Genomic DNA, 454,383 nt, shown 5'->3' on the forward strand with positions numbered 1-454,383 from the left:
TTGTAGAGCAGGGAGGCGAGGTTCCACTCCAGGTGCGTGCGAGTGATGGCGACCTTGGTGCCTTTGCCATCGTCGTAGCGCAACAGCGCGATATCGATCGGACCGATGAGCCGTCCTTCCGCTTGCTGCGCTTGCAGTGCTCCATGCGTAAGGCTTTGCGCTTGCGCCAAGGCAAAGCGCAGGCCTGCACCAGTGCAAAGCAGCCAGCCGAGGCCGCTGGCCAGGAGGATGATGAAAACAAGCACACCGATAGCGATGGCGCGAAGCCAACGACGGCGAGGACGGGCAGGGGGCGGTGTCGTGTTCATCGCTTCCTCACAGATCCGGCCCGATCACCAGGTGCAGTTCCACCCCGCGATGTTGCGCATCGTTGATGGGCGTGCCTAGGTCCACGCGAATCAGGCCGACTGGCGAGCGCCAGCGTACACCGACGCCCGTGCCGATCTTGGGATGAACGTTGGTACCGTCGAAGGCGTTGCCGGCATCGACGAAGGTGGCGATGCCCCAGCGCGGCGTGAAGTAGTGCTCTACCGTGGCGCTGGCGATCATCAGGCTGTTGCCGCCGATCACGCGGCCGTAGCTGTTCTGTGGGCCGACCGCTTGGAAGGTATAGCCGCGAATCGACTGGTCGCCGCCGGCGAAGAAGCGCAGTTGTGGGGGCAGGGCGCTGAAGTCACTGGTCCATACATGACCGAGGCTGCCGCGCAGGATCAGTCTGTCGCGCCGCGTGAACGCGCGGATCCATTTGGCATCTGCAGTGATTTCGCTGAAGCGGGCGGTAGAAAACAGATCGCCCGCGGTACTGCGCGCGTCGAAGCTCAGCGACCAGCCGCGGCGGACGAAGTCGAGGTTGTCCGCCACTTTACGGCTCAGCGAACCTTCCGCGTAGATCAGCGTGCTGCGACCATGCTCCACGCCGGGCGTGCTTTCCGGTTCGTCCGGGCGCTTGCCCACGCTGAAGGTGCCGGTCAACGCATGCATGCCTACCGTGCGCACCCATTCATGCCAGAGCTCGCTCTCGTTAACCACCAGTTCCAAGGTGCGCGACTGCGAGGTGACGGTATTCGCGTCGCGGTAGTTGGCGCCGAAGTTGAGGCTGCGCTGGTTCTCGCCTGGCAGCGGAATGCTGTATTGGCTGGACACCGTCTTCAGCCGTTGCGCCAGCACGATGTCGTTCTTCCACTTGTGCCCGTAGCGATTCACCCAGCGATATTCCACGCCGCCGCGTATGCCCACGCCGGTATCCGTGCCCACGAACAGGCCGCTGGTGTAGATCCTTCGCTTTGCCGGCGCCAGTTGTACCTTGATGTCGACCACGCCGTCTTTCGCCTGGTCGGTTTCGGGTATCACGTTCACGGCGGAAAAATAGTCGGCGCCGTTCAATGCCTGCTGCAAACTGAGCAACTGGTTCTGGTCGAAATAATCACCGGGCTTGAATGGAACGTAGCGATCGAGAAACGCCGGTTGGAACTGCGAACCTTCGAAATGCACGTGCCCGTAGCGGTAACGCCGTCCCACGTTCCAGGCCAAGTGGATGGCTGCGCTGCGTTCGCCGCGATTCACCTCGACACGATGCACGGTCAGGCGCGCATCGAGATAGCCGTTGGCCGTCAACGCATTGTTCAAGGCGTCGCGCGCGGCATCATAGGCGGCATCGTCCAGGCGCTGGCCTTTGAGTTTGTCGATGCCACGGCGTGCGGTACGGATCGGCTTCAGTGCGGCAGCATCAGGATCGAGCTGGATGTCCACCGACGTGACCTTGACCGGCTCGCCGGGAACCACGTGCAAGGTGATATGCCAATCCTTGCCGACCTGTTCGAGCTTGCCGGTGGCGTGTGCGTCGTAATAGCCGTATGGCCTCAACGCAGTGCCGACTTCGGTGTCGGCACGTTCGTAGAGACGGCGCACCTGCGCTTCACTTACGTCGCGCGCGGCGTATTGGGAAATACTCACACCCGCAACGACGGCGGCTTTGAGCGGATCGTCCACGCCATCCACGACGAGCTGTACCCCGGCGCGGCTAAGCGCGGGAACAAGCAGCAGCGGGAGCAGGTATAGGCAGCGGCGAATCCGGCGCATGCGTTAGGGTTCCATCCTCGGCGGGGCATCGCAAGTGAAGCTTAGCGATGCCGGTGTGCACCGTGCATTAAGGGTGTTCCTATTTTGCGGTGCGATGCGTGCCGTTGTTGTACATAGGCTGGGGCCCAAACCCCAGCACTGCCATGCACGCACACATCGCGATGCTGGGGCTTGCGCCCCAGCCTACAAGTCAACCCGCCTTATCGCCGGACCGGTGCGCAATCCATGCACCGATCAGCGCTGAAACGTACGGAATCGACTGTGCGGTCAGGATGAACATCCACAGCTGCCCTTCGGTGAAGTGCGCGGCCGAGCTCTTCGCCATGCCGATTACGCATAGCGCCAGCGCCAGGAACATCAGCATTTCCTCGCGCACCGGCGTGAAGGCGGCGAAATTGCTGCCGCCCAGTCGACGGCTCTTGGCGGTGACCACGAACGAGGTCTTCTCGCGCGTAAGGCCATGCAGGATGCCGCGCGCGATGGCGTGGCTCAGGCTCATGCTAGCGAGCGAGGCCATGATGGTGTCGTACCACCCGCAGGGCACACGTGCGCGATAAAGCACGACGCCGAAGATCGCCTTGGCGAAGAAGAAGCCAATGACAGGAATCAGGAACAACTGCATCGGCAGGCTGAATATCTGCGGCAGGCCCACCATGCCAGCGGTCCAGAAGATCGCCATCAGCGTGAAGATCAGGTGCAATGCGTCGGCGAACCAGCTGAACCAGCCGGTGAGGAAGTGGAAGCGTTGGCCGCCGCTGAGCGGGCCCTTTTTGGTCATCCAGTTCCAGCGGCCTTTCAGGATCTGCATCGCGCCGAAGGCCCAGCGGTAGCGCTGGCTCTTGTACGCCTTGAAATCGGCAGGAGTGAGGCCCTTGCCCATCAGCTCGTCGACATAGACCAGCTCATAGCCGGCATGCATCAGGCGCAGCCCTAGCTCGGCATCTTCACAGATGGTCCACTCCGACCAGCCGCCGGTGCCTTCCAGCGCCGAGCGGCGCACCATCGTCATAGTGCCGTGCTGGATGATGGCGTTGCGCTCGTTGCGATGGTGCATGCCGATGCGGAAGAAGCCGTCGTACTCCCACGCGGTCATGCGGCGGAAGCGGTTGTGCTCGAAGTCGCGATGCGCCTGCGGACATTGCACCACGGCCACCTTCGGATCGTGGAAGTAACCGGCGAGTGACTTCAGCCAGTCAGCACGGACCACGTAGTCCGCGTCGATGACAGCCACCACGTCGGCGCGTGGACTGGTTTCCTTCAAGCCGAAGTTCAGTGCGCCGGCCTTGAAGCCCGGCCATGGTTCCAGATGGAAGAAGCGGAAGTGCGGACCCAGCTTCTCGCAGTATTCCTGCACCGGTTTCCAGATCGCCGGATCCTTGGTGTTGTTGTCGATCACCAGCACTTCGAAGTTTTCATACTCAAGCGCGGCGAGCGAATCGAGCGTGATGATCACCATCTCCGGCGGTTCGTTGTAGCAGGCCAGGTGGATGGAGACGAACGGCTGCTTCTCAGGCGGATCGGGCGGCAGCAAATTGGCGTGGCGGATCCATGTACGCCGCCATAGCACTTCGGCGAATTCGAAGCCGTTGATCAGCATAATGGCGAGGATCGCCACCTGCGCGGGGAACAGCAGCACCAGCATGCTCCAGTCCACCCAGCTCAGGTAGAAATTGAACGGCAGCGTCACCGACCACACGATCAGCCCGCAGGCGAGCTGGATCAGCACGTCGAAGAACAGCCGGCCCATCAACTTGAAGCGGCTGAAGCGCACGCTGAACCAGATCATCGGCAGCAGCGCCAGCAGGCTTGCGGCCAGTGCTTTCCACGGCCAGCCAGTGTCTTCGGTAACCGGCCCAATGAAGGGGAACTTTGGCTGGCGATCAGCATTGAACACGCCCCAGTAGGAACCGGTGCGTCCTTCGCCCAGACCTTCCTTCCATGGCTGGTCGAAGGCTTCAAACAAGTAGTAGTCGACGTTGTTGTGCTTGGCCCAGATCAGCCACTGGCGATCGAAGATAGCTTCGTTGGAGATAGACGGATAGGCGCGTTCGCGGCGGTCACCGTTGGAGGGCCAGCCCACTTCGCCCACTACTATGTGCTTGTTGGGGAATCGCTCCTTGATTTGCAGATAGGCGGCTTCGGCCTGTCGGACGGCGCCCTGGTCCTCGCCCAGGATTTGCTCGGGAGTCACGGCCACGCCGTTCCAAAACGGGAACAGGTGGATGGTGATGTAATCCACGTGATCGGCCAGTTCCGGATACTTCAGCCAGATGTAGTCCGGCTCGGCGATCGACACCGGCTGGCGGATATGCGCCCGCGCCCGATCGAGATAGGTGATCATTTTGTCGACGGGCAGGTCGTTGCGGAACAGCACCTCGTTGCCTACCAGCACGCGCTCGATGGTGTCCGGATAGCGCCGCGACATGGCGATCAGCGCCTCCAGCTCCTTCTCGTTGTTGTCCAGGCGGGTGTCGATCTGCGCGCTGGCCATCACCTTCAGCCCCTCTTTCTGGGCCAGGCGGTATACCTGCGGATTCTCCTGCATGGAGTAAGTGCGGATACGGCCGGTGTACTGGCGCAGCAGCTTCAGGTCGCCGTCGATCTCGTCATCGCTGGGGAAACTCTGCGTGAACGGATTCTGGTAGCGCTGGAACAGCGACACCGCGAAGCCGTTGATCTGTCCGTGCCAGTCCTCCGGACCGTGCGGGCGGTTGCCCCACCACCACAGGCCGATGTTCAACGCAGCGACCACGAGTGCCAGCAGAATGGCAGTGATGATCGATAGCCCGGATTTGGGTTGGGTGGATCTGGCGCTCAAGAAAGTCCCCGTAAGTCACCTCTTACGAGGCGCGTGAATCTCGTGGAGCTTAACCAATTCGCGGCGGGGGGCTCAATAAATTGCGGATGGAGCGGTCAGCGCGAGGTCAGGGCTTGGCGCCATCTCCCCTCCAAGGTCGTAAAAAACTCACGCTCGTCATTCCAGCGAAAGCTGGGATCCAGCGACTTTCTTGCCCATCAAGACACTGGACCCCAGCTTTCGCTGGGGTGACCGGTGTAAGGCAAATTTTTCACAACCTCTCCGGGGGAGGGCTGGGGTGAGGGACAAGGCTTCGCCATCACTTCAACAGCGACCGCAGCATCCACGCCGTCTTCTCATGCGCCTTCAGGCGCCCGGTCGCCATGTCCACGGTGCCTTCATCGCCGGCTGCATCGGCCACCTTGATCACCTCGCGCGCCGTAGCGGCGGCGATCTCGTGGCCCGTCACGAGCTGGTTCACCATCTCTTTCCAATCCGGCACGCTGGGCTCTTCCTTGATGGTGGTGAGCTTGCCGAACTGGCTGTAGGAGCCTGGTGCGAACACATCCAGCGTGCGAATGCGCTCGGCCACTTCGTCAGCGGCCAGCCAAAGTTCGTTGTATTGCGTCTCGAACATGGTGTGCAGGCTGTTGAAGTGCGGGCCGGTCACGTTCCAGTGGAAGCTGTGGGTTTTCAAGTACAGCGAATAGGTATCGGCCAGCAGCTTGGAAAGCTGCTTGGCGACGGCTTCACGATCCTTCTTGGCGATGCCGATGCTGGTAGTAGCCATGATGCGTTCCTCATCAGGTAAGTCTGGGCCATGAGCTTAGCCAGGCCCGCGCGCTAGCGGAAATGGATAATGCGGATGCTGTCGATAGCTACCGGCTATCATGTATGTCTGCATGAGCGATACGAAGACCAATCTCCCCTCCGCTTCCCCGGAAACCCGTCTGCGCGCCTTGCGCAAATCGTTGGACACGGTTTCCAGCCGCGATTTTGGACGCCTGCTTGGCCGCTGGCGCGGGCTGTCGCGCCGCCCGGACGAGAAAAAGCTGGAAGCGCTGGCCGCCGACATTTCCGCTTCGGCCGCGCGAAGGCAGCGTCGCGCGCAAAGCAAGCCGCCGATTCGGCTGGACGAATCGCTGCCGATCACCGCCCGCGCCGACGAGATCGTCAAGCTGATCCGCGAGCACCAGGTCGTAGTAATCGCCGGCGAAACCGGTTCGGGTAAAACCACCCAACTGCCCAAGCTGTGCCTGACGGCAGGGCGCGGCGAAGCCGGCATGATCGGCTGCACGCAGCCGCGCCGGCTGGCCGCGCGCTCAGTGGCGCGCCGCGTGGCGGAAGAGCTGGACACGCAGCTCGGCGACAAGGTCGGCTTCCAGGTGCGTTTCACCGACCAGGTCTCCGAGCAGAGCCTGATCAAGTTCATGACCGATGGCATCTTGCTGGCCGAAACACAGAACGATCCCTGGCTATCGAACTACGACACGCTGATCATCGACGAGGCGCACGAACGCAGCCTCAACATCGACTTCCTGCTCGGCTATCTGAGGCGCCTGGCGGTAAAGCGGCCGGATCTGAAGATCATCGTCACTTCCGCCACCATCGACACCGCGCGCTTCGCCGAGCATTTCGGCAACGCACCGGTGGTGTCGGTGGAAGGGCGCACGTATCCGGTGGAAGTGCGCTGGCGTTCCGTCGACGAGGTTGCCGCGCGCCGCAATCAGCGCAATAGCGAGTTGCAGCAGGGCAGTGCCGAACATGTCGCCGCTGTGTTGGATGAAATCACCCACGACGATCCGCTCGGCGACGTGCTGGTGTTCATGCCCGGCGAACGCGAGATTCGAGACGCGCACCTGCTGCTGTCGCGCCGGCAATTTCGCGAAACGGAAATCCTGCCGCTGTATGCGCGTCTTTCTGCGACCGATCAGGACCGCGTGTTCAAGCCTGGTCCAAAGCGGCGTGTGGTGCTGGCCACCAACGTGGCGGAAACCTCGCTCACCGTGCCGCGCATCCGCTACGTGATCGACACCGGCACCGCGCGCGTGAAGCGCTACAGCCAACGCAGTCAGCTCGAACGCCTACACGTAGAGCCCATTTCGCAGGCCGCGGCGGATCAGCGCAAGGGACGCTGCGGCCGCGTTGGCCCCGGCATCTGCTATCGCCTGTACGACGAAGCCGATTACGCCGCGCGCGCCGCGTACACCGATCCGGAACTGCTGCGCTCTTCGCTCGCCAACGTAATCCTGCGCATGTTGTCGCTGCAGTTGGGCGAAGTAGATGAATTCCCGTTCCTCGAATCGCCTGATCCGCGAGTGGTGGCCGATGGCTATCGCCGCCTCGCCGAAATCGGTGCGATCGATGACAAACGCCAGCTCACCACGACCGGCCGCACGCTAGCCCGTTTGCCGATCGACGTGCAGCTTGCGCGCATGCTGGTGGAGGCGCACACGCTTGGCAGCCTGCGTGAATTGCTGGTGATCGTGGCCTTCCTCAGTACCCAGGATCCACGCGAACGTCCGGCCGAGGCGCGTCAGCAGGCAGACGCGGCACATGCGGCATTTGCCGAACCCAAGTCTGATTTCGTCGGCGTGCTGAACCTGTGGCGCGAGTACGACAGCGCGCACGAAGAACTGACCCAGTCGAAATTGCGGGATTGGTGTTCGCGACATTTCCTGAGTTTTCTGCGCATGCGTGAATGGCGCGAGCTGCATCGGCAGTTGTTGCTGGTGGTGCACGAGCTTGGGTGGAAGCTGGATACCACTACGCCCTCTCCCCTGCGGGGAGAGGGGACAACCTCGCGAGGAGCAGCAAAAGCGCGCGAAAAGATTTCTCAAAGGACTCGCACGGATACAGCTTCCCGCAAGTCCCAGCCCCTCACCCCAACCCTCTCCCCAGAGGGGAGAGGGAGCGAAAGCAGCGGGGAGGGCGAACAACTCTACGAAGCCATCCACCGCAGCTTGCTAGCAGGTTTGCCCACGCAAGTCGGCCATAAGGACGAGAAGAGTATCTATCGCAGCACCCGCGAACGCCGCTTCCAGGTGTTCCCCGGCTCCGCGCTCGCCAAAACGCCGCCGAACTGGCTCTTCGCCGCACAAATTCTCGATATCGGCGGGCGCGTGTGGGGCATGATGTGCGCCCGTGTCGAGCCGCTGTGGATCGAACAACAGGCCGCGCACCTGTTGCGCAGCACCTGTCGCGATGCGCACTGGTCGCGTAAGCGTGGCACCGTGGTGGCGTACGAACAGGTCAGCCTATTCGGACTGGTGTTGGTCGAGCGGCGAGCAGTGACCTTCCAGAAGCAGGATCCCGCGCTGGCGCACGACATCTTTCTGCGCGAAGCGCTCGCGCGCTGCGACATCGAAACACGCGCGGATTTCGTGCGCGCCAATCAGCGTGTGCTGGAAGACGCGCGCGGCATCGAGGCACGCCAGCGCCGCGAAGGATTGATTCGCCACGAAGACGAACTGGTCGATTTTTTCCGTGGAAAATTGCCGGAGGACGTCGCCAGCAGCCGCGCGCTGGAGGCGTGGTATCGCAACGCGCGTCCCGCCGAACAGGCGGCGTTGCGCTGGTCGATCGACGATGTGATGGTGGGCGGCGCCGGGCTGGACCCGAAGGCGTTTCCGGCTTCGCTCGATATTCCGCCGCAGCGCTATCGTCTCGAATACCGATTCGTGCCGGGCGATGAAGCCGACGGCGTCACGCTGCATCTGCCGCTGGCGATGCTCAATGCGCTGCCCGCTGCGCGCTGCGAGTGGCTGGTGCCTGGCCTGCTCAGCGACAAAGTGGCGGAACTGATTCGCGGACTACCCAAGGCTTTACGTCGCAACTTCGTACCCGCGCCGGATTTTGCGCGTGCCTTCGTCGAGGCGGAAGCGCCGCGCGATGAGCCCCTGATCAAGATGCTTGCCATCTTCCTACGGCGTACGACGGGCGTGGAGATCGAGGCGAGCGAATTCGCGCAGGTAGAACTCGCGCCGCATTTCACGACGCGCTTCCGCCTGCATGACGAACAGGGGCGCACGCTCGCTACGGGGCGTGATCTCACCGCGCTGCGTGACCAATGGGAAGGTCAGGCGCGTGAAGCCTTCTCGCGCAAGACCGACATCGAACTCACACGCGAAGACGTGACGAGCTGGGATTTCGAGGAAATCCCCGAGCAGGTGCGCTCCGAAGGCGGGTTGATGGCGTTCCCCGCGCTGGTGGATCTTGGCGAAGCGGTCGCCTTGCGCGTATTCGAGCGGCACGACGAAGCAAAGGCCGCGCACGTCAAAGGTGTGGAACGCCTACTGCGCAATGCGCTCGCCAGCGACATCAAGCAGGCTCGCCGGCGTTTGCCGGTTTCCAATCCTCTGTCCTTGAAGTATGCGCCGCTCGGCAGCGTGGACAGCATGCGCGAAGACTTGGTGGAAGGCGGCTTCAACGATCTGCTCGAAACGCAGCATCTCAACGTGCGCAGCGCCGCCGCCTTCGAAGTGTTACGCACGCACGCGGCGCGCGAGTTGTTCGCTGCAGCGGTGGAACGGCTGAAGCTGGCCGAACCGATCATCGAAGCGCAGGCCGATCTGAAGCCCTGGCTGCAGCCGCCGTTGATCGGCTTTGCTCGCGCCAGTTACGACGATCTGCGCGAACAGCTTGATGGGCTGCTCGCGCCGGGCTTCCTGCGCGAGCTCTTCACCGCGCGACTCGCGCACTTTCCGCGTTATCTCAAAGCGATGCGTCTGCGCGCCGAGCGTTTGCGCCAGGATCCGGCCAAGGATCAGCAGCGCATGCTGCAGGTGCTGCCGTATTGGCACGAATACCTCAATCATCGCGCGGCTGGTGACGAGGGCCTGGATGAACTGCGCTGGCTGATCGAAGAGTGGCGAGTGTCGCTGTTCGCGCAGGAGTTGAAGACGGCGGAACCGGTGTCGGCAAAGCGCCTGGCGAAGGCGCTGGAAGCGCTGCGCTGACGTAGGCTGGGATTGCCATCCCAGCCTACGCCACGCTTTCTGGCCCCCGTCGAGGTTGCGCTATGCTCCATCACGCATGGCATGATCCCTATGCCGTGCCGCAGAGGAACACCGCACGATGGTTCACGCCACTACCACTGCAAGCCACTTGGCGGCGTGGCAGTCACGGGCCGGCACGCTGCCCCCGGTACTTGCCGACGCGTTGGCGGTGTGCGCGCAGAACGGGGTGAACGAACGCGAGTGTGGCGACGTGCTGGATCTGCTCGCCATGCTCGGTTGCGATGCGCAAACCCAGGCGGCCGCGTTGTGGTTCGAAGTTGCGCGCACGCATCCGCTGGTGTGGGAGCAGCGCGCCGCCTCCGTGCCGGAGGAATTGCAACGCCTGGTCGCCGGGCAGATGGCGGCGGAACGCGTTTGGGCGTTGCATGCGCAGCGACCGCCGGAGGGCGGATCCGAAGGTTTGCGCCGCCTACTGTTGGCGATCATCCGCGACGTGCGCGTGGTATTCATTCTGCTGGCGCGCCAACTGGCCCGCATGCGCGCCGCCGGCAGCTTGCCGGAGGACGAACGGCAGGAACTGGCGCGACTGACCCGGGACATCCATTCACCGCTTGCCAACCGGCTTGGCATCTGGCAGTTGAAATGGGAACTGGAAGACCTCGCCTTCCGCTATCTGCAGTCGGATACGTATCGGCGCATCGCCAAGCTGCTGGACGAGCGTCGCAGCGATCGCGAGCACTTTATCCGCCAAGCGTTGACCGAGCTGGGTGAAGCGCTACGCGCAGCGGATATCCGTGCCGATCTGGCCGGACGTCCCAAGCACATCTACTCCATCTGGAAGAAGATGCAGCGCAAGGCGGTGGAGTTTTCCGATCTCTACGACATTCGCGCCGTGCGCGTGCTGGTGGATTCGGTGTCGGACTGCTACGCCGCGCTTGGCATCGTGCACGCGCTGTGGCCGCACCTGCCCGGCGAGTTCGACGATTACGTGGCGCGCCCCAAAAGCAACGGCTATCGCTCGCTGCACACGGCGGTAATAGGTCCGCACGGCAAAACGCTGGAAGTGCAGATCCGCACGCATGACATGCATCGCGCCAACGAACTGGGCGTGGCCGCGCACTGGCGCTACAAGGAAGGCGGCAGCGGCGATGCGGATTTCGAAGCCAAGATCGCCTGGATGCGAAAACTGCTCGAGCCGCGCAACGATGATGGCGAGCTGGCTGCCGAGTTGCAAACCGAGCTGCTGGAAGACCGCGTCTACGTGCTCACACCCAGGGGCGAAGTGGTCGACATGCCACACGGCGCCACCGTGCTGGATTTCGCTTATCACGTGCACACCGAAGTAGGACATCGCTGCCGTGGCGCCAAGGTCAACGGACGCATCGTGCCGTTGACACATCAGCCGCACAGCGGCGATCGCGTGGAAATACTCACCACCAAGGTGGGCGAGCCGCGTCGCGACTGGCTGTCGCCACATCACGGCTATCTGCACACTAGTCGTGCGCGGGACAAGGTGCGCGCCTGGTTCCGGCGCAGCGCGCACGAGGCCAATCTCGCGGCGGGCCGCGCTCTGTTGGAGCGCGAGCTGAAACGCATGGCGCTGCCGGACGTGGATCTGGCCAAGCTGCCGGCGATGGTCCATCTGCAGACACAGGACGAACTGCTAGTCGGGCTTGCGCTGGGTGAAATCAGCCCCGGGCAGGTGACGCGCCTGCTGCAGGAATCCCAACAACCGCACGAACCGCCGCTCAGCACGCCCTTGCCGGCGGCGCGCCCTACCGTGTTCGACCACAGTGCCATCACCATCGAAGGTGTCGGCAATCTGCTCACCGTACTGGGCAAATGCTGCCAGCCATTGCCGGGTGATCCGGTCCGTGGCTTCATCACGCGCACGCGCGGTGTGTCGGTGCATCGTGCCAATTGCACAAGCCTAGCGCGACTCGCCCGGCGCGATCCGGACCGCGTGATCGAGGTGAGCTGGGGACACGCCGATGCGCAGGCGTACGAAGTCACCATCCAGCTCAACGGCTACGATCGCAAAGGCCTGCAAAAAGATGTCGTGGGCGTGATCAGCAACGCCAACATCGGCATCATCGCCTCCAGCAGCCGCCTGTTTCCGCGTACCGGCGAAGTGGAAATGCGCTACACGCTGCGTGTGCGCGACTTCGAGCAGCTTTCCGCCTTGCTGGACCGGCTCGCTGCGCTGCCGAATGTGGTGGAGGCGCGCAGGGTGGGGGCGGGGTAAGTGGGGCGGGGAACAGGGAACGGGGAACAGGGAACGGGGAGCGTTGAGTTCGAGGCTAACGAAGAGACTTTTTCATCAAGCTGGTTCGCCACTGACTTTCGCCACGTAGTGAAGCCAATGTTCCCCGTTCCCTGTTCCCCATTTCCCGCTTCCTGAACGCAACTTCTCGCTCCCGGCTGCTGTCATCACCGCAATGCTAAGCTGAATACCTTCATCTGCCAGCTCTCGAGCCATGAGCGGAAACCGCGACCCGAACGACCCCGGCTATTCCGGCCGAACCGAACCGAAGCTGGGCAATCTGGATCAGCTGGATCGGCCCCAACCGGCCGTCGAGCCGGACGACGGCTTGCCGCAGATCAAGGTCGAACCCGCTTATCGGCGTGGCTCGTCCTCGGGACGCAGTCCGTATAAAAGGCGCAACTGGGCGTTGCCGCTGCTGATCGCCGTGTTGCTCGCAGCGATCGCCGGCCTGTGGTTCAACCAGAGCCGTTTGCGCAGCCTGGTGCCGCGTACCGATTTCGACGACGTGCTGCATCACGCGCAAGTCGCCTTGCAGCAAGGCCATCTCGACGGCACCGATGGCACCAGTGCGCGCGAGCTGTTCGAAGCGGCGCGCGCGCTTGAGCCGGACAACGATGCCGCGCGGCAAGGTCTCAACGATGTGGGCCGCGCGGAAATCTCCCGCGCAGATGCGGCCTTGCGCGCCGGCAACATCGACGAAGCCAACCAGGCATTGACCAACGCGCGCGAACTGCTCGGTGGCGGCAGCGACGTGGATCGCCTTACCCAGGACATCGCCAAGGCGCAGGTTTCATCGGGCCAGACGGACAGCTTGATCGCGCAAGCGCAACAAGCCCTCTCCAACAACAAGCTCGATGGCCCGGACGGCGCTGCTGCGCTTTATCAGCGCGTGCTGGCGGCCGAGCCGGATAACGCCGTTGCGCGGCACGGCATGGATCAAGTTGGCGATGCGATGGCGGCGCAAATACAGAGATCGCTGAATGCCAACGACATCGCCACCGCGTCAGCCGGCATCGATCGTCTCGCGGCCTTGATGCCCAACTATGCACAACTGCCGACCTTGCGTGCATCGCTGTCCGCCTTGCAAACGCAAGCCAGCAGCGCGCTGACTGATACCATCAACCAAGGCAACGAGGCCTTGCGCGCGGGACGCATCGTCGGCGACGGCAATGACACCGCGCTGGCGCACTTCAAGGCGGCACTCGCCATCGATCCGAACAACGCGCAGGCGAAGGCCGGGCTCGGCCAGGTGGCCGAAGCGCTAGTGGTGCAGGCTAACGCGGCGATCGATGCGGGCGATGCCGATCACGCACGGCAACTGCTGGATCAAGCCGACGCGCTTGCGCCGGGATCGGCTGACTTGGTCGCCGCACGTGCGCGCTTGGGCCAGGCACCCGCTCCTGCTCCCCGCGCCGCAGCGGGCAACGAAAAAGCGACCGCAAGTGCAAGTCAGGAAGACAACGCTCCGCTACCCCAGGCACAGCTGACCGGACAACAGCAGATCCAGGTCGCGGACATGGTGAGTCGCGCCAGACAAGCCGCGGCGCACGGCAATATCATGTCGCCGCCCGGCGACTGCGCGTATGACCTGTATCGCGGCGCGCTCGCCATCGACGGCAACAACCCCGAAGCGCTGGCTGGCCTGCAAGGTCTGCCGGGGTTGGTGCAACAGCAATTCAATCAGGCGTTGCGCGACAGCAATCTCAATAAGGCAGGCAGCCTGCTCGATGCGCTTAGCAATCTCGAGCCGGGCGATACCGCCTTGTCGATCTCGCGCCAGCGCCTGGCGTATGCGTGGGTCGATCAGGCCGAGCAGCAGTTCGATAGCGGTGATCGCAACAACGCCGCTGCATCGCTGTTACAGGGGCGCCGGTTGCTGCCCGACGATCCGCGCGTGCGGGAACTTGCCGCGCGCATGCAGGGTAGTCGATGACGGTATTGGTGTTTGGCGGTAGCAGCCAGATCGGGCATTACCTGCTGCCGTTGCTGGCGACTCGCGATGAACCGGTCGTGGCGTTGAGCCGCTCTGCGCGCGCGCCGGCGCAAGGAGTAACGTGGCTCACCGGGCATCTTCCCGATGCCGTACCTGCCGTCGAAGACATCTCGGCCATTTTTAGTTTCGGCCCATTGCAATCCTTTGCGAGCTGGCTTCAACAGGTCGAACTGCCGCATGCGCCGCGTGTGGTGGTGATCAGTTCGATGAGCGCGGAAACCAAACGCGTCTCGGAAGTGCCGACGGAGCGCGATCTTTCCCAATTGATCCGCGACAGCGAAGCGGCGTTGGCTGCCGTATGCGAGCAGCATGGCAGTGCGTGGACGGTGCTACGTCCCACGCTTATTTATGGCACCGGCCTGGACAAGAGCCTTACGCCGATCGCTCACCGCGCCATGCGCACGCGCGTGTTTCCGCTGCCGCAGGGCCGTGGTTTGCGTCAGCCGGTGCATGCGCAGGATCTGGCTTATGCCGCGCTCGCGGCGCTGGATAAAGCCGACGCCGCTGGCAAGATCCTCGCTATCGGCGGCGGCGAGCAGCTGCCGGTGAGCGAAATGTTTGCGCGCGTGCGGCGTAGCCTTCCGATCGACACCCTGCCTTTGCCGTTGCCGGCATGGCTGCTGCGGCTGGCTCGTGGCAGCGTGGGACCGTTGCGCGGACCGTTGAGCCGCCTGGAGGCGGATCTGGTCGCCGACAACGCCGAGATGACTCGACTGTTGGGTGTGCAGCCGCGGCCGTTCCGCCCGGATGCGGACTGCTGGCGCGTTTAACCCTATGTTCCATCCTGCGAAAAGCTCCTCGCGAGGTCGGTCGGGTGGATAGGGCAACGTGAAACGCCTGTGCAAACGCCGCGGGATGCCCGCGTTACGCCATTCCTGGCAGGCCTGCATTCATCCGACCGCCGGGTGCCGGGCCCTATGATCCGATACCGCCGATCCGACTTTCCCACACTGGATACCCCTTGGACTTTCTGAGCCGACTCCGTTCGATCGCAAGCGCATGTTGGCCCTGGCTGCGCATTCCGTTCTGGGTCTGCACGGGCCTGTTGTTCGGTTTCCTGCTGCCGTATTCGCTGATTCTCAACAAGCGCGTGCAGGATCGCTTCAACGACCTCGTGTTCGCGGTACCCACACGCATCTACTCGCAACCGTTGCGGCTGGCTCCCAGCGTGCCGATGACGCCGAGTACGCTGGAAGTGGAGCTGACCTTTTCCGGCTACGTGAACGAGAGTGGCGGCGAGGTGCCCGGCAGCTGGGCGAAGAAGGGCAGCACTTATTTCATTTCCTCGCGCGGCTACGCCGGACCGGATGGCGGCGAACTGCCCAAGCACATCCGCGTGGCACTGGGCGAAGGTGTGGTGCAGTCGGTAACCGATCTGGGCGCTGGGAAATCGCTGGCGGAAACGCATCTGGATCCTGCCCGCATCGCGACCGTATACGGTGCCAAGCAGGAAGATCGCAGCTACCTCCAATTAAGCGATGTGCCGCAACTGCTGGTGGGTGGTTTGCAGGCAGTGGAAGACCGAGACTTCAAGCATCACATCGGCGTCGACTTCACCGCCATCCTGCGCGCCATGTTTGCCGACTTGCGCGCCGGCCACACCGTGCAGGGTGCGTCCACGCTCACGCAGCAGTTGGTGCGCAATCTGTTCCTCAATCGCGAACAGACCATGGGGCGCAAGGCGAACGAAGCGCTGATGGCGATCCTGCTGGAGCGGCACTACAGCAAGGCGCGCATCCTGGAGGCGTACATCAACGAAGTGTTCCTCGGCCAGCAGGGCAGCCAGGCGGTGCACGGTTTTGCCGCGGCGTCGGAGTTTTATTTCGGGCGTCGCCTTGAATACCTGCGCCCGCAGGAAATCGCCTTGCTGGTCGGGCTGGTGAAAGGTCCCAGCCAGCTCGATCCGCGTCGTTATCCCGACCGCGCTCTGTCGCGGCGCAATCTAGTGCTGGATCAATTTGCGCAGACGGGCCTGCTCACGCCGGAGCAGGCGAATGCCGCGAAAGCCATGCCGCTGGGCGTCATCACCGATGGCCAGTTGCCGCATAACCGCTTCCCGGCCTTCATGGAACTGGTGCGTCAGCAGATCATCAACGATTTTGACGAAGACACGCTCAAGCAGGGCAATCTTTCCGTCTTCACCACGCTCGATCCGGCCACGCAGTTGTATACGGAGCAGTCGATCAGTACCGCGATCAAGAACCTCGGCAAACGCGGCGAGGATACACAGGGCGCAGGGGTGGTGACTGATTCGAAGACCGGCAGCGTGCTTGCGGTGGTCGGTAGCAAAGTCGCCGACGAGCAAGGCTTCAATCGCGCACTGGATGCGCAGCGGCCGATCGGCTCCACCATCAAGCCGTTCGTGTATCTGGTTGCGTTGACCAATCCGGAGCGCTGGAACCTCGCTACCCAGCTGGACGATTCGCCGATCAGCATGAAGCAACCCGACGGCAGCTGGTGGACGCCGCACAACGACGACAACCAGAGCCACGGCATGGTGCCGATGGTCGATGCGCTGGCCAATTCCTGGAACCTCGCCACCATCCATCTCGGCATGGACGTAGGCGTGCAGCGCATCAAGGCGTTCCTCGATTCGTTCGGGTTGACGCAGATCCAGCCCGGTCCATCGTTGTTGATCGGTGCAGTCGATCTGTCGCCGCTGCAAGTAACACAGCTCTACCAGTACATCGCCTCGGACGGCCACGCTTTGCCGCTGCTGTCGGTGAGCGGCGTGGTCGACGGCAACGGCCGCACCATCAAGCGCTATGAAGTGGAAGCCGGCAAGGGTGAATACCAGCCCGCCGTGCGTCTGATGACCTGGGCGATGCAGCAAGTGACCACGTATGGCACAGCCCGCTCGCTGGGGGATGGCAACCTGGCCTCGCTGCATACGGCTGGCAAGACCGGCACTAGCAACGATCTGCGCGACAGCTGGTTTGCAGGCTTCACCGGCGACCGCTTGGCCGTGTTCTGGATGGGCCGCGACGATAACAAGCCGAGCCATCTGTGGGGCTCCACCGGTGCCCTGCGCGCCTGGCAGGAACTGTTCCGTAAGCTGCCCACGGTGCCGCTGTCACCGGCGCCGGGCGATGGTTTGGAAATGGCCTGGATCAATCCCACCGACGGCCGGCGCAGCGACCCGGCGTGCTCGGGCGCCAAGCAGGTGCCGGTGATCGCCGGTACGCTGTCCACCGATTCGGAGGGGTGCTTCTGGCAAAAAGTCGGTAATCTCTTTGGCTCTGGTCAGAGCGCTTCGGCTCCGGCCTCCGACACGCCAGCCGCCGCCACCGTCAGCAATCAGTAGCCAAGCATGATCATGTCGTACTGTCCGATCCGCATCCGCACCCCCTTCGTGCCCGCCGCGCTCGCGGCCATCCTGCTCGCCGCCTGCGCCCAGCCCGCGCCTGAGGCACCCAAGCCGCAGGGAAAATCCACCGCGGCGATGGTGGACGAGATTCGCGCCGCTGGTGAGCGCGATAAATCGGTGATCAACGTGCATCCCTTGGTCGATCCGGGCATCGTCTCTCTGCAGGATGGCGCGCGTCAGGATGAACGTAACGGCCAGTACCAGGCCGCTGGCGAAAAGCTGGACATGGCGCTGAAGCGCAATCCCGATGCGCCGGATGTGCTGCAAGACCGCGCCGAAGTCGCCATCTATGTGGGCGATTTCCAGCTTGCCGAAAAGCTTGCGCATCAGTCGTGGACGTTGGGTTCCAAACAGGGGCCGCTGTGTGCGCGCAATTGGCAGACCATCGTGGAAATTCGTCAGCATGCCAACGATGAGCAGGGCGCCGCGGCGGCGAGCAAGTGGGTGGGTGAATGCCGCGAGCCGGGTATACAGCGGCTTTGATGGCGACGACCACTCCCCCTCCTCTCCGGGGAGGGGGTAGGGATGAGGGGCCAGCCAGCTATCCCTGATCGTCATTCCGGATGACGACAAGCAAGTAGGCGCATTACGAAAGGGGAACCCATCTTGCGCGCGATTCCATCAAAGCATCCTTCCGCATGACTCACGACAAGCCACGGATCGGCCTCGTCGGCAGCCAAGGCGCCTACGGTCGATGGCTGCGCCGCTTCTTCGAAGAGCGCATGGGTCTGCAGGTCCTAGGTCGCGATCCTCACGGCGATACGACATTGTCGGAACGCGCCCTGATCGAAGGGATCGACGTACTGATCTTCTGCGCGCCGATCCGCGAGACGCCCGCCGTGATCCGCCGCTACGTCGACCGAGCCGCCGGCATCGAACGCGAGCAGCTCTGGCTGGACATCACGTCGATCAAGGCCGCGCCGGTCGCGGCCATGCTCACCTCGCAAGCCGAAGTGGTGGGCCTGCATCCGATGAGCGCCGCACCCAAGGCAGCCACCTTACGCGGCCGTGCGATGGTGGTGTGCGAAGCGCGCCTGCATAGATGGCGTGCGTGGCTGGAGCAATTCCTCGTCGCCAGCGAAGCCGATTGCGTGCGCGCCGACGCCGAACGGCACGACCGCGTGATGGCGCTAGTGCAAGGCATGGTGCACGCCACGCACATGGCGCAGGGTGCGGTGTTGCGTGAGCTGGCACCTGCGGTGGGCGATTTCGATGGCATCCGTCCTTTCAGTTCAGTGGGCTACGAACTCGACATGGCGGTAACGCGTCGCATCCTTGCTGGCAATCCGGCCATCTATCAGGACATTCAATTCGAGAATCCCTACGTTGCGCCCATGCTGGAACGCCTCGCTGCGCATCTGGATACGCTACGCGATCTGGTGCGCAGCGGCGACGATGCGGCGCGCGACGAATTGCGCGAAAAACTGCTTACACAAAGCCGCACATACGTCGGTGAGCAGGCGGTGGCCGAAGGCAGTTACGCCTTCGAGCGCCTGGGCTATCTGCTCGCCGATCTGCACGAGCCGCGTTACATCAGTGTGTTTCTGCCGCTGGATCGGCCAGGATCGTTGCGAACCCTGCTATCGGTGTTCGAGCAACGCGGTATCAATCTCGACTCCATTCATTCTTCGCGCAGCGCGGAAGGCGAGCTGTTGTTCCGCATCGGCGTCGCCAGGGACACTCACGCCACGGTGCTGCGCGATGCCATGCGCGCCATCGAACACGAAGGCATTGGTCGTGTGGTGGACGCCGCGGGTGTGAGTGAGGCGTCATAGTTCTTGAATCCGGCTTTCCCATACCGCCCGCGCGGCTGCTGCGCGATACTGTGCCGATGACCGACACCGACGACATCGGCGCACTGCTCGGCGCCGACGGCCCGTTTGCCCGCGAATTGCCGAATTTCGCCCCGCGCCTTGCGCAGCAGGTGATGGCCCGCGCGGTGCAGCACGCCATCGCTGAATGCGAAACGCTTATTGCCGAAGCCGGTACCGGCACGGGTAAAACCTACGCCTATCTAGTGCCGGCGATGTTATCGGGTGAGCGGGTGATCGTTTCCACCGGCACCAAGGCGCTGCAGGATCAGCTCTTTTTCCGCGACATACCGAAAGTGCGCTCGGTACTCGGCGCGCGCTTGAAGACAGCGTTGCTCAAAGGGCGTGCCAATTACCTGTGTTTGTATCGTCTGGATCAGACGGTGCGCGAGGGGGCCAGTTTCGATCGCAATCAAGCGACGCAGCTGGCGGCGATTCGTGCGTGGTCCGCGCGCACACGCCGCGGTGACCGCATGGAACTGGCGGAGGTGCCGGAGGATTCGCCGCTGTGGCCGCGCGTCACCTCCACGCCGGAAAACTGCCTGGGCGTGGAATGTCCGTTCTACGACGATTGCCACGTGATCGCCGCGCGCCGCGAAGCGCAGGAGGCGGATCTGGTGGTAGTGAATCATCACCTGCTGTTCGCGGACCTGGCCTTGAAGCAGGAGGGTTTCGGCGAAATCCTGCCTGGCGCGCAGGCATTCATTCTGGATGAAGCGCATCAGGTGCCGGAACTCGCCGGGCAGTTCTTTTCGCAAAGTATCAGCGCGCGCCAGCTCACCGAATTGGCGCAGGATGCGCTGGCCGAATGCAACGGCATCACTGGGGCGATCGGTCTGGTGTTGGAACCGGTCGAGGCTTTGCAGGAAGCCGTGCGCAAGTTCCGGCTGGCGATCGACAGCTTGCCTGTGCGTGGCGCTTTCCATGAGTTGTTGCGGCGTGATGGTGTACCGGCGGCGTTGCATGATCTGGGCGAAGTGCTGGCTGCGCTGACCGATGCGCTTGCTTCGCAGGCGGAGCGTTCGCGCGGTCTAATGAACGTGCACGAGCGCGCGGTGCATTTGAGCGAGCGTTTGGATCGCGTCGCCGAAAAGTCTTCCGAGCATGATGTGCGCTGGTATGAACTGTTCCCGCGAGGCTTTTCGCTGCACGCCACGCCGTTGGACTTGGCAGCACCGCTGCGCGCCATGCGCGAACGCACGCATGCGGCGTGGATCCATACCTCGGCGACGTTGTCGGTTGCGGGGCAGTTCGATCATTTCGCGCGCCAGCTCGGCCTGGACGATCCGCAGACCTTGAGTCTCGAAAGTCCTTTCGATTACGCGCGCCAGGCGTTGTGCTACATGCCGGAAGGTTTGCCCGATCCGGCGATGCGCGATTACACCGACCGCGTGATCGACGCCACGCTGCCGGTGCTGGAAGCTTCCAACGGCCGCGCGTTCCTGTTGTTCACGTCGCATCGCGCATTGCGCCGTGCAGCCGATCTGCTGGCCGATCGCGTGCCGTGGCCCTTGTTCGTGCAGGGCAGTGCGCCGCGGCATCAATTGCTGGAAGAGTTTCGCAACAGCGGCCATGGCGTGCTGCTTGGCGCGGCCAGCTTCTGGGAAGGCGTGGACGTGGCCGGCGAAGCATTATCGGTCGTGATGATCGACAAGCTGCCGTTCGCCGCGCCGGACGATCCGGTGCTTCAGGCGCGTCTTGAGGCATTGGAGCAGGCGGGCATCAACCCGTTCATGGGCTGGCAGGTGCCTTCTGCCGCGATTGCGCTGAAGCAGGGGGCAGGGCGCCTGATTCGCGATGTGCATGATCGCGGTGTGCTGATGCTGTGCGATCCGCGCCTCACCACCAAAAGTTACGGCAAGCTGTTTCTCAATAGCTTGCCGCCGATGCCGCGCACGCGGGATGTCGGCGATGTGCGGCGTTTCTTCGAGCATGCTGACGCGCTTGTTTCCTCTCCCCTCCGTGGAGAGGATTAGGGTGAGGGTGTAGGTTGGCGGTGAGCGCATGCGAACCCCAACACAACACGCCTCGACATAACAGCAGGCATGGCGGTGTTGGGGTTCGTCTACGCGTCACCCCAACCTACGCGCTTTGACGGAGTTCTCCGGCAAGATTGGCTATCCCGCCAAAATGGAAGGGGAACGCCACCGGGCATATGATGCGACGCTGCTAGAGTTCCGGCTCTGCATACGTATTCAGTCAGACAGGACTGCGAAGCATGCGCAGAATCGTCCACCACTTGAAGCCATCATGCGGGGAGCATGAGCCCATGCACTTAAATACAAATACAGATGCGAGCGCGACGCAGGGGGAAGAAGGGCGCGCCACGGCTAGAGTTGTGCTGATCGCTGCCGCAGCGGCCATCGGCGGATTCCTCTTCGGATTCGATACGGCGGTGATCAACGGTGCGGTTGATGCAGTGCGTCATGGCTTCGGCCTGAGCGCCGGGCAGATCGGCATCGCCGTGTCGTGCGCCTTGCTCGGCTCCGCGCTGGGCGCGTGGTACGCGGGGCCGCTGGCCGATCGGCTGGGCCGCGTGCGCAGCATGCAGGTGGCGGCGCTGTTCCTGGTGCTGTGCGCGATCGGCTCGGGGTTGGTGCACGGTGTATGGGATCTGATGTTCTGGCGCGTGATTGGCGGTATCGGCGTGGGCATGGCTTCGGTCATTGCACCGGCCTACATTGCCGAGGTATCGCCAGCGAATGTGCGCGGACGTCTCGGTTCGATGCAGCAGCTCGCGATCGTGCTCGGCATTTTCGTGGCGCTGCTCAGCGATGCGTGGTTGGCGAGCACGGCCGGCGGCGCCGCAGGGAAGTTGTGGTTCGGGCTGGAAGCCTGGCGCTGGATGTTCCTGGTCGCCACGCTGCCGGCGTTGATTTACGGCGTGCTGGTGCTGGGTGTGCCGGAATCACCGCGTTACCTCGTCGCACGCGGACGCTCCGCCGAAGCGCGCGTGGTGTTGGCGAAAGTGCTGGATTTGCACACCGATCATGCACTGGACGCGAAGATCAACGACATCGCGCACAGCTTGAAAGTGGAATACCGACCAAGCTTGAAAGATCTGCGCGGTCCGCGCGCCGGTTTGTTGCCGATCGTGTGGGTGGGCATTCTGCTGTCGGTGTTCCAGCAGTTCGTCGGCATCAACGTGATTTTCTATTACTCGTCGACGCTGTGGCATTCGGTGGGCTTCAGCGAAGCCGATTCGTTCTCGATCACCGTATTCACGTCGATCGTCAATGTGTTGGTGACGCTGGTGGCCATCGCGCTGGTCGATAAGATCGGACGCAAACCGCTGCTCCTGATCGGTTCGGCGGGCATGGCCATTACGCTGGCCTTGATGGCGTGGTGTTTTTCGCAAGCGATCGGCAGCGGTGCAGCGCTGAGCCTGCCGGCGCCCTGGGGCATGGTCGCGCTGGTGGCCGCCAATGCCTACGTCGTGTGCTTCGGCTTGAGCTGGGGACCGATGGTATGGGTGCTGCTGGGCGAGATGTTTCCCAACAGCATCCGTGCGATCGCGCTGGCGGTGGCGGCGGCGGCGCAGTGGGTGGCCAATTTCGTCATCACCAGCACCTTTCCGTGGCTGGCGCAGATCGGTCTTGCTTTCGCATACGGCTTGTATGCGCTGTTCGCTTTTGTTTCCCTGCTATTCGTGATGCGCGCCGTGCGCGAAACGCGTGGCATGGAACTGGAAGACATGCGCGCATCGTGACACTTTCGCGCCGGCACGCAGTTCTCGTGGAATGCCGTGCCGGTGAGAAGGGGAATCAAGTTCAGGCGACGCGCAGCACGCGGCTGTACGCGTGCACTTCATCGACCAGCACCTTCACGTGCTCGGGATCGACTTCTGGTGTTACGCCGTGGCCAAGATTGAACACATGGCCTGGATGGTTGCCATAGCTGTCGAGCACGCGCCGCACTTCGCGGCGAATCACGTCGGGACTGGCGCGCAACACGGCCGGATCGAGATTACCTTGCAACGCAACCTTGCCGTCTACGGCGCGGCGCGCATCGGCGAGGTCGATGGTCCAATCCACGCCGAGCGCGGCGCAGCCGGTTTCCGCCATCTCAGCGAGATGGGTGTTTGCACCCTTGGAGAACAGGATCACCGGCACGTCGCGCGCGTGGAGGTCTGATTTCAGCGCCTCGACCACTTGTGCGAGGTAGCGCAGCGAGAATTCACGAAACGCCGCCGGACCCAGCAAGCCGCCCCAGGTGTCGAAGATCATCAATACTTGTGCGCCGGCAGCTGCCTGTGCGGTGAGGTAGGCGACCACGGAGCGCGCCAGGGTATCGAGCAGCTTGTGCGCGAGCGCCGAGTCGTTCCAGCACATCGACTTGAGGGTGGCGAAATCGCGTGAGCCTTCGCCTTCCACCATGTAGCAGGCGAGCGTCCACGGACTGCCGGAAAAACCGATCAGCGGAACGCGGCCGGCGAGTTCGCGGCGAATCACACGCACCGCGTCCATCACGTAGCGCAATTCGCTTTCCATGTCCGGCACGCCCAGCCGTTCCACGTCGGCACGCGTGCGCACCGGGTGCGCGAATTGCGGGCCTTCGCCTTGTGCGAAGGAGAGACCAAGGCCCATCGCATCAGGAATGGTGAGGATGTCGGAGAACAGGATGGCCGCATCTAGGTCGTAGCGCTCCAGCGGCTGCAGCGTCACTTCGCAGGCCAGTTCGGGGCTTTGCGCCAGGGCCATGAAGCTGCCGGCTTTCGCGCGCGTGGCGCGGTATTCGGGCAGGTAGCGGCCGGCTTGGCGCATCACCCACACGGGCGTGGTATCGACAGGCTCGTGACGCAGGGCGCGCAGCAAGCGATCATTCTTCAAAGAGGTAGACATTTATCGGCGTCCGTAGGGGCCATCTACCCCTTGGGCAAAGACCACGCGATAGCCGCGCTTGAGCTGGGTATCGCGCACTTTTTCGAAGGCGGCGATGGCTTCATCGCGCTCCAGGTATTGATCGCGTTTGAGCGTGGCGCGGCCACCCTGCGTGCCGGACTCGCGGTACAGCGTCCAGCCGCCGAGCAGATCCTGCTCCAGCACGATCTGAACGTAACGCGGCGGTTCGGCCGAGGCTGGCATGGTTTGCAGGTAAAGGCGCATGGCGTCCAGTATGACGGTACGGCGGCAAGGCCGCAGGCAGTTCATTTTAGAGGGCTGGCGCCTCGCTAGCGAGCGTCGGCTTTTGCTTATGCCTACGGGCAAGAGCAGGGCATGCAGTTTCAGGTGCGTATAAGGCTGCCGCGTTGCTGGCCGATCCCTGAAGCAAGGCGGGCAAGCGGGCGATCATCCGTGTCCTGTTTTGCAAACTCGAGCGAGTAGCAACGCGGATCGAGTTCCAACCAGTCGAAATAGCTACGCAACCAATCTTCGGCGCTGTCACGCTTACACGGCTTCTCGCAACACAGCGAGCACGTCAGCCTCGTCGACTCCCGAGACGATCTCTGCGCGCCCGATACCACGCCACAGGATCAAGCGCAGCGTGCCGGCAGTGTTCTTTTTATCCAATCGCATCAACGCCAGCAGTTGTTCGGGATCGTAGCCGGAGGGAACCGTCGTCGGCAGGCCGGTGGCGTTCAACAATCGCTGCAGACGTTGCGTGTCGGAGGGCGTGCTCATGCTGAGGCGTTCGGAAAGCCGTGCAGCCAGCAACATGCCGACGGCCACGCCTTCGCCGTGGAGCAGCGTTGTGTAATGCCCGGCGGTTTCCAACGCGTGGCCAAAGGTGTGGCCGAGATTGAGCAGGGCGCGTTCGCCTTGTTCGGTTTCATCGCGCGCCACCACACCGGCTTTGTAGCGCACCTTGGTGGCGATGGCTTGCACCAGCGCAGTTTCCTCGCGTGCAGCGAGCGCGGCGGCGTGTTGCTCTAGCCAGGCAAAAAAGGCTTCGTCACCGATAGCCGCGCCCTTGATCACTTCGGCCATGCCGGCGCGATATTCGCGCGCAGGCAGGCTGTCCAGCGTGCCAATATCGGCTACCACGGCGCGCGGCTGATGAAAGGCGCCGACCAGATTCTTGCCGGCAGGAAGGTTGACGCCAGTCTTGCCGCCCACCGAGGAATCGACCATCGACAGCAGTGTGGTCGGCATCTGAATGAAGTCGATGCCGCGCATCCAGCAGGCGGCGGTGAAGCCGGCCAGATCACCGACCACGCCACCGCCCAGCGCGATCACGCAGGCATCGCGCGTTGCGCCGAGCGTGGCCAAGGCTTCCAGCGCCAAGCCGACGTTGGCGAAGCTCTTGTGCGCTTCACCGTCGTCGAGCAGGAACGGCGACCAGCGCAAGCCATCCAGCCCCTGCGCGATGCGGTCCAGATACAGCGGCGCAACGGTGCGATTGCTGATCACCAGCGCATGCCGGCCGCGCAGCGCGGCACGCCAGCGTGCGTGATCGTCGAGCAGGCCGCGGCCGATCCATACCGGATAGCTGCGTTCGCCGAGCGTGACTTGAATGGTTTCGTTTGGGGTTGTGATGTTCATCATGCAGCTTGCCGGTTCCAGTGTTGGTCGATCAGGGCGATGCAGCGCTCGCTGGCTGCGGCAACACCTTCCTGTTCGGAGCCAGGAGGAATGATCAGATCGGCAATTTCTTCATACAGCGATGTGCGTGCGGCCGCCATCGCTTCCAGTTTCTGATGGCGATCGGCGTCGGCCAGCAGCGGGCGCGAGGTATCCAGCGCAAGCCGCTGCAACTGCAATGGCACCGTAGCCTGCAGCCATACCACGTAACCGCGTTCCATCAAGGCGCGTCGATTGGCTGGATCAAGCACGGCCCCTGCACCGCTGGCCAGCACCACGCCGTGGCGGCCGCTACACTCGTCCAGCAGCGCGCGTTCGCGCCGGCGAAAACCCGCTTCGCCTTCGATGTCGAAGACGGTGCTGACGGAAACGCCGGTGACGCGCTCGATTTCCTGGTCGAGATCAAGAAACGGCAACCCTAGGCGCGCGGCGAGCTGCCGGCCGATCGAGGTCTTGCCGGCGCCGGTAGGACCGATCAGGAACAGGTTGCACGAAGGGTTCATGCGTGAATATTAGCAAGCGAGTGAATAGATGTCCGAACGAGTGTTGATTGCCGGCTGCGGCGACCTAGGTGAACACGTGGCGCGCCTGCTGCTGGCGCAGGACAACGAGGTCTATGCGTTCCGCCGTCATCCGCCGGATCATGACGACGGCATCCAATGGCTGTCCGCGGATCTGACCTGTCCGGAAACACTCGCTGCGCTACCGGAGCGGATAACCCGGCTGGTATTCATGCCGGCGCCGCAGGCACGTGAGCCGGAGAGCTATCGCGCCGTGTTCCTCGACGGTTTGCGCAACGTAATCGATGCGCTGGATGCGGCCTCGCTGGAACGCATGCTGTTCGTATCGTCCAGCGCCGTGTATGGCGAGCACGGTGATGCGTGGGTGGACGAAGCGACGCCGCCTTCGCCGCCAGGCTTTAATGGCCAGGTGTTATGGGAGGCGGAACAGTGGTTGATGAATCAGCCTGTCGACGCCGTGGTGCTGCGTCTTGCCGGTCTATATGGGCCGGGACGCATGCAGCTTATCGAGCGTTTGCGCGCGGGGCAGGCGCGTGCACCACGAGAACAGCAGCAGTGGGCCAATCGCATCCACGTCGACGATGCCGCGGCGGCGATCGTGCATCTGCTCGCACTGCGTGATCCGCAACCGGTGTACGTGGGCGTGGACGATACGCCGCTGCCGCTGGACGTTCTCTATGACGATCTCGCCAGGTTGGCGGGTGCGCCGCCTGTTCCGAGCGGGCCGGCACCCGTAGGCATCGGCAGCAAGCGGCTCAGCAATGCGCGGCTCAAGACGAGTGGTTTTCGCTTTCGTTGGCCCGATACGCGCGAGGGTTACGCGGATTGCATCAGGAACGCGCCACCGGCGGAGTGAAGTCAGGATTGCGCGCTGTTGGAGCGCGGCGCGGGCTTGGATTCGGCATGCGGTTCGGCGCTCTGCGAGGTGAGGTGTTCCTCGATACCGTACTTGATCAGATCGACATCGCGACCGATGCCCAGCTTGCGCATCGCGCTCATCTTCTGCGTACTTACCGTCTGTTTGCTGCGATGCAGGCGCTCGGCGATTTCACTGATGGTGAGGCCCGATACGAATAGCCGCACCACTTCCAGTTCGCGCGTCGACAGGTGGCGCTGGCGCGATGCATCGCCCTGAATGCTATGGCGCTGTACGATGGCTTCGATGCCAGGTGAAAGATAGCGCTTGCCGGCAAGCGCTGCATATAGCGCGGTGGTGAGATATTCCAGGGAATCGGCCTTGCTCAGGATGCAGTTCACGTCCTGCGCCAGCAGCGAGCGGATCACGTCGGCATTGCTCATCATGGTCAAGGCGATGATGCGCACGTTCGGAAAACGATGCCTGAGTAGGCCGAACAGCGTGATGCCGTCGCCATGGCTGCCGCCGGGCATGGCGTAATCGGAAATGACCACGTCGACAGGCTGCGTTTCCAGCAGTTCCACCAGCATGGTGGAATTCTTGGCGGCGCCGACGATACGTATGTCCGGCTGATCACGCAGCTCGTGCGTGAGTCCGGCCAGCAGCAAGGGATGATCATCCGCAATCGCCACCCGGACGGCGCGTTCGCTGGAAGGTAGTGTGTCGTTGGCGACTTTCGTGGACATGGGGCTAGGCAGCTCGTGAATGTTTTTTGATTACGCTGCTGGCTAGGCCATGGGTCGTTCGGTGGCTACGCAGCGTCCGACATGCGCGTGGCGATATTTGCCATCTCGGGCTTCTGATTCCGCTACAAAAGGCGTGGACGAACTGCTGTCATGGCAATTCGGCTTCCACTGGCTTTGCTGAGTACCGATTATGGTTTGACGGTTTGGCCGAACACATAGAACTGGTCCGAAATGCATCGACCGAAGCGAACAGGCTGCGCATTTTGCATGGCGCGCATCTATCGATGCCTATGCGAAGGCATGCCGATGCAACGCGGCTCTTTCAGCTGTGACTGAGTCCGGTCACCTGATGATGGGTGTCGTATTCCACGCAGGTATCGGCCAATACAGGCAGGGTGGCCAACGCATGCCGGCTCAGTCGTTCGAAATGGGCGAGAAAGCGTTTCATTGCTTGGGCATCCATCGCCAGCGGCGCGCCGCGCGCCAGCAGTTCCTTCTCGGTTTCGCTGCGCCACTCGCGCACCACTTCCCAGTTCGGTGCTTGCAGCACGATCAGGGCATCCAGTTTGCGCCACAGCGGCTGGTAGGCGCGCAGCTGTTTGTTCACCCAGTGGCGCCAGCGGCCGTCTGGATCTTCGTCGCGTTCCAGGGCGTTGACAGGTTTTTCCAACGCACTCTCCAACTGCGGCCGAAGACCAAGCGCCCAGCCTTCCACCACTACCAGCCGCGGTGGGCGGATCACGCGCGGCCAGCGTGACGGTGGCGTGCGCGTGTCGCGGCCTTTGTCGAAGCGCGGCCAGGTCACCGGAAACTTTTCAGAAGCATTAGGCAAAGCAGCGAGCACGGATAGCAGCAATTCAATCTCGTGCGTGCCGGGTACGCCGCGCGTGCGCAGCAGCGGGTGTATCTGGTGGGCGAGTGTTTCGCGTTCGCTGCGTGAATAGTAGAAGTCGTCCAGCGACAGCACTTCGGTGGGCCAGCCGCGGTGTTCGGCCTTGGCCTTGATCACCCGTGCAAGGGTGCTTTTGCCACTGCCTTGCAGGCCCGATAGACCAAGCACGTACGGTCGCTGCATTCGCGCGATGCGGCCGGCGTAATGATCCAGCAGGTGGCCGGCGAGGGCCTCGTTCTGCGTGCTAGCATCATCCTTCATCGCGTAATCATGACGTGCGCTGGCTACGATTCAAGACCCTATAGATCATCTCATGCTGAAGCCCGAGATCCTTGACACATTCAACACCTTGCTGGACCAGGCCGTGGCCAGTGGCGATCCGGAGCCTACTGCCATGAATCTCTCCAGCGTCGATGCCGCGGGCCGCGTCAGCTCGCGCATCGTACTGCTGAAAGGGGCCGACCAGCGCGGGTTTCGCTTCTTTACCAATTACGAGAGCGACAAGGGCGTGCAGATCGATGCCCACCTGCAGGTCGCCCTATGCTTCCACTGGAAGCGGTTGCGTGAAGGTGTGCAGGTACGCGTGGAGGGTATGGCGCGCAAGGTGTCGGTGGAGGAATCCGATGCCTACTTCACTTCCCGCCCACGTGGCAGCCAGATCGGCGCGTGGGCTTCGCTGCAGTCGCAAACCCTGGCGGCGCGCGAGACCTTCGAACAGCGCGTGGCGCAATACGAGCAGCAGTTCGCCGACCGCGACATACCGCGCCCGCCGCACTGGGGCGGCTACGTGGTGGAACCGGACATGATCGAATTCTGGTATGGCGCCAACTTCCGGCTGCACGAACGCGTGCGCTGGGACCGCCATGGCCAGACCTGGACCAGCCGCCTGCTATACCCATGAGGAGGAGAGCGCCATGAGCCGAGCCACACCCGCGGAACATGTCGCGCAGAACGGCTTCACCGTGCACACGCGCGGTCGCGGCTTCAGCGAAATCACTGACAAAGTGAACGAGCTGGTGGCGGCAAGCGGCGTGCACACCGGCATCGTCAACATCTTCACTACGCACACCAGTTGCTCACTGCTGATCAGTGAAAACGCCGACCCGACCGTGCGTGCCGATCTGGAGCGCTGGTTCGCCCGCGCCGTACCGGACGGCGACGCCATCTTTCAGCACGATGCCGAGGGGCCGGACGACATGCCCTCGCACGTGCGCGCCATCCTCACCGGAGTGAGCCTGACCCTTCCCGTGCATGGCGGCAAGCCGCAGCTCGGGCCGTGGCAGGGCATTTATCTGTGGGAGCACCGGGTGGATCCGCATCAGCGCAAGGTGATGGTGACGGTGTTTGGCCACTGATGATTAGCGCATGACAGATAACGATCCCTTTCCCCACCGCATCGTCTGCCTCACCGAAGAACCCACCGAAGTGCTGTATGCGCTCGGCGAAGAGCACCGTATTGTGGGCATCTCCGGCTTCACCGTGCGTCCGCCGCGTGCGCGCAAGGAGAAGCCGAAAGTATCGGCGTTCACCAGCGCTAAGCTGGATGAAATCCTCGCGCTGCAACCGGATCTGGTGATCGGTTTTTCCGACATCCAGGCGGATATCGCACGTGAGCTGATCCGCGCGGGCGTCGAAGTGTGGATCAGCAATCATCGCAGTGTGGAAGGCATTCTTGCTTATATCCGCCGGCTCGGTGCGATGGTGGGCGCGCACGAAAAGGCCGAGCGTTATGCGCAGCAGGCCGAAGCGCATCTTGCCCAGGTGCGCGCTACCGCCGCGGCGTGGCCGAGGCGGCCCAAGGTCTATTTCGAGGAATGGGATGAGCCGATCATCACCGGCATACGCTGGGTGGCCGAGCTGATCGGCATTGCTGGCGGCGAAGACCTGTTCCCCGAACTCGCACGTGAGTCTCTAGCCAAGCACCGCATTCTCGCCGACGGCAGCGAAGTGGTGCGTCGCGCGCCGGACATCATTCTTGGATCCTGGTGCGGCAAGCGTTTCCGCCCAGAACGCGTGGCCGCGCGGCCAGGCTGGGATGCGATTCCCGCCGTGCGCAACGACGACATGCATGAAATCAAATCCCCCATCATCCTGCAGCCAGGGCCGGCAGCGTTATTCGATGGATTGGATGCAATTCACAGCGTGCTTGCCGATTGGGTTGCACGTCACACGTAGCGCGTAGGCTGGGATTGTCATCGCAGCCTACGTGGCGCTTTAACGACGATGCGGCAAGCACGGTGCAGCAATGCGCTGCAATGCGAGGCTTTGTGCTGCATCCGGAACGAACTGCGCCATCAACGGCGGAGTCTGCACGTTGCCGCTGTTCTGGATCCAGGTGAACGTCACGCCCGACTTGCTCAACGCCGCGACCGCGCGGGTTATCGCATTGCGCTGACCTGGCGTCGTCGCGATGCCGAACACAAACATGCCCGGACCATCGCCGCCATACCAGCCAGCCACCGGCACCGATGCAAGGGATTGATGTCCTACTCGCAGTTCCGCACTGGGCTGATGCGATGCGGGCGCATCGGGGCCTTCATACGCATCGAAAGGAAAAGCGGGCGCGGTATCGGCAACGAGCGCGAGTTGCATCGACAGCGCGCCGCCGGAACCTTGCGTACACATCAGCGTGAACCACGCCGGATGCTCACCGCTCTCGGTAGTAACCGTGCCATGCAGGACAACCTGCGGTGGTTCGCTCGCTCCAAGCACGCCGGACGCAAGACCCAGGCACATCAAAAGCGAGCGCTTCTTCACAAGGCTTATCCCAACCGCGTCAGACTTGCGCCGAAGTCGAACAGTGGCGCGGCGATCAGCCGTTGCGCCAGCAGCAGCGCGATCACCACTACCGTCGGTGAGAAGTCGATGCTGCCTATCACCAGCCTTCCACGCAGTGGACGCAGCAGCGGTTCCACGATGGCGCCGGCAAGGCGGATCAGGGGGTGATGCCGGTCGGGTGAAAACATGCTGAGCAGGGACCAGCCGAAGATCACCACGATGTAGAACAGCAACACGAAGTCGAGCATGTCGGCGAGCGAGAGCACCAACAATCCCGGCCATGCTGGCATTAGGCCCGCCAGGACGAAAAGCAGCAGTCGCTCCAGCACAAAGGTCAGCAGCAGGATCAGCACGGCGGCGAGGTTGATGCGTCGCCAGTTCGGCAGCACGCGGCGAAGCGGGACCAGCACCGGGTTGGTATAGCGATAGATGAACTGGCTGAGCGGGTTATGGAATTCCGCGCGATTGGCTTCCGCCAGCAGGCGCACCAGGAACAGCGTGGCGATGGCGCCGAACACTACCTGGACGATCAGGGTGAAGGCGCTAAGCAGGTATGACATCGATCAGTCCTTGTCCAAAGCCGCAGCCAATTCCGCGCCGCGACGGGTGGCGGCAGCCACCGCGCGGGCCACGATGCGCGGCAGTTGATCGGCGCTGAAACTTTCCAGCGCGGCCTGGGTAGTGCCGTTGGGCGACGTGACGCGCTGGCGCAGCGTGGCCGGCGCGTCGTTGCTTTCCACTAGCATGCGGCCGGCGCCGAGGCAGGTTTGCGTGGCCAGGATGCGGGCCGTTTCGCGCGGCATGCCTTGCAACACCGCTGCCTCTTCCAAGGCTTCGACCAGGGCGAAGAAGTAGGCCGGACCGGAGCCGGAGATGGCGGTGACCGTGTCCATCAGCGCCTCGTCGTCGATCCAGCGCGTGATACCGACCGCATCCAGGATGTGTTGCGCCTGTTCGCGCTGCTGCGGCGTCACGCGCAGGTTGGCGCACAGGCCGGTGGCGCCGGCGCCGATCAGAGCCGGGGTATTGGGCATGCAGCGCACGATTGGCAGCAGATTGCCGAACCAGCGTTCCAACTGGTCGATGCGCACGCCTGCGGCGATCGAGATCAGCAGCGGGCGATTGCGTTGCAGCAGGTCGCGCAGTTCTGCGTGGATCGCCGGCATGACCTGCGGCTTCACCGCCAGCACCAGCACGTCGGCATCCGCCGCGGCCAGTCGGTTGTCATCGAAAGTGGCCACGCCAAAGTCGCGTCCCAGGCTTTCGCGCGCCTGCGCCTGGGGTTCGGCTACGCGCAGGTTGGCGGCCGGCACGCCGGTCTTGAGCAGACCGCCGATCAGGCTCCGTGCCATGTTGCCGCCGCCGATGAATGCAATTCGAGTCATGTTGGATAAGGTTGATCGGGTTCCGGTGGCATACCTTAACAGTAGCGCGCTCCTGGCTGAGTAAGCCGTGCTTTCACGCCCTCTCCCTCGGGAGTGGGGCGGGGGTGATAATCGGGCAGAGCGCGATGCTGATTTGTCGCACGAGTCTTCTTCATCCCGCCCTGATCGTACCCTCACCCCAACCCCTCTCTCGAAGGGAGAGGGCTTGAACCGGCGTGAATGTGTGTGCGCTCGCATTTGTCGAGGTGTATCAAAGTAGATGCACCAGAAAGACTGGCTGCCCGCCCCACCCCGCGAGTAGTATCGGGGGCGCTGCAAGGGATCGGGGGAATGGCGGGGCAGGCTTGCCGCGTCGACACATCTGTCCGGGTGACCCTCCGTCGTCCTGTTTGCGGCTTGCTTTCGTACAAGACGACCGGTTTCTAGGGGAAACATCCGATGGATATCGCCGAACTGCTTGCCTTCTCGGTGAAGAACAAGGCGTCCGACTTGCATCTGTCGGCGGGCTTGCCGCCAATGATCCGCGTGGATGGCGACGTGCGCCGTATCAACATCCCGGCGCTGGACCACAAACAGGTGCATGCGCTGATCTACGACATCATGTCGGACAAACAGCGTCGCGACTATGAAGAGTTCTACGAGACCGACTTCTCGTTCGAGATTCCCGGTCTCGCGCGCTTCCGCGTCAACGCGTTCAACCAGAATCGCGGCGCAGGCTCGGTGTTCCGTACCATTCCTTCCGAAGTGCTGACGCTGGACGACCTTGGGTGCCCGAAGATTTTCCGCGAGCTGATCGAGCAGCCGCAGGGACTGATCCTGGTGACCGGGCCTACCGGCTCTGGCAAGTCGACCACGCTGGCAGCGATGGTCGATCACATCAACAAGAACGAATACGGCCACATCCTCACCGTCGAGGATCCGATCGAATTCGTGCACACCTCGCAAAAGTGCTTGGTGAACCAGCGCGAAGTGCACCGCGATACACACGGCTTCAACGAAGCGCTACGTTCGGCGCTGCGCGAAGACCCGGACTTCATCCTGGTGGGTGAGCTACGCGACCTGGAGACCATCCGCTTGGCGCTCACCGCCGCGGAAACCGGCCACTTGGTGTTCGGCACGCTGCATACCAGCTCGGCGGCCAAGACCATCGACCGCATCATCGACGTGTTCCCTGCTGGCGAAAAGCCGATGGTGCGCTCGATGCTGTCCGAATCGCTGCGCGCAGTCATTTCGCAGACACTGCTGAAGAAAGTGGGCGGCGGCCGTATCGCCGCGCACGAGATCATGGTGGGCATTCCCGCCATCCGCAACCTGATCCGCGAGGACAAGGTGGCACAGATGTATTCCTCGATCCAGACCGGTCAACAGTACGGCATGCAGACCCTGGATCAGATCCTGCTCGACCTGGTGAAGCGTGGCTTGGTCACGCGCCAGCAGGCGATCGGGTATGCGAAGAACAAAGAGGTCTTCAAGTGATGGGAACGGGGAACAGGGAACGGGGAACATGGGGGGCGCGGCATGCTTCCGTTTCCTCGGTTTTTGCCAACCCCGGTTCGAAAATGCGGGACATATCTTCCTGCAGTGATTTTGACGTTCCCTGTTCCCTGTTCCCCGTTCCTGTCTCCGAAGGAGACTTGCCATGAGCGAATTCGATTTTACCTCGTTCCTCAAATTGATGGTCCACAAGAAAGCGTCGGACCTGTTCATCACCGCCGGCGTGCCGCCGTCGATGAAGGTGCAGGGGCGCGTGGTGCCGATCACGCAAAGCCCCTTGTCGGCACAGCAGTCGCGCGACATGGTGCTCAACGTCATGACGCCTACGCAGCGCGAGGAATTCGAGAAAACGCACGAATGCCAGTTCGCGATTTCAGCGCAGGGCGTCGGTCGTTTCCGCGTGTCGTGTTTCTATCAGCGCAACTGCGTGGGCATGGTGCTGCGCCGGATCGAAGGGAAGATCCCGACGATCGAAGAACTGAGCTTGCCGCCGGTGATCAAGCAGCTGGCGATGACCAAGCGCGGCATCATCATCTTCGTGGGCGCGACCGGTACCGGTAAATCCACCTCGCTGGCGGCGATGGTCGGTTACCGCAACCAGAATTCGACCGGCCACATCATCACCATCGAAGACCCGATCGAATACGTGCACAAGCACGAGGGCTGCATCATCACCCAGCGTGAGCTGGGCATCGATACCGACAGCTGGGAAAACGCGCTGAAGAACACGCTGCGCCAGGCGCCCGACGTGATCCTGATCGGCGAAGTGCGTACACGCGAGACGATGGAGTATGCGATCAACTTCGCGGAAACCGGTCACCTGTGCCTGTGCACGCTCCACGCCAACAACGCCAACCAGGCCATCGACCGCATCCTGCACTTCTTTGCGGAAGACCGCCGCCAGCAGTTGTTCATGGACCTGTCCCTGAACCTCAAGGGCATCGTGGCGCAGCAGCTGATTCCCACGCCGGATGGCAAGGCGCGTCGCGTGGCGATGGAAGTGATGCTGGGTACGCCGTTGGTGCAGGATTACATCCGCCAGGGCGAGATCCACAAGCTCAAGGAAGTGATGAAGGAATCCACCAACCTCGGCATGATGACCTTCGACCAAAGCCTGGTGACGCTGTATCAGGCTGGCGAAATTAGCTACGAGGATGCATTGCGGCACGCCGATAGCGCTAACGAAGTGCGCTTGCGCATCAAGCTGTCGCAAGGCGGCGATGCGCATACGCTGTCGCAAGGCCTGGAAGGTGTGGAGCTGGAGGAGGATCGTTCCAACCAGAACGGGCTTGGCGGCGGCTTCTTGCGGCGTTGAGCTTCACTAAAAGCATTGCCGATCACGGCTAAATGCACCAACAAAAAAGGAGCCATGCGGCTCCTTTTTTGCTAACCGGCTTCAGCAACCAGCCGTCACTTCATTTCCGTGTGCGTGGTAATCACCATGCCCTGATCCTGCATCTGCACGCGCATGCCGATCGCCTTGATGCGAGCCGCTTCCGACTTCATCGTTTCGAATTGCGCCTTGGCGCTGGCGACAGCGGCTTTCTCGCTGTTCTGCGCATTGGCGTCGTCGGGGTTCATAGTGGCGGTCATGGCGGCGGCATTTTCCGCGCGCTGTTCCAGCAGATTGATCCAGTTGGCGTACATGTCACCGTCCAGGTGCACGCGCAGTAGTTCGCCAGCGTCGCCGCCGGACTGCTTCATCACGTCGGCCAACTTGCTGTCTTCGTCAGTACCTACGGCGATGCCGACGGACTTGGCGCCCATTGCCGCCCAGCCCGATTCGCTCAGCGCATTGGTGACCTGGGCGGGTAGGGCGACCGGTTTGCCGTCGCCGGTTAGCTTCAGGCCATTGAGCAGTGGGCTGGTGACCTGCGCCATCGCCAACAGACCGGCCGGGTTGTTGGTGCCGATCACCAAGCGACCGGAGAATTTCGGCATGCCACCGTTGGGGTTGGCGGTGTAGCTGTCGAGCGCAATGTGCAGGCCGAGCAGATCGCCGATCGGCGGCACCGCGGCCTTCTGCATGCTGTCGCCCAGGCTGCTGAAGGTCTCGTTGAGATTGTCGAGCATGGGGCAGGCGAATGGCTTGTTCGCCACCGCTTCGGCCTGCGCACTCCAGAAGGTGCGCAGCTGTTGCATCGGCAGGGCAAGGGCAAGCTCGAACGGCGCGGCGGGATCGGTGCCCAGGCCCGGCAGTTCTACTTTCAAACCGCTGAATGCGCTGACGATATCGTTGGCCAGCGCCACGTCGAAGCGCATGTCGCGATGCTTCTCATCCAACGTGGTGTAGCCCATGCTCAGTTTCGGCATGCGTGCGGCCATACGCTCGGCTTCGCTCTGGCAGCTCGGTGGCACTTGCATGATGTTCGCCACCGGTTCGCCGGTCTTGGCCGATTCGTTTTCCGCGCGCATCTTCTGCAGCGCCTGCGCCAACGGATCCTGGCCGCCGATGAACAGCGGCAGCAGGCGCGTGAGATCCACCTCGCCCACCGCCCACTTGGCATAGCCCTTGGACTTGGCCAGATCGGTGAGGCGGTCGGTGTCCTGCACGCTCTTGGCCGGGCGATCCAGGCCAAGCGCCTGGCGCAGCAGCGGCTGCGCGGCATCCTGTGGCAGCAGCGCGAGCACGGCCTGCTTGCCGACCACCGCGATGATGAACTGCATGTGCGAGGTCGGCGCCACGTAGCGTTGATAGCTCTGCGTGTCGAGCGTCAGCACATCGAACTTCTTGCCGTAATCGTTCTGCAACTTGGCGACGAAACTCTCGAACGCCTTGGTGTCAGCCAACTCCATACGCAGCACCGGCGACAGGCCCAGGCCATACAGGGCCATGTAACCCTTGGGGTTGAGGCCGGTGTCCTGGATCACTTGCTCAGCCGTCTTGCCGTCGAACTCGCCGGCTACGGTGCGCAGGTATTTGGCCATGTCCGGATCTTTGTCGGCGAGCTGGTCGGCCTGCGTTTTCATCTGCGCGACCTGCGCAGGCATTTCCGCATCGACCTGGGCCAGGATGGCCTGGCGCGTGCTGTCGTCCAGCACATCCAGATTGGCCATGACGTAAGGGGTATCCGCCGGCGCGAAGGCCAGGGGGGCATCCTTGTCTTTGTGCGAGCAGGCGGCCAGCAGTAAGCCGGAGAACGCCAGCGCGAGCACGCGCTTGGATCTACGCATATTCATCCCCAAGGGTATCGTGTTCAACCGCAGCATTATGCCTGCTTTGGCGTGTGGCCGCTGCGGTTAGTGCGTGCGAGAGGGGGCTAGGGCGGTTCTGTGGGTCCCAACCTACACAGGTCGAAACGACCCATCAGCGCGCCAGCATCTCGCCCAGCACGGCCATGCGCACAAACACGCCGTTACCGACCTGCTCGAGGATGCGCGATTGCGGACCATCGGCCACTTCCGGGGCAATCTCGATGCCGCGGTTGATCGGACCTGGATGCATCACCAGGCAGCCGCGCGCAGCCTTGGCCAGGCGGCGGGTGTCCAGGCCGTATTCGCGGAAATACGCCGCTTCGTCCGGCAGTTCGATGCTGGCCATGCGCTCTTTCTGCAGGCGAAGCGTAATCGCCACGTCAGCGCCTTCGATCGCTTCGTCGAAGTTGTCGTAGAACTTGCAGGCCGGGAATTCGTTTTGATCGGGCATCAAGGAAGCCGGGCCGCAAAGGCGCACTTCGCGCGCCCCCAGTTTGGTGAAGGCGTGTACGTCCGAGCGGGCTACGCGCGAGTGTTTCACGTCGCCGCAGATCACCACGATAAGCTGGCTGAAATCCGGCCGATGCTGGCGGATAGTGAGCGCATCGAGCAGACCCTGCGTGGGATGCGCGCGATCGCCATCACCGGCGTTGATGACCGACACGCCGCTCATCGCATGGCGCACCAGTTCATCGGGTGTGCCTGACACCTTGTGGCGCACGATGATGGCGTCCAGGTGCATCGCCTCCAGCGTGTGCAAGGTGTCGAACAACTCCTCGCCCTTGGAGGTGGAGGAGAACCCGATGTCGAAGTTGATCACGTCCGCGCCCAGGCGGCGCGCGGCCAATTCGAACGAGGTGCGTGTGCGTGTGGAGGGTTCGAAGAACAGGTTGAGTATGGTGCGCCCGTTGAGCAGATCCAGCTTGCGCGTGCCATGCGCGCAGGCGTCGCGCATGGAGATGGCGCGGTTCAGTAGTCGCTCGATGCAATCGCGCGACAGATTTTCCAGGGTGGTGAGGTGGCGCAGGCGAGAGATCATGGCGATGGTCTTTTTCGTGTTGTTGTTATGCGGCGTCGTGCAACCAGCGTTCGAGAATCACCGCGGCAGCTTCAGCGTCGAGTTGCGCGGCATCGCGGCGGCGTTTCAATCCGGCGGCGCGCGCTTGCGCAAAACGCTGCGCGGCCTCACGCGAGCTGTGGCGCTCGTCCACCAGATTCACCGGCACGCTGTAACGCTCGCGCAGGCGCTCGGCAAACCGGCGCGCGCGCTTGCTTGCGGCCTGTTCTTCGCCGTCCAGCGTAAGCGGCAGGCCCACCACGAAGCTTTCCGGCAACCATTCGCTGCGCAGCGCATCGATCGCTGCCCAGTCGGGGGCATCGTCGCGTACGGGAATGGTGGCGATGGCGCGAGCGCTGGCGGTGACACGATTGCCGACCGCGACGCCGATAAGCTTGCTGCCGACGTCGAAGCCGAACACGCAGCTCATGCGTGGCCCGCGTAGCCAGGGAGTTGCAGCGGATCGATGCCGACCAGGCCGGCGGCAGCGCTCCAGCGTTCTTCCAGCGGCGTGTGGAAAATCACCCGCTCGCTGGCTTCGGCGGTGAGCCATGTGTTGTCTTTCAGCTCCTGCTCGAGCTGTCCGGCGCCCCAGCCTGCATAGCCCAGCGCCATCAACGCCAGGTGTGGGCCTTCGCCGGCCGCCATCGCCACCAGGATGTCGCGCGAGGTGGTCACCGACCAGTCCGCGTTGATGCGATAGCTCGACTCCCAGTGACCCTGCTCGCGATGCAGTACGAAACCGCGTTCCTGCTGCACCGGACCACCGATCAACACGGGTGCATCGATCAGTTCCGGGTCGTTGCAGCTGAGCTTCATCTGCGCCAGCACGTCGCCGAAGCGGTATTCGGAAAGTTGGTTGACCAGCAAACCCACCGCGCCGTCTTCATCGTGCTGACAGATGAAGGCCACACCGCGCGAAAACGGCGGTTCGGTCAGGCTGGGCATGGCGATCAGAAACTGGCCGGCAAGGGTCGAGGACGTGTTGGTCTGCATGGTGGCATTGTAAGCGCTGGGCGGGGTCGCGTCTGCGGCAAACAAGTACGCCAGTATCGCGCCGAGTGCTGTTACGGCTACGTTATTGTCTTGATCCCTCTTTCCGGCAGGAAAGGACGATGTTGCATTATCGCGTCTTCAGCACATCCCCTGGCTGAAACTGCCAAGTCCGTGTGATGTACAGGATGTCCACCTTTTCCTTGCTGTCCGATGGCAGCGGCGGGAACGGTGCGCATAGCTTGACGATGGCGATCGCCGCCTTGTCGATCACGGCTTGGCCCGAGCTTTGCGTCACGTCGATGTTGTTGATGCTGCCGTCCCGGTTCAGGCCTACGGTGAGGATCACGTCGCCGTACAGGTGCTGTTCGCGCGCCTGCTGGGGGTAATTGAGATTGCCTACGCGCTCGATGCGATCCACCCAACCGCGCATATAGGCGGCGTAGGCGTATTCCTTGGTGCTGGCGGAGATGAATTTCTTGTGCGGACGCTTTGCGTAGGCCTGCGATTGCTTGCGCACTTCGGCGGCGAGCTGTGCGGCTTGCTGTTCGACGCGCGCCTCGTCGGCGGTGGCGGTGTCCGGGGTGTCTCGCGCGCTCTTGGCGTTATCGCTGTTGACACTGAAGCTGCCCTGCCCGGACGTGGTGAGCATGCGCTGGTCAGTGGCCTGCTGCGGTGAGGGCGTGGCGGCTTGCACGGGCTGCGGTGCGGTGCCTTGGCTGGGCATCGGCAGCAGGCCGGAGAACGGTTGCGACGGGCGCTGCGATTTGTCGCTTTCGCCACCGCCCTTGTTGTTGGCCTGGGCCAGGAAATCGGCCTTGTCCGGCGCTTCGCTGTTGGCGACGTTCACCAGCGTTACATCGAGCGTGGGCAGGGCCGGGCGCGTCGCCACGTAGCCGATACCGATGCCGAACAGCAGCAGGCCGTGGACCAGCAGCGAAAAAACGAAGGTGGCCCCGATCTTGTTGTCGCCGGGGCGGCGGGCTACAGCATTCACGCGGGGATATGTCTCGATTCGATGGCGTCGAACAGCATTCCCGCGATATTAAGCCCGAACTGCTTGTCCAGTTCGCGCGCGCACGTCGGCGATGTGACGTTGATCTCGGTCAGGTAGTCGCCGATCACGTCCAACCCCACGAAGCGCAGGCCGCGACGGCGCAGCTCGGGGCCGACTTCGGCGGCGATCCAGCGGTCGCGATCGGACAACGGCACACCTTCGCCGCGTCCGCCGGCGGCGAGGTTGCCGCGGAACTCGTCGCCCTGCGGAATGCGCGCCAGGGCGTAAGGCACCGGTTCGCCGTCGATCATCAGGATGCGTTTGTCGCCCGCGCTGATCTGCGGGATGAATTTCTGCGCCATGGCGAATTGGCGGCCTTGCCCGTGCGAGTCGCCGCCGAGCAGGGTTTCCAGCATCGAGTTGAGGTTCTTGTCGCCCGATTGCACGCGGAAGATGCCGCGCCCGCCCATGCCGTCCAGCGGCTTGAGCACCGCATCGCCGTGTTCGGCCACAAAGCGGCGCAGTTCGGCCGGGTCGCGCGCCACCAGGGTCGGCGCCATGCACTGCGGGAAGTGCATGGCGAACACCTTTTCGTTGCAGTCGCGCAGCGCGCGTGGATCGTTCACCACCTGCACGCCGTCGCGCTGGGCCACGTCCATCACCAAGGTGTCGTAGACGAACTGGGCGTCGACCGGCGGATCCTTGCGCAGCAGTACGGTGTCGATCTCGCGCAGGTCGATCCATTGGGCTTCGCCCAGGGTGTACCAGCCGGCGGGGTCGTCCTTCACGCTCAGCGCACGCAACCGCGCCCAGGGCGTGCCGTCGCGCAGTGCCAGGTCACCCTGTTCCATGTAGTACAGCCGGTGGCCACGGCGGGCGGCCTCCAGCAGCAGGGCGAAGGTGGTGTCCTTGGCGATCTTGATGCTGCCGATGGGGTCCATCAGCACGGCGACCGAACGGGGCATGGCAGTTCCGGTGGCGGGTGGGGCGTGCATGTTCGCCGAGGTGGTCGGGAAGCCACAAGGGCGCGCTGCTGGAAAGGGCAACGAAGCGGTGACACTAATCTGTCCGGAGGGTGACATCCCAGGTCATTCTTCACATATGTGTTCGCGGTTTTGATGATAAATGCTCCCCCCACAACGTTTTTTCCTTGACGGAAGACCGTCTCAGGCAGTAAACAGCAACGACGGAGCGCCCGACGCAGATCGAGCACCCAAGAAAAGTGTTTGAGCAGGATTTTTCAATAGCGTCCGGTGGGCGTCGTTTGTCGCATGCCGGATGGCGTACCTGAGCCTGGGGCAGGCAGCAGGGGGGTTAAGTGAACTTGAACGTAGGTACGAACGGCCTGGCCGGTCTTAAGGTCATGGTGATTGATGACTCAAAGACCATCCGCCGCACGGCGGAAACCTTGCTGAAGAAAGAAGGATGCGAGGTGCTCACCGCCGTCGACGGGTTCGAGGCGTTGGCCAAGATTTCCGACCAGAAACCGGCCATCATCTTCGTGGACATCATGATGCCGCGGCTGGACGGTTATCAGACGTGCGCGCTCATCAAGAACAATCCGCAATTTCGTTCGACGCCGGTGATCATGCTGAGCTCGAAGGATGGGTTGTTCGACAAGGCGCGCGGCCGCATCGTCGGCGCGGAGCAATATCTCACCAAACCGTTCACCCGCGATGAACTGCTTGGTGCCATCCATCGTCATGTCGCCAGCACGGTTTAAGGCTCGTGAAAAAAAGCTCTGAAGGGGGAGCCGTGGCTAACATCCTCATCATCGATGATTCGCCGACCGACGTGCGCGTGTTCTCCATGCTGCTCGAACGGGCGGGTCATCATGTCGATGCTGTCAACAACGCCGAGGACGGTATCGAGCGCGTGCGCGCCACGAAGCCCGACCTCGTCATCATGGACGTCATCATGCCCGGCATGAACGGCTTTCAGGCCACGCGCACGCTTACGCGCGACCCGGCCACCGCGCATGTCCCGATCGTGATCATCACCACCAAGTCGATGGAAACCGACCGCGTTTGGGGCATGCGCCAAGGCGCCAAGGCCTTCATCACCAAACCGGTGAACGAAAAGGAATTGCTCGCATGCATCGACGAGCTGCTGCCGAAGGCGGCGTGAGATGAGCATGACGGGATCGGTCGCACAATCGCCCTTCGAGATCCTGGCTCGCTACGAGCGGCTGTCGCTGGCGCACGCGTCCGGTACACAGGAGCGCTTCGAAGCGCCGGGTCTGTGGCGCGGCATCGGCTATCGCGCCGGCAACTCCCTGTTCGTGAGCGCCATCGACGAGATCAACGAATTGCTGGCCGTGCCGCCGCTCACGCCTGTACCCGGCACCAAGCCGTGGCTGCTGGGCGTGGCGAACGTGCGCGGCAACCTGATGCCGGTAGTGGACATGGCGCGCTTCCTGTTCAGCGAGCGCACGCTGCATTCCGAGCGCGCGCGCCTGCTGGTAGTGCGCCAAGGCGGCGGCAGCGTCGCGCTGCTGGTGGACGAAGTATTCGGACAGCGTACGGTGGACGCGGAACAGCGCCGCGGCGCCGAGCATGAGGACGATCCGCGCCTGACGCGCTTCGTTGAAGATCGCGTCGAAGTGGACGGACAGCGCCTGGCGCTGTTCAGCATGGGCAGGTTGGTTCGTGCGCCCGATTTTCGCCAGGCGGCCGCGTGATGGCGTGCGGCTGGCCGGCGCTTTACAGCCGGAACGGGGCGAAGGCTTCGAAAATTCTTGACCGGTACGCGCGGCGTGCCGGTGTAGTAGACGGATGAGGTGAAGACATGAGCACTACAGGGGGCGTCGGCAAGGAACGGGGATATACCATCCTGATCGTCTTGCTGGTGGTTTCGATCGGCTTTGCCGCGGTCGACTTCGTACTACTCAACCTCAAGAACGGCGAGGACCGCCAGGCGATTGCGCTCACCACGCAAATCCAGGTGTTGTCGCAGCAGACGGCCAAATACGCGCTGGAAGCTTCCGGCGGTAACGCCGATTCGTACGCTGAGCTCGAGAACGCGCGCGACACCATCGATTCGGCCGTGCAGCGCTTGGTCAACGGCGACACCAAGACCGGCATGAAGCCTTATGCCGACAAGAACGCCACACCCACTGGCCGTTCCGTCAGCAAGCTGTCCGATGCGTGGAAGCAGCTCGACGGTGACATCGGCAAGATCCTCTCTAACAAAGCGGCCGTGCTCGATTCGGCGCAGCGCGCGGACGATCTCTCCAAGCAGTTGCCGTTGCTCAACTCCAACATGGAGCAGGTGGTCAACATCCTGCAGCAGCGCAAAGGCAGCAGCGCAGATGAAATGCTCGGCGCCTCGCGCCAGATGCTACTGGCCGACCGTATCATCCGCCGCGTGCAGGAAGTGCTGCAGGGTGGCGAATCCGCACAGGCGTCCGCCGACGGCCTGTCTCGCGACGCGCAGAGCTACGGCGAAGTGCTCAAGGGCTTGCTGCAAGGCAACCAGAGCATGGGCGTGCAACAGCTGGGCGACGCCAACGGACGCAAGATTCTTTCGCAGATGCAGGGCGACTGGGACAAGCTGAGCGACCCGGTGTCCAAGCTCGTTGCGGCTGCCAGCAACCTTGCCGAGGTGAAGAGCGCCGGCAACCAGGCTTCGCTGGATTCGCAGAACGTGCTGCTGCGCGCGAACGATCTCGCCGAACAGATCGGCCAGCTGCCGATACGCCGCTTGTTCCCGAACGTGGGCTGGGGCGTGGTCGGTGCGCTTGGCGCCGTGGCCTTTGCCATCTTGCTGGTTATCCAGCTCGTGGGCGACCAGCGCCGCCGCTTCCGCGAGAGTACCGAACTCAATCAGCGTAACCAGGAGGCGATCATGCGCCTGCTGGACGAAATGGGTTCGCTCGCCGAAGGTGACCTGACGGTAAAGACCACCGTGTCCGAGGACATCACGGGGGCGATCGCCGACTCGGTGAACTACGCCATCGACGAGTTGCGCACCCTGGTGACGACGATTAACGAAACCTCCGAGCAGGTGTCGTCCTCGGCGCAGGAAACGCAGACCACTGCGCGCCATCTGGCCGACGCGGCGAAGGCGCAGGCGCATCGCATCAGCACGGCGACCACCGCGATCAACCAGATTGCGAGTTCGATGGACGACGTGTCGAAGAACTCCGCAGAATCGGCCCACGTGGCCGAACGCTCGGTGCAGATCGCCTCGCGCGGCGCGGAAGTGGTGCGCGAAACGATCTCGGGCATGGACTCGATCCGCGACCAGATCCAGGAAACGTCCAAGCGTATCAAGCGACTGGGTGAATCCTCGCAGGAAATTGGCTCGATCGTGGAACTGATCAACGACATTGCCGAGCAGACCAACATCCTTGCCTTGAACGCCGCCATCCAGGCGGCCTCGGCGGGCGAAGCGGGCCGAGGCTTCGCGGTGGTGGCGGACGAAGTGCAGCGCCTCGCGGAACGCTCCGCGAGCGCCACGAAGCGAATCGAAACGCTGGTGCAGACGATTCAGTCCGACACCAATGAAGCCGTCAATTCTATGGAGCAGACCACCGCGGAAGTGGTGGCCGGTGCCCGCAAGGCGGAAGATGCGGGCAGCGCGCTGGGCGACATCGAGCGCGTCTCGCACGATTTGTCCGCACTGATTCAAAACATTTCCGCCGCTGCGCGTCAGCAGTCGATCGCTGCGACGGATATTTCGCAATCCATGAATGCGATTCAGGAAATCACCTCGCAGACGTCGCAGGGCGCAAGCCAGACGGCCGAATCGATTGGTTACCTGGCGCAGTTGGCCAGCGATCTGCGCCGTTCGGTGGCGCACTTCAAGCTGCCGGGTTGAGACAGGTTGAATACTGGACCTGGTGTTATTAGGCATTCACAAGAGGGCAACCTCGACGGTTGTGTCGATGCGCAAGAGCGCAGCCGCTGAGGGGGGCGTATGAGACTTCAAGACCACATCGATTTCACCACGCTCCAGTGGGTCAAGCCCGAGCTTGACGAGACGCTTGCGCTCGCACGACAGGCGCTCGAGTCCTACGTGGACAATCCCGGCGAGCGCGAAGTCATGCGCCAGTGCGCCGACAACCTGCACCAGGTGCAGGGCACCTTGCGCATGGTCGAGCTGTACGGCGCCGCGATGGTCGCCGAGGAGATGGAAACGCTTGCCATCTCCCTGCTCGAAGACCATGTGCGCAATCGCGAAGACGCCTACGCCGCGCTGATGCGCGGCTTGATGCAACTGCCCGATTACCTCGAACGCCTTTCCAGCGGTCACCGCGACGTGCCGGTGGTGCTGCTGCCGTTGCTCAACGAGTTGCGCACCAGCCGCGAACAAGAAGCGCTGAGCGAAGCGGCACTGTTCACGCCCAACCTGGATGCGCCCTTGCCGCCGCAGGCGCCGGGTGCCCCCGGCCCGGTCGACGCACAGCGCCGCAAGAGCGAAGTCAACGAGCTGCGCCTGCGTTTCCAGCAGCAGTTGCTGGCATGGTTCCGCGGCCAAGGTGGCGCGCAGCAGCTGACCGGCATGCGCAACACGCTCAACGCGATCGCCGCGCGCTGCAGCAGCGTGCCCGGCCGTCGCTTGTGGTGGATCACGTCCGGCGTGCTGGAAGGTCTCGATCACGGCATGCTCAAGAGCTATGCCGCCGACGTGCGTCAGCTGATCGGCAAGGTCGACCGCTGCATCCGCCAGCTGATCGAGCAGGGCGAAGACGGCATGCAAGGCGGCGATGCCGACGATCTGGCGCGCAAGCTGCTGTACATCGTCGCGCAATCCAAACAGCGCAGCCCGCAGATGGCGCTGCTTGCGCAGACCTACGGCCTCGACGGCTTGATGCCCGACGCCACCGAACTTGAGCATGCGCGCGGCTCGATGGCCGGCCACAACCGCGCCTTGCTCGATTCCGTCTCACGCGCGTTGAAGGACGATCTGCTGCGCGTGAAAGAAGCGCTGGATCTGTTCCTGCGCCAGAGCGACGCCGATCCCGCGCAGCTCGGTGCGCAGGCCGAAGTGCTCGAACGCGTCGGCGACACACTGGGCATGCTCGCGCTCAACGTGCCGCGCCGCGTAGTCAACGAACAACGACGCGTGCTGGAAGAAGTCGCCAATCGCATGCGCAGCCCCGATGAGGAATCGCTGCTCGATGTGGCTGGCGCGCTGCTCTACGTGGAAGCGTCGCTGGACGACCACATCGAAAGCCTCGGTGCGGAACAGCAGCCCGAAGAACAGCAAAGCGTGAGCATGCTGCCGCGCAGCGAGGCACGGCACATCCTTGCCACGCTGATGAACGAGGCCGTCGGCAACACCGGCAAAGTGAAGAACGGCATCGTCGCGTTCGTGGAGTCGGGTTGGCAGCACGACCAGCTCGACGGCGTGCCAGCGATGATGGACGAAGTGGCCGGCGCCATGCGCATGCTTTCCTCGCCGCGTTCGGCGCAGATCGCCGAAGGTGTGGGTCGCTTCATCGGCAATGAACTGTGCATCGACAAGCGCATTCCCAGCAGCGCGCAGATGGATCAGCTGGCTGATGCGCTCGCCGCGCTGGAGTATTACCTCGAGGCCGCGCGTGAGCATCGCGGCGGCCTCGAACACGTGCTGGACGTGGCCGAACATAGCCTCGGCGGACTGGGCTACTGGCCGCCACCGTTGCCGAAGGCGGCACCGGAAAGCGTGAAGGAGACGCCCGCCCCCGCACCTGTGCCGGTGGATGCCTTCGCACCCGCCCCGGCACCCTCGCTCAGCGAGCCGGTTACCGTCGCACACGGCGACGACGCCACGGCGCTGTTCGTCGGCAGCAGCGAAACGCACACGCCGGTCGCGCACGACGTCACCGGTCTGCATCTGGTCGAAACCGAGCCGCACGCCTATACGCCGGCAGTCGCGGAAGGTGATGACTGGATCGAGATCGAGGAAGAAATCGAAGAGCAGGTCGCCGGCATCGATCCGATGGCCGCCACCGTCGGCTTCCAGGCCAGCACGGAAGGCATCGACGACGATATCCGCGACATCTTCCTGGAAGAAATGCAGGAAGAGATCAGCAATCTACGCCATGCGCAGCAGACGTGGATGACTGATCCGACGCAGACCGGCGAGCTCACGTCGATCCGCCGCTCGTTCCACACACTGAAGGGTTCCGGTCGCCTGGTCGGTGCCAGCGTGCTGGGCGAATTCGCCTGGCGCGTAGAGAACATGCTCAATCGTGTGCTGGACGGCACCATCCAGCCGCACAGCGGTGTGCAGGCACTGGTCGGCCAGGCCATCGAAGCGTTGCCGCAGCTGTATTCGTCACTGAAAGACGGCACCGTACCCACCGTGCCGCTCAGCGCGATCACGCAGGCCGCCGATCACCTTGCCGCGGGCGAGCAGGCCGGCTTAGAGCAGTTCATCAACAACGGTACCCAGACGGTGCGCCGCGTGGTGCGCCGCCGTGTGCCGCGCATATCGGCCGATGCGATTCCGACTGCCACGCACACCGATCACACCGTTGCTGCGATGCAACCGTTCGAAGCACCGGTCATTCCTGCAGCCGAAACGATCGCCGCGCCGGTGCTGCCGCCGGTCGACCCGGTGCTGCTGGAAATCCTGCGCAGCGAAGTGGCGCAATACCTGCAGACCATCCGCAACGCGGTGACCTTCGCCGAGGACGAACTGCCGGTCGACGATAGCCTGCTGCGCGCCGTGCACACGCTGCATGGCGCCATCGCGATGGTCGACATTCCGCTGCTAATCCAACTGCTGTCGCCGCTGGAAAGTCTGCTCAAGCGCCTGCGCGCTGCCGGCCAACCGCTGTCGATCGAAGGCGTGCGTCTGCTGCGGCAGAGCGCGGACGTGGTCGACGAGGTGATGGCGCAGTTCGACACGCCGCATCCGCAATTGCCGGACGCGAGCGGCATCATTGCGCGCCTCACCGAATTGCGCGATCACCAGCCCGAGCCGCAAATGGCGCATGTGGTGTTCGAGCCGCACGCCGTCGAGCCGATGTCGTTCGAGCCGGTGGAGCCTGCCGCGCCGCTGCCTGCCGTGACACCGGTTGAGCCCGAGGAACAGGCGCCGGTGGCCGTCGAACTGCCCACCGAAGCGCCCGTCGCCGCGGAAGAGGATTACACCGCCGAGCTGCTCGATGCGCTGGCCGCGGAAGAACCGCAGCAGCACGAAGGCGAGCCTGCGATCCCTCATCACGAGCCCAGCGCGGAGGACGAGGATTTCGCCGAACTGCTCGCCAGCCTCGAAGCGATCCAACCCGAACACCTGTTTGCCGAAACGCCAGCCGAAGAACCGGCTGTGGTCGAGCATCATCTGGATTTCGGTCTCGAAGCGGTGAACGAGCCGGTCGACGAGCCGCTGCACGAAGAACCCGTGCACACGTTCGTCAGCGAGCCCGCGTTCGAAGCAACGCCTGCCGTCGAGCCGGAAGCCGTCACGCACGAACCTGAAGTGCCGGTGGAAGAAGAAGTGCCGGTGGAAGAGCCGGTCGCGTCGGCACCGCGTTACGAAGAACCCGCGCTTGAGCACGTCGCGCCGGAAACGATCGAACCGCAGCCGACGGACCGTGTGCCGGCCGGCGAGCTGATGGGCTTCGGCCATATCGATCCGGATCTGCTGGAAATCTTCAGCGAAGAAGCGCGCGAAATTCTCGACGACGCCGACGGCACATTGGCGAAATGGCATGCCGAGCCGACAGAAGTCTCGCAGCACATGGCGGGCCTGCTGCGCGCGTTGCACACCCTCAAGGGTGGCGCGCGCATCGCGGGCGTAACGCCAATCGGCGATCTCAGCCACGCGCTGGAAAGCCTGTTGGAACGCTCGCATGGCATCGATCCGCAGCAGGCTGCTCCGCTGATCGGTACGCTCGAAGTCGCCTTCGACGAAATGCACGGTCTCGTGCAGCGCGTCTCGCAAGGCAAAGCCATCGCCTATCCGCACGCGATGATCGCGCGCCTGACCGGCGGTGCTATCCATGAAACGCCGGCGACTGTCGCCGAAGCGCCCGCGCCGGCACCTGTTGCTGTCGCCGAACCGGCCCCGCACGAAATCGGCACGTTGGAACTGCCTTCGCTGCTGCCGGCTGACGATTCTCACGGTGAAGACGCCGGCCGCACCGCGCAGGAACAGATCCGCGTCCGCGCGGAATTGCTCGACAGCCTGGTGAACCACGCCGGCGAAGTGGCGATCTACCGCTCGCGCCTGGAGCAGCAGGTTTCGGCCTACCGCTTCAACCTGGTGGAACTGGAGCAGACCGTCTCGCGTCTGCGCAGCCAGCTGCGCATGCTGGAAATCGAAACCGAAGCGCAGATCATCGCGCGCTTCCAACGTGAGCACCGCGAAGCGGGCATGGCTGTGTTCGATCCGCTGGAACTGGACCGCTTCTCGCAACTGCAGCAGTACTCGCGTGCACTGGCCGAGTCGGTCTCGGACTTGGTGTCGATTCAGGGCATGCTCGACGAGCTCACCCGTCAGGCCGAAACGCTGCTGATCCAGCAGTCGCGCGTGAGCTCGGAACTGCAGGAAGGCTTGCTGCGCACGCGCATGCTGCCGTTCGACACGATGGTGCCGAACCTGCGCCGCACGCTACGCCAGGCCGCACAGGAAGAAGGCAAGAGCGCGCAGTTGTACGTGGAGGGCGCGCACGGCGAAATGGACCGCAACCTGCTCGACCGCATCAAGGCGCCGTTCGAGCACATGCTGCGCAACGCCGTGGCGCACGGTATCGAAACGCCGGAAGAGCGCCGCAAGGCGGGCAAGCCGGAAGAGGGTGCAGTACGCATTCGCGTGGCGCGCGAAGCGACCGAGGTGGTGATCCGCGTCAGCGACGACGGCCGCGGCCTGGATCGCGAAGCGATCCGCAAGCGCGCGATCGAGCGCGGGCTGATTCGGCCGGATACGCGTCTTTTCGAAGACCAAGTGCTCTCGCTGATCACCCAGACCGGCTTCTCGACAGCCAGCACCGTCACCCAGCTCGCCGGTCGCGGCGTGGGCATGGACGTGGTGGCCAGCGAGATCAAGGGACTTGGCGGTTCGCTGGCAATCGAGTCGCGCCAGGGCGAAGGCACCACCTTCGTGCTGCGCCTGCCGTTCACCCTCGCGGTGACGCAGGCGATCCTGGTGCGTATCGGCGAAGCCAGCTTCGCCATCCCGATGACTTCGGTGCAGGGCGTCGCGCGCATCAGCCCGGATGAGCTGGCGCAGCGCCTGACGGAAGACAACCCGCAGTTCAACTACAACGGTGAGGATTACGCCGTCCACGATCTGGCCGGGTTGCTCGGCGTCGTCCCTGGCATCAGCGACGAAGAACAGTTGCCGCTGCTGCTGACCCGTTCGGGCGAACTGCGCGGCGCGATCCGCGTGGACGCCGTGATCGGTTCGCGCGAAATCGTGGTGAAGTCGGTCGGCCCGCAGGTGAGCTCGGTGCCCGGCATTTTGGGTGCCACCATCATGGGCGACGGCTCGGTGTTGGTGATTCTTGACCTGGCGCCGCTGGTGCGTCACGGCCTTGCCCGACGCGAACAGCGTCTGGCCGAAGGCCTGGAATACGCCACCACGGCACCGGTGATCGAAGAAGAGCGCACGCGTCCAGTGGTGATGGTGGTCGACGACTCGATCACCATGCGCAAGGTCACTGGCCGTGTGCTGGAACGTCACGAATACGAAGTGGAAACCGCGAAGGACGGCCTGGACGCGCTGGAAAAACTGCACGAGCGCGTGCCCGACCTGATGCTGCTCGACATCGAGATGCCGCGCATGGACGGCTACGAGCTGGCGACTCAAATGAAGGCCGATCCGCGCCTGCGCGGTGTGCCGATCATCATGATCACCTCGCGTACCGGCGAAAAGCATCGCCAGCGCGCGTTCGACATCGGCGTGGAGCGTTACCTCGGCAAGCCGTACCAGGAAGCCGAATTGCTGGCGCAGATCAGCGAAGTACTGGAGCAACACGCGCAGGAGCCGGTGAATGAATAAGAGCATGCCTTCACACCCCAAGCACCCCGCATTGCGCCTGAGCGGACGCCATGCGGCAGCGCGCGGCTTGACCAGACGGCCAGTCTGGCGCTGCGCCACGCGCTACCACCTGACGGCCGCTCAGGCGCAATGCGGGGCACTTGGGGCATGAAGGCAAGCTCAAAGGTTGTGGCGGTTGCGCTGTTGTTTGATGACGTGGAGCTGGGAAGTCATCTGCGCGCCGCCCTATCCGAGCACGGCGCTCGGATTGCGCATGAAGGTCCGATCAGCAGTTTCGACGTGGCCAAATTGCGTCAGGCCGGCGTGGACGTGCTGGTGGTGAACCTGGACGACTCGGTGGATGAAGCCGCGCTCGACCTGATCTACGAACTAGTCGCCTCCGGCGATATTCCCGTCGTATTCAACGATGCACAGGCCAGCCGTGCTTTGGACGGCTGGGACCGCGCGCGGTGGGCGCGCCATCTGGCCGCCAAAACGCTCAATAGCGACACCATCGACCCGCCGCGGCCCGAGCATGCGCGGGCGGTGGAAGTTCCCGTAGCGCCGGCTGTGGCCGAACCGCAAGCCGAAGTCGAGCCCGTCGTTGCCGCGCCGTCGGTGGAAACACCGATGGAAGCCGAACCCGGACCCGAATCGGAGCTGGAGCCGTTGCTTGCGCCGGTTGAATCGGAACCGGTGGCGGACGTGCTTGCGATGCACGAGGAACATGAGGAACACGAGGCAGCGCTCACTCCGGAATCCTCCGAAACACTGGCCTCCGAACTGGAGGCCCTGTTGGCCTTCGATGAGGCGCAAGCGAATCCGGAAGACGAGTTCGGCTCGCTGAAATTCACGGCGGAAGACGAACTGCCGGCGCTGCACGATGGCAATTTCGGTTGGGGGGAACAGGATGCGTCCGTGGCGCATGAGGACATTCCGACCGCGCCCGGATTCGCACCCGCGCCCGCGCCTGTTCCCGCACCGGCGCGACTCGAGGCGCCGGCGTTCAACATCAACTTGGGTCACCTGTCGCTTGCTTCGCTCGACGAGGAATTCACCCCGCCGGTGATCGAAAAGGCAACGCTTGCCCAGCAGACGCCTTCACCCGTCGCACCCGAATGGGGCTTCGTGGAAGAGGACGATGCCGCCAAAGTGCAGCCGTCTAGTGACAAGGCATCGTTCGGTGTCGAGAAAGTCAGTGCGACGGATTATCTGGCACCTGACGTCGAGTTTCTTGAAGACGAATCGCCGGTCGAGCCGGGTATGAGCCTTGAGCTGGTGTCGATGGAAGAAGCCATCGCGCCCAACGATGAATATCAAGCCTTCGAATCGCACCTGCAGGAATTGGATGCCGCGTTCGCGCGTCTGCTAGTGCTAGGCGCGGCGCGCGACAGCGGTGCTTCGCTGGCTTCGTTCCTCGGTGCGCTGCCGGGCGATCTGAAAATGCCGATCCTGCTTACTCAGCATCACGGCCAAGATGCGCTTGAACAACTGATCGAATCGTTGGCCACACGCTGCACGCTGCCCATCAAGGTGGCTGCGCCAGGCATGCGTGCACGCACCGGCGAAGTGGTGGTCGTACCGCGCGGGCAGCAAGTGCGCATCACGCGCGACGGCCGTGTAGAACTCAGTGCGGCAAACGACGACGTCGGCGGGCAGTCGCCCTCCATCGATAGCAGCTTCACGATGGCGGCAAGCGTGTTCGGCCGCGACGCGCTGGCGATCGTGTTCGCCGGCCACGCGACGGACGCCGTTGCCGGCGCGCAGGCGATCCACGATCGCGGCGGACAGGTATGGGTGGAAGCCTCTACCGGCGATCACTACACAGATATGGTCAACGGCGTGATGGCTGAACGCCTTGCCAGTTTTTCCGGCTCGCCGCAGGAACTCGCGGTACGTTTGGTGGAGGATTTCCGATGAGCGAACAACCACTACCCCGCGAAATCCGCTGCGTGCTGGTGCCAGTAGGCAATCTGCGCCTACTGCTGCCGAACGCTACCGTGGCCGAAGTCATCACTTTCGCCACACCCGAACCCGTGGCCGGCGCGCCCGAATGGTTGCTCGGCCGCATCGCCTGGCGCGGCTGGCGCGTACCGCTGGTCTCGTTCACCAAGTTGGCCGATGCCGAGGAGGGCGACTCGGAACTCAGCGTTCGTGTGGCCGTGCTCAAGGCGCTCGGCGACAATCCTGATGTACCGTTTGTCGCCGTGATCACGCAAGGCTTCCCTCGCCTAACCACGCTCAATGCCGAACTGATCATTCCCACCCATGATGGCAAGCCTTTGCCGCGCGGCGTGAAGGCGCAGGTGCTCGTGCGCGATGACATCGCTGTGATTCCGGATTTGGAAGGGATCGAGCACGAAGTGACCGAGTTGTTGCGGCAAGCGAGCTGACAAGCATCTAAGGCAATTTTGAGCTGGCGCGTAGGTTGGCGGTGAGGCGAAGCCGAACCCCAACTTACAAATCTCCGTGGAGCGCCTGCAACGCCGCGAGTGCCGCCAATCCTGCCGTTTCCGTCCGCAAAATCCGCGGCCCCAAGCGCAATCCCTGAAAACCCGCTTCGCGCAACGCCGCCACATCGCGTTCGCCCAGCCCGCCTTCCGGCCCTACCACCAGCAACCCGCCCGATGCGCCGAAACGCAGTTCGCGCGCACGCAGCGTGCCTTCCGGTAGCAACGCCAGACGTTGCGCGCCATCATCGGTCAGGCTTTCCAGCCATACCTGCAGCGGTAGCGCAGGCACCACTTCGGGAATGCGCACCCGGCCGCTCTGTTCGCACGCGCTAGCCGCAACGGCGCGCCAATGTTGCAGGCGTTTCTCCGCGCGCGATGCATCCAGCTTCACCTCGGAGCGTTCCGTAAACAAAGGCACGATGCGCGCCACGCCGAGCTCGGTGGCTTTCTGCACGATCAGGTCCATCTTCTCGCCGCGCGCAACACCTTGCGCCAACGTAAGTTGCAGCGGCGATTCGTTCGCAATTTCCTCGCGGTCCTCGATGCGTAGCACCACGTCGCGCTTGCCGACGCTCACCAGCGTGGCGGCGTAGTCGTAGCCGTCGCCGTTGAAAAGAGTCAGCACGTCGCCCGCATCCATGCGCAGCACGCGCGCGACATGCTCGGCGGCTTGTGCGGGCAGCGACAGTTCGATGGCGGGTGCCAGCGGCTGGTCGACGTGGATGCGAGTGGTACGCATGGGCTTTCGATCGATGAAGGCTGTCCAGCATACCGCCTGATGCGCCACTGTTCAGCCATCTGAACGCGTCGCCTGTGAATGGGCCTTGCGATGAACCGAACCTGGTATCAGCATGGACTCACCTACAAGGCTCGTTCCGTCCCCACAGCGAGCAAGGAGGTTTGCCATGTTCAGATTAATTATTTCCGCAGCCCTGGCAGCAGGTATGGCGACGGCAGCGTTCGCCCAGTACGCGCCCACAACCGACCAACCCACCAGCACCACACCCGCCACGAGCAAGCACGCATCACCGATCAAGCCCGGCGATCGCCAGTGCATTCGCGACACAGGCAGCTTGATCCCAGCGAAGAAGGGCGAATGCCTGCCGGTCGCGGGTCGCTCCTATTCCAAGGGCGATATCGACGCCACCGGCGAAACGAGGCTGGGGCCGGCGCTGGAGAAACTGGATCCAGCCGTTACGATCCAAGGCAATGGCGGTCATTAGTCGTTGCCATTTCTTCTCCCTCTGGGAGAAGGTGCCCGAAGGGCGGATGAGGGTTCGGGCCGAGCGTGATACAGGCTGCTTGCGTAAGTCCTCACTGTCGCGTGCTGATCGAACCCTCACCCTAAACCCCGCTCCCGAAGGGAGAGGGGCTTCACACATCAATCCTTGATGGCACGCGCAATCCCTTCGCTCGCCACCTTCACCAGATGATCGATCTCGCCTTCGCTCACCACGTAAGGCGGCATGAAATAGATCACATTGCCTAACGGCCGCAGCAGCGCGCCGTGTTCCAGTCCATGCAGATAAACGCGCAGACCGCGCCGTTCTTCGGCGGGAAACGCACGGCGCGTCGCCTTATCGGCAACCAGTTCTACCGCGGCGATCATGCCTTGCTGGCGCACGTCGGCTACATTCGGATGCTCACGCAGCGGCGCCAGCTGTTTGGCGAGATGTGTGGCAAGTGCGCGATTGCGTTCCAGCACCGGCTCGTCGCGGAAGATCGCCAGCGTTTCCAGCGCGGCGCGGCATGCCAGTGGATTGCCCGTGTAGCTGTGCGAATGCAGGAAAGCCTTACCTGCGCTGTATTCGGCGTAAAAGGCGTCGTAAACGTGTTGCGTGGTCAGCACCGCAGAGAGCGGCAGGGTGCCGCCGGTAAGCCCTTTGGACAGACACATGAAGTCCGGCGCGATATTCGCCTGTTCGCACGCGAACATGGTTCCGGTGCGACCGAAGCCCACTGCGATTTCGTCGGCGATGAGGTGCACGTGGTATTGATCGCACAGCGCGCGCAGTCCGCTGAGGTAACTCGGGTGATACATGCGCATACCGCCCGCGCATTGCACCAACGGCTCCACGATCACCGCACAGGTTTCGTGCGCGTGGCGTTCCAGCAGCACGCGCATCGCTTCCAGGCGGCGTGTGGCGATGTGTTCGGGCGATTCGCCGTATTCGCCTTCGTATGCGTCGGGTGAGGGCGCAAGGATCGGCGTGAGCAGCAGAGGCGCATAAGTCTTGCGATACAGCGCCACGTCGCTCACGGACAGCGCGCCCAGCGTTTCGCCGTGATAGCTGCCGGTGAGCGCAATGAAGCGCGTCTTCTCACCGTGACCCTGATTGAGCCAGTAATGAAAACTCATCTTCAGCGCCACTTCGACCGCGGCCGAGCCGTTGTCGGCGAAGAAGACTTTCTCCAGACCTTGCGGCGTGATGTTCACCAGTTGCTCCGCCAGCTCGATCGCGACCGGATGCGTGAAGCCGGCAAAGATCACGTGCTCCAGCGTGAGCGCCTGCTCTGCGAGCGCCGCCGCAATGCGCGGATTGGCGTGCCCGAACAGGTTGGTCCACCAGGAGCTGATGCCGTCCAGGTAGCGGCGCCCATCTGCATCGATCAGCCAGGGGCCTTCACCGCGCACGATCGGCACCATCGGCACGTGCTCGTGATCGTGCATCTGGGTGCAGGGGTGCCAGATATGGCGAAGATCGCGCCGGGCGAGGGCGGCGTTGGCGTCGTGCTCATGAGTCATGCGGCTATGATCGGGGCAGCGGCGGTATGGCTCAAGCACTGAGAGCCTGTTCAATGTCTCCCCGCAGCCCGCATAGGCCCTGAGTGGCCGCCATGCGGCAGCGCGCGGCTTGACCAGACACCCAGTCTGGCGCTGCGCCACGCACTGCCACCTGACGACCACTCAGAACCTATGCGAACCACGTGGAGACATTGAACAGGCTCTAAGGAAAGATGATGAAGCGTTTGTTGGTGGTTTTGGTGGTCGGCGTGCTCGCTGTGGGCGCGCTGGCGTGGTTCATTCCTGCAAGCTGGGCGTTGCCCTTGTTGCAGTCGCAATGGCGCGGCGTACGGCTGGAAGGCCTCAGCGGAACGCTGTGGCAGGGCCGGGCGGAGCAGGTGTCAATCGCGAGTGGTCCGCCGCTCGGCCGTCTCGACTGGACGCTCTCCCGTCGTGCTTTGCTCGGCGATATCCGCGTGGATCTGAATCTGTATCAGCCGCAGTTGCAGGTGCAGGCCCAGATGCATCGTGTTTCCTCCGCGCAGATGGATCTGCATGACCTCACCCTGCACATGGATATGGCGATGCTCGGCGCGCAGCCGTGGCTGCACGGGCAGCCGCAAGGTCAGCTCGATCTACAGGTGCCGCAGGCACAACTGCAGGGCATTTGGCCGATGCAGCTCGATGCCACCGGCAACTGGTCGCAGGCGTCGATTCACACGCCACAGGGAGAAGTCCCGCTGGGTACGGTGATGTTGGCGGTGACCGGCCAGTCGGGTGCTATCCAAGGCACGCTCAATGACGATGGCAGCGGCCCCGTTCAGACGTCCGGACGGCTATCTTTCAGTCCTCTCGGCTGGGATCTGCAAGTTCGCCTCATCCCGCGCAACGATAATCCGGCGTTGCTGAGCTGGTTGCGCAGCCTGGGCACGCCAGCAGCGGACGGCACGCTCGAACTCCGCTATCGTGGCGGTTTGGCCCAGTTGAATCCGGTTACCAGGAAACCATGAACGAGCAGCGATGGGAGGCGGCGTTGAACGCCGCGCGCGAAGCGGCGGATGCAGCCGGCGAAGTGATCCGGCATTACTGGCGTCGCGGCGTGGAAGTGGAAATCAAATCCGATGCCACGCCGGTGACGATCGCCGACCGCGAAGCCGAGCAGGCGATCCGCGCCATTCTCGCGCGAGCGCTGCCGGGCGCGGCGATCTACGGCGAAGAATTCGGCCTGGATAACGACAGCGCCGAGTTGCTATGGCTGGTCGATCCGCTGGACGGCACCAAGAGCTTCGTGCGTCGCACACCGTTCTTCTCCACGCAGATTGCGCTGATGTATCGGGGCGAACTGGTACTGGGCGTATCCAGCGCGCCGATCTATGGCGAAACGATGTGGGCCAGCGCCGGCAACGGCACGTGGTTCAACGGCGAGCGCGTGCACGTGGCGGCCACCGCGGACATGGCGCAAGCCTCGCTTTCCATCGGCAACGTCAAGACGCTCACCAGCGATGCGCGCTGGCAGGCGCTCGGCCAGATGATTCGCGACAGCAACCGTATCCGCGGCTACGGCGATTTCTGTCACTACCATCTGCTCGCGCGCGGCGGGTTGGATCTGGTGATCGAGTCGGATGTGAATATTCTCGACGTGGCGGCGCTGGCGGTGATCGTGCGCGAGGCCGGCGGCGTGTTCACGGATCTTGAAGGCGAGGCGTTGAATCTGGAAACCCGCAGCGTGTTGGCGGGTACGCCGGCGATCCATGCGCAAGCGTTGGGCTGCTTTGCAGCAGGGAACGGGGAACGGGGAACAGGGAACAGGGGGGCTTAGGCGGCCCGGACGGTCCGGCGTCCGAAGGTGGGATCGATGGACGTGCCGCGATATGCGGACTTGTTTGGCACTTCATGTTCCCTGTTCCCCGTTCCCCAATCCTTTACAATCCCCCAAATGCCACCTCGCTATCCCGTCATCCACGCCACGCGCGATCTGGACACCAGCAGCTTCCTTCGTGCGGAGCAGGTGGACCTGGAATTTTCCAACGGCCAGCACCGTACATACGAACGCCTCAAGGCTCACGGCCTGGGCGCGGTGATTATCGTGCCGATGCTCGACGACGAAACCGTGCTGCTGGTGCGCGAATACGGCGTAGGCGTGGATCGTTACGAACTGGGTCTGCCGAAAGGCCGGCTCGACCAGGACGAAACGGTGGAGCAAGGCGCGGACCGCGAGCTGAAGGAAGAAGTCGGCTACGGCGCGCGCAAGCTCAAGATTCTGCACAACCTCTCGCTGTCACCGTCGTACATGACGCACATGGCGCATGTAGTGCTGGCGCAGGATCTCTACCCCGAACGCCTGCCCGGCGATGAGCCCGAACAGTTGGAAGTGGTGCCCTGGAAACTCGCCGAGCTGCACACGCTGGTCTCGCGCGATGACGTCACCGAGGGACGTTCCATTGCCGCGCTGTTTCTGGCGCGCGAATACCTTGCCGGACGTCTGCACATCTCGTGAGCGACATGCCCGATCATCCCCTGCTGCTCGAAATCGGCGCGCTGGCGCGTAGTGCCGGCGAAGCCATCATGGCGGTCTACCGCGAAGATTTCGACGTGGAGATGAAAAGCGATTGTTCGCCGCTCACGGCGGCGGATTTGGCTGCGCAAAAAGTCATCGCTTCCGGCTTGGCGCAACTTGATCCCGTGCTGCCGATCGTCTCGGAAGAGGCGAGCCAGCTGCCGTGGGAACAGCGCCGCGAATGGTCGCGCTACTGGCTGGTCGATCCGCTCGACGGTACGCGCGAGTTCGTCAAGCGCAATGGCGAATTTACCGTCAACATCGCCCTGATCGAGAACGGCCAGCCGGTGCTGGGCGTGGTGCTGGCGCCGGTCACCGAAGAGCTGTTCGCCGCCGCGCGCGGGCACGGTACATGGTGGCAAGTGCAGCGCGATGCCGAGTGGGAACGCATCTCTACGCGCGCGCTGGCCAACCCGCCGGTCGCAGCCGGCAGTCGTTCGCACGGGGGACCTGCGGAAGCGACGCTGCGCCGCTTGCTGGGCGAGGAATATCAGCTACATCCGCTGGGTTCTTCGCTGAAGTTCTGCCTGATAGCGCGCGGCTCGGCCGATGTCTACCTTCGTCGCGGTCCTACCAGTGAGTGGGATACCGCCGCCGCGCAATGCGTGCTGGAAGAAGCCGGCGGCGCGGTGCTCGATCTCGCCGGCAAGCCGCTGCACTACAACCGTGGTGAGTCGCTGATCAACCCGGAATTTCTGGCCGTGGGCGATGCCGACATCGATTGGGCCACGCGACTGCGCGAAGCAGGCCTGCCGTGAGTACGGCCGCGCGCCACAACCTCACCGATCTGCTTGCCATCATGGCGCGCCTGCGCGATCCGAAGCGCGGTTGCCCGTGGGATATACAGCAGGATTTCAGCACCATCGCGCCCTACACCATCGAGGAAGCCTACGAAGTCGCCGACGCCATCGATCGCAACGACTGGTATGGGCTGCGCGACGAACTGGGCGATCTGCTGTTGCAGGTGGTGTTCCATTCGCAGATGGCGAAAGAGCAGGGTCTGTTCGATTTCGACGACGTGGCGCATGCGATCAGCGAAAAAATGCTGCGCCGTCATCCACACGTGTTTGGTGATGCCAGTTACGCCGACGTGGAAGAACAGAAGCGCGCCTGGGAAGACATCAAAGCAGCGGAGCGGGCCGCAAAAGGGGCCGCACAGGACGATAGTGCGCTGGCCGGCATCTCGCGTGGCCAGCCGGAATGGCAGCGCGCGCTGAAGCTTCAACAACGCGCGGCCACGGTCGGTTTTGACTGGCCCGATCATCACCCGGTGATCGACAAGCTGCACGAAGAACTGGCCGAAGTCGCCGCCGAGTTCGAGGCCGGCGCCGATCCCGCGCGGCTGGAAGATGAGATCGGCGACGTGCTGTTCGTGGCGGTGAACCTCGCGCGCCATGCCAAAGTGGATTTTGCGCGCGCGCTGAAACATGCCAATGCCAAGTTCGAGCGGCGGTTCCGGCGGATAGAGCAACTGGCCGCGGAGGAAGGCAAAGCGCTTTCCGCGGCAGCGCTGGCGGAGCAGGAGGCGCTCTGGCAGCGAGCGAAGGCGGAAGAGCGGTAGTCTTGGTTCCTGACCCTGGGGCCTGGCAGGTCTTGCCCGCGGCGGCAAAAACGCTTCAACCTTTTCCCCGCCACACGCATCTGAAACATTCGAACACTGTCGGAGATATCGCATGCGTTACCTGCTCGTTCTACTGGCTCTGCTGCCACTCGCCGCCACCGCGGCGGAATGCCGCTACAGCGCCCCCCGTACCCTGCACGACGACTTGGCCGGCATTCGCGGTGTGCAGATTGATCTGCATAGCCACGACCTACACTTAGTCGGCAGCACCAGTGGCGGCACGCTGGACGTCAGCGGCCGTGCCTGTGCTTCCTCGGAATCGGCCTTGAACAACCTGCAGGTGACTTCGCATCGCGAAGGCGATCAGCTGATCATCGACGTGGGTGGCCACAATTCGTTCAATGTTGGCGTGTTCGGCATCTCGTACGCCTATCTGGACCTGCAGGCGCAGTTGCCCGCCAGCATGCCGGTCACCCTCAACACCGGTTCGGGTGATGCGTACGTCACCGGATTGACGCAATTGAACGTGCAGACCGGTTCGGGCGATCTGCATGCCGACCACATTGCGGGTGAGGTTTCGGTCACCACCGGTTCGGGCGACGTAGAGCTTTCCGACATTGGCAGCTTGAACGCTGGCTCAGTCGGTTCGGGTGACGTCAAAGCCCGCAACGTCCACAAGAGCGTGATCATCGGCACCGTCGGTTCCGGCGATGTCACGTTGGAACACGTGGGCGGCAGTGTCAACGTGAGCACCATCGGTTCCGGCGATCTCAACGTCAAGGACGTAGGCGGTGATCTGAGCGTGGGCGCGAAAGGCAGCGGCGATGTCGTACACAGTGATGTCCGCGGCAAGGTGAACGTGCCGCACGAGGATGACTGATCGGGCCGGTTTCAAGCCGCCAAGCGCATCACCAGATAAACCGCGACTGCGCAGACCAGCAGAAACGGCACCGATACTTCATGAAACAGCCGCATTCCGTGCGGCTGTTTTGCTAGGCGCAGTGCAATCAGGTTTGCGAGCGAACCGATCACCACGCCGAAGCCGCCCACGTTCACCGCCACTGCCAGTGCTACCGAGTTCTGCGCACGATCGAGCAGCAATACGGTGGCCGGCACATTGCTGATCAGCTGCGAACCGATGATGCCGCTGAGGTAAAGCGCCAACGGCTGCGTGAAATCGATCTTGTCGAGCGCGTGTTCTACCACTGGCAACGCGGCGAAATGGCCCAGGCCCAGAAAGATCGTCGCGAAAGTCGCCATCAGCAGCCAGTCGATGTACGTGAGCGTGCGCCAGGAAAATAGCGCGAACGGAATCACCAGCAGCAGCGCACCAAGCGGTGCATGGCCGTGTTCCATCATCATCACCATCATGGCGAGTGAGACGAGGGACAGAAGCGCCAGCGATACCGAAACCGGATGCCCATCGAGCTTATCGGCCTGCAGTTCCACGCGATCCTTCGGCAGCCAGAACCAAGTGAGCACGGCGACCATCACGAACATCACGGCCGCTGCGGGCAATAGACTGCCGACGAATTGCAGAAACGGCATCTGCGCGTGTTGCCAGATCAAGAGATTCTGCGGATTGCCGATCGGGCTGAGCGTGGAGCCGGCGTTGACGGCCAGCGCTTCCAGCACCGCCATGCGCAGGATCGGTAGATTCGACATGCCACCGATCGCCACCGTCAGCGGCACCATCAGGAACAGGCTGACATCATTGGTGAGCACCATCGACAACACCGCCGTCATGCTCACCAGCAGCAGGCCCACGCCGCGCAGCGAATGCATGCGCGCTACCAGCATGCGGGCCATGCGCTGCACTAGCCCGCTGTCGCGGATGCCCTGAATGGAGATCATCAATCCCAGCAAACCGCACAGCGTGGGTAGCTGCAGCCAACCTTTGTAGCGCGCCCATGGCTGCGGATCGATACACGCGAGCACCACGGTGAGCGCGGTAAACAACAGCAGCAGCCATTCGTGCTTGAGGCGGTTGAGCCAGGGGTGTGCGGTGGAGTTGTTGGAGGCGGCCATCGTCAATTGTGCGAAATACTCGTCCCATCTCCCCTGCGGGGAGAGGGCTAGGGTGAGGGGGCAATCTTGCGATGCAGGTAAATCGAAGCATGCTTCTTATGAGTTTGAGGCAAGCCTTGGCCCCTCACCCCAACCCTCTCCCCGTGGGGGAGAGGGAGTAAAGCTCACCACTCCGTCAACCCTTCTAACTCATACAACTTCTTCCAACTCGGCCGCGCACGCACCAGATCAGCCAACCGCTTCAGCGCAGGCCACTCCGTGACCGGGCGCGGCATGTTGCGCGACCATCGCATTAGCATGGTGAGCATCAGATCAACGCCGGAGAACTCATTGCCGAGCATGTACGGACCATGCGCGGAAAGATGTGCCTCCAGGCGATCCCAGATGCTTTCGATCTTGCGTTGAACGGCTGCGCGAATTTCCGGTGGCGATTCCTGGTGCCCAAGCTCCTGCGGATAGAACCAGAACCGATAGGTGGACATCAGCGCATTGCTGAGAAACACCGTCCACTGCAGCCATGCATCGCGTTCGGGCGTTCCGATCGGCGGAATGAGCTTTGCTTCCGGATGACGCTCGGCCAGGATGATCAGCAGCGCTCCCGATTCGTACACCGGCCAGCCATCGATCAACAGCGTCGGCACTTTCGCGCCGGGATTGAGCTTCAGGTATTCAGAGGTGTGCTGTTCGCTCTTGTCGATGTCCACCAACTTGAGCTGATACTCGGCACCGATTTCCAGCAGCGCCAGATGCACGACCATGCTGGCAGTGCCGGGGGAGTAGTAGAGGGTGTACATGCGCGGGCGATCCTTGTCGGGAAGGAAGTGCGCATCGTACCGCACAGCCATTCCCTCTCCCCGCAGGGAAGAGGGAACAGGACACCATCACTCCGCCCGCAACAACCGCATCGGCGGCGTATGCGTCACCTTCCGTGTGCCGGCCAGGCCAAGCAGCATCACCACGATGGCAGCGACCAGCGCGGAAAGTGCAAGCGGCAGCGGCTGCGGCATGAAATCCTTGATGTGGAAGACGCTGCGCCCCAGCCACCAGCCGCCGACCATCGAACCAAGCGCGGCGGTGATGCCGGCGATCAGGCCGAGCAGGGCGAATTCGCAGGCGGCGGCAATGCGCAGCAGGCCACGCCGCGCACCTAGCGTGCGCAGCAAGGCAGCTTCGTGGCGGCGTTCCTGTCCGCTGGTCGCCAGCGCGGCGGCCAGTACCAAGGCGCCGGCCAGCAGGCTGAAACCTAGTACCCAGCGCACCGCACCGGTCACGCGCTGCACGATGTCGCGCACGCGATCGAGCAACGCATCCACGTCCACCAAACTCAGGTTCGAGTAATCGCGCGACAGCGCCGCAAGCGCTTCCGTATTGCCGCGCGCCAGATAGAAGCTGGCGAGCCAGGTATGCGGCAGCGCATTCGCGTGCGACGGATCCATCAGCAGAAAGAAGTTCACACGGAAGGATGTCCAATCCACGCGACGAAAGCTGGCGACCTTCGCATCGATCTGGCCTTCGCCCACGTCGAAGCGCATGGTGTCGCCGAGTTTCAGCGCATACATGTCGCGCCACATCGTATCCACCGATACCTCGGGCTGCGCCGGATGCGTCGCAAACCACTGGCCGGCGATCACCGTATTCGCGGGCGGCAGGTCGTCCGACCAGGAGAGACGAAGCTGGCGATCGCTCCATTCTTTTGCGCGCTCGTCCTTGAATGTCAGTGTATCGATCGGATGGCCGTTGATGGCGGTGAGCTTGCCCACTGCCAGTGGCATCATGTTGAGCTGATTCGCGCCGATGTGCGCGAGCGCCTTGCTGAAGCCGTCACGCTGATCGTCCTGCAGATTGAGCACGAACCAGTTCGGCGTGTCGCTGGGCAGTTCCTTGCGCCAGCCGTCCAGCAGTGCGGGCGCCACCACGGCTAGCAGCAATAGCGCGGTAAGGCCCATACTCAGCGCTGTGGCCTGCACGATGCTCAAGCCACGCCGCCGTGCCAGCGCCGCCATGCCCAGACGCAGCGCCGGATGGCCGCCGGGTGCAATGCGCCGCACGATCCACAGCAGCAACGCAGCCAGCAGTGCTGCGACCAAGGCAACACCCAATAAGCTCACGGCAAGAATGCCAGCGAGCTTGGCGGAGCCGCTGAGATTCCAGATCAACGCCAGCGCAACGAGCGCAGGAATCAGATAAAGCGCATCGAAGCGACGAATGCGTCGTGCCATGCTGGCGCGGAAAACTGCCACAGGCGGCACATCGGCCAGCCGCACCAGCGGCGGCAGCGCAAAGCCGATCAGTACCGCGATACCCATGCCGGCGGCGGCGAGCGCGGGCAGAATCGGCAGCACGGTTGGCACACCCGAGAACAACTGGCTGGCGAACATCCACGCGCCTTGCGACAGCAACAGCGCGAGCAGCACACCTAGCAAAGCGGCAGGCAAAGCCAGACCGCCCATCGTGCCGAGCAACAGCGTAAAGACGCGCGCACGTGATGTACCAAGTGCACGCAGCAACGACACTTCACCTGTCTTGCGACGTGCATAGCGCTGCGAAGCCAGCGCGATCGCTACGCCCGAAAGCAGTGCCGAGAGCAACGCGGTCAGTCGCAAGAACGAGCCGGCGCGGTCGAACGCACTGCGCATGCGCTCCTGCGTCTGCTCCGGTGTAATCAGCTCGCCACCTTGCGGCAACGCGGCCGATTGCGCCCATGAGCGCCAGCTCTGCACGGCAGCCGGTTCACCGGCCAGCAGCAGATTGTGCCGCGCGCGGCTGCCGACGCCGAGCAAGCCGGCATGCTGCGCATCGTCGAGATTCATCAGTGCGCGCGGCGCCATCGCCACGAGCTCGCCGCCGTCCGGCTGCTGCAGCAATTCGCCCGCAATGCGCAGGTCGCGGCCGCCGAGTTGCACGGTATCGCCCACGCGTCGCTGCAAGGCCACCAGCGCGCGATGATCAAGGTAGACGCTGCCAGCCGCAGGGCCATGGCCGACGACTTGCCGTCCATCCGCCTGATTGATCAGCAGCGTGCCGCGCAACGGGTAAGCGGTGTCGGTGGCGAGCACGTCCAGCAACTGACTCTGTTGCTGCGCGAAGGCCACGCTGGGAAAGCCCGCCGTACGGGTGATCGCCAAGCCGCGTTCACTGCCGGCCACCGCGAATGTGTTCGGAATGCTCTGTGGCGCCGATACGCCGAGATCGCCGCCGATCAACTCGGCGGCGCTGGCGAGCACGCCGCGTTCCATGCGTGTGCTGAGCGTGGCCACTACGCCGAGCGCTACTACGGCGAGCACCAACGACGCAGCGAGCGTGCGCAGCTCCGGCAGATGCCATTCGCGGCGCAGGCTGCGCAGAGCTAGAAGCAGGATTTTCATGTCAGCGACTCTAGGCGGCCTTCCTGCAATTCCACGCGTCGCATGCACCGTTCGGCCAATTGCATGTCGTGCGTGACCAGTATCAGCGTGGTGTGATGATCGCGATTCAACGCGAACAGCAGATCGCACACGTGCCGCCCGGTGCGTCGATCCAGATTGCCGGTGGGTTCGTCGGCGAACAGTACACGTGGGCCGTGCACGAAGGCGCGCGCGATCGCCACGCGCTGCTGCTCACCACCGGAAAGCTGCGCGGGATAGTGCTTGCGTCGCGAACCGAGTTCAACCGCGTCTAGCGCGGCGCGCGCACGCTCGCGCGCATCGGCATGGCCTTCCAGTTCCAGCGGCAGCATCACGTTCTGCTCAGCCGTCAACGCCGGCAGCAGATGGAACGACTGGAACACGAAGCCGACCAGGCGCCGGCGCAAATCGGCGCGCGCTTCCTCGTCGAGCTGTTCTAACGCGTGGCCGTCCAGATGGATGCTGCCGCTCGTGGGCGTATCCAGGCCGGCAAGCAGGCCGAGCAAAGTGGTCTTGCCAGAACCGGACGCGCCCACAATAGCGAAGCTCTCGCCTGCGCTTACCTGCATGGCCACGTTGCTAAGGATATCCAGCCTTCCCTCGGGGCCGTTCACGGACTTGCTAACATCGCGAACTTCGAGGACGTGCTTTTCAACCCCAGGCTTTTCAGCCCCCGGCTGTTCACCCACCGAACGAGAACCACCACTCATGCGTCGTTTCCTTTGTTTGTTCGTGCTGCTTTTCGGTATCGGGGTAGTGCAGGTGGCGTCCACGCAAAACGCACCCGCAAAAAATCTTCTCGTGCTGGGCGATTCGCTGTCCGCCGCGCACAACATTCCCGTAGAAGCAGGTTGGGTGCATCTGCTGGAAGTACGTCTCAAACAGATGGAGCCGGGCTGGGCGGTGATCAATGCCAGCATCAGTGGTGAAACCTCGGTGAGCGGGCGCAACCGGTTGCCGGCGCTGCTGGCGCAATACCATCCGCGCGTGGTGGTGATCGAGCTGGGCGCCAACGACGGGTTGCGCGGACTGCCGCTGACCGACCTGCGTAGCAATCTTGCCGCCATGATCGACGCGGCCCAGCACGCAGGTGCGAAAGTGCTGCTGTTGGGCATCGAAATGCCGGTGAACTACGGCCCGCAGTACCGCGACGGCCTGCGTGCCGTGTACGCGGATCTGGCCCGTGAAAAGCACACCGCCCTAGTGCCGTTTCTGTTGGAAGGGGTGGCACTGAAGCCCGAACTGATGCAGGAAGACGGTCTGCACCCCATCGCTGCCGGCGAACCGCTCGTGCTGGACAATGTCTGGCCAAGAGTTAAACCGTTGCTCTAGCGGACCATCACCACAATTTCTCTCGCCGGAATTCACGTTGCCCTTACTACCCAGGAGGTTAGCCTTCACAAATGTGAAGACCGTAACGGCGACGAGGCGAATATGAGTTCACGTGACGAGCATGCTGGGCTAATCCTGCTGGTGGAAGACAACCGTCAGATCGCGGAAATGGTGGGCGAATTTCTGGAGCGCCGTGGCTATTCCGTTGATTTTGCTCAAGATGGTGTGAGCGGCCTGCATTTGGCGGTATCCAACAGTTACGACGTGGTGGTGCTGGACCTGATGCTGCCGGGTATCGACGGCCTGGACGTCTGCCGCAAGCTGCGCGGCGACGCCAAGAAGTCCACCCCGGTGCTGATGTTGACGGCGCGCGACACCCTGGAGGACAAGCTGATTGGCCTGGAAGCCGGCGCCGACGACTACCTGGTGAAACCCTTTGAGGTGCGGGAGCTGGAAGCGCGCCTGCGCGCGCTGATCCGTCGCGACCGCCGCCAGGTATCCAGCGAGGTGCTGACCGTGGGCGACATGACCCTGGACACGGCCACCTTACGGCTCACCCGGTCCGGCCAAGAACTGACCGTTTCCCCAATCGGCCTGAAACTGCTGGCGATCCTGATGCGCGAATCGCCTCGAGTGGTCAGCCGGCGCGATATCGAGCGGGAAATCTGGGGCGATACGCTGCCTGATTCGGATACCTTGCGTTCGCACCTTTACAATCTGCGCCGGGTGATCGACAAACCGTTCGATCGGCCTTTGCTTCATACCATTCATTCGGCTGGCTATCGCTTGGCCGATCTGGAGGCAGAGACCACGCCCGCCAGCCATATTGCGTAACCGCCCGAAACCTACATGAACACAATGGGTGCTCCTGTGCCGCGCGACGTACGTGCGCGCGGCGGTTTTCAACGCCGCTTGCTGCTGATTTTCGGCATGCAACTCGTGGCGGTGGGCTTGGTGTGCCTGATGGGCTATTACAACGTGGCACCGGCCGCCGCCGTGATGCTGTTGATCGTGATCGTCAGCGCGCTCACCTGGCTGGCCACGGAGCGCACCTGGCGGCAGGTCAGCACGCTGGCCCAATGGGTAGGCAACTGGAAGGAAGGGCAGGCTGATCTGGACGCGCTGCAGCCGGATCGCCTGCGCCAGACCGACGGCGACATCGCCACGCTGGCGCGCGGCTTCCACAGCTTTGCCAGCCGCATCGCCGGCTACAACGAACGCGAACGCAACTTTACGCGCGACGCTAGCCATGAACTGCGCAGCCCGCTCACGGTGATCAAGATGTCCACCGACATGCTGTCGGACGAAGCGGGTCTGAGCGATTTCGGCAAGCGTTCCGTGCAGCGCATCCGTCGCGCCACACGCGAAATGGAGGCGCTGGTGGAAGCTTTGCTGATACTGGCGCGCGAAGCCGACAACGGCCAGGGCGAGCAGGAATTCGTGGTGAACGACGTGCTGCGCGACGAGTTGGCCAATGCGCGTGAAATGCTGCATGGCCATCCGATCGAACTGAAATTAGAGGAGCCAGCGGCCTTCGCGCTGCACGGCTCGCCGCGCGTGTTCGCCGTGTTGTGCTGGCAGCTGATTCGTCACGCCAGTCAATACACCGGGCAGGGTATCGTGCAGGTAACGGTGCTGCCCGGCATGGTGAGCGTGAGCGCCGCTGCGGCCGATGATCACGAGGCGTCCGCGCCTGGGCAGCGGGGTTTCGAATACGCCATCGCGCAGCGCATCAGCGAGCGTTTTGCGTGGCCGCTGAGCTTGCACGTGCATGGCGGCAATCGGTACGTAGCGGAGATCCGATTTCCGCAGCCGCTGCCGGTTTCCGCTTAAGGCGAGACGTGAGGTAGGTTGGAGTTCGCGTACTGCTCACTCCAACCTACGTGTGCTACAGGAACGCATTACTGCAGTGATGCATGCACCTCAAAAGGGCAACCCGTCTTCGCCTTCACGTCCTCCACCGTCACACCTTGCTGCAGTTCGATCAGCGTCAGGCCCTTGCCTTTCGCCACCTCGAACACGCACAGGTCGGTGATGATCAGATCGACCACCTGCTGGCCAGTGAGCGGCAGATCGCACTGTGTCTTGATCTTCGGCGAACCGTCCTTCGCGGTGTGCTCCATCAGCACTACTACGCGCTTCACGCCGCTTACCAGGTCCATCGCGCCGCCGGGGCCTTTCACCATCTTTCCTGGCACCATCCAGTTCGCCAGATCGCCGGTGCAGGACACCTCCAGGCCGCCGAGAATCGAGAGATCAATGTGCCCGCCGCGAATCATCGCAAACGATTCGGCGCTGGAGAAATAACTCGAACCTGCCAGGGCGGTGATGGTCTGCTTGCCGGCGTTGATCAGGTCCGCGTCGACGTGCGCGTCATCCGGGAACGGGCCGATGCCGAGTAGGCCGTTTTCCGACTGTAGCGTCACATCCATACCGGGCGGGATGAAGTTGGCCACCAAAGTGGGAATACCGATGCCGAGATTGACGTAAAAGCCATCGCGCAGTTCCTTCGCCGCGCGCTGCGCCATCGCCATGCGGATCGGGCTTTCCTTGCCGGTGTTGGCACCGGCAACGGTGCGGAATTCGATGCGCTTTTCGTATTTCTCGCCCTGGATGATGCGGTCAACGTAAATGCCCGGCACGTGGACCTGATCCGGATCCAGCTCGCCCACTTCCACTAGTTCTTCCACTTCGGCCACGCACACCTTGCCGCAGGTGGCGATCATCGGATTGAAGTTGCGCGCCGTCTTGCGAAACAGCAGGTTGCCGAGCTTGTCGCCCTTCCATGCCTTCACGATCGAAACGTCGGCGTGGATGGCTTCTTCCAGCACGTATTCCTTGTCACCGAAGTGCTTGGTTTCCTTGCCCTCGGCCAGCTTGGTGCCGAACGCCGTACGCGTATAGAACCCCGGAATGCCCGCGCCCCCCGCGCGCAGCTTTTCCGCCAACGTGCCTTGCGGCACCAGGTGCAATTCCAGTTCGCCGGCCAGCACTTGCCGCTCGAATTCCTTGTTCTCGCCCACGTAAGACGCATACACGCGTTTGACCTGGCGCGTCTTCAGCAGCGGGCCCATGCCGAAATCGTCCACACCGGCGTTATTGCCGACGATGGTCAAGCCCTTGGTGCCGGCGGCGAGCAGGGCGCCGATCAAGTTTTCGGGAATGCCGCAAAGACCAAAGCCGCCTGCAGCAATGGTCATGCCATCAAACAGCAGACCGTCAAGAGCCTTGGTTGCGCTTGCATAAACCTTTTCCATGAGGGATGCCTTTGTTGCGGGGGGAATTAGCTGCGTAGGATACGACGGATCGGCGACGGGACACGCTGTACAAAGGTCGAAGGAGAGCATTTGTCAGCCCGATGTCATCGACTTGCCATACGGCTGAGCACGTCGGGGCGGGTAGCTATACTCGTCCCGTCGTACGCAAGAGGTGCCTCGTGAAGCTGTCCTGCTTGTTTGTTGCGATCGCTGCCCTGGGGGCCGCCGCCATGACTCACGCCGTCGCACCGGCACTTGTCATCCACGGCGGCGCGGGCGTGATCAAGCGCGACATGAGCCCGGCCAAGGAAAAGGCGGTGCGTGCGGCGATGACCAAAGCGCTGCAAGACGGTTACGCCCAGCTCAAGGCCGGCAAGTCGGCGATCGATGCGGTGACGACGGCGATCACCGTGCTGGAGGACGATCCCAACTTCAATGCCGGCAAGGGTTCGGTCTTCACGCACGACGGCAAGAACGAGATGGATGCGGCGGTGATGGATGGCGAAAGCCTGCGCGCGGGCTCGGTGGCGGGCGTGCATCGGGTGAAGAATCCGATCTTGCTGGCGCGCGCGGTGATGGAGCATTCGCCGCATGTGATGCTGGTGGGCGAAGGTGCGGAAGCGTTCGCGAAGGACCAGGGCGTCGCGCTGGTCGATCCTTCCTACTTTCGCACCGAAGAACGCTGGCAGCAGTTGCAGAAGGCGCTGAAGGAAGACAACGACAAGAAGCCACACAGTGATCCTGAGCATGCCGCATTGGAGAGCGCCAAGCATTTCGGCACGGTCGGCGCGGTGGCGCTAGACGGCCAAGGGCATCTTGCCGCAGGCACTTCCACCGGCGGCATGACCGACAAGCGCTGGGGTCGCGTAGGGGATTCACCGATCATCGGCGCCGGCACTTACGCGAATGCGCAATGCGCTGTGTCGGGTACCGGCTGGGGCGAGTTCTACATCCGCGCCGTGGCTGCGCATGAGATCTGCATGAAAGTGTCGATGCTGGGAGAGCCCATTGAACGCGCTGCGGCCGAGGTGATCAATCAGGAGATCCCTTCGATGGGCGGCAACGGCGGCGCCATCGCGCTGGATGCGAACGGCAACATCGCCATGCCATTCAACACCGACGGCATGTACCGAGGCTGGATCGGTGCAGATGGCGTGCCGCACGTCGCGATCTATGACGATGAGCCGGATCCGTCTAATCATCCACCTGCGCCGGCCTCATCGACGAATTGATCGGACGCCAAGCGGCATCGCGTAACGACGGGCCTCGCCGAAAGTGTTGCCCATCCTCTTGATGTGCAATGCTCACGCCCTTTCGGAAACGGTGCGAGCAACGTGGTGCGCAGAGCAGGACAGATATCCCGCATTTTTGATTCGTGGCTGCTGCCTGTTTTGATCGGCGCACTGGCCTGCCTGCTGATCACGGGCGGTGCCATGCTCTGGCCTGGGAACGTCCATTGGCTGACGCAGGGTGATCTGGCGCAAAGCTATCTTGGCTGGGCGTTTTATCGCTACGCCGCATGGAGCTGGCCGCCGGGCGTCAATCCGCTTTACGGCGCCGGGCTGCATACCTCGATCTATTACTCCGACTCCATTCCGCTGCTAGCGATGCTGTTAAAGCCGTTGGCGGCGTGGCTGCCGGAGCCTTTCCAATATTTTGGCCTTTGGGTGCTGGCCTGCTTCGTTCTGCAAGCCTGGTTTGCGTGGCGCCTGCTGGGGCTGGTGACACCGAATGCGATCGTGAAAGCCCTGGGCGTGTTGTTCTTCGTGTTCGCGGCGCCGATGGTGTTGCGGCTGGGGGGACATATGGCCCTGGTCGGTCACTGGATCGTGCTCGCTGCGATCTATCTGTGCCTTCGTCAGGATCGCAAGCATCAAACCTTGTGGTGGGCATTGCTGCTGGCGATGGCGATGATGATTCACGCTTATCTGTTCGCCATCGCCGGAGCAATCTGGCTGGCGGACATGGCGCAGCGTTACCGAATGACTGCACAGCACTCGCCCGGTACGTCCACGTCACGGTGGAAAACACTGTTGCCTGGAATAGTGTTGATCGGCGCGGTCGTCGCGTTTGCAGCGTGGGTCGCTGGACTGTTTGTGGTGTCCGGACAGGGCACGCAGGCCGAAGGTTTCGGCTATTACAAGATGAATGTACTGGCGCCTATCAACGGCATTGGCTGGTCGCATCTTGGCTTGAATTTTCCGCAGGCGACAGGTGAATACGAAGGGTTCAACTACTTCGGCGTGGGTGGTATCGCCTTGATACTTTCGGCTGTCGTGGTGGCGGTGCTACGCCGACGCGCTTCTAACGACCGGCGCATTCCGGGGCCCTTGCTGATCATGGCGGCGTTGCTGGCGATTGCTGCTATCACGTGCAACATTGGCATCGGCACCACGCAATGGCCTATGCCTTTGCCAGATAAATGGCGGGTTGCGCTCTCCCATATTCCTCTTCAATCAACGGGGCGCTTGTTCTGGGCCACCTATTACGTTGCGCTGCTTGCGGCTTTGTACGTTCTGCTGCAACGCTGCTCTGTGCGCTGGCAAGTCGTCGTGCTGTCTGGTGCAGTGGCGCTGCAGTGCGTAGATCTTGCTCCGGGTTTTGCGAATCTCCACACGACGTTGTCGGCACGTGCGCATGATGGCGCGATACCAGGGTTGCGCGGCGACTTCTGGGATACGGCAGGTCGCCGCTACACTTTGTTGCGCGTGCTGCCGCTTTCGAAACCTGCAGATTGGGAGCAGCTGGCGTTCTACGCGAACAGCCATCACATGGGCATCGATGGCGTGCAACTGGCGCGCATCGATATGGACAGCTTCATGATGCTGTACAACGCCGGGCAGGAAGCTCTATTGAGCGATAAGCTCGATCCACGCACGCTGTACTTGTTAGACGATCACGACGTGGCAGTGGCACGTACTGCCATTCCCGGCGCACATGCCGCCTTGTTCCGCTTGGATGACAAGAATGTGCTCGCACCGGGTTGGACCGCTCCGTTGCCTGCGTTGGCGACCGATCTGCGCCATGCGACACCGACATTGTCATTCGATCTTCCATTCAACAGCGATTTCTCCCAGCCCAGCGCCGGACGTCGATTGCTGGGCGAGGGATGGAATGCGACCGGTATCGGCTTGATGAGCCTTTCCGACACGGCCACGCTGTTCGTGCCGGGCGGCCAAGATGCGCAGAGATCGTTGAAAGTGGAAGTGAACCTCCATCGCGCCAATACTGGCAAATCGATGGCGACGGAACTGGAGGCGTGGTTCGACGGAAAGCGCATCGGTCGTTGCTCGATGGCTGGGGATGGCTGCCGTATCTGGATGTTCGACGTACCAGGCACGCCGAATGCCGGGTCTTTCAGAAGATTAGAGCTGCGCCCGAGCGTTGCGGGGGCCAAGCTGCGCATTGCCCTGGATGCCATCCAAGTGCAATAGTGCAGCAGTGTTGCTTCAGCCGTCCGAATTAGGCCGCTCGCGCACCGGATGCTTGCTCAGCTTGCGCTGCAGTGTGCGGCGATGCATGCCGAGGCGGCGCGCGGTCTCGGAGATGTTGCCGTCGCATTCGGTGAGCACACGCTGGATGTGTTCCCATTCCAGTCGGCGTAGGGCGAGCGGCGCTTCGGGAGCATCGATCACCTCGTCTTCGCTTTGCTGCACCGTGTCGCCTTCGAGCAGGGCGCGTACTACGGCATCGGCGTCGACCGGCTTGGCGAGATAATCGTGTGCACCGCGCTTGATGGCTTCCACGGCGGTGGCGATGGAGGCGTAGCCGGTCAGCAGCAGGATGCGCATGTCGGGCACGAGTTCGCGCAGCTCGGGAATCAGGCGTAGGCCGTTTTCCTCGCCCAGTTTCAGGTCGAGCACGCAATGACGCGGCTGATGGCGGTGCGATAGGGCACGTGCTTCGTCGGCGTTGCCGGCACAGATCACCTCGAAACCGCGGGATATCAACGCTCGGCTGAGCACGCGTACGAAAGTGGCATCGTCATCGACGATAAGCAGCGGACGGGTACCGCTGGTGGGGTTTTGCTGATTCATGAATTGCTTCTGGTCATCACTGCCCGTCTATTCTGCCGGATACGAGACCCCGCGTGTTCACATAAGTTGGAACGGGGCTACCTTGGGTTTTCGGCGATGGTGGACAAAGGCAGTCGTAGGCACATTTCCGCGCCGCTGTCGGTATTCGTGGTGATCAGTTCGCCGGCCAGCCGTTCGGCGGTGGCTTCGGCGAGCGCCAGGCCGATACCTAGGCCGCTCTGCTTGCCGCTGTTGCCGATCGCCGCGGTGGTGCCGGCGGCGGTGAAGCCCGGGCCGCGATCGCGCACGATCCATTCCAGCCATTGCTCGTTGCGGCGTACTTCCAGTACCACGTTGTGGGAATCGCATAGCACCGAGGCATCGACCGCGTTGTTCAGCAGATTGAGCAAGGCGTGGCGCAGTCCTGGCGGCGTGCGCAGCACGAGCGGTTCGAGCTGCGGCGCCACCTTGAGTTCCAGTTCCGCTTCCGGCCGCAGGAGCTGAAAGCGCTCGACACAGCCGTGGATGAAAACACGCAGCTTCACCCGCTCTGGTTCCTGCGACAACTGTGCTTTGCCGAACGCGACCATCTCACGAAGGATGGTACGGCAGCGTTCCACCTGGCCTTCGAGCAATTCCAGATCCTCGTCCAGCGCCGCATCCGAGGCGTGCTCGCGGCGCAGTTCCGGTAGCAGCGTGCGCATGGTTGAGAGTGGCGTATTGAGTTCGTGCGCCGCACCGGCTGCCTGCGTGGCAATGGCCATGATGCCTTCGTCGCGCAGGGCGCGCTCGCGCACGCGTTGCACTTCCTGCTGTTGCACGCGCACTGCGGTCGCCAGCCGGTTGATGAAGAAACCGAGCAGCAGGGCGGTGACGACGAAGTTCACGCCCATGCCGGCTACATGGAGCGAGAAGCCATGGTCGATGCTCATCAGCTCGTTCATCGGCAGCGGCACGTACCAGCACAGCAATACGGAGTACGCCGCGGCGGCAATGGCGGCAATGGCAAGCACGGCGCGCACCGACAAGGCCGCCGCGCCGAGCGCAATGGGCACCAGCAACAACGTGACGAAGGGATTTCTGGCGCCGCCGGTGAAGTACAGCAGGTAGCTCAGCACCAGGGTGTCCGCGACGATATGACACACCGTCTCCCATTCGCGCACCGGCCATGGCTGGCTGATTCGCCACGCGGCGAACACCGCGAACACCGCCAGCATGTCGATGCCCAACAGCAGCGACAGCGTGGGTATGTCGATGTGCATCCACCAGGAGCAGACCATCACCGCCATGCTCTGGCCGGCGATGGCGCACAAGCGCAGCCACGCGAGCGTGCGCGTGAGCGCGAAGGGTCCGATGGGTTGCTTTAGCTGATACGGCGCCATAACTGCCGAAGTGATTGCGATCCGCCGCATATTACGGCGGATCGCGGGCAAGTCACGGAGTATTGAATTCCTCGCTGCGCACGGCCGGCAGCGGCTCATAGCTGGCGGCGGCATCCGAATGGGTGGCCGAAAGCTTGTTCATCAGAGGCAGCATGAGGAGGGCGACGACGGTGCAGCCGATGCCCACGAAGCCGAGGATGTTGAACAGATGCGTGTAGATGGCCAGCGATTGCACCGCATCGGTGATGTCGTCCGGGATATGCGCGATATTGGCCACCACGCTGCCGAGATACTGAGAGATGCCGACAGCCACGTAATACGCGCCCATCATGAATCCGCCCATGCGTTCGGGCACGTAGCGCGCAATCATCGCCAGGCCCAGGCCGCTGACCAGCAGCTCGCCTAACGAGTACAGGCCATAACCCCAGACCATGATCCACGAAGAAACCTGTCCGTTCACCGCCCAGTTCGCGCCGACGCCGTAGATGAAAAAGCCCAATGCCACCGCGGCGAAACCCCAGGCGAACTTGGCCGCCACCGACGGATCCTTACCGAGCTTGCCGAGCGAGTTGTAGATGAAAACCAGCACCGGGCTCAGCAGCACGATCCAGATGGCATTCAAGTTCTGATACTGCTCGGGAATCCAGTTGAATAGGTGGATGCCGAAGACATGGAACGACAGATCGACGTTACGCTGCGCGAACAAGTTCAACGACGTTGCCATCTGCGCGTAGAAGATGAAGAAGAAGATCGTCTGCACCGTCAGCACCAACGCGGCGATGAGTCCGGCGCGTTCGCTCTGACGGCTGCTGCGGATCAGATGCACGAAGATGCCGAGAATGACGATGCCCGCGCCATACACACACCATTTGGCCACGGTCTGGCTTTGCAGGATGAAGGCGGCGACGAACACGGTTCCCAGCGCAACCAGCAGCACCGCAGCGAGGCGCTTGAATTCGAGCGGGCGCTCGTCGCTAGGCGAGCCGATGTGCGATAGCGTGCGCTTCATCAGCGTGTAGTTGATCAGGCCCAGAACCAAGCCAATGGAGCAGACACCGAACGCCGTATGCCAACCGAGGTCGTCGCCGTAGCGCGTGCCGATGTAGTCGCGAATCCACGGCGTAGCTGTCATCGAGAACATCGAGCCGATGTTCACCGCCATGTAGTAAATGGTGAAGGCGCTATCGATGCGTGTGTCATCGCCTTCGTAGATCTTGCGTACCAGGTTGCCGGCGTTGGGCTTGAAGAAGCCGTTGCCGACCACGATCACGCCGAGCGACAGGTACGTTACGTAGGCGTTGTCCGTGGGTATCCAGAGCATGGCGTAGCCGAGTGCCAGAATGACTGCGCCCATCAACATGGTGCGTCGCGTGCCCAGCAACTTGTCGCCGACCCAGCCGCCGATCGCCGGTGTGGCGTAAATCAACGCCGCCGCCGCGCCCCACACCAGGTTGGCCTTGGTATCGATGAAGCCCAGTTTCTTCATCATGAAGGTGACCATCAGCACCTGCATGCCGTAGAAGCCGAAGCGCTCCCACATTTCGATCAAAAAGACCGTGGTGAAAGAGCGGGTCTGTGAAACAGGGTGGGTCTGAATGGTCATGGATGCTTCCGTATTACGTGTACTGCAAAGTCGAAATCGACCTGTTTTCATGGGCCTTTAGCGAGGCACATCCGGCGAAGCGTACCCCATCCGCCGCTAGACGAAAGTTGCATTGCGGCAAGCAAAATCCTGCGGGAAGCCGGTGCCTTGGCCTGCTTATGGCATCATGGCGCGCCTGTTGCCGCCATTTGGGAGCGCTTTACGCCATGCAGAAAAGTGCCGTAATACCCTTAAGGGCCAGCCTTTTCCGCCATGCCCGGTAACGGATTTCGCGGTGACCCCCGCCAGTTGTGGCGCGCGTTCCGGTGGTCGATGAGTGGCCTGCGTGCGGGCTGGCGGCATGAGGCGTCGTTTCGGCTGGAGGCGATGCTTACCGTCATCCTTGTCCCCGTCGGTCTGTGGGTGGGGAATGGGGCGCTGGAGAAGATTGCCCTGGTTTTTCCGGTCATCCTGGTGCTCTCGGTGGAGCTGCTCAATTCCGCCATCGAGGCGGTGGTGGACAAGGTCAGCCCCGAATTCCACGAGCTGGCCGGACGGGCCAAAGACATGGGCTCGGCGGCAGTCTTTCTGCTGCTGGTGCTGGTGGTGTTGTGCTGGGGGTTGATTCTGGGGCCGCGCTGGTTTTGATTTGCCCGCAGTGCGGTGTGGCAATTGCATCCATGTAGGCCTGATGCTGCAATGAACGCCTACTGGGAAAGGAGCCTTCCGATGAAAAGCCTACGCGTTCTCGCGCTATTGCTACTGGTGTCCATACTTTCGGGTTGCGGCTACAACAGCATCCAGAAACAGGACGAAGTGGTGAAGGCGCAATGGTCCGAGGTGCTTAATCAATACCAGCGCCGCGCCGATCTGGTGCCTAACCTGGTGAACACCGTGAAGGGCTACGCTGCGCATGAGGAAAAGGTCTTTACCGAAGTGACCGAAGCGCGTTCGCGCGTGGGCAGCATCCAGGTAACCCCCGAACTGGCGAACGATCCTGACGCCCTGGCCAAATTCCAGGCCGCGCAAGGCCAGCTTACCGGTGCACTGTCGCGCCTGATGGCTGTCAGCGAACGCTATCCCGATCTGAAGGCGAACGGCGTATTCCAGAATCTGCAGGCGCAGTTGGAAGGTACCGAGAACCGCATTGCCGTGGCGCGCAACCGCTACATCCAGGCAGTGCAGCAATACAACTCGCTGATCCGTACTTTCCCGAACAATCTCACCGCCAAGATGTTCAGCTATCAGGTGAAGCCGAATTTCTCGGTGGAGAACGAGAAGGCGATTTCGACCGCGCCGACGGTGGATTTCGGTACCGGCACGCCGGCTGCTCCAGCTCCCGCCGCGTCGGCACATTGACATGACGCGGCGCTGGGTGCGCCTTTGGATGATCCTGGCGATAGCCTTGCTGTCGCCGTGGACCCTTTCGCATGCCGACGACCAACCCGCGGTTCCCAAACTGACACGCCACGTCACCGACCTCACCGGGACGCTGACGGCGCAGCAGATCGATCAACTCGACGCGCAACTGGTCAGCCTGGAGAAGCAGAAGGGCGCGCAGCTGACCGTGCTGATGATCAGCAGTACGCAGCCCGATGACCTCGACGATTATTCGTTACGTGTCTCCGAAGCGAACAAGATCGGTCGCAAAGGCGTGGACGATGGCGTGCTGCTGTTCATCGCCAAGAACGACCGCCAGGTGCGCATCGAAGTGGGTTACGGGCTGGAAGGCGCGATTCCCGATGCCGCAGCCGCGCGCATCATCCGCGAATACATCGCGCCGAAATTCCGCAGCAATGATTACTTTGGTGGCATCAGCGACGCGGTTGGTGCGTTGACCCAATTGATCGACGGCGAACCGCTGCCGCCGCCAGTGCGCGGCAACGAAGTGGCACGCAGGCCGGATCTGCAGGGCGTGTTCTTCCTTGCGCTGTTCGCGCTGATCGTGATGCGCGGCATCTTCGGGCGCGCGCCTGTGCTGGTGCGCGCGCCGCTGGGTGGCTTGGCGGTCGGCGCCTTGCTGTGGATGCTGGCGTCGATCGGCGTCGGCATTTTCGGCGGCATCCTGGGCGGCTTGTTCATGCTGTTGCCGGCCGGCGCAGGCCGATCCATCGGCGGCGGTGGCTGGGGTGGTTTCGGCGGCTGGGGCGGCGGCGGTTTTGGCGGTGGTGGTGGCTTCGGCGGCGGAGGCGGCGGCTTCAGTGGTGGGGGCGGCAGTTTCGGTGGCGGTGGCGCCTCGGGGAGTTGGTGACATGCCTACACGCCGTCAACGACTCATCGCAAATCTGTTCGAGGGCTGGTTTCAGCTCCATAGGCGCTTTCCGCCCGAGCTGCTGGACGACATGACCGTCGCCATCGCGGACGGTGAGCACACGCACCTGGGCGAAGTGCGCTTTGCGATCGAATCGCGCCTTCCCCTGCATGCGGTGTGGCAAGGCCTGGATGCTTACACGCGCGCACGACAGGTGTTTGGCCAACTCGACGTGTGGGATACGGAACACAATTGCGGCGTGCTGATCTATGTGCTGATGTCCGAACATCGCATCGAGATCGTTGCGGATCGTGGCATTGCGCGCCGTGTGAAGCCCGAGGAATGGACCGCGATCTGTGATGGCATGCGGGAGAATTTTGCGGCCGGGCAATGGCGCGCGGGCGCCTTACATGGCATCACACAAGTGCATGCCTTGTTGGAGAAGCATTTTCCGAGTCATGGCAAGTCGCGGCCGGATGAGTTGCCGGATCGGCCGGTGTTGCTTTAAGGAACAGTCCGAGGCTGCGGGCGCAGGTTGGCGATCAATCCGTGGACGCACATGGCGAAGCGTCACCGTTTGTTCCTTGCGCACCCTTCACACGTCCAACGCGGGAAACGATCACCCGCAATACATGCTGCGGATCATTTTTCATGCAGAAGGACAATGTCTGGAAGGTATTCACCGAACTCCCATCCGGACCAAACCACACGTATTTCTGCTTGCTATTGCTGGTAATGACCAGCGTATCGCGGTGCTTTTGGCCTACGTAGCGCGGTGATCCGAGTAACTGACTGGCGTTATCAGGATCGGATTTTCCCACCAGCCAACCCTGGCTCCACGAATCGTCGCCGCTGCAACTGCGCGCATCGCGGCTAGGGCAGAAGATGACGCGTACCTGCTCGTTCACGGCGAGATTGCGTGCATGCTGCAACGCTGCGATGTAGTCGGACTGGGCGACGCGCAACTCGTGTCCTTCCAGCATCCGGTGAAAGGAGGGCACAGCGATCGCGGTAACCACAGCCAGCACCGCAAGCGTCATGAGCTGCTCGGCCAGCCCAAATCCTCTGTTTCCGCCCCGTCCCGGGCCGTTGGCATACCATGGTTCCATCCCATCGATGCTAAACCCCGATTTGTGCGAGCCAATCGCCGCAGGGGCGGGCCAGCGTCAGACCCTGCTGACAACTTGTGTCAGTACCAGCATTTAAAATCCGCCAAAACGCCCGCACGTTGAGCCCCTATGACCGATCGCGACCGCTTCGAACTCGTTTCCAGCTACCAGCCCGCCGGCGATCAGCCAGATGCGATCAAGCGCCTGGTCGAGGGCTTCGAATCCGGCCTCGCGGGGCAGACGCTGTTGGGCGTGACGGGTTCCGGCAAGACCTTCACCATCGCCAATGTGGTCGCGCAAGTGCAACGGCCCACCATCGTGCTGGCGCCGAACAAGACGCTGGCGGCGCAGCTCTACGGTGAGTTCAAGGAATTCTTCCCGCACAACGCGGTGGAGTATTTCGTCAGCTACTACGACTACTACCAGCCAGAAGCATACGTGGTGGCATCGGATACCTATATCGAGAAAGATGCCTCGATCAACGAACACATCGAGCAGATGCGCCTGGCAGCGACCAAGGCGCTGCTCTCGCGCAAGGACTCCCTGATCGTCGCCACCGTCTCCGCCATCTACGGCCTGGGCGATCCGGAAGATTATCTTTCGCTACGTCTGATCCTCGCACGCGGCGAGCGCATCGACCAACGCGCGCTGATCCGTCAACTCACCGAGCTGCAATACACCCGCAACGAAATGGAACTGCGCCGCGGTACTTATCGCGTGCGCGGCGAAGTCATCGATGTGTTTCCCGCCGAATCAGAAACCGAAGCGCTGCGCATCGAGCTGTTCGACGGCGAGGTGGAAAATCTTTCGCTGTTCGATCCGCTCACCGGCGAAACCATCCGTAAGGTACCGCGCTTTACCGTTTATCCGCGTACGCATTACGCCAGCACGCGAGAGAGTGTGCTGAACGCCATCGAGACGATCAAGGTCGAGCTGAAGGAGCGCCTGGACTTTCTGTACAAGGAAAACCGGTTGGTGGAGGCGCAGCGACTGGATCAGCGCACGCGCTTCGACATTGAGATGATGGCCGAAGTCGGCTATTGCCAAGGCATCGAAAACTACTCGCGTCACCTCACGCGCCGCGCGCCGGGCGAGCCGCCGCCGACCTTGTTCGATTACTTGCCGGCCGATGCGCTGCTGGTGGTCGACGAATCGCACGTCACCATGCCGCAGTTGGGCGCGATGTACAAAGGCGACCGCTCGCGCAAGGAAACGCTGGTGGAATTCGGCTTTCGTCTGCCCTCCGCGATGGACAATCGGCCGCTGCGTTTCGAGGAATTCGAGCGCCGTGCGCCGCGCACGATTTACGTATCTGCCACACCGCGCGCATATGAGCTGGAAAAGTCTGGCGATGCCGTGGTGGAGCTGGTGGTGCGCCCCACTGGCTTGGTCGATCCGGAAGTGGAGGTGCGGCCGGTACGCACTCAGGTGGACGATCTGCTCAGCGAAGCGAAGAAGCGCATCGCCATGGGCGACCGCGTGTTGGTCACCACGCTCACCAAGCGCATGGCGGAAAACCTCACCGAATACCTCAGCGAGCACGATGTAAAGGTGCGTTATCTGCATTCGGACATCGAAACCGTGGAGCGCGTGGAAATCATCCGCGACCTGCGCTTGGGCGAGTTCGACGTGCTGGTCGGCATCAACCTGTTGCGTGAGGGCTTGGATATGCCCGAAGTGTCGCTGGTGGCGATCCTCGACGCCGACAAGGAAGGCTTCCTGCGCTCCACCGGTTCGCTGATCCAGACCATGGGTCGCGCCGCACGCAACCTGCGCGGCAAAGCGATCCTCTACGCTGACGAAATCACCCGCTCCATGCAGGCGGCGATGGACGAAACTAACCGCCGCCGTGAGAAGCAGGTGGCCTGGAACCTGTTGCAGGGCATCACGCCGCAGTCGGTGGTGCGAAGCATCGCCGACATCATGGAAGGTGCGCGCAGCGAGGTGCCTGGCCGGGCGCGGAGCAAAGCCTCACGTGGCCGCGCCGCCGCTGTGGCCGAGCAGGCCGCCGAATACGCCAGCCTGGATGCCGAGCAGGCCGCCACGATGATCAAACGGCTGGAGGCTGACATGCGCAAGCACGCGGAAAACCTGGAATTCGAAGAGGCGGCCCGGCTGCGCGACCGCATTCACCAGCTGCGGGAGCTGGCTTTGCGCTGATCGGGTGCTTCGGGTAAACTGCGCGGCCTGCACACCCTGTCAGGGCGTGTCTGCGGGCGGTTAGCTCAGCGGTAGAGCACTTCCTTGACATGGAAGGGGTCACAAGTTCGATCCTTGTACCGCCCACCAATTCATATCCCTGCAATGGCGCGGACCTTCCGGTTCGCGCCATTGTTTTTTGCGGGGTACGTCACGGGCGTTGGCGCTCCCAGAGTCCTCAGTGCTCGCTTGCATCGACACAGACAATCAACGGTGAGATCGATCGTGATTGAGTGTTGCGCATTCGCGTCATAGCCAAAAAAGCTCACTTCACCGTGCACTTTTTTATGAGCAGCTACGCGTGTCCACGGCGGAATCGTTTGACATGTATTGAGATTCGGCTCAATCGACGTACCATGGCGCACGTCTTCGCCGCCGCGTGGAATCGCCATGACTTATCTGTGGATCAAGAGCCTGCACGTGTTGTTCGTGATCGCCTGGATGTCCGCGGTGTTCTACTTGCCACGCATCCTGGTGAATATCGCCGAATCAAGTGACGAGCCTGCCGTGAAGGCGCGCCTGTGCCTGATGGGACGTCGCCTGTATCGCTTCGGCCACAACTTGTTCGGTATCGCTTTTCTGTTCGGCTTGACGCTGTGGCAGGGCTGGCGTGTGTTTCCGCAAGCATTGCCGAACGTTGTCGGGCCCCTGCATTGGATTGACGCCAAGCTCACGCTGGTAGTTTTGCTGCTGGTCTATTTCATCTGGATAGGACGTTTGCTCAAGCGCACTGAGCAGGGTGGAGCGTTGCCTTCGGCGCGCACATTGCGATTGTTGAATGAGTTGCCGGTGCTGGTGTTGCTGGGCGTGGTGTTTCTGGTGATCGCCAAGCCGTTCTGACGTAAGGGGCAACCTTGCTTGTCAGTCCAGTGATAACTACGCTCACGCAATGTGGTGATAATCCCGATACCACGCCACAAACTTTGCCACGCCTTCCTCGATCGACGTATTCGGCGCATAACCCACATCACGCCGCAGTGCCGACACGTCCGCCCAGGTATCCGGCACATCGCCCGGTTGCATGGGTAACAGGCGCTTTTCCACCGTGCGGCCCAGGTTCTGCTCCATCAGTTCGATGAAATGCATGAGCTGCACCGGCTGATCATTGCCGATGTTGTAGACGCGATAAGGCGCACTTGAAGTGCCGGGATTGGGCTGGGTCGCGTCGTAATTGAGGTCGGGCTCGGCAACGTGATCCAACGTGCGGATCACCCCTTCGACGATGTCGTCGACATACGTGAAATCACGACTGTGCTGGCCGTGGTTGAACACGTCGATCGGCTCGCCGCGCACGATGCGTTCGGCGAACAGTATCGGCGACATATCAGGGCGCCCCCACGGTCCATACACCGTGAAAAAGCGCAGGCCGGTAGTGGGCAGGCCATACAGATGGCTATAGGTGTGCGCCATCAGCTCGTTGGCCTTCTTGGTGGCCGCGTACAAGCTCACCGGGTGATCGACGGCATCTTCCACCGCGAACGGCAGCTTGCGGTTTGCACCATAAACGGAACTGGAAGAGGCATAGACCAAGTGCTCCACCTTGTTGTGGCGGCAGGCTTCCAGGATGTTGATGAAGCCGACCAGATTGCTCTGCGCGTAGGTCTGCGGATTCTTCAGCGAATAGCGCACGCCGGCCTGCGCGGCGAGGTTCGCCACGCGCTGTGGTTGGAAGTCCCGGAAGGCCCGGTTCATCGCCTCGGCATCGGCCAGGTCGGCGCGTTGGTGCGTGTAGTTCGGGTGCTCGGCAAAGCGCGCCAGGCGGGCCTCTTTCAGCGTCGGATCGTAGTAATCGTTATGGTTGTCGATACCTTGGACCTGATCGCCCCGCGCCAGCAGACGTTCCGTAAGGGCGGCGCCGATAAAGCCGGCCGAGCCGGTGACGAGTACACGCATCGCGATGTCCTTGAGGTGAGGTGCGTATTGTATAGCTCGGTCGCCGTCGCTGAATTGACACGGCCGCTGCGCTAAATTAGCGTTCGCTTCTCAACTTTAGAGACAAGGTGGCCCGCGCCCAAGCGCCGGCCGAGTGTGCGACATGACAACTACGAGCCGCCAACGCTGATACCCGCCACGCCTGTCTTTTCATGCAAAAGGGCGCGTGTGGCGCCCTTTTTGTTTTCCGAGATACCCAACCCCATGATCGACATTACGCTCCCAGACGGCAGCAAGCGCCCCTTCGACCATCCCGTCACGGTACAGGACGTGGCCGCCTCCATCGGCGCCGGCCTGGCCAAGGCCACCCTGGCCGGCAAGGTGGACGGCAAGCTGGTGGACGCCAGCTTCGCCATCGACCACGACGCCAGCCTGGAAATCGTCACCGAGAAGAGCCCGGAAGCGCTGGAGATTTTGCGCCATTCCACCGCGCATCTGCTGGCGCAGGCTGTGCAACGCCTGTTTCCCGGCGCGCAGGTGACGATCGGCCCGGTGATCGACAACGGCTTCTTTTACGACTTCGCCTACGAGCGCCCCTTCACGCCCGACGATCTGGCCAAGATCGAAGCCGAGATGGAAAAGATCGTGAAGGAACAACTGCCGGTCACGCGCAGTGTGAAATCGCGTGATGACGCGATCACGTTCTTCCGCGGCATCGGCGAGGAGTACAAGGCCGAGATCATCGAGAGCATTCCTTCCAATGAGGAGCTTTCGCTCTATACGCAGGGCGAATTCACCGATCTGTGCCGCGGCCCACACGTGCCCAACACGGGCAAACTGCGTGCGTTCAAGCTGATGAAAGTCGCCGGCGCTTACTGGCGTGGCGATTCCAACAACGCGATGCTCACGCGCATCTACGGCACCGCGTGGTTGAGCGACAAAGACCTGAAGGCCCACCTGCATCAGCTGGAAGAGGCCGAGAAGCGCGACCATCGCAAGATCGGCAAGGCGTTAGACCTGTTCCATCAGCAGGAAGAAGCGCCTGGCATGGTGTTCTGGCATCCGAACGGCTGGGCGATCTGGCAGACCGTGGAGCAGTACGTGCGTGGTGTCTATCGCAGCAGCGGCTATCAGGAAGTGCGCGGCCCGCAGATCATGGACGTCAGCCTGTGGAAGAAATCCGGGCACTGGGACAACTATCAGGAAAACATGTTCTTCACGGAATCGGAGAAGCGCACGTATGCGCTGAAGCCGATGAACTGCCCCGGCCACGTGCAGATCTACAACACCAGCCTGCATAGCTACCGCGACCTGCCGATCCGCTACGGCGAATTCGGCGGCTGCCATCGCAACGAGCCGTCGGGTGCGCTGCACGGCATCATGCGTGTACGTGCCTTCACGCAGGACGATGGCCACATCTTCTGCACGGAAGAGCAGATCGAATCGGAAGTGACTGCGTTCCACCAGCAGGCCATGAAGGTGTACGCCGATTTCGGCTTCGACGATATCGCCTTAAAGATCGCCCTGCGCCCCGACAAGCGCATCGGCGGCGACGAAGTGTGGGATCGTGCCGAGCACGCCCTGCGCGCCGCGCTGCGTGCGGCCGGTGTACAGTGGGAGGAATTGCCGGGTGAGGGTGCCTTCTACGGACCTAAGATCGAGTACCACATGAAGGATTCGATCGGCCGGGCCTGGCAGGTCGGTACCATGCAGGTGGATTTCATGATGCCGGAGCGTCTTGGCGCCGAGTATGTCGACGAACATAGTCAACGCAAACATCCGGTTATGTTGCATCGAGCCATCGTGGGCTCGATGGAGCGCTTCATCGGCATCCTCATTGAACATCATGCCGGCAACTTACCGCCGTGGCTGGCGCCGGTGCAGGCGCAGGTGTTCAGCATCACCGATGCCCAGGCCGACTATGTTCGTCAGGTAACGCAAACCCTTGTCGACAAAGGCTTCCGCGTGCATGCCGATTTGCGCAACGAGAAGGTCGGCTATAAAATCCGTGAACATACGATACAGAAAGTGCCCTACCTGCTTGTGGTCGGCGATCGCGAAAAGGAATCGGGCGCTGTTTCCGTGCGTACACGTTCGGGCGAAGATCTAGGCAGCATGCCGCTCGCCAGCTTCATCGAACGTCTGGAGGCCGAGACGCGGCGTTAGTGCGCGTCCGGCCGAATTCAACATCTTCTGGAGGATAGTGGTATCGCCACCACAGAAACTAAGGGCAACCGTCGCAACCATGAGATCCGCGTACCCCGCGTGCGTGTGATCGGACCGGATTCCGAGCAGCTTGGCATCCTCACCCGCGACGAGGCGCTGCGTGCGGCCGAGGAAGCGGGGCTCGATCTGGTCGAGATTCAGCCGAACGGCGATCCGCCGGTCTGCCGCATCATGGACTACGGCAAGTTCAAGTTCGAAGCCCAGAAGAAGGCTCAGGCCGCCAAGAAGAAGCAAAAGCAAGTCGAGATCAAGGAAGTGAAGTTCCGTCCGGTTACGGACGTGGGCGACTACCAGATCAAGCTGCGCAACATGCTTCGCTTCCTTGAAGAAGGCGACAAGGTCAAGGTCACCATCCGCTTCCGCGGCCGCGAAATGTCCCATCAGGATCTGGGCCAGAACCTGGCCAGGAAGATTCAGGAAGACGTGGGCGAGAATGGCGTCGTCGAATCCTTCCCACGCCTGGAAGGGCGCCAGATGGTGATGATGATCGGGCCGAAGAAGAAATAAGCGGGCGGGATCTCCAGCCGTGCCGCAACTCCCTCTCCCTTCCGGGAGAGGGCAGGGTGAGGGGCCAAACGTGGCCCCACCCATCTAGTCAGCTGCTTTTGATGTACTCGCGCCTCCGGGCTCGCTTCGTAGCCTTTTCTGGCGGCGTGGCCCCGGCATTTATGGCGTTTTGGGCGAAGTGGTCCCTGGCATTGCCAAGCCTTCACCCGTATACTCCACCGTTCGACCCGCTAGGAAGGGTCGTGAACCGATCGTGGCAGGACGGAAAGCGTGGCCCAAGGCCGCCGCCAGATCAGTCAGAAACCGGGGCCGCTCCCAATCAAGAAAGAGCGCATCCCTATCAAGGAGCATTCCATGCCCAAGATCAAGACCAACCGCGCGGCGGCGAAGCGTTTTCGCAAGACCGCGTCCGGCAAGTTCAAGGCCGGCCATGCGTTCAAGTCGCACATTCTGACCAAGAAGTCGACCAAGCGTAAGCGCAACCTGCGCGCCACCAACCACGTCAAAGCATGCGACACCAAGGGTGTAGCACGCATGTTGCCGTATCTCTAAGGCGGAGGACTAAACCATGGCTCGTGTAAAGCGTGGCGTTACCGCCCGTCGTCGTCACAAGAAAATCATCGGCCGCGCGAAGGGCTACTACAACGCCCGTCGCAAGGTCTTCCGCGTTGCTAATCAGGCCGTCATCAAGGCCGGTCAGTACGCCTATATCGGCCGCAAGCAGAAGAAGCGCCAATTCCGCGCCCTGTGGATCGTGCGTATCAATGCGGCTGCCCGTCAGTTCGGCCTGTCCTACAGCCGCCTGATCAACGGTTTGGCCAAGGCCGGTATCACGGTCGACCGCAAGGTGCTGGCCGACATCGCCGTGCACGACATCAAGGCGTTTGGGGCCATCGCGGAAAAGGCGAAGGCCAGTCTGGCCGCTTGATCGTCGAACACTGACGAGTGATGTAAATCAAGCGGGGAGAAGGCCGAATGCCTTCTCCCCGTTTTTGTTTCTGCTGCTTCTCCCCTGGGGAGAGAAAGGCGAGACCACCGATGGAAGACTTGGATAGCCGTGCCACCCAGGCGCTGGCGGAAATCGACAAGACCGATACGCTCGACGCGCTCGACGCGCTGCGCGTTAGCTTGCTGGGCAAGAGTGGCATCGTCACCGCCGCGCTGAAGGCGCTCGGAACGCTGTCGTCGGAAGAGCGCAAGGCGCGCGGCGCCGAAGTGAACCGCCTGAAGGAGCGCCTCAACGACGCGCTCACCTCGCGCAAGCAAGCGCTGGAACAGGCCGAACTCGATCGTCGCCTCGCTTCCGAGAAGCTCGACATCAGCATGCCTGGCCGCGATGGCGAGCGTGGTGGCATCCATCCGATCACCCGCGCACTTGAGCGTATTGCCGCCATCTTCGCGCGCCTCGGCTATCAGCGTGCCGACGGTCCCGAGATCGAGGACGACTGGCACAACTTCGAAGCGCTGAACTTCCCGCCGCACCATCCCGCGCGCGCGATGCACGACACATTCTACTTCGGCGACGGCCGCCTGCTGCGCACGCATACCTCGCCGGTGCAAATCCGCTCGATGAAAGGCCGGCAGCCGCCGATCCGCGTGATCGCGCCCGGCAAGGTGTATCGCAGCGATTCGGATCAGACGCACTCGCCGATGTTCCATCAGATCGAAGGCCTGCTGGTGGACGAAACCTCCAGTTTCGCCGACCTGAAAGGCACGCTGGCTGAATTCATTCGTGCGTTCTTCGAGCGCGATTTCGAAATGCGTTTCCGTCCCAGCTACTTCCCCTTCACCGAACCCTCGGCCGAAGTGGACATTCGCTGGGATGCGGAAGACGGCAGCACGCGCTGGCTGGAGGTGCTTGGCTGCGGCATGGTGCATCCGAACGTGTTGAAGAACTGCGGTATCGATCCGGAACGCTACACCGGCTTTGCGTTCGGCCTGGGTGTGGAGCGCTTCGCCATGCTGCGTTATGGCGTTTCCGACTTGCGCGCGTTCTTCGAGAACGATCTGCGCTTCCTCAAGCAATTCGCGTAATCGAAGCAGGAATCGACACGCATGAAATTCTCCGAAAACTGGCTGCGCGAGCTGGTCGAGATCAAGGCAGACCGTGCCGCGCTGGCGCATGCGCTGACCATGGCCGGGCTTGAAGTGGAAGAGCTCACACCGCTGGGCGAAAACCTCGGTGGTGTGGTGGTGGCCGAAATCGTCGGCGCGGAAAAACATCCGGAAGCCGATCGCCTGCAGGTGTGCAAAGTCAACGCTGGCACAGGTGAACTGTTGCTGATCGTCTGCGGCGCGCCGAATGCACGCGTGGGCATCAAGGTGCCGCTCGCTACGGTCGGCGCGACCCTGCCCGGTGGCATCAACATCAAGGCGGCCAAGCTGCGTGGTGTGGAGTCGCTCGGCATGCTCTGCTCGGCGAAGGAGCTCGGCATCGACAACGATGCATCCGGCTTGCTGGAGTTGCCGCTGGATGCGCCGGTCGGTCAGCCGCTTGCCGCTTACCTCAGCCTGCCGGATGCCAGCATCGAACTGAAGCTCACGCCGAATCGTCCGGATTGTCTCGGCCTGGTCGGCCTCGCGCATGATGTTGCAGCATTATTCGGCAGCCACGTGAAAGTGCCCGCGCACGCCGATGCGCCGGTGACGGGCAACGCACGTCGCGGCATTCGCCTCGAAGCGGGTAAGGACGCACCACGCTATCTCGGCCGCATCATCGAAGGCATCGATCCCGTCGCACGCACGCCGTTGTGGCTGGCCGAGCGCCTACGCCGCGCAGGTTTGCGCCCGATCAGCGCCGTGGTCGACGTCACCAACTATGTGATGCTCGAACTCGGCCAGCCGCTGCATGCATTCGACAACGACAAGCTCGACGGCGATATCGTGGTGCGCCATGCACGCGATGGTGAAACGCTGAAGCTGCTCGATGGTTCTGAAGTGAAACTCGATAGCGGCTTTTTGCTGATTGCCGACGAAAAGAAAGCGCTAGCGGTGGCCGGCGTGATGGGCGGCTACGATTCGCGTGTCACCGATGCGACGCACAACATCTTCCTGGAATCCGCACACTTCGCACCGGCCGCGATCATGGGCCGCGCGCGCAAGCTGGGCATGCACACGGATGCTTCGCATCGCTTCGAGCGCGGTGTCGATCCCGAGCTGCCGCGCCGCGCATTGGAGCGCGCCACGGAATTGCTGCTGGCGATCGCAGGTGGCAAGGCCGGGCCGGTGCTGGTGGCGGAAAATCCTGCCGACCTGCCCAAGCCGGCCACGGTCACGCTACGCCGTACACGCCTCAAGCGCGTACTGGGCGTGGAAGTGGCCGACGCCGAAGTTGCCCGCATCTTCACCGCGCTGGGCATGCAAGTGACGGCCACTGATGAAGGCTGGCGCATCACCGCACCCAGCAGCCGCTTCGACATCGAGCTGGAGGAAGACCTGGTCGAGGAAGTGGCTCGCATCTACGGCTATGACCGCATTCCCACCCACACGCCGGAAGGCGCGCTGGCTCTGGCGACCGAACCGGAAGGCCGCCTCAACGAACTGGCCGTGCGTGAGCAACTCGCCGCGCGCGAGTACTACGAGGCGGTGAACCTGGCCTTCGTCAGCCATGCCTTGCTGGAAAAGTGGGGCTTCACCGAACGCTTGGTGCCGCTGGCCAATCCGCTCTCCGCCGATTTGGCGGTGATGCGTCCCTCTCTGCTGCCCGGGTTGATCGAAGCGCTATCCCATAACCGCGCACGCCAGCAGGATCGGGTGCGTCTGTTCGAGCTTGGCAGGGCGTTCGCGGCCGGTAATCCTCCAATGGAGACGCCTAGCCTAGCCATCGTCGCCTGCGGCCATGCACACGCCGAACAGTGGGGTGAAGCCGCGCGTCCGCTGGATTTTTTCGACGTCAAAGGCGACTTGGATGCCATCATCGCCTGGGGCGGTGAACCTCAGCGCTGGGCCGTCCACGCCGACGGCCTGCCGGGCTGGCTGCATCCCGGCCGGGCCGCGCGCGTCACACGCGATGGCGAGACGGTCGGCTACCTCGGTGCACTGCACCCGCGCCTGGCCAAGACACTGGACCTTGGGCCGGACGTGCACGTGCTGGAACTGGCCCTGGAACCGCTGCTCGGCCGCCGCCTGCCGAAGGCCCAACCCGTGCCGCGTTTCCCGGCCGTGCGCCGGGACATCGCCGTTGACGTCCCTGAACAGGTAAGCTGGTCACAGATCGAACAGGCCGTCCGCGCCACCCTGGGCACCGCCCTGGCAGAGCTGCGGCTGTTTGATCGCTACAGTGGAAAAGGGGTCGAAGCGGGCCGAAAGAGTCTCGCTATGGGCTTGATTTTGCAGGACGCTTCACGCACCCTTACCGACGACGACGCAGACCGTTGCGTACGCAATGTGGTGTCGGCGTTGGAGGCTGGATGCGAGGCGAAATTGCGAGGGTGAGATGGCGGCGCTGACAAAGGCGGAGATGGCAGAGCGCCTCTTCCTCGAGGTGGGCCTTAACAAACGTGAAGCCAAAGAGTTCGTGGACGCCTATTTCGAGGTCGTCCGTGAAGCTTTGGAAAAGGGCGAACAGGTGAAGCTGTCCGGCTTCGGCAACTTCGACCTGCGGCAGAAGAACCAGCGACCGGGGCGCAATCCCAAGACCGGCGAGGAGATCCCCATCTCCGCTCGCCGGGTGGTGACGTTCCGGCCAGGACAAAAACTCAAGGTGAGAGTCGAGGGCTATGCTGGATCAGGGGAATAACACCGAGCTGCCCGCCATCCCGGCCAAGCGCTACTTCACCATCGGTGAAGTCAGCGAATTGTGCGGGGTGAAGCCCCATGTGCTGCGCTACTGGGAGCAGGAATTTCCTGCGCTCAACCCGGTCAAGCGCCGCGGCAACCGCCGGTACTACCAGCGCCACGATGTGCTGATGATCCGGCAGATCCGCTCCCTGCTGTACGACGAAGGCTTCACCATCACCGGCGCGCGCGCGCGTCTGGAAGGTCCGCAAGCCCGGATGGAAGCCAGCATGTCGCACCAGATCGTGCGTCAGGTACGCATGGAGCTGGAAGAGGTCCTGGCGCTGTTGCGTCGTTAAGCGGCCCCTATCGGCACCCCTGCCGGTACTGCTACAATTTTTTTCTTTGCTGGATCAGTCGGGGCGTAGCGCAGCCTGGTAGCGCATTTGCCTGGGGGGCAAAGGGTCGTCGGTTCGAATCCGGCCGCCCCGACCAATTCGGAAAACAGACAAACGGCGCCTCGGGCGCCGTTTTTCGTTTCCGGCTGCTAGGCTCGTGCCAGCGAACTCACCGCGCACATAAGGGCCGCCACCATGCCGTCGAACACTTGTCACCCGAACGCCCCACACGTGAAGCTGAACGCCCCCGACTGGTACACCTCGTCGCTGATGATGGATCGCGCCTTGGACGCCATCCTGCGCCGGGTCAAGAAGTTCGATCGCAAGCACGACATCCCTTATCTCGCCGGCTACAGCCAGGATGGCAAGACCATCTACATCGATCGTCATCTGCCCAAGTCGTTCACGTTCCGCGGCCGCACCGTCGAGGTGGATCGGTTTTTGATCCTGCACGAGGAAGTGGAGAAAACGCTGATCGACCAGCTCGGCCTGCATTATCTGCATGCGCATCAGATCGCCACGCGCGCCGAGGAAGCCGCGGTGCACGCCCAGCGTATTACCTGGAAGGCCTACGACCGCTTCATGCAGAAGTACGTGAAAAGGATCGGCGACGAGCGCCTGGCGAAGGTGCCGGTGGACCTCGATCTCAAACCCTATCGCGACTATCACGATTACGATTTGCTGCGACAGATGGAACAGCATCTGGCGCGGGACGCTGTGCCGCCCGGAGTCAAGAAGGCGGAATTGAAAACCTATGCCACCGCGTTCCGCGAGGAACTACGCGTGCGGGAGCACCACGCAGCGGCGAGCGACGTCGTTGGCACCGTCAATCCCAAACGAGCCACGACGGCGAAGAAGACCGCAAAGCGTGGCAAGGCTGCCGCAAAAAGCGTTCGATAAAGCGGCTGCTTCCAACAACTTGGCTTGCAGATAAAGTTCCAGGCATGTCTGCGGTAGCTTGCTTCCCTGCAAGCGATCATCCCTCTGTGCGCAGAACTCCCTCTGCTTGAAGGGAAGCCTTGTGGGAAGGTTCGTGGCAAGTACCCCTCCACCCTGCACGCAGGTGGGATGGGTACTTGCAGAGCTCAGGCCGCCTCCAACTGCGAGCGATGCGCCACTCGCGAACCCGTCAAGTTGGATGGCGCTGGCGAACGGTTGGCCGCCTCTTTGTCGCCGAGCTTGAAAAACGCCACGCTCTCAACCAGCGAACGCGCACGCACCTGCACGGTGTCTGCCGCGGCGGCAGCTTCCTCCACCAGCGCGGCATTGTTCTGCGTGACCTCGTCCATTTGGCGCACTGCACGGTTTACCTGCTGGATACCGCTTGCCTGTTCCATGCTCAATGTGGCGATGGACTCCACCGTCTTGGTGACATCGTCCACACTGCCGAGCAGCTTCCCGACCATCGACTCCGCGCGGCCGATGATTTGCGTACCGCTTCCAATGATGGTGACGGATTCCTCGATCAGGGCACGAATTTCGCGAGAGGCACTACGCGAGCTGCGCGCCAACGCCTGCACTTCCGCCGCCACGATGTTGAAGCCTTTGCCAGCTTCACCTGCACGCGCCGCTTCCACTGACGCATTCAGAGCAAGGATGTGCGTCTGCGTGGCGATGCGGTCCATCGTCTCGGTGATCTCGGTAATGCGATTGGCCACGCTTTGTACTTGCGTCATCGCACCGACCGCTTCGGACATGGCCGCGCCGCTCTGACGTGCGATGTCGGAAGCCGATTCTGCCAGGCGGCTCGCTTCATGCGCGCGCGAGGCGTTGGCGTTCACGCCTTGGGTGAACGCCTGCATCGACGATGCGGTTTCCTCCAGAGCGGCAGCCTGTTCGCTGGTGCGTGCGGAAAGATCCTGGTTACCGGCGGCGATCTGCCGGGTGGAGGCGGAAATCTCGGTGGAGCCGGCGCGAATCACGCCCACCACGTTGCGCAGTTGCTCGTTCATCGAGGCCAGCGCGGAAAGCAGCTTGCCGGTTTCGTCGCGGCTCGTTGCAACCACCTCAGTGGAGAGATCGCCTTCGGCAACCGCCTGCGCCACTTTTACGGCGCGCCCCAGCGGCGCGGTGATGCTATAGGCGAGCAGCCAGACCAGTAAAGCACCGGCGATCATCGCGCACAGCACCACTGACGCCAGCAACATGCACGCCTGGCCGAACGCCGCGCTGCTTTCCGCGTCGATGCGCTTTGATGCCGCCTCGGCCTCCCGCTTCATGCCGGCAACCAGCTCGTCGATGGCTGTCGTAGGCGCGCGATCGATGCCGGTGACCATCCCGTCGACAACGTGCACGCTCTTCTCGTCCTTCGCGTCGTAATGCTGGATGGCGGCCAGGTATTTCGAGCCGAGTTCGGCGTGCTTGGACGCTGCATTGTCCACCCCGCGCGTGTCGAGACCGAGTTCGTTCATCTGCTGCTTGAGTGTGGTTAGGTCCGTGTCGACCGCATGCGACTGTGCGACGAAGGCATCGTGGTATTTCTTGAACTTATCGGCATCTGCGCCGCGCAGCAGTAGATCCTTCCACTCCTGCACCTGCTTCTTGAAATCCACCTGCGTGACGCGCGCGGTATCGACCGCCGCCGCAAACCGGGTCGCCGTTTCGGCAGAGCGAATCTGCAGATCATGGGTGCGGACCAGTCCACGCCAGCCACCGAAGCCTACGATGACGGTCGCTGCAAGCAAGACAACGCCGAGCAGGCCTAGACGTGCAGCGATAGGTAAATCACGGAAACGAAAATTCATGGAAAACCGCATGGAAAAGATGCCGAGTTATAGGAAATATCGGCATAAGTGCGGTTTTCTTAAGCGGATAGCAGTCGGGCCGGGCATGTTTCCCGGCTCGACGCTAGCCTTTCAGTAAAGCACGCGGGCGCGCAATGTGCCCGGAATCGCCGCCAATTTATCCTTCAGCGATGCCGCTTGATGCTCATCGGCAGAGACATCGATCACCACATAGCCCACGTCCGCGCTGGTCTGCAGGAACTGCGCGTCGATGTTGATGTTGCCGGCAGAGAACAGCTCATTGATACGCGAAAGTACACCCGGCACGTTGCGATGGATGTGCAGCAGGCGGCGGCTGTGCGGATGCTCGGGCAGCGTTACTTCAGGGAAGTTGACGGCCGAGAGCGTGGAGCCGTTGTCGCTGTAGCGCACCAGCTTGCTGGCTACTTCGATGCCGATGTTTTCCTGTGCTTCCAGCGTACTGCCGCCGATGTGTGGCGTAAGGATGACGTTATCCATGCCGATCAGCGGCGAGACGAACGGATCGTCATTGCCTTTTGGTTCCACCGGAAACACATCGATCGCCGCGCCGCCGATATGTTCGCTGCGCAAGGCCTCCGCCAATGCATCGATGTCGACCACCGTGCCGCGCGAGGCATTGAGCAACAAAGCGCCCTTACGCATCTTGGTCAACTCATCTCGGCCGATCATCAGCTTGGTGGCAGGTGTTTCCGGCACATGCAGCGTGACCACGTCGGCACGTTCGAGCAGATCGTCCAGGCTTGCGGCAGCACGCGCATTGCCCAACGAGAGCTTCGCTTCGATGTCGTGAAAGATCACGCGCATGCCCAGGCTTTCAGCCAGTACTCCAATCTGCGTGCCGATGTGGCCGTAGCCAACGATGCCGAGTACTTTGTCACGTACTTCGAAGCTGCCGGCGGCAGATTTGGTCCAGCCGCCGCGATGGCACAGCGCGTTCTTCTGCGGGATGCCACGCAGCAGCATGATCGCTTCGGCAATGACGAGTTCCGCCACGCTGCGCGTATTGGAGTAGGGCGCGTTGAAGACGGGAACGCCAAGCTTCCCCGCTGCGCCGAGATCCACCTGATTGGTGCCAATGCAATAGCAGCCCACCGCGATCAGGCGCTTGGCGTGATCCAGCACGTCGGCGGTGAGATGCGTGCGCGAGCGGATGCCGACGATGTGTGCATCGGCGATGCGCGCTTTCAGTTCGTCCTCCGGCAAGGATTTGGCGTGGTACTCAATCTGGCTGTAGCCCGCGCGTTGGAATGTTTCCACCGCCGTGCGGCTCACGCCTTCGAGCAGCAGTACCTTGATGTCTTGCTTGGGGAACGAGGTCTTCATGAGAGCGTCGCGTTTGGATGTCCAAACACTATGCCAGATTTTGCGGCGTCGCAGCACTAGACGTGCCGGGCGGGCGCTGGCACGCTGGGCGCTTCCCTCCCGGAGCTGCCATGAGCCCGCAAGCCCTCGCCGACCTTTCCAGCCGCCTGCCTGACCTGCGCCTGCTCACCGAGCCGGGCGACCTGGAGCATTACGGCCGCGACTGGACTCGGCGTTGGACCCCGGCTCCGCTGGCGATCGCGCTGCCGGCCTCCATCGAGGAAGTGCAGGGCATCGTGCGCTGGGCCAACGATCACAAGGTCGCAATCGTGCCGTCCGGCGGACGCACGGGGCTTTCGGGCGGCGCGGTGGCGGCCAACGGCGAGCTGGTGCTGAGCCTGGCGCGCATGAATCGGGTGCTGGGCTTCGACGCCGTGGACCGCACGCTGACCGTGCAGCCGGGCATCGCGCTGGAGGCTGTGCACACCGCGGCGCGCGAGCATGGCCTGATCTATCCAGTGGACTTCGCCGCGCGCGGCTCCTGCTCCATCGGCGGCAACATCGCCACCAATGCGGGCGGCATCCGCGTGATCCGCTACGGCAACACGCGCGAGTGGATCGCCGGCCTCAAGATGGTGGCGGGCAACGGCGAGCTGCTGGATCTCAATCGCGGTTTGATCAAGAACTCCAGCGGTTATGACTTGCGGCAATTAATGATCGGCTCGGAAGGCACGCTGGGCATCATGGTGGAAGCCACGCTGCGTTTGACCGATCCGCCGCCGACCTCGCAGGTGATGCTGCTGGCGTTGCCGGACATGGAAGCATTGATGCAGGTGTTCGCACTGTTCCGCGCGAAGCTCTCGCTGCAGGCTTTCGAGTTCTTCACCGACGTCGCCTTGAAGCATGTGCTGGCGCATGGCGCCCAGCGCGCGATCGACGGCGACTACCCGTATTACGTGGTGACCGAATTCGATGCCGCGGATGAACGTGCGCAAGAAGCCGCGCTGGCCGTGTTCGAGCAAGGCATGGAGCAGGAATGGATCGCCGACGGCGTGATGGCGCAGAGCGAAGCGCAGGCCGCAGCGCTGTGGCGTCTGCGTGAAGGCATTACCGAGAGCCTGGCTCCGCATAAACCCTACAAGAACGACATTTCTGTGCGCATCGGCGCGGTGCCCGCGTTTCTGCATGAGATACAAGCGTTGCTTGCGCGCGAATATCCGCAGATGGAAGTGGTGTGGTTCGGCCATATCGGCGACGGCAACCTGCACATCAATGTGCTGAAACCGACCGTGTTAGCCGATACGGATTTCATCGCGCAATGCGAGCACGTTACCAAGCTGCTGGCAGAGACGTTGCAGCGCCACGGCGGCAGCATATCCGCTGAGCATGGCATTGGGTTGGTGAAGCGCGCGTATCTGGAAAGCACACGCAGCGCGGCAGAGATTGCGTTGATGCGCGGAGTGAAGGCGGTGTTTGATCCGAATGGGATTTTGAATCCTGGCAAATTGTTTGTCTGATCTTCCTGTCCCCAGCCTAAGTCGCCCCACCTTGGGCAAGGTTGGCCCATCGAAGAGGGAGTAGATGGCTCTTGGGTTGCCCAGCATCCCCTCGTACCATGTGCTTCCCCTTTCCAATACCGCCCACACCCATGTCCCAGCAGCGCCGCAGCTTGTATCCCGAGATCGAGCCCTACGACGTCGGCCAGCTCAAGGTCTCCGACCTGCACACGCTCTACTACGAGCAGAGCGGTAACCCACACGGAAAACCGGTAGTTTTCCTGCATGGCGGCCCTGGCGGCGGCACCAATCCGAAATGCCGGCGCTTCTTCGATCCGGCGGTCTATCGCATCGTGCTGTTCGACCAGCGTGGCTGCGGCAAATCGACGCCGCATGCAGAGCTGACGGACAACACCACCTGGCATCTAGTCGCCGATATCGAGCGCTTGCGCGAGCACCTAGGGATAACGCGCTGGCAGGTGTTCGGTGGATCGTGGGGCTCTACGTTATCGCTGGCCTACGCGCAGACGCATCCGGATAAAGTGACCGAACTGGTGTTGCGCGGCATCTTCATGCTGCGCCGCTGGGAGTTGGAATGGTTTTATCAGAAAGGCTGCGATGCGCTGTATCCGGATGCATGGGAAGCGTATCTGGCCGCGATTCCGGAGGTGGAGCGCGGCGATCTGATGAGCGCCTACCACCGCCGCCTGACCAGCGCGGATTCGCAGGTACGCTTGCATGCCGCACGCGCCTGGTCGGTGTGGGAAGGTGCAACGAGTTTCCTGTATCAGGATGAGGCATACATCAACAGCAGCGGCGAAGACGAATTCGCGCTGGCGTTTGCACGCATCGAATGTCACTACTTCGTGCACGGCGGTTTTTTCGAGCACGACGATCAGCTATTGCGCAACGTCGATCGTATGCGCCGCATTCCGGCGGTGATCGTGCAGGGGCGTTACGACGTGGTGTGCCCGATACGCAGCGCGTGGGATCTGCATCGCGCATGGCCGGAAGCGGATTTGCGCATTGTGCAGGATGCCGGGCATTCGGCGTTCGAGCCCGGGATTGCGCATGAGTTGATTGAGGCGACGGACAGGTTTGGGCGTCGCTAGCTTTTTAGGGTTCGCCTTGAACGTCTGACTTCAGCGCATCGTCATTCCGGCCTTCGCCGGAATGACGGCATGGCAAACATGGACCTTCACGGCTGGATTCGAGGTTTCTCAATCCAGCGCCGGCAACTGCTTCGTCCCAAAAATCTTATCCCCCGCATCGCCCAGCCCCGGCAGAATGTAGCCATGCTCATTGAGCCGCTCGTCGATCGCCGCGGTATAAATCTCGATATCCGGATGCACTGCCTCGATGCGCTTTAACCCCTCCGGCGCCGCCACCAAAAACAGCCCTTTGATGCGCTTGCAACCGGCCGCTTTCAGCATGTCCACCGTAGCTACCAGCGTGCCGGCAGTGGCCAGCATCGGATCGACGATCAGCGCGATGCGTTCGTCCATGCGGCCGGTAAGTTTTTCGTAGTAAGTGATCGGCTGCAGCGTCTGCTCGTCGCGCTGCAGGCCCACTACGCTAACTTTCGCAGAAGGGATCAACTCCAGCACGCCGGGCAGCATCCCTAAGCCTGCGCGCAGGATCGGCACAATGGTGATCTTCTTGCCCTTGATCTGTCGTACGCTTACCGCCCCCGCCCAACCGTCGATCTGCGCTTCAACAGTTTCCAGATCCTTGGTGGCTTCATAGGTCAGTAGCGACGCGACTTCGGAAGCCAGCTCTCGGAATTCCTTGGTACTGATGCCGGCTCGGCGCATCAGGCCTAGCTTGTGCTGGATCAGAGGATGGCGAACTTCGGTGATCTTCATGTGGATCATGACGTGCGGCTGGGTTTCGGCAAGCATAGCCGCAAACGAAAAAGGCGCCGTCATGTGACAGCGCCTTGGAGTTCGATGAGCCTTGGTGGATGTATCAGCGCATCAATGGGCTTTCAGGCAGGCGCTGACGGCACTCTTGTAATCGGCGCCCTTCTTGCCAGCATTTTCCTTGCTGCATGCGGCCATCTTTTCTTGCTGAGTCATCTTGGCAGGCGTGGCCGCAGCAGTGTTATCGCCTTTCATGCAACTGCTGACGGCGCTCTTGTAGTCGGCGCCGGTTTTGCCTTTGGCAGCATGGCTGCAGTCGGCCATTTTCTGTTGCGACGAGGAGAGGGGCTTGCTTTGCGGTGCGTCGGCGAAAGCGGCGCTGGCGAAAACCAGGGCTGCGCTGGCGACGAGCAGGCTGAGACGCATGGACATGATGCTTCCTCCTGAAGTGGTGACCGGCGCTGGTACCGGTTGGCGCAGTCTATGCCGTGTGAAGAAGCAGGGAAACAGGGAGCAGGAAACGGGGAACGTCGACGTTTCGGAAGGCTTTATGTTCCCCGTCTCCTGTTCCCCGTTCCTTAGCTTTCAGGCCGCCTGCGCTTCGCTCTTGCGTGGCCCTTCCAGCAGCGCATGGCGCACGTGGTCAATCACCATGTCCACTTCCGCGCCGGTGATATTGAAGTGCGGTGTGAAGCGCAGTGAATTGGCGCCGCCGTGAATCACACCGATGCCGCGCTCGCGCAGGTATTCCTCGGTGGAGCCGGCGCCATAGCACTTGAACTGCGGTGCCAACTCGCACGAGAACAATAGGCCCGTGCCTTGCACTTTGGTGATCAGGCCGCCCAGTTCGTCCTTTAGCGCATTGAGCTTGTCGACGAATTCCTTGCCGCGCACGCGAATATTGGCACGCACATCGTCGGTGAGCTGTTCCAGCGTCGCCAGTGCAACATCCAGCGAACGTGGGTTGGCGGTCATGGTGTTGCCGTAAATGCCCTTGCGGTACAGGCCGGCCACGCGGTCACTCACCGCCAGCACCGAGAGCGGATACTGGCCTGCGTTGAGCGCCTTGGAGAAGGCTTCCATGTCCGGCGGCGCCAGCTTCTCGAACCCGGGGTAGTCGATGATCGACAGCACCCCGTGCGCGCGCAGGCCAGCCTGGATGGAATCCACCAGCAGCAGCGACCCATGCGATTCTGTCAGTTCGCGCGCCGCCTGGTAGAACGCCGGCGTTACTGCGCGGCCCGGATCGCCTTCGCCCATCACCGGTTCCAGGAACATCGCCTCGATGAACCAGCCGTGCTTGTCCGCATCGGCGAACATAGCTTCCAACTGCGCAATGTCATACGGCGACACGGTGAGCAGCGTGTCTTCGTGGCGATAGCTCGCCAGATACTGCACGTACGTGCGGCGCGAAGAATCCGAATACAGCGCCGGCCGATCGGTGCGTCCGTGGAACGCGCCTTTCACGGCAATGCGCTTGATGGTGCGGCCGGCATAGCGCGCGCCAGGATCGGTCATCTGCTTGGCATTCACGTCGGCGATGCGGCAGGCCAGGCCCACGGCTTCCGAGCCGGAATTCAAACACAGATAACGCGTGTACGGATTACTGCCGCGATGGCGACCAAGTTCGCGATTCATCGCCTGCGAGAAACGCATCTGCGACACGCTCGGCGTCATCACGTTGGCCATCACTTGCGGACGCGCCAGCGCAGCGTCGATAGCGGCATTGTTGTGGCCGAAGCCGAGCATGCCGTAGCCGCCGTTGTCGTGCACCACTGCGCCTTTCAGCGTGACAACCCAGGGACCGCGCGCGGCAGCCGGCAGATACGGATTGATGGCATCGTCCGGATAAAAATTGACGAAGTCGCGCTGTGCTTGCAGCAACTGCTCGGCTTCATCCAGCTTCAGGAAATCGGCGAGCTCGACGCGCAGTTCGCGATGGCGCGCGACAGCGTCGGCAATGGCTTGAACGAGTTGCGGGTCCAGTGCGGCCATGCGTTCGATGGTGGCGTCAGCCAATCCGGAGGTCCGCGGCTTGCCGCCAAATTCGCGCAGTTCGCGCAGCTGATCGATGACACCCATGACTACTCTCCTCGAATCTGACAGCGCCTCGCGCCCAACGCGAAGCAGGCCGGCAGGATGTGTTTCGTGCGGTGTGAAGGCTGGAGGCCTAGGGCGATGCGCCCGTTCGCACTGTGCCGCGTATGGGGAAACCGCTGTCGCACAGGCATCAGGATAACCGCTGGACCAGGGCGGCGGTACCCCCAGGGATGACGGCTGTCATACCCGATCGCTGACGCAGGCAACTGCAGAAAAGCGCTTGCCCTACTTACGCTGCAGTGCAAGGAGACCCATCATGCATACCTCATCCGATGTTGTAGCCCGTCTTTGCGGCGTGGTGAAACGTTACGGTCATCTCACCGCGCTCGACGGCGTCGATCTTGTGTTGCAGCGCGGCGAACTGCTGGCGGTGCTGGGGCCCAACGGCGCCGGCAAGAGCACCAGCATCAGCCTGCTGCTCGGCCTGATCCGCCCGGACGGCGGTCGCGCGGAATTGTTCGGCATGGATCCGCAGCAGATCGACGCACGCCGCCGTATCGGCGTGATGCTGCAGTCGGCCATGCTGCCGCTTACGTTACGCGTCGGCGAGCTGTTGCGCCTGGTAGCCAGCTACTACCCGAATCCGCGCACACTGGAAGAAAGCGCCGCGCTGGCCGGCGTTACGGACCTGCTGCAACGGCCTTACGGCAAGCTGTCGGGCGGCCAGCAGCGCCGCGTGCAGTTTGCGCTGGCACTGTGTGGTCGACCTGAACTGGTATTCCTGGACGAGCCGACGGTCGGCATGGATATCGACGCGCGCCGCAAGCTATGGAGCGCCATGCGCGCACTGGTCGCCGAAGGTTGCTCGGTCGTGCTCACCACGCATTATCTGGAGGAAGCCGAAGCGCTTGCGCAACGCGTGGTCGTGATGGCCAAGGGGCGCGTGCTGAGCGAAGGCAGTGTCGATGCGCTGCGTGCACAGGTGCCGCTTGCACGCATTCGCTGCGTCACCGATCTCGATGCCACTGCAGTGTCGACATGGCCACAGGTGACGTCGGCCGAGCGCGAGGGCGTTCGTTTGCGAATCAGTACCGGCGCACCGGAAAACGTGTTGCGGCGCCTGCTGGAAGCGGATGCCTCGCTCTGCGAACTGGAAGTGCAGCGCGCGGGCCTGGCCGAGGCATTCACTGAACTGACACGCGAAGAAAACGCAGAACAGGAGGCCGCGTAATGAACAGCGTATCGATTTCCGCCGCAGCAGCGACAGCTTCCGCTAACGGCATGAGCACCCGTCGCGTCATCGGCGCCTACCTCGCCGAAGCGCGCAGCGAATGCCTGCGCTATATGCGTGCACCGGCCTTCATGCTGCCGATCATGCTGTTTCCCACCATGTTCTACATGCTGTTCGGTATTGTCATGGGGCGCTCCGAAGGTGCTGATACCGCGCGTTATCTGCTGGTGAGCTATGGCGTGTTCGGCGTGATGAGTCCGGGCCTGTTCGGCTTCGGCGTTTCGCTGGCACTGGAACGCGATGGCGGTTTGCTCACTTACAAGCGTGCCTTGCCGATGCCGCCGGGCGCTTATCTGCTCGGGAAGATGCTGATGGCAATGGTCGCGGCGGCGGTCGTGATTCTGCTGCTGCTCGCCATGGGACTGACGCTGGGGCACGTAACGTTGACCCTGCAGCAGGCTGCGTTGATGTTGCTCACAGGCATCCTTGGCGTCTTGCCATTCTGCGCGCTGGGCATGCTGGTAGGCACCTTGATCAAAGGGCAGGGCGCGCCAGGCATGCTGAACATGATTTACCTGCCCATGTCGTTCCTGTCCGGGCTGTGGATTCCCATCGCCATGTTGCCGAAAGTACTACAGCAGATCGCGCCGGTATGGCCGAGCTATCACCTGCATCAGCTGGGGCTGGCAGCGTTAGGTTTGGGACACGGCAACGTGATGGAGCACTTTGCAGTGCTGGCGGGTTTCTCGGTGCTGTTCTTCGTTATCGCGGCGCGCAGGCTGCGGCGCTACGGTTGAAGTACGATGTTGCCCAGGAAGGCCGCAGCGCGGGGAAAGCAGCCATGAATATCACGACAACCATGCGTGCTTGGTTTACGCCAGTACCCGATTCAAGTGCGGCGGATGATCTGCGGCGCAACAAGTCACCCTGGGCCATTCACTTGTTGTGGTCGGCCTGGATCTTCATCACACCGCTGCTCGACAACCAAGGTTATACGTTCACTTGGCTCATGTTCACGCTGGGTACCTATCCAGTCTTCCTGGCGCTATATCTCAAGGCGCATTTTGCGTCTTGCCGCCTCATGCATCACTACGCTTTCGGCGTGGCCAGTCTCTGTCTACTGACGTTGCCATGGTATTCAAGCGGTCTTAGCTATTTGATCTTCAGTTGCACCATGCTGATGAAATGGCGGGCGGGTTATCGCGCGCGCTTTGGCTTATTGCTGGTAGTCAATGCACTCTATATCGCTTTGGCGTGGCGAGCGGGATATCCATGGGCGATGTTGATCTCCATGCCGGCAATGGCTTTGATCATATGCACGGTGATCATTTTCGAGATCAATAATAGGGAACGCGACGCGGCATTGCGGCTCTCGCAGGAAGAGGTGCGTCGCTTGGCGGCGACGGCGGAACGTGAGCGCATCGGTCGGGATCTGCACGATCTGCTTGGGCATACGCTGTCGCTGATCACATTGAAACTGGAGCTGTCGCGTAAGTTGTTCGATCGCGATAGCGCCGCTGCGCTTCGCGAACTGGAAGAAGCCGAACGCGTCGCCCGTCATGCCCTGGCGGAAGTGCGCTCTGCGGTCACCGGCATTCGCTCCACCGATCTTGCCGCCGAGCTTGCTTCTGCGCGACTGCTGCTGGAATCGTCTGCTGTGCATCTCGATTACGGCAGTCTGCCTGATTCATTGCCGCAGGAGGTGGAACGTACGCTCGCCCTAGTGATCCGCGAAGCCGTGACCAATATTCATCGGCACGCCGTCGCCACCGAGGCTTGCGTGCGCTTTACCCGCACGGCGGAAAAACTGGACATGCAGATCAGCGATAACGGAAAGGGCGGACTCGCAGCCCATGGCAACGGCGTCAGTGGCATGTGCGAACGCATACACGCCATTGGGGGCACCTTGCAAATCGATTCGCCGCCACGCCGGGGAACGCGCTTGCTGATAAGTGTTCCATTGCGCGGACAGAAAGAACGCATCGTTCCGGAGGCCTTGCCTGCGGCGAACGATTTCGCAGGGAGCACGGCATGATCCGTGTGCTGCTGGCCGAAGACCAGGCGATGGTGCGCGGCGCACTGTCGGCATTGCTGAATCTCGAATCGGATATCGAGGTGCTCGGTTCTGCACCTGATGGCGAAGCTGCGTGGCGTGAAGTGCAGCGCCTGAAGCCGGACGTTCTGGTCACCGATATCGAAATGCCTGGCATCACTGGTCTGGAACTAGCGCAGCGTATCCATCGCCATGAACTACCGGTGAAATGCGTCATCGTTACCACGTTCGCCCGTCCCGGCTTTCTCCGCCGCGCGCTGGATGCGGGCGTATCAGGTTATCTGCTGAAAGACGCGCCTGCCGAAAATCTGGCGGAGGCGCTGCGCATCGTGCATCGCGGCGGCCGTTCCATCGATCCGCAACTTGCATTGGAAGCTTGGTCAGAAGCCGATCCTTTGAATGATCGTGAACGGCAAGTATTGCGACTTGCCGGCGAAGGCCAGTCTGCCGGTGACATCGCTACGAAGCTCAATCTCTCGCACGGTACCGTGCGCAATTATCTTTCCGAAGCGATAGGCAAATTGGGTGCGGCCAATCGTATCGAGGCGTATCGGTTGGCGCGGCAGAAAGGATGGTTGTAGCCGTGGTCGCGTTTGCTCACAGCGAGCCTGCATTTGCCTTGAGCTGATTCCTCTGAAGCTAATAGCGTCGAATTTCAACGACTCCTCATCGTCGCCCCGGCGAACGCCGGGACGACGAGCTGAGATTTCCTCACAAGCTCTTCGGGAGGGGGAGCTGTTTCGGGCATTTGCGCGATAATGCGTCACCTCAAGCCAGCATCCCGCCGTGAAGAAGTCCGATTTCCACTTCGACCTCCCGCCCGAACTGATCGCGCAGGCGCCATTAGCCGAGCGCAGCGCAAGCCGTCTGCTGGTGCTCAACGTACCCACGCGGACGTGGCAGGACCGCATGTTCCGTGAGTTGCCCTCGTTCCTGCGCAAGGGCGATCTACTGGTGTTTAACGACACACGCGTGCTGCCGGCGCGCTTGTACGGGCGCAAGCCGAGCGGCGGCGCGGTGGAGATCCTGATCGAGCGCGTGACGGGCGCGCACGAAGCAACCGTGCAGCTTGGGGTGAGCAAGAAGCCGCGCGAGGGCACGGCGATCGTGCTGGCTGATGGCAGCTATGCCACGGTACTGGGGCGCGACGAGAGCTTTTTTCATCTGCGTTTCGAATCGCCGGAGCCGTTGGAGCGCCTGCTATTGAAACTGGGCGAGATGCCGCTGCCGCCGTACATTTCGCGCCACGCAGACGCCAGTGACATGGAGCGCTACCAGACGGTGTATGCGCGTGAGCCGGGTGCGGTGGCAGCGCCGACAGCGGGCCTGCATTTCGACGACTCGCTGCTGACGCAATTACACGGGATGGGCGTCGACTTCGGTTACGTAACTCTGCACGTCGGCGCGGGCACATTCCAGCCGGTGCGCACGGACGAGCTTTCGCATCACAAGATGCATCGCGAATGGCTGAACGTGGGCGCCGGGTTGGTCGAGCAGATCCAGCGCACGCGGCACGCTGGGGGCAGGGTGATCGCGGTCGGCACCACAGTGGTGCGCGCGTTGGAAAGCGCCACGGTGGAAGGCGAACTGCGCCCGTTTGCAGGCGAAACGCAGATCTTCATTTTCCCGGGTTACCGGATCACGAGCATCGATGCGCTGATCACCAACTTTCATCTGCCGGAATCGACCTTGCTGATGCTGGTGTCGGCACTGGCGGGGCGGGAGTACATGCTCAATGCGTATTGGCATGCGGTGCAGGAGCGATATCGGTTTTTCTCTTATGGGGATGCGATGTTGATCTTGCCGAAAGGGCTGGACGCCGCAGGGTAGCCACACGGCCGTCATTCCCGCGCAAGCGGGAATCCATTTGCTCTGAAGCAACAGCGAAGATGGATTCCCGCTTGCGCGGGAATGACGGCCGTATGGTGTCGCCGGTGCTTCATCGCTAGATTGGCCCCTCACCCCAGCCCTCTCCCCTGAGGGGAGAGGGAGTTGGAGATGTCATAATCTCCGGATGACCTCCATGCACTTCGACCTCCTCGCCACCGACGGCGCCGCAAGGCGTGGCCGTCTTACCTTCGACCGCGGCACCGTGGAAACGCCGGCCTTCATGCCGGTAGGCACCTATGGCTCGGTCAAAGCGATGACGCCGCGCGACCTGCTCGAGGTCGGCGCCGAAATCATTCTGGGCAATACGTTCCACCTGTTTCTGCGGCCCGGGTTGGATATCGTCGGCGAGTTTGGTGGTCTGCATCGCTTCATCGGTTGGAAGGCGCCGATCCTCACCGATTCCGGTGGCTTTCAGGTGTTCTCGCTGGCGCACAAGCGCAAGATCACCGAACAGGGTGTGACCTTCGCCTCGCCGGTGGACGGTTCCAAGGTATTCCTCTCGCCGGAGGAATCGATGCGCATCCAGACCGTGCTGGATTCGGACATCGCGATGATCTTCGACGAATGCACGCCGTATCCGGCCACGGAGAACGTGGCGGCCGAATCGATGGAGCTGAGTCTGCGCTGGGCGGAACGTTCGCGTCGCGCGTTCGACGAGTTGAAGAATCCCAACGCGCTGTTCGGCATCGTGCAGGGCAGCGTCTATGAAAACTTGCGCAAGCGTTCGGCCGAAGGGCTGATCCAGATCGGCTTCGACGGTTACGCAGTCGGCGGACTGGCGGTGGGTGAGCCGGAGGAAGCGCGCAACCACACGCTGGATTTCACCGTGCCGCTGCTGCCGCAGGACCGGCCGCGCTATCTGATGGGTGTGGGCCGGCCGGAGGATATTGTCGAGGCCGTGCGGCGTGGCATCGACATGTTCGATTGCGTGATGCCCACTCGCAATGCGCGCAACGGCTTCCTGTTCACCTCGCACGGCACGCTGCGCATCCGCAACGCCAAATTCGCCAACGATACCCGCGTGATCGAGGAAGGCTGTGCCTGCTACGCCTGCAGCCAAGGCTTCAGCCGCGCCTATCTTCGTCACCTGGACCGCTGCAATGAAATCCTCGGCAGCCAGCTCGCCACCATTCACAACCTGCATCACTACCAGCGCCTGATGGCCGGCCTGCGCGAGGCCATCGCGACTGGGTCGCTGGAGGCTTTCGTGGCTGAGTTCTACGCCCAGCGGCAGGGGGCCGCCGAATAACTCCCCCTGGGGTGAGCGGGCAGCCTTGCGGGGATTTGGCTGACGACAGCGAACTTTCAGCCTGTTTTTAGACACAGAAACGAAAGCCTGTGGCGAGGTGGAGCCCTCATCTCAATCCCCCCGATCAAGTCGAGGGCAGGCCTCCCCTCGGAGCGGAGAGGAGGCGAACGCAAAGGGCCGTTCTCATGGCATAATCCGACGTCTTTTTATGGGCGCGCGGCGAAAACTCCAGTCGCAGCCACAACTTGCGGGATAAGCAGATGATTCTTCCGACGACTTTCGTGCTGGCGCAGGCGGCGCCAGGCGCAGCCGCCAATGGCGGCCTTTCCATGCTGATCATGATGATCGTGCTGTTTGGCTTGATGTATTTCATGATGATCCGCCCGCAGATGAAGCGTCAGAAGGAACACCGCCAACTGGTGTCGAACCTGGCCAAGGGTGACGAAGTGGTCACCAACGGCGGCATTGCCGGCCGCGTCGATGATGTGGGCGAGACCTTCATCACAGTGGAAATCGCGCCAAACGTGAAGATCAAGCTGCAAAAGAGCGCGGTTCAACAAGTGCTGCCCAAGGGCACGCTGAAGTCGTCCTGACGCCAAGCCGGTTTCGTCTTTCCAAATTCACGCTACTCCGCGGCCGCATGCCGCGGCATATTGGATGCAAGGCATGAGTGATTTTCCACGCTGGAGATACTTTCTGGTCGCCATCGTACTGGTGCTGGGCACCCTGTACGCATTGCCAAACGTGTATCCACCGCTGCAGGCCGTGCAAGTCACGCCCAGCCAGGGCGCGTCGCTCGATCCGACGGTGCAGCAGAAGGTTGTTTCCGCGCTGCAGGCGGCCAAGCTTCCCTACGTCAACGAAAGCCTCAAGCATGACGCCAGTCGCGGCGATTACATGGTGGTCGGCTTCACCAACGGCGACCTGCAGAAGAGCGCGGCCGATGCGCTGAAGGCAGCCTTGGGCGAAAACTACAACATCGGATTCAACCTGGAATCCACCGTGCCGCGCTGGCTCAACGCCATCGGCGGCCGCGCCATGCCGCTGGGCCTGGACCTGCAGGGCGGTGTGCGTTTCCTGATGGCGGTCGACCAGAACGACATCATCGACCGACAGGAAAATCGCTACACCCAAGACATCACCGCGTTGCTCAAGGACAAGAAGATCTCCTTCGTCTCCGTGGCGCGCAATGCCACGCGCGGGCAGGGCGTGATCGTGGTGCTCGGCTCCACCGCCGACCGTTCCGCGGCCAGCGATGCGATCGCCGCCGAGTACACCGATCTTGCCGTGACGGACGGCGCCAGCACCGGCGATCGCTTCGTACTCAATGCCATCATCAAACCGGACAAGCTGCGCGATCTGCAGGTCAATGCGATCCGTCAGAACCTCGCTACGCTGGGCAACCGCATCAACGCGCTGGGCGTGTCGGAGCCGGTGATCCAGGCGCAGGGCGAGGACCACATTTCGGTGGAATTGGCCGGTGTGCAGGATCCGGCCGAAGCGAAGAAGGTGATCGGTGCGACGGCCACGCTGCAATATGTCGCCGGCCTGGGCGACGCGCGCGACCCCGCCGTGCAGGACGCAGTGAAGACCGGCAACGTTCCGCCGGATGCGCACCTGTATTTAGGCTCGCACGGTGAGCCGTACCTGGTCAGCAAGAACATTATCGCCAGCGGTGACGAACTGGTGGATGCGGCCTCCGGCAACGATTCGCAAAGCGGCTCGCCGATGGTAAGCGTGACGCTGAATTCGGCTGGCGCAGCCAAGATGCTGGACTTCACGCGCGAAAACGTCGGCAAGCCGATGGCGGTGGTGTACGTGGAAAGCACCACCGACACCAAGGTCGTGGACGGCAAGGAAGTGCGCACGCCCAAGACCACGTATACGGTGATCAACTACGCCACCATCAATGGCGTCTTCAGCAACAAGTTCCAGACCACTGGCTTGGCCAGCACGAAGGCTGCGTCGGAGCTGGCGCTGATGCTGAAAGGTGGCTCGCTCGCCGCACGCATGGATATCGTGCAGGAAGGCGTGATCGGTCCCAGCCTCGGCCAGGACAACATCGACAAGGGCCTCAAGGCGGTGCTGCTCGGTCTTGCCCTAGTGCTGGTGGCGGCGGCGATTTACTACAAGCTGTTTGGACTGGTGGCGGACATCGCGCTGTTCTTCAACCTGGTGATCCTGGTGGCGGTAATGTCGATGATCGGCGTCACGCTCACCATGCCGGGCATTGCCGGTATCGTGCTGACGCTGGGCATGGCGATCGACGCCAACGTGCTAATCTGCGAACGCGTGCGCGAAGAATTGCGTAACGGCTCCACGCCGCTGGCGGCGATCCGCGCCGGTTACGAAAAAGCCTGGGCGACCATTCTCGACGCCAACGTCACCCACCTTATCGCCGCGCTGGCGCTGACCACGATGGGTTCCGGCCCGATCAAAGGCTTCGGCGTTACGCTGCTGATCGGTATCCTCACCTCGATGTTCACCTCGGTAACGGTTACCCACGCGATCACCGCGCTGATCCACGGCGGCCGCAAGCTCAAGACGCTGTCGGTGTAATCGGAGACGCTCATGGAAATTTTCAGCCACAACAGCAACGTCCACTTCCTGGGTCTCCGCAAGATCAGCATCGGTATTGCGATTTTGCTGATGGTCGCCTCGATCGCTCTGCTCGCGACGCGCAGTCTGAACTACGGGCTGGACTTCACCGGCGGCGTGAGCGTGGATGTCACCTACGACAATCCCGTGTCGGTCGAGGATGTCCGCAGTGCTTTGGACAAGGGGGGCATCGAAAACGCCACCGTGCAGAGCGTCGGCGGCACCCGTCAGGTGTCCCTCCGCTTTCAGCCGAAGGACGATAAGCACAATGTGCAGCAAGAGGGCAAATCTCCCAATCTCGACCTGATTTCGAACGACGTTGCCAAGTCCCTGCAGACCGCACGTCCCGACGCCAAGATCGCCGGCAAGAACTATGTCGGCCCGCAGGTGGGTGAACAGTTGCGTAGCGATGGTGTCACGGCAGCGATCTTCGTGATTATCGGCATCGGCCTGTATCTGTGGATTCGCTTCGAGCGCCGCTTTGCAATCGCCGCGCTCGCCACCGAAGTGCATGACGTGCTGGTCACCCTGGGCGTGATCTCGCTAGTGCAGCGCGAATTCGACCTTACCGTGCTGGCCTCGGTGTTGGCGGTGATCGGCTACTCGATCAACGACAAGGTGGTGGTGTTCGACCGTATCCGCGAATTGTTCCGCTCATCGCGCAAGGCCGATCCGGAAGAAGTGCTGAACCGCTCGATCAACAGCACGCTGTCGCGAACCATCATCACCTCGCTGTTCACCAGTATCGCGATGGCGGCGCTGTATTTCTTCGGTGGTCCGTCGGTGCACGGTTTTGCGGTGACCATGCTGATCGGTATTCTGGTCGGTACGCTGTCATCGATCTTCGTGGCCAGCCCAATTCTGCTGTGGCTGGGCGTGTCCAAGAAGGACCTGATGCCGGTGAGCAAGGAAAATCCGGAGCTGGCACGCCGTCCGTAACTCCTCATGATCTGTGTGTACAAACGGCCCGGACTTCCGGGCCGTTTGTGTTTGCCGCGTAGGTTTTGTTTTTTGTTGTCACGCAGCTGACGTATACGGTCAGCGAGGTGACAAAAATTTGCGCTTGATCTGCATCACAAAGCGCGCATTTTTCCATCTCAATTTCGGACGCCATCGGTCGATAAACAGGGGAAGACATTGCTGTCCTGAATGGAGTCCCCATGCTTGTCCTGATCGGTTCCCTTGTGGTGCTTTCCTGCGTGCTGGGCGGGTATCTGCTTTCGCATGGTCACATCCTTGCACTATGGCAGCCGAGCGAGCTCATGATCATCGGCGGAGGCGCCATCGGCGCGTTCCTGTCGGCCAACCCATTGAAGATTGTGAAGGGCGCGCTGCAGAACGTCGTCGCGCTGTTCAAAGGGCCGACGTATCGCAAGCAGGATTTCGTTGACCTGCTGGCACTGCTGTACGACATCTTCGGCGTGATGCGCAAGCAAGGCCTGCTCGGCCTGGAATCGCATATCGAAGATCCGCAGTCGAGTCCGATATTCACCGCCTATCCGCGCCTGGTGAAAGAACACAACCTAATCGAATTCACCACCGATTGTTTGCGATTGATGGTGGGCGGTAACATGAATCCGCACGAGCTGGAGCAATTGCTGGAAGTGGAGCTGGAAACCCACCAGCACGAAGCGGAAGCGCCCGCATTGGCGGTGATGAAATTGGCCGATGCCTTGCCGGGCTTCGGCATTGTGGCGGCGGTACTCGGCATCGTTACCACCATGTCGCAGCTTGGCGGCGATACTTCGCAGATCGGCGAACACATTGCCGGCGCGCTAGTGGGAACGTTCCTGGGCATTCTGCTGTGTTACGGCTTCGTCGGCCCGCTGGGCGCGGCAATGGAAAGCCGCGTGCAGGAGGACGGCCGCGCGTTCGAATGCGTGAAGGTCGCGTTGCTTGCCTGCTTGCGCGGTTACAACCCAAAGGTGTCGGTGGAATTCGCACGTAAGACCTTGTCGCCGCAGATGCGGCCCAACTTCCAGGATTTTGAGGAGCACCTCAAGGACGCGACCCGCGCGGGGGCGGCGGCGTGAGCGAACAAGATCGCGACATGCTGATCGTGGTGCGTCGGGCGCGGCGCAAAAAACACGGTCATCACGGTGGTGCGTGGAAAGTGGCATATGCCGACTTTGTCACGGCGATGATGGCGTTCTTCCTGGTGATGTGGCTGATCGGCGTGGGCACGCGCCAGCAGCGCGCGGCCATCGCCGAATACTTCAAGAATCCCAGCATGGTGCAAGGCAATGCGACGATTGCGCCGCCCGGCAAGATCGGTCCGGGCGGAGCGAGCGACAGCATGATCAAGCTGGGTGGTGCGATGGACATGCCGCATGGCCCCGGCAAGGATCGCCGCGCTGCTTCGCGCGCGGATGCGGCGGACGTGGAAAAGCAGGCGCGCGAACATGAAAAGCAGCGACTGGAAAACCTGATGCAGCAATTGCGCGCCGCCATCGAGAAAAGTCAGGCGCTGGAACCCTTCAAGGATCAATTGCTACTCGACATTACGCCCGAAGGTTTACGCATCCAGATTGTCGACAAACAGAACCGGCCGATGTTCGATACCGGCAGCGCGACACTCGAGCCCTACACCGTGGCGATATTGCACGAACTGGCGGGCTTCATCGACCAGGCGCCGAACAAGGTCAGCATCTCCGGGCATACCGACGACGCGCCATACAGCGGCGAAAGCCATTACAGCAATTGGGAGCTCTCCGCCGATCGCGCCAACGCCGCGCGGCGTGCATTGCTGGGCGGCGGTTTGATGGAAGACAAGATCGCACGCGTCGTCGGGTTGGCCGCCTCCGTGCCATTCGACAAGGCCAACCCCAGTAATCCGATCAATCGGCGCATCAGCATTATCATGATGACCAAGCAGGCACAGGATGCGGCGCTGTTGCAGGAGCAGGCGGATGCTGCGCCGGTGCCATCTTTGCCCGCTACGGGTACACCAAACGCGCCATAGGTTGGGGTGATAACCCCAACTTTGCCATGCGTGGTTTTACGTTGAGGTTTGCGTATTTGGGTTCGGCCATGCTTCGCCCCAAACTCCATTCTGGATGGCTGTGATGCTCATGGTTCCAGCAACTCTGACTTACAACCATCAAGGAAGTATTACATTCGCTAGCGTTGCTGATATTCCTGGCCCCGCGCTGTTAATTGCCCACAGGGTAATGGTGTAGTTGCCTGATGAAAGCCCATCAAAAACGATTTGAGTTGTCTGATTGTTTCCGGGGAGGGAGAAAAACTTTGGGTCACCGCCCGACGTTGGCTGAGCAATGCCTACGTACTCGAAAATCGGCGCTTCTTTCGTATCTGAGGGTGGCTTGAAGTTAATGACAGCTTTACCCTTTGCAGGAGGTGAGGCTTGCTCAAGCGAAGTCGGAGCGCCAAGGCCCAAAGCAGAAACAGCATCGCGCTGACTCGTTGCAATAGCTGCTGCCGTGCCGGTCTGATTGCTGAGTACCGCCAAGGCATTTGAAAGCGAGCCGGCGTTTGCGTATCTCATGACGTCGCGCGAAGCCATGACCAGGGTGTACTGGTCCGCATCCTGCTTCAATCCAGTAATGATCTGGCTGTCGATTTTTTCTCGTTGAGCTTCAATGGCTGCAAACAGCACAGGAGCCATTTGATTTGCAAGAACGTTCTTGTCGAAAGAAGAGTCAAAGGTGCTCAATGTCGCGGCAACTACCGCTGCCGCTGTTTTGCCAATCGGTGCAGTCAAGCCAGCAGATGCAGCTGCTACGCCCGCTGTAGCCGTTTCTACGGTCATCTTTGTCTCATCATCGTTGCTAAGAAATCCATTTTTATAACCCCACCACAATACGTCGATGTCCCGCATCAATATTTGTACCCACTGATCGCGATAAGCTTTCTTGTACGGGTCTCCTGGGAGGGAAGCATAATATTTTCGCTCCAAAACATTTAGCTGGGCTATGTCGATGCAGACCACCTTTGGGAAGTCCTTTTGAATTCTGTACCAATTCCCATAGTGCAAATGATTGCAGTCAGTCACATCTGCTTTGAATGAGGTATCAATCGATGATGCGCTAGGTGGCACGCTAATTGATGACGCGCTTGATGGCCCTTCCCATTCATAAGGATGGGCTGGAGAGGTGAGATACAATGCCTTGGCGCAGCCAGTTAGCGCGCTAACGATTGCGACAATGAGACTAAATGCAAGAAATTTGCAGCAGTTCATAAGACATCCCCCATGTCGATGAAGTTGCTTTTGTTGAAATGAACTCGATGGATTACATTGCGATTCAGTTACCTTTGAAAACCGGCGTCTCCGTTTATCGGAGACCGGTTTGACTAAAATGGAAGTCTGATGCGAAGCGTGTTGCCAGCAGCATTAACGCTTTCCGATCATGTACTGCGATGCTGATGCCATGGGCCGATGTTGGCAGCTAATTGGAATTATTCTCGGCTAAGTAATGATTGCCGCAGACTGCGGTTGCTTACGGAAGCAGCGGGGTGCAGATAGTGGGTAATGAGCCAGATAAAGCCACATGAATTTCTCCTTGAACATCAATGTTGCAAGGGGTTACGACTCGCCGAGTCGTAGGGCTTTCAGAAAATTGGAACACGGCATGACGCTTTATGCTTGATCAAAGGCAGGTCAGTGTCAATAAGTCATGTTATTTCAGGGAATGTTCTCTAGGCAACGGTAATGGCATGAGTGCTGCATGCTGAGGTAAACCAAGGTATCGGGTACGGTATGGCTTCCAGATCTGTTGCTGGATGTTTATGTTCTCGCATTCAGTGCGGCAAGACGTTCGGGTGCGCCGACATCCGTCCAGGTGCCGCGATGATGACTGCCACGTACTAAATCTCGTTCGATCGCATGCAGCAGCAAAGGTGCGAGCTTGAAGCGCGGATGATTACTGTCCAATTCGGTATTGTTACCTATGAAGGTTTGCCAGTCGTCCAGCAATTCGCGGCGATACATACCGATACCGCTGTAGGTGAGTTTCGTGTCACCTTCGTTGTGCAACTTGCCATGGTCATCGAGTGCAAAGTCACCCTGAGAATGGTGCTCCGGGTTGTCCACCATCAACAGGTGCGCAACCCCATCCGGCTCAGTCGGCAGCAAACCGAAATCCGCATCCGTCCATACATCGCCGCTGACCACGAGAAATGGTTCCGGCCCGAGCAAAGGCAGCGCGTGCAGCATGCCGCCGCCGGTTTCCAGCGGCGTAGTGCCTTCGTAGGCGTAACGGATGCGCACGCCCCAGCGCGAACCGTCACCGAGCGTTTCCGGAAACTGCTCCGCAAGATGGGAGGTGTTGATCACCACGTAGTTCACACCCATCGCCGCGAGCTTTTCCAGATGCCACACGATCAACGGCTTGCCGTGCACCTGCAGCAGCGGTTTGGGCGTGTGATTGGTTAGCGGACGCATGCGCTCACCCAGGCCAGCGGCGAAGATCAACGCATGCCTCATGCGCCGGCTACCTTGGTCAGATCGCGACCCGTCGCATGGCGCTCGATCAGCGCCGCGAAGTCGGCGAGTTCCGGATAACTACGCGCGACCGATACCACGTAGTGATACACACGCGGCACGTCGGCGAGGTAGCCGGGTTTACCGTCGCGATACCACAGGCGATAGAACTGGCCGAGCACACGCACATGCCGATGCATGCCGGTGAGATCGAACCAGCGCAGGAACTGTTCGCGATTAACGTGCTCGCCAATCATGCAGGCATCGCACAGCCGCTGCCGATAAGATTCCACCCATTCCTCCACGCGCTCACGTGGCCATGTGATGTATGCGTCGCGCAACAGTGAAGCGAGGTCGTAGGTGACGGGTCCGGCGAGCGCTCCTTGGAAATCGATGATGCCGGGATTGTTGCGTTCCACCACCAGCAGATTGCGGCTGTGATAATCACGATGCACGAAACAGCGCGGCTGCTCCTGCGCGTTGCGGATGATCACGTCGAACGTCGCTTCCAGCACATCCCACTCGCCGCGGTCGGGCGTGTGGCCAAGGTGGCGGCCGAGGAACCATTCCGGCATCACTTCCAATCCGCGCACCAGCACGTCGCGATCGAACGGTGGTAGTTCGCGGTAATCCATGTGGGTCTGCATGCGCAACAGCGCATCCATCGCGTCGCTATAGAGGGCGTCGGCGTTGTGTTCGTTGAGTTCGTGCAGATAAAGCCGCGTGCCGAGATCCTCGATCAGCAGAAACCCTTCTTTGAGATCCCGAGCATGCACGGCCGGCACATGCAGGCCGGCGGCAGCGAGTTGTTCTCCGATCTTCAGCCACGGACGCGGATCTTCCTGCGCGGGCGGCGAATCCATCACGATCCAGCTACAGCCGTCATGATGCGTGCGCCAATAGCTACGGAAGCTCGCGTCTGAGGAGGCGGGTTCGAGTAAGAGCGAGTTGTCGCCAAGCGTTGCACGCGCCCAGGCGAGGCGGGCTGCGGCGCGGTCGATGGTGCTTTCCATGTGGGGATTCGTTGCGGACACACAGAAAGCTTAGAGCTTGCGTGCGCCGAACGCACCGAGCGTAATACTCAAGCTCGCCGTGACCTGCCCCCTCCCCTGCTTGCAGGGGAGGGCTGGGGTGGGGTGGGTACTTGCGATGAGCTCTCCCGCAAGTGTTCACCCCCTCCCGGCCTCCCCCTGCGAGCAGGGGGAGGAGAAAAGAGCAGTCGCATCACGACAGGTTGTACGCCCGCTCCTCATGCTCCGCGATATCCAAGCCCACCTGCTCCTGCTCAGGCCCAACGCGCAACCCAATCGTCAGATCGACCAGCTTCAAGATCACCCAGCTCAGCACGCCGCTCCACACGATGGTGAAGCCCACGCCCTTGGCCTGTATCCACAGCTGCGCCAGCGGTGAGGTAACGGTGCCGAAACCGCCAAGCTTCGGCGCAGCGAACACGCCGGTGAGCAGTGCGCCGAGGATGCCAGCGATGGCATGCACGCCGAACACATCCAGCGTGTCGTCGTAACCAAGCTTGTGCTTCAGGCGCGTAGCGGTGAAGAAACACACCGCGCCAGCGACGAAACCGATTACCAACGCGCCACCGGGACCCGCCGTGCCCGCCGCCGGTGTGATGGCGACCAGGCCGGCCACCGCGCCAGACGCCGCACCCAGCACGCTGGCACGCTTGTGCATGATCCATTCCACTGCGACCCAGCCGATCACCGCCGCTGCCGTGGCGATCTGCGTAACCAGCAAGGCCATGCCCGCGTTGCCATTGGCGGCCACCGCCGAACCCGCGTTGAAGCCGAACCAGCCCAACCACAGCAACGCGGCACCGATCACCGTGTAGCCAAGGTTATGCGGTGGCATGTGTGTGTGTGGCCAGCCGCGGCGCTTACCAATGACCAGGCACGCGACCAGGCCAGCGATACCTGCATTGATATGCACCACCGTGCCGCCCGCGAAATCGAGCACGCCCAGGTCACCCAGCAGCGAGCCCGGACCGCTCCACACCATGTGCGCGATCGGCAGATACACCAAGGTGAGCCACAATCCGCTGAACCACAGCATGGCGCTGAACTTCATGCGCTCGGCGTAAGCGCCGACGATCAGCGCCGGCGTGATGATCGCGAAGGTGAGCTGGAACATCACGAACACGCTTTCCGGCACCGTCTGGTACAGCGTGGAAGGCGTGAGCCCAGCCAACATCACGCGATCGAAGGCGCCGAGGATCGAATGCCAGTTGGTGACGCCTGCGTGCATGCCTTCAGTGCTGAAGGCAAGAGAATAGCCGTACACCATCCACAGTACGGTCACCAGCGCGGTGATCGCCAAGCACTGCATCATCACGGAGAGCAGATTCTTCGCCCGCACCATGCCGCCATAGAACAGCGCTACGCCGGGAATCGTCATCATCAATACGAACGCGCTGGCGACGATCATCCAGGCGGTGTCGCCGCCGTTAAGTGTTGGCGCAGGCGTGGTTTGCGCAAACGCCGGCAAGGCGAAGCCTGTTGCCAACATAGCGGCGAGGCGCCGCAAGACATATCGATACCTGCCCATTCCTCGTTCCTCGTTCCCCGTTCCCCGCTGTTCAGAGCGCATCCGCGTCCACCTCCTGCGTACGGATGCGAATCACCTGTTCCAGGTCGCTCACGAAAATCTTGCCGTCTCCCACTTTTCCGGTGCGTGCGGCGCGGGTGATCGCTTCGATGGCCAACTCGACCTGTTCGTCGGACACGGCGATCTCAATCTTCAGCTTGGGCAGGAAGTCGACGATGTACTCGGCGCCGCGGTACAGCTCGGTGTGTCCGCGCTGGCGGCCAAAGCCTTTCACCTCGGTCACGGTCATGCCCTGCACGCCGGCTTCTCCCAGCGCCTCGCGCACGTCATCCAGAGTGAAGGGTTTGATGATGGCGGTAACCCATTTCATGCGCGACGGCTCCCCAAAGGTGGTTTTGCTGCATGACAGCAGATTGCGTGCCAAGCGTGACACGAGCTTGTAAAGCCCCGTCGCAGCGCCACTTTGCGGGTATGGCGGATAAAGACGGGTGTGTGGAGCGATTAATTTGGTGCGGGCATTGACCCATCATGGTGCAAATGGCTTCTCGCTCTCGGTATGCGCCGGGCGGGTAATTTGACCCCCCTTCGTCTAATCTGTACCATTTCGGTACGAATTAGAGCTGCATTCCCTACCCCATGTTTCGAGTCAGCCGACTGACGGATTACGCCACCGTGGTGATGACCTGCATCGCCGCGCATCCTGGTGACGTTCTCAGCACGGCCCAGATCGCGGAAGAAGCGCATCTGGAACTCCCCACCGTCAGCAAGTTGCTGAAGTCGCTGGGGCATGCCGGGTTGGTGGACTCATTCCGCGGCGTGAATGGCGGTTACCGCCTGGCGCGGCCGGCGCAGCAGATCAGCCTGGCCGAGATCGTCGAGGCGATCGAAGGTCCACTCGGCATGACCGAATGCACCCTTAGCGAAGGCCAGTGCGACCGCGAGGCTCAGTGCGGCGTGCGCGGCAGCTGGCAGCGCATCAACCACGTACTGGACAACGCACTGCGCGCGATGACCCTGGCCGACATGCTGCAGCCCGCGCCGCCGGCCGTCGCCACCGTGGCGCTTACCGAATTGAAAGGCAGGACAGCATCATGACCATCGAAAACGATAGCCCCGTCGTGCTGCGCGACAACGCTGAAGTCGCCGCCGCGCTCGGCCGTCGCTACGAAGCCGGTTTCATCACCGACATCGAAACGGACAGCCTGCCGCCTGGCTTGTCCGAAGATATCGTGCGCCAGCTTTCGGCGCTGAAGGGCGAACCGGAGTGGATGACCGAGTGGCGCCTGAAGGCCTATCGCCACTGGCTCACCATGCCCACACCGCACTGGGCCAAGCTCAACATCGCGCCGATCGACTTCCAGGCGATCAGCTACTACGCCTCGCCGAAAAACAAGCCGAAGTCGCTGGACGAGGTCGATCCCAAATTGCTGGAAGCCTACGACAAGCTCGGCGTGCCGCTGCACGAGCGCGCCAAGCTGGCCGGTGTTGCCGTGGATGCCGTGTTCGACTCCGTCTCGGTGGGTACCACCTTCCGTAAAGAACTGGCCGAAGCTGGCGTGATCTTTTGCTCGATGAGCGAAGCCATTCGCGAATATCCAGAATTGGTGAAGAAATACCTCGGCAGCGTGGTGCCGACCGGTGACAACTACTTCGCCGCGCTCAACTCGGCGGTGTTCTCCGATGGCTCGTTCGTGTTCATTCCCAAGGGCGTGCGTTGCCCGATGGAGCTGTCTACCTACTTCCGCATCAACGCCGGCCACACCGGTCAGTTCGAGCGCACGCTGATCATCGCGGAAGACGGCGCTTACGTTTCCTACCTGGAAGGCTGCACCGCGCCGATGCGCGACGAGAACCAGCTGCACGCCGCGGTAGTGGAACTGGTCGCACTGGAAAAAGCGCAGATCAAATACTCCACCGTGCAGAACTGGTACCCAGGCGACGAAGAAGGTCGCGGCGGCATCTACAACTTCGTCACCAAGCGCGGCGATTGCCGCGGAGACGATTCGAAGATTTCCTGGACGCAGGTGGAAACCGGTTCGGCCATCACCTGGAAGTATCCAAGCTGCGTATTGCGCGGCGATCGTTCGGTAGGCGAGTTCTACTCGGTGGCGCTTACGCACCATCGCCAACAGGCCGACACCGGCACCAAGATGATCCACATCGGCAAGGGCACCAAGTCCAAGATCGTGTCCAAGGGCATCAGCGCCGGCAAGAGCTCCAACAGCTATCGCGGCCTGGTGAAGGTGGAGAAAGGCGCAGAAGGCGCGCGCAACTACACCCAGTGCGATTCGCTGCTGATTGGCAAGAAGTGCGGTGCGCACACCTTCCCGTATATGGAAGTGAAAAATCCCAGTGCGATCGTCGAGCACGAAGCCACGACGTCGAAGATCTCCGACGACCAGCTTTTCTATTGCCGTTCGCGTGGCATCGGCGAGGAAGATGCGGTGTCGATGATCGTCGACGGTTTCTGCAAGCAGGTCTTCCGCGAGCTGCCGATGGAGTTTGCGGTCGAAGCCAAGAAGCTGCTTGAAATATCACTGGAAGGGGCGGTTGGATGAAGCGCATAGCGATCGTCTGGATGGTTGTTTCTGCGTTGGTAATGAACGGTATGGCAATGGCTGGTGATGCTCCGGCCACAGCTACGACAGCTGCAGCTTCGAGCAGCGACGCCTGCTTGGAGCATGCACAATCGCAGGCGGCGATGGATGCCTGCGCAGCGCAGGGTCTGAGTGCAGCGGATAAGGAGCTGAATCAGGTCTATCAGCAGGTGTTGAAGAAATACACCGCAAACAAAGTCTTCATTGCCAAGTTGAAGGCTGCGCAGAAGGCGTGGCTAGCGTTCCGCGATGCCGAATTGGCAGCGCGCTTCCCGGAAGACAAGAGTCAATACGGCAGCGCTTATCCCATGTGCGCAAACAACGAATTGGAAGCGATGACGCGCCAGCGTACCGAGCAGCTAAAGCAATGGCTTAAGGGTGTGCAGGAAGGCGACGTGTGCACCGGTTCTTATCAGTCGACCTGAATTGATTTCAAGCGCATCCCATTGGCGATGCGGCAATAGGAACAGAACATGCTGAAGATCGAAAACCTGCACGCCCGCGTCGAGGGCAAAGACATCCTCAAGGGCCTCACACTCACTGTGAACTCAGGCGAGGTGCACGCCATCATGGGCCCTAACGGTGCCGGCAAATCGACGCTGGGCAATGTGCTGTCCGGGCGGGATGGCTATGAAGTCACTGCCGGCTCCGTGACATTCCAGGGCCGCGATCTGCTGGCGTTGGAGCCGGAAGAACGTGCTGCTGCGGGTGTGTTCCTGGCCTTCCAGTATCCGGTGGAAATTCCCGGCGTGAACAATACCTACTTCCTGCGCGCCGCGCTCAACGCACAGCGCAAGCAGCGCGGTGAAGCGGAACTGGATTCCATGCAGTTCCTCAAGCTGGTGCGCGAAAAACTGAAGATCATGCAGATCTCCGACGAGCTTCTGCATCGCGCCGTCAACGAAGGTTTTTCGGGCGGCGAGAAGAAACGCAACGAGATCTTCCAGATGGCGGTGCTGGAACCAAAGCTGGCGATTCTCGATGAGACCGATTCCGGCCTCGACATCGACGCGCTCAAGCAGGTGGCGCAGGGCGTGAATGCGCTGCGTTCGCCGGATCGCGCTTTCCTGGTCATCACGCATTATCAGCGCCTGCTCGACTACATCGAACCGGATTTCGTGCACGTGCTGGCGGATGGGCGCATCGTGGAAAGCGGCGACAAGACACTGGCGCTGAAGCTGGAAGAACACGGTTATGCCTGGGTCGCCGAGCGCGATCCGGCCTTGGCGAATGAGGCGCGTGCATGATCCAGTCGCCGGCGCCCGTGCCTTTTATCGACGCACTGCGCGACGCCACCAGCCTGCGCCTCCCCGGCAGCGGGCTGGCCTGGCTGGACGCGGCGCGGCGCGAAAATCTGGAAGCGTTCATCGCGGCCGGCTTGCCGGATACGCGTGCGGAAGCGTGGAAGTACACCGCGTTGCGTGCACTCGGTCAGCGCCGCTTCGCGCTCGGCGATGCGGCGGCAGCTTCGCATTCGGTGGATCCCTATGCGCTGACGCTGCCCGGCATCGACGGTCCGCGCCTGGTGTTCGTCAACGGTGTGTTCCGTGCTGATCTGTCGCGACTCGAAACGTTACCGCCGGGCCTTTCGCTGCAGCCGCTCTCCAGGGTGCTGGAAAAGGATCCCGAACCGCTGCGCTTCGCGCTCAGCCGCCATTATCGCGAAGCTGGCGACGTGTTCGCGCGGCTCAATGCAGGGCTAGCGGGCGACGGCGTGGTGCTGCGCGTGGCGCCGGGCGTGCGCGTCGGCAAACCGATTCACCTGTGCTTCGCCGGTACGCCGACGGAAGGCGATCTCGCCTGGCATGTGCGTAATGTGATCGAGCTGGGTGAAGGCGCAGAACTCGATCTGGTGGAACATCATCTGGCAACGGCGCCGCACAAGCACCTGGGCACGCTGGTCAGCGATATCGTGGTGTGTGACGGCGCCAAACTGCAGCACATGCTGCTGCAGAACGTCGCGGAGGAAAGCACGCTGATCCGTCGTGGAAGCGTGCATCTCGGCGCGAAGTCACAAGTCATGTTGCACGTTCTGGAACTGGGCGGCGCGCTGATCCGTCACGATCTTCATGCCGAATTGCGCGGCGATGACGGCCGTTTCGATACGCGCGGCGTATTCGTCATGCGCGGGCGCCAGCACATCGATACGCAACTGTCGATCCGCCATCAGGCGCTCAATACCGCATCGGAATCCACTTGGCGCGGTGTCGCCGATGAGCGTTCGCGTGGTGTGTTCCGCGGTGCGATTGTTGTGGCTGAGGGCGCCGATGGCAGCGATGCCAGCCTCAACAACAAGAACCTTTTGCTTTCGGCGCTGGCGGAGATCGACACCAAGCCGGAGCTGGAAATCTATGCCGACGAGGTGAAGGCCGCGCACGGCGCCACCGTCGGCCAACTCGACGAGCGCGCGCTGTTCTACCTGCGTTCGCGTGGCCTGCCGCAGGCCGAAGCGCGCGCGCTGCTCACGGCGGCATTCTGCCGCGCGGTGTTCGCGGCGCTGCCCAACGAAACCTTGCGCGATTACTTTTCCGACGCGCTGCTTGCGCATCTGCCCTGAATGCCATCATGACCGTCAAGCCCAGCCATCCTTCCGTCGACTTTGATGTGCAGCGCGTGCGCGCGGATTTTCCGTTGCTGTCGCGCACGGTGCATGGCAAGCCGCTGGTGTATTTCGACAACGCCAACACCAGTCAGAAGCCGCGGCAGGTGATCGAGGCGGTGGATAACCACTATCGCGAACACAACGCCAACGTCGCTCGTGCGGTGCATCAGCTGGGCGAAGAGGCCACGGCTGCGTACGAAAATGCACGCGACAAGCTGGCCGCATTCATCAATGCCGGTTCGCGCAATGATGTGATTCTTACCTCCGGCACCACGCAATCGATGAACCTGGTGGCGTACAGCTATGCGCTGCCGCGCCTGAAGCCGGGCGATGCAATCGTCACCACGGTAATGGAACACCACGCCAACATCGTGCCGTGGCAGCTCGTTGCCGCGCGAACGGGCGCCACGGTGAAGGCCGCACCGATCGACCAGAGCGGTGAGTTGATCCTGGAAAAATTCTTCGAGCTGCTCACGTCGGAAGTAAAGCTGGCTTGTGTGGCACACGTATCCAACGTGCTGGGCACGGTGAACCCCGTGCGCGAGATCGCGCGCGAGTGCCGTAAGCGCGGCATTCCGCTGATGGTGGACGGTTCGCAAGCACTGCCGCATCGTCCCGTGGACGTGCAGGCGTTGGGCTGCGATTTCTACGCACTGACCGGCCACAAGATGCTGGCGCCCACTGGCACTGGCGCGTTGTGGGCGAAGCGCGAGCACCTGGAGGCGATGCCGCCGTTCTTCGGCGGCGGCGAGATGATCCGCGAAGTGCGTTTCGACGGCACCACCTTTGCCGATCCGCCGCACAAGTTTGAAGCGGGCACCCCGAACATCGCTGGCTTCGCCGGCGTGGGCGCGGCGATCGATTACTACCAAGGTCTCGGCTTCGAGGCGGTTCGCGCGTGGGAGCACGAGTTGCTGACGTACGCCACCGAGCGCTTGCGCGAGGTGCAAGGTGTGCGCATTTTCGGCGAGGCGAAGGAAAAGGAGCCGGTGATCTCCTTCCTGCTCGAAGGTGCGCAGGCCACCGACATGGCCACGCTGCTCGACCTGGAAGGTGTGGCGGTGCGCTCGGGTCATCACTGCGCACATCCGTTGATGCAGTTCTACGGCGTGCCGGCCACCTTGCGCGCGTCGCTGGCGTTCTATAACACGCGCGAAGAAGTTGACGCGTTCATCGCCGCGTTGCTCAAGGTCCGCAAGCTGCTCATGTAACTCGCTTATGCGTAGGCTGGGGTGAGGTGCAACCGAACCCCAGCGTGACCATGTGGATGGCAATGTTGGGGTTCGCTGACGCTCACCGCCAACCTACGTGCCCTATTAGCTCACTCTTCGATGAAGCAGCTTGCTTGCGGCTAGCAACGCAAAGAATCCTGCCAAGGCCAACAGCCATGGTTGCGAAAGCGCGATGTGCGTAAGCTGTCCCAGTGCGCTGCCGTAGCGCAGCATCACTCCGATCAGCATGGCAACCAGTACGCCAAGCAGCGTCCAGCTGAGATAAAGCTCGAGCCGCATATCGCCGGCAGCGCGGCGACGCGCCTCTCTGGCAACCTCGCGGGCAAAATTCAGCGGCAAATCTTCATCCAGAGGCTGTCGTAGCGCGCGCGCCACGACACGATAGCGCTGCAGCTCTGCATCACGGCTGGCGTCCAGCCCGAGCCGCTCGGCTCGAACGGCTTGTTCCTGCAGAGCCCATTCGCGTTCCATGCTGTCGTCGTGGGGCGATGGCGGTTCGCGGTTCATGATGAAACTCCGTACGCGGTCTCGAGCTGCTCGCGCAAACGAAGGCGCGTGCGAAACAGATGGCTTTTAATCGTGCCGGCAGCCAGGCCGGTGATGCTGGCGATCTCGTCGATGGACAGTTCGTCCAGATGATAAAGCGTAAGCAGAGTGCGTTGCAGCGGGGGCAGGGCTTCGATGGCCTGATGCAGATGCGCAGCGGTTTCGCTATCGGCGTAGGCGCCTTCCAGGTCGAAACCGTCGCTCAGGTTTTCGATCGGATTGATGGCATCTTCGTCTTCACCGGGATCGAACACCGCAATGCGCTTTCGTTCCAGGTAACGCAGCGCCACCGTGTACGCCACGCGCCCGATCCAGGATTTGAGTGCACTCTCGTAGCGATACTGGTTCAGATGTCGATATACGCGCAGAAATGTGTCTTGGCATAGCTCGCGGGCATCTTCCGGGTGGTGCACCATGCGATAGATGATGTGCCAGCACAAAGCCTGGTGCTCGCGCACCAGGCGTTCGAACGCGCCGGGCGCATTCGCCAGTACGGCTTCGACGAGCTGACGATCCTGATGGCTCACGCGGTGAGTGCCAATCAGCCGAAACGCCGTCCAAGCAGAAAAACCAGAAGGGACCCGAGCCCAAAGGCGCCCAGCAATAACGCCACCACGCCAGGATTGATCTCGGTCCAGCCCATGGCCTGGATGATCCCGAAAGCGATGGCTTCCATCAGTGCGAGCACGCCCCAGCGCAAGGCCGACATCTGGTAGCGATACGTATCCGCCTGGATGACGGACTCCACCAACTCCTTTGAGCCGCAAACCTGCAGCATCTTGATGCGTTGGCGCGTGTTGACCAGAAGACTGACGATATAAACGATGCCCACGGTGACGCAAAGGAAGAGCACCACGGGAACGGCGATATCTTTGTCCACCATCTACTCCTTTGGTAAAGGGGCGCCGGACGTGGCGCCAATGAGTATAGAGATACGGCCAAGGGCTGCCCGGTTGCAGGCAAATGCCTTGCAACCGTTTTGGCGACACATGCATCTACCTTTCCGTTAGCCCTGCTCCCCACGTAGCAAATCATCCAGCCGCCGCATGCCATGCATGCCGGCCACGGGCTTGCTGTGCCTTTCAAAAGGAGAACGTGATGCGCCCTTGCTTGCTCGCCGTATGCCTTGCTTGCCTTCCCATCACTGCGCTGGCCCAAACACGGCATTCCGTCAAGGTCATCAACGATACCCGGAGCCGGATCGAGTCGTTCGCCCTTGCACCTGCTGGTAGCGACCATTGGGCGGAAGTCGATTTCAAGGGCCAAGATTTCGATTATGAGCTCGCCGAAGTGATTAATTTTAGCGACGACCGCTGCTTGTACGATTTCCGCACGGTACTGTCGGACGGTCGTCGGATTCTTGCCCACGACTTCGATGCGTGCCGTTTTCACGCCTATCGACCCGGAGTGCGCTTCTATCGTGGCCACCCAGGCGAGGTGATGCTGCCATAAACGAGCATCGCTCTTTGGCGGGGATGGTTGGGCGGATTATCATGGAGCAATGAATACCGACATTGCTCCCGTTTTTCGCCAAGCCGTTGCGGCTGACGTCAACGCCATCGTTGCCTTGGTCGAATCCGCCTATCGCGGTGAATCCAGCCGCCGCGGCTGGACCACCGAAGCTCATCTGCTCGATGGCCGGCGCACCGACGCCGCTGCCGTGGCCGAATTGTTGACGACGCCGGACAGCGCCGTTCTGCTAGCACAGGTCGACGGCGAGCTGCTTGCCTGCTGCCAAATCGAAAAACACGGCGATGCCGCGTATTTCGGTATGTTCGCCGTGCATCCACCACGTCAGGGTGGTGGACTGGGGCGTCAAGTGCTGACCGAGGCGGAGCGTTTTGCGCTCGGCATGTGGCAATGCCGCGCCATGCACATGAAGGTGATTGACGTGCGCCACGACCTGATGGCCTGGTACGAACGTCGCGGCTATCGGCGCACCGGCGAATACTCGCCTTTCCCCTATGGCGACGAACGCTTTGGCCTTCCGCGTCGCGACGATCTGCGCTTCGAATTGATGGTGAAGGAACTAACGCCATGAGCGAAGCCTGGGTGGAAGTCGGCACACGCTCGGAGCTGTTGCCCGGCGAATTCAAGGTGGTGTGGGATGGCGACATCGCCATCGCCGTCTTCAATATCGATGGTGATCTCTATGCGGTGGAAGATATCTGCACGCACGACGGCGGTGAGCTTGCCGGTGGTGAGGTCCATGGCCACGAAGTGGAATGTCCGCGCCACGGCGCGCGCTTCGATCTGCGCACCGGCCAGCCGACCTGTCCGCCGGCGTATGAGCCGATTCACCGGTTTCCCGTGCGCGAAAGCGACGGCCTGATCTGGACGCGTGACGATCGCTGAGCGCAATGCTCGGTCATTCGCCATCGAGCGCTTGTGTGCCTTAACCACGTAGGCTGGGATGCCAGCCTACGAGCTGCAATATCGATGTAACACATTGACTTGTGTGTCTCAGTTCTCAACATGCGCGTGCAAAAGTTTGTGTGCATGCGTTGTTGACAGACTTTTCATCACCAAATTGCTACACCGCAACATAAGTACTGCATGGTTGTAAGCAGTGCGATGTAGCGCACGTGGCAGCGCCCATGTGCGAGGTCGGTTTAGTGGAACGCGGCGGATACGTTGCGAAGTAGTTGTTTATCCGCGCCGTCGCAAGTGGGAAGTAAATCGAGTGAATGACGATAGCTGACCGCGCGTCAGTCGTTGTCTCGTTGCGGCACCCAATTGTGCAAGCGTCTCTATCGCGGCTGAAGTTAGCTGTGGCGGGCTTCTTGTGCCATGAAAAACAAGAGCGCAGTCGTCTGCGTCGGGAGAGTGTGTCCTAGGGGTCATGCATCACAAATGCGAATGCAACGCGGGCAGGCGCGTACGAACGAGATAAGCAAGTCGCGGCCAGACCCAAGCGTGCGCATTCACAAGGAGAACGCGCAATGAGTCACGAGTCACCAACGTCGCTGCCGCTGACTACCGCCCAGCGCGGATTGTGGGTGGGGCAGAAGATCGGCGCGGCGGACGCCACCTTGAACATCGCCGAGATGCTGGAAATTTGCGGGCCAGTGCAGCCCGATCTGTTCATACGCGCCTTGTGGCAGCTTACGCGCGAAGCCGAAGCGTTGCGCGTAAGCGTGGTCGAGCAGCACGGTAGTCCGCGGCAAATCGTACGACCTGTCTATAATGGTGAATTTCCCTATCTCGACGTCAGCGGCGAAGCCAATCCGCGCGCGGCGGCCGAATCCTGGATGCGAGCCGAGCTCAGCCGCCCCGTCAATCTGGCCAACGATCCCTTATGGGTGAGCGCTTTGTTCAAGGCGGCAGACGATCGCTACTACTGGTACCAGCGCGCCCATCACATCATCTACGACGGTTACAGCGGCAGCATAAGTGCGCAGCGACTAGCCGAGCTCTATAACGCGTATGTGGAAGGGCGCGAGCCTGCACCGTGCGAGTTCGGTTCGTTGCAGGAATTGATCGAGGCGGAAGCGGTCTATCGCGATTCGGACCGACTGAAGCGCGATCGCGAATTCTGGAAGGAAAGGCTCGCCGACCTGCCCGAAGCCGTTTCGCTGTCGCGCCTGGGGCAGTGCGGCATAGGTCGCTTGCGGCGCAGTACCGGACATCTGTCGGTTGCCACGGTGCAGCGTTTACGCGAATTGGGAAAGCAAACCTCCACCAGCTTGCCGCAGATGCTGATCGCGCTGGTAGCCGCTTATTATCATCGCGCCACGGGCGCGCACGATCTGGTCATCGGCATGCCCGTGTCCGGGCGCATCAATGCGGCGCTGCGTCGAACACCGGGTTTAGCTGCCAACTTCGTGGCGATCCGGCTGAGCTTTACGCCGGAAACCACGGTAATCGAGTTGTTCGCGCAAGTCGCGCGGGTGGTCAGGCAGGCACTGCGACATCAGCAATATCGTTACGAAGATGTACGCCGCGATCTGGGGCTAATCGGCAAAGGCAGGCACATCGCGTGGCTTGGCGTGAATATCGAACCGTTCGATTACCAGCTCAACTTTGGCGGCTCCGGTGTGATATCTCATAACGTGTCGAACGGTTCCGGCGAAGACCTCATGGTGTTCGTCTACGACCGCGGTGACGGCGGTGAACTATGTTTCGACTTCGACGCCAATCCGGTGCTGTACAGCATGGACGATCTGAATGAGCATCGCCGGCGTCTGGCGCTGCTGGTGGATGGCGTGCTCGCCGAGTCGGATCGCCCCTTGCGGCAGATCGATATTCTTGGCGAGGAGGAGCGTCGACGCCTGCTGCACGGATGGAATGACACCGCTGCGCCCCTTGCGCCAGAAAGCCTGCCTGCGTTGATCGCGCATCAGGCACAGCTCGCGCCGGATGCGGCGGCCGTGTTGGTCGATGAAATGACGATCACCTACCGCCAATTGCATGAACGCAGCGTGCGGCAAGCCCGGCAGCTGATCGCCGATGGCGTGCTACCCGGCGACATCGTGGCGGTGATGCTGCCGCCTGGCGAGCAATGGCTGATCGTGTTGCTGGCGATCATGCGCGCTGGTGCGGCCCATTTGCCGTTGGATCCGGATGGGCCGCCGCACCGCATCTCGATGATGCTGAACGATGCATCGCCCATCGCGCTGGTCTCAACGCCTGAGCTGCATGAACGCTTCGGGTTTGGCGGCATGATGCTGCTTCACCCGGAAGCGCTGGAGGCCGCGCTGGAGACAAGCGAGCAGGAGCCAGATCTGTCGCGGCCCGATGCCACAGCCTATGTGCTCTATACCTCCGGCTCGACCGGGCGGCCCAAGGGAGTGGAAGTTACACATCGCAATCTGTGCAATCTGCTGCAAGGCATGCGGCAGCAGCTCGCGCTCCTTCCTGGCGATCGTTTCCTGGCAATTGCCACCGTGATGTTCGATATCGTGATGCTTGAGCGGTTTCTGCCGCTGACGGCGGGAGCGAGCGTGGCGATCGCCAGCGGCGAAACGGTGCATCATCCACCCGCATTGCTGCCCTTGCTGCACCGTCATCGCGCCACGCACATGTGGGCGACGCCTTCGCTCTGGCGCGTGCTGCTGGCAAGTCCCGAAGCGAACTTGCAACACCTGCATGTATTGGTAGGCGGAGAAACCTTGAGTGCCGAACTGGTTGCGCAGCTGCTACAGCGTGCTGCGCGTGTGACACAGCTTTACGGCCCTACCGAAACTACTGTTTTATCAACCGCGATCGAGTTGAAGGAGGTGGTATTTGAAACGCCGCCGATTGGCCGCCCAATTCTCAACACACGGCTCTATGTGCTGGATCAGCACCAGCAGCTAGTGCAAACGGGCGCCGTCGGTGAGCTCTACATCGCCGGTGCAGGCGTGGCGAAGGGTTATCTCAACCATCATCAGCTAACGGAGGCTCGGTTCCTACCAGATCCGTTTGCCAATGATGGCAGCCGCATGTATCGCACCGGCGACCTGGTGTACTGGAACGATCAAGGCCTGCTGCATTTTGTCGGGCGCGCGGATGGCCAAGTGAGAATTCGCGGCCATCGCATCGAACTGGGCGAAATCGAATGCACATTGGCCCGCCACAGCGACGTGCTCAATGCAGCGGTCGCCGCGCATCGTGAGGATGATGGTGGACAAGTGCTGGTCGGCTACGTGGTACTGCGCTCGGGCAGGCAACTGATCGTCGATGAACTTTGCGCTTACCTTGCCAAATTCCTACCCGAGTACATGGTGCCCACGCATATCATGTCTATCGACGCGATGCCGCTGACGCCTATCGGCAAGCTGGATCGCAAGGCGTTGCCGATGCCGGCCCGCACGCCCGTTACAACCGCTTATGCCGAACCGGTTACGGACATCGAAAGAAAACTGGCGGCGCTATGGCAGCAAGTGCTGGGTGTCGAGCGGGTTGGCTTGCATGACAACTTCTTCCAACTCGGCGGCGATTCGCTGAGCGCAGTGGAAATGATTGCGCGCTTCCCTGAGCATTTCGGCATGGAGCTGCCGCTGGCCAGCCTTTTCGGAGGAGCATCGACCATCGCTGGATTGGCCGCGTATCTGCAGCGTGCCGAGGCGAAGAGCGATCCGCTGGGCGCCGTGCTGCCGTTGCGTGTATCGCATCGTGAGCGGCCCTTGTTTTGCATCCACCCGGCCCTGGGGCTGAGCTGGGCATATACAGGGTTGTTGCGTTACCTGGACGACAAGTTGCCGGTGTACGCCTTGCAGTCGAACGGGTTACGTGGCGGCGTATCGTTGCCGGGCAACATTGCGCAGATGGCCGCCGATTATCTGACGCAGATCCGGCGCATCCAGCCGGAGGGGCCGTATCGGCTGCTCGGCTGGTCGCTGGGCGGATTGATTGCGCACGAGATCGCCGCGCAACTGCAAGCGCATAGACAGCAGGTGGAATTCCTGTCCTTGTTGGATGTCTATCCGTTCGTGGCGGAAGGTACATCGTCGTCCGGCGATCCGACGCAGGAAATCAGGGACATTCTGCGTTTCCTCGGCTTTCATAACCACGCCGAGCACCCGCCTGCGGACCTGGCGGCGCTAACCGATCTGCTGTGCCAGGAGTACGGCGTATTCACGCTGCCACCGGTACAGGAGATTTCGCGCAGCGATCCGCACCTGATCGAGAACATATCGGCCGTCGTGCTCAACAATCTGCGACTTGCGCGCAAGCATGTGCCGCGGCGAATTGATGCCGACGTGATGTTCTTCCGCGCGGCGCAGAAGGAAGAAGTCGACCTGACCGGACTGTGGTACGACAAACCGGAGGCGTGGCGTCCTTATATCGATGGCTGGATAGATGTGCATGACATCCCGTGCCATCACCTGACCATGCTGGATGCGGCGCCCGCCGCGCAAATCGGTCGGTTGGTGATGCAGCGCTTACATACACTGCCATCGGTTCGAGCGCAGACGTTGCCGGATACGGCCGATCATGCGCTTGCTGGGAGCACAGTGTATGCCTGAGTCCAGAGCTCCCATTGCGATCTTCACTATCGGCACGCAAGGTGATATACGGCCTTGTGTCGCCTTGGGCGTTGCGCTGCAGCGCGCAGGCTATCCGGTACGCATCGTCACCAGCGACAATTTCGAAGGCATGGTGCGCGCCGCCGGCTTGGCCTTCTTTCCGTTGACCGCCAACTTCCAGACGATGCTGGATTCGAACCGGGAGATTGCCGACATGGGTTTGGACATGTCGGCGATGGCACGTATTTCCAGGCATTTCTACGCCGAGTGGGCTACGCGCTGGGCTAAGGAAGGCATGGCGGCGGGCGCGGGCGCGGGCCTGGTGATCGGCGTCGCCAACAGTACCCTGTTGGCCAAGGCTGTGGCCGAAGCACGTGGCATTCCGTTCGTGGCTGCGCAGTTGCAACCGCTGACGCCATCGCGCTACATGTCGCCGTTAGTGCTAGTTGGTGGGCGGAAGCTGCCGCCGGCCTTGAACATGGCGGCGTACAACCTGTTGCGGTTGCTAGTGTGGTACGTGATGAGCCCGGCTATCAACAACGTCGTGCGCCCGCAACTTGGTTTGCCCAGGTATCCCTGGTACGGGCCTTACTTCAACAACCGGCATCATCGGGTGCTCTACGGTTTCAGCCAACACGTTGTGCCGAGGCCGGCGGACTGGCCCGATACGGCGCAAATCACCGGCTACTGGTTTCTCGATCAGCCCGATTGGCAAGCTTCGGATGCTCTGCGCGCGTTTCTCGACGCAGGCCCCAAGCCTGTCTATGTGGGTTTCGGCAGCATGATCAGCACGCGCGCGGAACAGTTCACCGCCGTGGTGCTCGAAGCCGTGCGCCGAAGCGGGCAACGCGCCGTGCTCGCTACTGGCTGGGGCGGTTTGGCGGGCGAAGAAGGTGTACAGGACGAGAAGATTTTCTTTACGCGCAGCGCACCGCACGATTGGCTGTTTCCGCGCATGGCTGCGGCGGTTCATCACGGTGGTGCCGGCACGACGGCGGCTGCGGCTCGCGCCGGGATTCCTTCGGTAATCGTGCCGTTCTTTGGCGATCAGCCGTTCTGGGCGCGTTGTTTGCAGCGCGAAGGCGTAGCGCCGCCGATCGTGGATCGGCGCAGTATGAGTGCAGACACGTTGGCGTCAGCTATTCAAAGCGCGGTGTCGAAGCCGATGCGCGAGGCGGCATCATCGTTAGGGCAAAAGGTACGTGCGGAAGATGGCGTAGAGCGAGCGATAGCCTTGCTACGTCAATGGAAACTGTTAGAGCAGGTGCATGAAGAAGAGCCGGCGCAGATCGCTGTGGCGTGAGTTCGGCAGCCTGCGAGTTACTTCGCAGGTGCGAACTTCACCAACACTCGCTGCCCGATACGCAACGGCGCCGACGGCGGCTGGTCCAGCGTCAACACGCATTCCACCGAACGCGTGTTGGCGCGCACCTGCGGATCGTCTTCCAGCGTGCTGGCGCCGAACACATTGCCGATCCGCAGCACGTGCGCCTTGAGCGGCGCCATGCCGCTGCCACTGTCGTCGTCCACTTCGGCCGGCATGCCCTCGTGCACCACGCCGACGAAGGATTCGTTGAGTTCGGCGCGCACGATGCGCGGTGCATCCGGCAGCAGCACGAAGATCGGTCCGGCGGCGGGCGACACGGATGCGCCGGGTTGCACCATGCGCTGCACGATTTGGCCATCGACGGGGGCACGCAGGCTGCGCAGTTCGAGTTGATAGCGCGCACCGGCCACTTTCTGAGCGGCAAGTGCGGCGGCAGCGCGTGCATTGTTCAATTCAACCTGCGCCTGCCGTGCCGCTTCGCGCGCATCGTCCGCGCTTTGCACGTCGCCTGCACCGGCCTTGGCGGCCTGTTCCAGGCGGGATGCGCGTAAGCCGGCGGATTTACCGCGTTCTTCCAGCGCACCGATCTGTGCGGTGGCCTGCTGCTGTTCGGCCAGCGCGGTGTCCAGGGCCAGTTTCGCGGGCGCGAGGTCGAGCTGGACGAGCAACTGGCCTTTGCTTACATGATCGCCTTCGTGCGCATTGACCTGAGCCACTACACCTTCGCTGGGCATGGTGAGCTTCAGCAGGCCGCCTTCGATATCGATGCGCCCGCGCGCCACTGCCGTGTACGCCGCTGCAGCGGGGTTAGTGGTCGCCGGCGCATCGTTCTGCGAGCAGCCGGTCAGCAGCACGGCAAGCAGGGTGAGCGGAAGGCGGAGCGTGCGCAGGGTCATGCGTAGGTTCTCAGGGATGCTCGGTGGCCGTGGCGAGTGATGCGGGCGGCACATGGTCGCTCAGAATGCGGCCATCTTCCATCGCCAGCACGCGATCGGCGTGATGGACCAGGCGCGGATCGTGGCTGACGCAGAGTACGGTGGTGCCATGCGCGCGGGCGATGCGGTGCAGGATGTCGATGATGATCTGCCCGTTGGCGGCATCCAGCGCACTGGTGGGTTCGTCGGCGAACAGCAGTTCGGGTTGCTTGGCGAGCGCGCGGGCGATGGCGACGCGCTGCTTCTCGCCACCGGACAACTCGGAAGGCAGCATTCGCATGCGTGGGCCGAGGCCGACTTCTTCCAGCGATTCCATTGCACGCTTGCGCACCACGTTCCTGTCCAGTCCCATGTAGCTCAGCGGTAGTTCCACTTGCTCCAGGGCGGTGAGCGCGGGAAACAGATTGAAACCCTGGAATACGAAGCCGGTGTGTTGCAGGCGGAACGCTTCCAATTCGCGCATGCTAAGACCGCTCAGCTCATGCCCGAGTGCGCGCACTTCTCCTGCATCAGCCGGTTGCAGGCCGCTCAAGATCGCCAGTAGCGTGCTCTTGCCGCAGCCGGAAGGGCCGGAGATCAGCGTGAGTTCGCCGGCACGCATGTCCAACGTGAGATCGTGCAGCACCGTGTTCTGGATGTGGCCAGAGACAAAGGATTTGTGCACGCTGCGAGCTTGCAGCGCGGGGGTGTGTGCGGAAGTGGTCGATGCGATCGTAGGCATGCTTATCTCAGCAGACTCGCCGGGTCCGCGCGACGCAGGCTGCGCACGGCCGCCAGGCCGGACACGATCGCTAGCGCCATGCTCAGTGTCAGGCATGCCAAGGCCGTCAGTGGGCGCATTTCCATCGGCACGCTGCGATTGCGCGCGATCACCAGCAGGATCGCGCCGATCACCACACTGCATACCAAGCCCAACGCTCCGACCCAGAAAGCCTGCTCCATCACTACTTTGCGCAGCGAACCGCGGCCCACGCCAAGCGCATTCAAGGTGGCGTACTCGCGGATCGAGCCGATCACCGCGGCGATCAGCGTCTGGCTGGTGATTACCGCGCCGACCAGGAATACGATGCCGGCCAGGAACAGCACGCCCGCGCCGGCGCCGGTGTCGAGCATCCAATACAGCTGCGAAGTGCGCGCGAACGAGTTGGCCGTCCAGACGGTATACGGGCCGAATGTGTTCGATCCGTTCAAACGCGCTGCAACGACTTTGGGTTTGGCGCCATGGCGCAGCTTGGCCACGAAGTAGGTCATCATGCCGGCATCATCCGGTGCGACGTCCAGCACGCGCGCGGTTTCCAGCGAGGCGACGATATTCACGCCACCCAGCGCGCGCAGGCCGCTGCTTACGCCGACCACGCGTACGCGCTGGCCATTGATGGCCGCGGTGTCGCCGATGCTCACGCCGAGGCTGTCCAGATCCGCCTTGTCCACGATCACCGCGCCCGGTTCGTTCAAGCGTGCGCGCAAGGCAAGGGGCAGGGCGCGCGAGAACATCATGCCGTCGGCGCGCGGATCGATGCCGGACACGAATACCGACACGCCGCCGGTATCGTGCGGACCGCGCCAGTCCGCATCCACCCAGCGGAAGGGCTCCACCTTCACCACGTCCGGATCCATGCGCAGACGCATCGCTACGTCCTCGTTGATGGGGCGGCCGAGATTCACGCTTTGCGTGCCCGGATAACCCGCCCACAGATCGGCGGACGAGCCAGTGATGTACACGCTCGCGCTGCCGAAGATGCCCAGCACCAAGGCAGCCTGCAGCAGTTGCAGCAGGCTGGCGAAACCCACCGCGAGAATCGCGGGCAGGAAACGGCGCCATTCGTAGATCAGGGTCTTGCGAGCGAGCGCCACCATCACTGCGTCTCTTTCTTGTTGCCGAGCGCCTTGTAGTCAGCGGCAACATTGACCGGCGGCTGCGGTGCGCCGCCCAAGGCCTTGTACAGCGATACGTACGCGAGATCGCGTTCTGCGCGTGCGGAGGCCAGTTCGAGCTGCGCGTTCTGCTGGGCGATCAAGGCATCCTGCACGTCCAGCGTGCTGGCCAGACCGAGGTTGCGGCGCTGGCCCAGCGCGGAAGCATTGTGGTCGAGAGCCTGCGCCGCCTGTTCGGCAGAGGTCTCACGCATATGCGCCTGCTGCAGGTCGCCCATCGCGGTTTCGGCTTCGGCTACGCCTTGCAGCACGGCCTGCCGGTAGGCGTATACCGAAGCCCGCAGCTCATGGCGCTTGGAACGCGCCTGCGCTACGCGCATGCCCCAATCGAACAGCGGCACGTCCATCACCGGGCCAGCCGAAAAAATGCCGTCGCCGGAGCGGATGAATGTGTGATGGCTGAGCAGGTTCGCCGACCAGTCCAGCGAGCTACCCAGCCCGATATGCGGATAGACCGCCGCGCGGCTGATGCCTGCTTCACCCGCTGCGCGCAGCACGTCAGCCTCGGCGGCGGCGATTTCAGGGCGCGTGCGCAACAGATCGGCGGGCGCGCTGGTCATCTGCCAGTCGCCCAGTTGCGGCTGCGTGCCGTCTGCTTGCAGCCACGCTGGATCGGGTTCGCTCTGGCCGAGCAGCACTGCCAACTGCTGTGCGTTGGCGTTGATGGCGCGTTGCGGATCGGTCAGCGCCATGTCCGCACGAGCCAGCTCTGCTTGTGCCGTGGAAACCTCGGTGGGGGAGGTGAGTTTCAAACGCTCGCGCACCTGAAGCAGGCTCAGTTTTTCGCGATTCGCATCGCGCACGGCAGTCAGCAGCCTGGCCTGGTTTTGCGCGGTGCGCAGAGCGATCCAGCAACGTGCCACCTCGGCCACCAGGGTGACGTAGGTACCCTGCAATTGCGCTTGCGCCGCGTCGAGCTTGCCGGCGGCAAGCCGGTTCGTGCTCTTGAGCGCGCCGAAGAACGGCAATTCCCACAGCGCATCGAAGCCGACGATGAAATACGAAGCGCTGGCATCGGGCTGGATCACCTGGTTGGTGTCGAAGCGCAGACTGGGCAGATATTGGTCGTTGCGGTGCCGATACAGCGTACGCACGGCCAGCAGGCGCTCGGAGGCTGCCTTCACGTCCAGGTTGTGGGCCAGCGCGCGCTGCACTAACGCGTTCAGCTCGGGATCGTTGAAGGCCTGCCACCAGCTGTGCAGATCCGGCTGCGCGGCGTTGGGGCTGGCCGTGGGCGCGTTGCGCCAAGCCTGCGGCACTGGCGGCTTCAGGGCGGGCAGCGGTGCTGCCGTGCAACCGGCCAGCACTGTCAGTACCAGCGCAGAAAGCAGGCTCAGCCCGGCTGTCAGTGAGCGGGCGGCAGGAAGGGCATGGCGCGGTAAGGGATGGTGCACGAGCTGAAAACCGTCGAAGAAGGCGTGCAAACGCTAAGCATAGCCGGTCAAGCTCAGGTTTGGCTTACGCCTACATGCCCATTGTTCCAAAAGGGGAAAGAGAGCTGATCAACGGAAAGGGGCCCGAAAGGGGATGCTTGCCAAGATGCCCTCTCACTAGTGTTGGGAGTGGCGTGTGACTGCCTGGAACATCCTCTGCGACTTCGACGGAACCATCTCCGTCGAGGACGTGATCGACTCGCTGCTGGATCGTTTCGGCCGTACCGGCTGGGAAGCGTTGGAGCAGGACTGGCGCGCTGGCCGCATCGGCTCGCGCGAATGCATGAGCGGACAAGTGGCCCTGCTCGATGTGAGCGGCGAGCAACTGGACGAGCATCTGGACGGCCTGTGGATCGACCATGCCTTTCCGGCTTTCGTGACGCGCGCGTCGCAACTGGGTGCGCCGATCCGCATCGTGAGCGACGGCCTGGACTACGCCATCCACCGCATTCTTGGACGCTACGGTTTGGATAATCTCCCGCTCGCCGCCAATCACCTAGCGCCGGGCACGCCGCCGCGCCAGTGGCAGCTCACCTCGCCGTTCCAGAGCGAAGGCTGCCGCAGCGGCACCTGCAAATGCGCGTGCGTTGAGCAGGCGCGCGCGGGCGGCAAGAAGACCTTGCTGATCGGCGATGGCGCCTCGGATTTTTGTGCGGCCGATCAGGTGGACTTCGTGTTCGCCAAGCATCGCCTGATCGAACACTGCCGCGCCGCTGGCATTCCCTATGTACCGATCACCGGTTTCGAGGATGCGCTGGAACTGCTGCCGCGCCTGCTGGATGGTAGCTTGCTGACCGAGCACGAGCCGCGAGTGTTGCCGGCTGTTTCGAATTTTTAGTCCAGTAGCCGCGCATTCTTCGCGATGTTTGATTTTCCGCGTCGTCATTCCCGCGTGAGTGGGAGTCCATGTTGCTCTTGCGCAAGGCCAAGATGGATTGACCAGCTTCGCTGTTGTGAAGCACCTCGGCCTTCGCCGGAATGACGGCAAGACAAGGTTGAACATCGTCGCCAAGCGATACCCCTTTTCACTCCATTCTCTTTTTCTCCTTCGATGAACACATACGATCCCAACGCTGCCTCCTACGTCATTCCTGACGACGAACTTCTTGCCGACGAAGCCCAATACAGCTCCTTCGGCGACACCGTGCATTACGTCGACCCTCCGAAGATCTTCCGCCACGGCGAAGGTAGCTGGATGTACGACACCGCTGGTGTGCCGTTCCTCGATCTGCAAATGTGGTATTCGGCCGTTAACTTCGGCTACGGCAACAAGCGTCTGAATGACACGCTGAAGCGCCAGATCGACGTGCTGCCGCAGGTCGCCAGCCAGTATCTGCATCAGACCCGCATCGAGCTGGCCAAGACGATCGCCGTCGACGCGCAGAAGAAGTTCGGCCTGAAGGGTCGCGTGCACTTCAATGTGGGCGGTGCGCAGGCGGTGGAGGATTCGCTCAAGCTGGTGCGCAACTACAAGAACGGCAAGAGCCTCATGTTCGCCTTCGAAGGCGGTTATCACGGCCGCACGCTAGGCGCTTCGTCGATTACGTCCAGCTATCGTTATCGCCGCCGCTTCGGCCATTTCGGCGAGCGCGCGATGTTCATTCCGTTCCCGTATCCGTTCCGTCGCCCGAAAGGCATGACGCCGGAAGAGTATTCCGATCATTGCGTGCGCCAGTTCGAGCGCCTGTTCGAAACCGAATACAACGGCGTGTGGGATCCCAAGGTCAACCAGGCCGAATACGCTGCCTTCTACGTGGAACCGATTCAGGGCACCGGCGGCTACGTCGTGCCGCCGCGCAACTTCTTCAAGGATCTGAAGAAGGTGCTGGATAAATACGGCATCCTGATGGTGGTGGACGAAATCCAGATGGGTTTCTGGCGTACCGGCAAGCTGTGGTCGATCGAGCATTTCGGCGTCACGCCCGACATCATTGTGTTCGGCAAGGCGCTTACCAACGGCTTGAATCCGCTTTCCGGCCTGTGGGCGCGCGAGGAAATGATCAACCCGACCATCTTCCCGCCGGGCTCCACGCACTCCACCTTCAATTCCAACCCGCTCGGCACGTCGCTGGGTCTGGAAGTGATCAAGATGGGCTACGAGCTGGATTACGAAAAGACCGTGCCTGAGAAAGGCGCCTACTTCCTGGAAGCGCTGAAAGATCTGCAAAAGCGCCACAAGGAAATCGGAGATGTCGACGGTCTAGGTTTGGCGCTGCGCGCCGAAATCTGCACTGACGATGGCTTCACGCCGAACAGGGCACTCTTGGACAAGATGGTCGACATCGGCCTCGCTGGGGATCTGAACCACAACGGCAAGAAGATCGGCCTCGTGCTCGACGTGGGCGGCTGGTACAAGAACGTGATCACGTTCGCACCGTCGCTGGATATCAGCTACGAGGAAATCGATCTGGCCGTGGTGCTGCTCGACCAGCTGCTGACGAAAGCGAAGAAGGCGATGTAAGGCTTATCTCCGCCTCTCCTCTTTGGGGAGAGGCTGGATGAGGGGCCAACCTCGCGCAAAGTTTCCGAACAGATTTCTTTGTCGATGTTCCCATGCAGGGGAAGCTGACAAACACGGCGGCGCTTTGCGTCGCCTTTTTTTATTCGAAGCTTGGCGCGTAGGCTGGGATGACAATCCCGGTTACGATTTTCATGCGTCGTGCGACGAGGGGAAAACAACCTCCACGCGCAGACCGTGTCCATGGCTACCACTGCGATAACGCACGCGCGCGTTATGCCATTCCGCAATGCGCTGCACGATCGCAAGCCCTAAACCGCTGCCTTGCTCTTCGCTACCGGGCACGCGAAAAAAACGCTCGCCCAGACGTTCGATCCATGCCGGCGGTACGCCGGGCCCGTTGTCTTCTACAGCGAGGCAGATATGGTTGTCTTCGCGGGCGAGCGATATCGTCATCAGGCTGTCGCGGCCCGCGTAGCGCAGGCCGTTGTCGATAAGGTTATCCAGCATTTCCTGCAGGCGGTGGCGATCGCCTTCGATCCATAGCGGGCCGGCGGGGCCTTCGTAGCCCAGGTCGATATCCGTGGCCAGTGCTTCATGCACGCGCTGACCCACCAGTTCCGGAATGATCGTGGCGAGATTGAGCCGTTCGGTATCGCCGATTTCGTGTTCGGCCGTCTGCGCACGCGTGAGCGCGAGCAATTGGCTGGAGGTGCGATTGGCGCGCAGGATCAGCCGCTGGATATGGTTCAGCGCGTCCTTGATCGTGGCTGGATCGGAGCTGGCCTGCGCGCGCTCCGCGTGCACACTCAAGCCCGCTAATGGCGTACGTAGTTGATGCGCGGCGTCGGCGATGAAGCGCTCATGCAGCGCCAACATGCTCCGCAATCGAGCGAAAAGGCCGTCGATGGTGCGCGTGAGCGGCAGGATTTCCACCGGCACTTCGGCATCGCCGATCGGCGCCAGATCGTGTTCGCGGTTGGCTAGCTGGTTGGTGAGTGGTTCGAGCTGGCGTAGCCCTGTGCTTACGCCCAGCCACACCAATAGAAATGCCGCGATGATCAGCAGCGCCTGCGCGGGAATGCTGAGCAGCAAAATCTGCCGTGCTTCCAGATGCCGATCACGCAAGGTTTCGGCGATGGTCACTTCAAGCTGATCGCCGTTCTCGCGGGGATTGGGCATTTGAATGCTGGCCGCGCGCATCGCGTGCCTTTCGATCTGCACGTTGTAAAGCTGCGGCCTGTTGCCGTCGATGAAGAGGCCGCCCGGCGGTTTCAATCCAGGATTGCCGGCGACCAGGCCATGACGTGCGCTAAACACGCTGAAGTAATTGCGGCCTTCCGGTTCGTACTCGAGCAGAAACTGCGCCTGCGGCGAAACGGCACCATCCGGGCTTTTGGTGGCCATCATCTGCACCAGCGTCAGCGTATCGTCCACCAGGTTCACGTCATGCACGTGGTTGGCGTAGATCAGCGCGCCGATGTAGGTGATCAGGCTATTCAACAGCAGCAGCGCCGTAAGCGGTACCAGCAGCGTGGTCAGCAGTCGCCTGCGCAGGCTCTGGCGGCCGTTGCGCCAACGCACGCGCTGACTCATGCCTGCTTGACCTCTTCCAGCAGATAGCCCAGTCCGCGGATGGTGCGCACCTGCGTGCCGGAATCGGTGAGCTTGCGGCGCAGGCGGTAGATGGCGATGTCCAGACCGTTGTCGGTGAGCTCCTGATCCCAACTGCACAACGCTTCGATGAGCTGCGCACGGCTGGTGACGCGGTCGGGACGTGCGGCCAGCGCTTCGAGCAGGCCGAATTCGCGCGCGGTGAGTTCCAGCGGCTTGTCATCCACCCAGGCGCGATGGCCGGGCAGATCCAGGCGCAGGCGCCCCAGGCTGATTTCCGGCGCACCTTGCGTGGTGTAGCGGCGCAGCAAGGCGCGCACGCGCGCTTCGAATTCGGCCAGTGCGAAAGGTTTCACCAGATAATCGTCCGCACCCAGATCCAGCACGCGCACACGTTCGCGCAACCCTTCGCGCGCCGTGATCACGAGCACCGGCAGCCCGCTGCCGCGTTTGCGCACGCGTTGCAGCACTTCGCTGCCATCCAACCCCGGTAGGCCCAGGTCGAGCACCAGCAGGTCGTACGGGGTGTCTTTCAACGCGGCATCGGCACGCACGCCGTCGCCGACATGATCGACCGCATGGCCACCCTGGCGCAGCGCCGCGCTGACGCCGGCGGCAATGGAGGGATCGTCTTCGGCAATCAGGATACGCATGGTGGATGGGCTCCGTCAGGCGTGGGGTGTTGCAGTATTTCCATGGTTTTCAGTGAGTTCCGCTTGATGTGACCAGATGGTGGCAGCTTAGCTGCTTGTGATGGGATTCGCACAGGTGTGCTTGAGTTCCATGCCATGACCTTCCGTTTGGCGTAACAGGGACATTCGCCTCACCGTCATGCGTTGCAGCAAGACTAACCATGGGTTGATCGTGACCTCTGGCTGATGCCCTAATCAGCCTGCTTGCCTCAGGCTCGATCATCACCGCAAGGGGAGACAGCAAGATGAGCTTTGCAACCAACAGATGCGGGCCATGGCTGGCCGCATGCGTGATGCTGTGGTCATGCCAGGCGATGGCGCAGACCACGGCGACTCCACAGCCAGCCGACGCGGCATCGGCCGCGGCGACGCAAGAAATTCCTTTCGCACCTGCGCACGACACCATCATCACTACGCAGAGCGCGTCGAATGCCTGGGGCGGCGAACGCACCGGCAACGAGTCGACGCTTTCCGATCGCGTGGTGAGCTACACCATCGATGCCGATTTGGATGCCGCCAAGCACGCGGTTACCGGCAAGGAACACATGACCTGGCGCAATCGCAGCGACCACGAAGTGCACAGCGTCTATTTCCATCTTTATCTCAATGCATTCCAGAACGAAGGCAGCACGTTCTTCACCGAGCGCAAGGTGTTGGATCCCAACGGCCAGAGCCGTGGCAGCGCGGAGCTGGAGAAAGGGCAGTGGGGCTGGATTCGACTGCAGAGCGTGCAGCAGAGTGGCGCACCGCTGAAGTGGAGCTTTGTGCATCCCGATGGCGGTCCGGATACCGATCAGACGGTAGTGCGCATCGACCTGGCGCAGCCGGTGCCGCCGGGCGGCACCCTAGCACTGGATATCGATTTTCTCAGCCAGTTGCCGCGCGTCGTGGAACGCACCGGATGGTGGGGCGACTTCAACCTGATCGGCCAGTGGTTTCCCAAGATCGGCATACTGGAGCTGCCCGGCGAACGCGGCGCAACGGCAGTGCGCTGGAACGTGCATGAGTTCCATTTCAGCAGCGAGTTCTTTGCAGACTTCGGCCTGTACGACGTGCATCTGACGGTGCCTAGCGATTACACCGTCGGCGCGGTCGGCAAACTGCAGGGCACGCCGGAGCAGAAGAACGGCAAGACCACCTATCACTTCGTGCAGGGCGACGTGCACGATTTCGCATGGGTCGCCGCCAAAGGCTTCAAGACACTGGATGGCAGCTACGAAGGGCCGGGCAGTCCGAAAGTGGCGGTACGCGTGATCTATCCGGCGGAATACGAAGCCAGCGCCGCGCCGAGCTTGAAGTCAAGCGTCGATGCTATCGGTTATTTCTCGCGAACCTTGGGGGCCTATCCGTATGAAACGTTGACGGTGGTCATTCCGCCTTACAACGCGACAGAAGCGGGTGGCATGGAATATCCGACGTTCTTTACATCGGAGGGGTTCAAGAAAGTCGAGCCCGACACCGTGGCTCAGATGTTCAGTGATTTCGTGAACATCCACGAATTCGGCCACGGCTATTTCTACGGCATTCTCGCTTCCAACGAATTCGAGGAGCCGATGCTGGATGAAGGGCTCAACGAATACTGGGACAACCGCATGCTGCGCGAGCGCAAGCAGGACCTAGTGCTAGCCACGCCATTTACCAAGTCGCTTGGCATCACGCCGCATATCGGCGGTTTCGCGTTCGAACGCATGACCGCCACGCTACATCACCCGGCCGATCCGCTGGCGCAAAACAGCTGGGATCGCCTTTCCAGCGAGAGCTATGGCACGGTGTATTCGCGCACAGCCACGGCCATGCACGATCTGGAAGAACGCCTTGGCCGGCCGGCACTGGAGAAGGCTTTCCGTCTTTACTATCAGCGTTGGCGCTTCCGTCATCCTTCGGTGGCCGATCTGCGCGCTGCGTTGATCGATAGCTCCGGCGACGCCAAGGACGTGGATGCCATCTTCAACCAATACGTCTACGGCACTGCCTTCATTGACGACAAGGTGGCCCACATCGACAACTATGAAGCGCTGCCGCAGGCCGGTGTCACCTGGAAGGATGGCAAACAGACCGAGGTTGTCGCCTCGGATCTGGACGAGCAGATCGACAAGAAGCGTAGCGACTGGGACAAGGCGCACCCGAATGCAAAGCCTGGTGCGCCGGGCCCGTATCCGTGGCATAGCACCATCACCGTGCGCCGCGATGGCGTATCCGCGCCGGAACTGTTGCGTGTGACGTTCGAGGACGGCTCGCACGAAGACATTACATGGAACGATGATCGCCGCTGGGCGCGTTTCGATTTCATCAAGCCGAGCAAAGCCATATCGGCGGAACTCGATCCAGATCGGCATAATCTGCTGGATCGCGACCGGTTCAACAACAGCCTGACCACCAAGCCGAACGGTGCGGCTTCACGCCGCTGGACGGTCGATGCGGCGGCGGCGTTGCAGGCTTTCTATTCCTTACTGGCTACCATGTGAGGGCCGCTGACATGTCTCGTTCCGCATCTGTGTTCTCCAGCATGCGCGCCGCCGTGCAATGGCGCCTGCTGCTGCTGTGGTTGTTGATCATGCTGATTCCGGCGGCGCTGGTTGCGCTGCCGCTGTGGCGCATGCTGGGCGGTTTGCTCGATACATCCGTGCATTCGGTCGAATGGGCGCAGGGTTTCAGCGACATCATGTTCAGCGACGTGATCGCCGGCCTCTTCGATCATCCGCAATGGCTCATCACCGATATGGCCATCGCACAAGCCTCGACCTTGCTGCTGTCGCCGTTTCTGGCCGGCATGATCGTGGGCAGTGGGCGGGCAGGACGTGTGCTCGGTTTTGGCGCACTCCTGCAGAACGGCTTTATTGAATATGGCCGCATGTTCCGCCTGTTGCTGTGGTCGCTGATTCCCTATGGGGTGGTAATCGGCGTAGGGATGCTGGGCGCGCATCTGATCGACAAGCACATGGAGCAGGCCGTGCTGGAATCGCAGGTGGATTCCATGCATAACATCGTGCATGTCGTCTTGCTGGTCGTGCTCGTGCTGATGCAATCGATCGTGGAGTCGGCGCGTGCGGCGTTCATAGCCGATACCACGTTGCGCTCGGCGACACGCGCACTGTGGCGCGGCATCAAGCAGTTGTTCCGGCGGCCGGTGAAGACGTTGGTGTTCTATTTGGTGGTGACGCTGGTCGGACTTGTGCTGGCGTCGCTGTTCGGCATGCTGCGCATTCACGTGACGCCAGTGGGTCTGGTTGGCGTTGTAATGGCCTTGCTGCTGAGTCAGCTCATCGTGCTTGCGTTCGGCTGGATGCGTGCGGCGCGACTGTTTGCACTGGCGGACGTGGCGCGTGATGTGGTGCCGGGTGCGCGTGTGCGGGCGTGATGCTTAGTCGTAGGTTGGGGTGAGCGCAAGCGAACCCCAACGTTGCCATGCGCATATCGATGTTGGAGTTCGGCTACGCCTCACTCCAACCTACGCACTCGTAGTGTTCGATCTTGCCCGATCGTCATTCCGGCCTACGCCGGAACGGCAGCGGCGCAGTAATGAGGTGTCGCGGAGGCCTATGCGCTTGGCAGAGAAGCCAATAAGTTCACCAACACCAACTCCCCACCACCTTCAATGCACACCCGCTCTCCAGGCTGCGCTTTGATCCACAGATTCGCGCCAGCAGCGAGTTCGACATGTTCACCATCGGCGTGGACGTCCGCGCGACCGCCGAGCATATGCACGAACCAGCACCATGATTCGCGTGCCGGCAGCCACATGCTGCCATTCAATGGTCGTGCAATCAGCTCGCCTTGCGCATCGCTGCGCAGCATCAGATTGAATGCGCGGGTTGCCCCTTCCGGCAGCGTGGCGTGCGGTGCGTCGGCACCGTCAAAGTGAGTGACCTGCAAACGCAGTAGTGAACGCTCGTGCTTATCGCTGAAACGCAGTTGCACGGTTGCATCCAGCGCAACGAATTGTCGGCGTGTATCGGGAAGAGGGGAAAAGTCGCACGCCTTGGTGATGTCGGCGATGCTCAATCGCCATTGCCAATCCGCATCCGGCCCACTGGCGATGACAGTCGTGGTGCCAGCGCCGTTGGCCCATGCCTGCGTACGCAGAGCATCGTTGGGCACTAGGCGCAATCGGCTCATGCGAAGGCGTGGCGACGGAAGTTGCGATGCGGCGGGTAATAGGCGAATACGTGATTGTCGCTGCCGAAGAAATCGATGTCTTCGATATGTTCGCCGCCAAGGCGTTCGGCCACGCGGTCGGAGGCTTCATTGCCCACGCGCACCAGGCTGATCACGCGCTGCAGGTTTAGCTGATTCCAGGCGTAGTCCAGGATGGCGATGCCCGCTTCGGTGGCGTAGCCGTGGTGGCGATGATCGGGCTTGAGCATCCAGCCCATTTCCACGTCCGGCCAGCCTTCCGGATGCAACAAGCCGGCGCGGCCGATGAATTCGCCGGTGGCTTTCAGTTCCAACGCCCACATGCCATAGCCGCGCAGCTGCCAGTGGCCGATCAGCATGGCCAGCGAGCGCCAGGCGTTGGTGCGGTCGAGCGGCAGGCCGTCACCGATCCAGCGCGTGCTTTCCGCGTCGGCCAGCATGGCGGCGTAGTCGTTGAAGTGGCGTTCGGTCAGCGCCGTCAGGCGAAGACGATCCGTTTGGATGGTGGGAATGTCGATCATTGCCGATCAGTCGCTAGGCTTGCGCTATCCAACACTCTGGCCAGGGCGCGGGTGGTGGTCATCAGGCTCTCGTCCCAGGGCAGACCGATGATTTTCTCACCGGTGGCGGTATCGATAAAGTCCTCGGCCTGGCCGGGGGGCAGAATGTGCCGGTAATCCACGGTGATCTCGGTGCCGGCCGGCAGGTCGCGCAGCGCGAAGACGAAGCCGAGGTGCCACAGGCCGGTCGGGTCGAAGCTGTGGTTGATGTAGCACTCGTCAGGCCATTCCGGCGACAGCGTGTAGCGGTCTTCGAACCAGCGGGCGCTGGCGTACATTTGCTCGGGTTTGGCGCGCAGTTCGTCCAACGGGTACGTGCGCTCGATAGCGTCGGGTGCGGTGATGATGCGCCCCGCGTCGACATCTTCTTCCAGGAACAACCCCTTGCCAGCGCCACTGATGGCGGAGGCATCGATACGGTAGCGCGGAAGAATCATGTTGGCGGTTGCGATGGTGGATGTGATTTCAGCGCCGCGGAGTGTAGCGCAAGCGGTGCGCGACGATACGGTCCGCGCGGGACCGTATCGGGCAACGGGTTCGGGTCAGTCTTCAGCGGCCTCTTCCTTGGCCGGCTTGGACTTCTTGGCGTGCTTGGGCTTGGCCGCTGCGTCCGCTTCGGCCTTGGCGCCTTCGCCGCTGAGCAGGATGGCGTCATGGTTGCGCTCGAGCGTGGCCGCGCCGATGCCCTTGACCTGGGTGAGGTCGTTCGCGCTCTTGAACGGGCCGTGCTCGTCACGGAAGGCGACGATGGCCTTGGCCTTGGCGAGGCCGATGCCGTCCAGCGACTTGGCAATGGTTTCGGCGTCCGCCGTGTTGATGTTGACCGGCGTGGCAGCAAAAGCGGGTAGTGCAAGTGCCAGCGTCAGGCCGGCCACGGCGATGAGTTTCTTCAGCATGAAGGGTTTCTCCCTGGGTGAATGTGAGCGGCGTGTCCTCGCCGCCATGTCACTTTGCGCCGCCGTCGGTGCAGCAGCACAGTCGGTGGAGTGCGTGTACGGAAGGTTGATTTGCACCAATGTTGGTGTCAGTCAGGCGCAACTAAGGTTGTGAGCGTAGATATCACCACGTTTGTGTTGAAGCGCTCCCCCTGTTTGCAGGGGGAGGAGAAGCATGCAGCGCTACTTTTTCAAAGTTCAGAGCTACATGTTCCCCTGCAGCAAGAGTGCGATAGCGCACGCTGTTAAACTCGAGCTTTCACTTTCTTCAGATGGAGTCCGTAATGGATACCGCGCGCGTCACTCGCTACATCAGCGATCTGTGGGATGCCGAAATCGTCCCGCAATTGGTGGAATACATCCGCATTCCCAACAAATCGCCGATGTTCGACAAGGATTGGGCGACGCACGGTCACATGGATGCCGCCGTGAAGCTGATGGAAACCTGGGCGCGCAGCAAGCTGCCGCTGTTGCCCGGCGCCACGCTCGAAGTGGTGCGGCTGCAAGGGCGCACGCCGCTGATCTACATCGAAGTGCCGGGCCAGGGCGACGACACGGTGGTGCTGTACGGACATCTCGACAAGCAGCCGGAAATGACCGGCTGGTCGGAAGGGCTGGGCCCGTGGACGCCGGTGCTGAAGGGCGACAAGCTTTATGGCCGCGGCGGCGCGGATGATGGCTACGCTATCTTCGGCTCGCTTGCCGCGCTGCTGGCGCTGCAGGAGCAGGGCATTCCGCACGCGCGCTGCGTGATCCTTATCGAAGCCTGCGAGGAATCGGGCAGCTACGACCTGCCGCATTACGTAGATCACCTCGCGCCGCGCATCGGCAATCCTTCGCTGGTGGTGTGCCTGGATTCGGGCTGCGGCAACTACGACCAGTTGTGGCTCACCACTTCACTGCGCGGCATGACCGGCGGTGAGCTGACCGTGCAGGTGCTGGAAGAAGGCGTGCATTCGGGCGATGCCTCCGGCGTCGTGCCGTCCAGCTTCCGCATCTTGCGCGACCTGCTTTCGCGTCTGGAAGATCCGGCAACGGGCCATATCAAGCCGAAAGAGTTGTATGCGGACATTCCGCAGCAGCGCATCGAGCAGGCCAAGGCCGCGGCCGGCGTGCTCGGCAAGGCGGTGTACGAGAAATTCCCGTTCGTGGATGGCATGCATCCGGTCACCGAAGATCTCACCGAGCTGGTGCTCAACCGCACCTGGCGTCCACAACTGGCAGTGACCGGCGCCGATGGGCTGCCGCCGCTGGAAAGCGCCGGCAACGTGTTGCGCCCGAAGACCAGCGTGAAGCTCAGCTTGCGCGTGCCACCGACGTTGGACGGCGCCAAGGCCGGCGAATTAGTGAAGCAATTGCTGGAGAAGGATCCGCCCTACGGCGCCAAGGTCACCTTCAAGCTGGAGAAGGATGGCAGCGGCTGGAACGCGCCGCAGCTTTCGCCGTGGCTGGAGCAGGCGGTGGCCGACGCCTCACAGCATTACTTCGGCGCGCCGGCTGCGTACATGGGCGAAGGCGGCTCCATTCCCTTCATGGGCATGTTGGGCGCCAAGTTTCCGCAAGCGCAGTTTCTGATCACCGGCGTGCTGGGGCCGCACTCCAACGCGCACGGCCCGAACGAGTTCCTGCACATTCCCACTGGCAAGAAAGTGTCGATGGTGGTGGCCGACGTGGTGGCGCGTCATTTTCAGCAGGGCAAGTAATGATCGACGCCGCGCAACTGGCCGCCAACTGGACCGCGGTGCGTCGGCGGGTGGACGAGGCCTGTCGCGCGGCGGGTCGCGATCCGGCTGAGGTCAACGTGCTGCCGGTCAGCAAGACCTTCGGCCCGGAAGTGGTCCGGGCCGCATTGGTGCTAGGTCTGCACCGCTTCGGCGAGAACAAGGTGCAGGAGATCCGCGAGAAAGCAGCGGCGCTGGCCGGCGAGACGATCGACTGGGTAGTGATCGGCCATTTGCAGACCAACAAGGCCAAGGACGTGGCGCGCGTGGCCAGCGAAGTGCAGTCGCTGGACCGGCTGGAACTGGCCGAGGCGCTGCATCGGCGCCTTGAGGCCGAAAACCGCACCCTGGACGTGCTGGTGCAGGTGAAGACCGCGCGCGAGGAGACCAAGCATGGTCTGCCCGGCGAGGAACTGCCGGCCTTTCTGGAGCGCCTGCGTGCCTATCCCACGCTGCGCGTGAAAGGGCTGATGACGCTGGCCACCCAATCGGATGACACGGACGAAGTGCGCGCCTGCTTCCGGCATCTGCGCGAACTGCGCGACGGTTGCGCCGGACAAGGCCATCGTTTGCCCCGCCTTTCCATGGGAATGAGCGGCGACTTCCCGCTAGCTATTGCCGAAGGTGCGACTGAAGTTCGGATCGGAACCGCCATTTTTGGTAGCCGTTCGAACCCTGTTGCGTGAGGTTTCACCTATTGCGGGTGTAAAGCAGGCGAAAAATTTTTGCGCGCCTGCTTACCAATAAACGTAGGTTTCTTGGAAATCTCTCTGTAGATCAATTAATTGCGGCGAATTGAGGTGGGAATTCGATTTTCCAAACGATAGGGTTCAGTTAACCCCATCCGAACAAGTCGGCGGCATGGCTTTGTTACTTTCACTACTTCGTCACGGCCGCCGCAGGGGGCGACGGCTGGGCAGGGTTACCGCCAGAGATCACCGAATGCCAAACACGCGACTTGTACTCGCCGCGCTTGCCACGGCGTTGTGCTTTTCAGGCACCGCCTACGCCGCCGACACTGACAGCAGCATCCAAGCCCAGGTCTCCGGCAAATTCTCTTCCGCATTGTTGAGTCCGCTCGCCGCTTTCTCTCCCGCGCCTTCCCTGGCGCAGTCCACGCTTCCCACCCAGCTTCCGATCGCCGCGCTGGCGCCCGCCAAGGGCAGCAGCAGCGCCGCTGATGACGACGCCGGTAATGCGGATGGCGCCCAGTTCAGCGACGCCAAGACCAGCCAGGATCTGCGGGATATGCTGATCGGTCTGGCCATGCAGTTGCGTCACGTGCGCTACGTGCGCGGCGGTCGCGATCCTTCCACCGGCTTCGACTGCAGCGGTTTCGTGCGCTATGTGTTCGAACGCGCAATCGGGCTGCAACTGCCGAGCAATTCGGCTTCGCAGTACCTGATCGGCCATATCGTGCATCGCAACGACATGCAGCCCGGCGATCTGGTGTTCTTCCGCACCGCGACGAATCGTCACGGGAAGGGCGGCATTTCACACGTCGCCATCTATATCGGCGAGGGCCGCTTCATCCACTCGCCGCGTCGCGGCGAATCCGTGCGCGTCGATAATCTCGCCGATAGCTACTGGTCCAAGCGTTTCGCTGGCGCCCGCCGTCCGGACGCCATGGCTCAGATCGATTCGAACACGCATAACGGCTGATTGGTTTTGCAATGACGATTGTGAAAGGCCACCAGTGGTGGCCTTTCTTTTTATTGCGCGCTGCGTATACACCCTTTCCTAGGGTTCCCTGTAACGTGTCGCAGCCGGCTTATTCCTCGGAATCTCGATCAACGTACATGTCACCCACGGGAGACGTCCACTACTGGCCGTGAAAAATTTCTGCTCGGCTCGCCGAATGGCTGAAATACCCAATATTCGTCGTCCCGGCGAAAGCTGGACGTAGCGCGAAGCGCGGAGAACGTCCGAAGGGCGGCCCCGAAGGGGTGAGCGAAGCGAACCATCCAGCGACTTGAAAGCTATCAAAGACACTGGGTGCCGACCTTCGCCGGAACGACGGCAAGACAAGATTAGGCATTACTCATATTTCTTTCCCTGATTACTTACCTAACCCCTTTTCATGCCGACTCGCCTTCCTCCTGTCACCCGCAACCTGCTGATCGCCAACATCGTGGTGTTTCTGCTGCAACAGGTAATGGGCGACACGCTGATTGCCCACTTCGCACTGTGGCCATGGGGACCGGATCAGCTGGCGCAGGCGCAAGACGGTAGTGCGATCGCGATCGGCTTCCGGCCGTGGCAGCTGGTCACCTACGCCTTCATGCATGGCGGTTATTGGCACATTTTTTTGAACATGTTCGGGTTGTACATGTTCGGCGGAATCCTGGAGCAGACCTTCGGCCCGCGCCATTTCACGCTGTACTACTTCGTGTGCTTGCTGACGGCCGCGCTGACGCAGTTGATGGTGGTGAAGTACTTCACGCATGGTTTCGAACCGACACTGGGCGCATCCGGCGCCATCTTCGGCTTGCTGCTGGCGTTCGGCATGCTCTACCCGCACGTGAAGCTGATGCTGATGTTCATACCGATACCTATGCCCGCGTGGTTATTGGTAAGCGGTTACGGCGCGGTGGAACTGGTGCTGGGCGTGTTCGGCTGGCAGCCTGACGTTGCGCACTTCGCCCATCTTGGCGGTATGCTGGGCGGCTTTTTGATGATCGAGTACTGGCGCGGCAAGTTGCCGATCAAACCAAAGCGCCGTTTGATGCGCTGAACAAAAATCGATAAGGGCGGGAAAACCATGACGCAACACCTGCAGCGACGGCTGATGCCGCGTCACATCACCTTCATGGCGCTGGGCATGGCCATCGGCACGGGCCTGTTCCTCGGCTCTGCCAGCACCATCAATATGGCCGGCCCTTCCGTGCTGTTCGCTTACATGTTTGGCGGCCTGATGATCTTCATCATCATGCGCGCGCTGGGCGAAATGGCCGTGCATGATCCGGTGGCAGGTTCCTTCAGCAGCTATGCGCATCGCTACCTCGGCCCGTTCGCCGGCTACGTTACCGGCTGGAACTACTGGCTGTTGATGGTAGGCGTCGGCATGGCCGAAAGCACCGGGGTTGGCATCTACATGAAGCAGTGGTTTCCCGATTTGCCGCAATGGATATGGGTATTCGGCAGTGTGGTGATGATCGGCACACTCAACCTGATGGCCGTGAAGGTGTACGGCGAGATGGAATTCTGGTTCACCATGATCAAAGTGGTGACCGTGGTGCTGATGATCCTGGGCGGCGCCGGCATGATTTTGCTGGGCTGGGGCAACGGTGGGCATCCGGTGGGCCTTTCCAATCTGTGGAGTCACGGCGGCTGGTTCCCTCATGGAGTGATGGGCATGGTGCTGGCGCTGCCAGTGGTGGTGTTCGCCTTCGGCGGCATCGAGACCGTGGGCATGGCGGCGGGCGAGGCTTCGCAACCGGAGCGCACCATTCCGCGCGCCGTCAATTCGGTGCTATGGCGTATTCTGATTTTCTACGTAGGTGCATTGTTCGTGATCATGGCGATCTATCCGTGGAACCAGATCGGTACCCAGGGAAGTCCGTTCGTGACCACGTTCGACAAGCTTGGTATTGCGCAAGCGGCAGGCATCATCAATTTCGTACTGATCACCGCGGCGCTGTCGGGCTTCAACAGCACTACGTTCAGCGGCAGCCGCATGCTTTACAGCCTGGCCAACAAAGGGCAGGCGCCGGCCGCGCTGGCCAAGGTGAGTGTGCATGGTGTGCCGGTTCGCGGCGTGCTGGTGTCACTCGCATGCCTGATGGTGGGCGTGGTGCTCAATTACCTGCTGCCCAAGAGCATCTTCGAAATGATGATGTCGATTCTCTCGTTCAACACCGTGTGGACGTGGTCGATGGTGTTGATCGCTCACTTCAGCTTCCGCCGCCGGTATGGCAAGACAGCGTTCCCGCTGCGCGGCTGGCCGTTTACTAGCGTGATCTGCCTGGCGTTCCTGCTGTTCGTGGTGGTGATGCTGGGCTATCACCCCGATACGCGCGTGGCCTTGTATGTGGGCGCGGCGTGGGTGGCGTTGCTGACGGTTGCTTATTACGCGTTTGGTATTGGGCGCAGGATGAGTCTTGCTGCAGCGGATGCGAACGCGGTTTGACCGCAGGGTATTTGTGCCGTTCGTAGCCACGTGGCCGTCATTCCCGCTTTCGAGGGAATGACGGCTATTGAGATTCAGCGCAGCGCCAGAAAATCCGGGCTCACTATAAAGCGCACCGCATCCAGTCGCAGGCGCGCCTGTGGCAACGCCTCGAGCAAGGCAGAACGCTCCTTTTCGACACCTGCAATTTCCACTTCGCTGATCGACGGATTCACCGCGCGCAACGCATGCAATCGCGCCAGTTCCGCATCCAGTGTTTCCCTCGCGTCATTCACCGCGTCCGCAATGCTGCTCTGCGCACGCAGACTTGCGGCAGCCTCCGCTTTCTCCAACATCGGCGGCACCAGTTTGGCGAGGAACTTGCGATAACGCGGCACCTCGATGGTGCGCTCGCCGGCTCGGCGTACAGCGGCGTCGCTCGGCTGAAAGTTCGCACGTTCCGTGAGCTTGGTATCGATGGTTGCCACGATCGGCTGCGTCGGCAGGAAGCGCTCGGCATCCAGGCTGCGCTCGGCTACGCATTCCAGTACGTAGGCAGCCTGCAGCAGCGCACTACGCGGCGGCAAGGCGTCGTCCACCATGAAGGTAGCATTGCCGCGTTCGTTGGATAGCACCAAGTCGACGGCGCTGGCGATCATCGGGTGATCCAGGCGCAGCAGCGGAAGCTCCTCGCGTGCGAGTGCCACCTCGCGTGAGAACGTGACGGATACCGGGCCTTCGGCAAAGCCGGGTAGGGCGTCTGTGGACAGGTATTGCGGATCGAGCAACAGCACGTGGCTGCTGAGTTCCTCTACGTGGATGCCGAAGGATTCCAGCAGGCGTTGCTGGAAGGCATCGCGCGAAGGATCGTCGTCCTCACGGCGGAATGCCTGCGCCAGTTCGTCGGCGTGCAGATCGCGGCTTGCAGCAAGCTCCAGCAAGTGATCGCGGCCGGCTCGGATCAGCTCAGCCATCTGCTCGTGCGCCGCGCGCGTTTCGGCAAGCAGCACATCCAGTTCTTGATCGCGCTGATCGTCGCCACGCGCGTGTTCCTCGGCAAGCTTGGCCAAGGTATTGCCGAAACGACGCAAGAGTTCGCGGCCATCAGCAGGGCTGGTGCGGAAGGCATCGATGCCTTCGTCGTACCAGCGTGCCATGACGTGTTGCGCGCTGTCGGCGGCGGCGATGATGTGAATGTTGATGTCGTGCTTCTGCCCAATGCGATCGAGGCGTCCGATACGTTGTTCGAGCAAATCCGGATCGAGCGGCAGATCCCACAACACCAGACGATGCGCGAACTGGAAGTTGCGGCCTTCCGAACCGATTTCCGAGCAAATCAGCAGACGCGCGCCATCCGGCTGCGCGAAATACGCCGCGTTGCGATCGCGTTGTACGATGCCAAGACCTTCGTGGAAACGCGCAATACCAGCGCCGGTGCGCGTGCGCAGCGCTTCCTCTAACGCCAGCACTTTGGCCTGGCTGCGACAGATCAGCAGAAACTTGTCCTGCGGATGGCGATCGAGCAGCGCGACCAGCGTGTCCACGCGCGGATCGTTGGCGTAATTTAATTCGAGCACTGGCACCGGCTGCTGGATATCCGCATGGAATTCCGCCAGCAGCGACTGGCGCATGCGGTCATCCACACGTTCGGCGTCGATCAGTTCCCACTCGGGCATGCGTTTGGGAAAACCGCCGATGCTGGCGCGGCGGTTACGGAACATGGAGCGGCCGGTGCCATGGCGATCGATTAAGGCTGCGAGCAGTTCGCGACTGTGTTCCGGCTTGGTAGCGTCGGCCAGGCGGGCTTGCAGCGTTGCGTCGCCTTCAAAGGCCTTGTGCAGTTGTTCCAGCTCGGCGGCTTCGAGCGGCGTGCGTGCCAGCAGTTTGTCGGCAATCCGTGAAAGCGATTGGAAGCGTTCGGATTCGGCCAGATAAGCATCGAGATTGTGATAGCGCTGCGGATCGAGCAGGCGTAGTCGCGCGAAGTGGCCGCTGCGGCCGAGCTGCTCCGGCGTGGCCGTAAGCAGGATTACGCCGCGCGTGGCAGCGGCAAGCTGCTCCACCAGGGTATAGCGCGGGCTGGCGCTTTCTGGCGTCCAGGCCAGATGATGGGCTTCGTCCACCACCAGCAGATCCCAGCCTGCATCGAGCAATTGCTGCGCGCGCTTGGGGCTGTGCTCAAGGAAGCCGAAGTCGGCGATGACCAGTTGTTCGTCTTCGAACGGATTGGCGTCGCTGCCGGATTGCTCCAGCGCTTCGCAGCGCTCCTCGTCGTAGATCGCAAAGCTCAGGTTGAAGCGGCGCAGCAGCTCCACGAACCATTGGTAGACCAAGGTATCGGGCAGCAGCACGAGCACGCGGTTGGTGCGACCGGTCGCGATCTGGCGCGCGATGATCATGCCCGCCTCGATCGTCTTGCCCAGGCCCACCTCGTCGGCCAGCAACACGCGCGGCGGACGGCGCGATGCAGCAATGCCTGCCACGCGCAACTGATGCGGCACCAGCCCGATCCGCGCGGAACCTAGGCCCCAGCTCGCCGATCGCCGCGCTGAGGCCCGTCGCTCCAGGCTTTCCAGGCGCAGTTCGAAATGCTGGACCGGGTCGGTACGCCCGCCAATCAGCCGGTCATCCGCCTGGCTGACGCTCTGCTCGTCATCCAACTGCCCTTCGTGCAACTCGCGCCCTTCGCCGCGATAGACCAGCAGCCCCTCGCGCTCCTCCACTCGCTCCACCAGAAACGCGAGGCCCTTGCCCGCCACCCGCTGCCCCGCCCGAAACTCCGCCCGCACCAGCGGCGCCGAATCGGCCGCATAAGGGCGCAACACCCCCGACTTGGCAAACAACACCTGCACCCCACGCCCCTCGACGCGCAGCACAGTGCCGAGGCCGAGCTCAGGCTCGGCGGTAGAGATCCAGCGTTGACCAGGTGTGAACATTTGGCCTGCAATTGCGCGGTTTCGAGGGGGGTCGATTATCCGCGCAATCCCGCAGGCTGGCTACGGTCGGATTGAGACGAGTGTTTTCGTGTTTGTCAGAGGAGCAGAAACCGAATAGGCATCTACAAGAACGTTGAGAAAGGACGGATCAAAGCGCCGATGCTTACCAGCAACCTGTGGTTTGCGAACCAGAATTGCCCTGTACGCCCAGATCGGTGAGGGTGAAATTGCCGCAACTGTCACTTGCCTGGCTGTTTGTTGCTTGAGCTGTTGCCGTGAAATTGGTGCTGGCAGTGGGGTTGCCTGTCAGTTGCACGGTTATCTTGTAATAGTCAGTGGCTGCCACGCCATTGGGCACGGTAATACTGCCACCACCCCCGGAGCTATAACCGAGCGTTGACAACGAGTTCGTATATTGGTTGGTGGTCGAATAGTACTTTTCCTCGCGACTGGCCAAGTCGAACAACGCCGATTTGGCGGCGGTTCGACGCGACTCCATCACGTACTTCTGATAAATCGGTATCGCAATGGCCGCGAGGATGGCGAGTATGACCACGACGATCATCAACTCGATCAGCGTGAAGCCATTCGTCCGAAGCTGCTGTGCTGGGCGAATGGCGGTTTGCGGCATGGCAATCGTCGAGTTCTTGCTTTTCACATATCCCCCTTTGGATAACTTGATGGCGTGTGCAAGTGATCGTTCCCAGATCAGTGCAATTGCAACCAGGTCAGTCGATTGCCGTTGGCCGCATTGGGCGGATTGGCCTGAGATATCTGCGCCTTCTGCTCGCCCTGCGTGACATAGAAGGTCTTTCCATTGTACTGAACGAAACTACCCGTACCCGTACCGCTGAGTGAGATGCCCACTACCGCGGCACCCTGTATCAGGCCAAACGTGCCGTTGGGATTGGGGAAGAAGGATTGAGAGAACGCGCCGCCGGTGGCGGGATTGAGCGCCATCGTAAAGCCCCCATTGTTGAGTGCCGAACAGGTCAGCGGCGAGTTGTTCGAAGGTATCGTGGTGTTGACCACGAACGCGCCTTCGGCCTCGTTCGGGTTGTAGATGACCTGCTCGGTCTGATTCGGCACACCGCTTGCGCTCACACCCACGCCGTTGACGCCCTGGTAACCGGGCAGTTGCATGTACCAGCCGTACATCGTGCCTGCTGCCGCCTGGCCGCTGGAGTTGGTGCAGCTTATGCCGACAAAGCAGACAGTGTTAGTGGTGGCTGTTCGATAATAGGTGGTGTTGCCGGCGCTGTCCGTGGACGAGATAGTGGTCGTGGTTTGTTGCTGCAACGTGCTGGTCGTGATCGGCGTGTTTGCCTTGGGCACGGAAGTCCCGCTCAAGCCGGCATAGTTGGCGCCTGCGGTACCGGAAGTACCGAGCTTCCAATCCCAAATGCCGTAGAGCGCCTGCGGTCCAGTGGAGTAAACAGCTGACGAGGTGATGGTCTGAGCCTGCACAGCGCCCGTGCCGAACTCAATCAATACCCGCGACAACTGACCCACCGCCGTCGGCGCCACGGCGACCGCCACCACCTGCGTAGTGATGGGCTGGTACGTCGTGGCATTGACTGTGTTGCTGCCAACTGTCGTGCTGTATGACGTTTGTGGCGTGCTGAAAAGCGCCCCATTCGAGGTGTTGGGATAGGTGGTTATCCCCCACGACGTAGGAGTGGAGCTGGTCAGGTCGAAGCGCCAGACGTTGCCGTAGTAGTCGCCCGCATATACGTAATCGGTGATGTGATCGCCATCCACGTCCACGGGTGTAACGTAGGCAATGCCATTGGCGCCCTGCGTGTTGGAAGGGCTGCCCACGCCGGTGCCCAGGTAATACGTCTGGTCGATGGTGCCGGAGTTCGAGATGGTCATGACGTAAATGCCGGCATCACCTGCAGAGCTACTGAGGCCATTGCCGAAGATGACGCCCCATTCGCCATTGTGCAGGCGGCGAATCTGCGGTGTACCGAACGTCTGGCCCAGGTGCGTTCTGCACAGGCTGGTTGACGTATCGCTATAACAAGTCAGCGGACTGTTGGAGGAGTTTGACCATTCGCCGATCACATTGCCCGAGCCCATGGTTGTGGAGGGCGCCGTAATGTCGAGGGCGAAAATGTCATTGCCACCCGCACCAATGCCGCTGACCAGCCAGGTATGCCATTTGCCGCCGTAGAACAGATCACCGGTTCCGGGCGTAGCGTCAACGAAATAGTTATGCGAGTACTGAGTGGAGGAGTAGTCCAGCGACGCTGTGGCCGAATGGATGGTTTGCAAAACGGCCTGGGGCATGTAGCCCATCAGCTCTTGGCCATCGTTGTTGGTGCTTACATAGTTGCCGTTGCTGTCGTACGCACCTGCTCGGAACACATGTAGGAAACCATCGTTTGCCCCTTCATAGACCGCGTTGGTGCGGGTTGCTTCGGCTGTGACAAACTGCGAATAGGTTTGCGGGCTACTCTTGTTTTCGTTGAGCGGATCGGAGGTGTTGGTGAGGTCCTGCCACGTATCGGGATAATCCGTGGAAGGCGGACCCACCCACACAGGGCTGGAGTCGACGATGTCACCCAGCACGCTGGTGCGGGCGCGGAAGAGACCTACGCCCTGGCTGTTGACCTCGTTGCTGCGGTCGCCCTGCAGGTAGGAAGCGCGATTCGACCCTTGACTATCGTCGTTGAGCCAGCCTTGCTCAGTCGTGGTCAGGCGGCCCCAGGTGAAAGGGATGCCTGCCGTGCCGCTCCACGTCACCAGGTTGCGGGAACCGGGGCCCTGTGCGGTATTGGTTCCATTGGTGGCCGTGCAAGCGCCGCCCGTCAGCACACACGATGCATCCCAGTTGACCGTGCCGAACGAAATGGTGCCGTTGGTATTGGCCACGAGATTGATGGCTTCGAGCTGTCCCCACCAGTTGGTGGTGTGGTAATACGCCAGATAGACCTGCGTACCCGTTCCCACCTGAGACGACTGCTGCACGTTGATGCCCGCTGAGCTTGAGGACAGCGATGCCGGTATGGCCTGGAAGCAGGTGATCTCGTGCACGTTGTCACTGCCACCGGTGGAGCCGCCGAAGCCGAACAGAAAGCTGGACGGCATCGTGCCGTTCGACTGTTGGATGCTCTGATTGGTAATCACAGGCTGGTAAGTGCCACCGTTCCAGCTATACGCCAAGCTCAACATGCCATCCTGCGTCACGGTCAATTTATAGGTTACCGGCGTGGCAGCCGAACGTGTGGTGGCACTTTCATTGGCAAGCGGTGTACTGGACGGCAGGTTGACATAGCCTTTGGGAATGGCGGCATAGTCCGGAAACGTAGTCGTTGCCGTGACGGGGACCTGCTGTGTGTTTGAGCTTATGGCAACGCTTCTATATTTGGTACCGACAAACCCGTACGGTGAATTGTCATTGCCAGTGTATCCATCGGAAGACGATGTTGTGGAGCCAGCAGCAACATAGCCGCTTCTGGTATTTTGATACAGCGTGCCGGAATAGGTTTGGGTATTTCCGTTGTGATCTGTATAACTATAGTTCCACGTCGTCGTGGTCGTATATTGCCCAGTGTTGTACGTATAAGTGCCGCCGTTTTGGCAGGTATTCAGTACGTCGTTGGACGTTGCGCTCGAATTGACAGCTTTTAGCGCGATCAGATTGATGTTGCCGTAACCGCGAAGGCCGATACGGCCCGGTTGATATTCAGGCCCGCCCCCCCCTGTCAGACCGGACACGGAACCCGTTGTAACGCCGGTGCTGCCTGATGCATTGCTCGCGTTCAAGGCGCCTGAATAGGTATTGTCACCAGCGTTAAGGTAGTTGCCGAATTCGTCCATGCCCAGGCCAAGATAGGCGTCGGTCATGCCGTCGTAAGGCGAGTTGCTGTTCGAGCAGCTGTAACCCAAGCTGCCGCCCCATGCGCCGAGCGTCCATGCATTGGTGCCACCGGTGTTATTGGGGTTGTTGGCGGCCGCGCTCACGTTTGCCGCGTCGGCACCATTGAGCAGATAAAAGCCTATACCGTCCGCACCATGGCCGCCGGAGTTATCGCCACCGTATGTGTAGGTGGTGAAAGTAACCTGGATGCCTTGGCCAGAGGGAAACGGCGTGGTGGAGATGATGGCGCCATTCTGATGATAGTTACACGTGCCGTTTGCGCAGCCGTTGGTCAGGCGAAGCGCACCGGAACCTGCAGTGTCCGCATTGTTGGTCAGGCCGGTCTGGGTTTGGGTACTGTAATAGGCAAGTCCGCTACACGCCGGGATCGAGCCCGATCCATTGCCCGCGGTGAGGCAAGCGCCGTTGAAAGGAGACCAGGTGAGGTTGGCCGAAGTACCCGTGAAGGTGTCCTGCACGACATTGGTCGTTTGCGCGCTTGCGCAGTTGCCAAACACCTGCCCAAGTACGATGCCTGCGATAACGAATCGGATCGCTTTCATTTAGGGATTCCCCAGATTGCAGACAGTGGGTGTCAGTTCGTAATCGCTGCGCACGACCGCAGTCGTGCCGGACGTGCCGCCGTAAGCCAAAGCGGTGACTTCGAAAATCTTCGCCTTGCAACTGGATCTCGGGTCGTAGCCCAGATACCGGATGTAATACATCGGTTGCGCGTAGTAGAGGCCGGCGCCACCGGTCGTGGAAAACTGGATATTGCTATCGGCGGTGGTCGCGTTGTACGTCATCGCATTGGAGATCGTCATTGGGGACCCGGAGGTTGGCCCAACGGGATTTCCTGACGTATTGGTTGGGCATATCTCGAATACACCCGCGGCCGGTGCGCTGATGCAGGTGGCGAGCGCTGCATTGAGCCCGTTGCTCAGCAACTCATATTCGGCAAACTGCAAGGTGCTCTGCGCCATCTGGAAAGCGCGGCCTTTTTCCTTGGTGTTGGCCGACATGTTCTGTTGCACCGTAAAGTTGTGATAAAGGCTGGCGGCTATGAACGTCAGTACGATCAGCATTATCAGGCTTGCGATCAGTACAAAGCCGCCGTCTTTGCGATGCCTTGGTTTTGTCGTGATATTCATAGGCCGTCGGAAAATGAGCGTTAGATCGAATTGGTCGTTTGCGTGACTGCAACGATTCGCGTAATAGGATTCACGGTTGCGGGCTGACCCGTCTGCGAGGCCAGCGGATTGGTGAATATCAGTTGTATCTTTACGGACCTGACGTAGGACCAGTAGGCGTTGCTCGTCACCGCGGACGCATTCATGTATTGCGTTGCCGAGCCTGTGCCGCCCGGGTCAACGCCGTACGTGGTGGTCATCGAAGAGATACCCGAAACGACGGTCTGCGATGGCGTGGTGGTGGTGGCGCCGTTCAACACGCTGGTGACGCCGCATTTCAGATTGCCGCTGGCATCGATCGTATAGGTATTGGTGACCAGTGCCCGATCGGATTGAGACTGTCCAAGACAGTCCAGTGCACTTCCATCGGACATGAAGCGAACATAGATGGTGTCGCTCGGGTTACTCGCCGATCCCGATGTTCCCTTGGAACCCCATATGTATTGTCCCGCGGCGAAGTTACCGGAAGCTGTGAACACATTGGTGGGGGTGAACAGCGGACTGGGCGGCGCCGGGTTTGTCGAATAGTTGTCTCCCAGCGGATAAAAGCCACCACTTTGCACAATGCTGGCCATCGTTGTTACGGCCATTCGCTCGGCGTCCTGCAATTGCGCGAGGGAGTTTTGCGCGTTGAATGTGTTGCGTGTTTGCAGCCAGACGTTAAACAGGCCCGCAAGCAGAAACACGCCAATGGTCATCGCGATCAACAATGAGATCAGGCTTAAGCCGCGTTGATGGGCACGTGTCATGGTCATGGTGCTCAAAATTGGTTGACCAGCGTGTAGCTCACCGTTGTGGAGGACGCCGGGTTGCTCTGCGTTCCCTTGTTAATGGCGGTGGTAGCTTTTTCCTTCCAGTCGAGCTGGATGGTGCAAACAGGAGGGACATTGGTATTGCAATTGATGACGGCGTCGACGGCGGTGGGAATCTGCTGGAAATATTCGGGCGTCCACTTACTTATGTCGTACGCTGCCATGTCCGATGCCGAGCAATTGCTGCCTCCGGCGCAGTTCGTGGTCGCCGCAAGAGCACTGCTTCCGGTGATGCTGTAGCCGGACCCGCTGGGCGTTATGGTGACCGACGAGGTGGGCGCCGCGCCTCCATCCCAAAACGCAGGGTTCGCAAGCATGGAGTCGGCCAAGCTGCGTGCTTCGATCGCCGCAATCGATTCGGTTTGCGATGTGTGCGTGCCGGCCAGCGCGCTGGCTTGCAAGGCTGCGATGCCGATCAGGCCAATGGAAATGATGACCAGCGCAACGAGCACTTCCAGAAGGCTGTAACCGCCGTTTCGAACCGATGATTGATGATTCACGGGCATTGTGCCCCTCCTCCGTTCGTAGCAGTGCTCTGTGGCGTATAAGCGGCCATGGTTCCGGACACGCCGATGGACAGACAGCGGATCATGCCGGCGTCGTTAGTGGCGTCGTTGAGAACCAGCCAACCCGTCGGCGGTGAGGCCGGTGTACTGCCAAGGCTGCCCGTGCCGCCCATGCGATTGAAAGTGAGCGAGGAAACCGTGACGCCCGCATCCGTGGATGAGGACGTGACGGTGTCGGTGCTCTGGAGCGCATTGTGAATGCGCAGCAAGGTATCGCCATTTTGAGGCTGATAGGACTGTTGATCGACGGTCGTGGAAGTGTCGGTAAAGATGATCCAGCCGGTATTCCACTGGCTATTGGTGGAGGCGCCGCACGTGGGTACGGAGGCTGCAGGAGTCGGCGAAGGACAGATGGTGACGTTGGTGCCCGAGCGGATCGCCGAAGAGCGCGCTATTTCGATATCGGTCTGCAGGTCGTTGATCTCCCCGGACATCCGGTATTGGATGATCATGTTTTTGTACGCGGGGATGGCGTAAGCCATGATGATCGCCGCGATGGCCAGTACAACCAGCAACTCGATCACACTAAAGCCGCCTGTTGCCATGCGTTGCGCACGCAGCATGCCCATGCTTCCCCCGTTTGGCGCCCGAATCCGATTTGAATGCGTTAACCGGAGACTCCGGTTACCCCTTGCCCATCACAGCCGAAGCAAATTTGCCTGCATTTATCTGCTGGCAGATAGGTGCATTATCTTGTAGGGGAATTCTGATTCACATTACCGCCCGTCGGCAGAAATTCGCCGCTCGTCGGTGAGATGTTGACCGCCATCAACAATTGAGCGAACTGGCCTTGTCGCTGATAACGAGAGGTTAGATCTCCGACCACATCCGCAAGAGGTTGTGGTAGCAGCCCGTAAGCCGTATTCGCGAGGTCTCGTCCGCATTTGTGGCAGTAAGCTGCTGGATGGCATTGTCCAGATCAAACAACATGGTGCGTTGACCATCATCACGCACCATGCTCTGCACCCAGAAGAAACATGCTAACCGCGTACCGCGCGTGACGGGATTGACGCGATGCAGGCTGCTGGCGGGGTAGAGGAGCATATCGCCGGCAGGGAGCTTTACGGTCTGGGTGCCGTAGTTATCTTCGATCAGCAGTTCGCCGCCGTCATAGCTGCTGGGTGGGGTGAGGAATAGCGTCGCGGAGAGGTCGGTGCGGATTTTGTCGGCGGTGCCGGGGAGCAGGCGGATGGAGCCGTCGACGTGGTTGCCGAAGTGCATGCCGCCTTGGTAGCGGTTGAACATGGGCGGATAGATGCGGTTGGGTAATGCCGCGCTGATGAACAGTGGGTTTCGTTCTAACGCCGCGACTACGATGTTGCCGAGTTCGATGCCTAGTGGAGAGGCTTCGGCGATTTGCTGGTTTTGTTTGACGTGGATGCCCTGGTGGCCTGCGGTGACGCGGCCGTCTACCCAGGGGGCGTCAGCCGCGTCGAGGCGCTGGCGGAAGTGGGTGAGTTGGTCGGTAGTGAGTAGGGCGGGGATGTGGACCAGCATGGTGAGCGTGTTCGCAATGTGTTGGTTGTGGCGAGTGTGACCCCTCACCCCAACCCTCTCCCCGGAGGGGAGAGGGAGCATGCCTCGCTAGAACTTATAGGTAAACGTCGCCAACGCCGTGCGACCGATGCCGGGTACGGCACGTCCACCATCGGAGGGAATCACCGCATCGAAATATCGTTTGTTAGTGAAGTTCAACACGTTGAGCCGAATGTCATAGCGCGGTTGATGATACGCCACGGTAGCGTCCCAGCGCGTGTAGCCGCCTACGCTTACATAGTTGTTGTTTGCCGCGTAGCGTTGCGACATATAGGTGGGGCCGCCGCCGGCTTCCCAGTGTTCGGCAAAGGTGTAGGTGCTCCAGGTAGTGAAGGTGTTGCGCGGTGTGTTGGCGGGCACGTTGCCCTGGGTGCCGTCGAGTGCCTTCACGATTCTGCCATTCATGTGGCTGTAGCCGGAGAAGATCTGCCAGTTTTTGGTGAGATGGCCGACCAAGCCAAGTTCGGCGCCGCGCACGCGGATGTTGCCGTCCAGTGTGTATTCGCCTGATGAGGTTTGCGTGCGCGCGTTGGTTTGCTCTAGCTTGTACAGCGAGGCATTGATCGCCAGCATGTCGTCAAGCAGATTCCATTTGCCGCCGATTTCGTAGGAGCGGTTTTTCGATGGTGCGAGGTTTTGCGTGCCACTGGTCAGTGTGAGTTGTTCTAGCACCGGATTAAATGATGTGCCGTACGACGCATAGTAGGATTGCTTTTCGCTCGGTTGATAGATCACGCCACCGCGCACACTGGTGAAATACACCGTTTGCTGCGCATAAGCCGGTGCCGAGATGGTGTTGCTGATATGCGCATCGAAGCGATCGCGTCGCACACCGGCGACCACCATCCATTGGTCGTTGAACTTGATCGTGTCATTGGCGTAGACCGCCGCTGTCTTGCCAGTCGATTGTGCGTAGTTGCCCACTGTCGTGGTGACGTTGGCGGGTGTCGCTTCGTATACGGGATCGAGCAACGAAATGAGCGGCAGGCCATTACGCGTGTAGGTCTGGTTGTTGTAGGTTTCGCGCGCCAGTTCCACGCCGGTGATCAGCGTGTGTTGCCAGCTTCCCGTATCGAACTTGGTGACGAGGTCGGTCTGGCTGTCCAGCAGTTTGTCGTGGATGACGCGGTCGTGGCTTGCGAGCTGCGCGTACAGATACTGCAACGGCAGGTTGGTCGGGTTGCCGAGTGTCTTGTTGAGCGTTACACCGCTGGCAGTGACGATGCTGTTGGCAGCGGTTTCGCGCGCATCGGTTTTGTATTGGCTGTATTGCAGCTGCGTGCGCAGATTTACGTTCTCCGAGAACACATGTTCCAGGCGCGCGTTGAATTCGTCGATGCTCTGGATGGTGCGATCGTCAGTAAGGCCGTACCAGTTTTTAGGGTTCATCTGCGCTGGGCGGCCGTTGATGGGCGGCAGACCATAGTCGGGCGTGTCGTGGTTGTGCTGGATCAGGGCCGATAGCGTGATCTGCGTCGGTGTGCCGATGCCGAAGCGCAGCGACGGTGCGATGCCGCCATCGCGATTGTTGAGTACATCGCGTGTGGAATGCATGTCCTGGCCGTAGATGTTCAGGCGCGCAGCAGCAGTGTCGGACAGGGGCTGGTTGATGTCGCCGGTCATGCGATAGCGATCATTGGTGCCTATCGTGGCGCTTACGGTGCCGAAGGCTTTCAGTTCCGGCTCCTTGGTCACCTGGTTGATCACGCCGCCGGTGGAGCCGCGGCCGAACAGCATGGAGGAAGGCCCTTTCAGTACTTCAACCGCGTCCAGGTCGAACACGTCGCGATAGTACTGGCCGGGATCGCGGAAGCCGTCCAGATAGATGTCGGTGCGTGCGGTGAAGCCACGCAGGTTGATGTTGTTGCCGATCTGGCCGCCTTCCGCTGCGCCGATGGTGATGCCCGGTACATTGCGCAGAGCATCCTGCAGCGAGGTGGCGCCCTGCGCATCGAGCAGATCGCGGTTCACCACCACGACCGTTTGCGGGATATCGCGCAGCGAGGTCGGCACTTTGGCGCCGACGGTGGATGTGTCGGTGGTGTAGTCGTTGCCGAGCACGCTGCCGGTGACGTGCACCGAGTTCAGCGTTTTCGGCTTGGATGGCGTTGTTGGCGTGTCATCGCTTGAAGAAGCGGAGGTCTGTGCGTGTGCGACGGCGGGCAGGGCGAGCGCAAGCAGCAGGGCGGTTTGCAGCGGGGAGGTGCGGAAATTGGCGGGCATGGGCAACGATGTCGGCAAGTGGGAAGGGCAGAACGGGTGTTTAGCTGGCTGCTTGGCCGCGTCGCTGCGGTGTTTTTGCGACGCCCCAATCCCGCTTGCTGCCTCAACCGGCATTCTGTAAATGCGAATCATTTTTATTCTTACATGCCGTTACAAAGTTGTGAAGCCCTAGGTTTCTCCCTCGTCAGAGGCGGGTGTCTTCGCGATGAAGACTGCAAATATCCGGTGCTTAAAGGAAATCAGCCGGCATTTGAGTCGCTGTTGCTAGAAGTGACGGACGACAAAAAGCCAGAACCCCGGCTACGCGCGGTAACCGGGGCTCCTGGGCGTACACGCTTATTGGGTCAACTGCACCCAATCCGGGTGGTGGATCCAGAAATCCTCGCGGGACCGAATCCAGCCGGACGCCTGCTGGTAAATCAGCCAGGCGTTGATCACATCGAGCAGGTCGCCATCGTTTCGGCGTACGGCGAAGCCGTGTGCCGTTCTGCCATACGTTTGCACGTTAAGCGTGTGCAGTTGGTTCGGATAGGTCTTCGCCAAGGCGGTGGGCACCGGTTCCTCGGCGATGAATCCGTCGAGCTTGCCCTCGCGCAGGTTCTTGATAGCCTGCATTTCGTCCTGAATCTCCACCACTTTGCTCTGCCCAAAGTATTCCTTGGTGGTGGCTGCGGTGACCGTCCCTGACAACACGCCGATGGTGTGCGAGCTGCCGCTCTGCAGCTTGGTCACGTCATCACTGCCGATCGCCTGCCGATTGACCACCAAGCCCAGTGCATAGTCGCCATAGGGATGGCTGAATTTCAGCAGCAGTGCGCGTTGTGGCGTGATGCTTAGGCCCGAAGCCAGAATGTCGAAACGGTGCGCGCGCAGATCCTCTATACCGCTCTGCCAAGAAGCGGGAACGAGATCGAGCTTCCATCCCATGTCCTGCGCAAGCTGCCTGAGCAGGTCGACTTCCAGGCCGCTCCACTGGCCGTTGCTATCGCGAAAAACCCAGGGCGCGTTGACGGCTACGCCGACTTTCAGAACACCGTTCTTTCGAATAACGGCCAGGCTGCCTTCCGATTGAGTGGCTGCATCGATGGCGTTGGAAGCCAGGGCCATGCCGGGAAGTTGAAAAAGGCATGCAACCACAATGAGCAACATCAACCGCCGTACTGCACCGAGTGAGTTCATAACTGTTCTCGCAATGGTGGGTAGAAAGTCGAATAGCAGCTTGATAATCGAGCGACGAGCGATCGAACGCAAGCATGGTGCGTCACGCTTTGTTGTCAGTTCCCCGAGCGATGGCAACTTCTTTCACATAGCGACTACATTGCCATCGTCAACGCGAGTTGATGGCGAACAAAGAAAAAAGCCTCGCACTTGCGTGCGAGGCTTTTTGTTTTCGACTTCAGTAAAAGCGCGACTTACCAGATCTTCACCTGCTTGTCGCCGTCGCGAACCATCGTGTCGCCGGTCTTGCACTGGAACGCCTGAGCGAAGGCCGTCATGTTCGACGGCGCACCGATGGCGCGCAGCGAAGCGGGGGCGTGCGGATCGATGTTGAGGTACAGCTCCGCCTGCTTCTGGCGGGTGTTGTTGCGCCACACGCGCGCCCAGCTCAGGAAGTAACGCTGATCCTGCGTATAGCCGTCGATCTTTTGCTGCGCTTCGGCGCCGTTCTTCTTCAAGGCATCCTGCAGCGCATCGTAAGCCACGTTCAGGCCACCGAGGTCGGCGATGTTTTCGCCCAGGGTCAGCTCGCCGTTGACGTGCAGGTCCGGCTTATCCTTGATCGGCGCGTAGCCATTGAACTGATCGACCAGCTTGCCGGTGCGAGCCTTGAACTGCGCCTTGTCCTGCGCCGTCCACCAGTCGGCCTTGTTGCCGTCGCCGTCGAACTGTGCGCCCTGGTCGTCGAAGCCGTGGCTGGATTCGTGACCGATCACCGCGCCGATGCCGCCGTAGTTGATCGCGTCGTCGCCGTTGGCATAGAAGAACGGCGGCTGCAGGATCGCGGCCGGGAAGTTGATGGTGTTGGTGCTGGGGTCGTAGTATGCGTTGACGGTTTGCGGCGTCATGCCCCATTCGGTGCGGTCGGTAGGCTTGCCGATGTGACCGATATCCCACTGATAGTTGAACTTGGCGGCCGCCAGCAGATCGCCGTAGTAGTCGCCCTGCTTGATCTCCAGGCCGTCCCAGCTACGCCAATGATCCGGATAGCCGATCTTGGGCAGGAACTTGTTCCACTTATCCAGCGCCTTCTGCTTGGTGGCATCGCTCATCCAATCCAACTGGGCAATGCGATCTTTCAGCGCTTCGCGTACATTGGTGACCAGTTCCTGCGCGCGCTGCTTGGCTTCCGGCGTGAATTCCTTGGCCACGTACAGCTGACCGAGCGCTTCACCCATGGAGCCGTTGACGGCGCCGAGCACGCGCTTCCACAGCGGCTTCTGCTCAGGCTGGCCGGACAGCGTCTTGCCGTAGAAATCGAAGCGATTGTCCTGGAAGGCGGTGCTCAGGTACGCCGAGGCATCGCTGATAGTGTGGAAGCGCAGATACGCTTGCCACTGCGCGATCGGCGCGCTGGCCAGCTGCTTGTCGAACGCGGCGAAGAACTTCGGCTGCGACAGCGAGAAGCCCTTGTCGATGGTCACTCCCTGCGCCTTGAAGAAATCCTGCCAGTTGAAGTGCGGGGTGAGCTTGTCCGCGTCGGCCACGCTCACGAAGTGGTACTGGTTGTCCAGATCGCGCATCTGCGTGGGCGAGAGCGAGGCGCCGGCCAGCTTGGTCTCGAACGCGAACACGTCGTCGGCCTGCTTTTTGGCGTCGGCTTCCGACACGCCGGTCAGCTCCAGCGACTTGGCGATGTAGCCCTTGTAGGCCTCACGAATCTCGGCGTATTTCGGATCGGTGTAGTAATCGCGCGTGGGCAGCCCCAGACCCGACTGGTTGGCGAAGCCGATCTGGATCTTGGCATCCTTGAAGTCGGCGCCGGAGCCGAAGTTGAACACCTGCTGGTCGCCTTCGGCGAAGCGGTCGGTGATGTACTTGGCGACGTCCTTGGACGTTTTCAGCGCGGCGATCTGATCGAGCTGCGGCTTGATCGGGTCGTAGCCGAGCTTGTTGACGGCGTCTTGGTCCATGCCGGCCTGGTACAGATAGCCGATCTTCTGCTCGATCGATCCCGGCTTGGCCTGGGCGGCGTTTTTGGCGGCGTCGTCGACCAAATCGTGCTGCGTGTTGAGGCTCTTTTCGGCCAATGCATCGAACGCGCCCCAACGGGTGCGATCCTGCGGAATCGGGTTGGCGGCGATCCACTTGGCGTTGACGAAGCCGTTGAAGTCCTGGCAAGCATTGATGCTGCTATCCAGCTCGCTCGTGTCGAACACGCTGACGGGCTTGGCGCTGGCGGTGGTGGCCGCCGCGGCCGGCGCGCTGGAGGACGGGGCCGGGGCGGGTACCGGGGCTTGTTCCTGCTTGCCGCACGCGGCCAGGGCAAAGGTGACGCTCGCAGTAAGCAGCAGCGGCTTCAAATGCTTGTAGGTCATGTATATCCCTCTGGTAGATGTCAGTGATTCGCCCGCAGGCGCTCCCACGTGATGCTGGCCGCGCGACAGGCGTCGCCGATTCGCGGCCATGACCCGCCACGCTAGGCCATAGGTCATGGTGGACACAGTGTCAAAGGTCAGGGGTAGGGTGTAGGCACTTCCAGTGGCTGTTTGTGCGTTGCCGTCCAAGCCGCTGTCCCTTTTTGGGGCAGCTTTGCCCTGGCTTGATTGCCAAGCGGCAGGTGTCTACGCGTGCTTAACCGCTGCTTCTTTGCCCAATGCGGCCGCCGAGCAAATCACTGCTGCTATTCGCCTCCCTCGCAATGGTGGACATATCAATCACGACGAGATGCTTATGCGCATCGGTGCGCTCGGCGGTGTTGTTCATTCCGTTCATAGCGCAGGCAATCCGCCCGGCTGCTGCGTTTGGGAGCAAGAGCACCTGGTGTGCGTAAACTGAGCGATGCGTTGCCAGGGCGCGATATCGCCCGGCGCACTACGTGCCGCGCGAGCGGATTCGGAAGCCTTGGTTGAAACACTCGAAGAAGTTGTGACCGCCGAATGTCATCCGGCCGGCGGCCACAGCGCTGAAAATTGCGACGCGTGCTTCAAACGCGAATTCGGTGCGTCGGTCGCAGGGTTGTTATAAGGCTGTCATCGCGGCTGAGTAAGGTTTCGGGTTATCACGCTGAGGGGAGCGTGCCCATTGACCGTCACCGGAGACTGCCATGCGCTCACGTCTTGCCGTCTGTCTTGCGGCTTCCTTGCTTACCCTCTCCGCCGTTGCGATATGCGCGCCGGATCCCGCGGCCGATGCCTTCCACGGACATAGGCACGACCATACCGCCACGCCGATCAAGCACCTGGTGGTGATCTTCCAGGAGAACGTATCCTTCGATCACTACTTCGGCACCTATCCCTATGCGGTGAACGCACCGGGCGAGCCGCCGTTCTATCCGAAGGACGATACGCCGAAGGTCAACGGCCTCACCAAAGAGCTGCTGACCAACAACCCCAACGCCAACAATGCCGCCAACGGCACGGGTGCGATCAATCCGTTCCGTCTGTCGCGCGCGCAGGCCGCTACGGCCGACCAGGATCACGACTATCAGCCGGAACAGCAGGCGTTCGATAACGGCGCCATGGATCTTTTCCCGAAGTACACCGGCACAGGCGAAACGCTGCCGGGCGGAACTGCGGGTGAAAACAGCACCGGCCAGGTGATGGGCTATTACGACGGCAACACCGTCACCGCGATGTGGCATTACGCGCAGCACTTCGCGATGAGCGACAACAGCTACGGCAGCAACTTCGGCCCGTCCACGCCGGGTGCGATAAACCTGGTTTCCGGCCAGACCAACGGTGTCAGCGATCAGCTGGCCGCCAGCGGCGACATCGTGGCGGATGGCCAGGGCGGTTACACGCTGGTCAGCGATGCCGATCCTCTCGACGATACATGCTCCACGTCCAGCGGCGCACGCGTGCGCTTGGGCGGCAAGAACGTAGGTGATCTGCTCAACGCCAAGGGCATCACCTGGGGCTTCTTCGAAGGCGGCTTCGATCTCACCGCTGTCAATGCGAACGGCACCACGGGTTGCAAGCGCAGCACGCTGTCGACTGTCACGCAGACGGTGAAGGCCGATTACATCCCGCATCACCAGCCGTTCCAGTACTACACCAGCACCGCCAACCCGACGCACGTGCGTCCCACCTCGGTGGCGATGATCGGTCATGCCGGCGATGCGGCCAATCACCAATACGACCTCAGCGATTTCTACGCCGCGGTCGACGCAGGCAACATGCCGGCGGTGAGCTTCCTCAAGGCGCCGGGCTATCAGGACGGCCATGCTGGTTATTCCGATCCGCTGGACGAACAGCAGTTCATCGTGCACGTGATCAACTACCTGCAGAAACATCCAGAGTGGCGCGACACCGCCGTGGTGATCGCCTATGACGACTCTGACGGCTGGTACGACCATCAAGCCTCGCCGCAGGTAAATGCTTCGCAGACCAGCCAGGATGCGTTGAATGGTCCGGGCGTGTGCAACGGTCACGGCACGCTGTCGGGCGTGAACACTGACAAGCCGGTGCAAGGTCGCTGCGGTTACGGCCCGCGCCTGCCGCTGCTGGTGGTGTCGCCGTGGGCGCGCCACAACTATGTGGATCACACCGTCACCGATCAAAGCTCAATCACGCGCTTCATTGAGGACAACTGGCTGGAAGGTCAGCGCCTCGGCGGCGGCTCCTTCGATGCCGTAGCCGGCAAGTTGAACCATATGTTCGATTTCGACGATCCGTTTGCAGAGAATCGTCGGTTGTTCCTGGATGAGCAGACGGGCGAGCCGGTCAAGAAGTGGTAAGTGCTGCCGCGTACGAGCCCCTCTCCCGTCGGGAGAGGGGTTGGGGTGAGGGTGCGATCGATGCGCGGTGATAAAATTTCACGCTAGGCTTCACCATCACGCGCTGTCCGAACCCTCACCCGCCTCTCGGCACCCTCTCCCGATGGAAGAGGGGCTCACTGAGGAGAGTTTTTCGCCTTGCCATCCCGCCGCGATTTCCTGAAGTGGTCCCTGCTCGGTACAGGGGCAGCATCCCTGCGTTTGCGTGCCCACGACATGCACGCCATGCCGAAAATGGGCGGCGGCAGCGCCTTGTGCAAACACATGGTGACGGATCAGCCGAACGTACCGCGTCTGCTGGACCCGACTCAGCTGAAGCCCTTTGTCGATCCGCTGCCGTTGCCACCGGTGCTGCGTGCCAGCGACGGCAAGGCGTTACGCGTGGATATGCGCGAAACCGAACAGCGCCTGCATCGCGATCTGTCGCCCACGCGCGTGTGGACCTATGGCGGCTGTATGCCCGGTCCCACTATTGAAGTCCAAAGTGGCAAGACTGTGCGCATCGACTGGCGCAACGAACTGCCACGCAAGCATTTCCTGCCGATCGACCACCGCATCCACGGCGCCGAGCTGGACAAGCCCGAAGTGCGCGCCATCGTGCACGTGCACGGCGCCAGCGTGCCCACGGCGAGCGATGGCTATCCCGAAGATTGGTACGTGCCCGGCCAATCACGATTGCACACGTATCCCAACAAGCAGGATGCCGCAGCGCTTTGGTATCACGATCACGCGATGGGCATCAATCGCCTGAATATCTATGCCGGTATGTTCGGCAACCTGATTTTGCGCGACGAACACGAGCGCTCGCTCGGCCTGCCGCAAGGCGAACAGGAAATCCCGCTGACCTTGAGCGATCGGCTGCTCACCACTGACGCCCAGCTCTATTACCCCGTTTCCGGCAACAGCGAAGCGCCATGGGTATCGGAAGTGTTCGGCAACGCCATGCTGGTCAATGGCGCATTGCTGCCGTATCTCGACGTGCAGCCGCGACGTTACCGGTTTCGCGTGCTCAACGCTTCCAATGCACGCTTCTTCAATCTGAAGTTGCGCGATGGACGATCATTCCAGCAGATCGGCAGTGACCAGGGCCTACTGCCGGCACCGGTTACGCAGCACAGCGTGTTCATCGCACCGGGCGAGCGTGTGGATCTTGTCATCGATTTTGCTGCGTTGGCTGGGCAGCAGATCGAGCTGCTCAACGATGCGCTGCCGATCATGCAATTACGCATCGGTAGCGGCCGTGTGAGGGATACGAGCGAGGTACCTGCCGTATTGCGAGATGTGCCGCGCATGCCCGAATCGGCCGCGACGCAGCAACGCATGCTCACACTCGATTCCTACCAGGACTGCGTGGCGGAGCCGATGCTGATGCTGCTTGCCGGCAAGCGCTGGCACGAACCGGTGACGGAAAAACCGGTACTAGGCAGCACCGAAATCTGGAACCTGATTAACCTCACCGACGATTCGCATCCCATCCATTTGCACATGGTGCGGTTCCAGATTCTGGATCGTCGCCCCTTCGACTCCGGCGAATGGATGGAGTCGCAGACCGTTCGCTACACCGGCCCTGCGCAACTGCCGTCAGCCGGTGAAGCAGGATGGAAGGATGTGGTGCAGGCGTGGCCCGGCATGATCACGCGCATCATCGTGCGCTTCGATGGCTACGTGGGGCGTTATGCGTGGCATTGCCATCTGCTGGAGCATGAGGCGAATGAGATGATGCGGCCGTTCGAGGTGGTGGCTGCCTGATCGTCATTCCGGCGAAGGCCGGAATCCAGTCGAAATGTGCGTCCGAAGGACACAACATTTTTATATTGAGTGCTTCGCACAATATGCTTTAACTGGATTCCGGCCTTCGCCGGAATGACGGTGAGGCAAGAAGGGCTGAGCGGCAATCTTGCGGATCATTTTGTCGCAATATTTGCCAACTGCGCCGCATCCACCCGAAGTACCGGATAAGCACCCACGCGTTGCACCGTGTACCACGGCGAATGCATGAAGAAGAAATTCAATCTTGCACGGCTGTTTGCCGCAAAGGCCGGATTGTCGTGCAGATTCTGCTCGAACTCCGCCTTCAGTTTCGGATTCTTCGCCATCATCTCGCGCGCAAGCTTTTCCAGCACGCGCGGCTCGCCGAATTCCTTGGCTTCGAAGATGGCGTTGAGATAACCCCAACGCAGCAGTGAATCAGAGGCTTGCGGTTCGAGCAACTGGATGGCGACGTTCGCAGCACGCTGATTCATCGGCACGATCACCGATCCCGCTGGCAACGTCACTTCAATCGGGTGAGCATGCAGGTTGAAGCTTTGTAGCATCAGATGCCCTTCAAAAGGTGCCTCTGCCCACTTGGGCTCATCAAGCTGGTAGGCGGTGGCATCCACTTCTTTCATCGGATGGCCGATGCGTCGATAGGCAATGCCGTGCGCATCGAGCTTGTCGATGATGGTTTTCCATTCGCCGGGCACGATATAGGCGGCAGGCGGTGTGATCGATATATCAGGCAGCAGGCCATTCCGATTGTCGATGCGGTAAGTAACGGGCTTACTCGGGTCGTACTGGATCCAGGTGTCGTTGGAAATATCGCTGTGCGTTTGCGTAAACGCGTAGCCTTTCAGTTCGTACGGCGCTGGTGTGGGATCGAGCTTGAACGTCAACGGCTCTTGCGCGTGAGCATTGTCGACGCGGGCAATGGTGTGCGCATCGGCCTGACTGGTTGCCGCAAGCAAGGCGGCAGGGTTGCGGTTGATGTCGTCGAGCAGCACACGCACCAGGTCGTATACCGCATGCACGCGTACCGCATAGGTTTTCAGCATGTGCGTTTCGATCAGCAGCGCCGGGCGATTTTGCAGCGCGGCGTAGCCGGTGGAGAAACGCGGCCCGGATCCAAAATTCTGGATGCCCTTGCGCGGATCGCGACCGTCCTTGAATTCCAGGTAGATGGAAGCCGAGTGGCCAAGCTTTTCGTAGGCCGGCATGGCCTGCTCGACCATAAGCGTGTGCTGCCACTGGGCAACGGTCGGATCAAGCTTGTGCGGATCCTCGGTGTACCAGGTGAGGTCGTACTGGTAATCCGCGCCATCCGTGGTGTGCACGTCGATCAGGAAGTCTGGCAGCCAGGTCTGCCATAGCTTCAGCCACGCCAGCATTTCCGGCGCATCGGCCTTGATGTAGTCGCGATTGAGGTTGAGGTATTGCGATTGACCGCGAAAGCCCATGCTTTCTGGACCGTTCTGATTGATGCGGTTATAGGGCGACGTGTATTCGTGTCCATCCACGCTGAACACCGGAATGTAGACAAGCACCACGTGATCGAGCAGATGCGGGTATTTGCCGGCTACGGCGATATCGCGCAACAACATCAGGCCCGCATCCTTGCCTTCGATTTCGCCGGGATGGATGCCAGCTTGCAGCAGCACAATGGGTTTGTGCGCGGCGCGTGCAGCGTCAGGTGTAAACGTACCGTCCTTGCTCGCAATGACCACCGTCATCGGGTGGCCTTGCGGCGTGATGCCGAAGTTTTCCAGCTTGATCGTGTTCGGAGCGGCTTGCTGCAGTCGCTGCAGATAAGCCAGCGTTTGCGTGTAGCTTGGTGTGGTGCGGAATTCGGACGCCTCCGCGGGCGTGGTCCAGTCGGTGTCGTGCGGTCCGGCGGCGTGCGTGCTCATGCTTATCGCTCCAAGGACAATGGCAAGCCAGAAACCGCGCGCGATCATGCATGGCTCTCCGACGCCGGCAATGCGGACGGCGAGGCGGGCAGGGTGTCGGGCGCGACCGCGCCGCCGGAGATGATGAAGGCCATGGCTTGATCCATCGTCCAGTCGGTGGGCGTCAGTTCGTCCAGTGGTACCACTTCCAGATATCCGCCAGTGGGATTGGGCGTGGTGGGGATGTAGACCGCGGCCATTTCGCGGCCGGTGCCTTCTTCCTGCATGACGCGTGTCACGAAGCCGACTACCTTCATGCCCTTGCGCGGAAAATCCACCAGCACCACGCGTTGTGCGCCGCTGGGTTTGTTCTGCAAGACGGTCATCAACTTCTTGGTACCGCCGTAGATGGTCTGCACCAGTGGTATGCGCTGTAGCAGGCTGTCGAACGCGTGCAGCAGCCGCTGGCCGATCACACGGTTGGCGAGAAAACCGAGCAGATACAGCGTAATCAGAGTGAGTAGCAGCGCCAGCACATAGGTCACCCAGCCATGGCTGAGCTGCTCGGCCGCCTGTGGCGATACCCAGCCCAGCGCGCCTACGAACGCGGCGACCAGTGGCGCACCAAGCCCGGCCAGGAACCCGACGATGAATTTGAACACCAGCCAGGTCACCCACAACGGCATGAAGGTAAGCAGGCCGGTGATGAGATAGCGTTTCAGGCGCAGCGGCGGCATGGGCGACTCGGGGCGGGGAGGGCGCCTTATTGTAGGGGTTGTGATTTTTTCGCGCGCGCCGCGAATAACAGGTTAATCACGGGGACAGGCCATGCGCGGACGGGAACAACAGCGGGCATTCGAGACATTGCTGCGCGAACACCAGCGGATCGTGTTCAAGGTGGTGTCCGTGTATGCGCGCGATCCCGAAGACCGGCGCGATTTGACGCAGGAAATCTGTGTGCAGTTGTGGCGTTCGTTTCCCAGCTTCGACGAAAAGCGTGCGCGGTTTTCCACGTGGATGTATCGGGTTGCACTTAACGTGGCGATTTCGCAGATGCGGCGTCTGCCGCGGCAAGAGGAACGCTTCGAGTCGCTGGAGCAACATCATCTGGAGACGATCAGCGGCGAAGGCCAAGCCGAACCGGATGGGCGCCTCGTGGCCTTGTACCGATTTATCGATCAGCTCGATCCGCTCAATCGTGCATTGATTCTGCTGTACCTGGAAGACCGCAGCTACAGCGAGATGGCCGAGATTCTGGGCATCAGCGAAACCAATGTGGCGACCAAGATAAGTCGCATCAAACAAAAGCTTCGCAGCCGGATGGCGACTGCGGAATCGACGGAGGCATAACCGTGGAACTTGATGACATGAAACATGCCTGGCAAACGCTGCAAGTCCAACTGGAACAACAGCAGCGGCTGCATCAACGCCTGCTGATGGAAAGCCGGCTGGATAAGATGCGCCACGGATTGCGCCCCCTGGTACTGGGGCAGTCGATCCAACTTGCATTCGGCGTGGCGATCATGCTGTGGGGCATTTCCTTCTGGTCGGTGCGAATGGAGGTTCTGCATTGGCTGATTGTGGGCGTGCTGGTGCAACTGCTCGGCATGTCGCTGGTGCTTGCGGCCGCACGGAACCTGCACTTGATCCAGCGGATTGACTATGCAGCACCCATTCTGGAGATCCAGCAGCGGCTGGCGGCGCTTCGCGCGTGGCGGGTGAGGGTCGAGGCACCGGTATTCGCCGTGATCGGTTCATTTGCATGGATTCCGCTGGTGCTGATGGAAATCCAGCTCGATGATGAGCGTGTGGCGCCGAAGCTTGACATCTTCCTTCTCGCACCATGGCTGGTGTCGCACCTGATTCTTTGCGGATGCGTTTCATTGGCACTGGTCGTGGTTGTTTTCTGGCTGGTGCGTTGGGCCGGGCATCGGCGCTGGCTCGAAAACAATTTCGCTGGCAAGTGTGTGCAAAAGGCGGAATCTATGCTGGAACAAATTGCGCAGTTCAAGCAGGAGTGATGAGGTTTTTCTAGTTCGCGACACTCTCGCGAAAGGGTGTTGCGCCCCTTGTCGTCATTCCGGCGAAGGCCGGAATCCAGTCAAATAAATGGTGCGAAGCACACAAAACCTTTGTTGAGTGCTTTGCACGATGTATTGAAACTGGATTCCGGCCTTCGCCGGAATGACGGTGAAGTAAGACAATGCATCTTCGTAAGGATGTCATGCCTATCGGTAGTAATTGAAAGCTCAATAAGAGCCATCACCGATTCCTCGGCTTCAATCGCACATAAAGCTGCTTGCGCACTACCGCCACCACGTCGCCTGCGGCTGTTTTGATCGACACGTCGAACCAGCGCAGCACTTTCTCGCCATTCGCAGCGGCGGCGCGCAATTCGTCTAGCACGCCTTGCTCCAGCTTGAAGTGTGCGTAGACGTCCTCACGCCCCGGCGCAACGAAATCGATGCTGCCGGCTTTGTCCCATACGAAATGATCCTTGCCCAGGTGATGCAGGATCAGCAGCATCCAGAACGGATCGGCCATCGCAAACAGATTGCCGCCGAACTGCGTGCGCACGTAGTTGCGATTCCACGGCCGCAAACGCAACACCACGCGTGCTTCGGTGTAGCCGTCGTCCAGGCTCAACAGGCGAATGCTGTTGAACAGGAATGGCGGCCACAGATTGAGCAGGCGGCGGAAGGTGGAAGCACGCATGGAAGGCTCCGGAAGAGGGAGCCTTCAGCTTGCCATACTTTCGCGTATGGAAGAATCAGAACAGCAACGACGCCATCCGCCTGCGATAGCGCCCGACCAACTCCGTGTCGTCCAATGTATTAAACGCGGCCAGCAGGCGCTTCTTCGCTTGGCCGTCGCTCCAGTCGCGGGCTTTCTCGAGGATCAACAGCCAATGCTCCAGCCCCGCGGCCGGATCGTCGCCGAGCAACAAACGTGCGCCAAGCAGATCGTGCGCTTCCCAATCCTGCGGATTGGTGTGGACGCGCTGCTGCAGCACTTCCATCGGCGGCGTGCTTTCGAGCGAACGGGCCAGGTCGAGCTGGCTGCGCAGACGCACGGCGCGCGAGTCGGTGGCGAGGTTGGCGGGCAAGCCGTTGAGTTCGGCTTCCGCGGCAGCAGCGTGGCCCGCTTGCGCCAACGCGATGGCCAGGTCGAGCTTGAGCTCTGGGCGATCGGGGTTGGAGGCGAGTTCCTGCTGTAGGCGATTGATAGCCTGTTCGGGCGACTCGGCCGGCAAGTCTTCCAGCTCTTCTTCTTCAAAATCCCCTTCTAGCGGCTGAACGTGGCGGGAGAGGAATTCACGCAACTGTCCTTCGGGCAGGGCGCCGGCAAAACCGTCCAGGATCTGCCCGTCTTTCACCATGATGACGGTGGGAATGCTGCGAATGCCGAAGACGCCGGCCAGTTCCTGGTTCTTGTCCACGTCCACCTTGCCCAGCCGGAACGCGCCGTTGTATTCGGTGGCGAGCTTCTCCAGCAAAGGGCCTAGTGATTTGCAGGGGCCGCACCAGGTTGCCCAGAAATCCACCAGCACCGGGGTTTTGAGCGAAGCTTGCAACACCTCGGTTTCGAAGTTGTCTTGGTCGACATCGAAAATATGCGGGGAGACGGCGGCGTTCACGGTGGGCTCCAGATGGATGAACCCCAGACAAGTCGGGGCACCGTGCAGCATATCAAGTGTGCGCAGGACGCTTAAGGATTTGCGAGAATCGCTGGCATGAGCACACCCCCCGCTGCCATCGAGCAAGCGCAGAAAGCGACGTCGTCAACGCTGCTGATCTGCGAGCACTGCGATACGGTGCACAACCGCCGGCCGCTGGCGCGCGGTGAGGTCGCCCGTTGCGCGCGTTGCAATGCGGTGCTGGAGCGCCATCAGCGCGTCGGTCTTAACGCGATGTTTGCGCTGGTGGTCACCGTGATGGTGGTGTTCGTGCAGGCGAACGTGTGGCCGATCATCACACTGGGCCTCAATGGCGAGGAAATTCACGCCACCCTGTGGGGCATCATCATCATGATGTGGAAGGAGCACTCGCAGGTGGTGTCGGTGCTTGCGGCGGCCACGCTGTTTTTCTTTCCGCTGTGCAAGATGGGGGTTCTGGGCTGGCTGCTGATCTTTGGGCGCAAAGGGCAGCGGGCCCCCGGCTTCGTGCCGCTGATGGTGGTGCTGCATTACATCGCGCCATGGACGATGAGCGAAGTGTTCGTGCTCGGCATACTGGTGTCGATCGTCAAGGCGCAGCTGTATTTTGACGTGACGCCCGATATCGGCGCCTTCGCCTATGCAGCGCTGGCGCTGCTGATCACCATCTTTTCGGGTATCGACTTGCGTCAGCTGTGGGACAAGCTCCCTGCGGAGCCGGCGTCATGAGTGCGCTGCCACGCGCACATGAGTTGGGGCTGATCAGTTGCCATGTATGCGGCCAGGTTTGCCGCGATATGCAGATGGAGGACGCAGCCTGTCCGCGTTGCGGCAGTTCGTTGCATCGGCGCAAGCCTTATAGCTGCGCCCGCACGTGGGCGCTCCTGATCGCCGCCTTCATTTTTTACATCCCCGCTAACGTGCTACCGATCATGCGCACGGCCAGCCTAGGCGATGTGGACGACAACACTATTCTGAGCGGCGTGATCGAGCTGTGGGTGAAGGGTTCGCCGGATCTGGCCGTCATCGTGTTCACCGCCAGCATCGTGGTGCCGATGATGAAGTTCCTGGTGATAAGCACGCTGCTGCTGAGCGCGCATCGCGGTACCAACTGGGCACGCCGCCAGCGCGCAATGCTGTACCGGCTGGTGGAATTCATCGGCTACTGGTCGATGCTGGACGTCTTTGTCGTGGCGCTGCTTACCGCGCTGGTGCAGTTCGGCTTCTTCAGCCAGGTGGAGCCGTTGCCTGGGGTGGTGTATTTCGGATTGACGGTCATACTTACCATACTTGCTTCGCAGAGTTTCGACCCCCGCCTGATATGGGATTGCAAGGAAGAAGATGACTGATCAAAACCTACCCAGCTCAGGCGGTGGCTTGCCCGAACCAGTGGTGCGGCGCAAGCGCGTGAACGCCGCATGGATCTGGCTGGTCCCGGTCGTGGCGGCACTGATCGGCCTGTCGTTGGTGATCAGCGCGTGGCGGGAGCGGGGGCCTACCATCTCCATCAGTTTTGAAACCGCGCAGGGCCTGGAATCGGGCAAGACGGTGGTGAAGTACAAGGATGTGGTGATCGGCAAGGTCACCGGTATCCGCCTGAGCGAGGATCACAGCAAGGTGATCGTGAAGGTGGGGCTGGAAAAAAGTGCGTCCGGCATTGCCGTTTCCGATTCACGTTTCTGGGTGGTTCGCCCGCGCATCGGACTCGGTGGCGTGTCGGGCATCGATACGTTGCTGTCGGGTTCGTTCATTGGTGTGGATGTGGGCAAGTCCCAGCAGACGCAGAACGATTTCGTCGGCTTGGAAAATCCACCATCGGTACTGCACGACTCGCGTGGCAAAAGTTTCACGCTGCATGCCGGCGACCTGGGTTCGCTGGATATCGGCTCGCCGGTGTTTTACCGGCGCCTGCAGGTCGGTCGCGTGGCGTCGTACAAGCTGGATGACGACGGCAAGGGCGTCACCATGCAAATTTTTGTCGACAGCCCCTACGACGGTTTCGTCACCACCGAATCGCGCTTCTGGAATGCCAGCGGTGTGGACGTATCGATCAGCGCGGATGGCTTGAAACTCAACACGCAATCGCTGGCCACTGTTTTGGCCGGTGGCGTGGCGTTCAACGATGCACCCGGGCCGCATCCAAACGAAAAGCCGGTGCCTGAGAACACAGGCTTTACCTTGTTCGATACGCAAAGCAACGCGATGGCGCCGCCGGATGGTGAGCCGCGTTATATCGTCATGCGCTTCGATCAGCCGGTGCGTGGTCTGGCGGTGAATTCGCCGGTGGAATTCCGCGGCATCAACTTTGGCCATGTCGTGTCCATCCGCATGGATTACGACGAGAAGACCAACAAGTTCCCGATCTACGTGGGTGCATTGATCTATCCCGAACGCCTGGGTCGTGCGAATGCCAAGCTGGCTGAGATTGCCAGGTCCAAGGGTGATGAGGATATGTCGAAGGTCGTCACCTCGCTGGTTGCACAAGGCCTGCGCGCGCAGGCCAAGGTGGGCAACCTGCTCACCGGCCAGCTGTTCATTTCGCTGGATATCGAGCCGAAGGCGCCCAAGGCGGTGGACTACGATCCGAACGCGCGTCCGCTGCAAATCCCCACCATCCCCGGCAGCTTCGACAAGCTGCAGGAGCAGATGGCGGAAATCGTCGACAAGGTCAACAAGATTCCGTTCGACGCGATCGGCAACAACCTCAATCACACGCTGGCCGATCTCGACGGCACGATCAAGCAACTCAACGGTGACGTGCTGCCGGCGTTCAAGAACACACTCAACGGTGCCAACCAGACACTGGGCACGGCCAACAACGCGCTCGCCGCCGATTCGCCGCTGCAGCAGAACCTGAGCGGCACCTTGCAGGAGTTGCAGCGCATGGCACGCTCGTTGCGCACGCTCACCGATTATTTGAACGCCCAGCCCAGCGCGCTGATCCGTGGACGCGCCAAGGATGCGCCGCCGCCCGAGAGCAACGGCTCGTCCACCGCCCAGCCGCAGCAAGGGAGCAAGCCATGATTCGTATGCGATACCTGATGGCGGCGCTGGGTACGGTAGCACTTGCAGCTTGTGCCTCGGCGCCCATGCATTACTACACGCTCATTCCGGCGTCCGATAACGGTACGCCGGCCGCCGCGTTGCCGGCACATTTTCAATTTGAACTGATGCCGGTCGGCGTCCCCGCACAAAACGACGTACCGCAACTGGTAGTGCGTCAGGGTGGGCAGGCCGTCACCTTGCTCAACGGCGAACGCTGGGCCGCTCCCTTGGCGGATGAAGTGCGCGGTGCCCTGTCGGTCGACCTCTCACAGCGCACTGGTGCGCAGGACATCAGCGGCGGCGTGGCCGTCAACGGCAAGCCGGTGCTGCGCATCAAGGTTGACCTGCGCCGCTTCGATTCCGCGCCTGGCAGCTATGCGCTGATCGACGCCACCTGGACAGTGCGCGAACTGCGCAGCCAGGCCGTGCTCACCTGCAGCAGCCACATCAGCGAAAGCGTGGGCCAGGGCTACGCCGGTCTGGTTGCCGGTCACCAGCAGGCGCTGTCGACGCTGGCTGGCCAGATCGCCAGCGTGGCGCCGGCCATGGCGGCGGGGAGTGTGCCGTCGACTTGTCCGTCTCCATAGTGCCTCCGCGCCTCGCTTTTCGTCCCCTCTCCCCTCCGGGGAGAGGGCTAGGGTGAGGGGCAAGGCTTGCGGGAAATGGTGTCTGTGCGGGTGATCACTTTTGTTTTTGTGTCTTGATGAAGATCAAGCGAGGCTGTCCCCTCACCCCAGCCCTCTCCCCAGAGGGGAGAGGGGGTTAAATCCGATCCAAGCGAAGAGGCATTTCTGCTAGTCTGCCGGGTCCCACGCAGCGCACGGGCGATGGACGCCCGCGCTACCGAATACGCATAACGGCGCCGGATCATGCAGGACAATCAAGACCAGGGTTCCCCTAACGACTACAGCCCGCAGGCGGTGGAATCCGCCGCGCAGCAGTATTGGAACGCGCAGCGCGCGTACGAAGTGAAGGAGGATCCCTCCCGCCCGAAGTTCTATTGCTTGGCGATGCTGCCGTACCCCTCCGGCGCGCTGCACATGGGCCACGTGCGCAACTACACCATCGGCGATGTCATCAGCCGCTACCAGCGCATGAACGGCAAGAACGTGTTGCAGCCGATGGGCTGGGACGCGTTCGGCCTGCCGGCGGAAAACGCCGCGATCAAGAACAACACCGCGCCAGCCAAGTGGACGTACAAGAACATCGACCACATGCGCGAGCAGCTCAAGTCGCTGGGCTATGCCATCGACTGGTCGCGCGAGTTCGCCACCTGCATGCCGGACTACTACCGCTGGGAACAGGTGATGTTCACCCGGCTGATGAAGAAAGGCCTGGCCTACCGCAAGAACGCGGTGGTGAACTGGGATCCGGTTGACCAGACTGTGTTAGCCAACGAGCAGGTGATCGACGGCCGCGGCTGGCGCTCCGGTGCATTGGTGGAAAAGCGCGAGATTCCGCAGTGGTTCCTCAAGATCACCGATTACGCGCAGGAACTGCTCGACGGCCTGGACACGCTGCCCGGCTGGCCTGATGCCGTGAAGACCATGCAGCGCAACTGGATCGGCCGCAGCGAAGGCGTGGACATCCACTTCGCGGTGGAAGGCGAGGTCGAGCCGCTGACGGTGTTCACCACGCGTCCGGACACCTTGATGGGCGTCACCTTCGTGTCCATCGCGGGTGAGCATCCGTTGGCGCAGAAAGCGGCCGCGAACCATCCGCAACTGGCCGCGTTCCTGGAGGAACTGCGTCACGGTGGCGTCTCCGAAGCCGAACTGGAAACGCAGGAAAAAAGCGGCATGGCCACCGGCCTGTTCGCCATTCACCCGATCAGTGGCGAAAAAGTGCCGGTGTGGGTAGCCAACTTCGTGCTGATGGGCTACGGCACGGGCGCGGTGATGGCGGTGCCCGGCCACGACGAGCGCGATTTCGAATTCGCGCACAAATACAACTTGCCGATCAAGCAAGTGATCGCCGTGAGCGGCGACGATGCCGCGTACGACGCGCAGCATTGGAAAGAGTGGTACTCGGATAAAACGCGCGCTGACATGCGCGTAGTCAACTCTGGCGACATGGATGGCAAGAATTACCGTGGCGCCTTCGACTTCATCGCCAGCAAACTGGAAACGGCCGGCAAGGGGCATCGCCGCGTCAACTGGCGCCTGCGTGATTGGGGTGTGAGTCGCCAGCGGTATTGGGGCTGCCCGATTCCGGTGATCTATTGCCAGCACTGCGGCGCGCTGCCGGTGCCGGAAGAGCAACTACCGGTGGTGCTGCCGGAAGACGTTGCCTTCTCGGGCGTGCAATCGCCGATCAAGGCCGATCCCGCGTGGCGCAAGACCACTTGCCCGCAATGCGGCGGCGCAGCCGAACGCGAAACCGACACCTTCGATACCTTCATGGAATCGAGCTGGTACTACGCGCGCTACACCAGCCCCGGCGCGAACGGCCTGGTGGACGAGCGCGCCAACTACTGGCTGCCGGTGGACCAGTACATCGGCGGCATCGAGCACGCGATCCTGCATCTGTTGTACTTCCGCTTCTATCACAAGCTGATGCGCGACGCAGGACTGGTGCAGTCGAACGAACCGGCCACCAACCTGCTGTGCCAGGGCATGGTGATCGCCGAAACGTTCTATCGCGACAACGCGGACGGCTCGAAGGATTGGATCAATCCCGCCGACGTGGAAATCCGTCGCGACGACAAGGCGCATGTGATCGGCGCGGTACTGAAAGCCGACGGCGAGCCGGTGCATATCGGCGGCACCGAGAAAATGTCCAAGTCCAAGAACAACGGCGTGGATCCGCAGGCGATGGTGGAGAAGTTCGGTGCAGATACCGTGCGCCTGTTCTCCATGTTTGCCGCACCGCCCGAGCAGTCGCTGGAATGGAACGAAGCCGGCGTGGAAGGCATGGCGCGCTTCCTGCGCCGCTTCTGGCGCGAAGTGCTTACGCACGTCGGCCAGCCGGACCATCCGGAAGTCGATCCGTCCAAGCTCGACAGCGGCCAGAAGGCGCTGCGCCGCCAGCTGCACGAAACCATCCAGAAGGTGAGCGACGACTTCGGCCGCCGCCATGCCTTCAACACCGCCATCGCTGCCCTGATGGAACTGCTCAACGCGCTCGGCAAATTCACCGACCAGAGTGATCAGGGCCGTGCCTTGCGCCACGAAGCGCTGGAAACCATGGTGCTGCTGCTCAATCCGGTGGTGCCGCACGTCAGTCATACGCTATGGCAGGCGCTGGGCCACCCGCTGGCCGTGCTGGACGACCAGCCGTGGCCGAAGGTGGATCCGGACGCGCTGGTGCGCGATACGCTCACCCTGGCCGTTCAGGTGAACGGCAAGCTGCGCGGTACCATCGACATCGCCGCCAACGCCTCCAAGGAGGAAGCCGAGGCGCTGGCGCGTGCGCAACCCAATGTGGCAGCCTTCCTGGAAGGGCAGACTGTGCGCAAGGTCATCGTGGTGCCCGGCAAGATCGTCAACATCGTCGCAGGATGACTTCATGAATCACCGCATGCTGAAACTGATCGCGCTGCTGCCCATGCTCGCCCTGGCGGCATGCGGTTTCCACCTGCGCGGAAGCGCGGCCATGCCCGAGGGCATGCAGCGCGTGCACCTCACGGTCGGTGGCGGCGGCGATTTCCAGCGCAAACTCGCGCGCGCCTTGCTCGCTTCCAACGTGGCGCTGGAAGACAAGAGCGGCCCCGGTATTGCCGAGCTGCACGTGCCGGCGCAGAACTTCACCGTGCAATCGCTGACGATCAACGGCGCCGCGCAGGTGACCGAATTCGCGGTGCGCTTCCACGTCGTATTCAACGCCACTGACTCCGATGGCAAGGTGATCGCGCCGCAGCAGACCTTCGATCTGCAGCGCGAATACAGCTACGACGCCAGCCAGCCGGTGGGCACGCAATCGCAGATGGAGCAGATCCAAGGCAGCCTGATCGACGACGCCGTGCAAGCCGTGCTGTTCCGACTGCAGGCCGTGGCGAAGAACGGCGAGACAGCTGCCGCGAAAGCTGTCGGCCCCATGCCGGCCAACGCGAGCACCACGCAGCAACCGCCGCAATACACGCCGTCGCCGATCGGTGATTAAGCAGGCATTGAAACGATGCCGCTCAATCACGCTCAATGGCAGAAGGCACTGGCCGCCGATAGCCTGAAGCCCGTCTATCTGCTGGCCGGCGAAGAACTGCTGGTGCTGGAAGCCGCCGACGCCTTGCGCGCGCAGGCGCGCAAGCTGGGTTACAGCGAGCGTCAGGTGCTGGACGTAGGCGCGCATTTCGACTGGGACGAACTGGCACGTTCTGCGGCAGGCATGTCGTTGTTCGCCACGCGCCGCCTGCTCGACCTGCGCTTGCCCACCGGGCGCCCCGGTGTTGAAGGCGCCAAGGCGATCACCGAGTTCTGCGCCAATCCGCCGCCAGACGTGAGCCTGCTGATCACCGCGGTGGAATGGAGCAGTAAGCACGACGGCGCGTGGACCAAGCAGGTCGACAGTGCCGGCTGCGTGGTGATCTTCAACGCGCCACGACCGAACGAATGGGAAGCCTGGATCGGCGCGCGCCTGGCTTCACGCGGACTGACCGCGACATCCGATGCCGCCGCATTGCTGGCCGAGCGCGTGGAAGGCAATCTGCTCGCCGCCGCGCAGGAAATCGACAAGCTCGCGGTGCTGCATGGGCAGGGCAAGATCGATGCCGCCGAGATGGAACAGCTCGTCGCCGACAGCGCCCGCTACGATGCCTTCAAACTTACCGACGCCGCGCTGGGCGGCGACGGTGCACGCGCACTGCGCATACTTGACGGTCTGCGCGCGGAGGGCGATGAGCTCATTGCATTGATGGGGTGGCTGGTCAATCAATTACAGCTTGCCTTGCGCCTGGCCAATGCGCACGACTTCGGCGCGCAGGCGCGCGCGGAACGGCTGTGGCCTGCGCGCGAGCAATTGTTTCGCAAGGCGCTGCGCCGTGCGCCGCGCGAACACTGGATGCAATGCCTGGCGCGTGCCGCGCGAATCGATCGCATCGCTAAGGGGCGCGAAAGTGGCGACGCGTGGTTGGAAGCACAACGGTTGATTGCCGCGATAGCGGAGCCGAGGGCGGCGCAGGCGTTGGTATGAGAGAGCGTTTGATGCTTTCCTGTATGCCTTTTCTTGACACGGACTACATGCCTTTCCGGGATGTGTGGTCTCGTATGGTCGTCATTCCCGCGAAAGCGGGAATCCATGTTGCTCTTGGGCGAAAAGCAAAGATGGATCCCCGCTTTCGCGGGAATGACGACCAGGAAAGATGGTTGCTAGCCGGATATTTGCGCCTTGAGAAAATCGGGCTTAGCAAACAAGGAATGTTTCAATGAAACCGCTAGCCCTCTTCGGTGGCACCTTCGACCCGGTCCACATCGGTCATCTCAGCGTGGCATGGGAAGCCTCCGAACTGCTGGACGCCGAAGTGAGGCTGATGCCCGCCAACGTGCCGCCGCATCGCTCGTCGCCCACGGCCACCGCGACGCAACGCGTGGACATGCTGCGTGCGGCGCTGCGCGGACAATCGCGCCTTGCGCTCGACACGCGCGAACTCGAACGCAGCGGCCCTTCCTACACCGTCGACACGCTACAAGAATTGCGCCGCGAATGCGGTGAGCGGCCGCTGGTGTTGCTGCTCGGCGCGGATGCCTTCGCCGGCCTGCGTAGCTGGCATCGCTGGCGCGAATTGTTCGATGTCACGCATATCGGTGTGATCAACCGGCCAGGCATCGAGACATGCATCCCGGTAGAGCTGGAACGCGCTGTGGCTGCACGGCGCACCGATGATCCTGCGGTTATTCGCGCGCAAGCGGCGGGCAAGATGATCGAGCTCGCAGTGACGCCGCTGGAGGTTTCCGCCACGCACATTCGCGAATTGCTGGCGACGGGGCGCGATCCGCGCTACCTGCTGCCGGCAGGGTTGTTTGATGATCCGGCGTTGTTGGCGCCGTATCGTGCAATGCCGTTATCGTGATGTATATGGTGAATCCTTCTCCCTTCGGGAGAAGGTGCCCGAAGGGCAGATGAGGGTACGAACGAAGCGCATGTTAGACATGTTGCGCAAGTTTTTAATGACGCGCTCCGTTCGCACCCTCACCCCAACCCCTCTCCCAGAGGGAGAGGGGCTACGTATCGACAAGCATCAACTCACTCGAAACGCCACAAACCGCATCGCCACCGAATTCATGCAATAACGCAGCCCGGTCGGCGGCGGGCCGTCATCGAACACGTGTCCAAGGTGACTGTCGCAACCGGCGCAGCTCACCGCCGTGCGGACCATACCGTAAGCGGTATCGCGGTTTTCGATCACATTCTTCTTGGCGATCGGTTGCCAGAAGCTCGGCCAGCCGGTGCCGGAATCGAATTGCGTAGCGGCATTGAACAATGCCGTGTCGCAACCGGCGCAGCGGTAGAGGCCCTTGCTATTGGGTTTCTCATGGGGGCCGCTGAACGCCATCTCGGTGCCCGCGCGGCGCATCACGTTGAACGCGGCATCGGAAAGACGCTGATGCCACTGGGCATCGCTTAGCACCAGCTTGCGCACGTCGCACGGGCCAAGGTGGTGGCCGTCGTCGTCCGAAAAGCATTCGAGCAGCAATATCTGCGAGCTGTTGACTGCGGCAGGCGTTGCAGCGGCCATCGCGCGGCCTCCGTTGCCGCCGCCGAGCAATCGCACGGCCGCGATTCCGCCCAGTGCGGCGACCGTGCCGCCGCCGAGCAGGGTAAGTAGGAAGCGCCGGCGGTCCAGCGTCTTGTCGTCGAATGCGGATGTCATGTCCGTCTCCTGTTGCTTGCTGTGCTGCACTCAGCCGAACGTGAACGCATACACGCGCACGCCCGGGTCGAGAAAGGTGATTTCGAACACGCGCTCGCCGGTGCCGTGTGTCTGGCGTACCAATTGATACAGGCGTTGCCCGTCGATCACACCGTTGCCGTCGGTGTCGATATCGGTACCGTGATCGTCGCCCGGCGTCTTGCCGTCGAGCGTGACGCGGAAACGCACCGGCTTGCCGTCGTCACCCGGACCAAGCACCAGATGCAGATCACGGCCGCGGAAACGGTAGACGATGCTGCCGTTAGGTTTGTCGAGCGTGGCGTGCTGGGCGTTCACGGTCCAGGTGCCGTTGAAGGCCCATTGATTCACGGCGAGAGTGGCGGGCGCGCGGTACTGCCAGCTCTCGTCGTGCGCAATCTGACCACCGGCAAAGCCTTCGCTGCGTGCGTAACCCGCATAGGTTTCCGGCGAGCGATACATGTCGCCGGAACCGGCCGCTTCCGCACCGCCTGCACCGGGTTGCACATAGCCGCCCGGCAGATTCTGGTAGCCCGCGTCGCTCAGCAGGCGGCGGATCACGTCCTCGCTGCCTGCATAATCGCCTTCGCCGAAATGATGCGCGCGGATCTGCCCGCGCGCATCAATGAAGTAGTGTGCCGGCCAGTATTCGTTGTGGAAGGCTTTCCAGATGGCGTAGTCGTTGTCCATCGCCACCGGATAGCCGATGTTGAAATCCTTGATCGCCTTCGCGACGTTTGCGGGATCTTTCTCGAACGCGAATTCCGGCGAATGCACGCCGATCACCACCAGCCCGTGATCGCGGTATTTCTGTGCCCACGCATTCACATACGGCAGCGAGCGAATGCAGTTGATGCAGGAGTAGGTCCAGAAGTCGACCAGTACCACCTTGCCGCGCAGCGCTTCGGGCGTCAGCGGCGCGCTGTTGAACCATTGCGTGGCACCAGACAACGCAGGCAGTTCACCTTCTACCGGCAAGGCCTCGCCGGCTTTCGGCGCGGGTGCGTTGTGAGCAGGCGCGGGGCGAACCGCATCGATCAGCTTCTGCTCAATGCCGCTGGTGCTGGCTAGCGAAACGCGTGTGAGCAGGCCAGTATCCGCGCCCAGCGCAATGGCAACCACGCCGGCCAGTACCAGCACGCCCAGCGCGCGACGCACCCACTCACCCGCACCAAGCGAGCGCTTCATCAGCGCGAAGACGCGTCCGCCGACGACCAAAGCAAGCGCAAGCGATACCGCTGCGCCGCCGGCATAGGTGAGCAGCAGTAAGCTCGTTTGCGCACTGGCGCCTTGCAGCGCGGCGCCGGTCAGCAGCAGGCCGAGAATCGGTCCGGCGCAGGGCGCCCACAGCAGGCCGGTGGCGATGCCGAGTCCCGCAGCGGACCACGGCGAATCGTGCTGCGCCTCGGTTTTTTCGGTGAGCCGGTTGCCGAGCTGCACGAACGGACGGCTGATCCATTCGGCAAAATGCGGCAGCAGTAACGTCAGCCCCAGCACTGCCAGCACTGCCAGCGCGAGATAGCGTCCATATTGATTCGCGTGCACCGCCCAGCCGCCGCCGACCGCCGCCAGCGTGGCCACCAACGCGAAGGTGAGCGCCATGGCGATCAGCATCGGCAAGCCGTTGCGCGCGAACGGCCGGTCGGCGCGCGCGAACACGAACGGCAGCACCGGCAAGATGCACGGGCTGAGGATGGTGAGAATGCCTCCGACAAAGGCGAGGATGAGCAGGAGCATGGATGGGGCCGTGGTGGTTTCGATGGCTATTCGTTGGGGTGAGTGTGCGGGTTACTTAATGGGATCGTGCGCTGAACGCGTCTGCTGCAGGTAACCGTACTCCCAAGTTCAGCGAATACACCCTGGAAAACCAGCGATTGCCAAGATGCCATCCGTATCCTTGACCTTTGACGGCCCGTGGGTCCTACTACGCCAGCCTCCGCCAAGGAGGCTGGATAGCGACAAGGCCGTGCCAACCGAATCCCCAAGTGCCAGCGAACAGGCTGACCGGCAGCGGGCAGCGTGGATGGGCGCCGCGCAAGCGGGCGACCAGCGCGCCTACACGCGCGTGTTGGCTGATTCGGTGGCGCTGATCCGCGCGGTGGCACGGCGGCAGGGCGTAGCGGTGGATGCGCTGGATGACGTGGTGCAGGAAACCCTGCTTACCGTGCATCGCGTGCGGCACACGTTCGACCCGACGCGTTCCTACAATGCGTGGCTATCGGCGATCGCTGCGCGTCGCGCTATCGACGTGCTGCGCAGCCACGGCCGCCGCGAGCACCGCGAGGTACACGACGAGTTCGCCTTCGACACGCACGCCGATCGCGACGATGCCAGTGCCGGCGCCGAGCGCCATCAAGAAGCACAGCGCCTGCGCAAGGCGATCGACACCCTGCCGGCGGGACAGCGAGAGGCGGTGGAACAACTAGGCCTGAAGGAGCGCTCGCTCGCCGAGGCCGCCGAACGTACCGGTCGCAACACCGGTGCGTTGAAAGTCAACCTGCATCGCGCTCTGAAAACACTGCGCGATCGCCTGCACGGAGATTCCTGACCACTCATGTCCGACGCTGCACGCCATGAAGCCCTGATCAACGCGCTCGGCGCGGAGCTGACGCCCGTGCGGCGCCTGCTGCCGCCGTGGCGGCGCGCGCTCGGCTGGCTGGCGGTGGTCGCGGTGATCGCTACGGTGCTGTTCGCACGTTATGGCGCAAGCACCATGTTGCATCGCTGGTACGCCGCGCCTGACCTCGGCCTGGCCGCATGTGGTGCAGTGATCACGGCGATCACGGGTGCACTGGCCTCGTTCCTGCTCGCGGTGCCGGGACGCTCCGTCAAATGGGCATGGCTGCCTGTGCCAAGCGCTGCGTTGTGGATCGGCGCTAGTGGCCTAGGCTGCTTGCGCGCACACATACCGGGCATGCCGATCATGGGTCTGCATGGCGCCAACGATTGCCTGATCTTCATCATCAGTTTTTCGGTTCCGCTGTCCGGTCTCATGATCTGGTTGCTCCGGCGAGCCTGTCCGCTGCGCCCGGCCCTCACGGCGGTGATGGTGGGGCTGGCCAGTGCGGCAGCGTCGGCTAGCCTCTTGGAGATCTGCCACAACTTCGACGCCGCCGCGTCGGATCTGGTGATGCATGCATTAGCGGTGGCGATCGTGATTGGCGCGAATGCGGCCATGGGCGGGCGGCTGTTGTCAAAAGCCCTCTCTCGACCGTAGCCTCGCTTGTTTTCCGGATCCGATTACATACCCGTAGCAACACGCGTGATGCCGCTGCGCCGCAGGTTTCGATAGCGAGCAAGCGCCCACAAGGGAAAGAACTTCGGGTATCCGTGATAGCGAAGATAAATGACACGTGGGATGCCGGTGCCGGTGACGGACGCGTCCTCCCATAGACCGTCCTGGCACTGTGTTGCAAGCAGGTAGGACATGCCGCGCGCAACCACTGGATGGTTGATTTGGCCGGCGGCCATCAATCCAAGCAGCGCCCAGGACGTTTGCGATGCGGTGCTCGGGGCTTGCGAGAAATGGTGGCAGTCGTGCTCGTAGCTGGCACAGCTTTCACCCCAGCCCCCGTCTTCGTTCTGGATGGCTATCAACCATTGTACCGCCCGTTGCAGGCGTGGGCTGTCATGCGCCACACCCGCGGCGTTCAATGCGCAGAGTGCTAGCCACGTGCCGTAGACGTAGTTAACGCCCCAGCGGCCGTACCAGCTTCCATTGGGCTGCTGTTCCCGCCATAGGTAATTGAGCGCGCGGTTGGCCGGCTCGCTATTGGCAGGCAATTGGCCAAGCTGAGCGAGCAGGGATAAGCACCGGGCCGATACGTCGGCCGTAGGCGGGTCCGTCATGGCACCGTGATCGGAGAAGGGGATGTTATCCAGATAACTGTGCGTGTTTTCTGCCTCGAAAGCGCCCCAGCCTCCGTTATGGCATTGCATGCCTACGATCCATTCCAGGCCTCGCGCCACAGCTTCCCGATAGGTTTCGGAGTGGGTCAGTTTGTCCCCACGGTCCATTGCGGCGCTGACAACGGCCGTGTCGTCGACGTCAGGGTAGTGGGCATTGCCGTATTGAAATGCCCAGCCGCCTGGTCGTACATGCGGGCGACGCGTAGTCCAATCGCCGCGCACGTCGAGAATTTGATGGACGCGCAACCAATCGAGTCCACGCGTAGCCGCTACCCGGGCAGCAGGCGTGTTTGCCTCAAGCAAAGCATGTGCGACAAATGCCGTGTCCCACACGGGCGATCGGGTTGACTGGCAATAAGCTTCGTGCTCTCCCACCGCCAGGAAATGTTCCACTGTCTGGCGCGCCATGGCTCTCAATGGATGATTTGCGAGGTAATCCAACGCGTCGTACATCATGACCGCCATGGCTGCGGCAGGGAAAATGCCTCCCAATCCTTCTTCTCCATCCAGCCGTTCGTCGACGAAGGCCACTGCGGATTGGATGGCGCGCTGCCGGGTGCGCTTTGGAAACAGAGGTTCTGTTGCCCTCAGCATGGCGTCGAGGCCGCGAAAGAACGCAAACAACCCGGCGTTTTGGTGCGGCGCGCGTGGCAACAGGCGCAGCGTAGATGGTGCAACCTTGAATAGTTCGTCGATTCCAACTTTGTATGCGTTTCTTGCTTGAGGGCGTTTGGCATTCACTACTAGCAACGGCACGAGGAAAGCGCGCGCAACCGGCGACATTTTCGACAAATGCGCTGGAAACCATGATGGTAATTGCATGATCTCGACGGGCATCATGGGTATGGCTTTCCAGGGAACGATGCCATGCAAGGCGAGCAGCGTGCGTGTGAATACGTTCGATGCCTCGGCGCCGCCGTGCGTAAGGATGGCGCGCCGCGCGCGCTGCATGGACTCGGTATCTTCGGCCTCGCCCATGATCTTGAGTGCGTAATAGGCATTGACGCTGCTGCTTACTTCGATCGGGCCACCTGTATACAGCGGCCAGCCGCCATCGGCGAGCTGCGTGCGATGGAAGTAGCGTGCTATTTTTTGATGCTGTTCGAGCTTGGGCGGCTCGCCCAAGTAATGCGTCAGCATAACGTATTCGGCTGTGGTGCTGGCGTCGGCTTCCAGTTCGTAAACCCAATGGCCGTCTAGTTGCTGTGCGCTTATCAGGCCTTGTGCAGCACGTTCGATGGTGCTTTCAAGCAAGGGAAGGTGCCCGGAGTCTTGTTCCCGGTTCCTATGCGGAGCGCCATGCTTAGCGGACAAAGCGGCGAACGTCTGAGTATCCATCCCAGCCCCCGTACCGAACTCGCTTCTTGAGGAGCCTAGATATGGATGGGGCCTTGTAAAGGACCTGTCTGGCTGGCGTGAATCAGGTCGGAATCATTTCATGGATGTGACGCAGGCGACGAAAGTCGGCGTTTGCGGCGCTCCCGGGGTTTGAGCTGCCGTTCCTCCTGTCCCCTTCCGGGGCTGTTGAGGCATCCGTCGGGTGAGCCTGCCAAGTCGGCCGTGCATCGCTGGTAACGTGGCCCTTGACGTCCCGTCAGGGCAAGGCGGATATACTGCACTCGCGCACTCCGCGCTGCCGATACGCCGAGAGGCCCCGACTCTTGACCTCCATCCGCCATATCAAGGCCGTCAACACGGCCACCCTGCGCAAAACCGTCATCGCCGCCCTTGAAGACCTCAAGGCCAAAGACATCCGAGAAATCGATGTGCGCGGCAAAACCTCCATCGCCGACCTGCTCGTGATTGCTTCCGGCACCTCGGGACGCCATGTGAAATCCATCGCCGACGAAGTCGTCAAGTTCGCCAAGCAGGCGGGCGTGATGCCGCTGGGTGTCGAAGGCGAGCGGGAGGCCGAGTGGGTGCTAGTGGATCTGGGCGATGTCATCGTGCATGTGATGTTGCCGCGCATCCGCGAGTTCTACGGCCTGGAGCGCCTGTGGACCGTCGGCGATCGCGACGCCGAAGGCGAAGCTGCCCTAGCGACAGGCTAGAGAAAATCCGGCATGCGCGCCCGCCTGATCGCCATCGGCGAACGCATGCCTGCATGGGTTGCAGAAGGGTTTGCCGAATACCGCAAACGGCTGTCCCACGATTTGCCCCTCGAATTGATCGAACTGAAACCCGGCGCACGCGGCAAGGGCCGCGACGATGCGCGTGCGGTCCATGATGAAGGCAGCGCCATCCTCGCCGCGTTGCCACGCGATATCCACGTGATTGCGCTGGATGGTCGCGGCAAGACCTGGTCCAGCGAGGAACTCGCCGAACAGCTGTCGAAGTGGCGCATGGCCGGACGCGATCTGGCCTTTCTCATCGGCGGTCCCGACGGCCACGCACCGGAAGTGGTGGCTCGCGCCGATCAAAAGTGGTCATTGGGTCCGCTTACGCTCCCACATATGTTGGTGCGGCTGGTGCTGGTGGAGCAGCTTTACCGCGCGACCACCTTGCTGGCAGGGCATCCGTACCATCGCGCGTGACCGGCAATGGTGGCGGATCTTCGTCACCGCATTGTCATCGGAGCCGTCATGCGCTTTCAGGTTCGCCAGGCGAACATCAACGATCTCGATAGGCTCGTGCCACTGTTGGATGGTTACCGGCAGTTCTACCGGCAACCTCCTGATCAGGCGCGCGCACACACCTTTATTGCCGAGCGCTTCGCACATCACGAATCGCTGATCCTGCTGGCTTGCGACGAGCAAGGCTTGGGTCTGGGCTTCACCCAGCTTTATCCGCTGTTTTCATCCGTGCGCACCGCGCGCATCTATCTGCTCAACGATCTTTTCGTAGCGCCGGATGCGCGCAGGTACGGCGTGGCGAAAGCCCTGCTGATCGCGGCGGCCGACCATGCGCGTGCCTTGGGTGCGGCCAGCCTGTGGCTGCAGACGGAGTTGGATAACGCCCCTGCGCAGGCGCTATACGAATCGCTCGGCTGGAAACGCGATCGGGATTTTTGTGATTATGGCCTGACGCTGTAGCGATTTACTTCGGAGCGAGCATGTACTTCCGGAGCACGTCATCGCTGTGGTGATTGGAGTAAGGTGTTCTTCGAATTTTAGCAAGGAGCCAGGTGTTTCATGCTTTATCTCGCCTCCCAATCGCCCCGTCGACGCGAACTGCTCGGGCAGCTAGGCGCCAATTTTTCCATTCTCGACGTGGACGTGGAGGAAGTGCCATTTCCGGAAGAAGCGCCGATCGATTACGTGCAGCGCGTAGCGCGCGATAAGGCGCTGGCCGGTTGGGAACACTTGACGCGCGAAGCGCAGGCCGATGCGCTCGTGATCGCGTCGGACACGGAAGTTGTGCTCGATCGGCGAGTCTTCGGCAAGCCGAAGGATGCCGACGATGCCGTGGACATGTTGCAGGCCCTGTCTGGCCACACGCATGAAGTCATCTCGGCAGTCTGCATGGTGTCAGGCAAACGGGAAGAGGGCGATGTCAGCATCTCGCGCGTACGCTTTGCAGCCTTGAGCGAACCTGAGATCAACGCCTACGTGGCGACCGGCGAACCGTTCGGCAAGGCGGGGGCGTATGCCATCCAGGGCAGGGGCGCCACGCTGATTGAGCATCTGGAAGGCAGCTATTCCGGTGTAATGGGACTGCCGTTGTTCGAGACTGCGCGCTTGCTGAGAAGCTTCGGCGTAGCTGTTTGACGTTTGTCTTGGCGCGGGCTTGGCGTTGGAGGCACGGATTCCGCCTCGAATGCCACGGAAAATACCATGCCCGGATGCGCGTTCTGTGCCGTGATGCTCCAGCCATGAGCACGTACGATTTCCTGGCAGATCGAAAGGCCTAGCCCCGCGCCCTCATGGTTGTCCGCACCGCGCCAAAAGCGCTTAAAGAGGTGCTGGAGATCTTCACGCGCCAAGCCCGTTCCGTAATCTCTGATCGAAAAGCCGTTGGCGGCCACGCCAATGACGATATGTCCGCCGGACCGTGAATGTCGGATGGCGTTTTCCAACAAATTCTTGATCAGAATGTAAAGCGCGCCTGGATCGGCCGGAACCAGCACAGGATGCGATGGTGCAACGATGGCGACGCTGACCTTGCATTGTTCCGCGAGTCTGCCGAGAAAATCGGCGACTTCTTGGGCTATGTTCGCGGGATTGGTGGGCTCTAGTAGGTAATTTTGCGCCTCGCTTACTTCTGCCAGATGCAGGAGCTGTTGAACTTGACGGGCCATGTAGTCGACGTCATTCAGCAGCACCGCGCGATCGGTTGTTCCATTCAGTTCAATCTCGCTACGGATCAGGGAAAGCGGTGTCTTGAGTTCATGCGCGACCGTAGCCAGAAAATTCTGTTGCACCCGATAACCGTGTTCGATGCGGGCGAGTGCTGCATTGAATGCAGTGATCAATGCATGAAGATCCGAGGGGAGGTCATCCGCATTGAGACGCGCAGTCAGATTTCGCGGCTCGATTCGCTCCGCGGCCAAGGATACGTTGCGCAGAGGCCTTAATACGTAGCGAAGGGTCAGCAAGACCACCGCGCTGAACAAAAGCATGGCGACCAGCGCGGCGACCAAGCTGATCCGCATCATCAACAACGCTTCTCGCGAGTTGCTTATTTCACGCATGCGCTCACTTTTCGTGACCTGGATGTAGTATGTCGATCCGGCGTGGTTGAATGGGGCCGTCGCTACATCCAGCAGAACGCCATTGTGATCGACTTGCAGCTTTCGCAGACCTGATTTGAACGAGTCATCGATGGCGATCAGCGGACTCGTCGATCCGTCCGAAGCGAGCAAGGTACGCCCGTGGGCATCGAGCACGCGATAGATGACGTCATTGGGCAACGCCGAATAGATGGCGTGCTCCCTGGCGGACAGCGCGACGGCGTTTGGAATGCCTTCGTCGCTGTAGAGTACGGCGTTTTCGACAAGTGCTATTTCCTGGGCTAAATGGCCTTGAATCCATATATCACGGCTCCACGAAAGTGCCATCACCAGCCCGCAGGCGACCAGGATGGACGTTGCCACGATGGCAAGGGCCGATGTTGCCAATAGCTTGCCCGACAGGCTACGGGGCCAGATGATCTTCGCGAAGCGCATAACCATGCCCTCTTACATTGGTGATGATGACGTTGCAACCAATCGCGGCGAGCTTCTTGCGCAAACGATGGAGCGCAACATCCAGAGCATTGGGCGTAACCGCTTCTTCCAAACCCCAGGCGGCATGCTCGATGCGGGTTCTCCGCACGGCCGAGCCGTGTGCTTCGACCAGGCAGAGCATGATCTGCAACTCCGTTGGTGCCAGTGATACCGACTCGCTGCCGCAGATCATCCGGCCGGGATCGGAATGAACGTGTAGATCGGCGAAGCTGGGCGAGAGGCTCTTGAGGGCTTCCGGGCGTCGCAGCAAGGCCCGCACGCGGGCGACCAATTCTTCGGTCGAGAAAGGTTTGGTCAGGTAGTCGTCCGCGCCGGTGTCGAGGCCGGCAATGCGGTCGTGCAACGCGTCGCGGGCGGTCAGCATCAGACACGGGATCGAACGCCCGGCTTGCCGCAGCCGTCGGACTAGGCCCAGGCCATCACCGTCCGGCAGGCCCCGGTCGATGATGAGCGCGCCGTAGGGCGCCGACTGCAGTGCACGCCAGGCAAATTCCATGTTGGAGAAGATATCCACTTCGATACCCGCCCGGGACAACGCAAGGCGCACGAGTGACGCCAGACGTTCGTGATCTTCCACCAAGGCGATCCGGTTCATGCGCGGCGATATCGTCAGAAGGTATAGAAATACGCGAATAGCACGCCGGACGATGTACTGCCATTTACTAGCGGACTATCCTTGATCTTCGAACCCAGCATGGTGGCGCTGATATCAAGCAGCAGGTGCTGATGGGGAGTGAGTGTATAGCCAATTCTCACGCCTGCCTTGGTATTGATAGTGGAGCCTCCAAGGTAGAGCGGGCGATTCACGCGAACCTCATCCGGTCGCACGCCGTAGTAGTAATCGACGTATTTCTTATCCAGCCAACTGGCACCGACATGCGGTGTCACATTGAGCCGGGGAGTGATCACAAAGCTCCTCTGCAGGGTAAGGTTCGCCTGACGGCCCTTGCTTTCTCCTGACGCATCCATGTCCCAATCGGCGGATAGGGTGAACCAGTCGTTGCGCCAGCTCGCGGCCGGCCCGACCCAGATGCTGCCGTTACGTTGGTGCATGCCTCGAAAAAAGGGCGAGTCGGAGGCTTTGTATCCCTCGCCGAGCGCGAAGGAGGCGCGTAGCGATACCGAGAATTGATCGGAAAACTTGGGTGCTTTCACGTCGAGTGTGTTTCCGAAAACGCGTACCCACGAATTTTCGTATTTGATCAAGGGAAACGGCGTGACCCGGTTGCCGATACCTCGATACGCCGTTTGTTCCACGGCGACGCCAAGGCCCAATGCCCAGTTGGAAGCACTTTCGCCTTTGGTGAGTACCGGTTCATCGGCGTAACTGATTTGAGCAGATAGGGCCGCAAGAAGTACGAGCGCGAGACGGCTGGCACGAAAGGAGATGGACATGGCTCAACGATAGGTAGGGGCGGGGTACCTACTGTTTTGCCTGCGCACTTACCTGATACTTACTGAAGCGAGCGATCCAACTTCTTGTTAGAAGAACAGCGCCACCAGCGCAAACAGGTTGTACACACCGTGCGTGAGAATGGCCGGCCACAGCGAACCGGAGCGCAAACGCAACCAGCATAGTGCGGCGGCAAGCAGAATCAGGTTCGGCAAGGCGTACCATTGAAAATCCAGGCCGCCCAGGTGCACCGCGCCGAACAGCACAGAACAGATCGTTATGGAAGGCGCCATCGGCAACCGACGCAGCAGCGCGGAAAACAGCACGCCGCGAAACATCAACTCTTCGATCATCGGGCCTACCGTCACCGCCACGATTGCCAGCGGCAGGCGCAGGTTGCTTGATGCGTGGCGGCTGAGTTCCTCCACGTTCTGCGTCACATCGTGGCCATGCGCCAGCAGTTGTGTGATCAGCGCGCCCAGCGGCGGCATCACCAAACCAACTAGCAGCGCCATCACGTACCAGCGACGCGAAAACGGCGCAGTCAAGCCGAAGCCGGGCGGCATGGCGCGGGCCCACAACAGCGGCCATGCGCGGTGCACCAGCCAGAACAGGATCAGCGCGATCAGCGGTAGCGCGATAACCACCAGCCTGGCGTTGGTGTCCGGCTGATTCATCACCTCCATCGCATGCTTGCGCAGATCGGCGAGCGGAAGCTGCGGATGACGCATTTTCTCCAGCACGCCGGCCGCAAAACCCATCAGCACGCCGGCAACCACTTGCAGCAGGAAATAAAGCAGGATCAGGCCGAACGCGTACAGCACACCCGGCGCTTTGATCGAGGGCGGTGGCGTGGCGGGTTCTTCCGGTGTGAACGGCAAAGCGGTCATCGACGATCTTGCATCAGCTCGCTAGCAGCGCGCGGCCCAGGCCAAGTGCGCTCATTACCACCAGCGCCGCCCAGCCCAGCATGCCCACCATATAGCCCGGCCCACGTTTGCTTGCGTTGCCGAGATAAGCCCACGCGTACCACACGCGCCCAAGAATCCACACCAGTCCGGCGACGCCGGCCCAAAGCACGTAGCCGTAATGCGTGGCCAGCCACAATGCGGGAAGGAACATCAGCGTGCTTTCCAGCGTGTTCATCTGCACGCGGTAGGCACGCTCGAACGCGGGATGCCCGCTGACGGCCGGCGCCTCGATGCGATATTTGCCGCGCGCCCAGCCTACCGCATACATCGTGCCGAACTGCAGTAGGACCGTCAGCAAGGTGACCAGGGCGGGCAGGTTCTGAATCATGGCGCATATGGGTAGGAAAGAGAGATGTCACTTTAGCGGTTTGGTGCCATGCTGTGGGGGATGGCCGGTGGCACGGCGATGGCGCGCGAGGGAGGCGTTATGGACTGGCAGAAGGGCGAAGAAAGTCAGAACGTCGAAGTCGACCAGGGCGGCGGTGGTGGCGGTGGCCGCGGCTTCGGTGGCGGACGGATGGGTATCGGCGGTTTGATCATCCTGGCTTTGCTGGGCTGGATCTTTTTCAAGAACCCGCTGGCCTTGCTCAACCAAGGTGGAGGACAGCCGAATACCTATGCACCCACCAGCCAACCGGCGCAGGTGGATCCGCAGCAGATGGAATTCGTGCGCCGCGTACTGGGTTCCACTGAGAAAACTTGGAGCGACATTTTCGCCGGCATGGGGCGCACCTACACCGATCCCAAGCTGGATCTATTCAGCGGTGGCGTGAACACCGCCTGCGGCGCGGCGTCCACGGCGGTGGGGCCGTTCTACTGCCCCGGCGATCAGAAGATTTATCTGGACCTGAATTTCTTCCGCGAACTGGAAACGCGTTTCCATTCCAGCGGCGATTTCGCGCGCGCCTACGTAATTGCGCATGAAGTGGGACATCACGTGCAGAACCAGCTCGGCATCTTCGCCAAGACCAGCCAGATGCAGCGGCAAGGCGCACGCATGGAAGGCGCTGATGGTTTGTCGGTACGGCAGGAGCTGCAGGCCGACTGTTTCGCCGGCGTGTGGGCCAATCGCACGCAGCAACGCCTGCAATGGCTACAGCCGGGCGACGTGGAATCCGCCCTCAACGCCGCCAGCCAGATCGGCGACGACACCTTACAGCGTGAAGCGCGCGGCACGGTGGTGCCCGATTCGTTCACGCACGGCACCTCGGAGCAGCGCGTGAAGTGGTTCAAGGTTGGACTGCAGGGCGGCGATATTCAGCAGTGCAATACGTTCAACGGGCCGGTGTGAGCCGAATTCGTTCCCTCTCTCGAACGCGAGAGGGAACAACGCTGATGCGCAGCTAACATCCGCCAAACATGCGCCAGGGGGCGCATCGTTGACCGCCATGATCCATCCTTGCCTGCGCTGCGGCGCTTGTTGCGCCAGTTTCCGAGTTGCCTTCCACTGGATGGAGGCCGACGCTTCCATGGATGGTCACGTGCCGCCGGAACTCACTGAAAAACTGGATCCGCACCGCCTGGTGATGCGCGGCACCCAGGCTCGCCACCCGCACTGCGCAGCCCTGGAAGGCCGTGTCGGCGTAAATGCACGCTGCAGCATCTATCCACACCGCCCTTCGATATGCCGGGACATGCTGCCTTCCTGGGAATTCGGAACACCAAACCCGCAATGCGACAAAGCCCGCCTCGCGCACGGCTTGCTGCCGCTAACATCGCAGGAATGGATCGGCTTGTATCCGCCAGTGCAAGAACCTGTTGTTTAGCGCATGACCGGCGCAGCCGCATCGTTCTGGAAAGCCAATGTGAACTGCCGCAGCTCGTCTTCGTTCAAGTCGGACACCGCGACGAAGTGCATACGATCGGCCGTCCAACGGATGACGGTGTAGCCATGATAGTGCGCTGTCTCCATCGTGGTGGCTGCGCCAGGTGCTGGCCATTGGTAAAGATCGATGACGTGCAGGCGCCGCTTGTAGATGAGTGCCGCCACGCTATGTCCTTCCAGCGCGTCGAGTCGACCGCCCACCAATGGGAAACCTTCATCCGCCAGATCCTTGACGTGCGGTGAGAAGTCCAGCTTGCCGGCAAACCACGGCTTGACGGTGTGCTGATCGGTCGAGATCACATCCATCAGGTGTTGCGGTTGCATCGCGCGTAGATGACTGGACACCGCTTCGTCGATCACCGGCCCAGTTTGCTCGGAAGCATTCCGCACGCTGGACAGCCACATCGGCGCGACAACCAGCAGTGCCGCTGCAAATCCCGCTGCCATGGCGAGCGCGAAAGGTGCACGACGCGTTCCGGCATGGGCATGGTTAGGAGATAAAGCAACCTGTCCGCTGGACCACTGCTTACGCAAGGCATCCGGTGCGCGGCGGTAAAGCGAGGCTTGCGTAAGTCCTTTGCGGAGCCGGTTGTAATCGGCGAAGCGGGCCGCGCACGCAGCACAGCCTTGCATATGGCGAGTGATCGCCACGCTTTGCGCGGCGTCCAGTTCGTCATCCAGATAGGCGTGCAGAAGCAGCCTGGCGTCATGGCACATCATGACGGCGTGCCTCCGTAGAGTGATGGATCATTTCGGCCCTCAGCCGCTCGCGAGCGCGCGCAAGCCGGGACATGACGGTGCCGATCTTCTGCCCGGTGATCGACGCGATCTCCTTGTACGAACATTCTTCCAGTTCGCGCAGCACGAGTGCTTCGCGCAAGGGATGCGGGAGATTTTCCAGCGCCGTCTGCAGGGTGCTGACATCTAACGCAAGCAGCGCGCGCGCTTCCGGCGTGGGTTGTTCGTCGGCGAAGGTATGCACATCATCGTCGAAGGTTTCGTGTGCATCGTCGGCAGCGGCTTTTGTTCGCAGCGAGTAGAAAGTGTTGCGCACGATGGCGAGCAACCACACGCGTGCATCGCCACCGTGAAAACTGTCGAAGTAGCGGAACGCGCGCAGCATGGCTTCCTGCACCACGTCCTGCGCATCCACATCGTCGCGGGCCAGCCAGCGAGCCAGGTTGTAGGCGGCGTCCAGATGCGGCAGCACGCAAGCTTCGAAGCTTGCGCTTCTGGCAGTGGATCCGCTTGTGTGAACGGTGAGTGGCATAAAGACCTATACCGCTGTTGCGGCGACTTTATTCCCTGACCCGAAAACAGGGAATAGGCGTGGCGTCATGCCGGTAATGCGAATGAGGGCGGCAATGGGCGGCCCCCATCTCGCGGAGCCAGCAATGACACAAGACATCTATGACGAACAAGCCGGCGGCCGGCGGCAATTTCTCAAGTGCATGGCCTGGGCCGGAGCCGGCACCTTATGGTTGATGAAAGGCGGCGTGCTGCATGCGCAGCCGCTGGGCGGCGACACGGGCGCGATCAAGGACGCCACCTTCAGCTTCGTGCAGATAAGCGATTCGCACATCGGCTTTCACAAGGCGCCCAATATGGACGTGGCCGGTTCGCTGCGCCACGCCTTGGCGAAGATCAACACGGAGGCCGCACGTCCGGCTTTCCTGCTGCATACCGGCGATCTCACGCATCTGTCCAAGCCGGAGGAGTTCGACACGCTGTCCGGATTGATGCAAGAGGCGCGCGTCGGCCGTAGATTCTACGTACCGGGCGAACACGATGTGATCGGCGATAACGGCGCCGAATTCTTCCGCCGTTTTGGCGAGAAGCAGCATGAAGGCGGCTGGTACAGCTTCGACCAACAAGGCGTGCACTTCGTGGGGCTGATCAATGTGCTCAACCTCAAGGCGGGCGGCCTGGGTTCGCTGGGTACGGATCAATTGGCCTGGCTGAAGAACGATCTGGCCGGCCTGTCCGCCGAAACACCTGTCGTGGTGTTTGCGCACATGCCGTTGTGGTCGCTGTATCCGCAATGGGGCTGGGGTACTGATGACAGCGCCGAAGCGATGACTTATCTGCGCCGGTTCGGCTCGGTCACCGTGTTGAACGGGCACATCCATCAGGTTCAACAGAAAGTGGAAGGCAACATCACGTTCTATACCGCGCGTTCCACGGCTTATCCGCAACCTGCGCCGGGCGATGGTCCTGGCCCGGGCCCGCTTCAAAGCGTGAAGGCCGAAGAGCTGCATCGCTATCTGGGTATTCGCGATGTGCGCCATGTGCGGGGCAGCGGCACGCTTGCCGTGACCGACGAGGTATTGCCGGCATGAATCTGTCATCGATATTCCGCGCAGGTTGCGCGTCGATCTTGATGGTTGCGCTGTGCGGTGCCGCGGTTTCGTGCAGAGCCGCGGACGTTGCGCCGGCCAAGGGTAAGAATTACCAAGTGGCGATCCAGAACTTCGCCTTTGCGCCGAAAACCATCACCGTGCCAGTCGGTGCGCGCGTGGTCTGGACCAATCGTGACGAAGAGCCGCACGTGATCACCAGCGCCGGTTCGCTATTCGCCTCATCCAAGGCACTGGATACTAGCGACAGCTACGGCGTGACGTTTTCCAAGCCCGGCACTTACGCCTACTACTGCTCGATCCATCCCATGATGGTCGGCACGATCATTGTGCAGTGACGGCAGTTGGCGCGCTGTCGAAGCGGTAGATGTCCATGGCGATGAAGCCGAGGTCGACGCCGGCGTCGATGCGCCGTCCGTCGACATGCTCGCCAGCGGCGCCGAGCGCTACATACAGCGGCAGCAGATGTTCGTCGGTGGGATGCGCGCGTTCGGCGAACGGTGCCTGGCGGCGGTAATCGAGCAGCGCATCCACGTCACTGCTTTTGATCTTCTGTTCGATCCAGCCAATGAACGGACGCACGTAAGGTGCTTCGTTGTCGTCGCTATAGCCGGCGCGGAAATCGTGCAGATTGTGCGTGATGCTACCCGAGCCGATCACCATGACACCCTGCTCACGCAGCGGTGCCAGCGCGCGGCCCACCGCGTACTGGTGAGCCGGCCCCAGGTGCGGCTGGATCGACAGCGGCACCACCGGAATATCAGCGTTCGGATAAAGCAGGCGCAGCGGCACCCAGGCGCCGTGGTCGAGCCCTTGCTGCATATCGAGCGTGGCCCCGAGTCCAGCCTGGTTGAGTCGCTGCGTGACTTCCACCGCAAGTTCCGGTGCGCCTGGCGCCGGATATTGGATGTCGAACAGTTCGCGCGGAAAACCGTAGAAATCATGGATGGTTTCCGGCCGCGCTGCGCCACCCACGCTTGGCTGGTGCGCAAGCCAATGCGCAGTGGCGATCACGATGGCTTTCGGACGCAGCAGTTCGGCGGCGATCTCGGCCAGCCGTTCGCCGACCTGTCCGGGGTGCAGGGCGGTCATCGGCGAGCCGTGGGAGATGTAGAGGCTGGGGAAGGTGTTCATGGCGGTATAAGTATGGCCGGATGAACGGGTTTGCAGCGGTGAGTGGCAGGGAACGGACTGTTGCGTCAAGTGGAACGATGTTTGGGTGTGGCAAGCAGTCTTGCAGAATCGTCATTCCGGCGAAGGCCGGAATCCAGTACAAACATGCTGTGCGAAGCACTCAACCTAAAAAGTTTTGTGTGCTTCGCACGACGTATTGAGACTGGATTCCGGCCTTCGCCGGAATGACGAATTGGCAAGATTGAGCTAACGAAGAGAGCGTTATTTACGACGCATAGGCTTATCGCCACCGCGCCCGTGCTTCGCCGGTTTGCCTGAGTGCCCGCGTGCGTGCGCCGGCTTGAATCCACCAGGTTTGCGCGGCGGACGCGCGCCGGCTTCCTCTTCCTTGCCATCCCATTCGCAGATTTGCAACTGCTGCTGGTTCACCCACACTTTCTTCAAGTGCTCGAAAACTTCCTTCGGCATGCCGTCGGGCAAATCGACCAGGCTGTAATCGCCGCGGATGCTCAGGCGGCCGATGTACTGGCTCTCAAGGCCGGCTTCGTTAGCGATAGCTCCGACGATGTTGCCGGGTTTCACGCCGTGTTCGTGGCCGACTTCGATGCGATAGGTGCGCTTACCTGCTTCGGTCGCATGCGGGCGAAGTTGGCGCGGGGCGAAGTCGCGCGGGCTGTCCTCGCGGTGACGCGGTTCGCGTGGTGCGCGGCGCGTGTCGCCATCGTGTTCACGCGCGGGACGCGGCTCGCGTTCCTGCGTACGTTCGCGCTTGGCCGGCGCTTCCAGCAACAGCGGGCGATCGCCTTGCGCGATGCGCGCCAAGGCGGCAGCGATTTCGATGGCCGGTATGTCGTGTTCCTGTTCGTACTGTTCGATCAGCTGCTGAAACTGTTCCAGACTGCCCATAGCCAACGTGTCGCTGATGCTTTGCTTGAAGCGTGCGATGCGGCGATCGTTCACTGCTTCGACCGTGGGCAGTTTCATTTCCTCGATCGGCTGGCGTGTGGCGCGTTCGATCGCGCGCAGCATGCCTTTCTCACGCGGTGTCACGAACAGGATCGCCTCGCCGCTACGACCTGCACGGCCGGTGCGGCCGATGCGGTGTACGTAGCTTTCGGTGTCGTACGGAATGTCGTAATTCAACACGTGGCTGATGCGTTCCACGTCCAGGCCGCGCGCGGCGACGTCGGTGGCGACGAGAATGTCGAGCTTGCCTTCCTTCAACTGCTGGATCACGCGTTCGCGCTGCGGCTGCGCGATATCGCCGTTGATGGCGGCGGCGGCCAGGCCGCGCGCCTGCAGTTTTTCTGCCAATTCCTCGGTAGCCTGCTTGGTGCGCGCGAAGATAATCATCGCATCGAACGGTTCGGCTTCGAGGATGCGCGTCATCGCATCCAGCTTGTGCATGCCGCTCACCCACCAGTAGCGCTGGCGAATGTTGGCGGCGGTAGTGGTAGCAGCCTTGATGGTGACTTCAGCCGGATTTTTCAGATGCCGCTGGGCGATCTTGCGGATTGGCGCTGGCATGGTGGCGGAGAACAGCGCAACCTGGCGTTCCGGCGGCGTGGCTTCAAGCACCTTCTCCACATCGTCGATGAAGCCCATGCGCAGCATTTCATCCGCTTCGTCGAGCACGATGAAGCGCAGTTCGGAAAGATCGAGCGTCTTGCGATCGAGATGATCGATCACGCGCCCCGGCGTACCGACCACCACGTGCACACCGCGCCGCAAGGCATGCAACTGCGGGCCGTAGCTCTGGCCGCCGTAGATCGGTAGCACCTGGAAGCCCGGCATGTGCGCGGCATAGCGCTGGAACGCCTCGGCCACCTGAATTGCCAGCTCGCGCGTGGGTGCCAACACCAGCGCCTGCGGCTTGCCGGGGCGTGTCTCGATGCGCGAAAGAATCGGCAGTGCGAACGCCGCAGTCTTGCCGGTGCCGGTCTGCGCCTGGCCCAGTACGTCGCGGCCTTCGAGCAGGGACGGGATGGTGGCGGCCTGGATCGGCGACGGCGATTCATAACCCACGTCGGCCAATGCGCGCAGCACCTCCGGCGTGAGCGCAAGCGCAGAGAAGCCAGCGGCGGCCGGAGCAGAGTCGGAAGACGGGGACGACATGGGGAAACCTCGACGAGGCATGCACGGGGCATGCGGGAGAAAGGTGACTATTGTAACAGCCCATGGCCGACATACTCTTGGATTGCACAGCCATGGGAGCCGTCATGAAGAACCGCCTGCAAGATCGCATCGCGCTTGTTACGGGTGCGTCCTCGGGGATCGGCGAAGCGACCGCACTGGCCCTCGCCGAGCAGGGCGCCAAGGTGGCGATTGCCGCACGACGCAGGGATCGGCTGGAGCAGCTTGCCGCCACGCTCGCCGGGCTGGGCGCGGAGCCGCAGGTGCTGGTGGCTGATCTTGCGTCGGAAGTGGAGGCCCAGCGCATCGTCAAGGAAACGGAGGCGCATTACGGACACCTGGACATCCTCATCAACAACGCCGGTGTGATGTACCTGGAACCGGTGGCCGAAGCGGATCTTGGCCGTTGGCGTCGCATGCTGGAGTTGAACGTACTCAGCCTGATCGCCTCCACCCAGGCTGCGCTGGCCGGCATGCGCGCGCGGCGTGACGGGCACATCGTGAACGTCTCGTCGGTAGCGGGGCGCGTCGCCAATCCCAACGCGGCGGCGTATGCGGCGACCAAGTTCGGCGTAGTGGGCTTTTCCGAATCGCTGCGGCGCGAGGTGTACAAGGACAATATCCGCGTCAGCGTGATCGAGCCGGGCATGGTGGATACCGAATTGCGCGAACACATCGGTCATGAAGCCAGTCGCCGTGCGGTCAATGCACGCGCCGGCGAAATGCGCCAGCTGCAAGCGGAGGACATCGCCGACACCATTCTGTTCTGCGTAACGCGTCCAGACTACGTGTGCATCAACGAAGTGTTGATGCGCCCGACGGATCAAGAGCGTTGAACACGTGATTGCATTGCCGTATTTGCAAACAGCGCGCGCACGCATCCGTCTGGCGGAAGAGTCGGATGCGCCGAAGCTGCTTCGCTATCGCCTGGAGAACCGCGAGCATTTGGCATCTTGGGAGCCGCTGCGCGAATCGGCGTACTACACGCTGGAGCATTGCCTGAAGACCATCGTCGACAGTCGTGACAACGCACTGCAGGATCGCGGTTATTCCCTGATGGCTTTCGATCCGACCGAGCAGACGATGTTGGCCACCTGCACCTTCGCCAATATCGTGCGCGGTGCCTTTCAGGCGTGTCATTTGGGATATGGAATCGCTGCGCGCATGCAAGGGCAGGGGCTGATGCGTGAAGTGTTGGAAGCAGGTATCGCCTGGGCGTTCGGCGAACTGCACTTGCATCGGATCATGGCCAATTATCTGCCACGTAACGAGCGTAGTGCGCGGTTATTGGCGTCGCTCGGTTTTGAGCGAGAAGGCTATGCGAAGCGGTATTTGCAGATTGCTGGAACGTGGGAGGACCACATACTCACGGCGCTAATCTGTCCGGAGGGGTGAATCTTGCGAGGTTCAGCTCCCTCTCCCCGGTGGAGAGAGGGAGTGTGATGCGTTAGGCCTTCGCTGCCGGCTTGCGTCCGCGCGAACGATTGCGCTTGCGATTGCCCATCGCATGCTCGCCGCCGCCATTGCCCTGATGCGCGTGTCCATGCGGACGATGCGCGCTGCCACCCTGTCGTTGCGAACGCTGCTGCGGCTGGCGCTGTCCCTGCTTCGGGCGTGGGGCGCGGTCATCCAGGCGCAGCGGTGCGGATAGCTCGAAGCCGGGCACTTCTTCAATCGCAATGTCTTGTTTTAGCAGCTTGCGGATGTCGCGCAGCAGGCCGGATTCGTCATGGCTGACCAGCGACAACGCCATACCATTGGAACCGGCGCGACCGGTACGGCCGATGCGGTGCACGTAATCTTCCGCCACCATCGGCAGATCGAAGTTGATCACGATTGGCAATTGGTCGATGTCGATACCACGCGCGGCGATATCCGTGGCCACCAGTACGGTGACGCGGCCGCTCTTGAAATCCGCCAGCGCACGCGTGCGTGCGTTCTGGCTCTTGTTGCCGTGGATGGCCGCTGCGCGCAGACCACACTGTTCCAGGTGATGCACCAGCTTGTCCGCGCCATGCTTGGTGCGGGTGAACACCAGCGTCTGGCGGCGGCTGTCCTGGCTGAGCACGTGCAGCAGCAGGTCCCGCTTGCGTGATGCATCGACCGGATGCACCTGATGGCTCACCGTGGTTGCCACGCTGTTGGCCGGCGTCACCGACACTTCGCGCGGCGAATGCATGAACTGCATCGCCAGCGATTTGATTTCGGGCGCAAAGGTGGCCGAGAACAGCAGTGTCTGGCGCTGCTTCGGCAGCGCGCTGATGATGCGCTTGAGCGAGGGGAGGAAGCCCATGTCGAGCATGCGGTCGGCTTCATCCAGTACCAACACTTCGACGCCGGAGAGATCGATCGTGCGCTGCTGCATGTGATCGACCAATCGGCCCGGCGTGGCGATGATGATGTCTGCGCCGCGGCGCAGAGCCTGTATCTGCGGGCCCATGCTGACACCGCCGAAGATCGTGGCGCTGCTGACTTTCAGATATTTTCCGTAGTCGCGAATGTTGCCGTGAATTTGCGCAGCCAATTCGCGCGTCGGCGTGAGCACCAAGGCACGCGGGCGACGCGTGCCCGAGGGGGCGGTGGAAGACATACGCTGCAGCAACGGCAGCGAGAACGCGGCGGTTTTGCCGGTGCCGGTTTGCGCTGCGGCCAGCAGATCGTGGCCCTCCAGCACAACGGGAATGGCGCCAGCCTGGACCGGGGTGGGTTTTGTATAGCCTTGGTCGGCAAGCGCGCGCAACAACGCAGGGGCTAAGCCCAGCGATTCGAAAGACATGAAATGCTCCTGTGCAACCCGGAGCTTTCGTGCAGAACCGCGTTGCCGTGATATATCGATGAGGGATGGATGCGCGGCCAGTAAAGCTGCGATCCGTTTGCCAGTATACACGAATGACGCCCAGGCCGTTCGTATCGCCGCTGCATCGTGTTAGCCTCGCGCCGTCTTTCGGGAGCCTTGCATGTCCGTCCTGTCAGCCCTCCGCGAGTTGAATCACGAGCAGCGGCACACTGTGCTGGCGAGCTTTCTCGGTTGGACGCTCGATGCGTTCGACTATTTCCTCTACACCTTCGTGATTGTCGGCATTGCGAACGAATTCCATGCCGATCGCACGGAGGTGACGCTGGGCGTGTTCCTCACGCTGGCGGCACGTCCGGTAGGCGCCTTGCTGTTCGGTCGCCTGGCCGATCGCTTCGGGCGGCGACCGGTGCTGATGATCGACGTGATGCTGTTTTCGCTGTTCGAACTGGCGACGGCGTTTTCCACCACGATGACGATGTTGCTGGCGCTGCGCTTCCTGTTCGGCGTGGCGATGGGCGGCGAATGGGGCATCGGCGCGTCGCTGGCGATGGAGTCGATCCCGCCGAAATCGCGCGGGCTAGTGTCGGGCTTGCTGCAAAGCGGCTATCCCTGCGGCTTTTTCCTCGGCGCGCTGGCGAACTGGCTGTTGATCGATCACATCGGCTGGCGCGGTCTATTTATCGTGGGCACTGTGCCGGCGCTGCTGGTGCTGTACATCCGTCGCAATGTGCCCGAATCGCCCGCATGGGAAGCGAGCCAGGCCGTGCACGGCAAGCTCAGTCTGGGCGAAGCGATGCGCGGGCACTGGAAACTGGCGATCTACCTGATGTGCTTGATGGCCGCATTCAACATGTTCAGCCACGGCTCGCAGGATATGTATCACACCTTCGAGGAAGTGAATCTGCATCTGCCCACTGGCTCAAGCGCGGCGTTTGTGCTTGTGGCGATGCTCAATCTCGGCGCGCTGGTGGGTGGCATCTGCTTTGGCGCGTGGTCGGAGAAGATCGGCCGCCGCCGCGCGATGATTATTGCCGCCTTGCTTGCGATTCCGGTGATTCCGCTGTGGACGTATGGCGGCTCGCTGTGGCTGCTGGGTATCGGCGCGTTCCTGATCCAGGTAATGGTGCAAGGAGCCTGGGGCGTGGTGCCGACGCACCTCAACGAACTGTCGCCGGATACCGTGCGTGGCACCTTGCCCGGGTTCGCTTATCAGATGGGCAACTTGATCGCCGCCGGCACAGCCACGGCACAATCCTGGCTGGCGGCGCAAGGCGCGGGATTGCCGCTGGTGATGTCCTTGTGGATTGCCGGAGTGGCGCTGCTGCTGGCGCTACTGGTCTGGCTAGGCCCCGAGGCGCGCGGCGTGCGCTTTGGTAGCTGATAGAATCCCCCTCTTTGGCTGACGAGAAACAGGCAATGAAGGCTGGCAAGGACAAGGTCATCGCGTTCCACTACACGCTTACCGTGGACGGCGAGAAGGTTGAAAGCTCGCACGAGGGTGGTGAGCCGTTGTGGATCCTGCTTGGCCATGGCCAGCTCATTCCGGGCCTGGAAAAGGCGCTGGAAGACCACGGCGCCGGCGACACGCTGCAGGTGGAAATTCCTGCGGTCGAAGGCTACGGCGAGCGCCAGGACGGGCAGATCCAGCGCGTACCGAAGAAGTACTTCCAGCAGGGCAATCGTCTGAAGCCCGGCATGGTGACGGTGCTGTCGCTCAAGCAAGGCGGCCAGCGCGCGGTGACGGTGCACAAGGTGGGCATGTCCACGGTCGACGTGGACCTCAATCATCCGATGGCCGGCAAGACGCTGAACTTCGACGTCGCGATCCAGGAAGTGCGCGAGGCGACGGAAGAGGAAATTCAGCACGGGCACGCGCATCCGCCGGGTGCCGAAGCGCACTGAATTGAAAGCGGGGAACGGGGAACGGGGAAACAGGGAACGGGGAACGTTAGGGTCTGTCGCGAAGAGAATCATCTTTGCGAGTATTGTCCCGTTCCCCGTTCCCCGTTCCCCGTTCCCTGCTACAGATCACACCAAGCTGATCTGCACATCCACATTGCCGCGCGTGGCGTGCGAATACGGGCAGATATCGCGGTGCGCGATATCGACCAGTTCCTGCGCCACCGCATGATCGATGCCCGGCAGGCTCACTTCCAGCTTCACCGCGATGGCAAAACCGGCGGGTTCGCGTGGGCCGATGCCGACGTGGCCGGTAACCGACGCATCCTTCAGCGTGACTTTCTTCTCGCGCGCCACGTAGCGCACGGCGCCTTCGAAGCAGGCGGCATAGCCGGCCGCGAACAACTGTTCCGGGTTGCTGCCCGGGCCGCCCGGGCCGCCGAGTTCCTTCGGCACTTTCAGATCGAAATCCAGCACGCCATCGCTGCTGTGGATATGGCCTTCGCGGCCACCCTTGGCGGTGGCGGTGGCGGTATAGAGAACTTTGGTTGGATTGCTCATGGCTTTTACTCTCGTTGGTCGGTAGGGGAGGCGAGCTGTGTCGCCAGGTTTTTCAACTCATCGCGCAGACGCTTGAAAGCGTCGACGGACATACAAAGTTTTTCGGCCATGCAGCGCGGCACTTCTTCCGCGCGTTCGCGCAGCGTATGCCCGGCATCTGTCAGGGTGATTTCCACTTCGCGTTCGTCGCTTTGACGGCGACGGCGGCCCAGCAGGCCGGCTTGCTGCAGTCGCTTCAGCAGCGGCGTGAGGGTGCCCGAATCCAACTGCAGCCGTTCGCCCAGTTCGCGCACGGTCAGCCCGTCTCGTTCCCATAACACCAGCATCACCAGGTATTGCGGGTAGGTCAGGTCCAATGCCTCAAGCAGCGGTCGGTAGGTCGCCGTCATGCGGCGCGAGGCTGCGTACAGCGCGAAACAGAGCTGTTCGTCCAGCAGCAGCGAAGGGGTGGGGGCTTTCTTCATTGCACGAACAATAGCATCAAATTTAATTGTGCACAATATAATTTTCGTGAAGAGAGCAACGAAGGGGCTGGACGTCAATCCAGCAGGCGCTTCCCATACTCGAAGTGATCGCGCCAATACGGCCCATCGATATCGTCCAGCCGGACGGTGCCGCCGCTGTTGGGCGCATGCACGAAGCGGCCCTTGCCCACGTAGACGCCAACGTGACTGATGCCGCTGCCGCTGCCGAAGAACACCAGGTCGCCGCTCATCAGCTCGTCCATGTGCTTGATCTTCTGGCCGTTCATCGACGCCATGTCGCGAGAGCTGTGCGGCAGCGCGATGTTGGCAGCGTTGAGGTAGATGTAGTCGACCAACCCACTGCAGTCGAAGCCGCCGGACGGCGTATTGCCGCCCCAGCGATAAGGCGTGCCGACCAGGGCCATGGCGCGGAACAGCACGTCGTTGGCCGTACCGATGGCGTTTTCCGGTGCACGTGCCGGTTCGTCGGCTAACGCCGAGCGCGAGGGTTTGTAGGTGGCTTCGCGGCGAGGCGAACTGGCGCAGGCAGCCAGCATCAGCAGCACGCCGATGAGTGCGCCGAGGCGCAGCACATGGGCGAGCGATCTGTGTGGGGCCTTAGCACCAGTGTCGGCCAGGAGCATGCGAAAAAAACCTCGGCGTTGTCTGCGCCGAGGTTATAACAAATCAATGGCTTGGCGTGAAGTTCTCAGGAATTGGAGGAGCTGGGCTGGGCGGGCGGCGGAGGCATCGGGCCTCCCGGTGGTGGAGGTGGCATATCCCCGCCATGCGGCGAGCCTGGCGGATGCGGCGGCATGGGAGAAAGGCTGAAGCGCACGGGCACTTTCATCCAGCTATCGGCCGTCTTGCTGTCTTCGGGTTTCGGGTAATGCCATTTCAACGCGGCATCGCTGGCGGCCTTGGTCAATTCGGGCGAAGCCTTGTTGTCGGCGTCGACTTCGACCTTGCGCGCGGAACCATCGGCACTCACCAACACCTTGAGCAGCACCACGCCCTGCTCGCGATTCCTGACGCCTTCGGGCGGGAAGGGCGGGGGAGGAAAGCCGCCGTGTTGCATGTCGGAACCGTTTCCCGGGTCCATCGGCAGCGGTTCCGGGCTTTGCGCCAGAGCGGCGCTAATGAGCAGCGCGGTCAGCGTCAGGCAACCGATACGACGCCGCCACGCGTTGCGAGAGTCATAACCAATCATGGTGAAGTGCTCCTCTTGATTTGCGGCTCAGGCGAGCCGGGGGATCGGGGACGCTCGCGTATCCACGCAGGTCTGCGCGCTGAGGCTCGGATACGGGGACGTCTCGCCTGAAAAATTACTCGTGCGCGCCAAATGGCAACAAGAGCAGCAGAGGACCACAATAGGTGGTCAACCTGGGGGCACTTCAAGGTTCTGCTGATTGAGGGTTTTGCCCGTGGCATCCCATGCGCGCAAGCGGTAATGGCCGGGATAGAGGTAGAGCTCGTTGTGCGAGTGTTTTCGCAGGAAGGTGTAGCGATCGGCCGGTGTAGCGTTGTCGGGTTCGTTAGCGTAGTGAGCATCGACCACGCAAGGGATCTGGCCCTCACAAAGATCGGTGCTGATCGGGTAGGGCAGGCGATGGCCGCCCAGCGTCAGCCACGTCGGCCGCTGGCTGAGGTCGAACGGCGCGCGCGGCAGGATCACTTCGCGCCGCAGCGCGTCGCTGCGCATCATGCCGTTGATGTCGAGGTCGCGGTCCGAGACAGGCGGTAAAACGACCGTGACGTCGTGCTGTTGCGGATCGGAGCTCCAGATGATGCCGTTGCTTCGCGCTCGAAGTACGTAAGGGTGCTCTTCGAAGAAACGGCTGGCGACCGTACTGTAGAAACCGAAATCCAAGCCACCCACCGCCACGTCGCGAAACTGCACCTGATCCACGCATAGCGGGTCGTAGCCGCTCATGCGCTTGAGTTGCATCGCCATCGGCTGGATTTTGCCGCCCAGGTTGCCGATTACCTTGTCGATGTGCGAATAACCGGCATGCACGAATAGTTTGGCCTGTGGATCCTTGGCGAACACCTTTTCGTAAAGCGTGCGCGCTTCCTGGCTGTCGCGATCATCAGTGGCGGCGTCTTCGGGATCGTAGGCAACAATGGTGTAACCGAGCTTGATCGCCTGGCGCACGATTTCGCCGTACAGCGGTTCGAGTACGTATTCGCTGCCCGAGGTATCGATCACATAGCCGCGGCGCATCAGATCCGTATCCTTGGGGCTGAGCGCTTCCACGGCGAAATACTGGAAGCCGAGCTCACGCAGGCGCGGCAGCAGGGCCAGCGTCAGTTCGCGGGTATGCGCATCGTGATGCGCTTCGTTCACCATCACGATGCGGCGTTTGTCGGCGAGCTTCACCACTGCTTCGGCGGCATCCACCGGCTGCCATTGATCCGATTGCGGTAACGACGTAGACCGGGGCGGCGCGATGCGGTTGTCGAAGGGGAAGACCATCATGGCTTCGTTGTAGAGGCCCAGCTCGCTGTCCACCGTGGCCAGCAGTTGCTCCGCGAGCGCTTTGTCGTCACCCGTAAGCTGCGGCATGACCGAGGTGAGGTACTCGTAGCGCGCCAGTCCGTTAGGCGCAGTGCCGAACCGGGTCAGCAGCTCGCTGGTGGTAGGGACAGACGGTTGCCCGTGCGCGCTGATCGAGGCCACCAGCACGGTCGTGCAAAGCAGGCACATCACAGTCTTCATGCGCATCGGCGTAGGGGACGCTGTCGTGGATGCAGCACCAGCGTGCGACGATGTTCGACGCCGCGCAAGTCCCCTTTGCCGAAGAGCTGCCTCGCGGCTTGGCGTCGCAGCAAATCAAGCACCAATGCACCTGATTTGCGGCAAACCACCCGTAGCCCGCCTAAGTCGGCCAGCTACAATGGTCCGATGAATGCTTCCCGCAGCGACGTATTGATTCTTGGTGGTGGTGTCATCGGCCTCGCTTGTGCACTGCATCTGCTGAAAGGTGGTACCCAGGTGCGCGTGCTGGAGCAGGGAACGCCGGGCTGCGGCAGCTCGCACGGCAACTGCGGCACGATCACCCCCAGCCATGCGGCACCCTTGACCATGCCGGGCACGCTCGGGGTGGCTTTGCGCTCGATGCTGCGCGCCGACGCGCCGCTCTACCTCAATCCTCGTCTCGATGGGCCGCGTCTGCGTTGGCTGTTGGGCTTCGCGCGGCATTGCAACTGGCAGAATTTCGAGCACGCGGCCCAGGCGCGGGCCGCGATCTTGCAGCGCTCGCGCAAGCTGCTCGCCGAGCTGGTGCGTGATGAGAAGCTGGATTGTGAATTCGTGGAAGAAGGACTGCTATACGTCTATCGTAGTGCCGCGCAGATGGCGGACGACGAACATCATCACGCGCAACTGCTCGATCGTATGGGCGTCCCTGTGCAGCGTCTGCACGGGGACGAAGTGGAAGCGATGGAGCCGGCGCTGAAGTCGGGCGTGCACGGCGGACTGTTCCATCCTGACGATGCGCGTTTGCGTCCGGACCGCTACGCGGCTGAACTGGCGCGGCTGGTGCGTGAACAAGGCGGCATCATCGAGACGGGTGCGAAGATCGAGCAGTTGGTAACGGACGGTAAGCGCATCACGAGCGTTTCGACATCGCGCGGCGACTTCACTGGCGACCGTGTACTGCTGGCGCTGGGTGCATGGTCGCCGTTGCTTGGCAAGCAACTGGGTTTGCACCTGCCGATGCAGCCCGGCAAGGGTTATTCGCTTACGTACACGCGACCGAAACAGGCGCCACGCTATGCCATGGTGCTGCGCGAAGCCAAGGTGTGCGTCACCACCTGGGACAGCGGCTTCCGCCTAGGCAGCACCATGGAGTTTTCCGGTTATTCGGAAGGGCTCAACCGCCGGCGCATGGATGCGTTGCGCCGCGGTGCGGCGGAAGGCTTGCGCGAGCCGGAAGGCCCACAGTTGCAGGAAGAATGGTGGGGCTGGCGCCCGATGAGCGTGGATGAAATACCGATCATTGGTCCGAGTGCGCGCTGGTCGAATCTGCATTTGGCTACTGGGCACGGGATGTTGGGCGTAAGCATGTCGGCGGCGACCGGGGAACTGGTTGCTGCGCAGATGCTTGGTGCTGCAACGGTGATTGATCCGGCGCCGTATGCGCCGTCGCGTTTTCGTCTTTAGTCATGCGTGCTAGTACGCATGTAAAGTCGCACGCTTGAATGAAGTAATGTTCAACGCGGATCGTCATTCCGGTCTTCGCCAGAATGACGTACGGCATTTGTAGGCCGTGCGGTGAATATTCAAAAAAACTTGGTTGCTAAAGCCACCGCAGGAGAACGCATGAACGAGCACTTCGATCTGATCGTCCTGGGAGCGGGTTCCGGCGGGTTGAGTGCGGCGCAGCGCGGGGCGCGTCTGGGTGCACGTGTGGCGCTGTTTGACCCGGACGTGCTCGGCGGCACCTGCGTAAATCGTGGTTGCGTGCCGAAGAAGGCGATGTGGTTCGCCGCGCAGATCGCCGACATGCATCGGCTGGGACGCGAGATCGGTTTCGACGCGGCGCCGTTGCGCCTGGATTGGGCGCGCTTTCGCGCCTTGCGCGATCAATACATCGCAGGCATCCGCCATCGTTATGCAACGCGCCTGGATTTGGCGGGCATACGCGTGATCGAGGAAGCAGCGCGTCTGGTTTCGAACGACACCGTGGTCACGGCAAAAGGCATGCAGGCCAGCGCGCCGCATATTGTGATCGCCACCGGTGCGCGTCCGCGTCTGCTCGATATACCTGGTTTCGAACTGGGCATCGTGTCCGATCAGATCTTCGCGCTCGATGCACCACCACAGCACGTCGCCGTGATAGGCGGAGGCTATGTGGCGGTGGAATTCGCCTGCGTGCTGAACGGACTAGGCTGCCAGGTGGATCTGCTGGTGCGCGAGAACCTGCTCACCGGATTCGATCTCGAACTGGTCGAGGCGCTGGCCGTGCAGATGCAGGCGCACGGCATTCGCATCGTGCGCAACACGCAGATCAAATCGGCGCGCGGCCAGCCGGGCAAGGTCACGTTGGACGCGACTGACGGCACTGAGCATGGTGTTTACGACAGCGTGCTGTGGGCGGTGGGGCGTGTGCCCAACAGCGAAGGTTTCGGACTGGAAGCACTCGGTGTGGAACGCGACGAACACGGTCACGTGCTGGTCGACGCATATCAGAATACCAACGTGCCGGGCCTCTACGCCGTGGGCGACGTCACCGATCGCAAGGCGCTCACGCCGGTGGCCGTGGCAGCGGGACGCGCGCTTGCCGATCGCCTGATCGGCAACCACCCCGGTGTGACGTTCGACGACAGCGCCATCCCCAGCGTGGTGTTTTCCGAACCGCCGTTGGGTGCCGTCGGCCTTACCGAGCAGCAGGCACGCGCGCGCTACGGCAACGCGGTGAACGTGCACACCGGCCGCTATACACCCTTGCTGTGGATGGTGGCCGGCCGTTCGGAACAAAGCGTGGTGAAGCTGGTGAGCGTGGGCGAGGCGCGCAAGGTGGTGGGCATCCACGTACTGGGGCCGGGCAGCGACGAACTGCTGCAAGGTTTTGCGGTGGCCATGCAAAAGGGGCTGGATTGGCACGACCTGAAGACGGCCATTGCCATCCACCCGACCGCTGCGGAGGAACTGCTGTTGCTGCACTGAACGCAGACGGGTCAAACTGGGCGAATGGATACGTTCACCCTTGCGCGCGGCACCGTGCCGCTGCTGATCAGCCTGCCGCACGACGGCACCCATATCCCCGACGACATGGCGGTGCGGCTGCAACCGCGCGCGCGCCGCGCGCCCGACACTGACTGGCATGTCGCGCGGCTGTACGAACCCCTGGCGCAGGAGTTGGGGGCGAGCGTGATCAAACCGGTCGCATCCCGCTACGTGGTCGACCTCAATCGGCCGGCAGACGGCCACGCCCTCTATCCGGGACGTCGCGAAACGGGCCTGGTGCCCACCATCGGCTTCGACGGCGAACCGCTTTACCTGGAAGGGCAGGAGCCTGATGCGGATGACATCCGCCGGCGCATCGAGATCTGGTGGCGCCCCTATCATCAGGCCCTGGCCGGCGAACTCGCGCGGCTGCAGGCGCAGCATGGCGGGGTGGTGCTGTGGGACGGCCATTCCATTCGTAGCCGGGTGCCCATGCTGTTCGAGGGGCGTTTGCCGGACTTCAACCTGGGCACCGCCGATGGCGCCAGCTGCGGCGCCGATCTGCAGTGGAACCTCACCAACGTGATGGAAGCCCAGGATCGTTACGATTTCGTAGTCAACGGACGCTTCAAGGGCGGCCACATCACCCGGCACTACGGCCGGCCGGCGGAGGGCGTACAGGCGGTGCAGCTCGAGCTGGTGCAGTGCCAGTACATGGATGAGGAAAGCTTTGCCTGGGATGACGCCAAGGCACAGCAGGTGCAAGCCACCATTCGTGAATTATTGCGATGCTGTCTTGCCTGAAGTGATAGGCCAGGCCGAGCGGATCGGAGCGTTTGTTTAAATAGCTACCCGCGACATCGATCCTTTCTTACCGTCGTTCAGTTTCAGTATGCCGAGTTGGATGCATTGTTAGGGCCGTCACGCCACCCGCGATAGCCGGGTTCCGGCCGGGTCCGTGGCGATCAAAATTTCGAGGCTCATGATCATGATGCGTAAACTTGCGATCGCTTCTCTGCTCGTGGCAGGTGTCGCTCTTTCCGGTTCCGTGCTGGCCCAGGACACGTCGGCTGCTCCGGCATCCGCGTCGACGTCGGCCACCACGACCAAGCACCATACCAAGTCTTCGACCCATAAGACGCACAAGACCAAGAAATCCAGCAGCGCCGAGCCGGCTTCCAGCAGCACCGCTGGCAAGTAATCAGCCAGATGTAATCTCGGCATCCGATTTGGATGCAAAGACGAAGACCCGGTGGGCGAGAGCCCCCGGGTTTTTTTATGTCAGCGTGGCAACGCGGCGATGCACTTCAGTTCGATCGCAATCGGCGTCGGCAGTGCGGTGATACCCAGCGTGGTGCGGCAGGCATTCACGCCGCGGAAATATTCGGCGTAGAGACGGTTGTAGGTGGGAAAGTCGCGCGCCATGTCGGTGAGGAACACGGTGATGTCCACCAGATCCTCCCAGCGCGCGCCGCTGGCTTCGAGCACCGCGCGCACGTTGGCGAACACCTGCCGGCATTGCTGTTCGATGTCGTAGCCAATCAGCTTTCCTTCGGCATCGTAGACGTTGCCGGGAATGGTGTTGCTGCCAGGCTCGCGCGGACCCACGCCGGAAAGAAACAGCAAATCGCCCACACGGCGCGCGTGCGGATAGGCGCCGACCGGTGCCGGCGCGGTATCGGTGCGCACCACGTCGCTCATCGCAGTTCCCTGGCGTTGCGCATCAGCAGTTGCAGCGCCTGTTCGTAGTTCGGGCGCAGCGATTCGCGCGACGACACATGCATCCCCAAATCATGCATGTGGCCGTTGGAGAGGCTGTAGCACCAGGCATGCACGGAAAGCGGTTGCCCGCGATCCCAGGCGTCCATCACAATGGTGGTCTGGCCGACGTTGACCACTTGTTCGATCGCGTTGAGTTCGCACAGGCGCATGTTGCGCAAAGGCATCGAATCGAGTGTGGCCAGCTTATCCACGTGCTTGTGCGCCACATCGCCGACGTGACGCAGCCAGTTGTCGACCAGGCCGAGTCGGCGTTCGTCCAGCACTGCCTGCACGCCGCCGCAGCCGTAGTGGCCGACCACGATGATGTGCTCCACTTTCAGCACGTCCACGGCGAACTGGATGGTGCTGAGGCAGTTGAGATCGGTATGCGCCACTACGTTGGCGACATTGCGCTGCACGAAGATTTCGCCGGGTGGTAGGTCAACGATCTGCGTGGCCGGCACGCGCGAATCGGAGCAGCCGATCCACAGATACTTGGGCGACTGCTGCTTGGCCAAGCGTTCGAAGAATTTAGGATCGGCTTGCGTCACCGACGCTGACCAGCGGCGGTTGCTGTCGATCAGATCCTGCAATGGACTGCTCAAGATGTCTTCCTCAGTAACGAATGCATATGTTGCGTGGCTCGGTGAAGAAGCGCAGCGCTTCCGCGCCGCCTTCGCGACCGACGCCGGATTGCTTGCTGCCGCCGAACGGCGTGCGCAGATCGCGCAGCAGCCAGCAGTTGATCCACACGATACCGAATTCCAGTTGCGCGCCCATGCGATGCGCGCGCGAAAGGTCGCCGGTCCATAACGATGCGGCAAGTCCGTAGCCGGTGCCGTTGGCGATGGCAAGCGCTTGCGCTTCATCGTCGAACGGAATCAGTGTGACGACGGGGCCGAAGATTTCCTGCTGATTCGTATGCGTATCGTTGGCGAGCCCTTCGATCACCGTCGGCGCGACGAACCAGCCATCGGCGCAACGTCCATCGAGTTGCAGTGCATCGCCGCCGCACAGTATGCGCCCGCCTTCCTCGCGCGCCTGCATGATGCAACGCATGACCTTGTCGAAATGTTCGCGCGAAACCAGTGCGCCCAGATCGCTGGAGGCTGCTTGAGGATCGCCCACGCGCAGCGCTTTCACCTTCGCCAGGTAGCGCTCGCGGAAGCTGTCGTAGATCGAACGCTGCACCAGCAGGCGCGAGCCGCACAGGCAGATCTCGCCCTGGTTGGCGAAACCCGAACGCACAATGGTGTTGAGGTTTTCCTCGCTGAGCTCGGCGTCGGCGAACACAATGGCGGGGTTCTTGCCACCCAGTTCCAGCGAGAGCTTCTTGAACTGCGGTGCGGCCGTCGCAGCAATGCTGGCGCCGGTGCGCGTGCTGCCAGTGAAGGAAATAGCCTTCACCGCAGGATGTTCGACGATGGCCTGGCCGGTGGTAGGGCCGCGGCCATGCACGATGTTCAGAACGCCGGGCGGAAAGCCGGCTTCGATGCTCAACTCACCGAGCAAGGCGGCAGTGCAAGGCGTGATTTCCGAAGGCTTGGCGATGACCACGTTGCCGCTGGCCAGTGCTGGTGCGATCTTCCAGGTGAACAGGTACAGCGGAAGATTCCACGGGCTAATGCAGCCGACCACGCCAAGCGGATGGCGCAATGTGTAATTGATCGCGCCGGTTTCCATCGCATGCGCTTCGCTCTCCCAGCCGACGATGGCGGCGGCGAAGAAGCGCAGGTTGGAGACGGCGCGAGGAATATCCAGGCGCTTGGCCAGCGATACCGGCTTGCCGCTGTCGCGCGATTCCAGCGCGGCGAATTCATCGAGACGTGCTTCGATCAGATCGGCTAGCCGATGCAGCAGTCGTGCACGTGTTTCGGCCGGCGTTGCAGCCCATCCCGGTGCTGCCTTTTGCGCGGCCTTGGCAGCGGCATCGACGTCGGCGGCGGAGGAGTCGGGAGATTGCGCAAACACTGCGCCGGTTGCTGGTTCGTAGACGTCGAGCCAGCGATCGTCCAAAGGCGGCTGCAGGCGGCCGTCGATGAGGTTGGCGAGGCGGGTGCTTGGCATCTTTACAAGCTTAGGGCCAATTGGGGGTGATTGCACCGGACGCATGGGTATGTGTGCGGCAGATCGGGAATCGTAAATCGTCAATCGAGAATGGTAAGAGCGGAGAGCGCTTTGCTTTTCACCATTTACGATTCCCGGCTCTCCATCAACTCAACGCCTTCGTCCGCCCGCCATCGACCGCGATGCTTACGCCATTGACGTAAGCCGCCGCCGGCGTGCAAAGGAACGCGATCACCGCCGCGATTTCGCCAGGTTCACCGAAACGGCGAGCAGGCACTGCGGCGGCCATTTCCTGGGCCAGTTCCTGTTCGCTGCGTCCGCTCTTTTGCGCCTGCGCGGTTAGCAGGCCATCCAGTCGGGCAGTGCGGGTGTAGCCGGGCAGCACGTTATTGACGGTGATGCCGTCGGCGGCCAGTTCGCCGGACAGTGTCTTGGCCCAGGACGCCATTGCCGCGCGCACGGTATTGGAAACGCCGAGCCCCGGGATGGGTTCCTTTACCGAGGTTGAGATTACGTTCACCACCCGCCCGTAGCCACTATCGCGCATGCCCGGCAGCACCACCTGCAGCAGCGTGTGAGCGGCCAGCACGTGCTGGCGAAAAGTATTCTCGAAGGCGGCCGCTTCGGCGCTGTGGATCGGGCCACCCGGCGGTCCGCCAGTGTTGTTGATCAGGATATGCACGGGATTAGCCTCGACGATGTCGGCAGCCGCAGTGCGCAGGGCATCGGCATCCAGCATGTCGGCGCTGCGCCAGCCATGTCGTTGGGTGGCATGCGTGCGCGGCAGGCTATCGGCAAGTGCAGTCAGGCGTTCGGCCGAACGCGCAAGCAGAGTGACGTCGGCGCCCAGTTCGGCCAGTTCGACGGCCGCGGCACGGCCGATGCCCTGCGATGCGCCACACACCAGGGCGTGACGTCCGCTCAGATTCAAATCCATGGGATCTCCCGATAGTTGGCAGACTCTAGCCGCGGCTGTGCCATTGCATAGCCAGCGCGGCTATCCAACAGGTCCACGCCAGCCATTGACTGTAGCGCCAGATGCGCCACAGGCGCGTGATCGACGCATCGTCGATGGCCGGGATGGCCGGCGAGCGCAGCACGTTCTGCATGCGTAGCCACAGCTGCGGGCCGTGCGCGGCCTGCGCGCTGCCGGTATCCACAATCACTTTCCAATGCTGCGGATAGTCCTCGCGCAGGTGCTTGGCGATGCGAAACGGCAACACGGCGTGCGTGATGAAACAGACCAGGCCAATCATCAGCAAGCCGATGTAGACCACGAAGGGGATCAAGGGCTTCTCCGGGTCACGCCGAGGTCCGCGCCTAGCGAATTAAGCAGGCCGTTACCTTGAGGAGCTTTGCCGCATACGGCCTTGCTGACCGCTTGCTTATACGTTTTGTCCATCATGCCGATCCACACCTGGCCCTCGGGCCCGTGCTGAATCTTGTAGCTGCCGCCCATGGTGGTTGCGGCGGGCGTAGTGCTGGTGGTGGTGGAGAAAGTGCTGGCCGATTGTTCCCAGTAGGTGCTGTCCGTCTGCTGCTTGGACGAGCTGTACACCACTAGATAGCGCGCACGGTCGCTAGTGACTTCCACGCTGCCGAACGCGCCACTGTCGTTGTCGCTCCAGCCCATGTATTCGCACAGCTTCACATCCTGCGAGTCGATCGGCTGGAAGGCTTCGTCCAACTGCACCACGGTGGGCGCGAACAGATAGGCGCCACTACCGATGGAGCGGCCGACCAGTTCCGACTTCACGCCAACCTTGTAGGGAAGCTTCACGTCCGGTGGCAGGCGAAAGCTCAGGAAATAGCTGCGCGAACCGTTGATCGCTACCACTTGGCTGCCGGGGCCGAGTTCGAAGCGCTGCGGCCGCCAGGGCAACAGCGTCTGGTAGGAGAAATCGGCAAACGTCGTGCAGCACGGCGTGGCGTCGCTGAGCGCCTTTCTGGCCTCGGCCAGCGGTCGGATCGGCTGGCCTTGCGGCAGCAGGTCGGTCGGCAGCGGCAGCTTAGGCAGCTTGACGCTGTGGCAAGCCGCAAGCAGCAGGACGGAGGAGAGGAGTATGAGTACCAGTCTAAAACGCATGGGGAAAAGAGATCAGAATTCGGCGCTCCCTGCCGCACGTGGATAGGGAATAGCGTCACGGATATTGGTCAAGCCGCACACGTATACAAGCAGACGTTCGAAGCCGAGGCCGAAGCCCGCATGCGGCACGGTGCCGTAACGGCGCAGATCACGGTACCAGCCGTACGTGGCAGGATCGAGACCGAACTTGACCATGCGGCGGTCCAGGTAGTCCAGGCGTTCCTCGCGCTGGCTGCCACCGATGATCTCGCCGATGCCGGGGGCCAGCACGTCCATCGCGGCGACCGTTTTCTCGTCGTCGTTCAGACGCATGTAGAACGCCTTGATCTGTTCCGGGTAGTTCATAACGACCACGGGGCGGCCGATATGTTTCTCGGCCAGGTAGCGTTCGTGCTCGGTCTGCAGATCCACACCCCATACCACCGGGAATTCGAAGGTCTGGCCGGATTTCTTCAGGATCTCGATGGCATCGGTGTAATCGATGCGTTCGAACGGCTCATTGATGAACTTCTCCAGGCGGGTGATCGCTTCCGGCAACACGCGCTCGGCGAAGAACGCCATGTCGTCGGCGCGCTCTTCCAGCACTGCCTTGAAGATCGCCTTGAGGAAAGCTTCCGCGCAGTCGGCGTCGGCGTCCAGATCGGCGAACGCGATCTCCGGCTCCACCATCCAGAACTCGGCCAGGTGGCGCGGGGTGTTGGAGTTCTCTGCGCGAAAGGTCGGGCCGAAGGTGTAGACCTTGCTCATCGCCAGTGCATAGGCCTCGACATTGAGCTGGCCCGACACGGTGAGGAAGGCTTCGCGGCCGAAGAAATCCTTGCGGAAATCGATCTTGCCCTTTTCGTCGCGCGGCAGGTTGGCCAAGTCCAGCGTGGACAGGCGGAACATGTCGCCCGCGCCTTCGGCGTCGGACGTCGTGATGATCGGCGTGTTGATCCAGAAGAAGCCCTGATCGGTGAGATGGCGATGGATCGCCGTCATCATCGTGTGGCGCACGCGCGTCACCGCGCCGAACAGGTTGGTGCGTGGACGCAGGTGTGCCACTTCGCGCAGGAACTCCATCGAGTGCTGCTTGGGCTGGATCGGATAGGTCTCTGGATCGTCGACGAAGCCGGTGACGACCACGCTCTCGGCCTGCAGCTCGAACGTCTGGCCCTTGCCCTGCGACGGCACCAGCGTGCCGTTGACGATTACGCCCGCGCCGGCGGTGAGGTGCTTCACCTCGCTCTCGTAATTGCCGAGCGTGGCAGGCACGACGGTCTGGATCGGATCGAAACAGGAGCCGTCGCTGATATTCACGAACGACAGGCCCGCCTTGGAGTCGCGGCGCGTGCGCACCCAGCCGCGTATCGTCACCTTGCTGCCGGCCTCGAGCTTGCCGGAAAGGGCCTGTTTGACGCTGACCACCGTCATGGATTGAAACTCCTGGGAGAGGCGCCCATCTGTTCATGGGCGTGAAGGCAAGCGGGCATGATAATGTAGTCATGCCGCACTGCGACACGCCCCCGTGCGCTGAATGCCGATTTAGAACCGTTCTCCCTATGACTATCTCGATCACCCCTTCCGCCAACCAACGTATGCGCCAGTTCCTCGCGCAGACGCCGTCTGCTGCGGGCGTCCGCTTCGGCGTGAAGCGCACCGGCTGTTCGGGCTTTGCCTATGTCGTGGACTTGGCCGAGCGCATGAGCGATGACGACCAAATGTTCCAGATCGACGGCGTGCCGGTGATCGTCGACACCAAGAGCATGCCGCTGGTGGAAGGCACCGAGATCGATTTCCAGCGCCAAGGCCTCAACGCCAGCTTTGTGTTTCGCAACCCCAACGCCACGGGCGAGTGCGGCTGCGGCGAGAGCTTCACCGTCGGCTGAGCGAATCTGGATAGGCCCAGCCAATTCAGCGACTTGCGCTGATTCGCTCGTCCCGCTTACAATTCCGCTTCTGCCTACACCAAACAGGTGCATGGCAGCCTTGCCTCACCGCATGTCGCGGGAGGCTGCGAGGCCCGTAAGGGTCGCATCCATAAGGAGTTTCCCCAATGACCTTGCGTCATTACGAAGTTGTATTCCTGGTCCATCCCGACCAGAGCGAACAGGTTCCGGCGATGATCGAGCGCTACAAGGCGCTGATCACGGCCGACGGCGGCAAGATCCACCGCCTGGAAGACTGGGGTCGCCGCCAGCTGGCGTACCCGATCGTGAACCTGGCCAAGGCTCACTACGTCATGCTCAACATCGAAGTGAGCCAGATCGTGCTGAACGAGCTGGAGTCGGGCTTCCGCTTCAACGACGCCGTGCTGCGCCACCTGGTGATCAAGCGTGATGCGGCCGACACGGAGCAGTCCTTCATCCTCAAGAGCAAGGAAAAGGACGACGCCAAGTCCTCCCGTCGCCGTGATGACGACAGCGATGGCGACGACCGCCGTGTGGGTCGCGCCGATAGCGACGACGCCGATTCCGAAGACTGATCCAGGAGCCCAGACCCATGTCCAAGTTCTTCCGCCGCCGCAAGTTCTGCCGCTTCACGGCCGAAAAGGTCAAAGAGATCGACTACAAGGATCTCAACACGCTGCGCCAGTACGTCACCGAAAACGGCAAGATTGTGCCCAGCCGCATCACCGGCACCAAGGCACGCTATCAGCGCCAGTTGGCCACGGCCATCAAGCGCGCGCGCTTCCTGGCGCTGCTGCCGTACACCGACAACCACGACGTTTGATGCTTTACCTGCCGCCCTCCCGCAAGGGTGGCGGCAGTTCCCTTCGGACAACCGTCCACGGCTGCGCCGGGCCACACCGGTGCTAACGAATTGAGGATTTACCCATGGAACTTATTCTTCTCGAGAAGGTGCGCAACCTCGGCAACCTCGGCGACAAGGTCAAGGTGAAGCCGGGCTACGGCCGCAATTACCTGCTGCCGCAGGGCAAGGCTGTGCGCGTGAACGCCGACAACCTCGCCGCGTTCGAAGCCCGCCGCGCCGAATACGAGGCGAAGGCCAACAACCTGCTGGTAGGCGCCGAAGCTCGCAAGGCCAAGCTGGCCGAGGTTTCGGTGACCATCGCCGCCAACGCCAGCCCAGAAGGCAAGCTGTACGGCTCGGTCGGTCCGCGCGAGATTGCCGATGCGCTGCAGGCTGCCGGTCACGACATCCACAAGGGTGAAGTGATTCAGGGCGAAGGCCCGATCCGCCACATCGGCGAATACGAAGTGCAGATCAGCCTGCACGCCGACGTGCAGAGCTCGGTCAAGGTGATCGTGGTCGCCGAGAAGCAGTAAGCATCGGCGAACCGGTTGCCAGCGCCTCGCGCTGCAAGCGATTCGAAGTAACAACCGAAAGGCACTTCGCGACAACGCGAGTGCCTTTTGTTTTCTCCGTCCCTCAACCTTATCCCCAGCCGCCCACAAGATATCCACAGGCTTGCCACAGACTTATTGTCTTACGCCGTGAGACAGCACCTCGTATGCTGGCAACTTGTGTCTGCCTACACGGCATTGCGCGCCTACCTTGCTACAGGGAATGTCCATGTCCTTCGTGCCCGAACGCAAGTCCGCCCATAGCGCTATCGAAGCGCTGCGCGTGCCGCCGCACTCCATCGACGCCGAGCAGGCGGTGCTGGGTGGGCTGATGTTGGCCACCGATGCGCTCGACAAGGTGGCCGACAAACTCAGCGAACAGGATTTCTACCGCAAGGATCACCGCCTGATCTGGCGGGCGATCACCGAACTCGCCAACAAGGGCATGCCCTGTGATGCGATAACGCTGGGTGACTGGTTCGAAGCCAACGACTTAGCCGAAATGGTCGGTGGTGCCAGCTATCTAGTAGAACTGGCGAATGCCACGCCGAGTGCGGCGAACATCGCCGCCTACGCAGAGATCGTGCGCGAGAAATCCGTGCTGCGGCAGCTCATCGATGCGGGAACCGCGATCACCGAGGACGGCTATCGACCCGAGGGCAAGTCCGTGCACGAGGTGCTGGAAACCGCTGAGCAGCGTGTATTCCACATCGCCGAATCGGGTGCGCGTGGCAAGAAGGACACGGTGTCCATGCGCGAGGCGGTGAAAGATGCCTTCCGCCTGCTGCATGAGCGCTATCAGAACCGTGGTCAGCTCACCGGCATCTCAACGGGCTTCACCGATCTGGACAACCTCACCTCGGGTTTGCAGCCTTCGGACCTGATCATCGTGGCGGCGCGTCCTTCGATGGGCAAGACGGCTTTTTCGCTGAACATTGCGGAAGCCGCCGCATTGCGCGCGAAGAAGCCGGTGGCGGTCTTCTCGATGGAAATGTCCGCCTCGCAGCTCGCGTTCCGCCTGATTTCCTCGGTTGGCCGCATCCACCAGCAGCACCTGCGCAACGGCGATCTGGCCGAAGAGGACTGGCCGCGTGTCACCAACGCCATCGCGTTGCTGTCCGAAGCGAAGATCTTCATCGATGACACGCCGGGCCTCTCGCCGGTGGAAATGCGTTCGCGCTCGCGGCGCCTGGCGCGCGAACACGGCGGCCTCGGCTTGATCGTGATCGACTACCTGCAGCTGATGCAGGTGCCCGGCAACAAGGAAAACCGTGCGACCGAAATCTCGGAAATCTCGCGTTCGCTGAAAGGTCTGGCCAAGGAACTCAACGTGCCGGTGATCGCACTGTCGCAGCTGAACCGCTCGTTGGAACAGCGCGCGGACAAGCGACCGATGATGTCGGATCTGCGCGAATCGGGCGCCATCGAGCAGGACGCCGACGTGATCATGTTCATCTATCGCGATGAGTACTACAACAAGGAATCCCCAGACAAAGGCCTGGCGGAAATCATCATCGGCAAACAGCGTAATGGCCCCACGGATACGGTGAAATTGACCTTCCTGGGCCAGTACACGAAGTTTGAGAACTACAGTCCCGATTCGTACACCGGGCACTTCTGAGTCGTCCAGTGTTGCCCGCGCATTGCCATTTCCTCGCCCCGATCCGGCGCTCGCCAGCCGTTAACCTATGCTGCATCGAGCGCCAGCCGTGAACGGTTTTTGCGCGTTTTCTTTTTGATGGAACACACTGACGTCATCCTGCCCGGATCATGAGCCGCACCACCGTCGCCACCATCCATCTCGGCGCGTTGCGCCATAACCTTGCGCGGATCTGCGAGCTGGCCGCGCCGGCCAAGGTCATGGCGGTGGTCAAGGCGGACGCGTACGGGCATGGTCTGGAACGCGTCGCGCGCGCACTGGATGGCGACGCTGATGCGTTTGCGGTGGCGTCGCTGGGCGATGGTCTGCGCTTGCGTGCAGCAGGTCATCACCAGCGCATCGTGGTGCTATCGGGTCCAGATCAGGCCGGCGATATTGCGGAAATGCAGCGGCTCGGCCTTGATGCGGCTATCCATCACGAAAGCCAGCTGCAGTGGCTTTCGGAAGCTTCGCCCGTGCGTGGCCGGTTGCGCGTGTGGCTGAAAGTGGATAGCGGTATGCACCGGCTAGGCTTCGCGCCCGAACGCGCTGCGGCGGTGCATGGGTTGCTGGCTTCGATGGCGGGCATCGACCCGGACATCGGCCTGATGACGCATTTCGCCGAGTCCGAAGTGTTCGACGGCGAGCGCACACGGCAGCAGATCGAACGTTTTCGGGCGGCGACGCGAGGTTTGTCCGGACCGCGTTCGCTCTCCAATTCCGCTGCCGTACTGGGCTGGCCCGATGCGCGCGGTGATTGGGTCCGCACCGGCGGACTGCTGTACGGCCTCTCGGTAGTTGAGGGCAAAAGTGGCGCCGATTTCGGTTTCCGCGCAGCGATGACATTGTCCACACGCCTGATCGCCATCAACGCGATCAAGCGCGGCGAACGCATCGGCTACAACGGCCTGTGGGAATGCCCGGAAGATATGCCGGTCGGTGTTGCAGCCGTCGGTTACGGCGACGGCTATCCGCGCAGCGCGGCAGCCGGCACGCCCGTGCTGGTTGGTCAGCGACGCGTGCCGCTCATCGGTCGCGTCTCCATGGATCTCATTACGCTCGATCTGCGTGATGTGCCAGAAGCCAAAGTGGGCGATCGCGTGGTGCTATGGGGGCCAGAGTTACCCGTGGAAATCATCGCCGCACAAGCCGGCACGATCAGCTATGACCTGACATGCGGCATGACGCGTCGCGTACTGTTCGTCGAGGACGATCAGTAAACATTAGGTCTCGCCGCTTGCGACCGCTGCACGCTAAGCTCCTTCCATCGATTTCACATTCGGCAAACCAATGGCCAAAGCCAAAACTGCCTACGTCTGCGCCGATTGCGGAGCCGAGCACAACAAGTGGCAAGGCCAGTGCGTCGAATGCGGCGCGTGGAACACGCTATCGGAATTCGTGGTTCAACCGGCGCAGAAATCCATGGGGGCCGCGAGGCAGGGCGGTTATGCGGGCGCGGCCAATGGTGTAGCGCGCATCACGCCGCTCACCGATGTGCTGGTGACGGCCGAATCGCGCACGCTTACCGGGATTGGCGAACTGGATCGCGTGCTTGGCGGTGGCCTGGTTGATGGCTCCGTCGTACTCGTCGGTGGCGATCCCGGCATTGGTAAATCCACCTTGCTGTTGCAAATGCTCGGCAAGCTTGGCGAAAAGCTTTCCAGCGTGTACGTCACCGGCGAAGAGTCGCTGGCGCAGGTCGCTGCACGCGCCCAACGGCTCGATCTTCCTTTGCAGCCACTGCATGCCTTGGCCGAAACCGGCATCGAGCGCATCCTCGATCAAATTGCCGCCACACGGCCCCGCGTGCTGGTGATCGATTCCATCCAGACAATCTGGACTGAAATGCTCACCGCAGCGCCGGGTTCGGTCAGCCAAGTGCGCGAATCCGCCGCCAAACTTACGCGTTTCGCGAAGGAAACTGGTACCTCGGTGTTCCTCGTCGGCCATGTCACCAAGGAAGGCGGCATCGCCGGTCCGCGCGTGCTAGAGCACATGGTTGATGCCGTGCTTTACTTCGAGGGCGAATCCGGCAGTCGCTTTCGTGTGCTGCGCGCCTTCAAGAATCGCTTCGGCGCAGTGAACGAGCTGGGTGTATTCGCGATGTCCGAAAAGGGTTTGCGCGAAGTACCCAATCCGTCCGCGATTTTTCTTTCCGCACATAGTGGACCTACACCCGGCAGCGCAGTGATGGTCACGCGCGAAGGCACGCGACCATTGTTAGTGGAAGTGCAGGCTTTGGTGGATCAATCTTCGCTCGGCAATCCCAGGCGCGTCGCGCTCGGTCTCGAGCAAAACCGGTTGGCTATGCTGTTGGCCGTTCTGCATCGTCATGGCGGTGTGGCCGCGTATGACCAGGACGTGTTCGTCAACGTCGTCGGCGGCATCCGCGTGCAGGAAACGGCCGCTGACCTGCCTGTGCTGCTGGCGGTGCTGTCTTCCCTGCGCGATCGCCCCTTGCCGGAAAAAACCATTACGTTTGGCGAAGTCGGCCTCTCCGGCGAAATCCGTCCCGTTCCTAACGGCGAAGAACGACTGAAAGAGGCCTCCCATCACGGCTTCCAGCGGGCCATCGTGCCCAAAGCCAATGCGCCAAAAAAAGGGCGTGTAGGCGACATGGAGGTGATTGGTGTGGAGCGACTGGCGCAGGCCATCGACGCCTGTCGCTGAGCGGACTTTGTCGCGGCGATCGCGATGGCATGCCGCCTCGGGTGCGTTATACAAGGGCTGCGCCGTAGTTTTCGCGACGGCTGCTAGATACACATGGCCCGACCGTCTGAGACGGGATAACTTCAGCGATCCACCAGCGCCATCATCTTCTCGCCGTAACGCGGGCCGGAAGTTCGTCCGGGAGATAGCGACTCGTTCAACACCTTGATCTGGGCATTGTCCAATTGCAACGCGGCAGCGGCCACGTTTTCCTCCAGATACTGTCGACGCTTGGTGCCGGGGATCGGCACCACATCATCGCCTTGTTGCAGCAGCCAGGCGAGCGCAACCTGTCCAGGTTTGGCATGCAGGCTTAGCGCGATATCGCGCACGATTTGCGCGGCCCTCATATTGTCATCGTAATTCTCGCCCTGATAGCGCGGATCATTGTGGCGGAAATCGTCGACTGGATAATCCTCTGCACGTTTGACTTCACCCGTGAGGAAGCCGCGCCCGAGTGGCGAGAACGGCACCAGGCCGATGTTCAGCTCACGCAGCACGGGAATCACGTCCTGCTCCAGATTACGCTCCCACAGCGAGTATTCGCTTTGCAGCGAGGAGATCGGATGCACCGCGTGCGCACGGCGGATATTGGTCACACCGGCTTCGGAGAGTCCGAAAAAGCGCACCTTGCCATGTTTGACCAGTTCGCCCACGGTGCCGGCAACATCTTCCATAGGTACATTGCGGTCGACGCGATGCTGGTAGAGCAGGTCGATATGATCAGTGCGGAGGCGTTTCAACGAAGCGTCCACCACTTCGCGGATGTGTTCGGGTCGGCTGTCGGTGCCTACGCTCTTGCCGTCTTTGATCCTGAAGCCGAATTTCGTCGCGATCGTTACCTGATTACGCTTGCCGGCGAGCGCGCGGCCGAGCAGATCCTCGTTGTTGAAGGGGCCATAGACTTCGGCGGTATCGAGGAAGGTGCAGCCCAGTTCAATTGCACGATGCAGAGTGGCGATGGACTCGGCCTCGTCCGTCGGGCCGTAGAATTGGCTCATACCCATGCAACCCAAACCGATCGCCGATACTTCGAGTCCCTGACTGCCGAGTTTTCGTGTGTGTAATGTCAAAACACCATCCTCACAAAATGCGTGGCGGAAAAGACGGCGTTACAGCAATGCCTGCGGATGCCAATCAGCCGCCCAACGGGAAGGTTTGGGGCCCATCACGAAATTCAATGTGCCACCCGCTTCTATCTGTGCGTAGGAAATCACGGGGCTATCCAGCGGTTTGCCGTTAAGTGTCGCGGATTGGATGTAAATGTTCTGCGCAGAATTGTCCGGTGCGCTGATCTCGAAGCGCTTGCCGTTAGGAAGGTTCAAGCTGACGTGAGTGAACAAGGGACTGCCGATCACGTACTCGCCCGACGCGGGATTGAGCGGATAAAAACCCATCGCGGTAAACACATACCAGGCCGACATTTGTCCGCAATCCTCGTTGCCGAGGATGCCGCTGATGGTGTTGGAATAGGCATCCTTTGCAATCTCGCGCACGCGAGCCTGGGTTTTCCACGGTTCCCCGGCGTAGTCATACAGATAGCCGTAGTGATGACTGGGCTCGTTGTCGTGGCGGTTATGGCCGCCGTTGAAATGCGCATCCAATTTGGCTGATGCCGCTTGTGGGCCACCGAGCAGCTTCACCACACCCGGAACATCATGCAAGGCGGCGAACAGATAGACCCATTGATCGCCTTCGGTCCAGCCGTCATCGGGGGATGCCCAACTGCCATCGCTATTTCTGGCTTGCATGAAGCCGCGCGTCGGGTTGAACAGGTTGCGGTAATTACTGGAGCGGTGCATGAAGAAGCGATAGTCGTCCATCTTGCCGACCGCTTTGGCGACCTGCGCCACGGCATAGTCGTCATATGATTCTTCCTGCGTGCTAGAGGCGGCTTCCGAAATCTTGTCGGCAGGGATATAGCCCAGCTTCTCGGCATAGGTGAGCCCAGCGCGTGCTTCGTAAGGCGTGTGTGGCTCGCGATCGAACCAGCGCCGCGTGGTGTCGCCATCGGGCGGTGTCATCGCATCCTTGTAGACGGCCTGATAAGCAAGTTGATAATCGAAACCTTTGAAGCCTTTATTGATGGCTTCGGCCACCAACGAATCGGCATGCGTGCCGATCATGATGTTGGTGTAGGAAGGGTTGGGCCACTTCGGCATCCAGCCACCTTCCTGATAATCCTGCAGCAACGCCTGCACCATGCCATCGATGCGCTCAGGCGCGAAGATCGTGAGCAGGCTGTTCTCGGCGCGGAAAATATCCCAGATCGAATACGCGGTGTACGAGGTGCCATTGTGCACCTTGTCGTCGAATGCGCTGTAGTAGCGTCCTTGTTCGGACATCAGCCTAGGGTAGAGTAGGGCGTGATACAGGCCGGTGTAAAAGATACGACGCTGATCGTCGCTGGCGCCTTCGATGATGGCGATACCGAGCTTCCGGTTCCATGTAGCCTTCAACGCATCGCGCAGGGCGTCGAAATTCCAGCTGGGCATTTCTGCATCGAGGTTGGCGCGCGCCTGTTCGATGCTAATGAATGAGGTGCCCACCTGCACATCCACCTCGGTGTTCCGGCTAGTGTCGAAGCTGGCGAAGGCACCTACGTTATCGCCTTTTACTTCCTGCTTATCGGGCCAGGTCAATGTACCTTCATAGACCTTCGCTTCCGTAAACGGCTGCTTGAAGCGCACCACGAAGTAACCTTTGAAGTTAGGCAGCTTGAGTGGACCCAGGTGCGCATCCATGCGGTCCGGATTGTAGCCAATGATTTCGTTGCGGCTGGCGTCGATACGTACGAAGCCTTCGATGCCGGGGCGCGTTGCCTCGATCAACACTTTTGCAGTAACGCCGCGCGGATAAGTGAAGCGTAGATAGCCGGCATGATCGGTGGCGGTGATTTCGGCGCGAACGGGGTGCGCTGCTGCGTCGTGCATCGTCACCGCGTAATAGTACGGCGTGCTGATTTCGTCCTGATGGCTGAAGGCCAGGCGACGCGCTTCCGGTGCGTAGTTGATGCCGTCGCTGATCTCGGGCATCAGGGTGACGTAGCCGAAATCGCCCATCCAGATCGCCGGCTGATGCGTGCCGATAAAACCGTGGATATAGCTATCGTGGTATTCGTAGGAACTGACACTGATACGGTTCTGCCGCGTTTGCGCGGTCCAGTTGGTCATGCCGAACGGCGTGGTGACCAGCGGCATGGTGCCGCCGTATTCCGCGCCCTCGCCGCCAGTGCCAATAAACGTATTCACCCAATCCACCGGCGTGGCAGGGGCACTGGATTGGCCGGCCAGCGCCGTGCCAGTCACGATGGAGAATGCGATGGCACAGCACGCGCGTTTGATATCGATACGAGCCGCGTTGATTCGAGACACCGGTAGACCCCTTCGGTTTTCAACTGCATGCGCATGGCGAACGGTCATACCGGAAAGCCGCTTGAGGCGTCATAGTCCAGAGCCGCGCCTGTGGATGGAGACTAAGCCAGCGCGCTAATCCACCGCGCGGTGCAGGATCACTTCCAACACAAACTTTGACCCAAAGAATGCCAGCACCAACACGCTCATGCCGATCAGCGTGAGATTCACCGCGCTACGCCCTCGCCATCCGTGTTTCCAGCGCCCGTAGAGCAGGGCACCGAACACCAGCCAGGCGATGATCGATAGCACCGTCTTGTGCACAAGGTGCTGGCCGAACAGGTTATTGACGAACAGGATGCCGGTAAGTAGTGCCACCGTGAGCAGCGTGAAGCCCGCGCCAATCAGCCGAAACAGCAACGATTCGGTCAGCGTCAAGGGCGGCAGCGCGCTCAGCCAGGGAGTGATGTGACGGTGTCGGAGTGCCCGCTCCTGGATGGCAAGCAGAATGGCCATGGCGGCGGCGATGGAGAGCACGCTGAAGGCGAGCAGCGCGACCGTCACGTGCAGCTTGATATGCCAATCCATCGAGATGGGCACAGTCGGTGGAGCGAGAAAGCTGTCGATGAGCAACAGCAGCGCACTGAGCGGGAATACGATCACGCCGAGCGCTACCACTGGGCGGGTGAGGTTCACCGCAAGCGTCAGCGCCGACACCACGCACGCCACCAGCGACAATGCGGCAAAGAAGTGCAGATCCAGGGCGCCGCGGTGCGTCGCCAGCAGCCAGGTGGCGTGTGCCGCTACGGCAACCGTGGCGATGACCAGGGCCGGATGTGCCAGCTTCGTCGGTGCGGCGGCATTGCCATTGAACAGCGGCCACGCGAGCAATCCGCTGGCAAGCAGGTAACCGGCGATGGCGAAGACGGAGAGGGCGGCTAACATGGCGTGCAAGTGTGGCACAGGGTGGGAGCGCGGTGAACGCGGCGAAGTCGGCACTTGCAATATTTAGAAATTTGTCTAAATATCTACTCATCTAACCGGAGCCCGCTGTGCCCATGAAGCAGCAAGCCGTCTTCCGCGCCCTTGCCGATCCCACGCGCCGCGCCATCCTCAAGCGGCTGCAGAGCGGTCCGATGAGCGCGGGCGAAATCGGCGAGGCCTTTGACATCACTGGTGCGTCGCTATCGCATCACTTCACCGTGCTCAAGCATGCGGACCTCGTTCGCACGGAGCGGCGCGGTCAGTACATCGTCTATTCGCTCAACAGCACCGTGATGGAAGACTTGACCCGCATGGTGCTCGATCTATTTCCATCCGCTGGAGCGCGAGGAGGCAAACGATGAAACCCGTGCGCACGTTGCTTATATCAGCCCTGTTTCTGCTCGTTCTGATGGCCGTGTTTGTGTGGCTGTACCCACACATGCCGGCACGTGTCCCTACACACTGGAATGCGCAGGGCCGGATCAATGGTTACATGTCGCCGCTTGGAGCTGTGGCCACGCCGATGATCGCGATAGCGGTGCTTGCTGTGCTTACCCTTCTGTTGCCAGTCATTTCACCGCGTGGTTACGACATCAAGTCATTTGTTTCGGTATACGTCCTTATCATGCTCGCCGTGCAGGCATACGTGCTCGTTTCGGCGTTGGGGGTGCTGCTGAATGCGGCCGGTCATCCTGTACAGATGCCGCTGGTCTGCGCGCTTGCCACAGGCGTGTTGTTCATGGTCATGGGCAACTACATGGGCAAATTGCGCAAGAATTTCTTCATCGGCATCCGCACGCCGTGGACGCTTGCCAGCGATGCGGTATGGGAGCGCACGCATCGCATGAGTGGGTGGCTTTTCATGCTGGCGGGAATGGCCATCATGGCAATTGCTCTTACAAGCGCGCCGGTCACTTGGCTACTAGGGATTGCTTTGAGCGCCGTACTGATCCCGGTCGTGTACTCATATGTCGCCTATCGGCGCGTGGAAGCACGCGACTAAGCCAGGAGGACGCACGTCATGTCGATTTGGACTGCCGCTCCCTGAGAAACCAGGCGGGTCTGGTATAGTTGTCAGCCCATTGCTTTACCTATCAGCCCCTTATGTTCGAATCGCTTAGTCAACGCCTTTCCACCACCGTCAACCGCCTGCGCGGCCGTGGTCGATTGACGGAGGAAAATATCCGCGAATCGCTGCGTGAGGTGCGTATCGCCCTGTTGGAAGCCGACGTGGCGCTGCCGGTGGTGCAGGCGTTGATCGAGCGCGTGAAAGTGCGCGCGGTTGGCCAGGAAGTGCTCAAGAGTCTGTCGCCGGGTCAGGCGCTGGTTAAGGTGGTCAGCGACGAGCTGACCACGGTGATGGGCACAGCCAATGCCGAATTGAACCTCGCCCAGCAACCGCCGGCCGTGGTGCTGATGGCGGGTCTGCAGGGCGCCGGTAAAACCACTACCGTAGCCAAGCTGGCGCGCTTCCTTACTGAGCGCAAGAAAAAGCGCGTGATGGTTGTGAGCTGCGACGTATATCGTCCGGCCGCCATCGAGCAGTTGCGCACACTGGCCGAGCAGGTGGGCGTGCGGTTCTTCCCATCGGAAGGAAACCAGGATCCGGTCGACATCGCCAAAGCTGCGATCATCGCGGCGCGCAAGGAAGTGATTGACGTGCTGCTGGTGGATACCGCCGGCCGCCTGCACGTCGACGAAGCGATGATGGCCGAGATCAAGGCGCTGCACGCCGCAATCACGCCGATCGAAACCCTGTTCGTGGTCGACTCGATGACCGGCCAGGACGCCGCCAACACCGCCAAGGCCTTCGCGGAGGCGCTGCCGCTCACCGGAGTGGTGCTCACCAAGACCGATGGCGATGCCCGCGGCGGCGCGGCGCTCTCCGTACGTTACGTCACCGGCCGGCCGATCAAGTTCCTCGGCGCTGGTGAGAAGACCGACGCGCTCGAGCCGTTCTACCCGGATCGTATCGCGCAGCGCATCCTCGGCATGGGCGACGTGCTGTCGCTGGTCGAGGAAGTGGAGCGCAAGGTCGATCAGGAAAAAGCGCAGAAGCTCGCCACCAAGGTGATGAAGGGCAAGCGCTTCGATCTCAACGACATGCGCGACCAGCTCGAGCAAATGAACAACATGGGCGGCTTGGCCGGCCTGATGGACAAGCTACCCGGCGTTTCCTCGCTGCCCGAGAACGTGAAGTCCAAGGTCAACGATGGCGAGATCAAACGCATGATCGCCATCATCGGTTCCATGACCAAGAAGGAACGCCGTCATCCTGACCTGCTGAACGGTTCCCGCCGTGCACGCGTGGCGCGTGGCTCCGGTACCCAGCCGGCGGACGTCAATCGCCTGCTGAAGCAGTACATGCAGATGGAAAAAATGATGTCCAAGCTCTCCAAAGGTGGCTCCAAGGGCCTGCTGCGGCAGATGCGAGGCGCCATGAAGGGGATGGGCGGCATGGGTGGCGGCTTCCCCCCGATGCGCTAACCCCTTCCTTTTTCCACCAATTTCATTAAAATGTCGCGTTTACCGCGTCCGGTCTAGGACGTGCTTGCCGGACACGTCGGCAACTCTGGAGTTTTTTACTATGGTCAAGATTCGTCTTTCGCGCGGCGGCGCCAAGGGCCGTCCGTTCTACCACGTCGTTGTGACCGATTCGCGCAGCGCGCGTGACGGCCGCAGCATTGAAAACGTAGGTTTCTACAACCCGGTGGCTTCCGGCAAGGACAAGCGCCTTGAGCTGAACGTGGCCCGCGTGCAGGAGTGGGTGGCCAAGGGCGCTCAGCTGAGCGACAAGGTCGCCTCGCTGGTGAAGGAAGCCGCCAAGCAGGCTGCTTGAGCATGATCGCAGCCGGTCGGCGCGTCCTAGTTGGACGCATCGTCGGGTTGTACGGCGTGCAGGGCTGGATCAAGGTGGAATCCTGGACCGAGCCACGCACGCAGATCTTCAAGTACCAGCCCTGGCAGCTCTCAGCGGCGCCGGGCCAGGAAATGGAGATCAAAAGTGTCAATGGTCGACCCCAGGGCAAAGGGCTCATCGCCAAATTGCCCGGGGTAGACGATCGGGATGGCGCCGCGGCGCTGGTAGGGCAGGATATCTACGTTGCCCGCGAGCTACTGCCGCCACCCGGCAAGGATGAGTACTACTGGGTCGATCTCGAAGGTCTCGAGGTCGTCACCACCGAAGGCGTAGCGTTGGGACGCGTGAGTCATGTGTTCGCGACCGGCGCTAACGACGTGGTGGTAGTAAGGGATGGCGAGCGCGAGCGGCTGGTTCCTTTCGTCCAGGGTGTTTACGTGCGTTCGGTGGATCTTTCCGGCGGGCGCATGGTGGTGGACTGGGATCCTGAATTCTGAGAAGCGGGATTGAGGATCCGATGCGCATCGATGTCGTCACGCTGTTTCCGGACTTCATGCGCCAGTGCGCCGCCGTCGGTGTGGTAGGACGCGCGCAGCAACGCGAGCTGCTGCAGGTGCAAACCTGGAACCCGCGCGATTACGCCACCGACAATTACCGTACCGTGGATGGCCGTACCTGCGGCGGTGGTCCCGGCATGGTGATGCTGATCGAGCCTTTGCGCAAAACCCTTGAGGCGATGCGCGAAGCGGCACCGAAACCGGTGCATCTGATTTACCTCAGTCCGCAAGGAGCGCGGCTGACGCAAGGCAGGGTGGAAGCGCTGGCCGAGATGCCGCGCATCGCTCTACTTTGCGGACGTTACGAAGGTGTGGACGAGCGTCTATTGGCGCATGAGGTCGACGAGGAGCTGTCCATCGGCGATTATGTGCTGTCAGGCGGTGAGCTGGGTGCCGCGGTGATCATCGACGCGGTGGGCCGCTTGCAGGAAGGCGCGTTGAATGACGCGCAATCGGCCGAGCAGGATTCGTTCTCGAACGGTCTGCTCGATTGTCCGCACTACGCAAAACCGGTGCACGATGCACTGGGCGACGTACCGGAGGTGCTGCTTTCCGGCGATCATGCGGCCATTCGCCGCTGGCGTCTGAAGCAATCGCTGGGACGAACGTGGTTGAGGCGTCCCGATTTATTGGCGCAGCGCGCGCTGGATAAGGAATCCCGTGCGCTGTTGGATGAATTCCGCCGTGAGCATGCGCAAGCCAAGCCACGGCAAAACGATGCGGCCGATGAAGACCGCAATCATTGAACAAAGACAGGTGTTGTCATGAACAAGATCATCGAACAGTTCGAAGCCGAGCAGATCACCCGCCAGCTGCCGGAGTTCGGCCCTGGCGACACCGTAGTGGTCAACGTCAAGGTGAAGGAAGGCAATCGCGAGCGCGTGCAGGCGTTTGAGGGCGTGGTTATTGCCAAGCGCAGCCGCGGCCTGCATTCGGCCTTCACCGTCCGCAAGATCTCGCACGGCACCGGCGTGGAACGCGTGTTCCAGGCGCACAGCCCGAGCATCGAATCGGTGCAGGTGAAGCGTAGGGGCAAAGTGCGCGGCGCCAAGCTGTACTACCTGCGCAACCTGGAAGGCAAGGCAGCGCGCATCAAGGAAGACATCGGCGCTTCCATTTCCTCTGCCGAGTAATCCGTTTCGCCATGATTCGTACAAAAGCCCCGTGGAGCTATCCGCGGGGCTTTTGCATTTCCGCGTTCTGACATGGCCATGATCCGGAAATCACAACCGGCCGAACCGCACGGTGTCGCCGGGGCGGTACTCGGGTGGCTGATGCTGGCGCTCAATCGCGGTGACAACGAGCGCGCGCTACAACTGCTCGACGTTCATCCGGATGATCACATCCTGGAGGTTGGCTGTGGTCCTGGGCAATTGATCGAACTGCTGGAGGATCGCGTGCACCAGGGATACGTGGCTGGGATCGATCTGTCCGAAGTGATGGTGCAGCAAGCGCAGCGACTCAATGCGCGCCATATCGCGACTCGACTTGTCGAGGTGAGCCAAGGAACGGTTTCACAGCTTCCGTTCGAAGCGGAAATGTTCGACAAGATTGTGTCGGTGCACAGCTTTCAGTTCTGGCCCGCTCCGCATCACGATCTGCAGGAAGTGAAGCGTGTGCTTCGACCGGGAGGTGTACTCGTTCTCGTTCTTCGCCGTCTCCGACGTAGCAATAAGGCAGCCGCCGAGGTGAACGGCATTGCGAAGGCCTACCCCAACAACGATCTCCATGCGCTCAAGGCTGCACTGTATGCGGCCGGTTTCGCGCAAGTCGACATAGTTGGTGACAAGGACGTGATCGCTATCCGTCCCTGATCCCTTAGGCGTTCACCCGTTCACAGCCAACGGCTGTGGCTCCTGCAGGAAGTTGCCTTGCACGAAATCCACGCCGCAGGCGAACAGCAGCGAAGTGCTGGCGGCGTCTTCTACCCACTCGGCTATGGTCAGGCGCTTCATCTCATGCGCCTGCTGGCAGATCTCGGTGATTTTCTTCTGGTTTTCCGGATGTTGTGGCAGTTCGGCCATGAAGCTGCGGTCTATCTTCAGGTAATCCGCGTGGATGTGGTTGAGCAACTGGAAGGAATTGAGGCCGGAGCCGAACTGCTCCAGCGCGAAATAGCCGCCAAGCTTTTTCCATCCGGTGATGAACTCCTGCGCCGGACGCAGCATCGTCACCACCTTGCTTTCGGTCATTTCCAGCACGAGACGGCCGTGCTTGAGGCTAGCCTGCTTCAGCGTGCGGTCCAGCCACGGCAGCAGGTTCGCCTGTTGCTGCATGGAGTCGGGCGTTAGCTTCACGAAGAATGTGGTGGGCACGCCCAGCCGGTCGCGCGCCTTCAGCGCGGTGATCGCCTGGCTGAGCACCCAGCGATCGATCTCTGCGTTGAGGCCGTGCTTTTCGGCGATCGGCATGAAGAAGCCCGGTGAGACTTCGCCTTGCGGACCGTTCATGCGCAGCAGGATTTCCGAATAGTCGCCCTCGGCGTCCTGCAGGCTGATGCTCTGCTGGTGGTACAGCATGAACTCGTTCTGCGTGAGTGCGCGGCGCAACAGGCTTAGCCAGTTGCGTTCGCGCTCGGCATCGGCTTTCTCGCGTGCGGCCGGGTCGTGCAATTCGTTGCGGTTACCGCCCTGGCCTTGCGCGCTGCGCAGCGCCTGGCCGGCCTGGTTCAGCAGCATGTCGGTGTTGGCGTTTTTCTCGCCCAACAGGCTGCCGCCGATGCTGACGGTGAGCGTGATCGACTGCGAACCGAGGTCGAAGATTTCGCTGGAGATGGCCTTGTGCAGGCCATCGATCCAGGCGCGGATCGCGTCGTCGGTGTCCGTGTGCAGAATCACGCCGATAGTGTGTTCGGCGAGCAGGCCGGCGATGTCCTCCTGACCGAGCTGCGTGTTGACGCGATGCGCAAAAGCTGCAAGCAACTCGTCGGCCTTGCCCAGGCCGACGTTGTTGACGATCGGCGCCCAGTTGTCCGGTTCGATCAGCAGCAAGGTCTGGCCCTTGCGGCCTTCGCTGGCGGCGGCGACGGCGTTGTCGATGCACTCCAAAGTACGGGCGCGATTGAAGAGCCCGGTAACCGTGTCGCGCTGCAGCTGTTCCACCAGGAACGGATCGATCTGCTGGCGACGGAACACGATCTGCAAGCACGGCTCGCCTTCGAAAGTGGCGTGGGCGAATTCGGCTGTGGCTGGAAAGGTGCTGCTATCGGCGCGGCGCGCGTGCAGTTCTAGACGGTGCTCGACCTTCTCGCCCTTGGACAGCGCACGCAGCAGGTTCTTGAAAGCTTCCGCGTCGGATGGGCCGATCAGGTCCAGCACCGGCAGGCAGAGCAGATCGTCGTAATCGGTATAGCCGAACGTATCCAGGTAGGAGCGATTGGCACGCACGTGCATGCCTTCGTGCACGTAGGCGATCGGATCGTTCGAGGAATCCAGCAGGGCGTCGCAACGGCGCTCCGACTCGCGCAGGGCCGCTTCCAGCCGTCGCACTTGGCGGCGCGCGTTGAGCGCATCGAACTCGCGCCGGATCACCGTGATGAGCTGCTTGGGCTGGCTGCGCGCGCCAACGCCGTGCACGCCCTCCTGGAACATGTCAGCCACGCTTTGCTCGTCGACCTTGGGCACGCAGGCGACCAGAGCGATATCGCGCGAACTGGCTTCGATCTGTTGCGCCACGCTGCGCAAGGGCAGGCCGCTGACGGAGGGGTTGTACAGCACCAGGTCGGGGCCGAGTTCTTCGAGCGCTGCGTGGATCTGTTCGAGCGTGGTCGCCCGTGCGGGGCGCACGGCGGTGCCAGCGTTACGCAACAAGGTAATGATCTGTTCCGCGTCCTCCACCGAGTTTTCGACGAAGAGGATCTTGATGACGGAGTCTGTCTTCATGGGCGCGTCGTGCTTTCCTTCGATAGGGCTGCTGGCGCGGAAGGCGTCCGAGGCTAGCCGGCACTGAAATAACGTTTTAACGGATTCCCTTCAGACCCGCCAGCGTCAATGCATCCATTGGTGACGAAGCGCATGGGCAGATCAGCGCTCGGCGGCGGCCGGGTACGACAAGACGGCCGGATGGCCTGCGCAGACAACTCAAAGCGGCCGCTTGGACGGGTCGCCGCCGACCTCGCGCACCAGCTTGGGTACCAGGTAACCCGGCAGGCGGCCGCGCAAGCGTTCGATCAGCGACTGAGCCTGGACATCGGTCACCTCGAAATGCGCCGCGCCCTGCACCCGATCGAGCTGATGCAGGTAATACGGCAGCACTCCCGCGGCGAACATGCGCTCCGACAATGCTGCCAGTATATCGGCATCATCGTTGATTCCCTTTAGCAGCACGGACTGGTTGAGCAGCGTGGCACCTGCCTCACGCAGACGTGCGCAGGCCATATCCACGCTATCGTCGAACTCGTTGGCGTGATTGACGTGAAGCACTACCACCTTCTGCAGCGGCAGCGCCTTGAGCCATGTCACGAACGGTCCGTCGATGCGCTCAGGAAGCACCACCGGCAAGCGGGTGTGGATGCGCAGCCGGGTGACGTGAGGAATATCCGCCAGGCCGTGGCTGAGTTCTTCCAGCTTGCCGGTGGCCAGGGCTAGCGGATCGCCGCCGGACAGGATGAGCTCATTGATAGAGCTGTCCTGACGGATGTGGTCCAGCGCCTGACGCCATTGGCCGGCCGCCGCCATCTCTTCACCATAGGGGAAATGTCGGCGGAAGCAGTAGCGGCAGTTCACCGCGCAGCTGCCGCTGGCGATCAGCAGGGCACGCCCTTGGTATTTGTGCAGCACGCCTTGAGCTTCGCGCGCCGCAAGATCACCCACGGCGTCTGTCACGAAGCCCGATACCTGCTCCAGCTCGGCAAGCTGGGGCAGCACCTGCAGCAGCAGGGGATCGCATGCATCGCCCGCACGCATGCGCGTCGCAAAGCCGCGCGGCACACGTAGCGCGAAACCGGCGTCCGCGGCAGGCAGGCGCTCGGCAAGGTGGCTCAAGCCCAACAGTTCAAGCAACTCACGGCCATCGGTGATGGCATCGCGCCAAAGCTGCCGCCAGTCGGCCTGGGGCAGGGGCGAGTGTGTAATGCGGGCGCCGGGGCTTCCGGTTATCATAGGCGGCTCTATAGGGGCCTGGTGACCCTTGAACGACTCATTTTAGCCGCTGATGGCAGCGGTTTCCTTATCGGAGTGAAGTACATGGCCAGTTATGGTCTCAACGACGTCAAGAATGGTTTGAAGATCATCGTCGACGGTGATCCGTGGATCATCACTGACGCGGAATTTATCAAGCCGGGCAAGGGCCAGGCCTTCACCCGCATCAAGCTTCGCAACCTGCTGAACGGCCGCACCACGGAAAAGACACTCAAGTCCAGCGACTCGTATGAAGGCGCCGACGTGGTCGATACCGACATGCAGTACCTCTACAGCGACGGCGAGTTCTGGCACTTCATGCACCAGGAATCGTTCGAGCAGCACCAGGCCGACGCTACTGCCGTGGCCGATGCCTCCAAGTGGCTGAAGGGTGAGGAGGAGTGCCTGGTGACGCTGTGGAACGGCCGCCCGATCGCTGTGCAGCCGCCGAACTTCGTCGAACTGAAGATCGTGGAGACCGATCCGGGTGTTCGCGGCGACACCTCCGGCGGCGGCGGCAAGCCGGCCAAGCTGGAAACGGGTGCCGTGGTGCGCGTGCCGCTGTTCGTCGCGCAGGACGAAACCATCAAAGTCGATACCCGCTCGGGCGAATACGTCAGCCGTGTGAAGTAACGCATCGGCCCGCGTCTTGGCGCGGCGACGAACGAGTCATCGGGGCGGGCATCGTAAGATGTGCCGCCCCGTCTTATATCCCCCAATAAAAAAACCATCATGACGAGCCAGACTGCACCGCAGCCCGTGGATGTACTCATCGAAGCCCGCTGGGTCGTGCCGGTCGAACCGCACGGCGTGGTACTGGAGCAGCATGCGGTGGCGATCCATGCCGATCGCATCGTCGCCATCCTGCCGATTGCCGAGGCACGCGCCGCCTATGCGCCGCGCGAACGGGTAGAACTGGGTGAGCATGTGCTGATCCCGGGCCTGATCAATACGCACACGCACAATCCGATGACGCTGATGCGCGGCCTCGCGGACGATCTGCCTTTGATGGTCTGGCTACAGCAGCACATCTGGCCGGTGGAAGCGAAGGTGATCGGCCCCGAGTTCGTGCGCGATGGCGTGGAACTGGCCATTGCCGAGATGCTGCGCGGCGGCACCACCTGCGCTAACGAAAACTATTTCTTCCCGGATGCGATCGGCGCGACGTATCGCAAGCATGGTTTTCGCGCCGTCGTCGGCCTACCGGTGATCCAGTTCCCCACGGGGTGGGCGCGCACGCAGGACGAATACTTCGAGCGCGCCGGCGAAACACACGACACGTTCCGTAGCGATCCGTTGATCCGCACCGCGTTCGCGCCGCATGCGCCGTACACGGTGTCCGACGAATCGTTTGAACGCATTCGCATGTTGGCCGATCAGCTCGACATTCCCGTTCACCTGCATCTGCACGAAACCGCGCACGAGGTGGATGAGGAACGCAAAAAGAGCGGCCTGCGTCCGTTCCAGCGTCTGCAGAAGCTCGGCCTGGTGAACGATCGCCTGATCGCCGTGCACATGACCCAGCTCACCGATGGCGAAATCGCCGCTTGCGTCGAAGCCGGCGTGTCGGTGGTGCATTGCCCGGAATCCAATCTTAAGCTCGCCTCCGGTTTCTGCCCGGCGGAAAAACTGCGCAAGGCCGGCGTGAACGTGGCGCTGGGTACGGATGGCACCGCATCCAACAACGATCTGGACATGTTCGGCGAAATGCGCACCGCGGCGTTGCTGGCCAAGGCGGTGGCGGAGGATGCCGCCGCTTTCGACGCCGGCTTCGCGTTACGTACCGCCACCATCCAGGCCGCGAAGGCGCTGGGCCTTGACGCCGAGATCGGCTCGATCGAGGCCGGCAAGCAGGCGGACCTGGCAGCAGTGCGGTTGAGCGATCTGGAAACCCAGCCTCTGTTCCACATCATCTCGCAACTGGTCTACGCCACGGGTCGTCATCAGGTCACCGACGTGTGGGTGGCAGGCAAGCGCAAGCTGGCCGCGCGCGAGCTGGTGGATATGGATGTGGCCGGCATCATGGCGCGCACCCATGCGTGGCGTGAGCGCATTGCGGCGTTGGATCCGGCGTGAAGCGCTTTCTCGTCATCCTGATGCGCCGACCGCAGCTCGACCCAGCGGCCATCCCGCTGCATCGGCAATTTTTGGACACCCTGCGCGAACAGGGACGCAATGAGATGTCCGGCGGTTTCGCTGATCAGTCCGGCGGCGCCTATCTGCTGCGGGCCGAATCGCTGGAAGAGGCGCTGCAGATCGCCCACAACGACCCGGCGCATACTAGCGGCGGCTGGGATGTCACGATTTACGAATGGAACGCAGATTAAATTAGCGCATCCAATAGGAGTCTTTCCTTATGCAAGCCACGCAAAACGTCAGCCAAAAGGAAATAGCGCACTTCGACAAGCTCGCCGCGCGCTGGTGGGATCCCGATGGCGAATCGCGGCCGCTGCATGATCTCAATCCGGTGCGCCTGGACTATGTGGCCAAGCGTGTAGCACTGCGCGGTGCGCGCGTGGCCGACGTCGGTTGCGGTGGCGGCCTGCTTAGCGAGGCGCTGGCGCGCGCGGGAGCAGATGTCGTCGGTATCGATATGAGCTTGAAGGTGATCGAGATCGCGCGACTGCATCTGCACGAGTCGAACCTGAAGGTGGATTACCGCAAGCAATCTTCGGCCGAACTTGCCGCATCCGAACCGGCCAGCTTCGATGCAGTGTGCTGCATGGAATTGATCGAGCACGTGCCTGATCCAGCGGCGCTGGTGCACGATCTTGCCGTGATGCTCAAGCCGGGCGCGCGGCTGTTCATGTCCACCCTCAATCGCACGCCGGCTGCGTTCGGCGCTGCGATCATCGGTGCGGAATACATCGCGCGCCTGTTGCCGCGCGGCACGCATCATTACGCGCAATTCCTCAAGCCTTCCGAGCTCGCACGCCTGTTGCGCCATGAAGGGCTGGAGCTGGAAGACATCAGCGGCCTGGGCTACAACCCGATCAATCGCAAGGCGTGGCAGAGCCGCTTCACCGCCGTCAATTATCTTGTGTGCGCACGAAAACCCACATGAAGCCGCAGCCCCTATCACCTCAAGGCATGTTGTTCGACCTGGATGGCACCCTGCTCGACAGCGCGCCGGATCTACATGCCGCATTGGCTACCTACTGCGGCGAAGTCGGCGCGGCTGTGCCTTCGTATGCGAGTGTGCGCACGGTCGTCTCGCGCGGCTCCCGCGCCATCTTGCGTTGCGCCTTCGATGAAAGCGACGAGGCGCTGCTCGAACGCATGCCGCGCTACCTCGAGCTGTACCACAGCATGATGGCTCGCCATACCCGTCCGTTCGAAGGCATCGAATCGCTGCTCGATATGCTCGAAGGCAACGGCATCGCCTGGGGCATCGTCACCAACAAGCCCGGCTATCTCACCGACGATCTGGTCAAGCAGATCGGATGGGACGAGCGTGCGTGCGCGGTGGTGTCCGGCGATACCTTGCCGGTGCGCAAGCCCGATCCCGCGCCAGTGCTGTTGGCGTGCGAGCGCGCGGGGCTCGATCCCGCGCAATGCTTCTTTGTCGGCGACGATCGTCGTGACGTGTTGGCCGGTCGCGACGCCGGGCTCTACACCGTTGCCGTGCAGTGGGGATATCTCGACGGCGGCGATCCGCATGCCTGGGGCGCCGACGTAGTGGTGACACACCCGCGTGACCTGATCGAGCTGCTCAAGTTGAAGGTTCCCGCGTGAGCGAAGAGGTTGCCCACCACGGCGCGCTGCAAAGCTACGTGGACAAATGGCTAGCCGTACAACCGCAGCAACGCATGGCGCTGGTGTTCGTGGCGCCGAACAAATATCCGGGGCATGTCGCGCTCGCTGCACTTGAGCAGGAATTGCTGTCGGCCGCCTACGGCATTCGCGAGCCGCACGTGGCCGCCACCAAGCTCAATTGGTGGGCGGAAGAACTCAGCGGTGCGGCGGCCAGCGGCGGTCGGCATCCCTTGACCCGCGTGCTGTTCGATGACGAACGCGCACACGCCATGCCGCAGCAGCGCTGGCTAGCGCCGGTACTGGCATCGATGGCACAACTGGACCAGGGCACGGCGGTGGATTTCGCGGCCCAGTTCAATGCTTCTTCTGCGCTGCACGGCGCCCTGGCCGAGTTGGAGACCGCATGGTGGTACGGCGAAACGGCGTCGCCGGAACGCGCCACGCGAGTAGCCACCCTGAGCCACCTGCTGTTTGCGCTGCGCCGCCTGCAGGACGACGTGGAACGGGATCGCCTCCCGCTGCCCATGGCGCGCCTGGCCCGCTTCGGCCTGAACCGCGCCAGTTTGCGCCAACACAGCGACGCAAGAGACCAGGCCATCAAGGCCCAGTTGGATGATCTGCGTACCGCCTGGGGCGAAGCCGCGCGCCTCGATGGCCCGCTCAGCGTGTTCCGCACGCTGGAGGCTGGCGAGGGCGAACGTCTCGCACGCAAGGCAGCGCGTGCCGCAGAGCCCCTGAAAGTGCTGCAGAAAGGCGTGCCAGACGGCGGCTTCATGACCACCCTGCGCGCCTGGCGGGCAGCCCAGCGCTGGCAGTTGCAGGTCGGCGGTTGAAAGCGATAAACGCACTGTTTCCGGCGCGGCACCTGTTGCGACGCGGCAAGCTGCCCCAAGATTAGCCCGGTAGCCGCACGCGCGATCCAAGGAACACCCATGCATACCCACGAAAATACCGTTCGTTTGATGCCCGACGTTGCTAGCCAGGCGCAGCCGCATCTGGCCGGCGCGCTGGATTGGGTCGGCATGGATGGCATCGAAGTACCTGCGCTGTTCGATGCGGGCGACGGCACGGTGCAGCGTTCCTCCGCCCAGGTCGGTGCATTCGTCAATCTCACCCGGCCGGATAAGCGCGGCATCCACATGTCGCGCCTGTACCTGCTGGTCGACGAGTACCTCAGCGCCAAGCCGGTCGACGCCGGCATGCTGGAATCGCTGCTGCGCGCCTTCCTCGATTCGCACAAGGAACTGGCCGACCGCGCCCGCATCAGCATCCGTTTCGACCAGCTCGTGCGCCGCGCGGCTCTGCGCAGCAGCAACAGCGGCTGGCGGGCGTATCCGGTTTCCATCGAGGCCAGCCTGTGCGAAGACGGCTTCCGTATGGAGCTGGGCACGGAAGTGGTCTATTCCTCCACCTGTCCCGCTTCGGCCGCCTTGTCGCGGCAATTGATCCAGGAACAGTTCGCCAAGGATTTCGACGCCGGCAAGCCGCTGGATCACGGTGCCGTGCTGGCCTGGCTTGGCAGCGAGAAGGGCATCGTCGCCACGCCGCACGCGCAGCGCAGCGTGGCGCGCCTTTTGGTGCGTTTCGCCGACAGTGCGCCGTTGAATTTGATCAGTCTGCTCGATCGCGTCGAACAGGCGCTGGGCACACCAGTGCAGACCGCGGTGAAGCGCGAAGACGAACAAGCCTTCGCGCTCGCCAATGGCGGCAACCTGATGTTCTGCGAAGACGCCGCGCGCCGCATCCAGCGTGCGCTGGATGCCGACGACAGCATCGCGGATTTCCACGTACGCCTCGAACACCAGGAAAGCCTGCATCCGCATGATGCGGTGGCCTATGCCAGCAAAGGTGTGGCCGGCGGCTACGGCAACGGGCGGGTCTGATTCAACTTCGTCCCCGGCGCGGTTGCTATCATCCGCGTGTTTGCAGACAAGGAATTTCCATGAAAATCCGCCATGCCGCGCTCTTGGCCGGCGTGCTTCTACTCGCCGGTTGCAGTTGGATGCCGCACTTCGGGAAAAAGAAGGCGCCACCGCAGCAGCAGACCCTGATGAAATCGCTAACTGGCGAAGTCGATTATCAATTGGCGCATGACCTACCACCCGATGCGTATCTGGTGGTGACGCTCAACCGGCAGGATGCGCCCGCGCGCGCGATTGCAACCGATCGCATCGCACCGGTCGGCGCTTCGCCCGTGTCGTTCGTGCTGAGTTACGAACCTAGCGATCTGGACAACGGTACGGATTTCACCGTGTCGGCGAGCATCAAGCAAGGTGACCGCACGCTGGCGACCAGCGATATACAGACGAGAGTGCTTGGAAACTCCGGCAACAACGGGCCGGTGTTAGTGACGGTTTCCGAATTGCACTGAGGCGCCGCTCCCCTCTGCCGAAGGGAGAGGGGCTTGCTGCAATTCGCGAGCTTTATCGATCAAACGCCAACCGCTCGCCGCGCACTGCGTCATCCACCTTCGAGCCATCCCACACGCGTCGACCATTCACGAACGTAGCCGCGATGGAACTGCTGAAGGTGTAACCCTCGAACGGCGACCAGCCGCATTTCGACAGCACTTCGCCGCGGCGCACTGTATGTGGCTTGTTCGGATCGACCAGCACCAGGTCGGCGGCATAGCCTTCGCGCAGGAAGCCACGCTCATGCACGTCAAACAGTGTGGCCGGCGCATGGCTCACCGCTTCCAAGACGCGCTCCAGCGTCAGCTTGCCTTCGGTCACGCGCTGCAGCGCGGCCTGTAGCGCAAACTGCACCAGCGGCAGGCCGGAAGGGGCTTTGTCGTAGAGCTCCCCTTTTTCTTCCAGCAGGTGCGGCGCGTGATCGGTAGCCAGCACGTCGATGCGGCCTTCCGCTAACGCCTTCGTGATGGCATCGCGATCGGCAGCCGTCTTGATGGCAGGATTGCATTTGATCAGGAAACCCAGCCGGTCATAGTCCTCATCGCTGAAATGCAGGAAGTGCACGCAGGTTTCGGCGGTGATCTTCTTGCCTTTGAGCGGTCCAGGTTGGAACAGCGCCAGTTCGTCCGCCGTGGAGATATGCAGTACGTGCAGGCGCGTGCCGTGCTTCTGCGCTAGCGAGATCGCCAGTCGGGTCGACTTGATGCACGCCTCGTGCGAACGGATCAGCGGATGTTCGCGTGCGGGAATGTGTTCGCCGTATTTCTCGCGCGCCTTGGCGTGCAGCGCGTCGATCATCGGCGTGTCTTCGCAATGCGTGATGATCGGCGTGGGTGCCTCGCGGAAGATACCGTCCAGCGTGTCGGGATTGTCCACCAGCATGTTGCCGGTCGAGGCGCCCATGAACACTTTTATGCCCGGGGCGGCCTTGGGATCCAGTGTGCGGATCGCCTCCAGATTGTCGTTGCTGGCGCCCAGGTAGAACGCGTAGTTCACCGCCGAGGTTTCCGCTGCGCGCGCGTATTTGGCTTCCAGCGATTCGCGATCCAGCGCCGGCGGCCTGGTGTTGGGCATTTCCATGAAGCTGGTAATGCCGCCTGCCGCGCAGGCTCGCGATTCGTGCGCGATGTCGGCCTTGTGCGTAAGGCCTGGCTCGCGAAAGTGCACCTGGTCGTCGACCATACCCGGCAGCAGCCACAGTCCGGTGGCATCGATCACCTGTTCGCCGGGGCGGGCGGGCAGGCTGTCACCGATGCTGTCAATGCGTCCGTGCTTCACGCGCAGGTCGGCGTGGAAGCGACGCCCTTCATTGACCAGTTCGGCGTTCTTGATCAACCAATCGTTGGACATGTGGGTTCCTTATGAGGGGGAACGAGGAGCAGGGAACAGGGAACAGGGAACATCCAGTGTACGGCGAGCTCAATGTTCCTCGCTCCCTGTTCCCCGTTCTTGGCTCGAGCGACAGCTAGAAAAATGGAAGTGATCGGGCACCGGATCGTGGCCGCCCGAACACAGCGGCTGGCAGCGCAGTATCCGCCATCCGGCCAGCAGGCCGCCTCGCCATGGGCCGAAGCGGGCCACCGCGACGCGTGCATAATCGGAGCAACTGGGGTAAAAGCGACAACGCTGTCCTAACAGTGGGCTCACGAAGCGTTTGTAGAGGTTGAGTAGGAAGAGGATCAATCGACTCACGGCATTCACATTGCCGAAACCGCCTGTGGCGCCCGATTCGCAAGTATTCCAGAAGGAAGGTTGCCGGTGTGAAGGGTATTGGGCTATAACAGCCGGCCGCCAAGGCCAAAATGGTGAGGTAAATGGCGAAAACCACGCGTAACACCACCGCCGCCAAGAAAGCTGCAAAGGGAAAGGCTGCGGGTAAGAGCAACGAAGCCAAGGCCAGCAAGGCCAAGGTCGCTGCCCCCAAGTCCGCTAAAAAGGCCGAGCCGGTCAAGAAGGCTGCGGTGAAGAAAGCACCTGCCAAGACGGTTGCCAAGAAGGCGCCGGCCAAGAAGGTCGTGCCCAAGCCAGCCGCCAAGCCACAGCCGAAAAAGGCCGAGCCGGTGGCGGTGAAGAAGGCTGCCAAGCCACCGGCACCGAAGCCGGAGCCCAAGCACGCCGCACCTCACGCCGCGCCTGTCGCCAAGCCGGCGCCAGCCAAGAAGGTGGCCGAAAAGCCCATCGCCAAGCCAGCTCCGGCGCCCGCTACGGCGGCAGCCAAGCGGCCGGCACCACCCGTTACACAAACTGCAACACCTCGCCCCGTATCATCACTCGCTGCCAGGCCCATCCCAGGCAAGGTAGCCAGTGCCGTGGGGCCCACGGCGCCGCGCGTAGCGAATGCCACTGCGCATAACTCCACCAGCAAAAAGCAGAAGACCACGCAGTCCTCAATGAATAGTTCCGCTACAACGCTCGATAATGGTGTAACCCGCGAAGACGGCCGTTACGCACTCCCCCTTACGGTCAACATCGACCTGCCACCGGGCTATCGCCCGTCGTCCGACGAGGAGTACATGAACCCTCGTCATCTGGCCTACTTCCGCAACAAGCTCCGTCAATGGCGCGAGCAACTGGTGGAAGAATCCCGCCAGACCATGGAAAACCTTCGCGACGAGGTGCGTGACGTAGGTGATGAGGCCGAACGCGCCACCCGCGAAACGGAAAACTCGCTGGAGCTGCGCACCCGCGATCGGTACCGCAAACTGATCTCCAAGATCGACAAGGCACTGCGTCGCATTGAGGAAGGCCGTTACGGCTACTGCGAGGAAACCGATGAGGAAATCGGTCTCGAACGCCTCGATGCCCGCCCGATCGCCACGCTGTCGCTGGATGCGCAGGAACGTCGCGAGCATCTGCAGAAGCAGATGGGCGACTGACGATCGCGGTTTCATTTGAAACGACAAAGCCCCGCTTAGTGCGGGGCTTTTTTGTCGTTGCGGGTTGGGGTTCGGCTGCGCCTCGCGCCAACCTACATCATCAACGCTTATCGAGCGCCGCCGCGTACGCCTTCAACCTCGCCAGCATTGCCGCCAAACCATTCGAGCGCGTCGGCGACAGGTGCTTGGCCAGCCCGATCTCCTGGATGAACGCCGGCTCGGTCGCAACGATCTCCGCCGCCGGACGATCCGAATACACGCGCAGCACCAGCGCGATCAGGCCGGAGACGATGGCCGAGTCGCTGGTGGCGTCAAAGTGCATGTTGGAAGCGTCGCCGCTAGGTACCAGCCACACCATCGACTGGCAGCCGTGTACGCGGTACTCCTCGTTCTTCCACTCGTCCCGAAACGGCGGCAGTTGCTTGCCGAGGTCGATCAGGTATTGGTAGCGCTCGGTCCAGTCGCCGAAGAAAGCGAATTCGTCGGCAATGTCTTGTTGGGCTTGGGCGGCACTGGCGGGGGCAAGGGTGTTCATAAATGTATTATCGCGCGGTTCGCCTTAGCTCGGGCCGAACTGCGCCATTTCAATGCTTGGCCACGCTCCAGCGAGTGCCCTGGGCGCCGTCTTCAATCACCACGCCCATGGCGCCAAGTTCGTTGCGGATCGCATCCGCGCGCGCAAAATCGCGGGCGGCGCGGGCGGCGCGGCGTTCCTCCAGCAGCGCTTCGACGCGTTCGGCATCCACCGTGCCGCTGCTGGCCTGCTTGAACCAGGCTTCAGGATCCTGCTGCAGCAAGCCAAGCACCGCGCCACCGCCGAGCAGGGCGGCCTTGGTGGCTTGGCTGGGTGTTTGCCGCGCGGTATCGGCAAGCACCGACAATTCGGCCAGGGCCTGCGGGGTGTTCAGATCGTCGCAAAGGGTGGCTTCCAGGCGTTCGGGTACCGGCAAAGGCTGCGTAGTGTCGATGCCAATGTCGCCAAGTTCACGCAATACGCGGTACCAGCCGTCCAGCGTGCTGATGGCTTGCGCAATAGCCGCATCTGACCAATCCAGCGGCTGGCGATAGTGGCCGCGCAGCAGCAGCAGGCGTAGTGCTTCGTGCGGATACTGCTTGAGCAATTCATGCACGTGCAGCACGTTGCCCAGCGACTTGGACATCTTGCGCCCTTCGAAGGTGAGCATGCCGTTGTGCAGCCACCAGCGCGCGAACACCTTGCCACCATGCGCGCAGGTCGATTGGGCGATTTCGTTTTCGTGATGCGGAAACTGCAGATCCACGCCGCCGGCATGGATGTCGATGGTTTCGCCCAGATGCGCCGCACTCATCGCTGAGCACTCGATATGCCAGCCGGGCCGGCCGCGTCCCCATGGGCTGTCCCAGCCGGGCAGTTCTGGCGTGGAGGGCTTCCACAGCACGAAGTCGGTGGGGTTCTTCTTGTAAGGCGCCACTTCCACGCGCGCGCCGGCAATCAACTCGTCGGTGTCGCGGCCGGACAGTGCGCCGTAGGCAGGGTAGGAAGCCACGTCGAACAGCACATGACCTTCCGCCTCATAAGCGTGTCCGCCCTGGATCAGGGCCTGGATCATGGCGATGATCGGGCCGATATGCGCGGTGGCATGCGGTTCCACGTCTGGCGCGGCAATGCCCAGCTCGGCCATGTCCTCGCGGTAGGCCTGAGTGAAGCGGCTGGTGATGGTGCCGATCGGCACGCCCTGCTGGATGGCGGCGGTATTGATCTTGTCGTCCACGTCGGTGATGTTGCGGGCGTAGATCACTTGCGGGTAATGCCGACGCAGCAACTTGACCAGCACGTCGAACACCACCGGGCCGCGCGCGTTGCCGATGTGCACGTAGTTGTAGACCGTGGGCCCGCACAGGTACACCGTCACCCGGTTCGGATCGAGCGGCGCGAAGGGCTCGATGCGGCGGCTGAGGCTGTTGTAGAGCGAGATCGGCATGATGGTGTTCCGCGGCGGGCTCAGTCGGGTCAATAAGCCCGTCATCTTATCAAGGTCTTGCGCTCGAACTGCTCTGAAAGCTGGCGAAGTTTCGAAAACAGCGTTGAAATCAGCATTAAGTCACGGCAGTTCTAAGCGTGGATTCAGAGTGAATTTGCTGCAATCTGCACATGCGCGGAAATGCGCCTTCATCCCCTTTGCGGAGGTTGTTCATGAACAAAAAGATGCTGTTACTCCCCGCGCTTGCGCTGGCCGTGCTTTCCACGAGTGCCATGGCGCAGCAGGGGGAGTATCCGCCGCCGCCTCCACAGGGTGGTGGCGCTTCCGGTCCCGATAACGCTCATTACGCATGGGCCGACGTCCTGCGTGTGGATCCGGTGTACGGGGTGGCCCGCACGGCAACCCCCAGCACGCAGTGCTATGACCAGCAGGTGGTGCAGCAGACCCCGGGTAACAAGGGTGTGGGCACCGTGCTGGGCGCGGTCGTCGGCGGCGTGCTCGGCAGCACTATTGGCCATGGCCGCGGCAACACGGCAGCCATCGTCGGTGGCGCGGTGGCCGGTGGCGCGGTCGGCAATTCCGTCTCCAGCGGTGGGCAGACGTACACCTCCAACCAGACTGTCTGCCAGCCGGTCACCCAGGTTAGCGATCAGCGCCAGATCATTGGCTACGACGTGGAATATCGCTATCACGGCGACGTCTACATGTCGCGCCTGAGCTACGATCCGGGCGAGCGCCTGCGGGTGCGGGTGAGCGTATCGCCAGCCGACTGATCGGCCCTCCGATTCGTCTCCAGGCGACCGCTGCCTCCGGCGCGGTCGCTTTTCTTTTTTGACGCGTAAACTTTCCTGTTGCACAGCAACGAGAATCCCGTCATGATTGGGATTCGACCCACCCGGACCCCTCATGTCTTCAGCCGTCTATACCGCTACCGTGCTTACCAGTGCCCGCATGGCCGCTGGCATGACCTCGCGTGCGCGTCGACCGCTGAACCGACATTCGGCCGGGTAGGCTGTCGCCACGTTGCATGTGTAATACGACGACGAAACCCGGCCCTTGCGCCGGGTTTTTTGCTTTTCTGACTGGAGTCAACGATGTCGCTTCGTCACTTCCTCACCACTCAGGATTACAGCCGCGCCGAGATCGATGCGCTGCTTGAACAGGCCGCCGCCTTCAAGCGTTCGCCGCGCGGCCAACAGCTCGCTGGCAAGTCGGTGGCGCTGCTGTTCTTCAATCCCTCGATGCGCACGCGCACGAGTTTTGAGCTGGGTGCGTTTCATCTCGGCGGCCATGCCATCGTGCTTTCGCCCGGTAAGGATGCATGGCCGATCGAGTTCCGTCCCAATGTGGTGATGGATGGCGAAGCGGAAGAACACATCGCTGAAGTGGCACGCGTGTTGAGCCGCTACGTCGACCTAATCGCCGTACGCGCATTCCCGAAATTCCAGGACTGGTCGGTAGATCGCGAAGATGCCGTCATCAAGGCGTTCGCCCAGCACGCCACCGTGCCCGTGATCAACATGGAAACCATCACGCACCCCTGCCAGGAACTGGCGCATGCGCTGGCGCTGAAGGAGCGCTTCGGCGATCTCACCGGTCGCAAGTACGTGCTCACCTGGACCTATCATCCCAAGCCGCTCAACACCGCGGTGGCCAACTCGGCGCTACTCATCGCCACCAAAATGGGCATGAACGTCACGCTGCTATGCCCAACGTCCGATTACGTGCTGGACGAGCGCTATATGGCGTACGGCGAACAGAACGCGAAGGAAAACGGCGGCTCCCTCACCGTCAGTCACAACATCGAAGAAGCCTATCGCGGCGCCGACGTGGTCTACGCCAAAAGCTGGGGCGCACTACCGTTCTTCGGCAACTGGGAAGCCGAAAAGCCGATTCGTGACGCGCACAAGCATTTCATCGTCGACGAAGCGAAGATGACGCTCACCAACAACGGCGTCTTCAGCCACTGCCTGCCGCTTCGCCGGAATATAAAGGCTACCGACGCGGTGATGGATTCGCCGGCCTGCATCGCCATCGACGAAGCCGAGAACCGCCTGCACGTGCAGAAGGCGGTAATGACTTCGCTGATCGCGCAACGCTGAGCTGCGGAACACGGCATGTACCTGCCTAAGAGCTTCCATGAAACGCACATTGAGGTGCTGCATGCGCTGATGCGTGACTACCCGTTCGCCACGGTAATCACGCACGGTGCCGACGGGCTGGCTGCGAATCACCTGCCGCTGGAATTGGCCGGTGAGACTTCGTTGCACGGTCACGTAGCGCGTGGCAACGAACTGGCGAACGCCGATGGCGCACGAGTGCTGGTGATCTTTCACGGCGCGGACGGCTACGTCAGCCCCAATTGGTATCCGAGCAAGCACGTGACAGGCCGCGAAGTGCCTACATGGAACTATGCGGTGGTGCACGTGCATGGTCGCCTGCGCGTGGTGGATGACAAAGCCTGGCTGCGCCAGCTGTTGGAGCGGCTGACGAATCGGCACGAAGCTTCGCAGCCGAAACCCTGGCGCGTCGACGATGCGCCGGAAGATCACATCGAAAAAATGCTGCGCGCAATCGTGGGCATCGACATCGTGATCGAGCGCATCGAAGGCAAATTCAAGCTGAGCCAGAACCATGTCGACACTAATCGCGCAGGTGTTCTACATGGACTGGCTGAACGTGGTGGCCGGCGCGACGCCGAGCTGGCCGAACTGATGCAGCAAGCCGAGGAGCGCCGACGTGGGGAATAAGCAGCACCAGTATCCAGTTCAAGTGGTATGGACCGGCAATCACGGCAGCGGCACCAAAACCTACCAGGGTTATGGCCGTGAACATGAAATCCACATTGCCGGCAAACCGGTGATCGCCGGTTCGTCCGACGCCGCTTTTCGTGGCGATGGAAGCAAGCACAATCCCGAAGACATGTTGGTCGCCGCGCTGTCGAGCTGCCACATGCTCTGGTACCTGCATCTTGCGGCGGTGGCGGGCGTGGTGGTGACCGAGTACGTCGACGAAGCTGTCGGCACGCTGGTGGAAGGTGCCAGTGATGGCCGTTTCACCGAGGCTGTGCTGCGGCCGCGCGTGACCATCACTGCCGGTAGCGATCCCGAAGTCGCCAAGCGCGTGCACGAAGATGCGCACCACGCCTGCTTTATTGCCAATTCCGTCAATTTCCCGGTGCGCTGCGAACCGCGCATTGTCATCGAATCCGTGTAAACAACCTTTCTTTTGGATCCAGCATCATGAGCAAAGATATCGTTCTGGCCTTCTCCGGCGGTCTCGACACCAGCTTCTGCATCCCTTATCTGCAGGAACGTGGCTGGGCCGTGCACACTGTGTTCGCCGATACCGGTGGCGTCGACGCGGAGGAGCGCGCCTATATCGAAGCGCGCGCCAAGGAATTGAAGGCGGCCAGCCATGTTACGGTCGATGGCGGCCCGGCGATCTGGAACGGTTTCGTGAAGCCGTTCGTATGGGCGGGCGAGGGTTACCAGGGGCAGTATCCGCTGTTGGTATCCGACCGCTACTTGATCGTGGATGCCGCACTCAAGCGCTGCGCTGAGCTGGGTACCAAGGTGATCGCGCACGGCTGCACCGGCATGGGTAACGACCAGGTGCGCTTCGATCTGGCGGTAAAGGCGCAGGGCGACTACGAGATCGTGGCGCCGATCCGCGAGATCCAGAAAGAACACACCGAAGTGCGCGCCTACGAGCAGAAGTATCTGGAAGCCAAGGGTTTCGGCGTGCGCGCCAAGCAGAAGGCATACACCATCAACGAAAACCTGCTCGGCTTGACCATGTCCGGCGGCGAGATCGACCGCTGGCAGGCCCCCGGCGAAGGCGCGGTGGGCTGGTGCAAGCCGCGTTCCGAATGGCCGTCCAAACCGCTGCGCCTGAAACTCAGCTTCGTCAACGGCGAAGCCGTGGCGCTGGACGGCGAAAAGATGGAAGGCCACAAGCTGCTCGCCAAGCTCAACAGTCTGTTGGCGCAATATGGCGTGGGCCGCGGCATCTACACCGGCGACACCACCATTGGCCTCAAGGGCCGCATCATTTTCGAAGCGCCGGGTTTGACCACGCTGCTCGCCGCGCATCGCGCACTGGAAGAAGCCGTGCTCACGAAGCAGCAGAACCGCTTCAAGCCGGATGTGGCGCGCAAGTGGGTGGAGCTGGTGTACGAAGGCTTCTTCCACGATCCGCTGAAGACCGATCTGGAAGCCTTCCTTGCTTCCAGCCAATCGACGGTCAATGGCGACGTCGTGCTCGAAACCAGCGGTGGCCTCGTCACTGCGGTGGCGATTGAATCCAAGCACATCCTCAACGCCAAGGGTGCCACTTATGCGCAGGCGGCGGACTGGGGCGTGGCCGAGGCGGAAGGCTTCATCAAGCTGTTCGGCATGAGCAGCACCTTGTGGGCCGAGGTCAACCGATGAGTGCGACCCTCGGGAATGCAACCTTGCTGGATGCAACGCTGACGCATCTTCGCGCGCTCGTGTCATACGACACGCGCAATCCGCCGCGCTCGATCGGCACCGGCGGCATCTTCGACTACCTGCGCGAGCAGTTGCCGGGTTTCGACGTCAAGGTCACCGACTACGGCGCCGGCGCGGTGACGCTGTATGCCGTGCGCGGCAGGCCCAAATACCTGTTCAACGTGCATCTGGACACCGTGCCGGATTCGCCGCATTGGACGCGCGATCCGCACGTGTTGGAAGTGACGGAAGATCGCGCGATCGGGCTTGGCACCTGCGATATCAAAGGCGCAGCGGCGGCGTTGGTCGCCGTAGCGAACGCCACCGAAGGCGATCTGGCTCTGCTGCTTTCCACCGATGAAGAAGCCAACGATCCGCGCTGCATCGCCGGCTTCCTCAAGGAAGGGCACAAGTACGATGCCGTGATCGTCGCCGAGCCGACGCGCGGCGAAGCGGTGCTGGCGCATCGTGGCATTCATTCCGTGCAAATGCGTTTTAGCGGACAGGCCGGCCACGCCTCAGGCGAAATCAAGGTTAGCGACAGCGCTGTGCACCAGGCCATCCGCTGGGGCGCGGCGGCGCTGAATCATGTGGATAGCCTCACGCATGAACGCTTCGGCGGCCTCACCGGCTTGCGCTTCAACATCGGTCGGGTGGAAGGCGGTATCAAGGCGAACATGATCGCGCCGACCGCCGATGTGCGCTTCGGTTTTCGCCCGTTGCCGAGCATGGATCCGGATCAGCTGCTGGAAACCTTCCGTACCTTGGTGCAGCCGCAGCCGGTGAGCTACGAAGAACTGTTCCGCGGCATGTCCTTGCCAGCGGGTGATGTATCCACCGCGGAGACGCGCCGCCTCGCCGCACGCGATATCGCCGATGAACTGGGCATTCCGGTAGGTAACGCCGTCAACTTCTGGACCGAAGCGGCGCTGTTCTCCGAAGCCGGTTACATCTCCTTCGTCTCCGGCCCCGGCGACATCGCGCAGGCGCACACCGCCGACGAATGGGTCGCGCTGGATCAATTGCAAGCGTACGCAGCAACCATCTACGAGATAGTGAACCGTGGAAGCGCATAAGAACACTCGCCAGACCATCGTGCGGCTACTGTCCGCCATGGGCAGCGCCAAGGAAATCCAGCAATACCTCAAGCGCTTTTCGCAGCTCGATGCCAAGCGCTTTGCCGTGGTGAAGGTCGGCGGCGCGGTGCTGCGCGATGAGCTCTCCGATCTCACCTCGTCGCTCACCTTCCTACAGCAAGTGGGCCTGACGCCGATCGTGCTACATGGCGCAGGCCCTCAGCTTGACGAGGAACTGCAGGCCGCCGGTATCACCAAGCAGACGGTAAATGGTCTGCGCGTCACTTCGCCGAAAGCCCTCGGTATCGTGCGTCGCGTGTTCCAGCAGGAAAACCTGCGCCTGGTCGAAGCGCTGCAGGCCATGGACACGCGAGCCACCTCGGTGCCTTCCGGCGTGTTCATGTCCAGCTTTCTGGACAAGGATGTGTACGGCATGGTGGGCAAGGTCGACAGCATCAATCTCGCGCCGATCGAAGCCAGCCTGCGCGCCGGCTCCATTCCAGTGATCGCGAGCCTTGGCGAAACGGACGAAGGCCAGTTCCTCAACATCAACGCGGACTTCGCCGCCAATGAACTGGTGCGCGTGTTGCAGCCGTACAAGATCATCTTCCTGACCGGCACCGGGGGTCTGCTGGACGATCAGGGACGCATCATCGACTCGATCAACCTCAGCACCGAATACGAGCACTTGATTCAGCAGCCGTGGATCAACGGCGGCATGCGGGTGAAGATCGAGCAGATTGCCGATCTGCTGCAGAGCCTGCCGTTGACCTCATCGGTATCGATCACGCGTCCTTCCGAGCTGGCGAAGGAACTGTTCACGCATAAGGGCTCGGGCACGCTTGTACGCCGTGGCGAGAAAGTCTTCCGCTTCGAAAGCTGGGAAGGCGTGGACCAGGAACGCATGCGCACGCTGATCGAATCCAGCTTCGGCCGCAAGTTGGTAGATGATTATTTCGCGCGCACCAAGCCCTATCGCATCTACGTCAGTGAGAACTATCGCGCCGCGATGATCCTGACCGAGGTGGAAGGTCTGATCTATCTGGACAAGTTTGCTGTGCTGGACGATGCGCAAGGCGAGGGCCTGGGCCGTGCCGTGTGGCTGGTGATGCGTGAAGAAAATCCACGCTTGTTCTGGCGTTCGCGCCACGGCAACCAAATCAATCATTTCTATTACGCCGAGTCGGACGGCTGCTACAAGCAGGAGCGCTGGAAAGTGTTCTGGTACGGTCTTGACGGCTTCGACACCATCGCGCGCTGTGTTGAACACTGCGCCGTGCGCCAACCGACCTTGATGGATTGAGCAAGCATGACGACTTCGAAGAAACGCATCGGCATCGTCGGCGCACGCGGCTACACGGGCGCGGAACTGATTCGCTTGGTGGCGGCGCATCCGGCGTTGGAGCTGGCCTATGTCTCCTCGCGCGAATTGAACGGCCAGCGCGTGGAAGAACACGTCGAGGGCTATCGCGGTGAGCTGTGCTATAGCTCGCCTGCGCATGAAGAACTTCCTGCACTCGATGCCGATGTCGTGGTGCTGGCGCTACCGAACGGTAAGGCTTCCGTTTGCGTGGAAGCGTTCGACGCGGCCGGAAAAGATCCGGTCATCGTGGATTTGTCAGCGGACTATCGCTTCGACAACGGCTGGTATTACGGTTTGCCGGAACTCACCCGCGACAAATGGCGCGGCGAGAAGCGCATCAGCAACCCCGGCTGCTACGCCACCGCGATCCAGCTTTCCATCGCGCCGCTCAAGGACCTGCTCGCGGCGCCGCCGGTGTGCTTCGGCGTATCCGGCTATTCGGGCGCCGGCACTACGCCGTCCGACAAAAATAATCCTGAAAAGCTGCGCGACAACCTGATCCCGTATTCGCTCACCGGGCACATGCACGAGAAGGAAGCGAGCCGGCACCTGGGCATTCCCGTGGAATTCATGCCTCACGTGGCGCCGCATTTTCGTGGCCTCACCGTCACCACCAATCTCTATCTTTCGCGCCCGTTGAAGCGCGAGGACGTGCTGGCACGCTTCCAGCAGGCGTTCGAAGACGAGAAGTTGGTGCGCGTGTTGGACGAAGCGCCATGGGTGAGCCGGATTGCCGGTAAACATTACGCGGAGATCGGCGGATTTGCGTTGTCGGCTGATGGTAAGCGGCTGGTGGTGGTTGCCACGCTAGATAACTTGCTGAAGGGCGCGGCGACGCAGGCGATGCAGAACATCAATCGGGCGATTGGGGTGGATGAGTACATCTCGATTCCACTCGGTTGACTCCCTCTCCCCTCCGGGGAGAGGGCTGGGGTGAGGGGCCAAGGCTGGCCTCGGACTTCATTAAAGCCACGCTCTGAACCTTCCAACTTCACAAAATCGACCCCTCACCCCAACCCTCTCCCCGGAGGGGAGAGGGAGCAAAGAAGAGAGACTTCCGTATGACCGACCTCCTTTGGCAAAAAGCCGGTGTCGAAACCAACGCAAAAATCATGAAGTTCCTTGCCGGCAACGACGTGCTGCTGGATCGCGAGTTCTTTCTGCATGACATCATCGCCAGCAAGGCACACGTGGAAGGTCTGGCCAATATTGGTGTGATCAGTGCAAAGGAAATGGAAGACCTCAAGCGTGAGCTGGACGTGCTTTCCGAAGACTTCCGCGCCGGGCGTTTCGTGCTGGACGAACACTACGAAGACGGCCACTCCGCCATCGAAGCACGTCTGACCGAACGCCTTGGTGACGCCGGCCGCCGTGTGCATACCGGCCGCAGCCGCAACGATCAGGTCCTGGTGGCTACACGTCTGTGGCTGAAAGAAAAACTAGCGCTGCTGGAAACGCATTGCCACGCTGTCGCCGACGTTTGCCTGCAACGCGCCGCGCAACCGGCGTTACCTCTGCCCGGCTACACGCATCTGCAGCGCGCCGTGGTTTCCTCCACCGCCATGTGGTTCGCCGGCTTTGCAGAAGGTTTTATCGACAACGCTTGGCGCGCAAGGCAGACGGCGGCATGGATCGATGCCAACCCGCTCGGCACGGCCGCTGGCTATGGTGTCAATCTGCCGCTGGATCGTGCGCATACCACGCAAGCGCTAGGCTTTGGGCGTATGCAGGTGTCGCCGATCTACGCGCAGCTTTCGCGTGGCAAGTTCGAAATGGCGGTGATGGAAGCGCTCAGCAGCGCGCTGCTTGATACGCGTCGCCTGGCTTGGGACCTGTCGCTGTTCACGACGGCGGAATTCAATTTCGTCTCGCTGCCGGCGGAATACACCACGGGCAGCTCGATCATGCCCAACAAGCGCAATCCGGATGTCGTCGAGTTGCTGCGCGCTTCCTACGCCACGGTTGCCGCGGCGCGCTGCGAGATCGAGCAACTGCTGTCGCTGCCGTCCGGCTATCAGCGAGATCTGCAATTCTCCAAGGGTTCGTTGTTCCAGGGCGTTACGCATGGCCTTTCCGCGCTTGAGCTGTTGCCGGATCTGCTCGCGCGCATGCAGTGGAACGAGGCGGCGATGCGCGCGGCAATCGAGCCGGCGATGTACGCCACCGATGTCGCGATCGAGCAAGCTGCCGCTGGCGTACCGTTCCGCGAAGCCTATCGCGCCGCGGCACAAGCTGCTTCGGAAGCAGGGCACGGGCGCACGCCCGAATCCAGCCTGACGGCGCGTACTTCGCCGGGCGCGGGTCACGATCTACGTCTGGATGTATTGCGGCAACGCCTCGATAACTTGTCGTCATAGCGGTACTTCCATGGCCATCGTCAGCACCGCAAATGCACAGCACTATCACTGGGGACAATCCTGCGACGGCTGGCATCTGCTGGCGTTGGACGACCTCAGCGTCATTGAGGAACGCATGCCGCCGGGGAGCTTCGAGCAGCGGCATCGTCATGCAAAAGCGCGCCAGTTCTTCTATGTATTGGAAGGCGAGGTGACGATCGAGCTAGAAGGCGAGATGCATCGCCTGCATCGTGGCAACGGCCTGCACGTACCGCCAGGCAGTGCGCATCAAGTGCGCAACGACGGCACATCGGATGCGCGCTTCGTGGCCGTGTCGTCGCCGAAAAGCCATGGGGATCGGATCAACGTGCCTCTGGAAGGCGCGCCATGACCGGACGCACGCTGCCCGAACACGCGTTGCCATCATGGCGACGCGCTGTGCTGAAAGTCGGCAGCAATCTGCTTGCCGCCGACGGCGGTGGCCTGACAACGCGTTATGCGCAGGCATTGGCGGCATTCATCGCGGCCAGTCATCGAGCCGGGCGCGAGGTGGTGCTGGTTTCCTCCGGCGCGGTGGCAGCGGGGCGTGCGCTGTTGCGCGAGCGCGCCGCCCTGGGGCCGGAACTTGCCGCGCGCCAGGCGCTTGCGGCATTGGGTCAGGCGCCGATGATCGCCTTGTGGCAGAGCTTGTCCGAACGTCCTGTCGCACAGGTGCTGTTGACGCATGATGACCTGCGCAATCGCCGCCGCTATCTCAACGCACGCGCTACCCTGCGCGAGCTGCTGATGCTGGGCGTGCTGCCGGTGGTAAACGAGAACGACACCGTGGCGGTGGACGAACTCAAGCTGGGTGATAACGATAACCTGGCCGCGATCGTCGCCGCGCTGGTCGATGCGGATCTGCTGCTGATCGCCTCGGATGTAGACGCGCTGTACAACACTGATCCCCGACGTGACCCGGCAGCCGAGCCCATCGGCCATGTACCGCAACTGACACCAGCGGTCATCGCCATGGCCGGCGGCAGCGGTACAGGTGTGGGCACTGGCGGCATGCGCACCAAGTTGCAGGCGGCCGAGAAAGCAGCCGCGGCCGGAATTCCCACCGCGCTGTTCAGCGGTCGAGAAGCCGTCACCGTGCAGACGCTAGAAGAAGGCCATCTGCGTGGCACGCTGATCGACGTGGCCGGCAGCCGTATGCAGGCACGCAAATACTGGCTGCGCCACGCACCGGCAGGCAGCGGGCGCATCAGCGTCGACGCGGGCGCTGTACGCGCGCTCGCTGGAGGCCGTGCATCGCTGCTCCCCGGCGGTATTCTTGACGTGGTGGGCGAGTTCCATCGTGGCGATCTGGTCGAAATCGTCGACGTCAACGACCGGCCTGTGGCGCGCGGCCTGTGCCAATACGGCGCGGCGGAAGTGCGTCGCCTGATGGGGCGCCATAGTCGCGATATCGCGTCTGTGCTCGGCTACAGCTACGGCGCGGAAATCGTGCACCGCGATGATCTGGCCACCCTTATCGGTGCTGAAACGGCAGGAGAATCGGAAGCATGAGCGAGATTCGTACATTGGCCCTGGCGTGCAAGGATGCCTCGCAAGCGATGTTTGCGCTGGATACTGAAACCAAGCGCACGCTGCTGCACGATATGGCTGCAGCACTGGAAGCGCAGCGCGATGCGATTCTCGCGGCGAACGCGCGCGATCTGCAGCAAGCCACGGCAAAAGGCATTCAGGGCGCGATGCTCGATCGTCTGCGACTGAATGAATCAAGATTGGCCGGCATTGCCACTGCTGTGCGCGAAATCGCCGGGTTGCCCGATCCCGTAGGTTTGGTCACCCGACACGACACGCGCCCGAACGGTCTCGAAGTGGAACGCGTGCGCATACCGCTTGGCGTCATCGCGATGATCTACGAAGCACGTCCCAACGTAACCGCCGATGCAGCGGCGCTATGCCTAATGGCGGGCAATGCCGTGATCCTGCGCGGCGGCTCTGAAGCCTTGCACTCCAACATGGCGATTGCGTCGGCTTTACATACGGCCTTTGAAAAGCACGACATTCCAACGGCTGCAGTGACTTTGATCGAAGACCTTCGTCGTGAAACGATGGTGGAGCTGCTGCAGCTCAGCGACATCGTGGACTTGGCGATCCCACGCGGTGGCGAAGGGTTGATTCATTTCGTTGCCGAACATGCGCGCGTGCCGGTGATCAAACACTACAAAGGTGTATGTCATCTGTTTGTGGATGCATCGGCCGATGAAGCGCTGGCGTTGAACTTATTGGTCGATGGCAAGACATCGCGTCCCGGTGTTTGCAATGCTTTGGAAACCCTGCTGGTGCATCGCGATATCGCCACCTCATTCCTGCCGAGAGCGGTGCAAGTGCTGCAGGAATGCGGTGTCGAACTGCGCGGCTGTGAGCGTTCGCGCGCATTGGTCGAAGGCATACGCCCGGCCACCGATGACGACTACGCCGCTGAATTCCTCGACCTTATCCTCGCCGTGCGCGTCGTCGACGACCTCGGCATGGCCATCGGCCATATCCAGCGTTTTGGTTCCGATCACACCGAAGTCATCGCCACGCGCAACGATGAAGCGGCGCGGCGCTTCGTACAGGCCATTCGTTCGGCTGTCGTGATGGTCAACGCCTCATCGCGTTTTTCCGATGGCGGCGAGTTAGGACTTGGCGCCGAGATCGGCATCTCCACCACGCGGCTGCACGCGTATGGGCCGATGGGTGCAGAAGCGTTGACGGTGGAGCGATTTATCGTGCGCGGCGACGGACAGGTACGACACCCGCAGAGCAAGCTATAACCAACAGGGGATATTCATGGAAAGCGAGTCGACCCAGGCGGACATCGTGCGCCCGGTGCAGGAGCAATTGGACGCGTACAACGCGAAAGATATCGACCGCTTCATGCAATGGTGGGCGGACGATTGCCAGTACTACGCTTTTCCTTCGGAATTGCTCGCGCAAGGTGCGGCGCAGATCCGCGAGCGTCATGTCGAGCGCTTCAAAGAGCCGAATCTGCATGGGCGCCTGATCCATCGCATGATGGTCGGCAATATGGTGGTCGATCAGGAACTGGTGACGCGTAACTTTCCTGAAGGCGTAGGCGAGATTGACGTGATCGCTATCTACGAGGTCAAAGCAGGCAAGATAGCTTCGGCTTGGTTCAAGCTTGGTCCACGCCGATAGGTTTGTAGGCTGGGGTGAGCATATGCGAACCCCAACCTACACGATCCTTCTTAAGGATGATGCATCAGGTTTGCGTTTTCCAACGCCTGACCATCTGCGCAAACGCCAAGCAGTCTGCAAACCGGTTGTACAAGGGTGCTGGCGAAATCCGAATCACATCTGGCTCGCGCCAATCACCGATTATGCCGTTATCGATCAGATACTCGAACAATGCGCGCCCTTGCGCACGGCCGCCGAGCACGCGGATGGAGAGCTGCGCACCGCGACGTTCGGGTTCCTTCGGCGTGACAACTTCCAGTACGTCAGGCAGCTGCGTTTGCACCAGCCATTCCAGATAGCCGGTGAGCTGCAGGGACTTTTCGCGTAGGCGTTGCATGCCAGCGCGATGGAAGATTTCCAGCGATACGCGTAGTGGCGCCAGGGCGAGAATGGGCGGATTGGAAAGTTGCCAACCGTCCGCGCCGGCTGTGGGTTCGAATTCCGGGCCCATCTGGAAGCGGGTGGTTTTGTCGTGGCCCCACCAGCCGGCGAAGCGCGGCAGGGCGGCACGAGCGTGACGTGCGTGCACGAATGCACCGCCTACGGCGCCCGGGCCGCTGTTGAGGTATTTGTAGCTGCACCAGATGGCGAAATCCGCGCCGCTGTCGTGCAGTTGCAAAGGTAGGTTGCCGACTGCGTGGGCGAGGTCGAAGCCCACGTTGCAGCCTTGCTTGTGCGCAAGTTCGGTGATCGCTTTCAAGTCGAAAACCTGACCGGTGCGGTATTGCACGCCGGGCAACAGCACCAATGCGATGCGTGAACCGTGTTCGGCAAGCACGCGTTCGATGGCGGCCATCGAGATCGTGCCGTTGGGTTCATCGCCTTCCAATTCGATCAGCGACAGCGTCGGGCTGAAGCCGTGATAGCGGATTTGCGATTCCACCGCGTAGCGATCGGTAGGGAAAGCACCGGCCTCGACCAGAATGGCGTGGCGATCCGGCGTGGGGCGATAGAAGCTCACCATCATCAGGTGCAGATTCACACCTAAGGTATTCATCGCGACCACTTCATCGGGTTGCGCGCCGACGATTTCGGCAAGATGGTCGCGTACGAATTCGTGGTAATCCATCCACGGCAGGCGGCCTTTGAAATGGCCCTCTACGCCCAGTTCGCCCCAGTAGTCGAGTTCCGCGTTGACCGCGTCACGCGCGGTGCGTGGTTGCAAGCCCAGCGAGTTGCCGCAGAAGTAGTGGCTGTCGCCGTTTTCGTGCGGCGGTATCAGGAACTCGTTGCGGAAGTCGCGCAGCGGATCGGCAGCGTCACGGGCCTGGGCCCATTCGGAGGTGGCTTCGTAAGGTGCGGACATCAATGCTTCCCAGCTTGGTTCTTATGCTGTATTTCGATATCTACGCATTTTGCGCGATGTTTCTCTTTCTTCGCCGTCATTTCCGAGAAAGCGGGAATGACGGCAAGGCAAGGTCGAGCGTTCTAACAACGCGCAGATACCTGTGTGTTAGGTCAAGTATTCAACGTCACGGCAATAGCATTGCAGCCCTTATCGAACGTGTTAGCCCAGGCTTGCCCGGCCTGGCTGGCCGAAGGGCGCGCGCAGCGCAATTGAATGGCATGGCCGTTGCGGAACCAGTAGCGCTCGACGTAGGTGTACGGCGTGCCGCTTTCGCTGGCGGTGTAGATGAAGCTGTTCTGGTCGCTCGTCGGACGCGTACCGGGCTGATAATCCTTCAGGTTCTTCGCTTTGCTGACTGCGTTGCTGACGTAGTCGTTGAATTGCTGCAGATCCGCCACCTGCTTCACCGTGACGGTAACGCGTGCCAGCGTGCTGCTTGCACTCGGCGAAGGGTCAGGCACCTGAAACACACGCACTTCCGGGTCGCCGTCCACCTGCATGATGCCCACCCAATTGGACGGGGTGCTGAAATGCACGTTGCCGGACGCCATGGTGACATCGTCGGCATGGGCCACGGCGATGCTGGCCGATAAAAGTAAAGCGGTCACCACCGTGTAACGCCTGACATTCATGCATGTTCCTCGGGATAAGTGGTTTGAACGAAGCGACGTTGCGGCAACCCCAGCCATTCCAGCGCGGTGCCGTGAAACAGGCGGGCGCGGGTCGGTTCGTCCAAGTGCAGCGACTCGATGCCGCTGCCCGGCTCCTGCTCCCCCAGCGGGAAAGGATAATCGGTGCCGAGCATCACGCGATCGACGCCGGTCACATCCAAGAGATAGCGCAAGGCCGCGGGGTCGTGCACGCAGGAGTCGAAATACAGCCGTTTGAGGTATTCGCGCGGATTGCGCGGATTGTCCGTGGCGACCAGGTCCGGCCGCATGCGAAAGCCATGTTCGATGCGGCCGATGGTCCAGGGAAAACTGCCGCCGCCGTGCGCAAGCATCACGCGCAGTTTGGGCAGCCGTTCCAGCACGCCACCAAAGGCCAGGCAGCACGCCGCGCGCGACTGCTCGGCGGGCATGCCCACCAGCCACGGCATCCAGTACTTGGGCATGCTGGTCGCGCCCATCATGTCCCACGGATGCACCATGATCGCCGCGCCGAGATCGGCGGCCGCTTCGAAGAACGGGAACAGCTCCGGCGCGTCCAGATTCCAGTCGTTGCAATGCGAGCCGATCTGCACGCCGCACAAGCCTAGTTCGTCGATGCAGCGTTCCAGTTCGCGGATGGCCAGTTCCGGCGCTTGCAGCGGCACGGTGCCGATGCCCGCGTAGTGCCTGGGGTAATCCCGGCAGATGTCGCCCATGTGGTCGTTGAGATGCCGATGCAGTTCCAGCGCCTGGTAACCCGGCGCCCAATACGAGAACAGCACCGGCACGGTGGAGATCACCTGCACGTTCACACCGAAGCGGGCGTAATCGTCGATGCGGTACTGCGGATCGAACGAGGAATCCCACACCTCACGGAAGAATTTGCCGTCCTTGTAGATGCGGTGTCGGCCATCGCTGTGGGTCATCACGGGAAAGGCTTCGTTGCCGTATTTGACGGCGAGGTTGGGCCAGTCATTCGGGAGAATGTGGGCGTGGGTGTCGATTTTCAGCATGGCGCAAGTGTAGCGCCTGTCGGAGTCGTGGGCCGTGAGTGGGGCCAGTTAGGGTGTTAGTCGGCCGGCTTGCGACAGTTGGTAACCGTTTACGATTGACGATTCGCGATGCCGGTGCGTTCCCCTGCTGCTGCCGCTTCCTGCGGCCCGCGCCCTACTACGTGCGCCAGGGTGTTGATGTTGTCCACCAGCCGATCGCTGATGCGCACCAGTTGTTCGGCACGTGGGCGATCGTCCGCCATGGCGAGCAAGGTGGAAAGGCTGCGCTGCAATTGGCGCAGTTCAGGTGCCGGCGTTGGCACTTGGTTGTTGCGCAGCGCAACAGCCAGGTTGTGCAGATGGGTCGCCGTGCGTTCCAAGAAGTTCGTCACTTCCACCTGTTCGGGCAGGCTGTCGCAGTCATGCAGCAGGGCTTCCAACGTCATCGTCGTGCGTGCCAGCCGGTTGCCGTTGAGAAAGAGAGCGTTGGCCAGTTCCAGCAGATTCAATGGCGTGGCCGGTTCGGCCTGCATGCGGTCGATCGAGGCCTGCGCATTGGTGCGTGCCGTGCGGGCCGCGGTGCGTGTTTCGCGATGGGCGTGGCGCTGCTCCGGACGCGCCAATGCGCGCAGGTAATCCGCATACGCATCCAGCATGTCCGACAACCCGGCGCGCGCGCGTACGCGTTCCCAGGTGGGCCAGATTACGTAGGCGAGCAGGGCCATGCCGCTGCCCATTGCAGTATTGATCACGCGATCCATCACCGCCGTACCGGAATTCACGCCCTCGAACGACAGCAGGATCACCACCGTGCCGGTCAGCGCCGCCACGGCAATGCCGTAGTGCGCAGTGGCCAGGTAACGGAACGACATGCACAGCACTGCCATCAGCGCCAGGTGCGCCCAAGGATCGTGTGGCGTGATGTGCAGCAGGGCGGTGGTCAACACCAGGCCGAGAATGGTGCCCACCACGCGCAGCAAGCCGAAATTGAACGTGGCAGCAAAATCTGGGCGCAGCACGATCGCCGCCGTCATCGGCAACCAGTAGCCATGAGGCAACTGCCACACGCGCGAGACAAGCAAGGCGATGCTCAGGCAAACCGCACAACGCATCGCATGCCGGAACGCCACCGAATGCGTGGTGAGATTGGCGCGCAGCGTGGCGAGCGCCGAACTGCCGCGCAAGGCACCGGGCAGGCGCGTTTCCGCATCCGCCGCGCGCAGCTCGCCACGTGAGCCGGCCCAATTCGCATTGCGCACGGCCGCAGCGAGCTGGCCAGAGAGTGCATGAATGTGCGCGGCGACGCTGTCGCTGCGCGTGTGGTTGTCCAGCAAGGCACGCTCGCTGGCTTGCAGCGTTTGCAGGGCACGTGCAGCTTGTTCCGGCGAATCGCCGCTTTCCAGCGCATCGGCAATCGCGCTGAGCACGCGTGCCGCGTCGGCGCGGAACATGCCGAGGATGCCAGCCGCGCCATGCAATTCCGCCATCGCGACCAGTTCGAGCCGAAGGCGTTCGGCCAGTTCCAGCAATACGGCGAACGCTTCCATCGCGCGACCGTGCGCGCGATGGCGGCCGAGCAGCGTTTGCTGCAACGTGGTCATGGCTTCGGTGAGCGCGGGGACGTCTTCTTGGTTCTGCCGGTTTTCCTTGGCGAGCGAAGCAAGACCGCGATAGACGATAGCCAGCGCGTGTCGTTCCGGACCGTAGCGCTGCAGCGGCCACGCTGCTACGGAAAACAGCGCCAGCAACAGGCCGCCGGCGAAGATCAGTGATGCGCCGATCAAGGCATGGTCGAGCGTGGTGGGCGTGGCCGCGGTGATCACCAGTAGAATCATGCTGGTCATGCCTACGCGCGCGATGTCCACGCCGAACACCACCAGCAAGCCGCCAAAGAAGCCGAAGGCCGCCATCGCCATCAGGATTAGCGGCAGATTGCCGCCGATCAGGAAGCCGCACAGCGAAGCGAGCCCCGCCGCCACCGACGCGAGGAAAAGCTGCCACGCGCGCTGGCGATAAGGACCGGGTTGATCGGAGAACATGGTGTCGAGCGCACCCGCGCCGATCGCCAAGCCCGCTTCCTCGTGCCCGGTCAGCATGCCGACCGCCAGCGGCAGCACCACCGCAGCCGTGTTGCGGATAACCACCCACGCCGGCACGTCCGGACGCTTAGTCGCAGTCAGGCTTTGCAGCACGCTGGCGCGTAGGGAGTAGGCTCGGGTGGACATGGCGGGGAACGATGCCGGAATGCAACGATTCTGCCTTACCGCTCCGTCCGTGTCGCCTGCTCGTTATACGAAAAAACGGCGCCGCGATGGGCGCCGTTTTGTCATGGTTCAAAGCCGCCGCTGAAATGCGGCGAACGGATCAGAACGTTTTTTCGGAACCGCGTCCGGCGAACTCGCCGGTGACCGTATTCACCCATACCTTTTCATCATTGGTGATGTATTCCGGCACCTGGATTTCGACGCCGGTGTTGAGCTTGGCCGGCTTGGTACGCTTGGTGGCGCTGGCACCTTTCAGTTCCGGCGCGGTGTCGATCACGGTGAGCAACACGCTGGTCGGCACCTGCAGGCCCACGGGTGCGTCGTCGATCAGTTGCACGTAATAGCCTTCCACGCTTTCAACGATATAGCCAGCGTTGTCGCCGACCAGTTCAGGGCCGAGCGTGTATTGCGTGTAGTCCTCGTTGTCCATGAACACGTAGGTGTCACCGTCCATGTACGAGAAGTTGGCGGCGCGGCGCACCAGATCCATTTCCTTCAGATCATCGTCGGCGCGCAGGCTGAGGTCGAACTTGCGTCCGCCCGGAATGGAATACAGCGTGAAGCGGAACGTGACGTTGCCGCCACGCGCGGTAGGCGAGCTGCGCTCGATGTCGCGCACCTGATAGACGGTGCCTTCGTGTTCGACCACGTTGCCTTTCTTGACGTCGGAAGCTTTCATGGGAAGAGTCGATAGTTGGAAATAAAGGGGCGATTGTTACTTTGGCTGCAGTCGCACCGCGCCATCCAGGCGAATCGTTTCGCCGTTGATGTAGCGATTGCCGAGGATGAATGCCACGGTGGCGGCGAACTCTTCCGGCTTGCCAAGGCGCGACGGGAAGGGGATGGAAGCCGCCAGCGATTCCTGCACCTGCGGCGGCATACCGTCCACCATCGGCGTCCAGAAGATGCCCGGCGCAATGGTCGCCACGCGGATGCCGAAGCGCGACAGCTCGCGCGCCATCGGCAAGGTCATGGCCACCACGCCACCCTTGGATGCTGAGTAGGCAGCCTGGCCGATCTGGCCTTCATAGGCCGCAACGCTGGCAGTGTTGATGATCACGCCGCGCTCGCCGTCTTCGCCAGCTTCGTTGTTCTGCATCAGTGCCGCGCCGGCCTTGGCAACGTTGAAGCTGCCGACCAGGTTCACCATTACAGTGGCGGAAAACGTGCTCAACGCCATCGGGCCTTCCTTGCCCAGCACGCGACCGGCGCCAAGGATGCCGGCGCAGTTCATCACGACGTTCAGTCCGCCCAAGGCATCGCGAGCCGCGGCAACATTCGCGCTCACGCTTTCTTCGGAGGTGACATCGGTACGGAAGAAGCGAGCGTTGCTGCCGAGCGTCTTGGCCGCTTCCTGGCCTTTCTCTTCATTGACGTCGAACAGGGCGACGCGGCCGCCATGGGCCACCAGATGCTGAGCCACCGCATGGCCGAGACCCGAGGCGCCGCCGGTCACGACGGCTTTGACTTGATTGAGCTGCATGGAACGTCCCGTAAAGCGAAAACCGCAATGGTAGCGCAGCGCCTTGCCTGCTGGCGTTGGATGGCTTCTGCATCCAAACCAAACGGAAAGAGTCCTCTCAACATGGCATTCACACCGCATTCGAGAGGCTGACGCGATCCTGACGCTTCGCATCGAGAACATGCCTTCATTTCAGGCGATGCCAAGCAAATCAATGGATTGCATCGTCGTCCATAAGGAGCGTGAACCCATGCGATTCCCGTGCAGTTTCACTTTTACGAGGAGTACGCCATGAAGAAACAGTTGGCAGCGATCGCCTTTTGCGGCGTGATGCTGGTCTCGTCGCAATTTGCGTTGGCCCAGGCCTACCGCCCTGGGCCGCCTCCACCGCCTCCCGCAAAGCACTATCGCGGCATGTACGACCAGGGTCGGCATGAAGGCTGGTACAAGCGCGGGGGTTACGTTCCGAAGACCTATCGCAGCAGCAGGTATGTGGTGAGCGACTGGCGTCGCTATCGCCTTAATCCACCGCCGCGTGGTTACCAGTACATCCGTAGCGACAACGGTGATTTCCTGCTGGCAGCCGTTGCCACCGGCGCGATCATGAGCATCATTGCCGCCGGTCGTTAGCGCGGGAGCGCTTATCGGCAAACCATGGCGCTTTTGCGCCATGGTTCGGGGAAACATCAGTGCAGGCAGTCCGTGGCTTGAGAACGTCTAGCTCTGCGTTCCCAGGTCGCGCAATGCTGATGCCGGCAGGGCTGAGAAAGCGGTGACCGCGACCGGAGGGTTGGCGGGTGTTTGCAACTCGCGCTGCCAGACGCCGACGTCCCACCAACGGCCCAGTTTGTAGCCGGCTTGGCGCCATACGCCGGCCGACGTAAAACCCATCGCTTCGTGCAGCGCGACGCTGACATCTCCTGGCAGGGTAATCACACCCACGGCCTGATTGATCCCTTGCAGACGCATGACATCCAGCAGCGTGCCATAGAGCTTGCGCGCAACGCCGCGGCGGCGCGCATCGGCGTGCACATAGATCGACGTTTCGGCGATCCAATCGTAGGCCGCACGTTCGCGAAAGCGCGTGGCGTAGGCGTAGGCAAGCACCTCGCCGTTTTCTTCCCATACCAGCCACGGATAATGCTGCAAGCGGGTAAGGATACGTTGACGCATCGCCTCGACGCCGGGGCGTTCGGTCTCGAAGGTAATCGCCGTATCGTCGACGGCAGGTGCGTAGATGGCGTGGACGGCTTCGGCATCCTCGGCGCGGGCGATGCGGATCATTTCATGTATTTCCAGTTGCGGTGCTTGCCTTCGGCCAGCCATTCAAGTGAGGTGGCGATGCGTTTCTGACGTGTTGCATCGGTCTTGGCTTCGGTAATCCATTCCACGTATTCGCGTTGCGCGCTGGGGCTGAAGGTCTCGTACGTCTTGCGTGCGGCAGCGTGCTTTTTCAGTAGTGCAGAGAAATCGGTGGGAAGTTCGAGCAGCGGCTTGTGCGTTGGCTTGGCGCGTTTCCTGGTCGCACCCGCTTCGCGTAAAGCGATCGCCTTGCGCACGTAAGCGATCAACTCTTTTTTGCTCGGCAGCTCCTTGACGGAGGTGATCTTGCCGAACTGGCCCATGCCGTCCGTATCCGTCTCGCCTACCACGTCCTTGCCATGCCAGAAGTGGAAGCTGCAGTGTTGCTTGAATGCCGCCATGGAACACATCAGCTTGCCCTGGTACATGAAATGCGGACAGCTCCACTTGATGCTTTCCTCCACCTCTGGACATGCGGTGTGCACCACGGCGCGCAGATGTTCCAGGATGGGTTTTGCGAAGTCGGTCGATTTGGCGATGTAGGCATCGATGCGTGGATCGCGGCTGGCCATGGCATGCCTCGCTTTTACAGTTCCCGAATAAAGAAACGGTCGCAACCGAAATGCCCGGTGCCGCCCATCGGCTCGCACAAGGCCTTGAATCCGTGCTTCTGATACAACGCCTGCGCGGCATCCATGCCGGTAAGCGTTTCGATGTAACAGCGCTTGAAGCCGACGCTGCGCGCGGCGTCCAGGCAGCGCTGCATCATGGCGGCGCCAGCGCCGATGCCGCGTGCTTCGGGCAGAAAGTACATCTTGCGCAATTCGCAGACATCCACCTCGCCGTTTTCCAGCGGAGCGATGCCGCCACCGCCTATGACGAGACCATCGCGCTCCACTACGAAATACGCGCTGCGCGGTCGTGTATAGGAAGCATGCATGTCGTCCACTTCGGCATCGTGGATAGCGAAGCCGGGACCGTCGGCGCCGAACTCGGGCATGACGGTGCGGATGATGGCGGCTACGGCGGCGCTGTCGCGCGGTTCGATGGGGCGGATGAGGAAGGTGGGCATGCGTACAAAAATAACAGTTCCTCCCACCGTTCGGGGAGTGGCATAACCCTCACGGTCGTCATTCCCGCGCAAACGGGAATCCATTTGCTCTGATACGAAAAACAACATGGATTCCCGCTTGCGCGGGAATGACGGCCTTACGGAGATATGGAGCTTCGTGCGAAACAGACCCTTCCCCTTTCGGGGAGGGCAGGGGGCGTAGACGTCAAGCCGCCGTCGTGCGCGCCTTCGTCACCCGACTCGCAGTGGGCTTGTTGAGCTGCGCGGAAAGCCATGCGCCGGTGGCGACGAGCATGTCCAGATTGATGCCTGTTTGCAGACCCATGCCGTGCAGCATGTACACCACGTCTTCGCTGGCGACATTGCCGCTGGCGCCTTTCGCATACGGGCAGCCCCCGGTGCCGGAGACGGCGCTGTCGACCACGCGCACACCTTCTTCCAGGCAGGCGAGGATGTTGGCCAGCGCCTGGCCGTAGGTGTCATGGAAATGCACGGCCAGCGCGCGCATTGGAATTTCCTGCGCCACGGCATGCAGCATCGCGCGTGCCTTGGCGGGTGTGCCGACGCCGATGGTGTCAGCCACGGAAATTTCGTAGCAGCCCATCTCGTACAGCCGCTTGGCCACGTTGACCACATCCTCGATCGGCACTTCGCCTTGATAGGGACAGCCCAGGGCGGTGGATACGTAGCCGCGCACTTTCACGCCTTCTGCGTTCGCTTCCTGTAACACGGGCGCGAAGCGCTGCAGCGATTCTTCGATGGAGGCATTGATGTTGGCGCGATTGAACGCTTCCGACGCGGCGGTGAACACCGACACTTCAGTGGCGCCAGCCTCTCGCGCTATCCGATAGCCTTGCTCGTTCGGCACCAGCACGGGGTAGGTGACGCCGGGTACTTTGCGGATACGGCGAAACACTTCTGCCGCGTCGGCCAGCTGCGGCACCCAACGCGCGCTGACGAAGCTGGTGGTTTCGATGGTTTTCAAGCCGGTGGCGGAAAGCCGGTCGATCAGCGCGATCTTGATATCCGGCGGCAGCATGGTCTTCTCGTTCTGCAAGCCATCACGCGGGCTGACTTCGACGATGCGGACATCAGAGTTGTTCATACGAAACTCCTGCAACCCAAGCGCTGGTCACGATGCGAAGCGAACGAGTACGGCGTCGGCTTCCACAAATTCGCCTTGCGTTGCGCTTACGCTCTCAATGGTACCTGCGCGCGGCGCCTTCAAGGCCAGTTCCATTTTCATGGCTTCCATTACCAGCACTTCCTGGCCCACCTCGACGGTATCGCCAGCGCGGGCTTTCACTAAGACCACCCGGCCGGGCATGGGGGCGACGATCTGGTCGCCGCCGCTGCCTTCCTTCGATTCCCATGCAAACGCAGCCGCGCGCGCAAAGGCGTGGCGCTGGCCGTTCGCATCGTGCAAAGAAATACGTTCCGGGTCGGCATGCACGGCAAAGCGTATGCCCTGACCGTCGAAGCGTGCACTGAGTGCGTCGCCGTCAAAGCGCGCGCCGCGTACTTCGCACTGTGCTGAAGCATGTTGCAACTGATAGTCCCCGTCGTGGCCATGCGCTTCGATCTCGTAGCGCTGCTCGCGCAAGGAAAGTGCAACGATGCGCTTGCCGGCGTGCCCGACGCGCCATGCATCGGCACGCGACCAGGGCGAATGGGGATCGCTGCTGCTCGCCGCGCCGGCGACCACCGCACGTTCGTCGTGAAGCAGCGCAGCGGTGGCGGCAGCGAACAGGACATGCTCAGAGGGTGACGCATCGCCAGTTAGAAATTCATCAAGGTGGCGATCGAGGTATCCCGTGTCGATGTGACCTTCAATCACGACCGGATGACGCGTCAGTCGCTCAAGAAAGGCGACGTTCGATTTCGGCCCGACAATCTCGCATTCGGCCAGGGCTTCGCGCAGGCGTTGCAAAGCTTGCGTGCGATCGGCGTCGTACACGATCAGCTTGGCGATCATGGGATCGTAAAAAATCGTTACGGCATCGCCCTCAATCACGCCACCATCCAACCGCACGTGACGGGAAGGTGCGGGCAGACGCAACCTACGCAACTTGCCCGAGCCGGGCAGGAAGTTCTGGTCAGGATCCTCGGCGTACAGGCGCACTTCGATCGCATGGCCGTGTGCCTGGACTTCATCTTGCCTCAGCGGCAACGGTTCGCCCGCGGCCACGCGCAACTGCCATTCGACCAGGTCCAGGCCCAGCGTTTCTTCGGTGACGGGATGCTCCACCTGCAGGCGCGTATTCATTTCCATGAAATAGAACGTGCCATCTTGAGCCACGATGAATTCCACCGTGCCTGCGCCGACGTAGTTCACCGCTTTCGCTGCCGCAACCGCCGCCTCGCCCATCGCGTTGCGGCGTTCGGCGTTGAGGAACGGGGAGGGCGTTTCTTCGAGCACTTTCTGATAGCGGCGCTGGGCAGAGCACTCGCGTTCGTTCAAGTGGATGACATTGCCGTGCGTGTCGCCAAATACCTGGAATTCGATGTGGCGCGGATGTTCGACGTAGCGTTCCAAAATGACGCGCGTATCGCCGAACGAACTGGCCGCTTCGCGTTGCGCGGAAGCAAGCGCATCGGTGAACTCCTTTTCCGTGCGCACGATGCGCATGCCCTTGCCGCCGCCGCCCGCGGCCGCCTTGATCATCAGCGGGAAGCCGGTCTTGCGTGCCTGTTCGGCAAGCACGTCGGTGTCCTGGTTGTCGCCGTGATAACCCGGCACCAGCGGTACGCTGTGCTGTTCCATCAGCGCCTTGGCTGCAGCTTTGGAACCCATCGCATCGATGCTTTCCGGACGTGGGCCGATGAAGGTGACGCCGGCTTCCATGCACGCGCGCGCGAACGCCGTGTTCTCGGAAAGAAAACCGTAGCCTGGATGAACCGCCTGCGTGCCGGATGTCTTTGCGACTTCCAGAATGGCGTCGCCGCGCAGGTACGACTCGGCCGGACGCGGTCCGCCGATCGGCCAGGCTTCGTCGGCCAGTCGCACGTGCTGCGCATCTTTGTCCGCTTCCGAATACACCGCGATGGTGTGGATGCCCAGCCGCCGGCAGGTGCGGATCACGCGGCAGGCGATTTCGCCGCGGTTGGCTATCAGTACGCGCTCAAACATGCGGGGCTCGGGGAGGCTGCAGAGCCGATAAAACTAACAGAATTGTGTGGTTTCGCCGATGCGCGGCGCAGCACGATCCTTCAATTCCCTCTCCCTTTCGGGGAAAGGGAGTATTACTCGCCTTCCCAATAATCCGCCGTATCACCCTGGCGCATCACGATGCGGATCATCTGCGGCTTGCCTTCCGCATCCGGCCCGAATTCACCCAGGATGCCGTACTTGTTGGAATCCGGATATTCGCAGATCTCCGGCGTAAGCTTGCTGCTCACGGCGAGATAGCGCATTTCGACCGATCCAGTGTTGACGATCTGGTGCGCGCTTTCCGGGCCGCCCGGTGGGCAGGCGATGATGTCACCTTGGCGGATCGGGTGCCGCTCCGCACCGACGCGTACTTCGCCTTCGCCTTCCAGGATGAAGAACATTTCTTCATTCACGCGATGATTGTGTAGCGGAAACGCACGCTTGCCCGGCGGTACCGCAGTGATGTTGTAACCGAGCTTTTGCGCACCAAGCTGCATGGAGATGCGCCCCATGCGTGAATCGAAACGCTGTGCGGCGTCGCCGGTGGGGCCGAAGCCAGGCGGGAAGGGCTGCAGTTCGATATCGGCAATGTTGACGATGCGTTTCATGGCGAATCTCGGATGGGTGAATGGAAGGCGTTGCGAACAGCAGCCTAGTTCGGTCCTGCTGCCAGCGTGGTGTCAGCCAGCTTGTGTCCAAGCCGGCACGCGTTTGTCGAGAAAGGCCGCCAAACCTTCCTGACCTTCCTGCGACACGCGCAGCCGTGCAATCAGGGCGGCGTTGTCCCGGTCGATGCGTTCGGCTGCCGCTTCGGTCAAGCCGTGCATGCCGAACACGAGCTGCTTGGCTTCGTGTTGCGCCGTTGGGCCGGCCTTGGCGAGCTGCTTGAGCACCGTATGCACGGTGTCGTCCAGATATTCGGCCGAGACCACCTCGTGCAGCAGCCCGATGCGTGCCGCGGTGTCCGCCTCGAAGATTTCGCCGGTGAGAAACAGGCGCCGCGCCTGCCGCACGCCGATCGCGGCGATCACATAAGGCGAGATCACCGCCGGCACGAGGCCCAGTTTCACCTCGGTCAGCCCGAACTTGGCGGTGGTCACGCCGATGGCGATGTCGCAGCAGGCGATCAATCCAACACCGCCGCCATAAGCGGCCCCGTTCACGCGTGCCACGGTGGGCTTGGGTAGGAATTGCAGCGTGCGCATCAATGCGGCGAGGCGCAGGGAATCCTCGCGGTTTTCCGCTTCGCTGGCCTTGGCCATGCCGCGCATCCAGTTGAGATCCGCCCCGGCCGAGAAGCTGGCGCCTACGCCGGTCAGCACCACCACACGCACACTCGGGTCGTGGCCAGCATCCTGCAAGGCGGCGGTGAGTTCGGCGATCAGCCGGTCATCGAAGGCGTTGTGCACGTCTGGACGGTTCAGACGAAGTTCGCGGATGCCGGCGTGGTCGGCGATCTGGATGGTGGTCATGGAGCAGTCCATGCAGGGGAGTTGCGCAGAGCGTAGAGCAAGCCCTGCCATCCTCGGGAGAGGGGAAGGGCAATCAGCGTGTAATCATGAAAATTTGCTACTTGGCGCCCAATTTATCTTCCCCGACCTTCCTAAGGGCGGGGATGGGTCACCCTCTGCACCCAATGCGAAAAGAGGATACAATGCGAACCATTCTTATTTAGAAGCATGACAATCGTGCGCCTGTCCGATTTGCCGAAAGGTGCTTACGCCGTGGTTGAACGAGTCGAAGATGCCCATGCCGATGACCTGATCGCGCAGCGCTTGCGCGACCTGGGCTTTGTTGCCGGTGAACGGGTCAGGCTTGTCGCGCGCGGCCCGGTGGGGGCGGATCCGTTGCTGATCCAGATCGGCTCGACGCGCTTCGCGCTGCGTCGCGCCGAAGCGGCGCGCGTTACGGTGCAGGAGGTCGCATGAGCGCCGGTAGTTTGCGCATCGCCCTGGTCGGCAACCCCAACTGCGGCAAGACGGCGCTGTTCAACCAGCTCACCGGCGGCCGCCAGAAGGTAGCCAACTACGCCGGCGTTACGGTGGAACGCAAGGAAGGGCGTTTCACTGCGCCGTCCGGCCGTGTGATGCAGATTCTGGATCTGCCCGGCACCTACAGCTTCGATGCCGCCAGCCCGGATGAGCAGATCACTCGCGACGTGCTGGAAGGCAACTATCCCGGCGAAGCGGCGCCCGATCTGGTCATCTGCGTGGCCGACGCCACCAACCTGCGCCTGCATCTGCGTTTCGTGCTGGAAGTGAAGCGCCTCGGCCGTCCGGTGGTGCTGGCCTTGAACATGATGGATGCCGCACGCCATCGCGGCATCACCATCGACGTGCCGGAGCTGCAGCGCCGGCTCGGTATTCCCGTCGTGGAAACCATCGCAGTGATGCGCGGTGGCACGCGCGCGCTGGTCGAGCGTGTGGATGGCGATCTGCCGGAAGCGCCGCCGGCCTTGCCTGACGATCCTGCCAGTCGCGCCAGCTTGCACGATGAAGTGCGCCAGTTGCTGGCTGCCACCGTGACGATGCCACGCGCGACCGCGGTGGTCGACGATGTGCTGGATCGCTGGGCGCTGCATCCCGTATTTGGCTTGCTCACGCTTGCAGTGGTGATGTTCCTCGTGTTCCAGGCGGTGTACGCCTCCGGCAAGCCGATGAGCGATCTGATCGGCAGCGGCTTCACTTGGCTGGGCGAACACACTGCCGTGGTTTTGCCCAAGGGGCCTCTCCACGATCTGATTGTGAGCGGTGTGTTCGGCGGTCTCGGCACGGTGCTCGGCTTTTTGCCGGTGATCCTGGTGCTGTTCTTCTTCATCCTCATGTTGGAGGAATCGGGCTACCTGCCGCGCGCAGCGTTCTTGCTCGATCGCCTGATGGTATCGGTAGGGCTGACCGGTCGTTCCTTCATTCCGTTGCTGTCGAGCTTCGCCTGTGCCATTCCCGGCATCATGGGTACGCGCAGCATCACCGATCCGCGCGATCGCCTGGCGACCATCCTGGTGGCGCCACTGATGACGTGTTCGGCGCGCCTGCCGGTGTATGCGCTGCTGATCGGCGCCTTCATTCCTGCGCGGCGCGTGTTCGGTGTGTTCAACCTGCAGGGCGTGGTGTTGTTTGCGTTGTACGTCGCCGGCATTACCGGCGCCATGGCAGTGGGCTGGGTGATCAAGCGCATTCGCCGCGACAAGAGTGAGCACGCGCTGCTGATGGAGCTGCCTTCGTATCGCTTGCCACGGGCGCGTGACATCGCCATCGGCCTGTGGGAGCGCGGTGCGATCTTCCTCAAGCGCCTGACCGGCGTGATCCTGGCGCTGACCGTGCTGATGTGGTTCATCTCCACCTTCCCGGCGCCGCCGGCAGGTGCAACGGGGCCGGCCATCAACTACAGCTTCGCCGGTTATCTTGGACGTTTCCTGCAACACATCTTCGCACCGCTGGGCTTCAACTGGCAGATCAGCTTGTCGTTGATCCCTGCCTTCGCCGCACGCGAAACCGCGGTGGCCACGCTGGCCACGGTGTATGCGGTCAGTGGCGATGCACAGCATGGTGGCTTGGCGCATGCGCTCACCGGTAACTTCCCGTTGGCCACAGCGCTGTCGCTGCTGGTGTGGTTTGCCTTCGCACCGCAATGCATGTCCACGCTGGCGGTGATCCGCCGCGAAACCAACTCCTGGCGCAACGTGGCGATTTCCTTCAGTTATATGTTTGCTGTGGCGTACATCGCATCGTTGATCACGTATCAGGTGGCGAGGTTGTTCTCGTGAGTACGAATCTGCTGCTTCAGTATGTGGTGATCGGCCTGGCAGTGCTGGCCAGTGCGTTGTATGCCTTTCGCAAGCTGGCGCCGCAGCTGACCAATCGTTGGCTGGCATCTGCGTCCATCCATTTCAGCGCGCCGGGACATGCCGCGTGGGTGCGCACGTTCGGGCGTCGTCTGCAGCCGAAGCAGGCTACCGGTAGCTGTAGCGATGGATGCAGCACGTGCGGTGCATGTGGACCGAAGCCACCAGCGAGTGCGCGTGGCGAGGCGATGCCGTTGGAATTTCGTCCACGTCAGCGATAGGACGTAGGTCGGGGTGAGCGGATACGAACCCCAACCTACCTCACTACCTTGCGTTTACCAGGGTGTACCACCCGCATAATCATTGTTGATCGTGCTTGCAAGCTGCTGCAGCACGGTCGCATTGGTGGTGGTCAAGCCAAGCTCGCGGTTCTTGTTCAGTGAGTAAGAGGAGAAATTCTCCGAACCCACGAACGCGTTCGCGCTAGACGAGCCGTAGTCGGCCACGATTGCCTTGGCATGAATGTACAGCGACGTGTTGTTGTTCGGGTATGTGGCGATGTTGGCGCCGGCCGATTGCAGTGCGTTGAGTTCGCTGTCGTAGCTGCCGGTGTCGGTCATCACAATGGTTACGTTCACGCCGGCCGACGCGGCATTTTCCAACGCGCTCACGATGCCGCTGTCGCTCATCTCCTCGTTTTCCACCAGCAGGCTGGTCTGCGCGCTGTTGATGATGTTGAGCAAGGCGGTGCGCGAGTTGGTGGGGCTCCATACCAGGTCGTCGCCGTTCGAGGGCGTCACTGAGCTGTGCGCGAAATCCTTGTTGAACGTAGCTTCGATCGCGGCGATGTCGGTGGCGTCGCTTTCAATCACGGCGTAATCGCGGCTCGTGCTGTAGTAGCGGCTGGTCAGGTTCAGCGACATGATCGCCACCTGCGCATTGGAAGTGCCGTTGTCGATCACGATGCTCTTCTGGTGCGTGGCCGCGTACGTGGTCCAGGCCCATTTCACGCTCACGCCGCAGCTGTTGAGCTGGTTGTACGCCGTGGTGTTGTTGCTCTTCTCGAGATTCACATCGAGGATCACCCGCACCTTGATGCCGTTGCCCGCCGCGGTGCAGAGCAAATTCTGCGCGGTGGTGTCCTGCAGTTCGTACATGGTCATGTCGATGGTCGACTTGGCCGACGAGATCAGGTTGTAGATCGAGTTGAGTCCTTGATCGGGTTCGATCACCAGGGTTTGCGCGGTTTGCGCAAAAGCAGGCAGTGCGATACCGAAGGCACACGCAGCCCCTAGCGCAGCTTTCACGAAGCTGGAACGTCCACAACGACTTTTCATGACTTAATCCTTATGTCGAGTTAGGTTGACGCACTCCGTGCGCTAATCCAATGCCGCTCTTCCTCCCTGCGCGACCTCGGCTGGCCGGCAATGCCGGTCTTCCCCTTGAATTCAGTGCGCGTGCGCACCACAGCCGAAGCCGCGCATCTCAGCGGGCGCGGATGACAGGAATCTTTCTATCGCATGGCAGACAACACGCGCATTTATGCGGCGTGTGCCTTCGTCATGGATGAGTGAATGCGCTCGAAGATGAGATCGATAGAAATGTTAGGTTGCGCACATCTTGCGATGTGCAAATGCGAGGTCAGTTACGCGCAAGCTTTGGATGTAGGTAGGCGCGATAACGCCACAGATCAGCGATCACAATGCCAAAGGTGGTGATCGTCGCTGCGGGCACGAACGGGAAATCACCGATGTCGTGCATTTGAGAAAGTGCTCTGAGGACTGGAATAGCGATGAAGAAGAGAGCGGGCATCATTGAGCCAATACGGATTGATGCCTTGCTTGCCTTTATTGTCCGACGACGAAACTTGCGCACGGCCAAGATGAAGCTCAGTGCTACTACCCAGCCCGCGAAAGCCATTGCGCCAGTTTCATACAACATGAATCCAAAGGCGCTCAGGCCGGGTATGGAAAGCCGACGAAGCCACGGCTTGCGGGAAGGTGCGGATTCCGGTTGTCCTTGCCATTGATCGAACCACGCAAAGCATGCGAACAGCGGCCATAGTGCGAAAATTATTGCGCCGGCGCTGGCGGAGGTACTGATGGTACTTATCCATTCCTCTTCCGTTAGCGGCCTGCCCATACTGTCCATCATCAATATGCCGAAAAGACCTAGCGCACACACTAGTGCTGCAAGAACTGAGCGCAGCGAGCCAATGATGAAGCGCTGTGTGGTCATAGTGAGGCCGGATGCCGCTGCGCGATACCAAAAAAACGCATGTTCACGATCAATCGACGGCGGCAGCTCATCGAAGCTACCTTGGCCAAGAAGCGTGTGAACTAAGTGGCCGACCTCGCGAACTCGACCAAACTGCAACGCTACTCCTAGCGCGCGCAACCATGTTCGAGGTTTTTGGAGCAGTGCGATATCTTTCCCCAGCGAAGTGACGTCGGGATAACTTTTCCACGTCATGCCGATTCGTTGTGCTAGCTCGCGATGATTGCCGGGACGTATTTCCCACAATGTTCGCTGTCGAGTACGCAGCGCCTGGACCGCGACAGGATTGACGCCGGAAAGCACGTGATCCAGATCGAAGAAGCGTAGTAAGGCATCCATGCATTCGGCGGACATCGCCTGCGGCTGCTGGAATAGGTGGTTCAGCACCCGGTGTCCTGCTTGCTGCTTGATCTGGATGGACCAGAATTCCTGACGCGCATGCAGCCAGAGTGACAGGTTATCGCCGTTTTTTGCTTCCGCCGCAGCACGAATGACTTCATTTGTCAGCGCGTCAAGATTGACTGGGGGCGCAGCCACCATTGTGACGCTCGACTGCGCGAATATCGTTTGTGATGAAGGCTGCGAGGTAGATTTAGATGCGGAAAGTGATTCGATTGCCTCTTGTGTTTCGGTGGTAACCGGAAGGGTAGGGGACGCTGGCGATCGGGCATTCACTTGCGCCAACACCATCTTGTACGCCGCATGCAGCCGCTGAAACGCTTCCGGATCGTCATCCGGGCGTGTAGTACGTAGCATGCGCGCATAGGCTCGCTTGACGTCGGCTACCTCCGCATCCGGCCTGAGCCCGAGCAGTTCGAAGGCCCAGTTCAAACCTGTGCCTCCAGCGAATCCAGTGCATTGCCGAAGTTTTCGCGGTGTTCCAGGATCAATCGTTCATCTTGTGTTTCCAATATCTGCCGGAAGTGGCTGATCCATTGCTGTAGCACCTGCCGCGCGGAGAGGTGCTCCTCGAACAAACGCTCCGCGCGTGCGAGCAGGGCGATGTTTTCCTGCTTGGCGCGCGGGTGAATCTTCAGCTCTGACAAGGCAGCCAGCCGGGCGCGAATTTCCTGTTCGCTGAGCAGGCCGGGGTTCTGCTGCAACATCAGCTCATGACGAATGCCGCTGGCCTTGGGTGTGGCCTCTACTTGCAGCACGCCATTGATGTCATAAGTGAAGCGCACTACCACTTCGTTCTTGGCGATGGGCAGGGTCGGATTGAGGGCGATCTCCAGTTCACCTAGCTTGATGTTGTTTTCTACCATCGGGTTTTCGCCCTGGTAGATCTTCAATGAGAGCTTGGCCTGGTGTTCGGCCAGTGGGTAGTAACTGCTTTCGCGGCTGATAGGCACCACGCTGTTGCGCTGAATGACCGGAGAGAACAAGCCGTTCTGCACATGCCCCTGCGCATCGCGCTGGCCCACTTCCACACCCAGCGTATAGGGACATACGTCGGTGAGGATGATTTCTTCCAGCTTCGCATTGCGGCTTTTCAGGCCCGACGCAACACAGGCGCCGAGCGCAATGGCTTCATCAGGATTCACATGACGCAGCGGCAACTTGCCGAACATGCGCGCGATCAGGCGCGATACAAGCGGCATGCGGCTGGCGCCGCCAACCAGCACGATTTCATCGAGCTGATCAGGGCGTAGCCTGGCATCGCGCAAGGCGCGCTCCAGCGGCATGCGCATACGCTGCATCAAGGGTTCGGCGATATGCAGGAAACGATCCTGTTCGATGCGCCACTTGATCTCATGCTTGCCCACCTGGCATTCCAGGTTCATTTCCGGCTGCTGGCTCAGGCTGCGCTTGACCAGTTCCAGGCGACGCCGCAGCAGGCCTCGTTCGATCGGCGAGAAATCGTCCGTGCGCAGCTCGAGATCGGTGAGGCAGGCGGTTTGCAGGGCATCGAGAAAATCCTCGCCACCAAGATAATTGTCGCCAGCGCTGGCATGGACCTCGACTACGCCTTCGAACATTTCCAACACTGATACGTCGAACGTGCCGCCGCCCAGATCGAACACGAGGAAGCGGCTACCTTCTTTGCGATCCTGTAGACCATAGGCGAGGGCAGCGGCGGTGGGCTCGTTGATCAGCCGCTCTACCTTGATGCCAGCGAGTTCGCCGGCAGCACGCGTGGCTTTGCGCTGCGCATCGGAGAAATACGCGGGCACGCTGATCACTGCTTCCCGAATTTTTTCGCCCAGCGCGGCTTCGGCATCGGCCAGCAGTGCGCGCAGCACTAGCGCGGAAAGTTCCTCGGGACGAAAACTACGCTGTCCGAGCTGCACCTCGCGCGCGGTGCCCATCCAACGTTTGAACGCGGCGACGCTGACATTGGGATGGCTGATCAGGCGATCGCGAGCGGCCGCACCGACCAGCATGTGCCCGTCATCGTCCACGCTGATGACGGAAGGTGTGAGGTATTCGCCCAGTGCGTTGCGGAAGAGTTGTGGTCCCTCTTCGCCGTAATAGCCGATCAGCGAGTGCGTGGTGCCGAGGTCGATGCCGACGATCATGTTTTCTTGCCCCTGAACTTCCTTGAAAACGTCCCCTTACCCCCCCTCTCCCAGAGGGGAGAGGGAGCACACATGCTACATGCGGAATACCCCATACCGCTGCGGCTCGATCGGCGCATTCAGCGACGTGGAAATGGCCAAGCCCAGCACGCGGCGCGTGTCGGCCGGATCGATGATGCCGTCGTCCCATAGCCGTGCCGTGGCGTAATAGGGGTGGCCTTGGCGTTCGTATTGATCGCGGATCGGCGCCTTGAAGGCTTCTTCTTCGTCCGCGCTCCAGCTTTGGCCGGCGGTTTCCATGCCGTCGCGCTTTACCGTGGCCAGCACGCTGGCGGCCTGCTCGCCGCCCATCACGCTGATGCGCGCGTTCGGCCACATCCACAGGAAGCGTGCGCCGTAAGCGCGTCCGCACATGGCGTAGTTGCCGGCGCCGAAGCTGCCGCCGATCACCACGGTGAACTTGGGCACGTGCGAACAGGCTACGGCGGTGACCATCTTCGCGCCATCTTTCGCGATGCCGGCGTTTTCGTATTTTTTGCCGACCATGAAACCGGTGATGTTCTGCAGAAACACCAGCGGCACGTTGCGCTGGTTGCACAGCTCGATGAAGTGCGCGCCCTTGAGTGCAGATTCGGAAAACAGAATGCCGTTGTTGGCGATGATGCCCACCGGATAGCCATGGATATGCGCAAAGCCGCACACCAGCGTCTTGCCGTAGCGCGCCTTGAATTCGTGGAATTCCGACCCGTCGACGATGCGCGCGATGACTTCGCGGATGTCGAACGGACGGCGCGTATCCTGCGGAATCACGCCGTAGAGTTCTTCCGCCGCATAGCGAGGTTCAACAGGAGCGCGCACGGCAAGCGGCATCGGCTTGCTGCGGTTGAGGCTGGCGACGATGTCGCGCGCGATCGACAACGCATGCGTGTCGTTCTCGGCAAAGTGATCAGCCACGCCTGAAATGGAGGTATGCACGTCCGCGCCACCAAGCGCCTCGGCATCGACCACTTCACCGGTAGCTGCCTTCACCAGCGGAGGGCCGCCGAGGAAGATGGTGCCTTGTTCGCGCACGATGATGGTCTCGTCGCTCATCGCCGGTACGTATGCGCCGCCGGCGGTGCACGAACCCATCACCACCGCGATCTGCGGAATGCCAAGGCCCGACATGCGCGCCTGGTTGTAGAAAATGCGGCCGAAATGTTCCTTGTCCGGAAAAACATCGTCCTGCATCGGCAGGAACGCGCCGCCGGAATCGACCAGGTAGATGCAGGGCAGGCGGTTTTCCAGCGCCACTTCCTGCGCACGTAGGTGTTTCTTCACCGTCATCGGGAAATAGGTGCCGCCTTTGACAGTGGCATCGTTCGCGACGATGACAACTTCGATGCCATGCACGTGGCCGATGCCGGTGATGATGCCGGCGGCCGGCGCCGCGTCGTCGTACATGCCGTGCGCAGCCAGCGGCGACAATTCCAGGAAGGGAGAGCCCGGATCAAGCAGGGCGCGGATGCGTTCGCGTGGTAGCAGCTTGCCGCGCGCGGTGTGCTTTTCGCGCGCCTTGGCGCCGCCACCTTCGGCGCTACGCGTCAACTGACGGTGCAAGTCCTCCACCAGGCTGCGCAGGTTGGTGCTGCTGGCCTGGAAGTCGGAAGAGCGGGGATCGATCTGCGAGACAAGGACGCTCATGGTTTCCTGCTTGGGACCGTCTGGCAAACCGTGGATGATAACGGGCCGTGCCATCCATCTGTACCGCCCATAAAAAAACCGGCCGCCAGATGGCGGCCGGTTGGATGGAGCCCGAACGAAGGATTAGTTACCCTTCGAAGCGTCCTTCGCTGCGGTAGCGGCCGACTTGGCAGCGTCGGCGGCCTTGTCGGCAGCCTGCGAAGCGTCGGCAGCAGCGCTCTTCATCGCATCGCCGGCAGCCGGAGCAGCGGCGGTGGAAGCCGGAGCAGCAGCCGGAGCGGCAGCGGTGGAAGCCGGAGCAGCAGCCGGGGTAGCAGCGGTGGAAGCAGCGGCAGCCTTCTGAGCCTGGTCAGCAGCCTGAGTAGCTGCCTGCTGGGCCTGATCAGCCGACTTCTGCGCGTCCTGCGCGCCTTCCTGTGCGCCGTTGCTGCAAGCCGCCAGCAGCGCGACAAGCGCGGAGGCGAGAAGGGTACGCGTGAACTTCATGGTGGATCTCCTTAGCCGTGGAATGCCAATTGGCGGGGGTATTAATAGCGCTTTCACGTTTACGGCGCTACCGGTTTCTACAAACAACTTTTATGCCGCATTAAACCAGGCCGGGGCCTACACCCCGGCCGGAAGTACGAAAGCGAGTACTTAGTCCAAACGTTCCACGGCAATGGCGGTAGCTTCGCCGCCGCCGATGCACAGTGCCGCAACGCCGCGACGCAGACCACGAGTTTGCAGGGCATTGAGCAAAGTTACCACTAGGCGCGCACCGCTGGCACCGATCGGATGACCAAGCGCGCAGGCGCCGCCGTTGACGTTCAGCTTGTCGTGCGAGATGCCCAGCTCGCGCATCGGTGCCATGGCCACCACGGCAAAGGCTTCGTTGACTTCGAACAGATCGACGTCGCCCACCTTCCAGCCGGCTTTGTCGAGCACTTTGCTGATCGCTCCCACCGGTGCGGTGGTGAACCATTCCGGTTCCTGCGAGTGCGTGGCATGGGAGACGATGCGCGCCAGCGGCTTGACGCCACGTGCCTTGGCGTCATCGGCCGACAGCAGGACGAGCGCTGCCGCACCGTCAGAGATGCTCGACGAGCTGGCTGCGGTGATGGTGCCGTTCTCTTTGCGGAAGGCAGGCTTGAGCGTGGGAACCTTGCTGATGTCGGAACGACCCGGCTGCTCGTCGGTATCGACCTGCACGTCGCCCTTCCTGCCGGCTACGGTCACCGGGACGATTTCGCCAGCGAAAGCGCCGGAGGCCTGCGCGGCTTGAGCGCGCCTCACCGATTCGATGGCGAAGGCATCCTGTTCCTCGCGGCTGAAATGGTACTTGTCGGCGCACAATTCACCGAACACACCCATCGCCTTGCCGTCATAAGGGTTGGTCAGGCCGTCCCAGGCCATGTGGTCGACCAGCTTGCCATCGCCGTAGCGGATGCCGCCGCGGGCGTTAACCATGTGCGGTGCGTTGGTCATCGATTCCATGCCGCCCGCTACCACCACATCGGCTGAGCCGGCCTTGATCAGGTCATGCGCCAGCATGATGGCCTTCATGCCCGAGCCGCACACTTTGTTGACGGTGGTGGCGCCGGTGGCGGGGGGCAGGTCAGCCTGCAGGGCGGCCTGGCGGGCAGGGGCTTGGCCGAGGTTGGCCGGCAGCACGCAGCCCATGATCACTTCGCTCACATCCTTGGCGGCGATACCGGATTGCTCCAGCGCGGCGCGAATGGCGGTGGCGCCCAGCGTGGGGGTGGGAACACCGGTGAATTGGCCGAGAAAGGAGCCGATGGCAGTGCGCTTGGCAGCGGCGATGACAATGCTGACGTCCGACATGGGGATCTCCGAGGGAGCTTTTAGGCGCGTGGCGCCAAGGAAGGAATTTGCGAATTATCGCAGTCCGCGATGCTTTGCAGCAAATCGACGTTTTTCGTGAGAAATAACGCATTCGCCACTCTCGCAATCTTACAAACCAAGCGAATAAGCTATGGGCAAATGCCGCTATTGGGAGTGGTGGCATTTACACGTGATTCGGGATGAAATTCAGCCACTGGGTGAGGAATATGGCTACGGGGATGATGGCTTGGCGCCGCCGTGAAGTTGCGCTGTTGATTTCTCTTGCGTTGGGTTTGAGTGCCTGTGGGGGAGGGGGTGGCAACAGCAATGTGCGGGCTTCGTCGACAACGCCGACACCCACGCCTACCCCGTCGCCGTCACCGGCGCCTTCTCCATCGCCAAGCTCGAATTTGCCGCAACCGCCGATCGACGCGCAGCTTTCGCTGACGAATACCTATGCGGCGCACAGCCAGGGCTACACCGGCGCAGGCGTCACCATCGGTGTGGTGGACAGCGGCATCATGCGTTCGAACCCGACGGTGTCCGGACGCGTGACCAACGAACTGATCTACGTCGATCCCACCACCAACAACACCGCGGTCGATGATGTGGTCGGCCATGGTACGTGGGTGTCGGAGATCGCGGCAGGCACGTCGTTCGCGCAGTTCCCGGGCGGCATTGCGCCGGGTGCCAGCCTGGTTTCTGCACGCATCATCGACGATAACTCGCCGGACGATAACGGCTCGAGCCCGCCCACGCAGGTAACCACCACGGATGCCACCTTCCTGCAACAGGTGAATCAAAGCTTGATCACCAATGGCGTAAAGGTGATGAACAATTCCTGGGGCGGCATTTCGTGGGATACCACAAACGCGTCCCTCAACCAGGCATTCGATACTGCCTATACTCCCTTCGTGAAGAACGGTGGCCTGGTGGTGTTCGCGGCCGGAAATGATTCAACCGCCAATCCAAGCACCATCGCCTCGCTGCCCACGGTTGCGGCGGACAGCAGTCTGCAGAAGGGATGGCTGGTAGCGGTGGCACTCAACAGCAACAGCCCGACGCAGTTGGAGAGCTATTCGAACAAGTGCGGTATCGCGATGAACTACTGCCTGGCTGCACCGGGCGACGTGATCGCGTTGGACAAGAACACTACGTCGAGCACTACCAATCCCACTTACTACATCATCGAAGGCACTTCGTTCGCGGCGCCTGAAGTGTCGGGTGCCGCAGCACTGGTGTGGCAAGCGTATCCGTATTTCAGCAACGACTTGGTGCGACAGACCTTGCTCGGCACGGCCACGCCGCTAGGTGGTTCGCAACCGAATCCCACATTCGGCTATGGCGCGTTGAATGTGGGTGCGGCAGTGAACGGGCCAGAGCAGTTCAATTGGGGTGATGTCGAGGTGGGTTTTACCGGTACCTCGAGTTGGAACAATCCCATTTCCGGCGTGGGTGGTTTGATCTTGGATGGTCCTGGCACGCTCAATCTGACCAAGGCCTCCACATATCTTGGAAATACCACGGTCAACGGCGGTACGTTGAATGCGGTTTCGCTGCTGTCAGGTCCAACTTCTACAGTCACTGTAAACAACGGTACGCTCAATGCTGGATCGGTATTCTCAGGCAGCACGGTAGTGAGCGGCGGCAGCTTGAATGCAACCACCTCGCTAGGCGTGAACACGGATATCGAGATGAGCGGCGGCAGTTTGAATTCGCCGCAGGTAACAGCGAACCTCACGACTGTGAATGGGGGAACGTTGAATACCATCTCGCTGGTTTCGAACGTCAATATCGGCTCCGCGGGAACGGTGGCATTCACTGGAAGTTCTGGCAACCTGATTCCACTCATTTCTGGCAATGTAACGAGCCAGGGCACGTTGATAGTCGGTAGCACCAATCTCAGCATGACGGGCAATTACACCCAGAACGGAGGCCGTCTGGCGGTGCCGTTGGGCTCGGCCATGCAAGTGACCGGCAACGTCACGCTGCAAAATAGTCCGCAGCTTTACGTGTATGGCGCCAATTCAGGTTATGTCGTCAATTCGCACACCGTCGTGCTATCGGCCACCCAAAGTTTTGCCGGCACCTTCAATCCCACGGTGGGCACACCTACCTCCGTAACCTTGCAGGCGTCTATGGGTTATGACGCCAATGACGCTTATCTGAACGTACAGCAGGTCAATCTCACGAAAATTACTGGCCTGCCTTATTCCGCTGCTACGTATGCGGCGGCGACGCAACTGCAAAGCGCATTCAATACTATCAACAGCGCGATCACGAGCGGCTCCTCTGCGCAGGCTTTGCCCAGCAGTTTCGTCAGCGGCGCGGCAAGCATTCAGCAAGCGCAAACCACCGCAGCACTGCAGCAATCGTTGAACAGCCTCTCCGGCCAGATGTATGCCGCCAGCGCAGCGATGACTTTCGAAGCGATCGACGCCGACACCCGCGCATTGTCCGATCGCTTCGATAGTCTGCTCGATAATCCACAGGCCTTCGATCGTAAGCATGACTTCCAGAGCTGGTCGCAGAACCTGGGCTACCAGGGTAGTTTCTCGCGCAGCGGTTACGACAGCCTGGGCTTCCAGCTCAACGGCAGCATGGTGGGTGGCGATCGCATGCTCGGCAACAGCGGCATCGTTGGTTATGCGATCAGCCATAGCCAGGGGTTAGGCAACTTGCAGCAGAGCGCCGATCAAGGTTTCAGTCGCGCACTGGAAGGTATGATCTACGGCGGCTTCGTGCAAGGGAACTGGTACACGATGGGCCGCTTCGGTGTGGGCAGCGACTGGCAAAACACGCGCCGCGAATTGCTGCTAGGCAATCAATATGCTGGCGTAGGCAGCGTCAGCAACGGTCGCTACGAAGTGGCTTATAGCGAAAGCGGATATCGCTTCAACGTCGGCAACTGGAAGCTCACACCGTATGCTGATCTGGAGTACGCCGACGTTCAGCGCGACGGCTTCAACGAACTCGGCGGCGACGGTTTCGGCTTGACGTCCAACACGCAAAGCATTCAGCGCTTGCAGGCGGGTTTCGGTCTACGTGGTGCGCGTCAATGGCTGATGGCCAATGGCAGCAGCTTGAGCCTGCGTGCACGCCTGCTCTGGCAGGATGCCTTCGCCATGCGTGGCGTATTGCCGAATGCCAGCTTCTCGGCGCTGCAGCAGTTTACGCCGATCAACGGCATCGGCCTGTCGCGCTACGGTGGCATCGCGGGCGTATCGCTCGATTGGCGTTTCTCGCCGCGAGCGAATCTATCGGTAGGCGTCGATGAATACGAAGCACAGCGCGCGCATGCGACGATGGGGACGTTCAATTACAGTTTGCACTTCTAAGTGTCTGCTCTGGCAAACGACAGCGTCGACAAGGCCGTCATTCCCGCGAAAGCGGGAATGACGGCCTTGTGTAGTTATGGGCTAGAAATAGGAGGGCGGTGGGTCACTGTCTTCCGTGAAACAACTCTCGCCCGATCAGCATGCGGCGAATTTCATTCGTCCCCGCGCCAATTTCGTATAGCTTTGCATCGCGCAGCAAACGCCCGGTCGGATATTCGTTGATGTAGCCATTGCCGCCCAGCGTCTGGATTGCTTCCAGCGCCACCTGCACCGCATTCTGCGACGCATTGAGCAGACATGCCGCGGGATCGATACGCGACTTCACGCCCGCATCGAATTCCTTCGCCACCATGTAGGCAAAGCCGCGCGAACTCTGCAGCTTGGTATACATGTCGGCGATCTTCGCCTGCATCACGCCGAAGGTGCCGATCGGCGCGTTGAACTGCTTGCGCTCGCGGGCATAGGGCAGGGCGATATCCAGCGCCGCTTGCATCAGCCCGATCGGGCCGCCGGAAAGTACCAGGCGCTCGGTATCCAGGCCGCTCATCAGCACGCGCACGCCTTCGTTCACTTCACCCACGATGTTCTCGGCAGGAATCTCACAGTTCTCGAACACCAGCTCGCAAGTATTGGAGCCTCGCATCCCAAGCTTGTCCAGCTTCTGCGCGGTGCTGAAACCCTTCATGCCTTTTTCGACGATAAAGGCGGTCATGCAGCGGCTGCCCACGTTGCGTGGCGCGGTACGCATGTAGACCAGCAGTACATCCGCGTCGGGGCCGTTGGTGATCCACATCTTCGAACCGTTGGCCACCCATACATCGCCATGCTGTTCGGCGCGGCAGGTCATCGAGCCAACCACGTCAGAACCCGCACCGGGTTCGCTCATCGCCAGCGCGCCCACGTATTCACCGGTGCACAGCTTGGGAATGTACTTAAGGCGCTGCGTCTCGTTGCCGTTATGGAAGATGTTCTGCACGCAGAGGTTAGAGTGCGCGCCATAGGAAAGGCCCACCGAACCGGATGCGCGAGAGATTTCCTCCATCGCCACCATGTGTGCGAGAAAACCCATGCCGCTGCCGCCATATTCATCCGGTACGGTGATGCCGAGCAACCCCATATCACCCATCTTGCGCCACAGATCATGCGGAAACAGATTGTCGTGGTCGATATGGTTGGCGCGCGGCGCGATCTCCTTTTCCGCGAACGCAGAAACGCTTTCGCGCAACAGGTCGATCTCTTCACCGAGCGGGAACGGACGCATGACGAACTCCTGGGGAAGGGGGTTTCAGTGCAGGAATTGTAGCGCAGCGCGCTTTCCAGGCCCTGACGCGGCGCAGCGTATTGTCACGAGGCCGTCATTCCCGCGAAAGCGGGAGTCGATTTTGCTCTGATGCAAAAAGCGAAAATGGATTGACCAGCTTCGCTGTTGAAAAGCGCTTCCGCTTTCGCGGGAATGACGGCCATGGGGATTACACCGCTGCGAGCAGAGGGGGGAGCGGTGCGTTACGGCTGCACCTTCGCCAACTTGCCCTTCATGATCACGCCGGACATCAGAAAGCCCACGTGACATTCGTATTTCTCACCGTCGCGGTATTCATCACCATAGTCGCTGACGACATCGACCACCGCATTGGCGCCGGCCTGCTTTGCCGCATCCTGCAGGGCGATCAGCGCCGATTGCAGCGCCCAGTCGCAGGTGGGTTGGTCGGCCTTGCCGAAGGCGTTGGTCTTGCGATTGACGCTAACGTCATCCTTCACCACCGTCACCTGGCCTTGTGGATCGCTGCCGTGAAGATAGAACTTCACCGTGCCGTCCAGCTTGCCGGATTTCGTCGCCTCCGCCACGGCATTGGCGAACGGGTAATGCTTGATCTGGTCCTTGGCTGACGCAAAACCAGGAGTCGCCAGCGACAATGCGATCACAACGAATGTGCTTGCTTTCATATCTCCATCCCCTTGTTTGACGATTTGCCAGAACTTGCTTTCCTCAGCACAGCCCGCCATTCACCGCGAGCACCTGTCGCGTGATATAGCCCGCTTCCGCGCTCATCAGAAACTGCACCGCTGCGGCTACCTCATCCGCGGTACCGGCGCGCTGCATCGGGATCATCTTGAGTATCTCTTCCAACGGCACGTTGTCGCCGGTCATATCCGTATCGATCAAGCCAGGCGCCACGCAGTTGACGGTGATCTTGCGCTTGGCCAACTCCACCGCAAGCGCCTTGGCCGCGCCGATCACGCCGGCCTTGGACGCACTGTAGTTCACCTGCCCGCGATTGCCGATCAAGCCGGAGACGGAGGTGATGCACACGATGCGCCCGGGTTGGCGGCGGCGGATCATCGGCATGATGATGGGATGCAACACGTTGTAGAAACCATCCAGGTTCGTACGCAATACCTGGTCCCAGTCGTCGTCAGTAAGTGCGGGAAAGGCGCCGTCGCGCGTGAGGCCCGCGTTGCAAACCACGCCGTAGTAAGCGCCATGCGTTTCCACATCGGCTTCGAGTGCGGAAAGGCAAGCGGCACGTTCGGCTATGTCGAATTGCAGAATGCGCGCGCTGCGACCAAGCGTCTGGATCTCGACTCGAACCTGTTCGGCGTCCTCGCGACGGCTGCGGCAATGCAGGACGATATCGTAGCCGGCTTGCGCCAGTCGCAAGGCGATCGCGCGGCCGATACCGCGGCTGGAACCCGTGACCAGAACCGTTTCAGCCATGCGGCGTCTCCTTGGATTCGTGCTTGAAAAATGCGTCCGCGTCAGGCGGGCTGTACACGTTCAAGCGCGCTTCGGCATGAATGCCCGGCGCTTCAATACGGCAATGGAACACGCCCATACCTTGTTCGTCGTGAAACGAACGTGCCGCTTCAATGTGCAAACGCGTGCCGGCAGGGAATGTGTCGACATTGCATGCGTAGTGCCGCGTGCCCAACAGAAAGCCCAATTGCACCGGCCGTTGTTCGGCACGCGCGCAGCAGCCCGCCCAGGCGGCGATCGCCTGCGCCATCAGCTCCACGCCCACCCACGAAGGCAAGCTGCCGTCGGCTTCCATGAACATGTCGCCGTGTCGGATGGTTCGCGTGCAAACGATGCGTTCGCTTTCCACCTGCTCGATGTCGTCGAGCAGGATCATCTCGTCCGCATGCGGCACCACGTCGGTGATCGGCCAGGGCGTCATGCAGGGTCTCCGAGGATCAACGATGCATTGTTGCCGCCGAAGGCGAAGGAGTTACTCATTACGTAGCGCCGGCCACCCGTTGGTAGATGGCTGCCGACATGGGTGAAGTTCAAGGCAGGCAGCGCAGGATCGGCTTTGCCATCCCACACGTGTGGTGGCAGGCGCCGTTCGGCGCGTTCATCGGTCAAACTCAGCCAACAGAATGCCGCTTCCAACGCACCAGCCGCAGCAAGCGTGTGACCGGTAAGCGACTTGGTGGACGAACAGGGCACATCGCTGCCGAACATGGCGGCCACCGCCTGGCTTTCCATGCTGTCGTTATGTTCAGTGGCGGTACCGTGCAGATTGATGTAGTCGATCTGTGCGGCGTCCAGGTTGGCGTGCAGCAGCGCATCGTGCATCGCTTTGCGCGCGCCGGTTCCTTGTGGATCGGGCGAGGACATGTGATACGCATCCGAACTTGCACCGCCAGCGAGCAGTTGCACCGGGCCAGGCTCTCGCGTCATCAGGAACAGCGCCGCCGCCTCGCCGATGTTGATGCCGCGACGATGTTTCGAAAAAGGATCGCAACGCTGCAGGTCGACTGCTTCCAGCGCGTGAAAGCCGTTGATCGCCAGCCGGCACAGCGTATCCACGCCTCCACACAGCACGGCGTCGCACAGGCCAAGGCGCAGCAGGCGTTGGGCGCTCAGTAGTGCGCGTGCTCCCGACGTGCACGCCGTGGAAATGCCGTAGCAGGGACCGGAGAGTGCCAGCCATTCGGCGAGGAATTCGGCTGGCGCGCCGAGTTCCTGGTGCGAGTAGCGATAGTCGGCAGGCCACACGCCGTCGCGCCGATACGCACCGACGCCGTGCGTAGCTTCCTCGATGCCGGTGGTGCTGGTGCCGAGGATGACGCCGATGCGTTCGTGTCCATATCGTACGATGGCAGCACGGATGTTCGCTTCGATTTCCTGCGCCGCTGCAAACAGCAGGCGATTGTTGCGGTTATCGCGGTTGCTCAACGCGTCGGGTACAGGTGGCAGCTCCGAGCGCACGCCGCCTAGCGGTGGTTCGTGATTCGGAATCCAGCCTTGCTCAGAACGGATGCCGCTGTCGTCGCCTGCGAACAGTGCCTCGGCCACGGCGGCTTTGCCGGTACCGAGGTTGCAGATGATGCCTAGGGCGGTGAGATACGTATTCATGCGAGTTGCATAGGTGCGATAGCCCCTCTCCCTCCGGGAGAGGGATTGGGGTGAGGGTACGACCGAAGCGTGTTGCACCAGTCTTGCGCAAGTCTTTGCCCTTGGGCTCTGACCGAACCCTCACCCCCGACCCCTCTCCCGAGGGGAGAGGGGAGAATGCTAAGCGCGCTCACGTGGCTCATGAGACAGGTTTCCTCGCCGCCACATTCACCAATGTCTCCTCCCGCTGCCCCGGCGGCGGTGGCGCTTTCAAACCCCAACGTTCCAGTAATCCAAAATCTTTGGAGCGACTCCACCACAGGTAAGGAAACGAAACATTCTTCGCCTCGAATTCGAACCCCTGCCAGCGCAGCATCTCCAAATATTCCTCCGCGCTCTTCTGCACTTCCATCGGATGCCGAAAGAACCAGCGGATCACCCAGGTATCGATGTACGCCTTGGTGGATTCGGCAAACAGCAGCAACCCGCCGGGTTTCAGTACGCGCCAGAATTCGGCGAGCGCACGTTCCTGTTCCACCAGGTGATGAAAGGTCTGGTGACAGAACACGATGTCGACGCTGCTGTCCGGCAACGATATCTGCGCACAATCGGCACTATGCAATTCCACCGCCATGCTTTCGCGCTCGGCCTCGGCCTGGGCAAGCGAAAGGCTGTGCGGATCGGCATCCAGCCCGAGCAGGCGCGCGGGTTGAAAGGCATCCCGCAACAGGGGGAACGATTTACCCTGGCCGCAGCCCACGTCCAGCAACGCGCCGCCTTGCGGCAGCGGTTCGCCGATCAGGCGTTTCAGATCGTTGATTGCCACACGCAGCACGTGATGTTGCCAAGTGTGCGTGCGCAGGAAATGAAAACCGATGCGTGTTTCTTCGACGTAGGTGGGGCTGGCGTAATTCATGGGGAGCCGGAAGAAGAATGTTGGGGAACGCCACGCAGCCGCTGTTCGACCGCATCGATGAAAATCTTGGGGGATTCCAGCTGCATTTCGCCGCTGGCGATGTGTACCGCCACTTGCACGCTGCTGGCGCGCGTGATGCGCTGGCCGCTGGCGGCATCTCGAATCAGGTAGTGAATCAGCAGACGGTTCTGCCACTCGACCAGGTCGGCGCGCACGATGAGCTGTTGGCCAAAGCACGCCGCCTGCACGTAGCGTAATTGCAGGTCGATCACCGGCCACGCATAGCCGGATTCCTTCATCTGCACGTAATTGTGGCCGATGTCGTCGAGCAGGGCGCAGCGTGCCACTTCGAGGTATTTCACGTAATGCCCGTGCCAGACCACGTCCATGGAATCGACGTCGTAGAACGGCACCGTGATCACTACGTCTTTATGCAGAACGCCGCTAGTTCGCATCGGCGGTCTCCTGGTCGGAAGGCAGCTCGGCCAACTGCCAATAAGCGTAGAAGTTGAACCATTGCTGGGGCGCGATCAAGCATTGTCCGGCCAGATGATCGGCGTAGCGCTGAACCCAGTCCTGAATGGTTTGATCGCGCCGGCCGCGTTCCCACTGCGCGCCGTCGAGGAAGGCGTCGAGGTAGATACGGTAGCGGCCATCCACTTTCAGGCAGCACAGAAGATTTACCGGGCAGCGCAGCAAGCCGGCCATCAGCCATGGGCCCTGCGGGAAGGCGGCCGCATGGCCGAGAAAATTCACCGGCACGCGCCGCCCGTCATTCAGTGGTACACGATCGCCGGCGATTGCCAGCCATTCGCCGCGTTCCAGGCGTTGCGACAGATCCATCATCATGGCGGTATCCAGTTCACTCACCTGGATCAGCCGCATGCTGCGATCGCCCGCCTCACCCAGCAGGCGATTGAATTGCGCGACGTGGCGGTTGTGCACCAGCACGTTGAGCGGCACCTGTTCGCTCAGCTCGGCCATGGCGCGGCACACATCGGGATTACCCAGGTGCGTCACCACCAGCATCTCGCCGCGCCCGTCGTGCCGGCTGCGCAGCAGGCGCGCACGCACGCCGGAAGGATCGATCAATTGCACCTGCTCGAACCGCAGCCGACCGCGCCACACGTCGAGCCTATCGAGCAGATTGTCGGCAAAGGCGATGAACTGCCCGAACACGCGCCGCCATGTCGGGCGCAAGGAAGCATTGCCGCTCCACTCGGCCAGATAGGTTTGATACTGCCGGATATTGCGTCGCGCGCTGCGCGCGGAGGCAAAGAAATACAACACGATCAGATACAACACGGGAGCCAACAAGCGGCGCCCGAACACACGCACGCTGAAGGCCGTCAGCCACATCAGGAAAAAGCTGCCGCGTTCCTTATAGGCGGACCAGTGACGTTCCTGCACCAACTGCTCACTCATGTTTCGGCGCTCCATGCCAGACGCCCTGAAGAATAAGCCGTCTCGCCGTTGCGATAGGCGAAATGCAGCTTATTGCGTACTTTGTCGTGGCGAAGCACCAGTTCCACGTGATCACCCGGGCGCAGCAGTCGCTGGAATTTCAGCGCTTCCATCACTCGGCAGCGCGGCGGTGTGCCCAAGCGCTTTGCGGCCAATGCAAGCGCCCATGCAACCTGCACCACACCCGGCAGCACGGGCGCTTCCGGAAAATGACCAGGGAAATAGATCAGATCAGGTGGCACGTACAGTTCCAGCGTCCACACGCCATCGTGCTCGCGTTCGCCCAGCAGCACCGGATCACGAGCCGCGCTCACGCTGCACCTCGCAAGCGTCGGCGCAGCAGCCATTCGCCGACGAACAAGGTGCCCATGATGAAGTACACCAGCAGGCCGTTGTAAAGCGTCCACCAGGCCAGCGGTGCCCACAGCGTCAATGCGGCCGACACCACGCCATTGAAGACGAAGAATCCCACCCATACCCAGGTGACTTTGCGCGTATAGGGAATCGCCTCGGGCGGCAAGTCCGGCTCACGCACACGCGCGATGCGTTCCACGATCGGCGGCCCGAACTTCAGGCTTAGGCCGAACGCGCAGAGCAGCAACGCGCTAATCAACGTGGGATACCAGCGCAGCAGCGTCGCCTCGCCGCTCAAGGCGAGCAACGCGCAGTAGGCCAGGGCGGCCGTCAGCATCCAGCGTCCGCCCGGTTGCTTCAGCAGGCTGGGCGCGCGGATCAGCCAGATCGCGCCGAGCACCAGCGCAAACATCGGCGGGGGCACGCGATCCATGCCGAAATACACCACGAAGGGATAAAGCACACCCGCCAGTGGTAGCAGGATGGAGGTCAGCTTGCGCATGCGTCCTGCTGTGCCTGCACGAAGGCGGCGAGCGTGGCGACTGTGGTGAAGTGCTGGCGCGCATCCTTCGAATCGGAAGCGATGCGGATGTCGTAGCGCTTCTGCAACGCCAGCGCCAGTTCCAGCGCATCCACCGAATCCAGGCCGAGGCCTTCGCCGAACAGCGATAGATCCGGCGGAATATCGTTCACGGTCACATCCTCCAGGTTGAGGGTGTCGATGATCAGTTGCGCAATGTCCTGTTGCAGGGCGTTCATGGCGAAAGCTCCTTTAGAAAAAGGGAATGCAGGTGCTGGTTGAGTCGTCGCGAGGCTATCGGCAGCGGAGCGGCTGCATTGAAGGTCTCCGGCGAAATATCCTGGCCTACGCGCAGCGTCACGCGCACGCGCCGTTCCGGGATGCGATACCACGGCTCGGCCTTGGTCAGCGTGGTCGGTTCAACGGTGATGAACACCGGCGTGATGACACGCGCACCGCGCAGCGCAATGGCGGCAGCGCCACGATGAAACACCGGCGCGCGGTTCGGCATGGTGCGCGTGCCTTCCGGAAAGACGATCAGCGTCTGTCCTTCGCGCAATGCGTCAGCGGCCTGCTCAAGCATGTCTGGGCTGCCGTTGTTGCTGATGTATTGCGCGCGGCATACCGGCCCGCGCGTAAAAGGGTTCCGCCACAGGCTTTGCTTGACGATGCAATTAGCGTCGCGAATGTGCGCGATCAGAAACACCACGTCGATCAGCGAAGGGTGGTTGGCGATGATCATTTGCCCCGGTCGCCCGAGGTGTTCGGTGCCCTGGAAGTCGTACTCCAGCACCGCGCTGCGATACATGAATTGCACGTGCAGGTAGAAGGCATTGCTGATGGCCATGCGCGCGCGTCGCCGGCGCGTTATCGCGTCGCCCGGCAGCAAGCCGAGCAGCGGCAGCACGACCAACCGCAGCGCCAACCCACCCACACCGAACAGCAGAAAACTCGCGCCGGTGGCTAGCAGCCGCCAGAGATAGTTGCCGGCGCTTGAGCGCCTTACGGGATGCGCTGCCAGATCCATCGCCGTGTCTTCCATACATGCTCGAGTGTGCTGTCCCCTGTATGCAGCGCACGCACGAAATCCAGGGCGTGCGGCCATGCACCGGCAGTGGACGTTCCCCGATTCGGTTCCAGGTGCAGCTGCCAGCGTTCGCCGACCGGCGCAGCATCCGATTCGATTCCCCCAACCCTCAGCGCTACAGCGTACGAAAATGGTACGTCGTCGATCCAGCCATCATAGGCGGGAGGAGGGCGTTCCTCAGCGATCACCACCAGCACGGACGTCGCGCCATCGCCGAGCAATGTCGCCGCCTCCAGCATGGCGTGCTCGAACGTATCCGCTTCGCCCGCAATGGCCACCGATTCGCCACGCTGCTCGCGCAGGATCGACCATTGGCCGGCGATGGCATTGTGTACGGAAAGCCCGAACTGAGTCGGCGAAAGTGGCTGCCCATCGGCCACTTCACCCAGCAGCGCGAACGTGCGCGGCGTTTCGCCGTGGCGTGAGGCGAACACGAACGGTAGTTGTTCGTTGTCGCCGCATAATGGCCAGGCGACATGCATGGTCATGCGTGCCAGGCGGCTGAGGCGGCGGCGTTGCATGGCTGGTAGGAAGTCACAGCTAGGCTGTTCGTTGTTGTCGGGCAGGCGAGTGGGGTGGTGAGCCCATGTTTGCCAGGCTTCATGGGTGTCGAGGCCAGGAGCCCAGGCGCGAAGCTGCTCGATGCGAAAATCCATCATGCGATGATTCTCGCGACGTTGCGCACTTTCCCCAGCACACCCGAATGCGAGGAGCGGCTCCCTCCCTTGCTTGCAGGGGAGGGTTGGGGTGGGGTGAGTACTTGCCGGAAGCTTTCCCGCAAGGGTTCACCCCCTCCCAACCTCCCCCTGCAAGCAGGGGGAGGGGCGGATATCAGTAAGCTTGAACAACTGGCGCGCATCAATCGCACGCCTTAAAGATCAACGACGTATTGATCCCACCAAACGCGAAGTTGTTGTTCATCACATACTCCGCCCCCATCGCACGTCCCGCACCCACGATGTAATCCAACTCCGCGCACGCCGCATCGGGTTCGCTCAGATTGATCGTCGGCGCGAACCAGCTGTCGCGCATCATCTGCACCGCCCACCACGATTCCAGCGCGCCGCATGCACCTAGCGTGTGGCCTACATAACTCTTCATCGAGCTGACTGGCACGTGCTTGCCAAGCACTAGTGCAGTGGCATGGCTTTCGGCCACGTCGCCGCGATCGGTGGCGGTGCCGTGCGCACTCACATAGCCGATCGCATTCGGCGAAAGTTGCGCATCCTGCAAGGCAAGCTGCATCGCCGTGGCCATGGTTTCGCTGGTGGGTTGGGTGATGTGATTGCCGTCAGAGTTGCAGCCAAAGCCCACGATTTCCGCATAGATGCGTGCGCCGCGTGCGCGGGCGTGTTCGTATTCCTCCAGCACCAACGTGGCTGCGCCTTCACCCACCACCAGGCCATCGCGCGCGCGGTCGAACGGGCGCGGCGTAAGTGCAGCATCGTCATTGCGCGTGCTGGTGGCAAATAGCGTATCGAATACCGCCACGCCGGGGCCGGAAAGTTCCTCGGCGCCACCGCATAGCATCAGTTTCTGCTTGCCATGCTGGATGGTTTCGTAGCCGTAACCGATCGCCTGGCTGCCGGAGGTGCACGCACTGGACGTAGGCAAGATGCGGCCCTTCAAGCCGAAGAACATGCCGATGTTCACTGCCGTGGTGTGCGCCATCATCTGCACATAGCTGGTGGCGGTCACGCCCTGCATGGAGCCGGTTTCCAGCATGCGGCCCATCACGCGCACCGGTTCCACGCTGCCGCCAGAAGAGCCGTAGGCCACGCCCATGCGTCCGTCGCCGATGCTGGTATCGTTCAGCAGACCGGCATCGCGCAATGCGCGTTCGCTGGCAGCCACGGCAAGTTGCGCCACGCGGCCCATCGAGCGCAGGTGTTTGCGTGGCCAGTCAGGAATTTGGAAATCGTCGACCGGACAACCCAGTCGGCTGTTCAAGGATTCAAAGAAATCCCACTCCGGCATGCGGCGTACTGCATTGCGGCCCTGGCGAAGGCGCGGTTCGATCGCGGACCAGTCGTGTCCAAGCGGCGTGATGCCGCCCATGCCGGTGATGACGACGCGCTTCATCGGCGTGTGCTCCGTGCAAAAGAAGAGTTCATAGTGGTGCTGGCCGGTACCAGCAGAGCAGTGAAGCCGATACCCAGCAACAACGTAAGGCCGAAATCTTTCAGCGCCGGCATCGAACTCCACGCCAACAGGCCAAACGACAGCAAGGCGGTGATGGCCGAGAGCAGCACGCTGGCATACATCGCGCCAGGGCGATGCGTGACATGCGGCTCGCCTTCGCGCAGAAACACCGCGTAATTTGCGCCGACGCCAAGCACTAGCATCAAGGCCATCCAATGAAACAGCGTGAGCGGATGATGCAGATAACCCAGCACCGCCAACGTAAAACCGATACCCAACACCGGCGGCGCGAGCACGCGCGGTACGCTGCGCCACCCGTAACGCCAGCCGAATACCGGCACGATCAGCAGCGCGGCCGCAAGCAGCCAGATACTGGCATAGCGGCGATAGCGGCCGAACAGTTCGGATACACCGGCCGCCTTGTCCACCAGCGTGACGCCGGGCAGATTGTTTGCCACTTGCTTCAAAAGCGCACTCGACGCATCGCCTTGCGGTAGTACCAATGACGCAGCGCCGTGTTGCGCATCGTCACCCATCCACAGATAACGGAACGGCGTGGCGACTGGTGTTTTCAGCCATGCTTGCAAGCTCAGCGGCGTGCTCGGCCACGCTTGCACGAGGCGATCGATATCGGCATCGCGAAAGCCGGCATTGCGCAACCATTGGCGCATGCGATCGGGTTGCGCGAATAGCGGCGCGAGCAACGCCTGATTGGCATGCTGACGCTGCAGCGACGGCACCATGCCGGCCAGCCCCATCCAACCTTGCAGTTGCCCTTGGTCCACCATGGCTTGCAGACGCTGTTCCAACGCTTCTTCGCGCTGCAAGACCTGTTCTTCGTCTGCGCCTTGCACCAGATAGAACTGCGTGCCGTTGCCGAGACCGGTGATCTCGCGGATTTGTTTTTCCTGCGCGACCAAATTGGCGGGCGGCGAAATCAACAGATGCACGTCGTCATCGTGGCGCAATTGCGACCAGCCAGGTATCGCGAGCAGAAAGGTCAATGCACCAAGCAATACGCCGCGGCGTCCGGACGTATGAGACGCCATGACATTTTGCAGCGCCAGCGCGATCCGAACGGAACCCGCAGACAACGATTTTGCCGGACGCTGCAGTAACGCCGGCAGCAGGAAGAACACGCTGAGGCACGCTACCGCCATGCCGACCATCGCGAAGCACGCCATCTGGCGCAACGCCGAGAACGGCACCAGCCCGAGCAGCGCGTAACCAAGCAGCGACGTGCCCAGCGCCAGCAGCAGGGCAGGGCGAACTTGGCGCAGGCCGCGGCGCGGTTCCCATGTTTCGCCGGCATTGGCTCGCGCAGTGAGGTATTGGATCGAATAATCCACCGCCTCGCCGAGCAGAGCGGCTCCGAACACCAGCGTCAACAGATAGATCTGACCGAACACCAGCACGCTTACGGTGGTAGCCGCGACGATGCCGACCGCGGTGGAAAGAAACGCCAGCAGCAGAGGTCGCAGCGAACGAAAAACCAGCAACAGCAACACCGCGATGCCAAGCGTGGACATCAAGCCGACGCGATGCACGTCGCGCTCGGCATCGCTGCGCGCAGACGCGGCGTAGAACAGAGCCCCTGTGCGCAAAACGTGCGTGCCGGGATGATCATGTTCGATCGCGCGTTCGGCCTGATCCAGCGCACTCAATGCGTGGCGCTGAATGGCGTCGTCATAGGAGGAGCCCCTGAGCGTAGCCGTGACCAGCACGTAGCTGCCATCGTCGCGATGTGCGGTGAGCAGATTGTCTTCCGGCAGCAGCGGCGAACGGCTCCATGGCTGTTGTTCCAGCCAGTGCTGCAGCCAGCCGAACGGATCATCCTGTAGACGTGTGCCGACGCCGGTGACGAACGGTTCGTTGATGCGTTGGGCCAGCGTCTGCTGCGGATCGTAACCGGGTTGCGCGAGTGCTTGGCGATCTGCATCGATCAGCAGTGCAAAGCGATGTGGCAGATAGGGCGTAACGAGCTGTTGCAGATCGAACGGCGGCAGCTCGGCGGTGATCGAAGCGAATACGTCATCCTTTGCAAGGGCTTGCCCAAATTCACGCGCCGCCGCTTTTGCATGCTCGTCATCCGCATTGGCGACCAGCAGGATGACGCGATCACCATTCGCATGCGCCAATCGTTGCGCGGCGACTTCGGCCAGCGGATTGCGCTCGGTGGCTGGCAGCATCGCCAGCAGGTCGGTCTGGATCGGCGAGCGTCCGCGCCCGAACAACAGCCATGCACCGAGCAGGGCAAGCAGTAGCGTCGCCACCGCGAACCATCCTGCGCGCAGCCACAGGTTCCGCTCCGTCATGGCAGGCCGAGCGCGTGCTTTTCCAGCGCGCTCAACGGGCCGGCGTCGCGGGTGTCGGTCATCTGGATATCGGTCTGCGTGCCGTCCTGCATGTCGATGCGAATGCGCTGCAGATAAGTGCCGCCGTCGAGCTGGATATCCTTCAATACCTGTGCCACGCGCGCCTGTTTCGGCGTGAAGCGCAGGTTCCATTGCGCTGCGCTGCCGTCCGCATGCACGTCGAACTGGCGCATCACCTCATCAAGCTGACCGCTCAACATGCCTTGCAGCATCTGCGAAATCTGGCTGACACCGCGCTCGCTGCGCATTGGCTGCGTGCGGCCATCGGCATCGATGAGCATGGTGCGCGTGCCGGTAAGCGCGCGCGTTTGTTGATAGGGCTGCTGTACTTGCCAGAGCATGCCGTGGCCGGTGACGAACAGCAGTTGACCGCTGCTGGTTTGCGGTTGGGTGAGTGCGGGGTTCTGGCGTTGCTGGGTGAAGGCGGCGCGGACGGCGGTGTGTTGGCTGAGTTGGGTGAGAATGGTGTGGAGCAGGTCCGTGCTTTGTGCGTGGGCGTTGAGGCAGACGAGTAGCAATGCGAAGAGCTGCAAGAGAAATCTGCGCGCTGAGAACGAGCTCCCTCCCCTGCTTGCAGGGGAGGGTTGGGGTGGGGTGAGTACTTGCCGTGAACTTCCCCGCAAGTGTTCACCCCCTCCCAACCTCCCCCTGCAAGCAGGGGGAGGGGCAAAGGCAGTGTCTTGCGTTAAACATGCAGTCACGCCGCCCATGCCGCCCTTCTCCTCCGCTTACGCCACAACAGCATCGGCGCACGCGGCAGCATGCCTAGCAGCAGCCGGGTATGCATCGCGGAAATACGCAGGTTGTCGTGCAGCATATGAAAATGGGACAGGCCGTTTTCCGGATAAATCACTCGCGTGGGCAGGTTGCGCACCGACACACCGTGCCAGATCAGGCGCACCGCCACTTCGGTGTCGAAGTCCATGCGCGCGGGCAAAGGCGCGCGATCGATTTCGGCACACGTCGCTTCCAGCGGATAGAGACGGTACCCGCACATCGAATCACGCAGCATGAATGACAAGGTTTCCAACCACACGCATACGTGGGTGACATAGCGCCCGTACAGGCGTGCGCGCGGCACGCTGGCATCGTAGATCGGTTGACCGCAGATCAGCGTGTCGGGATGCGCGCGGCCTTCGGCAAGAAAGCGCGGCACGTCTGTGACGTCGTGCTGACCATCCGCATCGATCTGCAAGGCATGGGTAAAACCACTATCGCGCGCGGCAATCATGCCGGCGGTGAGCGCGCGACCTTTGCCGCCGTTGCGCGGTAGATGGATCAGCTGCACATCGCACGAAACCAATCCATCGAGCACGGTGCGCGTAGCATCGTTGCTGCCGTCATCCACGATCACCACCGGCAAACCATGCGCACGCAGCGCCTGCACCGTGGCCGCGATGGTGTCCTTGTGGTTATAGATGGGAATCAACGCACAGGGGAGGAAGGTTCCCGCGGCCGAGGCTGGCGCGTGCGACATGGACATCCGCCGGCGCTCAGCGCGCGAGCAGCGCGCGCACGGTGGCGACCACGTCGCCGACCGTCCGCACATTCTTGAAGTCCTCGGGCTTGATGCGCATGCCGGTCATGTCCTGCACTTGAATGGCCAGGTCCACGGCATCGATGCTGTCCAGCTCCAGGTCGGTGAACAGATGGGTGTCGGGGGTGACCCGGGCCGGATCGATCTCGAACGTTTCACGCAGCACATCCTTGAGCCTGAGCAGGATGTCCTCGTCGCTGATTCCGGTTTCCATCATTGCGTTCATACACACCCAGCCTGCTCTGCGGCCCTGCATATCTCCCCGAGCCTTATCGGCAGGCGCTGAGCGCGCTCCAGCCGAAGGCCGGGAAACTTTGATTTTTCCTAACCCGCAGAGCGGGTTCCCCTTTGCGCTTTGCCAGTGTAGGCAAGGCGTTACACACATTTTCTTGCGGGGAAAAAGTCTAACAGACTGTTGTGTAGCTGTGTCTGTGGGCCAGGCGCCGGATAACTCCGGCGCCCTCCAGTACCGGTGGGTTTAGTTTTTGCTTCCTTTTCAGATCTCCAGGTGTACGCGCATACCGTAAATAAAAACGGGCCCCCGGCGATCCGCGTTGTAGCCGGGGTTGAGGATCACCTGGAAATCGGGGCTGAGCTGAACACCTTTGAAGAGGTGGTAGTTGTAGTAGGTCTCCAGCACATCTTCCCTGGCGTAGCGGGTGAGCTGACCGTCACCCAGAAATCCGCCCAGACCACCGGCGGCCAGATACTCGCGGTGCTGGCGATTCAGGCCAGCGGTGGAGAAGGCAACGCCAAATACATCATCCGGCCGATTCCAGCGCGTGCCGTTGACAGAAATGCCGCCCGACAGATCGTTGTCGATTTCGGTAAATGCATATTCTTCGATGCGGTCGTTGGCCAAGCTGGCTCGCAGGAACACACCGATGTCGCTGCTCAGCCGTTGCTCGAAGCTGATCCCGTAGCCCACCTTGGATGAAGGCTTGCGCACGCTGGTCACGTCGGGAGGATTGCCCGTGCCTTCGGCGGCTGCGATCGCATCCAGATAGTTGCCGGCCCAACTATGATTGCGAAACACCAGCACACGCACCAGGCCGGGCAGATCGCCGACCTTGTGATCGTGTTCCACTTCCAAGTTGTCGCCGTGATACGTCCAGATCCGGTGATTGAGTGTCGTGCCGTTGGCGGCTTTAGGCTCCATGAAGCGGCCCACGCGCACCACCCAGTTGTCCCAGTAGAACTCGCCCGCGCCGCCGATGGTGTAGGCGCGCGCATCGGCGGCATAGTCCCACGCGCCATGCGTGATCAGCGACCAATTCAGGAATTGCGTGCGAGGATCATTGGCGTAAGTGTTCTTTTCGAAGATATCGGTCAAGGTGATCTTGCCGAGCGTCACTACGAAGCGGCGCGCGTCGTAGTTGCTGGCGAGCTGATTGGGGCCATCTTCGACGTGGATGGAATCGCCGCCCAGATTGAACGTCTGCCGCAGAAACCAGCGCGCCAGGTAACCGCGCGGATGCGTGCCGCCGTTCTTCTGGATTTCGCCGTTGTTGATGCTGGCTAGGCCGAAAAGATGCGACAGCGGTTTTCCGACCACCACTTCCGGATCGACATAGATCTCGCCACCTTTCCAGAAGCGTGCACCCACATACGCCGTGAAGGTCGAGGTGTAACTGTATTCGGGCGACGTCGACAGACTTTGCGGACCGGTATAGGGCGCGCTGAAACCATCCTTGTGCTGATACACGTAGGTGGTTTGTGCGTGGAAGTTCCAGCGGTCCTCGGTGGTGTCGCTGGAATTCTTGGTTTTGGCGGGGGACGGCGGCGAGCCGCGGACGGGGTCGTTGGATGCAAGGCTGGTGTCCTGGGCCGTGGCAGGGGCCGTACAAGCCATCGTTCCCAGGATGAACAGCAGCGCGGAAGAGTGTTTTCGAGCGATTTGAGCTTGAGTGCGCATTGCGAAGAACTCGATTTGAAGGTTTTTTGGCGCAGCGCTGCCCGCAGCAAGTGCAGAGCGCTTGCTGATCGAAGCAGTGCAGGAGAAGTGCGTGTGTGCCGGCGCTAGCAGCCGGCTTGCCTCAGCACGATGGAGGTTGGCTGCGTCGAAACCACGCGTTGGGCCATGAGCGTGTCATGCCGGTGTGACCTTCACGATCTGGCAAGCACAAGCTGCACCACCTTCACGATGGCAAGGATCAGCGCGGCCGCCAGATAAGCGCGTAGCACGCCAAGCCAGATGCGCCGGCGCATGCTCATCTGCGCTGGGGGCAGCTTGCTCAGTGGCGGCATACGCCAATGGGCTTTGTCGACGGCAACGCTTTCCGGCACCGTGGCGGTGGGGCGGCGCAAGTGCAGAACCCAAAACGTGATGGCAATGGCCAACGCCAATACGCCACCACCGATGAGCACGCCGATGATTTGCGCACTGGTGATCGATGGATAGAGCACCGATGCCGTCAGAATGATCGACAGCAACACCAGTACAGCCACCACCGCAGTGGTGAAAAGGTTGGTGATGGGTTTGTTCACCCACGGTCCCAACACGGCCTTGTCGTTGCACAACAACAGCAGAAACACTGACGCACCCGGCAGCAAGATGCCAGCCAGAGTCTGCACAGCATTGGTGATGACGCCCAGCGGGGCGTTGGGAATCAGCACTAATGCTGCGGATACGGCAACCAGCAAGGCATAAACGGCATAGAAGAGCTTCGCCTCCGTGGGCTTGCGATGCAGCGAATGGTTGACCGCCAACACATCGCCTATGGCATAAGCCGTGGACAGCGACACCGCGGCAGCGCCGATGATGCTGGCATCAATCAAGGCGATCGAAAACAGCACCGAAGGCGTGGCGCCCACGTATTTGGCAATACCTTCCGCCACCGCGCCGGCATCTGCGAACTGCCCCATTTCGGGCCGACCTGCAAACGTGGCGGCCGTAAACGCAATCATCGCTACTGCACCGACGATCACCAGCACGATGCCGATCCACAGATCCGCCTTCTCGTAACTCATGAAGCGCGGCGTGATGCGCTTGTCGATCACATAGCTCTGCTGGAAGAACAACTGCCACGGCGCCACCGTGGTACCGACGATGGCAATGATCAGCAGCATCACGTCGCTCAGTGGCGCACCCTTTGGCATGCTCGGCACCAGCATGTGGTGCGCGATTTGCCCGATCGGCGGATGCACCATCAGCAGCACCGGCACCAGTAGCAGGCTGCCTACTACCAGCAGCAGCGCAAACCGTTCGAAACGCCGAAAGTTGCCGGTGGACGCGGTCATGATGATCAGCGCCGCTGCGATCATCACCCCCCAATTACGCGAAAGGCCCAGATGATCCAGGCCCAGGCTGATACCGATGAACTCGGTGACGATGGTGAGTGCGTTGAGAATGAAAAGATCGATCACGCTGAACGCACCCCAGAACTTGCCGAAGCGTTCAAGAATCAAGCGCGCGTGACCCACGCCGGTCACGGCGCCGAGCCGCAGCACCATTTCCTGGTTCACGTACAAAACCGGAATCAGCAGCGACAGCGTCCACAGCAGCACCGTGCCGTAATTCTGGCCGGCCTGAGTGTAGGTGCTGAAAGCGCCGGCGTCGTTGTCGCCCACCATCACGATCAGGCCTGGGCCAAGAATGGCAAGCAAGGTGCGCAAGCGCGCACCCCAGCTATCGCGTCGTGCATGGTCGTTGTGGACAATGGTGCCGAGTGCGCCGCGGATATCGCCCACATGGGCGCTATCGAGCACGGCGGTATCGTCGGCTTCTTTTAATTGGGTGACAGTATTCATGGTGAAGCCTTGTTGTGGGGTGGTAGGCGGAGGGGCTATGTGAACCACGCTGAGACATTGAACGGGCTCTTAAACGACCCTCCGTACCGGTTTTGTCAGAAAGACTTCTGTCGGGTTGCGCGGCGTGCGTCCTTGCACCGGCAGCGACTGGCCATCGCGCTGCACGCGATGCAGCAGTGCGCGCAACGGACGGAATTCGTCGCGCAAGCCGTTGAACACTTGCATGGCGGCGGTGATGTCTGCCGATTCACCGTCCGCCACGAACAGGTCCGCAATGACCGCGTCGCGACGCGGAAAAGTACGCACCACCAGGTGGATGCCGTTGCCGGTGATCGCCCCGATCACGCCGTCCAAGGCCGTGGAGGTGAAATGCTCGTAAAGGATCGGCAGATGGCGACGGGCTACGTGCGCCATGCAATGTGTCTGGATGGCTTGCGCGTCGGTGAGCAGCGTCTTGGGCGCGCAGCAGTCGAACCATTCGCCTACGAAATGAATGTTCTTCATGAGAGTGTCTTCGCTTTCTTAGGCCGACAGCTGCGCTGCCGGCACACACAGGAAAGCCTCGGCACGCATGCGCGGCCGAGGTGCGGATTCAGGCGTTATGAGCGAGGAGATCGCCCAAGGCCGCGATACCAGCGCGCCGTTGCGCGTAGCAGCGTTATGCACAGGCCGGGCGAAGACGGTCTGACTGTGCGGCAAGCAAAATAAACGTTGAGCAGCCGATCCGGCGTGTGCAGCGGCCGGCGTGCGTGCAGAAGAGAGAGTTGCATGGCTCGGTCCTCGTGAATCGCCGCATGGACGACACGGACGCGAGCCGGCTCAGGTCGTGATGACGTGAGCGGGGCGCATCGCGTGCGCGTCCAGGCGACAGGGCAAGGGAGGTGGGTTGTCGCTGGCTGGAGGAGGTCGCATGGGATTACCCGTTAGCACACTGGTGTGAAGGAGGGCGCATGCCGGCGCCACGCAGGCGCCATTGCATGCAGAACTTGGAGGTAAGGTGCGCTCCGCTCAGGCGTGGGCGTGGTTGGATGGGTGCATCAGCTACCCAGTGGCATTCCAAAACGCCGGTTGCAGCGTTTCGGCGCCACTGCGCATGCAGGGGAGCAGCGTGATGTAGCGGGGCAACGGCCGCGGCAGAACGCACGCGGTGCCAGGCGCCGCCCCAGGTTTTATGAAGATGGATGGCGCCAGCCGCGCGACGGCGGACTGCACGCAGATACAGCTTGTTCATGACTCACCTCGTTAAGCGCCAGCGGCGGCGCGAGAGGTGAGCCGGACTTTCCTAGTCGTGGAAAGCGCCGGCTGACCGAGCGCGGTCGCCGATAGGGCTTACGTTGTTCAACTGGCACGCCAACGCCGGATAGGTGCATCCGAAGCTGGCGCATCGACTAGGAGGGTTACTGTCCATTTCTCTTGGTTGGGTTATTTGAGAAGTGCCGTAGGAAAAGCTTCCCGAAGGCCCGCGCAAGATACCCATGGGGGTATATGTGTGTCAACCAGGTGACCGAAAAATTTACGCAAAAATACGTAAGCAGCAGTCTGCCCGTGGGACGTCAGCTTGCGTGGACGGCCGTGGTCGTGAAAACTCCCGTCATGCCACATACCGTTCGAGAAAAAACCAAGCTGCTCAACCGAACCCGACGACTCCGCGGCCAGATCGAAGCCCTGGAGCGCGCCCTCAGCGAAGAGGACGACTGTTCGAAGATCCTGCATCAGATCGTTGCGGCGCGCGGCGCCATCAATGGGCTGCTGACCCAGGTAATCGAAGGGGTCATACGAGAACACCTGCTGGACGAGACCAGCCACACGTTGGAAGCGAAGCAGCACGATGCGGAAGAGCTGATTTCGGCGCTGAAGACGTATATCAAGTAGCGCCCGCAGCGTGGGGCTGCTTACTTGCTGAGATGTCCATCTATTCCTCGCCGTCATTCCCGCTTTCGCGGGAATGACGGCCCACAAAGACTGATGCCTCTGAAACAAAAAAGCCGCCAGTAACCCGGCGGCTTTCTAGTGAAGGCTAACGATCGCTTACTGCCCGCGCATACGACCAGCAAAGCGCGGCGCGCCGTTGCCCATGTGCGGCAGCTTGATCTTGCCGATGGACTCGATACGCTCTTCCGCCAAGCGGTCGGCCGCCCTATAGGTGGGCACGTTCTGCGTCTTGCTGATTTCGAAGATGCGGCCCAGGTTGTAGTAGATGGTGCGCATCATGCGCATGGCGCGTTCGCGGTTGTAACCGTCGATTTCCAGCGACACATTCATCACGCCGCCGGCGTTGACGGCATAGTCCGGCGCGTACAGCACGCCGCGGCGCTGCAATTCGTCGCCGATGGCGTCGGTGGCCAGCTGATTGTTGGCTGCGCCGCAGATGATCTTGGCCTTGATGCGGTCGATGGTTTGCTCGTTCAGCGTGCCGCCCAGTGCGCAGGGCGCGTAGACATCGGCGTCGACGTCATAGATTTCATCCAGGCCCACGGCTTCGCAGCCTAGTTCGTCGACGCAGCGCTGCACGGAATCCTTATTGATGTCAGTGACGAACACCTTGGCGCCCTGTTCGCGTAGCAGCTTGATGAATTCGCTGCCTACGTGGCCCGCGCCCTGCACGGCGTAGCTGTACTTGCCCACGTCTTCGTTGCCGTGCTTGTAATTGAGTGCGGCCATCAAGCCCTGCAGCGTGCCGAAGGCGGTGAACGGCGAGGGATCGCCCGAGCCACCATGCACCTGGTGTACGCCTGTCACGTATTCGGTTTCGCGGAAAACGTATTCCATATCGTTCACGTCGATACCCACGTCCTCAGCCGTGATGTAGCGGCCGTTGAGCGAGTTGACGAAACGACCGAAGGCGCGGAACAGCGCTTCAGATTTGTCCTTGGACGGATCACCGATGATCACCGCCTTGCCGCCGCCCAGGTTCAGGCCGGCCACGGCGTTCTTGTAGGTCATGCCGCGCGACAGGCGCAGCACGTCGTTCACTGCGTCTTGCTCGGTCTTGTACGGCCACATGCGCAGGCCGCCCAGTGCCGGGCCCAGCACCGTGTTATGGATCGCAATGATGGCTTTCAGGCCGGCGTCTTTGCTGTGGCAGAAGACAACTTCTTCGTGGCCTGTTTTAGCGATGGTTTCGAAAATCATTGGAACTTGGACTCCACGTCGGACGGTGCTTGGGGACAGCACTGAGTAGGGGAAGCGTTGGCCCCGCCAAGGACCTGACGCCTGAAACTCAAAACCCCAGCAAGGAGCTGGGGTGGGCGAGTTATCCCAATAATTCTAGTACGAGCCGCGAAGGCAGCGCTTTCGCATCGCAACAAACCGTGAAATAAAAAACGCCCCGCGCGAAGGCGGGGCGTTCCAGATATTTATATGGAAGTGGTGTGTTTACCCTTGAACCCACACACCTACGCGAAAATGGTAGCCATCCGGATGGTGTTCCCAATGCGGATGCACGTAGTGATAGCCCTGACGCATCGGTTCCCAGTGACCGCGCACCGCTACGTAGCGACCGCCATCCCAATGCCAGTAACCGCGTGCCCACATATAACCCGGACGCGGCGGGGGCACTTCTTCGATCACCTCAACCGGCGGCGGTTGCGGAGCAACGACTTCGACCACCTGCGGCGGAGGCGGCGGAGGCTGCTGGACATACACCACACGACGTGGCGGTGGCGCAGGTTGTTCCACGACGCAACCGGCGGTTATGGCCGTTACGCCTGCAAGGGCAAGCAAGGATGCAAAACGCAATGACATGAAAATATCCCCAGAGATGTTTGGATCGAAAAGGCTGTCGATCCGGTCAGTGCTGCGCGCAAGTTTACCTAACGAGCTAGCGATGTGATCCTGCGCTTCATCGCGGGATGAAGCGCAGGTTATTGCGGCACGCTGCGATCAACGGCCCCAGTAGCCGTCACGCCAATACCAGTTCGGGCCGCGGTGCTGCCATGCGCCTGGATACCAGCGATAGCCCGGACGCGCCCGCGCCCATGCACCCGGTATCCACACATGGCGACGGTAGCCCGGATCCCAGCGCCAATAACCCGGTACCCATACGAAACCGCGACGCGGCGGCGGCGCGCGTTCGAAGCGCGGCGGCGGCGGCGCCACATTGATGCCGACGCCCACGCTTACTTGCGCAGAAGCGGGCGGCGTATAGCTGACGCTGGCCAACGCAAGGCCAATGCCTGCAACAAGGGCCAATTTGCGGGTCATGCTGATCATGATGTCCTCTCTTTTGTAGAAAGCAGCCGCAATCGGCGGCTGGCAGTTCGGCAAACGCAATCGTATTTCGTGTTGTTGACGTGATTGCTTTCGGCGGTTCAGGAAGCAGCAGAATTATTTGCGACGGAGAAGGGTGAGATATCCCGCAATGGCCGGTGTGAATCCAGGAGTGTGATCAAGGCGAATCGTCATTCCGGCGAAGGCCGGAATCCAGTCTTAGTAAACCGTGCGAAGCACACAAAGTCCTTTCGATACGCGTGCTTCGCACAGTGTATTTGAACTGGATTCCGGCCTTCGCCGGAATGACGGTGAGGCTGGGGCTGGCATCACTCCACAGCTCGCGTTGCGCGCATAACAAATTCTTAGCGCTCACGACTCTAGAAATAAAACGAACGATCGTGCTATTTTCGTCTCATGAACGTAGCCACCAACCCCAGCAAAGGCGCCGCCACTCGCGAGCTGATCCTTGAACACGCCTACCAACTCGCCCGGCACGACGGCCTCGAAGGTCTATCCATCGGCGCCCTGGCTCTAGGCGTGGGCATGTCCAAGAGCGGCGTGTTCGCCCACTTCGGCTCGCGCGAGGATCTGCAACTCGCCCTGCTGGACGCGGTCTCCACGCGCTTCATCGAGTTCATAAAGCTACCGGCGCTGAAACAGCCGCGCGGCTTGCGACGTTTGCGCGCGATGATCGAGCGCTGGGTCGAGTGGGGGCACATCCATCAGAGCGGATGCGTATTGCTCAGCGCAGCCGTGGAATACGACGGCCGCGCCGACGGCGCCTTGCGCGAGCGCGTATTGCAACAGCAATCAGCCTGGCGCGGTGAATTAGCGCGCGCCGTGAGTTTGACGATGCAAGTCGGCGAACTGCGCGCCGACACGGATCCCGAACAACTCGCTTTCGAAATCTATGCCTTGATGCTCGGCCTGCATCACGACGCGGGCTTGTTCGGTTTCGACCAAGCCAGCCGTCGCACTTGGAAAGCACTCGACCGTCTGTTTGCCAGTTACCAGCCCTGAACCCCCAGGAGCCCCATCATGAAGCGCCAGACTGCACACTCACGCCATCACTCGTCGCGCCAGACGTTGAAACTCAGCGCCGTACGCATCGGTTTCGCGGTCGGCGGCCGGTTGGCGCCGCAACACACGGTAGATCGCGCGGCACGCTTGTTCGCCACGCCGTTCGCCAGCAGCCGCAGCCGCGCACGCGCCGCGCAGCCGGATGAAACCATGCAGCGCGGTGAACTCGTCATCAACGGCGAATCCATTGCCACGTATGTATGGGGCGATCCATCCACGCAGCCTTATGCGTTGCTCGTGCACGGCTGGTCCAGCTTCGGCCTGCGTTTTCTGCCGTGGGTGGCGAAGCTGCGCGCGCTGGGCTTTGCCGTCGTCAGCTTCGACCAACCGGGTCATGGCGCAAGCACTGGCAGCTTGTGCACCTTGCTGGATTTCATCACCACCACTCGCGCGGTCGGCAAACATTTCGGCAACGCCGCACTGGCCATTGGTCATTCGATGGGTGGCGCCGCGACAGCCTTGGCACAAGGCGAAGATTGGCACGCACAGCGTCTGGTATTGATCGCGCCTGCCGCAGACATCGAAGCCGCCGCTAATCGTTTCATTCGCTTCGTGCGTCTTGGCGAGCATCTGCGTGAGCCGTTTCTTTCCTGGTACGAACGCCGCACCGGTGTGCACGCGCGCGATCTGCACGTACATCATCACGTGCCTTCGCTCGGTCAGCCTGGTTTGATCGTGCACGATCTGGACGACCGCGAAGTACCGTGGGAAGAGGGCGAGCGTTATGCACGCTACTGGCGTGGTGCGCGGCTGCTTACCACGCAAGGCTTAGGGCATCACCGCATTCTCGATGCGCAGGAAGTGATCGATGCGACGCTGGCGTTTTTGCGTGGTGAAAGCGTGGGTGATCGGGTAGTGGCGTCGCCGAATTTGCCGTTTGGGTTGGCGTGATCATCTCCCCTCTCCCTTCGGGAGAGGGGCTTGGTCCCTGCAACGCTCAAGCAGCGTTGTACCTCTCCAAATCCAACCCACCTTCCGACTTCGCCACCACCACCGCCGTCACCGAATCCCCCGTCACATTCGCCGACGTACAACACATATCCAACAACCGATCCACCGCCGCAATCACCGCAATCACATCCAGCGGCAAACCCACCGACGACAGCACCAGCCCCATCACCACCAGCGCCGCGCCGGGAATGCCCGCGGCACCGATGGACGCCAGCGTGGTAGTCAGCATAACCGTCAACAGCTGCGTAAACGAAAGCTCGATGCCATACGCATTGCTGGCGAAGATCGTCACCGTACCGAGATAGCACGCCAGCCCCGCCATATTCACGGTAGAGCCCAACGGCAACACGAAACTCGCCACGCGCGGATCCACACCCATGCGCTCTTGCGTGTTCTCCAGGTTCAACGGCAGCGTCGCCGCGCTGCTGGCGGAGGAATACGCAAACAGCTGCACCGGGATCATCTTGCGCAGGAACGGCAGCGGATTGATCCGCCACAACATCAGCATCCCCCCGCAGATCACGATCATGAAGAACAGCATCACCGCATAATTCACCAATACCAGCGAACCAAGATGGCCCAACACGGAGAAACCGTGATCCGCGGTGACATAAGCCATCAGCCCGAACACACCGATCGGCGCGAACTTCAGCACCATGTGGATCAGCTTGAACACCACGCTGGAAAGGCTGTTGAAAAAGCCGCGCACCTGCGCTGCCGCCTCGCCGGCCAAATTGATCGCTAGCGCAAAGAAGATCGCGAACACGATCGTCGGCAATAGCGCGCCTTCTGCAAACGCCTTGAACGGATTAGAAGGAATCGCGCTGATCAACGCATCCTTGATGCTCGGCGGCGGCTCCGCCGCTGCGCTGCTGACGCCCGCGGTGAGGCCGAAACCCGCGCCAACTTTGAACAGCATCGCCGCGCCCATGGCAATGACGGTCACAATCGCCATCGTCACCGCATAGATCGCGATCGACTTCCACGCAATGCGCCGCATCGCCGCCATATCGGAAAGCGAAGTGATGCCGCACACCAGCGACACGAACACCACCGGTATCACGCACATGCGAATCAGCGACATGAAAATGTCGCCCAAAGGTGCCAGCATCTTGGCGGGCTCACCGACGAAATGCCCCACCGCAAGGCCAAGGATCATCGCGATGAGAATCTGGTGCCACATCGCCAGCCGCGGAAAGCGCCGCGGGGCGGTCGATTGAACTACGGTCGATTGCATAACGAATTTCTCCTGAAAGCTGCATCCAGTAACGCCGTTTTCCGAACACCTTTTAGCAAATCTTGAGCGATCTTGAATAACGCCGGATCACATCCGCGCTGTCTTCTGACACGGGTCCACGCACGCAACCACCCGTTTAACAGGCAACCCCACTAGAATAGTTGCACTTGGAACATACGTTCTCGGAGTCCCCATGAGTTCCCCCGCCAAGCACGTTCCTGCCACCGCCGCGCAGGCAGAAACCAGCCCGCTGCGTTTCGTCACCGCCGCCAGCCTGTTCGACGGCCACGATGCCGCCATCAATATCATGCGCCGCATCATTCAATCGCAGGGCGCCGAAGTGATTCACCTGGGCCACAACCGCTCGGTGGAAGATGTAGTTCGTGCTGCACTGCAAGAAGACGCCGATGCCATCGCACTGTCCTCCTATCAAGGTGGCCACGTGGAGTACTTCAAGTACATGGTGGACATGCTCAAGGAGAGGGGCGCAGCGCACATCCGCGTGTTCGGCGGCGGCGGCGGCACCATCACCCCTGAGGAAATCCGCGAACTGCAGGCCTACGGCGTGGAACGCATCTACCACCCCAACGACGGCATGAAGCTCGGCCTGGTGGAGATGATCGAGGACGTGATGCACCGCGCCGGCAACGCTGCCGCCCAGCGCGAGCAGAACGATGCCGTGGTGCCCACCAAGATCAACATTGATGACGAGATCAGCATCGGCCACATGCTCTCCGCCATCGAAGAGACCAAATTGAGCGAGGCCGAACTCACGCGCCTGCGCAAGGAATGGTCGCTGGCCGGCAAGCACACACCGGTGCTCGGCATGACCGGCACCGGCGGCGCGGGCAAATCGTCCGTGGTGGACGAACTACTGCTGCGCTTCCTGCATGCCTTCCCCGGCATGCGCATCGCCGTGCTCGCCGTGGACCCCACGCGTCGCCGCAGCGGTGGCGCCTTGCTCGGCGATCGCATCCGCATGAATGCATTGCGCAGCCATCGCGTGTACATGCGCTCCATGGCCACGCGCCGCCAGAACGCCGCCACCAACGAAGTGCTGCACGACTGCATCAACTTCCTCAAGAGCCAGCCGTACGACTTGGTGATCGTGGAAACCGCCGGCATCGGCCAGAGCGATTCGGAAATCGTCGACCTGGTCGATTTCCCCGTCTACGTGATGACCAGCGACTACGGCGCCGCCAGCCAGCTCGAAAAAATCGACATGATCGATTTCGCCGAACTGGTGGTACTCAACAAGTTCGACAAGCGCGGCGCCGAAGACGCACTGCGCGACGTGCGCAAGCAGTGGAAGCGCAACCGCAACGCCTTCACCCTGAAAGACGAAGACGTGCCGGTGTATCCCACCATCGCCAGCCAGTTCAACGATCCAGGCGTCACCTGGATGTTCACCAACCTCTGCCGCCTGCTGCGTACCAAGCTCGCGGCCAAGGGCGGCGAGCACGCCATCGAAACCGCACACTGCGATTTCAAGCCCAACCTGGATGTCACCCTGAAAGAACCGCGCGCCACCGTGCTAATTCCAGGTGCACGCGTGCGTTACCTCGCGGAAATCGCCGAGCAGGGCAGGGGCATCAATACCGAGATTGAACGCGAAGCCGAATTCGCCAGCAAGTCGCAGCACTATTATGAATCGCTGAAGGAACTCGGCGACGACAAGCTGCCGCGCGAACTGGAGCGTTACGACCACGAAGCACTGCACGACTCCGAAGCCGACCGCACACTGCTCGTCCTACGCCAACGCTACAACGCTGCCCTGCGCGAACTCAGCCACGAATCCCTGCATCTGCTGCGCGAGTGGCCCAAGCTCTACAAGTCCGTCACCGAAGAAGTGAACGAATACAAGGTGCGCGACAAGGTGATCCGCGTAGAGAACTACCGCGAATCCCTCAGCCACCAGAAGATCCCGAAAGTCGCGCCGCCCAAGACCAAAGACTGGGGCGACCAGCTGCGCTTCCTCATGCGCGAAAACCTGCCCGGCCACTATCCGTACACCGGCGGCGTGTATCCGTATCGCCGCACCGGCGAAGATCCCACCCGCATGTTCGCAGGCGAAGGCACGCCCGAGCGCACCAATCGCCGCTTCCATTACTTGAGCCAAGGCGGTGCGGCAACGCGTCTTTCCACCGCGTTCGACTCCGTCACCCTGTACGGCGAAGATCCCGCGCCACGCCCGGACATCTACGGCAAGATCGGCAACTCCGGCGTCAATATCGCCACACTCGACGACATGAAGAAGCTGTACTCCGGCTTCGACCTGAGTGCGCCGACCAGTTCCGTCTCCATGACCATCAACGGCCCCGCGCCGATCATCCTCGCGATGTTCATGAACACCGCGATCGATCAGAACGTGGAGAAATACCTCAAGGCCGATGCCACGCGCTGGTTCGCCGCACAAAAGCGCATGGACGAACTCTTCGCCAGCAAAAAGCGCCCAACGTATGCGGGCGAACTGCCCAAGGGCAACGAAGGTTTGGGTCTCAACTTGCTCGGCGTCACCGGCGATCAACTCGTCGACGCCGAAACCTACGCACGCATCAAGGAAGAAACCCTGCAAACCGTGCGTGGCACCGTGCAGGCCGACATTCTCAAAGAAGACCAGGCGCAGAACACCTGCATCTTCAGCACCGAATTCGCACTGCGCATGATGGGCGACATCCAGCAGTACTTCGTCGACCACAAGGTGCGCAACTTCTATTCGGTCTCCATCTCCGGCTATCACATTGCCGAAGCCGGCGCCAACCCGATCAGCCAGCTCGCCTTCACGCTCAGCAACGGCTTCACCATCGTTGAGTACTACCTCGCGCGCGGCATGAACATCGATGATTTCGCGCCGAACCTCAGCTTCTTCTTCTCCAACGGCATGGATCCGGAATACACCGTCATCGGTCGCGTTGCCCGCCGCATCTGGGCACGCGCCATGCGCGAACGCTACGGCGCCAGCGCCCGCAGCCAGATGATGAAGTACCACATCCAAACCTCCGGCCGCTCCCTGCACGCGCAAGAAATCCAGTTCAACGACATCCGCACCACGCTGCAAGCGCTGTACGCCCTGTTCGACAACTGCAACAGCCTGCACACCAACGCCTACGACGAAGCCATCACCACGCCCACCGAAGAAAGCGTGCGCCGCGCCGTAGCCATCCAGATGATCATCAACAAAGAACTCGGCCTCAACTTCAACGAAAACCCCTGGCAAGGCAGCCACGTCGTCGACGCGCTCACCGACATCGTCGAAGAAGCCGTCTACAAGGAATTCGAAGCCATCAGCGAACGCGGCGGCGTGCTCGGCGCCATGGACACCATGTACCAGCGCGGCAAGATTCAAGAAGAATCGATGTACTACGAGCAGAAGAAACACGACGGCAGCCTGCCACTGATCGGCGTCAACACCTTCCTGCCCAAAGACCACGGCGGCGAAATCGCCACCGAAATCGAACTAATTCGTTCGACGGAAGAAGAAAAAGGCCAGCAGATTGAAAACGTGCAGGCGTTCGGCAAAGCCCGCAACACGCTTGCGCCGGAAAGCCTGAAGACCCTGCAAAACACCGCACGCGAACGCAAGAACGTCTTCGAGCAGTTGATGGAAGCTGTGAAATACAACTCCCTCGGCCAGATCAGCCACGCCCTCTACGACGTAGGCGGCGAATACCGCCGCAACATGTAACGCAGAGACACCACATCTGCCTCAAACCTAACCCCCTCTCCCCTCCGGGGAGAGGGCTGGGGGTGAGGGGCTGTGCGAAGCGTTATCTGCAATTCTCGCCACAAACCACTCCTCCCCTGCACAGACAGAGGAGGGCCGGGGTGGGGTAAACCCAAGCTTGCCCAAAACCTCATCACCACCCAAATGGACCTATGACGCCTTGCGTCATATAACGCTTAACGTTATGGTATCCACATGATCCACAACTTTGCCGACAAGGAAGCGGAAAGGATCTGGGCAGGCACGCCTTCCCGGCGTCTTCCAGCAAGTATCCAGGCAGTCGCCCGCCGCAAACTGCGTATGCTCAACAACGCTGCGACCTTGGACGATTTGCGTATACCACCGGCAAATCGCCTGGAAGCCCTCAAGGGCAACCGTAAAGGCCAGCACAGCATTCGGATCAATGATCAATGGCGGATCTGCTTTATTTGGAAGGCCGATGACGCCCATGACGTGGAAATCGTCGATTACCACTGACCTACGGAGTCGACCATGAAAACCTTGCCCAACATTCATCCTGGCGAAGTACTGTTGGAAGAATTCCTCAACCCCCTCGGCATCAGCCAAAACGCCTTGGCCCGCGCCGCCGGCGTACCACCACGCCGCATCAACGAAATCGTCCTCGGCAAGCGCAGCATTACCGCCGACACAGCCGTACGCCTTGCCGTAGCTTTAGGTACCAGCGAACGCTTCTGGCTCGGCCTGCAAGCCGATTACGACCTCGAAGAAGCCCATCGCGCACTCGGCAAAGCCATAAAACGCATCGAACGCATCGCCGCCTAAACTCCCAACTCGCTGTAGTTCAAACCCCCTCTCCCCTCCGGGGAGAGGGTTGGGGTGAGGGGCTGTGCAGCGCGAACTTCCCAACTCTCGCCACACACCACTCCCTCCCCTGCACAGGTAGGGAAGGGCCGGGCCGGGCGGGGTAAGCCAGAGCTTGCCCAAAACCAAAACACCAAGCTAAGAAGCAACACCTCCATCCAAGGAACCACCCCATGTCCCAGGGATCCCTTCCAGGCTTCGAACCCCCAATCCCCACCGACCGCCTGTTCCTCGCCGTCTTCCCAAACCCGCAAGACGCCACCCAACTGGCAAACATCGCCAACAACTACCTTGCGAGTCACAACCTCACCGCCGGCGCCGTAGAACCCAACCGCCTCCACGTCACCTTGTTCCACCTCGGCGACTACACCAGCCTGCCGCCTGCACTGGTCGACAACGCCACCTCATCGCTCTCACACCTGACAGCCCAGCCACTCACCGTCCGCTTCGATCAAATCGGCAGCTTCGGCAACCGCCAAGCCAAAAGCCCGCTCGTGCTCGCCGCAAGCGATGGCAATGAACAGCTCCATGCGCTGCATAAGCAACTGGCAACGCATCTGCGAGCTTATTCATTGGGCCAATGGACACATGGCTCCTACGCGCCACATATGACCGTGGCCTACGGTAAGGCCACCATGCGGTTCGAGAAAATCGAGCCGATCTCATGGACCGCAGGCGAGGTTCTGCTTATTCATAGCTTGCTGGGGAAGACACGGCATATCCAGTTGGTCAGCAAGTTGCTCGCCTGATCGAACTGCCTCGGTTTACTTATTGCGTAATAGCGATTCGTCGCGCTACCTTTATAAATTCTGTGTCGCAACCTTGCTAGCATCTCTCTCGGAAATCCAGTTCTATAGGGAAAAGGAGCAAGGGGGCAATGAAAAGGCTATTCGTCGTGGTGGCAATCGCCGGGGCGCCCGTGGGTTGCGGGCTTTTTACTTCCGAAAAGGGCTCTGGGCTACCCCCTTTTTGACTCGTTGGGGCAGGTTAGCCATGCTCTTTATGACGTAGGTGGCGAGTATCGTCGAAATATGTAAAAGAATGGCAGCTGCATAGTTACCTATAAAGCAAAGGCCCGCCTACTGGCGGGCCTTTTTGTCAAGGAGGCTAATGACTTGCCGAACACCAAGATACCTTGGCGTAAGCTTTGCTTAATCCGGGGATATTGTCGAATAGCCAGCTTTAAAGCAGGGAGAAGGGCATGGTCATGGTTCCAAGTACTAGGCAGACGCTTGAACATCTCAAGCAAATCAAGGACGAAGTAAAAGAGCTGCATCCGATTCTGTCCACTTTGTTCAAAAAGATGGATGGTGTTACGAAGGTGGACTATAACCATGGAGCAAATGAGCTCGGTGCAGATTTCATTCTGCATAAGTTTGATTCGACGCTGCAAAAGACAATTTACATTGGAGTGGTTGCCAAGGTTGGCCAAATAAAAATAGACCATGCCGATGTGACACGACAGATAGAAGAGTGTCTCATAGAAAGAAAGTCCTCAGATGGGAAAGATCGGATTCAAATACGTGAAGTTTGGGTCGTCTCGACAGGAGACCTGACAAACAACGCAAAAGAAAAGATTTTCGATAAATTCGCTAAGACGAGAATTGAGTTCATCTACGGCCAACATCTTGCGCAACTTCTGGATCGATACGTTCCGGATCAATTTGTAACAATTCCGCCCCATATTCAGCGTTACGCCGATGAGGCGTTGCAACAGATTTCAATGGAAGGCGGGAGCGGGATGGTCGTGCCCGGTGGAGTTGATTTCTATATTGAGCCAGACATCGTTCGGCTTGAATATGATCGATCGGGATACGTGATTTCCTCTAAGCCCATTGGTGGGATAAATGGCCTTTGTTCGATAATTTTTAAGTCCCCATTTGTTTTGATCGAAGGTGCGATGGGCGTAGGCAAGTCAAAGTTGGCAAGGGAAATAATGCGAAATATCTTACAGGGAGAAAAATTTCAGAATGGAAGCGTGTTTCCTTATTTAATTCATTGCACTTCGTTTGAAAAAAGTTACGACTTAAAGGTAGATAATCTCATTGTTGACATTAGTTCTAAAAACAAATTAACTGACTCTACTAGGGTGGTCATAATAATTGACGGTTTTGACGAGATTGATATTCCTGAGCGCGGTCAAGAAGAAGTGCTAAGTGGCATTCTTGCTGATGTGGCAAGAAGCAATGATGTGACTGTTGTCCTATTAACAAGACCTATAAACGAGGCTGGTCTACTTGGGGCGAAAGTCCAATCGTTGGACATTTTTAGAGTTAAACCGCTGCGGGGAAAGCGTGCGATTGATTTTCTCTCAAAGGTTGGAGGTGGTCTCGATGTCAGTGGACGCATCATCAAAGACATTGAGAAGAGTCGGCTATTTAAAGCTTTGGAAGGCACGCCAATTGCTTTCATTTTGCTAGGAAGATTGATTGCGGAGAACCATCAGGACGTGCCATCTAATCTCACTGAGTTGTTCCAGAAATACATGGAGCTTGTGCTTGGACGATGGGAGATAGCAAAAGGGCTTAGGTCACAGGTCGAGTATGAGGTGGCCGTTGAAGGGCTGACCTGGCTTGGCGATTACATGATGACAAACAAGCTAGCTGTCGTTGGACGATCTGAGCTTCGCGTATTTGTCGACGACTATGTTCGAGATCGAGGGCTTGGTGCCGATGCGGAAGTGCTTATAAGCAAGCTGTCTGCTAGGAGCGGTGTTCTGTTCTATAAAGAGTCTGAAGATACAATAACTTTTCGGCATCGATCATTCTGCGAGTTTTTTTACGCCAGACAATTAGCGAAATCAGCAGATGTAAGGATAGATGAAACGGTATTTCATCCGTATTGGGCTAATTCTTATTTCTTTCTCGCTGGTACCTTGCGTGATTGTCCTGGTCTTATATCGTCACTAACCGATATTTCACTAACTGATGATGGGGGACGCCTCTCTAGGGCTTTAAATTTTGGCAATTTTATGCTGGCAGGCTACTTGACACCTAAGAGATTCATAAAAACCGCGTTACTAAAAGTGTTTGACGATATCTCTCGCCTATACGTCGCGATTTGCAATCGTGAAGTCAACTCTCCGCTTTCTGGATTTCCAGTAATGCAGCTACTGTGCCTGTTTGCGACGATAATTAAGGGACAGTACGGATACGGACATTTTTTGGAAAATCTCGAGGAATGTATTTATGAGCTTGAAGAAAAAGATTCTTCTGAGTCAGGAGCAGTAGCCTTATTTTTGTTTAATTGTGCTTATAAGGAATCTGGCGGTGAATTACGATTTGATGAATTAATCGAAAAACATGGTAACTCGTTGCCCACTCCATTGAGGCTTGCCATTATGAGTGAGTCGAAAAAAATGAAGATTTTGACAGATGGCGTTAAGCGAATGGAGCGTAACTTGCGGCGAGGTGTTTCAGCACATAAGTTAAGCGCGCGCGATTTTCTTAAGGAGATCTTTGACACCCCGATATCAAGTCTCCCCGCCGGAAAGAAAATTTTTGACGCACCATGAGTCTAAAAAGGGATCAGCAGAAAGCGACCAAAAAGGGGGGGCACTTTTGGCGGCAAACCGACGATGACACATCAGCCAAAAAGGGAGGTGCTGGATGTGCAGGGGATTTGTTGTTGCTGTAAGAAGAAAGGTGCCAGGTTCACTTCATTTATCAAATTTTCCGGGGGGAATACATGAGCGCCAGATTTTGGCTTTCCGCAGGTGTCCTAATGGTTGTGTGTTTTTGGATATATCACGTCAAACACCATCGTGCTGAAGTGCGAGCACAACTAGCGTCACGGGCCGCTGCTGTCGATCCAGCCAGTACGGCACCTCAAAGCGAGCCGGTGCAGGACCCGCCACACAAACCTTCACCGGTGGTGCACGGCCTTCCAACCAGCAAAGACACCGGTGATCTGGCCATGGAGTGGGCTGCCTGGGTCGTCTATGAACGTACTACCGAACATGGCGACCCTTCTCAGATCGAGGGTCGACTTCCCGCACTGATGGCGGAGAGGCAAAAAATTGCCGACATGCCGATGCACGACGCATGTGCGCAAGCCACTCAGTCAGCTGAAGTGTCTTCGATGGATGCGGATATCGTTTACTTCAAAGCCAAGATGGAAAGTTTCAACACGCATGCCTTCAATTCACAGGACGAGCGAGACGCAGCTCAGCACGCCATCGATGCCGCCAACAACGCTGAGCATATGGCTATGCAATGCGTTACGCAGTAAAGGCAAAACAAGGGTCGGAAAAACAGGGGTCGGAGTGCACGTTGTGTCAACGTTGACAGGCTTGGAAAGTCAGAAAGCTCAACTCGCCCTCCTTCTGAAAGCAAAAAGGCCCGTCTATTGACGGGCCTTTTTGTTCTAGTGTCGCTATTTGCGCAATCAGCGAGCGAGCGATGCCGTGCACTGATCGTTGTTGCAAGCAAAGTCCACTTCGGATGCAGCGCCCACGAAGAGCGGAACGCCAGACAGGCTGGCAAGCGTTTTGCCGTCCTTTTCCAGAGACACAACATAGGTTCCAGGCCGCAGCGTGGAGAGGGTATAGCGACCTTTGCTGTTAGCGGTGCCGTGACGGGTAATACCGGTATCGCTGTGCGCTGTGATGGTGCCATCGGTGGGAGCTTTGCCGAAGATTCTGGAGTTGGTGTCCTGCGCATGAGCAGCGCTGAATGTCATGGCACCAAATGCAGCCATGGCAATGGTCGACGTGAGCATGGACGCGAAGCGAAACCCGTGTTTCTGCTGGCGATCGACTTCAGATTTTTGAATGGTTTTCATGCTTGTGCTCGTGAGTTTTGGGGATTCAGGCGCGCAAAGCCGCTCATCCGCTCGCGCGGTGATGGGTTCGCTTATCGATGTCAAAGCAGCACTGTTGGGGTGGGGGTGGCTGCCGGTGTACTTGCTTTCCTTGTTGATTGCGGCGTCTCTTCCAGTAACGCCTGAACTCGCTACTCCCTCTCCAAATCGGGTACTACGATCTTTGGATGGTCGACGGCTACGATAGGTTTAAATTAGCAGAGAGGGGTTACACGATTCATGTGAAAGTCGTAATGCTCGAGCGCGATTAGCCCCTTTTTTCTTCTACTTGGTAACGTTGCCGATTGATTCCGGTTAGTGATTCGAGACGAATTTTCCGCTGGTCTGAGAGGTATCTAGGTCATAAGTCATGCCTTCACTCTGACCTCTTTTCTTTTTTGTTTCGCCTTTTGTCTCGTTTTGTTTCTCCGGCCCACTCGACAATCGCTCAACGGACATAGGCGTCCGTTTGGAGTCCTTTATGAAACGCCTGATCATTGCGACGACCATCGTGCTCGGTCTTGCCTGTGTCGGCAGCGTCAGCGTTGCCCAAGACGAGACTCACACCACCAATTTGCAAAATTTCACAGTCACCGCGCCAGCAGGCCAATACGAGACCTACTTCATCGACTTGCCCACGGGTTATGGATTGAAGGCCTTTGTCGGCAACACGCACCGGCAGTACGTACAAGCGGAGCGGGCAGCCGAGGGGTCGGAAGCCCTACGGAAGCTGGGTATTGCCTCGCAGCCGTTCGTCGCCGTGGCTATCGACAACTCGACCGGGCCCGGTGTGGCGAAACGGTTCCTGCTGTCCGACTCCGTCCAAAACACGGTTGCCATCGTGGACGTGTATTGCAAGCGGGCCGCACCGGAAGGCAAGCGGTGCCGGTTGGTTTCCCGGTCGGTTTAGGCCAACGTATAGCCAGCGTCTGGTCTCGATGCACGAAAAGCATGAAGGTGGCCGTAGCCGCCTTCATGCGAACGAATCGCGTAGATCAAGCGGTGATCGGTATAGCCGTGTCCGTCACGATGTCACCGCCGCACATGTCACGCCATGGGTGATACATCACCCCGAACCTTTTAATGCAAGCATCAGCACACGCGTGTCAACGCAGGGCGAGAGTTGTAGTGCGTCGATCAGGCTCCCCGGCCTTTGACTAGCCTGTCTTTAGTACACGTCCCAAGGGCAAGCCGTCGCAGGACAGACAAGTGCCCACAGTGCGGCGAAGTATCGGCCTATTGTTTGCACCCTGTGGTAAGCCTTGAATGGTCTCTTCGGCCATGTCTGCAGTGAGGCGAAATGAAGAGGAAGATGTTATTGATTGCTGTGTTGCTGTTCGTTACGCCGATGACTTGCGCAGCAAGTAGCGACAATCTTGGTGTAACCGTGGTTTCCAAGAAATGCGGCGGCGCTGAGATGAGTCTACGGTGCACTGCAGTTGGTCATGGAATGGCAGATTGCCTGCATCCATCACTTGTCTACACGTCAAGGAGTGCCATCAGAAGGCTGCCCCTCCCCAGGGGTCTCAAAGACAGTTCGCCAACAGGCATAGCCTGCGTTGTATCAAAAAGCGACAACACTTCCTACTTTCATGTGATGTATAGCGTTTTACCTATGGGGTGCGATGTGTGTGAGTGGCATCACCTTTATGACGCAAACGGAAATCTCCTTACTAGCAGCGATCCCGCAACTATCAAGATCTCTGACGTGGCGCCCGCTCAATCCATAGCCCCGAATAATCAGTCTTTCAATGATTTGAGCAAAAAGTTGAGTTTAGGCAAGTACGAGGACACGGACATCGTATGCGAGGGGCCGTCTCTCGATAGCAAAGGAAATTTACTCTGCACCGTGGAGATTAATTAATGCCAGGTAAGGAAATATATGGCTCGATGATCCAAGAAAAGGGCTTGGCTTACAGAGACAGCCAAATTCTAGGTCCCGAAAGAACTCACTACGGAGAACCAATCGATAACTCTCCGGGAAGATTGGCCGGCAATTCGCATATTTGGGGAGACGCAAGCGCCGAAGTGCAGTCGCGAGCCATCGATGCTGTGATGCAAGCGGCCCAGAAAGGAGGCCTTGATGAGCATCAGACGGCCTATGTTCTTGCCATAGCACGTGCTGAATCCGGTTTTAATCCAGATGCTGCGGCTGGAACAACCACCGCGTTTGGAATTGGACAATTTGTTGATGGAACGGGTAAAGGATACGGTATCACTGCCTTGAACAGAGGGGATATAACAAAGCAAGCAGAGGCGTTAGTCGAAACCTATAAAGACAATGCGGCATTAGCTAAAAGTCGTGGTCAAGGTGAGGAGTACATATATAAGTATCACCACGATGGTCCGGCTGGCGATTGGGGCGGGATTGAGTTATCCAAACAACACGTCATGCCTTATGTAGGTAAATACGAAGAATTTGTTCAACAGTATGAGAAGACTCATGCGGTCCTGCCGCCAGAACCGGGCTTCGATAAACGCAACCATGCGGATTTTGGTAAACCCAGCCATCACCATGCGGCCGACGGCACTCTCCGTCAAGGCGCCCATGGCAACGCCGTGAATGCACTGCAAGCTGACTTGGCGGCGCTCGGCTATACCGATAATCGAGGCCAGGCATTGCAGCCGGATGGATATTTCGGTCGCAACACTGAAGCTGCCGTCCGTGCTTTCCAAAGCGATCACAGCTTGCTCAGCGACGGCATTGCTGGCGCGAGTACTCTTCAGGTAATTCACGGTCAACGCCAGTTACTCAACCACACCCCGGCGCTGTCACCAGAGCTAGAAGGGCGAGCTGCCAACCGCACTGTCGGGGTGAATACCCTCGACGTTGTGAAAGAACGCGAGAATGCGCTGCAAAGCAACTCGGCTAAAACGAGCCACACATCAAGCCATACGCAAGGTATTACCAGGCACAGCTCAATTCACGACATGTTCCAGGCTATGTGCCACGCCGCTGCCAGCAAAGACATGGACTCGCTTTGCGCCATCGGCAAAGCCTATGAGAACTCGCCCAGCGGCCAGGCGTTGCTAGCGCAAGGCGCCGAACTCAATCGGCAACAGGTACAAGCTCAGGTTCTGGCCGAGCGACAGACACAAGCGCAGGCCCACCAAATGCAACAGCGGGCCGGTCGATCCATGTAAGGGAGGAGATATGGGGCAGCAGGATGTTGAAACATTGGCGGTGCAAGTGGGGATGTTTGCCCACAATCTGAAAGAACTCAGCGATCGCGTGGTGATGCAGTCGCATCAGGCCACGCAGAGGATGAGCCAAACCGCGCAGAACCTTGCGCTCACCGCCGAGAGTGCAGGGAGACAGGCGGTTGAGCGGCTTCAACAAACGGCAGCCGATGCCATTGTCGCGGGGGCAGGGGCGGCGACTAGTCATGTCGAGAAGCGACTTATTGCGTGTGCAGGCAAGATAGAGATTTCCACCAACGAGCTGGAGCAGCGCATACGCGCGTTGAGCATGATGCACATTGCGAACGCATGGAAAGCATTCATTGCGGCAACCCTTGGTTCCGTGGCGGTGATTGCCGCGACCGTCTATGCCGTGTGGCATGCGCATCAGAATCTCCAGCAGGTTCAGTGGGCAGAGCAACTCAATGCGGCGGAAGCGGCGGGTAAACTGGTACCTTGTTCTGAAGGTGGCATTTGTGTCTATGTAGACAAGAAATGGGTGCGACTGAATTAATTCAAGAAAACGGGATGAGTTGGGTTTTATTGGTACAGAGGTACTTAAATCACGTTAACTAGCTCCGTCCCCTTTGTTTTGTTTGGAAGCGGGCATCTCATTGCCCCGCGCATCGACGGCTCTTCGGTCGTTACACTGCGTGTCTCGTTTCCCTGGCCATTCCCATGTCCGCTCCGGTTCGACTTACCCATCGTGTCTCCGAGCTGTTCGGCCTCTCACGTGCCGAAGCAGAGCAATTTATCCAGAACGGTTGGGTGTCGGTGGATGGGCAGGTGATCGAGATGCCGCAACACAAGGTAACCGTCGAGCGTGTCGAACTCGACCCCGACGCTCGCCTGGATGCGGTGGAGCCGGCCACGATCTTGTTGCACAAGCCAGCGGGCTTCGACGCGAGCAACGCTTACAAGCCCGTCAGCACCTTGGTGACGCCGGAGACACGTTGGGTGGATGACCCCAGTGGCGAACGTCTGCTGCGGCGCCATTTCCATCGTTTGACATCGCTAGTGTCGTTGGACGCCGAGGCCAGTGGCCTGATGGTGCTGACCCAGGACGGCCGGATATGGCGCCGCCTGACCGAGGATGCTGACGTTATCGAGCACGAGTACGTCGTTGAAATCAGCGGCGAGATTGCGGCCGACGGTCTGCGCCGGCTTAGCTACGGCCTGAGTTTCAACGGTCGTGCGCTGCCACCATGCAAGGTCAGTTGGCAGAACGAGACTCGGCTGCGCTTCGCGATCAAGGGCGTGCAAAACGGACAGCTGCGCGACATGTGCGTGCAGGTCGGGCTAGGCGTCGTGTCGATTCGCCGATTGCGCATCGGCAGGGTCGCGTTGGGTAAGGGCCCGAACGGCGCGATGCCGCCGGGGATGTGGCGCTATCTGCCCGTGGGCGAGAAATTCTGAGACCGCGACGCGTCGATGCTTTCTAGTCTTCCGCTGCCGCCTCACGGCCCTGCTGTCGGATCAGCCATTCTTCACGCGCATCATTGATGGACTGGCGGATGCTGTCGAGATCGACCTCGGTTTCGTCCGGCGTGAACTCACCGGTCAGTTCCGTATCGGGTCGCAGCTCGCCGGCTTGGAACAACGCCCACATCTCCTCGCCGTACCACGTGTCCAATAGCTCGGGTGCCCAACGTCCAAGATGTGCAGTGAGGTTGTTGACGTCACGCAGCAGCATCGTGCGCGCCGCATTGTTGCCCCCGGCACTGACGACTTGCGGAAAATCGATCACCACTGGCCCATCCGGACCGACCAGTACGTTGTACGCGGACAGATCGCCATGAATCAGCCCGCAGCACAGCATCAGCACCACCTGCCGCACGAGCACGCCATGGTATTCACGCGCCTTCTCCGCACTGAGTTCAACCTCACCTAGGCGCGGCGCGGAGAAGCCCTCGGCGTCGGTAACCAGCTCCATCACCAGTACGCCGTGGAAATAGCCATACGGCTCAGGCACGCGCATGCCAGCGACGCGCAATTGGTAGAGCGCATCAACCTCGGTGTTCTTCCAGGCCACTTCCTGCTGCTTGCGCCCGTACTTGCTCGCCTTGCCGATCGCACGCGCCTCGCGGCTGCCTCGTACCTTGCGACCTTCCTGATACTGTACGCGTTGCTGGAAGCTGCGCTGCGCCATGTCTTTGTAGACCTTTGCGCACCGTATTTCGTCGCCGCTGCGGACAACGTACACCGACGCTTCCTTGCCGCTCTTTAGCGGTCTCAGCACTTCATCGATGACGCCGTCATCGATCAGCGCCTGCAAGCCTTGGGGGGTCTTCACGGTATCTCTGGGGGTAGTTGGCGCTGCGAGAGCGGCCATTAACTGCGAATCATCGCATTTTTAGGCTGGTGTGGCCATCGTGAGATAGGGTATGCGTGCATACAGCGGCCCTGGCCTTGTGCCTACAAACGTCGGCCTCGAAAAACGGTGCGGAGGTAGTTAAGCGAAATTAACTACCTCCGCACCTTTTATCAGTGAATGATGGGGCGTTTCTAATGGGTAATGACGCTGCGATTTCCCAGTTGCTTTAGGTCAGGGCCTTGATCTTGCTGACTGACGTTTGCCGAGGCAGCGACTTTGGGAGCATCGACGAGGTATCCGTTGATCACCACATTAAATGCCATGAATGTCGGCGTGTAGCCTGCGAACGCCGGCCCGACCATCAACGTATCCGCATAGATAGTTGTCGGATAGGACGCATAAAATTGTGTTGGATCAACAACAGAAGGGTTGGGGCCAAAGTAACTGTAGTTGAAGCTGCCAGAGCCCAGCTTTGAAGCAGCGACGACGATGGGCTGCACATAGGCACCGGCTGTTGTTGCAGCACCTGAGAGATTCACGCTTTGGACAACCAGCCGTTTCCCACTCGGAATGCTGACCGGAGTGAAGGTGAAATTGTTGATGTTGACTTGCACAGTGACTTGAACGGCATCCTTTGAAATATCCGCATTGGTCTGCGCGTGCACATTCGATGGTTGGAATATTACGAGTGTGCCGAGTAGCACAAACATCCCGGCGAGAACGCTGCGACTGATTTTCATGTAAACATCCGTGGTTTAATGAGCGGTGCGACGATTCAATTCGAACGAAATCACCTTCATTGACGCAACAAACGGCCGCAATCGTCCCGCCAATATCCGTTGGCGTCAACGTGTAACACTCTTGATACAGATTTCTTTTCGGTACGAAATCCCGAACCAACACAGTCGGGACAACGGGGGCTTTTTCAGGGGAGAAATTTACTAGTGCTATTTTTCTTTTTCCCGTGAGTTTCGCGCTTTCGGATCACGACTGTTTCGACGCAAATGTCAGATGCCGCGTCGCCGTGATAATGATGGACATCACAAGCATTTTGATGAGCCAGTCACCAGCATGTATGAAGCTAAGAGTCCAAGGCTTGTCATCCCATAAACTCGCACCAACGAGCATCGAAACGGGAAATCCAAGCCAGACCAAGAACCCGAGAGCCGCTGCGCTTACAAGGCGAGTGATTTTGAGTTGAGCGATGAGATGGGTTAGCACGTAGGCGACGACGATTTCTCGCATTACCTCGACGAGAGGTTTCCACGGCGCGACATATGCGTTGGGTTGGACATGCAGCCATTCGCCGCGCAGTGCAATCCATGGTCGGCCAAATAGCATGGGGCTATACCAGATACTGCTTATCAACATCGCAGCCACTAGTGCGGTAGCTATAGGCAAAATCGTGTGCTTGACCATGTTCATAGTGTTCCCACCTTCTTAGTCATAGATCTGAAGTCAGCCAGCGCTCTCTTCTAGGAAGGGTCGTACTTCAATCGGAAGCCCAGTTGCCTTGACCAATTTCCGAGCCCATTCCAGTGCCACATCAAAATTAGGAACTTGGACGATCGTAAGGCCACCGATATGTTCCTTCGATTCCGCAAACGGCCCATCCATCGTGTGCGTGTCCCGGCCGTGAGGCCGTAACACAGTCGCGGCGCTTGGTGAATCCAGACCACCCGAGAAGACCCAAGTCCCAGAGGTCTTCATGTCCTCCCGGATGCTCCGTACGTCCTGCATGATCCTGTCCAGCACGTTGCGCGGCGGTATGTCGCCATCCGCGCCAGGCTGATAGATGGCAAGCAGATACTTCTTCATGGTGGTCTTCTTCCTATCGTGGACGATAATTTGGTCTGCTCACGTATCTCGACGAATGACGCGGGTCAAAACCGACAGTCGGAAGGGAGGGCGCACAATGTGCCCGGTTCCAAAACGGGCAAGGCGGCGAAGGAAAGCGGAGAAGGGGGCAGGGTGCTCCTTCAAGAGAGAAATGCGCGCTGACTCCTTTTCTTGAGTGCTCGCTGCTAAACGACGTTCTGTGCGGTCAGTGTGATTGCCGTAATAATTTGCGCGCCCTATTTCACGCCATCTCATTTCTGGCAAACTTGTCGTCGCGGTAAAAAGAACTTGACTGTTCTTTGATGTCCAAATAAAGCAGTTTGGTATCTTTTCCGGTTCCGTAGCGATGGCACTTTCAAGGCTTGGAGAGAGTCAGTGATGACAATTCGTACACGCGCCCTGTTGGCAACGATGATGCTGTTGGCGGGATGTGCCGCCGCTCCATCCATCACGGTAAAACATCGCGTTCCCTACGGAAGCTCTATTGCCGTGGTGATGTTCGAGGACTGCGATATCGCTAATCAGGCGGATTGCGACGGCTCCGGGTTGAATGCGGGTTCGATCTTTTTCCGCGTACTTTCGCAAAAGCCGGGTATGCACGCCGTCTCGCTGCCAAGGCCCGTTGGACCTAAGGCGCAACTCGATGACGATGCCGCGGTCGCGTATGCCAAGGCAAAAGGCTACCGATATGTCATAAATGGCGAGGTCCAGGATTATCGGCGCGCCGGAGTCGTGGCATTTCACTCGAGTCGCGCAAGTATCTCAGTGCGTGTTCTGAACATATCCAACGGGCAAGCGGTGGCGAGCTATACCTATCAAGAGAATTCGACGACCCATCTCACGACGCCCGATGAAATGTTGGAAGATATGGCCAAGCAGTTGGCTACTGCCATCATCAATGAGCCGAAAAAACAGCGGCAGGGCAATTTTCTGCTATACAAGGGAAATAGCGGCGGCTGAATTGGGAGAGTCGTTGGAGTAAAGAGGCTGAGGCACCTCAGCGTTTTTTGCTTGGTGATTTCCCCAGAATTTTGAAGCTATGCAAACTCGCCGAGATCTTTTGGATCGCCCAGACGTCATCCCAGCGAAAGCTGGGATCCAGCGTCTTTACTGCCTCAAAGGCACTGGATCCCAGCTTTCGCTGGGATGACGAGCGAAAAACGTGGGGAAACCCCAGGGAACGAGGTAGTTAGACCGTAGTGATTACCTGCGGATTCCCATCCGTTTGATCATCAATTCCGGTCAGGTCTGAGCGTGGCGTCGTATCAAACCTCACTGGTTCACTACATGTCTTCTTTCACCCAAGGGTAGCGAACACCATCGAAGTGGATCGTGTTGGTGTTAGAAGAAGTGGATGAACATTCCTTCGGTTGACCGTCTTCGCTGTTGGCATCGGTGGATGTGGTTGTGGATAGCACAATGTCGGCCGGTCCGTGACTTGTGCCTTTACCGATGGAGACGTTCGTTTTCGAATTGCTTACAGCATTCGGGCACGCATCCGTGGGCGTGGAGCGCGTCACATCTGCATTGATGCTCAAGATTTCTTTGAGCTGATGGCCATCGGCCAGATAGAGCGTGAGTTCGGTAAAACTGTATGCACACTGATAGCATTGTGCGCTGTGGTCGATCCGAATGCCGAACGCACGCTGGCCAGGTGCAAGAATGTATCGGGCTGTGTCGATAGTTAGCGAGTCGAACACCACTCCATCGCTTGAGATGGCTTGGGGTTGATGAGTGTGCGCCAGGACGGCATTCGTAGCGAGGTCAATGCTGACGACATCAAGATCGTAGACCCCGTCGGTATCATTCTGTGCCTTACCTGTCGTTTCCTCGCCCGCACGGTAAGTAAGTGCGACGATGGCTTGATGGGTATTCGAAGGGTCTTTCCGGCAACTACTATTCGTTCCTGCCCAGAAATCTTCCTGGGTCGTAAAATGCAGCGCTTTGGCGGCAGCAACGATCGTGCTTCGATCGCAAGCGAGGGGATCAACCTTTGGCATGTGCGCTGCCACTTCGGCAGCTTGTGCCTTGATTTGCGCCAGCTTGGCCGCGTCGCGCGAGGCGATGCCTGCGCAAAGGTCGAAAGGGTCGGTGGTGGTGTTCTTTTTTGCGTGACACGCATCGGCGACTTGATAAAGGGCGTGATCACGTACTTCACCTTGGGTCATCAGTGCTGCAGCGGCTGGTCTTAGTGGCTGCATGAGACGGGCGCGCTCTGCCTCCGGAGCCTGAACCAGTTGAGCTAGATACAGGCTGGCAGGTCGGCCGCAATCACCGTGGTTCAGTGCTATGTTTTCAACGACAAAGGCCTTCCAGAAATCTGGCGTGCCTTCGCTGAAGCCGTCGCTGCCTATTTCACAGCCGTGTTGCATTGCATAGGCGACGCCCGCTTTGGCCATCGCATCGGCTACTCGCTCCTGCTGCACCGGCGTGATCCACTGCCATGGATCGGCGAAATAGCGACTTTCGGTCAGGTGAGTAGCGCTCATGTATTCCAAGCGATGTAGGTCCAATGCCAAGGCCATGGCCTGGACTACCGTCTTGTCCAGTTCGCCGGCAGGCCATGCCTCGGGATGTTGCAGTAGCGCGGGGAGTTTCATCGTTAGGAAAAACGTGCGATGCAATATTTCCTCGCGCGCGGGAAGCGCGCCCTCACGCGTCAACTTGCCCGTAGAGGGCGGGGGTGGCGACGGCATGGGGATAGGTCTATCCAGTGCATAGGACGGCTCCATATGCTTGATGACGTCGGGAAGCTCTGGATTATTTGGATCAAGCCCGTAAAGCGCCTGAAGAAGCACTACGCAGCTATCCGCTCCCGACCGCGTGCAGCCGTCTTGAAGCAATTCATTGGAAAACTTCTGGACAAGAATTTTTCCCGCTTGCGCAATGACTGAATTGGGCGGGAGATCGCTTGAGAACATGCCGGCCTCAGGCAGACAGCGACGCATCCCATCCCACCCAATGCTATTAGACCATTGCCACGCTGCATTTTTGACAGACACCACCACAAGTGGGTCGCCCTGCACATTCCACACGATGCTGGGAAAGCAGTCGATAACCTCGGCCATCGCCACAGAGTTGGGAGACCAGGTCGCGTCGAGGTCGATGCGTGTTCCACTTAAGTATTTGGGGGGAAGGTTTGCGAAGGGCAACAGGCGCCTCCAAAGTTCGACCGCGTCGGACGGTCGCGTGAAGGTGAGCAGATCCCAGGTGGCTGCCTGATCGATCAATACTCCGCGAGCTTCTTCGGGAATGCTGCCGAAGCCCGGCATGGTAAGCATCGCGAACATCTTCTCCCGATTAAGCGTTTTCCATGCTGCCGGGAGCGGTATGTCCGCACCGGTGCGTGGAGCGCTGACCACGACATTGGCTTCTGCCACGATAGCGTCGAACTCGGCTTTGGACAGCGCATTCGCGCGTATTGGCGTATCGGCGCTGACTTGCGGGAGCGACGTAGCGGCGAGCGAAGGCCCGCACATACCTACAAGCCACGTCGCCAAGATGCATGCAAACCGAGTCCAGATTGCACCGGACGCGGTAAAGCGCTTTCCCATATTGCCCCCTTTGCGCCGCATATTACCGCGACGACCCGCCGATATCTTACGGTGACCCAGCCATTCATAAGTGACTTGTCGCCGGGCGTTACATGGCGAAATAAGGGCGCGTAACTCGGTCGCTATGGCTATCTCGCACTTGGATGGCCAAAAAAGCTCGCTACTGACCTTCTTTTTCCGTTGCTAGTGGCGGTGCGCGCCAAGGCTCCCCGATCGTGTGCTTCGCTATACCAACGCAAACCTTATACCTAGCTCAAGCCGTACTTCTTCAGCGTCTCCGTGACTTGACCGCTGTTCTTGTTCATGAGCCAGCCACGAAATGCCGAATCCGAACGCGCATACGTGATCAGCCTGTCGTCGTGAGTGCCGTCGAAGTAAGTTCCATCTGAATGTCTCTCGAGATTTCTTTGCGTCAGACGCAAGCTCGTCATGATGTCGTTGAGTTCCAATTGCTCTGCGCTGTCGTCCGTGCTCGCAATCACCAGTGACGGGTCGCTGTAATGAGCGCTCAGGAACAAATTGCCCAAGGTGACATCGTAGATCAGCCTCATGCCTCCGCCGATGACGTTGTACTCCACATAGCGATAAGTATTGGCCATGTCCACCGGATACTTGGACTCCGAATTCATATGAAACGGTGTATCCGGGCGCACCCCTGCGGCTTTGAACGCAGTGATCAGAAACTGCACCACGTTTCCGTACTTCGCGGTCGTCAAGACGGATAGATCAATTACTGGGTAGGTAATGCCGTTGATGACAACGTCTTCATCAACCAGGCCATAAACCTGTCTGTGAATGTGGTCTCTCTTTTCCCTGTCTGTCTTGTAATCTCTTTCGTAGGCCGATCGAATCGTACTACTCGCAGCCTTTTCCAAATCCTTGACTGGCATAGAGCTTCCCCTGTGTGTAGGAAATCTGCAGATCTTTACAAAACTGTTACGCAGCTATATCCAACAATGCGGATGGCTGGGTAAAGGCCACTCCGAGTGCACAAGATATCATCAGGTCCAACCACGGCAAGTCCTTAATAAGCGGAATCGCTGATTGCTGTGGCGTTTGCATGAAGATGGCCGTGCAACGCAATCGGTTGCCTATGAGACTTCGCTTGCATAGCCCTTGGTAAGTTCCGAAGGACCGCAGAAAGAACAGTGGCAGGTTCGCTTTTTTGAAAATCCGCGACCAGAAGTGGCTATATGCACGCATGGCATAGTGGCTATTTTTCCAGGCCAATCGCAGGCCTAGCTTTCTACTCCAGGCGTCTCTGCCCGACTTCGGGAGAAACAAATGGCTTTGGTCAATAGATGCGGGCTTGGCTGTGTGGTGGGTGCCCTGATATTCGCGATTAGTTCCGGGATGGTTGTTGCGCAGTCTGCAAGCGTCGGAAAGCACGACGGCCAGCATGATTTCGATTTCGAATTCGGTACTTGGAATACCCATGTATCGAGGCTTATGCATCCCTTGACGGGCTCGAAAGAGTGGAGCGAATACAACGGTATCACCGTGGTGCATAAAGTATGGAATGGCGTGGCCAATTTGCTGGAGTTGGATATGAAGAACGCGTCCAGCCATTTGCAACTCGCATCGTTCCGGCTTTACGACCCGGCCACTCGCCAGTGGGCACTGTATGTGGCAAATAGCCATGGTGGCACGCTCGGCGTACCTGCCATCGGTGGATTCGCGGATGGGCGTGGTGTTTTTTACGACAAAGAGCCGTGGGAGGGGAAACCCATTCTGGTGCGTTTCGTCATTACGCCACGCAGCGCCGATGCTATTCATTTCGAGCAAGCGTTCTCAGCGGACAACGGCAAGACGTGGGAAACCAATTGGATTGCCGATGACACGCGGATCAAAGATCGTCCTGATTAGCCCTGCAACTCTGGACGATCGTTAATCCTGCTAACGCTTTCGCAGTGGATCGAGCAGCGACTTCAATCCGTTGTGGTCAAGCTCGAGCATCAATGCCAGTAAGTTACCCAGCTCACCCGGCGGGAAACCTTTGCGGGCAAACCAGGCAAGGTAAGCGCCGGGCAGGTCAGCGATCAAACGTCCCTGGTATTTACCGTACGGCATGGTGACGGTCACAAGTCGCTGCAGATCTTCGGGTTTCATGTTGCTTGGTTCAAGGCGATAGAGGGGCGGGTAGTCGAATTGTCGCATCAACGAAATCAGCCTTGGCAAACGGAGTATCGCCGCCGATACCTCCGTGCGCCTCGCCGTAGCACTAGGTACCCGAGAATGCTTCTGGCGCGGCCTACTAGCGGTCTACGGCTTCGAAGAAGCTCCTAGCGCATTCGGCAATGAGATAAGACGTGCCGTTAGAAGTAATCACGTGTTGGGCCTGCAGCGGGTTGTGAGTAGAGTCTTTGCGCGACGGTCCATGGCAGCGAGACCAGCGCTGGTTGGAATTCCATGATGGCGTTGAACTGTTCTATCAAGTTTTTTTCAACCGCATAGCCGCACAGGGTGAATAAATCCAAATCCACGATGAAAGCCGGGTTGAGAATCCTCTCCCAGTGATAGGAATCGCCCTGGGCGGCAGCCAGTCGTTCCCTTCGGTTCAGGGCCATCATTGTCAACAGGTTTTGTTGTGGCTCTCCGAACTCGCCATGGGAGATGGTGTCCAGCAAATAGACGTAACTCAGCAAGCGGATCCCTTCAAGGGTGGCAGAAGGTGTTCGCTCGAAACGGCTTCGAATGAGATTCGTAAATTCTTTTAGATCATCACCGTGATGGACGTTGGCTGCCGCTTGAAGGAGGTTAAGCAGTTGTCGTTTGGAGACGGATGATGACGAAAGATATGCCCTTCTTTCCGGTGTTCCGTCTTTTGGATAAAAATCATCATGCACTTCCAAGCCCGCAATGAACGAGGGCTCCAAGTCGGATTCCTGCTGCTCGCCGGTCGACTCGCTTTGTCTGAGTATCCAGGCAGCCTGCCTCAAATCATCCGTATAGTTCTCGGCCCAATTCGTTATGCCTGATAAGTGGAGAAGGGCGTAGCCTGCGAACAAACCGATGTTCGCCCACGCTTCTCCCGCTCTTTGTAGCAGCTCTCTGGCTTGTGCTTCGTTTTCAAGGAGCATGGCCAGACATGCGGCATCTCTCCAAAGTGTGCCCGCGCAAGCCATTTCTTCGGAGCGTGAGGTGCCGTTTTGGCCTTCCTTGCGCAGATGAACCTCGGCTCGTTCCAAAAGAAAACGGATCCGGCGCTCTATAAGAGTTGGATCCAACCCGGATTCTTTGAGGTCAACCATCAGAAGTACTCCCTCAGGTTGAGAATCGGGGTGGGGGACTCGTAATGGGGATTTGTGTAAACGTGGACAGGGCTAGCACTCTGCTCTGGATCCCACCATTCGGCGCGCTCGATCTGGTTTGCCGGAATATGGATTTTTGCGGTGATCTCGCCCTCAAGTTGATACGGAGACCAGCGATGATAAACATTAAGCTCACGAACGGACTCGGCAACGGCAGACAGTTTTACCGCTGGATTCGGGCCGACGATGATCCACCCAAAGAACAACACCCCGGCGTGGCCGTAGGCTCCAGTGGCGAATTCGAGCGCTGTATCTACCGCTGAGTATCGATAGTTTTGGTTGAGCAAGGTATCTCTTTCGATGCAGCCGGCCGCAAGTGAGATGAACGGGCTTTTGTGGCCGTAGGTTCCGTACGCATGAAGATGAAGGTCGAGATTGGTGTCTGTGAGAACCTGCGCAACTTGAGTGCTTGTGATCGTCCCCACTGACCGCCACCAGTTTGAATGAATACCTCTTTGCTGCTGAAGCATGGCTTTCGCCTCTACCCAACTGATCCCGCCGTTGGAGTCGTCCGCGATGCCTTTGACAAAGGTCTGTACGTACATGGTTCAACTCCGGGAGCGGGCTAGTGAGTCCAGTACCAGATGAAGCAATTCGTCAGGTCGATTCGTGATGCCAAAGGCGTGTTGCGGAGGAGGCGACTTGACTGTTCCTACATAGAAGACGATGGGCGGCGGATTTTTCCGTTCGGCTAGCTTATTGGCGAATTTGATGCCTGCCTGGTCGTCACCATCGCGTTTGATGTCCGACAAGATCAGATCAAAATTTTCCTTGTTGATTTTGTCCAAGGCATCCGTCGTCGACAGGGCGCGCGTGATGAGTGCGCCGGCTTGTTCGAGCAAGCGCGATTCCTTGACGATGCTGTCGGGGACGTCATCGACCCAGAGCAGCTTGGCCCCCTCTGTCAGTTTGCTTGAACAGGCAAGTCTGCGTGCTGCGCGGCCAAGCACGTAGGCGGCTATGTCCAAATTTCGCGACACCGCGGCTGCTTCCAGATCGTCACGAAGTTGCAGCTCAACGCCCCCTATGTTGACCTTGTCGACACGCTTTAACAGCGAGCGAATGGTGTCGCGACCTATCCATCCTGCAAATCCTATGAGCAGGCCGGCCCATATAAGTGGAGGAATCAGCGCGATCCATGGCGACCAGGGATTTTCTGGACATGCTGCTGACCTGACGATGATTTCGTCCACGTATCACCTCCCATTCTGTGCGCTGACGGCTAAATAGGCGTGAGACGGGAGCATAGTCGCTTTTCATGATGCATTTGCAAAAAAGAGCAGAGGTAGTTAGCTCGATTGACTACCTCCGTTCCCTTGGCCTGATTTCAATCGATCACAGCCATACCGCCAATGCTTGGTCGCGGTCCTCGCCGATGAAAGCCACGTCAGCAGGCAGCGCGTCAATCGCCATTTTTGTGTTGAGTTTGGTGCTCGTGTCCAGCCTGGCCTGGATGTCGAGACGGCCGTTTGCTTCGCACACGGTGATCGAACTGAAGCTACTTCGGCCGTTGAAGCCACGATGCACTGGGATATTCGCGTGCTGAAAAATGGCAGTCACAGGGTCGACGTGCCCTGTGGCTGGCCCGAATACGATGTCCTCCACCCCTTGCAGCACATAGGCGACAGTTGGCCCGACGACGGTGATCAGCGCATTGATGTGGCCGATCTTGAGCTGGTCGAGTTGCTTGCAGCCAGCAAGGTGGTACAGCGCGCCTTCGTGGCGATGGGCGTTGTACATGACAATCGGCGCACAGTTGGAGAATTGCCCGGAACACAGGCTGTAGTTGCGCAGATCGGCAGCAATGCCTTGGTCCATGTGAATGTAATAACTAGGCATGGGTGAAGGCCAGTATGGCTAAGTGGAGCAATTAGAGGCCGAAACCGGGTTTGGGAAAGTTAAATTCTGGCCGCGGCACCGATAAAGAGGCAGACAGGGAGTCAGCATCTGAGGTGATCTGTTCTCCAGGAACTCATACAGAAAGAAGGGCTTCGACATGCCTCCCCACCCACGGCCGTTTTACGGCAATATACCCCTCAAATCAGGGGAGTCATGGACATGTCTGTAACGGAAGGCGGGCAGGATCTTGTTATTGCTGGTTTTTGGCCGCGCATAGGCGCTTTTGTTGTGGATGTCATCATCCTGGGTCTCGTCGGGATGGTCATCGGCGGTCTGATGTATTCATCACTGGCATCTATCGGCGCGCCGGCGCGGCTTATCGGTTTTTTCATCTCACTGGTTTATTTCGGTGTACTCAATAGCCGCATAGGTAATGGGCAGACGTTAGCCAATCGATGGTTCGGCCTCCGCGTCGTGGATGCGCAGGGGGAACTGCTTTCCCTGCCGCGTGCCTTATTGCGTTACACGGTGCTTGGCGTACCGTATTTCTTCAATAACCTGCCGCTTTCTGCCACTACGATGATGTCGCCGGTGCTCATCGGACTACTGTCGCTGGTAGTTGGAGGTGCCGGATTCGCGCTTGTATACCTGTATGTTTTCAACCGGCGTACGCGGCAATCGCTGCATGATCTGGTAGTCGGCTCTTACGTAGTGCGTGTGCAGCCGGAGGCGGCCCGCGCTGATTTTCCACCGATATGGCGCGGCCACCTGGTGGTGATTGCCGTGGTCACGCTGCTTTCCCTCGGTGCGCCAGCAGTGGTGAACCGGCTTGTTCGGACTGATCTTTTCGCGGGGCTCATGCCGCTTTATCAGACGCTCGAAACCCAACCTCACGTCATGAATGCTGGGGTTACCCGAGGCTGGGCCGCTTCCACCGGCCGTCCAACCACGCATTACCTGAGCGCGCAGTTGCGCGTGGATGCGCCTATCACGGATGACGCTGGCTACGCCCGTGGCATTGCCCAGGTTTTAGCCAAAGGCGATCCGCATTTTTCCGAGGAGGATGTGGTGACCGTAGGGCTGTCCTATGGTTACGACATCGGTATTGCGTCGTGGTGGACCAGGCGCGCGTATTCGTTCAAGCGGGGCGAGTTGCAGTAGCTGCAGGGATTCACTCCCTTTGCCTTCAAGCAATCATCAACTGACAAAGGAAGGTCATGAAATTTTTTCCGATTCGCACTTTTGTTCTTTTTGCCGCCATCTCTATGGCTGGTTGCCATTATGGCCCGACAGCTCTGTCAGCCGAGGGCAAGAAGCTTACGGCGGATCAAACGGTATACGTCGCGCACGCATCGTTTGCCTGCATGTCGGCCGACGAGTTGCATCAGGCGATAACCTTGAAAGCGGCTGGTGATGGGTCGCAGCTTTACCAGTACTTCAAGGACGGTCACTGCGGCATTTTTCAAGAAAATGAGAAGGTCAAAGTCGTCAGGATTGAATCCGCTGATGGTTATCAAGCGGTGGTCGTGACCGACCTGGACGACAAGTCGGCTCCACCGTTGCTGTGGGTCAAGAACGATCAGCTTTCCGTGCGTGATTGATGGCGTACTAATTAGTGCAGAGGCTATAAAGCGGATTTGGTGTGCTTTGCGCGCGCATCGCCTAACGTGAAGTACAAATTGTAGATGGCTATGGATCAGGCCAGCATGGCACCAAGCGTTGCAACGCAGATCACCAGGCAAGCGGCGAACAGGCTGTTCAGCATCAGGGTTTCGAATTTCATGGCGGTTCTCCGTGGGTGATTGAGGCTTTCGAGATATGTTTTGCATAGCCCGTGCCAAGTAGGAACGCCCACGGAAAATCGCATGGCTAAGCCATTTGCGTGCGTGTTGCCCATTGCGCATAACTGTCCGCGGACGGTTGTCCGTGTTGTCCGGACAATGTGTGGACAGTTGTGCCCTGCGCTAATGCCATATCGTGTTGGATCCCGGCGCACTATTTTCTCGTTTAATTTCAGCTACACCGATTCGTCGCCCCGGCGAAAGCCGGGGTCCAGTGACGTTGACGGACATTCAAGTCGCTGGATCCCGGCTTTCGCCGGGATGACGAATCATCGAGCATTACAGTGAATCGGGCAGTTGTTTTCCCGGACAGCAATGGGCCCTTCCCCGAGATGCTTTACAACAGCGAAGCTGGTCAATCATGGCCGGCTATGTTTGAGTCGTAAGAACGCTGTGTAGATACCGAATGCTTCCCTGCCTCGCGAAAAATCGGCACTTCAACCCGGCGATCGCGGCTGATGCAGCACCGCTTTCGCAGCAGTCTTGAGCTTGGCAAAGGAGTTCATCACGGACGCCGTGGAAGAGTCTTTCCACTTTGCATATTGATGATCCATTTCCGCCAGTTCGGATGGATTGAACAGCTGCTTGATGGCAGGGAAGAGTTCGGTTTCTTCCGCTTGCGCGTGTTCGTCAACCAGCTGTGACAGCACTTTGGCCGAACCGGCAAACTGGCGAGTGCCGTAGCCGGCGGCGTGGATATCCGGCAGCACAGCTTTTTCGATTATGCGGTGTTCCTGCATCGACGTGGCATAGAGCAGTTGCTGGTCGTGTGTGGCGCGCTTGTTGAAGGCCGGGTAAAAGGTGGTTTCTTCCCATCTGGAGTGGGGGACCAGTACTTGTTCGACCTTCTTCAACAGTTCTTCGCGCACGTCTTTCTGATCATCGGTGGTGGCATTGATCCGGGTGAATAGGCTGCGTAGCTCGTCGTGTTCGTTCTTGAGAGTATCGAGTATGTTGCTCATGGACGGCTCCTCCGCAATTGCAGCGTCATTGCACTGCTGGAGCCGTTGCGTGGCTGTGAACCCGATGTTGCGCGAATGCTATCTACGGATAGACGCCTATCAGCCTGGCAACATGACGATCAGCGCATGGCGCGCGGCCCACGTGACGTATGCGATGAAAGCGTGCGACTGTGCTCCAGCTCGCTCGCCATCATTAAGTCGCTGCCTGCGCCGCCATGTTCGATCGAGATCAGCGTGGAGGGATGGTCGCGTCATGCCACTTCGGTGCTGCTCGCATGGCATCCAAGGTGCGGACCAGCTCGCGATAGCTGCGGGCCAGCTGAGCATAGAGCGCCGCGTAGGCTTGTCGTGTCACATCAGCAACACCGAAGTAAGCGCTGCGGCCGACGTCGATGAAATAGTCCACGCTTACCCGTCGTCGTTCGGCCAGACCCGGGAACAGGCCGGCTAGCAGCAAGCAGCGGTCGCCGACATCGCGCAGGGCGTCGGCACGCGCGGTGCCTGCCAGTTCCAACGCTTGCAACCAGTCCATGCCCTGCGTGCGTGCCAGCAACAAGTTGTCGCCTTGGTAACGCAGCAACACGAACACTAAATAAGCCTCGCTCGATTCATCGAGTTGCCGCCCAGTGCGTTCATAGGCTTCCTGCACCAGCGATTGCCAAACCTCCATGGGCGTGCCGTTTTTGAATGCTTCAAACATATCGTCTTCCCCCCACACATCCGACGCTTTCAGCCTACTGCGCTGAACACGTAACTGCTTGGCAGCCGGATAAGGAGATTGCTAGCACACTCGGGTGGCCACCAATGTCGTCATAAGCATTAACGGCTATGCAGGCTAGGTCTTTAGATCCATCAGCATTTGCATTCAATCATCCAGTCGACAACGGCATAGGGTTACGTGATCTTCGTCAGCGAGCGAGGTCGCGATACACGTTTTGTATGGCACTGCTTCCGTCAATCTGGTTGCGTGAAATGTGATCTGATCGACAGTCAATTCAGGTCAGCGGCATTGTCTTTTCGGGCCATATTTTGAGGCTGAAAACGGTGGCCAAAAAGACGCCATGTATTCAACGCAGTTACGGAAACCCGCAAGGTTTTGCGGGCGATTTGTATCACGTTTCCTACACATATCGATCTGCATGCTCCAACGCGCTGGGCGAGCAACTCGACTCAGTAAGGGGCCATGATTAATGCGGGGAGACGCAATGCGAATGCGCCTTTAGTGTCTGCGGGGGAAATCTCAAGTTGTCATCGCTCACTACACGGTTGCGATTAATGCAGCCGCCGGGGTTGCTTGTGCCAAATGATTTCGTCGAGCGCGAAAAACGCGCTTGGGCAGGTAGGGAAGGGGTCTGTTCGAACGTCTTGGTAAGTGCGGGGCAAGTCTGTGTTACGGCTCGCTCTACGTTAATCCGTTTGTGAAAAAGCCTCTTCGGGAGAGAGGCTGGTTGCTGTTTGCACGGATGCCGTCGCTGTTGTAGTGCCGCGGCTCTCGGATGGTCCGGAGTCGAACTCATTGCCACTTTGTTTCTGGGGAGAATCAAATGCAAGCAAAGTTCAAGTTTGCTCTTTTGGCTGGTTTTATCAGTGCTGCCTGTGTTCCCGCAGTATTTGCGGCGCAGCCTGTGGATTTTTCTGGACAGACCGATGAACAAGTGGGGCCTATCGAGGCCGTCGCGCGCCAAGCTTGGCGTGAGGACATGGCGCAGATCGCCACGCCGTCAGAAGGCTGCTTCCATGCCGCGTATCCCAGCATCATCTGGCAGCAGGTGGCGTGCCAGCAGTTGACCTCGCACACACATACACTGCCGACCAAGATCAAGCAGGCCCATCTTCTGCCGGAAACTGCCGGCAACGGCAACGACTACGTGCTGCAATCGCCGGGCTCGACCCTGATCAGCAGCACGACGGGCAGCTTCCCCTCCGTGACGGGCGTGACATCCGAGACGGGTGTTGGCGTGCCGGCCTATGGCGACGGCGGTATCCTCGGTGCGAACGAATATTCGCTGCAGATCAACTCGCAATTCACCTCGACCACATCTGCTTGCAAAGGCCACTCCGGCTGCACCGTGTGGCAGCAGGCTGTGTATGCACCGGATTATGAGACGCAAGGTTCGGCCGCTGTATTCTGGCAGTACTGGCTGATCGGCTACGGCGGCAGCAGTTGCCCGAGCGGCTGGGGCAGCGACGGTTCTGGCGACTGTTACCGGAACAGCAATTACGTAACCGCTCCCGACGTGCCGGCCACGAAGCTTGGTAGCGTGACACTGAAGGGTACGGCCGCCTCGGGTGGCAACGACACGGTCACCTTTACCTATAGCGGTACCGCTTATAGCGTCAGCGGCAAGGATAGCGTGAACTACATAGCGACTGTCTGGAAGCAGTCGGAGTTCAATGTGGTCGGCAACGCCGGCGGTTCGGAAGCCGATTTCAACAGCGGTTCGTCGATCACGGTGAAAATTGCTGCCAGTTACGGCTCGACCGCCGCGCCGTCTTGTATCGCCAATGACGGTAGCACCGGCGAGAGCAACAATCTGAACCTCGGTAGCTGCACCGCTGTGGGTGGTTCTGCGCCGTATATTGAGTTCACCGAATCGAACTGATAGGCGGATTCTCTCGTTGAAATGAAAGCCGAGGGGGAAACCCCTCGGCTTTTTTTTGTTTCGCCTAGCGCCAGCTCTTCTTGCCGTCAAAGCTTGAAGTTCAAACTCATCATGTACGTACATCCACTTCAGTGGCGAGAACGGGACCGTCAAGCAGTGCGAACGGTCGCGGTGACACGCGCCTTCGTCGAAAGTGCTGTAAGCAATAAGCCGTAAGAAAAGCACTGGCAACGGAAAATTGCCACGGTCTAAATTTAATTGTGCAATGGATAAGTGTATGAACTAAAAGGCATATGCTGTTTCTTCATGGCGTATAGCAAAAGAATTAATTGGATCGATTTAATAATCGCAATGTTTTTACCTGTTGCGCCGCGGGAGAAAAACGATGATTAATAGAAGCAACTACAGGGGAGGGGAAAGAGCAGCGATATCAACTGTCCGTGCCGAGCGCCGGCGATGCACGCGTGCGAGACATCTTGATGCGATCCACGCCAAGAGACGACGGTGCAATCGCGTAGCGGGGATTAAAGATATTCGCGCGTCTGCCGATCTTGTAACGGACCTTGAATATGCTGGTCTACATTTTCTCTGGGTTGACGGCTCCTGCTGCCAAGGCAGTCTTCGCGCTCAGGGGCTTCTCCAAGACAATGATGGCCGCGGCAGCCATGCATGAGGAATGGCGTCGCCGTACCAAGAAGCGGATAAGGACGTCGCGTAACCCATATCGCAACACGATTCATCTATATGAGGTTTCCCACTAGCGTGGGTTGAGTGCATGTCCTGGAAAGAAGTTCCTGATTTGCTGGCGGTTGGATTGCTGATCTACGCGTTCGTGACGGTGTCGCGTCCGGTTGGCAGCATGGTCACGCGGCTGTGGCTGGCGGGCTGGATTTGCGTCGAGCTGCATTTCGCCGCCTACTCGTTTCTCGATGTGCCGGGCATGAGCGGCGTTATCGCCGACATCGTGGGCACGGCCGCCTTGGTGTGGTGCGCGCAGCTTTTCCGCTGGTCGATGGACCCGCGACCAGGGCAGTGGGGAAGCCGGTTGCTGTTCTGGGCGATGTCGGCGGTCTACACACTCTACTTGGCGCTGACATCGCTACCGACGTTGCCGCCTACCACCATCATGATTGGCGCCGCGAGTCTGTTCGCTGTGGTGCCGCTGATCATCGTGGCTGCGACGCCGCGTGCGCAGCGGCCGGCCAGTCGTTGGATCGCCGTGGGGCTCAACATTGCGCTTGCTGCGGCCTTGCTGCGCTGGCAGTTCTCCACGCACGGTGCCGACCTGATGAATGTGCTGCCACTGTTCGTGGCCTACTTCACGTGTTGCCTGCAGTTTGTTTTCTACAAGCAGCGCAGAACGGGTGGATTCGTTGTCACCCTGCTCGGGTTGTTGGCTTGGTCGCTGGTGTTTCCGCTGGGCATGACATTCGACGTGCTTTTTCCCACTGTGCAGGTCGGTGCCGAAGTGTGGAATCTGCCTAAGTACCTGGTGGCGGTGGGCATGCTCCTGCTACTGCTGGAAGGTCAGCTGAAAAGAAACCAGCATCTTGCATACCACGACGCGTTGACGGGGCTGCCTAACCGGCGCCTGTTCCAGGACCGCATAAGCGGCGCCATCGAGCGCGCCCGTCAACGCCACATGCGCATGGCCATGCTCGCTATCGACCTGGATGGCTTCAAGCAGGTGAACGACACCATGGGCCACCATGTGGGTGACGAAGTTCTGCAGCATGTCGCGCTCCTGTTTGCCACGCGGTTGCGCCGTGTCGACACGCTTGCGCGAACCGGTGGTGACGAATTTTCCGTGGTGCTCGAAGGCCCGATCACACGTCAGGAAGCCGCCAATGTGGCCGGCACGTTGCAGCAATTGCTGAAGACGCCATTGCCGATAGCAGGACGCACCATGCAGGTAGGGGCAAGCGTCGGGCTAGCCATGTTCCCGGACGATGCGCAGACACCGTCGGGCCTGTGCATTCTTGCGGACGAACGCATGTACGCGGCCAAGCGTAATGGCGGCGGCGCGGTGCAAGGGCTTGCCGACGACATGATGCTTTCCGGAAGTTAGGGATGCTCTAGGCGAGCTGTTCGTCCAGGCTGCGCGTTTGCGGTGTGATTTCATCACCCGTGTGCTTAGTCGATGCCGGCTCGATCAGCAGGATCCAGCATTCGTCCTCCGCCACCGGGTTGTGTCGGACGCCGCGTGGCACGGTGAAAAAATCCCCTTCGCACAGATCGACGGTTTGCTGTTCCAGCTCGATGCGCATGCGACCTTTCACCACGTAGAAAAGCTCATCCTCGCCATCGTGCGCGTGCCACACCAGATGGCCTTTGAGTTTCGCAACTTTGAGCAGTTGATCGTTGACGTGGCCGATGACTTTGGGCGACCAGTAGTCGGTGACGCGGTCGAAAGCTTGCAACAGGTTCTGAGAGCCGAACATGGGGGCTGCCTGCTGGGGATGGTGTTGCGGATTGTCGCATGCCGTCTGAAACGAGGCAGGCGGATGGGGGATTCATCGGCCATTTTTTGGATAATATGCGCTCATCATCAATGCCTATCAGGGGATGGCATGAAACGCTCCAGGACGGTGTCGCTCGTCGTCATGGGATTGACGCCGCTGTTCATCACTGCGTGCGATAGCGCGCAAAAGAGCCAGCAGTCGTTTACGACGCTGGGCAATTGCACCGAGGCGGGCGTACCGGAAGCCACTTGTGAGCAAGCCTTTACTCACGCCGCGGCCGAAGCGCCGAACGTCGCGCCACGCTATGCCACGCATGAGCAATGCGCGCAGGATTACAGCGAAGATGCCTGCCAGGAAAACGTAGCCGTGCAAGGCAGCCCGGTCTGGAGTCCGGCCATGAATGGCTTTCTGATCGGTCGCGCGTTGTACGGCGGTAACACTACCTACTATCCGGCCGGCCCTGTCTTCCGCAAGCGCGACGATACGGACTACTCGCCGCACTATGGTCACATTTACACGGGTGGCGTCGGCGGCTGGCGTTCCACCTCATCCAGTGAAGCGGTGGGCGAGGGCGATACCATCGGGCGTGGTGGCTTTGGCCATGGCGGAGGCGAAGGCGGCGAGGGTGGCCATGGCGGTTGAGGTGGTGGGCACGTGAAACGTGTTGCTATTGATCCGCGGCCCGATTGGCAGGCCACCGCTGTGCAATACGGTTTTCGGTTCCATTCCGTTAACGGCGAACCCTATTGGGATGAGTCCGCGTATTACACGTTCACGCTTGAGCAGATCGAGCGCGATATCGAAGCGCCAACGGGTGAGCTTCACCACATGGCGATGTCGCTGGTGGCCGAGGTTATCGCGAGCGAGGCCTTGATGAAGCAACTGGCGATCCCGGAGCCCTATTGGGATTGGATCGCCGAATCGTGGCGCCGCCGGCAGCCGCATCTGTATGGTCGCATGGACCTGGTTTACGACGGTACCGGCCCGGCCAAGCTCTACGAACTCAATTACGACACGCCGACTTCCATCTACGAGGCGGCATTCTTTCAGTGGATATGGTTGGAAGAACAGCAGCAGCGTGGCCTGCTTTCGCGAGACGCGGATCAATACAATCAATTGCAGGAGTTGCTGGTGCTGGCTTTTGCCACAATCGGCAAATCGTTGCGTCGGCCGCTCTATTTCACGGCTGTGCGTCATAGCCTGGAAGACCAGGGTACGATCGAGTATCTGCGCGACTGTGCGACCCAGGCGGGTGTGCATGGCGACATGATTGCGATTGAAGATATCGGACTTTCGCGCCAGGGCACGTTCACCGATCTACGGAATAATGTGATCGGCACATTGTTCAAGCTTTATCCGCTGGAGCATTTGTTTGCCGATCAATACGGGCCTCATCTGCCTCGTTCCGGCTTGCAACTGATCGAGCCGCCGTGGAAAGCCGTGCTGAGCAACAAGGGCATCATGCCGCTGATGTGGCAGCGTTATCCGGGCCATCCCAATCTGTTGCCGGCGTTCTTTGATGAACAGCCATCTGAACCGCTGCCGCCGGGCTGGGTAAGAAAACCGCTGTTCTCGCGCGAAGGGGCGAACGTGCAGATCGCATTGCCCGATGGTGAATACATCAGTTCGCCTGGGCGATATACGCAGTGTCCGGTCATTCGGCAGGCGTTTCATCCGCTTCCGCGGTTCGAGGGTGGCTATCCTTTGATCGGAAGCTGGGTGGTTGGCGATACACCGGCCGGTATGGGCATTCGCGAAGACGCAACATTGATTACGCGGGATACATCGCGGTTTGTGCCGCATGTGATTGCTGCATGATGAGAGGGGAGAGTCCGCTTAGGAATATCTCCAGAGATTTGAGTGCGCTCCGATGCAGGCCAGTCGTGCCGCGCCTTTGGTCACGATCTGCGCTTCCAGAAAACGCATGTGGAATTGCTGCTTGGCTTATTGCGCGGTGACGACGCGGAAGATGCGGAAGAGGTATTGGCCGACACGCTCGGCTACCTAGCGCAGTCTTACGAAGCGGGCGCATCGATGGCGCAGGACATCAAGGTGATGCGGCAGGTAGCGCGTGTGGAAGAAGCCATCATCGGCCGGACGGAAGAAAATCTCGGCGTGAACGAATTGGCCAAGCTGGCCGGTTGCTCGCCGTTTCATCTATGCCGGATTTTTCGCGCATGCACCGGTCAGTCCTTGCGCCAGTTTCGTTTGCAACAACGATTAGGTACGGCGGTTGGGCGCCTGGGTGAGGGCGAAAAAAACCTGGCTGCGTTGGCCTGCGATATGGGTTCCAACAGCCACAGTCATATGACTGATGCATTTCGCGTGGCGTTGGGCATGACGCCGAGCGAAGTCCGCGACGAGCTGCGACGTAGCGATTTGCATGTTTTGAAATATCGATTGCGGGATGCCTGGCGCAACCCCCAATAATGGTCACCCTCGTGGAAGCGAAACCGGCCTCCAATAGGCAAACGTTGCCGCGTGACAATATCGCGTCATGATTACAGCGTTGTTGCCGGATGCATGATCTTCCGGGTTTCACACGTTGAAGCATTTTCGGAAAGCTATACGCAAAAACGGAAATTCACGCGTATGTGTGCGTCAGTTCTTATTTGTCGTACTTAACGCGGCATAGCATCGATAACACCCCCCCCCATTTCGGCAAACGTAAGCGCATGCATCCGTGGCAGCATGCATGGGTTGCATGAGTTTCTCTCCAGTTATTACACAAGCCAGATAGGGCGGTTTTGCTGCGCGCCATCGACATGATTTTCGAGCGGCCAAGTCATTTCTCTTGTTGATCGCAACGGAACATAGAGGAGGATTTTCATGGTTGTCGTCGAGCCACAAATCGGCTACGAGCGCCTGCTCGATGCCATGACAGAGTGGGGAATCAGGACTTGCTCCGGTGTAACCGGTGGCGGTTTGGTCCATTTGCTTAAATATATGGATCCTCACGTTCCGCACCGCACTCGCGGTGATCAAATCGAATTCTTTACGATCGGCGAATATGCGGCAGGCTTTGTCCCGCTTGGTCACTATCTTGCGACCGGCGCAATCGCCGCCGCGGCCGCCACCACGGGTGCCGCGAGCAAGCTTTTGTTGTGCGGCCTAAGCGACGCGAAGTTGCACAACATTCCGGCCGTCTATCTCATTGCCGCCACGCCATCGAGCATGGCGTTTCAGTCGCCTTTGCAAGACACCACTGAATCCGGTAGCAACATGATCGGTCAGCTCATGGCCGAGTTGCCGCAAGGTACCTTTGTATTGGATGACATCGAGACTTTGGATGAGCAGCTTTCCGCCGCGCGGGATCAGCTGAACCAGTCCAAGCCCGTGGCGCTTGTTCTGCCGCCGGATGCATTGTCGGAAATGACATCCTGGGTGCCTCGCATAGGTATGGCTCTTAACCAGCCGGATGCCGTCGATCACGCCGGTTTGTTCGCATTGTTTCGGCGCTATCTTTCGCAGAGAAGAAAGGGAAGGATCGTTGTGATGGCCGGCGACGAAGCGGCACGTTATCCGGATATGGCTTATCTTACGTCACGGCTTTGCGAAGTTTTGAGGGCGCCCATCGTATGGAGTATCAACGGCGCGAACGCCGTTTCCAGAGACAATCCTTATGCCTATGGTTATCTGGGCTTTGGAGGAAACGACCGCGCTACTGAGCTGTGGGATAGCTTGAACGAGCATGACATGCTCATCACCATCGGTTTCTGCGGTGATGAATATACGGTCAATTTTTCTCCGGCCAAGGCCGGCCTGGTCTGGAACATCACGGCCAACGCCCATTTGTACGGGAGTTCGCATGGCAGTTTCCGACACAGGGTGGTGGGAGAATTTCAGCAGACGGTAGGTGACGTCGAGGAGATCATCCGCGAGACCATTTTGTGGTGCCAGGCCAATCCGCAGATCTGCAATGAGGATGTGCCGCTTTATTCGAATCTCAATGTCGGCACGCCTGCTCGCGTGAGTGGCCATGCCGTGGACATCGTGGCTTTCTACGAAAAGCTCGATGGTCTGTGGCAGCCTGATACGTTCGGCTTTGATGACGTTTGCCTTGCCTACAAGGACCGGCAATATGTCACCCAGCGTCCCCATCCGTACGCAAAGATCTATTCGCTGTATCGCGGTTCCGCCATGGGCGGAGCTTACGGTGTTGGGCTGGGGGCAAAAATCGCATCACCCGACAAGCACGTTTTCGTGTTTTCCGGCGACGGTTGCTTTCGACTCTATGGCGGGTGCCTGGCGGAGGCGCAGCAACTCGGCATCACCTTGTTCGTGCTGGACAACGCCAACTACGGCATCGTGGAGCAAGGGCTTTCGAAGATCTTGCCGCATACGCCGGCATCGCGATATCACGGCGGGCTGGAGCGGATCGATTTTGGGGCGATGGCTCGCGCATGCGGATGGTTGAGCGCTCGGGTTTCACCTGACCTGAGCAATCTTTCCGACATCATGCAGAAAGCATATCGACGCGATCGTCCATCCATGCTTGTCGAAGTACCCGTCGACAGCGATCAGGTGGTGGGCCCCAATCCGCGGTTGAAGAACTTATAGCGCCATGGGGCGCCTGCATCGCACCGGCAGCTGATTTTTTATCATCATTGGATGCACGGACTTCTATGACTATTCCTGTCGCGGCTTCAACACTTTATCGCTTGTTCGCACATAGTTATGCCCGCTGGCTCAAGCAGCCCCTGGTCGAAGCTGAGCTGTCGGATGAGCAGGCTGCCGGTTGGCTCTATGAGGAGGCACCTTTCGGGTTGCTGGCGCACGACACACGTGCCGATCCCTTGTTCATTTATGGCAACCTTGCCGCGCAGCGTTGCTTTGAATACTCCTGGGATGAGTTGATGCTGCTTCCTTCCCGATTGTCTGCGCCACCTCAGCAGGTAGAAGACAGAAAGCAATTTCTGGAACAGGTCCGCAAGGAGAGCTTTGCGACTGGCTATCGTGGCCTGCGCATCAGCAAGTCGGGGCGAAGCTTCTGGATCAACGACGGGATCGTTTGGCAGTTGGTCGATCAGGCGGGCGTATTACACGGGCAGGCGGCCTTGTTCAGAACGTAGCGCGACATCGAGCGGGATCTTTCCCGCGCTACCGCCGTGCGGCCACCTGACATTCCCGCACCATCGTCAACAACGCTAGCCCGGAAACCAGTTCGATCGGTTTGCCGTGGACGAAACGTTGCGCATCGTCGGTGTAATGGCCGATGGCCACGATCTTTACCGCATCGGCGCGGTGATGCATGAGCAGTCCGTACATTTCGCGCACCACCCGCACGTCGACCAGCTTGGTGCGCCACTGCTTGCATTGCACCAGCGTGGTGGCGCCGTCCTTGTGCAAAATCAGATCGACACCGCCGTCCGCACCGCCCAGTCCGATTTCGCGCACCTTGTAGCCTTGGCGACGAAAAGCCTCGCCGACCAGCATTTCAAATTCGCGCCAGTCCATGGCACTCAAGCTGCGCAGGCCGGTTTGGGAGGCGAGCATACGCTGGCGGCGCCGGCTGTCCAGAAAGGAAATCAACGCAGCAAGCCAACAGGCAGTCAGCAGCAACCAAGCGATCGGGGCGTAAACGCCGGCGGCAAGGGAGATTCCCAGCGCCTGGCCGGTCGGGCCGCCGAAAGTGGTCATGCACCAGCCCAGGCCATAGCGCATGGCGGCATAACCTGCGACGCCAAGGACAATACCGGCCTGCCAGGGCAGTTTGGAAACCATCTCGATGCTGCTGTCTTTGCGCCTGCCCACCGCCCCCTCCTGAGCGCCTGTTCTTCTTCGATGTTTTGGATGCCCCGCGGGTGCGGTCTTTGAGAATCGGTAAGCAGGAAATGCGCCAATGGATGAGCTTCGAGGCAGGGCGCACGGGGCGCTTGGCGAAGCGTAGAAGGCGTGGCGATTGTGTGCGGAAGTGTTTGTTTTGACTGAAGCGACAGAGCGCTTATAAGCCGCGGGAATCTAGCCTTACGGCTAGCTGATAACGTTGTCTACGTGACTCGCTGCGTCACCTGACGCAATGGGTAGCGACGCGTTCGTCGCTTAGCCTTGTAGAGGCCGTCGGTAGCGGATCTCGTCCACCGTCATGCCCCAGATGCGCTCTCTGCGGGCCATTCCGTCCGGAATCCACCCATCCGCGCGATAAAAGCGTTCGCCGCGATCGTTGCCGGCGAGCACCCATAGCAGGGCGTAACGATATCCCTGTTCGACCAGGCGCTGCCGGGCGGCAGCTATCAACGCGCCACCAATACCGCGGTTCCAGCAGTCGGGATCCACATAAAGCGCGCACAACTCCCCAAGATAGGGCAGATCGTTGTCGCGTGCGGGGGCAGTGGTGGCGAATCCGCGAATCGTGCCGTCTTCCACGGCGACTAACGTCATCGGTTGACGGATATCCATGGTGGCGAAGTCGTAGCGCTGGGCGCGCTCTTCCGGGCGAAGCTGCGCAAGATAATTGTCAGGAAGAATGTGGCGATAACCGATCTGCCAGGCGCGCACGTGCACACGCGCCACGCTCAGGGCGTCTTCCGGTTCGGCGGGTCTGAGAAGCACGCGGCCAGTTTGGCATGCTTTGCTATCGTGTGCGATCAGGCGCAGGTCACTCGCAAACACAACGCCGTTACGGCAAGATGCCGCCGACATCAGGAAAGGGGTTTTTCCATGCTCAGCTTGCCGCCCAGGGATCCTCGCGCGTTCCTCGGTCGTTTTCGTGTAGGTGGGCTGTTGGTTGCCCTCTTCGTGATCGTTTTGCTGTTCAACAGCGTATTCGTGGTATCGCCCAGCGAAGAAGCGGGAACGCGATGGCTAGGCGGCACGCCGATGACGAGTGCGCCGCTCACCACCGGCGTGCACTTTAAGGTGCCGTTCTTTGAAACGGTGGATCGTCTGCAGACGAGCCGCTCGGTTTATACCTTGAACAATTTGGACGTCTATACCAACGACAACCAGAAAGTCACGATCGACATCAGCCTGATCTACCAGATACCTACTTCCGCGGTGATGAATCTTCTTTATCACATAGGGCGCGCTGGCTCGTTGGATATCGAAGCCACCATTCTGCCGGTGGTGCGCGACCGCGCGCTGGCGGCATTCGCGCGATACAACACGCTGACCATTTCCGACCAGCGCGCGCAGATCACCGCGCAGATGCGCAAAGACATCAGCGATGCCCTGCTGCGGCTGTTCAATGTCGACGTGATCGACGTGCAGCTCGTGGGCATCCATTACTCACCAGTCTTCGATCAATCCATCGAAGAGGCGGTGCGCGCAAAGAACCTTGCCGTGCAGGCGGAAAACACCGTGGCGCAGAAGCGCTTCGAGGGCGAACAGAAAACCGTGACTGCCAATGCCGAGGCCACTGCAGCGGTGGAGCGTGCCAATGGTGAAGCACAGGCCGTCGTGCTGCAGGCGACGGCCCAGGCCAAAGCGATCGAGGCCGTCGGCCAGGCGCTGAAGAGCAATCCCGAATACACCCGCTTCTACGGCTTGCAGCACTGGAACGGCATTCTTCCGCAGGTGGTGGGTTCGGGTTCTATTCCGATGATCGATCTGAGCAAAGGGCAGGATGCTGGGAAATGATTCAGTGAGTTTGCAGGTGCTGATCTGTGCGAATGCGCTTGCCTGATCGCGTGAACAAAGTGTGCTATTCCGTGGAATCGGCTTAGGGAGCTGCGTTGGTGAGATTGTCGCCGGGAGTGTGGCCATTGGCCGAAAAGGAAGAGGGGGCGTGCTCGTTCATGCTGACCACGACGCGATTGCGGCCGTCACGCTTGGCGCGATAGAGAGCACTGTCCGCAGCGATAAGTAGGCGTCGAAAATCGTAGCCATGATGTGTGCTTGAGGCGATGCCGAAACTGGCGCTAAGCGGAACATGTTCGGTTTCATCTTCCGGTATGGCCTGGATGGCTTGGCGGATGCTTTCCGCCCGCTCGAGCGCCTGGATCAACGTGCATTCCGGTAACAGGATGCCGAATTCCTCACCACCGATGCGTCCGAACACGTCGGAAGAATGTAGGTGCTTCTGGCAGATCGACACGATACGTTTCAACGCATGGTCACCGGCGACATGGCCATGGGTATCGTTGATGTTCTTGAAGTGGTCGAGGTCGATCAGGATCAGGCAGGCGCCTCGCAGTGACTTGGCGACGTAGCGCAGCGCCTGCTCGGCTTCTTCGACAAAATGCTGGCGATTTAAGATGCCGGTAAGGCCGTCCCTGCGCGCCAGTCGCATAAAGCGCAGTTGCGAACGCTTGAGGCGGTACAGCCAGAAGGCGATGGAAGCCAGCACGGTGAGCAGCAGTGCGATGTACAAGCGGCTCGTTACCATGGCTTTGTGGTCGAGTGCTTGCTGCAACTGCAGGATCTGGTTTTGCTTGTTTAGCCCATCAAGCTCTATTTTCTTTGTTTCGACCTGTTGCTTGACGATTTGATAGGCGAGCGCCTTTTCGCGAACGTCATCCAAATGCTCTTTGTCTGCGGCGACATATTTTTCGTGATAGGCAAGCGCGTCGCGCAGGTTTCCTTGTTGCCGTTCAATTTGATAGAGCAGTTGATAGGACTCTACCAGCGATTCGGTGAAATCACTCTTGGCGGCAATATCAACCGCGGTTGTTGCGTATTTTTGCGCCAGAAGGCCGTTGTCTTTCTTCCAGTAAGCCTGTGCTAGCAAGGCACTATAGTCTGCGGCCAGCGCAGGATAATTGAATCCTTTTACTTCTTCGTAGTGTTCCTGCAGCAAGGCGAGCGCGTCATCCATCTTGTTTTGTTGCATGTCCAGCACGGCCATGTCGCGTCGTATTGCGTCGGCGATCATCTTTTCACCGACTGCAAGGCAGCTGTTTATACCTTCTTGAAATTGATCTTTGGCGATGTTGACTTGGCTGCCGCTGAGTTTGTCGTGCAACTCAAGCATACGGCCGATGCAGCCGTTTCTGCCATTTGGATAGTCCACGATGATTTGATTGGCGTAGCTGGCGGCAAGTTCGTATTGTCCTGCATCGCTCAACAGCTGCGAAGCTTCGCCTAAAAGATGAAAACGTGCTTCCTTGTCGGTGACTTGCGTCAAGTTGTCCAGGGCATGATCTAGATATTCGAAGGCTTCATCGTAGCGGTGCTCGACACCAAGCACGTTTATCAAGGTGCCTATCACCTTAGTTCTCAAAGTGCTGTCTGGCGCCTCTTTTGCTATGGCTTCTAGCTGAGTCCTGGCTAATTCTTCCTTGCCGGTGTAAGCGTTTTGGTAAGCCTGCATATAGCGCAGTAGCCATTTCTCTTCCTCGGACAGTTCAGCTGTACGGCCTTGGAGTTCCTGGAGAAGTTTGGCGAACGCTGCATTGTCTGCAGTTTTTATGTTCTCAGCGAGGGCCAAGAGTTGCGAGGCGCTCTGTGGCGCGGGTGCGGCAGCACTGGCCGCACCCGCAAGCACAACGAGTAGCAGGAGAATTCCCGCATAGTAGTACTTCCGGCGTTTGTTGCCGGTGGCGTGCATCTACGACTGAGGAGCTGATGAAGAAGAGTGTGAGAGGCGCATATCTTTTTCGCCGGGCTCATCCCCGTCTTCTTCTTCCTCCTCTTCCTCTTCTGTGCCGGGAATAATGATGGGATTAAATAGCTTCTGCTGCATAAGCGCCTGCAACTCCGCAACATCTTTATTCAAGATGGCCGAGCGAGCCGGATCTTCGATATCAGCTTCTGCAAGCGCCAATTCCATTTTGTCCATACTGATCTCGTTCCATTGAGCGTCGCTACCCATCTTTTCTAAAAAGCGAACGACATTCAACATCTAAATTACCCCTGTAGTGCTGTGGTACCCCTTTATCGCCCGCGGTGGTCGTTCCTGGAGCACGGTGAGCGGATGCATCATATCTCGCCGCAGACAGGCGCGCTTCCACGGGCGAACTTATCCATCAATAGGCTTCTCTCTGCCCTGATTTGTCCATCAAACAGGCGCAATCACGCCAGTGCGGCTAGTCGTGCGCGAACTTCGTCATCGGCTTCCAGTGGACGGGCGGGTGGAATGGCCAGGGTATCGGCCATGCCTACGTCGGCCTGGGGTAATGCTTCGAGCGCCAGGCGGTCGATGCGAGGCGCTTGGAAGGGCAGGGTAGCTGCGCGGTAGATGATGACTTGGTGGTCCCGCGGATAGTTGCGGAATAACACATCCACCAACACTTGCCGGTGTGCGGCCCCGGTGGAAAAACGCTTAAGCGATTTATCGCCGGCCACGCCAATCTGCCACAGAATCAACCATGCGCTTGGATCGATACAACGCCGGTAAAGCATGAATTGGCTGGCTTCGTAGTGCTGGCAGCCGCGCGCGCCAGGATCGATGCCAAGGTCGGCGTACAGGCAGTCCTCGGAAGAAATGCCGGGTTCCATGTGGGCGGAGTAGCCCTCGCCCCGCGCACTTTCAATGGCCTTGTGCGGTACCCACGCAAATACGCCAGGGTGGCCATAGAACACGCCGCAAACACGCTTGCCTGAGCGCACCTCGGTCATGATGGCATCGACCATTTCCCGATAAGTCTTCATCCGCGATTTACCTTCCTGGTAATACGGCTGCAGGCTGCGCATGTCTTTGTTCATGCCTTGCAGCCACTGTTCGATGATGCCGTCGGATACCAGAACGAAGGCCACGTCCGCTTGTTCAATGTAGCTGCGAGTCCGCGGGCTGAGGTGAGATCCCAGCGTCATGCCTATGCCCACGCAGGCCAGGCTGCCCTTGGGTACTGCATTATTCACGTCTTATTCCCCTTACTGCTTGCGTAGCAGTATTGCGTGCCGGGGGATGGGCGTCGAGTTATCCCACCTTTCGAATACTAAGGAGTGGGCTTGAGCGAACACGAGACAGATGGTTACTGGGATTTGCCGCGCATTGCGCCACGCGGACGAACGTTCGTCTACGTGCTGCCCAGCCTGGGCGAGGACCTGACCAAGGTAGGCTTCACGCAAGATCCGGTTCAGTGATTTCGTACGTTCCATTCGCGTTTTTTTGCGCTATTGGACCTGGAGCAGGGGCTGCTAGTGGAAACCGGGCGTCTGCGCGATGCCCGGCGCCTGGAGCGCCTGCTGATCGAGCGCTGGCCGGAGCATCGCGCGGCCGCTCCTTTGCTGGTATCGGACACGGCCGGCGGGCACACCGAGTGGTTCCGCGGTATCGGGGATGAAGTGGGAGAGTTCGTGCGCCGCACCGCGGAGCGTTATGGCTATACGGTCCATGCGCCGCTAAGCAGTTGGCTGCGGGCGCGTTTCTCCGAACGTGCCGATCAGCTGTACGAATGGTCGTTGCGCATGCTCGAGATGATCGAGTGGCAGGTTGCGAATTTGCCGCCGGAAGCGCGTGATCTCCGTTACGCACGGGCATTGATCGATACGCTCGATGCCTGCTATGCAGTCGGCATGCCGCTGGGCGAATGGGTGCCGCCCGTTGTGTTGGTCTGGTATGCATCCGCTTCGGGCGATGACGCGAGCAGGCTGTTCTGAACAGGGCTGCTGACAACACGTTGTCAGCAGCGGCGGCTCACACTATGCCGACCTTTTCAGTGCGGAACTCAAGGACATGACCACACCGAACATCACCCTGTACGCCACGCGTCCCGGTTTCGCTATGCCGGAAACCAGCCCCTTCGTGATCAAGACTGAAGTGCAGTTGCAGATGGCGGGTCTCTCCTACATGCGGGAATCCACCATTCCTCCGCAGGCGCCGAAGGGCAAGGTGCCTTATCTGACGGATGATGGCGAAGTGATCTGCGATTCCACCTTCATCCGCGCGCATATCGAACGCAGGTACGGCGTGGATCTGGACGAAGGTCTGGATGCGCGCCAACGCGCGGAAGCCTGGGCGATCGAGCGGCTGCTCGAGGATCATCTCTACTTCGCGATGGTGTGGTTCCGTTGGATCGTCCCGGAGAATTTCGCCAAGGGGCCGGCGCATTTCGCGGATCGCGCGCCGGAGGCGGAACGCGAACAGCTGCGCCGCGACATTCAGGCGCGCAAGGACGATGACTTGCGCGGGCATGGTATCGGCCGGCATTCGGCTGGCGAAATTGCCGCGCTAGGCGTGCGCTCCATCGATGCGGTGGCCACGCTGCTGGGCGACAAGCCCTATCTGCTGGGCGAACGCATGAGTGCGGTGGATGCGACGGCGTTCGGCGTGCTCGCCGCGATCCTCACGCCGTTCTTCGATACGCCGCTGCGCGATGCGGTGGTGGGGCGGCCGAATTTGGTCGCGTACGTGAACAAGCTGATGCGGCGGTACTATCCGGAGCATGTGTGGGAGCCGCTGCAGCAGGCGGAAGCTGTTTAGGACGTCTACTCCTGGGTGTGACAGGGAAGTCGTCCCAGCGCAGGCGGAGAGGGCACATGGATGTGCCCGGAGCGAGAAAAGTCAGGGCAACGAATCGGTGCCATTGAATTTCAAGAAGAATTTCCGATGTCAGGCGACACGACGGCGATAGAGTCACGCTATGGATACCGCACATGAACGGACTCATCCACGCACGACGACGCCTACGCAGAATTGATCGCTGCACCCCTAGGCTGTAGGCGTCCCCCGAACTCAAGGAGCCGGCCCATGGAAGTCAGCTTCAATAACTGGGGCGAGGCCGTCGCGTTCCTTTCCGAGCGCACCGATATCGCGCTGGAAGGCTTGATGGCATTGAGTGCGCAGCAAATGGTGGATCAGCAGGTCATCGCTGCGCTTCTGTCGTCCCATTCACATCTGAGAGCGGCTGCAGATGCGTGGCGGCACATGGCCTCGGCGACCTTGCCGATCACTCACGTGCGTAGCCTGCAGAACGATCAGCCCGAATCGGTGCGCGTAGCCTATTCGGAACGCATGGCCTATTGGGAGGAAATCTTTCGCCGAGCTATTCCGCAGGAGAGCGATTAGAGGAAAGCGATTAGGGCAAAATGCGGGCAATCGGCGTGAAGATGATGCGAAGGCGCGAGCGGCATGCAACCATATGCCGCGTCGTTTCTTCCTATCCCCATCGCCAGCCCCATGATGATGCGCCACTTATTGCGATGCCTTGTTGCGTCTGTCGTTCTTCTTGCCATCGCGCAGCCGGCCCTCGCGCAGGCACCGCAAGGCGTGCGCTTGCAGAACTACACCTGGACCGAACTGCGCGACCAGATTCGCGCCGGCAAAACCACGGTGATCATTCCCATTGGCGGCACCGAGCAGAGCGGTCCATATATCGCCGTAGGCAAGCACAACGTGCGCGCGGAATACCTCGCGGACAGGATCGCGGAAAAACTTGGCAATGCCCTGGTGGCGCCGGTTGTGGCCTATGTGCCCGAAGGCAGTTATGCGCCACCCACCTCGCATATGCGTTTCCCGGGCACCATCACCATTCCGGATGATGTATTCGAGAAGCTGCTGGAATCGGCCGCCAACAGTTTCGCCGTGCATGGTTTTCGCGACGTCGTTTTTATCGGCGATCACGGCGGCTACCAGAAAGACCTGAAGCAGGTGGTGGCACATCTCAACAAGACCTGGGCCGGTACGAATGCGCGGGCGATCCTGCCTGCGGCGTATTACGACGCTTCGTCCGACGGCTATGCACAACTCTTGCGTCAGCACGGTATTCGCGACGATGAAATCGGCACGCATGCCGGGCTGGCCGATACCTCGCTGCAACTTGCCGTGGCGCCGCAGATGGTGCGGCTGAGTCAGTTGCGCAACGCGCCCAAACCCGGCGCGGCCGATGGCGTGTACGGCGGCGATCCGCGGCGTTCCAGCGTAGAGCTCGGCCAAATGGGTGTGGATGCTATAGTTTCGCGCACGGTCGACGCCATCCGCAAAGAAACCGCGGGGCGCTGATACGAGCTTCGGAAGTGCATTAAAAAGTCTTCTTCAAATACGGGAATCTGCCGTGAAATTTGATCGTTTTGGGCGTCTTGCCTTGCGTGCCGGCGTCGTGCTGGCCGGTTTGTGTGTGACCGCTGTTGCCGCGGCGCAAACGGTGCAGACCGTTCCCGGCATGCCGCCGGTGAGCAACTCCAACAACATGTACAGCAACGCGGGCTTCAATATGTTCAGCCCGGCGGTGGCCAACGCGCTGCCGCGCATCTACGTGCCGAACCTGCGCTCCAACGACGTGTACGTGATCGATCCGGCCACGTTCAAGGTGGTCGACAGGTTTCCGGTCGGCCACAGCCCGCAGCACGTAGTGCCTGCGTGGGATCTGAAGACGCTGTGGGTGACCAACAACGCCGAAGGCCGTAACGACGGCAGCCTTACGCCGATCGATGCCAGTACCGGCAAGCCCGGCAAGGCAGATCCGGTCGACGATCCGTACAACATGTATTTCACGCCGGACGGCAAGGAAGCCATTGTCGTGGCCGAAGCCTTTGCACGCCTGGACTTTCGCGACCCGCACACGATGGCGCTGAAATCCCGTCTCGATGCACCCGAATGCAAGGGCATCAACCACGCGGATTTTTCCATCGACGGCCGCTACGCCATCTTTACCTGCGAGTTCGGCGGCAAGCTGGTGAAGATCGACATGGTCAACCGCAAGGTGCTCGGCTATCTGCTGCTCAACAAGCGCGGCATGCCGCAGGACATCCGCGTGTCGCCTGACGGCAAGGTGTTCTACGTCGCCGACATGATGGCCGATGGCGTGTACCTGATCGACGGCGACAGCTTCAAGCAAATCGGCTTCATCAAGACCGGTATCGGCACGCACGGCCTGTATCCCAGTCGCGACGCGACCAAGCTGTACGTGGCCAATCGCGGTTCGAACAAGGTGCATGGTCCGCGCGGCGGCCCGGGCAGCGTGTCGGTGATCGATTTCGCGACGCGCAAGGTGGTGGCCAATTGGCCAATTCCGGGCGGCGGCAGCCCCGACATGGGCAACGTCACGGCGGACGGCAAATGGCTATGGCTGTCGGGCCGTTTCGATGACGTGGTGTATGCGTTCGATACGGCGACCGGCAAGGTGAAGATCATCAAGGTGGGCATGGAGCCGCATGGTCTGGCGGTGTGGCCGCAGCCGGGGCGGTATTCGCTGGGGCATACGGGCATCATGCGTTGATGCAAAAAAGGCCGGCAAATGCCGGCCTTTTTTATTGGTATCTATGTGGTGCCTCGACGGCCGTCATATACCGAGGGCCGTCATTCCCGCGAAAGCGGGAATCCATCTTGCTCTGGAGCATCACGTGCAAATGGATTCCCGCTTTCGCGGGAATGACGGCACTGCGGAGTTACCCTGGATGTGACATTAGGTGGTAGCTGCGCGTCACAGCTGAATAACATCAAACCCAACATCCGGATTCACATCCGCGTTGTAATCCACGTCCTTGCGATCGAAGCCGAACAGGCGCAGAAATTCGTGCTTGTAGCCGGCGTAGTCGGTCGCTTCCCACAGGTTGTCCGTGGTGACCTGCGGCCACAGCGCCTTGCACGCCTGCTGTACGTCCTCGCGCAATTCCCAATCGTCCAGGCGCAGGCGACCTTCGTCGTCGGTGGGCGGCGGCGTGCCGTCTGTGCGGTAGAGGAAATCATGAAACAAACGGTTGGCCTGTTGAATGGTGCCTTCGTGCAGACCTTTTTCTTTCATGATGCGGAACACCATGGATACGTACAGCGGAATCACCGGAATGGCCGAGCTGGCCTGCGTCACTACCGATTTCATCACGCCGACGTAAGCGTGCAGGCCCTGTGCTGCGTAGTGCTTATTGAGTTCCTGCGCGGTGTTGTCCAGGTGTTGCTTGGCCTGGCCGATGGTGCCGTGCCAGTAGATCGGCCAGGTGATTTCGGTACCGACGTAGCTGTAAGCCACAGTGGTGGCGTTTTCCGCCAGCACGCCGGCCTTGTTCAGTGCATCGATCCACAGCGTCCAGTCTTCGCCACCCATCACGGCGACGGTGTCCTTGATTTCCTGCTCGGTTCCCGGTTCCACCGTCACCTGCGTCACGGTGTCCTTGCCGGTATCCACCGATGACGCGGTGAACGGCTTGCCGATCGTCTTCAGCGCGGAACGCACCACTTCGCCAGTGTCAGGCAGCTTGCGTACGGGCGACGCTAGCGAATAGATCACCAGATCGACTGGACCACCCATCTCGTTCTTGATCAGCTCGATGGCGCGCTCGCGGGTTTCATTGGAGAACGCGTCGCCATTGATGGAGCGACTGTACAAGCCGGCCTGTTTGGCGAGCTTGTCGAACGCAGCGGAGTTGTACCAGCCGGCGGTGCCGGGCTTGGCTTCGCTGGAGGGCTTCTCGAAGAACACGCCCAGCGTCGCCGCGCCGTAGCCGAAGGCCGCAGTGACGCGCGAGGCCAGTCCGTATCCCGTGGAAGCGCCGATCACCAGCACACGCTTGGGGCCGGCGGCGGGCGCGCCGTTGGCCTTGGTGACGCCGATTTGCTCCACCACGTTTTTCTCGCAACCGACCGGATGCGCCGTGATGCAGATAAAGCCGCGAACCTTGGGATGGATGACCACGAAGAACCCTCACGGAATAGACACAAGCCGCCATTCTAAATGGTGGAGGGGACCATTCGCTTCCGCAGGGAGGGTTCGGGCGAAGATCGATGCTGACTCCTTGCGCAAGTCTTCTCCATCACGCGCTGACCGCACCCTCACCCCAACCCCCTCTCCCGGAGGGAGAGGGGCTATGTGCATCACGATGGCGATATACGCTTTTTTGACGCCACCAGAACCCTGCGTTTGTGGCGCGAGTCGCATAGTTCATCTGACTCTGACTACGCGGAGACCCATCATGCCTACGTCGAGCGAACACAACGCAACATCCAACGCCAAGCCCAAACAAGCGGATGCCCCCTACGATCCCCGCACCAAGCGCGGCCCGCCGCAACGCCTGGAAGACACCAACGCTGCCGGCGACGCATTGAACGATACTGGCGAAGACAACCAGCGCCAGAAAGAGGAAGAGTGATCACGCCCCGTCGGCGGTGAAACCCACCCTGGCGTGGCTGCCATCGCAGAACGGTTTGTTTTGGCTCTGCCCGCAGCGGCACAGGTAGGCGCTCGTAACGCGCGCCACCATGCGGCCCGTGCCGCTGACGATCTCCAGGTTGCCCCGCACACGCAGCGGGCCGTTCAACTGCGGATCGATATGCAGCGGGCCGTCACGCACGTCGAGCGCATCGGTCGACGTACTCGTCGGTGGTTCGCCGCTGGCGCTGAAGCCTGCGTCGTGATGCGAGCTGTCGCAGAACGGCTTGTTTTTCGATGCACCACAGCGGCATAGCGTGGCGCGAAAGCCGGCGGATTGGCCGCTGAGGCGCAAATCGCCGCGAAAGGCGTATGGCCCTGCTTCGCGCGTGCTAACGAGATTCACCGGCGGTGCGGATTCGTCCGGTCGCCCATCGTGGCGCGTGTATTGAATCGCGCCGGACGGGCAGGCGTGCGCGATGTCGACCAGTCGCTCCACATCCATCGCATCTGGATAAAGCCACGCCCCTTGCACGTTCGCGAGAAAAACCTTCGGCGCGCAGGTGACGCAGAAGCGCGCGTGAATGCAGCGCTTGGTCTCGAAGCGCAGCGTGAGTTTTTCGCCTTCAACCTGCTCAATGCCTTCCTGCACGGTGGAGACCGGCGCCACAGGGGCCGGCGCTGCGACGGCAGGCGCAACTGCGGCCACCAATGACGGTGCCGGACGAGAAAGATCGAAGCCTTGCTCGGCCTGTCGGGCGAGGTTTGAAAACACAGATGCGGCAGCAACGGTACGTGAATCGCCCGAGGTGCTCAGACGCTCGGCCCCTTCCATCAACTGCTGAAAACGCTCGCGGAAAAAGCGGTGCGCGCTCGGTCCCGGCGGTAGCGGGGAAGCGTCGCGCAAGGTGATGAACGTAACGCCCGCATGGCAGTCCGGGTTCGATGGCCCCGCTGGCAGCCGCGCCGCGCGTTCGGCTAGCGGGGCCACAGCGCGCATTAGGCCGATGCCAAGGTCTAGCGCTAGGGTCTTGTCCGGATCCGGCGCCGGTACGGCGTACGAGTAAGCGAGCAGACGCTGCATCAAACCGTAAGCAGCATTGGCAAGATCCACGGTGGCGATCGCATCCGGATCTTCCAGCCACACGCGACCTTCCGGACGTGGCGGGCGGCGAAGCACCGGATTGGTGGCGGCGGGGAAGGCCGGCTTGAACGAAGGATCGGCCGCCAACAACGCCTGGTATTCCGTGCGGATCGCAGCGAAGCGCTGGTAGTGCGAATTCTCCGTGTTCTCCTGCGCGCCTTCGCCTTGCGTGATAATGGATTCGAACGCGGCCAAGGCCGTTTTCAGGCAGATCACCTTCTTCGCGCCGGGTAGCGATACGTCCGCGCTGGATAGCTGCAGGGCAGGGTTGCCGCACAAGGCGCCGGCTTCGCCATGCGCCTCGACCAGACGGCGCAGCCCATTTGCCATGGTTTGATAGAACTCGCCCACGGTGTCGTAATCGATGCCCATCGGCGTCAGGCGCGGCCCGGTTGCTCCACGCACGAAGCGACGTTCGGGCTCGAAGCCTTCACCGTCCGGTTCGCTGGACCCTGCCGGGCGTTCCAGATAGATGAAATGCTGCAGCGTGGCCATGTTGAATGGCGCCAGTTTCACCACCACGCCGGCGGGCAGATAGCCTGGATCGAGCGGAAAATTCACGCGCCCCACGCGCGGCGAGCCGCCCAACGCGGCCGTGATGTTCCATACCGACATCAGGTGGCCCATTTCCTCGATCGCCACTTGCAGCATGCTGCGCTTCCAGCGCGTGATCGCTTCGAGCTGCTGCGCCGTGACACCTTCCTCGATCGACGTTTTCAGCGAGAACGTCGCGTAGAGGTAGGTGCACATCAGGCAGTGCTCGAGCTCCGCGGCCTCGTATAGCGCGTGCAGCGCCTGTTCGCGGCTGGGGGTGGAGTGCATGGGGGTGTAGCTGACCACGGCTGCTTCCCTCTCGATGTCAGAAGGGAAAGGTACACCGATTGGGGTTTTTGTGGCCTCTCCCAGAAGTGGGAGGTGATGTTCTTCGAGGTTGAAAATGAGCCTCAGCCACGTAGGTTGGGGTTTTTACGCCCCAACCTACAGGCAAGTTCAAGGCCCGTCGTTCCGTAGCATTATGCTCAGATGAACATCCCGCCCGAAACCTCAATGCGTTGCGCATTGATCCATCCACATTCTTTCGACAGCAGCATCGCCACCGCACCGCCGATGTCATCCGGCAAGCCCACGCGACCCAACGCAGTCTGCGAAGCGACGAAGGCATTGAGATCGGCGTTATCGCGCACCACGCCGCCGCCGAAGTCGGTTTCGATCGCACCGGGTGCGAGCGTGTTTACGGCGATGTGGCGCGGGCCTAGTTCCTTGGCGAGGTAGCGGGTCAGCACTTCGATCGCGCCTTTCATCGACGCATAAGCCGAATAGCCGGGCAGGGCGAAGCGCGCCAGGCCGCTGGAGACGTTGAGGACGCGTCCACCGTCGACGATCAGCGGCAACAACGTTTGTGTCAGGAAGAACGTTCCTTTGAAGTGCACGTTCATCAGCTCGTCGAACTGCGCTTCGGTAGTTTCCGCGAAGCTGACGTGCGAACCGATGCCGGCATTGTTGACGAGGTAATCAAACTGCTCGCGCTGCCACTGCGCATTCAGCGCCGCGCGCAACTGCTCGGCAAAAGCCTTGAACGTGGACGTCTTGCCTACGTCCAGTTGCAAGGCCACGGCGCGGCGGCCGAGCTTGGTGATCGCCTCGACCACGGCATCCGCCTCGGCTTTGTTGGAGCGGTACGTCAGCACCACATCCGTGCCGTGTTCGGCCAGCTTCAAGGCCATGCTCCGGCCCAGGCCGCGGCTGCCGCCGGTGATCAGGGCGATGGGGGTAGTCGTGCTCATGGGTATCTCCTCGGTCTAGGAAAGAAAAGGAAACCAACGACGCGCAGGATATTGATCTGTACACACCGCATAAATCGGTCGATCATGAGTGCTGTGTTCGTAAAATATGAACAATCGGGCGAGGCAGACGATGAACCGGATCGAAGCCATGCAGATTTTCGCGCGAGTGGCGGAGCTGGCCAGTTTCACCAAGGCCGCCGACAGTCTTGGCTTGCCCAAGGCCAGCACGTCCACCGCCGTGCAGCAGTTGGAAGCGCAGCTCGGCACGCAGCTGTTGCATCGAACCACACGCAAAGTGCAATTGACGCAGGATGGCCAGCGCTTCTACGAACGCTGCAAGGACGTGCTAGCCGATCTGGAAGAATTGAACAGCATGTTCCAGCAGGCGCCGCAGGCCTTGAGCGGGTGCTTGCGCGTGGATATGAACAGTGGCACGGCCAAGTACGTCGTGCAGCGATTGCCGGAATTCTTGCGCAACCATCCGCAAATACAAGTGGAGCTGAGCTGCACGGATCGCCGCGTCGACGTGGTGGCGGAAGGTTTCGATTGCGTGGTGCGTGTCGGCACGCTGACGGATTCAAGCCTCATCGTGCGGTCGCTGGGACAGTTGCGCGTCGTCAATTGCGCAAGCCCGGCCTATCTGCACGCGCACGGCGTGCCGCAAACGCTGGACGATCTCGCGCATCACCAACTGATCCATTACGTGAGCACGCTAGGCCAACGATCGCCCGGCTTCGAATACATGGAAGGCTCGGCATGCCGCTACGTACCCATGCAAGGTGTGCTCACCGTCAACAATATCGACGCGTATGAAAACGGATGCCTGGCTGGCCTGGGGATCATCCAGGCTCCTCATTCGGGCATGTTGCACCTCATCGAGGCTGGGCGCCTGGTGGAAGTGTTGCCGCACTATCGTGCCGAACCGATGCCCGTATCGCTGCTCTATGCACAGCGGCGCAACGTGTCGGCGCGGGTGCAGGCATTCATGACTTGGCTGACGAACATTCTTGCGCCCTATGTGGATCGTGCCTGAATCGCGGACGGCGTTCGCGAAAATTTGTCATCCGAATTCACTAAGGTACTGCCAGCCATTCGCGCCTGCGGACGATGATCGGCGCGTGGCGCTCTCCTTCCCTACACGAGGCTGCATGTCATGGCGACTTCCGGCAACTCGCTGTCCGCGATCAACCACATCGTTGTGCTGATGTTGGAGAATCGCTCCTTCGATCACATGCTGGGTTTTCTCTACACCGACGCTGGCAATGTGTCGCCCGCAGGACAAGCGTACGAAGGCTTGACCGGCAAAGAGTCCAACCTGGGCTCGGGCGGTGCACCCGTCACCGTGTTCAAAATTCAAAGCGGCGCCGCCAGCACGTATTTCATGCCCGGCGCCGATCCCGGCGAAGGCTACACCGCCACCAATGCGCAGCTGTTCGGCAGCAATACCGCACCCACGCCGCCGGTGTCGACCAATCAAGGCTTCGTCAGCAACTTTGCGTACACCTTGAGCTGGGAATCGAAAAACAAAAGCTATTCGATCTACCCGGGCACGGTCGCCAACGACATCATGGGCATGCACACGCCGGATACCTTGCCGGTGCTCTCCGCCCTCGCGCGCGGTTTTGCAGTGTGCGATCACTGGTATGGTTCGGCACCGACCGAAACCTTGCCTAATCGCGCGTTCGCCCATGCTGCCACCTCGCAAGGGCACATGGACGACAAGACCAAGACCTTTACCGCGCCATCCATCTTCGGTGCACTCAGCAAGCAGAACATCAGCTGGAAAATCTACGGCTACGACGCCGATCCGCTCACTCGCCATACGTTCACCGACATCACCAATCTGGGTGACACCTATTTCGGCGAGTTCAAGGATTTTCAGGCCGATGCTGCAAACGGTACGCTGCCATCGTATGCATTTCTCGAACCGAGCTGGGGTTCGAAAGGCAACAGCCAGCATCCCAATTACGATGTGGCGCTCGGCGAACAATACATTCACGATCTGTACTATGCGCTGCGCAACAGCCCGCAGTGGAACCAGACGCTACTGATCATCACGTACGACGAGCACGGCGGTTGCTACGATCACGTGCCGCCGCCGACGAACGCGGTGCCGCCGGACAATTCCGCTGGTGAATACGGCTTCGACTTCAAACGTTTCGGGCCGCGTGTGCCCACGTTGCTGATTTCGCCGCTGATTCCGGCGGGTACGGTGTTTCGTGCATCCGGTTCCACGCCGTTGGATCACACGTCGGTCCTGAAAACCATGCAGTTGCGCTGGGGCCTGCAGCCGTTGACCGCGCGCGATGCGGCCGCGCCCGACGTGAGCGCGGCGATCAGCCTCACTACGCCGCGCACCGACGATCCGCTAGCCAGCGTAACTGTGCCGGCCTCGAAGGGCGTGAATCCTTCGGCAAACAAGCCTTCGCATCTGCAGGAGGTGTACGCGGATCTCGTCTCGCGCCTGCCGGTGCCAGACGCCACGGGCGACACGCTTCGTCTGCCGCCACGGCTGGAAACCGATTACGACTACGACCGCTACATCAAAGAGCGGTTGGCAGCGTGGAAGGCGAGTCGTGTGGTGGTGGAGAAGTGATGGCCTTGCCTCACCGTCATTCCGGCGAAGGCCGGAATCCAGTTTGAATACGTCGTGCGGAGCACACAAAACCAATTTGATGTTGTGTGCTCCGCACGCCATGCTTTGACTGGATTCCGGCCTTCGCCGGAATGACGACGGGGCAAGATGAGCGCAGGGAAAAAGCACGCCATCACGCGCCCAGATACTTGCGCATGAACAACGTCGCCTGTGGATTGTCGTTGTAGCGCTCGCACGGCTCGTAGCCACGCTTCTCATAAATCGCGATGGCTGCTTTCAGGTCGTCATAGCTGTCGAGATAGATCCACTCGATGCCCTGGCTGCGAGCGAATGCCTCCAGGGCGTCGAGCAGCAGATCGGCGATGTGATTGCCGCGCGCGGATGGCTTGACGTAGAGACGCTTACACTCGCTGGCGCGCGACACGGATGCCAGCTTGCGCAGCGCCACGCATCCCACCGCCTCATCACCCAGGTAGGCCAGCCACATGCCGGAGGCGGGCGCGTCGATGAGCTTCTGCACACTGCCCAGCTTGTCCCGTTGGACCACGTGTACCGCTTCGTAATACTCGTGAAGCAGGGCGAGCGCGGCGTCGTCGACCTTGCTCAGGCGAACGATGCGCACTGGTGGTTTGCGCTGGCCTTCGAGCAAGCTGCGGATGTTTGCCAGCGACGCCAGCAGCGCATCCCGATCGGCCGTGCTGAGTTTGCCGAGCAGATCGTGGATCTGCTCGGAGGACTGCTGATTGAGGCGCGCAACCGCTTTTTCTCCCGTCGCGGTGAGCACCAGCGGCTTTTCCCGCGCGTCGGTCTTGGATGCTACGCGGCGCAGCAGCTTGCGCCGGATCAGTCCCGCCAGCAGCCGGCTGAGATAACCCGCATCGAGCTCCAGCGTCTCCTGTAGCAGTGAGGCCGTCACCTTCGGATTGGCACTCACTTCGTAGAGGATGCGTGCTTCCGTGAGCGCAAACGCGCCGTCGAGATGCTTGCGGCGCAAAAGGCCCAGCTTGGCCGTGTAGAAGCGGTTGAACTCGCGCACTGCGAAAATCTGCTGCGCGATCGGCGGCTGGATGCTGCGGGTTTCCATGCGCCGGAGTCTAATTCCACATAGTTGCTTTTGGCAACTATTTGAGAGATGCGTGATTACAGGGAGGTCAAACCTCGCAATGAAGTGAACGCAAGATGCTTCGCGTGTCAGGCCTTGGCGCGAAACGTCACTACCAGCACGTCCCGATGCGCCGGCTCGGTGGGTTCCAGTGGCAGGACCGGCGTCACGCCGTGAAATACGCGCGGATCGTGGATCAGCGCCGCATCGAGCGGACGGGTGAGGGTGAAATCGCCCAACGGCTTGCCGTCCGGCGTGTGGATGGTAGTAGTGCCGCTGGCGATGTTGTGCCGATCGATCAGCAACACCAGCACGAAGTCCACGCCGTCGCGATGGTTGCCTTCGGGTGTGGGTTCACCGGCCGCGTCGGGGCTTGCTTCGATGCGGAACTGATGCGTCTCCACGTGCCAACGCGAAACCTCCGGCGCAAGCGCGCTGAAGAAATCGTTGCAGAACGCGAGGATGGTGCGCAGGCTCGCGCCGTTCGCCATGGCGGCCTCAACGGGTTCGAACCATCGTTCGATATCGCCCTGCAGGCGGTTGTATTGCAGCGTCTGGTAATGCGGCTGATGCGGCGCCAGTTCGACGTCACCGTGTGCCATGGCCGTGTAGGTAGCGTGGCGGCGGCGACGCAATCGCCCTGTGGCAGCCAGGTAGGGATCGGGGCCGAGCTGGTTCCAACTCGCGGCAAACGCGTTCCAGTCGGATAAATCGCCCGACGCTTGCAGTAGTGGCCGCATGACATCCGCGGTGACGAACGAGAAGCCGTCGCGCTTCAGGGCGTCGAACAGCGCGGAATCAGACGAAGCGATGCGGTTTTGCATCGGTGGATTATACGCCGGGGATGGCTCGCCTCTTCGCTGCCATTCCCACGTTTCGCGGGAATGGCAGCTTCGTACCATGTTGGCGACGTGTTAGCGCATACCGAGCATATCGATCTTGCCCAGCCCCTGTGCCTTCGCTTCGGCCAGCACCCGCGCTACCGCGTCGTAGGCCACGCCATCGGCGGCATCGATTTGCAGTGCGGGTTGTACGGCTTGCATCGCGGCGATGCTCAACTGCGTCTTCAACTGATCTTGGCTGATGGGCGCATCGTTCCAGTACATCGCACCATCCGTATGGATGGCCAGGTGGATGGATGTCGACTGTTCCACAACGGTCTTCGACGCTTGCGGCAGGTCCATCCTTGCTTTATGCGTGATGACCGGCGAGCTGATCATGAAGATGATCAAAAGCACCAGCAGAACGTCGACTAGCGGCGTCACGTTGATCTGAGCCATTACGTCACGAGATACACGAGCAGAGAAAGCCATATCTTCCTCCCAGGCAAGCGTGTTGATGTCGATGTGCGCCCGGCGGACTGCGGGGGAACCGGGCGGCTTCAGCTTAGCGCTGCGCTCGGCGGCGGCATAGGGCCGCACCAAATGCTCTTGGGAAACGGGAGAAGGCAAGCATGAAGGCCGGCGATCCGCCACCGGCCCCCATGTGTTTCAGGAGACCGATCAGGTACCCGACGCCGCAGCGGACGAGGATGCACTGGCCGGCTTGGCGGCCTTCTTGTGCTGCGCGCCATGGTGCGGCTTCATCGCCTTGTGCTGGAACAGCGCATCGGCGGTCTGCCGTTGCTCGGGCGACAGCGCCGAGTACACGTCGCTCCATGCAGACGACAGTTTCTGCATGTCCTCGGCATGCATCTGTGCCAGCTGCGCGTACGACTTCATCACCTCGTCGGCATTCATCGTCGACATTTTCTGGGCGCGCTGCTGGAAGGCTTCGGAAGCCCGGCGGGCGTTGTCGCGCATCACTTCGGTGTAGGCGTCCCACTGCTTGGATTGCGCGTCGGTGATCTGCAACTGCTCATGCATATCGGTGATCTGCTGCTCAACCATGTCCGCACGTTTTTCCGCGTGGGTTTTTGTCGCCGAGGGCGCAGCGGAAGAGGACGTTGACGAAGCGGGCGCGGTGCTCTGTGCAACGGCGCCGCCTGCCAACAGGGCGAGCGACAGCGCGAACGGTACGGCAGTCTTGCGAATGGCGTTTTTCATGACAGGAAGCTCCGATTCATGAGTGCGGATCGACGACGGCCTGGACAGCCAGCATAGGCATCAGTAGCCCTGCGGTGGCGGAGGTGGTGGCGGGGGATAGCCGTTCTCGTAATAGACCACGCCCGGTGGCGGCGGTGGTGCCTGCGTGTAGACCACCGCACCAGGTGGCGGTGCGGCTGGGCCGGCGGTGGAATTGGCGATCACAGCGCCGGCCACCACGCCCAGCAGCGCGCCGGCGATGAGCGCGCCACCATCGCCGCCGCCGCGGCGCGGTTCGGGTCGATAGCGTTGGGGAGGGGGCCGCCCGTGATAGCCATGACGGTATTGCGCCTGCGCCGGTAGCGCCGAGGCCGCCACCATGATGGCCAGCGAGGTAACAACCAGTTGCCGGTGCAACGGAATGCGAGAGGTGCGAGTCATCAACATACCCTCCTCACTATGCAACGTTTGCCGCATGCATCGGGCCAGTTTCGAATGCCTGCGAAATGGACATCATCGAGGCGGCAGTCATGACTAGCAGTTCTGGCACGTCATGGCGAAACCGCGGAGCGCAGTGTATGACAAATCCCGTGCAGGTTTATTCAAGGCACGCATGACGCAAAGGCTAAACAATCGCCGATTACCCTGGCGTTGCAACACGGAATCCGGGTCAGGCAGTTGACGCCCTTCGCCCCGACAGGCAGCCTGACGACCGGCTTCCACGCCGTTCTACAACCCGATCGATAGGGAGTACATCATGCGTACGCACTGGCTTTTCGCGCTGGCCGCCGTGGCTGGAACCATTCATGCACAGGGGCAGCCGGCGAAGCATCCTGCCATCGAAGCGTTCGCCAAGGGTGTGCAGATCTATACCTGCAAAGCCGCCAACGGCAGCTATGCATGGTCGTTGAAAGCGCCGGATGCCGTCCTCAGCGACGCCAAGGGTCAGCCCATCGGCAAGCATTTCGCCGGCCCCAGCTGGCAGGCCGCGGATGGCAGCGTCGTGGTGGGCGAGGCGCTGAACGTATCGCCAGCGCCTGACGCCGGCGCGGTTGCGTGGCTCGTTCTACATGCCAAGTCACATAGCGGCGACGGCGAGATGGCCAGCGTGCAGTACATCGTGCGCACGCGCACAGAGGGTGGCGTGGCGCCAGCCACAGGCTGCGACGCCGCACATGCGAGCGCCGAGGTGCGCGTACCCTACAGCGCGGTCTATCTGTTTTTCCGCGGATAGCCTCAGGGGCTGAACACCAGCAGCACGAACACAGCAAACAGCGAAAGATGCACCGCACCTTCCAGCATGGTGGTGCGCGAGCTGGAGAACGTCATGCCGCTCAACAGCAGCGTTGCCACCAGCATCACCATGCTCGAAGGCGGTAGCCCGAGCAGCACGGATTGACCGGTGTACAGGCTGATGGCGAGCACGGCGGGCACGGTAAGTCCCAGCGTAGAAGCCACCGAGCCAAGGCAAAGATTGATGGCGCGGGTCAGCCGGTCCGCACGTGCCGCGATCAGTGCGGAAATGCCCTCCGGCGCGAACACCAGCATGGCGATCACGATGCCGCCGAGCGCCTTGGGTGCGCCGGTGGCGGCGATGCCGTAATCGAGCAGCTTCGCCAGACTCTTGGAGAGAATCACGATCGGCAGGATGTGGAGCAGCAGTAGCCCGAAATGCCGCAGCAGTTTTGGCTTGTCGAGCGCTGCCGGGCGGTGGTGCGCCATCTCCCTGGGATCGATCGGCTGCGCATCCGGCGCGACGAAATGGCCACTATGCCGCCCGGTCTGTAGCCACAAGAACACGCCGTACAAGGCAATCGTGAGCAGCGAGAAGGCCAACGCCTGCGGCGGCGCCAGCGAGCCGTCGGGCGTGGAGGTGGTGAAGTTCGGCAGCACCAGCGCAATGATGGTCAGCGGAATAATCACCGACAGATAGGCCGACGCGCCTTTCAAGTTGTACGACTGCTCATAATGACGAAAGCCGCCCAGCAGCAGGCCGAGCCCCACCACGCCGTTGAGCACGATCATCAATACCGCGTACATGGTGTCGCGCGCGAGCGTGGTATTGCCGGCCGAGCTGAGCATCATGGCCGAGATCAGCACCACTTCGATCACTACGATAGATAGCGTCAGCACCAGGGTGCCGAGCGGCTCACCCAGCATCTCCGCCAGGGTTTCAGCCTCGTGCACCACGCCGAAGGCCACCCATACGATGACAAGGAACAACCACGCGAACAGCGTGAGCAGGATGGCAGAGCTGCCAGTGCCGCCGATCCACTGAGCGCCGAAGATCAGGAAAAGCGCGACTGTCAGCCAGCCGAGCAGGGGGCGCGCCATCGTCAGTGTTTTATGCATGTTTGCCTCGATCAGGTTCTTCCGTGTTGATCGGGGATATTACTGAGTGATGGCTGAGCATGCTCGAGACCCTTGTTGCACCTGTCCCCGTTATTTCGATCCGTCCCCGTTACGGACTGTGTGCGCACCGGCACATTGCAACGCCTTCATCACAGATTTTATACCGTCACGCGAGATAGGCTTGCTGTGCAAGCTTCGTGATAAGTCGTTCCAGGATGCTACGGAACGAGCGGCTATACCGATTTCAATCCACGCAGATTCGCAGCAGAAAGCGCGACGTTGGGCGTGAAACGGTCTGGAATCAACAGGGCATCATCTTCAATAAATCGACCGCACCACGCATCGCCGCATGGAGGCTACACGATGCCACGATTGCCACGGTTCGATCTTGCGTATGTTCCTCAGCACGTCATCCAGCGCGGCCATGACGGCAACGCGTGTTTCCTCGCGCCGGCCGACTATCGCTGCTATCTCATGCAACTGCTGCACGCCAGTCGCCGCTGGAATTGCGCCGTGCACGCCTATGTGCTGATGCCCAATCACGTGCATCTGCTGGTGACGCCGTCGCGCGTGAGTGCTCTGGCAAGCATGATGCAGGCCATCGGCCGCAACTACGTGAGTTACTTCAACACCATGTATCGGCGCTCGGGCACGCTGTGGGAAGGGCGCTACAAATCCTGCCTGATCGGCGCCGACTATGTGCTGACCTGCCAGCGTTACATCGAACTGAATCCGGTGCGTACGGGTTTGATCGGTGAGCCGTCTTCTTATCCGTGGTCGAGCTACGGCTGCAATGCACTAGGCGCTGTCGACCTCGTGATCGTTCCGCATATGGAATACGCCGCGCTGGGCAATTATCCGGAACAGCGCATGCGGGCGTATCGGCAATTATTCACGGTGGATATCGAGCCGAATGTGCTGCTGGAGATCCGTTCGTATATCCAGCAGCAACGCGCGCTTGGTTCGCCCATGTTTCAGACGTGGGTGGAGTCCACGCTTGGCCGGTATGCAAGGGTACGGCCTGCGCATCGGCCGCGAAGGGAGGTTGATGTGATTGAGCGTGGTGCCTAGATTGCAGTGCATCGCAGTACTGTTTGATCTTGTCCAGTCGTCATTCCGGCGAAGGCCGGAATCCAGTTTCAATACGTTGTGCGAAGCACTCAAAAACGGTTTTGTGTCCTTCGGACGCGTATTTAGACTGGATTCCGGCCTTCGCCGGAATGACGCCCCGCTTTGGACCACCCTTTTGGTGGCCATTATTTTTCCAGCGCCGCCTTCAACCGCCCCAACGCCTGATCCCACTGCGCCGCAATCGCATCCAGCGAGCGCTGCGCTTCCTCCAGTCGCGTAGGTTCGAACTCCCACAGGCGCTCGCGCCCCTGGCGGATATCGCGTACCAGGCCGGCATCGGCGAGCACCTGCAAATGCTTGGTAACAGCCTGCCGCGTGATGTCGGTGTCGCTGGTGAGCTGGGCGATGGATAGTGCACCGCCGGTGCAGAGCAGGGCGATCAGGCGCAGACGCGTTTCGTCGCCCAGCGCTGCGAAAATCGGCACGGCCTTGCGCAGCCATGGATATTTCGCGTTAGCGCCGCGCACGGAAGGGTTAGTGCGTGGCGACATAGGCATCGATGTTTTTCATCTGCGTGTCCCAGCCGCCGCTGTTCATGCGGAAGGCTTCTGCGCGGCGATGCGCCGGAATCTGGTCGAACCCCGATTCCACCAGGCGCAGCAGCGTGCCTTCGGCGGTTTCTTCCAGTTCGAACTGCACCAGCGTGGCGGGCTCGTTCGAGTAATCCACGTCGGGATCGATGGCGTAAGGATGCCAGCGGAACGACAGCAGGCGTTCGGGTTCGATGCGTTCCACCATGACGTTCCACACCAGATGTTCGTAGCCTGGATAGGTGATATTTCCTTCGCAGGGTTCGCCGGCCACGAAGCGCTTGCCCTTCAATGCAACGCCGAACCAGTCGCCGAAGGATTCGGCGTCCGCCAGTGCGCGCCACACTTTGGAACGCGGTGCCTTGATGTGGATCTGTCGTTCAATGCGATCAGTCGATGTGTTCATGGGCAACCTCCTGGTTGCATATTAGCCACCTTCGGCTTCTCGCGCAACCATTAGGTTGCATTTGTTGCGGCTGCGGGCGGACTGGCTATGCTCGTTGGTGCGGATGTCCGATTCGCGTTGGCTCGTGCGTCATCGAAGTGGGCGGCGCATGCCGCCTGTCTCGCACACTCACGGAGAATCCCGATGCAATACCTACTGATGCTCTATTCCGACCAAAGCGCCTGGGGCCGCATGTCGAGTTCCGATCAGGAGCGCGGCGTGGCCGCCTACCGAGCCTACACGCAGGCTCTGAAAGAAGCCGGCGTATGGGTGGGCTCCAACCGGTTGCAAGACACGGAGACAGCCACCACCGTGCGCCTGGTCGACGGCAAGTCGCAGGTGCTGGATGGCCCTTACGTGGATTCCAAGGAACAGCTTGGCGGCTACTATCTGATCGAAGCGTCGGATCTCGACGCGGCGCTCGGTTGGGCCTCGCGCTGTCCCGGCGCAAGCCACGGCACCATCGAAGTGCGACCGGTGTGGCCGGTGCCCGGAAGCACCTCGGCGTGAGCGAGTACGCAGCCGCGCAAGTAACTGCAAGCGCGGTAGCGCGCCACAGCTACGGCAAGCTGCTCGCCTATCTCGCCGCCGACATGCGCGACGTGTCGGCGGCCGAGGATGCACTCGCCGAAGCCTTTGCCACTGCATTGGCGGATTGGCCGGTGCACGGCTGTCCCGACAACCCAGAGTCCTGGCTGATGACGGTGGCACGCCGCAAAGGCATCGATGGCGCACGGCGCCGTCGCAGTGGCGAGGCAGCTGCAGTGCAACTGCAAGCGATCGCGGACATGCAGGCCGAATGCGTGGAGTCGGCCGAGGAGGAGACCTTTCCCGATCGCCGTCTCGCCTTGTTATTCGCCTGCGCGCATCCGGCCATTGACGTGAACATCCGCGCGCCATTAATGCTGCAGACCGTGCTCGGCCTGGATGCGAAAACCATTGCGTCGGCGTTTCTGGTTTCACCCGAGGCGATGTGCAAACGGCTAGGGCGTGCGAAGCAGAAGATCCGCGAGGCCGGTATTCCCTTCGCCATTCCCGAACGCGATGCGTGGAGCGAACGGCTCGATGGCGTGCTCACCGCCGTCTATGCCGCCTATGCGGAAGGCTGGAGCGATCCGGACGATGCCGACCTGCTTCGTCGCGATCTAGCCGACGAAGCCATGTTCCTCGCGCGCCTGCTTACGGAACTGCTGCCGGAGGAGCCGGAAACACTCGGTCTGCTCGCCGGCATGCTGTATGCGCAGGCGCGCCGACGTGCGCGGCGCAGCGAGCAAGGTGAATACGTGCCGCTGGCTGCGCAAGACACGCGCTTGTGGGATGCCGGCATGATCGACGAAGCCGAAACACTGTTGTGGCGTGCGGGCCGTTTTGGCCGTATAGGCCGCTACCAGGTCGAAGCGGCGCTGCAGTCGGCGCATGTCGAACGTCGTCGTACCGGCCGCACCGACTGGACACCGGAAGTGCAGCTATACGATGCATTGCATGCCTTGACTGGCTCGCCCGTCGTTGCGCTCAATCGCGCGCTGGCGATTGCGGAACGCGACGGGCCGCATGCTGCATTAGTCATCATCGATGCTTTGTCAGCGGATAAGCGATTGGCGAACTATCAGCCTTATTGGGCCGCGCGCGCCGATTTGCTCGCGCGCATCGGCGAACGCGAGCAGGCCCACTACGCTTACGAAATGGCCATTGGCTTCACGCGCGATGCGGCCGCGCGCCGTTTCCTGCAGGTGCGGCAGGCAGCCGTCATATCTGCGAAGCACGGGTAGATATCTGGCAGAATCGGGCCTTCGCTCCCCCCAGGACGCTCGACATGCGTGATGCTGTATCTACTCCGGCCAACTCGCCAGGCCGGGTTTTGTTCGCCAGCCTGATCGGCACCACCATCGAGTTCTTCGATTTTTACATCTACGCCACCGCGGCGGTGCTGGTATTCCCCAAGCTATTCTTCCCGACGGGCGATGCAGCGACGGCAACGCTGCAATCGTTCGCCACGTTCGCGTTGGCGTTCATCGCGCGGCCGATCGGTTCGGCTTTGTTCGGACACTTTGGTGACCGCATCGGCCGTAAGGCGACACTGGTGGCGGCGTTACTCACCATGGGCATTTCGACGGTGCTGATCGGCATGCTGCCTACGTACGCGCAGATCGGCCTGGTGGCGCCCGCGTTGCTGGCGTTGTGCCGCCTTGGGCAGGGCTTGGGGCTGGGCGGCGAATGGGGCGGCGCGGTGCTGCTGGCGATCGAAAACGCGCCGCCGGGCAAGCGCGCGTGGTACGGCATGTTTCCGCAACTTGGCGCACCACTCGGCTTTCTGGCGGCAACCAGTCTGTTTCTGTGGCTGACGGAGAAGATGGGCGACGCGACATTCTTCGCATGGGGATGGCGCGTGCCGTTCCTGGCCAGCTCGGTGCTGGTGCTGATCGGCCTGTGGATGCGCTTGCGTCTTACTGAAACGCCTGCGTTTGCGCGCGCCATGGCGCAGCACGAACGAGTGAAGGTGCCGATGTTCAACGTGTTCGCGCAGCATCCGCGCGCATTGATTGCCGGCACGTTTGCGGCTCTGGCCACCTTTGTCATCTTCTACCTGATGACGGTATTTGCGCTGAGCTGGGCCACCGCCAAGCTGGGCTATTCGCGCGAAGCGTTCCTGATCGTGCAGATGGTGGGCGTGCTGTTCTTCGCCTTGCTCATTCCATTCTCGGCATGGCTGGCCGATCGCCGCGGCGGCCGCTTCACGATGATACTTGCCACCGTGCTGATCTTTGCATTCGGCATTGCCTACGCGCCGTTGTTCGCGCAGAGCGGCCTGCTGTTCATGGTGGTGGGCATGTGTGTGGTCGGTATCACCTATGGGCCGCTCGGCACCGTGCTGGCGCAGATGTTTCCCACCGCCGTGCGCTATACGGGCGCGTCGCTGGCGTTCAATCTGGCCGGAATCTTCGGTGCCTCGCTGGCGCCGTATCTGGCAACCTGGCTGGCCAAGACCTATGGTTTGGCGTACGTAGGCTATTACCTCTCGGCTGCTGCCGTGCTGACCTTGCTGGCCTTGCTGTTCAAACCGCGCGAAGCGATGTAGCGAAAACAAGTTCACGCAATAAAAAAAGCCCTGGCAAGCGCGAGCTGCCAGGGCTTTGTGTTTGGCGAACCTCAACCGCCCGGCGGATGCTGTTCGTCGCGCTTTTCGTTTTCATGGGCCGGCGGGTGCGGCTTTTCGGCGGGATGCGCAGCAGGCGCGGGGTGAGGCGCTACCGGATGTGCCTGCGGCGGTGGTGGGGCGCCGTGGAAAGCCGGCTCACGCGGCGCGGCTGGACGCGGCTGTTCCGGTGCCATCTCGCGTCGGACGGGTGCTTCACGAGGCATGGGTGCTTCATGCGGTGCAGGCGCCGCTTCGGGACGGGGCTCGTGCGGTGCGAAACCCGCAGAGCGCACGTCGCGGTTTTCGGCCGGCTGTGGATGCGGACCAGGTTGAGGCCCTTCTGCAGCGTGTGCGGGTGCGCCGCGCGCCGCGACAACACCCGCACCGGTAAAGGCAGCCGGCCTTGCCGTGGCGGCGATCGATGGGGCGCCGTGATTGACCGTTGCGCGCATCTCCGGATTCTGGCGCGCCATGGCGATATGTTCCTGCTGTGCGGCTACCGGTGGCGTGTGATGCGCATGCTCGTAGGTCATTTCTTGTGGCGTGGGCTGCGCACGCACGCCATCGTTGCCGCCGTTATAGCTCACGCGATTGACCGTAACGTTGTTTATGACGGTCTTGTTGTACACGTTGGTGATGTGCACGTTGCTGATGTTGTTGACCGACCGGTTGTAATAGAAGCCGCCCCGATCCCAGTGGCCGCCTTCGTAACCTCGGCCGGTGTAGCCGTAGCCGTAATTGATACCGCCGTAGAAGCCTACCTGGGGTCCCCAGTAACCTTCGTGGAAGACGTACACGCCATCGCTCCAGCCCCAATAGCCGGGCGTCCACAAGGCGCCGGTATAGGGCGCAAGCACCCAGGTGCCGGGCACCCAGTAGTACTCGGCGCCATCCCACGCCCAGTAGCCTGGTGCCCAGATATAGCCGTCACCGGGAATCACTGGCTGCTCGTAGACCGGCAGCGCCGGTGGCGCCGAATTCACGGTGATGGAAACGCCGATGGAAACTTGCGCTTGCGCCGGCATGGCGGCGAATGCAAACGCCGCGGCGGAAAGTACCGATGCACTCAGCGCCAGGGCGCCGCAGCGCGTCGCGGCCTTCCGCATCAGAGCCTGGTGTTTCATGGATATCCCTCGTTTGATGAATTCGTGTGGCAAACGTAGCGTATGTCATGCGACGGGAAACTGAGCGCGACACCGTCGCGTTCTCGTTCAATTAAGCGGGAATACACAAATCAACGCAGCGTTGACATGCAAACACCTGTACCGTCTGCGCAATCCGTCAGATAAATCGCGCATGAAAGCGAAAACGGCACTTACGGCGCTTTCGCAAGGCTTACGCCGCGCGAAAACCTTGCGTGAAAACCATCTGGCGGCTGTGTGACGCGGCATGATGCGCAATAAACGGAGTGCCGCAAACGCATGCATGTCATAGCGTGGCGGCTTTATGACATGCTGCGGAAACCTATGAAGAGAGTGCATGACGAAACCGCGCAGCCGTTGCTACGCAACAGCATCGACTGGCAGAAGTTCGCCGATGATCTGGGCCGTTACGGCGCGGCAAGCCTGCCGGGACTGCTACACGCGGACGAATGCCGCTCACTGGCTGCGCTCTACGCGAACGATCGCCATTTCAGAAGCCGCGTAGTGATGGCTCGGCATGGTTTCGGCAGCGGCGAATACAAGTATTTCGCCTATCCGCTGCCGGCGCTCATCCAGGAATTTCGCACGGCTTTCTATCCACCGCTGGCCGACATCGCCAATCGTTGGAATCAGGCCATGGATATCGCTGTGCGTTATCCGAAAACGCACGCGGAATATCTCGAGCGCTGCCACGCGGCTGGACAGTTGCGTCCCACACCCTTGCTGCTGCAATACGGTGCTGGCGATTACAACTGCCTGCATCAGGATCTCTATGGTGAGCATGTGTTTCCACTGCAAATGGCGATCCTGCTGTCGCAACCCGGCGAGGATTTCACCGGCGGCGAATTCGTGTTGACCGAACAGCGTCCGCGCATGCAGTCGCGCGCGGAAGTGGTGCCGCTAAAGCAGGGCGATGCGGTGGTCTTCGCTGTCCATCACCGACCGGTGCAGGGCGCGCGAGGTGTGTATCGAGTGATGATGCGGCACGGGGTGAGTCGGGTTCGCGAGGGGCATCGGCATACGATGGGCATCATTTTTCATGATGCTTTGTGACGATGTGACCTGCATGAAGGCGCTTATCAAAAGAAAGCCGCGCATCGCGCGGCTTTCTGCATATCAAGTCCGCGCTGCCGTCCGCGCCCGATGATGCATCGGCGGCGGGGAAGTTGGCGCCCGGAACGGCACCACGCTCGCATCGATCGGCAACTGCGCGTCGCTGAGCATCGCCAGCAGCGTTTCGCCGTAGATCAGTTCGAAGGGTTTGCCGGCCACGAATTTCCACGCGTCGTCGGTGTAGTCGCCGCAGGCAACGAGCTTCACGGCGGAAGCGTGGTGGAATTTCATGAGGTTATGCATCTCGCGCACGTCTTTCACCTCGACGTTGCGATGTTGCCAATGCCGGCATTGCACCAGGGTGGTAATGCCATGCTTGTGCAGGATGAGGTCAAGTCCATCGTCGGCGTCGGCACCTCCGACGCGTTCAACGACATAACCGCGAAAACGGAACGCCTGCGCCACGCGTTCCTCGAACGGGCGCCAATGCAGCCTGCACAGCTCGGTCAATTCATCGCGAACGACCAGGCGGCGCATGCGCTTGCGATAACCCAGGCAACAGGCGAAGGCGCAACCCCAGCAGACGATCAGCACCATCCAGAGCAGCACCATGTAGACCGCGCTATGCGTGCCGAGCCCATAGTGAAGGCCCACATAGACGCTCAAGCCGAGCAATATGCCGGCTGGCCAGTGCACCCGAACGAGACGTTCGATGCGATGTGTTCCGTGCTTCGCCATCAACTCCCCCGAGCTGTGAACGCTGCTTCCGAACCGCGAATTGACCTTAGCGCGGACGATGCAGGAGATCAGCGTGCAGCGCGGCATTCAGCCGCAGCGCTGTTCCGCCGCATTGCGAGGCATCGAGAGAGGAGTGGTTTTGTGCAGTGCGGCGAGCTTTTGGAGGCCAGTGATAGGTGAAAGGACGACAAGATGACCTTTACATGCCTACATGCCGAAGAATTTGCTCGGACCGATGAAGAAGAAGTAGCTGAAGCCTCGAAAGGAAAACATCACAACATCTACACCATATTTTCACGCTCCACGTGCAACACGGAGCCATAGCCTCACCCTTCGCCTCATTCGGAAACATGTCGCCATGAGCCGCAGAGCACACACCCAGGCCACCCCTGTCCGCGTCGACTGGGACGATCCGAAGCTGGTGTCGCTGCTACAGCGGAGCGAGCAGTGGAGCATCGACAACCGCGGCGGCTTTTCGCCCCAGGACGTGGAGGTCTACTTCGGCTGGAGTGGCTCGGTGGGCAAGACGGCCACGCTGGTGTGGGAACGCGATAACGCGATCGTGCTGGAAACGACCTTTCCGATCGGCCAGGGCGAGCAGATACGCGTGGACAAGCACCTGGGCGATCGCATTCGCACGCTGTGGGGCGTCGTGGTGGATGGGCGCGAGGGCATCCGTGAAGAGGATCGCCGCAGAGGCGTTCACGTCTACTGGCTGCAGGTGCTGAACAGCCCTGCCGAGTCGTTCTAAAGAAACGCTGCCTAAAGAAACGCTGCGCGAAGCCGATAAAAGGCTTTAAGCGCGCCAGTCATTCACAAGCGCGCCCGCTTTGCCGGTTTTGGCAATGCGGGCCGAAGGCTGTGCCCGCGCCGCCTGCTGGAACCATAGAGCTGCATGAGCCATTTCAAGCCCACGTCCAAGGTATCGAACCATCAGGTGGACTGGAACGATCCCCACCTGGAAGCGCTTCTGCGCAAGACCGAGGACTGGAAACTCGACAACCGCGGCGCATTTCCTTCCCAAGCAGTGCACGTGCACATCGGCTGGGGCGCCAGCTCGCCGCGCAAGGCGATCCTGGTATGGGAAAGCGAGCGCGTGATGGTGCTGGAAACGCACTACCTGATTCCGCAGGGAGAACATGTGCGCGTAGATCGTATCCAGGGCGGCGCCATGCGTACCGTGTGGGCGGTGGTAGCGGAAGGGCGCGAAGGGTTTCGGGACGAGGACAAGCAGAACGGGGTTTACGTGCATTGGTTGCATGTAGGGTGACGGGTTTCCACCTGAGCCTGAGAAGCACTACCGCGCTTTTTACCTTCCCGCCTCGACCTGCATCGGCCACGACGATTCGCCCGCAAGCAGATAGAACCCCACCTGCGCCCGTTTGGCATGGCGCTTCGCGCGTGCCGCCAATGTGGCGAGGGTTTCCGGATGGCCGGGGAAGGGCGGGAGGACGCGCACCGCGCCGATCGCCACCGTGGTGAGCGGAAAGAACTGCGCATTGCCGTGCCGGTCTTCGCCGGCGATACCGTGGCGGGCGATGTCCTCATCGGCGAACAAACCACGCGCGCGCTGGTTGAACAGTTCCACCATGTGGCGGCAGCGCGCTTCCCAATCCTCGCTCTGCAATACCAGCAGGAAATCGTCGCCGCCGATATGGCCGACGAAATCGCAGCGCGGATTCACCTGTGCGGTAAGAATGCCGGCCAGCAGCCGGATCATCTCATCGCCGCGGAAGTAGCCGTACTGATCGTTGAACGGCTTGAAGTGATTGAGATCCACGTAGGCCACAGTGAACGGCAACTCGGCGCGCAGCAGTCGCGCCACGTGCTCGGTCACCGGAATATTGCCGGGCAGGAAAGTGAGCGGATTGGCGTAGCGCGCCGCTTCGATGCGCAGTTCGGTCACGCGCCGCACCAGCGATTCGCCGGTGCCGAGGCCCAGGTACTGCCCTTCGCGGGTAACCACGAAACCGTCGCTGAGATAGCGCTGATCCTGTCCGCGCAGAATGTCCGCCATGCTTTCCAGTGATTGGCGCACGTCGCACAGCAGCGGCCCTTCGTGCATGAACGCGGTGCAGCTTTTGCGTCCGTAAAGTTCGCGCGTGTAGGGCTGAGCCATGCGCTCGCTGAATACGCGCCGGTTGATCAGGCCGATCGGGCGGACTTCTTCCACCACCGCCAACGCATGCAGCTCGGGCATCTGCGAGAAAAGCGCGATCACGTCGTTGTTGGTGTGGTGCGCGGTCAAGGCCGGCGCTTCGATCACCAGGTGACCCAGATGCATCGGCCGCTGCGTAACCGGCCCGCGTGGACGCGGCAACACGGCGATGACGTTGCCATCCAGCGCGGCGCGCACGCTATCGTCGATCTTATCGATCGTTTGCGATAGTGGACGGCCGAGCAGGAACCCTTGGGCGAACGGAATGCCCAGTTCGCGCAGCATGCGCAGATCGTCGATCTCTTCTACGCCTTCGCCCACCAGATCGGCGCCTAGCGTTTCCGCCACCTGGCACAGCGCACGCACGATGGCGAGGCGCTCGGCGCTCTTGGCCAACCCATGAATCAGATAACGATCGATTTTCACGACCTCGGGATGGATCTCGTTCCACATCTCGAAGTTGGAATGGCCGTTGCCGAAATCGTCCAGCGCGAAGCGCACGCCATGGGCGCGCAGATAACCCAGCGCGTGCGCGAGGCGTGCGGGTTCTTCGACGATGTCGCGCTCGGTGAGTTCGATGGTGATGCGGCTCAGATCCATGCCGCCGGCGCCGAGCGCGGCCAGCAAGTCGTCGGGCTTGATCGATTCCTGCATGAACGCCTGCGCGCTCAGATTCACCAACAATCGCCCGCGCGTGTTTTGCGCGGCGAACGCACCGCACACGGTGCGCGCAGCGGTGAGTTCGAATTCGCCCAGGCGACCTTCGGCGCGCGCCAGGTTCAACAGCTCCGGCGTGCTGATGTTGCCGAGCTGTTCGGTGGAACGGGCCAGTCCTTCATGTGCAACCACGTCCATCGTGTCCAGCCGGATCAGCGGCTGAAACACCGCGGTCAAACCGCTTTGTGCGCGGTCGAGCAGCGAGGTGAAGCGGGCGGGGTCGCGTAGAAAAACCATGAGTGGTCAGGCGGCCTCGTCCCATTCGCGTTCGAACGGCGCTTCGGCATGCGCGGCTTTGTCGTTGATGACGGGTACGCTTTCCGCGTTTTCCTCGATGTGGAAGAAGTCCATTTGTTGCAACAGCGCTTCGGCGCTGCTCCGCATGGCGAAGCTCATGCCGGCGGTGCGCTCGACCAGTGCGGCGTTTTCTTGTGTGGCGGCGTCCATGCCGGTGATGGCGAGGTTCACTTGATCGATGCCGGTCTTCTGCTCGCGGCTGGACCAGGCCATGCCGGCCACTTTTTCGGAAACCTGTGCTGCGCTCGCAACGATGCTGGCCAGTGCTTCGCCGGAGCGTTGCGCGAAGCGGCGGCCATCCTGCACGGCATCGGCGCTTTCCTCCATCGACTGCTTTACCTCGCGCGCCGCCACCGAGCAGCGCTGCGCAAGCTGTCTCACTTCCGACGCCACCACGGCAAAACCGCGGCCGTGTTCGCCAGCACGGGCGGCTTCGACCGCGGCGTTCAGCGCGAGCAGATTGGTCTGGAAGGCGACTTCGTTGATCAGGCCGACGAACTCGGCGATGCGCTGTCCGGAGCGTTCGATCGCATCCATTGACGTGACCGTATTGCCGACGACGTGCTGTCCTTGCTCAGCGAGCCGGCGCGATGCCGCAGCAACCTGGTTCGCTTGATCGGCCATGGCGGCGGCTTCGGCAACGTTGGCCGCCATCTGTTCCATGGACGCGGAACTCTGTTCCAGGCTGGCTGCCTGGGATTGCGTGCGCCGGCTCAGAGCCAGCGTGTTCTGTTCCAGCCGCTGCGCATCCTCGCGTACGTTAGCCGCGCCCAGGCGAACCTTGCGCACTACCTCCGCAAGCTGATCGTCCATGGTGGCGAGCGCATGCAGCAGTTCGCCGATTTCATCATCGCGACCCACGTTCACTGGCTGGCCCAGTTCGCCGCGCGCGATGCGTTGGGCAACGCCGGAAGCAAGGCGAAGCCGCGCGCCAAGCGCGCGAATCAGAATGCCGTCGCTGAACGCAGCCAGCAGCAAGGCAACCAAGAAAGCGGCAAGCACCACGAACAAGCCTCGTCGGTTCGCGACGTGCTGGTTTTGTGCCTGGTCCTTGCCTGCGCTCAGGGCGTTTTCGAACAAGTTGGTGAAGTCGCTTTGCAATGGCACCAACGCAGGTTGTACGTCGGTGGCGAGCTTGAGCTGCGCGATGTCGAATTGCCCCGCTTGCAGCAGCGTGAGCGTGTCATCCATAGCCTGCTCGGCATCCTGGCGGTGCTGCGCGGCGAGCGTGAGCAGCGTCTTCTGTTGCGTGCCGAGTCCGCTCTGCAGCAGCGGCTGCCAGTAACGATCGATGTCCACCTTGTTGCTCTTGAGCGCGTTGGCAGCATCACTGGCGGCAGAGGGCAGACGCATCAGCACCGCATGCGAGAGCGCCTGGAAGTCGTTGTCGAAATCGCTCTGGATGCGGCCGACGTCGGAGATCGGCGCCAGCGTATCGCCGACGACGGACTGGATGCGCTGGTCCGCCTTGGTCAGGGCCATCGCGCACAACACGGCAATGGCGATCAGCAGTATGAGAACGCCGGCAAGGCGAAGTAACAGCAGCCGGCGGAGCGTGATACGAAACAGGCCAGAGGGGAGTCGAAGCATGGTGCACCTGGGGGAGGGGATGCCTACTTGTCGGCGGATGCTGCTTCGACTTGAGCTGGGGAAATGCTAAAAAGTATTATATTTCAAGTATTTGACAGTCGTGTTGCGACTTGGCGCCAGCAACACTTGCCAGGCTGTTCAGGCCGCTACCTCGTGTTCGATCGCCCGCTCGATAAATTGATTGAGGCTGATTCCTTCAGCCGCCGCCTTTTCCACGGCAAGCGCATGCAGTTCGGGACTGATCCTGGCGTTGAACTTGCCTGAGAAGTGGCGATAAGGCTCGAGGCCGTGTTCCTTGCACGTATCGAGAAAGACTTGCAGCGATTTAGCTCCCTCAACTTTGAGGGTGCCGATGTCGCGGGCGTAGAAATCGGCGCCTCCGTTCAAGCCGACGAATTCGCCGCGCAACACGTCGGTGTCCTCATCGTAAGAGATGACGGCACGATGGCCTGCGATGGTGAGAATGTTCATGGCTTGACTCCGTTGGCTTCGAGCCACTTGCGAATACTGGCGACTGCGCCTTTATCCGTGTCCGGTGATGGGTGAGGGCGGTGGTAGACCTGAACTTGGCCGAACAAAATCACGGCTACGCGAGAGCCTTCTCTTTCAATGATCGTTGCACCTAGCTCAACAAGTAGCGCCTCAATATCCCGCCACTGGATGCCGCCCGACGTGGGTCGGGTGAAGATAGCTTCGAGCGTCTTGGCGTATTTGCGCTTCATGGAATATGGTACTAAAAAATAGTACCGTATCAAGGCGCCTTCCGGGTGTCATCCGGCGAAAGGGTGCACGGGTTATCCGCTTGTGGCGCTCGCATGCGCCAGCGCTTTCTCCCTCGTCGCCTGCGCATGCAACACCAGCGCAAGCACCACGGACGCCATGGCGGCCAGTGCGGCAAATCCGTAGATCGCGTTGTAGCCCATGCCGCCGGCTACCCATCCGCCGAGCGGGCCGGTCAGTGCCATCGCCACGTCCATGAACACCGAATACACGCCGAGCGCGGAGCCGCTGCTATGCGCCGGCACGCGATGTACCGCTTCCACGCCGAGCGCGGGAAATACCAACGAAAAACCAAATCCCGCGATGGCCGCGCCGACACCGGCCATGGTGGCGGTGCTGGCGAGGCACAGAATGATCAAGCCGATCGCTTCCACCGACAGCGAGGCCATCGCTACGCGATAGCCGCCGAGTTTGGGAATGGTACGCGCGAAGACGAAGCGCACGCCCACGAACACGGTGCCGAAGACGGTAAGCGCAAGCGCCGCGTCGTCCCAGCCGTGCGAGGCATAGAACAGCGTGATGAACGTGGCGATGCAGCCGAAGCCGATCGAGCCGAGCGCCAGCCCGATGCCGTAGGGCACCACGCGCGCCGCTACTGTGCGGAACGGCGAGCGTTCGCCCGGCGAAACCATGGTTGCGCGCTTCAATCGCGCCAGCGGAAGCGCGACAAGCGGCAGCAACAAGGTGGCCACGCCGATGGCACCGAAGCCGAAGCGATGATCGATCAGCACGCCCAGCGGCGCGCCCGCGGCCAGCGCGCCATAGGTCGCCACGCCGTTCCATGAGATCACGCGCGCGGTGTGGCGATGTCCGACCTGGCCCATGCCCCAGGTGATGGCGCCGGTGCCAACGCAGCTTTCCGCGCAACCCAATGCCAGGCGCGCGATGAAGATCAGACCCAGGCTGAGCCAAGGCAGGCTGCCGGCCAGCGCCGCGATCAACAGCAGCGCGCCGCTGACTGCGCACATCGTCAGGCCCGTCATCACCGTGCGCTTGGGGCCTTTCGCATCGGCCATGCGTCCGGCATGCGGGCGGCTGATCAACGTGGCCACGTATTGCATGCTGATCGCCAGGCCCGCGAGCATCGCGCCGAAGCCAAGGTTGGTGTGCACGAAGCCGGGCAGCACGGCCAGCGACAAGCCGATGGTCAGGTAGGCGATGAAGGTGAAGGCGACCGTGCTGAGGATCGGTAGCAATACGCCGGACTGCCGATCTTCGGCAGCCGCGATGGAATGGGAAGCATCGGCCATGAGGGAATCTGACGGAGGAGAAAGCCGTATTGCCCGTCATTATAGGTCGTCATGGTGCATTGCGGCATGCCCATAATGGCTCGACGTTTGCCTGATGCGCCGAAGCCTCCCGTGATTTTCTAAGCAGCGGCCTTCTGCAGCGCGTCCAGCTCCAGCTTCTTCATCGTCAGCACGGCCTGCATCACGCGCTGAGCTTTCGTTGGATCGCCGGAAGTAAGCAGTTCGATCAACTGCACCGGCACCACTTGCCAGGACAGCCCGAAGCGGTCTTGCAGCCATCCGCATTGCTGCACGGCGGGATCGCCGCCGTTCGACAGCGCGTTCCAATAGTGATCCACCTCGTCCTGCGTGCGGCAGTTCACTACTAGCGAGATGGCGGGGTTGAACGCGAACACGGGTCCGCCGTTGAGCGCGGTGAAAGCCTGACCGTCCAGTTCGAACGCCACGGTCATCACCGAGTCGGCGGGGCGGCGAGCGGCCTTGGCGGTTTCGCCGTCATAGCGGGTGATGGCATGGATGCGGGAGTTGTCGAATACCGACGCGTAGTAGTTGGCGGCTTCCTCGGCTTCTTCGTTGAACCACAGGAAGGGCGTGATGCGCTGGAAGCGGTTGCTCATGGCGTATGTCTCCGGCGTGGGGGAAGGGGGTTTTACCGGTACGACGAGCACAGCGTTGGGAAATCGACAGCATCCCGGAGAAATGACTCGCGTTTTTGGATCGAACGAAAGGCGCGGACGGCTGGCTATCGTTGTCAGACATGTCATGTCATGCAGCCTTGTTCGCGCTCTGCTTTTTGCCGCCGCGGTTTTTGTTACGCGGCGGCTCGCCCATGAGATATCGGCCATGGTCGTATGTTTGCGTGCACTGCGAGTGTGCTGCGTTGCAGCGATAAAAACCTGCGTTTCCAGCGCTTTACGCGCTAATGGCGTGCATGCAATGTGAATGCACGCAACGTAGACATGACATTTTTTCCTTTGCGATGTGAATCACGTTCTAGCGTGGGCAAATCGGCCAAATGGACTAGACAACGTTGTCACAGGAGCCAATACTCCCGCCACTTTGCAAGCTCATGACACGCGGTATCGCGCATGGATGCGGATGGCGACTGTCCCCCACGACTGTTCGGAATGCGGTCGTGAAATCGCCGACGACCTTTTCATCCGTTGCGGTTCATCAGTCTGGAGACAGTCATGCAAGTGAAGAAATCGAAGTGGTCCACCTTTACGGCAAGCGCATTGAGCACCGCGGTAGGTGCTGCGCTTTCCACCACCGTGCTTACGGTGGCGCCAGTACAAGTCGTGCACGCGCAAAGCACCTGCGCGACGCCGTGGAGCTCCACGGCCATCTATACCGCCGGCAACACCGCCAGCGAGAACGGCACCAACTACAAAGCGAACTGGTGGACCCAGGGCAACGACCCGGCAACCAACAACGGCGGACCGGGCAGCGGCCAGCCGTGGACGTCGCAAGGTTCATGTACGTCGACGCCCACACCGACGCCGACGCCAACTCCCACACCAACGCCTACCCCGACTCCTACCCCGACTCCTACCCCGACTCCTACCCCGACTCCTACCCCGACTCCTACCCCGACACCAACGCCTGCACCGAGCGGCTTTGTGTTCAGTCCCTACAAGGACATCACGGTCAACCTCAACTGGAATACCAACACGATGCAGACGGCGGCGTCAGGCAGCGTGCTTCCTGTAGTCGGCAGTGGCAGTTTCTATTCCACCAAGGAACCGAATCTGCCCGCGATTACGCTGGCCTTCGCTACGGGTACTTGCGGCAGTGAAAGCTGGGGCGGCGTGACGGCTTCGGGTTTCATTTCCGGCAACATCAGTGCACTCAATAGTGCCGGCCTCAATTACATCGTGTCGACCGGGGGTCAGGCTGGCGTGTTTACGTGCGGCTCGGCTTCGGCGTTCGAGAGCTTCATCGCCAGCTATTACACCTCGCACATGCTCGGTGTGGATTTCGACATCGAAGGCGGTCAGTCGCAGGCGGACATCCAGCAACTCGTGGCCGATGTCGCCGCTGCGCAATCGCAGTATCCGAACCTGCGCTTCTCGTTTACGCTGGCCACGTTGGGCGCATCGGACGGCAGCTACGGCGGCGTAAATCAGCTCGGCCAGTGGGTGGTGCAAGCGATTCAGGCATCCAGCCCGGCGCTGAAAAACTACACCGTCAACCTGATGACGATGGACTACGGCGGAGCGAGTGCCGCCAATTGTGTAGTGGTAAGCGGCGTGTGCGAGATGGGGCAGTCGGCGATCCAGGCAGTGACCAACCTGGAGCACAGCTACGGCATTCCGGCCAGCCACATCGAGTTGACGCCGATGATCGGCCAGAACGATTCGCAAGGTGAGATCACCACGCTGGCCGACATCGACACCATCACCAACTACGCCACAGGGCACAGTCTGGCTGGTGTGCACTTCTGGTCGCTGGATCGTGATACGCCATGCGCGGCGGGCTCGGCATCGGCCACCTGCAATTCGTATCCGAGTGTGGGGGCGCTCGGCTACACCAACGAGATTCTGAAGGATCTCGGTAAATAAGACTTACAAGCAGGGACGCAGGGGAAAGCCCGTGGCGGTTCGGCAGCGTGCCGAACCGCCACGGACGTCATAGCGTGGCATGCGGATTGGCGGGAAACGCGGCGCGCGGCATGCGTCGCAAACCACTACATGCAGTAACAGTGCGTGGATGCATGACGGCGTTCGTCACTCTGGCTGTTCGCAATGCGGTCATGCATTGCCGATGTTTTTCACCTGTTGCGGTTCAATCCAACTCTGGAGACAGTCCCATGCAAGTGAAGAGATCAACGAAGTGGTCCACCCTGACACTCAGCTCGTTGAGCACCGCGATATTCGCGGCGCTTTCCACCACGGCGCTTACGGTGGCGCCTGTGCAGACCGTGCATGCGCAATCCACTTGCGCCGCGGCGTGGGTATCAACGAACGTTTATGTAGCCGGCAACCAAGCCAGCGAGAACGGCACCAATTACGTGGCGAACTATTGGACGCAGGACAACGATCCGGCGACCAACAACGGCGGTGCCGGCAGCGGCAAACCCTGGACGTCGCAAGGCGCTTGCGGCGGTTCGCCGACGCCCACTCCTACACCGACGCCGACGGGATGCGATCCGGCCTGGAACAGTTCGACCGCCTACAACGGCGGCGCGCTGGTCAGCGAGAACGAGGTCAATTACAAGGCGAATTTCTGGACGCAGGGCAATGACCCGGCCACCAATAACGGTGCAGCCGGCAGTGGTGCGCCGTGGACATCACTGGGTGCGTGCAGCGGCTCGCCGACGCCCACGCCTACTCCGACGCCAACACCCACTCCAACGCCAACTCCAACTCCAACACCCACCCCGACGCCGACACCTACGCCCACTCCCACGCCGACACCCAGCGGCTTCGTGTTCAGTCCCTACAAGGACATGAGCATCAACATGAACTGGAACACCTACGCCATGTCGACGGCGGTGACCGGTACGCTGATTCCGGTCGTGGGCAGTGGAAGCCTTTACTCCACGCAGGTGCCGAATCTACCGGCGATAACGCTCGCCTTCGCTACCGGCGAGTGTGGCAGTGAAAGCTGGGCCGGCGTGACACCGTCGCAATTCATCTCGGCCAACATCACGCCAGGCGCCGCCAATTCGCTCGCCAGCGCGGGCCTGAATTACATCGTCTCCACCGGCGGCCAGGCGGGCGTGTTCACGTGCGGCTCGGCCTCGGCGTTCGAGAGCTTCATTGCCAAGTACAACACCGCGCAGATGATCGGCGTGGACTTCGATATCGAAGGTGGTCAATCACAGGCGGAAATCCAGCAACTCGTGGCCGATGTGGCAGCCGCACAATCGCAGTATCCGAACATGCGGTTCTCCTTCACGCTGGCTACGTTGGGGGCCTCGGACGGTAGCTACGGCGGCATCAATCAGCTTGGCCAATGGGTGGTGCAGGCCATTCAGGCATCTAGCCCAGCGCTGAAGAACTACACCGTCGATCTGATGGTGATGGACTACGGCAGCGCGAGTGCCTCCAACTGCGTGGTGGTGAACGGCGTGTGCGAGATGGGGCAGTCGGCGATCCAGGCAGTGACCAACCTGGAGCACAGCTACGGCATTCCGGCCAGCCACATCGAGCTGACGCCGATGATCGGCCAGAACGACACCGGAGGCGAAATCACCACGCTTGCCGACATCGACACCATCACCAATTACGCCACGGCGAACGGCTTGGCCGGCGTGCACTTCTGGTCGCTGGATCGCGACACGCCGTGCGCGGCGGGCTCGGCATCGGCCACGTGCAACTCGTATCCAAGTGCTGGCGTGCTGGCCTTCACCAAGGAGATCCTGAAGGACATTGGTAAGTAGCGAACAAGATGTACCGAGTGGAGCAGGGGAAACTGTTGCGGACCGGGAGGCATGCCCGTTCCGCAACGGAGATGTGACGGGCGGCCGCCGGCACGAAAGTGCCGGCGGCTTCTTTGTATAAGGCTCAAGCAGGCAGACGTGCGTTTGGTGTCGGAAGTGCTGAACGAAATCGTTTCGCCAGCACATTTCAATAACAGAACCGGCTGCGCTTAACAGTTTGCAACACAACAATTTTTTGTAGACACAACGAAGACGTCTGTGTAAGTTACGTCAACTTACGGCAACCTGACGCGTTACCTGTTTTTCATGCCGGCGTGACGCGACGCAGGTTCAGTAGTCAATAAGAAGCAGGGGGCGCCAGCTACTCATGCAACGAACGTTCGTCGTCGGCTGCCCGCGTTCGGGTACCACTATCGTGCAGGCCATGCTGGCCCGACATCCCCAAGTCTTCACGCTTCCGGAAACCGGTTTTTTCCCGCGCCTGCTCGGCGGCATCGACTATCGATTCGGCGACGAAGGCGCCACGCCGCGTCGGCGCAATCTGGCACGCCGCCTTGGCCTCACGCGCCGCTACGGTCGACGCGAATTCGTTGAACTGCAACGCTCGCTGCTTGGCGAAAGCGCAGCACCTGTGCGCGCACCATGGCTGTTGGACAGCTGCGTCACGCGCTTCATCGCTACGCTGGACGGCCTGGCCGAGCGCGCAGGTCGCGCCACGTGGATCGAGAAGACGCCGCATCATCTGCTCTATCTGCCCGAGATCCAGCATTACCTGCCGGAGGCGCGCTTCATCCACGTCGTCCGTCCCGGCATGGATGTGCTCGCATCGATCATGGATGCGTACCTGCGCTACGGCAACAACTCCTTCAGCGGCGGCTTGCTGCTGTGGGCGCGGCGCTGGAATCGCGCGATGGACATCCATCGGTCGTGCATTGGCGCGCGCAACCATTATTTCGTCTTCCTGGAAGATCTCGTTCGCCGGCCACTGGAAGAATGGCGGCGCCTGTGCAGTTTCCTCGGGCTGCCGGCGGATGTTGAACTGGATCAGACCTGCCATCAGCACATCGCCGATCCCAAGGCGGAACCGTGGAAGCAGGGCGCGCTGAGTGGCCTGCCCCAGCAGGCGGACAGCAAGGTCGAGCAATTGTTCGGCCCGCAATTGCGCGAATGGCTGCGTGAGAAATTGAGCTCTTACGAAGATCTCTATGCAGCCGGCAGCTTGGCCTACGACCGCGACGACAGCTTCACCCTGCCTGCTACGCCAAGGTGGCGTGCGGAACCGGCGATCGAGACCGGCACGCGCGTGACCGTAGCAACGGAAGGGCGCTTCCGCGTCGCCTGAGCCGCGTGGTCGACATCATGCGAAGCGTGCACATGATGTTGTGCACGCTGCCATGCAGCGAACGAATGGCCGGTATGCCTGTCACAATGCATACGACTTCACTGCGACACAGGCAGCATCGTGAACCGAAACATTCGCAAGCAGACTTCGTACGGCGGCTGGATCGCGGCCATCATCGTCGTGCTCCTCGTCGTGGCGGCAGGTGTGTATCTGGTGCAGCGGGGCATGCACCCCGCCGCGTCGCCGGCCAATCCACCGAGCACACCTGCCACATCGTCGACGCAGGCGCCAGCAAGCGCGTCGTCGACCATCCAACATCCCATCAACCAGGTCGCCTCCGGCCCGGCGCCGGCATCCACCGCGTCCTTGCCGGGCCTGTTCGACAGCGATGCAAGTGTGCGAGAAGCACTGCTGGGCATGGCTGGCGGCGATCTCACCTCGATGCTGGTGCCGAGCCAGATCATCTCCCGCGTGGTAGCGACCGTCGACGCGCTGCCGCGCCAGAGCATGGGCAGCACCAACATTCTTCCGCTACGTACGCCCAGGGGCGTGATACAGACGCAGCAAGCCAACGGCATCACCGTGATCACCGCCGCGAATGCCGAGCGCTATGCGCCTTACATGACAGTGCTCGCCAAGGTCGACCCGCATACGCTGGTTACCTGGTACAAACACAGCTATCCGCTGTTCCAGCAAGCGTATCGCGAGCTGGGTTATCCGCGCGGTTACTTCAACGATCGCCTGATCGCGGCGATCGACGACATGCTCGCCGCGCCGGATGTGCACGATCCGATCGCGGTGACGCGGGTCGGCGCGCACTATCATTTCGTCGATCCACAACTGCAGGCGCTGTCGAACGGGCAGAAGCTGATGCTGCGTATGGGGCCGGCCAATGAAGAGCAATTCAAGGCGAAGCTGCGCATGATCCGTGAGCTGCTGGCTGGTGGTCAGGTAGGGCATTGAGCATGCGTGAACTTGTCAGCAAAAAGGCCCGCGAATGCGGGCCTTTTTGTTAGTTCATGCATCATCGATCAGCCGTGATGCGTATCGCGGCCACCACCGCCACCACCGCGCGGTGCTCCACCGCCGGCAGGATGTGGAGCGGGTGCGGGATGGTAGGCGTGATACTGCGGTGCAGGCGCGTGGTACTGGGGTTGCGGACGATACGCCGGTGCCGGCGCCGGATGATAGGCCGGTGCAGGGCGATAAGCCGTCGAAGGCGCGCGATAGGCGTTCGTCGGACGAGCATTCATCGGCTGCATAGCGTGATTGGTGGGAGCAACACCTGTGGCGCCGCCCGGGCGATAGAGATTGCTGTAGCTGGCACTTGGATGCGCCATGTTCGGCGCTGCCGGCGCATTCGCGTGCGGTGCAAAGTTCGCCGAACGCATGGCGGTGCCGTTGTTCGGCTGCAATGTTTGCGGCGCATGCGTCATCGTGGCGTTCATGGGTCGCATGTTGGCTGTGGCCGGCGTATTTGCATGCGGCGCGAAGTTCGCCGAACGCAGCGCCGTGCCGTTGTTCGGTTGCACAGACTGCGGCGCATGCACCACGTTGTTGTTCATGCGCTGTACGTTGGCTGCGGCAGGCGTGAATTGGCCACCGCCATGCGCCGGCACTGCACCTGCGCCGGTGAAGGCACCCGGGCGCTGCGTCGCGGCGACCGAAGGAGCGCCGTGATTGGACGACAGCCGCATCGCAGGGTCGTGACTGGCCAGGTTCATTTGCTGCTGCTGCGCGGCGATCGGCCCCATGCGCGCCTGGCGAGCAAAGGCCGTTTCTTGCGGCGTTGCGTGCGCGGCTAGGCCGCCACGGCCGCCGTTGTAGCTTACGCGATTGACCGTAACGTTGTTGATGACGGTCTTGTTGTACACGTTGGTGATGTGCACGTTGCTGATGTTGTTGACCGACCGGTTGTAATAGAAGCCGCCCCGATCCCAGCGGCCGCCTTCGTAACCTCGGCCGGTGTAGCCCCAACCGTAGTTGATGCCGCCATAGAAGCCCACGTGATCACCCCAGTAACCGTGGTGGAAAACGTAGAACGCACCATCCCAGCCCCAGTAGCCCGGCGTCCACAACGCACCATAGAACGGTGCGAGTATCCAGGTGCCAGGCACCCAGTAATATTCATCGCCATCCCATGCCCAGTATCCCGGTGTCCAGATATAGCCCGGACCTGGAATCATCGGCTGCTCATAGACCGGCAGCGGCGGCGGAGGGACGCCGACCGAAACGCCGACGCCGATGAACACGCCCGCATCCGCTTTTTGCGGAAGCGCGGCCAACGCGGCAAGCGCACCGAGCACGCCCGCCAGCGCGCGCACGAGCAAGCTGCGCCTTGTCGAAACGTGTTGCGTAAGAGTGATAGCTTTCATGGCGTGTCCTCCTGGGTCTGCACCGTACTAGAGAAAACGCGGGAAAGCCTGCGACGTTGCCATCACGTTGCGTGATAAGTTCGCGACGGTTCAGCGGCCGAGCCGCTCAGTTTGCCGCGTGCAAGCGGCAACGCGTTGTACTGCATGGATTTGAAGCTTTCCAAATAGCAGGTAAACAGCAAAAGCTTAGCGTTTGCTTAGAAATTTGATGTGTTGGTTTTTCGCAAGATTTTCGACAAAAAAAGGACATCGCATGTCGCAGCTTCTCCATCTTCAGATGCTCACCCGCTACCGCGCATGGGCGGATCGTTTGCTTTATCAATCGTTGACCGCCGTGCCCGAATCGGGATTGACCGCCGCACAGCCGATCATTTTCGGCAGTCTGCTGCGCACGCTCCATCACGTGTATTGCATGGACCAGGTGTGGAAGGCGCACCTGGAAGGCGTGCCGCACGGCTTTACCTCGCGCAATCCGGAAGAATGTCCTGCCTTCGACGCATTACGCCCGGCACAGGCGGACATCAACGACTGGTACGTGCGCTATGCCGAAACACTCGACGAGCGCGCCTGCGATGAAACGGTGCGCTTCACGTTTATCGGTGGCGGCGAAGGGACGATGCGGCGCGGCGAGATACTGCTGCATGTCGTCAATCATGGGACGTATCACCGCGGACATGTGGCGATGATGATGTACAGCCTGTCCGTGCCGCCGCCGACTAGTGATCTGCCGGTGTATCTGCGCGAAGTGGGCTAAGCACGATTACACGTATTGCATCTTGATCGTCATACCGCCATCGACCACGAAGCGCTGGCCGGTAACGAAGCGCGATGCGTCGCTTAGCAAATAGACGGCCAGCGCGCCGATGTCTTCGGGCATACCCACGCGTCCCGCAGGATGCTGCGCATGATCCTTTCGGCTCAGCTTGGGATGATGCCGCTCCTGCGGTTTCTTCCATTCATCCGTCGCGATCCAGCCGGGCAGGATGGCATTCACGCGCACCGCTGGCCCCGCGCTCACGGCCATCGCGTGCGTGAGCGCGACGAGGCCACCCTTGGTTGCGGCGTAGGCTTCAGTATCCGGTTCGGACTGTAAGGCGCGGGTGGATGCGATGTGGATGATCGCGCCGCCTGCGGTGGTGAGCGACGGCAGGGCATGTTTGCTGCACAGAAACGCGCCGGTGAGATTGGTGGCTACGTAGCGATTCCAGGTTTCCAACGGCAGCTTGTGTAAGGGACCTTGATGCGGATCGGCGATGCCGGCGTTGTTCACTAGCCCGTGAATGGCGCCGAAGTGATCAAGCGCCGCCTTGATCCAGCGACGCACGTCGGCTTCACGCGAAACATCGAGTCGGCGGAATAGCGCGCGATCGCCCACTTGCCATTCCTGCAGGCAAGCTTGTCCGGCTTCTTCATCCAAATCCCCGATGAACACGCTGCCGCCGGCGCCAAGCACGGCTTGAGCAATGCCGCGGCCGACGCCTTGCGCACCGCCGGTGATCAGCACGACGCGGTCGCGCAGTGGTTGAGGATCGTAGGCGGTGATGGCAGGTGCCTTGGACATGGTAAATCCCGTTGTCAGCAGAAAAAGCGAGCGTAGCGCACGTGCGCGTGATGAATGAGCTACGCTTTTACGCATGAGTGCGACCGAATCCCCCGCGGCGCAGATCGAACTCTTCGGTCCAGCCGTGCATACCGAAACCCACCGCTTGTTCTTCGCCTTGATGCCAGATGCGGCCACGCGTCACGACATCAATCATGCTGCCGCGCTTGTGCAGCAACAGCATCCGGGCTTGCGTGCGCGCTGGGTGAAGCCGGAACGCTTTCACGCCACCTTGAACTTTCTGGGCGATTTTCCGACCGTTCCGGATCAGGTGGTGCAGAAGGCGATGGCAGCAGCCGATCACCTGCGCGCCGAGCCGTTTTCCTGGACGCTGGATTACGCCGCCAGTTTCCGCGGCCGCGAGCCGCCCTGCGTGCTGCGCGGTTCGCATGTGCCCGAGCCGCTGCTGGCGCTCTGGCGCGATCTGCATGCAGCGCTCACCCATGCCGGCTTGCATCTGAGAGCCGAACGCCAGTTCACGCCGCACGTCACCCTGGCGTACGGCCGGCATGAACTGCCCGGGACGACGCCGGTGACGCCGATCGTTTGGCAGATCGACCGGTTCGTGCTGGTCCACAACGTAGTGGGCAGGGGCAATTACCAGATCTTGGGAAGCTGGAAGCTGGCCGGTACGCCGTAAGGAAAATGGGCCACAAGTCAGGTAGGCGGCGTCTGGCCGGGGGAGCACAATCCGCAGGCTCCCAACCCGTCAGGAGGTCGTCATGCGTTCGATATCCGTCGTACTGCTTGCGGCATTGGCCATGCCAGGGGCGACCCTGGTGGCGCAAACGCCGCAGGACAATCACATGCATGCCTTGCAGTACGTGCCGCCGTATGTGCGCGCGGCGGTCGCCGATCCGGCGCGTGGGCAGGACGCCAGCAACGACGCGCGCCGCAAGGTCACCGAGGTGATGGTTTTCAGTAATGTGAAGCCCGGCGAGAAAGTGTTGGAGCTGATTCCAGGCTCCGGTTATTTCACGCGTGTATTCAGCGACATCGTCGGCGCGAAGGGCCATGTTTACGCGCTGTGGCCGGACGAATACGTAAAGGAAGATACCGATGAGGTTGCTGCGTTCGAGAAGTTGGCGGCCGATTCGCATTATTCGAACGTGTCGGTGCTCAAACAGCCCGCGGCGCAGCTGAGTGTGTCCGAGCCGGTGGATATCGTGTTCACCTCGCAGAACTATCACGATTATCCGGACAAGTTCATGGGCAAGGTCGATCCGGTGGCGTTCGACAAGCAGGTGTTCGCCGCGTTGAAGCCGGGTGGCCTGTTCATCGTGATCGATCACGTCGCGCCGGAAGGATCGGGCATGGCCGATACCGATACCTTGCATCGCATCGATCCGGCCATCGTGAAGAAGCAGGTGGAATCGGCGGGCTTCGTGTTCGCTGGCGAAAGCAATGTGTTGCGCAATCCGAACGATCCGCACACGAACAAGGTGTTCGACAAGTCGATACGCGGGCATACGGATCAGTTCATGTATCGGTTCCGTAAGCCGGAGTGATGCCGATCGAGCGTATAACCCACATGGCCGTCATTCCCAGTTTCGCGGGAATGACGGCCATGTGGGTTACGAACGCGTCAGTCGTGCAATCCTTTCCACATTGCATCCAGCAATTCATCCGTGGGATCGGCCGTCTGCTCCCAGTACATGATGCCGCCCAGATGCTCGGTTTTGATGTAAGCCATTTTTGCAGCGATCGACTGCGGATCGTCGTAGGTGATGAAGCGGTGCGTCTTCGCGTTCCATAGCCATGGCGCCTGCGCAACCGCGTCCCAGTGGCGCACGTAACCTTGCTTGTTGATGTAATCGGATTTCAGCTTCGGCCAGTTGATGCCGTCCTGATAATGGCCGTAGGTCTGGTACAGGCCGTCGTGATCGGGTTTCACATCCGCGAATTCACGGCCGTACAGCGCCGCGCCGATCACCAGCTTGCCCGGCGACACACCCGCGGCGAGGAACTGCTGCACGGCGCGGTCGGTGGTGCGACCGTCGCCTTTGATTAGGGGCGAAACATGCAGGCCGGTGTGATGGCCGGTGGTGGGTGTATTCGCGTTGACGAAGTCGTAGGTCATCAAGTTGAACCAATCCAGCAAGGGATTGATCGCCGGAATGTCGACGCCGCTAACGAACGGGCCATCAGCAATCGCCACGCTTAGCGTGTAATGCTTGCCGTCCTTGGTGCCAACGCGATCGAGGCTGGTGCGGATCGCCTTCAGCAGCAGGGTAAAGTTGGTCTTGTCCTCCGGGCTGGAACGGATGCCCGACTCATGATGGCCGGGATACTCCCAATCCACATCGAGGCCATCCGCATGCTGTGCGGAAAGCATCTGCGCTGCGCTGTCGGCGAACAGCTGTCGCCCGGCTGCGGTGCTTGCTGCTTCAGAAAAACCACCCGCGCTCCAGCCACCCACCGAAACGGCCACCTTGAGCCTGGGATTCTCCGACTTCAGCGCAAGCAACGTCTGCAACCCCTTGGCGCCGTTGTCGTCGAGCATCACGCGGCCGTCCTTCAGGTGCGCAAATGCAAAGATCAACGTGTCGATCTTGCCGACATCCTTCGTCTGCGCCGGATCCCAGCCGGTGGCGTAGCCGACGATGTCGTAGGACGGGGTGGCATCGGCTGCGATAGCCGTGCCGCTCACCGCGAGCAGTGCGAGAAGTCCAGCGAGCCAGCGGCCAGGATAGCTAAGAAAAATGTGGCGCATCACTGCACTCCTTGATGAATCGAATGACGATCGCTGCTGTGCTTCGCGGCACGGACGACCTTGACGGGAAGACGGTTGCCCAGCATGTTGAACGCGTCCGATCTGTATTTGCGTATGAACGACACGCCAACCTCCAACGATAACGAATTAAGCAACGATCCGCCGCCGCGTCCGCCAGTCGAACCCGATCCCGGCGATTGCTGCGGCAACGGCTGCGATCCGTGCATCTTCGATCTGTACGAGGAAGCGCGGCAGCACTATCGCGAAGCGCTGGCGGCGTGGCGCGAACGTCATCCGGGCGTGGACCCGGCGTCGGTCGCGCCTCCCTGATCAGCGTGCGCCATACATCGCCTTGACGTCCTGCACGAATGCCGCCTGGCTGGTCGGCCGGGTGTAGAACATGTGGCCGCCGGGATATTCCTTCACCTGCACGCGTGTGGGATCGCCCATAGCCGGCATCTGGTCGACGATCAAAATCGAAGCCATGAATGGGCAGGATAGATCGTCCCAGCCATGCGCAATCAGCACGTGCAGATTGGGATCGTTGGCCACCGCCTCGCGTAGCTGGCTCACCGAGCCCTTGTTGGCGTCGTCGTCCTCGTGCCATGCGTTGTTCACGTCATAGCTCAGCGCGTTGTAGCGGCCGTCGTACTTCCAGCCCACGGTCTGCGTGACGAAGTTGACCATCGCAGTGGTGGTCGGGGCGATGATGCCGTTGAGAATCGGATCGCCGCCGACCTGATGCGGCGCATACGGGAAGGGATCCCATGCGGTGACGTTGGAATCGTAACGGCTGCCGAGCTTGCCCTCGGCGCGGTATACCTCGCGCAAATACGCCTGCGTTTCCAGACGTCCGCCGGAGCGCTGCACGAATACCGGATCGAGGCCGGTGAGCTCGGTTACTTTGCGAATCATGGCTTCAGTGCCGGCGGGATCGGTGCGGCCTTTCATCAAGGTCGTTGCGTAGTCGCCGCGCGTGTAGTCGATGATCGGCGCCATCGTTTCCGGCGACAGCTTGTGCTCGCGCTCCAGATGCGCGGCGGCAATGGAGGGCAGGGTGAGCATCCACGGCAGCGGCGAAACATTTTCATTGTCGGAAGCGGACGCATCGAGATACGGCGACAGCAGCACCACGCCGTTCATCGCCACGCCCAGTTGGGTTTGCAGGTATTCGGTGATGCGTGGGCCGCGGAAACCGCCGTAGCTTTCACCCACCAGGTATTTGCGCGATGCGATGCGACCGTGCTTGACCAGCCAATCGTAGATGGTGCGCGAGAGATACTTGATGTCGTTGTCGGTGCTGTAGAACAGCTTGGTGGCCTTGTCCTCCGGCACCATCGCGCGGCTGTAGCCGGTGCCGATCGGATCGATGAAGACCAGGTCGGTGAAGCCGAGCCAGGTGCCCTGGTTGTCATGCAGCGCGGCCGGGTCGGACGGGTTGGCGCCATCCACGCCGAAGTTCACCCGCTTCGGGCCGATGGCGCCGAAGTTGAGGTACACCGAGGAAGCACCCGGCCCGCCGTTGAGCGCGAACGTCACCGGGCGATCCTTGCCGGGTACGGTGTAGGCCGTGTACACCACCTGGCCGGTGATGTCGCCTTTCTCGTCGCGCACCGGCAGCGTGCCGACGGTGACGGTGTAGCTCAGTGTGCGCCCGTCGACCTTGATGGATTGGCTGACGTGCGCATCGGCTGGCAGTGGCGGCAAGTGGAAGCCGTCGGCGCTGGCGCCATCCTGCGCGGAGGGGGTCTTGGCGTCGCCGTCGGCATGGGCCATCGGCGTTGTGATGACGAACAGGGTGGCGAGCAGGGCGGATGGCAGGGTCTTGCGCACGGCGAATCCTTTAGAACAACGAAATCGCCCAAGCCTAACCAAGCGTGCGCCCGCGGCATTGTGCCCAAAGGCATGGTTGATGTTGCACGCATTTCTTCTCCGTGAGACGCCGTTGTCATAAAAGCGTTGAAACACGTTGCTGCGGTGCATTAAATTCAACACCTCGGGATAAGGGGTCATGACATGAAACGCTTTCTAGTGATCGGCGCCACGGCGCTGCTAAGTGCGTGCGGCGGTCAGAAAACACACGCACCGGCGCCGCTCGGCGACTTGGTGAAACCAGGCACCGCGCCGTGGCTCACGGTAACGGGCGGTACGGACAAGCTCGATGTGCGCGGTCTCGACCACAAGCTCACGCTGGAGCCGTCACCGGATCTGGCCGCCGCAGTGCAATCGCAGCTCGGCTTGCAGTTGGCCTCGAGTTACGTGCAAGACCTGGTGGTCACCTGCAGCGCGCTTACCACCAGCTTGCGTGTCGATGAGGACAAGTCACCGGGTAACGTCGCGATGGATTTAGGCCTGCAATGCCAGATCTGGGCGCACGGCTTCGACGCCAAGCATGACTACAAGTCGCAGGTATCCGCGTCCGTAGCCGGCGGCGTGGGTGATCAGGCTTATGCGCAGGCCTTGCCGAAGCTACTGGCTGATGGGACGGGCGATATCGCCAATCAGATGCGTGCGGATATTCGCAAGGTTGCGCGTTGATCGGCTGATTCGTTCGGCGGAAATTGCCGCACACCACAAGACAGAATCGAACAAGCCCCTCGCCCTCCGGGAGGGGTTGGGGTGAGGGTACGATCAGCGCGCGGTGGTAAACACTTGCGCGAGACGTCGACATCGCGCTTCGCCTGAGCCCTTACCCCCGGCCCCTCTCCCGGCGGGAGAGGAGAGCCATGCTGTGCAACGCGGCAACAACAATCCGGCGATCCACGCTATCTTGTTAGCTGGATAGTTTGGGGAGACGCCCGTGAACGCAGTACCTGGACCCGGCGCAGCACGCGCCGAACTCACTTTACGCGGCCTGATCATAGGCGTCGTGATCACGCTGGTGTTCACGGCAGCCAACGTGTTCTTCGGCCTGAAGGCCGGCCTGACCTTCGCCACGTCGATTCCGGCGGCGGTGATCTCGATGGCCATCCTGCGCGCGATGAAGAACGCGACGATCCAGGAGAACAACATCGTGCAGACGGTCGCCTCGGCGGCCGGCACGCTTTCCTCGATCATCTTCGTGCTGCCGGGCCTGATCATCGTCGGGTGGTGGACTGGGTTTCCGTTCTGGATATCGTTCGGCATTTGCGCCGCGGGCGGCATTCTCGGCGTGATGTACACCATCCCGCTGCGTCGCGCGCTGGTCACCGATTCCGACCTGCCGTATCCGGAAGGCGTGGCCTGCGCCGAGGTGCTGAAGGTAGGTTCGGGCGAGGAGGTGAAGGCTTCCGATTCGGCCTCGGTGGAAGGTGGCAGCAGCGGGCTGATGGCGGTGGTTGTCGGTTCGGTGGTGTCGGCGGTGTTCTACATTGTCGTGCAGACCAAGCTTTTCGCGAGCGACCTTGCGCAGTACTTCCGCATTGGCGACCGCGGCGCGGCCAGCGGCTACGACTTCTCGCTGTCGTTCGCGCTGTTCGCGGTGGGGCACCTGGTTGGCTTGTGGGTTGGTTTGGCCATGCTGCTCGGCGCGATCATCGGCTGGGGTTGGGCGGTGCCGCATTTCAGCCTGCTGCATCCGGCTACTGGCGATGTGGCGGACGTGGCACAGGGCGTGTGGAGCCACTACGTGCGCTTCGTCGGCGCGGGCGCCATCGGCGTGGCGGCGATCTGGACGCTGGCCAAGCTGGTGAAGCCGGTAGTGAGCGGTCTCTCATCGGCCATGGCCGCCTCGCGCGTGCGCAAGGCCGGCAAGGGCGACACGCTGCCGCGTACCGAGCAGGACATGCCGATCGGCATCGTCGGCCTGATCGTGCTGATCTGCATGCTGCCGATCGCGTATCTGTTGGGTCACTTCAGCGTAGTCAGTGGCCTGGCCTCGCACACGGCGCTGTTGGTGGTCGGTGGCGTGGTGTTCGTGTTGATTCTCAGCTTCCTGGTGTCGACGGTGTGCGGCTATATGGCGGGCCTGATCGGTTCGTCCAACAGCCCGTTGTCGGGCATCGGCATTCTGGTGGTGATCATCGCCGCGCTGCTGTTGGTGGCGGGCATCAAGTCCGATCTGCCGGCCGATTCGGGCAAGGCGTTGGTGGCTTTTGCGCTGTTCATCACTTCGGTGGTGTTTGCCGTGGCGGCGATCGCCAACAACAACCTGCAGGATCTGAAGACCGGTCAGCTGGTGGATGCCACGCCGTGGCGCCAGCAGGTTGCGCTGGTGATCGGCGTGATCGCCGGCGCCATCGTGATTCCGCCGGTGTTGGATCTGCTCAATAAGGCGTATGGCTTCCTCGGCGCACCGGGCGTGAATCCCGCGCACGCGTTGCCGGCACCGCAGGCAGGCCTGATCTCGGCGCTGGCACAGGGCGTGATTCAGAACAACATTGACTGGAGCCTGATCGGCATCGGTGCGCTGGTCGGTGCGGGCATCATCGCGCTGGACGCCATCCTCGCGGCGACCACCAAATCCGTACGCCTGCCACCGCTGGCGGTGGGCCTTGGCATCTACCTGCCGACATCGACCACGCTGATGATCGTGGCCGGCGCCATCGTCGGCTGGTATTTCGACAAGCGCGCCGATCGCACGCCGAAGGCGGAAGCCACCAAGCAGCTCGGCGTGCTGCTCGCTTCGGGCTTGATCGTGGGCGAAAGCATCATCGGCGTGGTGGTGGCTGCCATCGTGGTGTTCTCCGGCAAGCCGGCACCGCTAGCGCTGGTGGGCGATAGCTTCGATAACGCTTCAGTGTGGATCGGCAGTATTGCCTTCGTGGCCGTGACGTTTGCGATGTATCGGTGGATTGCGCGGCTCGGACGCAGTAGCTGACGCTCGATCTGAGCGCTCCCTCTCCCCTCAGGGGAGAGGGCTGGAATGACGGCCGGGTAAGTGGACGATTCCTGGGTAGATGCCGGCGCCACGCGTAAAATAAGCACTCACCTTCCACCGGATGCATCTGTTTGACGACCGCCGGCTTCCACGCATCCACACCCGAAGCGGTACTGGACGCGCTTTTCCTGCCTTTCACGGACGGCCCGCTGCACCTTCCTGCTGACGGCAGCGTGTTGTTCCTGCGTGCGCGCGATAGCTATCGCTTGCGTGAAGTCGCGCAGCGAGGCTGGTTGTGCGAGCAGACGTTCAAGCCGTTTGCCGAGGCGTTGACGCGTAGCGGCTTCAAGGTCGGCGAACCTGCGGACGATGCGCGCTTCAAGCTGGTGCTGCTCCTGCCGCCGCGACAGCGCGATGAAGCGCGTGCATGGTTTGCCAAGGCGATGCGTCATGTCGAACCCGGCGGCGTGGTGGCGGCATGCGTGCCGAACGCGGAAGGCGCGAAATCCACGCAGGCTGATCTCGCTGCGCTGCTTGGTTCCGTGAGCCACCTTTCCAAACACAAATGCCGCGTGTTCTGGAGTGTGTTCGATGCGTCTTCCTGCGATCAGGCGTTGCTTGAGTCGTGGCTTGCGCTCGACCACCCGCAGACGAATGCAGCCGGTTACATGAGCCGCCCAGGTTTATTCGCATGGGATCGCATCGATACCGCGTCGGCACTGCTCGCCGCGCATTTGCCAGATGACCTGCACGGGCGCGTCGCCGATTTCGGCGCGGGCTACGGTTATCTCGCCACGCAGATCGTTGCGCGCTATCCGCAGATCATCGCGCTCGATCTTTACGAAGCAGAGGCGCGTGCTTTGGAGCCGGCGCGGCTGAATGTGGAGCAGGCGATGCGCGAACACGGACGAAAGCTGTCCGTCGGTTTCCACTGGCACGACATCACCATGGGCGTAGAGCGCGGTTACGATGCGGTGATCAGCAATCCACCGTTCCATCAGGGCAGGGCGGATCTGCCCGAGCTTGGCCGTGCGTTCATTACGCAAGCGGCGCGTGCATTGGTTCCACAGGGACGCTTGTGGCTGGTGGCCAATCGCCATCTGCCGTACGAAGCCACGTTGGCCGCGCATTTCGAACAGGTACGCACGGTGGCGATGGAGGATGGTTTCAAAGTGATCGAAGCAAGAGGTGTACGCGGATGAGGTTGGTCAGGCTGATCGCGAATCTGGGTTATGGCAGTCGCAAGGACGTTGCATGGATGTTCCGTGAAGGGCGCATCACCGATGCCGACGGTGAAGTGCTGTACGCGGATGACAAGGTTGATCATATGCAGATCCGCGTCGATGGCGAACCGCTCGATCCGCCGGCCGGCATCGTGCTGATGATGTACAAGCCGTTGGGCGTGACTTGTTCGCGCAAGGATCCTGGCCGTGTGGTGTACGACTTGCTGCCGCCGCGCTATCGTGTGCGCGATCCTGCACTGTCTACGGTGGGCCGGTTGGATCGCGATACATCAGGTCTGCTGCTGTTCACCGACGACGGCACGCTGTTGCATCGGATCATCTCGCCGCGCGCGAACATCACCAAGGTATACGAAGCTACATTGGCGCAGGATCTTTCCGGTGACGAAGAAGCGCTGTTCGCCAGCGGCACGCTGATGCTGGAATCGGAAACGACACCGCTGTTGCCCGCAAAGCTGGACGTGCTCGCGCCGCGCCACACGCGGTTGTCCATCACCGAAGGGCGCTATCACCAGGTGCGCAGAATGTTCGCCGCTACCGGCAATCACGTCGAAACGTTGCAGCGCACGGCGGTCGGTGGACTGCAGTTGGAAGGCATGCAGCCGGGCGAATGGCATCAGCTTGATGCGAACGAGATTGCGCGAATCTTTGAGCCGGCAGATGTGTGAGCTGCCGGCGTTCGAGATCAGGATTCGATATGCGTCTGGCGGAAACGTGCCAACTCGTCTTCGCGGCGGGAGCGAGCGCTGGACGTCCAGGACACCAGCTTGAACTCCGTAAGAGTGTCGTTTACCGCTTGTTGTTGAACGTCCTGCTTGGTACTAACTGTAAGCATCCCTGCTACCAGCTGCATTCCGCGCATGATGGCGGAACGAGCGAGAAGCATGTGCATAATTTGTCTACTCCATCGACTACCCCTGCGTAGCCGCAAGCAAACTGTATCAAGCTTTAACCGTGAATGTATAGGTCGCGTGAAGGACATTCTCTCCCTCACATTTTTGCTGCCTTGCACCAACTCAGGGCCGCCCGAATATGATGTTCCATGACTCTGACGACTCTTCATTTCGATAACGCTTTTATCCGCGAGCTGCCGGGCGATCCGGATCACGGCAGCGGCCCCCGGCAAGTGGCCGGCGCCCTGTATTCGCGGGTGGATCCCGGCCCGGTCGCGGCGCCGCGCACGGTAGCCTGGTCGCGCGAGATGGCGGCAGAGCTGGGTCTGAATGACGCCGACATCGCCAGCCCGTTCTTTGCGCAGGTATTTGGCGGCAACGGCGTGCTGGAGGGTATGCAGCCGTGGGCGTCCAACTACGGCGGACATCAGTTCGGCGTGTGGGCCGGGCAGCTCGGCGACGGGCGCGCCATTTCGCTGGGCGAAGTGGTGACTTCGCAGGGCAAGCGGCTGGAATTACAGCTCAAGGGCGCGGGCGTCACGCCCTATTCGCGAGGAGCAGACGGACGAGCGGTGCTGCGTTCGTCGGTCCGTGAATTCCTCTGCAGCGAAGCGATGCATCACCTCGGCGTGCCCACCACGCGCGCCTTGAGCTTGGTCGTTACCGGCGAAGCGGTGGAACGTGACATGTTCTACGACGGCCATCCGCAGGACGAACCCGGTGCGATCGTTTGTCGTGTGGCACCGTCGTTCATCCGCTTCGGTCATTTCGAACTGCCGGCTTCGCGCGGCGACATCGACTTGCTGCGCCGGCTGGTGGATTTCACGCTTCGCCGCGATTTTCCGCATCTGAACGGCAGCGATGAAAACCGCTATGCCGACTGGTTCGCCGAAATCTGCGCGCGCACGGCAACGATGATCGCGCACTGGATGCGCGTGGGTTTTGTGCACGGCGTGATGAATACCGACAACATGTCGATACTCGGGCTCACCATCGACTACGGCCCATATGGCTGGGTGGACGATTTCGATCCCGACTGGACGCCCAACACCACCGATGCAGTGGGCCGCCGTTATCGTTTCGGCCAGCAGCCGAATGTGGCGTGGTGGAATCTCAGCCGGCTTGCAGCGGCGATTGCACCGCTGTTCGACGACATCGCGCCGTTACAAGCGGGTCTCGATCGCTACGTGGCCGAATTCACCTTGCAGACGCGCCGCGACATTGCCGCCAAGCTCGGCCTTTCCGAATGTCGCGATGACGACGTCACGCGCATAGAAACGCTGCAGCAACTGATGCATCAGGCGGAAGTGGACATGACGTTGTTCTTCCGCGCGCTCAGTCGCGTCGATCCGCACGCGCCGCAACTGGAACCGTTGCGCCACGCGTTCTATGACGAAGCGAAGTACACAGCCGCGGAGGCGGATTTTCTGCGCTGGCTGGACGCTTACGCCGCACGCGTGCGCGAGGATGCATGGGCGCCTGCACAGCGATTGCAGTGCATGCACGCAGCCAATCCTTGCTATGTGCTGCGCAATTACCTGGCGCAGGAAGCCATCGATCGTGCGACACAGGGCGATTACGAAGGCATCCACACCTTGCTCGACGTACTGCATCGCCCGTACGAAGAGCAGCCCGGGCGCGAGCATTTCGCGCAGAAGCGGCCGGAATGGGCGAAGCACCGCGCGGGCTGTTCGATGCTTTCGTGTAGTTCGTAATTGCGGGCATTGAGCCCCTCTCCCGAAGGGAGAGGGGGTATCAGGGGCAGGGATGACTACTCAACCGCCACCGTTTCCATTATTCCCTTGCTGCTGTTGCTGCGGATTCGGCCGCGGCGCCGGCTTGGTGTTCTGGCCAGGTCGTCCACCATTTCCATTTCCCGGTTGCGGACGATTCCCACCAGGTGGCCGCTGATTGTCACCTCCCGGCTGAGGTCTGTTGTTGCCACCACCGGGAGGTCGATTGTCGCCACCGGGCTGCGGACGATTCCCGTTACCTGGCTGCGGCCGGTTGCCACCCGGCGGTTGCGGACGATAGCCGTTGCCGGGCGAAGGCGGCCGGCCACCCGGTGGCCGATTACCCGGCCAGGGGCGCACAGGTGGTCTCGGTCCTGGGAACGGCCGGACCGGAACCGGACGCGAATACCAACGCGCGCGGTCGCGATAGAACGGGCGGTTGACGTAATAGCGCCCCCAGTACGTACCGATCGCGAAGGTCACGATCGGAATGCCGATGCGCGCGCCGTAGTCGGTCACGATCACTGGTTGGTTGTTGTAGAGATATTCGATGTACGGGCCGGCAATCCAGCCGCGGCTGCCGCCGGCGATCACGTCGCACCATTGCCAGCCTTCGGTGCAGCCTTGCACGTCGACAGGCGTACCGGCGTCCAGGCTGTAGATCAACGGATATTGAGTATCCGGCCCCGCCAGCATGTTGACGGTGGCCACGGTGTAGCCCGGTACGGCGAACGCCGCCACGGGAACCAGCAACAACAGGGCGGTCGCGCACGAACACAACAGGCGTTTCATCGATCGATCCTCCAGTGGCAGCAGGGACGTACGACGTTACAACCCGATCATCATGACGCCGTTCGGCGCTCAATGCACCTCAAGTAGTTCGATATCGAACACTAGCGCGCTGTTCGGCGGCACGTCGGGGGGCGAACCACGCCGACCGTAGCCCATGCGGGAGGGAATGATGATGGTGCGCTTGCCGCCTACCTTCATACCTTTCACGCCGGTGTCCATGCCTTCCACGACTTCATTCGCGCCCAGGCTGAAGCTGAGCGGGCGGCCGCTGTCGTAGGAGCTGTCGATCTTGGCGCCGTGATGGTCCGGCACCTTGGCGTCATACAGCCAGCCGGTGTAATGGATGCGCACTTCGGAATCGTCACGCGCCGTGTTGCCGGTGCCCACCACTACATCCTTAATCACGATGCTGGGCACGTCGTCGGCCAGCGCCGATTGCGAGCCGAGGACGCTCAGGGCGAGCAGGGCAGTGGCGAGGAAGGCGAAGGGGCGCAGCATGAAAACACTCCGAAAAAGACAGGCGGCGGCACAGTAGCGCATTGCGGCGGGCGGCCATAGTCCTTTCTCTCCTTTGCACGGTAGCCGCGATGTGCTATCACTTGAATCATGATCCTCACCTCCAGCCGCTATTACTTTTGGTTTTATGGCTATCCGAAGCCGGCGGCGGAGCATGGTGCGCGATCGTAACTAGCAAGATCACCCACTTTCTCAAAAGCCGCCAGCCACCCTGGCGGCTTTTTTGTTAGGTCGCCGGGCAACCAAACTAAGGAGCGCCATGCCATGACCAGCCGTACCGACGACCTTCGCATCCGCGAAATCAAGGAAGTGCCTACCCCCGCCGACGTGATGCGGGATTGTCCTGCCAGCGACGAAGCCAGCGCTACCGTGGCCACCTCGCGCAACGCCTTGCACAAGATCCTGCACGGCGAAGACGACCGCCTCGCCGTGGTGATCGGCCCCTGTTCCATCCACGATCCGGTCGCCGCAATGGAATATGCCGGCCGCCTCATGGCCGAGCGCGAAAGGCACGCCGATACGCTGGAGATCGTGATGCGCGTGTACTTTGAAAAACCGCGCACTACGGTGGGTTGGAAAGGGCTGATCAACGATCCGGATCTCGACGAGAGCTACCGCATCGACAAGGGGCTGCATTTGGCGCGCCACCTGTTGTGCGACATCAACGCGCTGGGCTTGCCGGCCGGCTGCGAATTTCTCGACCTGATCACGCCGCAATACATTGCCGATCTCGTCGCCTGGGGTGCGATCGGTGCACGCACCACCGAAAGCCAATCGCATCGCGAGCTCGCCTCCGGACTGTCATGCCCGGTCGGTTTCAAGAACGGCACCGACGGCAACGTGAAGATCGCGGTGGATGCGGTGCTTGCTGCGGCTCGTCCACATCATTTCATGGCCGTGACCAAGCACGGGCGCACTGCTATCGCGGCGACGCTCGGCAACGAGGATTGCCACGTGATCCTACGCGGCGGCAAATTGCCGAACTACGATGCCGCGAGCGTGGCCAGTGCTTGCGGCGCGCTCGCCAAGGCAGGACTCGCCGAGCGCCTGATGATCGACGCCAGTCACGCCAACAGCGCCAAGCAGCCGGAGAATCAGCCACGCGTGGTAGCCGATATTGCCGCGCAGCTTGAAGCGGGCGAGACGCGCATCCATGGCGTGATGGTAGAAAGCCATCTTGTGGCTGGCCGTCAGGATCTGACACCCGGTTGCGAGCTTACCTATGGTCAGAGCGTCACCGACGGCTGCATCGGTTGGGATACCACCGTTGATGTGCTGGAGCGGCTGGCGAAAGCGGTGCGCGTGCGTCGCGAGCGGGTGCGGGAGCAGGTGGCGGCGTAGCCGATGAGGTCGTTAGCGCCGTAAAGATCAGAGCAAAGCGTTCGTCATTCCGGCGAAGGCCGGAATCCAGTTCAAAACTTGATGTTGAGTGCTTCGCACAACGTATGGAAACTGGATTCCGGCCTTCGCCGGAATGACGACTGGGCATGGACAAGCAGTGCGGGAACGTACGTGTCCGGAAACCCATGCCGATGGAATGAAAGCATTCTATGCTTGGCACCCTCGACATCCGCGGAACGACACCATGGCCTTGGGCATCCGCCACCGCGCCGCTGCGCATCGCTTCGAAGCCACAGTCGACGGCTTCCTCTGCGAACTTGACTATCAACTGCACGGCCAAGTGATGACCATCATCCACACTGGCGTGCCTTCGGAAGTCGGCGGGCGCGGGATTGCCAGCGAGCTGGTGCGTACCGCACTGGAAACCGCACGCCGCGAAGGCTGGAAGGTGGTGCCGGCGTGCAGCTATGCGCAGGTGTGGATGGAGCGTCATCCGGAATTCGCGGATTTGCGCGCATGAGCGTACCTTCCCACGACAAACCGACAGCCCGCACGCTGCAGCGACGCTGGGCGCCGGTGCGCTTCGTGCGTGCGCGTCCGTGGTTGACGGTGTCCAGCGTCGTATTCGTGGTGGCGTGCGTCACGCTGATCGCTTGCGGCGTGAGGCTGGCTTCGGCAGTGCTGCTGGGCTTCGACCTTGGAGCCTTGCTATTTCTAAGCATGGTCGCCCGCATGTTCGTGCGCGCCAATGCCGAGCACATGGCCCGGCAAGCGTGCGTGCAGGACACCGGCCGCCGCGCCACCTTGTGGGTCGCCGTGACGGTGTCGCTGGTGGTGCTGGTGGCCTTGTCCACTGAGATGCACGCAGCAAAGGGGGGCGGCGCTGCAGCCATGGGTGTGGCTGCGCTTAGCATCGTGCTGTCGTGGCTGTTCATGAACACGATGTATGCGCTGCATTACGCGCACGGTTATTACGGCGATTTCGGCAAGCAACACGAAGGGCTGGAATTTCCGGGCACCAAGCAGCCGGACTACTGGGATTTCGTGTACTTCGCCTTCGTGATCGGCATGTGCTTCCAGGTGTCGGACGTACAGATCACCAGCCACACCTTGCGGCGCACCGCGCTGCTGCATAGCGTGGTGGCGTTCTTCTTCAACGTGTTCATTATTGCGATCAGCGTGAATATCGCCGCGGGGCTGGCGTAGGCTGGGATGAAAATCCCAGCTACCTTTTCGAGATGCTGGGATTGGCATCCCAGCCTACGTTAATCGCGGAAGTTGTCGAACTGCAGCGGTAACTCGACATCCGCCTTGCGCAGCACTGCCATCGCCAACTGCAAGTCATCGCGCTTCTTGCCGGTCACGCGCAGCTTGTCGCCATTGATCTGCGCTTCCACTTTGAGCTTGGCTTCCTTCAGCGCGGCGATCAGCTTCTTGGCGACCGGCTGCTCGATGCCTTGCTTCACGGTGATCTTCTGGCGCGCGCTGCCCAGGTTCACTTCCGGGTCGGCCACGTCCAGCGCGCGAAGATCGATCTTCCTCGCCGCCAGGCGGCCGCGCAGGATGTCCAGCATCTGCTGGAGCTGGAATTCGCTGGGCGCGCTCTGTGTGATCACAAGCTTGTCCAGCTCGAACTTCGCATCGGTGCCCTTGAAGTCGAAACGATTGGTCAGCTCGCGATTGGCCTGATCGACCCCATTGGTCAGTTCGTGCTTGTCGACCTCGGAGATTACGTCGAAGGAGGGCATGGCAGGAGTCCTTAGTAGGCAGGCGCCAAGTTTAAGGCATGCGAGTGTTGGATAATGCGTAGATGTCTCTGGTGGCAGCTCGCATGACGGTGATCGCGTGAAAGTGGATGTCCTGGTCATCGGTGCCGGCGCCGCAGGTTTGATGTGCGCCATCACCGCCGGACAGCGCGGGCGGCGCGTGCTGGTGCTCGATCATGCCAACAAGCCTGGCAAGAAGATCCTGATGTCGGGCGGCGGGCGCTGCAACTTCACCAACCTGGGCGTGACTCCTGCGCAGTACCTTTCGGCCAATCCGCATTTCTGCAAATCCGCGCTGGCGCGCTATACCCCCTACGATTTCATTGCGATGGTGGAGAAACATCGCATCGCGTATCACGAGAAAGAGCTGGGGCAGTTGTTCTGCGATGAATCCTCCAAGCTGATCGTGCGCATGCTGTTGGATGAGTGCACGGCGGTGGGTGTGCGCGTCGAAACCAGTTGCGCGGTGGAGCAAGTGCGGAAAGCCGAGGAAGGCTTTGCCGTGCTGACGGCAAAGGGCGAAGTGCATGCGGAATCGCTGGTGATCGCCACCGGTGGACTGTCGATCCCCAGCATGGGCGCCACCGGTTTCGGCTACGAGCTGGCACGGCAGTTTGGGCACAACGTATTGCCGACGCGCGCCGGCTTGGTGCCGCTGACCTTGAGCGGCAAGCATCTGCAGCATTATCAGGATCTGGCGGGCGTTGCCTTGCCGGTCGTGGAAGCACGCGTGGACAAGCGTGATTTTCGCGCGGGCCTGCTGTTCACGCATCGCGGTATCAGCGGGCCGTCGATCCTGCAGATTTCCTCGTATTGGCAACCGGGTGATGAACTGCGCATCGACCTTTCGCCGCAGCAGGACATTGGCGAATGGCTGATCGCGCAGCGCACGGCGCGTCCTGCCGCCGAGCTGCGCAATGTGCTGGGGGACTTGCTGCCGCGTCGATTGGCGCAGCGCTTGTGCGAGCTATGGCTGGGCAGCAAGCCGATGCGTCAGTATCGCGACGCTGAATTGCATGATACGAGCGCGCGATTGCACGATTGGCCGATTATCGCCAGCGGTACGGAAGGCTATCGCACAGCGGAAGTTACACTGGGTGGCGTGGATACGGATGGCCTTTCTTCCAGCACCATGCAATCCAAGTTGGTACCCGGCCTGTACTTCATCGGCGAAGTGGTCGACGTGACCGGCTGGCTGGGCGGCTATAACTTCCAGTGGGCATGGGCTTCGGGCCGTGCGGCGGGCGAAGTGGCGTAGAGCCTGTTTCCGCCCTCTGTGCAACCCGGGCTACGCAGAGGACGGAGACAGGCTCTAGCTTCGCTTCCGCTAAACGCCGGACATGCTCCACTTAAGCGCTTGCAACAGGAGATTTCCCATGAAAGTCGGTTTTATCGGACTCGGCGCGATGGGTAGCGCCATGGCGAGCAATCTGATCGCCGCCGGGCATCACGTCACGGTCTGGAATCGCTCGGAAGCGGCGGCGGAAAAGCTCGCCTCGCTGGGCGCCAAGGTGGCGAGCACGCCCGATCGCGCGGCGCAGGGCGACGTGCTGCACAGCATGCTCGCGAACGATCAGGCGGTACGTGACGTATTTTTTGACGGCGGCCTGCTCGATGCGATGGATCCCGGCACGGTGCACGTCAACCACGCCACCATCTCCGTCGCGCTCGCGCGTCAGCTGGCCGAGGAACACGCCAGCCGCGGGCTCGGTTACGTGGCGGCTCCGGTGTTCGGCCGTCCGGATGTCGCAGCCGCGGGCAAGCTCAATATGCTGGTGGCTGGCGCGCCTGGCGCCATCGAAAAGGCTAGACCTTTGCTGGAGACGCTGGCGGCCAAGCTGTGGCCGATGGGCGAAAGCCCGGAGCGCGCCAACGTGGTGAAGCTGGCCGGCAATTTCATGATCGTCTCCGCCATCGAAAGCCTGGCCGAGGCCTCTGTGCTGGCGCGCGCCTATGGCGTAGACGTGGCCGATTTCATTGAGTTAATGACCAGCACGCTGTTTGCATCGCCGGTGTACCAGATCTACGGCAAAGCGATAGCGGAACAGCGCTTCACGCCGCCCGGCTTTGCGCTGCCGCTGGGTTTGAAGGATGTAATGCTGGCGCAAGACGCCGCGCATGCCGAACGAGTGCCGATGCCGTTGGCGGGCGTGCTGCGTGACAGCTTGCTGGAAGCGCTAGCGGATGGCGCGGAGGATATGGATCTAGCGGCACTAGTCAGAGCTTCCGCGCGGCGGGCAAATCTGGATCAACGCCCATAGCGGGATGCAATACGGGCTGGCGGCGCAAGCATTAAACCCGTTGCGCCAGCCAGCGATCGAGCTGGTTGGCGAAGGCCTGCTTGTCGCGTGGATGCAATGCATCGGGGCCGCCGGTATTCACGCCCGTGCTGCGAAGTTCTTCCATGAAGTTGCGCATGGTCAAGCGCTGCTGGATCGTGTCGGGTGTATAAAGCTCGCCACGGGGATGCACGGCCAGCGCGCCTTTTTCGATCACGGCGGCAGCCAGGGGAATATCCTGCGTGACGACCAGATCGCCAGGCGCAACCTGGCTGACGATTTCGTTGTCCGCCACATCGAAACCGCCGGCGACCTGGATGCTTCGGATGTAGGGAGAAGGCGGCGTGCGCAAGGCGTGATTCGCCACCAGGGTCACGTGCACCTGCGTACGTTGCGCGGCGCGAAACAGGATGTCCTTGATCGCTACCGGGCAGGCGTCGGCATCTACCCAGATGCGCGGCGCATTACTCACGTCCGTTCCAATGCAGTGTCCCGTCGATCACCGTGTTGGTACGTCCGCCGATCCAGATCGTGCCATCGACGATGTGCGCAATCAGCAGCGCATCGTGCCCCATCTCGCGTCCCTGGCTCACGGAATAACCGCGCGCGAGCGTGCCATGGGGTTCCGCGTGCGTAAGGTACGCGGCGATCAAACCGTTGGCGGCGCCGGAGGCGGGATCTTCGACGATGCCCACGCCGGAAGGGAACGCGCGCACCACCAACTGGTAATCGGGGTGGTTGCTGCGCGCGAACGCGCACAGGCCCATGCTGCCGCTGGCGACGGCAAGCGCTCCGATGGCGCTGTGGTCCGGCTGCCATGCACGCAGGCTGGCTTCGTCCGCGCATTCGGCCAACCACCAGCGCCGGCCGCCGTCCACCAGTGCGGGCGGCAATTTGCCCAGTTCGATGCCGTCGAGCGTGGCGGCCAGCAGCGGATGGGCGTGCAGGCCGGTTTTCACCACGCGTGCCTCGGGCGATTGCAGCATCAGGATGCGCTGCGGGCCGCTACCTTCCACGCGGATCGGCAGCACCCCCGCGCCGCATTCCTGCCACAGCAATCCGTCTTTCGGCTCGGCCAGGTCGCATTCGAGCACGGCGTGTGCGCTGCCCACACTGGGGTGGCCGGCGAAGGCAATTTCCTTCTGCGGCGTGAAGATGCGCACGCGATAGCTGGCCTTGGCATCGGCCGGCGGCAGCAGGAAAGTGGTTTCCACCAAGTCGGTCCAGCGAGCGTAGTGCTGCATCTGGGCGTCGCTCCATCCGCTTGCGTCCGTGACCACACCCAGGTGATTGCCGCCGCCGGGGCTGGCGGCGAAGACGTCCAAGTGCATATAGCGGATGGGTTTCATACGGCAGGGGAGGACGCAAAAGCGGGAAGCGATCGCGCATTCTAGCCGTCGACAACTTGGCGCGCGAACGTCAAGATGGGCGGATTCCAAACATTGATTGTCGGATTCGTCATATGCCGATCACGTTACTCGTCATCCTTGCCGCCACCTGCATCGTTTCCTTCACGGCCTTCAACAACCGTCGGCTGGTGGACGATCTGATCCTGTGGCCGCCCGCGATCGAGCGCAAGCGAGAGTACTACCGGCTGGTGACTTACGGATTTCTCCATGCCGACCCGATGCACCTGTTGTTCAACATGATGACGCTGTTCTTCTTCGGGCGGATGATAGAACCGGTGTACGACGCGACACTGGGCACATTCGGCTTCGCGTTGTTCTACCTGGGCGGTCTGATCGTGTCGATCCTACCCACTTATCTGAAGAACCGGCGCAACACGAACTATCGCAGCCTGGGTGCTTCCGGCGCGGTATCCGCGGTGGTGTTCGGCTTCATCCTGTTCGCACCATGGGCGCGTATCTACGTGTTTTTCCTGCCTGTACCGGCGATCATCTACGCGGTGCTGTATGTGGCTTATTCCATTTACATGGATCAGCACGGGCGCGACAACGTCAACCATAGCGCGCACCTGTGGGGCGCGGCCTATGGCGTGGTGTTTACCGTGCTGGCGCATCCGCCAGTGCTGGCGCAATTCCTTGGGGAGCTGGCGCGGCCGAGGATGTAAGAGCCTGCTTTTAATGCTTAAACGATTGGCACTTGCCGATCACACGTACTTCGCGATGATGTCGCCACCGACCTCCGCTGGAGTACGTACGCATGGCAACGACACGCAAGTCGGCCGCGAAGCAACCCGCGGCTCGCAAGGCATCCCAAAGTACCGGTTCGGCCCGGAAGAAACCCGCCGGTAAGAAAGCGGCGAAAAAGGCTATTCCCGCCAAGAAGACAGTGAAGAAGGCGGCCTCCAAGGCGCCGGCTAAAAAAGTAGCTGTCAAGCAAACGTCTGCCAAGAAGGCGGTCAAGAAAAGCTCTGCGCGCAAGGCGGCATCGCCAGCGCCTGCGAAGCAAGAAAAGGCGGCGGCCAAGACGCCTGTTGCGAAGTCCAAAGTGGTCCGCCAGACCGCTCCGGCGCCTGCTCCTGCAGCAGCAAAGCGCGTCACGCCAAAGACGTCGCCTGCATCGCCGTCAGACGCTTCGAATGAACCTGCGCATATCAGCCCTGAGCAGGCGGTGGCGCATATCCAGGCGTTGTTGCAGGCCAAACAGGAGCGCATCAAGCGCGGGCCGGCGTGGCCAGGCGCCAAGCCGGCGCCGAATGCCCTCAATGGCACTGCTCAACACGGCAGTGGCGGTCAGGCCCAAGGTCCGCTGCATCATCTGGCGCACGCGCGCGGTGATCAGCCTAAGGGTAAAACCTGATCGGATATCCCTTAGTGGTTTGTTATCAACAAGGCCGGCCTCCTCTGAATGCGGCCGGCCTTGTCTTTTCTTACTCAGTGCGCATTTAACGCAATAGGACTAACGTAGCTTCGTAGAACGCATGGAGTCCCCACCATGAACATCGCGTTGAAACATGTGCTTGCCGGCCTGACGCTGGCGGGCGTGACCTGTCTGCTTTCCGGTTGTTACGTGGCGCCGGGTTACAGCTACGTGCAAAGCAATGGCTACGCGGGGGACGCCTATTACGGAAGCGGCCCGGCCGTGGTGTACAACTATCCGTACTACGGCTACCCATACGGGTATTACGGCGGCTGGGGTTACTACGGTTGCTGCTACGGCGGCTTTTATGGCGGTGGGCGTTACTGGGGACGTGGCGGCCATGACTGGCATGGCGGCGGTCACGGCGGCTGGCACGGTGGCGGTGGCCATGGCGGATTCGCAGGCCATGGCAGCTCGGGTAACCACGGGCACTGATTTCATGTCTTGCGTCAGAATGCGGGGATGATTCATCCCCGCATTCTTTTCGTCGCCATCCGGTCGATTTTCTGCATCATGGTGGTCGCCGTGCTTGGTGCCTGCGCCGATCTTCGCTACTACATGCACGTGACGCATGGCGAAAGCGCCTTGCTGCTCAAGCGCCGTTCCGTCGGCAAAATAGTCGCCGACCCCACGACTGATCCCAAGCTCGCCGCGCGCCTGCAGCTCTCCCAGCAGGCGCGGCAGTTCGCCTCCGACCGGCTCGATCTGCCGCGCAACCGCAGCTACACCTATTACGTTCAACTGCATCGTCCATACGTGGTGTGGAACGTCTACGCCACGCCGCGCTACTCGGTGGAAGCGGTGCCGCAATGCTTTCCCATCGCCGGCTGCGTGGCCTATCGCGGCTGGTTTGAGGAGCAGAAGGCGAAGGCTGGTGCCGAACGCTTGCGTGCGCAAGGTTACGACGTCTATATCGGCGGCGTGTCCGCCTATTCGACGCTGGGCTGGTTTTCCGATCCCATCCTCAGCAGCATGATGCGCTGGGACGATGACGAACTGGTCGGCACGATCTTCCACGAACTCGCGCATCAAAAGATCTACGTGAAAGGCGATACCGCGTTCAACGAAAGCTACGCCATGTTCGTGGAGGATGAAGGCCTGCGCGAGTGGCATCGCGCGCGCGGCGAGCCCGTCGGCGACGATCACGAGCAGGCTATGGATGACGGATTCACCGGACTGGTGCTCGACCTGCGCGAGCGCCTGAAAAAGCTCTACGCCAGCGGTGTGGGCGATAGCGCGATGGAGGAAGGCAAGCAGCGCGAGATCGAAGCTTTCCGCGCGCGCTACGCCGCATGGCGAGAGCAAAACTGGCCGAACGATCATCGCTACGACCACTGGGTGGCGCAGCCGATCAATAATGCGACCTTGCTGCCGTTCGGTCTTTACGACCAGTGGAAGCCGGCGTTTGCGGTGCTGTTCAAGCAGGCAGGTGACCGGTGGCCACAGTTCTTCGATCGTGTGCGCGAGCTGGCGAAGGAGCCCACGGCGGAACGCGAAAACGCGCTGCGCGTTCTGCTCGACGGCGCGAAGAATTGAAAAAGGCTGTCGTTACTTTTCCACTTTGTGTTGCGCCATGTACGTGAGATACGCAAGTAGCACGTCCAGATCGGCATCCGACAGCGACGCCTGCGTGGGAAAGCCCGTCATCTTGCCTTCCGGCCAGCGCCGCAGCGATTGCGGGTTGCGGATGAAGGCGCGCAGCATGTCCGCGCTCAAGTACTCGGTAGGGCTGTGCGGAATATTCAGATCCGGACCCATGCGCGCATCGCCCTCGCCGTTGAGCGTGTGGCAGGCAAAGCAGGTGCGTTGGAACACAACGTAGCCGCGGCGGACCGGACTGTTCGCGGGCTCGGAGGCAGCTGGCGCCGTGGCGGGAAAGCGGGACGCCGCATCCTGCGTAAGCTGGATGCGCGCTAACTGGTAAGGCCATTGCTCGCTGCTGATCTGCGCAGCGGCCGGATCGGTCCACACCACGTAGAACGGGCCTGCATCTCCCTTATTGCCCGGCAGCGCTGGCCAGGGGTATTGCGGATCTTCGACGGCCAGCCACGCCTGCGCGCCTGTTCGATTGAGAATGGCGTCCGCGTCGATGTCGACGGAGAAACCGTCGTTCGCAACAAATTTCAAACGATCGCCGTGTGCTAGCCCGGGCAGCAGCGCATGCAGCGGTACCGCGCGATAGTGCATGGTGCGATGGAATGCGACATCAGCCGGAATCGTCACGGACTGCGCATCGGCGCTGGTCAATAATTGCGCAGTGGTCCAGATGCGCACGCCGTGGCCGGTATCAATACTCAGATCGGCGGCATGAAGGGGTAGGGCGCAACACAGCGCGAACAGGGCAAAACAACGGCGTAACAAGCTCATGCTCTGACCTTTACTTACAAACATTTGGGAAACGGTGCAGATGAAACTATCGAAGGTTGATCGGTTAGTTGTCGGAAAGCTGAACCGTTTCGACCGGCCCCTTGAACTTCGTCCGCACCGCACACACTAAGTCTACGAATCGCCGTGAGGCGACAAGTGGATGTCACAACCATCGTGGTATCCAGGGGCCGGTTCCTAGTTTACCCTCCCCCCGGAACGCGGCCTAACAAACCCCGGCAGTTATTCCCCTGGCTGCCGGGGTTTTATCTTTTCTGCCTTCTTGAAATCTCCACTGGCTGTTCATGGCAAGGACTTCGGCGGGATAATCCGTCAACGCCGCGTCGCGCGCGCATGCCTTTCCCCTCGACATGGATGCTCCATGATCGTCAGCTCTTTGCTTGATACCGATCTCTACAAGTTCTCCATGATGCAGGTGGTGCTGCATCAGTATCCCGCTGCGCAAGTGGAGTACCGCTTCAAGTGCCGCAACCCTGGCGTCAACCTAGTGCCGTACATCGATGAAATCCGTGCGGAGCTGGACGCGCTGTGCAGCCTGCGTTTCACCGAGCAGGAACTCGACTACCTGCGCAGCTGGCGTTTCATCAAGAGCGACTTCATCGATTTCCTCGGGCTATTCCAGCTCAACACCAAGTACGTGGAGATCTCGCCATCGGGGCGAGACAATGGCGAAATCGAGATTCGCATCGTCGGTCCCTGGCTGCACACCATCTTGTTCGAGGTGCCGCTCCTGGCAATCGTCAACGAGGTGTATTTCCGCAACACGCACCCCGGGCTAGACCTCACCGAAGGGCGTCGGCGTCTGAGGGAAAAGATCGCGCTGTTGCGCGACACGTCCGGCTACCAGGAATGCCGCATGGCCGACTACGGCACGCGCAGGCGCTTCTCGCGCGAATGGCATCGTGAAGTGGTGACCACGCTGCATGAAGGCCTGGGTACGCAACTGACCGGCACCAGCAATGTCTGGCTCGCGTGGCAGCTCGGCCTGCGCCCGCTTGGCACACTGGCGCACGAATACCTGCAGGCGCATCAAGCGCTGGGACCGCGCCTGCGCGATTCGCAGGTGGCGGCGCTGGAGGCCTGGGCGAAGGAATACCGCGGAGACCTCGGCATTGCGCTATCGGATGTCTACGGACTGTCCGCCTTCCTGCGCGATTTCGACATGTATTTCTGCAAGCTGTTCGACGGTACGCGCCACGATTCGGGCGACCCGTTTGCCTGGGGCGAGCGCGTGTTGGCGCATTACCAGGCTAACCGTGTCGACCCACGCAGCAAGATCCTGGTGTTCAGCGACGGCCTGGATGTTCCGAAGGTGATGCAGCTGTTCAAGCACTTCCACGGCCGCTGTCAACTGGCTTTCGGCGTAGGCACCAATCTCACCAACGATGTCGGCCCGACGCCGCTCAACATCGTGATCAAGATGGTCCGCTGCAATGGGCAGCCGGTGGCCAAGCTCAGCGATTCGCCGGGCAAGAACATGTGTGAGGATGAGGCGTATATCGCCTATCTGCGGCAGGTGTTTGAGATTCCGGTGTCGGTTGAAGCGGAATCTGCGGCGTAAGTCAGCTATTCCAACTTGCCGTCATTCCCGCGAAAGCGGGAATCCAGCTTCGCTTTAAGCATCAGAGCAACATGGATTCCCGCTTTCGCGGGAATGACGACCTGGGGGATTGCGCGATGATGGAACTTTAGAAAGCCGGCAACACCGCGCCGTGATACTTCTGCTCGATGAACGCCTTCACTTCGGGACTGGTCAACGCCTTCGCCAATTTCTGCACGCGCGGATCGTCCTTGTTGTCCGGACGTCCCACCAGGTAGTTCACGTACGGCGAATCCTTGCTTTCGATCAGTAGCGCATCCTTGGTCGGATTCAGTCCGGCGGCGAGCGCGTAGTTGGTGTTGATCAGCGCCAGGTCCACCTCATCCAGCGTGCGCGGCAGCATCGCGGCTTCCAGTTCTTTGAACTTCAGGTTCTTGGGGTTGGCGGTGATGTCTTTCAGGGTCGCCAGTTCGTCGTTCGGATCCTTCAGCGTAATCAGGCCGTGCTTGGCAAGCAGGAGCAGGGCGCGGCTGTTGTTGCTCGGATCGTTCGGAATGGCCACGGTGGCGCCGTCGGGCAACTGATCGATCGACTTGAGTTTGTGCGAGTACGCGCCGAACGGCTCGATGTGCACACCCGTGATGATGATCAGATTGGTCTTCCGCTCACGGTTGAAAGCGTCCAGATAGGGCTTGGTCTGGAAGTAGTTCAGGTCGATGGCCTTCTCGTCTACCTGCACGTTGGGCTGCACGTAGTCGGCGAACACCTTGATCTGCAGATCCACGCCTTCCTTCGCCAGGATGGGCTTCACTTCCTTGAGGATTTCCGCATGCGGAACCGCGGTGGCGGCCACGATCAGCGTCTGGCTGTTGGCGTCACCGGAGCCGGAGGAGGAGCAGCCGGCCAGGAGCATGGCAGCGGCCAGAAGAACCATCAGCTTTTTCATGGGGCAGTCCTTATGCGGTAGATCAGGATAGCCGTCCATACGGCCAGTTGCAAAAACGTGCTGTTCAGGCACTAGCGCCGGCTGTAGTGCGCCACGATGCGGTCACCCAGCATTTGCAGCAATTGGACGAGTACGATCAGCAGCAACACCGTTACCACCATGTAATCGGACTTGTAACTCAAATAGCCGTAGCGATAGGCCAGATCGCCGAGGCCGCCCGCGCCGATCGCGCCGCCCATGGCGGTGTAGCCGACCAGTGCGATGGCGGTGACTGTCACACCCGCCCACAGGCTACCGCGCGCTTCGGGCAGCAGCACATGACGCACGATCTGCCAGGTCGTAGCGCCCATTGCCTGCGAAGCTTCGATTACGCCGCGCTCCACTTCGCGCAGCGCCGTTTCCACCAGGCGCGCGAAGAACGGCGCCGCGCCGATCACCAGTGGCGGAATCGCGCCGCGAATGCCGAGCTTGGTGCCCACCAGTACGTAGGTGACCGGCATCAGCACAATCATCAGGATGATGAAGGGAATCGAACGCAGCACGTTCACCACCAGCGACAACGCGCCGTAGAGCTTGGGCATGGCATGCAACTGGCCCTTGCCCGTAAGGAACAACAGCACGCCAAGCGGCAGGCCGATGAGCACGGTAAGCAGCAACGAACCACCCAGCATCAGCAAAGTGTCGATGCATGCCTGGCCGAGTTCACCCCAGTCGTCGATGTTAGGGAACAGCGAGTGCAGCACGGGAAGATGGGTGGCGATCATCGGGCAAGTTCCTCCACTTCGATGCCCGCTTCGCGCAGCGCGTGCAGGGCAGCATCCACATTGTCGCCCTGCATCGCCAGGGTGAGCTGGCCGTAGGGTAGATCCTTGATGCGGTCGATGCGCCCGGCCAGGATGTTGAAATCCACGCCCGTGTCGCGCGTCACACGGCCCAGCGTCGGCGACCAAGTAGCCTCACCGCGAAAAGACAGGCGCATGATGCGGCCGGGCACCTGTTCGTAGATCGCATGTTCGCCCGCGGCTTCTTCGGGTAATGCTTCGCTGACGAAGCGGCGGGTGGTGGCATGTTGCGGATGCAGGAACACGTCGACGACGGCGCCATGCTCCACGATGCGACCGTCATCCAGCACGGCCACGCGATCGCACACACGCCGCACCACATCCATTTCGTGCGTGATCAGCACGACGGTGAGCTTCAGCTCGCGATTGATTTCGGCAAGCAGATCGAGCACGGATGCGGTGGTCTGCGGATCGAGCGCGCTGGTGGCTTCGTCGCACAGCAAGATAGAAGGGCGATTGGCTAGTGCGCGAGCAATACCCACGCGCTGCTTCTGGCCGCCGGAAAGCTGCGCGGGATATTTGTTCGCGTGCACGGTCAAGCCCACGCGCTGCAGCAGTTCGTCGACGCGTGCGCGGATCGCCTTCGCGTCCTTGTTGCCGGCAATCCGCATCGGAAAGGCAATGTTTTCCACTACCGTCTGCGAAGACAGCAGATTGAAGTGCTGGAAGATCATACCGATGCGCTGCCTGGCGGCGCGAAGCGCGTCATCCGAAAGCGCGGTGATCTCGGTGTCGCCGATCAGGATACGCCCGCCGCTCGGCTTCTCCAGCAGATTGATCAGGCGGATCAGCGTAGATTTGCCGGCGCCGGAATGACCGATGATGCCGAACACCTCGCCGTCCGCGATTTCCAGGCTGAAGGGTTCCAGCGCCGGAATGTCCTTGCCGTCAACACGGTAGGATTTGTGGACATCGATGAAACGGATCACGGCATGCCTGGTCTGTGGTCGAAAACGCCCATTCTATGCCACCCGGCGGATGGGGGCCTGAAGTAGACTGCCATATCGATATGACCGGAGCGACGACATGACCACCGTATACGACTTCAGCGCGCGCGACATCGATGGCAACGAGCGGCCGCTGGCCGAATGGCGCGGCAAGACCCTGCTTATCGTAAACGTGGCCTCCAAGTGCGGCTTTACCCCGCAGTACAAGGGGCTGGAAGAACTGTGGCGCAAGCACCGTGACCAGGACCTGGCGGTGCTCGGCTTTCCCTGCGACCAGTTCGGCCACCAGGAGCCGGGCAACGAGGAGGAGATCAAGCAGTTCTGTTCGACCACCTACGACGTGACGTTTCCGATGTTCGCCAAGATCGAGGTGAACGGCGAAAGCACGCATCCGCTCTATCAATGGCTGAAGAAAGAAGCCAAGGGTTTGCTGGGCAGCGAATCGATCAAGTGGAACTTCACCAAGTTCCTGGTGGATGCGGAGGGCAAGGTGGTGAAGCGCTACGCGCCGAATGATGCGCCGGAGAAGATCGAGAAGGATTTGGGGAAGCGCTAAATAATTTGCACGGCTTAATCTAGCCATGCCGTCATTCCGGCCTTCGCCGGAATGACAAGCCTGATGTTAGCTATGTCCCCGGAATGACGCCAACAACTCCACGATCGCATCCAGATTGCGGCTCGGGCTCGCCTCATCCTCCCCGCGCACGAAGTTGTTGAGCATGATCGCGAACGCCAGCCGCTCGCCTGTAGCCGTGGTCACATAACCGACCAGGCAACGCACGTTGGTCATGCTGCCGGTCTTGGCGTGTACGTTGTCCGCCGCGGCCGTGTTGCGCATGCGCCATTCGAGCGTGCCGTCCACGCCGGCGGCCGGTAGGGCATCGCGTAGCTGGGCACCGTAGGGTTGGCCGGCAAGGTAGGTCAGCAGGCGCACCATCGCGTTGGGTGTGGACAGGTCCTGCCGCGACAGACCTGCGCCTTCCTCGATCTGCGCCGAGCCGGGTGCGATGCCGATGTGGTCCAGTAGTTCCTTGAGTGCGCGGATGCCCCAAACTTCGCTGCTCAGAAAACCCGTCGCCGGGTCGCCGGACTGTTCCGCGTTGGCGTGCGCTTTGATGCCCGCGATCTGCAGTAGGTTCTGCAGGTACAGATTCTGTGAACGCTTCAGACCGCGCGAGAGGATGTCCATCACCGATGGCGAAAGCACTTGCGCCACTACCACGGCCTTGTCGAGATCCGCTTCGTTCTGCTCCGGCCAGTGCCGCACGCGTAGGCTGCCATGCACGCGTACGCCGTGGCGTTCCAGCGCTTCGCGCAGCCGCGTGCCGGCATACCAGGCCGGATCGGCGATGGCGAGCTTAAAGGTTTGCGGTTCCGCGCGCGCTGCAATGTTGCCGAAGGCGTACAAGGTGGCATCGCCCGGCGCGCGGTAGAGATTGATATCGCCGCGCGTATCCTGCGCGCTGGTGGTGAGGTTATTCACCACGCGCGTCATGGCGCCGGGCGGATCGAACATCAGCGCGGCAGGATGCCCTGCGGCGCTCCCTGGACGCACGGTGAGGTCGACCAGGTTTTCCTGCACGCTGAGAGCAGAGGCGGGCACGGCGAACCAGCTCTGCAGATCGCGCGCTTCCCAGCCGGAACCGACCTGCGGTCCCTGGAAATAGCTGTCGTCCGCGATCAGATCCCCTTGCACATCATGCACACCGCTGGCGGCGAGCTGCGTGGCCAGTTGATCCGCCCAGTCCATGTTGGTGCCGGGCGTGCCGAGTGTGGGATCGCCCATGCCGCGCAGAATCAGCGGCCCCTCAAGCCGGCCTTGCACGACGGGCCGCGTGGCAAGCAATTGCGTGGGAATGCGGTAGTCACTACCGATCGTGTCCAGCACCACGGCGGCGGTATAAAGCTTGGCGGTGGAAGCCGGCTGCAACAGGCGATCCGCTTCGTGCGCGTACAGCGTGTGGCCGGTATCGAGCGAGACCACGGCGATGCCCCAACTGGCTGACGCGAAGCGCGGTTCGTCGATCTGTTCGTCGATGGCGGCGGCCAGTTGCTGCGGCGTGGCGACTGCAGCGACGGGGGAATCGGCAGCGTAAGCAGATGTGCCGGCAATGGCGGCCAGCAGCATGCATGCCGCGCCGATCCGCAATAGAGATCGCGATAGAACGGAGGTCATGTGGCCAAGTATTGCCGAAGCGTTACCCGCACGATAGCTCAGGCGATCCACGCACTACGTCGGCGAATGCGCCATCCCAGCCATGCCAAACTCAGTCCGCGCACGGTCATGAACGCGAGAAACGCCAGCCACAATCCTTCGTTGCCCAGGCTGCGCATGAGCCACGCAAGCAGCGCGAAGAACAGCACGGATACCAGCATGCCATCGCGCATCTCGCGCGCACGCGTGGCGCCGATGAACAGGCCGTCGAGCAGGTAGCTCCACACCGCCACTATAGGCAGCGCCGTCAGCCATGGCAGATAGCGGTAGGCGGCGTCGCGCACCTCGGGCAGGTTGGTCTGCAGGTTCACAAACAGATGCCCGGCGCTGCTGAAAAACAGCGCGTAACCGATGCTGCCGATCAGCGACCAGCCGCCTGCCACGACCAAGGCACGGCGCAGTGCGTGGTGATCGCGCGCACCGATGGCGTGTCCGCACAGCGCTTCCACCGCATTGGCCAGGCCATCCAGCCCGAAGGCGGTCAGCATCAGGCCATTGAACAGCAAGGCGTTCGCGGCGACAGTCGCATCGCCCAGACGCGCGCCCAGCAGCGACAGGCTGAAAAACACGCCTTCCAAAGCCAGCGTACGCAGGAAGATGTCGCGATTCACGCGCAGCAGCGGCAACCAATGCCGCCATGCGCGCAAAGTCTGCCAGTCGACGTGTCCGTGCAGGCTGCGCATCACCTGACGCCCACGCCATAGCCCGTAGAGCGCGCCGCACCACTCGCCGCCCACCGAAGCCAGCGCGATGCCGGGTACGCCCCAGCCGAAGCCCAGCACGAACAGCAGGTTCAAGGCGATGTTCACCAGGTTCGTCACCAGCAGCAGTGCGAGCGTGGTGCCTGCGCGCTGTGCGCCGATGAACCAGCCAGCCAACGAATAGTTGAGCAGGGCCGCCGGCAGACCGAACAGGCGCAAGTGCAGATAATCCAGCGCGCGTCCGCTCATCAGCGGTGTGCCATGCATTTCGGCTACCAGCCATGGCAGCAGCGGAATCATCAGTAGGGCCACTAGCACACCGAGCACCGCGGCAAGCAGCAAGGCCTGCGTCTGCACGGTGCGCAGGGCCGAAGCATCGTTCGCGCCCTTGGCTTGCGCGGCAAAGCCGGTGGTGCCCATGCGCAGAAAACCCAGGCTCCACACCGGCAGCGCATACACCGCGCTGCCCACCGTGACGGCGGCAAGGTCTTGCGTGTGCGGTAGGTGTCCGGCGACGGTGCTATCCACCAGTGCCACCAAGGGCACGGTGAGGTTGGACAGGATCATGGGCGTAGCGAGCGCCCACACCTGCCGGTGCGTCGCGCGGTGGCGCCAGGCTTCGAGCAGTGTCGTCATGGGATTGCGGGGAGGCAATTGCTGCGCATTCTGGCACGTTTCAGGCTGCGCAAAGATCGTGGACAGGCTCAAGTGGTAATCTTGCACGTCCATCGTCGGCGAAGGTCGGCGCTCATCCATAGACAGCGAGACCCTCATGCAGATCGTCGACAATTCCGTAGCTTCCTTCCACTACACGCTCACTGACGACAGTGGCCAAGTGCTTGACAGCTCCGAAGGCCGTGAGCCGCTCACCTACTTGCACGGCACCGGCCAGATCGTGCCGGGCCTGGAGAAGGCGATGGCCGGACGCGTGGCCGGCGACCAGTTCAAGGTCGACGTGGCCCCGGCGGAAGGGTACGGCGTGCATCATGCGGAACTGGTACAGGCCGTGCCGCGTGAGGCGTTCCAGGGTGTGGACGATATCCAGCCGGGCATGCAGTTCCAGGCCCATGGCCCTCAGGGTCCCGTCCACGTAACCGTCACCAAGGTCGACGGGGAGACCGTGCACATCGATGGCAACCATCCGCTGGCCGGCCAGACGCTGCATTTCGACATTCAGGTGACTGAAGTGCGCGAAGCCAGCGCGGATGAGCTTGCGCACGGGCATGTGCATGGTCCGGGCGGTCACGAGCACTGATCACTCGCGCATTGCGTCTCATCGCGAGCGATGTAGGTTGGGGTGAGCAACGCGAACCCCGACCTACGGCACTAATACCAATCCAGCAACGAAATCCCCACGCCCAGATACGTGGCGTTGTGGTTGTAGTCGAGAATGTTCTCGCCATAACCCTTGAACAGCTCCGTGTAACCGCGCAGATTGCCGACCAGCGGAAAACTCCAGGCCACGCGCATCGCACCGTGCTGCTGGCTGCCGCCACGCAACGAGTCACGCAACATCAGGCTGAATTCCTGGCCGTGCCATTCGTGGATGATTTCCACGTCCGCGCGGCCGATGTAATTGCTGATATCCGGATTGTTGTCATCCTTGGATGTCTCGGGAACGCGCCACCATGGACGGAACATGATCGTCCAGTTCGCACGCTCGAGGCCGATCTGCGCCATCACGCGGTTCCAACTGCGCGAAAGCGGATCGGATTGTCCATTGGACTGATGATTCAGGCCGATGCTCAGAAGGCGCCCGTTCCAGCCGAACACGTTGTAGTCGGTGTTGAACACCAGCATGGCCTCGGGCTCGTAATCGGTCTCGCGGAACGGACGCGACAGCTTGGCGTTGTAGACCTGCCAGTAGGAATCCTGGGTGTAACCCACCCACAGATCGCCCGTGTCGCCGAAGACGCCCTGCCAGATCTTGGTTTTCAGGCTGAGCTGGAACTTGCCTTCGACGTTCTGCATGCCCAACGGCGTATGCACCGCGTTAGTCGGATTCGGGCTATAGGGAAGGTTGTTCTGGTTGGTCGTGGCGAATCCCGGTAGCACGTAGATCGGCTTGTAACCGCGCAGGTTGAACGTACCCAGTTTGCTATCCGGCGACAGCTCCCAGCGGCTGTCCAGCAGCGAAAGCGGCGTGGTCGTGTTGTTCGTCGTTGCGGCGACCTCTTGCTCATTATGAAAGATGATGGACTCGGGTGCGGCCTTCGGCGCAACGCGCTTTTGTGCGGCGGGCATTTGGCTGCGGCCGGTGGCGCGGTCGTAACAGGCAAGCCGCTGTGCGTCGCTCTCGATGCCTGTACACGCCTTTATATCGGCAGGGTCGACGTTTTGGGCGTGAAGCGGTTGGACGGCCAGGCTGGCACCCGTGCCGAGCAACAAATAGCTGAGCCAGGTTTTCATGGGAGCTCCCTACGCGCCACTCCCGGCGCGCCCGTGCCAAGTCTAGCTATCTTGCGGAACAAAAACGCCAGCCATCGGATGATGGCCGGCGTGATGTGTTGCTCCAAGCGTACAAGCGTTCGCTCAGTTCAGATCTTTTATCCAGCGTTCGTATTGGGCTTTGGAGATGCGATTTCCATTGTGAGAAACGTAGAGGAAGTCGTTGGCCAGCGGTGGGTACGCATTGGCATCGTCCTTGGTGATGTACTTCTTGCCGTTTGCCAGTTGCGTGAACGATGGCGGCGATGCGGTGGAGGGTGCAGGCGGCACTGTGGAGTTGATGATGACCTGGCCCTGTGTCGTGTTGAACGTGGCGCCACTGGCGCCGGGGCTGTTATTGGCCGCGCCAGGCGTCGGCAAAGTCGCTGGTGGTGCGCTGGTCGTGCTTTGCGTGGCTGGCATCGATGGAGTCGATTGCGCCGGCTGTGTTGGCTGTGTTTGCGTTTGCGCCCATGCGGCACCTGCTGCGAGCAGGCTCGTGCCGAGGATGGAGAGATGGGTGGGGGTACGATTTTTCATTTGGATAGCTCCATGCAACGCTTGATGGAACCGCTGCACCATAGCCATGGGCATCATGCATCGGTCTCCCAAGCTCGATGTGCACATTAGCAATGCAGCTGTAAATGTCAGCAGAATACACATGTCACCATTCCGTGAAGGCACACTCCATTGAGCGAACTTTTACTCGACCGGAAAACTCTAACGCTCTCACAAGCGCGTGCATTGCAACTGGCGGCACAAGGATTGCTGCAGGCACCTCGCCGACGCGCACGCCGCGATGATCTGATCGCCACGATCCAGCGCATGCGACTGCTGCAGATCGACAGCATCCACGTCGTCGCGCGCAGTCCGTATTTAGTGTTGTACGCCCGACTTGGCGACTACCCGCTCGCTTGGCTGGAAGAAGCGCTGGAGGTTGGGCGCATTGCCGAATGCTGGGCACATGAAGCCTGTTTTGTCACAGCCGCCGATATCGGGCTGCACCGCGCGTGGCGTGCGCAGTCGGAAAGCAATCACTGGGCAGACAAGCATGCGGCGCGTGCGCGGGATGCCAACCTCAAAGAAATGCATGTCTTGCTCGAACGTGTGCGCACGTCAGGAGCGGTGCGCGCTTCCGATTTCGAGCGCACCGATCGCGGCGTTTCCGGTTGGTGGGAATGGAAGCCGGAAAAACGCTGGCTAGAAGCATGGTTCGCCTCGGGCGAGCTCATGGTCACGCGACGCGAACGTTTTCAGCGTGTCTACGATTTGGCGGAGCGTGTGCTGACCAAGCTGGATCCGCCACTTGACGCTTCCACATCGACATTGCCCCCTGATGACATCCGCCGACGCTTCATCCTGGACAGCGTGCGCGCGCTCGGCATTACACAGGCGCGATGGATTGCCGATTACTTTCGCCTCAAACCTGCCGTGGATGAACGCGAACTCGCGCCCTTGCTCGCCTCGGGCGAATTGCTGTGCGTGCAGGTAAGAGGTTGGGATAGCGCCGCCTACGTTCATCGCGATCATGCACCGTTGCTCGACAGCGCCTTTGCGGGACGGCTACGCGCCACGCATACCGCGTTGCTTTCGCCTTTCGATCCGTTGGTGTGGGATCGGGCGCGTGTGCGAGCCATGTTCGATTTCGACTACACCATCGAATGTTATGTGCCTGCGGCCAAGCGACGTTATGGGTATTACGTGCTGCCGATCCTGCATCGCGGACGCTTGATCGGCCGGCTCGATGCCAAAGCCCACCGCGCCGAAGGCATGTTCGAGGTCAAGGCGCTATTCCTCGAAGAGAGCGTAACGCCGACGGAACGCATGCTGGCGGAGTTGGCGCAAGCCATTGCTGCCATGGCGACATGGCACGGCACGCCAAGGATTCGGCTTGGGCGCTGCCGGCCGGCCCAGGTGGCGGCAGCGCTGCGCGCGCACTGGCGCGGCTGAAGTCAGTGCGAAGTTGCCGTGCTGCTGGTGTTGGAAGTGCAGCTCCGTCCTTGCAGCGCGTCGCGCAGTTGCTGGCTGAGGCCCATGCAACGATTGGCAAGATACGGGCGCACGCGCAGGTCGCCGGCCTCCTGCAGCAGCGTATCGCGCATTGCCTGATACTGCGTTTGCAGCGTATCGGTCTGATAAATGCCGGCGGCGCGATGGCATGCCAGATAACTGTTTAGATAGGCATCGCAGGCGGAGATGCCGGTAATGGCCTGGGTATTTAAAGTGGCCGGTGCTGCTGGTTTTTTAACTGCATGACTGCATCCGAACAGGAACAGCGTGGATGCGAAAACGGCTACTCCCGCCAAGTCGGTCAATCGAAAGAAAGGTGCTGCATTACCTGGTTTCATGAAGTTTCATCACAAAGTCATCACAATTGTTGCCTAAGCATACTGGGCAAAAGACTGTTCCTTGAACGCCATTCCTTTACGCCATCATTTGCGAGTATGATGAATGCACTGTGTTTGCCTTAGGTCACCAGAGTCACGTGACCCGATGCGTCGATTACGATCTGCCTCATCGCTCACCCCTTGGGTTTTCCTTAGCACACCAGTAAGCAGGCCCCCGTTTTTGCGGGGTCGAGTCTTTTTTAACGTTAGAAAACTTGAGTTTCGGAGTGAGCAACATGTCTGATCGTCAGATCGGTACCGTCAAATGGTTTAACGATGCCAAGGGTTTCGGCTTCATCAGCCGCGACAACGGCCCGGATGTATTCGTGCATTTCCGCGCGATCCAGGGCAATGGCTTCAAGAGCCTGCAGGAAGGCCAGAAGGTGAGCTTCAAGGTGGTGCAGGGCCAGAAGGGCCTGCAAGCCGATGAAGTGATGCCAGCCTAATCGTCTATATAGATCGATTTAAAAAAAGCCGGGCGCAATACCCGGCTTTTTGTTTTTCGCAGTAAAGCGGCGATTATCAAATGTGATTCAGCGCGTGAATTTTCCATCACATATCGATTCACAGAAATTATTATGCTTTGCCCCACTGGCTGGCCGGAAACCGCGTATTCGCCAAGTGCTTATAGCGGAGCGCGTGATTGGGATATCGGCGTGCCGGTAGGCCGCTTGCTCGGGTGGGCTGCGGTTCTCAAATTAAGTTAGCGCTTGAACGGATGAGGTAAGGTCATGTCGGAACAGGATGCAACGGGCACAGTCAAATGGTTCAACGACGCCAAGGGATTCGGGTTCATCAGCGCCGATACGGGCGGTGACCTGTTCGTGCACTTCAAGTCGATCAAAGGCAATGGCTTTCGATCGCTTAAGGAAGGCCAGAAGGTCAAGTTCCAAGTAAAGCAAGGACCGAAAGGCTTGCAGGCTGAAGAGGTAGAGGCAGTGAGCGACCACAAGCCTCGTTGAGAGTCTGAAATGCATTTTTGAAAAAGCCAGGTTCCAGCCTGGCTTTTTCGTTTTTAATGATGCCCGGAGTGAGTTTATTACGTGAATTTCTCATCACATTTCCTTTCACGAAAGTCATTATGCTGTATTTACTGTGTCTGCTCGGTTAGGCGCGCTCGCAGTGCGGCAGGCAAATCCGCACGCCCCCACCCGATCTTTGCAAACCCAGTAAGCCGTCGACTCGGGTGGGTCGGCTGGTCTCAAAAGTCAGATGCTTGAATGGAGTGATTTATGTCGGGCGAACGTGAAACTGGCACAGTGAAATGGTTCAACGATGCCAAGGGTTTTGGCTTTATCCAGCGCGAGAACGGCCCTGATGTGTTCGTGCATTTCCGCGCGATCCAGGGCAATGGTTTTAAGAGCTTGAAGGAAGGCCAAAGGGTCGAGTTCAAAGTGGTGCAAGGGCAAAAGGGATTGCAGGCGGATGAGGTGACCGAGGCGAAGTAACCCCTCGGTATCCATGGCATGCAGGCCGGCGCATACGCCGGCCTTTTTGTTTCCCTGTCACCAGGTAAGCTGCACCGATGTCAGCGTTTCCCGAATCGTCTTTGGCGTCTTCCGCCGCCACCCTCGTCGTGCCTGTCACGGCCGCTGATGGCGCGCGCAGCGAATTGATCTGTGTGGAGCCTGCCGCATACCCGAACCAAATGGTGTATTGGCTACCAGCTATGGGCGTACCCGCGAAGCATTATTTGCCATTGGCGGAAGCCCTTGCCGCGCGCGGTATCGCCGTGGCCTTGCACGAATGGCGTGGCATCGGTTCTAGCGATCGCCGCGCCAGTCGAGCCAGTGATTGGGGTTATCACGAGTTGCTCGAAGCCGATCTGGCGGCGGGCGTGCGCGAAGCCAGGACACGCTGGCCGCAAGCGAAATGCTGGTTGGGTGGACATAGTTTGGGCGGACAACTGGCCTGTCTTTATGCCAGCCTTCAGCGTGACGAGTTTGCGGGCATCGCGTTGGTCGCGAGCGGTGCGCCTTATTGGCGGAACTTTGCGTATGCACCCCTGATCTTTGCAGCGCTTGCGCTCGCGACGCCGTTGGCGAAATCGCTCGGCTACCTGCCGGGGCGACGGATTGGCTTCGGCGGCAATGAAGCGCGCGGCGTCATTGCGGATTGGTCGCGCAGCGGACGCACCGGACGCTATGCCGCCAGCGGCACGCCGGTGGATTTCGAACGTCAGCTTGCGGGGCTGCATGTGCCGATAGTGGCATTGCGCCTGCGTGACGATTGGCTCGCACCGGCGCGTTCGCTGGCATGGTTGCTCGACAAGATGCCGCGCACATCGCAGCACGTCGGCATCGTTGCGCCGGATCAGCTCGCAGGGCAGACGGCGGATCACTTCACCTGGATGAAAGTGCCCGACGGCATCGCCGCGCAATTGGCGGAATGGATGGATGCCCGCACTTGATCGATCCTTCGATCGCCGCCATGTAGTGACTTCGTTTTGCCGATGGTGTCGCCCATGAAACTGTTCGAGCCTTATACCCAGCGCGGCCAGACGTTGCGCAATCGCATCGTGGTATCGCCGATGTGCGAGTACTCCGCGCAGGACGGCGTGCCGAACCAGTGGCATGTCGTGCACTTGGGTAGCCGTGCCGTAGGCGGTGCAGGCGCAGTGATCTCGGAGGCTACCGCGGTATCGCCAGAAGGGCGCATTTCCGCCCACGACACCGGTATCTGGAACGATGCGCAAGTCGAGGCCTGGCGTCCCATCGCCGCCTTCATCGCCGAACACGGTGCGGTGCCCGGTGTGCAATTGGCGCATGCGGGGCGCAAGGCCAGCGTGTGGCGTCCGTGGGAAGGTGGCGGTTCGTTGCCTGTGGAGCAGGGCGCGTGGCAGACCGTGGCGCCTTCCGCGAATCCGTTCGACAAGGATTGGCACGTGCCGCAGGCCCTGGATCTGGATGGCATAGGCAAGGTCGTGGCGGATTTCCGCGCGGCGGCGGTGCGTGCGAAGGAGGCCGGCTTCAAGCTGATCGAATTGCATGGCGCACACGGTTACCTGCTGCATCAATTCATGTCGCCGCTGAGCAATCAGCGGAATGACGAATACGGCGGCAGTTTCGAAAACCGCACGCGTCTGGTGCGTGAAGTGATCGCGGCGGTACGCGAGGTATGGCCGGACAATTTGCCACTCTGGCTGCGCATTTCGGCGACCGACTGGGCCGATCACGGCTGGACGATCGACGAGAGCGTGCGCCTGGCGAGCGAGCTGGCCGGCCTCGGCGTGGACTTGGTCGATGTCTCCAGCGGCGGCTTGGTGCCGCACGTCAAGATTCCGCTCGGTCCCGGCTACCAAGTGCCGTTTGCGGCGCGCATCCGGCAGGAAGCGGGCATCGCTACCGGCGCGGTCGGGCTGATCACCGAACCCGCGCAGGCGGATGGCATCATCGCCGGTGGCGCCGCGGACCTGGTGCTGATCGCGCGCGCCAGTCTGCGCGATCCCTACTTCCCGCGCCGTGCCGCGCAGGAACTGGGTGCAACCATCACGCCGCCGGTGCAATATCAGCGGGCCTGGTAAGGGAAATCCAAGACGTGCAAGCCAATCCAAGCCTGATCGAAAAGCCCCGCCTGCACGATCTCGGTGATGGCTTTGTCGTGCGCCGCATGTTGCCGGTGCTCACGGCGCGCCACGTTGGCCCGTTCGTGTTTTACGACCATATGGGGCCGGCTGACTTCGCACCCGGCAAGGGCCTGGACGTGCGCCCGCATCCACATATCGGCCTGGCGACCGTCACGTGGTTGTTCGAAGGCAGCATTCGCCATCGCGATAGCATCGGCAGCCTGGCTGACATCACACCTGGCGCCGTGAACTGGATGACGGCCGGCCGCGGTATCGTCCATTCGGAACGCACGCCGCCGGAGCTTCGCGTTACCGGGCAGCGCATGCACGGCATCCAGGTGTGGGTAGCGTTGCCGCGCGAGCAGGAAGAAGTCGAACCGGAATTTCATCATCACGACGCCGAAAGCTTGCCGCGCATCCGTAAGCCCGGTGCAGAACTGGTGCTGATTGCTGGAACAGCTTACGACCATGCGTCGCCGGTGAAAGTGTTTGCGCCAATGTTCTTTATCGAGGCGCGTCTCGAAGCCGGAGCGGAAGTGCCGTTGCCAGACGAACACGCCGAGCGCGGCGTGCATGTGATCGAAGGCGAAGTGAGCTGGGGAGATGTCAACGTGTCTCCCGCGCAAATGGCCGTGCAGACAGGCGCATCCGCACCGCCAGTGCGCGCGAAGACGACCAGTCGCCTGATGCTTTTCGGTGGCGCGCCGCTGGATGGCGAGCGACATCTGTGGTGGAACTTCGTGTCGAGCTCGCGCGAGCGCATCGAGCAGGCCAAGGCGGACTGGATGGCGCAGCGCTTCGGCAAAGTGGCGGGCGACGAGGAAGAGTTCATTCCGCTGCCGGTGTGATGTCGTGCAGCGTGCATCATCGGTGTGCGCAGATTACGCTGACGCAACAGAGCCTTGTGGAGACCTGCCATGTCCGGCTTCGCCAGCTTCCACGATTTCTACCCTTATTACCTCAACGAACACCGCGATCGCCGCTGCCGCCGGCTGCATTTTATCGGTAGCTCGCTGGTGCTGTTGATCGTCGTGTTCGCGCTCGGTTCCGGCCAGTTAGTGTGGCTATGGCTGGCGCCGGTGGTCGGTTATGGATTCGCTTGGATCGGACACTTCGCGTTCGAGAAAAACAGACCCGCGACGTTCCGACACCCGTTATATAGCCTTATGGGTGATTGGGTGATGTATTGGGAAGTGCTGCGCGGGAAAGTGAAGATTTGAATGCGCAGGTTTCGCGCAAGCCTGACAAAGCGGACGATGGCTGGCGTATTTTTCGCGATACACGTTCGGCATCGATGCGCGAAGAGTGAGATGTGCCGTTCGTCACACCGCAATCTCTTTCGCCTGAATATGCACTAACCTGTCATATATATCAGACAACCGATCCATGGAGCGCGCGTTACAGTCCGCAGCCTAAGCTCAAGATCGATAGCGGGATTGTCGGCGCATGAACGAAATCGTTACTTCTGCGATACGTAAGGATGCATCGTTTCGCCATCATGCGCTTGAGGGCGGTGTTTCCTTTGGCGGTTCGTCCGAGGTCATCGAAAAGCCCAGGGCGCAGGTGAATGCGGACATGGCATGGATGCTAGTGATCGTCATGCTTGCGCTGGTGGCACGGCTGTTCCGCATCGATCATCAACCGCTGTGGCTTGACGAGGCCTTGACGCTGCTGCGCAGTCACCTGGGCTTGAGCGGATTGGTGGCCGACAGTTTCACCAATCGGCACATGCCGACCTATTTTCTGCTGTTGAAGTTGGTATCGCCATTCTTTGGCACGGGCGATGCGTGGTTGCGTATCCCTTCGGCGCTGTTCGGTGCGATGTCGACAGGTATGGTGTTCATCATCGCCAGTCGACTCGGCAGCCGTCATGCGGGCATTGTTGCCGGTTTGTTGATGGCGCTATCGCCCTTGCAGGTGCAGTACGGGCAGGAGGCACGCTCCTACACCCTGGTCACCTTGCTGATCTCGGTGGCCTTGTGGGGTTTGCTACGGCTTGCGCAGAATCCATGGCGGGCTGCGATGGATGTGCGCGGTGCAGATGCCGAGCGCATGGGATGGGGCGCGTACGTGCTCGCCACCATCGCCGCATTGGATGTGCTTGGTGATGCGGTCCCGTGGCTGATCGCATCCAACCTTTCCCTGCTGCTGATCTGGCGCAGCTTTGCTGCCTCGTCGCCTACGCGCATAGCGTTTGGGCGCAACTGGATGCGCAGCGTCGCGGCGATCGTCGCATGTACCGTGCCGTTCTATGTGGCGATTTTCGCGGCCAGCGATGGGCACATGCTGCAGAAATTCGACTGGCTTCCGCAGCTGAGTTGGCAACACATGTGGGTGGTGGCTGGCAGCGTTTACCTGATGCGCATGCTGGCCGTGGTCAAGTTCGATCTGCTGCACACCGCCGTGCCCTTGCTGGGGACCATGGTGGCGCTGGCCGGTTGCGCAGGCGTATTCCGCATGCGTGGAAAGCTGGAAGGCCGCGTATTGCTGCTGAGCGTGCTGGTGCTGCCGCTGCTTATCCTGGGCGTTTCGTTGTTCAAATCGATGCTGCTGCCTCGCTATGTGCTGTGGAGTGCTGCGCCGTTTTTCGTGTTGGCGGGGCTGGGGGTGGATTTGCTGCCGCGCAGGGTCTTTATCATGGCGGCCACCCTGCTGTTGCTGCTGGGTGTCGTGAACCTGGGGCCGGTCTATCGCATGGAGACCAAGCCGCGCTGGGATATGGCGGCCGCAACGCTGGCCGCCAACGTGCGGCCTGGCGACACCGTGTTCACGGCCGATCCGAATGCACCCACCATGCTGTCAGTGTTGCATCCAAAGGGAGAGCTCCCGCTGGAATCCACCACGCTGGTGACGTCTCAACTGGACGAAGCACTGGCGCGCTGGCGGCAAGGCAGTCGCGTGTGGGCGGTAAACGGCCGCTCGGCCCTGGGGCAGGCCCAGGATCTGGCGGATTTCAAGAGTCGCATGGCCGCGCTGGGCACACCGGTAGCGGAGATCCAGCAGGGCAAGGAAATCACCATCCTGATGTTTCCGGCGCCGGACGAGGTTGAGCCGAACTAACTCAGCGGAATTGCTGATGGCAGTCCTTGCAGACCTGATCCACCGGCTTGAGTGCTGCGGCCAAGGCTGGGCAATCGGCCGGCGCGGCCTGGGCTGCCGATTGCAAGGCACTGCGTAGGTGCCCGGCGAGATCCTTGAAGGGTTGCGGTGCATCCGGAAAGACGGCGGGGATATCCGCCGCGATCATCTGCATGTGCTGCAACTGGTCGAGATTCGCGGCCGCCTCGCAGCGCTGCCCTTTTACCGCTTGCTGCAATTGATGGCGGTGAAAGCCCATAGTCACCATGAGCGCCTCCGGAAATGGATTGCGCTCGCTCAGCGCACGCATGGTGAACACGGTGCCAATGATGCCTATGGCCAAACCGAGCACGATCAGAAGCGCAGCACGCATTGCTTTTCCTTTCCGAAGGGCGTTGGGCGCCGAGGATACCGCAACACGCTTAGTGGTCCCTTTGGCCGTTAAAATAAGCTGATCTCTTTGAGCCGGGTATCAGCGTGAATCCTTGCGTTTCTGAAATGGCAGCCGGTAGCTGCCCATGACCGGTGCGTATCCCACTGAGCGTTTCGACGGGGTCGAGCGGTTGTATGGTGCCGGCAGTGTGGCGCACCTGGCGCACAAACACGTTTGTGTGATCGGCATTGGCGGCGTCGGTTCCTGGGCGGCAGAGGCGCTGGCGCGCACTGGCGTGGGCAGGCTCACGCTGATCGATGCGGATGAAGTGTGCGTGTCCAACACCAACCGCCAGCTACATGCGTTGGATGGCGAGTATGGCAAACCCAAGGTAGGCGTGATCGCGGCGCGTGCGCATGCGATCAATCCGGCGATCCGACTGGAAGCCATCGAGCGCTTTCTCACGCCCGCCACGCTGGACGAATTGCTGGACCGCGGCTACGACGTAGTGCTGGACGCTTGCGATGCCTTCCGCGTCAAGTTGGAAGCCATCGCCTGGTGCCGCCGTCGCAAGCTGCCGATGGTGACGGTGGGCTCGGCCGGCGGTCGCACCGATTCCACGCAGATTCGTGTGCGCGATCTTTCGCGCACCGAGCACGATGCGATGTTCAGCCTGATCCGCAAGAAACTCCGTCAGGATTTCGGCTTCCCGCGCAATCCGGATCGTTACTTCGGCGTATCCGCCGTGTATTCGCTGCAGAACGTGCAATACCCGCAGC

437 protein-coding genes, 2 tRNA genes and 1 pseudogene (2 of these 440 only partly in view) are annotated in these 454,383 nt (G+C 61.1%); 233 read left to right on the forward strand and 207 right to left on the reverse strand.

The window, feature by feature from the left end:
- The 4 genes from ISP18_RS05665 to ISP18_RS05680 form a co-directional block, all read right to left on the reverse strand.
- A protein-coding gene (locus ISP18_RS05665; protein ID WP_380007854.1) for a translocation/assembly module TamB domain-containing protein crosses the window boundary here: on the reverse strand, positions 1 to 308 show its 5' portion. The gene continues 3,472 nt to the left of window position 1, outside the view; the window shows 308 of its 3,780 coding nt (coding positions 1-308); it begins with the start codon at positions 306 to 308; its stop codon lies off the left edge, out of view.
- Between the two features lie 7 nt (positions 309 to 315).
- Positions 316 to 2,079 carry an autotransporter assembly complex protein TamA gene (locus ISP18_RS05670; RefSeq protein WP_380007857.1) on the reverse strand — a complete coding sequence of 588 codons (1,764 nt, stop codon included), beginning with the start codon at positions 2,077 to 2,079 and terminating at the stop codon, positions 316 to 318.
- Between the two features lie 190 nt (positions 2,080 to 2,269).
- On the reverse strand, positions 2,270 to 4,897 hold the full coding sequence (locus ISP18_RS05675) for a glycosyltransferase family 2 protein (protein ID WP_380007860.1): 2,628 nt from the start codon (positions 4,895 to 4,897) through the stop codon (positions 2,270 to 2,272).
- A gap of 298 nt (positions 4,898 to 5,195) precedes the next feature.
- Positions 5,196 to 5,666, reverse strand: a complete 471-nt coding sequence (locus ISP18_RS05680; RefSeq protein ID WP_380007863.1) for a Dps family protein — start codon at positions 5,664 to 5,666, stop codon at positions 5,196 to 5,198.
- Positions 5,667 to 5,778: 112 nt separating this feature from the next.
- Between ISP18_RS05680 and hrpA the strand changes: the two genes are divergently transcribed.
- The 9 genes from hrpA to ISP18_RS05725 all read left to right on the forward strand — a co-directional run bounded on the left by hrpA (position 5,779) and on the right by ISP18_RS05725 (position 22,980).
- Positions 5,779 to 9,834 carry an ATP-dependent RNA helicase HrpA gene (gene hrpA / locus ISP18_RS05685; protein ID WP_380007866.1) on the forward strand — a complete coding sequence of 1,352 codons (4,056 nt, stop codon included), beginning with the start codon at positions 5,779 to 5,781 and terminating at the stop codon, positions 9,832 to 9,834.
- Between the two features lie 118 nt (positions 9,835 to 9,952).
- Complete coding sequence (locus ISP18_RS05690; protein ID WP_380007869.1) at positions 9,953 to 12,079, forward strand: RelA/SpoT family protein; 2,127 nt, start codon at positions 9,953 to 9,955, stop codon at positions 12,077 to 12,079.
- A 232-nt stretch (positions 12,080 to 12,311) separates the two neighbouring features.
- Positions 12,312 to 14,033: a tetratricopeptide repeat protein gene (locus tag ISP18_RS05695; protein ID WP_380007872.1), complete on the forward strand. Its 1,722-nt coding sequence runs from the start codon at positions 12,312 to 12,314 to the stop codon at positions 14,031 to 14,033.
- Complete coding sequence (locus ISP18_RS05700) at positions 14,030 to 14,863, forward strand: SDR family oxidoreductase (protein ID WP_380007875.1); 834 nt, start codon at positions 14,030 to 14,032, stop codon at positions 14,861 to 14,863. The genes ISP18_RS05695 and ISP18_RS05700 overlap by 4 nt, the downstream gene beginning before the upstream one ends.
- Positions 14,864 to 15,054: 191 nt before the next feature.
- Positions 15,055 to 17,397, forward strand: a complete 2,343-nt coding sequence (mrcB, locus tag ISP18_RS05705) for a penicillin-binding protein 1B (RefSeq protein WP_380007878.1) — start codon at positions 15,055 to 15,057, stop codon at positions 17,395 to 17,397.
- A 6-nt stretch (positions 17,398 to 17,403) separates the two neighbouring features.
- A complete protein-coding gene (locus ISP18_RS05710) occupies positions 17,404 to 17,943 on the forward strand; it encodes a tetratricopeptide repeat protein (RefSeq protein WP_380007881.1) in 540 nt (179 codons plus the stop codon).
- 155 nt (positions 17,944 to 18,098) lie between these two features.
- Positions 18,099 to 19,235, forward strand: coding sequence for a prephenate dehydrogenase (locus tag ISP18_RS05715; RefSeq protein ID WP_380007884.1), 1,137 nt, complete (start codon positions 18,099 to 18,101; stop codon positions 19,233 to 19,235).
- Positions 19,236 to 19,291: 56 nt separating this feature from the next.
- The gene (locus ISP18_RS05720) at positions 19,292 to 21,247 is read left to right on the forward strand and encodes an ATP-dependent DNA helicase (protein ID WP_380007887.1); all 1,956 of its coding nucleotides are present in this window, start codon (positions 19,292 to 19,294) and stop codon (positions 21,245 to 21,247) included.
- A gap of 293 nt (positions 21,248 to 21,540) precedes the next feature.
- Positions 21,541 to 22,980 carry a sugar porter family MFS transporter gene (locus tag ISP18_RS05725; RefSeq protein WP_380007890.1) on the forward strand — a complete coding sequence of 480 codons (1,440 nt, stop codon included), beginning with the start codon at positions 21,541 to 21,543 and terminating at the stop codon, positions 22,978 to 22,980.
- Positions 22,981 to 23,041: 61 nt separating this feature from the next.
- Here ISP18_RS05725 and hemE read toward each other — a convergent pair whose 3' ends face one another.
- The 4 genes from hemE to ISP18_RS05745 form a co-directional block, all read right to left on the reverse strand.
- The gene (gene hemE / locus ISP18_RS05730; RefSeq protein ID WP_380007893.1) at positions 23,042 to 24,112 is read right to left on the reverse strand and encodes a uroporphyrinogen decarboxylase; all 1,071 of its coding nucleotides are present in this window, start codon (positions 24,110 to 24,112) and stop codon (positions 23,042 to 23,044) included.
- Positions 24,113 to 24,376 (reverse strand): hypothetical protein, encoded by a 264-nt coding sequence (locus tag ISP18_RS05735; RefSeq protein ID WP_380007896.1) that lies wholly within the window; start codon positions 24,374 to 24,376, stop codon positions 24,113 to 24,115.
- Between the two features lie 282 nt (positions 24,377 to 24,658).
- Positions 24,659 to 25,756: a 3-dehydroquinate synthase gene (gene aroB / locus ISP18_RS05740; protein ID WP_380007899.1), complete on the reverse strand. Its 1,098-nt coding sequence runs from the start codon at positions 25,754 to 25,756 to the stop codon at positions 24,659 to 24,661.
- On the reverse strand, positions 25,753 to 26,295 hold the full coding sequence (locus ISP18_RS05745; protein ID WP_380007902.1) for a shikimate kinase: 543 nt from the start codon (positions 26,293 to 26,295) through the stop codon (positions 25,753 to 25,755). Before ISP18_RS05745 ends, aroB begins: the two co-directional genes overlap by 4 nt.
- Before the next feature lie 28 nt (positions 26,296 to 26,323).
- On the opposite strand from ISP18_RS05745, the gene ISP18_RS05750 reads away from it, so the two are divergent.
- The gene (locus ISP18_RS05750; protein WP_380007905.1) at positions 26,324 to 27,169 is read left to right on the forward strand and encodes an SDR family oxidoreductase; all 846 of its coding nucleotides are present in this window, start codon (positions 26,324 to 26,326) and stop codon (positions 27,167 to 27,169) included.
- 2 nt (positions 27,170 to 27,171) lie between these two features.
- Here the strand turns inward: ISP18_RS05750 and ISP18_RS05755 are convergent, their stop codons facing one another.
- Positions 27,172 to 27,915, reverse strand: a complete 744-nt coding sequence (locus ISP18_RS05755; RefSeq protein WP_380007908.1) for a response regulator — start codon at positions 27,913 to 27,915, stop codon at positions 27,172 to 27,174.
- A gap of 322 nt (positions 27,916 to 28,237) precedes the next feature.
- A complete protein-coding gene (locus ISP18_RS05760; protein ID WP_380007911.1) occupies positions 28,238 to 29,068 on the reverse strand; it encodes a kinase in 831 nt (276 codons plus the stop codon).
- A 52-nt stretch (positions 29,069 to 29,120) separates the two neighbouring features.
- Here ISP18_RS05760 and pdxH point away from each other — a divergent pair, with 52 nt between their 5' ends.
- Genes pdxH through ISP18_RS05775 form a run of 3 tightly spaced genes read left to right on the forward strand, consistent with a single transcriptional unit; the run spans position 29,121 to position 30,982 of the window.
- A complete protein-coding gene (gene pdxH / locus ISP18_RS05765; protein ID WP_380007914.1) occupies positions 29,121 to 29,708 on the forward strand; it encodes a pyridoxamine 5'-phosphate oxidase in 588 nt (195 codons plus the stop codon).
- Between the two features lie 13 nt (positions 29,709 to 29,721).
- Positions 29,722 to 30,162, forward strand: a complete 441-nt coding sequence (locus tag ISP18_RS05770) for a secondary thiamine-phosphate synthase enzyme YjbQ (RefSeq protein WP_380007917.1) — start codon at positions 29,722 to 29,724, stop codon at positions 30,160 to 30,162.
- Positions 30,163 to 30,172: 10 nt separating this feature from the next.
- Positions 30,173 to 30,982, forward strand: a complete 810-nt coding sequence (locus ISP18_RS05775; RefSeq protein WP_380007920.1) for a cobalamin-binding protein — start codon at positions 30,173 to 30,175, stop codon at positions 30,980 to 30,982.
- A 39-nt stretch (positions 30,983 to 31,021) separates the two neighbouring features.
- Here the strand turns inward: ISP18_RS05775 and ISP18_RS05780 are convergent, their stop codons facing one another.
- From ISP18_RS05780 to proC, 3 genes are read right to left on the reverse strand one after another with little or no spacing between them, the layout of a single operon-like run.
- A complete protein-coding gene (locus ISP18_RS05780; RefSeq protein ID WP_380007923.1) occupies positions 31,022 to 31,564 on the reverse strand; it encodes a hypothetical protein in 543 nt (180 codons plus the stop codon).
- Between the two features lie 5 nt (positions 31,565 to 31,569).
- Positions 31,570 to 32,145 (reverse strand): YggT family protein, encoded by a 576-nt coding sequence (locus ISP18_RS05785; protein ID WP_380007926.1) that lies wholly within the window; start codon positions 32,143 to 32,145, stop codon positions 31,570 to 31,572.
- Between the two features lie 3 nt (positions 32,146 to 32,148).
- Positions 32,149 to 32,970: a pyrroline-5-carboxylate reductase gene (proC, locus tag ISP18_RS05790; protein WP_380007930.1), complete on the reverse strand. Its 822-nt coding sequence runs from the start codon at positions 32,968 to 32,970 to the stop codon at positions 32,149 to 32,151.
- 438 nt (positions 32,971 to 33,408) lie between these two features.
- On the opposite strand from proC, the gene ISP18_RS05795 reads away from it, so the two are divergent.
- Both ISP18_RS05795 and ISP18_RS05800 read left to right on the forward strand, forming a co-directional pair.
- The gene (locus ISP18_RS05795) at positions 33,409 to 34,446 is read left to right on the forward strand and encodes a type IV pilus twitching motility protein PilT (protein ID WP_380007933.1); all 1,038 of its coding nucleotides are present in this window, start codon (positions 33,409 to 33,411) and stop codon (positions 34,444 to 34,446) included.
- A gap of 163 nt (positions 34,447 to 34,609) precedes the next feature.
- Positions 34,610 to 35,779, forward strand: a complete 1,170-nt coding sequence (locus tag ISP18_RS05800; RefSeq protein WP_380007936.1) for a PilT/PilU family type 4a pilus ATPase — start codon at positions 34,610 to 34,612, stop codon at positions 35,777 to 35,779.
- A gap of 95 nt (positions 35,780 to 35,874) precedes the next feature.
- On the opposite strand, the gene ISP18_RS05805 is transcribed toward ISP18_RS05800, so the two are convergent.
- From ISP18_RS05805 to gshB, 6 genes are all read right to left on the reverse strand, one after another.
- On the reverse strand, positions 35,875 to 37,638 hold the full coding sequence (locus ISP18_RS05805) for an outer membrane protein assembly factor BamD (RefSeq protein ID WP_380007939.1): 1,764 nt from the start codon (positions 37,636 to 37,638) through the stop codon (positions 35,875 to 35,877).
- Between the two features lie 133 nt (positions 37,639 to 37,771).
- Entirely contained in the window at positions 37,772 to 38,698 is a 927-nt protein-coding gene (locus ISP18_RS05810) for an aspartate carbamoyltransferase catalytic subunit (RefSeq protein WP_380007941.1), read from the reverse strand.
- A gap of 25 nt (positions 38,699 to 38,723) precedes the next feature.
- The gene (gene ruvX / locus ISP18_RS05815) at positions 38,724 to 39,146 is read right to left on the reverse strand and encodes a Holliday junction resolvase RuvX (RefSeq protein WP_380007944.1); all 423 of its coding nucleotides are present in this window, start codon (positions 39,144 to 39,146) and stop codon (positions 38,724 to 38,726) included.
- Entirely contained in the window at positions 39,143 to 39,712 is a 570-nt protein-coding gene (locus ISP18_RS05820; RefSeq protein ID WP_380007947.1) for a YqgE/AlgH family protein, read from the reverse strand. The genes ruvX and ISP18_RS05820 overlap by 4 nt, the downstream gene beginning before the upstream one ends.
- A 127-nt stretch (positions 39,713 to 39,839) precedes the next feature.
- Positions 39,840 to 40,706: an energy transducer TonB gene (locus ISP18_RS05825; protein WP_380007950.1), complete on the reverse strand. Its 867-nt coding sequence runs from the start codon at positions 40,704 to 40,706 to the stop codon at positions 39,840 to 39,842.
- Positions 40,703 to 41,671: a glutathione synthase gene (gene gshB / locus ISP18_RS05830; protein WP_380007954.1), complete on the reverse strand. Its 969-nt coding sequence runs from the start codon at positions 41,669 to 41,671 to the stop codon at positions 40,703 to 40,705. Before gshB ends, ISP18_RS05825 begins: the two co-directional genes overlap by 4 nt.
- A gap of 398 nt (positions 41,672 to 42,069) precedes the next feature.
- On the opposite strand from gshB, the gene pilG reads away from it, so the two are divergent.
- The 7 genes from pilG (at position 42,070) to ISP18_RS05865 (ending at position 54,016) form a co-directional block, all read left to right on the forward strand.
- A complete protein-coding gene (pilG, locus tag ISP18_RS05835; RefSeq protein ID WP_188795642.1) occupies positions 42,070 to 42,429 on the forward strand; it encodes a twitching motility response regulator PilG in 360 nt (119 codons plus the stop codon).
- Positions 42,430 to 42,461: 32 nt separating this feature from the next.
- On the forward strand, positions 42,462 to 42,833 hold the full coding sequence (locus ISP18_RS05840) for a response regulator (protein WP_380007957.1): 372 nt from the start codon (positions 42,462 to 42,464) through the stop codon (positions 42,831 to 42,833).
- Between the two features lie 7 nt (positions 42,834 to 42,840).
- Entirely contained in the window at positions 42,841 to 43,386 is a 546-nt protein-coding gene (locus tag ISP18_RS05845; protein WP_380010938.1) for a chemotaxis protein CheW, read from the forward strand.
- A 107-nt stretch (positions 43,387 to 43,493) separates the two neighbouring features.
- On the forward strand, positions 43,494 to 45,527 hold the full coding sequence (locus ISP18_RS05850; RefSeq protein ID WP_380007960.1) for a methyl-accepting chemotaxis protein: 2,034 nt from the start codon (positions 43,494 to 43,496) through the stop codon (positions 45,525 to 45,527).
- A 99-nt stretch (positions 45,528 to 45,626) separates the two neighbouring features.
- Entirely contained in the window at positions 45,627 to 51,644 is a 6,018-nt protein-coding gene (locus ISP18_RS05855; RefSeq protein ID WP_380007964.1) for an Hpt domain-containing protein, read from the forward strand.
- Positions 51,645 to 51,791: 147 nt separating this feature from the next.
- Positions 51,792 to 53,543, forward strand: coding sequence for a chemotaxis protein CheB (locus ISP18_RS05860; RefSeq protein ID WP_380007967.1), 1,752 nt, complete (start codon positions 51,792 to 51,794; stop codon positions 53,541 to 53,543).
- The gene (locus tag ISP18_RS05865) at positions 53,540 to 54,016 is read left to right on the forward strand and encodes a chemotaxis protein CheW (RefSeq protein ID WP_380007970.1); all 477 of its coding nucleotides are present in this window, start codon (positions 53,540 to 53,542) and stop codon (positions 54,014 to 54,016) included. The genes ISP18_RS05860 and ISP18_RS05865 overlap by 4 nt, the downstream gene beginning before the upstream one ends.
- Before the next feature lie 64 nt (positions 54,017 to 54,080).
- Here the strand turns inward: ISP18_RS05865 and ISP18_RS05870 are convergent, their stop codons facing one another.
- A complete protein-coding gene (locus tag ISP18_RS05870; protein WP_380007973.1) occupies positions 54,081 to 54,815 on the reverse strand; it encodes a 16S rRNA (uracil(1498)-N(3))-methyltransferase in 735 nt (244 codons plus the stop codon).
- A gap of 166 nt (positions 54,816 to 54,981) precedes the next feature.
- Here ISP18_RS05870 and ISP18_RS05875 point away from each other — a divergent pair, with 166 nt between their 5' ends.
- Positions 54,982 to 55,299: a hypothetical protein gene (locus tag ISP18_RS05875; RefSeq protein WP_380007976.1), complete on the forward strand. Its 318-nt coding sequence runs from the start codon at positions 54,982 to 54,984 to the stop codon at positions 55,297 to 55,299.
- 158 nt (positions 55,300 to 55,457) lie between these two features.
- On the opposite strand, the gene ISP18_RS05880 is transcribed toward ISP18_RS05875, so the two are convergent.
- Positions 55,458 to 56,822: an adenosylmethionine--8-amino-7-oxononanoate transaminase gene (locus ISP18_RS05880; protein ID WP_380007979.1), complete on the reverse strand. Its 1,365-nt coding sequence runs from the start codon at positions 56,820 to 56,822 to the stop codon at positions 55,458 to 55,460.
- Positions 56,823 to 57,037: 215 nt separating this feature from the next.
- On the opposite strand from ISP18_RS05880, the gene ISP18_RS05885 reads away from it, so the two are divergent.
- The 6 genes from ISP18_RS05885 to ISP18_RS05910 all read left to right on the forward strand — a co-directional run bounded on the left by ISP18_RS05885 (position 57,038) and on the right by ISP18_RS05910 (position 61,799).
- On the forward strand, positions 57,038 to 57,811 hold the full coding sequence (locus ISP18_RS05885) for a type II secretion system protein N (protein WP_404559252.1): 774 nt from the start codon (positions 57,038 to 57,040) through the stop codon (positions 57,809 to 57,811).
- A complete protein-coding gene (locus tag ISP18_RS05890; RefSeq protein WP_380007985.1) occupies positions 57,808 to 58,620 on the forward strand; it encodes an inositol monophosphatase family protein in 813 nt (270 codons plus the stop codon). The genes ISP18_RS05885 and ISP18_RS05890 overlap by 4 nt, the downstream gene beginning before the upstream one ends.
- Positions 58,621 to 58,737: 117 nt before the next feature.
- Entirely contained in the window at positions 58,738 to 59,298 is a 561-nt protein-coding gene (nudE, locus tag ISP18_RS05895; RefSeq protein ID WP_380007988.1) for an ADP compounds hydrolase NudE, read from the forward strand.
- A gap of 5 nt (positions 59,299 to 59,303) precedes the next feature.
- Positions 59,304 to 60,116, forward strand: coding sequence for a 3'(2'),5'-bisphosphate nucleotidase CysQ (gene cysQ, locus ISP18_RS05900; RefSeq protein WP_380007992.1), 813 nt, complete (start codon positions 59,304 to 59,306; stop codon positions 60,114 to 60,116).
- Positions 60,113 to 60,919 carry a nucleoside triphosphate pyrophosphohydrolase gene (gene mazG, locus ISP18_RS05905; protein ID WP_380007995.1) on the forward strand — a complete coding sequence of 269 codons (807 nt, stop codon included), beginning with the start codon at positions 60,113 to 60,115 and terminating at the stop codon, positions 60,917 to 60,919. The genes cysQ and mazG overlap by 4 nt, the downstream gene beginning before the upstream one ends.
- A 112-nt stretch (positions 60,920 to 61,031) precedes the next feature.
- Complete coding sequence (locus tag ISP18_RS05910) at positions 61,032 to 61,799, forward strand: DUF4097 family beta strand repeat-containing protein (RefSeq protein WP_380007998.1); 768 nt, start codon at positions 61,032 to 61,034, stop codon at positions 61,797 to 61,799.
- Positions 61,800 to 61,810: 11 nt separating this feature from the next.
- Here ISP18_RS05910 and ISP18_RS05915 read toward each other — a convergent pair whose 3' ends face one another.
- The 4 genes from ISP18_RS05915 to ISP18_RS05930 all read right to left on the reverse strand — a co-directional run bounded on the left by ISP18_RS05915 (position 61,811) and on the right by ISP18_RS05930 (position 67,040).
- Positions 61,811 to 62,947, reverse strand: a complete 1,137-nt coding sequence (locus ISP18_RS05915; RefSeq protein WP_380008001.1) for an SLC13 family permease — start codon at positions 62,945 to 62,947, stop codon at positions 61,811 to 61,813.
- 164 nt (positions 62,948 to 63,111) lie between these two features.
- Complete coding sequence (locus ISP18_RS05920; RefSeq protein WP_380008003.1) at positions 63,112 to 63,792, reverse strand: glutathione S-transferase family protein; 681 nt, start codon at positions 63,790 to 63,792, stop codon at positions 63,112 to 63,114.
- Positions 63,793 to 63,828: 36 nt separating this feature from the next.
- The gene (locus ISP18_RS05925) at positions 63,829 to 66,312 is read right to left on the reverse strand and encodes an ABC transporter permease (protein WP_380008006.1); all 2,484 of its coding nucleotides are present in this window, start codon (positions 66,310 to 66,312) and stop codon (positions 63,829 to 63,831) included.
- A complete protein-coding gene (locus tag ISP18_RS05930; RefSeq protein WP_380008009.1) occupies positions 66,309 to 67,040 on the reverse strand; it encodes an ABC transporter ATP-binding protein in 732 nt (243 codons plus the stop codon). Before ISP18_RS05930 ends, ISP18_RS05925 begins: the two co-directional genes overlap by 4 nt.
- Between ISP18_RS05930 and ISP18_RS05935 the strand changes: the two genes are divergently transcribed.
- From ISP18_RS05935 to ISP18_RS05945, 3 genes are all read left to right on the forward strand, one after another.
- Positions 67,039 to 67,662: an arylesterase gene (locus tag ISP18_RS05935; RefSeq protein ID WP_380008012.1), complete on the forward strand. Its 624-nt coding sequence runs from the start codon at positions 67,039 to 67,041 to the stop codon at positions 67,660 to 67,662. The two genes, ISP18_RS05930 and ISP18_RS05935, sit on opposite strands and share 2 nt — an antisense overlap.
- Positions 67,663 to 67,764: 102 nt before the next feature.
- Positions 67,765 to 68,496: a response regulator transcription factor gene (locus ISP18_RS05940; RefSeq protein ID WP_380008018.1), complete on the forward strand. Its 732-nt coding sequence runs from the start codon at positions 67,765 to 67,767 to the stop codon at positions 68,494 to 68,496.
- A 15-nt stretch (positions 68,497 to 68,511) separates the two neighbouring features.
- Positions 68,512 to 69,495: a sensor histidine kinase gene (locus ISP18_RS05945; RefSeq protein WP_380008021.1), complete on the forward strand. Its 984-nt coding sequence runs from the start codon at positions 68,512 to 68,514 to the stop codon at positions 69,493 to 69,495.
- Between the two features lie 68 nt (positions 69,496 to 69,563).
- Here ISP18_RS05945 and ISP18_RS05950 read toward each other — a convergent pair whose 3' ends face one another.
- On the reverse strand, positions 69,564 to 70,919 hold the full coding sequence (locus ISP18_RS05950) for a 3-oxoacid CoA-transferase (protein WP_380008023.1): 1,356 nt from the start codon (positions 70,917 to 70,919) through the stop codon (positions 69,564 to 69,566).
- A gap of 230 nt (positions 70,920 to 71,149) precedes the next feature.
- Between ISP18_RS05950 and ISP18_RS05955 the strand changes: the two genes are divergently transcribed.
- Both ISP18_RS05955 and ISP18_RS05960 read left to right on the forward strand, forming a co-directional pair.
- Positions 71,150 to 72,151, forward strand: a complete 1,002-nt coding sequence (locus ISP18_RS05955) for an isoaspartyl peptidase/L-asparaginase family protein (RefSeq protein WP_380008026.1) — start codon at positions 71,150 to 71,152, stop codon at positions 72,149 to 72,151.
- A gap of 102 nt (positions 72,152 to 72,253) precedes the next feature.
- Positions 72,254 to 74,353, forward strand: a complete 2,100-nt coding sequence (locus tag ISP18_RS05960) for a DUF6311 domain-containing protein (protein ID WP_380008029.1) — start codon at positions 72,254 to 72,256, stop codon at positions 74,351 to 74,353.
- Positions 74,354 to 74,368: 15 nt separating this feature from the next.
- On the opposite strand, the gene ISP18_RS05965 is transcribed toward ISP18_RS05960, so the two are convergent.
- The 3 genes from ISP18_RS05965 to ISP18_RS05975 form a co-directional block, all read right to left on the reverse strand.
- Complete coding sequence (locus ISP18_RS05965) at positions 74,369 to 74,956, reverse strand: response regulator transcription factor (RefSeq protein ID WP_380008032.1); 588 nt, start codon at positions 74,954 to 74,956, stop codon at positions 74,369 to 74,371.
- 77 nt (positions 74,957 to 75,033) lie between these two features.
- The gene (locus ISP18_RS05970) at positions 75,034 to 76,317 is read right to left on the reverse strand and encodes an ATP-binding protein (protein ID WP_380008035.1); all 1,284 of its coding nucleotides are present in this window, start codon (positions 76,315 to 76,317) and stop codon (positions 75,034 to 75,036) included.
- 52 nt (positions 76,318 to 76,369) lie between these two features.
- Positions 76,370 to 77,920, reverse strand: coding sequence for a peptide MFS transporter (locus tag ISP18_RS05975; RefSeq protein WP_380008038.1), 1,551 nt, complete (start codon positions 77,918 to 77,920; stop codon positions 76,370 to 76,372).
- 252 nt (positions 77,921 to 78,172) lie between these two features.
- On the opposite strand from ISP18_RS05975, the gene ISP18_RS05980 reads away from it, so the two are divergent.
- The 4 genes from ISP18_RS05980 to ISP18_RS05995 all read left to right on the forward strand — a co-directional run bounded on the left by ISP18_RS05980 (position 78,173) and on the right by ISP18_RS05995 (position 80,658).
- A complete protein-coding gene (locus tag ISP18_RS05980; RefSeq protein ID WP_284333137.1) occupies positions 78,173 to 78,547 on the forward strand; it encodes a diacylglycerol kinase in 375 nt (124 codons plus the stop codon).
- Positions 78,548 to 78,628: 81 nt separating this feature from the next.
- Positions 78,629 to 79,258 carry a LemA family protein gene (locus ISP18_RS05985; RefSeq protein ID WP_380008041.1) on the forward strand — a complete coding sequence of 210 codons (630 nt, stop codon included), beginning with the start codon at positions 78,629 to 78,631 and terminating at the stop codon, positions 79,256 to 79,258.
- Between the two features lies 1 nt (position 79,259).
- Entirely contained in the window at positions 79,260 to 80,150 is an 891-nt protein-coding gene (locus ISP18_RS05990) for a TPM domain-containing protein (RefSeq protein ID WP_380008044.1), read from the forward strand.
- A 1-nt stretch (position 80,151) separates the two neighbouring features.
- Positions 80,152 to 80,658 (forward strand): TPM domain-containing protein, encoded by a 507-nt coding sequence (locus ISP18_RS05995; protein WP_380008047.1) that lies wholly within the window; start codon positions 80,152 to 80,154, stop codon positions 80,656 to 80,658.
- Positions 80,659 to 80,692: 34 nt separating this feature from the next.
- Here ISP18_RS05995 and ISP18_RS06000 read toward each other — a convergent pair whose 3' ends face one another.
- Positions 80,693 to 81,190: a GspH/FimT family pseudopilin gene (locus ISP18_RS06000; RefSeq protein WP_380008050.1), complete on the reverse strand. Its 498-nt coding sequence runs from the start codon at positions 81,188 to 81,190 to the stop codon at positions 80,693 to 80,695.
- A gap of 198 nt (positions 81,191 to 81,388) precedes the next feature.
- Between ISP18_RS06000 and uvrB the strand changes: the two genes are divergently transcribed.
- From uvrB to ISP18_RS06015, 3 genes are all read left to right on the forward strand, one after another.
- Positions 81,389 to 83,419, forward strand: a complete 2,031-nt coding sequence (gene uvrB / locus ISP18_RS06005) for an excinuclease ABC subunit UvrB (protein ID WP_380008053.1) — start codon at positions 81,389 to 81,391, stop codon at positions 83,417 to 83,419.
- 54 nt (positions 83,420 to 83,473) lie between these two features.
- Positions 83,474 to 83,548 (forward strand) — tRNA-Val (locus ISP18_RS06010).
- A gap of 300 nt (positions 83,549 to 83,848) precedes the next feature.
- Positions 83,849 to 84,298, forward strand: a complete 450-nt coding sequence (locus tag ISP18_RS06015) for a CopD family protein (protein ID WP_380008056.1) — start codon at positions 83,849 to 83,851, stop codon at positions 84,296 to 84,298.
- 42 nt (positions 84,299 to 84,340) lie between these two features.
- On the opposite strand, the gene ISP18_RS06020 is transcribed toward ISP18_RS06015, so the two are convergent.
- Positions 84,341 to 85,351 carry an NAD-dependent epimerase gene (locus ISP18_RS06020; RefSeq protein ID WP_380008059.1) on the reverse strand — a complete coding sequence of 337 codons (1,011 nt, stop codon included), beginning with the start codon at positions 85,349 to 85,351 and terminating at the stop codon, positions 84,341 to 84,343.
- Positions 85,352 to 85,594: 243 nt separating this feature from the next.
- Between ISP18_RS06020 and thrS the strand changes: the two genes are divergently transcribed.
- The 10 genes from thrS (at position 85,595) to ISP18_RS06070 (ending at position 94,077) form a co-directional block, all read left to right on the forward strand.
- Positions 85,595 to 87,496 (forward strand): threonine--tRNA ligase, encoded by a 1,902-nt coding sequence (gene thrS / locus ISP18_RS06025; RefSeq protein WP_380008062.1) that lies wholly within the window; start codon positions 85,595 to 85,597, stop codon positions 87,494 to 87,496.
- A gap of 42 nt (positions 87,497 to 87,538) precedes the next feature.
- On the forward strand, positions 87,539 to 88,063 hold the full coding sequence (gene infC / locus ISP18_RS06030; RefSeq protein WP_325365840.1) for a translation initiation factor IF-3: 525 nt from the start codon (positions 87,539 to 87,541) through the stop codon (positions 88,061 to 88,063).
- A gap of 354 nt (positions 88,064 to 88,417) precedes the next feature.
- Positions 88,418 to 88,615, forward strand: a complete 198-nt coding sequence (rpmI, locus tag ISP18_RS06035) for a 50S ribosomal protein L35 (protein ID WP_019467379.1) — start codon at positions 88,418 to 88,420, stop codon at positions 88,613 to 88,615.
- Between the two features lie 16 nt (positions 88,616 to 88,631).
- Complete coding sequence (rplT, locus tag ISP18_RS06040) at positions 88,632 to 88,991, forward strand: 50S ribosomal protein L20 (protein WP_128898432.1); 360 nt, start codon at positions 88,632 to 88,634, stop codon at positions 88,989 to 88,991.
- Between the two features lie 110 nt (positions 88,992 to 89,101).
- Positions 89,102 to 90,097 (forward strand): phenylalanine--tRNA ligase subunit alpha, encoded by a 996-nt coding sequence (gene pheS / locus ISP18_RS06045; RefSeq protein WP_380008065.1) that lies wholly within the window; start codon positions 89,102 to 89,104, stop codon positions 90,095 to 90,097.
- 21 nt (positions 90,098 to 90,118) lie between these two features.
- The gene (gene pheT / locus ISP18_RS06050; RefSeq protein ID WP_380008068.1) at positions 90,119 to 92,497 is read left to right on the forward strand and encodes a phenylalanine--tRNA ligase subunit beta; all 2,379 of its coding nucleotides are present in this window, start codon (positions 90,119 to 90,121) and stop codon (positions 92,495 to 92,497) included.
- A gap of 1 nt (position 92,498) precedes the next feature.
- A complete protein-coding gene (gene ihfA, locus ISP18_RS06055) occupies positions 92,499 to 92,801 on the forward strand; it encodes an integration host factor subunit alpha (RefSeq protein WP_380008071.1) in 303 nt (100 codons plus the stop codon).
- A complete protein-coding gene (locus tag ISP18_RS06060; protein WP_115493718.1) occupies positions 92,782 to 93,138 on the forward strand; it encodes a MerR family transcriptional regulator in 357 nt (118 codons plus the stop codon). The genes ihfA and ISP18_RS06060 overlap by 20 nt, the downstream gene beginning before the upstream one ends.
- A gap of 59 nt (positions 93,139 to 93,197) precedes the next feature.
- Positions 93,198 to 93,274, forward strand: a tRNA-Pro gene (locus ISP18_RS06065).
- Between the two features lie 134 nt (positions 93,275 to 93,408).
- Positions 93,409 to 94,077 carry a hypothetical protein gene (locus ISP18_RS06070; RefSeq protein WP_380008074.1) on the forward strand — a complete coding sequence of 223 codons (669 nt, stop codon included), beginning with the start codon at positions 93,409 to 93,411 and terminating at the stop codon, positions 94,075 to 94,077.
- A gap of 185 nt (positions 94,078 to 94,262) precedes the next feature.
- Here the strand turns inward: ISP18_RS06070 and ISP18_RS06075 are convergent, their stop codons facing one another.
- Positions 94,263 to 95,921, reverse strand: a complete 1,659-nt coding sequence (locus ISP18_RS06075) for a methyl-accepting chemotaxis protein (RefSeq protein ID WP_380008077.1) — start codon at positions 95,919 to 95,921, stop codon at positions 94,263 to 94,265.
- A 111-nt stretch (positions 95,922 to 96,032) separates the two neighbouring features.
- Complete coding sequence (serA, locus tag ISP18_RS06080; protein ID WP_380008080.1) at positions 96,033 to 97,265, reverse strand: phosphoglycerate dehydrogenase; 1,233 nt, start codon at positions 97,263 to 97,265, stop codon at positions 96,033 to 96,035.
- 110 nt (positions 97,266 to 97,375) lie between these two features.
- Between serA and ISP18_RS06085 the strand changes: the two genes are divergently transcribed.
- The gene (locus ISP18_RS06085) at positions 97,376 to 98,761 is read left to right on the forward strand and encodes an FAD-binding oxidoreductase (RefSeq protein ID WP_380008083.1); all 1,386 of its coding nucleotides are present in this window, start codon (positions 97,376 to 97,378) and stop codon (positions 98,759 to 98,761) included.
- Positions 98,762 to 98,892: 131 nt separating this feature from the next.
- Complete coding sequence (gene pip / locus ISP18_RS06090) at positions 98,893 to 99,852, forward strand: prolyl aminopeptidase (protein WP_380008085.1); 960 nt, start codon at positions 98,893 to 98,895, stop codon at positions 99,850 to 99,852.
- 108 nt (positions 99,853 to 99,960) lie between these two features.
- Here pip and upp read toward each other — a convergent pair whose 3' ends face one another.
- From upp to ISP18_RS06105, 3 genes are all read right to left on the reverse strand, one after another.
- Positions 99,961 to 100,605 carry a uracil phosphoribosyltransferase gene (gene upp / locus ISP18_RS06095; protein ID WP_380010941.1) on the reverse strand — a complete coding sequence of 215 codons (645 nt, stop codon included), beginning with the start codon at positions 100,603 to 100,605 and terminating at the stop codon, positions 99,961 to 99,963.
- A gap of 111 nt (positions 100,606 to 100,716) precedes the next feature.
- Positions 100,717 to 101,034: a PsiF family protein gene (locus ISP18_RS06100; RefSeq protein ID WP_380008088.1), complete on the reverse strand. Its 318-nt coding sequence runs from the start codon at positions 101,032 to 101,034 to the stop codon at positions 100,717 to 100,719.
- Positions 101,035 to 101,187: 153 nt separating this feature from the next.
- A complete protein-coding gene (locus tag ISP18_RS06105; protein ID WP_380008091.1) occupies positions 101,188 to 102,684 on the reverse strand; it encodes an aminotransferase class III-fold pyridoxal phosphate-dependent enzyme in 1,497 nt (498 codons plus the stop codon).
- 274 nt (positions 102,685 to 102,958) lie between these two features.
- Here ISP18_RS06105 and ISP18_RS06110 point away from each other — a divergent pair, with 274 nt between their 5' ends.
- From ISP18_RS06110 to motB, 11 genes and pseudogenes are all read left to right on the forward strand, one after another.
- On the forward strand, positions 102,959 to 103,873 hold the full coding sequence (locus ISP18_RS06110; RefSeq protein ID WP_380008094.1) for an ABC transporter ATP-binding protein: 915 nt from the start codon (positions 102,959 to 102,961) through the stop codon (positions 103,871 to 103,873).
- Positions 103,873 to 104,670: an ABC transporter permease gene (locus tag ISP18_RS06115; protein ID WP_380008097.1), complete on the forward strand. Its 798-nt coding sequence runs from the start codon at positions 103,873 to 103,875 to the stop codon at positions 104,668 to 104,670. Before ISP18_RS06110 ends, ISP18_RS06115 begins: the two co-directional genes overlap by 1 nt.
- Before the next feature lie 44 nt (positions 104,671 to 104,714).
- Positions 104,715 to 105,908, forward strand: coding sequence for a sensor histidine kinase (locus ISP18_RS06120; protein ID WP_380008100.1), 1,194 nt, complete (start codon positions 104,715 to 104,717; stop codon positions 105,906 to 105,908).
- Positions 105,905 to 106,507 carry a response regulator transcription factor gene (locus ISP18_RS06125; RefSeq protein ID WP_380008102.1) on the forward strand — a complete coding sequence of 201 codons (603 nt, stop codon included), beginning with the start codon at positions 105,905 to 105,907 and terminating at the stop codon, positions 106,505 to 106,507. The genes ISP18_RS06120 and ISP18_RS06125 overlap by 4 nt, the downstream gene beginning before the upstream one ends.
- Positions 106,508 to 106,712: 205 nt before the next feature.
- Positions 106,713 to 107,756, forward strand: coding sequence for a tRNA preQ1(34) S-adenosylmethionine ribosyltransferase-isomerase QueA (queA, locus tag ISP18_RS06130; protein ID WP_380008104.1), 1,044 nt, complete (start codon positions 106,713 to 106,715; stop codon positions 107,754 to 107,756).
- Between the two features lie 184 nt (positions 107,757 to 107,940).
- Positions 107,941 to 109,065: a tRNA guanosine(34) transglycosylase Tgt gene (gene tgt / locus ISP18_RS06135; RefSeq protein WP_380008108.1), complete on the forward strand. Its 1,125-nt coding sequence runs from the start codon at positions 107,941 to 107,943 to the stop codon at positions 109,063 to 109,065.
- A gap of 260 nt (positions 109,066 to 109,325) precedes the next feature.
- On the forward strand, positions 109,326 to 109,658 hold the full coding sequence (gene yajC, locus ISP18_RS06140) for a preprotein translocase subunit YajC (protein ID WP_380008111.1): 333 nt from the start codon (positions 109,326 to 109,328) through the stop codon (positions 109,656 to 109,658).
- A gap of 73 nt (positions 109,659 to 109,731) precedes the next feature.
- Entirely contained in the window at positions 109,732 to 111,624 is a 1,893-nt protein-coding gene (secD, locus tag ISP18_RS06145; RefSeq protein ID WP_380008114.1) for a protein translocase subunit SecD, read from the forward strand.
- 12 nt (positions 111,625 to 111,636) lie between these two features.
- A complete protein-coding gene (gene secF, locus ISP18_RS06150) occupies positions 111,637 to 112,602 on the forward strand; it encodes a protein translocase subunit SecF (RefSeq protein WP_380008116.1) in 966 nt (321 codons plus the stop codon).
- Between the two features lie 221 nt (positions 112,603 to 112,823).
- Complete coding sequence (gene motA, locus ISP18_RS06155; RefSeq protein ID WP_380008118.1) at positions 112,824 to 113,696, forward strand: flagellar motor stator protein MotA; 873 nt, start codon at positions 112,824 to 112,826, stop codon at positions 113,694 to 113,696.
- 17 nt (positions 113,697 to 113,713) lie between these two features.
- Positions 113,714 to 114,556, forward strand: a pseudogene (gene motB, locus ISP18_RS06160) (flagellar motor protein MotB); the annotation flags it as partial.
- A gap of 207 nt (positions 114,557 to 114,763) precedes the next feature.
- Here motB and ISP18_RS06165 read toward each other — a convergent pair.
- The 5 genes from ISP18_RS06165 to ISP18_RS06185 form a co-directional block, all read right to left on the reverse strand.
- Positions 114,764 to 115,861: a fibronectin type III domain-containing protein gene (locus ISP18_RS06165; RefSeq protein WP_380008121.1), complete on the reverse strand. Its 1,098-nt coding sequence runs from the start codon at positions 115,859 to 115,861 to the stop codon at positions 114,764 to 114,766.
- A 546-nt stretch (positions 115,862 to 116,407) separates the two neighbouring features.
- Complete coding sequence (murU, locus tag ISP18_RS06170) at positions 116,408 to 117,106, reverse strand: N-acetylmuramate alpha-1-phosphate uridylyltransferase MurU (protein ID WP_380008124.1); 699 nt, start codon at positions 117,104 to 117,106, stop codon at positions 116,408 to 116,410.
- Positions 117,103 to 118,116 carry an aminoglycoside phosphotransferase family protein gene (locus tag ISP18_RS06175; protein ID WP_380008127.1) on the reverse strand — a complete coding sequence of 338 codons (1,014 nt, stop codon included), beginning with the start codon at positions 118,114 to 118,116 and terminating at the stop codon, positions 117,103 to 117,105. Before ISP18_RS06175 ends, murU begins: the two co-directional genes overlap by 4 nt.
- Positions 118,117 to 118,327: 211 nt before the next feature.
- Positions 118,328 to 119,662, reverse strand: coding sequence for an ammonium transporter (locus tag ISP18_RS06180; RefSeq protein WP_380008130.1), 1,335 nt, complete (start codon positions 119,660 to 119,662; stop codon positions 118,328 to 118,330).
- Between the two features lie 31 nt (positions 119,663 to 119,693).
- Positions 119,694 to 120,032 (reverse strand): P-II family nitrogen regulator, encoded by a 339-nt coding sequence (locus ISP18_RS06185; RefSeq protein WP_380008133.1) that lies wholly within the window; start codon positions 120,030 to 120,032, stop codon positions 119,694 to 119,696.
- Between the two features lie 266 nt (positions 120,033 to 120,298).
- On the opposite strand from ISP18_RS06185, the gene ISP18_RS06190 reads away from it, so the two are divergent.
- The 6 genes from ISP18_RS06190 to ISP18_RS06215 are packed head-to-tail and all read left to right on the forward strand — an operon-like array spanning position 120,299 to position 126,072.
- Positions 120,299 to 120,757, forward strand: coding sequence for an SUF system Fe-S cluster assembly regulator (locus ISP18_RS06190; protein WP_380008136.1), 459 nt, complete (start codon positions 120,299 to 120,301; stop codon positions 120,755 to 120,757).
- Complete coding sequence (gene sufB, locus ISP18_RS06195; protein ID WP_380008139.1) at positions 120,754 to 122,220, forward strand: Fe-S cluster assembly protein SufB; 1,467 nt, start codon at positions 120,754 to 120,756, stop codon at positions 122,218 to 122,220. The genes ISP18_RS06190 and sufB overlap by 4 nt, the downstream gene beginning before the upstream one ends.
- Positions 122,217 to 122,684 (forward strand): lysozyme inhibitor LprI family protein, encoded by a 468-nt coding sequence (locus ISP18_RS06200; protein ID WP_380008143.1) that lies wholly within the window; start codon positions 122,217 to 122,219, stop codon positions 122,682 to 122,684. Before sufB ends, ISP18_RS06200 begins: the two co-directional genes overlap by 4 nt.
- A 48-nt stretch (positions 122,685 to 122,732) precedes the next feature.
- Positions 122,733 to 123,506, forward strand: coding sequence for a Fe-S cluster assembly ATPase SufC (gene sufC / locus ISP18_RS06205; protein ID WP_380008146.1), 774 nt, complete (start codon positions 122,733 to 122,735; stop codon positions 123,504 to 123,506).
- Positions 123,506 to 124,816: a Fe-S cluster assembly protein SufD gene (sufD, locus tag ISP18_RS06210; RefSeq protein ID WP_380010944.1), complete on the forward strand. Its 1,311-nt coding sequence runs from the start codon at positions 123,506 to 123,508 to the stop codon at positions 124,814 to 124,816. Before sufC ends, sufD begins: the two co-directional genes overlap by 1 nt.
- Positions 124,817 to 124,824: 8 nt before the next feature.
- Positions 124,825 to 126,072 (forward strand): cysteine desulfurase, encoded by a 1,248-nt coding sequence (locus ISP18_RS06215; protein ID WP_380008148.1) that lies wholly within the window; start codon positions 124,825 to 124,827, stop codon positions 126,070 to 126,072.
- Positions 126,073 to 126,177: 105 nt separating this feature from the next.
- On the opposite strand, the gene ISP18_RS06220 is transcribed toward ISP18_RS06215, so the two are convergent.
- The 3 genes from ISP18_RS06220 to ISP18_RS06230 are packed head-to-tail and all read right to left on the reverse strand — an operon-like array spanning position 126,178 to position 127,522.
- Entirely contained in the window at positions 126,178 to 126,600 is a 423-nt protein-coding gene (locus ISP18_RS06220; protein ID WP_380008151.1) for a hypothetical protein, read from the reverse strand.
- Positions 126,597 to 127,166 (reverse strand): RNA polymerase sigma factor, encoded by a 570-nt coding sequence (locus ISP18_RS06225; protein ID WP_380008154.1) that lies wholly within the window; start codon positions 127,164 to 127,166, stop codon positions 126,597 to 126,599. The genes ISP18_RS06220 and ISP18_RS06225 overlap by 4 nt, the downstream gene beginning before the upstream one ends.
- Positions 127,167 to 127,180: 14 nt before the next feature.
- Positions 127,181 to 127,522 (reverse strand): hypothetical protein, encoded by a 342-nt coding sequence (locus ISP18_RS06230; protein WP_380008157.1) that lies wholly within the window; start codon positions 127,520 to 127,522, stop codon positions 127,181 to 127,183.
- A gap of 215 nt (positions 127,523 to 127,737) precedes the next feature.
- On the opposite strand from ISP18_RS06230, the gene ISP18_RS06235 reads away from it, so the two are divergent.
- The 5 genes from ISP18_RS06235 to ISP18_RS06255 all read left to right on the forward strand — a co-directional run bounded on the left by ISP18_RS06235 (position 127,738) and on the right by ISP18_RS06255 (position 134,892).
- On the forward strand, positions 127,738 to 128,091 hold the full coding sequence (locus ISP18_RS06235) for a hypothetical protein (protein ID WP_380008160.1): 354 nt from the start codon (positions 127,738 to 127,740) through the stop codon (positions 128,089 to 128,091).
- 49 nt (positions 128,092 to 128,140) lie between these two features.
- Positions 128,141 to 128,680, forward strand: coding sequence for a GNAT family N-acetyltransferase (locus ISP18_RS06240; protein WP_380008163.1), 540 nt, complete (start codon positions 128,141 to 128,143; stop codon positions 128,678 to 128,680).
- On the forward strand, positions 128,677 to 128,994 hold the full coding sequence (locus tag ISP18_RS06245) for a Rieske (2Fe-2S) protein (protein WP_380008166.1): 318 nt from the start codon (positions 128,677 to 128,679) through the stop codon (positions 128,992 to 128,994). Before ISP18_RS06240 ends, ISP18_RS06245 begins: the two co-directional genes overlap by 4 nt.
- 587 nt (positions 128,995 to 129,581) lie before the next feature.
- A complete protein-coding gene (locus tag ISP18_RS06250; RefSeq protein WP_380008169.1) occupies positions 129,582 to 133,589 on the forward strand; it encodes an amino acid adenylation domain-containing protein in 4,008 nt (1,335 codons plus the stop codon).
- Entirely contained in the window at positions 133,582 to 134,892 is a 1,311-nt protein-coding gene (locus ISP18_RS06255) for a glycosyltransferase (RefSeq protein ID WP_380008172.1), read from the forward strand. Before ISP18_RS06250 ends, ISP18_RS06255 begins: the two co-directional genes overlap by 8 nt.
- A gap of 17 nt (positions 134,893 to 134,909) precedes the next feature.
- Here the strand turns inward: ISP18_RS06255 and ISP18_RS06260 are convergent, their stop codons facing one another.
- Genes ISP18_RS06260 through ISP18_RS06275 form a run of 4 tightly spaced genes read right to left on the reverse strand, consistent with a single transcriptional unit; the run spans position 134,910 to position 139,180 of the window.
- Entirely contained in the window at positions 134,910 to 135,812 is a 903-nt protein-coding gene (locus ISP18_RS06260) for an efflux RND transporter periplasmic adaptor subunit (RefSeq protein WP_380008175.1), read from the reverse strand.
- A 10-nt stretch (positions 135,813 to 135,822) separates the two neighbouring features.
- Positions 135,823 to 136,572 (reverse strand): ABC transporter ATP-binding protein, encoded by a 750-nt coding sequence (locus tag ISP18_RS06265; RefSeq protein ID WP_380008178.1) that lies wholly within the window; start codon positions 136,570 to 136,572, stop codon positions 135,823 to 135,825.
- A gap of 2 nt (positions 136,573 to 136,574) precedes the next feature.
- The gene (locus ISP18_RS06270; RefSeq protein ID WP_380008181.1) at positions 136,575 to 137,708 is read right to left on the reverse strand and encodes an ABC transporter permease; all 1,134 of its coding nucleotides are present in this window, start codon (positions 137,706 to 137,708) and stop codon (positions 136,575 to 136,577) included.
- The gene (locus tag ISP18_RS06275) at positions 137,708 to 139,180 is read right to left on the reverse strand and encodes an efflux transporter outer membrane subunit (RefSeq protein WP_380008184.1); all 1,473 of its coding nucleotides are present in this window, start codon (positions 139,178 to 139,180) and stop codon (positions 137,708 to 137,710) included. The genes ISP18_RS06270 and ISP18_RS06275 overlap by 1 nt, the downstream gene beginning before the upstream one ends.
- Positions 139,181 to 139,355: 175 nt before the next feature.
- Here ISP18_RS06275 and ISP18_RS06280 point away from each other — a divergent pair, with 175 nt between their 5' ends.
- Positions 139,356 to 140,057: an MtnX-like HAD-IB family phosphatase gene (locus ISP18_RS06280; protein ID WP_380008187.1), complete on the forward strand. Its 702-nt coding sequence runs from the start codon at positions 139,356 to 139,358 to the stop codon at positions 140,055 to 140,057.
- 213 nt (positions 140,058 to 140,270) lie between these two features.
- Positions 140,271 to 141,680: an aspartate aminotransferase family protein gene (locus ISP18_RS06285; protein ID WP_380008190.1), complete on the forward strand. Its 1,410-nt coding sequence runs from the start codon at positions 140,271 to 140,273 to the stop codon at positions 141,678 to 141,680.
- Positions 141,681 to 141,869: 189 nt separating this feature from the next.
- On the opposite strand, the gene ISP18_RS06290 is transcribed toward ISP18_RS06285, so the two are convergent.
- Both ISP18_RS06290 and ISP18_RS06295 read right to left on the reverse strand, forming a co-directional pair.
- Entirely contained in the window at positions 141,870 to 143,273 is a 1,404-nt protein-coding gene (locus tag ISP18_RS06290; RefSeq protein ID WP_380008193.1) for a sensor histidine kinase, read from the reverse strand.
- Positions 143,270 to 143,944, reverse strand: coding sequence for a response regulator (locus ISP18_RS06295; RefSeq protein WP_380008197.1), 675 nt, complete (start codon positions 143,942 to 143,944; stop codon positions 143,270 to 143,272). Before ISP18_RS06295 ends, ISP18_RS06290 begins: the two co-directional genes overlap by 4 nt.
- Before the next feature lie 284 nt (positions 143,945 to 144,228).
- On the opposite strand from ISP18_RS06295, the gene ISP18_RS06300 reads away from it, so the two are divergent.
- Together ISP18_RS06300 and ISP18_RS06305 are read left to right on the forward strand one after the other, a co-directional pair.
- Positions 144,229 to 146,448: a M1 family metallopeptidase gene (locus tag ISP18_RS06300; RefSeq protein WP_380008200.1), complete on the forward strand. Its 2,220-nt coding sequence runs from the start codon at positions 144,229 to 144,231 to the stop codon at positions 146,446 to 146,448.
- Between the two features lie 11 nt (positions 146,449 to 146,459).
- Positions 146,460 to 147,341, forward strand: a complete 882-nt coding sequence (locus ISP18_RS06305) for a hypothetical protein (RefSeq protein ID WP_380008202.1) — start codon at positions 146,460 to 146,462, stop codon at positions 147,339 to 147,341.
- Between the two features lie 179 nt (positions 147,342 to 147,520).
- Here the strand turns inward: ISP18_RS06305 and ISP18_RS06310 are convergent, their stop codons facing one another.
- The 4 genes from ISP18_RS06310 to ISP18_RS06325 all read right to left on the reverse strand — a co-directional run bounded on the left by ISP18_RS06310 (position 147,521) and on the right by ISP18_RS06325 (position 149,573).
- A complete protein-coding gene (locus tag ISP18_RS06310) occupies positions 147,521 to 148,099 on the reverse strand; it encodes a HutD/Ves family protein (RefSeq protein ID WP_380008205.1) in 579 nt (192 codons plus the stop codon).
- A complete protein-coding gene (locus ISP18_RS06315) occupies positions 148,096 to 148,638 on the reverse strand; it encodes a GNAT family N-acetyltransferase (protein ID WP_380008207.1) in 543 nt (180 codons plus the stop codon). The genes ISP18_RS06310 and ISP18_RS06315 overlap by 4 nt, the downstream gene beginning before the upstream one ends.
- Positions 148,635 to 149,114, reverse strand: a complete 480-nt coding sequence (locus ISP18_RS06320; RefSeq protein WP_380008210.1) for an SET domain-containing protein-lysine N-methyltransferase — start codon at positions 149,112 to 149,114, stop codon at positions 148,635 to 148,637. Before ISP18_RS06320 ends, ISP18_RS06315 begins: the two co-directional genes overlap by 4 nt.
- 105 nt (positions 149,115 to 149,219) lie before the next feature.
- The gene (locus ISP18_RS06325; RefSeq protein ID WP_380008213.1) at positions 149,220 to 149,573 is read right to left on the reverse strand and encodes a ComEA family DNA-binding protein; all 354 of its coding nucleotides are present in this window, start codon (positions 149,571 to 149,573) and stop codon (positions 149,220 to 149,222) included.
- 323 nt (positions 149,574 to 149,896) lie between these two features.
- Here ISP18_RS06325 and ISP18_RS06330 point away from each other — a divergent pair, with 323 nt between their 5' ends.
- The 5 genes from ISP18_RS06330 to ISP18_RS06350 all read left to right on the forward strand — a co-directional run bounded on the left by ISP18_RS06330 (position 149,897) and on the right by ISP18_RS06350 (position 155,462).
- On the forward strand, positions 149,897 to 151,315 hold the full coding sequence (locus ISP18_RS06330; protein WP_380008216.1) for a M20 family metallopeptidase: 1,419 nt from the start codon (positions 149,897 to 149,899) through the stop codon (positions 151,313 to 151,315).
- Positions 151,315 to 152,019 carry a YggS family pyridoxal phosphate-dependent enzyme gene (locus tag ISP18_RS06335; RefSeq protein WP_380008219.1) on the forward strand — a complete coding sequence of 235 codons (705 nt, stop codon included), beginning with the start codon at positions 151,315 to 151,317 and terminating at the stop codon, positions 152,017 to 152,019. Before ISP18_RS06330 ends, ISP18_RS06335 begins: the two co-directional genes overlap by 1 nt.
- A gap of 256 nt (positions 152,020 to 152,275) precedes the next feature.
- Positions 152,276 to 152,995 carry a C40 family peptidase gene (locus ISP18_RS06340; protein WP_380008223.1) on the forward strand — a complete coding sequence of 240 codons (720 nt, stop codon included), beginning with the start codon at positions 152,276 to 152,278 and terminating at the stop codon, positions 152,993 to 152,995.
- A gap of 418 nt (positions 152,996 to 153,413) precedes the next feature.
- Positions 153,414 to 154,067 carry a rhomboid family intramembrane serine protease gene (locus ISP18_RS06345; protein WP_380008226.1) on the forward strand — a complete coding sequence of 218 codons (654 nt, stop codon included), beginning with the start codon at positions 153,414 to 153,416 and terminating at the stop codon, positions 154,065 to 154,067.
- A gap of 27 nt (positions 154,068 to 154,094) precedes the next feature.
- Positions 154,095 to 155,462, forward strand: a complete 1,368-nt coding sequence (locus ISP18_RS06350; protein WP_380008229.1) for an amino acid permease — start codon at positions 154,095 to 154,097, stop codon at positions 155,460 to 155,462.
- Positions 155,463 to 155,536: 74 nt separating this feature from the next.
- Here the strand turns inward: ISP18_RS06350 and rapA are convergent, their stop codons facing one another.
- The 12 genes from rapA to ISP18_RS06410 form a co-directional block, all read right to left on the reverse strand.
- The gene (gene rapA / locus ISP18_RS06355) at positions 155,537 to 158,377 is read right to left on the reverse strand and encodes an RNA polymerase-associated protein RapA (protein WP_380008232.1); all 2,841 of its coding nucleotides are present in this window, start codon (positions 158,375 to 158,377) and stop codon (positions 155,537 to 155,539) included.
- Between the two features lie 163 nt (positions 158,378 to 158,540).
- Positions 158,541 to 159,035 (reverse strand): type IV pilin protein, encoded by a 495-nt coding sequence (locus ISP18_RS06360; protein WP_380008235.1) that lies wholly within the window; start codon positions 159,033 to 159,035, stop codon positions 158,541 to 158,543.
- A 50-nt stretch (positions 159,036 to 159,085) separates the two neighbouring features.
- Positions 159,086 to 162,805 (reverse strand): PilC/PilY family type IV pilus protein, encoded by a 3,720-nt coding sequence (locus ISP18_RS06365; protein ID WP_380008238.1) that lies wholly within the window; start codon positions 162,803 to 162,805, stop codon positions 159,086 to 159,088.
- On the reverse strand, positions 162,806 to 163,393 hold the full coding sequence (locus tag ISP18_RS06370) for a pilus assembly PilX family protein (protein ID WP_380008241.1): 588 nt from the start codon (positions 163,391 to 163,393) through the stop codon (positions 162,806 to 162,808).
- A 20-nt stretch (positions 163,394 to 163,413) separates the two neighbouring features.
- Positions 163,414 to 164,181, reverse strand: coding sequence for a PilW family protein (locus ISP18_RS06375; RefSeq protein WP_380008244.1), 768 nt, complete (start codon positions 164,179 to 164,181; stop codon positions 163,414 to 163,416).
- Between the two features lie 11 nt (positions 164,182 to 164,192).
- Positions 164,193 to 164,750, reverse strand: coding sequence for a type IV pilus modification protein PilV (gene pilV, locus ISP18_RS06380; protein ID WP_380008248.1), 558 nt, complete (start codon positions 164,748 to 164,750; stop codon positions 164,193 to 164,195).
- A complete protein-coding gene (locus ISP18_RS06385) occupies positions 164,741 to 165,379 on the reverse strand; it encodes a GspH/FimT family pseudopilin (RefSeq protein ID WP_380008251.1) in 639 nt (212 codons plus the stop codon). The genes pilV and ISP18_RS06385 overlap by 10 nt, the downstream gene beginning before the upstream one ends.
- A 241-nt stretch (positions 165,380 to 165,620) precedes the next feature.
- Positions 165,621 to 166,307, reverse strand: coding sequence for a Fe2+-dependent dioxygenase (locus tag ISP18_RS06390; RefSeq protein ID WP_380010947.1), 687 nt, complete (start codon positions 166,305 to 166,307; stop codon positions 165,621 to 165,623).
- Positions 166,308 to 166,394: 87 nt separating this feature from the next.
- Complete coding sequence (locus ISP18_RS06395; RefSeq protein WP_380008254.1) at positions 166,395 to 168,569, reverse strand: TonB-dependent receptor; 2,175 nt, start codon at positions 168,567 to 168,569, stop codon at positions 166,395 to 166,397.
- 336 nt (positions 168,570 to 168,905) lie between these two features.
- Positions 168,906 to 169,676, reverse strand: a complete 771-nt coding sequence (locus ISP18_RS06400) for a substrate-binding periplasmic protein (RefSeq protein WP_380008257.1) — start codon at positions 169,674 to 169,676, stop codon at positions 168,906 to 168,908.
- Between the two features lie 305 nt (positions 169,677 to 169,981).
- Complete coding sequence (locus ISP18_RS06405; RefSeq protein WP_380008259.1) at positions 169,982 to 172,105, reverse strand: M13 family metallopeptidase; 2,124 nt, start codon at positions 172,103 to 172,105, stop codon at positions 169,982 to 169,984.
- Positions 172,106 to 172,361: 256 nt separating this feature from the next.
- The gene (locus tag ISP18_RS06410) at positions 172,362 to 172,493 is read right to left on the reverse strand and encodes a hypothetical protein (protein WP_380008262.1); all 132 of its coding nucleotides are present in this window, start codon (positions 172,491 to 172,493) and stop codon (positions 172,362 to 172,364) included.
- Positions 172,494 to 172,833: 340 nt separating this feature from the next.
- On the opposite strand from ISP18_RS06410, the gene ISP18_RS06415 reads away from it, so the two are divergent.
- Positions 172,834 to 174,465: a phospholipase C gene (locus tag ISP18_RS06415; protein WP_380008265.1), complete on the forward strand. Its 1,632-nt coding sequence runs from the start codon at positions 172,834 to 172,836 to the stop codon at positions 174,463 to 174,465.
- Between the two features lie 177 nt (positions 174,466 to 174,642).
- Entirely contained in the window at positions 174,643 to 176,253 is a 1,611-nt protein-coding gene (locus ISP18_RS06420) for a multicopper oxidase domain-containing protein (RefSeq protein WP_380008268.1), read from the forward strand.
- Positions 176,254 to 176,408: 155 nt separating this feature from the next.
- Here ISP18_RS06420 and ISP18_RS06425 read toward each other — a convergent pair whose 3' ends face one another.
- Positions 176,409 to 178,169 (reverse strand): M14 family metallopeptidase, encoded by a 1,761-nt coding sequence (locus ISP18_RS06425; RefSeq protein WP_380008271.1) that lies wholly within the window; start codon positions 178,167 to 178,169, stop codon positions 176,409 to 176,411.
- Between the two features lie 44 nt (positions 178,170 to 178,213).
- Complete coding sequence (locus ISP18_RS06430; RefSeq protein ID WP_380008275.1) at positions 178,214 to 178,885, reverse strand: DUF502 domain-containing protein; 672 nt, start codon at positions 178,883 to 178,885, stop codon at positions 178,214 to 178,216.
- A gap of 91 nt (positions 178,886 to 178,976) precedes the next feature.
- On the opposite strand from ISP18_RS06430, the gene ISP18_RS06435 reads away from it, so the two are divergent.
- Together ISP18_RS06435 and ISP18_RS06440 are read left to right on the forward strand one after the other, a co-directional pair.
- Positions 178,977 to 179,498, forward strand: a complete 522-nt coding sequence (locus tag ISP18_RS06435; protein ID WP_380008278.1) for an RNA polymerase sigma factor — start codon at positions 178,977 to 178,979, stop codon at positions 179,496 to 179,498.
- Positions 179,499 to 179,500: 2 nt separating this feature from the next.
- Positions 179,501 to 180,169, forward strand: a complete 669-nt coding sequence (locus tag ISP18_RS06440; RefSeq protein WP_380008281.1) for a hypothetical protein — start codon at positions 179,501 to 179,503, stop codon at positions 180,167 to 180,169.
- Between the two features lie 241 nt (positions 180,170 to 180,410).
- On the opposite strand, the gene ISP18_RS06445 is transcribed toward ISP18_RS06440, so the two are convergent.
- Both ISP18_RS06445 and trxA read right to left on the reverse strand, forming a co-directional pair.
- Positions 180,411 to 180,863 carry a DUF4442 domain-containing protein gene (locus ISP18_RS06445; RefSeq protein ID WP_380008284.1) on the reverse strand — a complete coding sequence of 151 codons (453 nt, stop codon included), beginning with the start codon at positions 180,861 to 180,863 and terminating at the stop codon, positions 180,411 to 180,413.
- Positions 180,864 to 180,918: 55 nt separating this feature from the next.
- Positions 180,919 to 181,785: a thioredoxin gene (gene trxA, locus ISP18_RS06450; RefSeq protein WP_380008287.1), complete on the reverse strand. Its 867-nt coding sequence runs from the start codon at positions 181,783 to 181,785 to the stop codon at positions 180,919 to 180,921.
- A 96-nt stretch (positions 181,786 to 181,881) separates the two neighbouring features.
- On the opposite strand from trxA, the gene ISP18_RS06455 reads away from it, so the two are divergent.
- The 8 genes from ISP18_RS06455 (at position 181,882) to nadD (ending at position 190,852) form a co-directional block, all read left to right on the forward strand.
- The gene (locus tag ISP18_RS06455) at positions 181,882 to 182,532 is read left to right on the forward strand and encodes a paraquat-inducible protein A (protein ID WP_380008290.1); all 651 of its coding nucleotides are present in this window, start codon (positions 181,882 to 181,884) and stop codon (positions 182,530 to 182,532) included.
- Positions 182,529 to 183,152 (forward strand): paraquat-inducible protein A, encoded by a 624-nt coding sequence (locus ISP18_RS06460; protein ID WP_380008292.1) that lies wholly within the window; start codon positions 182,529 to 182,531, stop codon positions 183,150 to 183,152. The genes ISP18_RS06455 and ISP18_RS06460 overlap by 4 nt, the downstream gene beginning before the upstream one ends.
- Positions 183,145 to 184,827 (forward strand): PqiB family protein, encoded by a 1,683-nt coding sequence (locus tag ISP18_RS06465; protein WP_380008295.1) that lies wholly within the window; start codon positions 183,145 to 183,147, stop codon positions 184,825 to 184,827. The genes ISP18_RS06460 and ISP18_RS06465 overlap by 8 nt, the downstream gene beginning before the upstream one ends.
- Positions 184,824 to 185,435 (forward strand): PqiC family protein, encoded by a 612-nt coding sequence (locus tag ISP18_RS06470; protein WP_380008298.1) that lies wholly within the window; start codon positions 184,824 to 184,826, stop codon positions 185,433 to 185,435. The genes ISP18_RS06465 and ISP18_RS06470 overlap by 4 nt, the downstream gene beginning before the upstream one ends.
- 282 nt (positions 185,436 to 185,717) lie before the next feature.
- Complete coding sequence (gene leuS / locus ISP18_RS06475) at positions 185,718 to 188,351, forward strand: leucine--tRNA ligase (RefSeq protein WP_380008301.1); 2,634 nt, start codon at positions 185,718 to 185,720, stop codon at positions 188,349 to 188,351.
- Between the two features lie 4 nt (positions 188,352 to 188,355).
- A complete protein-coding gene (locus ISP18_RS06480; protein WP_380008305.1) occupies positions 188,356 to 188,949 on the forward strand; it encodes an LPS-assembly lipoprotein LptE in 594 nt (197 codons plus the stop codon).
- Positions 188,950 to 188,964: 15 nt separating this feature from the next.
- Positions 188,965 to 189,975, forward strand: a complete 1,011-nt coding sequence (holA, locus tag ISP18_RS06485; protein WP_380008308.1) for a DNA polymerase III subunit delta — start codon at positions 188,965 to 188,967, stop codon at positions 189,973 to 189,975.
- A gap of 232 nt (positions 189,976 to 190,207) precedes the next feature.
- Positions 190,208 to 190,852 (forward strand): nicotinate-nucleotide adenylyltransferase, encoded by a 645-nt coding sequence (gene nadD, locus ISP18_RS06490; RefSeq protein ID WP_380008311.1) that lies wholly within the window; start codon positions 190,208 to 190,210, stop codon positions 190,850 to 190,852.
- Between the two features lie 168 nt (positions 190,853 to 191,020).
- Here the strand turns inward: nadD and msrB are convergent, their stop codons facing one another.
- Both msrB and ISP18_RS06500 read right to left on the reverse strand, forming a co-directional pair.
- Positions 191,021 to 191,653 carry a peptide-methionine (R)-S-oxide reductase MsrB gene (msrB, locus tag ISP18_RS06495; RefSeq protein WP_380008314.1) on the reverse strand — a complete coding sequence of 211 codons (633 nt, stop codon included), beginning with the start codon at positions 191,651 to 191,653 and terminating at the stop codon, positions 191,021 to 191,023.
- Positions 191,654 to 191,683: 30 nt separating this feature from the next.
- Complete coding sequence (locus tag ISP18_RS06500; RefSeq protein WP_380008317.1) at positions 191,684 to 193,408, reverse strand: cytochrome c biogenesis protein DipZ; 1,725 nt, start codon at positions 193,406 to 193,408, stop codon at positions 191,684 to 191,686.
- 286 nt (positions 193,409 to 193,694) lie between these two features.
- Between ISP18_RS06500 and ISP18_RS06505 the strand changes: the two genes are divergently transcribed.
- Both ISP18_RS06505 and ISP18_RS06510 read left to right on the forward strand, forming a co-directional pair.
- A complete protein-coding gene (locus ISP18_RS06505; RefSeq protein ID WP_380010950.1) occupies positions 193,695 to 194,219 on the forward strand; it encodes an RNA polymerase sigma factor in 525 nt (174 codons plus the stop codon).
- Positions 194,220 to 194,225: 6 nt separating this feature from the next.
- Positions 194,226 to 194,888: an NrsF family protein gene (locus tag ISP18_RS06510; RefSeq protein ID WP_380008320.1), complete on the forward strand. Its 663-nt coding sequence runs from the start codon at positions 194,226 to 194,228 to the stop codon at positions 194,886 to 194,888.
- 23 nt (positions 194,889 to 194,911) lie between these two features.
- On the opposite strand, the gene shc is transcribed toward ISP18_RS06510, so the two are convergent.
- Positions 194,912 to 196,834: a squalene--hopene cyclase gene (shc, locus tag ISP18_RS06515; protein WP_380008323.1), complete on the reverse strand. Its 1,923-nt coding sequence runs from the start codon at positions 196,832 to 196,834 to the stop codon at positions 194,912 to 194,914.
- A gap of 407 nt (positions 196,835 to 197,241) precedes the next feature.
- On the opposite strand from shc, the gene rsfS reads away from it, so the two are divergent.
- The 4 genes from rsfS to ISP18_RS06535 all read left to right on the forward strand — a co-directional run bounded on the left by rsfS (position 197,242) and on the right by ISP18_RS06535 (position 199,287).
- On the forward strand, positions 197,242 to 197,631 hold the full coding sequence (rsfS, locus tag ISP18_RS06520) for a ribosome silencing factor (protein WP_380008326.1): 390 nt from the start codon (positions 197,242 to 197,244) through the stop codon (positions 197,629 to 197,631).
- A gap of 12 nt (positions 197,632 to 197,643) precedes the next feature.
- Positions 197,644 to 198,114, forward strand: coding sequence for a 23S rRNA (pseudouridine(1915)-N(3))-methyltransferase RlmH (gene rlmH, locus ISP18_RS06525; protein ID WP_380008329.1), 471 nt, complete (start codon positions 197,644 to 197,646; stop codon positions 198,112 to 198,114).
- A 48-nt stretch (positions 198,115 to 198,162) separates the two neighbouring features.
- Positions 198,163 to 198,612 carry a GNAT family N-acetyltransferase gene (locus ISP18_RS06530; RefSeq protein WP_380008332.1) on the forward strand — a complete coding sequence of 150 codons (450 nt, stop codon included), beginning with the start codon at positions 198,163 to 198,165 and terminating at the stop codon, positions 198,610 to 198,612.
- A 99-nt stretch (positions 198,613 to 198,711) separates the two neighbouring features.
- Positions 198,712 to 199,287 carry a Maf family protein gene (locus ISP18_RS06535; RefSeq protein ID WP_380008335.1) on the forward strand — a complete coding sequence of 192 codons (576 nt, stop codon included), beginning with the start codon at positions 198,712 to 198,714 and terminating at the stop codon, positions 199,285 to 199,287.
- Here ISP18_RS06535 and ISP18_RS06540 read toward each other — a convergent pair.
- From ISP18_RS06540 to ISP18_RS06560, 5 genes are all read right to left on the reverse strand, one after another.
- A complete protein-coding gene (locus tag ISP18_RS06540; protein ID WP_380008338.1) occupies positions 199,215 to 200,690 on the reverse strand; it encodes a sensor histidine kinase in 1,476 nt (491 codons plus the stop codon). The two genes, ISP18_RS06535 and ISP18_RS06540, sit on opposite strands and share 73 nt — an antisense overlap.
- Positions 200,653 to 201,339 (reverse strand): response regulator transcription factor, encoded by a 687-nt coding sequence (locus ISP18_RS06545; RefSeq protein WP_380008341.1) that lies wholly within the window; start codon positions 201,337 to 201,339, stop codon positions 200,653 to 200,655. Before ISP18_RS06545 ends, ISP18_RS06540 begins: the two co-directional genes overlap by 38 nt.
- A 14-nt stretch (positions 201,340 to 201,353) precedes the next feature.
- Complete coding sequence (locus ISP18_RS06550) at positions 201,354 to 202,139, reverse strand: MipA/OmpV family protein (RefSeq protein WP_380008344.1); 786 nt, start codon at positions 202,137 to 202,139, stop codon at positions 201,354 to 201,356.
- An 87-nt stretch (positions 202,140 to 202,226) separates the two neighbouring features.
- On the reverse strand, positions 202,227 to 203,027 hold the full coding sequence (locus ISP18_RS06555; RefSeq protein ID WP_380008347.1) for a CPBP family intramembrane glutamic endopeptidase: 801 nt from the start codon (positions 203,025 to 203,027) through the stop codon (positions 202,227 to 202,229).
- Between the two features lie 13 nt (positions 203,028 to 203,040).
- Positions 203,041 to 203,433 (reverse strand): MAPEG family protein, encoded by a 393-nt coding sequence (locus ISP18_RS06560; RefSeq protein WP_380010953.1) that lies wholly within the window; start codon positions 203,431 to 203,433, stop codon positions 203,041 to 203,043.
- A gap of 102 nt (positions 203,434 to 203,535) precedes the next feature.
- On the opposite strand from ISP18_RS06560, the gene ypfJ reads away from it, so the two are divergent.
- The gene (gene ypfJ / locus ISP18_RS06565; RefSeq protein WP_380010956.1) at positions 203,536 to 204,399 is read left to right on the forward strand and encodes a KPN_02809 family neutral zinc metallopeptidase; all 864 of its coding nucleotides are present in this window, start codon (positions 203,536 to 203,538) and stop codon (positions 204,397 to 204,399) included.
- 97 nt (positions 204,400 to 204,496) lie between these two features.
- Complete coding sequence (locus ISP18_RS06570; protein WP_380010959.1) at positions 204,497 to 204,874, forward strand: YkgJ family cysteine cluster protein; 378 nt, start codon at positions 204,497 to 204,499, stop codon at positions 204,872 to 204,874.
- Here the strand turns inward: ISP18_RS06570 and ISP18_RS06575 are convergent.
- On the reverse strand, positions 204,871 to 205,653 hold the full coding sequence (locus ISP18_RS06575) for an anti-sigma factor family protein (protein WP_380008350.1): 783 nt from the start codon (positions 205,651 to 205,653) through the stop codon (positions 204,871 to 204,873). The two genes, ISP18_RS06570 and ISP18_RS06575, sit on opposite strands and share 4 nt — an antisense overlap.
- The gene (locus ISP18_RS06580) at positions 205,640 to 206,143 is read right to left on the reverse strand and encodes a sigma-70 family RNA polymerase sigma factor (protein WP_380008353.1); all 504 of its coding nucleotides are present in this window, start codon (positions 206,141 to 206,143) and stop codon (positions 205,640 to 205,642) included. The genes ISP18_RS06575 and ISP18_RS06580 overlap by 14 nt, the downstream gene beginning before the upstream one ends.
- A gap of 184 nt (positions 206,144 to 206,327) precedes the next feature.
- Here ISP18_RS06580 and ISP18_RS06585 point away from each other — a divergent pair, with 184 nt between their 5' ends.
- Positions 206,328 to 207,272, forward strand: a complete 945-nt coding sequence (locus ISP18_RS06585; RefSeq protein ID WP_380008356.1) for a metallophosphoesterase family protein — start codon at positions 206,328 to 206,330, stop codon at positions 207,270 to 207,272.
- Positions 207,269 to 207,628 (forward strand): cupredoxin domain-containing protein, encoded by a 360-nt coding sequence (locus ISP18_RS06590; RefSeq protein WP_380008359.1) that lies wholly within the window; start codon positions 207,269 to 207,271, stop codon positions 207,626 to 207,628. The genes ISP18_RS06585 and ISP18_RS06590 overlap by 4 nt, the downstream gene beginning before the upstream one ends.
- Here the strand turns inward: ISP18_RS06590 and ISP18_RS06595 are convergent.
- Complete coding sequence (locus tag ISP18_RS06595) at positions 207,615 to 208,424, reverse strand: DODA-type extradiol aromatic ring-opening family dioxygenase (RefSeq protein WP_380008362.1); 810 nt, start codon at positions 208,422 to 208,424, stop codon at positions 207,615 to 207,617. The two genes, ISP18_RS06590 and ISP18_RS06595, sit on opposite strands and share 14 nt — an antisense overlap.
- 261 nt (positions 208,425 to 208,685) lie before the next feature.
- On the reverse strand, positions 208,686 to 210,539 hold the full coding sequence (locus tag ISP18_RS06600) for a DEAD/DEAH box helicase (RefSeq protein ID WP_380008365.1): 1,854 nt from the start codon (positions 210,537 to 210,539) through the stop codon (positions 208,686 to 208,688).
- 104 nt (positions 210,540 to 210,643) lie between these two features.
- On the opposite strand from ISP18_RS06600, the gene ISP18_RS06605 reads away from it, so the two are divergent.
- Both ISP18_RS06605 and ISP18_RS06610 read left to right on the forward strand, forming a co-directional pair.
- Complete coding sequence (locus ISP18_RS06605; RefSeq protein WP_380008368.1) at positions 210,644 to 211,393, forward strand: SDR family NAD(P)-dependent oxidoreductase; 750 nt, start codon at positions 210,644 to 210,646, stop codon at positions 211,391 to 211,393.
- 4 nt (positions 211,394 to 211,397) lie between these two features.
- A complete protein-coding gene (locus ISP18_RS06610; RefSeq protein ID WP_380008371.1) occupies positions 211,398 to 211,952 on the forward strand; it encodes a GNAT family N-acetyltransferase in 555 nt (184 codons plus the stop codon).
- Positions 211,953 to 212,004: 52 nt separating this feature from the next.
- On the opposite strand, the gene ISP18_RS06615 is transcribed toward ISP18_RS06610, so the two are convergent.
- A complete protein-coding gene (locus ISP18_RS06615; RefSeq protein WP_380008374.1) occupies positions 212,005 to 213,333 on the reverse strand; it encodes a DEAD/DEAH box helicase in 1,329 nt (442 codons plus the stop codon).
- A gap of 181 nt (positions 213,334 to 213,514) precedes the next feature.
- Here ISP18_RS06615 and ISP18_RS06620 point away from each other — a divergent pair, with 181 nt between their 5' ends.
- Both ISP18_RS06620 and ISP18_RS06625 read left to right on the forward strand, forming a co-directional pair.
- A complete protein-coding gene (locus tag ISP18_RS06620) occupies positions 213,515 to 214,735 on the forward strand; it encodes an MFS transporter (RefSeq protein ID WP_380008377.1) in 1,221 nt (406 codons plus the stop codon).
- 35 nt (positions 214,736 to 214,770) lie between these two features.
- Entirely contained in the window at positions 214,771 to 215,256 is a 486-nt protein-coding gene (locus ISP18_RS06625; RefSeq protein WP_380008380.1) for an FKBP-type peptidyl-prolyl cis-trans isomerase, read from the forward strand.
- Positions 215,257 to 215,382: 126 nt separating this feature from the next.
- Here the strand turns inward: ISP18_RS06625 and ISP18_RS06630 are convergent, their stop codons facing one another.
- The 5 genes from ISP18_RS06630 to ISP18_RS06650 form a co-directional block, all read right to left on the reverse strand.
- Positions 215,383 to 215,814 (reverse strand): organic hydroperoxide resistance protein, encoded by a 432-nt coding sequence (locus ISP18_RS06630; protein ID WP_380008383.1) that lies wholly within the window; start codon positions 215,812 to 215,814, stop codon positions 215,383 to 215,385.
- Between the two features lie 5 nt (positions 215,815 to 215,819).
- Positions 215,820 to 216,278, reverse strand: a complete 459-nt coding sequence (locus tag ISP18_RS06635; RefSeq protein WP_380008386.1) for a MarR family winged helix-turn-helix transcriptional regulator — start codon at positions 216,276 to 216,278, stop codon at positions 215,820 to 215,822.
- A 74-nt stretch (positions 216,279 to 216,352) separates the two neighbouring features.
- Positions 216,353 to 216,922, reverse strand: coding sequence for a C40 family peptidase (locus ISP18_RS06640; RefSeq protein WP_380008389.1), 570 nt, complete (start codon positions 216,920 to 216,922; stop codon positions 216,353 to 216,355).
- Positions 216,923 to 216,987: 65 nt separating this feature from the next.
- Complete coding sequence (locus ISP18_RS06645) at positions 216,988 to 217,488, reverse strand: energy transducer TonB (RefSeq protein WP_380008392.1); 501 nt, start codon at positions 217,486 to 217,488, stop codon at positions 216,988 to 216,990.
- A 168-nt stretch (positions 217,489 to 217,656) separates the two neighbouring features.
- Positions 217,657 to 218,997 carry a hypothetical protein gene (locus ISP18_RS06650; protein ID WP_380008395.1) on the reverse strand — a complete coding sequence of 447 codons (1,341 nt, stop codon included), beginning with the start codon at positions 218,995 to 218,997 and terminating at the stop codon, positions 217,657 to 217,659.
- 186 nt (positions 218,998 to 219,183) lie between these two features.
- On the opposite strand from ISP18_RS06650, the gene ISP18_RS06655 reads away from it, so the two are divergent.
- The 4 genes from ISP18_RS06655 to ISP18_RS06670 all read left to right on the forward strand — a co-directional run bounded on the left by ISP18_RS06655 (position 219,184) and on the right by ISP18_RS06670 (position 223,150).
- Positions 219,184 to 220,443 carry an NAD(P)/FAD-dependent oxidoreductase gene (locus tag ISP18_RS06655; RefSeq protein ID WP_380008398.1) on the forward strand — a complete coding sequence of 420 codons (1,260 nt, stop codon included), beginning with the start codon at positions 219,184 to 219,186 and terminating at the stop codon, positions 220,441 to 220,443.
- A gap of 159 nt (positions 220,444 to 220,602) precedes the next feature.
- On the forward strand, positions 220,603 to 221,949 hold the full coding sequence (gene gorA, locus ISP18_RS06660) for a glutathione-disulfide reductase (protein WP_380008401.1): 1,347 nt from the start codon (positions 220,603 to 220,605) through the stop codon (positions 221,947 to 221,949).
- Positions 221,950 to 221,973: 24 nt separating this feature from the next.
- Entirely contained in the window at positions 221,974 to 222,753 is a 780-nt protein-coding gene (gene hutG / locus ISP18_RS06665; protein ID WP_380008404.1) for an N-formylglutamate deformylase, read from the forward strand.
- Between the two features lie 184 nt (positions 222,754 to 222,937).
- Positions 222,938 to 223,150, forward strand: coding sequence for a hypothetical protein (locus ISP18_RS06670; protein WP_380008407.1), 213 nt, complete (start codon positions 222,938 to 222,940; stop codon positions 223,148 to 223,150).
- Between the two features lie 80 nt (positions 223,151 to 223,230).
- Here the strand turns inward: ISP18_RS06670 and ISP18_RS06675 are convergent, their stop codons facing one another.
- The 7 genes from ISP18_RS06675 to asnS all read right to left on the reverse strand — a co-directional run bounded on the left by ISP18_RS06675 (position 223,231) and on the right by asnS (position 229,276).
- Complete coding sequence (locus tag ISP18_RS06675) at positions 223,231 to 223,650, reverse strand: RidA family protein (protein WP_380008410.1); 420 nt, start codon at positions 223,648 to 223,650, stop codon at positions 223,231 to 223,233.
- The gene (gene can / locus ISP18_RS06680; protein ID WP_380008413.1) at positions 223,647 to 224,315 is read right to left on the reverse strand and encodes a carbonate dehydratase; all 669 of its coding nucleotides are present in this window, start codon (positions 224,313 to 224,315) and stop codon (positions 223,647 to 223,649) included. The genes ISP18_RS06675 and can overlap by 4 nt, the downstream gene beginning before the upstream one ends.
- A gap of 10 nt (positions 224,316 to 224,325) precedes the next feature.
- A complete protein-coding gene (locus ISP18_RS06685; protein ID WP_380008416.1) occupies positions 224,326 to 225,777 on the reverse strand; it encodes an aldehyde dehydrogenase in 1,452 nt (483 codons plus the stop codon).
- A gap of 145 nt (positions 225,778 to 225,922) precedes the next feature.
- Entirely contained in the window at positions 225,923 to 226,714 is a 792-nt protein-coding gene (locus ISP18_RS06690; RefSeq protein ID WP_380008419.1) for an SDR family oxidoreductase, read from the reverse strand.
- A 25-nt stretch (positions 226,715 to 226,739) separates the two neighbouring features.
- The gene (locus tag ISP18_RS06695) at positions 226,740 to 227,066 is read right to left on the reverse strand and encodes a hypothetical protein (RefSeq protein ID WP_380008422.1); all 327 of its coding nucleotides are present in this window, start codon (positions 227,064 to 227,066) and stop codon (positions 226,740 to 226,742) included.
- Positions 227,063 to 227,863 (reverse strand): MalM family protein, encoded by an 801-nt coding sequence (locus tag ISP18_RS06700; RefSeq protein WP_380008425.1) that lies wholly within the window; start codon positions 227,861 to 227,863, stop codon positions 227,063 to 227,065. The genes ISP18_RS06695 and ISP18_RS06700 overlap by 4 nt, the downstream gene beginning before the upstream one ends.
- Positions 227,864 to 227,875: 12 nt before the next feature.
- Positions 227,876 to 229,276, reverse strand: a complete 1,401-nt coding sequence (gene asnS, locus ISP18_RS06705) for an asparagine--tRNA ligase (protein ID WP_380008428.1) — start codon at positions 229,274 to 229,276, stop codon at positions 227,876 to 227,878.
- 128 nt (positions 229,277 to 229,404) lie between these two features.
- On the opposite strand from asnS, the gene ISP18_RS06710 reads away from it, so the two are divergent.
- From ISP18_RS06710 to radA, 7 genes are all read left to right on the forward strand, one after another.
- Entirely contained in the window at positions 229,405 to 229,731 is a 327-nt protein-coding gene (locus ISP18_RS06710) for a HesB/IscA family protein (RefSeq protein WP_380008430.1), read from the forward strand.
- A 167-nt stretch (positions 229,732 to 229,898) separates the two neighbouring features.
- Positions 229,899 to 230,327 (forward strand): 30S ribosomal protein S6, encoded by a 429-nt coding sequence (gene rpsF, locus ISP18_RS06715; RefSeq protein ID WP_380008433.1) that lies wholly within the window; start codon positions 229,899 to 229,901, stop codon positions 230,325 to 230,327.
- A gap of 17 nt (positions 230,328 to 230,344) precedes the next feature.
- Entirely contained in the window at positions 230,345 to 230,575 is a 231-nt protein-coding gene (rpsR, locus tag ISP18_RS06720; protein WP_017462785.1) for a 30S ribosomal protein S18, read from the forward strand.
- A 104-nt stretch (positions 230,576 to 230,679) separates the two neighbouring features.
- A complete protein-coding gene (gene rplI / locus ISP18_RS06725; protein WP_380008437.1) occupies positions 230,680 to 231,132 on the forward strand; it encodes a 50S ribosomal protein L9 in 453 nt (150 codons plus the stop codon).
- Positions 231,133 to 231,379: 247 nt separating this feature from the next.
- The gene (locus ISP18_RS06730) at positions 231,380 to 232,771 is read left to right on the forward strand and encodes a replicative DNA helicase (RefSeq protein WP_380008440.1); all 1,392 of its coding nucleotides are present in this window, start codon (positions 231,380 to 231,382) and stop codon (positions 232,769 to 232,771) included.
- Positions 232,772 to 232,920: 149 nt separating this feature from the next.
- Positions 232,921 to 234,009 carry an alanine racemase gene (alr, locus tag ISP18_RS06735; protein WP_380008443.1) on the forward strand — a complete coding sequence of 363 codons (1,089 nt, stop codon included), beginning with the start codon at positions 232,921 to 232,923 and terminating at the stop codon, positions 234,007 to 234,009.
- A gap of 70 nt (positions 234,010 to 234,079) precedes the next feature.
- The gene (radA, locus tag ISP18_RS06740) at positions 234,080 to 235,459 is read left to right on the forward strand and encodes a DNA repair protein RadA (RefSeq protein WP_380008445.1); all 1,380 of its coding nucleotides are present in this window, start codon (positions 234,080 to 234,082) and stop codon (positions 235,457 to 235,459) included.
- Between the two features lie 122 nt (positions 235,460 to 235,581).
- Here radA and ISP18_RS06745 read toward each other — a convergent pair whose 3' ends face one another.
- The 3 genes from ISP18_RS06745 to ISP18_RS06755 form a co-directional block, all read right to left on the reverse strand.
- Positions 235,582 to 236,571 (reverse strand): aldo/keto reductase, encoded by a 990-nt coding sequence (locus tag ISP18_RS06745; RefSeq protein ID WP_380008448.1) that lies wholly within the window; start codon positions 236,569 to 236,571, stop codon positions 235,582 to 235,584.
- 39 nt (positions 236,572 to 236,610) lie between these two features.
- Positions 236,611 to 238,872, reverse strand: a complete 2,262-nt coding sequence (locus tag ISP18_RS06750; protein WP_380008451.1) for a GH92 family glycosyl hydrolase — start codon at positions 238,870 to 238,872, stop codon at positions 236,611 to 236,613.
- Positions 238,873 to 238,986: 114 nt separating this feature from the next.
- A complete protein-coding gene (locus ISP18_RS06755) occupies positions 238,987 to 239,796 on the reverse strand; it encodes a cytochrome C assembly family protein (protein ID WP_380008454.1) in 810 nt (269 codons plus the stop codon).
- A 113-nt stretch (positions 239,797 to 239,909) separates the two neighbouring features.
- On the opposite strand from ISP18_RS06755, the gene ISP18_RS06760 reads away from it, so the two are divergent.
- From ISP18_RS06760 to ISP18_RS06795, 8 genes are all read left to right on the forward strand, one after another.
- Positions 239,910 to 240,197, forward strand: a complete 288-nt coding sequence (locus ISP18_RS06760) for an autorepressor SdpR family transcription factor (RefSeq protein WP_380008457.1) — start codon at positions 239,910 to 239,912, stop codon at positions 240,195 to 240,197.
- Positions 240,194 to 240,838 (forward strand): SdpI family protein, encoded by a 645-nt coding sequence (locus ISP18_RS06765; protein WP_380008460.1) that lies wholly within the window; start codon positions 240,194 to 240,196, stop codon positions 240,836 to 240,838. The genes ISP18_RS06760 and ISP18_RS06765 overlap by 4 nt, the downstream gene beginning before the upstream one ends.
- A gap of 101 nt (positions 240,839 to 240,939) precedes the next feature.
- Positions 240,940 to 242,322 (forward strand): signal recognition particle protein, encoded by a 1,383-nt coding sequence (gene ffh / locus ISP18_RS06770; protein ID WP_380008463.1) that lies wholly within the window; start codon positions 240,940 to 240,942, stop codon positions 242,320 to 242,322.
- A 100-nt stretch (positions 242,323 to 242,422) separates the two neighbouring features.
- Positions 242,423 to 242,674, forward strand: a complete 252-nt coding sequence (rpsP, locus tag ISP18_RS06775; protein ID WP_380008465.1) for a 30S ribosomal protein S16 — start codon at positions 242,423 to 242,425, stop codon at positions 242,672 to 242,674.
- A 2-nt stretch (positions 242,675 to 242,676) separates the two neighbouring features.
- Entirely contained in the window at positions 242,677 to 243,192 is a 516-nt protein-coding gene (gene rimM, locus ISP18_RS06780) for a ribosome maturation factor RimM (RefSeq protein ID WP_380010962.1), read from the forward strand.
- Positions 243,193 to 243,212: 20 nt separating this feature from the next.
- Positions 243,213 to 243,998, forward strand: coding sequence for a tRNA (guanosine(37)-N1)-methyltransferase TrmD (gene trmD, locus ISP18_RS06785; protein WP_380008468.1), 786 nt, complete (start codon positions 243,213 to 243,215; stop codon positions 243,996 to 243,998).
- Positions 243,999 to 244,016: 18 nt separating this feature from the next.
- Positions 244,017 to 244,385 (forward strand): 50S ribosomal protein L19, encoded by a 369-nt coding sequence (gene rplS / locus ISP18_RS06790; protein WP_380008472.1) that lies wholly within the window; start codon positions 244,017 to 244,019, stop codon positions 244,383 to 244,385.
- A gap of 78 nt (positions 244,386 to 244,463) precedes the next feature.
- On the forward strand, positions 244,464 to 245,066 hold the full coding sequence (locus ISP18_RS06795) for a class I SAM-dependent methyltransferase (RefSeq protein ID WP_380008475.1): 603 nt from the start codon (positions 244,464 to 244,466) through the stop codon (positions 245,064 to 245,066).
- 12 nt (positions 245,067 to 245,078) lie between these two features.
- On the opposite strand, the gene ISP18_RS06800 is transcribed toward ISP18_RS06795, so the two are convergent.
- The gene (locus tag ISP18_RS06800) at positions 245,079 to 247,133 is read right to left on the reverse strand and encodes an EAL domain-containing response regulator (protein ID WP_380008478.1); all 2,055 of its coding nucleotides are present in this window, start codon (positions 247,131 to 247,133) and stop codon (positions 245,079 to 245,081) included.
- A gap of 198 nt (positions 247,134 to 247,331) precedes the next feature.
- Positions 247,332 to 248,351, reverse strand: coding sequence for an EF-P beta-lysylation protein EpmB (gene epmB / locus ISP18_RS06805; RefSeq protein ID WP_380008481.1), 1,020 nt, complete (start codon positions 248,349 to 248,351; stop codon positions 247,332 to 247,334).
- An 84-nt stretch (positions 248,352 to 248,435) separates the two neighbouring features.
- Between epmB and efp the strand changes: the two genes are divergently transcribed.
- The 8 genes from efp (at position 248,436) to ISP18_RS06845 (ending at position 254,496) form a co-directional block, all read left to right on the forward strand.
- A complete protein-coding gene (gene efp / locus ISP18_RS06810) occupies positions 248,436 to 249,002 on the forward strand; it encodes an elongation factor P (protein WP_380008484.1) in 567 nt (188 codons plus the stop codon).
- Between the two features lie 99 nt (positions 249,003 to 249,101).
- Positions 249,102 to 250,445 (forward strand): TRZ/ATZ family hydrolase, encoded by a 1,344-nt coding sequence (locus tag ISP18_RS06815; protein WP_380008487.1) that lies wholly within the window; start codon positions 249,102 to 249,104, stop codon positions 250,443 to 250,445.
- Positions 250,442 to 250,696 (forward strand): YciI family protein, encoded by a 255-nt coding sequence (locus tag ISP18_RS06820; protein ID WP_380008490.1) that lies wholly within the window; start codon positions 250,442 to 250,444, stop codon positions 250,694 to 250,696. Before ISP18_RS06815 ends, ISP18_RS06820 begins: the two co-directional genes overlap by 4 nt.
- Positions 250,697 to 250,725: 29 nt before the next feature.
- Complete coding sequence (ubiG, locus tag ISP18_RS06825; protein ID WP_380008493.1) at positions 250,726 to 251,433, forward strand: bifunctional 2-polyprenyl-6-hydroxyphenol methylase/3-demethylubiquinol 3-O-methyltransferase UbiG; 708 nt, start codon at positions 250,726 to 250,728, stop codon at positions 251,431 to 251,433.
- A complete protein-coding gene (locus ISP18_RS06830) occupies positions 251,430 to 252,104 on the forward strand; it encodes an HAD-IA family hydrolase (protein WP_380008496.1) in 675 nt (224 codons plus the stop codon). The genes ubiG and ISP18_RS06830 overlap by 4 nt, the downstream gene beginning before the upstream one ends.
- Positions 252,101 to 252,958 (forward strand): squalene/phytoene synthase family protein, encoded by an 858-nt coding sequence (locus ISP18_RS06835; protein ID WP_380008499.1) that lies wholly within the window; start codon positions 252,101 to 252,103, stop codon positions 252,956 to 252,958. Before ISP18_RS06830 ends, ISP18_RS06835 begins: the two co-directional genes overlap by 4 nt.
- A gap of 99 nt (positions 252,959 to 253,057) precedes the next feature.
- Positions 253,058 to 254,008, forward strand: coding sequence for a GTP cyclohydrolase FolE2 (folE2, locus tag ISP18_RS06840; protein ID WP_380008502.1), 951 nt, complete (start codon positions 253,058 to 253,060; stop codon positions 254,006 to 254,008).
- Between the two features lie 59 nt (positions 254,009 to 254,067).
- On the forward strand, positions 254,068 to 254,496 hold the full coding sequence (locus ISP18_RS06845) for a YbaY family lipoprotein (RefSeq protein WP_380008505.1): 429 nt from the start codon (positions 254,068 to 254,070) through the stop codon (positions 254,494 to 254,496).
- Between the two features lie 52 nt (positions 254,497 to 254,548).
- Here ISP18_RS06845 and ISP18_RS06850 read toward each other — a convergent pair whose 3' ends face one another.
- Together ISP18_RS06850 and yidD are read right to left on the reverse strand one after the other, a co-directional pair.
- A complete protein-coding gene (locus ISP18_RS06850) occupies positions 254,549 to 255,886 on the reverse strand; it encodes a dihydroorotase (RefSeq protein WP_380008508.1) in 1,338 nt (445 codons plus the stop codon).
- Between the two features lie 69 nt (positions 255,887 to 255,955).
- Positions 255,956 to 256,228, reverse strand: a complete 273-nt coding sequence (gene yidD, locus ISP18_RS06855; RefSeq protein WP_380008511.1) for a membrane protein insertion efficiency factor YidD — start codon at positions 256,226 to 256,228, stop codon at positions 255,956 to 255,958.
- 122 nt (positions 256,229 to 256,350) lie between these two features.
- On the opposite strand from yidD, the gene dksA reads away from it, so the two are divergent.
- Positions 256,351 to 257,412: an RNA polymerase-binding protein DksA gene (gene dksA / locus ISP18_RS06860; protein WP_380008514.1), complete on the forward strand. Its 1,062-nt coding sequence runs from the start codon at positions 256,351 to 256,353 to the stop codon at positions 257,410 to 257,412.
- Between the two features lie 100 nt (positions 257,413 to 257,512).
- Here dksA and ISP18_RS06865 read toward each other — a convergent pair whose 3' ends face one another.
- Positions 257,513 to 257,947, reverse strand: a complete 435-nt coding sequence (locus ISP18_RS06865) for a SufE family protein (protein WP_380008517.1) — start codon at positions 257,945 to 257,947, stop codon at positions 257,513 to 257,515.
- Positions 257,948 to 257,996: 49 nt separating this feature from the next.
- Positions 257,997 to 259,373: a cysteine--tRNA ligase gene (gene cysS / locus ISP18_RS06870; RefSeq protein WP_380008520.1), complete on the reverse strand. Its 1,377-nt coding sequence runs from the start codon at positions 259,371 to 259,373 to the stop codon at positions 257,997 to 257,999.
- Between the two features lie 212 nt (positions 259,374 to 259,585).
- On the opposite strand from cysS, the gene ISP18_RS06875 reads away from it, so the two are divergent.
- The 13 genes from ISP18_RS06875 to ISP18_RS06935 all read left to right on the forward strand — a co-directional run bounded on the left by ISP18_RS06875 (position 259,586) and on the right by ISP18_RS06935 (position 271,815).
- The gene (locus ISP18_RS06875) at positions 259,586 to 260,146 is read left to right on the forward strand and encodes a glycine zipper 2TM domain-containing protein (RefSeq protein WP_380008523.1); all 561 of its coding nucleotides are present in this window, start codon (positions 259,586 to 259,588) and stop codon (positions 260,144 to 260,146) included.
- Positions 260,147 to 260,467: 321 nt separating this feature from the next.
- The gene (locus ISP18_RS06880) at positions 260,468 to 261,475 is read left to right on the forward strand and encodes an N-acetylornithine carbamoyltransferase (protein ID WP_380008526.1); all 1,008 of its coding nucleotides are present in this window, start codon (positions 260,468 to 260,470) and stop codon (positions 261,473 to 261,475) included.
- Between the two features lie 15 nt (positions 261,476 to 261,490).
- Positions 261,491 to 262,123 (forward strand): FMN-binding negative transcriptional regulator, encoded by a 633-nt coding sequence (locus tag ISP18_RS06885; protein WP_380008529.1) that lies wholly within the window; start codon positions 261,491 to 261,493, stop codon positions 262,121 to 262,123.
- On the forward strand, positions 262,113 to 262,589 hold the full coding sequence (locus tag ISP18_RS06890; protein WP_380008532.1) for an OsmC family protein: 477 nt from the start codon (positions 262,113 to 262,115) through the stop codon (positions 262,587 to 262,589). Before ISP18_RS06885 ends, ISP18_RS06890 begins: the two co-directional genes overlap by 11 nt.
- Before the next feature lie 23 nt (positions 262,590 to 262,612).
- Positions 262,613 to 263,806 carry an argininosuccinate synthase gene (locus ISP18_RS06895; protein ID WP_380010965.1) on the forward strand — a complete coding sequence of 398 codons (1,194 nt, stop codon included), beginning with the start codon at positions 262,613 to 262,615 and terminating at the stop codon, positions 263,804 to 263,806.
- Positions 263,803 to 264,921, forward strand: a complete 1,119-nt coding sequence (locus tag ISP18_RS06900) for an acetylornithine deacetylase (protein WP_380008535.1) — start codon at positions 263,803 to 263,805, stop codon at positions 264,919 to 264,921. Before ISP18_RS06895 ends, ISP18_RS06900 begins: the two co-directional genes overlap by 4 nt.
- A 37-nt stretch (positions 264,922 to 264,958) precedes the next feature.
- On the forward strand, positions 264,959 to 266,224 hold the full coding sequence (locus ISP18_RS06905; protein WP_380010967.1) for an acetylglutamate kinase: 1,266 nt from the start codon (positions 264,959 to 264,961) through the stop codon (positions 266,222 to 266,224).
- Positions 266,225 to 266,230: 6 nt separating this feature from the next.
- The gene (argC, locus tag ISP18_RS06910) at positions 266,231 to 267,187 is read left to right on the forward strand and encodes an N-acetyl-gamma-glutamyl-phosphate reductase (protein ID WP_380008538.1); all 957 of its coding nucleotides are present in this window, start codon (positions 266,231 to 266,233) and stop codon (positions 267,185 to 267,187) included.
- A gap of 158 nt (positions 267,188 to 267,345) precedes the next feature.
- A complete protein-coding gene (argH, locus tag ISP18_RS06915) occupies positions 267,346 to 268,641 on the forward strand; it encodes an argininosuccinate lyase (RefSeq protein ID WP_380008541.1) in 1,296 nt (431 codons plus the stop codon).
- A 10-nt stretch (positions 268,642 to 268,651) separates the two neighbouring features.
- The gene (locus ISP18_RS06920) at positions 268,652 to 269,011 is read left to right on the forward strand and encodes a cupin domain-containing protein (RefSeq protein ID WP_380008544.1); all 360 of its coding nucleotides are present in this window, start codon (positions 268,652 to 268,654) and stop codon (positions 269,009 to 269,011) included.
- Positions 269,008 to 270,171: a glutamate 5-kinase gene (proB, locus tag ISP18_RS06925; protein WP_380008547.1), complete on the forward strand. Its 1,164-nt coding sequence runs from the start codon at positions 269,008 to 269,010 to the stop codon at positions 270,169 to 270,171. Before ISP18_RS06920 ends, proB begins: the two co-directional genes overlap by 4 nt.
- Positions 270,168 to 271,430 (forward strand): glutamate-5-semialdehyde dehydrogenase, encoded by a 1,263-nt coding sequence (locus ISP18_RS06930; RefSeq protein WP_380008550.1) that lies wholly within the window; start codon positions 270,168 to 270,170, stop codon positions 271,428 to 271,430. The genes proB and ISP18_RS06930 overlap by 4 nt, the downstream gene beginning before the upstream one ends.
- Before the next feature lie 16 nt (positions 271,431 to 271,446).
- Positions 271,447 to 271,815 (forward strand): nuclear transport factor 2 family protein, encoded by a 369-nt coding sequence (locus ISP18_RS06935; protein WP_380008553.1) that lies wholly within the window; start codon positions 271,447 to 271,449, stop codon positions 271,813 to 271,815.
- A 64-nt stretch (positions 271,816 to 271,879) separates the two neighbouring features.
- Here ISP18_RS06935 and kynU read toward each other — a convergent pair whose 3' ends face one another.
- The 6 genes from kynU to ISP18_RS06965 form a co-directional block, all read right to left on the reverse strand.
- A complete protein-coding gene (gene kynU, locus ISP18_RS06940) occupies positions 271,880 to 273,160 on the reverse strand; it encodes a kynureninase (protein ID WP_380008556.1) in 1,281 nt (426 codons plus the stop codon).
- Between the two features lie 152 nt (positions 273,161 to 273,312).
- Positions 273,313 to 273,834 carry a hypothetical protein gene (locus ISP18_RS06945; RefSeq protein ID WP_380008559.1) on the reverse strand — a complete coding sequence of 174 codons (522 nt, stop codon included), beginning with the start codon at positions 273,832 to 273,834 and terminating at the stop codon, positions 273,313 to 273,315.
- A complete protein-coding gene (locus ISP18_RS06950) occupies positions 273,831 to 274,865 on the reverse strand; it encodes an amidohydrolase family protein (protein ID WP_380008562.1) in 1,035 nt (344 codons plus the stop codon). The genes ISP18_RS06945 and ISP18_RS06950 overlap by 4 nt, the downstream gene beginning before the upstream one ends.
- 89 nt (positions 274,866 to 274,954) lie before the next feature.
- A complete protein-coding gene (locus ISP18_RS06955) occupies positions 274,955 to 277,069 on the reverse strand; it encodes an FUSC family protein (protein ID WP_380008565.1) in 2,115 nt (704 codons plus the stop codon).
- Between the two features lie 139 nt (positions 277,070 to 277,208).
- Complete coding sequence (gene efpL, locus ISP18_RS06960) at positions 277,209 to 277,787, reverse strand: elongation factor P-like protein EfpL (protein ID WP_380008568.1); 579 nt, start codon at positions 277,785 to 277,787, stop codon at positions 277,209 to 277,211.
- A gap of 36 nt (positions 277,788 to 277,823) precedes the next feature.
- On the reverse strand, positions 277,824 to 278,591 hold the full coding sequence (locus ISP18_RS06965; protein WP_380008571.1) for an SDR family NAD(P)-dependent oxidoreductase: 768 nt from the start codon (positions 278,589 to 278,591) through the stop codon (positions 277,824 to 277,826).
- 270 nt (positions 278,592 to 278,861) lie between these two features.
- On the opposite strand from ISP18_RS06965, the gene ISP18_RS06970 reads away from it, so the two are divergent.
- Positions 278,862 to 279,200, forward strand: coding sequence for an RcnB family protein (locus ISP18_RS06970; protein ID WP_380008574.1), 339 nt, complete (start codon positions 278,862 to 278,864; stop codon positions 279,198 to 279,200).
- Between the two features lie 87 nt (positions 279,201 to 279,287).
- Here the strand turns inward: ISP18_RS06970 and ISP18_RS06975 are convergent, their stop codons facing one another.
- From ISP18_RS06975 to ISP18_RS07005, 7 genes are all read right to left on the reverse strand, one after another.
- Positions 279,288 to 279,854, reverse strand: a complete 567-nt coding sequence (locus tag ISP18_RS06975; RefSeq protein ID WP_380008577.1) for a GNAT family N-acetyltransferase — start codon at positions 279,852 to 279,854, stop codon at positions 279,288 to 279,290.
- Positions 279,851 to 280,444 (reverse strand): YdeI/OmpD-associated family protein, encoded by a 594-nt coding sequence (locus tag ISP18_RS06980; protein ID WP_380008580.1) that lies wholly within the window; start codon positions 280,442 to 280,444, stop codon positions 279,851 to 279,853. The genes ISP18_RS06975 and ISP18_RS06980 overlap by 4 nt, the downstream gene beginning before the upstream one ends.
- Before the next feature lie 14 nt (positions 280,445 to 280,458).
- Positions 280,459 to 280,944, reverse strand: coding sequence for a GNAT family N-acetyltransferase (locus ISP18_RS06985; protein WP_380008583.1), 486 nt, complete (start codon positions 280,942 to 280,944; stop codon positions 280,459 to 280,461).
- Positions 280,945 to 281,149: 205 nt separating this feature from the next.
- The gene (locus tag ISP18_RS06990; RefSeq protein ID WP_380008586.1) at positions 281,150 to 282,049 is read right to left on the reverse strand and encodes a hydroxymethylglutaryl-CoA lyase; all 900 of its coding nucleotides are present in this window, start codon (positions 282,047 to 282,049) and stop codon (positions 281,150 to 281,152) included.
- Between the two features lie 27 nt (positions 282,050 to 282,076).
- Positions 282,077 to 284,074 carry an acetyl/propionyl/methylcrotonyl-CoA carboxylase subunit alpha gene (locus ISP18_RS06995; RefSeq protein ID WP_380008589.1) on the reverse strand — a complete coding sequence of 666 codons (1,998 nt, stop codon included), beginning with the start codon at positions 284,072 to 284,074 and terminating at the stop codon, positions 282,077 to 282,079.
- A gap of 113 nt (positions 284,075 to 284,187) precedes the next feature.
- A complete protein-coding gene (locus tag ISP18_RS07000) occupies positions 284,188 to 284,703 on the reverse strand; it encodes a cupin domain-containing protein (protein WP_380008592.1) in 516 nt (171 codons plus the stop codon).
- A 72-nt stretch (positions 284,704 to 284,775) separates the two neighbouring features.
- Positions 284,776 to 285,567 (reverse strand): enoyl-CoA hydratase-related protein, encoded by a 792-nt coding sequence (locus tag ISP18_RS07005; RefSeq protein WP_380008595.1) that lies wholly within the window; start codon positions 285,565 to 285,567, stop codon positions 284,776 to 284,778.
- 216 nt (positions 285,568 to 285,783) lie between these two features.
- On the opposite strand from ISP18_RS07005, the gene ISP18_RS07010 reads away from it, so the two are divergent.
- From ISP18_RS07010 to ISP18_RS07020, 3 genes are read left to right on the forward strand one after another with little or no spacing between them, the layout of a single operon-like run.
- The gene (locus ISP18_RS07010; RefSeq protein WP_380008598.1) at positions 285,784 to 286,023 is read left to right on the forward strand and encodes a FeoA family protein; all 240 of its coding nucleotides are present in this window, start codon (positions 285,784 to 285,786) and stop codon (positions 286,021 to 286,023) included.
- A complete protein-coding gene (gene feoB / locus ISP18_RS07015; RefSeq protein ID WP_380008601.1) occupies positions 286,020 to 287,861 on the forward strand; it encodes a ferrous iron transporter B in 1,842 nt (613 codons plus the stop codon). Before ISP18_RS07010 ends, feoB begins: the two co-directional genes overlap by 4 nt.
- Positions 287,858 to 288,160, forward strand: a complete 303-nt coding sequence (locus ISP18_RS07020; protein ID WP_380008604.1) for a DUF6587 family protein — start codon at positions 287,858 to 287,860, stop codon at positions 288,158 to 288,160. Before feoB ends, ISP18_RS07020 begins: the two co-directional genes overlap by 4 nt.
- 54 nt (positions 288,161 to 288,214) lie before the next feature.
- On the opposite strand, the gene ISP18_RS07025 is transcribed toward ISP18_RS07020, so the two are convergent.
- The 6 genes from ISP18_RS07025 to ISP18_RS07050 all read right to left on the reverse strand — a co-directional run bounded on the left by ISP18_RS07025 (position 288,215) and on the right by ISP18_RS07050 (position 296,179).
- Positions 288,215 to 289,216 carry a phospholipase D-like domain-containing protein gene (locus ISP18_RS07025; RefSeq protein ID WP_380008607.1) on the reverse strand — a complete coding sequence of 334 codons (1,002 nt, stop codon included), beginning with the start codon at positions 289,214 to 289,216 and terminating at the stop codon, positions 288,215 to 288,217.
- A gap of 304 nt (positions 289,217 to 289,520) precedes the next feature.
- Positions 289,521 to 290,987 (reverse strand): hypothetical protein, encoded by a 1,467-nt coding sequence (locus ISP18_RS07030; protein WP_380008610.1) that lies wholly within the window; start codon positions 290,985 to 290,987, stop codon positions 289,521 to 289,523.
- Positions 290,984 to 292,675: an Hsp70 family protein gene (locus tag ISP18_RS07035; RefSeq protein ID WP_380008613.1), complete on the reverse strand. Its 1,692-nt coding sequence runs from the start codon at positions 292,673 to 292,675 to the stop codon at positions 290,984 to 290,986. The genes ISP18_RS07030 and ISP18_RS07035 overlap by 4 nt, the downstream gene beginning before the upstream one ends.
- Positions 292,676 to 292,750: 75 nt before the next feature.
- Positions 292,751 to 294,358 carry a carboxyl transferase domain-containing protein gene (locus ISP18_RS07040; protein WP_380008617.1) on the reverse strand — a complete coding sequence of 536 codons (1,608 nt, stop codon included), beginning with the start codon at positions 294,356 to 294,358 and terminating at the stop codon, positions 292,751 to 292,753.
- A gap of 123 nt (positions 294,359 to 294,481) precedes the next feature.
- Entirely contained in the window at positions 294,482 to 294,844 is a 363-nt protein-coding gene (locus ISP18_RS07045; RefSeq protein ID WP_380008620.1) for a hypothetical protein, read from the reverse strand.
- Between the two features lie 150 nt (positions 294,845 to 294,994).
- Entirely contained in the window at positions 294,995 to 296,179 is a 1,185-nt protein-coding gene (locus ISP18_RS07050) for a thiolase family protein (protein WP_380008623.1), read from the reverse strand.
- A gap of 227 nt (positions 296,180 to 296,406) precedes the next feature.
- Here ISP18_RS07050 and ISP18_RS07055 point away from each other — a divergent pair, with 227 nt between their 5' ends.
- Positions 296,407 to 299,517 carry a S8 family serine peptidase gene (locus ISP18_RS07055; RefSeq protein WP_380008626.1) on the forward strand — a complete coding sequence of 1,037 codons (3,111 nt, stop codon included), beginning with the start codon at positions 296,407 to 296,409 and terminating at the stop codon, positions 299,515 to 299,517.
- Between the two features lie 103 nt (positions 299,518 to 299,620).
- On the opposite strand, the gene ISP18_RS07060 is transcribed toward ISP18_RS07055, so the two are convergent.
- From ISP18_RS07060 to ISP18_RS07160, 21 genes are all read right to left on the reverse strand, one after another.
- Complete coding sequence (locus tag ISP18_RS07060) at positions 299,621 to 300,778, reverse strand: isovaleryl-CoA dehydrogenase (RefSeq protein WP_380008629.1); 1,158 nt, start codon at positions 300,776 to 300,778, stop codon at positions 299,621 to 299,623.
- A 242-nt stretch (positions 300,779 to 301,020) separates the two neighbouring features.
- Positions 301,021 to 301,461 (reverse strand): excinuclease, encoded by a 441-nt coding sequence (locus ISP18_RS07065; protein ID WP_380008632.1) that lies wholly within the window; start codon positions 301,459 to 301,461, stop codon positions 301,021 to 301,023.
- Between the two features lie 43 nt (positions 301,462 to 301,504).
- Complete coding sequence (gene fabG / locus ISP18_RS07070; RefSeq protein WP_380008635.1) at positions 301,505 to 302,233, reverse strand: 3-oxoacyl-ACP reductase FabG; 729 nt, start codon at positions 302,231 to 302,233, stop codon at positions 301,505 to 301,507.
- On the reverse strand, positions 302,226 to 302,693 hold the full coding sequence (locus ISP18_RS07075; protein ID WP_380008638.1) for an ApeP family dehydratase: 468 nt from the start codon (positions 302,691 to 302,693) through the stop codon (positions 302,226 to 302,228). Before ISP18_RS07075 ends, fabG begins: the two co-directional genes overlap by 8 nt.
- Entirely contained in the window at positions 302,690 to 303,877 is a 1,188-nt protein-coding gene (locus tag ISP18_RS07080; protein WP_380008639.1) for a beta-ketoacyl-[acyl-carrier-protein] synthase family protein, read from the reverse strand. The genes ISP18_RS07075 and ISP18_RS07080 overlap by 4 nt, the downstream gene beginning before the upstream one ends.
- Positions 303,878 to 304,055: 178 nt before the next feature.
- Positions 304,056 to 304,772, reverse strand: a complete 717-nt coding sequence (locus ISP18_RS07085; protein ID WP_380008642.1) for a class I SAM-dependent methyltransferase — start codon at positions 304,770 to 304,772, stop codon at positions 304,056 to 304,058.
- The gene (locus tag ISP18_RS07090) at positions 304,769 to 305,227 is read right to left on the reverse strand and encodes an acyl-CoA thioesterase (protein WP_380008645.1); all 459 of its coding nucleotides are present in this window, start codon (positions 305,225 to 305,227) and stop codon (positions 304,769 to 304,771) included. Before ISP18_RS07090 ends, ISP18_RS07085 begins: the two co-directional genes overlap by 4 nt.
- A complete protein-coding gene (locus ISP18_RS07095; RefSeq protein WP_380008647.1) occupies positions 305,217 to 306,197 on the reverse strand; it encodes an LpxL/LpxP family acyltransferase in 981 nt (326 codons plus the stop codon). The genes ISP18_RS07090 and ISP18_RS07095 overlap by 11 nt, the downstream gene beginning before the upstream one ends.
- Positions 306,194 to 306,550, reverse strand: coding sequence for a 3-hydroxyacyl-ACP dehydratase FabZ family protein (locus tag ISP18_RS07100; RefSeq protein WP_380008650.1), 357 nt, complete (start codon positions 306,548 to 306,550; stop codon positions 306,194 to 306,196). Before ISP18_RS07100 ends, ISP18_RS07095 begins: the two co-directional genes overlap by 4 nt.
- Positions 306,547 to 307,092, reverse strand: a complete 546-nt coding sequence (locus ISP18_RS07105; protein WP_380008653.1) for a COG4648 family protein — start codon at positions 307,090 to 307,092, stop codon at positions 306,547 to 306,549. Before ISP18_RS07105 ends, ISP18_RS07100 begins: the two co-directional genes overlap by 4 nt.
- On the reverse strand, positions 307,080 to 307,349 hold the full coding sequence (locus ISP18_RS07110; protein WP_380008656.1) for a phosphopantetheine-binding protein: 270 nt from the start codon (positions 307,347 to 307,349) through the stop codon (positions 307,080 to 307,082). The genes ISP18_RS07105 and ISP18_RS07110 overlap by 13 nt, the downstream gene beginning before the upstream one ends.
- Positions 307,346 to 308,152, reverse strand: a complete 807-nt coding sequence (locus tag ISP18_RS07115) for a lysophospholipid acyltransferase family protein (protein WP_380008659.1) — start codon at positions 308,150 to 308,152, stop codon at positions 307,346 to 307,348. The genes ISP18_RS07110 and ISP18_RS07115 overlap by 4 nt, the downstream gene beginning before the upstream one ends.
- Positions 308,113 to 308,856 carry a beta-ketoacyl synthase chain length factor gene (locus ISP18_RS07120; RefSeq protein ID WP_380008662.1) on the reverse strand — a complete coding sequence of 248 codons (744 nt, stop codon included), beginning with the start codon at positions 308,854 to 308,856 and terminating at the stop codon, positions 308,113 to 308,115. The genes ISP18_RS07115 and ISP18_RS07120 overlap by 40 nt, the downstream gene beginning before the upstream one ends.
- 199 nt (positions 308,857 to 309,055) lie before the next feature.
- Positions 309,056 to 310,279, reverse strand: a complete 1,224-nt coding sequence (locus tag ISP18_RS07125) for a beta-ketoacyl-ACP synthase (RefSeq protein ID WP_380008665.1) — start codon at positions 310,277 to 310,279, stop codon at positions 309,056 to 309,058.
- Positions 310,276 to 312,654 carry an MMPL family transporter gene (locus tag ISP18_RS07130; protein WP_380008668.1) on the reverse strand — a complete coding sequence of 793 codons (2,379 nt, stop codon included), beginning with the start codon at positions 312,652 to 312,654 and terminating at the stop codon, positions 310,276 to 310,278. Before ISP18_RS07130 ends, ISP18_RS07125 begins: the two co-directional genes overlap by 4 nt.
- Positions 312,651 to 313,247: a LolA family protein gene (locus ISP18_RS07135; protein WP_380008671.1), complete on the reverse strand. Its 597-nt coding sequence runs from the start codon at positions 313,245 to 313,247 to the stop codon at positions 312,651 to 312,653. Before ISP18_RS07135 ends, ISP18_RS07130 begins: the two co-directional genes overlap by 4 nt.
- A 164-nt stretch (positions 313,248 to 313,411) precedes the next feature.
- Positions 313,412 to 314,191 carry a glycosyltransferase family 2 protein gene (locus ISP18_RS07140; RefSeq protein WP_380008674.1) on the reverse strand — a complete coding sequence of 260 codons (780 nt, stop codon included), beginning with the start codon at positions 314,189 to 314,191 and terminating at the stop codon, positions 313,412 to 313,414.
- Positions 314,192 to 314,207: 16 nt separating this feature from the next.
- Positions 314,208 to 314,477 carry an acyl carrier protein gene (locus ISP18_RS07145; protein ID WP_380008677.1) on the reverse strand — a complete coding sequence of 90 codons (270 nt, stop codon included), beginning with the start codon at positions 314,475 to 314,477 and terminating at the stop codon, positions 314,208 to 314,210.
- 270 nt (positions 314,478 to 314,747) lie between these two features.
- Entirely contained in the window at positions 314,748 to 316,103 is a 1,356-nt protein-coding gene (locus ISP18_RS07150; RefSeq protein ID WP_380008680.1) for a carbohydrate porin, read from the reverse strand.
- A 254-nt stretch (positions 316,104 to 316,357) separates the two neighbouring features.
- Complete coding sequence (locus tag ISP18_RS07155) at positions 316,358 to 318,001, reverse strand: NRAMP family divalent metal transporter (RefSeq protein ID WP_380008683.1); 1,644 nt, start codon at positions 317,999 to 318,001, stop codon at positions 316,358 to 316,360.
- Positions 318,002 to 318,070: 69 nt separating this feature from the next.
- A complete protein-coding gene (locus ISP18_RS07160; RefSeq protein ID WP_380008686.1) occupies positions 318,071 to 318,505 on the reverse strand; it encodes an S-adenosylmethionine decarboxylase in 435 nt (144 codons plus the stop codon).
- A gap of 1,041 nt (positions 318,506 to 319,546) precedes the next feature.
- Between ISP18_RS07160 and ISP18_RS07165 the strand changes: the two genes are divergently transcribed.
- Positions 319,547 to 319,873 (forward strand): metal/formaldehyde-sensitive transcriptional repressor, encoded by a 327-nt coding sequence (locus ISP18_RS07165; protein WP_380008689.1) that lies wholly within the window; start codon positions 319,547 to 319,549, stop codon positions 319,871 to 319,873.
- A 156-nt stretch (positions 319,874 to 320,029) separates the two neighbouring features.
- Here the strand turns inward: ISP18_RS07165 and ISP18_RS07170 are convergent, their stop codons facing one another.
- The 3 genes from ISP18_RS07170 to ISP18_RS07180 form a co-directional block, all read right to left on the reverse strand.
- Positions 320,030 to 321,133, reverse strand: a complete 1,104-nt coding sequence (locus ISP18_RS07170; protein ID WP_380008692.1) for a Glu/Leu/Phe/Val dehydrogenase dimerization domain-containing protein — start codon at positions 321,131 to 321,133, stop codon at positions 320,030 to 320,032.
- Between the two features lie 243 nt (positions 321,134 to 321,376).
- Positions 321,377 to 321,745, reverse strand: a complete 369-nt coding sequence (locus tag ISP18_RS07175) for a YXWGXW repeat-containing protein (RefSeq protein WP_380008695.1) — start codon at positions 321,743 to 321,745, stop codon at positions 321,377 to 321,379.
- Between the two features lie 138 nt (positions 321,746 to 321,883).
- Positions 321,884 to 322,213, reverse strand: a complete 330-nt coding sequence (locus tag ISP18_RS07180) for a hypothetical protein (RefSeq protein WP_380008698.1) — start codon at positions 322,211 to 322,213, stop codon at positions 321,884 to 321,886.
- 414 nt (positions 322,214 to 322,627) lie between these two features.
- Here ISP18_RS07180 and ISP18_RS07185 point away from each other — a divergent pair, with 414 nt between their 5' ends.
- Positions 322,628 to 323,233, forward strand: a complete 606-nt coding sequence (locus ISP18_RS07185) for a TetR/AcrR family transcriptional regulator (protein WP_380008701.1) — start codon at positions 322,628 to 322,630, stop codon at positions 323,231 to 323,233.
- An 18-nt stretch (positions 323,234 to 323,251) separates the two neighbouring features.
- Positions 323,252 to 324,184, forward strand: a complete 933-nt coding sequence (locus ISP18_RS07190; RefSeq protein ID WP_380008704.1) for an alpha/beta hydrolase — start codon at positions 323,252 to 323,254, stop codon at positions 324,182 to 324,184.
- A 46-nt stretch (positions 324,185 to 324,230) separates the two neighbouring features.
- On the opposite strand, the gene ISP18_RS07195 is transcribed toward ISP18_RS07190, so the two are convergent.
- Positions 324,231 to 325,481 (reverse strand): dicarboxylate/amino acid:cation symporter, encoded by a 1,251-nt coding sequence (locus ISP18_RS07195; protein WP_380008708.1) that lies wholly within the window; start codon positions 325,479 to 325,481, stop codon positions 324,231 to 324,233.
- A gap of 193 nt (positions 325,482 to 325,674) precedes the next feature.
- Here ISP18_RS07195 and ISP18_RS07200 point away from each other — a divergent pair, with 193 nt between their 5' ends.
- The 6 genes from ISP18_RS07200 (at position 325,675) to ISP18_RS07225 (ending at position 334,257) form a co-directional block, all read left to right on the forward strand.
- The gene (locus tag ISP18_RS07200; protein ID WP_380008711.1) at positions 325,675 to 329,166 is read left to right on the forward strand and encodes a methylmalonyl-CoA mutase family protein; all 3,492 of its coding nucleotides are present in this window, start codon (positions 325,675 to 325,677) and stop codon (positions 329,164 to 329,166) included.
- 234 nt (positions 329,167 to 329,400) lie between these two features.
- Entirely contained in the window at positions 329,401 to 329,682 is a 282-nt protein-coding gene (locus ISP18_RS07205) for a type II toxin-antitoxin system RelE/ParE family toxin (RefSeq protein ID WP_380008714.1), read from the forward strand.
- Between the two features lie 15 nt (positions 329,683 to 329,697).
- On the forward strand, positions 329,698 to 329,988 hold the full coding sequence (locus ISP18_RS07210) for a HigA family addiction module antitoxin (protein ID WP_380008717.1): 291 nt from the start codon (positions 329,698 to 329,700) through the stop codon (positions 329,986 to 329,988).
- A gap of 212 nt (positions 329,989 to 330,200) precedes the next feature.
- Positions 330,201 to 330,776 carry an RNA 2',3'-cyclic phosphodiesterase gene (gene thpR, locus ISP18_RS07215; RefSeq protein WP_380008719.1) on the forward strand — a complete coding sequence of 192 codons (576 nt, stop codon included), beginning with the start codon at positions 330,201 to 330,203 and terminating at the stop codon, positions 330,774 to 330,776.
- Positions 330,777 to 331,228: 452 nt separating this feature from the next.
- Positions 331,229 to 333,541 carry an NACHT domain-containing protein gene (locus tag ISP18_RS07220; protein WP_380008721.1) on the forward strand — a complete coding sequence of 771 codons (2,313 nt, stop codon included), beginning with the start codon at positions 331,229 to 331,231 and terminating at the stop codon, positions 333,539 to 333,541.
- 173 nt (positions 333,542 to 333,714) lie between these two features.
- Entirely contained in the window at positions 333,715 to 334,257 is a 543-nt protein-coding gene (locus tag ISP18_RS07225) for a hypothetical protein (protein ID WP_380008724.1), read from the forward strand.
- 156 nt (positions 334,258 to 334,413) lie between these two features.
- Here ISP18_RS07225 and ISP18_RS07230 read toward each other — a convergent pair whose 3' ends face one another.
- Positions 334,414 to 334,809, reverse strand: a complete 396-nt coding sequence (locus tag ISP18_RS07230) for a carboxypeptidase-like regulatory domain-containing protein (RefSeq protein ID WP_380008727.1) — start codon at positions 334,807 to 334,809, stop codon at positions 334,414 to 334,416.
- A gap of 499 nt (positions 334,810 to 335,308) precedes the next feature.
- Between ISP18_RS07230 and ISP18_RS07235 the strand changes: the two genes are divergently transcribed.
- The 4 genes from ISP18_RS07235 to ISP18_RS07250 all read left to right on the forward strand — a co-directional run bounded on the left by ISP18_RS07235 (position 335,309) and on the right by ISP18_RS07250 (position 339,423).
- Positions 335,309 to 335,737, forward strand: coding sequence for a hypothetical protein (locus tag ISP18_RS07235; RefSeq protein ID WP_380008730.1), 429 nt, complete (start codon positions 335,309 to 335,311; stop codon positions 335,735 to 335,737).
- Positions 335,738 to 336,690: 953 nt separating this feature from the next.
- Positions 336,691 to 337,971 carry a peptidoglycan-binding protein gene (locus tag ISP18_RS07240; protein WP_380008733.1) on the forward strand — a complete coding sequence of 427 codons (1,281 nt, stop codon included), beginning with the start codon at positions 336,691 to 336,693 and terminating at the stop codon, positions 337,969 to 337,971.
- 10 nt (positions 337,972 to 337,981) lie between these two features.
- Positions 337,982 to 338,521, forward strand: coding sequence for a hypothetical protein (locus ISP18_RS07245; RefSeq protein WP_380008736.1), 540 nt, complete (start codon positions 337,982 to 337,984; stop codon positions 338,519 to 338,521).
- Positions 338,522 to 338,685: 164 nt separating this feature from the next.
- A complete protein-coding gene (locus tag ISP18_RS07250; RefSeq protein WP_380008739.1) occupies positions 338,686 to 339,423 on the forward strand; it encodes an rRNA pseudouridine synthase in 738 nt (245 codons plus the stop codon).
- Between the two features lie 22 nt (positions 339,424 to 339,445).
- Here the strand turns inward: ISP18_RS07250 and ISP18_RS07255 are convergent, their stop codons facing one another.
- The 4 genes from ISP18_RS07255 to ISP18_RS07270 all read right to left on the reverse strand — a co-directional run bounded on the left by ISP18_RS07255 (position 339,446) and on the right by ISP18_RS07270 (position 342,139).
- Positions 339,446 to 340,300, reverse strand: a complete 855-nt coding sequence (locus tag ISP18_RS07255) for a PA4780 family RIO1-like protein kinase (protein WP_380008742.1) — start codon at positions 340,298 to 340,300, stop codon at positions 339,446 to 339,448.
- 212 nt (positions 340,301 to 340,512) lie between these two features.
- Positions 340,513 to 341,061 carry a hypothetical protein gene (locus ISP18_RS07260; protein WP_380008745.1) on the reverse strand — a complete coding sequence of 183 codons (549 nt, stop codon included), beginning with the start codon at positions 341,059 to 341,061 and terminating at the stop codon, positions 340,513 to 340,515.
- Positions 341,062 to 341,305: 244 nt separating this feature from the next.
- Positions 341,306 to 341,746, reverse strand: coding sequence for a DUF1761 domain-containing protein (locus ISP18_RS07265; RefSeq protein WP_380008748.1), 441 nt, complete (start codon positions 341,744 to 341,746; stop codon positions 341,306 to 341,308).
- Positions 341,747 to 341,779: 33 nt separating this feature from the next.
- Positions 341,780 to 342,139: a YciI family protein gene (locus ISP18_RS07270; RefSeq protein ID WP_380008751.1), complete on the reverse strand. Its 360-nt coding sequence runs from the start codon at positions 342,137 to 342,139 to the stop codon at positions 341,780 to 341,782.
- Positions 342,140 to 342,538: 399 nt separating this feature from the next.
- Between ISP18_RS07270 and ISP18_RS07275 the strand changes: the two genes are divergently transcribed.
- Positions 342,539 to 343,120, forward strand: coding sequence for a hypothetical protein (locus ISP18_RS07275; protein WP_380008754.1), 582 nt, complete (start codon positions 342,539 to 342,541; stop codon positions 343,118 to 343,120).
- A 323-nt stretch (positions 343,121 to 343,443) separates the two neighbouring features.
- Here the strand turns inward: ISP18_RS07275 and ISP18_RS07280 are convergent, their stop codons facing one another.
- Positions 343,444 to 345,714, reverse strand: coding sequence for a PA3715 family protein (locus ISP18_RS07280; RefSeq protein WP_380008757.1), 2,271 nt, complete (start codon positions 345,712 to 345,714; stop codon positions 343,444 to 343,446).
- 248 nt (positions 345,715 to 345,962) lie between these two features.
- Positions 345,963 to 346,604: a hypothetical protein gene (locus ISP18_RS07285; protein WP_380008760.1), complete on the reverse strand. Its 642-nt coding sequence runs from the start codon at positions 346,602 to 346,604 to the stop codon at positions 345,963 to 345,965.
- Between the two features lie 394 nt (positions 346,605 to 346,998).
- On the opposite strand from ISP18_RS07285, the gene ISP18_RS07290 reads away from it, so the two are divergent.
- A complete protein-coding gene (locus ISP18_RS07290) occupies positions 346,999 to 347,580 on the forward strand; it encodes a hypothetical protein (protein ID WP_380008763.1) in 582 nt (193 codons plus the stop codon).
- Between the two features lie 30 nt (positions 347,581 to 347,610).
- Here the strand turns inward: ISP18_RS07290 and ISP18_RS07295 are convergent, their stop codons facing one another.
- The 5 genes from ISP18_RS07295 to ISP18_RS07315 all read right to left on the reverse strand — a co-directional run bounded on the left by ISP18_RS07295 (position 347,611) and on the right by ISP18_RS07315 (position 350,864).
- Positions 347,611 to 347,823 (reverse strand): DUF3820 family protein, encoded by a 213-nt coding sequence (locus ISP18_RS07295; protein WP_380008766.1) that lies wholly within the window; start codon positions 347,821 to 347,823, stop codon positions 347,611 to 347,613.
- A gap of 206 nt (positions 347,824 to 348,029) precedes the next feature.
- A complete protein-coding gene (locus ISP18_RS07300) occupies positions 348,030 to 348,965 on the reverse strand; it encodes a hypothetical protein (protein WP_380008769.1) in 936 nt (311 codons plus the stop codon).
- Positions 348,965 to 349,570, reverse strand: a complete 606-nt coding sequence (locus ISP18_RS07305) for a hypothetical protein (RefSeq protein WP_380008772.1) — start codon at positions 349,568 to 349,570, stop codon at positions 348,965 to 348,967. Before ISP18_RS07305 ends, ISP18_RS07300 begins: the two co-directional genes overlap by 1 nt.
- 3 nt (positions 349,571 to 349,573) lie before the next feature.
- The gene (locus tag ISP18_RS07310; RefSeq protein WP_380008774.1) at positions 349,574 to 350,218 is read right to left on the reverse strand and encodes a response regulator; all 645 of its coding nucleotides are present in this window, start codon (positions 350,216 to 350,218) and stop codon (positions 349,574 to 349,576) included.
- Between the two features lie 142 nt (positions 350,219 to 350,360).
- Positions 350,361 to 350,864 (reverse strand): hypothetical protein, encoded by a 504-nt coding sequence (locus ISP18_RS07315; protein WP_380008777.1) that lies wholly within the window; start codon positions 350,862 to 350,864, stop codon positions 350,361 to 350,363.
- Positions 350,865 to 351,083: 219 nt separating this feature from the next.
- Here ISP18_RS07315 and ISP18_RS07320 point away from each other — a divergent pair, with 219 nt between their 5' ends.
- Positions 351,084 to 352,025 (forward strand): RDD family protein, encoded by a 942-nt coding sequence (locus tag ISP18_RS07320; RefSeq protein ID WP_380008780.1) that lies wholly within the window; start codon positions 351,084 to 351,086, stop codon positions 352,023 to 352,025.
- A gap of 56 nt (positions 352,026 to 352,081) precedes the next feature.
- A complete protein-coding gene (locus ISP18_RS07325; RefSeq protein WP_380008783.1) occupies positions 352,082 to 352,465 on the forward strand; it encodes a hypothetical protein in 384 nt (127 codons plus the stop codon).
- Positions 352,466 to 353,142: 677 nt separating this feature from the next.
- Here the strand turns inward: ISP18_RS07325 and ISP18_RS07330 are convergent.
- On the reverse strand, positions 353,143 to 353,667 hold the full coding sequence (locus ISP18_RS07330) for a hemerythrin domain-containing protein (protein WP_380008786.1): 525 nt from the start codon (positions 353,665 to 353,667) through the stop codon (positions 353,143 to 353,145).
- Between the two features lie 229 nt (positions 353,668 to 353,896).
- Positions 353,897 to 354,367 carry a hypothetical protein gene (locus ISP18_RS07335; RefSeq protein WP_380008789.1) on the reverse strand — a complete coding sequence of 157 codons (471 nt, stop codon included), beginning with the start codon at positions 354,365 to 354,367 and terminating at the stop codon, positions 353,897 to 353,899.
- Between the two features lie 844 nt (positions 354,368 to 355,211).
- On the opposite strand from ISP18_RS07335, the gene ISP18_RS07340 reads away from it, so the two are divergent.
- Together ISP18_RS07340 and ISP18_RS07345 are read left to right on the forward strand one after the other, a co-directional pair.
- Positions 355,212 to 356,270: a hypothetical protein gene (locus tag ISP18_RS07340; protein WP_380008792.1), complete on the forward strand. Its 1,059-nt coding sequence runs from the start codon at positions 355,212 to 355,214 to the stop codon at positions 356,268 to 356,270.
- 775 nt (positions 356,271 to 357,045) lie between these two features.
- Positions 357,046 to 358,338: a diguanylate cyclase domain-containing protein gene (locus tag ISP18_RS07345; protein WP_380008795.1), complete on the forward strand. Its 1,293-nt coding sequence runs from the start codon at positions 357,046 to 357,048 to the stop codon at positions 358,336 to 358,338.
- 7 nt (positions 358,339 to 358,345) lie between these two features.
- Here the strand turns inward: ISP18_RS07345 and ISP18_RS07350 are convergent, their stop codons facing one another.
- Positions 358,346 to 358,711, reverse strand: coding sequence for a cupin domain-containing protein (locus ISP18_RS07350; protein ID WP_380008798.1), 366 nt, complete (start codon positions 358,709 to 358,711; stop codon positions 358,346 to 358,348).
- A 129-nt stretch (positions 358,712 to 358,840) separates the two neighbouring features.
- On the opposite strand from ISP18_RS07350, the gene ISP18_RS07355 reads away from it, so the two are divergent.
- From ISP18_RS07355 to ISP18_RS07375, 5 genes are all read left to right on the forward strand, one after another.
- Positions 358,841 to 359,374: a DUF1190 domain-containing protein gene (locus tag ISP18_RS07355; RefSeq protein ID WP_380008801.1), complete on the forward strand. Its 534-nt coding sequence runs from the start codon at positions 358,841 to 358,843 to the stop codon at positions 359,372 to 359,374.
- A 12-nt stretch (positions 359,375 to 359,386) separates the two neighbouring features.
- Complete coding sequence (locus ISP18_RS07360) at positions 359,387 to 360,550, forward strand: glutathionylspermidine synthase family protein (protein WP_380008804.1); 1,164 nt, start codon at positions 359,387 to 359,389, stop codon at positions 360,548 to 360,550.
- 42 nt (positions 360,551 to 360,592) lie between these two features.
- Complete coding sequence (locus ISP18_RS07365) at positions 360,593 to 361,162, forward strand: helix-turn-helix domain-containing protein (RefSeq protein ID WP_380008807.1); 570 nt, start codon at positions 360,593 to 360,595, stop codon at positions 361,160 to 361,162.
- A 399-nt stretch (positions 361,163 to 361,561) separates the two neighbouring features.
- Positions 361,562 to 363,292, forward strand: a complete 1,731-nt coding sequence (locus tag ISP18_RS07370; RefSeq protein WP_380008810.1) for a thiamine pyrophosphate-dependent enzyme — start codon at positions 361,562 to 361,564, stop codon at positions 363,290 to 363,292.
- Positions 363,293 to 363,357: 65 nt separating this feature from the next.
- Positions 363,358 to 363,804, forward strand: coding sequence for an MEKHLA domain-containing protein (locus ISP18_RS07375; protein ID WP_380008813.1), 447 nt, complete (start codon positions 363,358 to 363,360; stop codon positions 363,802 to 363,804).
- 28 nt (positions 363,805 to 363,832) lie between these two features.
- On the opposite strand, the gene ISP18_RS07380 is transcribed toward ISP18_RS07375, so the two are convergent.
- Both ISP18_RS07380 and ISP18_RS07385 read right to left on the reverse strand, forming a co-directional pair.
- Entirely contained in the window at positions 363,833 to 364,486 is a 654-nt protein-coding gene (locus ISP18_RS07380; RefSeq protein ID WP_380008815.1) for a restriction endonuclease, read from the reverse strand.
- Between the two features lie 288 nt (positions 364,487 to 364,774).
- Positions 364,775 to 365,284, reverse strand: coding sequence for a GNAT family N-acetyltransferase (locus ISP18_RS07385; protein ID WP_380008818.1), 510 nt, complete (start codon positions 365,282 to 365,284; stop codon positions 364,775 to 364,777).
- Between the two features lie 108 nt (positions 365,285 to 365,392).
- On the opposite strand from ISP18_RS07385, the gene ISP18_RS07390 reads away from it, so the two are divergent.
- The gene (locus ISP18_RS07390) at positions 365,393 to 366,310 is read left to right on the forward strand and encodes an SPFH domain-containing protein (RefSeq protein WP_380008821.1); all 918 of its coding nucleotides are present in this window, start codon (positions 365,393 to 365,395) and stop codon (positions 366,308 to 366,310) included.
- Positions 366,311 to 366,392: 82 nt separating this feature from the next.
- On the opposite strand, the gene ISP18_RS07395 is transcribed toward ISP18_RS07390, so the two are convergent.
- The 3 genes from ISP18_RS07395 to ISP18_RS07405 all read right to left on the reverse strand — a co-directional run bounded on the left by ISP18_RS07395 (position 366,393) and on the right by ISP18_RS07405 (position 369,472).
- On the reverse strand, positions 366,393 to 368,219 hold the full coding sequence (locus tag ISP18_RS07395) for a tetratricopeptide repeat-containing diguanylate cyclase (RefSeq protein WP_380008824.1): 1,827 nt from the start codon (positions 368,217 to 368,219) through the stop codon (positions 366,393 to 366,395).
- Positions 368,220 to 368,513 carry a hypothetical protein gene (locus ISP18_RS07400; protein WP_380008827.1) on the reverse strand — a complete coding sequence of 98 codons (294 nt, stop codon included), beginning with the start codon at positions 368,511 to 368,513 and terminating at the stop codon, positions 368,220 to 368,222. It abuts the gene before it with no gap.
- Between the two features lie 170 nt (positions 368,514 to 368,683).
- On the reverse strand, positions 368,684 to 369,472 hold the full coding sequence (locus ISP18_RS07405) for an SAM-dependent methyltransferase (RefSeq protein WP_380008829.1): 789 nt from the start codon (positions 369,470 to 369,472) through the stop codon (positions 368,684 to 368,686).
- A 90-nt stretch (positions 369,473 to 369,562) separates the two neighbouring features.
- Here ISP18_RS07405 and ISP18_RS07410 point away from each other — a divergent pair, with 90 nt between their 5' ends.
- The 6 genes from ISP18_RS07410 (at position 369,563) to ISP18_RS07435 (ending at position 373,770) form a co-directional block, all read left to right on the forward strand.
- The gene (locus tag ISP18_RS07410; RefSeq protein ID WP_380008832.1) at positions 369,563 to 369,697 is read left to right on the forward strand and encodes a hypothetical protein; all 135 of its coding nucleotides are present in this window, start codon (positions 369,563 to 369,565) and stop codon (positions 369,695 to 369,697) included.
- Between the two features lie 57 nt (positions 369,698 to 369,754).
- Positions 369,755 to 370,213 carry a hypothetical protein gene (locus ISP18_RS07415; protein ID WP_380008834.1) on the forward strand — a complete coding sequence of 153 codons (459 nt, stop codon included), beginning with the start codon at positions 369,755 to 369,757 and terminating at the stop codon, positions 370,211 to 370,213.
- Between the two features lie 76 nt (positions 370,214 to 370,289).
- Positions 370,290 to 371,036 (forward strand): glutathione S-transferase family protein, encoded by a 747-nt coding sequence (locus ISP18_RS07420; protein WP_380008837.1) that lies wholly within the window; start codon positions 370,290 to 370,292, stop codon positions 371,034 to 371,036.
- Between the two features lie 267 nt (positions 371,037 to 371,303).
- Entirely contained in the window at positions 371,304 to 371,621 is a 318-nt protein-coding gene (locus ISP18_RS07425) for a hypothetical protein (RefSeq protein ID WP_380008840.1), read from the forward strand.
- Between the two features lie 63 nt (positions 371,622 to 371,684).
- The gene (locus ISP18_RS07430; RefSeq protein ID WP_380008843.1) at positions 371,685 to 372,554 is read left to right on the forward strand and encodes a creatininase family protein; all 870 of its coding nucleotides are present in this window, start codon (positions 371,685 to 371,687) and stop codon (positions 372,552 to 372,554) included.
- A gap of 52 nt (positions 372,555 to 372,606) precedes the next feature.
- Complete coding sequence (locus ISP18_RS07435; protein WP_380008845.1) at positions 372,607 to 373,770, forward strand: YVTN family beta-propeller repeat protein; 1,164 nt, start codon at positions 372,607 to 372,609, stop codon at positions 373,768 to 373,770.
- Between the two features lie 204 nt (positions 373,771 to 373,974).
- On the opposite strand, the gene fabV is transcribed toward ISP18_RS07435, so the two are convergent.
- A complete protein-coding gene (fabV, locus tag ISP18_RS07440) occupies positions 373,975 to 375,180 on the reverse strand; it encodes an enoyl-ACP reductase FabV (protein WP_380008848.1) in 1,206 nt (401 codons plus the stop codon).
- 277 nt (positions 375,181 to 375,457) lie between these two features.
- Between fabV and ISP18_RS07445 the strand changes: the two genes are divergently transcribed.
- Positions 375,458 to 375,634, forward strand: a complete 177-nt coding sequence (locus ISP18_RS07445; RefSeq protein ID WP_380008851.1) for a hypothetical protein — start codon at positions 375,458 to 375,460, stop codon at positions 375,632 to 375,634.
- Here ISP18_RS07445 and ISP18_RS07450 read toward each other — a convergent pair whose 3' ends face one another.
- Together ISP18_RS07450 and ISP18_RS07455 are read right to left on the reverse strand one after the other, a co-directional pair.
- Entirely contained in the window at positions 375,635 to 377,617 is a 1,983-nt protein-coding gene (locus ISP18_RS07450) for a ferritin-like domain-containing protein (protein ID WP_380008854.1), read from the reverse strand. It lies immediately after the preceding gene.
- 179 nt (positions 377,618 to 377,796) lie between these two features.
- Positions 377,797 to 378,561 (reverse strand): SDR family NAD(P)-dependent oxidoreductase, encoded by a 765-nt coding sequence (locus ISP18_RS07455; protein ID WP_380008857.1) that lies wholly within the window; start codon positions 378,559 to 378,561, stop codon positions 377,797 to 377,799.
- Between the two features lie 130 nt (positions 378,562 to 378,691).
- Here ISP18_RS07455 and ISP18_RS07460 point away from each other — a divergent pair, with 130 nt between their 5' ends.
- Together ISP18_RS07460 and ISP18_RS07465 are read left to right on the forward strand one after the other, a co-directional pair.
- Positions 378,692 to 379,594, forward strand: coding sequence for a LysR family transcriptional regulator (locus ISP18_RS07460; protein ID WP_380008860.1), 903 nt, complete (start codon positions 378,692 to 378,694; stop codon positions 379,592 to 379,594).
- Positions 379,595 to 379,714: 120 nt separating this feature from the next.
- Positions 379,715 to 381,157, forward strand: coding sequence for an alkaline phosphatase family protein (locus ISP18_RS07465; protein ID WP_380008863.1), 1,443 nt, complete (start codon positions 379,715 to 379,717; stop codon positions 381,155 to 381,157).
- A 172-nt stretch (positions 381,158 to 381,329) separates the two neighbouring features.
- Here ISP18_RS07465 and ISP18_RS07470 read toward each other — a convergent pair whose 3' ends face one another.
- The 5 genes from ISP18_RS07470 to ISP18_RS07490 form a co-directional block, all read right to left on the reverse strand.
- Positions 381,330 to 382,241 (reverse strand): GNAT family N-acetyltransferase, encoded by a 912-nt coding sequence (locus ISP18_RS07470; RefSeq protein WP_380008866.1) that lies wholly within the window; start codon positions 382,239 to 382,241, stop codon positions 381,330 to 381,332.
- Positions 382,242 to 382,348: 107 nt separating this feature from the next.
- Positions 382,349 to 383,083 (reverse strand): 2OG-Fe dioxygenase family protein, encoded by a 735-nt coding sequence (locus tag ISP18_RS07475; RefSeq protein ID WP_380008869.1) that lies wholly within the window; start codon positions 383,081 to 383,083, stop codon positions 382,349 to 382,351.
- Between the two features lie 90 nt (positions 383,084 to 383,173).
- Positions 383,174 to 383,539, reverse strand: a complete 366-nt coding sequence (locus tag ISP18_RS07480; RefSeq protein WP_380008872.1) for an ExbD/TolR family protein — start codon at positions 383,537 to 383,539, stop codon at positions 383,174 to 383,176.
- 222 nt (positions 383,540 to 383,761) lie between these two features.
- Complete coding sequence (locus ISP18_RS07485) at positions 383,762 to 384,304, reverse strand: Spy/CpxP family protein refolding chaperone (protein WP_380008874.1); 543 nt, start codon at positions 384,302 to 384,304, stop codon at positions 383,762 to 383,764.
- 60 nt (positions 384,305 to 384,364) lie between these two features.
- The gene (locus tag ISP18_RS07490; RefSeq protein ID WP_380008877.1) at positions 384,365 to 384,724 is read right to left on the reverse strand and encodes a hypothetical protein; all 360 of its coding nucleotides are present in this window, start codon (positions 384,722 to 384,724) and stop codon (positions 384,365 to 384,367) included.
- Between the two features lie 316 nt (positions 384,725 to 385,040).
- Between ISP18_RS07490 and ISP18_RS07495 the strand changes: the two genes are divergently transcribed.
- Entirely contained in the window at positions 385,041 to 385,517 is a 477-nt protein-coding gene (locus ISP18_RS07495) for a DUF3455 domain-containing protein (protein ID WP_380008881.1), read from the forward strand.
- A gap of 2 nt (positions 385,518 to 385,519) precedes the next feature.
- On the opposite strand, the gene ISP18_RS07500 is transcribed toward ISP18_RS07495, so the two are convergent.
- Entirely contained in the window at positions 385,520 to 386,635 is a 1,116-nt protein-coding gene (locus tag ISP18_RS07500; protein WP_380008884.1) for a calcium:proton antiporter, read from the reverse strand.
- A gap of 363 nt (positions 386,636 to 386,998) precedes the next feature.
- Between ISP18_RS07500 and ISP18_RS07505 the strand changes: the two genes are divergently transcribed.
- Positions 386,999 to 387,706 (forward strand): transposase, encoded by a 708-nt coding sequence (locus tag ISP18_RS07505; protein ID WP_380008887.1) that lies wholly within the window; start codon positions 386,999 to 387,001, stop codon positions 387,704 to 387,706.
- Positions 387,707 to 387,891: 185 nt separating this feature from the next.
- Here ISP18_RS07505 and ISP18_RS07510 read toward each other — a convergent pair whose 3' ends face one another.
- Together ISP18_RS07510 and ISP18_RS07515 are read right to left on the reverse strand one after the other, a co-directional pair.
- Positions 387,892 to 388,257, reverse strand: coding sequence for an ArsR/SmtB family transcription factor (locus ISP18_RS07510; RefSeq protein WP_380008890.1), 366 nt, complete (start codon positions 388,255 to 388,257; stop codon positions 387,892 to 387,894).
- Positions 388,241 to 388,702, reverse strand: a complete 462-nt coding sequence (locus ISP18_RS07515; protein ID WP_380008893.1) for an SRPBCC family protein — start codon at positions 388,700 to 388,702, stop codon at positions 388,241 to 388,243. The genes ISP18_RS07510 and ISP18_RS07515 overlap by 17 nt, the downstream gene beginning before the upstream one ends.
- 183 nt (positions 388,703 to 388,885) lie before the next feature.
- Between ISP18_RS07515 and ISP18_RS07520 the strand changes: the two genes are divergently transcribed.
- The 3 genes from ISP18_RS07520 to ISP18_RS07530 are packed head-to-tail and all read left to right on the forward strand — an operon-like array spanning position 388,886 to position 391,817.
- Positions 388,886 to 389,251, forward strand: coding sequence for a YciI family protein (locus ISP18_RS07520; RefSeq protein WP_380008896.1), 366 nt, complete (start codon positions 388,886 to 388,888; stop codon positions 389,249 to 389,251).
- A complete protein-coding gene (locus tag ISP18_RS07525) occupies positions 389,248 to 390,510 on the forward strand; it encodes an RNA polymerase sigma factor (RefSeq protein WP_380008899.1) in 1,263 nt (420 codons plus the stop codon). Before ISP18_RS07520 ends, ISP18_RS07525 begins: the two co-directional genes overlap by 4 nt.
- Before the next feature lie 44 nt (positions 390,511 to 390,554).
- Complete coding sequence (locus ISP18_RS07530; RefSeq protein WP_380008901.1) at positions 390,555 to 391,817, forward strand: MFS transporter; 1,263 nt, start codon at positions 390,555 to 390,557, stop codon at positions 391,815 to 391,817.
- Between the two features lie 71 nt (positions 391,818 to 391,888).
- Here ISP18_RS07530 and ISP18_RS07535 read toward each other — a convergent pair whose 3' ends face one another.
- A complete protein-coding gene (locus ISP18_RS07535) occupies positions 391,889 to 393,001 on the reverse strand; it encodes a YXWGXW repeat-containing protein (protein ID WP_380008904.1) in 1,113 nt (370 codons plus the stop codon).
- A gap of 342 nt (positions 393,002 to 393,343) precedes the next feature.
- Between ISP18_RS07535 and ISP18_RS07540 the strand changes: the two genes are divergently transcribed.
- Positions 393,344 to 394,072 carry a 2OG-Fe(II) oxygenase gene (locus tag ISP18_RS07540; protein ID WP_380008907.1) on the forward strand — a complete coding sequence of 243 codons (729 nt, stop codon included), beginning with the start codon at positions 393,344 to 393,346 and terminating at the stop codon, positions 394,070 to 394,072.
- A 63-nt stretch (positions 394,073 to 394,135) separates the two neighbouring features.
- Here the strand turns inward: ISP18_RS07540 and ISP18_RS07545 are convergent, their stop codons facing one another.
- A complete protein-coding gene (locus ISP18_RS07545) occupies positions 394,136 to 394,810 on the reverse strand; it encodes a restriction endonuclease (protein ID WP_380008910.1) in 675 nt (224 codons plus the stop codon).
- Between the two features lie 358 nt (positions 394,811 to 395,168).
- On the opposite strand from ISP18_RS07545, the gene ISP18_RS07550 reads away from it, so the two are divergent.
- Positions 395,169 to 395,561 carry a hypothetical protein gene (locus tag ISP18_RS07550; protein WP_380008913.1) on the forward strand — a complete coding sequence of 131 codons (393 nt, stop codon included), beginning with the start codon at positions 395,169 to 395,171 and terminating at the stop codon, positions 395,559 to 395,561.
- A gap of 144 nt (positions 395,562 to 395,705) precedes the next feature.
- Positions 395,706 to 396,080: a hypothetical protein gene (locus ISP18_RS07555; protein WP_380008916.1), complete on the forward strand. Its 375-nt coding sequence runs from the start codon at positions 395,706 to 395,708 to the stop codon at positions 396,078 to 396,080.
- A gap of 39 nt (positions 396,081 to 396,119) precedes the next feature.
- On the opposite strand, the gene ISP18_RS07560 is transcribed toward ISP18_RS07555, so the two are convergent.
- The 6 genes from ISP18_RS07560 to ISP18_RS07585 all read right to left on the reverse strand — a co-directional run bounded on the left by ISP18_RS07560 (position 396,120) and on the right by ISP18_RS07585 (position 402,219).
- On the reverse strand, positions 396,120 to 397,922 hold the full coding sequence (locus ISP18_RS07560; RefSeq protein WP_380008919.1) for a GGDEF domain-containing protein: 1,803 nt from the start codon (positions 397,920 to 397,922) through the stop codon (positions 396,120 to 396,122).
- Between the two features lie 6 nt (positions 397,923 to 397,928).
- The gene (locus ISP18_RS07565) at positions 397,929 to 399,572 is read right to left on the reverse strand and encodes a methyl-accepting chemotaxis protein (RefSeq protein ID WP_380008922.1); all 1,644 of its coding nucleotides are present in this window, start codon (positions 399,570 to 399,572) and stop codon (positions 397,929 to 397,931) included.
- Between the two features lie 138 nt (positions 399,573 to 399,710).
- On the reverse strand, positions 399,711 to 400,043 hold the full coding sequence (locus ISP18_RS07570) for a type II toxin-antitoxin system HicB family antitoxin (protein ID WP_380008925.1): 333 nt from the start codon (positions 400,041 to 400,043) through the stop codon (positions 399,711 to 399,713).
- Positions 400,040 to 400,294: a type II toxin-antitoxin system HicA family toxin gene (locus ISP18_RS07575; protein ID WP_380008928.1), complete on the reverse strand. Its 255-nt coding sequence runs from the start codon at positions 400,292 to 400,294 to the stop codon at positions 400,040 to 400,042. Before ISP18_RS07575 ends, ISP18_RS07570 begins: the two co-directional genes overlap by 4 nt.
- Before the next feature lie 72 nt (positions 400,295 to 400,366).
- Positions 400,367 to 401,602 (reverse strand): MFS transporter, encoded by a 1,236-nt coding sequence (locus ISP18_RS07580; RefSeq protein WP_380008931.1) that lies wholly within the window; start codon positions 401,600 to 401,602, stop codon positions 400,367 to 400,369.
- 119 nt (positions 401,603 to 401,721) lie between these two features.
- On the reverse strand, positions 401,722 to 402,219 hold the full coding sequence (locus ISP18_RS07585) for a VOC family protein (RefSeq protein WP_380008934.1): 498 nt from the start codon (positions 402,217 to 402,219) through the stop codon (positions 401,722 to 401,724).
- Between the two features lie 573 nt (positions 402,220 to 402,792).
- Here ISP18_RS07585 and ISP18_RS07590 point away from each other — a divergent pair.
- The 4 genes from ISP18_RS07590 to ISP18_RS07605 all read left to right on the forward strand — a co-directional run bounded on the left by ISP18_RS07590 (position 402,793) and on the right by ISP18_RS07605 (position 408,291).
- Positions 402,793 to 404,163, forward strand: a complete 1,371-nt coding sequence (locus ISP18_RS07590) for a carbohydrate-binding protein (protein ID WP_380008938.1) — start codon at positions 402,793 to 402,795, stop codon at positions 404,161 to 404,163.
- A gap of 248 nt (positions 404,164 to 404,411) precedes the next feature.
- Complete coding sequence (locus tag ISP18_RS07595; protein WP_380008941.1) at positions 404,412 to 405,986, forward strand: carbohydrate-binding protein; 1,575 nt, start codon at positions 404,412 to 404,414, stop codon at positions 405,984 to 405,986.
- Between the two features lie 367 nt (positions 405,987 to 406,353).
- Positions 406,354 to 407,328 (forward strand): sulfotransferase family protein, encoded by a 975-nt coding sequence (locus tag ISP18_RS07600; RefSeq protein WP_380008944.1) that lies wholly within the window; start codon positions 406,354 to 406,356, stop codon positions 407,326 to 407,328.
- A gap of 120 nt (positions 407,329 to 407,448) precedes the next feature.
- Entirely contained in the window at positions 407,449 to 408,291 is an 843-nt protein-coding gene (locus tag ISP18_RS07605) for a DUF3014 domain-containing protein (protein ID WP_380008947.1), read from the forward strand.
- A 68-nt stretch (positions 408,292 to 408,359) separates the two neighbouring features.
- Here ISP18_RS07605 and ISP18_RS07610 read toward each other — a convergent pair whose 3' ends face one another.
- Positions 408,360 to 409,703: a YXWGXW repeat-containing protein gene (locus ISP18_RS07610; RefSeq protein WP_380008950.1), complete on the reverse strand. Its 1,344-nt coding sequence runs from the start codon at positions 409,701 to 409,703 to the stop codon at positions 408,360 to 408,362.
- 253 nt (positions 409,704 to 409,956) lie between these two features.
- On the opposite strand from ISP18_RS07610, the gene ISP18_RS07615 reads away from it, so the two are divergent.
- Positions 409,957 to 410,457: a DinB family protein gene (locus tag ISP18_RS07615; RefSeq protein ID WP_380008953.1), complete on the forward strand. Its 501-nt coding sequence runs from the start codon at positions 409,957 to 409,959 to the stop codon at positions 410,455 to 410,457.
- A gap of 6 nt (positions 410,458 to 410,463) precedes the next feature.
- Here the strand turns inward: ISP18_RS07615 and ISP18_RS07620 are convergent, their stop codons facing one another.
- A complete protein-coding gene (locus tag ISP18_RS07620) occupies positions 410,464 to 411,264 on the reverse strand; it encodes a glucose 1-dehydrogenase (protein ID WP_380008956.1) in 801 nt (266 codons plus the stop codon).
- A 73-nt stretch (positions 411,265 to 411,337) separates the two neighbouring features.
- On the opposite strand from ISP18_RS07620, the gene thpR (ISP18_RS07625) reads away from it, so the two are divergent.
- A complete protein-coding gene (gene thpR / locus ISP18_RS07625) occupies positions 411,338 to 411,943 on the forward strand; it encodes an RNA 2',3'-cyclic phosphodiesterase (RefSeq protein ID WP_380008959.1) in 606 nt (201 codons plus the stop codon).
- 82 nt (positions 411,944 to 412,025) lie between these two features.
- Positions 412,026 to 412,811, forward strand: coding sequence for a class I SAM-dependent methyltransferase (locus ISP18_RS07630; RefSeq protein ID WP_380008962.1), 786 nt, complete (start codon positions 412,026 to 412,028; stop codon positions 412,809 to 412,811).
- 77 nt (positions 412,812 to 412,888) lie between these two features.
- On the opposite strand, the gene ISP18_RS07635 is transcribed toward ISP18_RS07630, so the two are convergent.
- Complete coding sequence (locus ISP18_RS07635) at positions 412,889 to 414,016, reverse strand: glycoside hydrolase family 18 protein (RefSeq protein WP_380008965.1); 1,128 nt, start codon at positions 414,014 to 414,016, stop codon at positions 412,889 to 412,891.
- An 84-nt stretch (positions 414,017 to 414,100) separates the two neighbouring features.
- On the opposite strand from ISP18_RS07635, the gene ISP18_RS07640 reads away from it, so the two are divergent.
- Entirely contained in the window at positions 414,101 to 414,346 is a 246-nt protein-coding gene (locus ISP18_RS07640; protein ID WP_380008969.1) for an oxidoreductase-like domain-containing protein, read from the forward strand.
- On the opposite strand, the gene ISP18_RS07645 is transcribed toward ISP18_RS07640, so the two are convergent.
- Positions 414,347 to 415,792, reverse strand: a complete 1,446-nt coding sequence (locus tag ISP18_RS07645; RefSeq protein ID WP_380010970.1) for a S10 family peptidase — start codon at positions 415,790 to 415,792, stop codon at positions 414,347 to 414,349.
- 240 nt (positions 415,793 to 416,032) lie between these two features.
- Here ISP18_RS07645 and ISP18_RS07650 point away from each other — a divergent pair, with 240 nt between their 5' ends.
- The 4 genes from ISP18_RS07650 to ISP18_RS07665 all read left to right on the forward strand — a co-directional run bounded on the left by ISP18_RS07650 (position 416,033) and on the right by ISP18_RS07665 (position 420,723).
- Entirely contained in the window at positions 416,033 to 416,554 is a 522-nt protein-coding gene (locus ISP18_RS07650) for a hypothetical protein (RefSeq protein WP_380008972.1), read from the forward strand.
- Positions 416,555 to 416,816: 262 nt separating this feature from the next.
- Positions 416,817 to 418,814, forward strand: a complete 1,998-nt coding sequence (locus ISP18_RS07655; RefSeq protein ID WP_380008975.1) for an OPT family oligopeptide transporter — start codon at positions 416,817 to 416,819, stop codon at positions 418,812 to 418,814.
- A gap of 131 nt (positions 418,815 to 418,945) precedes the next feature.
- A complete protein-coding gene (locus tag ISP18_RS07660) occupies positions 418,946 to 420,016 on the forward strand; it encodes a class I SAM-dependent methyltransferase (protein WP_380008978.1) in 1,071 nt (356 codons plus the stop codon).
- The gene (locus ISP18_RS07665; RefSeq protein ID WP_380008981.1) at positions 420,013 to 420,723 is read left to right on the forward strand and encodes a pseudouridine synthase; all 711 of its coding nucleotides are present in this window, start codon (positions 420,013 to 420,015) and stop codon (positions 420,721 to 420,723) included. Before ISP18_RS07660 ends, ISP18_RS07665 begins: the two co-directional genes overlap by 4 nt.
- 17 nt (positions 420,724 to 420,740) lie before the next feature.
- Here ISP18_RS07665 and ISP18_RS07670 read toward each other — a convergent pair whose 3' ends face one another.
- Positions 420,741 to 420,890, reverse strand: a complete 150-nt coding sequence (locus ISP18_RS07670) for a hypothetical protein (RefSeq protein ID WP_380008984.1) — start codon at positions 420,888 to 420,890, stop codon at positions 420,741 to 420,743.
- A gap of 213 nt (positions 420,891 to 421,103) precedes the next feature.
- Between ISP18_RS07670 and ISP18_RS07675 the strand changes: the two genes are divergently transcribed.
- Entirely contained in the window at positions 421,104 to 422,663 is a 1,560-nt protein-coding gene (locus tag ISP18_RS07675) for a protein adenylyltransferase SelO (protein ID WP_449757885.1), read from the forward strand.
- A 60-nt stretch (positions 422,664 to 422,723) separates the two neighbouring features.
- Here ISP18_RS07675 and ISP18_RS07680 read toward each other — a convergent pair whose 3' ends face one another.
- Both ISP18_RS07680 and ISP18_RS07685 read right to left on the reverse strand, forming a co-directional pair.
- Positions 422,724 to 423,473, reverse strand: coding sequence for an SH3 domain-containing protein (locus ISP18_RS07680; RefSeq protein WP_380008990.1), 750 nt, complete (start codon positions 423,471 to 423,473; stop codon positions 422,724 to 422,726).
- A gap of 69 nt (positions 423,474 to 423,542) precedes the next feature.
- Positions 423,543 to 423,971, reverse strand: a complete 429-nt coding sequence (locus tag ISP18_RS07685; protein WP_380008993.1) for an FKBP-type peptidyl-prolyl cis-trans isomerase — start codon at positions 423,969 to 423,971, stop codon at positions 423,543 to 423,545.
- A 282-nt stretch (positions 423,972 to 424,253) separates the two neighbouring features.
- Here ISP18_RS07685 and ISP18_RS07690 point away from each other — a divergent pair, with 282 nt between their 5' ends.
- The 3 genes from ISP18_RS07690 to ISP18_RS07700 all read left to right on the forward strand — a co-directional run bounded on the left by ISP18_RS07690 (position 424,254) and on the right by ISP18_RS07700 (position 426,536).
- Positions 424,254 to 425,330, forward strand: a complete 1,077-nt coding sequence (locus ISP18_RS07690) for a 3-deoxy-7-phosphoheptulonate synthase (RefSeq protein ID WP_380008996.1) — start codon at positions 424,254 to 424,256, stop codon at positions 425,328 to 425,330.
- A gap of 244 nt (positions 425,331 to 425,574) precedes the next feature.
- A complete protein-coding gene (locus ISP18_RS07695) occupies positions 425,575 to 425,850 on the forward strand; it encodes a GNAT family N-acetyltransferase (RefSeq protein WP_380008999.1) in 276 nt (91 codons plus the stop codon).
- Positions 425,847 to 426,536, forward strand: coding sequence for a DUF1345 domain-containing protein (locus ISP18_RS07700; RefSeq protein ID WP_380009002.1), 690 nt, complete (start codon positions 425,847 to 425,849; stop codon positions 426,534 to 426,536). The genes ISP18_RS07695 and ISP18_RS07700 overlap by 4 nt, the downstream gene beginning before the upstream one ends.
- Positions 426,537 to 426,595: 59 nt before the next feature.
- Here the strand turns inward: ISP18_RS07700 and ISP18_RS07705 are convergent, their stop codons facing one another.
- Positions 426,596 to 427,078 carry a YajQ family cyclic di-GMP-binding protein gene (locus ISP18_RS07705; protein ID WP_380009005.1) on the reverse strand — a complete coding sequence of 161 codons (483 nt, stop codon included), beginning with the start codon at positions 427,076 to 427,078 and terminating at the stop codon, positions 426,596 to 426,598.
- Positions 427,079 to 427,175: 97 nt separating this feature from the next.
- Between ISP18_RS07705 and ISP18_RS07710 the strand changes: the two genes are divergently transcribed.
- Positions 427,176 to 428,354, forward strand: a complete 1,179-nt coding sequence (locus ISP18_RS07710; protein WP_380009008.1) for a BaiN/RdsA family NAD(P)/FAD-dependent oxidoreductase — start codon at positions 427,176 to 427,178, stop codon at positions 428,352 to 428,354.
- Between the two features lie 118 nt (positions 428,355 to 428,472).
- Positions 428,473 to 429,357 carry an NAD(P)-dependent oxidoreductase gene (locus ISP18_RS07715; RefSeq protein ID WP_380009011.1) on the forward strand — a complete coding sequence of 295 codons (885 nt, stop codon included), beginning with the start codon at positions 428,473 to 428,475 and terminating at the stop codon, positions 429,355 to 429,357.
- Positions 429,358 to 429,388: 31 nt separating this feature from the next.
- Here ISP18_RS07715 and ISP18_RS07720 read toward each other — a convergent pair whose 3' ends face one another.
- Both ISP18_RS07720 and ISP18_RS07725 read right to left on the reverse strand, forming a co-directional pair.
- Positions 429,389 to 429,847: a YaiI/YqxD family protein gene (locus ISP18_RS07720; protein WP_380009014.1), complete on the reverse strand. Its 459-nt coding sequence runs from the start codon at positions 429,845 to 429,847 to the stop codon at positions 429,389 to 429,391.
- Positions 429,840 to 430,724 (reverse strand): PhzF family phenazine biosynthesis protein, encoded by an 885-nt coding sequence (locus ISP18_RS07725; protein ID WP_380009017.1) that lies wholly within the window; start codon positions 430,722 to 430,724, stop codon positions 429,840 to 429,842. The genes ISP18_RS07720 and ISP18_RS07725 overlap by 8 nt, the downstream gene beginning before the upstream one ends.
- Positions 430,725 to 430,837: 113 nt before the next feature.
- Between ISP18_RS07725 and ISP18_RS07730 the strand changes: the two genes are divergently transcribed.
- From ISP18_RS07730 to ISP18_RS07745, 4 genes are all read left to right on the forward strand, one after another.
- Positions 430,838 to 431,446 carry a rhomboid family intramembrane serine protease gene (locus ISP18_RS07730; RefSeq protein WP_380009020.1) on the forward strand — a complete coding sequence of 203 codons (609 nt, stop codon included), beginning with the start codon at positions 430,838 to 430,840 and terminating at the stop codon, positions 431,444 to 431,446.
- A gap of 92 nt (positions 431,447 to 431,538) precedes the next feature.
- Positions 431,539 to 432,138 (forward strand): hypothetical protein, encoded by a 600-nt coding sequence (locus tag ISP18_RS07735; protein WP_380009023.1) that lies wholly within the window; start codon positions 431,539 to 431,541, stop codon positions 432,136 to 432,138.
- Positions 432,139 to 432,273: 135 nt separating this feature from the next.
- Entirely contained in the window at positions 432,274 to 432,633 is a 360-nt protein-coding gene (locus ISP18_RS07740) for a hypothetical protein (protein ID WP_380009025.1), read from the forward strand.
- Positions 432,634 to 432,660: 27 nt separating this feature from the next.
- A complete protein-coding gene (locus ISP18_RS07745; RefSeq protein WP_380009028.1) occupies positions 432,661 to 433,734 on the forward strand; it encodes an aminopeptidase in 1,074 nt (357 codons plus the stop codon).
- Between the two features lie 12 nt (positions 433,735 to 433,746).
- On the opposite strand, the gene ISP18_RS07750 is transcribed toward ISP18_RS07745, so the two are convergent.
- A complete protein-coding gene (locus ISP18_RS07750) occupies positions 433,747 to 434,565 on the reverse strand; it encodes a c-type cytochrome (protein ID WP_380009031.1) in 819 nt (272 codons plus the stop codon).
- Between the two features lie 379 nt (positions 434,566 to 434,944).
- Between ISP18_RS07750 and pncB the strand changes: the two genes are divergently transcribed.
- Complete coding sequence (gene pncB, locus ISP18_RS07755; protein WP_380009034.1) at positions 434,945 to 436,144, forward strand: nicotinate phosphoribosyltransferase; 1,200 nt, start codon at positions 434,945 to 434,947, stop codon at positions 436,142 to 436,144.
- 127 nt (positions 436,145 to 436,271) lie between these two features.
- On the opposite strand, the gene ISP18_RS07760 is transcribed toward pncB, so the two are convergent.
- From ISP18_RS07760 to ISP18_RS07770, 3 genes are all read right to left on the reverse strand, one after another.
- Positions 436,272 to 437,069, reverse strand: a complete 798-nt coding sequence (locus ISP18_RS07760; protein WP_380009037.1) for a MetQ/NlpA family ABC transporter substrate-binding protein — start codon at positions 437,067 to 437,069, stop codon at positions 436,272 to 436,274.
- Positions 437,070 to 437,140: 71 nt separating this feature from the next.
- Entirely contained in the window at positions 437,141 to 437,833 is a 693-nt protein-coding gene (locus tag ISP18_RS07765; protein ID WP_380009040.1) for a methionine ABC transporter permease, read from the reverse strand.
- Positions 437,830 to 438,840 (reverse strand): methionine ABC transporter ATP-binding protein, encoded by a 1,011-nt coding sequence (locus ISP18_RS07770; protein WP_380009043.1) that lies wholly within the window; start codon positions 438,838 to 438,840, stop codon positions 437,830 to 437,832. The genes ISP18_RS07765 and ISP18_RS07770 overlap by 4 nt, the downstream gene beginning before the upstream one ends.
- Positions 438,841 to 438,937: 97 nt before the next feature.
- Between ISP18_RS07770 and ISP18_RS07775 the strand changes: the two genes are divergently transcribed.
- Positions 438,938 to 439,414, forward strand: a complete 477-nt coding sequence (locus ISP18_RS07775) for a glutathione peroxidase (protein WP_380009046.1) — start codon at positions 438,938 to 438,940, stop codon at positions 439,412 to 439,414.
- A gap of 66 nt (positions 439,415 to 439,480) precedes the next feature.
- Here the strand turns inward: ISP18_RS07775 and dacB are convergent, their stop codons facing one another.
- Together dacB and ISP18_RS07785 are read right to left on the reverse strand one after the other, a co-directional pair.
- On the reverse strand, positions 439,481 to 440,986 hold the full coding sequence (gene dacB, locus ISP18_RS07780) for a D-alanyl-D-alanine carboxypeptidase/D-alanyl-D-alanine endopeptidase (RefSeq protein WP_380009049.1): 1,506 nt from the start codon (positions 440,984 to 440,986) through the stop codon (positions 439,481 to 439,483).
- 86 nt (positions 440,987 to 441,072) lie between these two features.
- Entirely contained in the window at positions 441,073 to 442,530 is a 1,458-nt protein-coding gene (locus tag ISP18_RS07785; protein WP_380009052.1) for an MATE family efflux transporter, read from the reverse strand.
- A gap of 16 nt (positions 442,531 to 442,546) precedes the next feature.
- Between ISP18_RS07785 and ISP18_RS07790 the strand changes: the two genes are divergently transcribed.
- Entirely contained in the window at positions 442,547 to 443,029 is a 483-nt protein-coding gene (locus ISP18_RS07790) for an FKBP-type peptidyl-prolyl cis-trans isomerase (RefSeq protein ID WP_380009055.1), read from the forward strand.
- 71 nt (positions 443,030 to 443,100) lie between these two features.
- On the opposite strand, the gene ISP18_RS07795 is transcribed toward ISP18_RS07790, so the two are convergent.
- Together ISP18_RS07795 and ISP18_RS07800 are read right to left on the reverse strand one after the other, a co-directional pair.
- Positions 443,101 to 444,183, reverse strand: coding sequence for a phospholipase A (locus tag ISP18_RS07795; RefSeq protein ID WP_380009058.1), 1,083 nt, complete (start codon positions 444,181 to 444,183; stop codon positions 443,101 to 443,103).
- 123 nt (positions 444,184 to 444,306) lie between these two features.
- Positions 444,307 to 444,741 (reverse strand): hypothetical protein, encoded by a 435-nt coding sequence (locus tag ISP18_RS07800; RefSeq protein ID WP_380009061.1) that lies wholly within the window; start codon positions 444,739 to 444,741, stop codon positions 444,307 to 444,309.
- A 150-nt stretch (positions 444,742 to 444,891) separates the two neighbouring features.
- On the opposite strand from ISP18_RS07800, the gene ISP18_RS07805 reads away from it, so the two are divergent.
- Positions 444,892 to 446,151 carry a winged helix-turn-helix domain-containing protein gene (locus ISP18_RS07805; protein ID WP_380009064.1) on the forward strand — a complete coding sequence of 420 codons (1,260 nt, stop codon included), beginning with the start codon at positions 444,892 to 444,894 and terminating at the stop codon, positions 446,149 to 446,151.
- 2 nt (positions 446,152 to 446,153) lie between these two features.
- Here the strand turns inward: ISP18_RS07805 and ISP18_RS07810 are convergent, their stop codons facing one another.
- Positions 446,154 to 446,549, reverse strand: coding sequence for a hypothetical protein (locus tag ISP18_RS07810; RefSeq protein ID WP_380009068.1), 396 nt, complete (start codon positions 446,547 to 446,549; stop codon positions 446,154 to 446,156).
- A gap of 275 nt (positions 446,550 to 446,824) precedes the next feature.
- Between ISP18_RS07810 and ISP18_RS07815 the strand changes: the two genes are divergently transcribed.
- The 8 genes from ISP18_RS07815 (at position 446,825) to ISP18_RS07850 (ending at position 453,213) form a co-directional block, all read left to right on the forward strand.
- Positions 446,825 to 447,034, forward strand: a complete 210-nt coding sequence (locus ISP18_RS07815) for a cold-shock protein (protein WP_204683989.1) — start codon at positions 446,825 to 446,827, stop codon at positions 447,032 to 447,034.
- Between the two features lie 285 nt (positions 447,035 to 447,319).
- Positions 447,320 to 447,550: a cold-shock protein gene (locus ISP18_RS07820; RefSeq protein WP_380009071.1), complete on the forward strand. Its 231-nt coding sequence runs from the start codon at positions 447,320 to 447,322 to the stop codon at positions 447,548 to 447,550.
- A 270-nt stretch (positions 447,551 to 447,820) separates the two neighbouring features.
- Positions 447,821 to 448,036 carry a cold-shock protein gene (locus ISP18_RS07825; RefSeq protein ID WP_380009074.1) on the forward strand — a complete coding sequence of 72 codons (216 nt, stop codon included), beginning with the start codon at positions 447,821 to 447,823 and terminating at the stop codon, positions 448,034 to 448,036.
- Between the two features lie 77 nt (positions 448,037 to 448,113).
- Complete coding sequence (locus ISP18_RS07830) at positions 448,114 to 448,998, forward strand: alpha/beta hydrolase family protein (protein ID WP_380009077.1); 885 nt, start codon at positions 448,114 to 448,116, stop codon at positions 448,996 to 448,998.
- Positions 448,999 to 449,052: 54 nt separating this feature from the next.
- A complete protein-coding gene (locus ISP18_RS07835) occupies positions 449,053 to 450,111 on the forward strand; it encodes an NADH:flavin oxidoreductase/NADH oxidase (RefSeq protein ID WP_380009080.1) in 1,059 nt (352 codons plus the stop codon).
- A 14-nt stretch (positions 450,112 to 450,125) separates the two neighbouring features.
- On the forward strand, positions 450,126 to 451,001 hold the full coding sequence (locus ISP18_RS07840) for a pirin family protein (protein ID WP_380009082.1): 876 nt from the start codon (positions 450,126 to 450,128) through the stop codon (positions 450,999 to 451,001).
- 69 nt (positions 451,002 to 451,070) lie between these two features.
- Positions 451,071 to 451,373, forward strand: a complete 303-nt coding sequence (locus tag ISP18_RS07845) for an Mpo1-like protein (RefSeq protein ID WP_380009084.1) — start codon at positions 451,071 to 451,073, stop codon at positions 451,371 to 451,373.
- A 226-nt stretch (positions 451,374 to 451,599) separates the two neighbouring features.
- A complete protein-coding gene (locus ISP18_RS07850; protein ID WP_380009087.1) occupies positions 451,600 to 453,213 on the forward strand; it encodes a glycosyltransferase family 39 protein in 1,614 nt (537 codons plus the stop codon).
- A 1-nt stretch (position 453,214) separates the two neighbouring features.
- On the opposite strand, the gene ISP18_RS07855 is transcribed toward ISP18_RS07850, so the two are convergent.
- The gene (locus tag ISP18_RS07855; RefSeq protein ID WP_380009090.1) at positions 453,215 to 453,604 is read right to left on the reverse strand and encodes a cytochrome c; all 390 of its coding nucleotides are present in this window, start codon (positions 453,602 to 453,604) and stop codon (positions 453,215 to 453,217) included.
- 145 nt (positions 453,605 to 453,749) lie between these two features.
- On the opposite strand from ISP18_RS07855, the gene ISP18_RS07860 reads away from it, so the two are divergent.
- Positions 453,750 to 454,383, forward strand: partial view of a tRNA threonylcarbamoyladenosine dehydratase gene (locus ISP18_RS07860; protein WP_380009093.1) — the 5' portion only. 149 nt of this gene lie beyond the right edge of the window; the window shows 634 of its 783 coding nt (coding positions 1-634); the start codon lies at positions 453,750 to 453,752; its stop codon lies off the right edge, out of view.

Source organism: Dyella humi (assembly GCF_044904605.1).
Taxonomy (GTDB): Bacteria; Pseudomonadota; Gammaproteobacteria; order Xanthomonadales; family Rhodanobacteraceae; genus Dyella_B; species Dyella_B humi.

Bases quoted from the DNA above. Each gene is read 5' to 3' on its own strand.
- ISP18_RS05670 (WP_380007857.1), bottom strand. From the start codon at position 2,079: ATGCGCCGGATTCGCCGCTGCCTATACCTGCTCCCGCTGCTGCTTGTT.
- ISP18_RS05680 (WP_380007863.1), bottom strand. From the start codon at position 5,666: ATGGCTACTACCAGCATCGGCATCGCCAAGAAGGATCGTGAAGCCGTC.
- hrpA (WP_380007866.1), top strand. From the start codon at position 5,779: ATGAGCGATACGAAGACCAATCTCCCCTCCGCTTCCCCGGAAACCCGT.
- ISP18_RS05690 (WP_380007869.1), top strand. From the start codon at position 9,953: ATGGTTCACGCCACTACCACTGCAAGCCACTTGGCGGCGTGGCAGTCA.
- ISP18_RS05695 (WP_380007872.1), top strand. From the start codon at position 12,312: ATGAGCGGAAACCGCGACCCGAACGACCCCGGCTATTCCGGCCGAACC.
- ISP18_RS05700 (WP_380007875.1), top strand. From the start codon at position 14,030: ATGACGGTATTGGTGTTTGGCGGTAGCAGCCAGATCGGGCATTACCTG.
- ISP18_RS05710 (WP_380007881.1), top strand. From the start codon at position 17,404: ATGATCATGTCGTACTGTCCGATCCGCATCCGCACCCCCTTCGTGCCC.
- ISP18_RS05715 (WP_380007884.1), top strand. From the start codon at position 18,099: ATGACTCACGACAAGCCACGGATCGGCCTCGTCGGCAGCCAAGGCGCC.
- ISP18_RS05720 (WP_380007887.1), top strand. From the start codon at position 19,292: ATGACCGACACCGACGACATCGGCGCACTGCTCGGCGCCGACGGCCCG.
- ISP18_RS05725 (WP_380007890.1), top strand. From the start codon at position 21,541: ATGCACTTAAATACAAATACAGATGCGAGCGCGACGCAGGGGGAAGAA.
- hemE (WP_380007893.1), bottom strand. From the start codon at position 24,112: ATGTCTACCTCTTTGAAGAATGATCGCTTGCTGCGCGCCCTGCGTCAC.
- ISP18_RS05735 (WP_380007896.1), bottom strand. From the start codon at position 24,376: ATGCGCCTTTACCTGCAAACCATGCCAGCCTCGGCCGAACCGCCGCGT.
- aroB (WP_380007899.1), bottom strand. From the start codon at position 25,756: ATGATGAACATCACAACCCCAAACGAAACCATTCAAGTCACGCTCGGC.
- ISP18_RS05745 (WP_380007902.1), bottom strand. From the start codon at position 26,295: ATGAACCCTTCGTGCAACCTGTTCCTGATCGGTCCTACCGGCGCCGGC.
- ISP18_RS05750 (WP_380007905.1), top strand. From the start codon at position 26,324: ATGTCCGAACGAGTGTTGATTGCCGGCTGCGGCGACCTAGGTGAACAC.
- ISP18_RS05755 (WP_380007908.1), bottom strand. From the start codon at position 27,915: ATGTCCACGAAAGTCGCCAACGACACACTACCTTCCAGCGAACGCGCC.
- ISP18_RS05760 (WP_380007911.1), bottom strand. From the start codon at position 29,068: ATGAAGGATGATGCTAGCACGCAGAACGAGGCCCTCGCCGGCCACCTG.
- pdxH (WP_380007914.1), top strand. From the start codon at position 29,121: ATGCTGAAGCCCGAGATCCTTGACACATTCAACACCTTGCTGGACCAG.
- ISP18_RS05770 (WP_380007917.1), top strand. From the start codon at position 29,722: ATGAGCCGAGCCACACCCGCGGAACATGTCGCGCAGAACGGCTTCACC.
- ISP18_RS05775 (WP_380007920.1), top strand. From the start codon at position 30,173: ATGACAGATAACGATCCCTTTCCCCACCGCATCGTCTGCCTCACCGAA.
- ISP18_RS05785 (WP_380007926.1), bottom strand. From the start codon at position 32,145: ATGTCATACCTGCTTAGCGCCTTCACCCTGATCGTCCAGGTAGTGTTC.
- proC (WP_380007930.1), bottom strand. From the start codon at position 32,970: ATGACTCGAATTGCATTCATCGGCGGCGGCAACATGGCACGGAGCCTG.
- ISP18_RS05795 (WP_380007933.1), top strand. From the start codon at position 33,409: ATGGATATCGCCGAACTGCTTGCCTTCTCGGTGAAGAACAAGGCGTCC.
- ISP18_RS05800 (WP_380007936.1), top strand. From the start codon at position 34,610: ATGAGCGAATTCGATTTTACCTCGTTCCTCAAATTGATGGTCCACAAG.
- ISP18_RS05805 (WP_380007939.1), bottom strand. From the start codon at position 37,638: ATGCGTAGATCCAAGCGCGTGCTCGCGCTGGCGTTCTCCGGCTTACTG.
- ISP18_RS05810 (WP_380007941.1), bottom strand. From the start codon at position 38,698: ATGATCTCTCGCCTGCGCCACCTCACCACCCTGGAAAATCTGTCGCGC.
- ruvX (WP_380007944.1), bottom strand. From the start codon at position 39,146: ATGAGCTGCGTGTTCGGCTTCGACGTCGGCAGCAAGCTTATCGGCGTC.
- ISP18_RS05820 (WP_380007947.1), bottom strand. From the start codon at position 39,712: ATGCAGACCAACACGTCCTCGACCCTTGCCGGCCAGTTTCTGATCGCC.
- gshB (WP_380007954.1), bottom strand. From the start codon at position 41,671: ATGCCCCGTTCGGTCGCCGTGCTGATGGACCCCATCGGCAGCATCAAG.
- pilG (WP_188795642.1), top strand. From the start codon at position 42,070: ATGGTGATTGATGACTCAAAGACCATCCGCCGCACGGCGGAAACCTTG.
- ISP18_RS05845 (WP_380010938.1), top strand. From the start codon at position 42,841: ATGACGGGATCGGTCGCACAATCGCCCTTCGAGATCCTGGCTCGCTAC.
- ISP18_RS05850 (WP_380007960.1), top strand. From the start codon at position 43,494: ATGAGCACTACAGGGGGCGTCGGCAAGGAACGGGGATATACCATCCTG.
- ISP18_RS05855 (WP_380007964.1), top strand. From the start codon at position 45,627: ATGAGACTTCAAGACCACATCGATTTCACCACGCTCCAGTGGGTCAAG.
- ISP18_RS05860 (WP_380007967.1), top strand. From the start codon at position 51,792: ATGAAGGCAAGCTCAAAGGTTGTGGCGGTTGCGCTGTTGTTTGATGAC.
- ISP18_RS05865 (WP_380007970.1), top strand. From the start codon at position 53,540: ATGAGCGAACAACCACTACCCCGCGAAATCCGCTGCGTGCTGGTGCCA.
- ISP18_RS05870 (WP_380007973.1), bottom strand. From the start codon at position 54,815: ATGCGTACCACTCGCATCCACGTCGACCAGCCGCTGGCACCCGCCATC.
- ISP18_RS05875 (WP_380007976.1), top strand. From the start codon at position 54,982: ATGTTCAGATTAATTATTTCCGCAGCCCTGGCAGCAGGTATGGCGACG.
- ISP18_RS05880 (WP_380007979.1), bottom strand. From the start codon at position 56,822: ATGACTCATGAGCACGACGCCAACGCCGCCCTCGCCCGGCGCGATCTT.
- ISP18_RS05885 (WP_404559252.1), top strand. From the start codon at position 57,038: ATGAAGCGTTTGTTGGTGGTTTTGGTGGTCGGCGTGCTCGCTGTGGGC.
- ISP18_RS05890 (WP_380007985.1), top strand. From the start codon at position 57,808: ATGAACGAGCAGCGATGGGAGGCGGCGTTGAACGCCGCGCGCGAAGCG.
- nudE (WP_380007988.1), top strand. From the start codon at position 58,738: ATGCCACCTCGCTATCCCGTCATCCACGCCACGCGCGATCTGGACACC.
- cysQ (WP_380007992.1), top strand. From the start codon at position 59,304: ATGCCCGATCATCCCCTGCTGCTCGAAATCGGCGCGCTGGCGCGTAGT.
- ISP18_RS05910 (WP_380007998.1), top strand. From the start codon at position 61,032: ATGCGTTACCTGCTCGTTCTACTGGCTCTGCTGCCACTCGCCGCCACC.
- ISP18_RS05915 (WP_380008001.1), bottom strand. From the start codon at position 62,947: ATGGCCGCCTCCAACAACTCCACCGCACACCCCTGGCTCAACCGCCTC.
- ISP18_RS05920 (WP_380008003.1), bottom strand. From the start codon at position 63,792: ATGGCTGTGCGGTACGATGCGCACTTCCTTCCCGACAAGGATCGCCCG.
- ISP18_RS05925 (WP_380008006.1), bottom strand. From the start codon at position 66,312: ATGAAAATCCTGCTTCTAGCTCTGCGCAGCCTGCGCCGCGAATGGCAT.
- ISP18_RS05935 (WP_380008012.1), top strand. From the start codon at position 67,039: ATGCGTCGTTTCCTTTGTTTGTTCGTGCTGCTTTTCGGTATCGGGGTA.
- ISP18_RS05930 (WP_380008009.1), bottom strand. From the start codon at position 67,040: ATGAGTGGTGGTTCTCGTTCGGTGGGTGAACAGCCGGGGGCTGAAAAG.
- ISP18_RS05940 (WP_380008018.1), top strand. From the start codon at position 67,765: ATGAGTTCACGTGACGAGCATGCTGGGCTAATCCTGCTGGTGGAAGAC.
- ISP18_RS05945 (WP_380008021.1), top strand. From the start codon at position 68,512: ATGAACACAATGGGTGCTCCTGTGCCGCGCGACGTACGTGCGCGCGGC.
- ISP18_RS05950 (WP_380008023.1), bottom strand. From the start codon at position 70,919: ATGGAAAAGGTTTATGCAAGCGCAACCAAGGCTCTTGACGGTCTGCTG.
- ISP18_RS05955 (WP_380008026.1), top strand. From the start codon at position 71,150: ATGACTCACGCCGTCGCACCGGCACTTGTCATCCACGGCGGCGCGGGC.
- ISP18_RS05965 (WP_380008032.1), bottom strand. From the start codon at position 74,956: ATGAATCAGCAAAACCCCACCAGCGGTACCCGTCCGCTGCTTATCGTC.
- ISP18_RS05970 (WP_380008035.1), bottom strand. From the start codon at position 76,317: ATGGCGCCGTATCAGCTAAAGCAACCCATCGGACCCTTCGCGCTCACG.
- ISP18_RS05975 (WP_380008038.1), bottom strand. From the start codon at position 77,920: ATGACCATTCAGACCCACCCTGTTTCACAGACCCGCTCTTTCACCACG.
- ISP18_RS05980 (WP_284333137.1), top strand. From the start codon at position 78,173: ATGCCCGGTAACGGATTTCGCGGTGACCCCCGCCAGTTGTGGCGCGCG.
- ISP18_RS05985 (WP_380008041.1), top strand. From the start codon at position 78,629: ATGAAAAGCCTACGCGTTCTCGCGCTATTGCTACTGGTGTCCATACTT.
- ISP18_RS05990 (WP_380008044.1), top strand. From the start codon at position 79,260: ATGACGCGGCGCTGGGTGCGCCTTTGGATGATCCTGGCGATAGCCTTG.
- ISP18_RS05995 (WP_380008047.1), top strand. From the start codon at position 80,152: ATGCCTACACGCCGTCAACGACTCATCGCAAATCTGTTCGAGGGCTGG.
- ISP18_RS06000 (WP_380008050.1), bottom strand. From the start codon at position 81,190: ATGACGCTTGCGGTGCTGGCTGTGGTTACCGCGATCGCTGTGCCCTCC.
- uvrB (WP_380008053.1), top strand. From the start codon at position 81,389: ATGACCGATCGCGACCGCTTCGAACTCGTTTCCAGCTACCAGCCCGCC.
- ISP18_RS06015 (WP_380008056.1), top strand. From the start codon at position 83,849: ATGACTTATCTGTGGATCAAGAGCCTGCACGTGTTGTTCGTGATCGCC.
- ISP18_RS06020 (WP_380008059.1), bottom strand. From the start codon at position 85,351: ATGCGTGTACTCGTCACCGGCTCGGCCGGCTTTATCGGCGCCGCCCTT.
- thrS (WP_380008062.1), top strand. From the start codon at position 85,595: ATGATCGACATTACGCTCCCAGACGGCAGCAAGCGCCCCTTCGACCAT.
- rpmI (WP_019467379.1), top strand. From the start codon at position 88,418: ATGCCCAAGATCAAGACCAACCGCGCGGCGGCGAAGCGTTTTCGCAAG.
- rplT (WP_128898432.1), top strand. From the start codon at position 88,632: ATGGCTCGTGTAAAGCGTGGCGTTACCGCCCGTCGTCGTCACAAGAAA.
- pheS (WP_380008065.1), top strand. From the start codon at position 89,102: ATGGAAGACTTGGATAGCCGTGCCACCCAGGCGCTGGCGGAAATCGAC.
- pheT (WP_380008068.1), top strand. From the start codon at position 90,119: ATGAAATTCTCCGAAAACTGGCTGCGCGAGCTGGTCGAGATCAAGGCA.
- ihfA (WP_380008071.1), top strand. From the start codon at position 92,499: ATGGCGGCGCTGACAAAGGCGGAGATGGCAGAGCGCCTCTTCCTCGAG.
- ISP18_RS06060 (WP_115493718.1), top strand. From the start codon at position 92,782: ATGCTGGATCAGGGGAATAACACCGAGCTGCCCGCCATCCCGGCCAAG.
- ISP18_RS06075 (WP_380008077.1), bottom strand. From the start codon at position 95,921: ATGAATTTTCGTTTCCGTGATTTACCTATCGCTGCACGTCTAGGCCTG.
- serA (WP_380008080.1), bottom strand. From the start codon at position 97,265: ATGAAGACCTCGTTCCCCAAGCAAGACATCAAGGTACTGCTGCTCGAA.
- ISP18_RS06085 (WP_380008083.1), top strand. From the start codon at position 97,376: ATGAGCCCGCAAGCCCTCGCCGACCTTTCCAGCCGCCTGCCTGACCTG.
- pip (WP_380008085.1), top strand. From the start codon at position 98,893: ATGTCCCAGCAGCGCCGCAGCTTGTATCCCGAGATCGAGCCCTACGAC.
- upp (WP_380010941.1), bottom strand. From the start codon at position 100,605: ATGAAGATCACCGAAGTTCGCCATCCTCTGATCCAGCACAAGCTAGGC.
- ISP18_RS06100 (WP_380008088.1), bottom strand. From the start codon at position 101,034: ATGTCCATGCGTCTCAGCCTGCTCGTCGCCAGCGCAGCCCTGGTTTTC.
- ISP18_RS06105 (WP_380008091.1), bottom strand. From the start codon at position 102,684: ATGGGTGTCATCGATCAGCTGCGCGAACTGCGCGAATTTGGCGGCAAG.
- ISP18_RS06110 (WP_380008094.1), top strand. From the start codon at position 102,959: ATGCATACCTCATCCGATGTTGTAGCCCGTCTTTGCGGCGTGGTGAAA.
- ISP18_RS06115 (WP_380008097.1), top strand. From the start codon at position 103,873: ATGAACAGCGTATCGATTTCCGCCGCAGCAGCGACAGCTTCCGCTAAC.
- ISP18_RS06120 (WP_380008100.1), top strand. From the start codon at position 104,715: ATGAATATCACGACAACCATGCGTGCTTGGTTTACGCCAGTACCCGAT.
- ISP18_RS06125 (WP_380008102.1), top strand. From the start codon at position 105,905: ATGATCCGTGTGCTGCTGGCCGAAGACCAGGCGATGGTGCGCGGCGCA.
- tgt (WP_380008108.1), top strand. From the start codon at position 107,941: ATGACCTCCATGCACTTCGACCTCCTCGCCACCGACGGCGCCGCAAGG.
- yajC (WP_380008111.1), top strand. From the start codon at position 109,326: ATGATTCTTCCGACGACTTTCGTGCTGGCGCAGGCGGCGCCAGGCGCA.
- secD (WP_380008114.1), top strand. From the start codon at position 109,732: ATGAGTGATTTTCCACGCTGGAGATACTTTCTGGTCGCCATCGTACTG.
- secF (WP_380008116.1), top strand. From the start codon at position 111,637: ATGGAAATTTTCAGCCACAACAGCAACGTCCACTTCCTGGGTCTCCGC.
- motA (WP_380008118.1), top strand. From the start codon at position 112,824: ATGCTTGTCCTGATCGGTTCCCTTGTGGTGCTTTCCTGCGTGCTGGGC.
- ISP18_RS06165 (WP_380008121.1), bottom strand. From the start codon at position 115,861: ATGAACTGCTGCAAATTTCTTGCATTTAGTCTCATTGTCGCAATCGTT.
- murU (WP_380008124.1), bottom strand. From the start codon at position 117,106: ATGAGGCATGCGTTGATCTTCGCCGCTGGCCTGGGTGAGCGCATGCGT.
- ISP18_RS06175 (WP_380008127.1), bottom strand. From the start codon at position 118,116: ATGGAAAGCACCATCGACCGCGCCGCAGCCCGCCTCGCCTGGGCGCGT.
- ISP18_RS06180 (WP_380008130.1), bottom strand. From the start codon at position 119,662: ATGGGCAGGTATCGATATGTCTTGCGGCGCCTCGCCGCTATGTTGGCA.
- ISP18_RS06185 (WP_380008133.1), bottom strand. From the start codon at position 120,032: ATGAAATGGGTTACCGCCATCATCAAACCCTTCACTCTGGATGACGTG.
- ISP18_RS06190 (WP_380008136.1), top strand. From the start codon at position 120,299: ATGTTTCGAGTCAGCCGACTGACGGATTACGCCACCGTGGTGATGACC.
- sufB (WP_380008139.1), top strand. From the start codon at position 120,754: ATGACCATCGAAAACGATAGCCCCGTCGTGCTGCGCGACAACGCTGAA.
- ISP18_RS06200 (WP_380008143.1), top strand. From the start codon at position 122,217: ATGAAGCGCATAGCGATCGTCTGGATGGTTGTTTCTGCGTTGGTAATG.
- sufC (WP_380008146.1), top strand. From the start codon at position 122,733: ATGCTGAAGATCGAAAACCTGCACGCCCGCGTCGAGGGCAAAGACATC.
- ISP18_RS06215 (WP_380008148.1), top strand. From the start codon at position 124,825: ATGACCGTCAAGCCCAGCCATCCTTCCGTCGACTTTGATGTGCAGCGC.
- ISP18_RS06220 (WP_380008151.1), bottom strand. From the start codon at position 126,600: ATGAACCGCGAACCGCCATCGCCCCACGACGACAGCATGGAACGCGAA.
- ISP18_RS06230 (WP_380008157.1), bottom strand. From the start codon at position 127,522: ATGGTGGACAAAGATATCGCCGTTCCCGTGGTGCTCTTCCTTTGCGTC.
- ISP18_RS06235 (WP_380008160.1), top strand. From the start codon at position 127,738: ATGCGCCCTTGCTTGCTCGCCGTATGCCTTGCTTGCCTTCCCATCACT.
- ISP18_RS06240 (WP_380008163.1), top strand. From the start codon at position 128,141: ATGAATACCGACATTGCTCCCGTTTTTCGCCAAGCCGTTGCGGCTGAC.
- ISP18_RS06245 (WP_380008166.1), top strand. From the start codon at position 128,677: ATGAGCGAAGCCTGGGTGGAAGTCGGCACACGCTCGGAGCTGTTGCCC.
- ISP18_RS06250 (WP_380008169.1), top strand. From the start codon at position 129,582: ATGAGTCACGAGTCACCAACGTCGCTGCCGCTGACTACCGCCCAGCGC.
- ISP18_RS06255 (WP_380008172.1), top strand. From the start codon at position 133,582: ATGCCTGAGTCCAGAGCTCCCATTGCGATCTTCACTATCGGCACGCAA.
- ISP18_RS06260 (WP_380008175.1), bottom strand. From the start codon at position 135,812: ATGACCCTGCGCACGCTCCGCCTTCCGCTCACCCTGCTTGCCGTGCTG.
- ISP18_RS06265 (WP_380008178.1), bottom strand. From the start codon at position 136,572: ATGCCTACGATCGCATCGACCACTTCCGCACACACCCCCGCGCTGCAA.
- ISP18_RS06270 (WP_380008181.1), bottom strand. From the start codon at position 137,708: ATGGTGGCGCTCGCTCGCAAGACCCTGATCTACGAATGGCGCCGTTTC.
- ISP18_RS06285 (WP_380008190.1), top strand. From the start codon at position 140,271: ATGAACACATACGATCCCAACGCTGCCTCCTACGTCATTCCTGACGAC.
- ISP18_RS06290 (WP_380008193.1), bottom strand. From the start codon at position 143,273: ATGAGTCAGCGCGTGCGTTGGCGCAACGGCCGCCAGAGCCTGCGCAGG.
- ISP18_RS06295 (WP_380008197.1), bottom strand. From the start codon at position 143,944: ATGCGTATCCTGATTGCCGAAGACGATCCCTCCATTGCCGCCGGCGTC.
- ISP18_RS06300 (WP_380008200.1), top strand. From the start codon at position 144,229: ATGAGCTTTGCAACCAACAGATGCGGGCCATGGCTGGCCGCATGCGTG.
- ISP18_RS06305 (WP_380008202.1), top strand. From the start codon at position 146,460: ATGTCTCGTTCCGCATCTGTGTTCTCCAGCATGCGCGCCGCCGTGCAA.
- ISP18_RS06310 (WP_380008205.1), bottom strand. From the start codon at position 148,099: ATGAGCCGATTGCGCCTAGTGCCCAACGATGCTCTGCGTACGCAGGCA.
- ISP18_RS06315 (WP_380008207.1), bottom strand. From the start codon at position 148,638: ATGATCGACATTCCCACCATCCAAACGGATCGTCTTCGCCTGACGGCG.
- ISP18_RS06320 (WP_380008210.1), bottom strand. From the start codon at position 149,114: ATGATTCTTCCGCGCTACCGTATCGATGCCTCCGCCATCAGTGGCGCT.
- ISP18_RS06325 (WP_380008213.1), bottom strand. From the start codon at position 149,573: ATGCTGAAGAAACTCATCGCCGTGGCCGGCCTGACGCTGGCACTTGCA.
- ISP18_RS06330 (WP_380008216.1), top strand. From the start codon at position 149,897: ATGGATACCGCGCGCGTCACTCGCTACATCAGCGATCTGTGGGATGCC.
- ISP18_RS06335 (WP_380008219.1), top strand. From the start codon at position 151,315: ATGATCGACGCCGCGCAACTGGCCGCCAACTGGACCGCGGTGCGTCGG.
- ISP18_RS06340 (WP_380008223.1), top strand. From the start codon at position 152,276: ATGCCAAACACGCGACTTGTACTCGCCGCGCTTGCCACGGCGTTGTGC.
- ISP18_RS06345 (WP_380008226.1), top strand. From the start codon at position 153,414: ATGCCGACTCGCCTTCCTCCTGTCACCCGCAACCTGCTGATCGCCAAC.
- ISP18_RS06350 (WP_380008229.1), top strand. From the start codon at position 154,095: ATGACGCAACACCTGCAGCGACGGCTGATGCCGCGTCACATCACCTTC.
- rapA (WP_380008232.1), bottom strand. From the start codon at position 158,377: ATGTTCACACCTGGTCAACGCTGGATCTCTACCGCCGAGCCTGAGCTC.
- ISP18_RS06365 (WP_380008238.1), bottom strand. From the start codon at position 162,805: ATGAAAGCGATCCGATTCGTTATCGCAGGCATCGTACTTGGGCAGGTG.
- ISP18_RS06370 (WP_380008241.1), bottom strand. From the start codon at position 163,393: ATGAATATCACGACAAAACCAAGGCATCGCAAAGACGGCGGCTTTGTA.
- ISP18_RS06375 (WP_380008244.1), bottom strand. From the start codon at position 164,181: ATGACACGTGCCCATCAACGCGGCTTAAGCCTGATCTCATTGTTGATC.
- pilV (WP_380008248.1), bottom strand. From the start codon at position 164,750: ATGCCCGTGAATCATCAATCATCGGTTCGAAACGGCGGTTACAGCCTT.
- ISP18_RS06385 (WP_380008251.1), bottom strand. From the start codon at position 165,379: ATGGGCATGCTGCGTGCGCAACGCATGGCAACAGGCGGCTTTAGTGTG.
- ISP18_RS06390 (WP_380010947.1), bottom strand. From the start codon at position 166,307: ATGCTGGTCCACATCCCCGCCCTACTCACTACCGACCAACTCACCCAC.
- ISP18_RS06395 (WP_380008254.1), bottom strand. From the start codon at position 168,569: ATGCCCGCCAATTTCCGCACCTCCCCGCTGCAAACCGCCCTGCTGCTT.
- ISP18_RS06400 (WP_380008257.1), bottom strand. From the start codon at position 169,676: ATGGCCCTGGCTTCCAACGCCATCGATGCAGCCACTCAATCGGAAGGC.
- ISP18_RS06405 (WP_380008259.1), bottom strand. From the start codon at position 172,105: ATGACCTACAAGCATTTGAAGCCGCTGCTGCTTACTGCGAGCGTCACC.
- ISP18_RS06410 (WP_380008262.1), bottom strand. From the start codon at position 172,493: ATGAACAACACCGCCGAGCGCACCGATGCGCATAAGCATCTCGTCGTG.
- ISP18_RS06415 (WP_380008265.1), top strand. From the start codon at position 172,834: ATGCGCTCACGTCTTGCCGTCTGTCTTGCGGCTTCCTTGCTTACCCTC.
- ISP18_RS06425 (WP_380008271.1), bottom strand. From the start codon at position 178,169: ATGAGCACGCACGCCGCCGGACCGCACGACACCGACTGGACCACGCCC.
- ISP18_RS06430 (WP_380008275.1), bottom strand. From the start codon at position 178,885: ATGCCGCCGCTGCGCCTGAAACGCTATCTCATCACCGGCCTGCTTACC.
- ISP18_RS06435 (WP_380008278.1), top strand. From the start codon at position 178,977: ATGCGCGGACGGGAACAACAGCGGGCATTCGAGACATTGCTGCGCGAA.
- ISP18_RS06445 (WP_380008284.1), bottom strand. From the start codon at position 180,863: ATGCGTGCTTCCACCTTCCGCCGCCTGCTCAATCTGTGGCCGCCATTC.
- ISP18_RS06455 (WP_380008290.1), top strand. From the start codon at position 181,882: ATGAGCACACCCCCCGCTGCCATCGAGCAAGCGCAGAAAGCGACGTCG.
- ISP18_RS06460 (WP_380008292.1), top strand. From the start codon at position 182,529: ATGAGTGCGCTGCCACGCGCACATGAGTTGGGGCTGATCAGTTGCCAT.
- ISP18_RS06465 (WP_380008295.1), top strand. From the start codon at position 183,145: ATGACTGATCAAAACCTACCCAGCTCAGGCGGTGGCTTGCCCGAACCA.
- ISP18_RS06470 (WP_380008298.1), top strand. From the start codon at position 184,824: ATGATTCGTATGCGATACCTGATGGCGGCGCTGGGTACGGTAGCACTT.
- leuS (WP_380008301.1), top strand. From the start codon at position 185,718: ATGCAGGACAATCAAGACCAGGGTTCCCCTAACGACTACAGCCCGCAG.
- ISP18_RS06480 (WP_380008305.1), top strand. From the start codon at position 188,356: ATGAATCACCGCATGCTGAAACTGATCGCGCTGCTGCCCATGCTCGCC.
- holA (WP_380008308.1), top strand. From the start codon at position 188,965: ATGCCGCTCAATCACGCTCAATGGCAGAAGGCACTGGCCGCCGATAGC.
- nadD (WP_380008311.1), top strand. From the start codon at position 190,208: ATGAAACCGCTAGCCCTCTTCGGTGGCACCTTCGACCCGGTCCACATC.
- msrB (WP_380008314.1), bottom strand. From the start codon at position 191,653: ATGACATCCGCATTCGACGACAAGACGCTGGACCGCCGGCGCTTCCTA.
- ISP18_RS06500 (WP_380008317.1), bottom strand. From the start codon at position 193,408: ATGCTCCTGCTCATCCTCGCCTTTGTCGGAGGCATTCTCACCATCCTC.
- ISP18_RS06505 (WP_380010950.1), top strand. From the start codon at position 193,695: ATGGGCGCCGCGCAAGCGGGCGACCAGCGCGCCTACACGCGCGTGTTG.
- ISP18_RS06510 (WP_380008320.1), top strand. From the start codon at position 194,226: ATGTCCGACGCTGCACGCCATGAAGCCCTGATCAACGCGCTCGGCGCG.
- rlmH (WP_380008329.1), top strand. From the start codon at position 197,644: ATGCGCGCCCGCCTGATCGCCATCGGCGAACGCATGCCTGCATGGGTT.
- ISP18_RS06530 (WP_380008332.1), top strand. From the start codon at position 198,163: ATGCGCTTTCAGGTTCGCCAGGCGAACATCAACGATCTCGATAGGCTC.
- ISP18_RS06535 (WP_380008335.1), top strand. From the start codon at position 198,712: ATGCTTTATCTCGCCTCCCAATCGCCCCGTCGACGCGAACTGCTCGGG.
- ISP18_RS06540 (WP_380008338.1), bottom strand. From the start codon at position 200,690: ATGGTTATGCGCTTCGCGAAGATCATCTGGCCCCGTAGCCTGTCGGGC.
- ISP18_RS06545 (WP_380008341.1), bottom strand. From the start codon at position 201,339: ATGAACCGGATCGCCTTGGTGGAAGATCACGAACGTCTGGCGTCACTC.
- ISP18_RS06550 (WP_380008344.1), bottom strand. From the start codon at position 202,139: ATGTCCATCTCCTTTCGTGCCAGCCGTCTCGCGCTCGTACTTCTTGCG.
- ISP18_RS06555 (WP_380008347.1), bottom strand. From the start codon at position 203,027: ATGACCGCTTTGCCGTTCACACCGGAAGAACCCGCCACGCCACCGCCC.
- ypfJ (WP_380010956.1), top strand. From the start codon at position 203,536: ATGGACTGGCAGAAGGGCGAAGAAAGTCAGAACGTCGAAGTCGACCAG.
- ISP18_RS06570 (WP_380010959.1), top strand. From the start codon at position 204,497: ATGATCCATCCTTGCCTGCGCTGCGGCGCTTGTTGCGCCAGTTTCCGA.
- ISP18_RS06575 (WP_380008350.1), bottom strand. From the start codon at position 205,653: ATGATGTGCCATGACGCCAGGCTGCTTCTGCACGCCTATCTGGATGAC.
- ISP18_RS06585 (WP_380008356.1), top strand. From the start codon at position 206,328: ATGACACAAGACATCTATGACGAACAAGCCGGCGGCCGGCGGCAATTT.
- ISP18_RS06590 (WP_380008359.1), top strand. From the start codon at position 207,269: ATGAATCTGTCATCGATATTCCGCGCAGGTTGCGCGTCGATCTTGATG.
- ISP18_RS06595 (WP_380008362.1), bottom strand. From the start codon at position 208,424: ATGAACACCTTCCCCAGCCTCTACATCTCCCACGGCTCGCCGATGACC.
- ISP18_RS06600 (WP_380008365.1), bottom strand. From the start codon at position 210,539: ATGTCGTCCCCGTCTTCCGACTCTGCTCCGGCCGCCGCTGGCTTCTCT.
- ISP18_RS06605 (WP_380008368.1), top strand. From the start codon at position 210,644: ATGAAGAACCGCCTGCAAGATCGCATCGCGCTTGTTACGGGTGCGTCC.
- ISP18_RS06615 (WP_380008374.1), bottom strand. From the start codon at position 213,333: ATGTCTTTCGAATCGCTGGGCTTAGCCCCTGCGTTGTTGCGCGCGCTT.
- ISP18_RS06620 (WP_380008377.1), top strand. From the start codon at position 213,515: ATGTCCGTCCTGTCAGCCCTCCGCGAGTTGAATCACGAGCAGCGGCAC.
- ISP18_RS06625 (WP_380008380.1), top strand. From the start codon at position 214,771: ATGAAGGCTGGCAAGGACAAGGTCATCGCGTTCCACTACACGCTTACC.
- ISP18_RS06630 (WP_380008383.1), bottom strand. From the start codon at position 215,814: ATGAGCAATCCAACCAAAGTTCTCTATACCGCCACCGCCACCGCCAAG.
- ISP18_RS06635 (WP_380008386.1), bottom strand. From the start codon at position 216,278: ATGAAGAAAGCCCCCACCCCTTCGCTGCTGCTGGACGAACAGCTCTGT.
- ISP18_RS06640 (WP_380008389.1), bottom strand. From the start codon at position 216,922: ATGCTCCTGGCCGACACTGGTGCTAAGGCCCCACACAGATCGCTCGCC.
- ISP18_RS06645 (WP_380008392.1), bottom strand. From the start codon at position 217,488: ATGATTGGTTATGACTCTCGCAACGCGTGGCGGCGTCGTATCGGTTGC.
- ISP18_RS06650 (WP_380008395.1), bottom strand. From the start codon at position 218,997: ATGAAGACTGTGATGTGCCTGCTTTGCACGACCGTGCTGGTGGCCTCG.
- ISP18_RS06655 (WP_380008398.1), top strand. From the start codon at position 219,184: ATGAATGCTTCCCGCAGCGACGTATTGATTCTTGGTGGTGGTGTCATC.
- gorA (WP_380008401.1), top strand. From the start codon at position 220,603: ATGAACGAGCACTTCGATCTGATCGTCCTGGGAGCGGGTTCCGGCGGG.
- hutG (WP_380008404.1), top strand. From the start codon at position 221,974: ATGGATACGTTCACCCTTGCGCGCGGCACCGTGCCGCTGCTGATCAGC.
- ISP18_RS06670 (WP_380008407.1), top strand. From the start codon at position 222,938: ATGATGCGTAAACTTGCGATCGCTTCTCTGCTCGTGGCAGGTGTCGCT.
- ISP18_RS06675 (WP_380008410.1), bottom strand. From the start codon at position 223,650: ATGAGCGACGTGGTGCGCACCGATACCGCGCCGGCACCGGTCGGCGCC.
- ISP18_RS06685 (WP_380008416.1), bottom strand. From the start codon at position 225,777: ATGCCAAGCACCCGCCTCGCCAACCTCATCGACGGCCGCCTGCAGCCG.
- ISP18_RS06690 (WP_380008419.1), bottom strand. From the start codon at position 226,714: ATGGATTTGAATCTGAGCGGACGTCACGCCCTGGTGTGTGGCGCATCG.
- ISP18_RS06700 (WP_380008425.1), bottom strand. From the start codon at position 227,863: ATGCGTTTTAGACTGGTACTCATACTCCTCTCCTCCGTCCTGCTGCTT.
- asnS (WP_380008428.1), bottom strand. From the start codon at position 229,276: ATGACGGTGGTCAGCGTCAAACAGGCCCTTTCCGGCAAGCTCGAGGCC.
- ISP18_RS06710 (WP_380008430.1), top strand. From the start codon at position 229,405: ATGACTATCTCGATCACCCCTTCCGCCAACCAACGTATGCGCCAGTTC.
- rpsF (WP_380008433.1), top strand. From the start codon at position 229,899: ATGACCTTGCGTCATTACGAAGTTGTATTCCTGGTCCATCCCGACCAG.
- rpsR (WP_017462785.1), top strand. From the start codon at position 230,345: ATGTCCAAGTTCTTCCGCCGCCGCAAGTTCTGCCGCTTCACGGCCGAA.
- rplI (WP_380008437.1), top strand. From the start codon at position 230,680: ATGGAACTTATTCTTCTCGAGAAGGTGCGCAACCTCGGCAACCTCGGC.
- ISP18_RS06730 (WP_380008440.1), top strand. From the start codon at position 231,380: ATGTCCTTCGTGCCCGAACGCAAGTCCGCCCATAGCGCTATCGAAGCG.
- alr (WP_380008443.1), top strand. From the start codon at position 232,921: ATGAGCCGCACCACCGTCGCCACCATCCATCTCGGCGCGTTGCGCCAT.
- radA (WP_380008445.1), top strand. From the start codon at position 234,080: ATGGCCAAAGCCAAAACTGCCTACGTCTGCGCCGATTGCGGAGCCGAG.
- ISP18_RS06755 (WP_380008454.1), bottom strand. From the start codon at position 239,796: ATGTTAGCCGCCCTCTCCGTCTTCGCCATCGCCGGTTACCTGCTTGCC.
- ISP18_RS06760 (WP_380008457.1), top strand. From the start codon at position 239,910: ATGAAGCAGCAAGCCGTCTTCCGCGCCCTTGCCGATCCCACGCGCCGC.
- ISP18_RS06765 (WP_380008460.1), top strand. From the start codon at position 240,194: ATGAAACCCGTGCGCACGTTGCTTATATCAGCCCTGTTTCTGCTCGTT.
- ffh (WP_380008463.1), top strand. From the start codon at position 240,940: ATGTTCGAATCGCTTAGTCAACGCCTTTCCACCACCGTCAACCGCCTG.
- rpsP (WP_380008465.1), top strand. From the start codon at position 242,423: ATGGTCAAGATTCGTCTTTCGCGCGGCGGCGCCAAGGGCCGTCCGTTC.
- rimM (WP_380010962.1), top strand. From the start codon at position 242,677: ATGATCGCAGCCGGTCGGCGCGTCCTAGTTGGACGCATCGTCGGGTTG.
- trmD (WP_380008468.1), top strand. From the start codon at position 243,213: ATGCGCATCGATGTCGTCACGCTGTTTCCGGACTTCATGCGCCAGTGC.
- rplS (WP_380008472.1), top strand. From the start codon at position 244,017: ATGAACAAGATCATCGAACAGTTCGAAGCCGAGCAGATCACCCGCCAG.
- ISP18_RS06795 (WP_380008475.1), top strand. From the start codon at position 244,464: ATGATCCGGAAATCACAACCGGCCGAACCGCACGGTGTCGCCGGGGCG.
- ISP18_RS06800 (WP_380008478.1), bottom strand. From the start codon at position 247,133: ATGAAGACAGACTCCGTCATCAAGATCCTCTTCGTCGAAAACTCGGTG.
- epmB (WP_380008481.1), bottom strand. From the start codon at position 248,351: ATGATAACCGGAAGCCCCGGCGCCCGCATTACACACTCGCCCCTGCCC.
- efp (WP_380008484.1), top strand. From the start codon at position 248,436: ATGGCCAGTTATGGTCTCAACGACGTCAAGAATGGTTTGAAGATCATC.
- ISP18_RS06815 (WP_380008487.1), top strand. From the start codon at position 249,102: ATGACGAGCCAGACTGCACCGCAGCCCGTGGATGTACTCATCGAAGCC.
- ubiG (WP_380008493.1), top strand. From the start codon at position 250,726: ATGCAAGCCACGCAAAACGTCAGCCAAAAGGAAATAGCGCACTTCGAC.
- ISP18_RS06830 (WP_380008496.1), top strand. From the start codon at position 251,430: ATGAAGCCGCAGCCCCTATCACCTCAAGGCATGTTGTTCGACCTGGAT.
- folE2 (WP_380008502.1), top strand. From the start codon at position 253,058: ATGCATACCCACGAAAATACCGTTCGTTTGATGCCCGACGTTGCTAGC.
- ISP18_RS06845 (WP_380008505.1), top strand. From the start codon at position 254,068: ATGAAAATCCGCCATGCCGCGCTCTTGGCCGGCGTGCTTCTACTCGCC.
- ISP18_RS06850 (WP_380008508.1), bottom strand. From the start codon at position 255,886: ATGTCCAACGATTGGTTGATCAAGAACGCCGAACTGGTCAATGAAGGG.
- dksA (WP_380008514.1), top strand. From the start codon at position 256,351: ATGGCGAAAACCACGCGTAACACCACCGCCGCCAAGAAAGCTGCAAAG.
- ISP18_RS06865 (WP_380008517.1), bottom strand. From the start codon at position 257,947: ATGAACACCCTTGCCCCCGCCAGTGCCGCCCAAGCCCAACAAGACATT.
- cysS (WP_380008520.1), bottom strand. From the start codon at position 259,373: ATGCCGATCTCGCTCTACAACAGCCTCAGCCGCCGCATCGAGCCCTTC.
- ISP18_RS06875 (WP_380008523.1), top strand. From the start codon at position 259,586: ATGAACAAAAAGATGCTGTTACTCCCCGCGCTTGCGCTGGCCGTGCTT.
- ISP18_RS06880 (WP_380008526.1), top strand. From the start codon at position 260,468: ATGTCGCTTCGTCACTTCCTCACCACTCAGGATTACAGCCGCGCCGAG.
- ISP18_RS06885 (WP_380008529.1), top strand. From the start codon at position 261,491: ATGTACCTGCCTAAGAGCTTCCATGAAACGCACATTGAGGTGCTGCAT.
- ISP18_RS06900 (WP_380008535.1), top strand. From the start codon at position 263,803: ATGAGTGCGACCCTCGGGAATGCAACCTTGCTGGATGCAACGCTGACG.
- ISP18_RS06905 (WP_380010967.1), top strand. From the start codon at position 264,959: ATGGGCAGCGCCAAGGAAATCCAGCAATACCTCAAGCGCTTTTCGCAG.
- argC (WP_380008538.1), top strand. From the start codon at position 266,231: ATGACGACTTCGAAGAAACGCATCGGCATCGTCGGCGCACGCGGCTAC.
- argH (WP_380008541.1), top strand. From the start codon at position 267,346: ATGACCGACCTCCTTTGGCAAAAAGCCGGTGTCGAAACCAACGCAAAA.
- ISP18_RS06920 (WP_380008544.1), top strand. From the start codon at position 268,652: ATGGCCATCGTCAGCACCGCAAATGCACAGCACTATCACTGGGGACAA.
- proB (WP_380008547.1), top strand. From the start codon at position 269,008: ATGACCGGACGCACGCTGCCCGAACACGCGTTGCCATCATGGCGACGC.
- ISP18_RS06930 (WP_380008550.1), top strand. From the start codon at position 270,168: ATGAGCGAGATTCGTACATTGGCCCTGGCGTGCAAGGATGCCTCGCAA.
- ISP18_RS06935 (WP_380008553.1), top strand. From the start codon at position 271,447: ATGGAAAGCGAGTCGACCCAGGCGGACATCGTGCGCCCGGTGCAGGAG.
- kynU (WP_380008556.1), bottom strand. From the start codon at position 273,160: ATGTCCGCACCTTACGAAGCCACCTCCGAATGGGCCCAGGCCCGTGAC.
- ISP18_RS06945 (WP_380008559.1), bottom strand. From the start codon at position 273,834: ATGAATGTCAGGCGTTACACGGTGGTGACCGCTTTACTTTTATCGGCC.
- ISP18_RS06950 (WP_380008562.1), bottom strand. From the start codon at position 274,865: ATGCTGAAAATCGACACCCACGCCCACATTCTCCCGAATGACTGGCCC.
- ISP18_RS06955 (WP_380008565.1), bottom strand. From the start codon at position 277,069: ATGTCCACCCGAGCCTACTCCCTACGCGCCAGCGTGCTGCAAAGCCTG.
- efpL (WP_380008568.1), bottom strand. From the start codon at position 277,787: ATGAAAGCTTCCGACGTCAAGAAAGGCAACGTGGTCGAACACGAAGGC.
- ISP18_RS06965 (WP_380008571.1), bottom strand. From the start codon at position 278,591: ATGCAGCTCAATCAAGTCAAAGCCGTCGTGACCGGCGGCGCCTCGGGT.
- ISP18_RS06970 (WP_380008574.1), top strand. From the start codon at position 278,862: ATGAAGAAACAGTTGGCAGCGATCGCCTTTTGCGGCGTGATGCTGGTC.
- ISP18_RS06975 (WP_380008577.1), bottom strand. From the start codon at position 279,854: ATGATCCGCATCGCCCGCGCCGAGGATGCCGAAGCCGTCCACGCCATC.
- ISP18_RS06980 (WP_380008580.1), bottom strand. From the start codon at position 280,444: ATGGCCAGCCGCGATCCACGCATCGATGCCTACATCGCCAAATCGACC.
- ISP18_RS06985 (WP_380008583.1), bottom strand. From the start codon at position 280,944: ATGCCCACCTTCCTCATCCGCCCCATCGAACCGCGCGACAGCGCCGCC.
- ISP18_RS06990 (WP_380008586.1), bottom strand. From the start codon at position 282,049: ATGAACAACTCTGATGTCCGCATCGTCGAAGTCAGCCCGCGTGATGGC.
- ISP18_RS06995 (WP_380008589.1), bottom strand. From the start codon at position 284,074: ATGTTTGAGCGCGTACTGATAGCCAACCGCGGCGAAATCGCCTGCCGC.
- ISP18_RS07000 (WP_380008592.1), bottom strand. From the start codon at position 284,703: ATGAAACGCATCGTCAACATTGCCGATATCGAACTGCAGCCCTTCCCG.
- ISP18_RS07005 (WP_380008595.1), bottom strand. From the start codon at position 285,567: ATGACCACCATCCAGATCGCCGACCACGCCGGCATCCGCGAACTTCGT.
- feoB (WP_380008601.1), top strand. From the start codon at position 286,020: ATGAGCGCCGGTAGTTTGCGCATCGCCCTGGTCGGCAACCCCAACTGC.
- ISP18_RS07025 (WP_380008607.1), bottom strand. From the start codon at position 289,216: ATGAAAAGTCGTTGTGGACGTTCCAGCTTCGTGAAAGCTGCGCTAGGG.
- ISP18_RS07035 (WP_380008613.1), bottom strand. From the start codon at position 292,675: ATGATCGTCGGCATCGACCTCGGCACCACGCACTCGCTGATCGGCTAT.
- ISP18_RS07040 (WP_380008617.1), bottom strand. From the start codon at position 294,358: ATGAGCGTCCTTGTCTCGCAGATCGATCCCCGCTCTTCCGACTTCCAG.
- ISP18_RS07045 (WP_380008620.1), bottom strand. From the start codon at position 294,844: ATGAAGTTCACGCGTACCCTTCTCGCCTCCGCGCTTGTCGCGCTGCTG.
- ISP18_RS07050 (WP_380008623.1), bottom strand. From the start codon at position 296,179: ATGTCGGACGTCAGCATTGTCATCGCCGCTGCCAAGCGCACTGCCATC.
- ISP18_RS07055 (WP_380008626.1), top strand. From the start codon at position 296,407: ATGGCTACGGGGATGATGGCTTGGCGCCGCCGTGAAGTTGCGCTGTTG.
- ISP18_RS07060 (WP_380008629.1), bottom strand. From the start codon at position 300,778: ATGCGTCCGTTCCCGCTCGGTGAAGAGATCGACCTGTTGCGCGAAAGC.
- ISP18_RS07065 (WP_380008632.1), bottom strand. From the start codon at position 301,461: ATGAAAGCAAGCACATTCGTTGTGATCGCATTGTCGCTGGCGACTCCT.
- fabG (WP_380008635.1), bottom strand. From the start codon at position 302,233: ATGGCTGAAACGGTTCTGGTCACGGGTTCCAGCCGCGGTATCGGCCGC.
- ISP18_RS07075 (WP_380008638.1), bottom strand. From the start codon at position 302,693: ATGACGCCCTGGCCGATCACCGACGTGGTGCCGCATGCGGACGAGATG.
- ISP18_RS07080 (WP_380008639.1), bottom strand. From the start codon at position 303,877: ATGAATACGTATCTCACCGCCCTAGGCATCATCTGCAACCTCGGTACC.
- ISP18_RS07085 (WP_380008642.1), bottom strand. From the start codon at position 304,772: ATGAATTACGCCAGCCCCACCTACGTCGAAGAAACACGCATCGGTTTT.
- ISP18_RS07090 (WP_380008645.1), bottom strand. From the start codon at position 305,227: ATGCGAACTAGCGGCGTTCTGCATAAAGACGTAGTGATCACGGTGCCG.
- ISP18_RS07095 (WP_380008647.1), bottom strand. From the start codon at position 306,197: ATGAGTGAGCAGTTGGTGCAGGAACGTCACTGGTCCGCCTATAAGGAA.
- ISP18_RS07105 (WP_380008653.1), bottom strand. From the start codon at position 307,092: ATGCGCAAGCTGACCTCCATCCTGCTACCACTGGCGGGTGTGCTTTAT.
- ISP18_RS07110 (WP_380008656.1), bottom strand. From the start codon at position 307,349: ATGAACGCCCTGCAACAGGACATTGCGCAACTGATCATCGACACCCTC.
- ISP18_RS07115 (WP_380008659.1), bottom strand. From the start codon at position 308,152: ATGGAAGACACGGCGATGGATCTGGCAGCGCATCCCGTAAGGCGCTCA.
- ISP18_RS07120 (WP_380008662.1), bottom strand. From the start codon at position 308,856: ATGATGGATTTTCGCATCGAGCAGCTTCGCGCCTGGGCTCCTGGCCTC.
- ISP18_RS07125 (WP_380008665.1), bottom strand. From the start codon at position 310,279: ATGAAGCGCGTCGTCATCACCGGCATGGGCGGCATCACGCCGCTTGGA.
- ISP18_RS07130 (WP_380008668.1), bottom strand. From the start codon at position 312,654: ATGACGGAGCGGAACCTGTGGCTGCGCGCAGGATGGTTCGCGGTGGCG.
- ISP18_RS07140 (WP_380008674.1), bottom strand. From the start codon at position 314,191: ATGTCGCACGCGCCAGCCTCGGCCGCGGGAACCTTCCTCCCCTGTGCG.
- ISP18_RS07145 (WP_380008677.1), bottom strand. From the start codon at position 314,477: ATGAACGCAATGATGGAAACCGGAATCAGCGACGAGGACATCCTGCTC.
- ISP18_RS07150 (WP_380008680.1), bottom strand. From the start codon at position 316,103: ATGGCTTGTACGGCCCCTGCCACGGCCCAGGACACCAGCCTTGCATCC.
- ISP18_RS07155 (WP_380008683.1), bottom strand. From the start codon at position 318,001: ATGAATACTGTCACCCAATTAAAAGAAGCCGACGATACCGCCGTGCTC.
- ISP18_RS07160 (WP_380008686.1), bottom strand. From the start codon at position 318,505: ATGAAGAACATTCATTTCGTAGGCGAATGGTTCGACTGCTGCGCGCCC.
- ISP18_RS07170 (WP_380008692.1), bottom strand. From the start codon at position 321,133: ATGATTTTCGAAACCATCGCTAAAACAGGCCACGAAGAAGTTGTCTTC.
- ISP18_RS07175 (WP_380008695.1), bottom strand. From the start codon at position 321,745: ATGTCATTGCGTTTTGCATCCTTGCTTGCCCTTGCAGGCGTAACGGCC.
- ISP18_RS07180 (WP_380008698.1), bottom strand. From the start codon at position 322,213: ATGATCAGCATGACCCGCAAATTGGCCCTTGTTGCAGGCATTGGCCTT.
- ISP18_RS07185 (WP_380008701.1), top strand. From the start codon at position 322,628: ATGAACGTAGCCACCAACCCCAGCAAAGGCGCCGCCACTCGCGAGCTG.
- ISP18_RS07190 (WP_380008704.1), top strand. From the start codon at position 323,252: ATGAAGCGCCAGACTGCACACTCACGCCATCACTCGTCGCGCCAGACG.
- ISP18_RS07195 (WP_380008708.1), bottom strand. From the start codon at position 325,481: ATGCAATCGACCGTAGTTCAATCGACCGCCCCGCGGCGCTTTCCGCGG.
- ISP18_RS07200 (WP_380008711.1), top strand. From the start codon at position 325,675: ATGAGTTCCCCCGCCAAGCACGTTCCTGCCACCGCCGCGCAGGCAGAA.
- ISP18_RS07205 (WP_380008714.1), top strand. From the start codon at position 329,401: ATGATCCACAACTTTGCCGACAAGGAAGCGGAAAGGATCTGGGCAGGC.
- ISP18_RS07210 (WP_380008717.1), top strand. From the start codon at position 329,698: ATGAAAACCTTGCCCAACATTCATCCTGGCGAAGTACTGTTGGAAGAA.
- thpR (WP_380008719.1), top strand. From the start codon at position 330,201: ATGTCCCAGGGATCCCTTCCAGGCTTCGAACCCCCAATCCCCACCGAC.
- ISP18_RS07220 (WP_380008721.1), top strand. From the start codon at position 331,229: ATGGTCATGGTTCCAAGTACTAGGCAGACGCTTGAACATCTCAAGCAA.
- ISP18_RS07225 (WP_380008724.1), top strand. From the start codon at position 333,715: ATGAGCGCCAGATTTTGGCTTTCCGCAGGTGTCCTAATGGTTGTGTGT.
- ISP18_RS07230 (WP_380008727.1), bottom strand. From the start codon at position 334,809: ATGAAAACCATTCAAAAATCTGAAGTCGATCGCCAGCAGAAACACGGG.
- ISP18_RS07235 (WP_380008730.1), top strand. From the start codon at position 335,309: ATGAAACGCCTGATCATTGCGACGACCATCGTGCTCGGTCTTGCCTGT.
- ISP18_RS07240 (WP_380008733.1), top strand. From the start codon at position 336,691: ATGCCAGGTAAGGAAATATATGGCTCGATGATCCAAGAAAAGGGCTTG.
- ISP18_RS07245 (WP_380008736.1), top strand. From the start codon at position 337,982: ATGGGGCAGCAGGATGTTGAAACATTGGCGGTGCAAGTGGGGATGTTT.
- ISP18_RS07250 (WP_380008739.1), top strand. From the start codon at position 338,686: ATGTCCGCTCCGGTTCGACTTACCCATCGTGTCTCCGAGCTGTTCGGC.
- ISP18_RS07260 (WP_380008745.1), bottom strand. From the start codon at position 341,061: ATGAAAATCAGTCGCAGCGTTCTCGCCGGGATGTTTGTGCTACTCGGC.
- ISP18_RS07265 (WP_380008748.1), bottom strand. From the start codon at position 341,746: ATGAACATGGTCAAGCACACGATTTTGCCTATAGCTACCGCACTAGTG.
- ISP18_RS07270 (WP_380008751.1), bottom strand. From the start codon at position 342,139: ATGAAGAAGTATCTGCTTGCCATCTATCAGCCTGGCGCGGATGGCGAC.
- ISP18_RS07275 (WP_380008754.1), top strand. From the start codon at position 342,539: ATGACAATTCGTACACGCGCCCTGTTGGCAACGATGATGCTGTTGGCG.
- ISP18_RS07280 (WP_380008757.1), bottom strand. From the start codon at position 345,714: ATGGGAAAGCGCTTTACCGCGTCCGGTGCAATCTGGACTCGGTTTGCA.
- ISP18_RS07285 (WP_380008760.1), bottom strand. From the start codon at position 346,604: ATGCCAGTCAAGGATTTGGAAAAGGCTGCGAGTAGTACGATTCGATCG.
- ISP18_RS07290 (WP_380008763.1), top strand. From the start codon at position 346,999: ATGGCTTTGGTCAATAGATGCGGGCTTGGCTGTGTGGTGGGTGCCCTG.
- ISP18_RS07295 (WP_380008766.1), bottom strand. From the start codon at position 347,823: ATGAAACCCGAAGATCTGCAGCGACTTGTGACCGTCACCATGCCGTAC.
- ISP18_RS07300 (WP_380008769.1), bottom strand. From the start codon at position 348,965: ATGGTTGACCTCAAAGAATCCGGGTTGGATCCAACTCTTATAGAGCGC.
- ISP18_RS07305 (WP_380008772.1), bottom strand. From the start codon at position 349,570: ATGTACGTACAGACCTTTGTCAAAGGCATCGCGGACGACTCCAACGGC.
- ISP18_RS07315 (WP_380008777.1), bottom strand. From the start codon at position 350,864: ATGCCTAGTTATTACATTCACATGGACCAAGGCATTGCTGCCGATCTG.
- ISP18_RS07320 (WP_380008780.1), top strand. From the start codon at position 351,084: ATGTCTGTAACGGAAGGCGGGCAGGATCTTGTTATTGCTGGTTTTTGG.
- ISP18_RS07325 (WP_380008783.1), top strand. From the start codon at position 352,082: ATGAAATTTTTTCCGATTCGCACTTTTGTTCTTTTTGCCGCCATCTCT.
- ISP18_RS07330 (WP_380008786.1), bottom strand. From the start codon at position 353,667: ATGAGCAACATACTCGATACTCTCAAGAACGAACACGACGAGCTACGC.
- ISP18_RS07335 (WP_380008789.1), bottom strand. From the start codon at position 354,367: ATGTTTGAAGCATTCAAAAACGGCACGCCCATGGAGGTTTGGCAATCG.
- ISP18_RS07340 (WP_380008792.1), top strand. From the start codon at position 355,212: ATGCAAGCAAAGTTCAAGTTTGCTCTTTTGGCTGGTTTTATCAGTGCT.
- ISP18_RS07345 (WP_380008795.1), top strand. From the start codon at position 357,046: ATGTCCTGGAAAGAAGTTCCTGATTTGCTGGCGGTTGGATTGCTGATC.
- ISP18_RS07350 (WP_380008798.1), bottom strand. From the start codon at position 358,711: ATGTTCGGCTCTCAGAACCTGTTGCAAGCTTTCGACCGCGTCACCGAC.
- ISP18_RS07355 (WP_380008801.1), top strand. From the start codon at position 358,841: ATGAAACGCTCCAGGACGGTGTCGCTCGTCGTCATGGGATTGACGCCG.
- ISP18_RS07370 (WP_380008810.1), top strand. From the start codon at position 361,562: ATGGTTGTCGTCGAGCCACAAATCGGCTACGAGCGCCTGCTCGATGCC.
- ISP18_RS07375 (WP_380008813.1), top strand. From the start codon at position 363,358: ATGACTATTCCTGTCGCGGCTTCAACACTTTATCGCTTGTTCGCACAT.
- ISP18_RS07390 (WP_380008821.1), top strand. From the start codon at position 365,393: ATGCTCAGCTTGCCGCCCAGGGATCCTCGCGCGTTCCTCGGTCGTTTT.
- ISP18_RS07395 (WP_380008824.1), bottom strand. From the start codon at position 368,219: ATGCACGCCACCGGCAACAAACGCCGGAAGTACTACTATGCGGGAATT.
- ISP18_RS07400 (WP_380008827.1), bottom strand. From the start codon at position 368,513: ATGTTGAATGTCGTTCGCTTTTTAGAAAAGATGGGTAGCGACGCTCAA.
- ISP18_RS07420 (WP_380008837.1), top strand. From the start codon at position 370,290: ATGACCACACCGAACATCACCCTGTACGCCACGCGTCCCGGTTTCGCT.
- ISP18_RS07425 (WP_380008840.1), top strand. From the start codon at position 371,304: ATGGAAGTCAGCTTCAATAACTGGGGCGAGGCCGTCGCGTTCCTTTCC.
- ISP18_RS07430 (WP_380008843.1), top strand. From the start codon at position 371,685: ATGCAACCATATGCCGCGTCGTTTCTTCCTATCCCCATCGCCAGCCCC.
- ISP18_RS07445 (WP_380008851.1), top strand. From the start codon at position 375,458: ATGCCTACGTCGAGCGAACACAACGCAACATCCAACGCCAAGCCCAAA.
- ISP18_RS07455 (WP_380008857.1), bottom strand. From the start codon at position 378,561: ATGAGCACGACTACCCCCATCGCCCTGATCACCGGCGGCAGCCGCGGC.
- ISP18_RS07460 (WP_380008860.1), top strand. From the start codon at position 378,692: ATGAACCGGATCGAAGCCATGCAGATTTTCGCGCGAGTGGCGGAGCTG.
- ISP18_RS07465 (WP_380008863.1), top strand. From the start codon at position 379,715: ATGGCGACTTCCGGCAACTCGCTGTCCGCGATCAACCACATCGTTGTG.
- ISP18_RS07470 (WP_380008866.1), bottom strand. From the start codon at position 382,241: ATGGAAACCCGCAGCATCCAGCCGCCGATCGCGCAGCAGATTTTCGCA.
- ISP18_RS07475 (WP_380008869.1), bottom strand. From the start codon at position 383,083: ATGCAAAACCGCATCGCTTCGTCTGATTCCGCGCTGTTCGACGCCCTG.
- ISP18_RS07480 (WP_380008872.1), bottom strand. From the start codon at position 383,539: ATGGCTCAGATCAACGTGACGCCGCTAGTCGACGTTCTGCTGGTGCTT.
- ISP18_RS07485 (WP_380008874.1), bottom strand. From the start codon at position 384,304: ATGAAAAACGCCATTCGCAAGACTGCCGTACCGTTCGCGCTGTCGCTC.
- ISP18_RS07490 (WP_380008877.1), bottom strand. From the start codon at position 384,724: ATGACTCGCACCTCTCGCATTCCGTTGCACCGGCAACTGGTTGTTACC.
- ISP18_RS07495 (WP_380008881.1), top strand. From the start codon at position 385,041: ATGCGTACGCACTGGCTTTTCGCGCTGGCCGCCGTGGCTGGAACCATT.
- ISP18_RS07500 (WP_380008884.1), bottom strand. From the start codon at position 386,635: ATGCATAAAACACTGACGATGGCGCGCCCCCTGCTCGGCTGGCTGACA.
- ISP18_RS07505 (WP_380008887.1), top strand. From the start codon at position 386,999: ATGCCACGATTGCCACGGTTCGATCTTGCGTATGTTCCTCAGCACGTC.
- ISP18_RS07510 (WP_380008890.1), bottom strand. From the start codon at position 388,257: ATGTCGCCACGCACTAACCCTTCCGTGCGCGGCGCTAACGCGAAATAT.
- ISP18_RS07515 (WP_380008893.1), bottom strand. From the start codon at position 388,702: ATGAACACATCGACTGATCGCATTGAACGACAGATCCACATCAAGGCA.
- ISP18_RS07520 (WP_380008896.1), top strand. From the start codon at position 388,886: ATGCAATACCTACTGATGCTCTATTCCGACCAAAGCGCCTGGGGCCGC.
- ISP18_RS07530 (WP_380008901.1), top strand. From the start codon at position 390,555: ATGCGTGATGCTGTATCTACTCCGGCCAACTCGCCAGGCCGGGTTTTG.
- ISP18_RS07535 (WP_380008904.1), bottom strand. From the start codon at position 393,001: ATGAAACACCAGGCTCTGATGCGGAAGGCCGCGACGCGCTGCGGCGCC.
- ISP18_RS07540 (WP_380008907.1), top strand. From the start codon at position 393,344: ATGAAGAGAGTGCATGACGAAACCGCGCAGCCGTTGCTACGCAACAGC.
- ISP18_RS07545 (WP_380008910.1), bottom strand. From the start codon at position 394,810: ATGGCGAAGCACGGAACACATCGCATCGAACGTCTCGTTCGGGTGCAC.
- ISP18_RS07550 (WP_380008913.1), top strand. From the start codon at position 395,169: ATGAGCCGCAGAGCACACACCCAGGCCACCCCTGTCCGCGTCGACTGG.
- ISP18_RS07555 (WP_380008916.1), top strand. From the start codon at position 395,706: ATGAGCCATTTCAAGCCCACGTCCAAGGTATCGAACCATCAGGTGGAC.
- ISP18_RS07560 (WP_380008919.1), bottom strand. From the start codon at position 397,922: ATGGTTTTTCTACGCGACCCCGCCCGCTTCACCTCGCTGCTCGACCGC.
- ISP18_RS07565 (WP_380008922.1), bottom strand. From the start codon at position 399,572: ATGCTTCGACTCCCCTCTGGCCTGTTTCGTATCACGCTCCGCCGGCTG.
- ISP18_RS07570 (WP_380008925.1), bottom strand. From the start codon at position 400,043: ATGAACATTCTCACCATCGCAGGCCATCGTGCCGTCATCTCTTACGAT.
- ISP18_RS07575 (WP_380008928.1), bottom strand. From the start codon at position 400,294: ATGAAGCGCAAATACGCCAAGACGCTCGAAGCTATCTTCACCCGACCC.
- ISP18_RS07580 (WP_380008931.1), bottom strand. From the start codon at position 401,602: ATGGCCGATGCTTCCCATTCCATCGCGGCTGCCGAAGATCGGCAGTCC.
- ISP18_RS07585 (WP_380008934.1), bottom strand. From the start codon at position 402,219: ATGAGCAACCGCTTCCAGCGCATCACGCCCTTCCTGTGGTTCAACGAA.
- ISP18_RS07590 (WP_380008938.1), top strand. From the start codon at position 402,793: ATGCAAGTGAAGAAATCGAAGTGGTCCACCTTTACGGCAAGCGCATTG.
- ISP18_RS07595 (WP_380008941.1), top strand. From the start codon at position 404,412: ATGCAAGTGAAGAGATCAACGAAGTGGTCCACCCTGACACTCAGCTCG.
- ISP18_RS07600 (WP_380008944.1), top strand. From the start codon at position 406,354: ATGCAACGAACGTTCGTCGTCGGCTGCCCGCGTTCGGGTACCACTATC.
- ISP18_RS07610 (WP_380008950.1), bottom strand. From the start codon at position 409,703: ATGAAAGCTATCACTCTTACGCAACACGTTTCGACAAGGCGCAGCTTG.
- ISP18_RS07615 (WP_380008953.1), top strand. From the start codon at position 409,957: ATGTCGCAGCTTCTCCATCTTCAGATGCTCACCCGCTACCGCGCATGG.
- ISP18_RS07620 (WP_380008956.1), bottom strand. From the start codon at position 411,264: ATGTCCAAGGCACCTGCCATCACCGCCTACGATCCTCAACCACTGCGC.
- thpR (WP_380008959.1), top strand. From the start codon at position 411,338: ATGAGTGCGACCGAATCCCCCGCGGCGCAGATCGAACTCTTCGGTCCA.
- ISP18_RS07630 (WP_380008962.1), top strand. From the start codon at position 412,026: ATGCGTTCGATATCCGTCGTACTGCTTGCGGCATTGGCCATGCCAGGG.
- ISP18_RS07635 (WP_380008965.1), bottom strand. From the start codon at position 414,016: ATGCGCCACATTTTTCTTAGCTATCCTGGCCGCTGGCTCGCTGGACTT.
- ISP18_RS07640 (WP_380008969.1), top strand. From the start codon at position 414,101: ATGTTGAACGCGTCCGATCTGTATTTGCGTATGAACGACACGCCAACC.
- ISP18_RS07645 (WP_380010970.1), bottom strand. From the start codon at position 415,792: ATGGCCCATGCCGACGGCGACGCCAAGACCCCCTCCGCGCAGGATGGC.
- ISP18_RS07650 (WP_380008972.1), top strand. From the start codon at position 416,033: ATGAAACGCTTTCTAGTGATCGGCGCCACGGCGCTGCTAAGTGCGTGC.
- ISP18_RS07665 (WP_380008981.1), top strand. From the start codon at position 420,013: ATGAGGTTGGTCAGGCTGATCGCGAATCTGGGTTATGGCAGTCGCAAG.
- ISP18_RS07670 (WP_380008984.1), bottom strand. From the start codon at position 420,890: ATGCTTACAGTTAGTACCAAGCAGGACGTTCAACAACAAGCGGTAAAC.
- ISP18_RS07680 (WP_380008990.1), bottom strand. From the start codon at position 423,473: ATGAAACGCCTGTTGTGTTCGTGCGCGACCGCCCTGTTGTTGCTGGTT.
- ISP18_RS07685 (WP_380008993.1), bottom strand. From the start codon at position 423,971: ATGCTGCGCCCCTTCGCCTTCCTCGCCACTGCCCTGCTCGCCCTGAGC.
- ISP18_RS07690 (WP_380008996.1), top strand. From the start codon at position 424,254: ATGACCAGCCGTACCGACGACCTTCGCATCCGCGAAATCAAGGAAGTG.
- ISP18_RS07695 (WP_380008999.1), top strand. From the start codon at position 425,575: ATGGCCTTGGGCATCCGCCACCGCGCCGCTGCGCATCGCTTCGAAGCC.
- ISP18_RS07700 (WP_380009002.1), top strand. From the start codon at position 425,847: ATGAGCGTACCTTCCCACGACAAACCGACAGCCCGCACGCTGCAGCGA.
- ISP18_RS07705 (WP_380009005.1), bottom strand. From the start codon at position 427,078: ATGCCCTCCTTCGACGTAATCTCCGAGGTCGACAAGCACGAACTGACC.
- ISP18_RS07715 (WP_380009011.1), top strand. From the start codon at position 428,473: ATGAAAGTCGGTTTTATCGGACTCGGCGCGATGGGTAGCGCCATGGCG.
- ISP18_RS07725 (WP_380009017.1), bottom strand. From the start codon at position 430,724: ATGAAACCCATCCGCTATATGCACTTGGACGTCTTCGCCGCCAGCCCC.
- ISP18_RS07730 (WP_380009020.1), top strand. From the start codon at position 430,838: ATGCCGATCACGTTACTCGTCATCCTTGCCGCCACCTGCATCGTTTCC.
- ISP18_RS07735 (WP_380009023.1), top strand. From the start codon at position 431,539: ATGGCAACGACACGCAAGTCGGCCGCGAAGCAACCCGCGGCTCGCAAG.
- ISP18_RS07740 (WP_380009025.1), top strand. From the start codon at position 432,274: ATGAACATCGCGTTGAAACATGTGCTTGCCGGCCTGACGCTGGCGGGC.
- ISP18_RS07745 (WP_380009028.1), top strand. From the start codon at position 432,661: ATGATTCATCCCCGCATTCTTTTCGTCGCCATCCGGTCGATTTTCTGC.
- ISP18_RS07750 (WP_380009031.1), bottom strand. From the start codon at position 434,565: ATGAGCTTGTTACGCCGTTGTTTTGCCCTGTTCGCGCTGTGTTGCGCC.
- pncB (WP_380009034.1), top strand. From the start codon at position 434,945: ATGATCGTCAGCTCTTTGCTTGATACCGATCTCTACAAGTTCTCCATG.
- ISP18_RS07760 (WP_380009037.1), bottom strand. From the start codon at position 437,069: ATGAAAAAGCTGATGGTTCTTCTGGCCGCTGCCATGCTCCTGGCCGGC.
- ISP18_RS07765 (WP_380009040.1), bottom strand. From the start codon at position 437,833: ATGATCGCCACCCATCTTCCCGTGCTGCACTCGCTGTTCCCTAACATC.
- ISP18_RS07775 (WP_380009046.1), top strand. From the start codon at position 438,938: ATGACCACCGTATACGACTTCAGCGCGCGCGACATCGATGGCAACGAG.
- dacB (WP_380009049.1), bottom strand. From the start codon at position 440,986: ATGCTGCTGGCCGCCATTGCCGGCACATCTGCTTACGCTGCCGATTCC.
- ISP18_RS07785 (WP_380009052.1), bottom strand. From the start codon at position 442,530: ATGGATGAGCGCCGACCTTCGCCGACGATGGACGTGCAAGATTACCAC.
- ISP18_RS07790 (WP_380009055.1), top strand. From the start codon at position 442,547: ATGCAGATCGTCGACAATTCCGTAGCTTCCTTCCACTACACGCTCACT.
- ISP18_RS07795 (WP_380009058.1), bottom strand. From the start codon at position 444,183: ATGAAAACCTGGCTCAGCTATTTGTTGCTCGGCACGGGTGCCAGCCTG.
- ISP18_RS07800 (WP_380009061.1), bottom strand. From the start codon at position 444,741: ATGAAAAATCGTACCCCCACCCATCTCTCCATCCTCGGCACGAGCCTG.
- ISP18_RS07810 (WP_380009068.1), bottom strand. From the start codon at position 446,549: ATGAAACCAGGTAATGCAGCACCTTTCTTTCGATTGACCGACTTGGCG.
- ISP18_RS07815 (WP_204683989.1), top strand. From the start codon at position 446,825: ATGTCTGATCGTCAGATCGGTACCGTCAAATGGTTTAACGATGCCAAG.
- ISP18_RS07820 (WP_380009071.1), top strand. From the start codon at position 447,320: ATGTCGGAACAGGATGCAACGGGCACAGTCAAATGGTTCAACGACGCC.
- ISP18_RS07825 (WP_380009074.1), top strand. From the start codon at position 447,821: ATGTCGGGCGAACGTGAAACTGGCACAGTGAAATGGTTCAACGATGCC.
- ISP18_RS07830 (WP_380009077.1), top strand. From the start codon at position 448,114: ATGTCAGCGTTTCCCGAATCGTCTTTGGCGTCTTCCGCCGCCACCCTC.
- ISP18_RS07835 (WP_380009080.1), top strand. From the start codon at position 449,053: ATGAAACTGTTCGAGCCTTATACCCAGCGCGGCCAGACGTTGCGCAAT.
- ISP18_RS07845 (WP_380009084.1), top strand. From the start codon at position 451,071: ATGTCCGGCTTCGCCAGCTTCCACGATTTCTACCCTTATTACCTCAAC.
- ISP18_RS07850 (WP_380009087.1), top strand. From the start codon at position 451,600: ATGAACGAAATCGTTACTTCTGCGATACGTAAGGATGCATCGTTTCGC.
- ISP18_RS07855 (WP_380009090.1), bottom strand. From the start codon at position 453,604: ATGCGTGCTGCGCTTCTGATCGTGCTCGGTTTGGCCATAGGCATCATT.